Annotated in this window: 442 protein-coding genes, 10 tRNA genes, 2 pseudogenes and 1 riboswitch (2 of these 455 only partly in view); of the genes and pseudogenes, 270 read left to right on the top strand and 184 right to left on the bottom strand. The window is 67.8% G+C overall.

What is annotated here, in order from left to right:
* The 3 genes from ddaH (FVA74_RS13190) to FVA74_RS13180 all read left to right on the top strand — a co-directional run.
* Positions 1–457: the 3' portion of a dimethylargininase gene (ddaH, locus tag FVA74_RS13190; RefSeq protein WP_147722928.1), read on the top strand. 401 nt of this gene lie to the left of the window's left edge; the window shows 457 of its 858 coding nt (coding positions 402–858); its start codon lies off the left edge, out of view; it ends in the stop codon at positions 455–457.
* Positions 430–1,677 carry an ornithine--oxo-acid transaminase gene (gene rocD, locus FVA74_RS13185; protein ID WP_168220141.1) on the top strand — a complete coding sequence of 416 codons (1,248 nt, stop codon included), beginning with the start codon at positions 430–432 and terminating at the stop codon, positions 1,675–1,677. Before ddaH (FVA74_RS13190) ends, rocD begins: the two co-directional genes overlap by 28 nt.
* Before the next feature lie 141 nt (positions 1,678–1,818).
* Complete coding sequence (locus tag FVA74_RS13180; protein WP_147722927.1) at positions 1,819–2,949, top strand: YbdK family carboxylate-amine ligase; 1,131 nt, start codon at positions 1,819–1,821, stop codon at positions 2,947–2,949.
* On the opposite strand, the gene FVA74_RS13175 is transcribed toward FVA74_RS13180, so the two are convergent.
* Together FVA74_RS13175 and FVA74_RS13170 are read right to left on the bottom strand one after the other, a co-directional pair.
* Positions 2,921–4,270: an MFS transporter gene (locus tag FVA74_RS13175; RefSeq protein ID WP_147722926.1), complete on the bottom strand. Its 1,350-nt coding sequence runs from the start codon at positions 4,268–4,270 to the stop codon at positions 2,921–2,923. The genes FVA74_RS13180 and FVA74_RS13175 overlap by 29 nt on opposite strands.
* Positions 4,267–4,671 (bottom strand): MarR family winged helix-turn-helix transcriptional regulator, encoded by a 405-nt coding sequence (locus FVA74_RS13170; protein WP_147722925.1) that lies wholly within the window; start codon positions 4,669–4,671, stop codon positions 4,267–4,269. The genes FVA74_RS13175 and FVA74_RS13170 overlap by 4 nt, the downstream gene beginning before the upstream one ends.
* 76 nt (positions 4,672–4,747) lie before the next feature.
* On the opposite strand from FVA74_RS13170, the gene FVA74_RS13165 reads away from it, so the two are divergent.
* Positions 4,748–5,629: an alpha/beta fold hydrolase gene (locus FVA74_RS13165; RefSeq protein ID WP_240792251.1), complete on the top strand. Its 882-nt coding sequence runs from the start codon at positions 4,748–4,750 to the stop codon at positions 5,627–5,629.
* A gap of 183 nt (positions 5,630–5,812) precedes the next feature.
* Here FVA74_RS13165 and FVA74_RS13160 read toward each other — a convergent pair whose 3' ends face one another.
* Entirely contained in the window at positions 5,813–6,844 is a 1,032-nt protein-coding gene (locus FVA74_RS13160) for a hypothetical protein (protein ID WP_147722924.1), read from the bottom strand.
* A 193-nt stretch (positions 6,845–7,037) separates the two neighbouring features.
* Here FVA74_RS13160 and FVA74_RS13155 point away from each other — a divergent pair, with 193 nt between their 5' ends.
* From FVA74_RS13155 to FVA74_RS13135, 5 genes are all read left to right on the top strand, one after another.
* Positions 7,038–8,087 carry a biotin/lipoate A/B protein ligase family protein gene (locus FVA74_RS13155; protein ID WP_147722923.1) on the top strand — a complete coding sequence of 350 codons (1,050 nt, stop codon included), beginning with the start codon at positions 7,038–7,040 and terminating at the stop codon, positions 8,085–8,087.
* Entirely contained in the window at positions 8,084–9,148 is a 1,065-nt protein-coding gene (locus tag FVA74_RS13150) for a FecCD family ABC transporter permease (RefSeq protein ID WP_370454531.1), read from the top strand. The genes FVA74_RS13155 and FVA74_RS13150 overlap by 4 nt, the downstream gene beginning before the upstream one ends.
* On the top strand, positions 9,145–9,939 hold the full coding sequence (locus tag FVA74_RS13145) for a heme ABC transporter ATP-binding protein (protein WP_147722922.1): 795 nt from the start codon (positions 9,145–9,147) through the stop codon (positions 9,937–9,939). Before FVA74_RS13150 ends, FVA74_RS13145 begins: the two co-directional genes overlap by 4 nt.
* Before the next feature lie 44 nt (positions 9,940–9,983).
* Positions 9,984–10,346, top strand: a complete 363-nt coding sequence (locus tag FVA74_RS13140; RefSeq protein WP_147722921.1) for a cupredoxin domain-containing protein — start codon at positions 9,984–9,986, stop codon at positions 10,344–10,346.
* 97 nt (positions 10,347–10,443) lie between these two features.
* Positions 10,444–11,295, top strand: coding sequence for a site-specific DNA-methyltransferase (locus tag FVA74_RS13135; RefSeq protein WP_147722920.1), 852 nt, complete (start codon positions 10,444–10,446; stop codon positions 11,293–11,295).
* Between the two features lie 147 nt (positions 11,296–11,442).
* Here FVA74_RS13135 and FVA74_RS13130 read toward each other — a convergent pair whose 3' ends face one another.
* The 5 genes from FVA74_RS13130 to FVA74_RS13110 all read right to left on the bottom strand — a co-directional run bounded on the left by FVA74_RS13130 (position 11,443) and on the right by FVA74_RS13110 (position 17,280).
* Positions 11,443–12,459, bottom strand: coding sequence for a LacI family DNA-binding transcriptional regulator (locus FVA74_RS13130; protein WP_147722919.1), 1,017 nt, complete (start codon positions 12,457–12,459; stop codon positions 11,443–11,445).
* A 39-nt stretch (positions 12,460–12,498) separates the two neighbouring features.
* Positions 12,499–13,920, bottom strand: coding sequence for a glycoside hydrolase family 1 protein (locus tag FVA74_RS13125; RefSeq protein ID WP_147722918.1), 1,422 nt, complete (start codon positions 13,918–13,920; stop codon positions 12,499–12,501).
* Positions 13,920–14,861: a carbohydrate ABC transporter permease gene (locus FVA74_RS13120; protein ID WP_147722917.1), complete on the bottom strand. Its 942-nt coding sequence runs from the start codon at positions 14,859–14,861 to the stop codon at positions 13,920–13,922. The genes FVA74_RS13125 and FVA74_RS13120 overlap by 1 nt, the downstream gene beginning before the upstream one ends.
* Positions 14,858–15,880, bottom strand: a complete 1,023-nt coding sequence (locus FVA74_RS13115) for a carbohydrate ABC transporter permease (protein WP_147722916.1) — start codon at positions 15,878–15,880, stop codon at positions 14,858–14,860. The genes FVA74_RS13120 and FVA74_RS13115 overlap by 4 nt, the downstream gene beginning before the upstream one ends.
* 95 nt (positions 15,881–15,975) lie before the next feature.
* On the bottom strand, positions 15,976–17,280 hold the full coding sequence (locus tag FVA74_RS13110) for an ABC transporter substrate-binding protein (RefSeq protein WP_240792250.1): 1,305 nt from the start codon (positions 17,278–17,280) through the stop codon (positions 15,976–15,978).
* 210 nt (positions 17,281–17,490) lie between these two features.
* On the opposite strand from FVA74_RS13110, the gene FVA74_RS13105 reads away from it, so the two are divergent.
* Positions 17,491–18,327, top strand: a complete 837-nt coding sequence (locus FVA74_RS13105; protein ID WP_168220140.1) for a M15 family metallopeptidase — start codon at positions 17,491–17,493, stop codon at positions 18,325–18,327.
* Between the two features lie 79 nt (positions 18,328–18,406).
* Here the strand turns inward: FVA74_RS13105 and pgm are convergent, their stop codons facing one another.
* On the bottom strand, positions 18,407–20,065 hold the full coding sequence (pgm, locus tag FVA74_RS13100) for a phosphoglucomutase (alpha-D-glucose-1,6-bisphosphate-dependent) (RefSeq protein WP_147722913.1): 1,659 nt from the start codon (positions 20,063–20,065) through the stop codon (positions 18,407–18,409).
* Between the two features lie 35 nt (positions 20,066–20,100).
* Between pgm and pheA the strand changes: the two genes are divergently transcribed.
* The 4 genes from pheA to FVA74_RS13080 all read left to right on the top strand — a co-directional run bounded on the left by pheA (position 20,101) and on the right by FVA74_RS13080 (position 24,187).
* Positions 20,101–21,048: a prephenate dehydratase gene (pheA, locus tag FVA74_RS13095; RefSeq protein WP_147722912.1), complete on the top strand. Its 948-nt coding sequence runs from the start codon at positions 20,101–20,103 to the stop codon at positions 21,046–21,048.
* Between the two features lie 45 nt (positions 21,049–21,093).
* The gene (locus tag FVA74_RS13090) at positions 21,094–21,603 is read left to right on the top strand and encodes a hypothetical protein (RefSeq protein ID WP_147722911.1); all 510 of its coding nucleotides are present in this window, start codon (positions 21,094–21,096) and stop codon (positions 21,601–21,603) included.
* A gap of 32 nt (positions 21,604–21,635) precedes the next feature.
* A complete protein-coding gene (rlmC, locus tag FVA74_RS13085; protein ID WP_147723234.1) occupies positions 21,636–22,751 on the top strand; it encodes a 23S rRNA (uracil(747)-C(5))-methyltransferase RlmC in 1,116 nt (371 codons plus the stop codon).
* A gap of 254 nt (positions 22,752–23,005) precedes the next feature.
* Complete coding sequence (locus FVA74_RS13080; protein ID WP_147722910.1) at positions 23,006–24,187, top strand: NADP-dependent malic enzyme; 1,182 nt, start codon at positions 23,006–23,008, stop codon at positions 24,185–24,187.
* 91 nt (positions 24,188–24,278) lie between these two features.
* Here FVA74_RS13080 and FVA74_RS13075 read toward each other — a convergent pair whose 3' ends face one another.
* Entirely contained in the window at positions 24,279–25,253 is a 975-nt protein-coding gene (locus FVA74_RS13075) for a diacylglycerol kinase family protein (RefSeq protein WP_240792249.1), read from the bottom strand.
* A gap of 43 nt (positions 25,254–25,296) precedes the next feature.
* Here FVA74_RS13075 and serS point away from each other — a divergent pair, with 43 nt between their 5' ends.
* The 6 genes from serS (at position 25,297) to FVA74_RS13045 (ending at position 29,665) form a co-directional block, all read left to right on the top strand.
* Positions 25,297–26,565 carry a serine--tRNA ligase gene (gene serS, locus FVA74_RS13070; RefSeq protein ID WP_147722909.1) on the top strand — a complete coding sequence of 423 codons (1,269 nt, stop codon included), beginning with the start codon at positions 25,297–25,299 and terminating at the stop codon, positions 26,563–26,565.
* Positions 26,562–27,458: an HAD family hydrolase gene (locus tag FVA74_RS13065; RefSeq protein WP_240792248.1), complete on the top strand. Its 897-nt coding sequence runs from the start codon at positions 26,562–26,564 to the stop codon at positions 27,456–27,458. The genes serS and FVA74_RS13065 overlap by 4 nt, the downstream gene beginning before the upstream one ends.
* 129 nt (positions 27,459–27,587) lie before the next feature.
* Positions 27,588–27,675, top strand: a tRNA-Ser gene (locus tag FVA74_RS13060).
* 28 nt (positions 27,676–27,703) lie between these two features.
* Positions 27,704–28,981, top strand: a complete 1,278-nt coding sequence (locus FVA74_RS13850) for an LCP family protein (protein WP_304610599.1) — start codon at positions 27,704–27,706, stop codon at positions 28,979–28,981.
* A 59-nt stretch (positions 28,982–29,040) separates the two neighbouring features.
* Positions 29,041–29,129, top strand: a tRNA-Ser gene (locus tag FVA74_RS13050).
* A gap of 191 nt (positions 29,130–29,320) precedes the next feature.
* Positions 29,321–29,665: a DUF6804 family protein gene (locus tag FVA74_RS13045; RefSeq protein ID WP_147722907.1), complete on the top strand. Its 345-nt coding sequence runs from the start codon at positions 29,321–29,323 to the stop codon at positions 29,663–29,665.
* A 1-nt stretch (position 29,666) separates the two neighbouring features.
* Here the strand turns inward: FVA74_RS13045 and FVA74_RS13040 are convergent, their stop codons facing one another.
* The gene (locus FVA74_RS13040) at positions 29,667–30,683 is read right to left on the bottom strand and encodes a hypothetical protein (protein WP_147722906.1); all 1,017 of its coding nucleotides are present in this window, start codon (positions 30,681–30,683) and stop codon (positions 29,667–29,669) included.
* A 124-nt stretch (positions 30,684–30,807) separates the two neighbouring features.
* On the opposite strand from FVA74_RS13040, the gene FVA74_RS13035 reads away from it, so the two are divergent.
* From FVA74_RS13035 to FVA74_RS13020, 4 genes are all read left to right on the top strand, one after another.
* Positions 30,808–31,959: an FAD-binding oxidoreductase gene (locus FVA74_RS13035; protein WP_147722905.1), complete on the top strand. Its 1,152-nt coding sequence runs from the start codon at positions 30,808–30,810 to the stop codon at positions 31,957–31,959.
* A gap of 181 nt (positions 31,960–32,140) precedes the next feature.
* A complete protein-coding gene (locus FVA74_RS13030; RefSeq protein WP_147722904.1) occupies positions 32,141–33,400 on the top strand; it encodes an ABC transporter substrate-binding protein in 1,260 nt (419 codons plus the stop codon).
* A gap of 12 nt (positions 33,401–33,412) precedes the next feature.
* A complete protein-coding gene (locus FVA74_RS13025; RefSeq protein WP_147722903.1) occupies positions 33,413–34,354 on the top strand; it encodes a carbohydrate ABC transporter permease in 942 nt (313 codons plus the stop codon).
* Positions 34,354–35,274: a carbohydrate ABC transporter permease gene (locus FVA74_RS13020; protein ID WP_147722902.1), complete on the top strand. Its 921-nt coding sequence runs from the start codon at positions 34,354–34,356 to the stop codon at positions 35,272–35,274. Before FVA74_RS13025 ends, FVA74_RS13020 begins: the two co-directional genes overlap by 1 nt.
* Positions 35,275–35,386: 112 nt before the next feature.
* On the opposite strand, the gene FVA74_RS13015 is transcribed toward FVA74_RS13020, so the two are convergent.
* Positions 35,387–36,220, bottom strand: a complete 834-nt coding sequence (locus FVA74_RS13015) for a DUF4190 domain-containing protein (RefSeq protein WP_147722901.1) — start codon at positions 36,218–36,220, stop codon at positions 35,387–35,389.
* A 115-nt stretch (positions 36,221–36,335) separates the two neighbouring features.
* Entirely contained in the window at positions 36,336–37,115 is a 780-nt protein-coding gene (locus tag FVA74_RS13010) for a nucleoside phosphorylase (RefSeq protein ID WP_206022637.1), read from the bottom strand.
* Positions 37,116–37,407: 292 nt separating this feature from the next.
* Between FVA74_RS13010 and FVA74_RS13005 the strand changes: the two genes are divergently transcribed.
* The 11 genes from FVA74_RS13005 to FVA74_RS12955 are packed head-to-tail and all read left to right on the top strand — an operon-like array spanning position 37,408 to position 47,028.
* On the top strand, positions 37,408–38,157 hold the full coding sequence (locus FVA74_RS13005) for an ABC transporter ATP-binding protein (RefSeq protein WP_147722899.1): 750 nt from the start codon (positions 37,408–37,410) through the stop codon (positions 38,155–38,157).
* A complete protein-coding gene (locus FVA74_RS13000; protein ID WP_147722898.1) occupies positions 38,154–38,960 on the top strand; it encodes an ABC transporter permease in 807 nt (268 codons plus the stop codon). Before FVA74_RS13005 ends, FVA74_RS13000 begins: the two co-directional genes overlap by 4 nt.
* A gap of 47 nt (positions 38,961–39,007) precedes the next feature.
* Positions 39,008–40,039 carry an ABC transporter substrate-binding protein gene (locus tag FVA74_RS12995; RefSeq protein WP_147722897.1) on the top strand — a complete coding sequence of 344 codons (1,032 nt, stop codon included), beginning with the start codon at positions 39,008–39,010 and terminating at the stop codon, positions 40,037–40,039.
* 19 nt (positions 40,040–40,058) lie between these two features.
* A complete protein-coding gene (locus FVA74_RS12990; protein WP_206022636.1) occupies positions 40,059–40,802 on the top strand; it encodes an ABC transporter permease in 744 nt (247 codons plus the stop codon).
* A gap of 11 nt (positions 40,803–40,813) precedes the next feature.
* Positions 40,814–41,776 carry a dihydroorotate dehydrogenase gene (locus FVA74_RS12985; RefSeq protein ID WP_168220139.1) on the top strand — a complete coding sequence of 321 codons (963 nt, stop codon included), beginning with the start codon at positions 40,814–40,816 and terminating at the stop codon, positions 41,774–41,776.
* Complete coding sequence (locus tag FVA74_RS12980) at positions 41,773–42,678, top strand: IclR family transcriptional regulator (RefSeq protein WP_187266507.1); 906 nt, start codon at positions 41,773–41,775, stop codon at positions 42,676–42,678. Before FVA74_RS12985 ends, FVA74_RS12980 begins: the two co-directional genes overlap by 4 nt.
* A complete protein-coding gene (locus FVA74_RS12975; RefSeq protein WP_147722894.1) occupies positions 42,675–43,175 on the top strand; it encodes a hypothetical protein in 501 nt (166 codons plus the stop codon). The genes FVA74_RS12980 and FVA74_RS12975 overlap by 4 nt, the downstream gene beginning before the upstream one ends.
* Positions 43,168–43,596 carry a hypothetical protein gene (locus tag FVA74_RS12970; protein ID WP_147722893.1) on the top strand — a complete coding sequence of 143 codons (429 nt, stop codon included), beginning with the start codon at positions 43,168–43,170 and terminating at the stop codon, positions 43,594–43,596. Before FVA74_RS12975 ends, FVA74_RS12970 begins: the two co-directional genes overlap by 8 nt.
* Positions 43,597–43,631: 35 nt before the next feature.
* Positions 43,632–44,900 carry a Zn-dependent hydrolase gene (locus FVA74_RS12965; protein ID WP_147722892.1) on the top strand — a complete coding sequence of 423 codons (1,269 nt, stop codon included), beginning with the start codon at positions 43,632–43,634 and terminating at the stop codon, positions 44,898–44,900.
* Complete coding sequence (locus FVA74_RS12960; protein ID WP_147722891.1) at positions 44,897–45,778, top strand: dihydroorotate dehydrogenase electron transfer subunit; 882 nt, start codon at positions 44,897–44,899, stop codon at positions 45,776–45,778. Before FVA74_RS12965 ends, FVA74_RS12960 begins: the two co-directional genes overlap by 4 nt.
* Positions 45,775–47,028 carry a dihydroorotase gene (locus FVA74_RS12955; RefSeq protein WP_147722890.1) on the top strand — a complete coding sequence of 418 codons (1,254 nt, stop codon included), beginning with the start codon at positions 45,775–45,777 and terminating at the stop codon, positions 47,026–47,028. Before FVA74_RS12960 ends, FVA74_RS12955 begins: the two co-directional genes overlap by 4 nt.
* Positions 47,029–47,037: 9 nt before the next feature.
* On the opposite strand, the gene FVA74_RS12950 is transcribed toward FVA74_RS12955, so the two are convergent.
* Complete coding sequence (locus FVA74_RS12950; protein ID WP_147722889.1) at positions 47,038–49,308, bottom strand: cation-translocating P-type ATPase; 2,271 nt, start codon at positions 49,306–49,308, stop codon at positions 47,038–47,040.
* On the bottom strand, positions 49,305–49,523 hold the full coding sequence (locus FVA74_RS12945) for a heavy-metal-associated domain-containing protein (RefSeq protein WP_147722888.1): 219 nt from the start codon (positions 49,521–49,523) through the stop codon (positions 49,305–49,307). The genes FVA74_RS12950 and FVA74_RS12945 overlap by 4 nt, the downstream gene beginning before the upstream one ends.
* Between FVA74_RS12945 and FVA74_RS12940 the strand changes: the two genes are divergently transcribed.
* Both FVA74_RS12940 and FVA74_RS12935 read left to right on the top strand, forming a co-directional pair.
* Positions 49,522–49,842, top strand: coding sequence for a metal-sensitive transcriptional regulator (locus FVA74_RS12940; RefSeq protein WP_147722887.1), 321 nt, complete (start codon positions 49,522–49,524; stop codon positions 49,840–49,842). The genes FVA74_RS12945 and FVA74_RS12940 overlap by 2 nt on opposite strands.
* Positions 49,843–49,977: 135 nt before the next feature.
* Positions 49,978–50,050, top strand: a tRNA-Arg gene (locus tag FVA74_RS12935).
* A 57-nt stretch (positions 50,051–50,107) separates the two neighbouring features.
* Here FVA74_RS12935 and FVA74_RS12930 read toward each other — a convergent pair.
* The 4 genes from FVA74_RS12930 to upp all read right to left on the bottom strand — a co-directional run bounded on the left by FVA74_RS12930 (position 50,108) and on the right by upp (position 53,100).
* Entirely contained in the window at positions 50,108–50,494 is a 387-nt protein-coding gene (locus tag FVA74_RS12930; RefSeq protein ID WP_147722886.1) for a hypothetical protein, read from the bottom strand.
* Between the two features lie 220 nt (positions 50,495–50,714).
* A complete protein-coding gene (locus FVA74_RS12925) occupies positions 50,715–51,155 on the bottom strand; it encodes a MarR family winged helix-turn-helix transcriptional regulator (protein ID WP_147722885.1) in 441 nt (146 codons plus the stop codon).
* 233 nt (positions 51,156–51,388) lie between these two features.
* Entirely contained in the window at positions 51,389–52,129 is a 741-nt protein-coding gene (locus tag FVA74_RS12920) for a winged helix-turn-helix domain-containing protein (protein ID WP_147722884.1), read from the bottom strand.
* A 338-nt stretch (positions 52,130–52,467) separates the two neighbouring features.
* Positions 52,468–53,100, bottom strand: coding sequence for a uracil phosphoribosyltransferase (gene upp, locus FVA74_RS12915; RefSeq protein WP_147722883.1), 633 nt, complete (start codon positions 53,098–53,100; stop codon positions 52,468–52,470).
* Between the two features lie 51 nt (positions 53,101–53,151).
* Here upp and FVA74_RS12910 point away from each other — a divergent pair, with 51 nt between their 5' ends.
* Complete coding sequence (locus tag FVA74_RS12910) at positions 53,152–53,583, top strand: nucleoside deaminase (RefSeq protein WP_187266509.1); 432 nt, start codon at positions 53,152–53,154, stop codon at positions 53,581–53,583.
* Here the strand turns inward: FVA74_RS12910 and FVA74_RS12905 are convergent.
* Together FVA74_RS12905 and FVA74_RS12900 are read right to left on the bottom strand one after the other, a co-directional pair.
* Positions 53,580–54,254: a glutamine amidotransferase gene (locus FVA74_RS12905; protein WP_240792247.1), complete on the bottom strand. Its 675-nt coding sequence runs from the start codon at positions 54,252–54,254 to the stop codon at positions 53,580–53,582. The two genes, FVA74_RS12910 and FVA74_RS12905, sit on opposite strands and share 4 nt — an antisense overlap.
* Positions 54,255–54,268: 14 nt before the next feature.
* Positions 54,269–54,601, bottom strand: coding sequence for a hypothetical protein (locus FVA74_RS12900; RefSeq protein WP_147722880.1), 333 nt, complete (start codon positions 54,599–54,601; stop codon positions 54,269–54,271).
* Between the two features lie 23 nt (positions 54,602–54,624).
* Here FVA74_RS12900 and proC point away from each other — a divergent pair, with 23 nt between their 5' ends.
* The gene (proC, locus tag FVA74_RS12895) at positions 54,625–55,458 is read left to right on the top strand and encodes a pyrroline-5-carboxylate reductase (RefSeq protein ID WP_147722879.1); all 834 of its coding nucleotides are present in this window, start codon (positions 54,625–54,627) and stop codon (positions 55,456–55,458) included.
* Positions 55,459–55,530: 72 nt separating this feature from the next.
* Here proC and FVA74_RS12890 read toward each other — a convergent pair whose 3' ends face one another.
* Positions 55,531–56,199 (bottom strand): TrkA family potassium uptake protein, encoded by a 669-nt coding sequence (locus FVA74_RS12890; protein ID WP_147722878.1) that lies wholly within the window; start codon positions 56,197–56,199, stop codon positions 55,531–55,533.
* Positions 56,192–57,616: a TrkH family potassium uptake protein gene (locus tag FVA74_RS12885; protein WP_147722877.1), complete on the bottom strand. Its 1,425-nt coding sequence runs from the start codon at positions 57,614–57,616 to the stop codon at positions 56,192–56,194. The genes FVA74_RS12890 and FVA74_RS12885 overlap by 8 nt, the downstream gene beginning before the upstream one ends.
* Before the next feature lie 95 nt (positions 57,617–57,711).
* Here FVA74_RS12885 and FVA74_RS13915 point away from each other — a divergent pair, with 95 nt between their 5' ends.
* The 3 genes from FVA74_RS13915 (at position 57,712) to FVA74_RS12870 (ending at position 58,783) form a co-directional block, all read left to right on the top strand.
* A complete protein-coding gene (locus FVA74_RS13915) occupies positions 57,712–58,248 on the top strand; it encodes a helix-turn-helix transcriptional regulator (protein ID WP_147722876.1) in 537 nt (178 codons plus the stop codon).
* A 115-nt stretch (positions 58,249–58,363) separates the two neighbouring features.
* Positions 58,364–58,558 carry a helix-turn-helix domain-containing protein gene (locus FVA74_RS12875; protein ID WP_147722875.1) on the top strand — a complete coding sequence of 65 codons (195 nt, stop codon included), beginning with the start codon at positions 58,364–58,366 and terminating at the stop codon, positions 58,556–58,558.
* Between the two features lie 126 nt (positions 58,559–58,684).
* The gene (locus FVA74_RS12870) at positions 58,685–58,783 is read left to right on the top strand and encodes a 30S ribosomal protein bS22 (protein ID WP_003792170.1); all 99 of its coding nucleotides are present in this window, start codon (positions 58,685–58,687) and stop codon (positions 58,781–58,783) included.
* An 80-nt stretch (positions 58,784–58,863) separates the two neighbouring features.
* On the opposite strand, the gene FVA74_RS12865 is transcribed toward FVA74_RS12870, so the two are convergent.
* Positions 58,864–59,622, bottom strand: a complete 759-nt coding sequence (locus tag FVA74_RS12865) for an HAD family phosphatase (protein ID WP_147722874.1) — start codon at positions 59,620–59,622, stop codon at positions 58,864–58,866.
* 101 nt (positions 59,623–59,723) lie between these two features.
* Here FVA74_RS12865 and FVA74_RS12860 point away from each other — a divergent pair, with 101 nt between their 5' ends.
* The gene (locus FVA74_RS12860; protein WP_147722873.1) at positions 59,724–59,984 is read left to right on the top strand and encodes a glutaredoxin family protein; all 261 of its coding nucleotides are present in this window, start codon (positions 59,724–59,726) and stop codon (positions 59,982–59,984) included.
* A 7-nt stretch (positions 59,985–59,991) separates the two neighbouring features.
* Here the strand turns inward: FVA74_RS12860 and FVA74_RS12855 are convergent, their stop codons facing one another.
* Positions 59,992–60,546: a hypothetical protein gene (locus tag FVA74_RS12855; protein WP_147722872.1), complete on the bottom strand. Its 555-nt coding sequence runs from the start codon at positions 60,544–60,546 to the stop codon at positions 59,992–59,994.
* Between the two features lie 138 nt (positions 60,547–60,684).
* Between FVA74_RS12855 and FVA74_RS12850 the strand changes: the two genes are divergently transcribed.
* Positions 60,685–61,083 carry a cupin domain-containing protein gene (locus tag FVA74_RS12850; RefSeq protein ID WP_147722871.1) on the top strand — a complete coding sequence of 133 codons (399 nt, stop codon included), beginning with the start codon at positions 60,685–60,687 and terminating at the stop codon, positions 61,081–61,083.
* A 142-nt stretch (positions 61,084–61,225) separates the two neighbouring features.
* Entirely contained in the window at positions 61,226–62,026 is an 801-nt protein-coding gene (locus FVA74_RS12845) for a hypothetical protein (protein WP_147722870.1), read from the top strand.
* Positions 62,027–62,203: 177 nt separating this feature from the next.
* On the opposite strand, the gene aspS is transcribed toward FVA74_RS12845, so the two are convergent.
* Positions 62,204–63,532 carry an aspartate--tRNA(Asn) ligase gene (gene aspS / locus FVA74_RS12835; protein WP_147722869.1) on the bottom strand — a complete coding sequence of 443 codons (1,329 nt, stop codon included), beginning with the start codon at positions 63,530–63,532 and terminating at the stop codon, positions 62,204–62,206.
* Positions 63,533–63,704: 172 nt separating this feature from the next.
* Here aspS and FVA74_RS12830 point away from each other — a divergent pair, with 172 nt between their 5' ends.
* Genes FVA74_RS12830 through ccsB form a run of 5 tightly spaced genes read left to right on the top strand, consistent with a single transcriptional unit; the run spans position 63,705 to position 68,283 of the window.
* Positions 63,705–64,343 carry a histidine phosphatase family protein gene (locus FVA74_RS12830; protein ID WP_147722868.1) on the top strand — a complete coding sequence of 213 codons (639 nt, stop codon included), beginning with the start codon at positions 63,705–63,707 and terminating at the stop codon, positions 64,341–64,343.
* 2 nt (positions 64,344–64,345) lie between these two features.
* On the top strand, positions 64,346–64,948 hold the full coding sequence (locus tag FVA74_RS12825; RefSeq protein WP_240792246.1) for a TlpA disulfide reductase family protein: 603 nt from the start codon (positions 64,346–64,348) through the stop codon (positions 64,946–64,948).
* A complete protein-coding gene (locus tag FVA74_RS12820) occupies positions 64,948–65,700 on the top strand; it encodes a cytochrome c biogenesis CcdA family protein (RefSeq protein WP_147722866.1) in 753 nt (250 codons plus the stop codon). The genes FVA74_RS12825 and FVA74_RS12820 overlap by 1 nt, the downstream gene beginning before the upstream one ends.
* Entirely contained in the window at positions 65,684–67,321 is a 1,638-nt protein-coding gene (locus FVA74_RS12815; RefSeq protein ID WP_147722865.1) for a cytochrome c biogenesis protein ResB, read from the top strand. Before FVA74_RS12820 ends, FVA74_RS12815 begins: the two co-directional genes overlap by 17 nt.
* Positions 67,321–68,283, top strand: coding sequence for a c-type cytochrome biogenesis protein CcsB (gene ccsB / locus FVA74_RS12810; protein WP_240792245.1), 963 nt, complete (start codon positions 67,321–67,323; stop codon positions 68,281–68,283). Before FVA74_RS12815 ends, ccsB begins: the two co-directional genes overlap by 1 nt.
* A gap of 32 nt (positions 68,284–68,315) precedes the next feature.
* Here the strand turns inward: ccsB and FVA74_RS12805 are convergent, their stop codons facing one another.
* Positions 68,316–69,302 carry an o-succinylbenzoate synthase gene (locus FVA74_RS12805; protein ID WP_147722864.1) on the bottom strand — a complete coding sequence of 329 codons (987 nt, stop codon included), beginning with the start codon at positions 69,300–69,302 and terminating at the stop codon, positions 68,316–68,318.
* 73 nt (positions 69,303–69,375) lie between these two features.
* On the opposite strand from FVA74_RS12805, the gene FVA74_RS12800 reads away from it, so the two are divergent.
* The 3 genes from FVA74_RS12800 to FVA74_RS12790 all read left to right on the top strand — a co-directional run bounded on the left by FVA74_RS12800 (position 69,376) and on the right by FVA74_RS12790 (position 71,897).
* The gene (locus FVA74_RS12800) at positions 69,376–69,813 is read left to right on the top strand and encodes a hypothetical protein (protein WP_147722863.1); all 438 of its coding nucleotides are present in this window, start codon (positions 69,376–69,378) and stop codon (positions 69,811–69,813) included.
* A gap of 92 nt (positions 69,814–69,905) precedes the next feature.
* Positions 69,906–70,808 carry a 1,4-dihydroxy-2-naphthoyl-CoA synthase gene (locus FVA74_RS12795; RefSeq protein WP_147722862.1) on the top strand — a complete coding sequence of 301 codons (903 nt, stop codon included), beginning with the start codon at positions 69,906–69,908 and terminating at the stop codon, positions 70,806–70,808.
* 132 nt (positions 70,809–70,940) lie between these two features.
* Entirely contained in the window at positions 70,941–71,897 is a 957-nt protein-coding gene (locus FVA74_RS12790) for a 1,4-dihydroxy-2-naphthoate polyprenyltransferase (protein WP_147723229.1), read from the top strand.
* A gap of 12 nt (positions 71,898–71,909) precedes the next feature.
* On the opposite strand, the gene FVA74_RS12785 is transcribed toward FVA74_RS12790, so the two are convergent.
* Positions 71,910–72,215 (bottom strand): DUF4229 domain-containing protein, encoded by a 306-nt coding sequence (locus tag FVA74_RS12785; RefSeq protein ID WP_147722861.1) that lies wholly within the window; start codon positions 72,213–72,215, stop codon positions 71,910–71,912.
* A gap of 92 nt (positions 72,216–72,307) precedes the next feature.
* On the opposite strand from FVA74_RS12785, the gene FVA74_RS12780 reads away from it, so the two are divergent.
* Together FVA74_RS12780 and menD are read left to right on the top strand one after the other, a co-directional pair.
* Complete coding sequence (locus tag FVA74_RS12780) at positions 72,308–72,688, top strand: PLD nuclease N-terminal domain-containing protein (protein ID WP_147722860.1); 381 nt, start codon at positions 72,308–72,310, stop codon at positions 72,686–72,688.
* Positions 72,685–74,373 (top strand): 2-succinyl-5-enolpyruvyl-6-hydroxy-3-cyclohexene-1-carboxylic-acid synthase, encoded by a 1,689-nt coding sequence (menD, locus tag FVA74_RS12775; protein WP_147722859.1) that lies wholly within the window; start codon positions 72,685–72,687, stop codon positions 74,371–74,373. The genes FVA74_RS12780 and menD overlap by 4 nt, the downstream gene beginning before the upstream one ends.
* A 115-nt stretch (positions 74,374–74,488) precedes the next feature.
* Here the strand turns inward: menD and FVA74_RS12770 are convergent, their stop codons facing one another.
* Positions 74,489–75,757: an isochorismate synthase MenF gene (locus tag FVA74_RS12770; protein ID WP_240792243.1), complete on the bottom strand. Its 1,269-nt coding sequence runs from the start codon at positions 75,755–75,757 to the stop codon at positions 74,489–74,491.
* Between the two features lie 37 nt (positions 75,758–75,794).
* Here FVA74_RS12770 and ubiE point away from each other — a divergent pair, with 37 nt between their 5' ends.
* The 3 genes from ubiE (at position 75,795) to FVA74_RS12755 (ending at position 78,971) form a co-directional block, all read left to right on the top strand.
* Entirely contained in the window at positions 75,795–76,496 is a 702-nt protein-coding gene (gene ubiE, locus FVA74_RS12765; protein WP_147722858.1) for a bifunctional demethylmenaquinone methyltransferase/2-methoxy-6-polyprenyl-1,4-benzoquinol methylase UbiE, read from the top strand.
* 80 nt (positions 76,497–76,576) lie between these two features.
* Positions 76,577–77,593, top strand: a complete 1,017-nt coding sequence (locus FVA74_RS12760; RefSeq protein ID WP_147723227.1) for a polyprenyl synthetase family protein — start codon at positions 76,577–76,579, stop codon at positions 77,591–77,593.
* A gap of 19 nt (positions 77,594–77,612) precedes the next feature.
* Positions 77,613–78,971, top strand: a complete 1,359-nt coding sequence (locus tag FVA74_RS12755; RefSeq protein ID WP_147722857.1) for an FAD-dependent oxidoreductase — start codon at positions 77,613–77,615, stop codon at positions 78,969–78,971.
* Positions 78,972–79,257: 286 nt separating this feature from the next.
* Here FVA74_RS12755 and FVA74_RS12750 read toward each other — a convergent pair whose 3' ends face one another.
* Complete coding sequence (locus tag FVA74_RS12750; protein WP_147722856.1) at positions 79,258–79,836, bottom strand: PadR family transcriptional regulator; 579 nt, start codon at positions 79,834–79,836, stop codon at positions 79,258–79,260.
* Positions 79,837–79,965: 129 nt separating this feature from the next.
* Here FVA74_RS12750 and FVA74_RS12745 point away from each other — a divergent pair, with 129 nt between their 5' ends.
* Both FVA74_RS12745 and FVA74_RS12740 read left to right on the top strand, forming a co-directional pair.
* A complete protein-coding gene (locus tag FVA74_RS12745; RefSeq protein ID WP_147722855.1) occupies positions 79,966–81,099 on the top strand; it encodes an aromatic ring-hydroxylating dioxygenase subunit alpha in 1,134 nt (377 codons plus the stop codon).
* A 1-nt stretch (position 81,100) separates the two neighbouring features.
* Positions 81,101–82,081 (top strand): PDR/VanB family oxidoreductase, encoded by a 981-nt coding sequence (locus tag FVA74_RS12740; protein WP_147722854.1) that lies wholly within the window; start codon positions 81,101–81,103, stop codon positions 82,079–82,081.
* Between the two features lie 93 nt (positions 82,082–82,174).
* Here FVA74_RS12740 and FVA74_RS12735 read toward each other — a convergent pair whose 3' ends face one another.
* From FVA74_RS12735 to FVA74_RS12725, 3 genes are read right to left on the bottom strand one after another with little or no spacing between them, the layout of a single operon-like run.
* Entirely contained in the window at positions 82,175–83,416 is a 1,242-nt protein-coding gene (locus tag FVA74_RS12735; RefSeq protein ID WP_147722853.1) for an acyltransferase, read from the bottom strand.
* 13 nt (positions 83,417–83,429) lie between these two features.
* Entirely contained in the window at positions 83,430–84,893 is a 1,464-nt protein-coding gene (cls, locus tag FVA74_RS12730) for a cardiolipin synthase (RefSeq protein WP_147723226.1), read from the bottom strand.
* A 5-nt stretch (positions 84,894–84,898) separates the two neighbouring features.
* On the bottom strand, positions 84,899–85,387 hold the full coding sequence (locus FVA74_RS12725) for a YajQ family cyclic di-GMP-binding protein (RefSeq protein WP_147722852.1): 489 nt from the start codon (positions 85,385–85,387) through the stop codon (positions 84,899–84,901).
* Between the two features lie 39 nt (positions 85,388–85,426).
* On the opposite strand from FVA74_RS12725, the gene FVA74_RS12720 reads away from it, so the two are divergent.
* Positions 85,427–86,242 carry a lytic transglycosylase domain-containing protein gene (locus FVA74_RS12720; RefSeq protein ID WP_147722851.1) on the top strand — a complete coding sequence of 272 codons (816 nt, stop codon included), beginning with the start codon at positions 85,427–85,429 and terminating at the stop codon, positions 86,240–86,242.
* Here FVA74_RS12720 and FVA74_RS12715 read toward each other — a convergent pair.
* The gene (locus FVA74_RS12715) at positions 86,228–87,253 is read right to left on the bottom strand and encodes a LacI family DNA-binding transcriptional regulator (protein ID WP_147722850.1); all 1,026 of its coding nucleotides are present in this window, start codon (positions 87,251–87,253) and stop codon (positions 86,228–86,230) included. The genes FVA74_RS12720 and FVA74_RS12715 overlap by 15 nt on opposite strands.
* A gap of 271 nt (positions 87,254–87,524) precedes the next feature.
* Positions 87,525–87,992: an endonuclease domain-containing protein gene (locus FVA74_RS13645; protein WP_240792369.1), complete on the bottom strand. Its 468-nt coding sequence runs from the start codon at positions 87,990–87,992 to the stop codon at positions 87,525–87,527.
* A 615-nt stretch (positions 87,993–88,607) separates the two neighbouring features.
* On the opposite strand from FVA74_RS13645, the gene FVA74_RS12705 reads away from it, so the two are divergent.
* A tRNA-Tyr gene (locus FVA74_RS12705) sits at positions 88,608–88,689 on the top strand.
* A gap of 52 nt (positions 88,690–88,741) precedes the next feature.
* Here FVA74_RS12705 and FVA74_RS12700 read toward each other — a convergent pair.
* Both FVA74_RS12700 and FVA74_RS13780 read right to left on the bottom strand, forming a co-directional pair.
* On the bottom strand, positions 88,742–89,905 hold the full coding sequence (locus FVA74_RS12700) for an IS481 family transposase (RefSeq protein WP_147722848.1): 1,164 nt from the start codon (positions 89,903–89,905) through the stop codon (positions 88,742–88,744).
* A gap of 288 nt (positions 89,906–90,193) precedes the next feature.
* The gene (locus FVA74_RS13780; protein WP_240792242.1) at positions 90,194–90,412 is read right to left on the bottom strand and encodes an ABC transporter permease; all 219 of its coding nucleotides are present in this window, start codon (positions 90,410–90,412) and stop codon (positions 90,194–90,196) included.
* A 475-nt stretch (positions 90,413–90,887) separates the two neighbouring features.
* Between FVA74_RS13780 and FVA74_RS12690 the strand changes: the two genes are divergently transcribed.
* The 3 genes from FVA74_RS12690 (at position 90,888) to FVA74_RS12680 (ending at position 93,984) form a co-directional block, all read left to right on the top strand.
* Positions 90,888–91,700, top strand: a complete 813-nt coding sequence (locus FVA74_RS12690) for an inositol monophosphatase family protein (protein ID WP_147722847.1) — start codon at positions 90,888–90,890, stop codon at positions 91,698–91,700.
* Between the two features lie 175 nt (positions 91,701–91,875).
* Positions 91,876–92,865 (top strand): M23 family metallopeptidase, encoded by a 990-nt coding sequence (locus tag FVA74_RS12685; RefSeq protein WP_147722846.1) that lies wholly within the window; start codon positions 91,876–91,878, stop codon positions 92,863–92,865.
* A gap of 198 nt (positions 92,866–93,063) precedes the next feature.
* Positions 93,064–93,984 carry a M23 family metallopeptidase gene (locus FVA74_RS12680; protein ID WP_168220137.1) on the top strand — a complete coding sequence of 307 codons (921 nt, stop codon included), beginning with the start codon at positions 93,064–93,066 and terminating at the stop codon, positions 93,982–93,984.
* 112 nt (positions 93,985–94,096) lie between these two features.
* Here the strand turns inward: FVA74_RS12680 and FVA74_RS12675 are convergent, their stop codons facing one another.
* Positions 94,097–95,791, bottom strand: coding sequence for a glycoside hydrolase family 13 protein (locus FVA74_RS12675; RefSeq protein ID WP_147722844.1), 1,695 nt, complete (start codon positions 95,789–95,791; stop codon positions 94,097–94,099).
* A gap of 155 nt (positions 95,792–95,946) precedes the next feature.
* Between FVA74_RS12675 and FVA74_RS12670 the strand changes: the two genes are divergently transcribed.
* The 5 genes from FVA74_RS12670 (at position 95,947) to FVA74_RS12650 (ending at position 98,695) form a co-directional block, all read left to right on the top strand.
* Complete coding sequence (locus tag FVA74_RS12670) at positions 95,947–96,864, top strand: SDR family oxidoreductase (RefSeq protein WP_147722843.1); 918 nt, start codon at positions 95,947–95,949, stop codon at positions 96,862–96,864.
* Positions 96,865–96,909: 45 nt separating this feature from the next.
* The gene (locus FVA74_RS12665) at positions 96,910–98,079 is read left to right on the top strand and encodes an acyl-CoA dehydrogenase family protein (RefSeq protein ID WP_147722842.1); all 1,170 of its coding nucleotides are present in this window, start codon (positions 96,910–96,912) and stop codon (positions 98,077–98,079) included.
* Positions 98,080–98,118: 39 nt separating this feature from the next.
* A complete protein-coding gene (locus FVA74_RS12660) occupies positions 98,119–98,409 on the top strand; it encodes a DUF4287 domain-containing protein (protein WP_147722841.1) in 291 nt (96 codons plus the stop codon).
* Positions 98,410–98,512: 103 nt separating this feature from the next.
* Positions 98,513–98,584: transfer RNA gene (locus tag FVA74_RS12655), tRNA-Thr, on the top strand.
* Positions 98,585–98,618: 34 nt separating this feature from the next.
* Positions 98,619–98,695: transfer RNA gene (locus tag FVA74_RS12650), tRNA-Met, on the top strand.
* On the opposite strand, the gene FVA74_RS12645 is transcribed toward FVA74_RS12650, so the two are convergent.
* Positions 98,690–99,847, bottom strand: a complete 1,158-nt coding sequence (locus FVA74_RS12645) for a site-specific integrase (RefSeq protein ID WP_168220136.1) — start codon at positions 99,845–99,847, stop codon at positions 98,690–98,692. The two genes, FVA74_RS12650 and FVA74_RS12645, sit on opposite strands and share 6 nt — an antisense overlap.
* Here FVA74_RS12645 and FVA74_RS12640 point away from each other — a divergent pair.
* The gene (locus tag FVA74_RS12640; RefSeq protein ID WP_168220135.1) at positions 99,846–100,247 is read left to right on the top strand and encodes a helix-turn-helix domain-containing protein; all 402 of its coding nucleotides are present in this window, start codon (positions 99,846–99,848) and stop codon (positions 100,245–100,247) included. The genes FVA74_RS12645 and FVA74_RS12640 overlap by 2 nt on opposite strands.
* Positions 100,248–100,295: 48 nt before the next feature.
* The gene (locus FVA74_RS12635; protein WP_147722838.1) at positions 100,296–100,868 is read left to right on the top strand and encodes a hypothetical protein; all 573 of its coding nucleotides are present in this window, start codon (positions 100,296–100,298) and stop codon (positions 100,866–100,868) included.
* Positions 100,869–101,228: 360 nt separating this feature from the next.
* Here the strand turns inward: FVA74_RS12635 and FVA74_RS12630 are convergent, their stop codons facing one another.
* Positions 101,229–102,302, bottom strand: a complete 1,074-nt coding sequence (locus tag FVA74_RS12630; RefSeq protein ID WP_147722837.1) for a replication initiator — start codon at positions 102,300–102,302, stop codon at positions 101,229–101,231.
* Between the two features lie 993 nt (positions 102,303–103,295).
* Here FVA74_RS12630 and FVA74_RS12625 point away from each other — a divergent pair.
* Entirely contained in the window at positions 103,296–103,583 is a 288-nt protein-coding gene (locus tag FVA74_RS12625) for a DUF1905 domain-containing protein (protein WP_147722836.1), read from the top strand.
* 29 nt (positions 103,584–103,612) lie between these two features.
* Here FVA74_RS12625 and FVA74_RS12620 read toward each other — a convergent pair whose 3' ends face one another.
* Together FVA74_RS12620 and FVA74_RS12615 are read right to left on the bottom strand one after the other, a co-directional pair.
* Positions 103,613–104,065, bottom strand: coding sequence for a hypothetical protein (locus tag FVA74_RS12620; RefSeq protein ID WP_147722835.1), 453 nt, complete (start codon positions 104,063–104,065; stop codon positions 103,613–103,615).
* A gap of 238 nt (positions 104,066–104,303) precedes the next feature.
* Positions 104,304–105,014 carry a YoaK family protein gene (locus FVA74_RS12615; protein ID WP_147722834.1) on the bottom strand — a complete coding sequence of 237 codons (711 nt, stop codon included), beginning with the start codon at positions 105,012–105,014 and terminating at the stop codon, positions 104,304–104,306.
* A gap of 179 nt (positions 105,015–105,193) precedes the next feature.
* Between FVA74_RS12615 and FVA74_RS12610 the strand changes: the two genes are divergently transcribed.
* Genes FVA74_RS12610 through FVA74_RS12585 form a run of 6 tightly spaced genes read left to right on the top strand, consistent with a single transcriptional unit; the run spans position 105,194 to position 110,244 of the window.
* Positions 105,194–106,165 carry an asparaginase gene (locus FVA74_RS12610; protein WP_147722833.1) on the top strand — a complete coding sequence of 324 codons (972 nt, stop codon included), beginning with the start codon at positions 105,194–105,196 and terminating at the stop codon, positions 106,163–106,165.
* 15 nt (positions 106,166–106,180) lie between these two features.
* Positions 106,181–107,077 carry a polysaccharide deacetylase gene (locus FVA74_RS12605; protein ID WP_147722832.1) on the top strand — a complete coding sequence of 299 codons (897 nt, stop codon included), beginning with the start codon at positions 106,181–106,183 and terminating at the stop codon, positions 107,075–107,077.
* Between the two features lie 9 nt (positions 107,078–107,086).
* On the top strand, positions 107,087–108,409 hold the full coding sequence (locus FVA74_RS12600; protein WP_147722831.1) for an MFS transporter: 1,323 nt from the start codon (positions 107,087–107,089) through the stop codon (positions 108,407–108,409).
* Between the two features lie 12 nt (positions 108,410–108,421).
* Complete coding sequence (locus tag FVA74_RS12595; RefSeq protein ID WP_147722830.1) at positions 108,422–109,204, top strand: SDR family NAD(P)-dependent oxidoreductase; 783 nt, start codon at positions 108,422–108,424, stop codon at positions 109,202–109,204.
* Between the two features lie 8 nt (positions 109,205–109,212).
* Positions 109,213–109,947: an SDR family NAD(P)-dependent oxidoreductase gene (locus FVA74_RS12590; RefSeq protein WP_147722829.1), complete on the top strand. Its 735-nt coding sequence runs from the start codon at positions 109,213–109,215 to the stop codon at positions 109,945–109,947.
* 30 nt (positions 109,948–109,977) lie between these two features.
* Positions 109,978–110,244 (top strand): hypothetical protein, encoded by a 267-nt coding sequence (locus tag FVA74_RS12585; RefSeq protein WP_147722828.1) that lies wholly within the window; start codon positions 109,978–109,980, stop codon positions 110,242–110,244.
* 41 nt (positions 110,245–110,285) lie between these two features.
* On the opposite strand, the gene FVA74_RS12580 is transcribed toward FVA74_RS12585, so the two are convergent.
* From FVA74_RS12580 to FVA74_RS12565, 4 genes are all read right to left on the bottom strand, one after another.
* Positions 110,286–111,068 carry an SDR family NAD(P)-dependent oxidoreductase gene (locus tag FVA74_RS12580; RefSeq protein ID WP_370454515.1) on the bottom strand — a complete coding sequence of 261 codons (783 nt, stop codon included), beginning with the start codon at positions 111,066–111,068 and terminating at the stop codon, positions 110,286–110,288.
* A gap of 48 nt (positions 111,069–111,116) precedes the next feature.
* Positions 111,117–112,403, bottom strand: coding sequence for a TRAP transporter large permease (locus tag FVA74_RS12575; protein WP_147722827.1), 1,287 nt, complete (start codon positions 112,401–112,403; stop codon positions 111,117–111,119).
* A complete protein-coding gene (locus FVA74_RS12570) occupies positions 112,400–112,951 on the bottom strand; it encodes a TRAP transporter small permease (protein WP_147722826.1) in 552 nt (183 codons plus the stop codon). Before FVA74_RS12570 ends, FVA74_RS12575 begins: the two co-directional genes overlap by 4 nt.
* A gap of 65 nt (positions 112,952–113,016) precedes the next feature.
* Positions 113,017–114,057 (bottom strand): DctP family TRAP transporter solute-binding subunit, encoded by a 1,041-nt coding sequence (locus tag FVA74_RS12565; protein WP_147722825.1) that lies wholly within the window; start codon positions 114,055–114,057, stop codon positions 113,017–113,019.
* A 179-nt stretch (positions 114,058–114,236) separates the two neighbouring features.
* Between FVA74_RS12565 and FVA74_RS12560 the strand changes: the two genes are divergently transcribed.
* On the top strand, positions 114,237–114,974 hold the full coding sequence (locus FVA74_RS12560) for an IclR family transcriptional regulator (RefSeq protein ID WP_147722824.1): 738 nt from the start codon (positions 114,237–114,239) through the stop codon (positions 114,972–114,974).
* A 12-nt stretch (positions 114,975–114,986) separates the two neighbouring features.
* Here the strand turns inward: FVA74_RS12560 and FVA74_RS12555 are convergent, their stop codons facing one another.
* Positions 114,987–116,387: an MFS transporter gene (locus tag FVA74_RS12555; protein ID WP_147723224.1), complete on the bottom strand. Its 1,401-nt coding sequence runs from the start codon at positions 116,385–116,387 to the stop codon at positions 114,987–114,989.
* A 108-nt stretch (positions 116,388–116,495) separates the two neighbouring features.
* Here FVA74_RS12555 and FVA74_RS12550 point away from each other — a divergent pair, with 108 nt between their 5' ends.
* Complete coding sequence (locus tag FVA74_RS12550; RefSeq protein WP_147722823.1) at positions 116,496–117,482, top strand: GGDEF domain-containing protein; 987 nt, start codon at positions 116,496–116,498, stop codon at positions 117,480–117,482.
* Here FVA74_RS12550 and FVA74_RS12545 read toward each other — a convergent pair.
* Entirely contained in the window at positions 117,479–119,995 is a 2,517-nt protein-coding gene (locus FVA74_RS12545) for an MMPL family transporter (protein ID WP_147722822.1), read from the bottom strand. The two genes, FVA74_RS12550 and FVA74_RS12545, sit on opposite strands and share 4 nt — an antisense overlap.
* 134 nt (positions 119,996–120,129) lie before the next feature.
* On the opposite strand from FVA74_RS12545, the gene FVA74_RS12540 reads away from it, so the two are divergent.
* On the top strand, positions 120,130–120,684 hold the full coding sequence (locus FVA74_RS12540) for a TetR/AcrR family transcriptional regulator (RefSeq protein ID WP_147722821.1): 555 nt from the start codon (positions 120,130–120,132) through the stop codon (positions 120,682–120,684).
* A 79-nt stretch (positions 120,685–120,763) separates the two neighbouring features.
* Positions 120,764–121,000, top strand: a complete 237-nt coding sequence (locus tag FVA74_RS12535) for a hypothetical protein (RefSeq protein ID WP_147722820.1) — start codon at positions 120,764–120,766, stop codon at positions 120,998–121,000.
* Positions 121,001–121,008: 8 nt separating this feature from the next.
* Here the strand turns inward: FVA74_RS12535 and FVA74_RS12530 are convergent, their stop codons facing one another.
* The 4 genes from FVA74_RS12530 to FVA74_RS12515 all read right to left on the bottom strand — a co-directional run bounded on the left by FVA74_RS12530 (position 121,009) and on the right by FVA74_RS12515 (position 123,747).
* The gene (locus FVA74_RS12530) at positions 121,009–121,935 is read right to left on the bottom strand and encodes an RNA polymerase sigma factor RpoD/SigA (protein WP_187266498.1); all 927 of its coding nucleotides are present in this window, start codon (positions 121,933–121,935) and stop codon (positions 121,009–121,011) included.
* Between the two features lie 259 nt (positions 121,936–122,194).
* A complete protein-coding gene (locus tag FVA74_RS12525) occupies positions 122,195–122,524 on the bottom strand; it encodes an ATP-dependent DNA ligase (protein WP_240792241.1) in 330 nt (109 codons plus the stop codon).
* 90 nt (positions 122,525–122,614) lie between these two features.
* Positions 122,615–123,538: an RNA polymerase sigma factor RpoD/SigA gene (locus tag FVA74_RS12520; RefSeq protein WP_147722818.1), complete on the bottom strand. Its 924-nt coding sequence runs from the start codon at positions 123,536–123,538 to the stop codon at positions 122,615–122,617.
* The gene (locus FVA74_RS12515) at positions 123,538–123,747 is read right to left on the bottom strand and encodes a hypothetical protein (RefSeq protein WP_147722817.1); all 210 of its coding nucleotides are present in this window, start codon (positions 123,745–123,747) and stop codon (positions 123,538–123,540) included. The genes FVA74_RS12520 and FVA74_RS12515 overlap by 1 nt, the downstream gene beginning before the upstream one ends.
* A gap of 265 nt (positions 123,748–124,012) precedes the next feature.
* Here FVA74_RS12515 and FVA74_RS12510 point away from each other — a divergent pair, with 265 nt between their 5' ends.
* Positions 124,013–124,843 (top strand): SDR family NAD(P)-dependent oxidoreductase, encoded by an 831-nt coding sequence (locus FVA74_RS12510; protein WP_147722816.1) that lies wholly within the window; start codon positions 124,013–124,015, stop codon positions 124,841–124,843.
* Between the two features lie 126 nt (positions 124,844–124,969).
* On the opposite strand, the gene FVA74_RS12505 is transcribed toward FVA74_RS12510, so the two are convergent.
* Positions 124,970–125,611 (bottom strand): SDR family oxidoreductase, encoded by a 642-nt coding sequence (locus FVA74_RS12505; RefSeq protein ID WP_147722815.1) that lies wholly within the window; start codon positions 125,609–125,611, stop codon positions 124,970–124,972.
* Between the two features lie 107 nt (positions 125,612–125,718).
* On the opposite strand from FVA74_RS12505, the gene FVA74_RS12500 reads away from it, so the two are divergent.
* From FVA74_RS12500 to FVA74_RS12480, 5 genes are all read left to right on the top strand, one after another.
* On the top strand, positions 125,719–126,306 hold the full coding sequence (locus FVA74_RS12500) for a CGNR zinc finger domain-containing protein (RefSeq protein ID WP_147722814.1): 588 nt from the start codon (positions 125,719–125,721) through the stop codon (positions 126,304–126,306).
* Between the two features lie 344 nt (positions 126,307–126,650).
* Positions 126,651–126,743: a ribonucleotide-diphosphate reductase subunit beta gene (locus FVA74_RS12495; protein ID WP_240792240.1), complete on the top strand. Its 93-nt coding sequence runs from the start codon at positions 126,651–126,653 to the stop codon at positions 126,741–126,743.
* Positions 126,744–126,889: 146 nt separating this feature from the next.
* Positions 126,890–127,336 carry a MaoC family dehydratase N-terminal domain-containing protein gene (locus FVA74_RS12490; RefSeq protein WP_147723222.1) on the top strand — a complete coding sequence of 149 codons (447 nt, stop codon included), beginning with the start codon at positions 126,890–126,892 and terminating at the stop codon, positions 127,334–127,336.
* Entirely contained in the window at positions 127,333–127,740 is a 408-nt protein-coding gene (locus FVA74_RS12485) for a MaoC family dehydratase (protein WP_147722813.1), read from the top strand. Before FVA74_RS12490 ends, FVA74_RS12485 begins: the two co-directional genes overlap by 4 nt.
* Complete coding sequence (locus tag FVA74_RS12480) at positions 127,737–128,852, top strand: UDP-N-acetylmuramate dehydrogenase (RefSeq protein ID WP_147722812.1); 1,116 nt, start codon at positions 127,737–127,739, stop codon at positions 128,850–128,852. Before FVA74_RS12485 ends, FVA74_RS12480 begins: the two co-directional genes overlap by 4 nt.
* Positions 128,853–128,865: 13 nt before the next feature.
* Here FVA74_RS12480 and FVA74_RS12475 read toward each other — a convergent pair whose 3' ends face one another.
* From FVA74_RS12475 to FVA74_RS12460, 4 genes are all read right to left on the bottom strand, one after another.
* A complete protein-coding gene (locus tag FVA74_RS12475; protein WP_147722811.1) occupies positions 128,866–129,675 on the bottom strand; it encodes an ABC transporter permease in 810 nt (269 codons plus the stop codon).
* Positions 129,672–130,535 (bottom strand): ABC transporter ATP-binding protein, encoded by an 864-nt coding sequence (locus tag FVA74_RS12470; RefSeq protein WP_147722810.1) that lies wholly within the window; start codon positions 130,533–130,535, stop codon positions 129,672–129,674. The genes FVA74_RS12475 and FVA74_RS12470 overlap by 4 nt, the downstream gene beginning before the upstream one ends.
* A 122-nt stretch (positions 130,536–130,657) precedes the next feature.
* The gene (locus FVA74_RS12465; RefSeq protein WP_147722809.1) at positions 130,658–131,410 is read right to left on the bottom strand and encodes a hypothetical protein; all 753 of its coding nucleotides are present in this window, start codon (positions 131,408–131,410) and stop codon (positions 130,658–130,660) included.
* Between the two features lie 13 nt (positions 131,411–131,423).
* A complete protein-coding gene (locus FVA74_RS12460; protein ID WP_147722808.1) occupies positions 131,424–132,011 on the bottom strand; it encodes a hypothetical protein in 588 nt (195 codons plus the stop codon).
* A gap of 97 nt (positions 132,012–132,108) precedes the next feature.
* Here FVA74_RS12460 and FVA74_RS12455 point away from each other — a divergent pair, with 97 nt between their 5' ends.
* The 8 genes from FVA74_RS12455 (at position 132,109) to FVA74_RS12420 (ending at position 143,443) form a co-directional block, all read left to right on the top strand.
* A complete protein-coding gene (locus FVA74_RS12455; protein ID WP_147722807.1) occupies positions 132,109–133,188 on the top strand; it encodes a hypothetical protein in 1,080 nt (359 codons plus the stop codon).
* A gap of 19 nt (positions 133,189–133,207) precedes the next feature.
* Positions 133,208–137,566 carry an FtsK/SpoIIIE domain-containing protein gene (locus tag FVA74_RS12450; protein ID WP_147722806.1) on the top strand — a complete coding sequence of 1,453 codons (4,359 nt, stop codon included), beginning with the start codon at positions 133,208–133,210 and terminating at the stop codon, positions 137,564–137,566.
* A gap of 114 nt (positions 137,567–137,680) precedes the next feature.
* Positions 137,681–138,301, top strand: coding sequence for an FHA domain-containing protein (locus FVA74_RS12445; protein WP_147722805.1), 621 nt, complete (start codon positions 137,681–137,683; stop codon positions 138,299–138,301).
* A gap of 116 nt (positions 138,302–138,417) precedes the next feature.
* Positions 138,418–138,711: a WXG100 family type VII secretion target gene (locus tag FVA74_RS12440; RefSeq protein ID WP_168220134.1), complete on the top strand. Its 294-nt coding sequence runs from the start codon at positions 138,418–138,420 to the stop codon at positions 138,709–138,711.
* 74 nt (positions 138,712–138,785) lie between these two features.
* Entirely contained in the window at positions 138,786–139,328 is a 543-nt protein-coding gene (locus tag FVA74_RS12435; protein ID WP_147722803.1) for a WXG100 family type VII secretion target, read from the top strand.
* On the top strand, positions 139,321–139,632 hold the full coding sequence (locus FVA74_RS12430) for a hypothetical protein (protein ID WP_147722802.1): 312 nt from the start codon (positions 139,321–139,323) through the stop codon (positions 139,630–139,632). The genes FVA74_RS12435 and FVA74_RS12430 overlap by 8 nt, the downstream gene beginning before the upstream one ends.
* Positions 139,633–139,640: 8 nt before the next feature.
* Entirely contained in the window at positions 139,641–142,895 is a 3,255-nt protein-coding gene (locus tag FVA74_RS13845; RefSeq protein ID WP_147722801.1) for a glycohydrolase toxin TNT-related protein, read from the top strand.
* A complete protein-coding gene (locus tag FVA74_RS12420) occupies positions 142,895–143,443 on the top strand; it encodes an Imm61 family immunity protein (protein WP_147722800.1) in 549 nt (182 codons plus the stop codon). Before FVA74_RS13845 ends, FVA74_RS12420 begins: the two co-directional genes overlap by 1 nt.
* A gap of 290 nt (positions 143,444–143,733) precedes the next feature.
* On the opposite strand, the gene FVA74_RS12415 is transcribed toward FVA74_RS12420, so the two are convergent.
* Positions 143,734–145,173, bottom strand: a complete 1,440-nt coding sequence (locus tag FVA74_RS12415; protein WP_147722799.1) for a hypothetical protein — start codon at positions 145,171–145,173, stop codon at positions 143,734–143,736.
* A gap of 120 nt (positions 145,174–145,293) precedes the next feature.
* On the opposite strand from FVA74_RS12415, the gene FVA74_RS12410 reads away from it, so the two are divergent.
* Genes FVA74_RS12410 through FVA74_RS12400 form a run of 3 tightly spaced genes read left to right on the top strand, consistent with a single transcriptional unit; the run spans position 145,294 to position 148,555 of the window.
* Positions 145,294–145,623: a hypothetical protein gene (locus FVA74_RS12410; protein WP_147722798.1), complete on the top strand. Its 330-nt coding sequence runs from the start codon at positions 145,294–145,296 to the stop codon at positions 145,621–145,623.
* Between the two features lie 40 nt (positions 145,624–145,663).
* Positions 145,664–146,785: a GuaB3 family IMP dehydrogenase-related protein gene (locus FVA74_RS12405; protein WP_147722797.1), complete on the top strand. Its 1,122-nt coding sequence runs from the start codon at positions 145,664–145,666 to the stop codon at positions 146,783–146,785.
* 60 nt (positions 146,786–146,845) lie between these two features.
* Positions 146,846–148,555, top strand: a complete 1,710-nt coding sequence (locus FVA74_RS12400) for a glycerol-3-phosphate dehydrogenase/oxidase (protein ID WP_147722796.1) — start codon at positions 146,846–146,848, stop codon at positions 148,553–148,555.
* 114 nt (positions 148,556–148,669) lie between these two features.
* On the opposite strand, the gene FVA74_RS12395 is transcribed toward FVA74_RS12400, so the two are convergent.
* Positions 148,670–149,248: a hypothetical protein gene (locus tag FVA74_RS12395; protein ID WP_147722795.1), complete on the bottom strand. Its 579-nt coding sequence runs from the start codon at positions 149,246–149,248 to the stop codon at positions 148,670–148,672.
* Between the two features lie 389 nt (positions 149,249–149,637).
* On the opposite strand from FVA74_RS12395, the gene FVA74_RS12390 reads away from it, so the two are divergent.
* The 3 genes from FVA74_RS12390 (at position 149,638) to guaA (ending at position 152,485) form a co-directional block, all read left to right on the top strand.
* Positions 149,638–150,420 carry an SURF1 family protein gene (locus tag FVA74_RS12390; protein ID WP_240792239.1) on the top strand — a complete coding sequence of 261 codons (783 nt, stop codon included), beginning with the start codon at positions 149,638–149,640 and terminating at the stop codon, positions 150,418–150,420.
* 68 nt (positions 150,421–150,488) lie between these two features.
* Positions 150,489–150,914, top strand: a complete 426-nt coding sequence (locus FVA74_RS12385; RefSeq protein ID WP_147722794.1) for a DUF3817 domain-containing protein — start codon at positions 150,489–150,491, stop codon at positions 150,912–150,914.
* Positions 150,911–152,485 carry a glutamine-hydrolyzing GMP synthase gene (gene guaA / locus FVA74_RS12380; RefSeq protein WP_147722793.1) on the top strand — a complete coding sequence of 525 codons (1,575 nt, stop codon included), beginning with the start codon at positions 150,911–150,913 and terminating at the stop codon, positions 152,483–152,485. Before FVA74_RS12385 ends, guaA begins: the two co-directional genes overlap by 4 nt.
* A gap of 416 nt (positions 152,486–152,901) precedes the next feature.
* On the opposite strand, the gene FVA74_RS12375 is transcribed toward guaA, so the two are convergent.
* Positions 152,902–153,696, bottom strand: coding sequence for a Bax inhibitor-1/YccA family protein (locus FVA74_RS12375; protein WP_147722792.1), 795 nt, complete (start codon positions 153,694–153,696; stop codon positions 152,902–152,904).
* Positions 153,697–153,814: 118 nt separating this feature from the next.
* A complete protein-coding gene (locus FVA74_RS12370; RefSeq protein ID WP_147722791.1) occupies positions 153,815–154,048 on the bottom strand; it encodes a zinc ribbon domain-containing protein in 234 nt (77 codons plus the stop codon).
* 81 nt (positions 154,049–154,129) lie between these two features.
* Here FVA74_RS12370 and FVA74_RS12365 point away from each other — a divergent pair, with 81 nt between their 5' ends.
* The 8 genes from FVA74_RS12365 to sucD all read left to right on the top strand — a co-directional run bounded on the left by FVA74_RS12365 (position 154,130) and on the right by sucD (position 163,455).
* Entirely contained in the window at positions 154,130–155,134 is a 1,005-nt protein-coding gene (locus FVA74_RS12365; protein WP_147723220.1) for a glycerophosphodiester phosphodiesterase family protein, read from the top strand.
* Between the two features lie 141 nt (positions 155,135–155,275).
* On the top strand, positions 155,276–156,493 hold the full coding sequence (locus FVA74_RS12360) for an acetyl-CoA C-acyltransferase (protein ID WP_147722790.1): 1,218 nt from the start codon (positions 155,276–155,278) through the stop codon (positions 156,491–156,493).
* A 48-nt stretch (positions 156,494–156,541) separates the two neighbouring features.
* Entirely contained in the window at positions 156,542–159,001 is a 2,460-nt protein-coding gene (locus FVA74_RS12355; protein ID WP_147722789.1) for an ATP-dependent helicase, read from the top strand.
* 177 nt (positions 159,002–159,178) lie between these two features.
* Complete coding sequence (locus FVA74_RS12350) at positions 159,179–160,063, top strand: ABC transporter ATP-binding protein (RefSeq protein WP_147722788.1); 885 nt, start codon at positions 159,179–159,181, stop codon at positions 160,061–160,063.
* Entirely contained in the window at positions 160,060–160,914 is an 855-nt protein-coding gene (locus tag FVA74_RS12345) for an ABC transporter permease (protein ID WP_147722787.1), read from the top strand. The genes FVA74_RS12350 and FVA74_RS12345 overlap by 4 nt, the downstream gene beginning before the upstream one ends.
* Positions 160,907–161,197, top strand: coding sequence for a helix-turn-helix transcriptional regulator (locus FVA74_RS12340; RefSeq protein ID WP_240792238.1), 291 nt, complete (start codon positions 160,907–160,909; stop codon positions 161,195–161,197). Before FVA74_RS12345 ends, FVA74_RS12340 begins: the two co-directional genes overlap by 8 nt.
* A gap of 190 nt (positions 161,198–161,387) precedes the next feature.
* The gene (sucC, locus tag FVA74_RS12335) at positions 161,388–162,557 is read left to right on the top strand and encodes an ADP-forming succinate--CoA ligase subunit beta (RefSeq protein ID WP_147722786.1); all 1,170 of its coding nucleotides are present in this window, start codon (positions 161,388–161,390) and stop codon (positions 162,555–162,557) included.
* 10 nt (positions 162,558–162,567) lie between these two features.
* A complete protein-coding gene (gene sucD / locus FVA74_RS12330) occupies positions 162,568–163,455 on the top strand; it encodes a succinate--CoA ligase subunit alpha (RefSeq protein WP_147722785.1) in 888 nt (295 codons plus the stop codon).
* A 117-nt stretch (positions 163,456–163,572) separates the two neighbouring features.
* Here sucD and FVA74_RS12325 read toward each other — a convergent pair whose 3' ends face one another.
* Complete coding sequence (locus FVA74_RS12325; RefSeq protein WP_147722784.1) at positions 163,573–164,151, bottom strand: DUF4166 domain-containing protein; 579 nt, start codon at positions 164,149–164,151, stop codon at positions 163,573–163,575.
* A 257-nt stretch (positions 164,152–164,408) separates the two neighbouring features.
* Here FVA74_RS12325 and FVA74_RS12320 point away from each other — a divergent pair, with 257 nt between their 5' ends.
* The 8 genes from FVA74_RS12320 to ddaH (FVA74_RS13840) all read left to right on the top strand — a co-directional run bounded on the left by FVA74_RS12320 (position 164,409) and on the right by ddaH (FVA74_RS13840) (position 175,436).
* The gene (locus tag FVA74_RS12320; RefSeq protein ID WP_147722783.1) at positions 164,409–165,626 is read left to right on the top strand and encodes a DUF6350 family protein; all 1,218 of its coding nucleotides are present in this window, start codon (positions 164,409–164,411) and stop codon (positions 165,624–165,626) included.
* Between the two features lie 9 nt (positions 165,627–165,635).
* Entirely contained in the window at positions 165,636–166,226 is a 591-nt protein-coding gene (gene purN / locus FVA74_RS12315) for a phosphoribosylglycinamide formyltransferase (protein ID WP_147722782.1), read from the top strand.
* Complete coding sequence (gene purH / locus FVA74_RS12310) at positions 166,223–167,836, top strand: bifunctional phosphoribosylaminoimidazolecarboxamide formyltransferase/IMP cyclohydrolase (RefSeq protein WP_147722781.1); 1,614 nt, start codon at positions 166,223–166,225, stop codon at positions 167,834–167,836. The genes purN and purH overlap by 4 nt, the downstream gene beginning before the upstream one ends.
* 108 nt (positions 167,837–167,944) lie before the next feature.
* Positions 167,945–169,126, top strand: a complete 1,182-nt coding sequence (locus FVA74_RS12305; RefSeq protein WP_147722780.1) for a glycerate kinase — start codon at positions 167,945–167,947, stop codon at positions 169,124–169,126.
* A gap of 11 nt (positions 169,127–169,137) precedes the next feature.
* Positions 169,138–170,493 (top strand): GntP family permease, encoded by a 1,356-nt coding sequence (locus FVA74_RS12300; protein WP_147722779.1) that lies wholly within the window; start codon positions 169,138–169,140, stop codon positions 170,491–170,493.
* Between the two features lie 193 nt (positions 170,494–170,686).
* Positions 170,687–172,363, top strand: a complete 1,677-nt coding sequence (locus tag FVA74_RS12295) for an ABC transporter ATP-binding protein (protein WP_147723218.1) — start codon at positions 170,687–170,689, stop codon at positions 172,361–172,363.
* Positions 172,360–174,162 (top strand): ABC transporter ATP-binding protein, encoded by a 1,803-nt coding sequence (locus FVA74_RS12290; RefSeq protein ID WP_147722778.1) that lies wholly within the window; start codon positions 172,360–172,362, stop codon positions 174,160–174,162. Before FVA74_RS12295 ends, FVA74_RS12290 begins: the two co-directional genes overlap by 4 nt.
* A gap of 53 nt (positions 174,163–174,215) precedes the next feature.
* Positions 174,216–175,436: a dimethylargininase gene (gene ddaH, locus FVA74_RS13840; RefSeq protein ID WP_147722777.1), complete on the top strand. Its 1,221-nt coding sequence runs from the start codon at positions 174,216–174,218 to the stop codon at positions 175,434–175,436.
* Between the two features lie 18 nt (positions 175,437–175,454).
* On the opposite strand, the gene FVA74_RS12280 is transcribed toward ddaH (FVA74_RS13840), so the two are convergent.
* The 3 genes from FVA74_RS12280 to FVA74_RS12270 form a co-directional block, all read right to left on the bottom strand.
* Entirely contained in the window at positions 175,455–176,420 is a 966-nt protein-coding gene (locus FVA74_RS12280; protein ID WP_168220133.1) for an ABC transporter substrate-binding protein, read from the bottom strand.
* An 82-nt stretch (positions 176,421–176,502) separates the two neighbouring features.
* Entirely contained in the window at positions 176,503–176,826 is a 324-nt protein-coding gene (locus FVA74_RS12275; RefSeq protein ID WP_147722775.1) for an MGMT family protein, read from the bottom strand.
* Positions 176,826–177,281 (bottom strand): GNAT family N-acetyltransferase, encoded by a 456-nt coding sequence (locus FVA74_RS12270; protein ID WP_147722774.1) that lies wholly within the window; start codon positions 177,279–177,281, stop codon positions 176,826–176,828. The genes FVA74_RS12275 and FVA74_RS12270 overlap by 1 nt, the downstream gene beginning before the upstream one ends.
* A gap of 111 nt (positions 177,282–177,392) precedes the next feature.
* Here FVA74_RS12270 and FVA74_RS12265 point away from each other — a divergent pair, with 111 nt between their 5' ends.
* From FVA74_RS12265 to FVA74_RS12240, 6 genes are all read left to right on the top strand, one after another.
* The gene (locus tag FVA74_RS12265; RefSeq protein WP_147722773.1) at positions 177,393–178,499 is read left to right on the top strand and encodes an alcohol dehydrogenase catalytic domain-containing protein; all 1,107 of its coding nucleotides are present in this window, start codon (positions 177,393–177,395) and stop codon (positions 178,497–178,499) included.
* Between the two features lie 62 nt (positions 178,500–178,561).
* Entirely contained in the window at positions 178,562–179,647 is a 1,086-nt protein-coding gene (locus FVA74_RS12260) for a phosphotransferase family protein (protein ID WP_240792237.1), read from the top strand.
* Positions 179,648–179,649: 2 nt separating this feature from the next.
* Positions 179,650–180,873, top strand: coding sequence for an acyl-CoA dehydrogenase family protein (locus FVA74_RS12255; protein ID WP_147723216.1), 1,224 nt, complete (start codon positions 179,650–179,652; stop codon positions 180,871–180,873).
* 34 nt (positions 180,874–180,907) lie between these two features.
* Positions 180,908–181,663, top strand: a complete 756-nt coding sequence (fabG, locus tag FVA74_RS12250) for a 3-oxoacyl-ACP reductase FabG (RefSeq protein WP_147722772.1) — start codon at positions 180,908–180,910, stop codon at positions 181,661–181,663.
* Between the two features lie 3 nt (positions 181,664–181,666).
* The gene (locus FVA74_RS12245) at positions 181,667–182,131 is read left to right on the top strand and encodes a MaoC family dehydratase (RefSeq protein ID WP_147722771.1); all 465 of its coding nucleotides are present in this window, start codon (positions 181,667–181,669) and stop codon (positions 182,129–182,131) included.
* Between the two features lie 37 nt (positions 182,132–182,168).
* Positions 182,169–183,788: an AMP-binding protein gene (locus tag FVA74_RS12240; protein WP_147722770.1), complete on the top strand. Its 1,620-nt coding sequence runs from the start codon at positions 182,169–182,171 to the stop codon at positions 183,786–183,788.
* A gap of 80 nt (positions 183,789–183,868) precedes the next feature.
* On the opposite strand, the gene FVA74_RS12235 is transcribed toward FVA74_RS12240, so the two are convergent.
* From FVA74_RS12235 to FVA74_RS12210, 6 genes are all read right to left on the bottom strand, one after another.
* The gene (locus FVA74_RS12235) at positions 183,869–184,840 is read right to left on the bottom strand and encodes a DUF368 domain-containing protein (RefSeq protein ID WP_147722769.1); all 972 of its coding nucleotides are present in this window, start codon (positions 184,838–184,840) and stop codon (positions 183,869–183,871) included.
* Positions 184,841–184,888: 48 nt separating this feature from the next.
* On the bottom strand, positions 184,889–185,116 hold the full coding sequence (locus FVA74_RS12230) for a hypothetical protein (protein WP_147722768.1): 228 nt from the start codon (positions 185,114–185,116) through the stop codon (positions 184,889–184,891).
* A 185-nt stretch (positions 185,117–185,301) separates the two neighbouring features.
* Positions 185,302–186,183 (bottom strand): bifunctional methylenetetrahydrofolate dehydrogenase/methenyltetrahydrofolate cyclohydrolase, encoded by an 882-nt coding sequence (locus FVA74_RS12225; RefSeq protein ID WP_147722767.1) that lies wholly within the window; start codon positions 186,181–186,183, stop codon positions 185,302–185,304.
* Positions 186,180–187,478 (bottom strand): serine hydroxymethyltransferase, encoded by a 1,299-nt coding sequence (gene glyA / locus FVA74_RS12220; protein WP_304610597.1) that lies wholly within the window; start codon positions 187,476–187,478, stop codon positions 186,180–186,182. The genes FVA74_RS12225 and glyA overlap by 4 nt, the downstream gene beginning before the upstream one ends.
* Before the next feature lie 54 nt (positions 187,479–187,532).
* A riboswitch (ZMP/ZTP riboswitch) is annotated at positions 187,533–187,615 on the bottom strand.
* Positions 187,616–187,724: 109 nt separating this feature from the next.
* Positions 187,725–188,987: an MFS transporter gene (locus FVA74_RS12215; RefSeq protein ID WP_147722765.1), complete on the bottom strand. Its 1,263-nt coding sequence runs from the start codon at positions 188,985–188,987 to the stop codon at positions 187,725–187,727.
* An 80-nt stretch (positions 188,988–189,067) separates the two neighbouring features.
* Complete coding sequence (locus FVA74_RS12210) at positions 189,068–190,045, bottom strand: DUF5937 family protein (RefSeq protein ID WP_147722764.1); 978 nt, start codon at positions 190,043–190,045, stop codon at positions 189,068–189,070.
* 101 nt (positions 190,046–190,146) lie between these two features.
* Here FVA74_RS12210 and FVA74_RS12205 point away from each other — a divergent pair, with 101 nt between their 5' ends.
* The 3 genes from FVA74_RS12205 to FVA74_RS12195 are packed head-to-tail and all read left to right on the top strand — an operon-like array spanning position 190,147 to position 192,821.
* Positions 190,147–191,454 (top strand): MFS transporter, encoded by a 1,308-nt coding sequence (locus FVA74_RS12205; protein ID WP_147722763.1) that lies wholly within the window; start codon positions 190,147–190,149, stop codon positions 191,452–191,454.
* A complete protein-coding gene (purU, locus tag FVA74_RS12200; protein WP_147722762.1) occupies positions 191,451–192,326 on the top strand; it encodes a formyltetrahydrofolate deformylase in 876 nt (291 codons plus the stop codon). The genes FVA74_RS12205 and purU overlap by 4 nt, the downstream gene beginning before the upstream one ends.
* Before the next feature lie 39 nt (positions 192,327–192,365).
* Positions 192,366–192,821, top strand: a complete 456-nt coding sequence (locus tag FVA74_RS12195) for a hypothetical protein (protein ID WP_147722761.1) — start codon at positions 192,366–192,368, stop codon at positions 192,819–192,821.
* Here FVA74_RS12195 and FVA74_RS12190 read toward each other — a convergent pair.
* The 3 genes from FVA74_RS12190 to FVA74_RS12180 form a co-directional block, all read right to left on the bottom strand.
* Positions 192,818–196,411: a S8 family serine peptidase gene (locus FVA74_RS12190; protein WP_147722760.1), complete on the bottom strand. Its 3,594-nt coding sequence runs from the start codon at positions 196,409–196,411 to the stop codon at positions 192,818–192,820. The genes FVA74_RS12195 and FVA74_RS12190 overlap by 4 nt on opposite strands.
* Positions 196,412–196,665: 254 nt before the next feature.
* Positions 196,666–197,883 (bottom strand): NADP-dependent isocitrate dehydrogenase, encoded by a 1,218-nt coding sequence (locus FVA74_RS12185; RefSeq protein ID WP_147722759.1) that lies wholly within the window; start codon positions 197,881–197,883, stop codon positions 196,666–196,668.
* An 80-nt stretch (positions 197,884–197,963) separates the two neighbouring features.
* Complete coding sequence (locus FVA74_RS12180; protein ID WP_168220132.1) at positions 197,964–199,127, bottom strand: CdaR family transcriptional regulator; 1,164 nt, start codon at positions 199,125–199,127, stop codon at positions 197,964–197,966.
* A gap of 73 nt (positions 199,128–199,200) precedes the next feature.
* On the opposite strand from FVA74_RS12180, the gene FVA74_RS13640 reads away from it, so the two are divergent.
* Positions 199,201–199,659, top strand: coding sequence for a thioesterase family protein (locus FVA74_RS13640; RefSeq protein ID WP_168220131.1), 459 nt, complete (start codon positions 199,201–199,203; stop codon positions 199,657–199,659).
* Here FVA74_RS13640 and FVA74_RS12170 read toward each other — a convergent pair.
* Positions 199,656–200,825 carry a serine hydrolase domain-containing protein gene (locus tag FVA74_RS12170; protein WP_147722756.1) on the bottom strand — a complete coding sequence of 390 codons (1,170 nt, stop codon included), beginning with the start codon at positions 200,823–200,825 and terminating at the stop codon, positions 199,656–199,658. The two genes, FVA74_RS13640 and FVA74_RS12170, sit on opposite strands and share 4 nt — an antisense overlap.
* A 138-nt stretch (positions 200,826–200,963) precedes the next feature.
* On the opposite strand from FVA74_RS12170, the gene FVA74_RS12165 reads away from it, so the two are divergent.
* The 8 genes from FVA74_RS12165 to FVA74_RS12130 all read left to right on the top strand — a co-directional run bounded on the left by FVA74_RS12165 (position 200,964) and on the right by FVA74_RS12130 (position 208,126).
* Positions 200,964–201,704: an SDR family oxidoreductase gene (locus tag FVA74_RS12165; protein ID WP_370454512.1), complete on the top strand. Its 741-nt coding sequence runs from the start codon at positions 200,964–200,966 to the stop codon at positions 201,702–201,704.
* Between the two features lie 22 nt (positions 201,705–201,726).
* On the top strand, positions 201,727–202,320 hold the full coding sequence (locus tag FVA74_RS12160) for a TetR/AcrR family transcriptional regulator (RefSeq protein WP_147722754.1): 594 nt from the start codon (positions 201,727–201,729) through the stop codon (positions 202,318–202,320).
* Positions 202,317–203,294 (top strand): NADPH:quinone oxidoreductase family protein, encoded by a 978-nt coding sequence (locus FVA74_RS12155; protein ID WP_147722753.1) that lies wholly within the window; start codon positions 202,317–202,319, stop codon positions 203,292–203,294. Before FVA74_RS12160 ends, FVA74_RS12155 begins: the two co-directional genes overlap by 4 nt.
* A 77-nt stretch (positions 203,295–203,371) precedes the next feature.
* Positions 203,372–204,163, top strand: coding sequence for an ABC transporter ATP-binding protein (locus tag FVA74_RS12150; protein ID WP_147722752.1), 792 nt, complete (start codon positions 203,372–203,374; stop codon positions 204,161–204,163).
* Positions 204,160–204,876 carry an ABC transporter ATP-binding protein gene (locus tag FVA74_RS12145; RefSeq protein ID WP_147722751.1) on the top strand — a complete coding sequence of 239 codons (717 nt, stop codon included), beginning with the start codon at positions 204,160–204,162 and terminating at the stop codon, positions 204,874–204,876. Before FVA74_RS12150 ends, FVA74_RS12145 begins: the two co-directional genes overlap by 4 nt.
* Positions 204,876–205,760, top strand: a complete 885-nt coding sequence (locus FVA74_RS12140) for a branched-chain amino acid ABC transporter permease (RefSeq protein ID WP_240792236.1) — start codon at positions 204,876–204,878, stop codon at positions 205,758–205,760. Before FVA74_RS12145 ends, FVA74_RS12140 begins: the two co-directional genes overlap by 1 nt.
* Entirely contained in the window at positions 205,757–206,800 is a 1,044-nt protein-coding gene (locus tag FVA74_RS12135; protein ID WP_147722750.1) for a branched-chain amino acid ABC transporter permease, read from the top strand. Before FVA74_RS12140 ends, FVA74_RS12135 begins: the two co-directional genes overlap by 4 nt.
* A gap of 45 nt (positions 206,801–206,845) precedes the next feature.
* The gene (locus FVA74_RS12130; protein WP_147722749.1) at positions 206,846–208,126 is read left to right on the top strand and encodes an ABC transporter substrate-binding protein; all 1,281 of its coding nucleotides are present in this window, start codon (positions 206,846–206,848) and stop codon (positions 208,124–208,126) included.
* 117 nt (positions 208,127–208,243) lie between these two features.
* On the opposite strand, the gene FVA74_RS12125 is transcribed toward FVA74_RS12130, so the two are convergent.
* From FVA74_RS12125 to galT, 3 genes are read right to left on the bottom strand one after another with little or no spacing between them, the layout of a single operon-like run.
* The gene (locus FVA74_RS12125; protein WP_147722748.1) at positions 208,244–208,843 is read right to left on the bottom strand and encodes a phosphoribosylanthranilate isomerase; all 600 of its coding nucleotides are present in this window, start codon (positions 208,841–208,843) and stop codon (positions 208,244–208,246) included.
* 4 nt (positions 208,844–208,847) lie between these two features.
* A complete protein-coding gene (galK, locus tag FVA74_RS12120) occupies positions 208,848–210,005 on the bottom strand; it encodes a galactokinase (protein ID WP_147722747.1) in 1,158 nt (385 codons plus the stop codon).
* A complete protein-coding gene (galT, locus tag FVA74_RS12115) occupies positions 210,002–211,105 on the bottom strand; it encodes a galactose-1-phosphate uridylyltransferase (protein WP_147722746.1) in 1,104 nt (367 codons plus the stop codon). The genes galK and galT overlap by 4 nt, the downstream gene beginning before the upstream one ends.
* Before the next feature lie 28 nt (positions 211,106–211,133).
* On the opposite strand from galT, the gene FVA74_RS12110 reads away from it, so the two are divergent.
* The 4 genes from FVA74_RS12110 to FVA74_RS12095 all read left to right on the top strand — a co-directional run bounded on the left by FVA74_RS12110 (position 211,134) and on the right by FVA74_RS12095 (position 214,773).
* On the top strand, positions 211,134–212,057 hold the full coding sequence (locus tag FVA74_RS12110; protein WP_147722745.1) for an aldose 1-epimerase family protein: 924 nt from the start codon (positions 211,134–211,136) through the stop codon (positions 212,055–212,057).
* Positions 212,047–213,144, top strand: coding sequence for a VIT1/CCC1 family protein (locus FVA74_RS12105; RefSeq protein ID WP_147722744.1), 1,098 nt, complete (start codon positions 212,047–212,049; stop codon positions 213,142–213,144). Before FVA74_RS12110 ends, FVA74_RS12105 begins: the two co-directional genes overlap by 11 nt.
* Before the next feature lie 80 nt (positions 213,145–213,224).
* Positions 213,225–213,575 (top strand): hypothetical protein, encoded by a 351-nt coding sequence (locus tag FVA74_RS12100; RefSeq protein ID WP_147722743.1) that lies wholly within the window; start codon positions 213,225–213,227, stop codon positions 213,573–213,575.
* Between the two features lie 13 nt (positions 213,576–213,588).
* Positions 213,589–214,773: an aminotransferase class I/II-fold pyridoxal phosphate-dependent enzyme gene (locus FVA74_RS12095; protein WP_147722742.1), complete on the top strand. Its 1,185-nt coding sequence runs from the start codon at positions 213,589–213,591 to the stop codon at positions 214,771–214,773.
* 142 nt (positions 214,774–214,915) lie between these two features.
* Here FVA74_RS12095 and FVA74_RS12090 read toward each other — a convergent pair whose 3' ends face one another.
* The 3 genes from FVA74_RS12090 to FVA74_RS12080 all read right to left on the bottom strand — a co-directional run bounded on the left by FVA74_RS12090 (position 214,916) and on the right by FVA74_RS12080 (position 216,965).
* Positions 214,916–215,953 carry a DUF2776 family protein gene (locus tag FVA74_RS12090; RefSeq protein WP_206022635.1) on the bottom strand — a complete coding sequence of 346 codons (1,038 nt, stop codon included), beginning with the start codon at positions 215,951–215,953 and terminating at the stop codon, positions 214,916–214,918.
* Between the two features lie 187 nt (positions 215,954–216,140).
* Positions 216,141–216,216, bottom strand: a tRNA-Lys gene (locus FVA74_RS12085).
* 95 nt (positions 216,217–216,311) lie between these two features.
* Complete coding sequence (locus FVA74_RS12080) at positions 216,312–216,965, bottom strand: fasciclin domain-containing protein (RefSeq protein WP_147722740.1); 654 nt, start codon at positions 216,963–216,965, stop codon at positions 216,312–216,314.
* Positions 216,966–217,281: 316 nt separating this feature from the next.
* Here FVA74_RS12080 and FVA74_RS12075 point away from each other — a divergent pair, with 316 nt between their 5' ends.
* From FVA74_RS12075 to FVA74_RS12065, 3 genes are all read left to right on the top strand, one after another.
* Positions 217,282–217,911 (top strand): DNA-directed RNA polymerase subunit beta, encoded by a 630-nt coding sequence (locus FVA74_RS12075; RefSeq protein ID WP_147722739.1) that lies wholly within the window; start codon positions 217,282–217,284, stop codon positions 217,909–217,911.
* A gap of 302 nt (positions 217,912–218,213) precedes the next feature.
* Positions 218,214–218,804: an ECF RNA polymerase sigma factor SigK gene (sigK, locus tag FVA74_RS12070; RefSeq protein WP_147722738.1), complete on the top strand. Its 591-nt coding sequence runs from the start codon at positions 218,214–218,216 to the stop codon at positions 218,802–218,804.
* On the top strand, positions 218,804–219,622 hold the full coding sequence (locus tag FVA74_RS12065; protein ID WP_168220130.1) for an anti-sigma factor: 819 nt from the start codon (positions 218,804–218,806) through the stop codon (positions 219,620–219,622). Before sigK ends, FVA74_RS12065 begins: the two co-directional genes overlap by 1 nt.
* Here FVA74_RS12065 and FVA74_RS12060 read toward each other — a convergent pair.
* The 11 genes from FVA74_RS12060 to FVA74_RS12010 form a co-directional block, all read right to left on the bottom strand.
* Complete coding sequence (locus FVA74_RS12060; RefSeq protein ID WP_240792235.1) at positions 219,587–220,237, bottom strand: GyrI-like domain-containing protein; 651 nt, start codon at positions 220,235–220,237, stop codon at positions 219,587–219,589. The two genes, FVA74_RS12065 and FVA74_RS12060, sit on opposite strands and share 36 nt — an antisense overlap.
* A 131-nt stretch (positions 220,238–220,368) precedes the next feature.
* The gene (gene pstB / locus FVA74_RS12055; protein WP_147722735.1) at positions 220,369–221,148 is read right to left on the bottom strand and encodes a phosphate ABC transporter ATP-binding protein PstB; all 780 of its coding nucleotides are present in this window, start codon (positions 221,146–221,148) and stop codon (positions 220,369–220,371) included.
* An 8-nt stretch (positions 221,149–221,156) separates the two neighbouring features.
* On the bottom strand, positions 221,157–222,239 hold the full coding sequence (gene pstA / locus FVA74_RS12050) for a phosphate ABC transporter permease PstA (protein ID WP_147722734.1): 1,083 nt from the start codon (positions 222,237–222,239) through the stop codon (positions 221,157–221,159).
* Positions 222,239–223,186 carry a phosphate ABC transporter permease subunit PstC gene (gene pstC / locus FVA74_RS12045; RefSeq protein WP_147722733.1) on the bottom strand — a complete coding sequence of 316 codons (948 nt, stop codon included), beginning with the start codon at positions 223,184–223,186 and terminating at the stop codon, positions 222,239–222,241. The genes pstA and pstC overlap by 1 nt, the downstream gene beginning before the upstream one ends.
* Positions 223,187–223,321: 135 nt before the next feature.
* On the bottom strand, positions 223,322–224,425 hold the full coding sequence (locus FVA74_RS12040) for a phosphate ABC transporter substrate-binding protein PstS (protein ID WP_240792234.1): 1,104 nt from the start codon (positions 224,423–224,425) through the stop codon (positions 223,322–223,324).
* Between the two features lie 204 nt (positions 224,426–224,629).
* Entirely contained in the window at positions 224,630–225,733 is a 1,104-nt protein-coding gene (locus FVA74_RS12035) for a phosphate ABC transporter substrate-binding protein PstS (RefSeq protein WP_147722732.1), read from the bottom strand.
* A gap of 50 nt (positions 225,734–225,783) precedes the next feature.
* Positions 225,784–226,680, bottom strand: a complete 897-nt coding sequence (locus tag FVA74_RS12030) for a VOC family protein (protein ID WP_147722731.1) — start codon at positions 226,678–226,680, stop codon at positions 225,784–225,786.
* Between the two features lie 61 nt (positions 226,681–226,741).
* On the bottom strand, positions 226,742–227,683 hold the full coding sequence (locus FVA74_RS12025) for an NUDIX domain-containing protein (protein WP_147722730.1): 942 nt from the start codon (positions 227,681–227,683) through the stop codon (positions 226,742–226,744).
* Entirely contained in the window at positions 227,680–229,860 is a 2,181-nt protein-coding gene (locus FVA74_RS12020; protein WP_147722729.1) for an RNA degradosome polyphosphate kinase, read from the bottom strand. Before FVA74_RS12020 ends, FVA74_RS12025 begins: the two co-directional genes overlap by 4 nt.
* Before the next feature lie 34 nt (positions 229,861–229,894).
* On the bottom strand, positions 229,895–230,719 hold the full coding sequence (gene mshD / locus FVA74_RS12015; RefSeq protein WP_147722728.1) for a mycothiol synthase: 825 nt from the start codon (positions 230,717–230,719) through the stop codon (positions 229,895–229,897).
* Positions 230,709–231,371, bottom strand: coding sequence for a response regulator transcription factor (locus FVA74_RS12010; protein WP_147722727.1), 663 nt, complete (start codon positions 231,369–231,371; stop codon positions 230,709–230,711). The genes mshD and FVA74_RS12010 overlap by 11 nt, the downstream gene beginning before the upstream one ends.
* Before the next feature lie 101 nt (positions 231,372–231,472).
* Here FVA74_RS12010 and FVA74_RS12005 point away from each other — a divergent pair, with 101 nt between their 5' ends.
* The 4 genes from FVA74_RS12005 (at position 231,473) to FVA74_RS11990 (ending at position 234,784) form a co-directional block, all read left to right on the top strand.
* Positions 231,473–231,772 (top strand): hypothetical protein, encoded by a 300-nt coding sequence (locus FVA74_RS12005; RefSeq protein ID WP_147722726.1) that lies wholly within the window; start codon positions 231,473–231,475, stop codon positions 231,770–231,772.
* A gap of 172 nt (positions 231,773–231,944) precedes the next feature.
* A complete protein-coding gene (locus FVA74_RS12000) occupies positions 231,945–232,547 on the top strand; it encodes an FABP family protein (protein ID WP_147722725.1) in 603 nt (200 codons plus the stop codon).
* Positions 232,537–233,685 (top strand): folate-binding protein YgfZ, encoded by a 1,149-nt coding sequence (locus FVA74_RS11995; RefSeq protein WP_147722724.1) that lies wholly within the window; start codon positions 232,537–232,539, stop codon positions 233,683–233,685. The genes FVA74_RS12000 and FVA74_RS11995 overlap by 11 nt, the downstream gene beginning before the upstream one ends.
* Entirely contained in the window at positions 233,678–234,784 is a 1,107-nt protein-coding gene (locus tag FVA74_RS11990) for an aromatic acid exporter family protein (protein WP_147722723.1), read from the top strand. The genes FVA74_RS11995 and FVA74_RS11990 overlap by 8 nt, the downstream gene beginning before the upstream one ends.
* Before the next feature lie 2 nt (positions 234,785–234,786).
* Here FVA74_RS11990 and FVA74_RS11985 read toward each other — a convergent pair whose 3' ends face one another.
* Positions 234,787–235,323 carry a hypothetical protein gene (locus tag FVA74_RS11985; RefSeq protein WP_147722722.1) on the bottom strand — a complete coding sequence of 179 codons (537 nt, stop codon included), beginning with the start codon at positions 235,321–235,323 and terminating at the stop codon, positions 234,787–234,789.
* Positions 235,324–235,438: 115 nt separating this feature from the next.
* Between FVA74_RS11985 and FVA74_RS11980 the strand changes: the two genes are divergently transcribed.
* Entirely contained in the window at positions 235,439–236,182 is a 744-nt protein-coding gene (locus FVA74_RS11980) for a phosphoglyceromutase (protein WP_147722721.1), read from the top strand.
* 58 nt (positions 236,183–236,240) lie between these two features.
* On the opposite strand, the gene phoU is transcribed toward FVA74_RS11980, so the two are convergent.
* The gene (gene phoU / locus FVA74_RS11975; protein ID WP_147722720.1) at positions 236,241–236,891 is read right to left on the bottom strand and encodes a phosphate signaling complex protein PhoU; all 651 of its coding nucleotides are present in this window, start codon (positions 236,889–236,891) and stop codon (positions 236,241–236,243) included.
* Between the two features lie 176 nt (positions 236,892–237,067).
* Between phoU and FVA74_RS11970 the strand changes: the two genes are divergently transcribed.
* Complete coding sequence (locus FVA74_RS11970) at positions 237,068–238,273, top strand: cell wall metabolism sensor histidine kinase WalK (protein WP_147722719.1); 1,206 nt, start codon at positions 237,068–237,070, stop codon at positions 238,271–238,273.
* Positions 238,270–238,962: a response regulator transcription factor gene (locus tag FVA74_RS11965; protein WP_147722718.1), complete on the top strand. Its 693-nt coding sequence runs from the start codon at positions 238,270–238,272 to the stop codon at positions 238,960–238,962. The genes FVA74_RS11970 and FVA74_RS11965 overlap by 4 nt, the downstream gene beginning before the upstream one ends.
* Before the next feature lie 135 nt (positions 238,963–239,097).
* Here FVA74_RS11965 and FVA74_RS11960 read toward each other — a convergent pair whose 3' ends face one another.
* On the bottom strand, positions 239,098–239,559 hold the full coding sequence (locus tag FVA74_RS11960) for a hypothetical protein (protein ID WP_147722717.1): 462 nt from the start codon (positions 239,557–239,559) through the stop codon (positions 239,098–239,100).
* Positions 239,560–239,724: 165 nt separating this feature from the next.
* Between FVA74_RS11960 and FVA74_RS11955 the strand changes: the two genes are divergently transcribed.
* From FVA74_RS11955 to FVA74_RS11925, 7 genes are all read left to right on the top strand, one after another.
* A complete protein-coding gene (locus FVA74_RS11955) occupies positions 239,725–240,207 on the top strand; it encodes a CarD family transcriptional regulator (RefSeq protein ID WP_147722716.1) in 483 nt (160 codons plus the stop codon).
* Between the two features lie 83 nt (positions 240,208–240,290).
* Complete coding sequence (gene ispD / locus FVA74_RS11950; protein ID WP_147722715.1) at positions 240,291–241,466, top strand: 2-C-methyl-D-erythritol 4-phosphate cytidylyltransferase; 1,176 nt, start codon at positions 240,291–240,293, stop codon at positions 241,464–241,466.
* A gap of 59 nt (positions 241,467–241,525) precedes the next feature.
* On the top strand, positions 241,526–242,944 hold the full coding sequence (cysS, locus tag FVA74_RS11945; protein WP_147722714.1) for a cysteine--tRNA ligase: 1,419 nt from the start codon (positions 241,526–241,528) through the stop codon (positions 242,942–242,944).
* Positions 242,945–242,969: 25 nt separating this feature from the next.
* A complete protein-coding gene (gene rlmB, locus FVA74_RS11940) occupies positions 242,970–243,989 on the top strand; it encodes a 23S rRNA (guanosine(2251)-2'-O)-methyltransferase RlmB (RefSeq protein ID WP_147722713.1) in 1,020 nt (339 codons plus the stop codon).
* A 212-nt stretch (positions 243,990–244,201) separates the two neighbouring features.
* The gene (locus tag FVA74_RS11935; RefSeq protein ID WP_147722712.1) at positions 244,202–245,758 is read left to right on the top strand and encodes a carboxyl transferase domain-containing protein; all 1,557 of its coding nucleotides are present in this window, start codon (positions 244,202–244,204) and stop codon (positions 245,756–245,758) included.
* 5 nt (positions 245,759–245,763) lie between these two features.
* Positions 245,764–247,689: a biotin carboxylase N-terminal domain-containing protein gene (locus tag FVA74_RS11930; RefSeq protein ID WP_147722711.1), complete on the top strand. Its 1,926-nt coding sequence runs from the start codon at positions 245,764–245,766 to the stop codon at positions 247,687–247,689.
* Positions 247,689–248,840 carry an acyl-CoA dehydrogenase family protein gene (locus FVA74_RS11925; RefSeq protein WP_147722710.1) on the top strand — a complete coding sequence of 384 codons (1,152 nt, stop codon included), beginning with the start codon at positions 247,689–247,691 and terminating at the stop codon, positions 248,838–248,840. The genes FVA74_RS11930 and FVA74_RS11925 overlap by 1 nt, the downstream gene beginning before the upstream one ends.
* A gap of 13 nt (positions 248,841–248,853) precedes the next feature.
* Here FVA74_RS11925 and FVA74_RS11920 read toward each other — a convergent pair whose 3' ends face one another.
* A complete protein-coding gene (locus FVA74_RS11920) occupies positions 248,854–250,158 on the bottom strand; it encodes a DUF4032 domain-containing protein (RefSeq protein ID WP_147722709.1) in 1,305 nt (434 codons plus the stop codon).
* Positions 250,159–250,184: 26 nt separating this feature from the next.
* Positions 250,185–251,279 (bottom strand): ABC transporter ATP-binding protein, encoded by a 1,095-nt coding sequence (locus tag FVA74_RS11915; protein WP_147722708.1) that lies wholly within the window; start codon positions 251,277–251,279, stop codon positions 250,185–250,187.
* Between the two features lie 249 nt (positions 251,280–251,528).
* Between FVA74_RS11915 and FVA74_RS11910 the strand changes: the two genes are divergently transcribed.
* Entirely contained in the window at positions 251,529–252,455 is a 927-nt protein-coding gene (locus FVA74_RS11910) for a thioredoxin domain-containing protein (RefSeq protein WP_147722707.1), read from the top strand.
* A 136-nt stretch (positions 252,456–252,591) separates the two neighbouring features.
* Here FVA74_RS11910 and FVA74_RS11905 read toward each other — a convergent pair.
* Both FVA74_RS11905 and msrB read right to left on the bottom strand, forming a co-directional pair.
* Positions 252,592–252,668: transfer RNA gene (locus tag FVA74_RS11905), tRNA-Thr, on the bottom strand.
* A 53-nt stretch (positions 252,669–252,721) separates the two neighbouring features.
* On the bottom strand, positions 252,722–253,144 hold the full coding sequence (gene msrB / locus FVA74_RS11900) for a peptide-methionine (R)-S-oxide reductase MsrB (protein ID WP_147722706.1): 423 nt from the start codon (positions 253,142–253,144) through the stop codon (positions 252,722–252,724).
* A gap of 208 nt (positions 253,145–253,352) precedes the next feature.
* On the opposite strand from msrB, the gene FVA74_RS11895 reads away from it, so the two are divergent.
* Both FVA74_RS11895 and FVA74_RS11890 read left to right on the top strand, forming a co-directional pair.
* Positions 253,353–255,848: an HtaA domain-containing protein gene (locus FVA74_RS11895; RefSeq protein WP_147722705.1), complete on the top strand. Its 2,496-nt coding sequence runs from the start codon at positions 253,353–253,355 to the stop codon at positions 255,846–255,848.
* A 91-nt stretch (positions 255,849–255,939) separates the two neighbouring features.
* On the top strand, positions 255,940–256,923 hold the full coding sequence (locus FVA74_RS11890) for a DUF2332 domain-containing protein (RefSeq protein ID WP_147722704.1): 984 nt from the start codon (positions 255,940–255,942) through the stop codon (positions 256,921–256,923).
* Here the strand turns inward: FVA74_RS11890 and FVA74_RS11885 are convergent.
* Positions 256,878–258,011 carry a hemin ABC transporter substrate-binding protein gene (locus FVA74_RS11885; RefSeq protein ID WP_240792233.1) on the bottom strand — a complete coding sequence of 378 codons (1,134 nt, stop codon included), beginning with the start codon at positions 258,009–258,011 and terminating at the stop codon, positions 256,878–256,880. The genes FVA74_RS11890 and FVA74_RS11885 overlap by 46 nt on opposite strands.
* 114 nt (positions 258,012–258,125) lie before the next feature.
* Here FVA74_RS11885 and FVA74_RS11880 point away from each other — a divergent pair, with 114 nt between their 5' ends.
* The 5 genes from FVA74_RS11880 to groL all read left to right on the top strand — a co-directional run bounded on the left by FVA74_RS11880 (position 258,126) and on the right by groL (position 262,346).
* Entirely contained in the window at positions 258,126–258,383 is a 258-nt protein-coding gene (locus FVA74_RS11880; RefSeq protein ID WP_147722703.1) for a DUF3263 domain-containing protein, read from the top strand.
* A 37-nt stretch (positions 258,384–258,420) separates the two neighbouring features.
* Positions 258,421–258,990: a LytR C-terminal domain-containing protein gene (locus FVA74_RS11875; protein ID WP_147722702.1), complete on the top strand. Its 570-nt coding sequence runs from the start codon at positions 258,421–258,423 to the stop codon at positions 258,988–258,990.
* A gap of 248 nt (positions 258,991–259,238) precedes the next feature.
* On the top strand, positions 259,239–259,442 hold the full coding sequence (locus tag FVA74_RS11870; protein WP_147722701.1) for a cold-shock protein: 204 nt from the start codon (positions 259,239–259,241) through the stop codon (positions 259,440–259,442).
* A gap of 75 nt (positions 259,443–259,517) precedes the next feature.
* A complete protein-coding gene (locus tag FVA74_RS11865) occupies positions 259,518–260,567 on the top strand; it encodes a DUF3048 domain-containing protein (protein ID WP_147722700.1) in 1,050 nt (349 codons plus the stop codon).
* Between the two features lie 141 nt (positions 260,568–260,708).
* Positions 260,709–262,346, top strand: coding sequence for a chaperonin GroEL (gene groL / locus FVA74_RS11860; protein WP_147722699.1), 1,638 nt, complete (start codon positions 260,709–260,711; stop codon positions 262,344–262,346).
* A gap of 91 nt (positions 262,347–262,437) precedes the next feature.
* Here groL and FVA74_RS11855 read toward each other — a convergent pair whose 3' ends face one another.
* The 3 genes from FVA74_RS11855 to FVA74_RS11845 form a co-directional block, all read right to left on the bottom strand.
* Positions 262,438–262,728, bottom strand: coding sequence for a WXG100 family type VII secretion target (locus tag FVA74_RS11855; RefSeq protein ID WP_147722698.1), 291 nt, complete (start codon positions 262,726–262,728; stop codon positions 262,438–262,440).
* 81 nt (positions 262,729–262,809) lie between these two features.
* Complete coding sequence (locus FVA74_RS11850; protein ID WP_147723212.1) at positions 262,810–264,468, bottom strand: cell wall metabolism sensor histidine kinase WalK; 1,659 nt, start codon at positions 264,466–264,468, stop codon at positions 262,810–262,812.
* 66 nt (positions 264,469–264,534) lie between these two features.
* On the bottom strand, positions 264,535–265,227 hold the full coding sequence (locus tag FVA74_RS11845; protein WP_147722697.1) for a response regulator transcription factor: 693 nt from the start codon (positions 265,225–265,227) through the stop codon (positions 264,535–264,537).
* Between the two features lie 76 nt (positions 265,228–265,303).
* Between FVA74_RS11845 and folP the strand changes: the two genes are divergently transcribed.
* Positions 265,304–266,203, top strand: coding sequence for a dihydropteroate synthase (folP, locus tag FVA74_RS11840; protein ID WP_187266496.1), 900 nt, complete (start codon positions 265,304–265,306; stop codon positions 266,201–266,203).
* Positions 266,196–266,939 (top strand): pyrimidine reductase family protein, encoded by a 744-nt coding sequence (locus tag FVA74_RS11835; protein ID WP_147722696.1) that lies wholly within the window; start codon positions 266,196–266,198, stop codon positions 266,937–266,939. Before folP ends, FVA74_RS11835 begins: the two co-directional genes overlap by 8 nt.
* Positions 266,940–267,043: 104 nt before the next feature.
* Here the strand turns inward: FVA74_RS11835 and FVA74_RS11830 are convergent, their stop codons facing one another.
* The 3 genes from FVA74_RS11830 to FVA74_RS11820 all read right to left on the bottom strand — a co-directional run bounded on the left by FVA74_RS11830 (position 267,044) and on the right by FVA74_RS11820 (position 271,012).
* Complete coding sequence (locus FVA74_RS11830) at positions 267,044–268,693, bottom strand: DNA repair helicase XPB (RefSeq protein ID WP_147722695.1); 1,650 nt, start codon at positions 268,691–268,693, stop codon at positions 267,044–267,046.
* A gap of 81 nt (positions 268,694–268,774) precedes the next feature.
* Complete coding sequence (locus FVA74_RS11825; RefSeq protein ID WP_147722694.1) at positions 268,775–270,694, bottom strand: helicase-associated domain-containing protein; 1,920 nt, start codon at positions 270,692–270,694, stop codon at positions 268,775–268,777.
* Between the two features lie 54 nt (positions 270,695–270,748).
* A complete protein-coding gene (locus tag FVA74_RS11820) occupies positions 270,749–271,012 on the bottom strand; it encodes a hypothetical protein (protein WP_147722693.1) in 264 nt (87 codons plus the stop codon).
* A gap of 87 nt (positions 271,013–271,099) precedes the next feature.
* Between FVA74_RS11820 and FVA74_RS11815 the strand changes: the two genes are divergently transcribed.
* Together FVA74_RS11815 and FVA74_RS11810 are read left to right on the top strand one after the other, a co-directional pair.
* The gene (locus FVA74_RS11815) at positions 271,100–271,480 is read left to right on the top strand and encodes a cold-shock protein (RefSeq protein ID WP_147722692.1); all 381 of its coding nucleotides are present in this window, start codon (positions 271,100–271,102) and stop codon (positions 271,478–271,480) included.
* Positions 271,473–272,123 carry a DUF3027 domain-containing protein gene (locus FVA74_RS11810; protein ID WP_147722691.1) on the top strand — a complete coding sequence of 217 codons (651 nt, stop codon included), beginning with the start codon at positions 271,473–271,475 and terminating at the stop codon, positions 272,121–272,123. The genes FVA74_RS11815 and FVA74_RS11810 overlap by 8 nt, the downstream gene beginning before the upstream one ends.
* A 3-nt stretch (positions 272,124–272,126) precedes the next feature.
* Here FVA74_RS11810 and FVA74_RS11805 read toward each other — a convergent pair whose 3' ends face one another.
* Both FVA74_RS11805 and serC read right to left on the bottom strand, forming a co-directional pair.
* Entirely contained in the window at positions 272,127–272,315 is a 189-nt protein-coding gene (locus FVA74_RS11805) for a DUF2530 domain-containing protein (RefSeq protein ID WP_240792232.1), read from the bottom strand.
* 52 nt (positions 272,316–272,367) lie between these two features.
* Positions 272,368–273,480 (bottom strand): phosphoserine transaminase, encoded by a 1,113-nt coding sequence (gene serC / locus FVA74_RS11800; protein WP_147722689.1) that lies wholly within the window; start codon positions 273,478–273,480, stop codon positions 272,368–272,370.
* Positions 273,481–273,565: 85 nt separating this feature from the next.
* On the opposite strand from serC, the gene FVA74_RS11795 reads away from it, so the two are divergent.
* Positions 273,566–274,261 (top strand): metal-dependent transcriptional regulator, encoded by a 696-nt coding sequence (locus tag FVA74_RS11795; protein ID WP_147722688.1) that lies wholly within the window; start codon positions 273,566–273,568, stop codon positions 274,259–274,261.
* Between the two features lie 663 nt (positions 274,262–274,924).
* A complete protein-coding gene (locus FVA74_RS11790; protein ID WP_147722687.1) occupies positions 274,925–275,425 on the top strand; it encodes an HNH endonuclease in 501 nt (166 codons plus the stop codon).
* A gap of 16 nt (positions 275,426–275,441) precedes the next feature.
* Here the strand turns inward: FVA74_RS11790 and FVA74_RS11785 are convergent, their stop codons facing one another.
* The gene (locus tag FVA74_RS11785) at positions 275,442–276,002 is read right to left on the bottom strand and encodes a GrpB family protein (protein WP_147722686.1); all 561 of its coding nucleotides are present in this window, start codon (positions 276,000–276,002) and stop codon (positions 275,442–275,444) included.
* 51 nt (positions 276,003–276,053) lie between these two features.
* Here FVA74_RS11785 and FVA74_RS11780 point away from each other — a divergent pair.
* A tRNA-Arg gene (locus FVA74_RS11780) sits at positions 276,054–276,128 on the top strand.
* A 132-nt stretch (positions 276,129–276,260) separates the two neighbouring features.
* Here the strand turns inward: FVA74_RS11780 and FVA74_RS11775 are convergent.
* Positions 276,261–278,354 (bottom strand): Ig-like domain-containing protein, encoded by a 2,094-nt coding sequence (locus FVA74_RS11775; RefSeq protein WP_147722685.1) that lies wholly within the window; start codon positions 278,352–278,354, stop codon positions 276,261–276,263.
* Between the two features lie 104 nt (positions 278,355–278,458).
* Complete coding sequence (locus FVA74_RS11770; RefSeq protein WP_168220128.1) at positions 278,459–280,738, bottom strand: LuxR family transcriptional regulator; 2,280 nt, start codon at positions 280,736–280,738, stop codon at positions 278,459–278,461.
* Positions 280,739–281,044: 306 nt separating this feature from the next.
* On the opposite strand from FVA74_RS11770, the gene FVA74_RS11765 reads away from it, so the two are divergent.
* The 10 genes from FVA74_RS11765 to FVA74_RS11720 all read left to right on the top strand — a co-directional run bounded on the left by FVA74_RS11765 (position 281,045) and on the right by FVA74_RS11720 (position 291,857).
* Entirely contained in the window at positions 281,045–281,572 is a 528-nt protein-coding gene (locus FVA74_RS11765; RefSeq protein WP_147722683.1) for a hypothetical protein, read from the top strand.
* A 7-nt stretch (positions 281,573–281,579) separates the two neighbouring features.
* On the top strand, positions 281,580–282,170 hold the full coding sequence (locus FVA74_RS11760) for an LPXTG cell wall anchor domain-containing protein (RefSeq protein WP_147722682.1): 591 nt from the start codon (positions 281,580–281,582) through the stop codon (positions 282,168–282,170).
* Positions 282,167–283,759: a hypothetical protein gene (locus tag FVA74_RS11755; RefSeq protein WP_147722681.1), complete on the top strand. Its 1,593-nt coding sequence runs from the start codon at positions 282,167–282,169 to the stop codon at positions 283,757–283,759. The genes FVA74_RS11760 and FVA74_RS11755 overlap by 4 nt, the downstream gene beginning before the upstream one ends.
* A 5-nt stretch (positions 283,760–283,764) precedes the next feature.
* The gene (locus FVA74_RS11750) at positions 283,765–284,289 is read left to right on the top strand and encodes a signal peptidase I (RefSeq protein WP_168220127.1); all 525 of its coding nucleotides are present in this window, start codon (positions 283,765–283,767) and stop codon (positions 284,287–284,289) included.
* Between the two features lie 36 nt (positions 284,290–284,325).
* The gene (locus tag FVA74_RS11745; RefSeq protein ID WP_147722679.1) at positions 284,326–285,156 is read left to right on the top strand and encodes a zinc-ribbon domain-containing protein; all 831 of its coding nucleotides are present in this window, start codon (positions 284,326–284,328) and stop codon (positions 285,154–285,156) included.
* A 17-nt stretch (positions 285,157–285,173) separates the two neighbouring features.
* Positions 285,174–285,896 (top strand): phosphotransferase, encoded by a 723-nt coding sequence (locus tag FVA74_RS11740; RefSeq protein WP_147722678.1) that lies wholly within the window; start codon positions 285,174–285,176, stop codon positions 285,894–285,896.
* Between the two features lie 216 nt (positions 285,897–286,112).
* Complete coding sequence (locus FVA74_RS13910; protein WP_370454511.1) at positions 286,113–288,299, top strand: SDR family NAD(P)-dependent oxidoreductase; 2,187 nt, start codon at positions 286,113–286,115, stop codon at positions 288,297–288,299.
* 22 nt (positions 288,300–288,321) lie between these two features.
* Complete coding sequence (locus tag FVA74_RS11730; protein WP_147722676.1) at positions 288,322–289,272, top strand: Ppx/GppA phosphatase family protein; 951 nt, start codon at positions 288,322–288,324, stop codon at positions 289,270–289,272.
* A 58-nt stretch (positions 289,273–289,330) separates the two neighbouring features.
* Entirely contained in the window at positions 289,331–289,972 is a 642-nt protein-coding gene (locus FVA74_RS11725; protein WP_147722674.1) for a hypothetical protein, read from the top strand.
* A 109-nt stretch (positions 289,973–290,081) separates the two neighbouring features.
* A complete protein-coding gene (locus FVA74_RS11720) occupies positions 290,082–291,857 on the top strand; it encodes an acyl-CoA dehydrogenase (protein ID WP_147722672.1) in 1,776 nt (591 codons plus the stop codon).
* Positions 291,858–291,938: 81 nt separating this feature from the next.
* Here the strand turns inward: FVA74_RS11720 and FVA74_RS11715 are convergent, their stop codons facing one another.
* Positions 291,939–293,798, bottom strand: a complete 1,860-nt coding sequence (locus FVA74_RS11715; RefSeq protein ID WP_147722670.1) for a bifunctional diguanylate cyclase/phosphodiesterase — start codon at positions 293,796–293,798, stop codon at positions 291,939–291,941.
* 89 nt (positions 293,799–293,887) lie between these two features.
* Between FVA74_RS11715 and FVA74_RS11710 the strand changes: the two genes are divergently transcribed.
* Entirely contained in the window at positions 293,888–294,085 is a 198-nt protein-coding gene (locus FVA74_RS11710; RefSeq protein WP_147722668.1) for a multidrug transporter, read from the top strand.
* Positions 294,086–294,206: 121 nt separating this feature from the next.
* Complete coding sequence (locus FVA74_RS11705; protein ID WP_147722666.1) at positions 294,207–294,497, top strand: iron-sulfur cluster assembly accessory protein; 291 nt, start codon at positions 294,207–294,209, stop codon at positions 294,495–294,497.
* A 64-nt stretch (positions 294,498–294,561) separates the two neighbouring features.
* On the opposite strand, the gene FVA74_RS11700 is transcribed toward FVA74_RS11705, so the two are convergent.
* Positions 294,562–296,598, bottom strand: coding sequence for an NADPH-dependent 2,4-dienoyl-CoA reductase (locus FVA74_RS11700; RefSeq protein WP_147722664.1), 2,037 nt, complete (start codon positions 296,596–296,598; stop codon positions 294,562–294,564).
* 188 nt (positions 296,599–296,786) lie between these two features.
* On the opposite strand from FVA74_RS11700, the gene FVA74_RS11695 reads away from it, so the two are divergent.
* On the top strand, positions 296,787–298,451 hold the full coding sequence (locus FVA74_RS11695; protein ID WP_147722662.1) for a helix-turn-helix domain-containing protein: 1,665 nt from the start codon (positions 296,787–296,789) through the stop codon (positions 298,449–298,451).
* Positions 298,452–298,488: 37 nt separating this feature from the next.
* Here FVA74_RS11695 and FVA74_RS11690 read toward each other — a convergent pair whose 3' ends face one another.
* Positions 298,489–299,427 carry a DMT family transporter gene (locus tag FVA74_RS11690; RefSeq protein ID WP_240792231.1) on the bottom strand — a complete coding sequence of 313 codons (939 nt, stop codon included), beginning with the start codon at positions 299,425–299,427 and terminating at the stop codon, positions 298,489–298,491.
* Positions 299,428–299,812: 385 nt separating this feature from the next.
* Here FVA74_RS11690 and FVA74_RS11685 point away from each other — a divergent pair, with 385 nt between their 5' ends.
* The 5 genes from FVA74_RS11685 to FVA74_RS11665 are packed head-to-tail and all read left to right on the top strand — an operon-like array spanning position 299,813 to position 304,611.
* The gene (locus tag FVA74_RS11685) at positions 299,813–300,793 is read left to right on the top strand and encodes a transporter substrate-binding domain-containing protein (protein WP_147722659.1); all 981 of its coding nucleotides are present in this window, start codon (positions 299,813–299,815) and stop codon (positions 300,791–300,793) included.
* Between the two features lie 27 nt (positions 300,794–300,820).
* On the top strand, positions 300,821–301,756 hold the full coding sequence (locus FVA74_RS11680; RefSeq protein WP_147722657.1) for an amino acid ABC transporter permease: 936 nt from the start codon (positions 300,821–300,823) through the stop codon (positions 301,754–301,756).
* Positions 301,757–301,758: 2 nt separating this feature from the next.
* Positions 301,759–302,568, top strand: a complete 810-nt coding sequence (locus tag FVA74_RS11675; RefSeq protein ID WP_147722655.1) for an amino acid ABC transporter ATP-binding protein — start codon at positions 301,759–301,761, stop codon at positions 302,566–302,568.
* A gap of 37 nt (positions 302,569–302,605) precedes the next feature.
* Complete coding sequence (locus FVA74_RS11670) at positions 302,606–303,598, top strand: zinc-binding alcohol dehydrogenase family protein (protein WP_147722653.1); 993 nt, start codon at positions 302,606–302,608, stop codon at positions 303,596–303,598.
* Between the two features lie 26 nt (positions 303,599–303,624).
* On the top strand, positions 303,625–304,611 hold the full coding sequence (locus FVA74_RS11665) for a zinc-binding dehydrogenase (protein ID WP_168220126.1): 987 nt from the start codon (positions 303,625–303,627) through the stop codon (positions 304,609–304,611).
* 445 nt (positions 304,612–305,056) lie between these two features.
* Here the strand turns inward: FVA74_RS11665 and FVA74_RS11660 are convergent, their stop codons facing one another.
* From FVA74_RS11660 to FVA74_RS11645, 4 genes are all read right to left on the bottom strand, one after another.
* Positions 305,057–306,247, bottom strand: coding sequence for a 4-hydroxybenzoate 3-monooxygenase (locus FVA74_RS11660; RefSeq protein ID WP_147722649.1), 1,191 nt, complete (start codon positions 306,245–306,247; stop codon positions 305,057–305,059).
* Positions 306,248–306,357: 110 nt separating this feature from the next.
* The gene (locus FVA74_RS11655) at positions 306,358–307,125 is read right to left on the bottom strand and encodes an IclR family transcriptional regulator (protein ID WP_147722647.1); all 768 of its coding nucleotides are present in this window, start codon (positions 307,123–307,125) and stop codon (positions 306,358–306,360) included.
* 12 nt (positions 307,126–307,137) lie between these two features.
* Entirely contained in the window at positions 307,138–307,797 is a 660-nt protein-coding gene (locus FVA74_RS11650; RefSeq protein ID WP_147722645.1) for a hypothetical protein, read from the bottom strand.
* Positions 307,798–307,909: 112 nt separating this feature from the next.
* Positions 307,910–308,326 (bottom strand): DUF2510 domain-containing protein, encoded by a 417-nt coding sequence (locus FVA74_RS11645; RefSeq protein WP_147722643.1) that lies wholly within the window; start codon positions 308,324–308,326, stop codon positions 307,910–307,912.
* 169 nt (positions 308,327–308,495) lie between these two features.
* Between FVA74_RS11645 and FVA74_RS11640 the strand changes: the two genes are divergently transcribed.
* Positions 308,496–308,717, top strand: coding sequence for a hypothetical protein (locus tag FVA74_RS11640; RefSeq protein ID WP_147722641.1), 222 nt, complete (start codon positions 308,496–308,498; stop codon positions 308,715–308,717).
* Positions 308,718–308,799: 82 nt separating this feature from the next.
* Positions 308,800–310,332, top strand: a complete 1,533-nt coding sequence (locus FVA74_RS11635) for a stealth family protein (RefSeq protein WP_147722639.1) — start codon at positions 308,800–308,802, stop codon at positions 310,330–310,332.
* A 1-nt stretch (position 310,333) separates the two neighbouring features.
* Here FVA74_RS11635 and FVA74_RS11630 read toward each other — a convergent pair whose 3' ends face one another.
* Positions 310,334–311,281 (bottom strand): phosphodiesterase, encoded by a 948-nt coding sequence (locus FVA74_RS11630; RefSeq protein ID WP_147722637.1) that lies wholly within the window; start codon positions 311,279–311,281, stop codon positions 310,334–310,336.
* Between the two features lie 215 nt (positions 311,282–311,496).
* On the opposite strand from FVA74_RS11630, the gene FVA74_RS11625 reads away from it, so the two are divergent.
* The 3 genes from FVA74_RS11625 to FVA74_RS11615 all read left to right on the top strand — a co-directional run bounded on the left by FVA74_RS11625 (position 311,497) and on the right by FVA74_RS11615 (position 314,805).
* Positions 311,497–312,027: a DUF4352 domain-containing protein gene (locus FVA74_RS11625; protein WP_147722635.1), complete on the top strand. Its 531-nt coding sequence runs from the start codon at positions 311,497–311,499 to the stop codon at positions 312,025–312,027.
* A 69-nt stretch (positions 312,028–312,096) separates the two neighbouring features.
* Positions 312,097–313,863 carry a DUF2207 domain-containing protein gene (locus FVA74_RS11620; protein WP_147722633.1) on the top strand — a complete coding sequence of 589 codons (1,767 nt, stop codon included), beginning with the start codon at positions 312,097–312,099 and terminating at the stop codon, positions 313,861–313,863.
* Positions 313,864–313,875: 12 nt separating this feature from the next.
* Positions 313,876–314,805 (top strand): J domain-containing protein, encoded by a 930-nt coding sequence (locus FVA74_RS11615; protein ID WP_147722631.1) that lies wholly within the window; start codon positions 313,876–313,878, stop codon positions 314,803–314,805.
* Here the strand turns inward: FVA74_RS11615 and FVA74_RS11610 are convergent, their stop codons facing one another.
* Positions 314,806–315,237, bottom strand: coding sequence for a MarR family winged helix-turn-helix transcriptional regulator (locus tag FVA74_RS11610; protein WP_147722629.1), 432 nt, complete (start codon positions 315,235–315,237; stop codon positions 314,806–314,808).
* 84 nt (positions 315,238–315,321) lie between these two features.
* The gene (locus FVA74_RS11605; RefSeq protein ID WP_168220125.1) at positions 315,322–315,765 is read right to left on the bottom strand and encodes a MarR family winged helix-turn-helix transcriptional regulator; all 444 of its coding nucleotides are present in this window, start codon (positions 315,763–315,765) and stop codon (positions 315,322–315,324) included.
* 162 nt (positions 315,766–315,927) lie between these two features.
* On the opposite strand from FVA74_RS11605, the gene FVA74_RS11600 reads away from it, so the two are divergent.
* From FVA74_RS11600 to FVA74_RS11585, 4 genes are all read left to right on the top strand, one after another.
* On the top strand, positions 315,928–316,437 hold the full coding sequence (locus tag FVA74_RS11600) for a hypothetical protein (RefSeq protein ID WP_147722626.1): 510 nt from the start codon (positions 315,928–315,930) through the stop codon (positions 316,435–316,437).
* A complete protein-coding gene (locus FVA74_RS11595) occupies positions 316,437–317,246 on the top strand; it encodes a nitroreductase family protein (protein WP_147722624.1) in 810 nt (269 codons plus the stop codon). The genes FVA74_RS11600 and FVA74_RS11595 overlap by 1 nt, the downstream gene beginning before the upstream one ends.
* A gap of 51 nt (positions 317,247–317,297) precedes the next feature.
* Positions 317,298–317,990 carry an endonuclease/exonuclease/phosphatase family protein gene (locus tag FVA74_RS11590; protein WP_147722622.1) on the top strand — a complete coding sequence of 231 codons (693 nt, stop codon included), beginning with the start codon at positions 317,298–317,300 and terminating at the stop codon, positions 317,988–317,990.
* A gap of 87 nt (positions 317,991–318,077) precedes the next feature.
* Positions 318,078–318,968, top strand: coding sequence for a DarT ssDNA thymidine ADP-ribosyltransferase family protein (locus tag FVA74_RS11585; RefSeq protein WP_168220124.1), 891 nt, complete (start codon positions 318,078–318,080; stop codon positions 318,966–318,968).
* A gap of 148 nt (positions 318,969–319,116) precedes the next feature.
* On the opposite strand, the gene FVA74_RS11580 is transcribed toward FVA74_RS11585, so the two are convergent.
* From FVA74_RS11580 to FVA74_RS11565, 4 genes are all read right to left on the bottom strand, one after another.
* Positions 319,117–319,983 carry a 3-methyladenine DNA glycosylase gene (locus FVA74_RS11580; protein WP_370454516.1) on the bottom strand — a complete coding sequence of 289 codons (867 nt, stop codon included), beginning with the start codon at positions 319,981–319,983 and terminating at the stop codon, positions 319,117–319,119.
* A gap of 157 nt (positions 319,984–320,140) precedes the next feature.
* On the bottom strand, positions 320,141–322,465 hold the full coding sequence (locus FVA74_RS11575) for a S9 family peptidase (protein ID WP_168220123.1): 2,325 nt from the start codon (positions 322,463–322,465) through the stop codon (positions 320,141–320,143).
* A 35-nt stretch (positions 322,466–322,500) separates the two neighbouring features.
* Complete coding sequence (locus FVA74_RS11570; RefSeq protein WP_147722618.1) at positions 322,501–323,511, bottom strand: glutathione S-transferase family protein; 1,011 nt, start codon at positions 323,509–323,511, stop codon at positions 322,501–322,503.
* A 149-nt stretch (positions 323,512–323,660) separates the two neighbouring features.
* Complete coding sequence (locus FVA74_RS11565; protein ID WP_147722616.1) at positions 323,661–323,924, bottom strand: mycoredoxin; 264 nt, start codon at positions 323,922–323,924, stop codon at positions 323,661–323,663.
* A gap of 56 nt (positions 323,925–323,980) precedes the next feature.
* Here FVA74_RS11565 and FVA74_RS11560 point away from each other — a divergent pair, with 56 nt between their 5' ends.
* Complete coding sequence (locus FVA74_RS11560) at positions 323,981–324,325, top strand: VOC family protein (RefSeq protein ID WP_147722614.1); 345 nt, start codon at positions 323,981–323,983, stop codon at positions 324,323–324,325.
* A gap of 14 nt (positions 324,326–324,339) precedes the next feature.
* On the opposite strand, the gene FVA74_RS11555 is transcribed toward FVA74_RS11560, so the two are convergent.
* The 5 genes from FVA74_RS11555 to FVA74_RS11535 all read right to left on the bottom strand — a co-directional run bounded on the left by FVA74_RS11555 (position 324,340) and on the right by FVA74_RS11535 (position 326,904).
* Positions 324,340–325,053 carry a histidine phosphatase family protein gene (locus FVA74_RS11555; RefSeq protein ID WP_147722612.1) on the bottom strand — a complete coding sequence of 238 codons (714 nt, stop codon included), beginning with the start codon at positions 325,051–325,053 and terminating at the stop codon, positions 324,340–324,342.
* Positions 325,054–325,093: 40 nt separating this feature from the next.
* On the bottom strand, positions 325,094–325,450 hold the full coding sequence (locus FVA74_RS11550; RefSeq protein ID WP_240792230.1) for a tryptophan synthase subunit alpha: 357 nt from the start codon (positions 325,448–325,450) through the stop codon (positions 325,094–325,096).
* A gap of 39 nt (positions 325,451–325,489) precedes the next feature.
* Positions 325,490–325,966, bottom strand: coding sequence for a MarR family winged helix-turn-helix transcriptional regulator (locus tag FVA74_RS11545; protein ID WP_147722610.1), 477 nt, complete (start codon positions 325,964–325,966; stop codon positions 325,490–325,492).
* Positions 325,967–326,128: 162 nt separating this feature from the next.
* The gene (locus FVA74_RS11540) at positions 326,129–326,413 is read right to left on the bottom strand and encodes a GNAT family N-acetyltransferase (protein ID WP_147722608.1); all 285 of its coding nucleotides are present in this window, start codon (positions 326,411–326,413) and stop codon (positions 326,129–326,131) included.
* Positions 326,414–326,421: 8 nt separating this feature from the next.
* Positions 326,422–326,904, bottom strand: a complete 483-nt coding sequence (locus tag FVA74_RS11535; RefSeq protein ID WP_147722606.1) for a glutathione peroxidase — start codon at positions 326,902–326,904, stop codon at positions 326,422–326,424.
* 125 nt (positions 326,905–327,029) lie between these two features.
* Between FVA74_RS11535 and FVA74_RS11530 the strand changes: the two genes are divergently transcribed.
* The 6 genes from FVA74_RS11530 (at position 327,030) to FVA74_RS11505 (ending at position 333,399) form a co-directional block, all read left to right on the top strand.
* Positions 327,030–328,244 carry an acetyl-CoA C-acyltransferase gene (locus FVA74_RS11530; RefSeq protein ID WP_147722604.1) on the top strand — a complete coding sequence of 405 codons (1,215 nt, stop codon included), beginning with the start codon at positions 327,030–327,032 and terminating at the stop codon, positions 328,242–328,244.
* A gap of 128 nt (positions 328,245–328,372) precedes the next feature.
* Complete coding sequence (locus FVA74_RS11525; RefSeq protein WP_240792229.1) at positions 328,373–329,479, top strand: ABC transporter substrate-binding protein; 1,107 nt, start codon at positions 328,373–328,375, stop codon at positions 329,477–329,479.
* Positions 329,480–329,486: 7 nt separating this feature from the next.
* Positions 329,487–330,284 carry an ABC transporter ATP-binding protein gene (locus tag FVA74_RS11520; RefSeq protein ID WP_147722602.1) on the top strand — a complete coding sequence of 266 codons (798 nt, stop codon included), beginning with the start codon at positions 329,487–329,489 and terminating at the stop codon, positions 330,282–330,284.
* A complete protein-coding gene (locus FVA74_RS11515) occupies positions 330,284–331,117 on the top strand; it encodes an ABC transporter permease (RefSeq protein WP_147722600.1) in 834 nt (277 codons plus the stop codon). Before FVA74_RS11520 ends, FVA74_RS11515 begins: the two co-directional genes overlap by 1 nt.
* A 54-nt stretch (positions 331,118–331,171) precedes the next feature.
* Positions 331,172–332,530: an NtaA/DmoA family FMN-dependent monooxygenase gene (locus tag FVA74_RS11510; protein WP_147722598.1), complete on the top strand. Its 1,359-nt coding sequence runs from the start codon at positions 331,172–331,174 to the stop codon at positions 332,528–332,530.
* 2 nt (positions 332,531–332,532) lie between these two features.
* Positions 332,533–333,399 (top strand): ribokinase, encoded by an 867-nt coding sequence (locus tag FVA74_RS11505; protein WP_147722596.1) that lies wholly within the window; start codon positions 332,533–332,535, stop codon positions 333,397–333,399.
* A gap of 117 nt (positions 333,400–333,516) precedes the next feature.
* On the opposite strand, the gene FVA74_RS11500 is transcribed toward FVA74_RS11505, so the two are convergent.
* Positions 333,517–334,083 (bottom strand): PadR family transcriptional regulator, encoded by a 567-nt coding sequence (locus FVA74_RS11500; protein ID WP_147722593.1) that lies wholly within the window; start codon positions 334,081–334,083, stop codon positions 333,517–333,519.
* A 97-nt stretch (positions 334,084–334,180) separates the two neighbouring features.
* On the opposite strand from FVA74_RS11500, the gene FVA74_RS11495 reads away from it, so the two are divergent.
* Entirely contained in the window at positions 334,181–334,675 is a 495-nt protein-coding gene (locus FVA74_RS11495) for a flavin reductase family protein (protein ID WP_147722591.1), read from the top strand.
* Between the two features lie 6 nt (positions 334,676–334,681).
* Here FVA74_RS11495 and FVA74_RS11490 read toward each other — a convergent pair whose 3' ends face one another.
* The 4 genes from FVA74_RS11490 to FVA74_RS11475 form a co-directional block, all read right to left on the bottom strand.
* The gene (locus FVA74_RS11490; RefSeq protein ID WP_147722589.1) at positions 334,682–336,232 is read right to left on the bottom strand and encodes a carboxylesterase/lipase family protein; all 1,551 of its coding nucleotides are present in this window, start codon (positions 336,230–336,232) and stop codon (positions 334,682–334,684) included.
* A 43-nt stretch (positions 336,233–336,275) separates the two neighbouring features.
* The gene (locus tag FVA74_RS11485; RefSeq protein WP_147722587.1) at positions 336,276–336,869 is read right to left on the bottom strand and encodes a TetR/AcrR family transcriptional regulator; all 594 of its coding nucleotides are present in this window, start codon (positions 336,867–336,869) and stop codon (positions 336,276–336,278) included.
* Positions 336,870–337,052: 183 nt separating this feature from the next.
* Positions 337,053–337,952, bottom strand: a complete 900-nt coding sequence (locus FVA74_RS11480; protein ID WP_147722585.1) for a hypothetical protein — start codon at positions 337,950–337,952, stop codon at positions 337,053–337,055.
* Between the two features lie 154 nt (positions 337,953–338,106).
* Positions 338,107–340,227: an ATP-dependent DNA helicase RecQ gene (locus FVA74_RS11475; protein ID WP_147722583.1), complete on the bottom strand. Its 2,121-nt coding sequence runs from the start codon at positions 340,225–340,227 to the stop codon at positions 338,107–338,109.
* A gap of 158 nt (positions 340,228–340,385) precedes the next feature.
* Here FVA74_RS11475 and FVA74_RS11470 point away from each other — a divergent pair, with 158 nt between their 5' ends.
* From FVA74_RS11470 to FVA74_RS11455, 4 genes are all read left to right on the top strand, one after another.
* On the top strand, positions 340,386–342,392 hold the full coding sequence (locus tag FVA74_RS11470; protein WP_147722582.1) for a diguanylate cyclase domain-containing protein: 2,007 nt from the start codon (positions 340,386–340,388) through the stop codon (positions 342,390–342,392).
* Between the two features lie 131 nt (positions 342,393–342,523).
* Complete coding sequence (locus FVA74_RS11465) at positions 342,524–343,990, top strand: NAD-dependent succinate-semialdehyde dehydrogenase (RefSeq protein WP_147722579.1); 1,467 nt, start codon at positions 342,524–342,526, stop codon at positions 343,988–343,990.
* Between the two features lie 99 nt (positions 343,991–344,089).
* Entirely contained in the window at positions 344,090–344,563 is a 474-nt protein-coding gene (gene rraA / locus FVA74_RS11460; RefSeq protein WP_147722577.1) for a ribonuclease E activity regulator RraA, read from the top strand.
* A 156-nt stretch (positions 344,564–344,719) separates the two neighbouring features.
* Positions 344,720–346,093 (top strand): FAD-binding oxidoreductase, encoded by a 1,374-nt coding sequence (locus tag FVA74_RS11455; protein ID WP_147722575.1) that lies wholly within the window; start codon positions 344,720–344,722, stop codon positions 346,091–346,093.
* A 3-nt stretch (positions 346,094–346,096) separates the two neighbouring features.
* Here the strand turns inward: FVA74_RS11455 and FVA74_RS11450 are convergent, their stop codons facing one another.
* The gene (locus tag FVA74_RS11450; RefSeq protein WP_168220122.1) at positions 346,097–346,492 is read right to left on the bottom strand and encodes a DUF1330 domain-containing protein; all 396 of its coding nucleotides are present in this window, start codon (positions 346,490–346,492) and stop codon (positions 346,097–346,099) included.
* Between the two features lie 154 nt (positions 346,493–346,646).
* Here FVA74_RS11450 and FVA74_RS11445 point away from each other — a divergent pair, with 154 nt between their 5' ends.
* The 9 genes from FVA74_RS11445 to FVA74_RS11405 all read left to right on the top strand — a co-directional run bounded on the left by FVA74_RS11445 (position 346,647) and on the right by FVA74_RS11405 (position 355,621).
* Positions 346,647–347,915: a M18 family aminopeptidase gene (locus tag FVA74_RS11445; RefSeq protein ID WP_147722571.1), complete on the top strand. Its 1,269-nt coding sequence runs from the start codon at positions 346,647–346,649 to the stop codon at positions 347,913–347,915.
* A gap of 12 nt (positions 347,916–347,927) precedes the next feature.
* On the top strand, positions 347,928–348,683 hold the full coding sequence (locus FVA74_RS11440) for a FadR/GntR family transcriptional regulator (RefSeq protein ID WP_147722569.1): 756 nt from the start codon (positions 347,928–347,930) through the stop codon (positions 348,681–348,683).
* Positions 348,680–349,402, top strand: a complete 723-nt coding sequence (locus tag FVA74_RS11435) for a cache domain-containing protein (protein WP_147722567.1) — start codon at positions 348,680–348,682, stop codon at positions 349,400–349,402. Before FVA74_RS11440 ends, FVA74_RS11435 begins: the two co-directional genes overlap by 4 nt.
* Before the next feature lie 525 nt (positions 349,403–349,927).
* On the top strand, positions 349,928–351,466 hold the full coding sequence (locus FVA74_RS11430) for an aldehyde dehydrogenase family protein (protein ID WP_147722565.1): 1,539 nt from the start codon (positions 349,928–349,930) through the stop codon (positions 351,464–351,466).
* Entirely contained in the window at positions 351,463–352,671 is a 1,209-nt protein-coding gene (locus FVA74_RS11425) for an aspartate aminotransferase family protein (RefSeq protein ID WP_147722563.1), read from the top strand. The genes FVA74_RS11430 and FVA74_RS11425 overlap by 4 nt, the downstream gene beginning before the upstream one ends.
* A complete protein-coding gene (locus FVA74_RS11420) occupies positions 352,668–353,441 on the top strand; it encodes an amino acid ABC transporter ATP-binding protein (protein ID WP_147722561.1) in 774 nt (257 codons plus the stop codon). The genes FVA74_RS11425 and FVA74_RS11420 overlap by 4 nt, the downstream gene beginning before the upstream one ends.
* The gene (locus FVA74_RS11415; protein WP_147722560.1) at positions 353,441–354,079 is read left to right on the top strand and encodes an amino acid ABC transporter permease; all 639 of its coding nucleotides are present in this window, start codon (positions 353,441–353,443) and stop codon (positions 354,077–354,079) included. The genes FVA74_RS11420 and FVA74_RS11415 overlap by 1 nt, the downstream gene beginning before the upstream one ends.
* 2 nt (positions 354,080–354,081) lie before the next feature.
* Entirely contained in the window at positions 354,082–354,738 is a 657-nt protein-coding gene (locus FVA74_RS11410) for an amino acid ABC transporter permease (protein ID WP_147722558.1), read from the top strand.
* A 46-nt stretch (positions 354,739–354,784) separates the two neighbouring features.
* Positions 354,785–355,621, top strand: coding sequence for an ABC transporter substrate-binding protein (locus tag FVA74_RS11405; RefSeq protein WP_147722556.1), 837 nt, complete (start codon positions 354,785–354,787; stop codon positions 355,619–355,621).
* Between the two features lie 108 nt (positions 355,622–355,729).
* Here the strand turns inward: FVA74_RS11405 and FVA74_RS11400 are convergent, their stop codons facing one another.
* Positions 355,730–356,656 carry an aldo/keto reductase gene (locus FVA74_RS11400; protein ID WP_147722554.1) on the bottom strand — a complete coding sequence of 309 codons (927 nt, stop codon included), beginning with the start codon at positions 356,654–356,656 and terminating at the stop codon, positions 355,730–355,732.
* A 53-nt stretch (positions 356,657–356,709) separates the two neighbouring features.
* A complete protein-coding gene (locus FVA74_RS11395; RefSeq protein ID WP_147722553.1) occupies positions 356,710–357,510 on the bottom strand; it encodes a hypothetical protein in 801 nt (266 codons plus the stop codon).
* 176 nt (positions 357,511–357,686) lie between these two features.
* Between FVA74_RS11395 and FVA74_RS11390 the strand changes: the two genes are divergently transcribed.
* The 3 genes from FVA74_RS11390 (at position 357,687) to FVA74_RS13635 (ending at position 358,809) form a co-directional block, all read left to right on the top strand.
* Positions 357,687–358,130, top strand: a complete 444-nt coding sequence (locus tag FVA74_RS11390) for an SRPBCC domain-containing protein (protein ID WP_147722551.1) — start codon at positions 357,687–357,689, stop codon at positions 358,128–358,130.
* 80 nt (positions 358,131–358,210) lie between these two features.
* Entirely contained in the window at positions 358,211–358,639 is a 429-nt protein-coding gene (locus FVA74_RS11385; RefSeq protein WP_147722549.1) for a DUF1761 domain-containing protein, read from the top strand.
* Positions 358,636–358,809 (top strand): hypothetical protein, encoded by a 174-nt coding sequence (locus tag FVA74_RS13635; protein ID WP_168220121.1) that lies wholly within the window; start codon positions 358,636–358,638, stop codon positions 358,807–358,809. The genes FVA74_RS11385 and FVA74_RS13635 overlap by 4 nt, the downstream gene beginning before the upstream one ends.
* Positions 358,810–358,877: 68 nt before the next feature.
* Here FVA74_RS13635 and FVA74_RS11380 read toward each other — a convergent pair whose 3' ends face one another.
* The 4 genes from FVA74_RS11380 to FVA74_RS11365 form a co-directional block, all read right to left on the bottom strand.
* Positions 358,878–359,312: a hypothetical protein gene (locus FVA74_RS11380; protein ID WP_147722547.1), complete on the bottom strand. Its 435-nt coding sequence runs from the start codon at positions 359,310–359,312 to the stop codon at positions 358,878–358,880.
* Between the two features lie 112 nt (positions 359,313–359,424).
* The gene (locus FVA74_RS11375; RefSeq protein WP_147722545.1) at positions 359,425–360,048 is read right to left on the bottom strand and encodes a PRC-barrel domain-containing protein; all 624 of its coding nucleotides are present in this window, start codon (positions 360,046–360,048) and stop codon (positions 359,425–359,427) included.
* On the bottom strand, positions 360,045–360,815 hold the full coding sequence (locus FVA74_RS11370) for a hypothetical protein (protein ID WP_147722543.1): 771 nt from the start codon (positions 360,813–360,815) through the stop codon (positions 360,045–360,047). The genes FVA74_RS11375 and FVA74_RS11370 overlap by 4 nt, the downstream gene beginning before the upstream one ends.
* Positions 360,816–360,908: 93 nt before the next feature.
* Positions 360,909–361,745: an SDR family oxidoreductase gene (locus tag FVA74_RS11365; protein ID WP_147722540.1), complete on the bottom strand. Its 837-nt coding sequence runs from the start codon at positions 361,743–361,745 to the stop codon at positions 360,909–360,911.
* Positions 361,746–361,837: 92 nt separating this feature from the next.
* Here FVA74_RS11365 and FVA74_RS11360 point away from each other — a divergent pair, with 92 nt between their 5' ends.
* Positions 361,838–362,236 (top strand): four-helix bundle copper-binding protein, encoded by a 399-nt coding sequence (locus tag FVA74_RS11360; RefSeq protein WP_147722538.1) that lies wholly within the window; start codon positions 361,838–361,840, stop codon positions 362,234–362,236.
* Positions 362,237–362,284: 48 nt separating this feature from the next.
* Entirely contained in the window at positions 362,285–363,082 is a 798-nt protein-coding gene (locus tag FVA74_RS11355) for a type II CAAX prenyl endopeptidase Rce1 family protein (RefSeq protein WP_147722536.1), read from the top strand.
* Positions 363,083–363,116: 34 nt separating this feature from the next.
* Here FVA74_RS11355 and FVA74_RS13630 read toward each other — a convergent pair whose 3' ends face one another.
* The 5 genes from FVA74_RS13630 to FVA74_RS11335 all read right to left on the bottom strand — a co-directional run bounded on the left by FVA74_RS13630 (position 363,117) and on the right by FVA74_RS11335 (position 367,185).
* On the bottom strand, positions 363,117–363,272 hold the full coding sequence (locus FVA74_RS13630) for a hypothetical protein (protein WP_168220120.1): 156 nt from the start codon (positions 363,270–363,272) through the stop codon (positions 363,117–363,119).
* 8 nt (positions 363,273–363,280) lie between these two features.
* Positions 363,281–363,490, bottom strand: coding sequence for a hypothetical protein (locus FVA74_RS11350; protein ID WP_147722534.1), 210 nt, complete (start codon positions 363,488–363,490; stop codon positions 363,281–363,283).
* Positions 363,490–363,837, bottom strand: coding sequence for a hypothetical protein (locus tag FVA74_RS11345; RefSeq protein ID WP_147722532.1), 348 nt, complete (start codon positions 363,835–363,837; stop codon positions 363,490–363,492). The genes FVA74_RS11350 and FVA74_RS11345 overlap by 1 nt, the downstream gene beginning before the upstream one ends.
* Positions 363,838–363,932: 95 nt before the next feature.
* The gene (locus tag FVA74_RS11340) at positions 363,933–365,420 is read right to left on the bottom strand and encodes a DUF2510 domain-containing protein (RefSeq protein WP_147722530.1); all 1,488 of its coding nucleotides are present in this window, start codon (positions 365,418–365,420) and stop codon (positions 363,933–363,935) included.
* Between the two features lie 460 nt (positions 365,421–365,880).
* Positions 365,881–367,185 (bottom strand): hypothetical protein, encoded by a 1,305-nt coding sequence (locus FVA74_RS11335; RefSeq protein ID WP_147722528.1) that lies wholly within the window; start codon positions 367,183–367,185, stop codon positions 365,881–365,883.
* Between the two features lie 107 nt (positions 367,186–367,292).
* Here FVA74_RS11335 and FVA74_RS11330 point away from each other — a divergent pair, with 107 nt between their 5' ends.
* Complete coding sequence (locus FVA74_RS11330; protein ID WP_147722526.1) at positions 367,293–371,057, top strand: ATP-binding protein; 3,765 nt, start codon at positions 367,293–367,295, stop codon at positions 371,055–371,057.
* Positions 371,058–371,059: 2 nt separating this feature from the next.
* Positions 371,060–371,266 (top strand): hypothetical protein, encoded by a 207-nt coding sequence (locus FVA74_RS11325; protein WP_147722524.1) that lies wholly within the window; start codon positions 371,060–371,062, stop codon positions 371,264–371,266.
* Between the two features lie 93 nt (positions 371,267–371,359).
* Here the strand turns inward: FVA74_RS11325 and mscL are convergent, their stop codons facing one another.
* The 3 genes from mscL to FVA74_RS11310 are packed head-to-tail and all read right to left on the bottom strand — an operon-like array spanning position 371,360 to position 372,728.
* The gene (gene mscL, locus FVA74_RS11320; RefSeq protein WP_147722522.1) at positions 371,360–371,785 is read right to left on the bottom strand and encodes a large conductance mechanosensitive channel protein MscL; all 426 of its coding nucleotides are present in this window, start codon (positions 371,783–371,785) and stop codon (positions 371,360–371,362) included.
* A gap of 29 nt (positions 371,786–371,814) precedes the next feature.
* Entirely contained in the window at positions 371,815–372,120 is a 306-nt protein-coding gene (locus FVA74_RS11315) for an FmdB family zinc ribbon protein (protein WP_147722520.1), read from the bottom strand.
* Between the two features lie 17 nt (positions 372,121–372,137).
* The gene (locus tag FVA74_RS11310; RefSeq protein WP_147722518.1) at positions 372,138–372,728 is read right to left on the bottom strand and encodes a 5-formyltetrahydrofolate cyclo-ligase; all 591 of its coding nucleotides are present in this window, start codon (positions 372,726–372,728) and stop codon (positions 372,138–372,140) included.
* 34 nt (positions 372,729–372,762) lie between these two features.
* Between FVA74_RS11310 and galU the strand changes: the two genes are divergently transcribed.
* The 8 genes and pseudogenes from galU (at position 372,763) to FVA74_RS11270 (ending at position 378,736) form a co-directional block, all read left to right on the top strand.
* Entirely contained in the window at positions 372,763–373,656 is an 894-nt protein-coding gene (galU, locus tag FVA74_RS11305; RefSeq protein ID WP_147722516.1) for a UTP--glucose-1-phosphate uridylyltransferase GalU, read from the top strand.
* A gap of 3 nt (positions 373,657–373,659) precedes the next feature.
* Positions 373,660–374,307: a GNAT family N-acetyltransferase gene (locus tag FVA74_RS11300; RefSeq protein ID WP_147722514.1), complete on the top strand. Its 648-nt coding sequence runs from the start codon at positions 373,660–373,662 to the stop codon at positions 374,305–374,307.
* Positions 374,308–374,454: 147 nt separating this feature from the next.
* Positions 374,455–375,468 (top strand): hypothetical protein, encoded by a 1,014-nt coding sequence (locus FVA74_RS11295; protein WP_147722512.1) that lies wholly within the window; start codon positions 374,455–374,457, stop codon positions 375,466–375,468.
* 52 nt (positions 375,469–375,520) lie between these two features.
* Positions 375,521–375,593, top strand: a tRNA-Ala gene (locus FVA74_RS11290).
* Positions 375,594–375,669: 76 nt separating this feature from the next.
* Positions 375,670–376,296, top strand: a complete 627-nt coding sequence (locus FVA74_RS11285; RefSeq protein WP_147722510.1) for a hypothetical protein — start codon at positions 375,670–375,672, stop codon at positions 376,294–376,296.
* 43 nt (positions 376,297–376,339) lie between these two features.
* Positions 376,340–376,951: a copper resistance CopC family protein gene (locus FVA74_RS11280; RefSeq protein WP_147722508.1), complete on the top strand. Its 612-nt coding sequence runs from the start codon at positions 376,340–376,342 to the stop codon at positions 376,949–376,951.
* Positions 376,948–377,508, top strand: coding sequence for a copper chaperone PCu(A)C (locus FVA74_RS11275; protein WP_240792228.1), 561 nt, complete (start codon positions 376,948–376,950; stop codon positions 377,506–377,508). Before FVA74_RS11280 ends, FVA74_RS11275 begins: the two co-directional genes overlap by 4 nt.
* Positions 377,508–378,736, top strand: a pseudogene (locus FVA74_RS11270) (Dyp-type peroxidase). The gene FVA74_RS11275 and the pseudogene FVA74_RS11270 overlap by 1 nt, the downstream one beginning before the upstream one ends.
* On the opposite strand, the gene FVA74_RS11265 reads toward FVA74_RS11270, so the two are convergent.
* The gene (locus FVA74_RS11265) at positions 378,711–380,606 is read right to left on the bottom strand and encodes a heavy metal translocating P-type ATPase (protein ID WP_147722506.1); all 1,896 of its coding nucleotides are present in this window, start codon (positions 380,604–380,606) and stop codon (positions 378,711–378,713) included. The pseudogene FVA74_RS11270 and the gene FVA74_RS11265 sit on opposite strands and share 26 nt — an antisense overlap.
* Positions 380,607–380,764: 158 nt before the next feature.
* Positions 380,765–381,601 carry a formate/nitrite transporter family protein gene (locus tag FVA74_RS11260; protein WP_147722504.1) on the bottom strand — a complete coding sequence of 279 codons (837 nt, stop codon included), beginning with the start codon at positions 381,599–381,601 and terminating at the stop codon, positions 380,765–380,767.
* A gap of 270 nt (positions 381,602–381,871) precedes the next feature.
* Between FVA74_RS11260 and FVA74_RS11255 the strand changes: the two genes are divergently transcribed.
* Positions 381,872–382,987: an acyl-CoA dehydrogenase family protein gene (locus tag FVA74_RS11255; RefSeq protein WP_147722501.1), complete on the top strand. Its 1,116-nt coding sequence runs from the start codon at positions 381,872–381,874 to the stop codon at positions 382,985–382,987.
* A 2-nt stretch (positions 382,988–382,989) separates the two neighbouring features.
* Positions 382,990–384,084, top strand: coding sequence for an acyl-CoA dehydrogenase family protein (locus tag FVA74_RS11250; RefSeq protein WP_147722499.1), 1,095 nt, complete (start codon positions 382,990–382,992; stop codon positions 384,082–384,084).
* Positions 384,085–384,138: 54 nt separating this feature from the next.
* Here FVA74_RS11250 and FVA74_RS11245 read toward each other — a convergent pair whose 3' ends face one another.
* Complete coding sequence (locus tag FVA74_RS11245) at positions 384,139–386,100, bottom strand: sensor domain-containing diguanylate cyclase (RefSeq protein WP_168220119.1); 1,962 nt, start codon at positions 386,098–386,100, stop codon at positions 384,139–384,141.
* A gap of 139 nt (positions 386,101–386,239) precedes the next feature.
* Here FVA74_RS11245 and FVA74_RS11240 point away from each other — a divergent pair, with 139 nt between their 5' ends.
* The 5 genes from FVA74_RS11240 to FVA74_RS11220 all read left to right on the top strand — a co-directional run bounded on the left by FVA74_RS11240 (position 386,240) and on the right by FVA74_RS11220 (position 390,350).
* Positions 386,240–386,857, top strand: coding sequence for a TetR family transcriptional regulator (locus FVA74_RS11240; RefSeq protein ID WP_147722495.1), 618 nt, complete (start codon positions 386,240–386,242; stop codon positions 386,855–386,857).
* Positions 386,858–386,880: 23 nt separating this feature from the next.
* The gene (locus tag FVA74_RS11235; protein WP_147722493.1) at positions 386,881–388,515 is read left to right on the top strand and encodes an MDR family MFS transporter; all 1,635 of its coding nucleotides are present in this window, start codon (positions 386,881–386,883) and stop codon (positions 388,513–388,515) included.
* A gap of 104 nt (positions 388,516–388,619) precedes the next feature.
* Positions 388,620–389,087 (top strand): DUF4383 domain-containing protein, encoded by a 468-nt coding sequence (locus FVA74_RS11230; protein WP_147722491.1) that lies wholly within the window; start codon positions 388,620–388,622, stop codon positions 389,085–389,087.
* A gap of 4 nt (positions 389,088–389,091) precedes the next feature.
* Entirely contained in the window at positions 389,092–389,895 is an 804-nt protein-coding gene (locus FVA74_RS11225; RefSeq protein ID WP_147722489.1) for an MBL fold metallo-hydrolase, read from the top strand.
* 62 nt (positions 389,896–389,957) lie between these two features.
* Positions 389,958–390,350 (top strand): YchJ family protein, encoded by a 393-nt coding sequence (locus tag FVA74_RS11220; RefSeq protein ID WP_147722487.1) that lies wholly within the window; start codon positions 389,958–389,960, stop codon positions 390,348–390,350.
* 21 nt (positions 390,351–390,371) lie between these two features.
* Here FVA74_RS11220 and FVA74_RS11215 read toward each other — a convergent pair whose 3' ends face one another.
* The gene (locus FVA74_RS11215; protein WP_168220118.1) at positions 390,372–391,187 is read right to left on the bottom strand and encodes a DUF1206 domain-containing protein; all 816 of its coding nucleotides are present in this window, start codon (positions 391,185–391,187) and stop codon (positions 390,372–390,374) included.
* 85 nt (positions 391,188–391,272) lie between these two features.
* Here FVA74_RS11215 and FVA74_RS11210 point away from each other — a divergent pair, with 85 nt between their 5' ends.
* Positions 391,273–391,503 carry a DUF2188 domain-containing protein gene (locus FVA74_RS11210; RefSeq protein ID WP_147722483.1) on the top strand — a complete coding sequence of 77 codons (231 nt, stop codon included), beginning with the start codon at positions 391,273–391,275 and terminating at the stop codon, positions 391,501–391,503.
* Between the two features lie 83 nt (positions 391,504–391,586).
* Positions 391,587–391,751: a CsbD family protein gene (locus FVA74_RS11205; protein WP_147722482.1), complete on the top strand. Its 165-nt coding sequence runs from the start codon at positions 391,587–391,589 to the stop codon at positions 391,749–391,751.
* 83 nt (positions 391,752–391,834) lie between these two features.
* Here FVA74_RS11205 and FVA74_RS11200 read toward each other — a convergent pair whose 3' ends face one another.
* Together FVA74_RS11200 and FVA74_RS11195 are read right to left on the bottom strand one after the other, a co-directional pair.
* Positions 391,835–392,671 (bottom strand): cytochrome c oxidase assembly protein, encoded by an 837-nt coding sequence (locus FVA74_RS11200; protein WP_147722480.1) that lies wholly within the window; start codon positions 392,669–392,671, stop codon positions 391,835–391,837.
* Between the two features lie 3 nt (positions 392,672–392,674).
* The gene (locus tag FVA74_RS11195; protein ID WP_147722478.1) at positions 392,675–393,142 is read right to left on the bottom strand and encodes a DUF2243 domain-containing protein; all 468 of its coding nucleotides are present in this window, start codon (positions 393,140–393,142) and stop codon (positions 392,675–392,677) included.
* A gap of 97 nt (positions 393,143–393,239) precedes the next feature.
* Here FVA74_RS11195 and FVA74_RS11190 point away from each other — a divergent pair, with 97 nt between their 5' ends.
* Positions 393,240–393,980 (top strand): Pr6Pr family membrane protein, encoded by a 741-nt coding sequence (locus FVA74_RS11190; RefSeq protein WP_147722476.1) that lies wholly within the window; start codon positions 393,240–393,242, stop codon positions 393,978–393,980.
* 7 nt (positions 393,981–393,987) lie between these two features.
* Here FVA74_RS11190 and FVA74_RS11185 read toward each other — a convergent pair whose 3' ends face one another.
* On the bottom strand, positions 393,988–394,284 hold the full coding sequence (locus FVA74_RS11185) for an acylphosphatase (RefSeq protein ID WP_147722474.1): 297 nt from the start codon (positions 394,282–394,284) through the stop codon (positions 393,988–393,990).
* Between the two features lie 183 nt (positions 394,285–394,467).
* Between FVA74_RS11185 and FVA74_RS11180 the strand changes: the two genes are divergently transcribed.
* Together FVA74_RS11180 and FVA74_RS11175 are read left to right on the top strand one after the other, a co-directional pair.
* Positions 394,468–395,019 (top strand): ASCH domain-containing protein, encoded by a 552-nt coding sequence (locus FVA74_RS11180; RefSeq protein ID WP_147722472.1) that lies wholly within the window; start codon positions 394,468–394,470, stop codon positions 395,017–395,019.
* Between the two features lie 117 nt (positions 395,020–395,136).
* Entirely contained in the window at positions 395,137–395,889 is a 753-nt protein-coding gene (locus FVA74_RS11175; protein WP_147722470.1) for an SDR family NAD(P)-dependent oxidoreductase, read from the top strand.
* A 55-nt stretch (positions 395,890–395,944) separates the two neighbouring features.
* On the opposite strand, the gene FVA74_RS11170 is transcribed toward FVA74_RS11175, so the two are convergent.
* From FVA74_RS11170 to FVA74_RS13760, 10 genes are all read right to left on the bottom strand, one after another.
* Complete coding sequence (locus FVA74_RS11170; protein ID WP_147722468.1) at positions 395,945–396,148, bottom strand: hypothetical protein; 204 nt, start codon at positions 396,146–396,148, stop codon at positions 395,945–395,947.
* A gap of 116 nt (positions 396,149–396,264) precedes the next feature.
* Positions 396,265–396,822, bottom strand: coding sequence for a flavin reductase family protein (locus FVA74_RS11165; RefSeq protein WP_240792227.1), 558 nt, complete (start codon positions 396,820–396,822; stop codon positions 396,265–396,267).
* Positions 396,819–397,367: an NADPH-dependent FMN reductase gene (locus FVA74_RS11160; RefSeq protein ID WP_147722466.1), complete on the bottom strand. Its 549-nt coding sequence runs from the start codon at positions 397,365–397,367 to the stop codon at positions 396,819–396,821. Before FVA74_RS11160 ends, FVA74_RS11165 begins: the two co-directional genes overlap by 4 nt.
* Before the next feature lie 230 nt (positions 397,368–397,597).
* Positions 397,598–398,338, bottom strand: coding sequence for an urease accessory protein UreD (locus FVA74_RS11155; RefSeq protein ID WP_147722463.1), 741 nt, complete (start codon positions 398,336–398,338; stop codon positions 397,598–397,600).
* Positions 398,338–399,093 carry an urease accessory protein UreG gene (gene ureG / locus FVA74_RS11150; RefSeq protein ID WP_147722461.1) on the bottom strand — a complete coding sequence of 252 codons (756 nt, stop codon included), beginning with the start codon at positions 399,091–399,093 and terminating at the stop codon, positions 398,338–398,340. Before ureG ends, FVA74_RS11155 begins: the two co-directional genes overlap by 1 nt.
* Positions 399,086–399,775 carry an urease accessory protein UreF gene (locus FVA74_RS11145; protein WP_147722460.1) on the bottom strand — a complete coding sequence of 230 codons (690 nt, stop codon included), beginning with the start codon at positions 399,773–399,775 and terminating at the stop codon, positions 399,086–399,088. Before FVA74_RS11145 ends, ureG begins: the two co-directional genes overlap by 8 nt.
* A gap of 4 nt (positions 399,776–399,779) precedes the next feature.
* Positions 399,780–401,483 (bottom strand): urease subunit alpha, encoded by a 1,704-nt coding sequence (locus FVA74_RS11140; protein WP_187266495.1) that lies wholly within the window; start codon positions 401,481–401,483, stop codon positions 399,780–399,782.
* Positions 401,483–401,815 (bottom strand): urease subunit beta, encoded by a 333-nt coding sequence (gene ureB / locus FVA74_RS11135; RefSeq protein ID WP_147722458.1) that lies wholly within the window; start codon positions 401,813–401,815, stop codon positions 401,483–401,485. Before ureB ends, FVA74_RS11140 begins: the two co-directional genes overlap by 1 nt.
* Positions 401,816–401,822: 7 nt before the next feature.
* Positions 401,823–402,125 (bottom strand): urease subunit gamma, encoded by a 303-nt coding sequence (locus FVA74_RS11130; RefSeq protein WP_147722456.1) that lies wholly within the window; start codon positions 402,123–402,125, stop codon positions 401,823–401,825.
* Positions 402,122–403,093: an energy-coupling factor ABC transporter permease gene (locus FVA74_RS13760; protein ID WP_147722454.1), complete on the bottom strand. Its 972-nt coding sequence runs from the start codon at positions 403,091–403,093 to the stop codon at positions 402,122–402,124. Before FVA74_RS13760 ends, FVA74_RS11130 begins: the two co-directional genes overlap by 4 nt.
* A gap of 174 nt (positions 403,094–403,267) precedes the next feature.
* Here FVA74_RS13760 and FVA74_RS11120 point away from each other — a divergent pair, with 174 nt between their 5' ends.
* Entirely contained in the window at positions 403,268–404,095 is an 828-nt protein-coding gene (locus FVA74_RS11120) for a GntR family transcriptional regulator (RefSeq protein ID WP_147722452.1), read from the top strand.
* A gap of 50 nt (positions 404,096–404,145) precedes the next feature.
* On the opposite strand, the gene FVA74_RS11115 is transcribed toward FVA74_RS11120, so the two are convergent.
* From FVA74_RS11115 to FVA74_RS11105, 3 genes are all read right to left on the bottom strand, one after another.
* Positions 404,146–405,441, bottom strand: coding sequence for an MFS transporter (locus FVA74_RS11115; RefSeq protein ID WP_147722450.1), 1,296 nt, complete (start codon positions 405,439–405,441; stop codon positions 404,146–404,148).
* 4 nt (positions 405,442–405,445) lie between these two features.
* Positions 405,446–406,774, bottom strand: a complete 1,329-nt coding sequence (locus tag FVA74_RS11110; protein ID WP_168220117.1) for an NtaA/DmoA family FMN-dependent monooxygenase — start codon at positions 406,772–406,774, stop codon at positions 405,446–405,448.
* Positions 406,775–406,881: 107 nt separating this feature from the next.
* Entirely contained in the window at positions 406,882–408,510 is a 1,629-nt protein-coding gene (locus FVA74_RS11105) for an ABC transporter substrate-binding protein (RefSeq protein ID WP_147722446.1), read from the bottom strand.
* 227 nt (positions 408,511–408,737) lie between these two features.
* On the opposite strand from FVA74_RS11105, the gene FVA74_RS11100 reads away from it, so the two are divergent.
* The 4 genes from FVA74_RS11100 to FVA74_RS11085 are packed head-to-tail and all read left to right on the top strand — an operon-like array spanning position 408,738 to position 412,306.
* Positions 408,738–409,685 carry an ABC transporter permease gene (locus FVA74_RS11100; protein ID WP_168220116.1) on the top strand — a complete coding sequence of 316 codons (948 nt, stop codon included), beginning with the start codon at positions 408,738–408,740 and terminating at the stop codon, positions 409,683–409,685.
* Positions 409,682–410,557 carry an ABC transporter permease gene (locus FVA74_RS11095; RefSeq protein ID WP_147722442.1) on the top strand — a complete coding sequence of 292 codons (876 nt, stop codon included), beginning with the start codon at positions 409,682–409,684 and terminating at the stop codon, positions 410,555–410,557. Before FVA74_RS11100 ends, FVA74_RS11095 begins: the two co-directional genes overlap by 4 nt.
* A complete protein-coding gene (locus tag FVA74_RS11090) occupies positions 410,550–411,425 on the top strand; it encodes an ABC transporter ATP-binding protein (protein WP_147722440.1) in 876 nt (291 codons plus the stop codon). Before FVA74_RS11095 ends, FVA74_RS11090 begins: the two co-directional genes overlap by 8 nt.
* The gene (locus FVA74_RS11085) at positions 411,422–412,306 is read left to right on the top strand and encodes an ABC transporter ATP-binding protein (protein WP_147722438.1); all 885 of its coding nucleotides are present in this window, start codon (positions 411,422–411,424) and stop codon (positions 412,304–412,306) included. The genes FVA74_RS11090 and FVA74_RS11085 overlap by 4 nt, the downstream gene beginning before the upstream one ends.
* 12 nt (positions 412,307–412,318) lie before the next feature.
* On the opposite strand, the gene FVA74_RS11080 is transcribed toward FVA74_RS11085, so the two are convergent.
* From FVA74_RS11080 to FVA74_RS11070, 3 genes are all read right to left on the bottom strand, one after another.
* The gene (locus FVA74_RS11080; RefSeq protein ID WP_147722436.1) at positions 412,319–412,672 is read right to left on the bottom strand and encodes a hypothetical protein; all 354 of its coding nucleotides are present in this window, start codon (positions 412,670–412,672) and stop codon (positions 412,319–412,321) included.
* 292 nt (positions 412,673–412,964) lie between these two features.
* Positions 412,965–414,217 (bottom strand): IS3 family transposase gene (locus tag FVA74_RS11075; protein ID WP_147721161.1). Its coding sequence is split into 2 segments (ribosomal slippage): positions 412,965–413,935 and positions 413,935–414,217, totalling 1,254 coding nucleotides; the frame shifts between segments, so codons are not numbered across the junction.
* 233 nt (positions 414,218–414,450) lie between these two features.
* Entirely contained in the window at positions 414,451–415,011 is a 561-nt protein-coding gene (locus tag FVA74_RS11070; RefSeq protein ID WP_147722434.1) for a hypothetical protein, read from the bottom strand.
* A 79-nt stretch (positions 415,012–415,090) separates the two neighbouring features.
* Between FVA74_RS11070 and FVA74_RS11065 the strand changes: the two genes are divergently transcribed.
* The 8 genes from FVA74_RS11065 (at position 415,091) to urtE (ending at position 421,979) form a co-directional block, all read left to right on the top strand.
* A complete protein-coding gene (locus tag FVA74_RS11065) occupies positions 415,091–415,741 on the top strand; it encodes a maleylpyruvate isomerase family mycothiol-dependent enzyme (RefSeq protein ID WP_147722432.1) in 651 nt (216 codons plus the stop codon).
* Positions 415,742–415,830: 89 nt separating this feature from the next.
* The gene (locus FVA74_RS11060; protein WP_147722430.1) at positions 415,831–416,646 is read left to right on the top strand and encodes a nuclease-related domain-containing protein; all 816 of its coding nucleotides are present in this window, start codon (positions 415,831–415,833) and stop codon (positions 416,644–416,646) included.
* Positions 416,646–416,861 carry a hypothetical protein gene (locus FVA74_RS11055; protein WP_147722428.1) on the top strand — a complete coding sequence of 72 codons (216 nt, stop codon included), beginning with the start codon at positions 416,646–416,648 and terminating at the stop codon, positions 416,859–416,861. Before FVA74_RS11060 ends, FVA74_RS11055 begins: the two co-directional genes overlap by 1 nt.
* A gap of 327 nt (positions 416,862–417,188) precedes the next feature.
* On the top strand, positions 417,189–418,484 hold the full coding sequence (urtA, locus tag FVA74_RS11050; RefSeq protein WP_147722426.1) for an urea ABC transporter substrate-binding protein: 1,296 nt from the start codon (positions 417,189–417,191) through the stop codon (positions 418,482–418,484).
* A gap of 91 nt (positions 418,485–418,575) precedes the next feature.
* On the top strand, positions 418,576–419,460 hold the full coding sequence (gene urtB / locus FVA74_RS11045) for an urea ABC transporter permease subunit UrtB (protein ID WP_147722424.1): 885 nt from the start codon (positions 418,576–418,578) through the stop codon (positions 419,458–419,460).
* The gene (gene urtC, locus FVA74_RS11040) at positions 419,457–420,524 is read left to right on the top strand and encodes an urea ABC transporter permease subunit UrtC (RefSeq protein WP_147722422.1); all 1,068 of its coding nucleotides are present in this window, start codon (positions 419,457–419,459) and stop codon (positions 420,522–420,524) included. Before urtB ends, urtC begins: the two co-directional genes overlap by 4 nt.
* Positions 420,521–421,306: an urea ABC transporter ATP-binding protein UrtD gene (urtD, locus tag FVA74_RS11035; RefSeq protein ID WP_147722420.1), complete on the top strand. Its 786-nt coding sequence runs from the start codon at positions 420,521–420,523 to the stop codon at positions 421,304–421,306. The genes urtC and urtD overlap by 4 nt, the downstream gene beginning before the upstream one ends.
* Positions 421,299–421,979 carry an urea ABC transporter ATP-binding subunit UrtE gene (gene urtE / locus FVA74_RS11030; RefSeq protein ID WP_147722418.1) on the top strand — a complete coding sequence of 227 codons (681 nt, stop codon included), beginning with the start codon at positions 421,299–421,301 and terminating at the stop codon, positions 421,977–421,979. The genes urtD and urtE overlap by 8 nt, the downstream gene beginning before the upstream one ends.
* 61 nt (positions 421,980–422,040) lie before the next feature.
* On the opposite strand, the gene FVA74_RS11025 is transcribed toward urtE, so the two are convergent.
* The 3 genes from FVA74_RS11025 to FVA74_RS11015 all read right to left on the bottom strand — a co-directional run bounded on the left by FVA74_RS11025 (position 422,041) and on the right by FVA74_RS11015 (position 424,261).
* Positions 422,041–423,114: an alkene reductase gene (locus FVA74_RS11025; RefSeq protein ID WP_147722416.1), complete on the bottom strand. Its 1,074-nt coding sequence runs from the start codon at positions 423,112–423,114 to the stop codon at positions 422,041–422,043.
* Positions 423,115–423,265: 151 nt separating this feature from the next.
* On the bottom strand, positions 423,266–423,973 hold the full coding sequence (locus FVA74_RS11020) for a M50 family metallopeptidase (RefSeq protein WP_240792226.1): 708 nt from the start codon (positions 423,971–423,973) through the stop codon (positions 423,266–423,268).
* 54 nt (positions 423,974–424,027) lie between these two features.
* Positions 424,028–424,261, bottom strand: coding sequence for a hypothetical protein (locus tag FVA74_RS11015; RefSeq protein WP_240792225.1), 234 nt, complete (start codon positions 424,259–424,261; stop codon positions 424,028–424,030).
* 132 nt (positions 424,262–424,393) lie between these two features.
* Here FVA74_RS11015 and FVA74_RS11010 point away from each other — a divergent pair, with 132 nt between their 5' ends.
* Positions 424,394–425,797: a DUF2130 domain-containing protein gene (locus FVA74_RS11010; protein ID WP_147722414.1), complete on the top strand. Its 1,404-nt coding sequence runs from the start codon at positions 424,394–424,396 to the stop codon at positions 425,795–425,797.
* A 5-nt stretch (positions 425,798–425,802) separates the two neighbouring features.
* On the opposite strand, the gene FVA74_RS11005 is transcribed toward FVA74_RS11010, so the two are convergent.
* The 4 genes from FVA74_RS11005 to FVA74_RS10995 form a co-directional block, all read right to left on the bottom strand.
* Entirely contained in the window at positions 425,803–426,186 is a 384-nt protein-coding gene (locus FVA74_RS11005) for a type II toxin-antitoxin system VapC family toxin (RefSeq protein ID WP_168220115.1), read from the bottom strand.
* Entirely contained in the window at positions 426,183–426,440 is a 258-nt protein-coding gene (locus tag FVA74_RS13625; RefSeq protein WP_168220114.1) for a hypothetical protein, read from the bottom strand. The genes FVA74_RS11005 and FVA74_RS13625 overlap by 4 nt, the downstream gene beginning before the upstream one ends.
* Positions 426,441–426,487: 47 nt before the next feature.
* Positions 426,488–426,898, bottom strand: coding sequence for a hypothetical protein (locus FVA74_RS11000; RefSeq protein WP_147722410.1), 411 nt, complete (start codon positions 426,896–426,898; stop codon positions 426,488–426,490).
* A gap of 797 nt (positions 426,899–427,695) precedes the next feature.
* Positions 427,696–429,846, bottom strand: coding sequence for a nuclease-related domain-containing DEAD/DEAH box helicase (locus tag FVA74_RS10995; protein WP_206022631.1), 2,151 nt, complete (start codon positions 429,844–429,846; stop codon positions 427,696–427,698).
* 132 nt (positions 429,847–429,978) lie between these two features.
* Between FVA74_RS10995 and FVA74_RS10990 the strand changes: the two genes are divergently transcribed.
* The 5 genes and pseudogenes from FVA74_RS10990 to FVA74_RS10970 all read left to right on the top strand — a co-directional run bounded on the left by FVA74_RS10990 (position 429,979) and on the right by FVA74_RS10970 (position 439,922).
* Positions 429,979–432,636 (top strand): SNF2-related protein, encoded by a 2,658-nt coding sequence (locus FVA74_RS10990; RefSeq protein WP_240792224.1) that lies wholly within the window; start codon positions 429,979–429,981, stop codon positions 432,634–432,636.
* A 49-nt stretch (positions 432,637–432,685) separates the two neighbouring features.
* Positions 432,686–433,857 (top strand): annotated as a pseudogene (locus FVA74_RS10985) (IS3 family transposase).
* A gap of 32 nt (positions 433,858–433,889) precedes the next feature.
* The gene (locus tag FVA74_RS10980) at positions 433,890–435,182 is read left to right on the top strand and encodes a DNA methyltransferase (protein ID WP_240792223.1); all 1,293 of its coding nucleotides are present in this window, start codon (positions 433,890–433,892) and stop codon (positions 435,180–435,182) included.
* On the top strand, positions 435,182–438,154 hold the full coding sequence (locus tag FVA74_RS10975) for a DEAD/DEAH box helicase family protein (RefSeq protein WP_147723197.1): 2,973 nt from the start codon (positions 435,182–435,184) through the stop codon (positions 438,152–438,154). Before FVA74_RS10980 ends, FVA74_RS10975 begins: the two co-directional genes overlap by 1 nt.
* A 31-nt stretch (positions 438,155–438,185) precedes the next feature.
* The gene (locus FVA74_RS10970; RefSeq protein ID WP_147722406.1) at positions 438,186–439,922 is read left to right on the top strand and encodes an ATP-dependent endonuclease; all 1,737 of its coding nucleotides are present in this window, start codon (positions 438,186–438,188) and stop codon (positions 439,920–439,922) included.
* A gap of 19 nt (positions 439,923–439,941) precedes the next feature.
* Here FVA74_RS10970 and FVA74_RS10965 read toward each other — a convergent pair whose 3' ends face one another.
* Positions 439,942–440,370, bottom strand: coding sequence for a VOC family protein (locus tag FVA74_RS10965; protein WP_240792221.1), 429 nt, complete (start codon positions 440,368–440,370; stop codon positions 439,942–439,944).
* On the opposite strand from FVA74_RS10965, the gene FVA74_RS10960 reads away from it, so the two are divergent.
* Positions 440,370–440,741: a YccF domain-containing protein gene (locus FVA74_RS10960; RefSeq protein WP_147722404.1), complete on the top strand. Its 372-nt coding sequence runs from the start codon at positions 440,370–440,372 to the stop codon at positions 440,739–440,741. The genes FVA74_RS10965 and FVA74_RS10960 overlap by 1 nt on opposite strands.
* 62 nt (positions 440,742–440,803) lie before the next feature.
* Positions 440,804–441,106: a putative quinol monooxygenase gene (locus FVA74_RS10955; protein WP_147722402.1), complete on the top strand. Its 303-nt coding sequence runs from the start codon at positions 440,804–440,806 to the stop codon at positions 441,104–441,106.
* 29 nt (positions 441,107–441,135) lie between these two features.
* On the opposite strand, the gene FVA74_RS10950 is transcribed toward FVA74_RS10955, so the two are convergent.
* From FVA74_RS10950 to FVA74_RS10940, 3 genes are all read right to left on the bottom strand, one after another.
* Positions 441,136–441,900, bottom strand: coding sequence for a hypothetical protein (locus tag FVA74_RS10950; protein WP_147722400.1), 765 nt, complete (start codon positions 441,898–441,900; stop codon positions 441,136–441,138).
* A 149-nt stretch (positions 441,901–442,049) separates the two neighbouring features.
* Complete coding sequence (locus tag FVA74_RS10945) at positions 442,050–442,793, bottom strand: hypothetical protein (protein WP_147722399.1); 744 nt, start codon at positions 442,791–442,793, stop codon at positions 442,050–442,052.
* Positions 442,794–442,795: 2 nt separating this feature from the next.
* Positions 442,796–443,143 (bottom strand): PadR family transcriptional regulator, encoded by a 348-nt coding sequence (locus FVA74_RS10940; RefSeq protein WP_147722397.1) that lies wholly within the window; start codon positions 443,141–443,143, stop codon positions 442,796–442,798.
* Positions 443,144–443,407: 264 nt separating this feature from the next.
* Between FVA74_RS10940 and FVA74_RS10935 the strand changes: the two genes are divergently transcribed.
* Positions 443,408–446,845, top strand: the 5' portion of a protein-coding gene (locus FVA74_RS10935; RefSeq protein ID WP_240792220.1) for a bifunctional RecB family nuclease/DEAD/DEAH box helicase. The gene runs 33 nt beyond the window's last position; only the first 3,438 of its 3,471 coding nucleotides appear in the window; it begins with the start codon at positions 443,408–443,410; its stop codon lies beyond the right edge, outside the window.

Here is a 446,845-nt window from a genome sequence, read left to right as displayed (position 1 = left end):
CCTGCTCGCGGGCGAGGTCATCCTTGCCGGCTCGGGATTCCGCAGCAGCACCGCCAGCCAGGCCGAACTGGCGCGGGTATTCGGCCGGGAGGTCGTGGGGCTCGAACTCGTGAACCCCAGCTACTACCACCTCGACACGGCGCTCGCCGTGCTCGACCCCGAGCCAGCACCCGGCACCGAAGCGACCATCGCCTACCTGCCCTCCGCGTTCAGCGAGGCGAGCCAAGGGGAGCTGCGCGAACGGTTCCCCAACGCCATCGTCGTCACCGAGGCGGATGCCGCGGTGCTGGGGCTCAACTGCTTCAGCGACGGGCGTACGGTGGTCGTGGCATCCCGAGCCCTCGGCTATGCCCGGCAGCTGCGGGAGCGAGGCTACGAGACCATCGGCGTGGACCTGTCGGAGTTGCTGCTCGGGGGAGGAGGAGTCAAATGCTGCACACTGGAGCTTCGCCGATGAGCGTGGCGCAGGGCATCCGATCACGTGAGGCCATCGAGGCCGAGAGCACCCACTCACCGCACAACTACCATCCCCTGCCGGTGGTCGTCGCCTCGGGCGAGGGTGCCTGGGTGACGGATGTCGACGGCCGCCGCTACCTCGACTGCCTCGCCGCATACTCGGCCGTGAACTTCGGCCACTCCAATGAGCGGCTGCTCGCGGTGGCCCGCGAGCAGCTCGACCGCATCACGCTCACGAGTCGCGCCTTCCACAACGACCGGCTCGGCACCTTCGTGACGGAGCTCGCCGCGCTCGCCGGCAAGGACATGGTGCTGCCCATGAACACGGGCGCGGAGGCGGTCGAGTCGGGCATCAAGGTCGCTCGGGCGTGGGGCTACCGGGTCAAGGGGGTCACCCCTGATCGAGCCAACATCGTGGTCATGTCGGGCAACTTCCACGGGCGCACGACGACGATCGTGAGCTTCAGCGACGATGCGGATGCCCGCCAGGACTTCGGCCCCTTCACGCCGGGATTCCGCACTGCGCCCTACGGTGACGCGGCCGCCGCGGCGCGGCTGATGGACGCCGACACGGTCGCCGTTCTGGTCGAGCCCATCCAGGGGGAGGCTGGCGTGTTGGTGCCGCCGGCCGACTTCCTCCCGGCGCTGCGAGAGCTGTGCACGGCCGAGCGCGTGCTGCTGATCGCCGATGAGATCCAGTCCGGCCTCGGCCGCACCGGCGCGACCTTCGCGTGTGACCTCGTGGGGGTCGTGCCCGACCTCTACCTGCTCGGCAAGGCGCTCGGCGGTGGCATTGTCCCCGTCTCGGCCGTCGTCGGCGATGCCGACATCCTCGGCGTGCTGTCGCCCGGCCAGCACGGTTCGACTTTCGGGGGCAACCCCCTCGCCGCCGCGGTCGGCACCGAGGTGGTGCGGATGCTCGCAGAAGGCGAACCACAGGAACGAGCCCGCACACTCGGGGCTCGCCTCCACGAGCGACTTGGGGCCCTCAAGGGCCGCGGGGTGCTCGAGGTGCGCGGCGCGGGACTGTGGGCCGGCATCGACATCGACCCCCGACTCGGCACTGGGCGCCGGGTGTGCGAGTTGCTCATGGAGCGCGGTGTGCTCGCCAAGGACACGCACGGCTCGACCGTTCGACTCGCGCCACCGATCGTGATCGAGGCCGCCGACCTCGACTGGGCTGTTGACAAACTGGAGGGAGTGCTCGCGCAACTGGCATAGTCTCCTGTCTTCTGCCCCGATCTGCACACCCGCAAACACCCGTACCACCGCTCCGCCACGAATCTTCTGAAAGCGGCGACCGGATGCGTTGCCTACTATTCGAAGCAGGCGCCGGTCGGCAACAGCGCAGGAGGAGGCACGGTGGTCACATTCGGTGTGGAAGAGGAGTACTGCTTCATCGACTCCGACACCCTGCAGCCGCGCGACGTGAGTCCCGCCGTCTACAGAGCCCTCCGCGTGGAGCGGGTGGAGAGCAAGAACGTGCAGCGCGAGTTTCTGCTGAGCCAACTCGAGCGGCCCAGCCCGGTCTTCGAGACACTGCAGCAGGCACTCGGTGACCTGCAGGCGTTCCGCGGGCGGCTGCGCGAGGCCGCGGCATCCGTCGGCGTGGTGCCGTGCGCGAGCGGCACGTTTCCCTCGCTCGATGGCGGCAGCGTCGTCACCGACAAGCCCCGCTACCACCGTGTCTACGAAGAATACGGCCAGGTCGGCCGCGACTACTACTTCAACGGCCTGCACGTGCACGTGCACATCGATGACCGCGAGAGCGGGGTGCGGGCGCTGAACGGCCTTCGCCGCTGGATGCCACTGCTCACCGCCCTCGGAGCCAACTCGCCGTTCTGGAACGGTGCCGATACGGGCTTCGCCAGCTGGCGCACGATCCAGCTGCAGCGCTGGACCACGCGCGGCACGCCACCGCGGTTCGCGGATTCCGCCGACTATGACCGCAGGATCGAACGGTTGGTCGGCGTGGGTGGCACCTTCGACGACGCACTCGTCATGTGGAACATCCGCCTCTCCAACCACCTGCCGACGATCGAGATCCGCACGCCAGACGTGCAGCTTGAGGCGTGGCACACCGTGCTGCTCGCGGCGCTCACCCGGGCCCTCGTCGCGACCGCCCTCGCAGGTGAGGGCGAGGCCGAGGAGCTCGACGCCGAACTGATCGATGCGGCGCTGTGGCTCTCTGCCCGTGACGGCATCGCCGACCAGCTTGTGCACCCGCTCACAGGCGGGGTCGTGCCCGCTCGCGAGGCAGTCGACGCGCTCGTCGACCACGTGCGGGGCGCGCTGGAGGAGGCCGGCGACCTCGCGCTGGTGGAGGAGTGGGTCGACCGGATCTTTGAGGAAGGCACGGGAGCTGCGCGGCAGCTGGACGCCTACGAGCGTGGGGGGCGACCTTCACTCGCCGCGCTCTACCGCAACTCCATCGCGCCGGAGCCAGCGCATCCGACCTCCACCGTCAGCGACGCTGGTTCGTCGTCTCGATAACCGCGATCTCGGTCGTCGCCGCCTCGACGGCGCTCTCGCCGGGCTCCTCGTCGACGCGACCGTCGCCCGTGAAGTGCAGGCCAAGCCGGCGGCGACCCGAAGCGCGGTAGGTGACGCGCATCCCGCGCACCCGGATCAGCCACGCGAGCCCGATGATGGCCGCCGACAGGCCGGCGATCGCCGCGACAGCGAGACCCCAACGCGGGCCGAGGTGATTGGTGACCCAGCCGACGATGGGTGCACCGATCGGCGTGCCGCCCATCATGACCGCCATGTAGAGGGCCATGACGCGGCCGCGCATGACCGGCTCGGTCGTGGTCTGCACGTAGGCGTTCGCGCTCGTCATGAACGTCAGCGAGCAGGCGCCGACGAGCACGAGCGAGATCGCGAACGTCAGATAGCTGGGCATGAGGGATGCCGTGAGGCACGCGAAGCCGAACGCGGCGGCCGCCGCGACCGCGAGTCCGACGCGTGCCCGCTCCCGGCGGGCGGCGAGGAGAGCGCCCGCGACCGAACCGATCGCCATGATCGAGGAGAGCGCGCCGTACTCGCTCGCGCCTAGCCCGAACTCGATCGTCGTCATGGTCGAGGTGTAGATCGCGAAGTTCATGCCGAAGGTGCCGATCAAGAAGACCAAGACCAGCACAAGCATGATGTCGGGCCGCGACCGTACGTAGCGGAAGCCCTCGCGCAACTGTCCCTTGCCCCGCTTCGCCTTCTCGGTCGGCTGGAGTTCCCCGCGGCGCATGAAGAAGAGGGAGGCCAGTACGGCGGCGAACGTCGCCGCGTTGAGCACGAAGACCCACCCGGTGCCGACGATCGCGATCAGGATGCCTGCAACCGCGGGGCCCGCGAGCCGAGCGCTGTGGAACGACAGCGAGTTCAGCGCCACCGCGTTCGGCAGGTACTCGACCGAGACGAGTTCGGAGACGAAGGCCTGGCGTGCCGGGGCGTCGATCGCGGATGCCAGGCCGAGCGCAAAGGCGAAGGCGTAGAGGTGCCACAGCTCGGCGACCCCCGCGAGGACGATGATCGAGAGCCCGACCGCCAGCAGCCCCATGGTCGCCTGGGTCACCATCAGCACCCGGCGCCGGTCGAAACGGTCTGCGATGAGCCCGGACCAGGGCAACAGGAGCAGCTGCGGACCGAGCTGGAGTGCCAGGGTGACGCCGAGCGCGGCGGCGTCGTTGTCGGTGAGCTCGGTGAGCACGATCCAGTCCTGGGCGGTGCGCTGCATCCATGTGCCGACGTTCGACACCAGGGCACCGACGAACCAGAGGCGGTAGTTGAAGATGCTGAAAGAGCGGAACATCGACCTCACAGTTCGGCCAGCTTCCGCAACACGGGCGTCGCCGCTTCGAGGGCGGTCTTCTCCTCGTCGCTGAGGGTTGCGACGCGCTCGCCGAACCAGGCGTCCCGTCGCCGGCGGGTGTCGTCGAGCACGGCGCGGCCGGCATCCGTCAGTTCGATGATGACCTTGCGCCCGTCATCCGGCGACGCGCTTCGGCTGAGGAGCCCGGATGCCTCGAGAAGGTTGACCGTGCGGTTCATGGAAGGGGCGGTGACGCGTTCTTGGGCGCTGAGCTCACCGAGCGTCTGCGGGCCAACGATCTCGAGCGACGCGAGCACGCCGAGCTGGCTCGGGCCGAGGTCGCTCGCGCCGCGCTCCTGCCGCATGCGGCGTGCGAGCTTGGCGATGGCGATGCGAATCTCGGAGTCCATGATTCGTTAGCCTAACAAATTAGTTCGGCTAAGCAGCGCAGGGAATACACTGGGAGCCCCCGAGGAAGCAGGCAGAGTGGTCAAGTTCACGGCGATCCGAAACGAGCGCACCTTCGTCGACGCCCACGGCGTCACCATCCATTTCTACGAGTGGAAGGTCGGCATGCCACGCGGCATCATCCAGATCTCGCACGGACTGGGCGAGCACGCCGCGCGCTACGAGGATGTCGCCCAGGCCTTCGTCGCCGCCGGCTACACCGTCTACGCCGACGACCACCGCGGCCACGGGCAGACCGGCCTGCTGCAGTGGGGCGGCGACCTCAGCAAGATGGGCATGCTCGGGCCGGGCGGCCTCCGCGCCACCATCGAGGGGGTCCGCAGCCTCACCCGACTCATCCGTGGGGAGAACGCCGACGTGCCGCTCGCGATCGTTGGCCACAGTTGGGGATCCCTCCTCGCGCAGATCGTTGTCAACGACCACCCCGACGAATACGACGCCGTCATCCTCACCGGCACCGCCTACCGCACCTTCGCCCACATGAACAGCGGCGACCTCAACAAGCGGCACCGGCACCTCGGCGCGACCGGCAACGAATGGCTCAGCCGTGACCCGGCCATCGCGCAGGCCTTCGCGGACGACCCACTGTGCTTCACCGCATCCGCCATCAAGCAGTTCGGGCTGTGGGACGCGCTCAAACTCCTCGGTCGGCCCCGGCGCAATCTGACGCACGACGTGCCACTCCTTATCCAGGTGGGCGGCGACGACCCCTTCGGCGGCGAACGCAGTGCCGAGCTCCTCGCGGAGTCGTACATCGGCCGCTCCGGGCTCACCGACGTCGAACTCATCGTCTACACGGGTGCCCGCCACGAGGTCTTCAACGAGACCAACCGCGAGGAGGTGCTCGCCGACACGCTCGCGTGGCTCGGCGACCGCCTGCCGGAGCGCGCGGGGGAGTAGCGGCGGCGTTGCGGTCCACGCGCCCGGCGGCTCCCCGACGGGATCCACTCCGGACCTCCCATTTCACAGCGATGCGTCCGTTTGTGTGCGATGCGCCCCGGCAGACTCGCGCATCGCACACAAACGGACGCATCGCTGGTGCGTGTGGCACCTGCTCGTTCCCGGGGACCGGTGCCAGCCGTGTCAGTTCGGTGGGGTCAGTCCCGCGCGGAGCAGCAGTGCACGTAGCGCACGCGGGTCTCGGGCGGTTGCCCAGTTCCAACGGCACATCCTGTAGCCCGCGAGGCGCAGGTCGTCTTCGCGTTCCTTCTCGTCGAGCAGCGCCCGGTGCGGTGTTCGACCCTCGAGGAACCCGGGGTCGGAGTACTTCGCTTCGCCATCGAACTCGCCGATGAGGCGCGCCCACGTCCACGAGAAATCTGCGAAATACCGCTTACCGCTCGCTCCGCGCAGTTCGGCTTGCAACGACGGTGCTGGGATGCCCGCCCGCAACATATTCACCCGGCTGAGGGATTCGCCCGGTAGTTGGGCGCGAGCATCCGCGAAGTTGACAACGAGGCGGGCGCGGACGGTTCCCTGCGCGCGTGGGAGGAGCAACAATTCTCGACGAAGATCGTCCCGCGTCAGGGGTGTTCGCGGAACGCCTGACAGCGGGAACGCCGCGCGGCGAAGCGCAGCATCCGCAGCAACGACCGCCGTGTCGAAGGGTGCTCGCGCGGCGAGGTCGATGACCGTGCGCGCCAGGGAGGTCGCTTGAAGGCCGTCGATTGCTGCGATTTCCAGAGGGCGCGACGAGGTATGACGGATCAGCGATTGAGTCGACCGACCGCCGCCCTGCGGCGGAGCGCTGACGTGGGCGCGGTCCGGCAATCGCCCCACGAGCGGAAGTCGCCAGGCCACTGCCGCAGACTGCTGCGCGAACACGAGCGGCTCGTTTGCCGTCAGTGCGGCCGCGCGCATCACCACGAGGTGCCGCTGTTCTGGGTTGAGCGGCTCCAGCGCCTCGGCCGGGAAGTACGCGCCGGTGAGGACGCGCTCGAGTTCACCGGACTCGCGGCGGCGACGCAGGTGTGCGCGATCTGCGGGGGACCTGAGCTCGCGCGTAAGGACGAAATCGTCGGCCCATTCGGGAAACCGAAACCGTTGCATCCGCTCAGGTTCGTAGTCGAAGCCACCGCGACAGTCGCGTTGCGACGCGAGGTGTGCACTCGTCACGTCGCAGGACGGTGTGAGGGAGACACCCGCCCGTCCCGTCCCCGCGATGCGTCCGTCTGTGCGCGATGCACCCCGCCAGACTCACGCATCACGCACGATCGGACGCATCGCGGGGAAATGCGGGCGACCGGATGCTCGGGCGAGGGCGTGGCGGCGCCGCGCGTTAGGCTTGCCTAAGTCGGAAGGAGTGCGGATGCACGGCGAGTACAAGGTTCCCGGCGGCAAGCTTGTGGTGGTCGACCTCGACGTCGAGCGGGGGCGCATTGCGAACTTCCGCCTGGCGGGCGACTTCTTCCTTGAGCCCGACGACGCGCTGCTCGACATCAACCGCGCGGTCGAGGGCCTGCCGGAGGACAGCGACTCCGCCACGATCGCTGCCGCCGTGCGCGGCGCGCTTCCCGAGGGTGCCCAGCTGCTCGGCTTCAGCCCAGAGGCGGTCGCGATCGCGGTGCGGCGCTCGCTCTCGCGCGCGAGTTCCTGGACCGACTACGACTGGCAGCTCGTGCATGCCGGGCCCATGTCGCCGCGCCTCCACCTTGCCCTCGACCAGGTGCTCACGGAGGAGGTCGGCGCTGGGCGCCGCGGCCCCACCCTGCGCATCTGGGAGTGGAACGAACCGGCCGTCGTGATCGGCAGCTTCCAGTCGCTCAAGAACGAGGTCGACCTCGAGAATGCGAAGAAGTACGGCATCGATGTCGTGCGGCGCATCTCGGGGGGTGGCGCCATGTTCATGGAGGCGGGTGGCATCATCACGTGGTCGCTCTACGTGCCGGGTGAGCTCGTGCAGGGGCTGACCTTCGCCGACTCCTACGCGTTTCTCGACGAGTGGGCCATCACGGCGCTCAAGTCGCTCGGCATCGACGCGAGCTACCAGCCGCTCAACGACATCACGAGTCCCCAGGGCAAGATCGGCGGGGCGGCGCAGAAGCGACTCGGCAACGGCGCGGTGCTGCACCACGTCACCATGAGCTACGACATGGACCGCGACAGGATGGTCGAGGTGCTGCGCATCGGCCGCGAGAAGATGAGCGACAAGGGCACGACGAGCGCCAACAAGCGCGTGGACCCGCTCAAGTCGCAGACGGGCCTGCCCCGCGACGAGATCATCGAACGGATGATCGGTACCTTCCGTTCCCTCTATGGCCTCACGCCGGGCGAACTCACGGCCGACGAGCTGGCCCGCGCGCAGCAACTCGTCGATGAGAAGTTCGCGACGGATGAGTGGCTGCAGCGGGTTCCGTGACCGAGGTCGATCGGCCCGTGACGCACCGCCGTGCCCGCTCGGCGGTGCTCGCGACCGTGCTGGGCGTGACCCTGGTGGGCGGCGTCGTGCTTTCTGCGATGGTCGGTCAGCTTCCCGTTGCTCCCGGCGAGGTGCTGGGCGCAATCCTCCGCGCGATCGGCATCGAGACGGCGTGGGCCTCGGATGACCCGATCATCGATTCGACGCTGTGGGCGGTGCGCTTTCCCCGCCTTGTGATGGGCCTCGTTGTCGGGGCGGCGCTCGCCGTGGCGGGTGCCGTCATGCAGGCGATCTTCGGCAATCCGCTGGCGGAGCCGGGCGTCGTCGGCGTGTCGTCCGGTGCCGCCCTTGGCGCGGCCGCCGCCATCGTCTTCGGCATCACGGCGTTCGGCGGCTGGGCGGTCGCGGCCTTCGCCTTCGCGGGCGGGCTGCTCGCGGTGCTGCTCGTCTACTTCGTGTCGCGTGCGAGCGGCCGCACCGAGGTCGTCACGCTGCTGCTCACGGGCATCGCGATCAACGCCTTCGCGGGTGCCGGGCTTGCCCTCTTGATGTTCGCGGGCGACACGTCGAGCCGAGAGCAGATCGTCTTCTGGCAGCTCGGTTCGATGAACGGTGCGCGCTGGCCCGAGGTGGGCATCGTTGCCGCGATCACGCTCATCGGCACCCTGGCCGCCGTCGTGCTCGCGCGGCGCTACGACCTCCTCTCCCTGGGGGAGCGCGCGGCCCGGCACCTCGGTGTCGACGTCGAGCGACTGCGGGTCATCTCGATCGTGCTGGTCGCCCTGCTGACGGGGGTCGCCGTCGCGTTCTGCGGCATCATCTCCTTCGTTGGCCTCGTCGTGCCCCACATCATCCGTATGGCGATCGGGCCGAAGCACCGTCCGCTCATCATCGCGAGTGCGATCGGCGGCGGCGTGCTGCTCGTCTTCGCCGACGTGCTCGCCCGCACCCTCGTCTCGGGCGCCGACCTGCCCATCGGGATGCTCACCTCGCTTGTCGGCGGGCCCTTCTTCTTCTACCTGCTCTACCGGGCGCGACGCCAGAGCGGGGGTTGGGCATGATCCACTGCCACGAAGCGGGAGACGTTTGCGTCGAGGCCGACGGTGTGACGGTGCACGCGGGCGACGTGCGGATCCTCTCCGATGTCTCGCTCTCGATCGTCGCGGGCGAGGTGCTCGCACTCGTCGGTCCGAACGGTGCCGGCAAGTCGACCCTGCTCGGAGTGCTTGCGGGCGACCGCAAGCCCGACCACGGGGTCGTGCTCTACGACGGACGCCCGGTGCGCGACTGGTCGCACCTTGAGCTCTCCCGCCGCCGGGCCGTGCTCACGCAGGAGAACACGGTCAGCTTTCCCTTCCGCGCGATCGAGGTCGTCGAGATGGGGCGCAGCCCCTGGGGTCGCGGCGGCGACTTCGACCGTGACCGCACCGCGATCGCGGCGGCCGTGGCGGCGACGGATGTCACGCACCTCCTCGATCGCCGGTACACGGCACTCTCGGGCGGAGAGAAGGCCCGCGTTTCCCTCGCCCGCGTGCTGGCGCAGCAGACCGACGTCGTGCTGCTCGATGAACCGACGGCCGCGCTCGACCTGCGGCACCAGGAAGAGGTCATGCGCACGGCGCGAGTGCTGGCATCCGAGGGTCGTGCCGTTGTCGTCGTGCTGCACGACCTCTCGCTCGCGGGGGCCTATGCCGACCGCGTCGCGCTCCTCGCGGAGGGCCGCATGGTGACGGTCGGCTCGCCCGATGAGGTGCTCACGGCCGAGACGGTCGGCGATGCGTACGGGCTTGAGGTGCAGGTGATCCGGCAGCCGGGATCGGGTCGGCCGCTCGTGCTGCCAGTGCGCACCTAGCCGCCGCTGCACCGGCATCAGCATCACTCGACAGGAAAGATCCCATGCGCACTTCCCGTTTCATTGCCGTCCTCGCTGTCACGCTGGCGCTCGCCGGATGCTCGGCCGCTGAGCCCGCGGGCACCGGCGAGACCACGACCGTGCAGGTGACGATGGTCGACATGGCCTACGTGCCCGACGTGATCGAGGTGCCCCGCGGCAACCGACTCGTGATCGAGCTGAGCAATGAGGACGCCGACCTGCACGACCTGGTGTTGGATACCGGTCCGGCAACGGAGCGCTTCGGTCAGGGCAAGACGGAGACCTTCGACGCGGGGGTCATCACGGATGACGTGGAGGGCTGGTGCTCTGTGCCGCCCCACCGCGAACACGGGATGGTGCTCAACATCGTCGCCGTCGAGGGGTGAGTGCCGCGAGGGGTTTCGATACGCTCGTGCCTCGCTACTCAACCCGCGGGGCGGGACGTCGCTCAATCCGCGGGCCGCGGTCTGGGAGGATTGAGCCGTGACCGCCGCGTGGACCCCAGACTCCCCCAACCGGGTCATCCTCGGCGACAACCTCGAGGTCATCGCGGGCCTGCCCGACGAGTCGTTCACGCTCGTCTACCTGGATCCTCCCTTCAACACGGGCCGCAGCCAGCAGCGTCATTCGACCAAGAGTGTGCGCAGCGCCACGGCGGGCAACGCGGGTTTCAAGGGGGTGCAGTACGAGCGCATCCTCGGCGACCTCATGCAGTATGACGACACCTTCGACGACTACTGGTCGTTCCTGGAGCCCCGGCTGCTGGAGGCGTGGCGCCTGCTCGCCGACGACGGCACCCTGTACCTGCACCTCGACTACCGGGAGGCGCACTACGCGAAGGTGCTGCTCGATGCGCTCTTCGGCCGCGAGTGCTTCCTCAACGAGATCATCTGGGCCTACGACTACGGCGCCAAGTCGAAGAGTCGCTGGCCGACCAAGCACGACACGATCCTCGTCTACGTGAAGAACCCGGCCACGTACCACTTCAACTCGGAGGCGGTTGACCGGGAACCCTACATGGCGCCCGGGCTGGTGACGCCGGAGAAGGCGGCGAAGGGCAAGCTGCCGACAGATGTGTGGTGGCACACGATTGTGTCGCCCACGGGCAACGAGAAGACCGGGTACCCGACACAGAAGCCCGTGGGCATCCTCCGCCGAATCATCCAGGCCTCGTCGCGGGAGGGTGACTGGGTGCTCGACTTCTTCGCGGGCTCGGGCACGACGGGGGCGGTTGCCGGTGCCCTCGGCCGCCGCTTCGTGCTCGTCGACAGCAGTCCTGACGCCGTGGAGATCATCCGCGCCCGCCTGGCGAAGGCCGACGTGGAGTTCGAGTAGGCCGCAGCACCGTAACGTAGGACCGATAGTGACCCGTCGACGTGCCTTCGATGGCGTTGCCGCCGCGGCATCCGTGGCCCTCAACACTCGGGGAGGTACACGGGCGATCCACGAAATCGTCCGTGTACCTTCCTGAATCTTGAACGCTCAGACGGAGGTGCGCTCTACGAGGCTCGTCGGGATGATCGTCGCGTAGGGCACGTCCTCGCCCTCGATCAGCCGCAGCAGCACGTCGGCCATCTTCGAGCCCTGCTGTACGGACGGCTGGTCGATCGTGGTGAGCGGCGGCAGGGCATTCTGGGCGAAGTAGTCGTTGTCGATGCTGACGACGCCGACATCCTCGGGCACGCGCAGCCCCGCCTTGCGGAGGGCGATGAGGGCACCGGATGCCATCTGGGCGCTGGCAGCGAAGAGGCCGTCGAACTCCTCGCCGCGTTCGAGCAGGCGACGCATCGCATCCTCACCGCTCGGCGGGGTGAAGTCGCCCTCCTCGTGCAGGTCTGCCGCGAGGCCGGCCGCGTCGAGCGCCTCCCGCCAGCCCTGCAGCCGGTCGAGCCCGGAGGCCATGTCGTGCGGGCCGCTGATGGTCGCGATGCGGGTCTTGCCGCGGCCGATGAGGTACTCCGTGGCCGATCGCGCGGCCGCGACATTGTCGACGTCGACGTAGTGCGTGCCGTCGCTGCCGCTCATGGGGCGCCCGCCGAAGACGATGGGCATGCGGCGGGAGAGCTGCACGTAGGCCTGGTCATCGCTGTGGTGAGAGAGGATCAGGGCGCCGTCGACGTTGCCGCCCTGCAGGTAGCGCCGCGTCTTCTCCGTCTCGGTCTCGGAGGCGATGAGGAGGCTGAGCGTGTACTCGGTCGTCGCGAGGTGGAGCGCGACGCCCTGGATGACGGATGCGAAGTAGGGGTCGGCGAAGAACTTGGCCGTGTTCTCGGGGATCACGAGGGCGATCGCGTGCGTGCGTCGACTCGCGAGCGAGCGGGCGGCGCGGTTAGGCACGTAGCCGAGTTCGTCGATCGCGCGGTTGACGGTCGCGATGACATCCGCAGTGACATTCGGGCTGCCGTTGACGACACGCGACACGGTGGACCGCGATACACCCGCGACGCGGGCAACCTCTTCGAGCGTGGGCGCCGCAGCGCGCTCAGCTTCGAGGGTCATCGTGGCCCCCTCTCGCGCTGTCGTCGTGTGCGCCCCAGTCTAGGCGGCACGCACACGCGAGTGCTCGGCGATCACGGAGGCGTAGAGGTGCCCGCTGTCTTTGATCGTGCGCTCGAAGCTGTCGTAGTCGACGTGCACGATCCCGAAGCGCTTCTCGTAGCCCCAGGCCCACTCGAAGTTGTCGAGGAGTGACCACACGAAGTAGCCACGGACATCCGCCCCGTCCTCGACCGCCTGGATGACGGCGGTGACGTGCTGGCGGATGTACTCAGCGCGTTCAGGGTCTGCGACTCGCCCGTCGATGACCTCGTCGCCCTCGTAGGCGGCGCCGTTCTCGGTCACGTAGAGCGGCGGGAGGTTCGGGTACTCCTGGCCGAGCCGCACGAGCAGCGTGCGGAGGCCGTCGGGCTTGACCTCCCAGCCCATCGCCGTGCGCGGCAGGTTGCGGCTCGGGAAGGTGAGGTGCTCAGAGCCGGGGAACGGCGACGACTTTGGCCGCGGGGTCGGCTGCAGGCCGGGCGGGGTGCCTGGCGGCAGCGGATGCCCGCTGACGTTGTCGTCGTGGTAGTGGTTCACGCCGAGGAAGTCGATGGGCGCGGAGACGATCTCGAGGTCGCCGGGCTGGATGCGCTCGGCGAGGCCCAGGTGGGCGACATCCTGCAGCAGATCCTCCGGATACTGGCCGAGCAGCATGGGCTCGAGGAACATGCGGTTCCACAGGGCGTCGAGGCGGCGGGCCGCGTCGCGGTCAACGGGGTCGCTCGGGTCGTTCGGCACCGCGTTGGTGAGGTTCAGGGTGATGCCGAGCTGATCGGCGCCCATCTCACGCAGGGCCCGCGTCGCGAGGCCGTGGCCGAGGTGCTGGTGGTGCACGGCGGCCAGTGCCGCGACGGGGTCTTGCAGGCCGGGGGCGTGCTCGCCGCCCGCGTAGCCGATGAGGGACGAGCAGAGGGGCTCGTTGAAGGTCGTCCAGTGGTTCACCCTGTCGCCGAGCACGTCGTGCACCGCTGAGGCGTAGTCCCGGAAGCGGTAGGCGGTGTCACGGTTGGCCCAGCCGCCCTTGTCCTGCACGGCCTGCGGCAGGTCCCAGTGGTAGAGCGTCAGCCACGGCAGGATGCCCGCCTCGAGGAGTTCGTCGACGAGACGGCTGTAGAAGGCGAGGCCCTGCTTGTTGAGGTCGCCGTCGCCCGGCTTGATGCGAGCCCAGCTGGTTGAGAAACGGTAGGACTGCAGGCCGAGGCGCTTCATGAGCGCGACGTCCTGCGGCATGCGGTGGTAGTGATCGACCGCCACCTCGGGAGTGTCGCCGCCCGCGACGGCGCCCGGGACGCGAGCGAAGGCATCCCAGATCGAGTCCTGCTTGCCGTCTTCGTGCCCGGCGCCTTCGATCTGGGCGGCAGCGGTCGCCGAACCCCAGAGGAAGTCCTGGGGAAGGTTCGAGAGTTCGAGTTGCTGAGGCACTAGCCCTTCACTGCTCCTTGCATGATTCCTGAGATGAGCTGCTTGCCTGCGACGATAAACAGGATGAGCAGCGGGAGGGTCGCGAGGATCGCGCCCGTGAGCACGATCGAGAAGTCCACGTAATAACCAGACTGCAGTTGTCCGAGAGCCACCTGAAGGGTGGGGTTGTCGGGCAGTACCAGCATGGGCCAGAGGTAGTCGGTCCAGGCGGTCATGAAGGTGAAGAGACCCAGGATGGCCATCGCCGGGCGCGCCGCGGGCAGACCGACGTGGAAGAACGTCCGGATCATGTTGGCGCCGTCGACGCGGGCGGCCTCGATGAGCTCGTCCGGGATGACGTCGACGAGGTACTGGCGCATGAAGAACACCCCGAAGGCGGTCACAAGGGTCGGCACGATGACGGCGCCGATCTCACCCGTCCAGCCCCACTCGCGCATGAGGATGAACAGCGGGATGATGCCGAGCTGGGTGGGGATGGCCATGGTCGCGATGACGGCGACCATGAGTCCATTGCGCCCCTTAAAGCGAAGCTTCGCGAAAGCGTAGCCCGCGAGGGTTGCGAAGCTCACGACCGAGATCGTGATGACCGAGGAGACGATGAGGCTGTTGGCGAGTGCCTGCCAGAACGGGATTGCGTCGAAGACCTTGGCGGCGTTGCTCCAGAAGTTGCCACCCGGGATGAGCGGGGGCCACGTTGAACCGAGCGCCTGGTTGTTGCGGGAGCCGATGACGAATGACCACCAGAACGGGTAGACGGAGCCCAGCAGCACGACGAGCAGGATCGCGTAGACGAACCAGCCGGGGCGGCGATTGATGCCGACGCCACCGCCGTGCCTGCGCCGGGGAACCTGTGGTGCCCCAGTGTCGCGCGGCCCAGTGCCCGCCTCGGCGGTTGTGGCCGCTGCATCCGGCGTTCGTTCTGGTGCGGTGCGGATGCTCATAGCTTCACGTCCTCTGCGATGGTTCCCGGTGTCGTGACCGTCTGCTCGACCTGTTCGTGCCGGCGGCGCGACCACGGCATTGAGCGGCGGGCCTTGGTGCCGTCTCCCGTAGCGATGCGCCGCGTGAGCATGAAGTTGATGAGGCCGATGCCGATGATGATGAGGAAGAGCAGCCACGCGATCGCCGCGGCCTCACCGAAGTTCTGGCGGAAGAAGGCCATCTCCCACAGGTAGAGCACGGTCGTCTGGAACTGCTTGTGCGAACCGCCTGTGCCGCCCGCAGTCGCGGGATCGAAGAGCTTGGGCTCCGCGAAGATCTGCAGGCCGCCGATCGTGGCCGTGATGATGACGAAGATCATGGTGGGTCGGATGCTCGGGATCGTGATCGACACGAAGCGGCGCACTGCGCCAGCTCCGTCGATGGCGGCCGACTCGTGCAGCTCACGCGGCACCGCCTGCATGGCGGCCAAGAGGATGAGGGCGTTGTAGCCGGTCCAGCGCCAGTTGACCATCGTGGCGATCGCGAAGTGGCTCGCGAAGGTGTCCTGGTGCCATGCGACGGCCGGGAGGCCCAAGCCCTGCAGCAGGTTGTTGAACAGGCCGTAGTCGTCGCCGAAGAGGTTGCTGAAGATGATCGACACCGCAACAGGCGTGACCACGTAGGGGAGGAGCACGGCCATGCGCCAGAACGTCTTGCCGCGGATGTTGGCGTCGAGCACCGCTGCAATGAGCAGCGCCGCAAGGAGCTGCGGGATCGCGGAGAGCAGGAAGATGCTGAAGGTGTTGAAGAGCGAGTTCCAGAAGAAGCGGTCCTCGAGTACCTCGACGAAGTTCCCGAGCCCGACGAAGTCGCCCTGGCCCTTGAGGAGGTGCCAGTCGAAGAGGGAGACGACGAAGGTGTAGATGAGGGGGAAGAGGCCGACCAGCGCGAACAGGATGAAGAACGGTGCGATGTAAAGGTACGGCGAAGCCTTGACGTCGAGGCGGCTCAGCCGCTGGCGGGGGGTCAGGGTGCTCATGGCCTGCGCTCTCGTTGTCGTCGTTGGAGGGTGGTGGGTCCCGCGGGAGGCGCGGGACCCACACCGGCTAGGTGTTACTGCGGGTGTGCGCCGAGCTACTGGTCGACGACGTCGTGGAGCAAGGCGATGGCCTCGGCCCAGGCGGCCTCGCCATCGGACGCTCCAGAGTCAACCGACTTCAACGCGGGGCCGAAGACGTTCTCCTGGATGAGCGAGTCGTGCGGACCCTTGAACTGGGCAATAACACCCTGTGCGCGCGAGGCGAGGATCGACGCCGTGGGGGCGTCGTTGAGGAACTCGTCGGTGTCGGTCGAGGTGCTGAGCGTCTCGGCGCCCTCAACGCTCGCGGGGAACGGTCCGGCAACCTCGAATGCGGCGATCTGCTGCTCAGGCGCGGTCAGCCACGCGGCGAGCTTGGCAGCCTCTTCCTGGTGGTCAGACGACTTGGGAACTCCGAGGAAGGAGCCGCCCCAGTTGCCAGCGCCGCCGGGGAAGACGTCAGCGAAGTCCCAGCCGGTGCTGGCGTCGCCGCCGCCGGCCTCAACCTGGTTCTTGACGTTGCCGAGCATCCAGCTCGGGCAGACGAAGGTCGCGAACGAGCCGTCGACGAACGCCTTGCCGCCGCCCCAGTTCCATGCCGTCTGGTTCGCAGTGAGACCGGAGCCAGCCGCCTCGGCGAGCTGGAGGAACTTGGCCTTGAGCTCTTCGTTGCCCTCGACGTTGAGCTTGCCGTCGGCCGTGTAGTAGCCCTCGTCGAGCTGGTTCACGATGGAGTTCCAGACGAAGCCGGAGTGGTCGAACCAGGCCTTGCCGGTCTTGTCGTGGTACTCCATGCCGAGCTCGAAGTAGCGGTCCCAGGTGGCGTCTTCGCCACCGAACAGCTCGGCGACCGACTCGCGATCGCTCGGGAAGCCAGCGGCCTCGAAGAGCGGGCCGTTGAAGCACATGCCGGTCGGGGCGACGTCGGTGCCGTAGCCGATGATGCGGCCGTCGGGATCGGTGCCCTGCGTGAGCTTCCAGTCGATCCAGCGGTCCTTGATGTCGTCAGCGCCGAAGTCGCGCAGGTCGACGAACTGGTCGGAGACCTCCATGATGGCGCCGAGCCAGCCCTCCTCGAGGGCGACGACGTCGGAGAGGCCAGAGCCGGCTGCGAGCTTCGTGAAGGTGTCGGTGCGGGCGTTTCCACCCGTGTCGATGTTGGTCGCCTTGATCTTGACGCCCGGGTTCTCTTCCTCGTACTTCGCGTAGAGGTCGTCGTAGCCCATGGTGCCGAATGTGGTGACGGTGAGTTCGACGTCGCCGTCTCCTGCACTGGCGTTGGACGAGCATCCGGTCGCCAGCAGTGCGAATGCTGCTGCGCCGGCGATGACGCCGGCGGTGGTGCCACGTGAGATCTTCACGGTCACTCCTTTGTGTGCGTGGTGGGTTGAGGGCTCCGTGAGAGCGCTCCCAAGATCGGGCATGAGAGCGCTCCCAAGGAATCGAGTTCACGATAGGCATGCCGTCACCGGCTGTCAACCGTGGATTCACCTCAGCTGGAAAAACTGCAGGTCAGAGGGGTGAAAATTCTTGGGAGCGCTCCCATGGGGGCCGCCCAATACACTGGCCGCATGACCTCAGAGCGACCGTCGACCGGGCCGAGCGCGCGCGTGCGACGCAACCGCGCCATCGTCGGCGCTCTCGCGGTCGCCGTCGTCACAGCAGCCCTCGCCGGCACCGTGTGGTGGGCGGCGAAACCTGCGCCCGATCACACCGTCGCACCCGCGGCATCCGCGTCGCCGAGCAGTTCTCCCTCGCTCGCCCCCACCCCGCAGCCAGACAAGCCCAAGACCTTCTTCAACCGCGGCGCCCGCTCGATCGACGACCCCGCGAGCATCTGGGTGGTCAACAACAAGCTCAGGCCGCTCGCGCCGATCGACTACGCGCCCGCCGACCTCGTGCAGGCGAACGTGCCCGGCAGCGCCCCGCTGCGTGCCGAGGCGGCGGCCGCCATGGAGCAGATGTTCGCAGCGGCATCCGCTGAAGCCGGACTGACGCTCGTGGTGCAGAACGCCTATCGCTCCTACGCGACCCAGGTGTCACTCCACGACCGGCTGGTCGGCCAGCTCGGCAAGGAGCGCGCGCGAGCCCAGAGCGCCATGCCCGGCTACAGCGAGCACCAGACGGGCCTCACCGCCGACATCATGGCCGCCAACGGCGCCTGCACGATCCAGGAGTGCTTCGCCACGACCCCAGAGGGCATCTGGCTCGCCGAGAACGCGTGGCGCTTCGGCTACCACCTGCGCTACCCCCAGGGGGCGACGGATGTCACGGGCTACATCTTCGAGCCCTGGCACTACCGCTATGTCGGGCTCGACCTCGCGGCCGAGTTGCACGCGATCGGCACCCCCACGCTCGAGGAGTTCTTCGGGCTCCCGCCCGCACCCGACTACCCGCCAGGCGTCTAGCCCTTCCAACTCAGGAGTTTCCTTCCACAATTCAGGACCTCCTGAATTGTGAAAGGAAACTCCTGAGTTGGGAAAGGGGTTAGTCGGCGAGCACCGCGTCCACGATCGCCTTGGCCTCCTCCTGCACCTGCTTAAGGTGCTCCGGGCCCGCGAAGGACTCGGCGTAGATCTTGTAGACGTTCTCGGTGCCGCTCGGCCGGGCCGCGAACCAGGCCCGCTCGGTGACGACCTTGACCCCGCCGATCGCAGCACCGTTGCCCGGCGCTTCGCTCAGCTTGGCCGTGATTGGGTCGCCCGCGAGTTCCGTGGCCGTGATGGCGTCGCCGTTGAGCTTGGAGAGCTTGGCCTTCTGCTCGGGAGTGGCCGCGGCATCCGTGCGCTCGTAGGCGGGCTCGCCGAAGCGCTCGACCAGTTCGGCGTAGAGCTGCGAGGGCGACTTGCCGGTGACCGCGCGAATCTCGGCCGCCAGCAGGCAGAGCAGGATGCCGTCCTTGTCGGTCGTCCAGGCGGTGCCGTCACGACGCACGAAGGAGGCACCCGCGCTCTCCTCGCCGCCGAAGGCGATGCTGCCGTCGACGAGACCCTCGACGAACCACTTGAAGCCGACCGGTACCTCGACGAGCCTGCGGCCCAGCGACTCGGCGACGCGGTCGATCATGCTGCTCGAGACGAGCGTCTTGCCGATCGCGGCATCCGCCGACCAGTCGGGCCGGTGCGTGTAGAGGTATTCGATCGCAACGGCGAGGAAGTGGTTGGGGTTCATGAGGCCCGCATCCGGAGTGACGATGCCGTGCCGGTCGGCGTCGGCGTCGTTCGCGACGAGGACGTCGAACTCGTCCTTGTGCTTCAGCACGGATGCCATGGCCGACGGCGACGACGGATCCATGCGGATCTTGCCGTCCCAGTCGAGGGTCATGAACGACCACGTCGGGTCGACGACCGGGTTCACGACCGTCAGGTTGAGGCCGTAGCGCTCCTGGATGGCGCTCCAATAGTTGACGCTCGCGCCGCCGAGCGGGTCGACGCCGATGCTCACGCCCGCGTCGCGGATCGCATCCATGTCGATGACGCTCGCGAGGTCGTCGACATAGAAGCCCCTGAAGTCGTAGGTCTTGACACCACTCGGCTCCGCCATCTTGACGTCGATGTTGTTGTTTTCGAGCAGTTCGTTGGCCCGGGCGGCGATCCAGTTGGTCGCCTGGCTGTCGGCCGGGCCACCGTGGGGTGGGTTGTATTTGAAGCCGCCGTCGCGGGGCGGGTTGTGGCTCGGGGTGATGACGATGCCGTCGGCGAAGCCAGGCCCGCTGCCCTTGCCGCGGTTGACGCCGCCGCGCACGATGGGGCCGGAGCCGTTGTAGCGGCGGATCACGTGCGACAGCGCGGGGGTCGGCACGTAGTCGGCGTAGGCGTCGACCCGGACGTCGATGCGGTTGGCGACGAGCACCTCGAGCGCGGTGGTCTCGGCCGGCCGAGAGAGGGCGTGCGTGTCACGGCCGATGTAGAGCGGACCCGTGATGTCCTGCGAGCGGCGGTAGTCGACGATCGCCTGTGTGATGGCGGCGATGTGCTGCTGGTTGAAGGAGCCGTCGAGCGAGGAGCCGCGATGGCCGGAGGTGCCGAAGGCGACCCTCTGGGCCGGGTCGGTGAGGTCGGGGGTGATGCTGTAGTACGCGCTGATGAGCTCGGAGACGTTCACGAGGTCGTCAGCGTCGGCGGGGGTTCCGGCGCGGTTGTTCATAATCACAACACTGTCCCACAAATAGACTCTTGGGCATGCCCGAAACCAGCTCACATGAGACCTTCAGCTACCTGGGTCCGGCCGGCACCTTCACGGAGGCAGCCCTCGCCCAGGTGCCTGAGGCGGCGGGCAAGAACTGGCGACCGGTCAACAACGCCGGCGAGGCGCTCGCCGACGTGCTCGAGGGGCGCAGCACGGCCGCCATGATCGCGATCGAGAACTCGATCGACGGTGGCGTCAGCGCCACCCAGGATGCGCTCGCCACCATGCCGGGGCTCCGCATTGTGGGCGAATACCTCGTGCCCGTGAACTTCGTGCTGGTGACCCGGCCGGGCACGCCCCTCTCCGACGTGAAGGTCATCAACGCGCATCCGGTCGCCTTCGCGCAGTGCAGCCGCTGGCTGGGCGCCAACCTCCCCGGGCACGCGCACATCCCGGCGAGCTCGAACGTGGCGGCGGCGGCATCCCTCTTCGACAACGAACTTGCGGATGCCGCGATCGCCCCGCCCGGCATCAGCAAGCACTACGACGTGTCGGTGCTGGCCGAGAACATCGGCGACAACCCCAACGCGGTGACCCGTTTCGTGCTCGTGAGCCGCACGGCGCCGGTGCCGCCGCGCACGGGTGCCGACAAGACGAGCATCATCGCTGAACTCCCCGACGACAAGGCGGGGCGCCTGCTCGAGATGCTCGAGCAGTTCGCGACCCGCGGCGTCAACATGAGCCTGATCGAGTCGCGGCCCATCGGCGACGCCCTCGGCCGCTACCGCTTCGTGATCGACCTGGAGGGGCACATCCTCGACGAGCGGGTCGCCGACGCCCTGCTCGGCCTCAAGCGTTTCAGCCCCAGGGTCATCTTCCTGGGCTCGTACCCGGCGGCCGACGGCAAGCGCCCCGCCGTTATCACGCGCTACGAAGACACCGCCTTCATCGAGGCCCGTGACTGGCTGCGCGGGCTCATCGCGGGCGAGCCGGACGACTAGGGCCGAGCGGATGCCGCGGCGCACGACAACGAGGGGGAGGCACTCATGAGTGAGCAACCAGGCGTGGACCCGAGGTTTCCCGCGGTGTTCCAGCGCGGCTATGCGGGTGGTGGCGAGACGCGGGCCGAGGCACGTCGTGACGGGGCCGGGTCGGTGGGCGCCGCTTCCCACGAGGTCGCAGCACGCCAGCCTGTCGCCGCGGCGAATCCCTCGGAGGTGACTGCGGCCCCGGATGCGGCCGCCCCGACGGCGCGAACCGAGGGCGCCATCGAGGAGCGCGAGCCGCGCGTCAACCCCTTCATCGTCGTGCTGTGGGTGCTGTCGCTGGCCTTGACAGTAGGCGGTGTGCGGGCAATCACGTGGACCTACTCCGACATGTCGCCGATCTGGAATGGCAACGGGCGGCCGATCGAGATGATGCTCATCGCGGTCATCAACCAGCTCGCCGGGCCGGTCATCGGCATCGGGCTGCTCGGCATCCTCGGCCTCCTGTTCTGGCACGCCGCCGCGTGGCGTCGGCGCGCGATCGCAGCGCAGCGGCATCCCGACTCCTGATGACGGCGACGACGGTGACCCGCTCGGTCGCGATCGACTGCCACCACTTCGACGCGAACCGCTGCCGCTCCTGCTCCCTGCTCGACCAGCCCTACGCCGTGCAGCTCGCGGCCAAGCAGCAGCGGGTGCGTGCACTGCTCGACCCGGCGATCCAGTGGCTGCCGCCCGTGCAGAGCGCCCAAGCGGGGTTCCGCAATAAGGCGAAACTCGTCGTCGGCGGCTCCGTCGCCGAGCCGACCCTCGGCATCCTGGACCGCCGCGGTGCCGGTGTCGACCTGCGGGACTGCCCGCTCTACCCCGAGGAGCTCGCGTCGAGCTTTCCCGCGCTCGCCGAGTTCGTGACTCGCTCCGGGCTGGACCCCTACGACGTGCCGGGTCGCCGCGGCATGCTCAAGTACTTCATCGTGACGGTGTCGCCGGATGCCGAGCTCATGCTCCGCATCGTCGTCGCCCACGAGAGCGCGGTGGAGGTCGTGCGTAACCACCTAGACTGGTTACAGGAGGCGATCCCGCGGCTCGCCGTGGCATCCGTCAACATCCACCCGGAGCACAAGGCCGTGCTGGAGGGCGAGGAGGAGATCGTGCTCACGGAGCGCGATTTCCTCCCCATGCGGCTCGGGGTCGTCGAGCTGCAGTTGCGCACACGGAGCTTCTTCCAGACGAACACCGAGGTCGCGCGCGCCCTGTACGCGCAGGCGGCCGAGTGGGTGGATGCCGCAGCTCCCGCGAGCGTGTGGGACCTGTACTGCGGGGTGGGCGGCTTCGCCCTCCACTGCGCGGCGCCGGGCCGCACCGTCGTGGGGGTCGAGGTGAGCGAGGAGGCGGTCGTCGCGGCGCAGGCGAGCGCGGAGGCATCCGGAATCGACGCCCGGTTCAGGGCGATGGATGCCGCGGCCTTCGCGCTCGACGACAGTGCCGACGCCCCCGAGCTCGTGATCGTCAACCCGCCCCGTCGCGGCATCGGCCCTGACCTGGCGCAGATGCTGGAGTCGTCGCGGGTGCGGACGGTCATCTACTCCAGCTGCAACGCAGAATCGCTCGCGCGCGACCTCACGCAGATGCCGTCGTTCACGGCGCGCCAGGCGCGGGTGCTCGACATGTTCCCGCACACGGGCCACTACGAGGTCATCGTGCGCCTCGAGCGCTGACGCCGCTTTCCCAACTCAGGAGTGGCCTCTCCCAATTCAGGAGTTGCACACCCGACTTCCTGAATTGTGAAAGCGGGGGATCGGGTAGAGTGCAATACCTGGAACGCCCCACGGCACTTCACTGAGGACCGCGGGCACGGAGCTCCGGCGAGGCCCACAGGCCCGACCGGAGGGCTTCGATTCTCTGGCACATCGCGCTCACTGTCGCCGCCATCACACGCCCCTCTCGCTCCATGTCTTCTGAGGAGACTTCCATGACCATTGACGCCGTCATCAACACCAGCACGACCGACATCACCGACGCCGAGATCTTCGCCGCCCACGAGGGAGGCAAGCTCTCCGTCGTCTCGAGGATGCCCCTCACGAGCAAGCGCGAGCTGTCGATCGCGTACACGCCCGGCGTCGCGAAGGTCTCCCGCGCGATCGCGAACGACCCCGGCATGCACGCGACCCACACCTGGGCGTCGCGGCTGGTCGTCGTGGTCTCGGATGGCACGGCCGTGCTCGGCCTGGGTGACATCGGCGCCGCGGCATCCCTCCCCGTCATGGAGGGCAAGAGCGCGCTGTTTCGCGAGTTCGGCGGCCTCGACTCGATCCCGCTCGTGCTCAACACGACTGACGTCGACGAGATCGTCGAGACGCTCGTGCGGCTGCGCCCCAGCTTCGGCGCCGTCAACCTGGAGGATGTGTCGGCACCCCGCTGCTTCGAGCTCGAGGAGAAGCTGATCGAGGCGCTCGACTGCCCCGTCATGCACGACGACCAGCACGGCACGGCGGTCGTCGTGCTCGCGGCCCTCACGAACGCGGCGCGTGTCGTCGGCAAGGATTTCTCCGCCATGCGGGTCGTTGTCAGCGGCGCGGGTGCCGCTGGTATCGCGATCGGGGAGGCACTCCTGACGGCGGGCGTGGGCGACGTCGTGCTGCTCGACTCGAAGGGCATCATCTCGAAGTCGCGCGCCGACCTCGGCGGCATCAAGTCCCACTACGCATCCATCACCAACCGGAACCAACTCGAGGGCGGCACACGCGAAGCGCTCGAGGGGGCCGACGCCTTCGTGGGTGTCTCCTCCGCGAAGGTCGACGAGACTCACCTCGAGGGCATGAACGAGGGTGCCATCGTCTTCGCCCTCTCGAACCCCGACCCCGAGGTGCTTCCGGATGTCGCGTCCCGCTACGCCTCGGTCGTGGCGACGGGTCGCAGCGACTTCCCCAACCAGATCAACAACGTGCTCGCGTTCCCCGGCATCTTCCGCGGTGCCCTCGACGCGCGCGCTCGCCGCATCACGCCCGCCATGAAGCTCGCCGCGGCGAACGCGATCGCCGATCTCGTGGGCGAGGATCTCGCGGCCGCCTACATCGTGCCGTCGCCGCTCGACCCGCGGGTGGCGGATGCTGTGGCATCCGCTGTGCAGAAGGCGGCAGTGCCGGAGGCCTGAACGTCGACCTCCTTGCGGGAGCACGCTTTCACAACTCAGGAGCCGGCTTCCCTAATTCAGCAAGGAAGAGCGCCTTCCTGAATTAGTAAGGTCACGCGTCGGCGGGCACCCGCACCGTGAGGCCTCCGGGGTCGACCTTGGCACGGAGGGCGACGGCCTTGCCGAACTCGTCACCGTCGAGCTCGAACTCCTCGGGGCGGCTGAGGCGCGCGACGAAGGTCGAGCCCTTCATGTACCGCATGGTGCGCACCTCCCTGGTGTAGCTGAGGAGCTTGCGGCCGACCTGCGTTCGGCGAAGCACGCCGTTCTCCCACACGATCGTGATCCACACCTGGACCCAGCCGAAGAGCCCCTTGGGCCGGAGCGCGACGACGTCGAAGATGCCGTCGTCGATCGCGGCCTCCGGCAGCAGCAGGATGTTGCCGGGCAACGATCCGCAGTTGCCGATGAGTACCGTGTGCGCCGACATCGCACGGGCGGGGGAGTCGTCGACGCTGAAGCGCATGCGCAGTCGGGTGTTGCCGCGAAGTGAGCGGATGATGGCGTCGACGTAGGCGAGCCAGCCCACCTTCTTCTTCAGCTCGGGGTTGGTGTTGGCGATCATCTGCGCGTCGAGACCGACGCCCGCCATGACGACGAAGACGAACTTGTCGCGCGTGCCGTCCTCACGTTCTGCCTCGACGAGGCCAAGGTCGATGGGACGGTCCTTGCCGAAGAATGCCGCGCCGACCGAGTGCTCGAGGTTGTCGAGGGTGAGGTCGAGGTTGCGGGCGAGAAGGTTGCCCGTGCCGGAGGGGAGGAGGGCGAGCCGGGCATCCGTGCCGTGGAGTCCCTCGGCTACGCAGCGCACGGTGCCGTCACCGCCGGCCGCCATGACGACGCTCGCGCCCTGGGCGACGGCCTCCCTGGTCTGCCCGATGCCCGGGTCATCGACCGTCGTCTCGAACCAGAGGGTCTCCTCCCAATTCGCCTGCTGCTCGACCATCGCCACTACCTCGCGGAGTGCCTCGATGTCGACCTTGATGGGGTTGTAGACGACGGCCGCGCGTCGAGTTGAGGTTGCCACGACTCCCAAGCTACGTCATGACACGCCCGAATAGACTGGGAGGGTGATTGACCCGCAGCTGCTTCGTGAGAACCCCGACGCCATCCGAGTTTCCCAGCGAGCGCGCGGCGCATCCGTCGAGCTGGTCGATGAGGCGCTCGCCGCCGACCAGCGTCGCCGCAGCGCCATCTCCGAGTCGGAGTCGCTGCGTGCCGAGCAGAAGGCCTTCGGCAAGCAGGTCGCGCAGGCGAAGGGCGACGAAAAGCAGCAGTTGCTTGCCAAGGCGCAGCAGATGGCGGCCCGAGTCAAGGAGCTCGCGGCGGTAACGGCGGATGCCGAGGCCGAGTTCACAAGGTTGGCGGGCGCCATCCAGAACCCCATCATCGATGGTGTGCCCTCGGGCGGCGAGGAGGATTTCGTCACCCTGCGGGAGGTGGGGGAGAAGGCGAGATTCGACTTCGAGCCCCGCGACCACGCGGAGCTGGGCGAACTGCTCGGCGCGATCGACATCCCGCGCGGCGTCAAGGTCTCGGGCAGCCGCTTCTACTTCCTGCGCGGCATCGGTGCCCGGCTCGAGCTCGCGCTCATGAACATGGCCCTCGACAAGGCCATCGCGGAGAGCTTCGTGCCGCTCATCACGCCGACGCTCGTGCGGCCCGAGGTCATGGCAGGCACGGGCTTCCTCGGTGAGCACTCCGACGAGATCTACTACCTCCCCGCCGACGACCTCTACCTGACGGGCACGAGCGAGGTGGCGCTCGCCGGCTACCACGCCGACGAGATCATCGACCTCTCGGGCGGGCCCATGCGCTACGCGGGCTGGTCTACCTGCTACCGCCGCGAGGCCGGGTCTGCGGGCAAGGACAACCGCGGCATCCTGCGCGTGCACCAGTTCAACAAGCTGGAGATGTTCAGCTACGCGCTGCCCGAAGATGCGGAAGCTGAGCACGAGAGGCTCGTTGGCTTCCAGGAGCAGATGCTGCAGGCGTGCGAGCTCAGCTACCGCGTGATCGACGTCGCGGCCGGCGACCTCGGCTCAAGCGCGGCACGCAAGTTCGACATCGAGGCGTGGGTGCCGACGCAGGGCACCTATCGTGAGCTCACGAGCACCTCGAACTGCACGACGTATCAGGCGCGTCGCCTCGACATCCGCTCCCGCGGCGAGTCGGGCAAGACGGCGCCGGTCGCCACCCTCAACGGAACCCTCGCCACAACCCGCTGGCTTGTCGCGATCCTTGAGACCCACCAGCAGGCCGACGGGTCGGTGCGCGTGCCTGAGGCGCTGCGCCCCTACCTGGGTGGCCTCGAAACGATGGAGCCGATCAAGCAGTGACCGACCCCGTGAAGCAGCAGGACGTTCCCGACTCGATTCCCGCGCCCGACGCGCCCGCGACCGCCACCGCGCGGACGCTGACCCCGACGACGGATGCCCCGTGGCTCGTCGCCCTCGATGTCGATGGCACGATCATGCTCGCCGATGGCACGATCACTCCCGCCGTCGCATCCGAGGTGGCACGCCTGCGCGATGCCGGGCACGAGGTCATGATCGCGACCGGTCGGGCGGTGTCGATGACGCTCCCCGTCGTGGAGCAGCTGCAGATCGCGCCCGAGTACCTCGTGTGCTCGAACGGTGCCGTCACGATGCGCCGAGACCCGAATGCCCCGCTCGGTTACACGCGCGCCCACGTCGAGACCTTCAACCCCACCGGCGTGCTCACTGCGATCCACGACCGACTCGAGGGCGCGAGCTTCGCCGTCGAGGATGAACACGGCCACTACCGCTATGTCGGCGACTTTCCCAACGCGTCCCTCGGCATCTCAAGCGAGCAGGTCGAGTTCGAGCAACTGCTCGACGTGGAGGCCACCCGCGTCGTCGTGCTCTCCTTCGAGCACGGGCAGGAGGAGTTCCTGGGCATTGTCGAGGAGATCGGCCTGCACAAGGTGAGCTACAACATCGGATGGACCGCCTGGCTTGACATCGCCCCCGACGGCGTCAACAAGGCGACCGGCATGGAGCGTGTCCGCGAGTGGCTCGACATGCCACGGTCCCGCATCATCGCGGTCGGTGATGGGCGTAATGACCTCGAGCTGCTCGAGTGGGCCGCAGTGCAGGGACGCGGCGTCGCGATGGGCCAGGCGCCAGAGGAGGTCAAGGCGGCGGCGAACGAACTGACCGGCCGTGACGACGAAGACGGCCTGGCGTCGGCCCTCGCGCGGGTTGAGTAACGAGCGCACCTAGCGCATCGAAACCTAGCGGTCGCACCCCGGTTTCGATACAGCCGTGGCGGGCTTACTCAACCCGCCGGTAGCGTTCCGCCGGGCATCCGTTAGAATCGGCCGTCGGGGGAGACTCCGGGAGGGCTGTCCGAGCGGCCGATGGAGCTGGTCTTGAAAACCAGTGGGCAGCAATGCCTCGTGGGTTCGAATCCCACGCCCTCCGCCATTGCCAGAACTGCAGGAGGCGAGACAGCGTGACCCGAACGACGCCACGTGCAGCGCCGAGCGTGATTGCACGTCACGGACGCCTGCGCGCATCCGGAACGCTTGTCGGCCTGCTCAAGCTCGTGGGCGCATCCCTCGTCGTCGTGCTCGTCAGCGGTCTCGCGGTCGCGGGCCTGACGGTGCAGCAGCTGCAGTCGAGCATCACCTCGGTCGCGCTGGAGGGCGAGGATGAGGCCCCGCCGCCCGCGATCGGTGCGGCCGAGGGTGGGTTCAACGTGCTCATCGTCGGCAGTGACGAGTGCGAGGCAGAGGGCGGATGTCGCGACCGCCAGGGTCGCCTCAATGACGTCAACATCCTCGTGCACGTGTCGGAGGACCACAGCAACGCGACCGCGGTCAGCTTCCCGCGCGACCTCGTCGTGCCGATTCCCGCGTGCCAGCGTGAGGACGGCGAAGGCCGCCTCCCTTCGATGTCGGCTCAGCCGATCAACGTCGCGCTCTCGCACGGCGGCCTCAACTGCGTCGTGCGTACGGTCGAGGAGCTCACGGGCCTCGAGATCCCGTACGCAGCCATGACGACCTTCACCGGTGTCGTCTACATGTCGAGCGCGGTCGGGGGCGTCACCGTCTGCACGACCGGCCCCATGGTCGACCGGCTCTCGGGCATCAACCTGCCGACGGCGGGCGAGTGGACCCTCGTCGGCCACGACGCGCTCGCCTTCCTCCGAAGCCGCCACGGGGTCGGCGATGGCAGCGACCTCGGCCGCATCAGCTCGCAGCAGGTCTTCCTCTCGGCCCTCGCCCGAAAGGTGACGTCTGAGGGCGTGCTCGACGACCCCACCACCATCTACCGACTCGCGAACGCGGCCACGCAGAACATGACGCTCTCCAACAGCATGACGAACGTCACGACGCTCGTGTCGATGGCGAGCGTGTTCAGGAACATGAGCCTCGACCGCATCACCTTCGTGCAGTACCCGAGCACGACCGGCGTCGGCGGCGTCTATGAGGGGAAGGTCGCGCCGATCAAGTCCGTCGCGGAGGAGCTCATGGAGAAACTCCAGAACGACGAGCCGATCATCCCGTCTGAGACGGGCCGCGGTTCGGTCGAGACGGAGCCCGAGGCTCCCACCGATCCCGGGACGCCCGAGGTGCCGGCTGACCCTGCGACGCCGACGGATCCGGTAACCCCCGCTGACCCTGCGACCCCCACGGATCCGGCGACCCCCGCCGCGCCCGAAGCGATCAAGGGCCTCCTCGGCCAGTCGGCAGCACAGAACACCTGCGCCAAGGTCAACCGGCACTAACCCGCTCCGGGCGTGAATCGGAGTCTCGCCCGCATGCCGCTATGATGGGTCGAGCAACTGGAGACGTCGCATAGTCCGGCCTAGTGCACCACCCTGCTAAGGTGGAGTCCCCGTAAGGGGACCAGGGGTTCAAATCCCCTCGTCTCCGCGCAAATCGAAACCCCCGGAACCTCCTGGTTACCGGGGGTTTTCGCGTCCGCCGCCCGCTCCGGCGTATCAGCGCTGCCTTTTTCGTCACTGCGCCTGGACATTCGGCCGCGGTGATGAGAGAAGGCAGCGCGGATGCATCGTGGGCTTCGCGGAGCACGTGCACCACCGCTGGTAGGCGAGACTTGTCCCATGCCCGCTTCATCGCAGACCCAGCCAAACTTCCAGCGCAATGCGCTCGCCCCCGGGCTCCTCGCGGCCGTCACGCTGCTCGTGTCGCCGCTGTTCCTTGAGGGCACGGGTGCCTTCATCATCCGCTTCATCGTGGCGATCCTCGCGCTCGTCGTGGCGTGGTTCGCGTGGCAGGCGGGGCAGTGGTGGTGGACGGCCGTCTTCGCGGTCGTCGCCGTGCTGTGGAACCCCGTGTGGCCCTTCGACTTCTCCGGCACCTGGTGGACGGCGGCGCAACCGCTCGCGGGCGCACTCTTCATCGCGGCGGGCATCCTCATTAAGAGCGTGCGCACAGCCGAACGCTGACTTAGTCGGCGGGGGCCTCCGGAACCCGCACGCGCAGCAGCACCGCTTCATCACCGCTGCCGGGGATGACGGCAACGAGCCGTTCGTCATCGAGCCATACGGCGGCGACCGCGTTGGCCGCGAACGAGAGCACCGCGTTCTCGCCACCGTTCCGCACGACGGCGAGCGGGCGCCCCTGCGAATGCTCCACGATCGATCGCGCGTCGCGGCTGCCTCCCGAGAGCCGCCACGGGATCTCGGTGTCGGATGCATCGGCCGCCACGATCGCGGAGCCCCCAGCGTTCACAGCCAGCACGGGCACACTCGTCGAGTGTGTCGAAACCGGGGTGACCGTGCCGTCCGCGGCGACCGTGAAGACGTTCGTCTCGGTTGCGACCCACAGGAGGCCCGAGGCATCCGTCGCGAGGCGCGTGTCGGAGGCGAGCCTCGCCGGGTCTGCTGCCAGGAGGACCGATTGCTCGCCTGAGGCGTCGACCTGCCGGATTGTGTAGGTTCCGCCCCTGCCGTCGGGCAGCGGATATTCGTCGGCGTAATCGACGTATGTGATGCGCTCGCCGTCTGTCGCGATAGCCCCGACGCGGGTGGCCGTCACCGGCAGGCGCTCCCATCTCTTGGTGGTGGTGTCGATGCGGTAGAGGCCGGGCGGGTGGGGTGTGCTGAGGAGAGGCGCGCCGACGGCGGCGAGCAGCAGGGTGGGCGACGCGGCGGCCAGGTGGTTCGGCGTGGGTGACTCGAAGTCGTTGAATCGGCGGACCGTCTCGCCGTTGGCGTCGATGTGCAGCCAGGATCCGCTCGATGCAGACCAGAAGCCGCCGTCGGTGTCATTCGTGACGACGTGCATGACGTAGGTGACATCCGTTGGCCTGGACTCTTGGCTGCCTTCCGTGGCGGACTCATAGGTGAGGGGTTCGGCGAGCCACACGTCGGATTGCGCGCCCGGCGCGCACGAGCTCATTCCCGCGACCAGCGCGAGCGCGAGCATGCCAGCCCAGGTTCGTCGCCTGCGTGTCGCCCCCATTCCGACAGCTTGGCATGGGATGTGCCCATCAGATTGACCGCGGCCCGACTCAGGCGCATAATCTAAAACGACAGTACTGTCGTTTTAGATCGCGCGTGATGCGCAGCAGGCACGAGGAGAAACAATGTCGAAGCAGCGGGTCGTCGTGATCGGTGCAGGTGTGCTCGGGCTGTTCACGGCTCGCGAGCTCCTCCAGCACTCGGACATCGAGGTCACGGTGCTTGACAAGGCGCACCCCGGTGACGGTTCCTCCGGTCGCTCGGTCGGCATGGTCGAGACGCAGTACTTCACGCGCCCCACGGTCGAGGTGCGCGCCTACGGGCGTGAACACTACGCCCAGCTCGAGCAGGAGGGCCTCACCTTCACGCACGGCGGCTACCTCCGGCTTGCGCGCACCGAGGCCGACATGGAGAGCTTCCGCGAGAGCATCGCGATCCAGCGCGAGTTCGGCATCGAAGACGTCGAGATCCTCAGCGCCGTGGACATCGCCACCCGCTGGCCCCAGATCATCACCGAGGGTCTCATCGGGGGCCTCCTCGGCACCTGGGACGGTTTCGTCGACGGCTTCGAGGTCTGCCAGAACCTCGCCGCGTGGGTGCGCTCGCAGGGCGGCACGGTCAAGACCGGCCAGGAGGTCACGGGGGCAACCCGCGACGGCGACGACGTATGGCGCATCACGACCGCAGCGGGCGAGTACGAGGCCGACGTCGTCGTCAACGCGGCAGGCCCCCACGCGGGCGTGATCGGTGAGATGCTCGGCGCCCCCGTCCCGCTGCTCCCCATGCTCCACGGCGCCGTCACGGTGCGCGTGCCCGAGTTCGAGACCCCCACGCCCTTCGTCATGGACTACATCCCCGGCTCGGGTGTCGACGGTGTCTATTTCCGCTCTGAGGGCACGCAGCACCTCATCGCCGGCCTCCACACGGAAGAGGTCATCGGCGACGCGGTCAGCCCAGACGTGCTCCTGCGCTCGGTCGGTGACGACGTGCTCGAGCGCATCGTCGAACTCCTCGCGGAGCGCCTCAGCAACGCCGACGACCTCGAGCTCGACCGCAGCTGGCAGGGCATCTACCCCATGACGCCCGACCACCAGCCCATCGTGGGCGCGCACCCCGCGGCATCCGGAGTCGTGTGCGCGCTCGGCGCCGGTGGCTCGGGCATCCAGCTCTCCCCGGCGATCGGCCGCCTCGCAGCCGACGCCGTGCGCGGCATCCAGGAGCCGGCGTTCGAGATCGCGCCGGAGTGGGACGCGGCGCGCTTCAGCGAGAGCGCGTAGCCGCCCTCGTTCAGCCACGCGCGTGTTTGGTAGCAGTGCACACGCTAGAACATGCGCGCGGCCCCCAATGCTGCGCACGGCGCGCTGGCCGAAGCAGAAAACTCCCAGCCCCGACGGGTGGCTTCGGACGTAGCATCCGGGCAAGCGACGCCACCGTGGGTGGCGCAGAGCGGAGGATGCCGTGGCCACTCATCCTCGCCGCCTGCTTCGTGCAGGCGCTGCAGTCGTGGCCCTCGTGCTTGCGGGCGGGGTTCTGTCGGGGTGCTCGAGTGGCGGCCCCGCCGAGGTGCGCTTCCACCTGAGCAAGCCCGAGGCGATCCCGTACTTCCGCGACTTGATCAGGGAATACAACGACTCGCAGGATGACGTCGAAGTGGTCTTCGACACCTCATCCAACCTGCAGGCGGGGTTCCTCCGGGGCAATCCGCCCGACCTGGGTTTGCTGAACTACAACATGGAGATGGCGCGCTTCATGGAGCGCGGTGCCCTCAGCGACCTGGGCGACATGCCCGAGGCGGAGCGCATCCGACCCGACGTGCAGGAACTCGTCGACCAGTACGCGACCTACCCCGGCCGCACGAGCGTGCTGCCGTACTCCGTGATGGCGGCATCCGTCATCTACAACGTCGACATCTTCGAACAGAACGGCCTCGAGGTGCCGACGACCTGGGAAGAGCTGCTCGCCGTCTGTGACACGCTCCAGGCGGCGGGCGTCACCCCCTTCTACGGAACGTTCAAGGAACCGTGGTCGATCGGCCAGGGCTGGTTCGACTACTCGGTCGGCGGCATGGTCGACGTCGCGCCGTTCGTAGAAGAGATTAACGAGCTCGGCACGGAGATCGGCCCCGACTCCGAGGTGTCGTTCCAGGAGACCCTCAAGGAGCCGGCCGAGCGCATGATGCAGCTGGCCGAGCACGCGAACCCGGATGCCGCCAGCCGCGGTTACGGCGACGGCAACCTCGCCTTCGCCAAGGGAGAGGCGGCCATGTACCTGCAGGGGCCGTGGGCCCTCGGCGAGATCGCGAAGACCGACGACCAGCTCAAGCTGGGTACTTTCCCCCTGCCGATGACCGACAACCCGGACGACCTCAAGGTGCGCGTCAACATCGACCTGGCCGCGTGGATCCCGGAGTCGTCGCAGCAGAAGGAGGGCGCGCGGGAATTCCTGAGCTACATCATGCAGCAGGAGGTCATGGACGAGTACAACGCCGAGTTCCTGGGCTTCGGCACGACGACGGATGCCGCCCCTGCGACCGATGAGCGCATCCTCGCCATGCAGCCCTACTACGACGACGGCCGCTTCTACCAGGGCGTCACCAAGGCGGTGCCGTTGACCATCCCGATCGACAACCTCCTACAGGGCCTCATCACGGGCGGCAGCGTCGACAGCACACTCCGCCGTCTCGACCAGGAATGGGCGCGGCTCGCGCTGCGCCAGTAGGGGAGTGGCACGATGACGAGCAGCACCACCGCGATCACGACTCCGGATGCCTCGACTGGCGATGTCCGCACCCTCAGGTCGCGCAAGGCGGGCCGGCGCCGTGCGGTCGACCCGGTGTACTACGCGTTCCTCCTGCCCGCGCTGATCCTCTTCACGCTCTGCATCACGATGCCCGCCGTCATCGGCATCTTCTTCAGCTTCACCAACTCGATCGGGTTCGGGGACTGGGATTTCATCGGCTTCACCAACTACATCGCCGTGTTCTCCGACCCGGCGATCTGGGCCAGCTATGGCTTCACCTTCGGCTTCGCGGCCGTCACGGTCGTGCTCGTCAACGTGATCGCGCTGTTCCTGGCAGTGCTGCTGGTGTCGCGCATCCGCTTCAAGACGGCGCTGCGCACGGTCTTCGTGATCCCCATGGTCATCTCGGGCATCGTCATCGCCTACGTCTTCAACTTCCTCTTCTCCAACTCGGTGCCGGAGCTGGGTGCGGCGATGGGGGTTGGCTGGCTGTCGGACAGCATCCTCGCCAATCCCGACCTGGCGTGGCTCGCGATCGTGATCGTGACGGCGTGGCAGGCGATCCCGGGGACCCTGCTCATCTACATCGCTGGCCTGCTGTCCATTCCGGGGGATGTTTACGAGGCGGCGGAGATCGATGGGGCGGGCAAACGCCAGCAGTTCTTCAGGATCACCCTGCCCCTTGTCGCGGGCTACGTCGTCATCAATGTGATCCTCGGCTTCAAGAATTACCTCAACGCCTACGACATCATCGTGGGTCTCACCGATGGCGGGCCCGGCACGGCGACGCGCTCGATCGCGATGACGATCGTGACGGGCTTCACGAGCGGCGACTACGCCTACCAGATGGCGAATGCCGCCATCTTCTTCGTCATCGCGGTCGTGATCGCACTCGCGCAACTGCGGGTTACGCGGGGAAGGAGTGTGCTCTGATGACCCAGACGCAACCCGCTGTGGCGGCGCGGGAAGCCAACGCGATCGACCCGGAGCGACCAGGGGGCGTGCCCTCGAGGGGCCGAGGACGTGTCGGTGCGGAGCGCGTGAACTGGCCTGGCGCGATCATCCTGTTCCTCTGCGCACTCACGGTGCTGGTGCCGCTCTATGTGACGATCGCGATGTCGTTCAAGACGACGGGACAGGCAGTCGACGGCAACGCCTTCGCGCTGCCTGCGCCGTTCAGCGTCGACGGCTTCGTGCAGGCATGGGAGTTGACCGACTTCCCCGTCGCGTTCACGGTGTCGGCGCTCATCACGGTGGTGACGGTCGCTGGCACCGTGATCCTTGCGGCGGCAGCATCCTTCGCGATCACCCGCAATTGGGATCGGCGCCTGTTCCGGTGGTCGTTCTTCTACCTCCTGGCGGCGATGTTCCTGCCGTTCCCGGTCGTGGCGCTGCCGCAGATCCAGCTCACCGGGCTCGCGGGGCTCGACAACCCTGCCGGGGTGGCGCTGCTGCACATCATGTTCCAGTTGTCGTTCAGCATCCTGCTCTTCACGGCGTTCCTGCGCTCGATCCCCGACGAGCTTGAGGAGAGCGCGCGCATCGATGGGGCGACCACGTGGCAGACGTTCTGGCGGCTCATCTTCCCGCTGCTCGCGCCCATGAGCGCGACGGTCGGCATCTTTGCGTTCCTCGCCTCCTGGAACGACTTCATGATGCCCTCGCTCATCATCTCCGACCCGGCGTTGCAGACCCTGCCGGTCGTGCAGGACATGTTCCAGACGCAGTTCAGCAACAACTACAACGTGTCCTTCGCGTCGTACCTCATGGCCATGGCCCCCGCGATCATCGTCTACCTCTTCACGCAGCGCTGGGTGATGGAGGGTGTCACGCAGGGCGCCGTCAAGGGCTGAGCGCGGCAGTGGGCGAGCGGATGTCGCGGCTCGCGTTCCTAGGTTGCAGAGCGCAACCAAACGAAGAGGGCCCCGGGTGCTTCCGGGGCCCTCGCTCTTGGTAGGAGATTGTTCAGTTGATAGCGAAGAATGCGTCGTCCGCGATGACCCCCGGTGTCACGCGGATGAGCCCATCAAGACTGCTCGGGACGGCGAAGACCAGGTTGCCTGCATCGGTTGCGCCCGCATACATGGATGCACGGCCGAAGACCGGCTCTGGGGGCACGACTGTGGTGTCCCATGTGTTGATGACAGCGCCGTCGGCGGTCACATAGTCAACACTCACGAAAGCCGACATGCCCTCCTCTGCTCCCTTGTACGCAGCAGATACCTCCACCATCACGTACTGGAATCCCTCTGGTGCGGGTTCGTTGAACATGTTGGCAGCCGCGACCTGGTCTGCGACCTCCGTATGGACAGCAAGGACCGTCACATCCCAGTCGCTTGAGCTGACCGTCGAGCCGAGGGGAAGCGGGTTCTCGCGCGTACCCTCAGCGCCGGCGGCCCCGTCGTTGGAAGCAGGCTCTTCTTCGCTGCTCTCGGTGGTAATTTCCGCCTGCTTTACGATCTCGTCGACCGCGCTGATCGTGGCAGCCGTGAATGCGCCCGCCACGAGGGTGGCGATAAGGGATGCGATCACCGCAACGGCTCCAAGCGCCAGGCCTGTGATCGCAAAACCCTTGGACTGCTTCTTGACGAGTGCCAGCACTGCCAGGACTACCGCGGCGATGCCAAGCACGATTCCGAGCAGCGGTACGAGACCGGTGAGGAATGCGACGATGCCGACCACCAGGGCGGCGATTGCCAGCCCTGCCGGGGTCTTGGCGGCGGGAGCCGTGGTGGCGGAGGACGATGCCGGGATGGGGACGCCGGTCTGTTCCGCGCCCCCGCTGTGCAAATTAGTCATCCTCATATACTGGCGGATGCCACCGACGCTGATTGACCGATCGCCTCGCCTACTCCAGTTCCACGAAAGCGCGGTCGACGCGCGACCCCGGCTGGACGCGCAGGAGAAGCGCTCGCTACGTGGCCACCGCGGAGAGCTCCACGGCGGCGTCGCAGGCGATGTCGAGCATGCGCCGCTGCACGGGCTCGTAGTCCTCGAGCCATTCGTCGGTCGCGCGGTTGCCGTGTGTTGCCAGCACGGCACCGTAGCGCCGGCCGAGGGCGCGGGCGACGGCGAAGACCGTCTCACACTCCATGTCCATCGCGTCTGCGCCGAGTCGGCTCACGTGCTCGAGTCGTTGGGCTGCCACGTCCTCCAGGCCGGGGAGCGCTCGGCCTTCGCCCACATAGTACGAGTCGCATGACAGCACTGTGATGGGTGTGAGGCGTTCGTTCGCCCGCTGTGCTGCGAGGTCGAGCGCTGCACTGACCTCGGGGTGCGCCGTGATGGGCTCGGAATCCCGCGTGTAAAAGCGGGCTGCCCCGCCGTCGCGAAGGGCCTTCCGCACGTTCGTGATCGTGCCAGGAGTGATGGATGGGGGGGTTGCCCCCATGCCGCCGACCCGGATGAAGGTGCTGACCCCGAGTCTGCTGAGTTCGACGATGGCGATCTCGGTCGACGGTCCCCCGATCCCGGTGGAGCAGACGGCGATGTCGGTGCCATGGCGCGTGCCGACGGCGAGTCGGTACTCGCGGCGGCTGCCCACGAGTTCGAAGTCATCGAGGGCGTGTGCCGCCATGTCGACGCGTGCGGGGTCCCCGGGCAAGAGGCAGACGGGCGGCAGGTGTCGGCCATCCGTGGGGATGTGCGGGGGGAGTCCGCCAAGCCACGGGTCTGCTGCAGTTCGTACCGCCACGGTGCCTCCGATCCAACTTCCGCGTCGCGGAAACATATCTTTTGCAAATCACTCTAAAGGGCCGCAGTACGCCCCTGTGACTCGCGGGCATCCAAGCGACCGTTTCCGCAGAACTATTTACAACCCCGTAACTTGAGGGTGAAACGCGGCGTAGTGCGTTTGACAAGGATGAAGAAGCTCCCCGATACTTCCAACACGTTGTCGGAAAGCTTCTTTCCGTAAAACGGAAAGAAATTATCAAGAGTGCGACGCCGGAAGGTCGGCTCCGCGCACGCAGCGCCCAAGGACGGCAATGAGCAAATTTCTCGCGATCACCGATGTCACGAAGGTCTACCGCGCTGCGAAGGGTCAAGACGTCACGGCACTCGATAACGTCTCACTGGACATCGAGGACGGCCAGATCGTCGCCCTCATCGGGCCGAGTGGATGCGGCAAATCCACGCTGCTGCGCATGATCGCCGGCCTCGACACCGACTACCAGGGCGACATCTCCTGGCAGACGCCGCCCAAGGCAGGCCGTGACATCGGCTACGTCTTCCAGGAGCACGCCCTGCTGCCATGGCGCACCATCCAGCGCAATGTCGCACTCGGACTCGAGACGAGCGGGATGGACAAGACCGCGATCAACGCTCGTGTCAGCGAACTGTTGCAGATGGTCGGACTCGGGGATTTCGCCAACTCGTACCCCTCCGAGCTGTCCGGCGGCATGCGCCAGCGCGTCTCGATTGTGCGGGCCCTCGCCTATGACCCGCGCATCCTGCTCATGGACGAGCCGTTTGGTGCGCTCGACGCGATCACGCGCGACCGCCTCCAAGACGACCTGCTGCGTATCTGGGAGCAGACGAAGAAGACCATCGTGCTCGTCACCCACAGCGTCGAAGAAGCGGCATACCTGGCAGACCGGGTCGTCGTCATGAGCCCGCGTCCCGGTCGCATCCGGGCCATCCACGACGTGCCGCTCTCGCGCGACCGTGACCAGTCCACGCGGGAACTCCCCGAATTCGCACAGTTCGCCAACATGCTCCGCGGACAGCTGGCATGACCCAGGCAGTCGCCACTACGCAGGCCGCCGCCGCGCGCGCCGCCTCACCCGCGCTCCGTCACCTCCTGGTGACACTTGCGTACCTTCTCGTCATCGTCGGGGTGTGGCACCTCTACGTCACGCTGGCTGACGTGCCCGTGTACCTGCTCCCGGCACCGGATGCCGTCTGGCAATCCCTCGTCACCATGAGTGAGCAGGGCCTCCTCTGGGGCAATGTGCTCTACACGGTGCGGAACATCCTTATCGGTTTCGTGGGCGGCATCGTCATCGGCATGGTGCTCGGCTACGTGCTCTGGGCGTCCCGGTGGGCTCGCGAGATCGCCGCGCCGTACATCGTCGTCTTGCAGGCCGCTCCGAAGATCGCGATCGCACCACTCCTGGTGCTGTGGTTCGGCCTCGGATTCGAATCGCAGCTCGTGCTCATCCTCATGCTGTCGTTCTTCCCCATGATGGTGTCGATGCGCCTCGGGCTGGAGTCGATTTCGTCCGACGTCGAGACGCTCGGTCGGCTGCTGGGGATGAGCCGCTGGCGCTACTTCCGCACCGTGCAGCTCCCTGGCTCGATGCCGGAACTCATGTCGGGCGCGAAGATCGCGATCATCGATGCCATGACGGGGGCCTTTCTCGCCGAGTACATCTCCGCGCAGGTCGGCCTCGGCTACCTGATGGTGCTCGGCAACAGCTCCTACAACACCCCGATGCTCATCGCCGCGGTGCTGCTCACCGTCCTGGCGGGCCTCGCCGGCTTCGGAGCAATTGGACTCCTCGAGAAGCGGCTCCTGCGTTGGCGCAGGAGCCACTGACCAGACTCAACCTCCTTACGCACCACGAGAAACGAAAGGCACCATCAATGAAGTTCACTTCGCTCCGTCGGCCACTCGCCGTGGTTGCGGGTGTGGCCACCGTGGCCACGCTTGCAGCCTGCAGCCCCGCCGACAACGCTGCTAACGCTGACAAGGATGGCGAGCTCACGAGCGTCACCATCCAGATCGACGGGTCGGCGGTTCCCTACTACGCGCCTCTCTATGAGGCCGTCGAGCAGGGCTACTTTGAGGCGGAGGGTCTGGACGTCGAGTTCACCTACGCCGAGGCATCGAGCGTGCTGCAGAATGTCGCCGCGGGCAACGTCGAATTCGGGTTCCCCAACGGCGACTCGGTCATCACGGCGAAGGCCAACGGCGTCGACGTCGAGGTCGTGCACACGACCTACCAGCAGGGCATTGGGGCGGTGCTCTTCAACGAGGAGACGAACCCGATCAACGCTCCTGAGGACCTGGCGGGCAAGAAGATCGCCGTCACCGACCTCGGCAGCCCCAACTACATCCAGCTGCAGGCGATGCTGACGGATGCTGGCCTCACGCTCGCCGACGTTGAGGTCGTCACGGTCGGCACCGGCGCGATCGTCGCCGCACTCCAGAACGGTGAGGTCGACGCGATCGCGTTCTCGCGCCTGCGCTACTTCGCGCTCGAGAGCGCCGGCTTCCCCGTTGGCCAGCTGCTCGCTGACGAGTTCCTTCCGTCCTTCGGCAACGTGCTCGTCTCGAGCCCTTCGTTCCGCGAGGAGAACCCGGAGGCGGTTGCAGGGTTCGTGGCAGCGCTCGACAAGGGCATCCAGTACGTGATCGACAACACCGAGGAGTCGACGGCGAGCGTCATCAAGAAGTACGCCGACAGCTTCGCTGGCCAAGAGGAGCAGATCGCCAAGGTGCTCGCCGATGTCTACATCGCCGACCTCTGGCAGTCGGAGGGGACCAAGGAGCACGGCTTCGGCTACGCCAACCTCGAGCGCTGGCAGGCGGCCATCGACGCCCAGGTGTCGTTCGGTCTGATCGGCGAGGCATTCGACGCCGAGTCCCTGGTAGTTGAGCCCGGTGACCTCTAACATCTCGAACGCTGAGCGGGTGAGGCCTCTCCTTGTGGGAGGGGCCTCGCTCGCCCTCGGGATCGCTGGGTGGTGGGCGCTCGCCGAGCTCTCCGACATCCCGGCGTACTTGCTGCCGTCTCCCGGCGAGGTCGTCGACCGCGCCGTCGGGCTCTGGAACTCGGGTTCCTTGCAGCTGCACACCGCCCAGACCCTTGCTGAGGTCGGCCAGGGTGCTGCCATCGGCGCCGTGATCGGCGTCGTGCTGGCGATGGTGTTCTACCACGTGCCCTGGATCAACCGCCTGCTGATGCCGATCATCGTCGTCGCCCAGGTCACCCCCAAGATCTCGATCGCGCCGCTCATCGTGCTGTGGATCGGTCTCGGCATCGAGTCGAAGATCACGCTCGTGGCGCTCGTGGTCTTCTATCCGATCCTCATCAACATGCTCGCGCGCCTGCAGGCGATCCCGCCGACCATGCGCGACCTCGCGAAGATCACCGGCATGAGTCCGCTCCGCCGCGCATTCCGCATCGAGTTCCCCTTCACGTTCCCCGCGATCGCGGCGGGACTCAAGATCGGACTCCTCGCGGGTGTGACGGCGGCCGTCATCGGCGAGTTCATCGGTGCGACCGCAGGTCTCGGGTACCTCGAGAAGCAGGGGCAGGACAACGACGACATCCGGCTCGTCATGGTCGCCCTCATCCTCCTGTCGCTCATCGGCTACGTGCTCTGGGCCCTGGTCGGGCTCGTCGAGAAGAAGGTCACCCGGCGGTACGAATGACACTCCACAGCATGACGACGGCTCCCGCATCGCGTCGGGACTTCATCGCCGCCCGGCCGCAGACCGCGGTAGACCTCGGGGTGTCGATCGGGTCGCTTCGCCTACGTAACCCAGTCATGCCGGCATCCGGATGCTTCGGTCCGGAACTCGGACGGCTCATCCCGAGCTCTGAGATCGGTGCCGCGGTCACCAAGACTGTGTTCCATGACTCGCGCGGCGGAAACCCCGTGCACCGGCTCACCGAGATCGAGGCGGGCATGGTCAACAGTGTCGGGATACCGAGCCGTGGCCCACAGGGGTACCTCGAGGAACTGCACCCCCAATACGCGGCCCTCGACACCCCGACGATCATCAGCGTCGGCGGACACCGTGTGCACGAGTACGCGCCCCTTGTCGAAGCGCTCGGCGACGCCGGGGACGCATTTGAACTCAACGTCTCATGCCCGAACCTCGACCGAGAGGGCACCGACATCGGCGCCGACCCGGAGGCGGTGCGCCAGGTCGTGAGTGCCGTGCGGCAGGTCACCGCTCGGCCCCTCATCGTCAAACTGCCGGCCATGGTGGCGTCTATTGCCGAGAGCGCGCTCGCCGCGCAAGCCGGGGGAGCCGACGCGGTCGCGGTCTCGAACTCCGTTCCGTCGCTCCCGCTGCTGCGCCGGGGTGGCCGACGCGTGCCCGCGCTCGGCAACGTCGTGGGAGGGCTCTCTGGTCCTGCCATCCGCCCCATCGTCACCCGGCTCGTGTGGCAGTCTGCTCGCGCCGTCGAGATCCCGGTCATCGCCTGCGGCGGTATCGAAACGGCGGATGATGCGCTTGACTACATCTCGGTTGGGGCGACGGCGGTCCAGATCGGCACGGCGAACTTCGGTACGCCGTTCGCGATGGTGGCAATAGCGCGCGAGCTGCAGGAACGCTGCGCACGCGCCGGGGCCTCCGACCTCCACATGTTGCTTGAGCTGGAGGAGGGGCCATGATCGCGGCCGCTGCAGAACCCGTCGAGAAGAACCTGAGGTCCGACGAGAAGCCCATGCACGTCGTTGTGCGGGCGCTCTCGGTGCTCACTGCCCTGAGCGACCGCCGCGAGGGCTTGACGCTGCAGCAACTGCACCGGGAGCTCGACATCCCGCTCGGCAGCATCCATCGCCTGCTGCGCACCCTCGAGAGCGAGCGCTTCGTCCAGCGCTCGCCGCAGACGAAGCGTTACTCATTGGGGCCGTCGGCGCTCGCGCTCGGCTACCACCAACAGTTTGACTCGTACCTCATCGCGCCGCCTGAGCCTCTCCTTGTGGCGGGGCGCGACAGCGGAGAGACCGTCTTCTTGACCCGCATGGTCGACAGCCGGGTCGTGTGCATTGCGCTGGTCGAGTCGCGCCATCCGCTTCGTCTCTTTGTGCGAGTCGGCCAGGAGATGCCGCTGCACGCGGCGGCATCCGCCCGCATCGTGCTCGCGCACAAGGACCCAACGCTCGTCGAGGCGCTGCTCACCGGCCACCAGCTCGAGGCCTTCACCCGCGGAACCGTGCGCGAGGTCAACCAGCTCATCGACCATCTCGCCACGGCCCGCCGACGTGGCTTCGACGTATGCCGCAGCGAACTCGACGATGACGTCTGGGCCGTTGCCGCCCCTGTGTACGACGCCGCCGGGCACGTGGAGTGCGGCATAGCGCTCGCGGCCGCCGCGGGCAGGGTTGAGACGATCGAGCGCCGCGCCGACTACACCGAGATCGTGATGCGTGCGGCGGAGGCGCTCTCGAGAGCGCAGGGGTACGCCGGCCCCATTGCGACCCCCACGCGCGAGGAGCTGCTCGCCCTCTACTCGGGCGGGGACTCAGACAACCCCTTCGACAACGGCACCACGATGAAAAAGGCACCATGAGCAACGCGCACCCCTATCCCGACCTGGTTGATCGGCCCGAAGCCCTCCGGCTCCGCGAGCTCGCGAATGACCTCGCGGCAGTGTGGCCGACCCCGGATGTGCCCGTCGACGGATGGATGATGCGTCCCTCGATCCTCCGCCGGGTGGCATCCGAGATGGCCGCTCGCGTTGCGGGCGATGTCGACCGGGTCATCGCGCTCGGGCCGGGTGCGAGCGTGCTCGGAAGCGCTGTCTCACTCGCAACGGGCCTGCCCTTTTGCGCGGTGCAGCCCGACGGAACGAGCCTCGGCGCCAGGCACCGGGGCGAGACGGTTGTCGTCATCTCGGTCGACGGGGAGCGTCGAGACCCCGATTGGCTGTCCGCGTTCGAGGTTGCCCAGCGGCTCAGCGTCGTCCCCGGTGCATCCGACGCACATGACTGTGAGCCACTCATCACCCGGTGGCCGCTGCGAAATGGCCCAGTGACACCACTCACGAAGGAGAATCCCAATGACTGACATCACGGCGCAGATCGCCGCCATCGCGGTGGACGGCGAAGAGACGCGCAGGCTCGAGCTGGCTCTCGACCCCGCCGCTGTCCAGCTGCTCGGCGCGGCCATCGCTGACAGGGCGCGTGAGCACAGCCCGTCCCTCGTGCTCAGCTGGGCGGGCGATGACATTGTGCTCGCACATGCGGTTGCGAGTGCGCTCGGAGTCCCCAGAGCGGTCGTATCGCTCGACCTCGGACTCATCAGTGTCGACCCGCAGCTCGAGGCTGGCACCCGCGGCATGCTCGTCGCGTCGACATTCACCTCCGAGACGCCAATCGCATCCATCGCCACCATGCTGGGCGAGCGCGGGCATGAACTCGTGCTCGCCGCCGCGATCGAGGGTCGCGCCGCCGACGTAGGCGAGACCCCCTTCGTCGCCCTCAATTGACTGCGCGGCGCAGAGCCGCATCCCATTGGAGAACCATGCCCCACCCCACCGAGACTGCCGGCGCAGTCGAAGCCGCACGACTCTCCCGCTGGATCGAGCGGTTCGCCGCGCTGACTGAAGCAGGTCACGGAGTCACCCGCCTCGCCTACTCACAGCTCGAACGAGACGCCCACGGCATCTTCGCCGACGACATGAAGTCACTCGGCCTCACTGTGACGACGGATGCCGCCGGCAACACGATCGCGGAACTCGCCCCAACCGAGCCCGAGTCCGCGCGAGGGGCGGTCGGCACGGGGTCGCACCTCGACAGCGTGCCGGAGGGAGGACGTTTCGATGGGATTGCCGGCGTGGTCGCCGGCATGGAGGTGGCACGCATTGCGGTCGAGACAGGACTGCCCCGGCGGCGCCCCTGGCGTTTCGTCGCCTTCGCGAGCGAGGAGGGTGCCCGGTTCGGCCAGGCCTGCAACGGCAGTCGGATGATCGCTGGGTTGACCGGCCCCGCCGACCTGCACGACTTCAGGGACGCCGACGGGGTCACGATCGCTCAGGCGATGGAGAGCGTCGGCCTCGCGCCGCACGCGGTGGAGACCGCGCGATGGGACGCGAGCGATTGGTTCGCCTTCGTCGAGATGCACATCGAGCAGGGCGGCCTCCTCGAGTCCAAGGGGGTGCCCGTCGGTGTCGTCGACACCATCTCGGGCAGCACGCGCCTCCAAGTCACCATGGTCGGGCAGGCCTCCCACACGGGAGGCACCCCCATGCACCTGCGTCGGGACGCCCTCGTCGCAGCATCCGAATGTGTGCTCGCCTGCCAGGCGATCGCGACTGATCCCGAGCACCACGGCACCCGCGTGACCGTGGGGCGCCTCGACGTGCACCCCGGGTCCATTACGACGATCCCAGGCAGGGTCGTCTTCACGGTCGACGTGCGCGACATCGACAGTGATCGCCAGCGACGCACAGGAGAGGCCCTCGCAGCTGCATTCGAACGCATCGCCAACCACCAGGGCACCGAGGTGAGTGTCGAAGTCATTGGTGACACCTCGCCAGTCGTGTTGCCCTCGTGGATCGTCGACCACATCGCGGCCGGCGCCGCCGATGCCGGGCTCAGTTACCGCATCCTTCCCAGCGGTGCCAGCCACGACAGTCAGCAGATCAACCGTGTCGTGCCAGCCGGCATGATCTTCGTGCCGAGCCGCGACGGACTCAGCCACGTGCCCGAAGAGTTCACCACCGCGGACGAACTCGCCCATGGCACGACCGTGCTGCTGCGCGCCATGACACGACTGGATGCCGCGGCATGAGCTCGACCGGCACTGCGGGCCTCGACGGGCTCATCACCCCTCGGCCCGACGAGACAACGCATCGACCTGATCCGACCTGGGAGTCGGCGGTCGTCGCGGAGCATGAACTCATCGGTGGCCGGTACCACCGGCTCGTTCTCCACGCTCCCGAGATCGCAGCGACGGCACTGGCTGGGCAGTTCGTCATGGTGACGGTGCCGGAGTCGACCGGGTCACGCATCCTGCTGCCGCGACCGATGGCGATCCACCGGCGCCGGGTCGCCACGGGCATCATCGAACTCATCTACAACGTCGTCGGCCGCGGCACCGCTGCCCTGACGGGGCTCACTTCGGGCGACCGCGTCGTCGTCACTGGTCCGCTCGGCCGCGGGTTCGAGATTCCGACGGGGGCGCGACGTGCCCTGCTCATTGGCCGCGGCATCGGTGTGTGCGCGGTCATGGGTGTTGCGGAGGATGCCGCCCCCTCGGGTGTCCACGTCACCGCCGTGCTCAGCGCGAATGCCCGTCAGTCGGTGATCGGCGAAAACGACTGTGCTGAGCTCGGCGTCGACGCGGTCGCGGTGAGTGACGATGAGGGCACCAGTTCGGTCGGCGCCCTTGCGGGGTTGCTCCGTGAGCGCTTTGAGACTGATCGGCCCGACGTCATCATGGTGTGCGGATCGAACCGACTCACCCGGCTTGCCGCGGAACTCGCGGCCGAATGGGGTTCAGCGGTCCAGGTATCCCTTGAAGCGCACATGGCGTGCGGTCTCGGGTACTGCCATGGATGTGCGGCGCCAGTCGCTGGCGCAGCCAACGAGGAGGGGCCGCTGGTGTGTGTCGACGGTCCGGTCTTCGATGTCATCGTCGATAGGGGAGAGGGCGAGGTTGCGGCATGACCGGCATTCGTGGGGTCCGCATCGCGGGCGGCAGTGAGATTGTCGATATTCGGATCGAGCGCGGGGTGATCGCGTCGATCACGCCATCGCAGGAGAATCCCGAGCATCCCTTTGTCGTGCTTCCCGGGTTTGTCGACCTGCACACGCACCTGCGTGAGCCAGGCGGCGAAACCTCCGAGACCATCGCGACGGGGACGCGTGCCGCCGCCGCCGGCGGCTACACCGACGTCTTTGCGATGGCCAATCTCACCCCCGTCACTGACACGGTCGAGCGCGTGCGCGACATCCGCGCCCGGGCTGAGGGCGCATCCGCTCGCGTGCACCCCATCGCGGCCGCGAGCGTCGGCCTCGTCGGCGAGGAGCTCACCGATCATGAGGCGCTCGCCGCCGAGGGTGTGACGGTGTTCTCCGACGACGGCAAATGCCTCAGCGCCGACGCCCTGGTGCGCGAGACCCTCGCGCGCATGGCTCGCCTCGGCACCGTCTTCGCGCAGCATGCGCAGCATCCCGAGATCGTGGGTGCCGGCGTCATCAATGAGCGAGTGGCGGATGCCGCGGGCGCCCCCGGCTGGCCCGTCGCGGGGGAGGAGGCGATCGTCGCGCGCGATATCGCCCTCGCGGAGGAGACCGGCGGCCACCTGCATGTCTGCCACGTGTCGACGGCGGGCACGGTCGAGCTCGTGCGTGACGCGAAACGCCGCGGCCTGCCCGTCACCGCCGAGGTCACGCCCCACCACCTCATGGTGAGTGACGATGACGCACTCGAGCGCGGCCCCGAGCTCAAGGTCAATCCGCCGCTGCGGTCAGGGGGCGACATCGAGGCGTTGCGTGCCGCACTCCGCGACGGCACGATCGACGTGATCGGCACTGACCACGCGCCGCATCCCATGGAGACGAAGCGTAAGCCCTGGACGGAGGCGGCCTTCGGGCTCACGGCGCTCGAGACGGCCCTGCCGATCGTCGCGGAGGTGCTCACGGAGGGTGGCGTGACCGACTGGGATGCGGTCGCCCGGGTGATGTCGCACACGCCCGCCCTCGTCGGTCGGATCGCCGAGGTCGCGGGTCGTCCCGTGGGGGTCGGGGAACCGGCAACACTCTGCGTCGTGCAACCCGCCGGCGACTGGATCGTCGACGCAGAACAGCACTACAGCCTCTCGCGCAACACGCCCTTCGACGGGCGCGCCATGCGTGCCCGCGTCGTCGCGACCATGATCGACGGGCGCCTCACGCACGGCTCACTCGCGGAGTAGTGGCTGCCTCTACTGGAAGCGTCGATCGGGGGTGAACCCCCGCAGCCGCAGGCTGTTGGTCACCACGAACACGCTCGAGAACGCCATCGCCGCCCCCGCGATCATGGGATTGAGGAGCCCGAGCGCCGCCAGCGGGATCGCGGCCACGTTGTACGCGAACGCCCAGAACAGGTTGCCCTTGATCGTCCCGAGCGTCCTGCGTGACAGCGTGATCGCATCCGCCACCGAGCGCAGGTCGCCCTGCACGAGGGTGAGGTCGCTCGCCTCGATCGCGATGTCGGTGCCGGTGCCCATCGAGAGGCCCAGGTCGGCTTGCGCTAGCGCGGGGGCGTCGTTGATGCCGTCGCCGACCATCGCGACGACGTGCCCCTCACTCTGAAGACGGGTGATGACATCCACCTTGTCGCCCGGCAGCACATCGGCGAACACCTGCTCGATGCCCGCCTCGGCGCCGACCTCGCGCGCGACCGCCTCGTTGTCGCCCGTCAGCAGCACCGGTGTCAGCCCGAGCGCCTTGAGTGATGCGATCGCCTCTGCGCTTGTCGGCTTGATCGTGTCAGCGATGACGAGGACTGCCCTGGCGGCACCGTCCCAGCCGACTGCGATTGAGGTGCGACCGGATGCCGCGGCCTCACGCTGCGCCTGCGCGAGGGTCTCATCGAGCGCGAGTCCCCAGTCGGCCAGCAGGCTCGGCCTGCCGACGACGACCGCGTGGCCGTCGACGACACCCTGCACGCCGAGGCCCTCGACGTTCTCGAACGACTCGGGTGCAGGCAGCTCACCCTGGGCAGACGCGGCGTCCGCGATGGCCCGGGCGATCGGATGCTCAGACGCCGCCTCGAGCGCACCGGCAAGCCTCAACGCCTCTTCGGGGGTGGTCGAATCGCCTGCGATCACGTCGAGCAGCGACATCCGCCCTTCGGTGACCGTGCCGGTCTTGTCGAGTACGACGGTGTCGATGCGGCGGGTGGATTCGAGCACCTCTGGGCCGCGGATGATGATGCCCAGTTGCGCCCCGCGTCCCGTGCCGACGAGGAGGGCGGTGGGGGTCGCGAGTCCGAGCGCGCACGGGCACGCGATGATGAGCACCGCGACGGCCGCCGTGAAGGCGAACTCGGGGGTCGCGCCCGACAGGAGCCACACAGTGAGCGTGACGGCCGCGATGACGAAGACAGTGGGCACGAAGATGCCCGAGATGCGATCGGCGAGGCGCTGCACCTCGGCCTTGCCCGACTGTGCCTGCTCCACGAGCCGCGCCATCTGGGCGAGTTGCGTGTCACTGCCCACGCGGGTGGCGCGCACGACGAGTCGTCCGCTCACGTTGGTGGTGGCGCCGACGACCGCGTCGCCGATGCCGACCTCGACGGGAACCGACTCGCCCGTCAACATGCTGCGATCAACGGCGGATGCCCCGGAGGTGACCACACCGTCGGTGGCGATCTTCTCACCCGGCCGCACGACGAACGCGTCGCCGACGGTCAGCTGGGCCACGGGCATCCGCTGTTCCTGGCCGTTGCGCAGGACCGCGACGTCCTTGGCTCCGAGGTCGAGGAGCGAGCGGAGTGCGTCGCCGGCGCGGCGCTTCGCCCGGTGCTCGAAGTAGCGACCGGCGAGCACGAAGACGGTGACGGCGGCGGCGACCTCGAGGTAGATGTTGCCGGCACCCGAGGTGGGCTCGAGGGTGAACTCGAAGCCGTGCGTCATGCCCGGCATTCCCGCGTGTCCGAAGAAGAGGGCATACACCGACCAGGCGAGGGCGGAGAAGGTGCCCACCGTGATGAGGGTGTCCATCGTGGCGGCGCCGTGGCGCAGGTTGATCCAGGTCGCGCGGTGGAATGGTGCCCCGCCCCACACGACGACGGGCGCCGCGAGGGTCAGCGACAGCCACTGCCAGTAGGTGAACTGCAACGCGGGCACCATCGCGAGCACGACGACGGGCACGGCGAGGATCGTGCTCACGATGAGCCGGTGCTTGAGCGATGACAGCTCGCGCTCGCCGAGGTCGGCCATGTGCTCGGCGTGCGGGTCGTGCTGCTCGCTCGGGGGCGGTGGCAGTTGCGCCGTGTAGCCCGCCTTCTCGACCTCGGCGATCAGCAGCGCAGGGTCGAGCATCTCGGGGAACCGCACGCTCGCCTTCTCCGTCGCGTAGTTGACCGATGCCTCAACGCCGTCGAGCTTGTTGAGTCGCTTCTCGATGCGGGCCGCGCAGGAGGCGCACGTCATCCCCTGCACGGCGAGGTCCAGGTCGATGAGCCCGGATGTCGCGGGCGTCGGGGTCATGGTGCTGCTGGCGAGTCGCTCAGCTCGTAGCCGGCCTCGTCGATCGCTGCCGCGACGGCCTCGGCATCGATCGCGGACTCGCTCTCGACGGTCACGAGTCCCGACGAGAGATCGACGTCAACCGTGTTGACGCCGTCGATCTTCGAGACCTCCTGCTTGACGGATGCGACGCAGTGCTCGCAGGTCATTCCACTCACGCTGTATTCGGTCTTCATGTGGACAACGATACCCCTAGGGGGTATAAAAGACAATGTGCATGGATACGAAGAACACAAAGAGCAGTTGCTCAAGCGCCTGCGTCGCGCGGAGGGCCAGGTTCGCGGTATCCACCGCATGATCGACGAGGATGCCTACTGCATCGACGTGCTCACGCAGGTCTCCGCCGCGACCAAGGCCCTTGAGACGGTCGCCCTCGCCCTGCTCGACGACCACCTCAAGCACTGCGTGGCCGAAGCCACGCGCGAGGGCGGGGAGGTTGCAGACCAGAAGATCGCGGAGGCCTCGGCCGCGATAGCGCGGCTCGTGCGCTCGTAACCCGGCCGATTTCCCCGAGTGGCCAAAGTTTTCGCCAAAGCCACTCGGATGCCCGAAACTTTGGCCACTCGGCCACCGGTTCGAACCTGCCCGCATGGCCTGATATAGTCATTCAGTTGGGTTTTGACCCGACATGCGCCCGTAGCTCAATGGATAGAGCATCTGACTACGGATCAGAAGGTTAGGGGTTCGAGTCCCTTCGGGCGCACAGGCAGAGGGCCCCAGCGAGTTTCGCTGGGGCCCTTCTTCATGCTCAGGTGGAGCGTCAGCCCTTTTCTCCCGGTACGCAGCACCTCGAGACGGCCCCGAGCGTCGAGAACGCGACCCGGCTCGGAGCAAGCTCGAGCGCGAGGGATGCGAGCAGCACCGTCACCCACATGACTCCTGCCGAGACCCAGGCCCACACGCGCGCGTTTCGGGCGATCGCCCCCACGATTGCGAAGGCGAGGGCGACGAAGGGCGGCCCGGATGTCTCGGGACGCAACAGCAGGTCGGCGACCGCGGCCGCGGTGACGAAGACGAGGACCGGTCCCGGCCAGCGCCGCGCAGCGAGGAGCACCAGGCATGCGGCAACCGTGATCGAGAGGCAAGCGGCCAGTCCGCGCTCAGGGCGAATGACGGGCCACCGGCGCGGGGCCCAGGGCCCCGCCATCCGAAGAGCGCGCCCGGTACCTGGATCAGTAGCGAGATTGCGACAGGCGCAGCCGTGCGCCCGGCGACGATCGCGGGCGCGCCCCAGCCAGCTCCCACGCGTCGTCGGAGCCGCCGGCGCCGAGCGGGGGTGCTGTCGTGCTCGAATGCTACTCGCGGGGGTGCGCGCCGCATCCGCCCACGGGAGTAAGGCCGCTACTACCCCGAGAGACAGGCATGCCCTAGCGGCCAACCCCCGCGCGAAGCTTCTCGCACAGGGCTTCCAGCTGCTGCAGCTCGTCATCGTCGAGCGCGGCACCGACGTGCGTGCTGATCGACTCCATGTGGACGACGGCGACGCGGCGGAACAGCTCGAACCCGGCATCGGTGAGGGAGACGATGACCCCGCGGGCATCCTTCGGGTCTGGGCGCTTCTCGATGAGCCCTCGGGCTGCGAGGCGGTCGACGAGCCGGCTGACGCTCGGCTGTGTGATGAGTAGGTCTGCGACGAGGTCACGGATGCGCAGGGCGCGCGTCGGCTGTCGCGACAGGTTGAAGAGCACGTCGTACTCGGTGAGCGAGATCTCCCCTGTCGGAAACTCGCGTCCGAGCTGTCGCATGACCGTGACCTGGGCACGGAACAGCGCCTCCCATGCCGACACCGCGGTTGTCTTCGACGCCATGATCGCCCCCTCTCGTGCCTACAGGTTAAGTGATTGAGGGCCCGTCGTAGAGGCTAACGACGGGCCCTCTCCCTTGCACCAAGAGTGTCCTGCAATCACATTCCGCGGGAGCTGCCACAGCAAACAACTTCCGCTGATCAAGACTGTATAACAGAAGGGTAACGACCGCTAGTTACCAATCTGTGATTTTTGCTGGCAGTTGCCTGACGCCCAAGATGTCGGCCAGACGACGGCTAGAAGCGGTCGGGCGAGGGTGTGCTCGTGTGCTGCACCGAGACATCCGCGTGGCGGTCGAAGCGGTAGCCGGCGCCGCGTACCGTGCGCACGATCTCCTCGTAGCCGCCCAGCTTGGAGCGCAGTCGCCGCACGTGCACGTCGATCGTGCGCACGTTGGGCGCCTCCTCGTCGTCGACGCCCCAGAGCCCGGCAATGAGCTCGGCGCGGTCGATCGTGCGTCCCTCGCGCAGCACGAGGTACTGGAGCAGCTCAAACTCCTTGTAAGTGAGCGGCGCGACCTCGCCCTCGAGCACGACCCGCTTGCGGGAGAGGTCGATGATGACGCCGCCGCGCGACTCGGGCTCGATGGGGGCCTCGTCCTGCTGGCGGTGCTTGGCGAGCGCGGCCGGGTCCTGGAGGGCGAGCCGCACGACGTCGACGTCGCGGCCGCCGACGCCCTGCGGTGCGAGGGCGACGGCCGCGTGGGTCTCGGCGGTCGGCACGAGCTGTTGGGTCAGGTTCTTGAGCGCCTCGACGATTGCGCCGAGGTCGGTGCCTGCCGCGGCCGCCTTGAGCTCGTCAACGCCCACGTAGAGCACGAAACCGCGCGCCTCGGTGCCCTCCGGCACGGCGCGGAGACGGCGGCGCTGGGCCGACTCGCCAGCGGAGGGTGCGGCGGGGCTGACAGTGGCGGATGCAGCGGGGCTCGCCGTCGCGGGCCCGGCAACGGCGTCGGAGATCTTGAGTGCAAGTGACATCGGTCGAATTCCTTCGTAAGGGGTGAAGGGCCTCTAATGATGAGGGTGCGATCCTTCGGTGTTACTTCAGGTGTGCGCTGGGAGTGGACACCCCGTCATGAAGGGGAGCCACCCGGAGTCCGTCGTGCACTTCCGCGATATGGCGCGGAGGGTGCGGGACCCGGCGTTCGGTTCTGTTGAGGAGCCGTGGCCGTCTAGGCGCACATTCGACAACACATGGCGCGTGCCGGCATCATCATGCCGGCGTTCCTCGAAGCCTCACAGGAGGTCGAAGTGCGCGCGAATGTAGTCATGCGGTCAAGTATCCGCCCGGTGGGGCAGTTTTTGCAAACGGGGAATCAGACCGTGCCGTAAAGGCGGTCGCCCGCGTCACCCAGGCCCGGCACGATGTATCCGTTCTCGTCGAGTCGCTCGTCGAGTGCACCCAGCACGATCGTGAGGTCACGACCGTCGGTGCCCTTGTCGATCGCTTCGAGGCCCTCGGGGGTTCCGAGGAGGCAGATCGCCGTGACATCCTGCGCCCCACGCCCGAAGAGGTAGTTGACCGCTGCGAGCAGCGACCCGCCCGTCGCGAGCATGGGGTCGAGCACGAAGCACTGGCGGTTCGACAGGTCTTCGGGCAGCCGCTCGGCGTAGGTCGTGGGCTCGAGCGTCTCCTCGTTGCGCACCATGCCGAGGAAGCCGACCTCCGCCGTCGGCACCAGCTTGGTCATGCCCTCGAGCATGCCGAGGCCCGCCCGCAGGATGGGAACGACGAGCGGTCGCGGGTCGGCGATCGCCACGCCGGTCGTCTCGGCGACAGGCGTCTGGATCGTGATGGGCACGGTGCGCACGTTGCGGGTCGCCTCGTAGGCGAGCAGCGTGACGAGCTCCTCGGTGAGGGCCCGGAAGGTGGGGGATGCGGTGTTCTCGTCGCGCAACACGGTCAGCTTGTGCGTGATGAGCGGGTGGTCGGCAACGTGAACTCGCATACGCTCAAACCTAGTCGAGAGGGGTTGTCGTTGACGACGTATACCGAGTGGATGCGCGCGCTCATTCGTGACGCTGCGCTCGCGACAGAGCATGGCGATGTGCCCGTCTCCGCCGTCGTGCTCGCCGCCGACGGCACCGTGCTCGGCCGGGGGCGCAATGAGCGCGAACTGCGCCACGACCCCACAGCCCACGCCGAGATGCTCGCGCTGCGACAGGCGGCGGATGCCACGGGCGACTGGCACCTCGACGGCACGACGCTCATCGTGACGCTCGAACCCTGCCCCATGTGTGCGGGAGCGATCCTCGCGGCGCGGGTGCCCGTGGTCGTCTTCGGGGCGTGGGACGACAAGGCCGGTGCATCCGGAAGCATCTACGACCTGCTGCGCGACCGGCGGCTGCCGCACCGCGCCGAGGTGCACGCGGGGGTCGAGGCGGATGCCTGCGCGGCCCAGCTCCGGGAGTTCTTCGAGCGTCTGCGCTAGGACAGCCCGGCCAGCCACTCCCCGAACATCGCGCGCGAGGCATCCTGCATGGCCGCGCTGTGGCGCGCGGCCTGCTCGCGCAGCTCGTCGGCCCCGCGCAGCCCGGCCTCGTTGTGCCGGATCCATGCCTCGTTCATCTCGGCCGTCACCTCGGGGTGGAACTGCACTGCGAGCACGCGATCGCCGAGGCGCCAGGCCTCATTGGGGTAGGCGTCGGAGGTCGCGAGCCGCTCTGCCCCCGCCGGGAGCTCGAAGTGATCCCCGTGCCACTCCAGCATCGGAACGCCGGCGACGTGGCGCACGGGAGAATCCTGCCCCGCCTCCGTGACGCGGATGTCCCGGTAGCCGATGTCGCGCTTCGGCCCCTTGAAGGCGGGCGAGCCGAGGGCCTCGGCCATGAGCTGGGCACCCAGGCACACGCCGAAGACGGGGGCCGCGGCATCCATTCGCTGCTGCAGCACCGAGAGTTCCTGCGAGATGAAGGGGTAGGCCTCCTTCTCATAGACGCCCATCTCGCCGCCGAGCACGACGAGCACGTCGGCTTCGAGGATCGCGGATGTCTCGGTCGCGAGGTCAGCCTCGGGCACCTCGATGTTGCGCACGGTGTAGCCGTGCTCTACGAGCACGGCTTCGAGGTTGCCGAGGTGGATGCGGGGCTCGTGCCGCAGCACGAGTGCGGTGCGGCTCAGTCGACACCCCGGATGAAGTAGACGTCGGTCGGCGGGTTGGCCTCGTCGGGCCGGCGGTAGACGTCGGGCTCGAGATAGATGCCGCTCGCGGTGGGGGCGACCTCGCGAATCGCTGCCTTCAGCTCCTCGATCGTTTCGGCGATCTCCGCCAGGCGGTCCTGCGCGGGGAACGCGATCGACGCACCGACAAGAAGCTCGTCGGAGGCAAGGCGCACCACCCGGAGGTCAACGAGCGACTGGACCCTGGGATGCGCATTGATCGCATCGCGGATCGCGTCGCTTTCAGCCTTGCTCACACTGCTTGCCGTGTCGCCGCCGTTCGTACTCATGCGCCTAATCCTAGGATGCTGCAATGACGACTTTGCGGCCCACCATCAGTTTCCTCGGCGCCGGTTCGATGGGGTCTTCGATCCTGCAGGGCCTGCTCTCGGGCGGCTTCGAGAGCGCGAGCATCCGCGTGACGAACCGCACGGATGCGAGCGCCGCGGCGCGCGAGTGGCCTGAGCCCGTGACATCCCTCTCCCTGGAGTCGAACCCGCGCGCCAACCTCGACGCCGTCGAGGGCGCCGACATCGTCGTCATCGGGGTGAAGCCGCACATGGTCGCTGACCTCCTGCGCGAGGTTGCGCCAGCGCTCGCCGAGGGCGCGATCGTCGTGAGCCTCGCGGCGGCCGTCTCGACCTCTGTCATGGAGGCGGCGCTGCCCGGGCACGTCGCGGTCGTGCGCACGATGCCGAATACGCCCACGGCGGTAGGGCTCGGCGTGACCGCCCTGAGTCGGGGAACTCGAACCTCCGACGAGCAGCTTGCCCTGGTCGAGCGGATGTTCGCGGCCGTCGGCGCCGTGCTGGTCGTCGACGAGAGCCGGATGGAAGCCGTGACGGGGGTCTCCGGCAGTGGCCCCGCCTACGTGTATTACATGGTCGAGTCGTTCATCCGGGGCGCTGAAGCGCAGGGCTTCACGCCCGAGGAGGCCGAGACGCTCGTGCTGCAGACCTTCCGCGGTGCCCTTGAGATGCTGCGCGTCTCGGGCAAGTCACCCCAGCAGCTGCGGCGCGACGTGACGAGCCCCAACGGCACGACCGAGCGCGCCATCGCTGTGCTGCAGGAGGCCGACCTGCCGGCCGTCCTCACGGCTGCGGTCGAGGCATCCGCTGCCCGCTCCCGCGAGCTCTCCCAGGGCTAGCGCCCTTTCACAATTCAGGAGCCGGCGTTCAGTATTCAGGAGCGAGAAAGCGCCGCTCCTGAATACTGAACGCTAGGACTGGGCGGCGAAGCGCTCAATGTCAGCCGCGTTGCCGCTGACAATCACGAGGTCATGGTTCGAGATGTGGGTCTCCGCGGTCGCGTAGGTGAAGTCCTGGCCGGGCGACTTGACGCCGACGACCGTCAGGCCGAACTTCTTGCGCACCTGCGACTCGGCGAGCGTCATGCCGCGGATCGACTTCGGCGGATACATCTTGACGATCGCGAAGTCATCGTCGAACTCGATGAAGTCGAGCATGCGGCCCGAGACCAGGTGGGCCGTGCGCTCGCCGGCCTCCGCCTCGGGGTAGATGACATGGTTGGCGCCGATTCGGGCGAGGATCTTGCCATGCGACTGGCTGATGGCCTTCGCCCAGATCTGCGGGATCTTGAGGTCGACGAGGTTGGCCGTGATGAGCACACTCGATTCAACGGATGATCCGGTCGCGACGACCGCGACAGCGAAATCTTGCGCGCCGATCTGTCGGAGCGCGTCGATGCTGCGCGCATCCGCCTGCACCGTGTGCGTCACGCGGTCGGCCCACTTCTGCACGAGCGCCGGGTCGGTGTCGACCGCCAGCACCTCGCGGTCGAGACGGTCGAGCTGGCCGGCCGTCGCGGCGCCGAAGCGGCCGAGGCCGATGACGAGCACGGGGGCGTCGTGGGGAATCCGGTCAACCAACGATGGGCCTCTCTTCCGCTCGCCGGAACAGTTGCCGGCGCTGGGAGGCCGCCAGTGCGGCGGCCAACGTCACTGTACCAACGCGCCCCGCCCACATGGTGGCCGCGAGCGCGTACTTTCCTGGGTCGGGGAGGGTCTCGGTGAGGCCCGTCGTGAGCCCGGATGTCGCGAACGCCGAGATCACGTCGAAGAGCACGAAGTCGAGCGGCGCCTTGGTGAGGTGCAGGATGAATATGGTCGCCGCCGCCACGATCGTGGCGCCCCACAGGGTCACGCTGACGGCGAGGCGCAGCACGTCGACGGGGATGCGCCGTTCGAATGCCTGCATGTCCTCGTCGCCGCGGGCCTCAGCGAAGGCGGCGAGGAACAGCACGGCGAGGGTCGTCACCTTGATGCCGCCCGCGGTCGAGGCCGAGCCGCCGCCGACGAACATGAGCATGTCGAGCACGAGCAGCGTCGAGCCGTTGGCTTCGCCGATGTCGATCGTCGAGAAGCCGCCGGAGCGCGACATGATCGAGATGAAGGTGCCCGTGAGTGGCCGCTGCACCGGGTCCTGCGCACCGAGGGTTGCGAGGTTGTTCCACTCGAGGAGTGTGAGCGCGAGCGCTCCCAGGATGATGAGCCCGATCGTCGTCGTCAGGGTGAGCTTGACGTGCACCGACCAGCGCTTGGGGTTTCGCCATCCGCGCGCGAGGGCGAAGATCACGGGAAAGCCGAGGCTGCCGAGGAACACCGCAAGCGCGAGCATCGACAGCATCCACGGGTCGCCTGTGAAGGGTTCGAGGCCGTCGGGGTTGGGCGTGAAGCCCGTGTTGGTGAAGGCGGATGCCGCGTAGTAGAACGACTGCCACACCGAGGTCCAGCCGTCGAACCCCGCAGCGAGCAGGCGCGGGTAGATGGAGATCGCGACGACGAGTTCGATCGCGATCGCACTGATCGCGACGGTCGCGAGCAGGCCGCCCATCTCGCCGAGCCGCACTGCCTGCGATTCCGACACGGGGCCGTGGTGGATGCGGGAGGGGTTGCTGTCGCTCGCCGCCATGAGCCGGGTGCGCAGTCCGAGGCGACGCGACACGATGAGTCCCATCATGCTCGCGACGGTGAGCACCCCGATGCCGCCCACCTGCAGGCCGATGAGGATTGCGATGTGGCCGAAAAGGCTCCAGTGGGTGCCCATGTCGACAACCGAGAGCCCCGTCACGCAGATCGTGGAGACCGCCGTGAAGAGGGCATCCACAAAGTTCGTCGTGTCGTCACCCGCGCGCGCAGACGGCAGCATGAGCACGGCGGTGAGGATGCCGATGAGGGCCGTGAAGACAAGGATCGCGAACCGTGCTGGCGACCCTGTCGCGAAGTCATCGAGCGCGTCGCGGAAGCGCTCGGAGCGCGTGCTGCGGGATACGGGCTTGCTACGCATGCGTTCCCTCGCCACTCCACTCCGCTCTACGGCGCCGCTGGCCTCGCGGACAGCATGTCATGGTACTCCCCGCCTGTGCCCGTTAGCCTGTTGCCATGGCGGACATTTTTGGCGTGATTGCGGACGCGACGCGCCGTGAGCTCCTGCAGGTTCTACTTGAACGCTACTCGGCGACGGACTCGCCGACGGGCGACATCAGCGTCGGTGAGCTGGTTGAGAAGCTTGGGCTGAGCCAGCCGACCGTCTCGAAGCACCTCAAGGTGCTCCGCGAATCCGGCCTCGTGGCCGTGCGCGAGGTTGGCCAGCACCGCTACTACCGCCTCGAGACCCAGCCACTCGAGACCGTCGAGGACTGGCTGATGCCGTTCATGGCCGTCGGCTACGGCACGGATGACGCGGACTTGTCGCGCTCGCTGGCCGGGGGCGCCTTCGCCGCATGGACGGGCGCACCGCTGACCGAGCCGCTCCGCCGCGCGGGTGAGACCCTGCAGCATCCGGGTGATGCGGGCGCCGCGGTCGGTCGTGCCATGGCGGATGCGACCCACGGTGTGCGCCACCGCTTCGAGGAGGCGTCGGAAAACGTGGAACGCCGTGTGATCGAGCCGATCAAGAAGAAGCTGAAGAAGGACTGACGAACTGTCCACAGCCCCAGATCGGGGCATGGACATTCTGTCACTTCCGGCTCTAGAGTAGCGATCAAGCACTCCAGTCACATCTGCACCGGGTGCTCCGCATGAGGGGTTTTCGATGGCACGCGATCTTTCCGACGTGAAGTTCCTGACGGTGGCTGAGGTCGCCGACATGATGCGCGTGTCCAAGATGACCGTCTACCGGCTGGTGCACTCGGGTGAACTGCCCGCCATTCGCTTCGGCCGTTCCTTCCGCGTGCCCGAGTCGGCGGTTCAGGCCGCGATCCAGTCCCACATCTCTGACGTCGGCTGAGCATCCGCTGCCGTTCGGGGGCTGGCCGTCAACGAGGCGCGCCGATGTCGGCTACACTGTCGAGAGGCAATTTTTCCGCGGTTCTGAACGGACCCGGTCGTCTGTTCAAGAATCAGTGAGGTACGTATGGGTTCCGTAATCAAGAAGCGTCGCAAGCGTATGGCGAAGAAGAAGCACCGCAAGCTGCTTCGCAAGACTCGCCACCAGCGCCGCAACAAGAAGTAGCGCAAGCGTTCACGAAGCGCCGAGCCGAAAGGCTCGGCGCTTCTGCGCTTAACGCGAGCCCGCGCATCCGGCCCTCGTCCTCAGGCGTTCGTGCCCGGCTTCGCCTCTCGCCGCACGCGCCTGCGGGCCGCGCGGATGCTCGACTTGTTGAGCCGCATCACCGACCAGCCGTTCCCGGTCGCATGCCGCATCAGTTCGGTGTCGGGATTGACGACGACGCGATTGCCGGCCAGCTCGAGGAGCGGGATGTCGTTGCGCGAATCGGAGTAGGCCCAGCAGTCCTCAAGTGGCGAGCCCGTGCGCTCTGCCAGCTCGCGTGCCGCCCTCGCCTTCTGCTCGCCATGCAGGAATCCGCCGACCAGGCGGCCGGTGAAGCATCCCTCTCTCACCTCGAGGCGTGTGCCGATCGCGCCGGTGAGCCCGAGACGGCGGGCGATGACGTCGGCCACGATCGAGGGGCTCGCGGTCACGAGCCACACCTGGTGGCCCTTCGCGAGGTGCTCGCGCGCAAGACCGACACTCTCGGGCCAGAGCCTGCGTTCGATCTGGCGGTCGAAGATCTCCTCCGCAAGCTCGAGCACCTCGGCTTCCCGCACGCCCGCCGCGAGGCCGAGTGCCCGCTCGCGAAGCCGCTCCAGGTGGTGCAGGTTCTCCCCGACCCGGATGAATCGTGCCTGCTGCCAGGCGAAACGCACGAGGTCGCGCACACCGACGTAGCCCCGCCGGTAGGCGCCGCCCCCGACGTGGTAGATGCTCGCACCCCGCATGAGGGTGTTGTCCACATCGAAGAAGGCGATGACCGGCCGGGTCCCGTCGTCGTTGGCGGTGGGCGCATTCATCCGCGCCATCGTAACCTCTGGGGTTCCCGTGGGGCGCGCCCACGAACTGGGGGCGGTCGGCGCCGAGCCGAGCGTGCAGGCCTGCGACTTAGCATTGGGGTATGCCCCACCTGACGCTGTTGACCCGGCCCGGCTGCCACCTCTGCGACGACGCCCGGGACGTCGTGACGGGGGTCATTGGGGAGCTGGATGCCGCGGCATCCGCTGTGCAGGTCACGCTCGAGGAGAAGTCGATCCTCGACGATGAGGCGCTGCTCGCGAGGTACTCGGAGGAGATCCCCGTACTCATGATCGATGGGCGTGTGCACAACATCTGGCGCATCGACCCGGAGCGGCTCCGCGCCGCCCTGACCGCCGAGTAGTCGCGGCTCAGCGGCGCTTCGCGGCGGACTCTGCCTCGGCGCGGGACTCGTAGACGGGCTCGTCGAGCACGAAGGCGAGGCGCTCCTCGGGGGCGACGAGCAGCAGGTCCGTCGGCTCCTCTGCCGTGTCGAAATCAGAGGCGGCCAGCGGCTCCCCGCCGAGGTGCACCGTCACGAGACCGCTGCCGGTCTCGAGCGAGTCGACCTCGAGGGCCGGGATGGGCTTGCCGTGCCGCTCGATGAGGCGCCCGATTGCGGCGCCGATGCCCTCGCTGCTCTGCATGAGGGCCTTCTCGTCGACGACCGTGTAGTCGTAGCGTGTGCGCACTGTGACGGTGAGCTCGTCGGCAACGCCCTCCTCGGGCTCCTCTGGCTCGTCGAAGAGCTCGTCGAGCGCATCCCCGTACTCGCCGACGGCCTCCCACAGGCGGCGGTCGACATCCTCGGCCTCGTCCTCAGAGCCGTTACCGGATGCGACGACATCGATGTGTCGACGCAGTATCTGGAGAAGCGCCTCCCCGGCCTCGATAGCGGACGTGCGGGCGGGGTCGGTGCTGCTCATTCCGCCACGCTAGCACCACCCCCATACCGCTGAGACGACACTCAAGCACCTTCACGGGACGCCGGAAGGTGCTTGAGTGTCGTCTCAGCGAGGAGGGCTTTGCAGGGTTCTCACAGTTGGGGGCGTAACGTCCGCCTCATGACGAAACTCATCAACTTCTCGATCGAGACCGAAGCGGAGAAGAGCGCAGATTTCCGCCGCGTGCTCTGGACGGGCGAGCACACCCAGCTCGTCATCATGACAATCCCGGTCGGTGGCGAGATCGGCGCGGAGACCCACCCCGACAACGACCAGATCCTGACGATTGTGAGCGGCACGGGCGAGGCGACGGTCTCCGGCAACAAGAAGCAGATTGCATCGGGCGACCTCGTGGTCGTGCCCGCCGGTCAGCATCACAACTTCGTCAACACGGGCCCCAACCCGCTCGTGCTCTACACGGTCTACGGCCCGCCAGACCACGCGGACGGCGCCGTGCACAAGACCAAGGAAGAGGCCGACCGCCTTGAGGAAGAGGGCAAGGACGAGCCGCCGCAGTAGCCTCTCCGGTCTTGTCGGCACCGTGAGCCTGCAGAAAGCGGCCGTTTCCCGTACGAAACGGCCGCTTTTTGCAGGCTCAGCGCTCTCGAGCCCCACAGATCCTGAGCTGATCTTCAGGGTCGGCTTCTAGAGTCAGCCGGTCATGACTGTGCCCCCAGTGCGTCCCCGCGGCCGTCGCCGCGCCGAGACACCGTCCACCTGGACGGGGATGCTCGCGACCCTTCCCGCGGGTACCCTTCGGCCCCGTGCGCCCGGGTCGGAAGCGGACACCCGAGCCGCGTCGGGCGACGGCCGGCCGCGCGGACGGCGCCGTTTCGGGGACAAGCGCCGCGGCATCCGACCCGGCGTCCTCGCTTCACTCGTGGCGGCTGCCGTCGCGCTCGCGGTGCTGACGGCCGCCGCCGTGCTGCCGGGGCTCGCAAGCACCAGACAGACGGATGCTCCGCCCGCCGCCCAGTCACTGCAGGTCGTCGGCACTCAACTCGCGGCGACCCCGCGCGACAGCTTCACGGCGACGCCCGGTGAGCAGACCTATGTTGCGGGCGGCACCAATCGCGACTGGGCGAGCCTCGTGCTGCACTATGGCGAGTGGCCGGTCACGGAGCAGAACGTCACCGTCATCATGCGGTGGATGCGGCAGGAGAACTACGAGAAGTCGTGGTGGAACCGCAACAACCCGCTCAACAACGGTTGGGGCTCCGGTGGCGGGGGAGGGCTCGGCTCCTACCCGAACCTGCGCGTTGCTGCGCAGAATGCCGCGGAGGCCCTTCACACACATCCGGGCTATGCGGGCATCCGCGAGGGCTTCTCGGCATCCGCCCCGACGGAGGTGACCGAGGCAGCCATCTGGGCGTCGCCGTGGGCGAGCAGCCACTACGCCAATGGCTCGCACTGGCACTACACGCCGACGCAGGTCATCGAGGCGCCCGCCGAGGCGTGGTGACGCTTTCCTAATTCAGGAAACGATGGGTGTTTCCTGAGTTGGGAGCACCAACTCCTGAGTTGGGAACGCCGACTCCTGAGTTGTGAGAGCCAACTCCTGAGTTGTGAGAGCCAGCTCCTGAAACAGGAGAGCCAGCTCCTGAAACAGGAGAGCCAGCTCCTGAATTGGGAGAGTGCCCTACGGCAGCAGGCGGTTCGGCCCGCGGAAGAGGTACGTCGTCTCGCGCAGGTTCGGCAGGCCGAGCATGAGCATCAGCACGCGCGAGAGGCCCATGCCGAAGCCACCGTGCGGCGGCACCCCGTAGCGGAAGAAGTCGAGGTAGAACTCGAGCTCCTCAGGGTCGAGGCCCTTCTCCTTCGCCTGCTCGACGAGCACGTCGACGCGGTGCTCGCGCTGCGCCCCCGTTGAAATCTCGACGCCGTTGTAGACGAGGTCGTAGCTGTTGGTGAGCGCCGCATCCTCGGCATTGCGCATGTGGTAGAACGGCCGGATGCTCGAGGCATAGTCGGTCAGGAACACGAAGTCGTGCCCGAACTGCTCCTTGACGTAGGCCGCGATCTGGCGCTCGCCCTCCGGGTCCATGTCGTCGTCGTGACGGGGGACCTCGTAGCCGCGCTCGGCGACGATGCGCTTCGCCTCCGCGAGGGGGATACGGGGGAAGGGCGTCGTCGGCACCTGCAGGTCGATGCCGAAGTGCTCGAGGATCGCTTCGCCGTGCTTCTCCTTGACGGCCGTGAGGCCGGCGACGAGCAGTTCCTCGTGCATCCGCATGACGTCTTCGTGTGAGGAGATCCAGCTGATCTCGGCGTCGACCGAGGTGAATTCGGTCGCGTGGCGCGAGGTGAAGGAGGGGTCGGCGCGGAAGGCCGGGCCGATCTCGAACACGCGGCCGAAGCCGGCCGGCTGCGCCATCTGCTTGAAGAATTGGGGGCTCTGCGCGAGGTAGGCCTTGCCCTCGAAGTACTCGACCTCGAAGAGTTCGGCGCGTGACTCGGAGGCGCTCGCCATGAGCTTGGGCGTGTGGATCTCGATGAAGTCGTTGTCGACCCAGTAGCTGCGCCAGGCGTGCTCGAGCGTCGTCTGGATCTTGAAGACGAGGGCGTGCTTGGGCACGCGCAGGTCGAGGAAGCGCCAGTCCATGCGCTTGTCGATGCCGCTGTCGTCGGCGATGGGCGTCTCGGGGATCGCGGCCGCCGCGACCTCGATCGAGTCGAGCTTGATCTCGACGCCGCCGAGCTTGACCCGCTCGTCGTGCTTGAGTTCGCCCACGGCCGTCAGGAACGTGCCCTGGGCGAGTCCGGAGATCGTCTCTGCGAGGGCATCCTCCGCCGGTGTGCCGTCTTCGTTGAAAACGCGCGGGTGCACGAGCTGCACGGCGCCGCTCTCGTCGCGCAGCACGACGAACTGCACCTTCTTCTGATCGCGAACCGTCTCGACCCAGCCGGAGACAGAGGTGGGGCCGTCGGGTGCCGCGGCGAGGTCCTTGATGAGGGTGCGTTCAGTCACGGCTCCAGTGTAGTTGCGCGCGATTGCGCGGACCTCGCGGGGCGAGCTTGCGAGCGACGAAGGAGCCTATCGAAACCCCTCGCATCACGTTCCGGTGTCGATACGGCCCCGGCGGGCCTGCTCAACCCGCGGGCAGGCATTTCTCAGGCATCCGTCTGCCTAGACTTGATGCGTGCCTGCCTCCCTCATTCATCTTGTTCGCCATGGCGAGGTGCATAACCCCGAGGGCGTGCTCTATGGCCGCATCCCTGGCTACCGGCTCTCGGAGCTCGGCCACCGGATGGCGGATGCCGCCGCCCAGCATCTCGAGGGCCACCCCGTCAAGGCGCTGTTCGCTTCGCCGCTCGAGCGTGCACAGGAGTCGGCGAAGCCGTGGTCGGAGCGCTTCGGCCTTGAGGTCACGACGGATGAGCGCCTGATCGAGCCCACCAACAGGTTCGAGGGCCAGACCTTCGAGTTCGGCCCCAAGATCATCACCAAGCCACAGTCGTGGCCGTGGGTCATGAACCCCTTCAAGCCGAGCTGGGGTGAGCCCTTCGCGAGTGTGGCCGACCGGATGCTCGCGGTCATCGAAGACGCCTGGAACTCCGTCGACGACGGCGAGGTCGTCATGGTCAGCCACCAGATGCCGATCGTGATGGTGCAGCGCTACGTGACGGGCCGCAAGCTCTACCATGACCCCCGCAAGCGCCGCTGCAGCCTCTCGAGCATCACGACGCTTCGCCGGGAGGACGACCGTTTCGTCGAGCACTCCTACGCTGAGCCCGCGGCCGAGCTGCTCGCGCAGGCCGCAGACCATGGGGCGGTGTGAGCGTGCGCGCATCCGTTCTTCGCCGCGGTGCGGCGATCCTCGCGCTCGGCGCGCTCTTCCTCACGGGCTGTACCGCCAGCGACCCGCTCGCCCAGAAGTACGGCAACGGCGGGGCGAGCAACACGGAGTCGAACGACGGCGCGATCCTGGAGATCACACCCGAGAACCGCGGTGCCGCCCCCGAGTACTCGGGCATGACCGACTCGGGCGTCGAGGTGTCGAGCACCGACTATGAGGGCCGCGTCGTGGTCGTGAACTTCTGGTACGCCGCCTGCGGCCCCTGCCGTGCCGAGGCCCCCGACCTTGAAGCCCTGCACCAGAAGCACAAGGACGACGGGGTCTCGTTCATCGGCGTCAACACCCTCGACCAGCCCGAGAACGCGCTCGCCTTCGCCCGCAAGTACGGCATCACCTACCCGTCGATCATGGACGGGGAGACGGGCGAGGTGCGTCTCGCCTTCGCCGGCCAGGCATCCCCGAGCGCCGTGCCGACGACGCTCGTGCTCGACAAGGAGGGGCGCGTCGCGGCCCGGTTCCTGGGGCAGATCACCGCGCCGGGCAACCTCGACACGATCATCCGTGAGCTCGTCGCGGAGGAGCTCTAGTGGATGTCGGCGAGATTGTCCTCGGGGGCAATCTCCTCCTCGCGATTCCCCTCGCCCTCCTCGCGGGCCTCGTCTCCTTCGCTTCGCCCTGCGTGCTCCCGCTCGTGCCCGGCTACCTCGGCTACATCGGCGGGGTCACCGAGGTCAGCGAAACGGATGCCTCGCGCCGCCGCTCCCGCAATCGCCTGCTGCTCGGGGTGCTGCTCTTCGTGCTCGGGTTCAGCGTGGTCTTCGTCACCTTCGGGTTGCTCTTCGGTGTCGCGGGGCTGCTCCTCATTCGCTGGATGGACATCATCACGCGCATCGCGGGCGTCATCATCATCGTCATGGGGCTCGTCTTCATCGGCGGCTTCGGCGCGATGCAGCGCACGATCAAGCCGCGCTGGAAGGTGGCGACGGGCCTCGCGGGGGCGCCGTTCCTCGGCATCGTGTTCGGCCTTGGCTGGGCGCCCTGCATCGGGCCGACGCTGGCCGCGGTGCTTGCCCTGAGCCTCGAGGGGGGTTCACCGGGTCGCGGCGCGCTGCTGGGCGCCGTGTACTGCCTCGGCCTCGGCATCCCCTTCCTGATCGTCGCGCTCGGCTTCGGCTGGGTGGCGGGTTCCGTTGCGTGGCTTAAGCGCAACATTCGTGTCGTCAACCTCGTTGGCGGCGCACTCCTCGTCCTCGTCGGCCTCGCCATGGTGACGGGGCTGTGGGGCATGTTCATCTCGAGTTTGGGATCGGTGATCGGCAGCTTTGTCCCGGCCATCTGACCATCACGACAGCCCGGCGCCCGCGCCGCGCGAGGGCGGAGTCAACCAGCCCTCCCTCGGCGTCGTCGGCTACCTGCGTTTCTTCTGGCGGCAACTGACGAGCATGCGCACCGCGCTCGTGCTGCTGCTCCTGCTCGCGCTGGCCGCGATCCCGGGCTCGCTCGTGCCGCAGCGCTCTTCTGACCCCAACGGCGTCACGCAGTACTACAGCGATCACCCAGACCTCGCCCCGGTGCTCGACGACTTGCAGCTCTTCGACGTCTTCGGCTCGGTGTGGTTCTCGGCCATCTACCTGCTGCTCTTCATCTCGCTCATCGGCTGCGTCATCCCGCGCACGCTCCACCACTTGAAGGCGCTCCGCACGCCGCCGCCCAAGACGCCGGCGCGCCTGTCGCGGCTGGAGGCCTATCGCTCGACTGAGGCGAAAGGCGTGACCGCGGCATCCGCCATCGAGTCGGCACGGACGCTGCTGCGCAAGTCCGGATACCGCGTGCGTGTCTTCGAGAAGGCGGGGGAGCTGTCGGTCTCGGCCGAGCGCGGCTACCTGCGCGAGACGGGCAACCTCATCTTTCACACCGCGCTCATCGGCGTGCTTGTCTCGGTGGGTATCGGCGGCGGCTTCGCCTACAACGGCCAGAAGGTCGTCGTGGAGGGCAAGCCCTTCGTCAACGTGCTGAACGACTACGACTCGTTCAGCCCCGGCCGCTTCTTCGACGAGGGCTCGCTGCCGCCCTACCGGCTCATCCTCGACGACTTCGACGCGAGCTACGAGACCGAGAACGTCAACGCCTTCGGGTTCGCGAGCAACTTCAGCGCCGATGTCACGGTGCACGAAGGCGGGCGCAGCCCCTATGAGGCACAGGTGCGTGTCAACGAACCGCTGCCGATAATGGGCCTCGATACCTATCTCGTCGGCAACGGCTACGCACCCCACGTGACGGTCACGGATGCCGATGGCAACATCGCCTTCACTGGGCCCGTGCCCTTCATCCCGCAGGATGACAACCTCACCTCCCTCGGCATCATCAAGGTCACGGATGCCGTGCCGGAGCAGATCGGCATGCGCGGCTTCTTCTACCCCTCGGCGGCTGTGCTTGAGTCGGGCGCGCTCACCTCGAACTTCGCCGACCTGCTCGACCCGGTGCTCACGCTCAACGTCTACACAGGTGACCTTGGCCTTGATGACGGCACGCCCCGCTCGGTGTACTCGCTCAATGTCGAGGGCATGCGAGAGATCGTCGGCGGCGACTCCGGTGTCGACTCGATCCAGCTGCGACCGGGGGAGTCCTACGAGCTGCCAGGTGGACGCGGCACCGTCACCTTCGATGACATGAGCGAGGCCTCGCCCGACGGGGAGAGCGTGCTGCGCTTCGCATCCTTCGACGTGCACCATGACCCGAGCGCCGGCTGGGTGCTCGTCTTCACGATCCTCGTCATCGGCGGGCTCATCGCGGGGCTCTTCGTACCGCGCCGCCGGGTGTGGGTCAAGGCGATCGATGGCGATGAGGGCATCCGCCTCGAATACGCTGGTCTCGCCCGCGGTGAGGACCCGGGCCTCGACGGCGCCGTGCGTGATCTGGCCGAGCGGCACGCCCAGGCGCTCGGGGTTAGGCTTAGCTAGTGTCCGACGTGCTTGATTCCTACTCGCTGGTCGCCGTCTACTCGGCGATGGCGGTCTACGTGTTCGCCTTTGTGCTGTTCACGATCGACCTCGCCAAGCGTTCCACCTATGCGACGGCCGCTGCCGACCAGCTCGCCATGTCGGAGCGGCAGGTGGCCTCAGCATCCGGCACCACCACCGCCACCCTCGAGAAGACGACGACGGATGTCGCGGCACCCCGTTACCGCTTGGAACGGATCGCCTTCGCCCTGACCATCCTCGCGACGCTGCTGCACGTCGCCGCGGTCGTGCTTCGTGGCGTCGCCCAGGGCTTCGTGCCGTGGGCCAACATGTTCGAGTTCTCGCTGACCTCCTCGGCAATCGTGGCGCTCGTGTTCGTGCTGCTGCAGTTCTGGCAGGACCTGAAGTTCCTCGGCGCCTACATCGTCGGCGGCCTGCTCATCACGCTCGGTGTCGCGACGGTCAACTTCTACGTGCCGGTCAAGCCGCTGCCTGACGCGCTCGACTCGTACTGGCTCGTCATCCACGTATTCGTGGCCGCCCTCGGCACGGCGCTCTTCGCGATCGGTGCCGCGCTCTCGCTCCTGCAGTTGCTGCAGTCGCGCCGCGAGACGAGCGGCAAGGGCATCGGCTTCCTCCGCACGCTGCCCAGGGCCGACCGCCTCGAGAACCTCGCCTACCTGGTGACGGTCGTCGGCTTCGTCTTCTGGACCTTCACGCTCGTCGCCGGGGCCATCTGGGCCGAGCGCGCCTGGGGTCGCTACTGGGGTTGGGACACCAAGGAGGTGTGGACGTTCATCATCTGGACCGTCTACGCCGGCTACATCCACGCCCGCGCAACCCGCGGCTGGCGCGGCGCCCGCTCGGCCTGGCTCGCGCTCATCGGCTTCGGTTCGGTGCTCTTCAACTACGTGATCGTCAACCAGTTCTTCAAGGGGCTGCACAGCTACAGCGGGCTGTAGGCCGGCAACGGCCGTATCGACACCCGCGCTCGTTACTCGACCCTCGTCAGGCGCGCGTGGCAGCGGCGCAGCCGGTCGAGCCACCAGTCGCGACGGTCTTCGGATGCCTCGTGGCGGTCGAGCAGGGCTGGGCTCACGTCGATGCGGCGCACCGGGATGCAGCCGTCGACGGGGGAGAGCGGCTCCTCCGTGACATCCGCTTCGAGCAGGGCCGCCGTGCCGAGTCCGCAGTCGTAGTCGAGCACGGGGACCACACCTGCGAGGTGGGCGCCCATCGAGAGACCGATGCTTGTGTCGAGTGCGCTCGAGATGACGACCGGCAGGCCGGCCTCGGCGATGATGCGTTCCGCGGCGGCTATGCCGCCCAGGGGCTGCGCCTTGATGACGAGCAGGTCGGCGGCGCCGGCCCGGGCAACCGCGAGCGGATCCTCGGCTTTCCGAACGCTCTCGTCCGCGGCGATGCCGATGCCCATGTAGCGGATGCGCTCGCGCAGTTGGGCGAGCTCGTCAACGCTCGCGCACGGCTGCTCGAGGTACTCGAGGTCGAACTCGGCCAGGGCGTGCACGGCCCGCTCGGCCTCGTCGATCGTCCAGGCACCGTTGGCGTCGAGGCGGATGCGGCCCTCCGGGCCGAGGTACTCGCGCACCGCCCGCACCCGTTCGACATCGTCGGCGATGCGCTGGGACGGGCCGGCGACCTTGACCTTGACGGTGCGGCATCCGCTGAATCGGTCGAGCACCCCGGCGACGCGACTGGGCTCGACCACCGGCAGGGTCGCGTTCACCCGCACGCTGCTGCGGAACACGGCCGGTTCCTCGCCCCAGCCGAAGTCGATCGCGGCGGCAAGCCAGGTGGCTGCCTCGGTGTCGTCGTATTCGACGAAGGGGGAGAACTCGGTCGCACCGCGCGGCCCCTCGAGGAGGAGGGCTTCGCGGGTGTCGATGCCGCGGAACCGCGTGCGCAGGGGGAGACAGACCACTCGCGCCGTTGCGAGCAGGTCGTCGATCGTGGGGAGCATCGCCCCAGTCTGGCAAAACGGATGTCGCGTTCCCCGTGAGTGTGCCCGCGACACGTGGAATAGGCTCGCGTGCATGAATTCGAGTGGTGAGTCCGCGCCCGCGGGGGCGGGCACAGCGCCATCTGCCGATCCCTGGTCGGCGGCGAACTGGACCGCTGAGCCAGTGCTGACGGTGCCCACCGGGCCCGCGCAGTCCCCGCAGCCCGTGCCAAGCGCTCGTCGACGCGGGAAGGCGCTCCCCGGCATGGTCGCGCTGGGGCTCGCGCTCGTGGGACTGGTGGTCGAGATCGTCGCGATCACCATCGCCGCACCGGCGTCTGCCACCGAGACTTCCTGGGCCGTGGCATCCGTGCTCGCGTGGATCGCCAACGGGCTGACCCTGGCCGGCGTCGTGACCGGCCTCGTCGCGGTCGTGGCCCGTCTCGGACGCTGGTGGGGCGCCCCGGCGATCGTCCTCGGGCTGCTCGCGAACCCGTGGCTGCAGGTCACGGTGCTCGGCGCCCTCAGCTAACCCGCCGCGCGCACTTCTGTGCGTCACGCGCACGTTTGATCGTACGCGCGACGCACAAAACTCCGCGCGCCGCGCCCCCGTAGGCTGGGAGCATGACCGTCTCCGAGCTTTTCGACGACTCCCGCTGGGTGGTGGCGCCCGGCGCCGACGCGCTGACCGACATCACGTACCACCACGACACGGAGGGCCGCGTCGCCCGCATCGCGTTCAACCGGCCGGAGGTGCGCAACGCGTTCCGACCGCACACGGTCGACGAGCTCTACCGCGCGCTCGATGACGCCCGCCAGAACCCGCGCATCGGCGTCGTGCTGCTGACCGGCAACGGGCCGAGCCCCAAGGATGGCGGCTGGGCCTTCTGCTCGGGTGGCGACCAGCGCATCCGGGGCCGCGACGGCTACAAATATTCGGATGACGCGATGACCGTGCAGGACCCCGCGCGTTCGGGACGCCTCCATATCCTCGAGGTGCAGCGCCTCATTCGCTTCATGCCCAAGGTCGTCATCGCGGTCGTGCCCGGATGGGCGGCCGGCGGCGGGCACTCCCTCCACGTCGTCTGCGACCTGACGATCGCCTCGGCGGAGCACGGCAAGTTCAAGCAGACGGATGCCGACGTCGGCTCCTTCGACGCCGGCTACGGCAGCGCCTACTTCGCGCGTCAGATCGGGCAGAAGAACGCGCGGGAGGTCTTCTTCCTCGCCCGTGAGTACAGCGCCCAGCGGGCGTACGAGATGGGGTCGGTCAACGCGGTCGTGCCGCATGGGGAACTCGAGATCACAGCCTACGAGTGGGCGCAGGAGATCCTGACCAAGTCGCCGACCGCCATCCGGATGCTCAAGTTCGCCTTCAACGCCGTCGACGACGGACTCGTGGGCCAGCAGGTCTTCGCGGGCGAGGCGACGCGCCTCGCCTATGGCACGGACGAGGCGGTCGAAGGCCGCGACTCGTTCCTCGAGAAGCGCGCGCCCGACTGGTCGCCCTTCCCCTGGCAATTCTGACGAGCGCGGTGTCTTCTCATTAGGGCGCCCGTATATTCGGCAGCGCTGGTGAGAAGTCGCAGCGCTCATGGCGGATGCCTCGTGTGCACTCCCGAATAGGATTCGATCGTGGCTAGAGCGAAGCAGCAGAGGATGGACCCCCGTAAGGCAGCGGCAGCGGCAGCGGCGCGCAGCAGCAAGCGACCCGTGCCCCCGCAGGCGAAGGTGCAGCCGGCGACAGCCCGCGACTGGATCGCGGGCGCCCGCATCCGCACCCTCACGCTCGGAATCGCGCCCGTCGCGCTCGGCACGGCGGCGGCCCACTTCTCCGCGCCGGAAGAGGGCTGGCACTGGGTGCGTGCCCTCCTGTGCCTCGCGACGGCCCTGCTGCTCCAGGTCGGCGTGAACTTCGCCAATGACTACTCCGACGGCATCCGCGGCACCGATGCCCACCGCGTGGGCCCATCGCGGCTGACCGGCTCGGGGGCGGCCAAGCCGCGGACCGTGCTGACCGTCGCGCTCGTGTTCCTCGGGCTGGGCGCGTTGGCGGGCCTCGCCGTCATCGTGCTCAGTGGGCAGTGGTGGCTGCTCGCCGTCGGGGCGGCCGCGATCGCCGCAGCCTGGTTCTACACGGGCGGCAAGCATCCCTATGGCTACTACGGCCTCGGCGAGCTCTTCGTCTTCGTGTTCTTCGGCCTCGTCGCGACCGCTGGCACCATGTACGTGCAGGTTGGCACCGTCTCGCTCGAGGCGTGGCTGCTCGCCGTCATCGCGGGGCTCTTCGCGTGCTCTGTGCTCGTCGCCAACAACATGCGCGACATCGAGCAGGACCGCCTCTCCGGCAAGCGCACCCTCTCGGTGCTCATCGGGCTCACGGCATCCCGCGTGCTGTTCACGGTGCTGATCCTCGCGCCGTTCGGCATTCTCGTGTTCTTCGCGCTGCTCTTCATCCTCGCGAAGTACGTCTTCTTCGTGCTGCTCCTCGCGGTGCCCGCGGTGATCATCGCCTGCACGGGCAAGACGGCGCAGGAGTTCCTGCTCGTGCTCAAGCTCGCGAGCTTCACGTCGCTCGCCTTCGCGTTGGGGTTGGCCGCCGCGATCGTGTTCTAGCGGGAGTCGCGCCTAACGCGCCTCGGGGCCGGACTTGTCGCGCCGTTCAGCTGGGACTGTATCCGGCGAATCCGTCACCGCATCCTCAGCCTCGGCGTCGGGGTGCACCTCGGGCTTCTCGCGCCGCTGCTGGAGGTCGAGCGCCAGCTGGTCGCGGGTGTCGCGGAAGAACAGGTATGCGACCGAGAACGAGATCACCATCGCGAAGATCGCCGACAGCCACCACCAGATGCCGAGCAGCATCAGTGCGGCGAAGACACCGGCGAAGAGGCCGAGGCGCAAGAGCGTGTAGAGCAACCAACGGTGGGAGGTTTTCACGCAACGAGTCTACGCAGCGCGGCCTGGGCATCCGTCCCCGCGGTCGAACGATCGCCCAGCGGCCGCCAAGTCCGCTGGCGTAGACTCGGGGCATGCGCGCCTTCCTACCTGTCTTCGGGGCAGCACTGTTGCTGGCCTTCTGGGTCTACGCGCTCATCGACTGCATCCGCACCGACGACTTCCGTGCCCGCGGGCTCCCGAAGGGCGCCTGGGTCTTCGTCATCATCATCCTTCCGCTCATCGGCGGCCTGCTCTGGTTCACGATCGGCAAGGAGCGGATGCCGCGTGCCGGCGGCCGCCCCGCGGCCTCGCGTCCCGTCTACCCCGACGACGACCCCGCCTTCCTGCGCAGCGTCGACACCGAGGCGGAGCGCGAGCAGCGCATCCGTGACCTCGAGGCGAAGCTCGCGGAGCTCGATGACGAAGACAACACGGGCCTGAAGGGCGCGAGCGACGAGCCCAAGGGCGAATGAACGCCGGGAGCCCGGCGACCGAGTTCTCGGTCGGCCTGCTGGCAGAACTCGTTCGCCTCGGTGTGCGCCACCTCGTCGTGGCTCCAGGCTCGCGCTCGCAGGCGCTGGCGCTCGCCGCGGCTGAGTTTGAACGGGCCGGCCGTGCCCGCCTGCACGTGCGCATCGATGAGCGTTCGGCGGGCTTTCTGGCGCTCGGCCTCGCGGCCGAGTCGGGGCATCCGGCCGCCGTCATCACGACCTCGGGAACCGCCGTCGCAAACCTGCACCCCGCGGTGCTCGAGGCACACCACGCGGGCGTGCCGCTCATCGTCATCACGGGCGACCGTCCCGCCGAGCTCCGCGGCATCGGCGCCAACCAGACGACCGTGCAGCACGGTATCTTCGGCCCGGCCGTGCGCTTCACGCGCGACATCGACGCGCCCTCGCAGGAGAGTGCTGACCCCGCGGGTGCGCGTGCGATCGCCCGGGAGGCGTGGTCGGCCGCATGCGGGCACTCGGATGCCCCGGGCCCGGTGCACCTCAACGTGGCCTTCCGCGAGCCCCTCTCGGCGGCGATCGCGGAGTTGCCTGCCGCGGGCGACGCTGCGGGTTTCGATACGCTCGTGCCTCGCTCCTCAACCCACCGCCCCCACCGCCTCTCCGCCGCGCCGCGCACGGTCGTCATCGCCGGGGACCGCGCCGGCGAGCAGGCCGAGGCCGTCGCCCGCGCCCTCGGCGCCCCGCTCCTCGCCGAGGTCTCGAGCGGTGCCCGCTTCGGCCCCAACCTCGTCGCTGCCTACCGGGAACTCCTGCGCGACCCCGACTTCGGCGGGCTCATCGAGCGTGCCATCGTCTTCGGGCACCCCACCCTGAGCCGCGAGGTGCCGCAGCTCATCCAGCGCGCTGACGTACACACGATTGTCGTGCGCGGCAGCTCGCCCGAGGACTACAACCCCGGTCACCGCGTCGCCGAGTTCATCGACGCGATCGAGGTCGAGGGCGGCCCCGACCCCGACCGCTCCTGGCTGGGGCGCTGGGTGCACACGAGCCGCGGCCTGATCGAGGCATCCGATGATGCCCCCGTGGTCGACGCGCCGGATGCCTACGACGGCACCGTCACGGCGGCGTTCCAGCGGCAGACCCTCGCGGCATTGCGCGCACCCGTCACGCGCCGCGCCCTCGCCGACGCCGTGTGGCGGGCGACGTGGCCGCACGACCGGCTCGTGCTCGGCTCCTCGCGGCTCATCCGCGAGCTCGACTCCGCGGTGCCGGGCAAGAAGATCCGCGTGCACGCCAACCGCGGCCTCGCCGGCATCGACGGCACGCTCTCGACCGCGATCGGCGTCGCAATCGCAAGCCAGGACGCGACGGATGCCACGGGCGTCACCCGCGCGCTCGTCGGCGACCTGACCTTCCTGCACGAGCCAGGCGGCCTGCTGCTCGGGCGCGGGGAGGAGCGACCCCGCATCCAGGTGATCGTCGGCAACGACGGTGGGGGAACGATCTTCGGCGGCCTTGAGGTCGCCGCGACATCCGACCCCTCCGCGTTCGAGCGCGTCATGACAACCCCCCACGAGGTCGACCTGGGCGCGCTCGTGGGCGCCTACGGCTGGGAGTACGTGCGCGCGGCGACTCGCAGCGAACTGGATGCCGCGCTCACGGGTTCACCCGGGCCGGTCGTGATCGAGGTGCCGCTGGCGCGCTGACGCGTGCCTCGCCGTCGCGGCGTGCTCTGCCCTGTGAGTGGCCAAAGTTTCGGCCAAACCCGGCTGGGAGGCCGAATGTTTGGCCACTCACGTCGGAGCTTGGGTTCGATGCGCCTCAGCCGACCGGGTCGAACGCGTCCACGATGGGCTTGAACTTCATGCGGGTCTCGAGCAGTTCGCGTTCCGGGTCGGAGTCGGCCACGATGCCAGCGCCCGCCCACGCCGTCACTGTGCCGTCGGAATCCACCCGTGCGCTGCGCAGGGCGATCGCCCACTCGCCGTCGCCATCCGCGCCGACCCAGCCGACCGGACCGGCATAGGGTCCGCGGTCGAAGGGCTCGAGCTCCTCGATCAACGCCATGGCGTCGGGCGTCGGCGTGCCCGCGACGGCCGCGGTCGGGTGCAGCGCCCGGATGAGGTCGAGCGAGGTCGAGCCGTCGTCGAGCACGCCCTCGACATCGCTGGCCAGGTGCCACACGTTTGGCAGCCGCAGGGTGAAGGGCACCTCACTCGCGACGACCCCTCGACTGTGCGGGCGCAGCGACGCCAGCACACTCTGCACCGCGAACTCGTGCTCGTCCTGGTCTTTGGGGGAGGTCGCGAGGGTCGTTGCGGCCTCGTCGTCGCTCGTGGCATCCGTGCCCCTCGCTGCACTGCCGGCGAGCACCCGCGCCGTGGCGACGCCGTCGTGCACGCTCACGAGGGTCTCGGGGCTCGAGCCGATGAAGCCGTCGATTGCGAAGGTCCAGCAGTCGGGGTAGCTCTCGGCCAGAGCGGCGATCGTGGGGCGGAGGTCAGCGCCCGCCTCGAGGCGCGCCGCCAGATCGCGAGCGAGCACGACCTTGCTGAGTCGCCCGTCGCGGATCGCCCCGATGCCGTCCCGCACGATGCCGAGGTAGCCCTCGGACGACAGTGCGCCATCCGCAAAGGAGGCGTGAGCGGCGGATGTCGCAGCCTCCACCCGCGGCAGCATGGCGGCCGTGAGCGGCTCGACGGGCGCAGGGCCGACCGTGATGCGGGTCAGCCAGAAGTGTTCCTCGGCGCGACCCACCACGAAGGCCGGAACCACGAGACGGCTCGCGTGCGCGGAACCCGGCGAGAACGAGAAGCTGCCGAACGCGACAAGACCCGTGCCGGGTAACGCCAGCGGGTCGGTGATCGTGGCGGCGTCCGCGACCGCGCGCCAGGTGGCCGCGGCATCCGTCATCCGCTGCTCACCCGAGAACTCGAAACGGGCCGCGACACCGTGCCCAGTGATGCCGAAACCCCGGCGACGCCACAGGAGCGGCTGCTGCCGGTCGAGCAGCGAGACGAGGGGGCCGGGGTTGTCGATGGCGACCGTCTCGACGGTGAGCGCGGGCACCTGCCGCACAGGATCGATCACCACGCAAGCCTATCCCCGCCACGGGTAGACTTGACGGGTGGCAACCGCTGACCTCAACAAGCAACCCGACCAGGTGTCGGCGATGTTCGACGAGGTCGCAGCCGGATACGACCGCACCAACGGCGTGCTCTCGATGGGCAACTCGGCGCTCTGGCGCCACGCCGTCGTCAAGGCCATTGCCCCGCAGCCGGGGGAGCGCATCCTCGACATTGCCGCGGGAACCGGCACGAGCTCCGAAATCATCTCGCGCAGCGGAGCCCACGTCGTTGCCGCCGACTTCTCACACGGCATGCTTGAGGTGGGCCGTCGCCGCCACCCACAGATCGACTTCGTGCACGCCGACGCCATGCAGCTGCCCTTCAGCGACGCCGAGTTCGACGCCGTCACGATCTCCTTCGGGCTGCGCAACATCGAAGACCCCAAGAAGGCGCTGGCCGAGATGCGCCGCGTGCTCAAGCCGGGCGGGCGCCTGGTCGTGTGCGAGTTCTCGACCCCACCGCTCGCGCTCGTGCGCACGGGCTACAACGCCTACATGAAATACCTCATGCCCCTCGTGGTGGGTGCCTCGAGCACCAACCCGGAGGCATACACCTACCTGGCGGCATCCATCGCGGACTGGCCAGACCAGGCCACGCTCGCATCGTGGATCCGCGACGCCGGCTTCACCGGAGTCGAGCACCGCAACCTCACGGCCGGAGTGGTGGCACTTCACCGCGCCCGCGTGCCCGCGGCGAACTGAACCATGCCCGCGCGGCGGGCCACAACGATGAGGGTGATGCAGTGGACGGCAAGCTGACACGCGTGCGCCGCCGTGCAAGCATGGTGGCGTCGCTCGGGCTCACCGAGGCGATCTTCTCGACCGCCGAGGAGCGCCGCGTCGTCGACCAGGTTGAGAAGGGCCTCGAGGCTGTCGAGGCGCGCCTGCTCACCGAGATCGCCTTCGCCGACGAACTGGCGGATGTCACGAGCCGATACCTGCTCGAAGCGGGCGGCAAGCGCGTGCGCCCGACCCTCACGCTGCTCACCTCACAGCTGGGGGGCGGCGTCGACGATCGCGTCCTCACGGCCGCGACGGCACTCGAGATCACGCACCTCGCGTCGCTCTACCACGACGACGTCATGGACGAGGCGCACATGCGTCGCGGCGTCCCCAGCGCGCAGACCGTGTGGGGCAACTCGGTCGCGATCCTCTCCGGCGACCTGCTGTTCGCCCGGGCCAGCAAGCTCATCGCGAGTCTCGGCGAAGACGCCATCCGCCTGCAGGCCGACACCTTCGAGCGGCTCTGCCTCGGCCAGCTGCACGAGACGATCGGTCCCCGGAACGGTGAGGACCCCATCGAGCACTACATCCAGGTGCTCGCCGACAAGACCGGCTCGTTGATCGCCGCAGCGGCGCGCATCGGCATCAGCTTCTCCGAGGCATCCGCCGCTTTCGAAGCCCAGGTCGAGGAGTTCGGCGAGAAGATCGGCGTCGCCTTCCAACTCGTCGACGACGTCATCGACCTCTCCGCGGAGTTCGAGGAGACCGGCAAGGTCGCCGGCACCGACCTGCGTGCTGGCGTCGTGACGCTGCCGCTGCTCTACCTGCAGCGCGACGCCGAGATCGACCCGGAGGCCGCGGACCTCCTCGCCCGCATCGAGGCCGGCCGCCAGGCAGAGGCCCCGCTCGATGCCGAGATCGCGCAACTCCGCGAGCACTCAGCCACGGCCCGCACGATAGAAGAGGCTCACCGTTGGGCTCGTGAGGCGAAGGACGCCATCGCACCCCTCCCCGAGGGCCCCGTCAAGAAGGCCCTCACCCGCTTCGCGGACTCCATCGTCGAGCGCAGCAGCTGACCTTCCCCGAAAGGACCCCATGACAAAGCTGAGGCTTGCCATCGTCGGCGCCGGACCCGCCGGCATCTACGCCGCCGACATCATCCTCAAGGCTGAGAAGCAGTTCGATGTCTCCATCGACCTCTTCGACCACCTCCCCGCCCCCTACGGGCTCGTGCGCTACGGCGTCGCCCCCGACCACCCGCGCATCAAGGGCATCATCAACGCCCTCCGCGAGGTGCTCGATCGTGGTGACATACGCCTCTTCGGCAATGTGCACTACGGCACCGACCTGACGCTCGCCGACCTCAAGCAGCACTACAACGCCGTCATCTTCGCGACGGGCGCGGTGCGGGATGCCTCGCTCGACATCCCGGGCATCGACCTGCCCCGCAGCTACGGCGCCGCCGAGTTCGTCAACTGGTACGACGGGCACCCCGACTTCCCGCGCGAGTGGCCGCTCGACACGTCATCCGTCGCGGTGATCGGCAACGGCAACGTCGCGCTTGACGTGGCCCGCATGCTCGCGAAGCACGCCGACGACCTGCTCACGACCGAGATCCCCGCCAACGTCTACGAGGGCCTCAAGAAGTCGGCCGTGACCGACGTGCACGTCTTCGGCCGCCGCGGGCCAGCCCAGGTGAAGTTCACCCCGCTCGAGCTGCGTGAACTCGGCGAGCTCAACGACGTCGACATGGTGCTCTACGACGAGGACTTCGAGGTGACGGATGCCGCATCCGAGGCGGCCATCGCGACCAACAAGCAGGTCATGGTCATCAACCGCGTGCTGAACTCGTGGCGCACGCGGGAAGTGGGGCAGGCATCCCGCCGCCTGCACCTGCACTTCTGGTCGAAGCCGCTCGAGATCGTTGGTTCGGCGAAGTCCGGCGTGCAGGCGTTGCGCTACGAGCGCACCGAGCCGGATGGCGAAGGCGGCGTGCTCGGCACGGGCGAGATCCGCGAGGTGCCCGTGCAGGCCGTCTACCGCGCGGTTGGCTACTTCGGCTCGCCGCTCGACGGCATCCCCTTTGACGAGCGTCGCGGGGTCATCCCCAACCGTGAGGGCCAGGTCATCGACGACAACGACCAGGTCGTCCCCGGCGTGTTCGCGACCGGCTGGATCAAGCGTGGCCCCGTTGGGCTCATCGGGCACACCAAGAGCGACGCCATGGAGACCATCAGCCACGTGATCAACGGCCAGGCGGACTGGTGGAGCCCGTCGCATCCGGAGCCCTCGGCGGTCACCGAACTGCTGGAGTCGCGCGGGGTCGAGTACACCGACCTGTCGGGCTGGCACAACCTCGATGAGGCCGAGAAGGCCCTGGGCGCGCCCGAGGGCCGCGAGCGCATCAAGCTCGTTGACCGCGACGACATGCTCCGGGCGGCCCGCGGGGCGTAGCCGCCCCGGCCCGTGCATCCGCTGGCGGTGCAGGTCAGGTCCTGACAGTCGACGTCGCCCAATGCCTGCGTCGCGAGCCTCAGCATAGGTGAAGGGGCGCCCGTCGAACTCTGGGGGAAGTGGGATGCGGCATCCGCCCACGCTGTCAGCCCCCGCGGCCCCGCCCGGCCCCAGTTCGCCGACCTGTGCACAACCCGCCGCTCACAGGCGCTGAGACGACATGAAAGCATCCTGCCGGGGCGAGGGAAGGTGTTTAAGTGTCGTCTCAGCGGAAGGTGCGGGCCGACTAGGAGAGCTCGTCGAGCAGCTTGAGGCCGCGGCGGGCCCATGAGATCTCGGCATCGGCGCGTGCGATCATGCCCTCGTAGGTGTACCGCTTGAACGCGATCGTGCGCTCGTGCTGCGACGAGGGCACGGTCGCCAGCCGCCGGTTGAGCATGTCGCTGCCGCCCGTCTCGATCTCGCGGATCTTCTCGCGCCACTGCTCGAGCCGCTCCGTGTAGTGCGCGATGTGCGCGCGCAGTTGCAACCGCGCGGCATCCGGTGTCGCCCACTCGAAGTACGCGGCCTTGAGGTGCACGGGGTCGCGGTCGCGCGGGTAGTCGAGCGGGGTGTCCATCCACTCGCGGAAGGCGGTGCGCCCGGCCTCGGTGATCGCGTAGCGGCGTTTGGTGCCGCGCTGGCCCCACGTGACATCCGTGCCCTCGAGCAGTCCGTCGTTCTCCATGGCGCGCAGGGCCGGGTAGATCTGCGAGTCGGGCGCGTGCCAGACGTGACCGACGGATGCCTCGAACTGCTTGAGCAGGTCGTAGCCGGTCATCGGTTCCACCGTGAGCAGCGCGAGGATCGCATTGCGCAGGCTCATGGTTTCCCCCGGATGGTTGCGGACAGCGGATGCCGCGGGCTAGCCTATCCGCACGGCAACTATCTATCTACATAGATAGTGTCCGCTATGCAAGCGCAGCCGATCAACGCCGATCGCGAAGGAAGAGACATGACCGACACCATGCCCGCCCGTCAGACCTCGACGACACACAAGGTCATGCCGCATCCGCTCAACGCCTGGTACGTCGCCGCCTGGGACCACGAGGTCACGCGCAAGCCGATGGCCCGCCGCATCGCCGACCGCCCGCTCGCGCTCTACCGCACCGAGGACGGTCGCGCCGTCGCGCTCGCCGACGCCTGCTGGCACCGCCTCGCACCGCTCTCGATGGGCAAGGTCGTGGGTCGCGACGGCATCCAGTGCCCGTACCACGGCATCATCTACGACTCCCTCGGCCGCTGCGTGAGCATGCCCGCGCAGGAGACGATCAACCCGAGCGCGACCGTACCGTCGTTCCCAGTCGTGGAGCGCTACCGCTACGTGTGGGTGTGGCTCGGTGACCCGGCGCTCGCCGACCCCGCGCTCGTGCCCGACATGCACCAGATGGACAGCCCCGAATGGGCGGGCGACGGCCTCACGATCCACGCCAAGTGCAACTTCCAGCTCGTGCTCGACAACCTCATGGACCTCACCCACGAGGAGTTCGTGCACTCCTCGACCATCGGGCAGGAGGAGCTGAGTGAGTCCGACTTCGTGACGACGCACGACGACCGCACGGTCAAGGTCGAGCGCTGGATGCTGAACATCGACCCGCCGCCCTTCTGGCTCAAGAACATGCGGGACAAGTTCCCCGGGTTCTCGGGCAAGGTCGACCGCTGGCAGATCATCCACTTCGAGGCGCCGTCGACGATCTGCATCGACGTTGGCGTCGCGATGGTCGGCACGGGGGCGCCCGAGGGTGACCGCAGCCAGGGCGTCAACGGTTACGTCATGAACACGATCACGCCCGAGACGGATCGCACGAGCCACTACTTCTGGGCGTTCATGCGCAACTACCGTCTCGACAGCCAGCTCATCACGACCCAGCTGCGCCAGGGCGTGTACGGCGTCTTCGGCGAGGACGAGGTCATGCTCGAAGCCCAGCAGGCCGCGATCGACGCCAACCCCGACTACGAGTTCTACAACCTCAACATCGACGCGGGCGGCATGTGGGCGCGCCGAATCATCGAACGGATGCTTGAGGCTGAGGGTCGCTCGGCGCGCATGGCTCCTGCCGCACCGACCTTCCGTCGCACGGGCGCCTGACGTGGTCGCGAGCAACATCGAGGTCTGGCAGCGGGCAAGTGTTGTCTCGGTGGAAGACGTTGCCACGGGCATCCGTCGCATCGTCCTTGCGCCCGAGATGCCGGCGAAGGCCGACCCTGGCACGCACCTCGACCTGATGGTCACGATCGACGGCAAGCCGGAGAAGCGTTCGTACTCGATCGTGGATGCCTCGGCCACGGGTGATCGCGTCGCGCTGAGTGTGTTCCGCACGCCGACCTCGCGTGGCGGCTCGATCTGGATGCACCAGCTCGCGCCCGGCGACGTGCTGGAGGTGACGCAGCCGCTGCAGAACTTCCCGCTGCGCTACGGGGCACCACGGTACCTGCTGCTCGCGGGCGGCGTCGGCATCACGGCGATCGCGGCGATGGCGCGCGCCCTCGCCCGGGTCAACGCGGACTTCACGCTCGTCTATGCGGGCCGCTCGCGCTCAGCCATGGCCTACCTGCGCGAGCTCGACGCGGAACTGGGGGAGCGCATCCGCATTCATGTCGATGACGAGGGCACGACGATGTCGGTCGCGGCGCTCGTCGACTCGGTCAGCGATGACACAGAGGTGTACATGTGCGGGCCGATCCGGCTGATGGATGCCGTGCGTCGCTCCTGGGCTGCCCGCGGCCTGCCGCCGCAGCAGTTGCGCTATGAGACCTTCGGCGCGAGCGGCTGGTTTGATCCCGAGGAGTTCACGGTGCGCATCCCTCATCTGGGCGTCGAGGCGGTCGTGCCGAAGGGGCGCTCGATGCTGGAGGCGCTCGAGGATGCCGGCGTCGACATGATGTTCGACTGCCGCCGCGGCGAGTGCGGGCTGTGCGAGGTGCGGGTGCAGTCACTCACGGGCAACATCGACCACCGCGACGTCTTCTACAGCGACCGCCAGAAGGACGATCGCGCCAAGATGTGCTGCTGCGTCTCCCGCGTGGTCGCGGCGGGCGCGCCGGCCATCGTCACGATCGAAACCACCTGACCCCCGCTGAGACGACACTCAAACACCTTCCTGAGCACCGGGAGCATGCTTGAGTGTCGTCTCAGCGGCGGGAGAGGGGGGGCAGGAGGGCGGCTACGCGCGGTACCGGTCCGGGAGCATGCGCCGCGCCGCCTTGCGCGCGGGCTCCTCGATGAAGCGCCACAGCACCCACGCGAAGACCCACGACGCCACGATCACGAAGACCGTGATGCCGATGAGGCCGGGCCCGGTGGCGCCGGTCCCCTGCGTGATGAACAGGCCCGCACCGATGACGAGCGGATGCGAGAGGTACAGCGCAAACGACACGCGCCCGCCCAGCACAAAGGGTCGGGTGGCGAGCAGCCGCGCGAGGGGGTCCCGACCGTAGATGGCGAGCGAGCCGATGAGGACGACGAAGAGCGGCAGCACCACGATGGTTTCGGTCGAGGCGATCTGGTCGACGCCGTTGTGGAACTGTTCCTGCGTTGTGCGCGCCCAGCGCCGGGGGTCGAAGGTCGTCACGAGATACACGACCGCGATGATGGCGGCGACCGTGAGGGTGGGGAGGGGCAGGCGTGAGGCGGTGCCCCGTCGCATCCGGTCGCGCAGGAAGACCGCGAGGATCGCGCCGATCCAGAACTCGGTGAGCACGCGGATGGCGACGACGCCGCCCATGATCTCCCAGCTCTCGGGGGAGAAGAGGAGGATCGTGTCGTCCTGCATGCTGCAGCCGACGATGATCATCGGCAGTGTCAGGAGCGCCATCGTGATGAGCATGCCGCGCGGGGAGACGACGCGGGCGAAACGGCCGAGCAGCAGCACGCCGCCGAGGCCGAAGGTGAGGTAGGCGAGCCACTCGGCGCTGATGGACCAGTCGAGCCCGTTCCAGTCGAGCTCGTGCGGATACCAGGCGTGCACGAGCAGGAGGTGCTCGATGAGGCGAGGCACGTCGATCTCTGCGGCGTAGGCAGGGTTGCCGGTCACCCAGAACATGACGATGAAGTAGGAGCCGAACAGCATGAGCACGAAGGCGGTGAGTGGCCACACTCGGCCGAGCCGCAGCCAGAGGAAGCCGAGCGTCGCCCGCCATCCGCGTCGCTCGGTCATGGTGTCGAGGTGCGTGACGGTGAGGATGAAGCCGCTGAGGATGAAGAACAGGTCGACGCCGAGGTAGCCCACGTTCATAAGGGGCGCGAGCACGTGCATGAAGGGGAACGCGTCAAGCAACTCGGTGCGGTAGTGCCGCAGGAACACCCAGAAGGCGGCGAGCGCACGGATGCCCGTGAGCGGGGCGATGAAGCTGCGTTCGGGTGTCGTCGCCGAGGTTGTGGCGGGGCTGTCTGCGGCGGCGGTCACGGAGGGAGTCTAGTTACTGCACGGTCGCCGTGAGGCGGGCGAGGTTGTCGAGCACGACGGAGCGGGTGGGGCGCGCCAGCCACTCCTTGAGCGTGAGTTCGCGGCTGTTGGCCCGGTACTGCTCCTCGATCGTGCGTAGCTGTCGAACGAAGCTCTGGCCATGCACCATGACCGAGATCTCGAGGTTGAGGCTGAAGGAGCGCATGTCCATGTTGCTTGAGCCGATGACGGCGACGCTGTCGTCGATCGTGAAGTGCTTCGCATGCAGCACGGTCGGCTCGGCGTAGAGCCAGATGCGCACGCCCGAACGCAGGAGGGCCTCGTAGTAGCTGCGCTGCGCGTGGTAGACAACCTTCTGGTCTGCAACCTCCGAGACGAAGAGCTCGACCTCGATGCCACTTTGGGCGGCCGTCGTCACGGCGTAGAGCATGGACTCGTCTGGCACGAAGTAGGGGCTCGTGATGACGATGCGGTGCTCAGCCGCATAGATCAGGTCGTTGAAGAGGCGCAGGTTGTTCTCGCCGCGGAACGCCGGGCCGCTCGGCACCACCTGGCATTCGATCTCCTGCCGGCGCTCGTCGCTGGTAACCTCGCCGATCTCATGCAGCAGCAGTTCGTCGGTCTCGGCATACCAGTCACTGAGGAACAGGGCGTTGATGCCAGCGACGATGGGGCCATCGAACTCGACCATGAGGTCTTTCCACCGCAGGCCCTTCCGCAGGTTTCCCTTCTTGTTGTAGGAGGAGTCGATCATGTTCTGCGACCCTGTGAGGGCGAAGTCACCGTCGATGACCAGGAGTTTGCGGTGGTTGCGGAGGTCAAGGCGCTGGTAGCGGCCCCTGAGTGGTTGCACCGGCAGCATGAGGTGCCACTCGATGCCCGCAGCATCCAGTCGTTTCGTCGTCTTGCGGTAGCCGGGGTACCGCAGCGATGCGATGTGGTCGAGCAGGAGGCGCACGGTCACGCCCCGCTTGGCCGCAGCTTCGAGCGCGTCGAAGAACGGCGCGGTCGTCTCGTCGAGGTTGACGATGTAGAACTCGGCGTGCACGAAGCGCTTCGCCCGACCCACGGCATCCGTCATCGCCCGGATGCTCTCCTCATAGTCGGAGTGCAGCTTCGCCGTGTTGCCGTGCACGAGCGGCATGGCACCCAGCGCGCGATTGAGGGCAACCGAGTTCGCGAACCAGGACGGCCACTCGCGGTTGACCTCCGCCTCGTCGAGCCCCTCGGTGGCGTCCAGGATGATCTTGTTCACCGTGTCCTGCTTCTTGCGTCGCTTGCGTGGCAGCTTGTTGCTGCCGAGAAGCAGGAACAGGAGGAACCCGACGTAGGGGATGAGGAAGATCGCGAGCAGCCAAGCGGTCGCCGTCTGCGGCCTGCGGTTGATGGGTACGACGATGAGAGCGCCGATGCGGATAGCGATGTCGATGATCGCCAGCACCACGATGATGAGGGTGCTGAGCCACCCGGCGCTCAACACGGTCAGCGCAGGTTCACGAACTGCAGGTCGACGTCGAGGTCGGCACCCTTCAGCAGTGACATGGTGGCCTGGAGGTCATCGCGGCTCTTCGAGCTGACGCGCAGTTCGTCGCCCTGGATCTGGCTCTTGACTCCCTTGGGCGCTTCGTCGCGGATGAGCTTGTTGATCTTCTTGGCGTCATCCTGCGCGATGCCCTGCTTGAGGTTCGCCTCGATGCGGTACTCCTTGCCGGATGCGTAGGGCTCTCCGGCGTCGAGGGACTTGAGGCTGATGCCACGCTTGATGAGCTTGGCCTCGAGCACCTCCAGCACGGCCTTGACCCGCTCCTCGGAGCTCGCCTTCATCAGGAACTTCTCGCCGCTCCAGTCAACGGATGCGCCGACGTTCTTGAAGTCGTAGCGCTGCGAGATCTCCTTCTGCGCCTGGTGGAGGGCGTTGTCGGCCTCCATCTTGTCGACCTTGCTGACGATGTCAAACGATGAATCTGCCATGCAGGCAATGCTAGCCGTGGCCACCGTACAGTCGGGGCTATGGCACACGACTCCTCGCAGCCCCGGCGCTGGCCCGACTGGGCGCTCGTCGGCGGGATCGCGGCGGGGGTCGCGGCGCTCGTGGTCGTGCTGATCCTCGCGGTCGTGCGGCCCGGAACCTCGGAGTTCGACAGTGAACCTGCCGAGGAGGGGCCGCCCTACGCCGCGCCAGCGTCGCTGCCCCCTCGCTCGCCGACCCCTGGGCCGGGTGCTGCGCAGGGAGCGGATGCCCCATGGCTGGCCGAGGCGGCGGAAGCGACGGGCATCCCCGAGCGTGCCCTCGCCGCCTACGCGGGTGCTGCCCTCTTCAAGGCCGTCGACCGGCCCGAGTGTGGCCTCAGCTGGAACACGCTCGCGGCGATCGGCCTCGTCGAGAGCGACCACGGGCGGCACGGCGGCTCCGAGGTCACGACTGACGGAACGGTGGAGCCTCCCATCTTGGGCATCGCGCTCGACGGATCCTCCTCAGCGCACATCCCCGACAGCGATGGCGGCGAGATCGACGGGGATCCCGAGTTCGACCGGGCCGTCGGTCCCATGCAGCTCGTGCCGCAGACATGGGCGCACTGGCACGTCGACGGCAACGGCGACGGCGTGGAAGACCCGCACAACATCGACGACGCAGTGCTCGCGGCATCCAACTATCTCTGCCGCGCAAGCCCCGACATGGTCGAGGGGGAGGGCTGGCGCGCCGGCGTGCTCGCCTACAACAACTCGCTCGGCTACGTGCGGTCGGTCGCGGCGGCCGCCAATCGTTACGCGACCCTTGTCGACAGCGTCATGGTTCCGAGGGCGTCGCCCTCAACCACGCCCTGAACCCGGCCGGGCGGTGCTCGAACGCACCATGAGCTCGAAGGGTAGGGCCGTGTTGAATGCGCCCTGCGTGCCGGTCTCCGGATGCAACTGGTCCAGCAGCAGCTCGGCCGCCATCCGTCCCTGCAGCTGAGGGAACTGCGCCACCGTCGTGAGGCCGAAGAACTCGCTCAGGTGGTGGTCGTCGATGCCCACGACCGAGACATCATCGGGCACGCGCAGGCCCATGTCGCGGGCGGCGAGGATGGCCCCGATCCCCATCTCGTCGGATGCCGCGAAGATCGCCGTCGGCCGGTCGCGCGGGGAGCCGAGCAGTTGCTTCGCCGCCGCGTGGCCGCCCTCGATCGTGAAGTCCGCTGCCCGAAACAGCGAGGGGTTCACGGGGATGCCCCGCGCCTCGAGCGCCCCCTCGTAGCCGATGCGACGGTTCGTGGGCAGGTGGAAGTCGCGTTCGAAGTCATCCGTCCCGCCGATGTGGGCGATCGCGGTGTGGCCGAGCTGCAGCAGGTGTTCCGTCGCCAACTGGGCGACCTCGACGTCGTCGATGCTGAGCGTCCGCACGCCGGGGAGCGGCCCGCCGACCCCCACCACGGGTTTGTGCATGCTCAGCAGGCCCTGCAGCTCCCCGCCGGTCAGCTCGAGGGAAATCGCAATCACCGCATCCACCCGCTTGTTCAGCAGGAAGTGCTCGAAGACGCTGCGCCGCTCGTCGCCGCCGCCCGCCAGGTTGTAGAGGGTGAGGTCGTAGCCGTGATTGCGGAGGGTGTTCTCCGCCCCCTCCAAGACGGATGCATAGAACCAGCGGGTGAGGAATGGCACCACCACGCCGATGTTGCGGGTGCGCCCCGTCGCGAGGCTCGACGCATTCGAGCTGACGACATAGCCGAGCTCCGCCGCCGCGGCGAGCACGGCATCCTTGGTCTTCTGCGAGACGTTGGGCTTGCCGCTCAAGGCACGCGAGACCGTCGCGGTGCTCACCCCCGCGAGCTCTGCAACGGCTTGAATCCCCGGCACTGAGACCTCCCTGCCTCGTCGCGATCATACTTCGGGTCTCGTGCGCTCGTCCCGCGGGTTGCTGTCGCTCGCGCGCTGTCGTGCTGTTGCCGTTTCTCTCGCTTCGCAGCATCCGTCCTCGCCGCTCCCGCTGCGGCGAGTGGCAACGTTGTCGCGCAACACGCCGCACGCGTACGGCCACACGCCGCCACGCGCGCCGGAAACGTTGCCGTTAGCCGCACGCCGAGCGGCGGCGGTCATGCTTGGAGACCCTCAATCCGGCCAGGTTCCTTCACCAGGGGCGGCGCCGGCCCAGGTGGGCGCCTTCGTCCATGACGCTGAGGGTGGTTGCCAGCACCGTTTTCCAGTCGAACATCACCTGGCGGTACGTGAAGTCGAGCACGACGAACCCTAGCCGCGTGAGGGTAGCGACCCGCTCGCGGTCATCCTCGTAAGCCTCGGCGCTTCCGTGGTGCAAGAAGCTGCCCACCTCAACCACGAGTCGGTCGCCGATGAGGAGGTCGACACGGATGCCGCGGGCCACGCGCACCTGCGGAACCGCGACGATCCCCGCCCGCCCGTACCGCACTCGCGCCACGGATTCACTGCCGGCTTCCGCGCGCGCCTCGACAAGGTCGAAGATGCCCCAGAGACGCTTCGGCACGAGGTCACGTATGTCTCCGAGAATCGTCCCGGGATATGCCTCGCGCAATACGCGGTCGTTCTCATCCTTAGCGGGGCGGAGGGCGCTATCGATCATGGCCACGGCATACTCCTCGGGCTCGAGCCGCACGCACTGTGCGAGACAACGTGCCGGCGACACCGCCCAGCGCTCTCCTCTCTCATGACGGTGGCGATCCCTGATGAGTCGCACGGGACCGGGTGTCGTGAGCGGCTGCCCCGTTACGGGGTGGAGAAGTCCGCGGGCTTCCGGTCGAACGCTGACATCGAGTGTGTGCCGAGACGGCGGCTGCCAGAGGTGATGGAGCGGCGCGGCAGAGGCGGCTGCGAGAGCCCCGCCGACCCGTGCCGCCCGCACAAGCAAAGGTGGAGCATCCGGCGTCGCATAGATTCCGCGCCGAACTCTGAGCACCTCCGGACCGACCGACCGCTGCACCGCATCGTCGCTGAGGCCCAGTGAGCGCAGCTCGCCGAGCGTCGCGACCCCGCCAAGACGAGTGATTGCGTGGGTGACGGATGGCACGGATGCAGCGTGCCCGATCGTGCGCGCATGGCTCCGCGCATCCGTGCCCGCTGTGGGCATCGCGGAGTGTGTTCGGTGCTGGGGAGGAGCGTGGTTCGCACCAACCCCCGGCGCACTGTATTCTCTTCTGAGCGCCTTCGATCAGGTGAATACACGTGGTCGGAGGAGCGGGGCAAGTTACCCAAGCGGCCAAAGGGATCTGACTGTAAATCAGACGGCTCAGCCTTCGGGGGTTCGAATCCCTCACTTGCCACGCTGTGATGTCCCAGGACATCGTGAACGGCTGAACCCCCGGTTTCGGGGGTTCAGCCGTTTTTTGCTTGGTATCCCTTGTTGGGGTTGAGGGTGAATTCGGCGAGGACTGTGCCGTCGTGGGTGATGACGGTGGCGTCGTTGTTGTGGATGAGGGCGATGATGTCGGTGCGGGCGTGGGGGCGTCCGATTCCGAGGTGGAGCATGCGGCCTGAGTGGCGGAGGCTGATCTTTCCGTCGTTGTCGATCGTGTCGTAGCGGACGCGCCAGATGCCCGGGTCCTCGGGTCGAGTCGGGGTGGCTTTGGGGATGAGCTGGTATGCGAACGCGGGGGTTTTGCGGTTCAGTGCCCGGTGCGGGCGGTAGTGGTTGTAGTAGTCGCGGAAGCTGTCGAGGCGGTGTTGGAGCTCGTCGATGCTGCCGCTGGGGTGGGCGGCGAGGTGTTTCTTCAGGGTCTGCCAGAAGCGTTCGATCTTGCCCTGGGTGGTGGGTTTGAAGGGCTTGCCGTTCTTCTGGGCGATCCCGTGGAGGGCGAGGAGGGTTTCGAAGGCGTTGCCGCCGCCGGTGCCGCGACCGCGGCCGCCCCGGGCAAGGCGTGTGGTGTAGACCATGCCGTTGTCAGTCAGGGTCGCCGCCGGGTAGCCGTGTTTGATCGCGGTAGTGGTGAAGGTGTCGGTGACGGTGCGGCCGGTAACGCGGGTGTGGGCGGTCAGGTGGAGCAGGGAGCGGGAGTGGTCATCGAGCCAGCCGATCACCTCGATGTCCTGCCCTGTGGTGAGGGTGACGTGGGTGAAGTCGGATTGCCAGAGCTCGTTGGGACGGTCAGCGGTGAAGCGTTGCCAGGAGGATCGAGGACGCTTCTGTGGTTGTCTGGCGACGGTGCCGGCGGCGGTGAGGATGCGCCAGATCGTGGTGCGACCGACGCGGATGCCCTCTCGGGCGAGGTGGGCTTGGATGGTGTCCGCGCCGGAATCGAGTCCGGCTTGGGTGAGGTCCTTGCGCAGCGTCAGTATGCGGGCGCGAACAGGTTCGGCGGTCTGGTTCGGGCTTGAGACGGGTCGGCGTGATCTCGACTCGAAGGCTGCATCTCCCTCCGTTAGCCAGCGATGATGCAGCTTGTGGACGAGGGACTTGGAGACTCCGTGGCGTCGGGCGACCTCGGCGTAGGAGAGGTTCTGGATGGTCACGGCCTTGATCAGCACCTCGGCTTTGCTCATCCCCTGACCGTGGCGAGAAAGCGTTCACGATGTCTTGGGACATGCCGCAGTCGACCGGCGGATCGTTCACGATGTCCCGAGACATGCGTTCACGATGTCCTGAAACCAGACACCTCACTTGCCACGCAATGAGACGAAGGGCCCCGGCGTTTGCCGGGGCCCTTCGTCGTTGCTGGGACGTCGTCTGCGGTTTCTGATGCACTTCTTGCCGCGACACGCGTCCCAGGCCGCAGGCACCCCGGCGGCGATGCAGAAAGTGCAGCAGAAACCGCGCAATGCCGCAGCGACTCAACTCCCTCGGAGCGCCGCCACGGGCTCGATGCGTCCCGCCCGCCAGGCCGGGTACCAGCCTGAGGCCCAGCCGACGGCGGCGCCGATGAGCCCGCCGATGAGGCCGATGACGACCGACTCGACCATGAGCTGCCGGCCGACCTGTCGCTGCGTCGCCCAGACGGCACGGCGCAGCCCCATCTCGCTGACGCGCTCCATGTCGGAGAGCAGGGCCACGTTCGCGATACCGAGCCCGCCCGCGAGCAGCGCGATGACCCCAGGAACACGACGTTGACATCGGCCTGCGCGCTGAGGCTGAGCTCGGATGCCGCGGCGGGCGCGCTCGCCCGGAGGGTGTCGGGTTCATCCGGCTGCAGGGCGCGCACGGCCTGCTCAGCGACCTGGGGTCCCGCGCCGACTGCGATGCGGATCGCGAGTTCCGTCGGCGCTCCGAAGTCCGCGCGGGCCGCTCCCATGGGGGGATCACGCATCCTGCATGTCGCTCCGCCCGTCGAACAGTCCGTCAGGACACAGGCCAGCGTGACGTCCGCGGCGGCGGTGATGGTCGGGGGCTCCTCGGGGGGTACGTGCCGGACTGGCCTGCCCAAGCTTTCCAACGTCATCCGCCGTGCGAGTCGGCCCGGAGGATCACATGGGCGGTGCCTGCGATGTATCTCAGGTACGACGGGAGGGGGCGTGAAAGGGTTGCCTCATGACTGATGCCGCACAGCTCTTATCGTTCGCTTCCGGCCTCGCGCGCGAGGCGGGCGAGCTGGCCCGCACCCGGCGTGTGGAGGGTGTGAGTGTCGCCGCGAGCAAGTCGAGCGCGGTCGACATCGTCACGCATGCCGACCGGGAGGTGGAGGCGCTCATCCGTGACCGTCTCAATGCGGAGCGCCCCGAGGATGGCTTCTTCGGCGAGGAGAGCGGCGCGGAGGTCAGCTCGAGCGGGCTCACCTGGGTCGTCGACCCAATCGACGGCACGGTCAACTATCTCTATGGCATCCCGCAGTACGCCGTGAGCATTGCCGTCGTGGAGGGCGAACCTGACCCGCTGACGTGGAAGGCGCTTGCCGGTGTCGTGTTCAACCCCGAGTCGGGCGAGCTGTTCGCGGCCGCGGCGGGCGGCGGTGCGACCCTCGACGGCCGTCCGATCCGGGCGACGACGGATGTCCCACCCGAGCGTGCCCTCGTCGGCACGGGTTTCGGCTACCGCCCCGAGGTGCGCGTCGCGCAGGCGAAGTCACTCGTCGGCCTGCTGTCGCAGGTGCGTGACATCCGGCGCATCGGGGCGGCGTCGCTCGACCTCTGCGCCGTCGCGTGCGGCCGCCTCGACGCCTACTACGAGGCCGGCCTGCAGCCATGGGACCACGCTGCGGGAGCGCTGATCGCGCGCGAGGCAGGGGCTCGTGTGACGGGCTGGGAGGGAACGCCCCCTTCCGTCACCTTCGCCCTGGCGGCGGATGCCCCACTCGCCGAGTTCCTTGAGAGGACCCTGTTAATCTCGGCCTCCGGCTGGGAATAGGAGGACCACCGGGGTAGCCTCGTTGGGTTGCCTTCCGGGGTAACCACCCGTATGTCTTTATGAGAAACGTCATCGGACCAGCCGGACCCGAACCCGAGCTGGTCAATTGTGTAGGAGTTGTGTGCGCCATGTCCCGAACGTCGAACCGCGCTGTAGAAACGCCGGAATCCGCGTAGTGGGGGCCAGCAACGAAGGCGCCCTCGAGGGCGCGTCCATGTCGGGCGCCCAGGGGGAATTCGCGTCGCGCCGCGAGCGCCGTGCCGCCGAGCAGGCGCAGCAGGGCCGCGCGACCCGTCACGGCTCCCGTCGGGTTGAACGTGCAGCATCCGATGCTTCCGACGTCGTGAAACCCGCCAGCACGAGCCGCAAGCTCAGCATCCGTTCCGTCGCCAAGCGCCCCGCCTCCCAGCCCCGCGCGAAGCGCAGCAAGCGCGCCATCCTCGGGCAGCTCGCGAGCCTCGGCGCTATGACCGGTGTCTTCGCCCTCCTCGTTTCGACCTCGGTGCCCGCCAGCGCGTTCTACACGGCTGACGACCTCGCCACCGCCGCGAGTGCCGCCGAGAAGTCGCAGTCCCCTGCCGCGCTGGCCGCCGTGCCGGCGCAGGACGTCATGGTGAACGTCGAGGCGGCGGTCGCCGCGGCGGCGGCCGAAACGGTGACACGCGACAGCTACGAGGCCAAGTCGTTCCAGCAACAGATCGCGCCCCTGCGCGGCAACGCGAACTTCTCGTACAGCAACAACCCGAGCGGTTCGATCCAGTGGCCGTTCGTCGGCTCGGTGCCGATCAGCTCCGGATTCGGGCCCCGCAACGTCTGCTCCTACTGCTCCAGCTACCACCTCGGCATTGACTTCACGCCCGGCTCGGGTGTTCCCATTCAGGCGATGGCCGATGGCGTCGTCAGCGCGGTCAACCTTCACAGTGGCGGTCTCGGCAACCACGTGATGATCGACCATGTGATCAACGGCCAGCGCGTGACCACCGTGTATGCGCACATGCAGTGGGGTTCGATCCAGGTCGCCGTCGGCCAGCAGGTCACGGTCGGCACGGTGGTCGGCGCGGTCGGCAACACGGGCGCGTCGACGGGTGCGCACCTGCACTTCGAGGTGCACCTCGACGGCACCCCGGTCGACCCGTACGTCTGGCTCAAGGCCAACGCCAACTGACCCGGGACACGCCGGCTGGCGCGGAGTGCATGAACACGCACTGAACCGCCGGTAACGAAACACCCCCAGAAGGGGGTTCCGCTTGATATCCCGCGTGCGTTAGGGTTTATGAATCCGTTACAAAGCGCCCGCGTTCCCCGGGGCGTTCAGTACAGCAGTGAGAAATCCCGATGCACTGCGCGTAGGAGAACACCTTTCATGACCCGAACCGAAGACGGCCACGTGCCGTCGAGCCGTCGCGAGGCGCGCGAGCAGGAGCGTCGTTCGCAGCGCAGGTCGGTGGCCCCCGCGATTCGGGCGGCACGCGAGCCGGTCGCGACCGTCGCACCCGTTGCCGCCACGAAGGCCCGTGCGGGCCTGCGGCCGAAGGGTCGGGATGCTTCGGCTGGTCCGTCTCGCGGTCGCAATGTCATGCACACCCTCATGAGCATGGGTGCGATGTTTGGTGTCGCCGCCATGCTCGTCTCCACCTCGATCTCCGGCACGAGTCTTGCGCCCCAGGCAGAGGCCTCGTCGCTCAGCTCCACCGAGGTCGCCGAGAACGACGTGCAGTCGCTCGGCCTCGTCGCAGCGGCGGCGGATGCTGCGGCAACCGACCTCGTCCGCGACAGCTACACGGCCAAGGCCTACGTGCCGCCCGTTCGTTTCGTTGCACAGCGGCCCGCGACCTCCGCGAACTTCAGCTACACGAACAACCCTGCTGGAAGCATCCAGTGGCCGTTCGTGCACGCGGCGCCCATCTCTTACGGCTTCGGACCCCGGGCGGCCTGCTCCTACTGCTCGACCTACCACCTCGGCGTTGACTTCACGCCTGGCGCTGGTGTTCCTGTCCAGGCCATCACCGAGGGCGTGGTCAGCGCCGTCAAGCTCGACGGCGGCGGACTCGGCAACCACGTGATCATCGACCACGTCGTCAACGGGCAGCGCATCCAGAGCATCTACGCTCACCTCGCGTGGGGTTCGATCCAGGTGGCGGCGGGCCAGCCGGTCGCGGTCGGCACGGTAGTCGGCGCGGTCGGCAGCACTGGGGCCTCGACGGGCGCGCACCTCCACCTCGAGATCCACGCCGACGGCACGCCGATCGACCCCTTCGCCTGGCTCAAGGCCAACGCGAACTAGCCCCGGTTTCGGTACGCTCGTTTTCCTCCCTCGCAGGCTCGGTCGGCGCGGTTCGCGCAATCGCTGGCGCGATTGCCAACGAGCGAACCGCGTTACTCAACCCGCGAGGAACTCAGCTTGCGAGCCAGACCGTCGTGTCTCCCGGCAGGGTGTCGTCATCGAGGTCTCCGGATGCGAGCAGCACCTTCGCGCCTTCCGGCAGCGGCACGGGCGTTGAGCCCGTATTCGCCACGATCGTGAGGTCCTCGGTGCGGAATGCCAGCACGTCCGGCTCGTCATGCTGCAGCCATGAGAATGAGCCGAGCCCCACGTTGTGCTCCTTGCGCAGTGCGAGTGCGCGGCGGTAGAACTCGAGCGTGGATCCCTCGACGCCGCGCTGCTGGTCACGCGCGAAGGCGCCCCACCCGGGCGGCTGCGGGAGCCAACTCTCGCCCGTCGTGTTGAAGCCCGCGGCGGGGGCGTCTGCTTCCCAGGGGATAGGCACGCGGCATCCGTCTCGTCCGTAGCGCTCGCCGTTGGTGCGGTGCCAGGTCGGGTCTTGACGGGCCTCGTCGGGCAGGTCGATGACTTCGGGCAGGCCGAGTTCCTCGCCCTGGTAGATGTAGGCACTGCCGGGCAGCGCGAGCATGAGCGCGGTGGCGGCGCGGGCCCGACGCAGGCCGACGACGGGGTCGGGCAGGCCCTTGGACTTCGGACCGAGGCCGTCGCCCTGCGGGTTGTCAGCCGTGACGGCGAGGCGGCTCGCGTGGCGCACGACGTCGTGGTTGCTGAGCACCCAGGTGCTGGGCGCCCCGACGCCGTGGAACGCCTCGAAGGAGTCGTCGATGACGGTGCGGAGGGCGGATGCGTCCCACTTTGTCTCGAGGTAGCCGAAGTTGAAGGCCTGGTGCATCTCGTCGGAGCGTACCCACTTGGCCAGCTTCTGGAGCGGGTCGACCCACGCCTCGGCGCACAGCACGCGCTCGCCCTCATAGGTGTCGAGCAGCTCACGCCACTCGCGGTAGATCTCGTGCACGCCCTCTTGCGCCCAATAGGGCGAGAGCGCCACCTCCGCCGCGCGGTCCTCGAGGCCGCCGCCCATGCTGTTGCTCTCGGCGGGCGGGGTCCAGTCGGGCAGGCCGTCTTCCTTCACGAGCCCGTGGGCGACATCCACGCGGAACCCGTCGACGCCACGGTCGAGCCAGAAGCGCAGGATGTCGAGGAACTGCTCGTGCACCCAGCGGTTGTTCCAGTCGAAGTCGGGCTGGCTGGAGTCGAAGAGGTGGAGGTACCACTGGCCGGGCGTGCCGTCTGCCTCAGTGATGCGGGTCCAGGCGGGTCCGCCGAAGACCGACTCCCAGTTATTGGGCGGCAGCTCACCGTTCTCGCCCCGGCCCTCGCGGAAGATGTAGCGCGCCCGCTCCTCCGATCCGGGCCCGGCGGCGAGTGCCTCCTGGAACCAGCGGTGCTGGTCGGAGGAGTGGTTGGGCACGAGGTCGACGATGACGCGGATGCCTCGCGAGTGCGCTTCTTCGAGCATCCGGTCGAAGTCGTCCAGGGTGCCAAAGATGGGGTCGACGTTGCAGTAGTCGGCGACGTCGTAGCCCGCGTCATTCTGGGGCGAGGTGAAGAAGGGGGAGAGCCAGATGGCGTCGATGCCGAGCTCGGCGAGTGACTCGATGCGGTTGGTGATGCCGGGCAGGTCGCCGAGGCCGTCGCCCGTGGCATCCGCGAAGGAACGCGGGTAGATCTGGTAGATGACGGCACTGCGCCACCATTCGGTCCCGGTTGTGTGCGTGCCTGTAGTGGCGGTGATCTCGGTGGCCATGGGCACACCATAACCGAGACACCTCCAAGATGTAAGCGCTTGCATCTCGCCGCGTTCTCGTCGCGGTTTCACGGCTGCCGCGGAGGATCGGGGCCTACCGTCGCGCGCACGGCGGGGCATCCGCTCGGCCGAAGGCTCAGGAGGAGGGTGCCCGAATGTCGCGCAAAGAGGATCTCGCAGGCAAGACCGTGGTGATGGTGGGGGCGTCGAGCGGTTTCGGGCGCGGCGCCGCGATCGCGCTCGTGGAGCTCGGGGCGAATGTCGTGCTGGCGGCCCGCCGCGGTGAGGTCGTCGAGGCGCTCGCCGCCGAACTGGGCGAGCGTGCCCTGCCGGTGACGGCAGACGTCACCTCGTACGACGACATGCGGCACTTGGCGGATGCCGCGGTGCAACGCTTCGGTTCCGTCGACGTGTGGGTCAACAACGCCGGCATCGGGGCGATGGGCTTCTTCTGGGACATCCCCATCGAAGACCACTCGCGCGTCGTCGACATCACGCTCAAGGGCGTGATCAATGGTTCGCACGTGGCCCTGAACCTGTTCCGGGGGCAGGGGCACGGCACGCTGGTGAACATCGCGTCGATCGACAGTGAGGTGCCGCTCGCCCTGCAGAACACCTACGCTGCATCCAAGGCCGGCGTGCTGAGCCTCACCCGCGCGCTGCGGGAGGAACTGCGGATCGCGGAACTCGACGACATCCGCGTCGGCGCGGTGCTGCCGTGGGCGATCGACACCCCCTGGTGGAGCCACTCCGCCAACTACACGGGCCACGCGCCGCGCATGGTCGCGGTCGACGGCCCCGAGATCGTCGTCGAGGCGATCATCGACACCTGCATCGACGCCAAGGAACGCGCGGTCGGGCCGAAGGGCAAGGGCGGCAGGATCTCGCACATGCTGTTCCCGCACCTGACGGAGAAGGTCTCGGCCGACCTCATCAGCCGCGAGACATTCGAGAAGGGCACGCCGGTGCCCGCGACGTCCGGCGCCCTGCACCAGCCGATGACCGGCACGACCGGCATTGACGGCGGGGTGCGCGCGCGCATGGAACGTGAGGATGAGCAGCGGCGTGACTAGGGTCGTCCGGGCCGTATTGAACCCGGGCCCGCTACCCTCGGCCGTATGACATTGCCGTCCGCCGCCCACGACCTGCTCGCGATCGACTCGCTGCTGAGCGATGAGGAGCGCGCCTTCCGCGAGGAGGTGCGCGACTACGTCGCCGCGCGCATCCGCCCCAACATCGGCCGCTGGTTCGCCGAGGGGGTGTTCCCGGCCGAGATCGTGCCCGAGCTCGGCGAGCTGGGGGTGCTGGGCGCCTGGCTCAAGGGCTACGGATGCCCGGGCCGCAGCGCGGTCGAGTACGGGCTCGCGGCCTTCGAGCTGGAGGCGGGCGATTCGGGCATCCGCACCTTCGTGAGCGTGCAGGGTTCGCTCGCCATGAGCGCGATCCACAAGTGGGGCAGCGAGGAGCAGAAGCAGGAGCTGCTGCCGCGCATGGCGGCCGGTGAGGTCATCGGATGCTTCGGCCTCACCGAACCCACGGCGGGCAGCGACCCCAGCAGCATGTCCACCTTCGCCCGACGCGATGGCGACGACTGGGTCATCTCGGGCGCCAAACGGTGGATCGGCCTCGCGTCGATCGCACAGGTGGCGATCATCTGGGCGAACACGGATGAGGGCATCCGTGGCTTCATCATTCCGACGGGCACGCCGGGGTTCACCGCCACGCCGATCGGGCCGAAGCTGTCGATGCGCGCGTCGATCCAGTGCGACATCGAACTCGACGAGGTGCGCGTGCCGGAGTCGGCGCGGCTGCCCGAGGCGCGGGGCCTGCGGGCACCGTTCTCGTGCCTCAACGAGGCGCGGTACGGGATCGTCTGGGGCGCGATGGGGGCGGCGCGCGACAGCTTCATTGCTGCGCTCGAGTACTCGCTCGAGCGGCAGCAGTTCGGCAAGCCGCTCGCGGGCTACCAGCTGACCCAGGAGAAGCTCGCCAACATGGCGGTCGAGATCGAGAAGGGCACCCTGCTGGCGCTGCACCTTGGGCGGCTGAAGGACGCTGGGCTCCTCACCCCCGAGCAGATCTCGCTCGGAAAGCTCAGCAACGTGCGTGAGGCGATCGCGATCTGCCGCGAGGCGCGCACCATCTTCGGCGGCAACGGCGTCACGCTCGACCACTCCCCGCTGCGGCATGCCAACAACCTCGAGTCGGTGCGCACCTATGAGGGCACCGACGAGGTGCACACGCTCATCCTCGGTCAGGCCGTGACAGGGGTGCCTGCGTTCCGGTAGCCTGCGGCTCACCCGAACCTCACCCGAACGGAGACGATGATGTCATTCCAGGCGTACCTCGACGCGATCGAAGACAAGACGGGGCTCACCCCGCGGCAACTCGTCGAGGTAGCGAAGGCCAAAGGGTATGACGACCCTTCCGTGAAGGCGGGCGTCATCCTGCAGTGGCTCAAGACTGAGTATGACCTCGGTCGCGGCCACGGCATGGCGCTCGTGCACGTCATCAAGAAGGGGCCGCAGATCGACGCCAAGCACGTCGGCTCGACGGGCGCCCACCGCGACGACTCAGACACGCTGTGGCTCGACGGCAAGGCGAACCGTCCCGCCTAAGATCGCAGCCCGGCGCCGAGGCCCTGTGTTCTCGCTCCCGGCGCAGGGATGATAATCTAGACCGGTTGCCTGAACGGGCTGCCTTGTGCGCGCACAGGGATTTGCCCCCTTAGCTCATTGGTAGAGCACTTCCTTGGTAAGGAAGAGGTAGTGGGTCCGATTCCCACAGGGGGCTCGATCGACAGGGTTTCGCGACACTGTCGGCATGTGGCTGAGTAGCTCAGTTGGTGAGAGCGCACGACTCATAATCGTGAGGTCGCGGGTTCGAATCCCGCCTCAGCTACCACGAAGAATCCCTGGTAAACCCGTTGTTTGCCGCTGACTCACCTCCTCCCAAAGTGACCTCACGACTCAGACGGTCAACGGTTTGCTTGACCGCGAGCGCCGCCTCGATCGAGGACGAACGCGTGTACAGCTCGGTTGTCGTAATCGAGGCGTGCCCTGCAATCCGCTGTAGTTGAGCAGGTGGAATCCCAAGGCGCGCCAAGCGCGTGAGGTACGTATGGCGCAGGTCGTGAAAGCGCAATGGTCTGCCGTCGCTGAATGTGACGATCCTGTCGCGCAACGCGAACCACTTCACAGCCCGCGCGAGGTTGCCGCTGTCGAGAGGGCCGCCGCGCACGCCGGTGAACACGAAGGGGAAGCCAGCCTCCCTCGCCGCGTCGAGCCAGGGGCGGAGGTCTTCGATGATCGGAACTGAGCGAATGCGCCCGCTCTTAGTGGCTCGCGCTTCGAGTTTGCCGTGGCCATTGGGGGAGAACGTGCGGCGGACGGTGATGATGCCGCGTTCCTCATCCAAGTCTTCCCAGCGCAGCCCGGTCAGTTCGCCGAGTCGCAATCCGGTGAAGGTCAGACCTGCGAGCGCACGCTGTCCGAACGGATGAAAGGAGGTCAATTCGAGCATGCGAGCGACCTGTCTGTCGCTAAGGGCGCGCGCCACCGGATCCGCATCTTCGGCTTTGTGTCGCGACCGGGGGAGCGAGCGTGCGGCGTTTGTGGGAATGAGGTTGGCGAGGACGGCGAGGTCTAAAACCTTCGACAGCAGGGCAAGGGCATCCTGCTTCGTTGAGGGCTTGCCATCCCAGAGTGCGCGCGCTCGCGCGATTGTGAGTGGGTCTAGGTCGATAAGCGGAACCGAACCCAGCGAGGGGTCGAGTCGCAGTCGCCATGCTCGCCGATACGCTGCGACAGCATTGGATACCAAGCCGTCTTCCGTCAGGGCGCGATTCAGCTCGTAGAACTCCGCGAGGGTTGTGGCAGTGACGGCACGGTGAGGGGAAGCTAAGGTGGCCCAATCGGGTTCCATCTGCTCTCCCTTGCGTGCGTCAGCGTTCGCGTTCGCTAACACCGTACTGCCATGCGGTAGGGTATGCAAGCGCTTTTGGTAGCGTTCGCGAACGCTACCAATGACGGTGCGGCGAGGTACGCTGTCGGGCATGACGGAACGCCACGAGGAAGCGCCGATGCTCGCGCGCGAGGAAGTGTCCTTCAACCAGCTCGGCATGGTCATTGAGGATCTCGCCGAGGTGCTCGCGACTGTCGGTCAGCGAGCGGAGGCCGCGGATCTAAAGCGAGAGATCCGACAGGCTGAGGAGCACGGCTGGCCGGAGGACTTTGCGGAGGAGCTGGAGCGCCGGCAAGAGGCGGTCCTAATCCGGACACTCTCGGGATTGAAGCGATTCCGTCGAAGCTACGAGTACACCGAGCGTGCGATCGCTGAATATGCCCTACATGCTGGGCTTTCGCAGCGCGACGTCGCTCGGTATCTGGGAGTTGCTGCGAGCACGATCAACAGGTGGGCGCAAAATCCGCTGGAAGCGCAAGATCTGAGGGACTAGAGGGGTTCCCGAAATCTTCTACACAAGATCAAGAAACGCGGTAGGCGAGTGACCAACGAGAGTGCCCAGGAGTGGTGGAACTACTTGAGCGCGGTGCTGCCCGCCCTCACCGGCGGACTGATAGCACTTTCCGGGACGATAGCTCTCTTTTGGCTTCAGCAGCGAGCGCAGCGAAAGGCAGAAGCGGCTCGCCGAGTAGAAGAAGCCTTCGACCGGTACATGTCATTCTGCGGGTATGTCGCCCGACAGCTTTCTGGACAAAGCGACACGAAGTTCTCCCGGTGGGACGTCTACGACAAAGGGTGGCGCTTCACCTGGACGTTGCCGCAGAAGGACAGAGCCGTGGGGGAGTGGGCAATGCGGATTGTTATCGGCTCGGTCGAAGGCTTCAATGGCGACGCGGGCGAGGCTGCCGGGAACACGGACGGCGACGGCGCTGCCAAGACAAGGGAATGGCGTCGGGAACGACTCGCATGGGCTGAGGAGAATCTGAATCTTGCGGTGACGTTCTTGGACAAATGGAAACAGGGGAAGATCAAGACCAAGTGGTTCCAGGATCAATTGACCAAGGCGGGCTTCGACTCTCCTAAACCGCCCACGCTCCCGTCAGAGTCCACCTAGGCACGAGCTTGGGGCTGCCGCCCTTCGCGCTTCGCGCTGCGGTTGCCCTTGACGGAGGATGCGGGCCTACCTTGTGCACTCGCGGTGCGATCGCACGGCCGAGGGCCGCGCAGTGCCGCGCGTCGCCCCTTCGGGGCTATCCGCACGGCAGCCGCGTGGCCTTCGAGCTATGCAAGCCATCAACGCCGATGGATCACACGCAGTACACGCACAACTCGAGCCCGAACGAATCCGGTGATGGGAGAACGCCCGTTGCCGAATCCGGCATGATCGGGTTGCCGCACCTGTCGCACGATCGGTAGCCCATCATTTCGCACAGGGCACAGTCTGCCTTTGCCATTGTCATCACCCCCTCTCGGCTCATGGGACTGCCGCCGAGCACGGCGCCAGCTCGCGGCGTAGGCGCGATGCGTGGCTTTCGACGACTTCCACGGGGGAACCTTTGGGAGCGTCGGGATCGACGGGCTGCGACTGCGCGAGCACCCACTCCAGGCGAAGCCTGCGCTGGACCGTTCGCGTCAGACCAGTGAAGGACCAGCCGGTGCGATGTTTCGTGCGGCGCGACGCGCTCACAACCTGCGACCGAGCGCCGTAGCGGTCGTGCACGCGGCCCAGGCAGTTAGCCGGGTCGCAATCCAGCGCGCAACGAATCGCGCGCGCAGCCCGTTCGAGCGCGAGCAGGTGCTCCCACACCCGGGGGTGCACCGCACCGCCTTCGTGCACCACGTCTTTCATCACGTAGTTCAACGCCTTCGACAGGTACCAGATGGTCTTCGCCCCGTCGCCGTCCGCACGGAACGCGTCGCACCGAGCCTGCGCGCCCCACTCGACCAACCCCCCGTCAACCTTCGATGTCGCCACCGCCGAGCGCGCTGCATCACGCAGCACGTCAGCGGCAGGAGCTTCCGCACGGTCGATCCGCACCAGGGCATGCACGTGAAGGACTCCGCGATCCTGCCATTCGCGCACGATGAAGTACTCCGACGAGTCCCAGCGGTCGCGCATCCGACGCCGCGTGCGATCCCAAAGCAACCCCGCGTCACGGTTCCAGGCCACTTGGCCCGCGTAGTCATAGGTCGAGGCATTCAGCGGCACCCCGCGCAGTCCAGCTTCCGTCGCCTCATGCTGTGCCCCGCAGCCGCACTGAGGCGCGCGCTGACCGCCCTTGCGCGGAACACGGTGCACAGCACCGAACGATGGTGCCGTGAGCGTCAGCAGATAGAACCGGTAGCTCTCAACCGGGCCGTCAAAGACGCCCGATCGAGCAATCGCGGACCAGTCGCCCCGGTAAAGCTCAGCGCAGGACTCGCAGCGGCTCTTGATGCGCGACCCGCAGCGCACCCAGACGCCTGTGGAGGTCTTGATCGGGCGGAGACAGCCGCGCGCGATGACTTCTGCCGCACCCGGCTCGAGGTTGGTTGTGTCGGCTCGCATAGCGAGCGGCTACAACGGGTACACGTCTCATAATCGTGAGGTCGCGGGTTCGAATCCCGCCTCAGCTACCACAGGGCCCTTTCATTGAATTGGGCAACTTTCTTCAGTAAATAGACGCAGCGAACGCGGCGCGAGCGTTCTCGGCGTCATGCTGGACCCTGCGTGCGTTCAGATGATCGTGAGTTCCCGCAGTGCGGACGCTTAAACACGAAACGGCCTGCTTTTGGGCAGGCCGGATTGCCCTTTCGAGCGGTAACGGTGTTCGCGAGGGTGAGTTCCGTCTACCCGGGCGGGGCCAGGTCTGCTACGTCGACTGGTCGGGCCAGTGGCCACTCGTCAGGTCCCTTGCGGCGACGGGCGCGGACGGGCTTCTCGACCGCGCGATTGCGTAGCTTCAGCATGACGCTGGCGATGGCGCGCAGGTTGAACGACACAATCGACAGCTTGCCGCGACGTCAGCCCTGTGTTCAATCGCTGCAATCCTGACCGTGGTGGGCAACGGAATCACGACCGCTTAGCGACGGACCCAGCGCAGCGCCGACCTCTCGCTGATAAGTGGCGATGGCGAACCGCCGAGCTTAAGCCCGAGGAGGCGAATACCTACAGCGATAAGCAGGCCCGGGCGCCCTAGCCGAGCATTGCGGCTCCAAGTTCTATCGCGCCTAGGCGGGAGATCTCCTGACGGGCACCGTGCTACTCACTTCTTCGTGCAGACCCCACGGCGGCTCTGATCGTGCTCCGCCTGGAGGTCATGCACATTGGACTCACGTGTTGCCGAGCTGAGCGAGATCGTCTGGAATGAAATCGCTCTTAGCCTGGAACCGCCCTAGCCGCGTCCGGAAAGAGGCCAGTCGGGAGTGGGCATCCGAGATTTAATGACAGGCCCACCACACCACGGGGTCATCCGGGAATCAATGAAAGGCCGACCACAGGACCTTTATTCCTGGCTGGCGGCACGTTCCATTTAGGACTCGGCAGCGTCAGAATGAGGCCATGAGCACTCGCCTCGGCCCCGTCAGTTTCACGTTCACCGCACCCATTGGAGTGATGGTGAAGGGCGATCTTTGGTCGTGCGTCGAGGTTCCCGGCTCGGTGGAGTTGTTCGGCACGGGCAAGGCAGTGAAAGTTGTCGCGGCTGTCGACGGTGAGGCCGTCACCGTCGGCCTGCTGCCGACCGGCTCGGGTGGGCACATGCTCTCCATGAGCGTGAAGCTGCGCAAGAAGCTCGGCAAGGATTTGGGTGACCCGGTGGCCGTCCATCTCTCGGAACGTCTGACCTAGCGCTAATCGGATGCGGCGGTGCGGGCGGCTCAGGTGAGTGCCGCGGCCAGGGCCACAGCGATGCTGAGCGAAAGGGCCACGAATCCGATTCGTGTCACCACGCCCCTGCGATTTAGCCATCTCTCGTCCGCTTCGAGGATTTCGAGCTTCGTGTCAGCCAGTTTGAACTCGGCGACCTCCACGGGCATCTCGAGCACATCGTCGCGCATTGCCCGGATGTTGAGCGTGTCGCCTCGGCGCGGGAACACCACCACCACACCCGCTACGGCCGCCACAAAGCCCAGCGCGAGGTTGGCCACTGTGGCCCAGGATGCATCGCTGCCCAGTTGGAGCGCCCCGACCACGCTCGCCGCGCCCACCAGGATCGTCGCCCGCTGCTCCATGGCATTCGCTCGCTGAACGTGGGAATCGATCTCCCGGTTGAGCTCTCGCGAGATGAGCGCGAGTTGCTCACTCTTCCCAGCGAGTGCGCGATCGGCCACGGACGCCTACTTCTCTCCGCGGGGTGCCGGGGCCTCGGGGGCGGGCGGCTCTTCGCCGTCGTCGGGGAGCGTTCGTTCCGCGAGTTCTTCTGAGTCTGCGCCTTTGAAAACGGGCTTCTTCCACCCGTCATTTTCACCTGGAGCATTCGGCGTAGCGGCCATGTCGACTCCTTCGTTGGCGCCGAGGATACATCACGAGCACCACCTGGGAACAGAAGTTCCGCAAACCTGTCGACTCTCAGGGTGGCGCCTCGCCGGACCGCCGCCCGGCAGATGTGGGGCTCTGGGCATGTCCGACGGCAGCTACCGCCGAGGTGATGACGGCGGCCAGCACTAGACCGAGCCCGATCGTGCCTGTTTTCAGGGTCAGCGCACCGAGAACGGCGCCCGCCAACAGCAGGAGTATGGCCCCCGCTCGGCGGCCCCATAGCTGGCCGGTACGGGCACCCAACCATGACTCGGAGGCAAGGCCCGTGAGAGTTGCCGTGACAACGACGGTCGTCACCTCCTTCACGGCAATATGTCTCGCCGTCGCCGCTTGGATTCCCATCGCGACGCCCAGGGTGCCCGTCGCGCTCAGGGCCAGCCCGCGGGGGAGCGAGGGAAAGGCCACGGTCACGCTTGCGATTCCCACCAGCAGGGCGGCGACAACCGTCAGCATCGCTGTGGTCTGCCAGGTCCAGCCCGGAGGGAGAGACCGAAATGCCCGCCCCGCGATGACGGCGCCAAGGGCGAACGCGAACAGAGCGATCACGGGGCCCACAATGGGCAGCCCGCCCGCGCCGAGCAGGCCCATGCCCAGGATCAGGATGTTGCCGGTCATGTTTCCGGTGAACACGCGGTCCAGCCCCAGATAACACACGGAGTCGATGACACCGGTGGAGAAGGTGAGCGTGAGCATGAGGGCGAGATGGAGACGCTCGGGGTCGTGTCTGACGGAGGCTGTCATGTAGGGATGTTCCTCCCTTGGACCGCGAAAGTCACGCGCAGCTCGGGTGTCCGGCGCGAGCGCGCGGTTCCTCCGGGTCCGCCCCATTGCGGGGCCAGCACCCCGGGCTTAGCATCGCACTCACTTAGGCGTACCCATCCCTCGTTCGGGGGACAAATGGATGCAACGGGCGAGGTGTCATGACGCGAGTGCACGTGATCGGCACGGGCGGTACGATCGTGTCGCGACGTGCGGATGGGGCATCCGGTTCCGTCGCTGTCGACTCGATCGCGGACCTCGTGCCATCGTCGCTCGACGTTGAGGTGAGCACGTCAGAGGTGTTCCGCACGGGAAGCTACCGGCTGGGGCTGCGCGAGCTTCGCCTCGCGGTCGAAGAGATCGAGCGCCGCGCCGCAGACCCGGAGATCGACGGCATCGTTGTCACGCACGGGACCGACACGATGGAAGAGACCGCCTACCTGGCGGACCTTGTACACGCGGGCGACAAACCGGTCGTCTTCACGGGTGCGCAGCGCGGCGCTGATGAGCCCGACACGGATGGCCCCCGCAACCTCTCCGAGGCGATCGAGGCGGCCGCCGATCCCGCGCTCAAGGGCATCGGGGTGGCCATCGCCTTCGGGGGGCAGCTCTTCGCCGCGAGGGGCGCCCGCAAGGTCGAGACGCTCGCGCCCTCGGCGATGGAGGGCCCGCTCCTCCTCGCGGTGCGGGGGCTGGATGGCTGGATCAGCACCGCTCGGCCCACGGCACGCGACATCCTGAGCCTGCCGACGGAGACGTTCGATGGCCTTCGCGTGGATGCCCTGTTCACCTACCCCGGCTCGGATCCGGGCTTGCTGCGGCACGCACTCGACGGCGGGGCTGACGGGCTGGTGCTGGCGGGCACGGGGGCAGGAAACGCCGGGGAAGGCTACCTCGCGATCGTCGAGGAGTGCGTGCGCCGGGAGGTGCCGATCGTGCTCGCAACCCGCGTCGCTCGCGGCCCCGTCGCAGGCATCTACGGCAATGGCGGTGGCGCGGACATGCTGGGCGCCGGCGCAATCCCCGCCGGGACGCTCAACCCGTTCCAGGCCCGCATCCTGCTCGCGCTCCTGCTTGACCAGCGCGAGACGGCGGAACCACTCGCCGAACGATTCGGCAGGCACGCCACTTAGAAGAAGGGAAACACCATGGCAAAGAAGATCTATGTGAGCGTCGGGGTCGACGTCGATGCGGTGGGCGGCTGGCTCGGTTCCTACGGCGGCGAGGATTCGCCCGGCGACATCTCGCGCGGCCTGTTCGCGGGCGAGGTCGGCGTGCCGCGCCTGCTCGAACTGGCCCGCCGCCGCGACATGCAGATGTCGTGGTTCTGGCCCGGCCACTCGGTCGAGACCTTCCCCGAGCAGTTCGATGCCGTCGTCGAGAGCGGTCACGAGATCGGCGTGCACGGCTACTCACACGAGAACCCCATCGCGATGACGCGCGAGCAGGAGACCGAGGTGCTCGACTACTGCACCGAACTCATCACGACGAGGAGCGGCAAGAAGCCCGTCGGGTACGTCGCGCCGTGGTGGGAATTCTCCAAGGTCACCAACGAGATCCTCCTCGAGCGCGGCTTCCTCTACGACCACTCGCTCATGCACAACGACCACACCCCGTACTACGTGCGGGTCGGCGACACCTGGACCAAGATCAACTATGACGCCGCATCCGCAAGCGAGTGGATGAAGCCGCTCGAGCGCGGCGAAGAGACCGACCTCATCGAGATCCCGGCGTCCTGGTACCTCGATGACCTGCCCCCGATGATGTTCATCAAGTCGAGCCCCAACAGCCACGGCTTCGTGTCGCCGCGCGACATCGAGCAGCTGTGGAAGGACCAGTTCGACTGGGTCTACCGCGAAATGGAATACGGCATCTTCCCCATCACGATCCACCCGGATGTCTCGGGCCGCCCCCAGAACCTGCTGATGCTTGAGCGGCTCTTCGACCACATCGGTTCGCACGACGGGGTCGAGTTCGTCTCCATGGAACACATTGCGCGCGACTTTGCCGAGCGCTACCCCCGCAACACCACCTCCGAGGGATAAGGAACCACCATGACCAACGTGACGGGGTCGGCAACGAAGCCGGCCCCCTGGGACCTCGAGGTCACCCCCGCCGTCGTGCGGAAGATCTCGATCGTCTGCTTCATCGCCTGGGTGGTCTCGGTCTACGACTTCACCCTCTTCGGCACCCTCCTGCCGGTCATCGCCGAAGACTTCGGCTGGACGACGGCAGAGTCCACCACGATCAACACCGTCTTGCAGGTCGGTGTGTTCATCGTCTCCCTCGTCGTCGGCACGATCATCGACCGGCTCGGGCGGCGCAATGCCCTGATCATCCTGATGCTCGGCGGCGCACTCGCATCCGGGTTCACGGGCCTCGCAATGGGCGCGGTCAGCATGGTGCTCATCCGCTCCATCACGGGCCTCTCGCTCTCGGAGGAGGTCGTCAACGCGGTCTACCTCAACGAGATCTACCGCAAGGTGCGCAACAAGGGGTTCCTGTACTCCCTCGTGCAGGCCGGGTACCCCATCGGCGCGCTCGTCGCGGCCGGGATGTCGGCACTCCTGCTGCCCGTCATTGGCTGGCGGTGGAGCTTCGTGATCGCGGGCGTGTTCGCTCTCCTTGTCGCGCTGCTCGCCACCCGTCTCCCCGAGTCGCCCACCTTCGCAGCAATGAAGGAGGTGCGACGGCGAACGGATGCCGGTGATCTCCAGGGGGCCGAGCGGCTGCGGCGCGAGCACGAGCTCGAGGACGACGACCACGAGAAGGTCGGCCTCAAGGGTGTCTTCACGCGCGAGCTCTGGTTGCACACCACACTGCTCTCGGCCGCGTGGTTGTTCAGTTGGGTGGCGATCCAGGTGTTCTCCGTGCTGGGCACCACCGTGCTGGTCGAGGCGAAGGGCGTCACCTTCGAGAACGCGCTGCTGATTCTGGTCGGTGCCAACGCGGTCGGCTTCGTCGGCTACCTCGTGCACGGCTGGGTGGGCGACCGCATCGGGCGGCGTGCCACGGTCGTCATCGGCTGGGGTCTCGGCACGATCGCGAGCGTCATCATGCTGCTCGGCCCGAGCGTGCAGGCCTTCATCCTCGTGATGTATGCCCTCACCCTGTTCTTCCTCACGGGGCCGTTCGCCGCGCTGCTCTACTACATGGGCGAATCGTTTCCGGCGAACGTGCGCGGCATGGGCACCAACGTCGCCCACGTCATGGCACCGCTCGGCAGCATCCTCGGCTCCGGCCTTCTGAGCGTGTACCTCGTCGCCGGACTCGACATGTCCTGGGCGGCACTCCTCAGCGGCACCGCCGGACTCGCGCTCGCGGCGATCTGCATGTTCGGCACTCGCCGCGTGCACCACAGCGCCGCCAAGCAGTAGGAAGGGAACATCATGGTCACTCGAGACGACGGTCTCCAGGGCAAGGTCGCGGTGGTGTCGGGCGGTGCGAGCGGCATCGGCCTGGCGCTCGCCGTCGCGTACGCCCGCGCCGGCGTGCACACCGTCATCAACTACCTGCCCGCAGACCCCCACGACTATTCGGATGCTGTCGCCGCGGTCGAGCAGGCCGGCGGCAGGTGCGTCGCGGTCGCGGCGGACGTTCGCGACAGCGCGCAGGTCGACGCCCTCGCGCAGACCGCCATTGACGAGTTCGGCCGCCTTGACATCGCGGTGGCGGGTGCCGGCATCCTGCGGCGCAACGCGCTCGAGCAACTGACGGATGCCGCGTGGGAAGCCATGCTCGACGTCGACCTCACGGGCGTGCTCCGGGTGTTCCGCAGCTGCGCCCCGCACATGGCCGAGGGCGGCAGCATGGTCGCGATCTCCTCGATCGCGGGCGGGGTCTATGGCTGGGAGGAGCACGCACACTACGCGGCGGCGAAGGCGGGGGTGCTGGGGCTGACACGCTCGCTCGCGGTCGAACTGGCACCACGTGGCATCCGGGTCAATTCGGTGATTCCGGGGCTCATCGAGAGCCCGCAGTCGCTCGATGCCAAGAACTCGCTGGGCAAGGAGGGGCTGGAGGCGGCCGGGAGCATCATTCCGTGGGGGCGCGTCGGCACCGCGGACGAGTGCGCCCGCGCCATCCGCTTCTTGACGAGCGATGACGCCGCCTATGTCACCGGGCAGGAGTTGATCGTTGACGGCGGGCTGACCGTGCGTTGGCCGAGCTAGGAGTCCCGATGTTGTCGAACAAGAAGGCCATCATCACGGGCGGCTCCAGCGGCATCGGAGCGGCGATCGCGCGCCTCTTCGTCGAGAACGGTGCCGCGGTCGCCCTGCTCGATCGCAACGTCTCCGCTGGCGAGGCGCTCGCCGCGGAGCTGGGGACCGCGTCGTTCGCGCTTGAGGTGGACGTGGCGGATGCCGCGGGCGTCGAGCGTGCGGTCGACGGCGCCGTCGCGCGGCTCGGCGGGCTCGACATCCTCGTCAATGCGGCGGGGGTGCTCGGCGAGAAGCCCATCGCGGAGATGAGCGTCGAGGAGTTCGACCGCGTCGTCGACATCAACCTCAGGGGCACCTTCATCACCATCCGGTACGCCGTGCGCCACTTCGACGCCGAGCGCGGCGGGCGCATCATCAATCTCGCGTCGCAACTCGGCATCAAGGGCGGCACCCCGATGGCGCACTATGTCGCGTCGAAGGCGGGGGTCATTGGCATGACGAAGGCCTTGGCGCTCGAACTCGCGCCGCAGGGGATCCTGGTCAATGCGATCGCGCCAGGTCCCATCGACACCCCGCTGCTCGACAACGTGAGCGCCGAGTGGCGGGCTGGCAAACAGGCGGAGCTTCCGCTCGGTCGCTTCGGCACACCCGAGGAAGTGGCGCCGACCGCGCTACTGCTCGCGTCGAGCCCCGGCGGCAACATTTACGTTGGACAGACGCTCGGGCCCAACAGTGGCGACGTGATGCCGTAGATGTGTGGTGCGTGCGGGAGCAATGCCCGGGTGTCGGCGTCGACCGCCGAGCTGAATCGTGAGCGCGCGAAGCCTGCGTTTGCCGCGCAGCTGAACGCGGCGCTCGGGCGTGCGGGCGGCTCGGTGCGCAGCATCGGCGACCGCTGGCTGTGGCAGCGCCCGACCGGCGCGAGCGAGGTCTTCGGCGATGTCGAGGAGCTGGTGCGGCATTTGCTGCACAAGCGCGTCGTCTCACTCGATGACTTCGACGGGGCAGAAACGCTGGTTCGTCGCATCGTGCGCCGCGCATCCGGGTGACTGAGCCCTTCGCGAGATGTCGCCAATGGAGTGACCGAACGTCAGGTGCTGCTGGGGAACGTATGGGGGCGACGAGCGCTCAGCCCACCGTCAACGACGAGCTGCTGTCCGGTGATGTAGCTGGCTGCGTCGCTGGCGAGGAAATCGATAGCTCCTGCCACCTCTTCTGCCGCGCCGATTCTCGACAACGGGATGACGTCGTGCGCCTTTGCGAGGTTCTCGGCGCCCATCGAGTTGACGCCGTCCATGGTCTGCGGCGTCTCAATGAGTCCGGGAAGCACCACATTCACGCGAATGCGGCGCGGGCTGAGTTCCACAGCGAGCGATCGAGAGAGGCCGATCACCCCGGCTTTCGCCGATGCGTAGTGCGAGTGGTCGTCCCAACCGTAGATTCCACCCGTCACAGAAGACACGGCGACGAGCGCTCCGGGACCCTCCATGCGCTCGACCGTTGCGCGGAAGACGCGCATGACCCCGCCCAGGTCGACCGACAGCACGTTGTCCCAGTCACCATCGGACATTTCCTCGATCGGGCTGATGCGCACGATGCCGGCGGCGGCCACCGCGATATCGATCCTTCCGAAGTGCTCGACCGCCGTTGCTGCCAGTGCGTCGCATTCTTCGCGGGAGCGGACGTCGACCGGCACCGCGACGATGCTGCCTCCCACCTCGCGAACCTGCTTGCAGGTCTCCTCGACGTCGTGCGGGTCTCCCGGGTAGTACCCGGCGACGATGGCTACTCCTCGGCGTGCGAGCCGCACGGCGGTCGCTTGCCCGATACCCGATGCAGCCCCGGAGATGATCGCCGTCTGTGCTTGTACCAAGATGTTTCCTTTTTCTTTCGTATCGACGGATGCGGGATGCCGAGAGCGCTAGTCGCCGAGCAACATGAGACTGAGCTGGGGCACGAAGGTGACGAGGGCGAGAGTGACCAGCAGCACAGCGACGCTCGGCAGTGCCGCCTTGGCAACGCGCAGGATGTTCATCCCGGTCAGGCCGCTTGCGACGAAGAGATTGAGCCCAAGGGGCGGGGTCATCATGCCGATCTCGAGATTGAGCACCACGATCACGCCGAAGTGGATCGGATCGATACCCAGCTGCATTGCGATCGGGAACAGGATGGGGACGAGGATCAGCATGGCGCTGGTCGTTTCCATGAACAGGCCCACGGCCAGGAGCAGTACGTTCACAATGAGGAGGAACACGAACGGACTGATGTCGCTACTCAGCACACTCTTCGCGAGGTCCGAGGGAATGCGTTCCAACGTGAGCACGAACGAGAACACAGTGCCCGCCGCAATGATGAACATGATCATTGCGGACGTCTTGGCCGACGAAAGCAGGATCCCCGGAAGGTCCTTGAGTGTGATGTCTCGGTAGATGAGTAGCGAGACGATCGCTGCGTACATGACGGCGACGATGGCGGACTCCGTCGGGGAGAACACCCCTGTGTAGATGCCTCCGAGGATCACCACGGGCAACCCGGCGGCCAATGCAGCCGAACGAATGGCGCGCATCCGGTCACTGAAGGTCATGGTGCGTAGCTCTTCGGCTGCGCCGAACTTGCGCACTCGCGAGACGACGAGGGCAAGGATGATGAGACCTGCGGCTGCGATGAGCCCCGGCACGATTCCCGCCAGGAAAAGGGAGCCGATTGACTGTCCAGTGATGATGCCGTACACGACGAACGTGATGGAGGGGGGCAGCAGGATTCCAAGGGAGCCTGATGTGGCCGCCAGGCCTACGGTGAAATCCTTTCCGTACCCGTTGCGGAGCATCGCAGGGATCATGAGCGCTCCGACCGCGACAACCGTGGCTGGGCTCGACCCCGAGATCGACGCGAAGAACACACAGGTCACGATCATGGAGATGGCAAGGCCGCCCCGCATGCCGCCCACGACCGCGTTTGCCGCATTGACGAGCCGGACGCCCAGCCCGCCCTTCGTCATCAGGTTGGCGGCGAGCACGAAGAACGGGATCGCCATGAGAGGGAACATGTTCAACGAGTTGATGAACTTGTCGGGAAGCTGCTCAAGGGGGATCGGAGTGAAGAGGAAAAGGTAGATCAGGCTCGCGAAGCCGAGGGCGACCGCAATCGGGGTGGAGCTGACAAGGAGGCCGATAAAGACGACCAGGAGAATGATGCTGGCTTCGATCATGGTGCGACCGCCCCTCCCTTTCCTTGGCCCTCGATGCCCATAAGCGCTTCTGCAGTCTCAGAAATCGTCTCGAGGGGAGCCCTTGTTCGGAGGAGGGTGACGAGGTTGCGAACGGTGTGGTAGCCCATGAGCAGGAAGCCCAGGAGGACCCCGGAATCGATCATCCACAACGGCATCTTCAAGACACGCGTGACGGTGTTCAATGCGGATGGATCCGTCACGAGAAGCACGCTCAAGTAGGTCATGAGTGCGAAGAAGACCAGTGCGATCGTGGTGCCGATGATGTCCATGACCCACTTGCCGCGCCGTTTGAGAAACGGGGAAATGACCTGCATGGCGATGTGCCCGTTATCGCGGACAAGCAGCGACGCTCCCACGTAGGTCGAGAGGACAATGAGGTAGATGATCGCCTCCTCCCCCCACAGCAGGTGCGACCCAAAGACGAACCGTATGAGGATCTGGGCGGCGCCGATGATGGCTGCCAAGGCAAGAGGCACCCATGTCAGGGCCTCCTCTATGCGCCGAAGCGTCTTGTCGAACCCGCTCATGGGTCTCCTTCGCGAGGGAATCGGGCGGGACCCCCGCCACCGAACGGGCGGGGGTCCCTGGGTGATTACTGTCGAGCTTCGAGAAGCTCGGCAAGCACGTCGGCGCCGATGACGCTTTCGAACTCGTGCCAGACCTCGGGGACAACCATGTCGACCCACTGCTGGCGCTCAGCGTCGGTGAGTTCGATGATTTCGGTCGTTCCCGCATCGACGATGACCTGACGGGCGTCGTCGTTTGTCTTCGCAACCTCGGAGTAGTTGAACTCGGCTACGTCGTCGAGCGTGCTGTCGAGGATCGTGCGCAGGTCCTCGGGCAGGGACTCGTAGAAGTCGAGGTTCACGGCAACGATCATGTCCAGGAGGCCGTGCGACGACTCGGTGATGTACTTCTGCACCGTGTGCATGCTCTGGCCCTGCATGTTGGCGTACGTGTTCTCTTGCCCGTCGATGAGGCCCTGTTCGAGGCCCGTATACACCTCGGAGAAGGCCATGACCGTGGGCTGCGCGCCCCACGCTTCAAACTGGCTCACCAGGATGTCCGAGCTTTGGATGCGGTAGCTGTGACCGCTCATGTCAGCCGGCGTGCGGATCGGCTCATTGTCGCCGAGGTGCTTCATTCCGGCGCTCCAGATCGACAGCACCTTCACGTTCTTGTCGGCGAGGTCTGGGTTCTCGTAGATCGAGGCCCCTACGGCGGAATCCCTCGTGATGACCTCGGGGACGTCCGCAGGGGAGTCGAAGAGGAAGGGAAGGCTCAGCACCTGAAGTGACGGAGCCACGGTGGTGAAGTTTGCGCCGCTGGCGGCGATCATCTGGACGGCGTTCGACTGAAGAGCCTGCATCTGGTCGTTCTGCGAGTAGAGCGAGCCGTTGTGGTACACCTCGACCTCAATGCGTCCTTCGGTGCGCTCCTCGAGGAGTTCCTTGAGCTTCTCTGCGGCGATTCCCTCTGGGGACGTTTCGGCGGCGACCTGGGAGAAGGTCAGGGTGAAGGTCTCCCCCTCGTCTGAGCCAGCGGATGATGTCGATTGGCAGCCTGCTGTGAGCAGCGCGGCCGAGAGGACGGTCGCGACGGCAGCTATTCGGGTGACTCGGCGTTGTTGCATGAATGACTCCAAAATCTTTTCATGGGGCGAAAACGGTTTTCGTGCAGCGATCTGCACGGTAACATCCCAAATGCATCGCCAGAATCAAGAGTTTGTTTCAGACAGGTAAATTCGCGGCCGAAGCCGGGTGTCGGCTCGCTACTATTGAAAGACATTTCCGTCACGCGAAAAGAGCAACGATGCAGCTGGTGATTCGTACGCTTTCGCTGCTGAAAGCCATTGCCACGGCAGATCAGCCGCTGTCGGCCACGACGCTGAGCAAGAGCCTCGAGATTCCCATTCCTACCGTGCATCGGCTCATGACCGTCATGGTGGACGAAGGCTTCGCTGTTAAGGACACCGCCAGTCGCCGCTATGGCCGGGGGCCGGAGCTGGGTGCGCTGTTGCGGAGAGAGAAGACCTCCCAGTTGGCAGAGCTGTCGCTTCCCGTCCTGGAATCGCTGCATCGACGCTTCAATGAGAGTGTCTTCGTGAGTCAACTGAGCGGTGACGCGGTGCGTTGTCTCCATGGCATCGAGAGCTCACATCCGCTTCGGCTCAATGTCACACCGGACTCCACGCTCCCATGGCACGCGTCGGCATCAAGTCGGGTCATCCTCGCCCAGTTGGACGACGCTGCACGCGATGAGATCATCGCGACGCACCAGCTCACGCGGTACACCGACAACACTCCGACGACACTCAAAGAACTCCGCGCGAAGCTCGACAATGCGCGCGTGGACGGTTTCGACATCTGCGACGACGAGTTCGAAAGCCAGGCCTGGGCGGTTGCGGCACCAATCTTCACTATGGACGGAGTGGTTGGGTCAATCACTCTGAGCGCGCCAGGGGGCCGGCTGAGCGCGAGCAGCGACCGAAAGCGTGCGATCGAAGCAATCCGCGAGGCAGCGCAGCAGATCTCCGAGAGCTTTCGCTAGCGCGACGCGCCGCTACTCCGGCAGCGAGGGGTGCTGCTCCTGCCGGTCCCGCTTGGATGGGATGACGAGCCCGAGGAGGAGCGCCACGAGCGCGGCCCCGCCCCCGAGGAGGAACGCGTACTGGAACGCCAGCGGGGTCGGCGTCGGCACCCCTCCGATGACCTCGGTGTGGGTGGCCAGCACGGCGCCGACGACGGCCGCCGCCCCGCTCGTGCCGAGCGAGCGGAAGAGAGCGTTGAGGCCATTGGATGCCCCGGTCTCGCTCTGCGGCACCGAGCGCATGATGAGCATGGGCATCGCCGAGTAGCCGAAGCCGATTCCGATGCCGATGAGCACGTTGGCGATCAGGATCTGCCACACCTCGGATGCGAACAGCAGCGTGAAGCCGTAGGCGCAGACGAGGGCGATCGCCCCGAGCACGAGCAGCAACTTGGGGCCGAAGATCCCGGCGAGCTTGCCCGAGTAGGGGGAGAGCAGCATCATGACCAGGCCAGACGGCATGACGATGAGGCTCGCGGCGAGCAGCGAGAGGCCGAAGCCGCCCGTGCTGACCGGCAATTCGAGGATCTGCGGGTAGGCGACGCTCGAGGAGAACAGGGCGAAGCCCATAGCGATCGAGGCAAGATTGGTGAGCAGCACGGGCAGTCTCGCGGCGACGCGCAGGTTCAGCAGCGGTGCGCTCGCCCGCATCTGGTACCAACCCCACAGCACCAGCACGCCGACACCGCCGACACCGAGCAGGAGTGTGCTGGGGGATGTCCAGCCCCACTCGTTGCCGCGGGAGAGGGCGATGAGAATGCCGACGAGGCCGACGGCCATCCCGACGGCGCCCAGGTAGTCGAAGCGTCCGCCCGTGCGCAGCACGCTCACGGGCACGATCCACAGCACGAGCGCGAAGACGATCACACCGAATGCCGCGGTCATCCAGAACAGCACATGCCAGTCGGTGTACTCGGTGACGAGGGCGCTGATGGGCAGGCCGAGCGCCCCGCCCACGCCGAGCGTGGCGCTGATGAGGGCGATTGCGGAATCGACCCGGTCCTTGTGCAGCACGTCGCGCAGGATCGAGATGCCGAGGGGGATGACGCCGGTCATGGCACCCTGCAGGGTGCGGCCGATGATGACCCCGACGAGGCCGGGCGAGAGGGCCGTGATGATCGACCCCACGACCATGACGGCCAGCAGCCACAGCACCATCCGTCGCTTGCCATACATATCGCCGAGTCGACCGGCAATGGGCGTCATGACGGCGGCGGCGACAAGGGTGGATGTCACGACCCAGGCGGTGTCCTCCCTGCTGGCGTTGAGCAGCTCGGGCAGCTTCGTCTGGATCGGCACGACGAGCGTGAACATGAAGGAGGAGCAGAGGCCGGCGATCGCCAGCACAGCGACGATGGCACCCTGCGGCGGCATGCGGGTGAGCCGTTTGCGCGCCGCCTCATCCGATCTCCCCATCACTCGAGGCTATCGCTGTCGCGCGGGGCCGGAGACCGCTCTCATGCGCGCGCATACAATGGCCCCGTGAGTGAGTTGTCGCGCCCGGGGGAGAGCCGTCCACTCCTCAACGCCCGACTGCTCGGCCTCTCCGGCCCCGTCTGGTCGATGATGCTCGTGCTGGGCGCTGGTGTGCTCCTCCTGGTGTTCGGCCTCGTCTTCCCCGCGCACTCCGCACACAATGTGCCGCTCAAGGTCTGCGCCGCGCTTGTCGGCCTCGCTCTGCTTGCTGTGCTTCTCACCCTCCGCAACCGCACGCCCATGTGGGTGCTGTGGGGCGAGCTGCTCTTCATCGTGGCGATGACCGGGCTGCTCATCAACGGCTCGCCGACGGATGCTGGGGGCGTCTCGCTCATGCTCGGCCTGATCGCCGCTGCCGTCTATGCGGGCTTCTGGGGCGATCGTGTCATGTCCGCGGCCATGGTCGCGGTGATGCTCACCACCGGCACGAGCGCGATCTTCGCAAACGACCGTTTCACGACCTCGCTCGGTTCCGCCTGGGTCATGGCGGCCGGACTCATCGTGGGCCTGGTGTTCGTGCTCCAGGTGCTCGTGGCTGGTCTCCAACAGCAGGCGCTCATCGACCCTCTCACCGGTGTCATGAACCGTCGCGGCCTGCAGGCGCTCACGCAGGTGCGCCAGGCATCCGGACGCGGCGTGCTGCACCGCAGCATCGCCCTCATCGACATCGACGACTTCAAGCGCATCAACGACGACCTCGGCCATGCCGAGGGCGACCGCGTGCTGCGTGCCCTCGCGGAGCACTGGGTGACCGGCCTGCGCAGCGACGACATCGTGGTGCGCCTCGGCGGCGACGAGTTCGTCATCGTGTTCAGCCGGGTCGATGCGGATGCTGCGGAGGCGCTCATGGCACGACTGGCCGAGCGGAGTCCCGCCCCGTGGACCTACGGGCTTGCGCCGTGGCCCGACGGGGCAGACTTCGATGGGTGCCTGCTCGCGGCCGATGTCTCCCTGCTTGAGAAGAAGCGCGCGAGGGGCGCAGCCCGCTCCTAGCGGCTGGCGGGTGCCTCTTGGCGCGCGCCCGGTACCGGGTGCTCGCGCTCGAGCGAGGCGCCCTCGACGTCGGCATTCGGCAGGATGCGGTCGAGCCACTTGGGCAGCCACCACGCCTTGTCGCCCACGAGGTGCATGAGCGCCGGCACGAGCAGCAGGCGCACGACGAAGGCGTCGAAGAGCACGCCGACGGCCAGGCCGAAGCCGAGCGGCCGCACCATCGTCATGTGGGCGAAGATGAAGCCGCCGAAGACGGCGATCATGATGATGGCCGCGGCAGTGATCACGGCGCGGGCGTTGCGGCGCCCGGCGATGACCGCCTGGCGCGCCGGCATGCCGTGCACGTAAGCCTCACGCATTCCGGATGCGAGGAACAGCTGGTAGTCCATCGCGAGCCCGAAGAGCACGCCCATGATGATGAGCGGCGCGAAGCTCAGCACGGGACCGGGGTTTGCGACCTGGAAGATGTCGGCGAGCCAGCCCCACTGGTACACGGCGGTGATGGCGCCGAGCGCCGCGAAGAACGACAGCACGAATCCCGCGGTGGCGATGATCGGCACGAGCAGCGAGCGGAACACCAGGATCATGATGAGCAGCGAGAGCCCGACGACGACGCCGAGGTAAAGGGGCAGCACATCCTGCAGCTTCTGTGAGACGTCGATGTTGCCGCTCGCCTGGCCAGCGACCCCCACCTCGATGTCGCTGTCGAGCGGCGAGTCGGCGCGGAGCTCGTTCACGAGGTCCTCGGTCGTCTCGCTCGACGGCCCGTCGATGGGGATGACCTGGAACGCGAAGTAGTCGCCCTCTTCCGAGACGCCCACGGGGATGACGGCGGCGATGTCGTCGCGCTCCATGAGCTTCCCGGCGATGTCGGCCTGGGTTGCGAGCTCCTCTCCCGAGTCGACCGCCTCCGGCAGTTCGGCGGTGACGATGATGGGTCCACTCTGCCCCGCGCCGAACTCCTCGGCGATGGCCGTGTAGGAGCGGTACTGGGTCGAGTCGACCGGCTCGCTTGCGCCGTCGGGCAGGCCGAGCCGCAGCGACAGGGCCGGGATGGCGATGACGAGGAGGCCGATGATGGAGGCCGCGGTCACAGCGAGGGCGACGGGCGTGCTCATCGTGCGCGCGGGCTTCTCGCTGTGGCCCTTGCCGACCTGGGCTCGTTCCTTGCGGTTGAGCACCTTCTCCCCGGCGAGGCCGAGCAGCGCGGGTGTGAGGCTCACGGCGACCAGCACGGCGATGAGCACGCAGACGGCTGCGACCGTTCCCATGACGCCGAGGAACGGGATGCCTGTCACATTGAGGGCGAGCAGCGCGATGATGACGGTCGCACCGGCGAAGACGACCGCGTTGCCCGAGGTGCCGTTGGCGAGGCCGATCGACTCGCGCACGTTCATGCCCGAGCGCACCTGGGTGCGATGACGGTTGATGATGAAGAGGGAATAGTCGATGCCGACCGCGAGGCCGAGCATGACTCCCAGTACCGGCGTGACCGAGGTCATGTCTGTGACGCTCGAGAAGGCGAGGGAGCCCGCGACTCCCACGCCCACGCCGATGATCGACGAGATGAGGGGGAGCATCGCGGGGATGATCGACCGCAGCATGATGAGCAGCACGATCGCGGCGATCATGACGCCGATGATCTCGCCCGGCCCCAGCAGGCCCTCGATCGAGGTCGCGATGGTGGACGAGTAGTCGACCTGCACGCCCTCGATGGTGGCGTCGTCAAGCACGCTGGCGACCTCGGCCTTGAGTTCGTCGCTGAGGCCGAAGAGGTCGGACTCGAACTGGATGACGCCGATCGCGGTCGCCTCATCGTCTGAGATCGTGCCGAAGCCGGAGGCGTATTCCATGAGCCGCTGGCCGACCTCGGCCTCTTCGCGACCGGATTCGATCTCGGCGCGACCGGCATCGATCTCCGCCTGGCCCTCGTCGATGACCTGCTGCTGCGCGTCGATGGCGGCCTGCTGCGCGTCGAGCTGCGGCTTCGCCACCTCGTAGAGCCCACCGGCCTGCGCCTGTGCGACGGCGGCGTCGAGTTCTGCCTGGCCCGCGTCGAGCTGCTGCTGCCCCGCATCGAGCTGCGCCTGCGCCGCGTCGAGCTGCTGTTCCGCGGCCTCGATCTGCGCGAGGCCGGCCTCAAGCTCCTCCTCCTGCGCGGTGCGCTGCTCCTCGGTCTGGAAGGGGTCAACCGTGGCATCCACGCCGTCGATGTCTGCGACATCCGCAAGCAGCGCACTGATCTCCTCGCGCTGCGTCTCCGTGAGGGCCTCGCCGTCCTCGGACTGGAAGACGACAGTGGCGCTTGCCCCGCCGACGCCCTCGAGCCGCTCATCGAGCTGCTCCGTCACCCGCTCCGTCTCCGTGCCGGGGATGCTGAGGCTCGAGGTGAGTGTGCCGCCAAAGGCGAGGAACGAGCCGCCCGCGATCGCGAGCACGGCGAGCCACGACACGATGAAGGTCCACGAGCGGCGGCTTGCAAGGTGCCCGAGCCGGTAGAGCAGGTTGGCCATGAGTCTGCCTTTCGATGGTCAGTGGATGACGGCACGACGTCGGGCCGTCGACCAGCCTAAACGACAGGTGTCGGATATCCGACACCTGGCGGGAAACTTGGGGCGAACGCTCGGCAAGGTGCGAGAATCCCAGCATGGATGTCCGATCTGAGCGCACGCTGCGTAGCCTGCAGGATGCCCTGCTCGCGCTCGCTCGCGAGCGTCCGCTCGACTCCATCACCGTGAGTGACATCGTTACGCGGGCAAACGTCAACCGCAGCACCTTCTATCAGCACTACTCCGACAAGGAAACGCTGCTCGCCGATGCGATCGACACCGCGACAGGGGAGGCCGGCGCGCGCCTCCCCAAGATCGAGGAACCGCTCCACGAACCCCCCACGGCGCTGCTCGACTACCTCCGGCACCTCGAGGAGAACGCGGACCTCTACCGCCGCGTGCTGAGCGGATCGACCACCGTCGCCGCCCGGCTGAGAGAGCGCATCCGCGCCATCGTGCTGGATGCCATCACCGACGTGGGCCCGCCGGGCTACGCCGGCATGCCACTCGATGTCGTCGCGGCGGGCATCACGGGCTCCGCGCTCGGGGTCATCGAGGCATGGCTCGCACGAGACCCGCTGCCGCCCGCAGAGATCGCGAGCGACTGGGTGTGGCGGGTGCTGACGGGCCCGGTCACGCTGCACATCGAGTAGCGCGAGCCGCGGGCATCCGCTCGCTCCTGCCTGACGCCGCCGATCTGACTTCGCGCAGCAGAAGTGGGACACTGGAGGCATGCACACGCGGACCAGCCTCGAGAACCCCTTCAAGGGCAAGAAGGGTTTTTGGAACCGTGTCAATCGTGTCGTCTACACCTTCACGGGGCCGGCGCAGGTCGGGATTGGTCGCCCTGAGGAGCCCTATGTTGCCGCGGCCGACCCCGTGTGTCCCGTCTGCGGCAAGCTCATGGCGGCGCACGATATCCGCCGCGGCGATGCCACGACGCCGACGCAGCTCAACTGCCCCGCCTGAGCCGGGGGTCAGTCGTCGAGCAGGTTCTTGAACTTGCGCGCGCGCAGGGCGCGAAGCGCGCGCTGCTCGATCTGACGCACCCGCTCGCGTGAGACACCGAACGCCTCGCTCAGTTCCTCGAGCGTGCGCGGTTCCGTGCCGTCGAGACCGAAGCGGCGGCGCAGGACATCGGCGTCGCGCTGGGGGAGTTCCGAGAGGCATGAGTGAAGCGCTGCATGCCGAAGCCTGCCGCTGACGATGTCGATGACGTCGGCAACCTGGTCGTCTTCCAGCAGGTCGCCGAGGAGGGCGCCGTCACCCTCGCCGAGCGGCAGCTCGAGCGAAATGGGCTGCTGGTCGAGCTCCAGGTACTGGCGCACCTTCTCGACCGGGTGGCCACTCGCGAGCGCCACCTCCTGAGGGGTGGGGCGCCGTCCGAGTGAACCCTCGAGCTCGCGGTGGTGCCGACGAATGGTGCCGACACTCTCGGCGACGCGAGCGGGCACCCGGATCATCCGCCCAGACTCCCCGAGGGCGCGCGTGATCGACTGGCGGATCCACCAGGTGGCGTAGGTCGAGAACTTGAAGCCTTTCGTGTAGTCGTACTTCTTGACTGCACGGTCGAGCCCGAGGTTTCCGTCCTGGATGAGGTCGATGAGCGGCAGGCCTAGGCCCGAGTAGCGCTTCGCGACGCTCACCACGAGGCGCAGGTTGGCCCTGATGAAGCGGTCGTGCGCGCGCTTGCCCTCGTGCATGAGCTGGCGCAGGTAGCGCTCGTCGGCGGGATCGAATCCCGTCTGGAGTCGTTCGCGCGCGATCAGTCCGACCTCGATGCTGCGCGCCAACTCGACCTCCTCCTCCGCCGTGAGGAGGGGAATCTCGCCGATATGGCGTAGGTATTCCCCGACGATGTCGTGGGGGGCTCCGGTGGCGCCGAGCGCCTCAACGCTCGACACGGCAGGCCCTGTCCAGAGAGGCGATCGAAATGACGATGCTCATGTCTCTCCCTTCCGGCTGGGGCCAAATCCCCGTCCAGAATGATTCGTCTACCCCTATTTGGGGCTATTGTCCGCATGCGTGTCAAGCACTTCTGAAGAGGTGCTCGGATATACCGCGCGGAGGCTCTCGGCCGGGGCGGGATGGAAGCGCCTCTGGCGCCCCGGGAACGAACAGTGGGGCGGATGCCGCGGCATCCGCCCCACTCACCTGGCCGCGCTAAATCGTCCCTGGAAACTGGTCCGGGGAGCCGCTGACCGCGAGGGTTCCATCCTCGTCGGTCACGACGAGCCCCTGCGAGCTGTCGGCCGAGTGGCCGAGCTGCAAGAGCCATTCCTGGTTGATCTCCGGCGTTCTCGAGCCAAGGAACTTGAAATAGATCGGGGTGTTCGGTGACATCCAGAAGGAACCGCGACCGTCGCCAAGGCTCGGGCCGTCCTTCCATGAGACCAAGAAGGATTCCTGCTTCATCAACTTCTGCACCATCACGATCTGCAGATGGGCGAGCAGTCGATCATCGAACTGGACTGATGTTCCGTCATACAACATGAATCCCATGGCAGCACCTCATCTCGATTGCCGCCGAGGGTAGTGCTCCGGGGGTCACATTTCAGCCGTCACCGCCCATACTCACAGGGTTCAGTCCTCGAGGCGGTTGCGGTACTGCCGAGCCCGTAGGGAACGCAACGCCCGCTGCTCGATCTGTCGCACATGCTCGCGAGAGAGGCCGATCTCGGCGCTCAGCTGCTCGAGGGTCAGGGGGTCGTTGCCGTCGAGCCCGAACCGCCGGCGCAGCACGCTGGCATCCCGCATCGGAAGCTCGCCGATGCACTCGTGGATCACTGTCAGGCGGATGCGCCCGCTGACGATGTCGACGACCTCGGCATCCCGCTCGTCCTCCAGCAGGTCGCCGAGTATTGCCCCATCGTCCTCGCCGATGGGCAGGTCGAGCGAGACCGGCTGGCGGTCGAGCTCGAGGTACTCCCGCACCTTCTCGACCGTGCCTCCGGTCGCGGCAGCCACTTCCTCGATGGTCGGGCGTCGGCCGAGCCGGCCCTCCATGTCGCGCATCTGGCGGCGGACCGCCCCCACCCCTTCCGCAACGCGCGCGGGGACACGGATCATGCGCGATGAGTCGGCAAGGGCGCGGGTGATCGACTGCCTGATCCACCACGTCGCATAGGTGGAGAACTTGAAGCCGCGCGTGTAGTCGAACTTCTTCACGGCACGGTCGAGCCCGATGTTCCCCTCCTGGATGACATCCATGAGGGGAAGGCCTGAACCGGGGTACCGCTTGGCGACGCTGACGACGAGTCTCAGGTTCGCCCGAATGAAGAGGTCGTGCGCGCGCTCGCCCTCCCGCACCAGTTGGCGCAACAGTGATGCGTCGGGCGAATCAGGCTCCTGTTCGAGCTGGTGTCGCGCAACCAGGCCCACTTCGATCCTCTTGGCGAGCTCGACCTCGTCGTCGGCGCTGAGCAGGGGCACCTGGCCGATGCTGCGGAGGTATGTCCCCAATATGTCGGGAGACGCCCCTGAGGGGCCCAGTCGCTCGATGGACATCAGCCGCGCCCAGCGACGTCGCGTGCCACGAACGCGTTCAGGGCCGCATCGAGGCTCCCGCACGTCTTGCGATCGGCGGCGTCGCCAATGACCAGCGTCACAAAGCCTTCGTCCTTCTCCTCGATGATCCCCAGCACACAGAGGGCGTCATGCTCCGGGACGTTGCGATCCCGCACCCTCCAGATCGCCTCACCGATGGGGTGTGCCACGACATGCGCAAGTGTCACGGTGCGCGATGGCCGCTGAAGCGTCGCGTGCTGGTGCCGCGTGTGTCGTGAGGTTGCGCCCATGAGCCCGTCCTATCTATGGGGTGAAGCAGGCATCGAGACCAAAGGGTCTACCCCCTAATTAGGGCTCACGAGACGCCGGCGAGGGAAGGGCTTGACGGAGCGTTCGCGCGGAGTTAATATTCCGTGCACTTCGAGTCCGTGCCTGTCGCTCACCTGGGGCGGCGCCGCACGGTAGTTTCGGCTCATGAAGAGCGTCAACGGCAAGATCGTGCTCGTCACCGGGGCAGCGATGGGCATGGGCAGGCTGTACGCGTTGCGGGCGGCAAGCGAAGGGGCCGCAGCGTTGGCGCTGTGGGATATCAGTGCCGACGGCCTAGCCGCCGTGAAGGCCGAGGTGGAGGCATCCGGGGTCGTCGCGCACAGCTACGTGGTCGACGTGGCGTCGCTCGACGAGATTCGGGATGCCGCCGCCCGCGTCATCGCGGAGCTTGGCGTGCCGAAGGTGCTGATCAACAACGCCGGCGTCGTGCGCAGCGCGTGGTTCTGGGAGCAGGACTCCGAGCGCGACACCGAGTTCACGATGCGCATCAACGCGCTCGCGCCGATGCACATCACTCGCGAGTTCCTGCCGGGCATGATCGCCTCGGGCGAGGAGTGCCGCATCCTCAATGTGGCCTCGGCTGCGGGGACGCTCTCGAACCCGCGCATGGCCGTCTATGCGGCGTCGAAGTGGGCCGCCATCGGGTGGAGCGATTCGTTGCGACTCGAGCTCGAGAAGGCGGGGCATCGCCACGTCAGGGTCACGACCTTCGCGCCCAGCTACATCCGCACGGGCATGTTCGAGGGTGCGCGAGGGCCCGTGCTGACGCCGCTCATGGACCCCGACTATGCCGTGCGTCGCGCCTGGAAGGCGATGCTCGCGGGGCGGCCCATGCTGCTGCTGCCCTGGTCGGTCAACCTGTCCAAGGTCATGCGCGGCGTGCTGCCGACCCGGGCGTGGGATGTCGTCGGCGGGCGCTGGTTCGGCGTCTACCGCTCCATGGACGAGTTCAAGGGTCGCCCGCCCCTCGCCTGAGCCAGGGGCCCCTCTCCCAACTCAGGAGTTCCCTCTCCCAATTCAGGAGTTCCCTTTCCCAATTCAGGAGTGTTCTTTCAGGAGGTCGGCCCGACAGTCGGCCGACCTCCTGAGTCCTGACGGTCGTCAGCCGCGGATGGCCTCAGCGATCGGCGTCTCGCCCGCGTTGAAGCGGATGCTTCGCCCGATCGTCGACGCGTCCTCCACTGCGGCGGCGAGCACTCCGGCGACGTCTCCCCGGCTCACCTGCGCGGCCTCCTCGGCATTGGCGTCGATGTGGCCCGTCGCGGGGTCGTCGGTGAGGCCGCTCGGCTGCACGATCGTCCAGTCGAGGCCGCTCGCCCGGAGCGCCTCATCGGCTTGCGCCTTCGACTCGGCGTAGGCGAAGAAGTCGTTATCCTCTGGCACGCCGTGGCCGGGGCCTGCGCCGAAGTACGACACCATCAGATACCGGCGCACGCCGGCGCGTTCCGCCGCCTCGATCGACCGGATCGCGGCATCCCGATCGACCGCGTAGGTGCGCTTGGGGTCGCCACCGCCGGCGCCCGCTGACCAGATGATCGCGTCGTGGCCGGCGAATGCGTTCGCGAGTCCTGTCACGTCGAGCTGCTCGATGTCTGTGATGACGGGGCTCGCGCCCCACGAGCGGATCTCGTCGGCATGGTCGGGATTGCGGGCGATCGAACTGACCTCGTGGCCCGCGGCCGTGAGCATGGGCGTCAGGTGGCGGGCGACCTTGCCGTGGCCGCCGATGATGGCGATTCGCATGTGGTTCCTTTCGTCGAAGGTGTGTCACGGTAGGTCGCATGTCTGAGCGCGGGCCGTGCGTTGCGTGGCCCTCGGAAGCATCCGTAACTCGCTAGGCTGGTTACGACATGACGCAATATATGACGGGACAGTGGGTCGCGAACCCGGATGGCAGTCGCTGGCATTTCGACTCTGGGGCACTGAGCCTCGACTTCGGCCTCGTCGGTGTCGACGTGCGCCAGCACTTCGCGGCCCCCGCCGACCTGCTCGAGTGGGTCTCCGAACGCTTCGAGCACCTCCAGAAGACCGCGGTCGAGCGAGACCTGCGCGACGCCGTGCTCCTCCGGGCCGCGATTGCGCGGGCCGCCGAGGCCATCAGCTCGGGTGGCGCCCCCGCGCGCGACGACATCGACACGATCAACCTCTTCGCCGCGACCCCGGATGTTCCTCCCGCGCTCGCAGGAGGGCGTCGGCGCGCAGGCGCGACCCGGGTCTCGGTTGCCCAGGCTCTTTCGAGCATCGCGCGCGATGCCGTGCGCCAGTTCAGCCTGCACGGCGCCGAGCGCATCCGCTCGTGTGAGGCGGATGACTGCCCGCACGTCTTCGTTGACGAGTCACGCGCCAATAACCGGCGCTGGTGCTCGATGCAGCGCTGCGGCAACCGCGCCAAGGTGCGCGCGCATCGCATGCGCGCCTCCGCGGCATCCGGAACCTGACGGCTCACGCGCGCAAATCACAGCGGTCACGACGCCGCTGTGTTTTCTGTTCAGCGCACCCGCATTTTCGGCCGCGCTGAACAGAAAGCACCGCACTGTCGTGAACGCACGCTGGGTCACGCTGACTGGTGCCACGGCCACGGCCACGGCCACCGCCCGCAAGCACAACTTGTACAGACTTCCACAGTGGATGTCGGTGGTGCTTTGTAGCATTGAGAGAAACCTCGCGACACGCCGAAAACACAACATCTAGGGGAATGACACGGCTGTGATTCCGGTTATATAGTGGGAACCCACCGCAGGGCAGACAACGAGATCAGCACCTGTGAACACAAATCAAAGGCTTGAAGGAGGTCCTCATGGACAACGACAACGTGAGTGGTTACGACGTTCCCGTCGACCCGATGGACCTGCTGCAGTGCGACTCCTGCCAGTAGGCAGCAGCGACTGACACAGTCCCTCTCGAAACCCCGGCCATTGCGCGCCGGGGTTTCGTGCGTTCGGGCGACGGCGCATCCCGATGACAACGGGACCGACGGATGCCACACCCACGCGCCCGACGACCGTGCATAGACTTGCGGGCGTGACAGTGAACCCCGATCTGCAGGGCAGGGAGTTTTCCCCGACCGAGCCCTACCTGGTGGGCCGTGAGAAGGTGCGCGAGTTCGCTCGTGCCGTCTCGGCCACCCACCCCACGCATCTCGACCCCGAGGCGGCGCGCGCGGCCGGCTACCCCGACGTGGTTGCCCCGCCGACGTTCCCCGTCGTGATCCAGGAGGCGACGCTCGCGCAGCTGCTCGCCGAGCCGGACGCGGGCATCGACTTTTCGCGGGTGGTGCACGGCGACCAGCGTTTCAGCTACTCCCGCCCGATCGTCGCGGGCGACGAGCTGACGGCGACGCTGCAGGTGACGGGCATCAAGTCGCTCGGCGGCAACGCGATGGTGACGGCGGAGTCGACGATCGTCGACGCGAGGGGCGAGCACGTCGTGACGGCGATCTCGACGCTCGTCGTGAGGGGGGACTCATGATGGACCTCGAGGTCGGCCAGGTCGTTGCGGAGGCGAGCTACCCGCTGACGCGCGATTCCCTCGTGCGCTACGCCGGCGCATCCGGTGATTTCAATCCCATCCACTACCGCGACGATGTCGCCCGCAACGTGGGGCTGCCCGGCGTGCTCGCGCACGGCATGCTCACGATGGGCACGGCCGTGCAGCCGGTCGTGGAGTGGCTCGGCGACCCCGGCCTCGTGCGTGACTACCAGGTGCGTTTCACGCGCCCCGTCGTGGTCGACCCCGAGCTTGGCGCGGTCATCAACGTGAGCGCCAAGGTGGGCGCGTTGACGGATGACGGTGCCCGAATCGACCTGACCGTCACCTTTGGCGAGCAGACGGTGCTGGGCAAGGCGCAGGTCTTGGTGGCGCTGCCGAAGTGACCGCGTTCTCCCAACTCACGTCGACGCGGGTCGGTGGCGAGGCCCGTGAATTCATCGAGGTTCGCGACCCCGCCGAGCTGGCGAGCGTCATGCTCGACGTCTGGTCGACGGGCGACTCCTGGCTGGTCTTCGGTGGCGGCTCCAACATGCTCGTCGCCGACGAGGGTTTCGACGGCTGGGCGGTGCACGTGCTGACGCGCGGCGTCGAGGGGCTCGAGGGGGCGGATGCCGCGGCCGAGGGCGGCCCGGTCACGATCCGAGTGCAGGCGGGCGAGTCGTGGGACGAACTCGTTGCTCGCACCGTCGACGCGGGCCTTTCGGGGCTCGAGGCCCTCTCCGGCATCCCCGGATCGGTCGGGGCCGCTCCCATCCAGAACATCGGCGCCTACGGTGCGGAGCTCTCCGACACCCTGGTCTCGATCGACTTCCTCGACTACCTGACGGGGGAGGTGTCGACCATCGCGGCGGCTGACCTCGGGCTCGACTACCGCATGTCGGCGATCAAGGCGGGCCGCCAGGGCGTCGTGCTCGCGGTTGAACTGCGCTTGCAGCGCGGGGAGTTGAGCGCGCCGATCGCCTACGCCCAGCTGGCATCCGCGCTTGGGGCGGAGCTGGGGGAGCGCCGGCCGATCCGCGAGGTGCGGGAGGCCGTGCTGCGCTTGCGTTCGTCGAAGGGCATGGTGCTGTCAGATGACGACCCCGACTCGGTGAGCACGGGTTCGTTCTTCACGAACCCGATCGTCACGGGTTCCTTCGCGGCGGCGCTCCCGTGGGATGCCCCGCGCTGGAGCCTCGACCCCGAGCCTGACCCTGTCGTGGTGCCACTCGACCAGGCGCACCTGCTCGACGGCCTGCCCCCGGCACGTCCGGCGGAGGCCAGGGTCAAGCTGAGTGCTGCGTGGCTGATCGAGCATTCGGGCATCCGTCGCGGCTTCTCGCTGCCGGGTTCTGGCGCTGCGATCTCGAGCAAGCACACGCTCGCGATCGTCAACCGCGGCGGCGCGACGGCGGAGCAGATCGCGGAACTGGCGCGCTTCGTGCAGACCCGTGTCATGGGCGAGTTCGGGGTGCGACTGCAGCCCGAACCCGTGCTCGTCGGGCTCGACCTCTAGCGAGCGAAGCCGCTCAGCCGTCCTTGCGGATCCACCGGAAGCTGAGCCGCGCCAGCACGAGCCCCACGACCAACCAGATCGCCAGGACGATGGCGATGCCGGGCAGGTCCCACGTCTCACCCTGCTCAAGCACCTTCAGCTCATCGGGCAGGAAGGCTGCTCGCATGCCCTGCGCCATCCACTTGAGCGGGAACACGGATGCCACGTTCTGCAGCCAGTCGGGCAGCATCGAGAACTGCAGGTACACGCCGGAGATGAACTGAAGCACAAGCACGATGGGAATGATGACGGCGCTCGCGCTCTTGCCGCTGCGGGGGATGCCGCTGAGCCCGATGCCGAGGATCGCGCTCGTGGCGATGCCGAGCAGGAACACCCAGACGAAGGTGAGCCAGCGCTCGGGTGAGGTTGGAAGGTCGACCCCGAAGGCGACGGCGGCGATCACGAGCAGGAGGATGGCCTGCAGGATGCCCGAGACGAGCACCTGCCCGATCTTGCCGATGAAGTAGCTGATGACGGGCAGGGGGGAGCCAGCGAGGCGCTTGAGGGTGCCGTCGCTCTTCTCGGTCGCGATGTCGAGCGCCATGTTCTGCAGTCCGCTCAGCAGCACGCCTGCGGCGAGCATGGCGGGCAGGTAGAAGTCGGCCGCGCTGACCACGTTGCCGTCGGCATCCCTCCCGAACTCGGCCTCGCTGAAGGCGACCGCGAAGATCGTCAGCATGACGATGGGGAAGAGGAAGCCGAAGAACACCGCATCGCCCTGCCTGAAGTAGGCACGGATCTCGTAGCCGATGCGCCGCGCGCCGAGCGCGAGGGTGCGGTTCATGCGAGCACCTCGCGGGAGCTGAGGAGCTGCAGGTACACGTCTTCCAGGCTGGGCCTGATGACCTCGAGCCCCTCCGGTTCTCCCAACCGTGCCACGAGTTCGTGCGTGAGCCGTCCGGGTTCGGTCGTGCGCTCCTCGTGGAGCACGCCGTGCTCGAGCCAGCGCACGAGGGGCACACGGGCATCCGCCCCGCCGATCTGGTCGACCGGGCCGATGTCGAGGAGGGTGCCGCCCGCGATGATGCCGACGCGGTCGCTCAGCTGGGCGGCCTCGTCGAGGTAGTGGGTCGTGAGCAGGATGGTCGTGCCGTCGTCCTTGAGGCCGCGGATGACGCTCCAGAACCGGCGGCGCGCCTGCGGGTCGAAGCCCGTGGTCGGCTCATCGAGAAACAGCAGTTCTGGCCGGCCGATCATGCCGAGCGCGACATCCACTCGGCGTCGCTGGCCGCCGGAGAGCTTGCGGATGAGCGTGCCCGCCTTCGCTTCGAGTCCAACCGCGGCGATCGTCTCCTCGACGCCGCGGGGGTTGGGGTAGAGCGCGGCGAAGTGGCTGAGCTGCTCGCGCACCGTCACGTTGCCGCTCTCGCCCGAGTCCTGCAGCACGATGCCGAGGCGAGCCTTCCACGCGAGCCCGCCCTTCTGCGGGTCGACGCCCAACACGCTCACCTCGCCCGCCGTACGGTCGCGGTAGCCCTCGAGAATCTCGATCGTCGTCGACTTGCCCGAGCCATTCGGTCCGAGCAGGGCGAAGGTCTCCCCGCGCACGATGTCGAAGTCGAGGCCGTCCACGGCGGCGACGCTGCCGTACTGCTTGCGCAGGCCGCGCACGCGGACGGCGTGCTCGTTGTTGTGCTGTGTCATGAGTCAATCGTGGTGCACGGGCTCCGCTGTGGATAGCCAACTCAGGAGCGGGCTTTCCCAATTCAGGAGTCGGCCTTCCTATTTCAGGAGCAGAGCATCCACCACTCCTGAGTTGGGAGGGTTCAGCAGCCGCGCGCCACGGGCGACGGCTCCGGAATCTCGGATGCCTCGCCCCAGCCCGTGAAGGTGAGCCCCGCCTCGCCGGAGGCGTCGGCGCCGTCGAATCGCAGCGGCAGGGGCTTGCCGACGGCCGAGACGGTCAGCACGCCGAGGGGCGAGCCGCCGGAGTCGAGCACGATGTCGACCGTCTCGGCCCCCTCGCGGGGCGGGGTCGCGCTCGCCGTGACGGCACCGGAGTCGACGATGTTCGTGAGGAAGTCGGCGGGGGAGAGCAGCGCGCGCCACTGCGTCAGCAGGGGGTCGCCCGGCGTGACGCATACGAAGCCCTCCGCGATCTCGGGCACGCCCGTCACCGCCGCGAGCGCTCGGTTGCCTGTCACGTGCGCGGCACCCTCCGCGGCGATGATCTCGACGCCGATCGCGCCGGCGGTCACGCTCGCGATGTAGTCGCTCGGCGTGCCCTGCACCGAAAGACGGATGCTTCGGCCAGGGGTCGGGGGAGCATCCTCACCCAGCACCAGCCGCTCGGTCACGGTGCCCTCCATCGTCACGCTGCCGGCCTTGCGTGCCGCATCGATGACCTGGCGCAGGGCGTCTTCCCCGCTCAGGTACCAGACGCCGTTGCGTTCCGTGTCGTCGGGGTCGATCGCCGAGAGGTCGACGCCCTCCGGCGGTGGCGGCGGTTCGGGGTCGGGCTGGGCGGTGCATCCGCTCAGGAGGAGGCCCATGGCGACTGCCGCAGTGAGCGCGCGCACGCGCATCCTTCGCCTACTCACGAGCGTTGGCGACGCAGGCGGACTGGGCACCCTGGCTCGCGAGCGTGTCTGCGCTGAGGCTCACGTCGTCGGCGATGCTCGCGGGGCGCACGACGAAGCAGGTCTCCTCGTCGTACTGCCCGAGGCCGACCGGGAGCCACGCCTCGCGCCCCTTGACGAAGGGCTGCGAGAGGTCGGTCACGTCACCGGAGCCGGCCACGGCGTAGAGGGAGTAGGGCACGTCGGGCCCATCCCAGGAGAGTTGGGCGTTGCCCGTGCCGAGGTCGAGGTCGAGGCCGGAGACGCGGGCCGTGTCATCCGTCACGATGCCGACGATGAGCAGCACGATCGCAGTGACGAGCGCGAGGAAGGTCGTGATGATCGAGACGATAAAGGCCGGATGCTTCCACCACTTGCGCTCTGCGACGGGTGCCTCCGCCAGCTCGGGCAGCACGGCGGCACCTGACATGAGCTCGCGCTTGCGCGGCGGGGCGTCGGCGGGGGCCGCGAGTGAGGGGCTGCGAAGCGAGGGCTGCCCGGGTGCGGTGCCGAGCTGCATCCGCACGGGCGGCGCGCTGCGCTGGGCCTGCTCGATGCTCATGCGCCTCCTCGGATGATGTGCGAGACCCCCGGTCGGGGTGTCACTAGCATAAGGTCGTCGGGGGCGGCGGGCCTGTCCCGCGAGAGGGAGGTAGTCGGTGAAGGCTGCAGCACGCGTGCGCATCGTCGTGCTGCTGCTCGCATTCGCCGTCGTCGCCGCGGTCCAGATGCCCGCGACGGATGCCACGGCCGCGACCTACACGGGCGCCAATTCGGTCGCGATCCCCTACGAGGGCGAGTCGCAGGTAAAGCCGGCCGAGCACTGGGCGTTCACCGACTGCGCTGCCGCGCTTGCGGCATCCGAGCTCGTGACGGCATGCGAAGCGCAATCCGTGACCCTCGCGGCTCCCGTCTACGACCCGGATTTCGGCACCGTCGTTGTGCCGCTCGCGCTCGGCAACGGCGCTGTGCAACTCACGGTCGACTACATCGTCACGCTTGCGCCCCCGCCCGTGCCCGTGCTGCCCGACCAGCCCTACGGCTATCCCTTCGCTGCAGGGACTCGCGTCATGCTGCCCTTCTCGGACCTCGACATCGAGTGCCAGGTTTGCACGGGCATGACCGTCACGGTCGACTCGGTGGCACCGCGGGAAGCGGGCATCGCGTGGGCGACCGCGACCCACCTGGTGTTCGCGGCGGCGCCAGACCACGTGGGCCCGGTCGAGCTCGGGGTGGTCGTGCTCGATGATTTCGGGCAGGAATCGGCCGCGGCATCCCTCACACTGTCGTTCTACCGGGCGGGCGAGCCCGGCCTCGGCGCGATGCACGTCTTCGCCGAGCGGGGCACCGAGGTCGTGACCCTCGACCTGCGCGAGTACGCCGTCGCGGGCGATGAGGGGGTTCGCCTGATCGGGTGCGGTGCTGCCGTGCACGGCACGATCGTCTGTTCGCCGGACGGCACGGCGCTTTACCACCCGACCGCAGCGGCGGCGGCCGATCAGTTCTCGTTCCACCTCTATTCGGAGGCGGGCGAGCAGGCGACCGGCAGCGTGACGCTCGTCGGGTCGTCTGCCGAGCTTCCCACGACCGGTCTCGTGCCGTCGAGGGCCAACGATGACGATGACGATGACGTGATCTCGGCGCTCGTGCCGAGGCTGCCGCCGCCCGACGGTGCGGCAGAGGAGACACCGGGCATGTTCGACGCCTTCGTGAGGCTGCTCGATCGGGTGGGAGCATGATGGGCTTGCGAGGAGGAGCATGAGCGTGCGATTGACGGTGCGGGATCCACAGGCGGCAGAAACGGCCAAGTCGTGGATGCTCAAGGTCGACGATGCGACGACAGTCGTCGAGGTCGCGGAGTCGCTCGGGGTGCACCCCCACGCGATCGCAACGGCGACGGAGGATGCCCGGCTCTCTGACGCGGGCGTGCTCAACGGCGCCATCGTGCCGTCGGCGCCGAGTCGCGAGCCCCTCCCGGGGCAGCCGCGCCTCGAGGTGACGGGCGGCCCCTTCGCGGGCGAGTCCTTCGCCCTGCAGGCAGGCGTGTCGATCGGGATCGGCAGCGCCCCCACGGCCGACCTCAGCATCGCCGACCCCTTCCTCGCCGCCCAGCACGCCGTCTTCGCCTTCGGCGGCGCCGCCGAGCCTGCCGCTGAGGGTCGCCGGGCCCCACTTGTCGCGACGCTTGCCCCCGCCGACTCGTCCACACCCGTCTACGTGAACGGCGAGCGGGTCGAGGAGTCCATCGATGTCGTGCCCGCCGACGTCGTGCAGATCGGCAGCAGCGTCTTCCGACTCGGCATCGCCCCCGCATCCGATGCCGACCTGTCGCGCGATGTGACGGGCACCCGGGGCTTCAACCGGCCCTCGCGCATGCAGCCGACGCAGCGGCAGCCGCAGGTGGCGCTGCCCGGCGACAAGCCTGAGGACCCCGACAAGTCGCCGCTGCCGTGGCTTTCGGCCACGATTCCCGTCATCCTCGGCGTCACGATGGCCGTGCTCTTCGGCCGCGTCGTCATGCTGCTCATGGCGGCGGCCTCGCCCATCATGGTGATCGGTTCGTTCCTCACGAACCGCAAGCTCGCCAAGAAGAAGGGCCAGCGCACCGAGGCCCAGTGGATCCAGGACATCAAGGATGCCTCGGCCCGCATCGCCTCGCTCGCGAGGGAGCAGCGCCTCGACTCCTGGTACCGGCTGCCCGACCCCGTCGTGATCTACGACATCGCCACGAAGCCGCTGTCGCGCCTCTGGGAGCGCCGCGTCGCCGACCGCGATGCACTGCACGTGCGCGTCGGTGTCACCGAGGTGCCGCTCGACGTGCGTTTCGAGGGCGGCTCGCAGAAAGACAAGCACGAGGATCGCAAGGTCGGGGTGGGCCCCGCGCCCATCGCTGCGGACCTCGGTGCGGGCGTCGTGGGCCTCGCCGGTCCGCTCGATGTCGTGCGCAACACGGCCCGCGCCATGCTCTGCCATCTCACCGTGCTGCGCTCGCCGCGGGATGCGCAGGTGCTCGTGCTGTGCGACCACGACAACCAGGCCGACTGGTCGTGGGTGCAGTGGCTGCCGCACGCCCAGGTGGGCGAAGCGGTCGTCGCCGCGATCGGCAACACCGACGACACGCGTCGCGAGCGCCTGCGCGAGGCCAACGCGGTGCTGGAAGCACGGATGCGTGCGACGGGCGGCAAGGGCGGCATCTTCGACGAGCAGCTCATCGTCGTGATCGACGGCGCCCGCCGCTACCGCATGCTGCCGGGCATGGTGAACCTGCTCGACAAGGGGCCGCGGTTCGGCATCCATGTCATCGCGCTCGACACCGACCGTTCCCGCCTCCCCGAGGAGTGCCGCACCGTCATCGCGGTCGATGAGGCCGACCGCTCTGTCGCCCGTTTCGAGACGGACGACGCCTACTACCCGACCGTGCTGCTCGACGGCCTCTCGACCGCGCGCGCGGAGTCGATCGCCCGCAGCCTCTGCTCGATCCAGCACGTCAGCGGGGTCGGCGACGAGGGGATGCTGCCGACGAGCGTGCGCTACACGGAGCTCCTCGGCGTCGACCTCGACGACCCCGACGCGCTCATCTCGCGGTGGAGCACCAACCCGCGCAACAGCTTTGTCGTCGTCGGCGCGAGTGCGGATGGTGAGTTCGCACTCGACATCGCGCAGGACGGCCCGCACGCCCTCGTCGCCGGAACGACGGGCTCGGGCAAGTCGGAGTTCCTGCAGGCGCTCGTCATCTCGCTCGCAATGGCGAACCGGCCGGATGCGCTCAACTTTGTGCTCGTCGACTACAAGGGCGGCTCGGCCTTCGCCGATTGCGAGCGCCTTCCGCACACGGTCGGCATGGTCACGAACCTCGACGCCCGCGAGACGGAGCGCGCCCTCGCCTCCCTCGACGCGGAGCTCAAGCGCCGCGAGCGCGTGCTGCGCGAGTTGGCGGCGAAGGATGTCGACGCGGCCTGGTCCAAGGATGCGGATGCCGCGGCCCGCCACGGCCTCGCCCGCCTCATGATCGTGATCGACGAGTTCGCCGAGCTGAAGACCGAGCTCCCCGACTTCATCAACGGCCTCGTGCGCATCGCCCGCGTTGGCCGCTCGCTCGGCGTCAACCTTGTGCTCGCGACGCAGCGCCCTTCGGGCGTCATCACGCCCGAGATGCAGTCCAACATCAACCTGCGCGTGGCCCTTCGCGTGACCGATCGTGGGGACTCGAACGACGTGCTGGGTTCGGCCGAGGCCGCGCTCATCGGCGCGAACACTCCTGGCCGCGGCTACGTGCGCACGGGGCCCAGCTCGGCACCTGTCGCATTCCAGACGGCCCGCGTTGCCGGCGTGCGCCTGGGCGTGCAGCGCACGGCATCCGTGCTCCCGCCAAAGGCTCCCATCGACTGGACGACCCTTGGCATGCCGCCCAAGTTCCCGAGCAACTCGGCGGGCCAGAGCGTGCGTGCCGACCAGGACGACACCGACCTGCGCGCCCTCGTCAACCTGGTCAGCGCCGCGACGCAGAAGATGGGCATCCCGCGCAACCCTTCGCCGTGGCTGCTCCCGTTGCCCTCGCTCCTCACGCTCGACCGCTTCACGCAGGCTGAGATTCCCGACAACACCCTCGTGCTGGGCCTTGAAGACGTGCCGGGCGAGCAGAAGCAGCGGATGCTCGGCTGGAACCTCGTCGAAGACTCCCACCTCCTCTTCCTTGGCGGTGCCCTCTCGGGTCGCACGACGGCGCTCCGCACCCTCCTGGCGCAGGCCGTGCAGCGCTTCACTCCTGCCGAGCTGCACCTCTACGCGGCCGACTACGGCAACGGCGCGCTCCTGCCGCTCGCCGACGCCCCGCACTGCGGTGCCGTCGTGACGCCGCTCGACGGGGAGCGCCTGCCCCGCCTCATGCAGCGGATGCTCGACGAGCTCGCACGCAGGCAGGGTCTCCTCTCCCGCGCGGGCGTTGCGAACATCACGGAGCAGCGGCGGGTCGCCGATCCGGCGGATGCCCTGCCCTACGCGATCCTTGCGGTCGACGGGTGGGAGCGGCTCGCCTCGACGCTGGATGCAGACCAGCTCGTCGCGTTTCGTGACCAGATGATGCGGGTGTTGCGCGAGGGCCCGGCCGTGGGCATCCGTGTGCTCATCACGGCCGACCGCAGCGTCACGGGCGACAAGATTGCGAGCTTTATCGATACCCGCTACATCACGCCCATGCGCGACTTCAATGACTACCGCGCGGCGGGCGTCATGATCCGCGACGTACCCGCCGACCTGCCGCCCGGCCGCGTCATGTTCGGCGCGACGGGCACCGAGGCGCAGCTCGCCGTCATCAGCCGCGACACGAGCGGTGAGGCACAGACGGCGGCGTTCCGTTCGATCGTCGAGCACGTGCGCGACCACTTCGACGCCTTCCCGCAGCTCGCGGACCTGCCGCGGCCGTTCCGGGTCGACCCGCTGCCGACCTACATCGCGCTCTCGGCGTCATACGCGCTGCCGCTGGCATCCGGATGCTCGCAGCCGACGCCCGTCGTCGCGGTGGGTGGTGACGAGCTCTCGCGCATCACGCTCGACTGGCCAGATGTCGGCGGCTTCATCGTCGCTGGCGGTCGTGGCTCCGGTCGCTCGCGCGCCCTCGCCGCGATCGCGCACCAGCTTGCGTGGTCGAAGCGGCCGGTCGTCGTGGTCGCGCCGCGCGACTCCGTGCTGACGGAGGTCGCGACGGGTCACTCGCTCGAGATCGTGCGGGCGCCCGACACGGATGCGCAGCAGTTGATGGACCTCGTCTCCTCGGTCGCGCAGGCGGCCGGCGGCGGCACGGTGAGCGTGCTCGTCGACGATGCCGAAATGCTCAAGCAGTCGCCGCTCGAGCAGGCGATCACGGGCGTCGCGTCGCTCTCGACCTTCTGCGTCGGTGTCGACGCGGATGCCGCCTCGACGCTCTTCGGGGGCGCGATCGTCGCGGCCAAGAAGGCGCGACACGGCATCGTGCTCTCGCCCACCAACGCCATGGTGGGGGCTCAGCTCTTCGGCACGCAGATCCCGCGCTACATGCTCGGCTCGCAGACGCCAGGTGGCGGCGTGCTGCTGCGAGACGGCGGCTGGATGCCCGTGCAGGTTCCCGATGTGCGACAGTAGAGGCTCGGTCGCCCCGAGTGTCGTCTGGGCCGACGGTAACTAGACTTTGCTTGTTCCACGCGCACCACGGCCCCGCGCCGGGCACGCGCGAAATCGATCGAGGGGTTTCTGCTGATGTCGGCTCGCTGCGCTTACTGTGACAGCGAACTGCGCCCGAACAGCATGTTCTGCCTGTCGTGCGGGCAGCTCGTCGCGGGCGCATACCCGCCCGTGCCCTCCGGCATCCAGCAGCCGACTGCGACGGGTGCCCCGACGCCCGCAGCCCCGAGCCGTCCCGCTGCGCCGAACACGCCCGTGACGCTGCCTCCGCCCATCGGTGGTGCCCCCGAGCCGGTGGCACCAACCCCGGCCGCCCCAGCGGAGTCCGCGCCCGTGGCCGCGCCAGCGACATCCGCCCCGCAGCCGCTGACGGCCGTGAAGCTGCACTTCAGCACGGGCGACCACGCCGTTGTGTCGGGCACGGCCGTCATCGGGCGCGTGCCGCAGTCGGCGGCACAGAACTCGGGCGCCCAGGCGGTCGAGGTCAAGGACACGACCCGTTCGGTCTCGCGGGTGCACCTCACCCTCGCGGTGCGCGACGGCGCCGCGACCGTGACCGACATGGGTTCGGCCAACGGGAGCGCGGTCGAGCGCGCGGGCGCCCGCACCCCGCTCGTTGAGGGACGCGCCGTCGCCGTCGCCGCGGGCGATCGCATCTGGCTGGGGGATGTCTCGGCCGAAATCTCCGCCGGCTGAACCCCCGTCCAACAGGCATGGGGAGTACTCCCCATGGCCCCCGGGTACGGCACAAGGTATTCTCACAAACACGGCGGCGATTCCGCCCGCTTTTCTCTCGCTAACTGGAGGTACCCGTGGCCGAAATCCGTGTGACATCCGAATCGCTTGCCGGCGTCGCCAGCCAGCTCTCGTCGGGCTCGCAGTCGATCGAGTCCCAGCTGCAGAACCTGAAGGCCCTCGTCGACGGACTCGTCGGCGGCGACTGGTCCGGGTCGGCGTCGCAGAGCTTCAACGAGCTCTACGGCCAGTGGGACCAGGCCGCCCTGCAGCTCAAGGAGAGCCTCGCCGGCATTAGCGACCTGCTCAACCAGGCTTCACTCTCCTACGAGGAGTCGGAGAACTCGATCGCGGGCACCTTCCGCGGCTGATTCTCCCGGCGCAGCCCCGCTGAGGGGCTGCGCACCGTCCTGCCCAGTTTCATCCATCGGCCCCAGGGGATTCCATGGTTCAGTTCCGCGTTCGCGCGCAATCGCTCGGTGAGGTTGCGGCCCAGCTGCAGGGCGTCATCGCCGTCTTCGACAGCCACGTCCAGCAGACGGCCAGCGTCGTCTCCGGCGTCGTCGACGCCTCCTGGGTTGGCGAGGACGCCGACAAGTTCGCTGAGCAGTGGGAAGTGTGGAACGCATCCGCGCTCACGCTTCGGGCATCCCTGACAACACTGGCCGTGCAACTGGGCACGGCAGAGGCCAGCTACACCTCCAACGAGTCGGGCCTGCAGTCTGGCTTCACGGGGCGCCGCCAGGTCAACCAGGGCATCGTGGGCGGCGCGGCGAGCGTCTCGACGAACGTTGCGGGGGGCCGGCGCTACGCCGCCGAGGTCAAGGAAGCGCGCGGCGAGGCACAACTCGCCTCGAGCGGCAGCGGCGGCTCCTTTATCGCTGGCGGCAGCATCGCGGCCCGCGCGGCGCAGTCGCAGGGCGACAACAAGAGCAACAACACGGCCTCGGCCGCGTCGCAGAAGGCGGAGGGCGAGACGGATGGCTGAGCAGAAGGTTGACATCGAGGCGCTGCGGTCGCTCAACGAGACCCTCACCTCGCTCATCACCTACACGGGGGCACTGCGTGAGGGGGCCGGCGGTTTCGCCTACATGCTCCCCGCCGAATGGCAGGGGCCGGCGATGACCCAGTTCCTCTCGACCTTCGAGATGTGGGCGGTCAACGCCGAGACCCTTCGCCTGCAGACCGAGCAGCTGCAGAAGCTCGCCCAGGCGGCGCTGACGGCGTATGAGAGCACGATCGACGACGTCGACGAGAGCTGGTCCAAGATCCGTTCCGGACTCGGGGCCTAGGAGACCAAATGACACACGTGAGGGTCAGTCCCACTGTTCTCGCCGGCGACGGCGATGACCTGCACTCCATCGCATCCGACCTGCGTTCCTACATCACCTCGGTGACTTCGTCGCTCGCGGGCTCGTCCGGCATGGCCGGCGATGACAACGCTGCGGAGGACTTTGCTGAGTTCTACGACACCGAGGCTCCCAAGGTGATCGAGGGTGCGGCCAGCATGGTCACCGTCCTTCGCGCGCTCGACGCCGCCATCACCGGCACGGCCCGCGCCTACAAGCAGGCCGAGATGGTCGGCGCCCTCAAGGACCCCTCGTCGTGCAGCATCACGGTGACCGCACCGGGCGAGTACTCGGCGCGGTCGATCCCTAACTGCCTCGGCGGCGACTTCCTGCCCGGCCCATTCGGTGGCGAGTTCCAGGAACTCATCGAAGACGCACTCGCCGCTGCTGGCGTCGTCATCCCCACGGGAAACGTGGGCAAGCTGCGCAGCGCGGCCACGGCATGGGACACCTTCAGCTCCGACCTCAACAAGGTGAAGAGCTCAGTCTCCTCTTCCTTCACCGCGGTCCAGTCGATGGACATCCCACAGAAGGCGGCCATCCTGGCCTGCCGCACTCGCGTGGTCACCCTCCTCGGCGACATCTCCGGCAATGCCGATGCGATGCACCAGGGGCTCGACTCCTTCGCTGAGAACGTCGAGAAGACGCGCGAAGAGCTCATGTGGATGGTCGGCCAGATGGTGGCCGAGATCATGCTCGATATCGGCATCGGGCTCGTGCTCGGCCCCCTCACGGCCGGCCTCGGCACGGCTGCGATGATGGCGAAGGCGGGCACCACGATCGCTCGCTGGGTCGTCAAGATCGCGATGCTGATCAACAAACTGAAGACCTGGGTCGCCGCGCAGAAGTTGTTCCTCCGTGGACTGCTCCGCGCTGTCGCCGAGGGCGCGCAGAGCGCTGTCGCCACGATCGCCGTGCAGGCGAGCGTCAACTCCGTCCGTGGCGCACTTGACTCCGACTACGAGAGCCAGAGCGTCTGGGTGGCCGGCGCGGCCAGCTTCCTGGGCGGCACTGCCGCCAGCCCTGTCGGCAACGCCGTCGCGGGCAGTTCCAACCGCGTCGGGCGCAACGTGATTGCGGGCACAGCCGAAGGTGCCACGGATGGCCTCGTCTCCTACACGACGGAGTTCGGCCTGACGATGCCGGAGGGCGGCTTCAATCCGCTCTCGGCCATGGTCGGCGGCACCATCCTCGGCGGCGTGATGCGGCCCGCCCTCGGCGGTCGCGGCCGCACTCCGACCAACACCGGCTCGGGCGGAGGAGGCGGCGCCTCCACGGTCACTACGCCCGAGGTCAACGCTCCCACCCCATCTGGAGGCAACGGTGGTGGCTCCTCGAGCCCCAGCTCGCCGTCCCCCGTGAACGTCGACGGCTCCAACGCACCCCAGCCCGGCGGCGGTGGTGGCGGCAGCGCCCCTGCCGGCGGCCCCTCGGTCGACGTGCCGAGTGGCGGCGAAGCCCCCACTCCCGGTGGCGGCGGTGGTGGCGGTAATGGTGGCGGCAACGGCGGAACGCCGGACATGCCGTCCACCCCCGAGGCCCCTTCGACTCCCGAGGCGCCGTCGTCCCCGGAAGCCCCGAACACCCCCGAGGTGCCGTCGACGCCGGAGGCGCCGAGCACGCCGGAAGCACCCTCCACGCCCGAGGTGCCGTCCACTCCGGAGGCGCCGTCGACCCCGAGCACGCCGGAAGCTCCCTCCACGCCGGCGACGCCGGAGGCTCCGTCTACTCCGGCGGCGCCCTCGACGCCCAGCACGCCGGACGCACCTTCTGCGCCGAGCACGCCGGAAGCGCCGTCGACTCCGAGCACCCCCTCCACGCCGGAGGCACCGAGTACGCCGTCGACGCCCGAGGCGCCTTCCGCGCCGGCCTCGCCAGAGGTGCCCTCGACGCCGAGCACGCCGGAGGCTCCGAGCGCTCCCGCCCCGGAGAGCCCGACGGCTCCCGAGGCGCCCGCCGCTCCTGCCGCACCCACCGCATCCGACGCCCCGGCGGGCGCAGTACCGGTTGGTCGCGCCCCCGTGTTCTCGAATGCGACGGGCACGGACGCGCCGGTCGACCTCGACGGCCCAGTGCCGCCAGCGGAGTTTTCGAACGCACCCGAGTCCGACACTCCCGTCGACTCGGACGCCCCGGTGTCCCCGGTCGAGTTCTCGAATCTCCCCGACACAGACGCGCCGCTCGACACTGACGCCCCCGTTCCGCCAGCGGAGTTCTCGAACGCGCCCGAATCGGATGCGCCGGAGTCGCCCGATGGCTTCGACCCGGAGGATGCGGCAGCGATGGCGGCCGGTGCCGCCGGAGCAGCCGGTGTCGCCGCCGTGAGCCCGAAGATCGTGAACTTCACGAACCCGGTCTCGGGCAGCAGCCGCACTCCGACGGTCCCCTCGACGGGCACGCCTGGCACGCCCGAGGCGCCGTCGGCGGGAACTCCGGAGGCTCCGAGCGCCCCCGAGCCGCCGAAGGCCGACCCGGCTGATGCACAGGGCGCAGGCACGCCTGACTCTCCAGATTCGAACAACTTCGCCGCGACCCCCGCGCAGGGCCAGCCATCCTTGGCTGATCGAATCGCGGCGGGCACGGACCCCGTGCACTCCGGTGAACGCAGCGGCCCTGGGTGGGAGCGGGTGGCCGACAACCCGATCACCCCGAAGGACTTGCACTATGGTGAACCGATGAGTTCGTCTGGAACCGCGAACATGCCGGCCAAAAGTGACTGGCATCCTGATACCTCGAAACTCATCTCCGACCCGGGTGCTCCGTGGGGTCGGCACCCAGATGGCACTCCTATGACGAGGGGCGACTACGAGTCACGATACGTCTTCCCCGGCAACAATTGGGACAACTATCCGCCGAATAATGGTGTCGAACGCGGCACCCGCATCAAGTACTCCGACGCGGATGCATTCATCCGCGACTACGGTAGGTCGCTCGACCGCATCGGGGCACCGGACGGCGACTATTTGGGTCTCCAAGTCGACGGCGTGCCGGCGCCGTTCGAACAGCGGGCGCTGCCCGGGAGCTCCCTCGCGAAGCCTTTCCATGAATACTCGTTGACCGGCAAACTCCCTCCGGGGTGGAAGATCGAAATCTCGGAGATTGCCCCTGGTTTCGGCAGGCCGGGCGGCGGCCTTCAGGTGAGAGTCATCGGCCGAAATGGTAAGCCGGTGCCGGTAGAGAGACTCCTTGGAAAGGTGCTCAACTGATGGAAGCAGGGCTACTCGAAGCGGTTTCCGCGAATTTGGGTGAGTGGGCAGCCGAAGCCGGTTACGACATCATCAGTGATTCCGGTGCTGTCGTGATCGCAAACGGCGGCGGAGAGATCCGTTTCTATGTGCGTCGGCGAGACGGCCAGTTCGAAGTGTCTCGCGCGGAGCGGTCCGAAGATGAAGAGCTTCGGATGATCACCCATGATCTCGTTCACGTGGTCAGGTTTCTTACCGTGCGGCTCGCGACGAGCATTCGCTCGTCTCGGGGCTTGGACCTGACTGCAGTGTTCCTGCCGTCGGAAGAGCTTGCCCCCGGAGCGGAACTTCGGTCTGCGCATGACGATCCCCGCGGTCCCATGGAGGGGGTGGTTCTGCACGGAGAAGTTGAAGCGCTCTTTCCTGAGGATCCTGAGCCTTGGGATGCTGTTGAGTTCAGCCACTACGCAGACAAACCGATCGAGCTGATTCGGGCATCATTCCTCGACCCGCACGGTGCGCCGTTGTTCGAGCATCCCGCAGCGAGCGCACCCGAACACAGGCGCTGAGCAGGTCCCGCCAGGCGTGGCGGGACCTGACGGTGCGGGCTCCAGGTGCGCGTGCTCGCACTCTTCCCCGTCTCGCCGACCCCATTCCGGGCGGTCGAGATCTCTAGTTCAGGCACGCGTGACGCACGACCCCGAAGTTGAAGACGCGGCGCGGTGAACAGCAACGTTTTGCGGCGACCCGCCGCAGGGCGGCGGCGACCCGCCGCGGCGGCACGGCAATTGTTTGCCGTTAACCGCAGGCCGAGCCCGTCAGCGGCGACCCCCGCAGCAGAGAAGCGCCCGGGATGCCCCTACCGCAGCTCGGCGGGCCACTTGGGGTCGAGCATCCGCCCGACCCTCTTGGCGTAGTCGATCGTGCCGTTCGCGACATGGAACGGCACCCCCGCAGCGATTGCGCCCCCGCGGGCTGCGGCAACGAAGCGTTCGCGGGCGTCGGGGCTGAGCCGCACGTCGAGGGGCACCGTGAGGTCGCCAGCGCGGGTGCCGTCGGGCGTGGCGTTCCAGAGGCGGATGCGCGCGCCGCTGCGTTCCCGCAGCGCGGCCCCGTCGCGCACACCGATCGTCAGGCCGATCGATCCTTCGCCCGCGCGGAAGGCCAGGCGCGCGCCCCAGCCGGTGATCGGCACGCGGAGTGCAGTGTTCGTGCGAGCCGTGTCGTCAAGATAGACGAGTCCCACGAGCTCGTCCCACGCGATGAGGCCCACCCCGGGGAGCGTGATGCCTTGCGCGGAGACGCTCATCGTGGCATCCGGGTGCTGCAGGTTTCGGCGAAGGCGGAGCATCCGTGGCACGAAGATGAGTCCGAGCAGCAGCAGGAAGATCGCCAGCACGATCGGCAGGCTCACCCGCACGCCCGATGAGGTGAACAACACCACCAGGCCGATGGCGCCACCCAGCAGCAGCGCAGCGCTCACGGCGAGGATGATCGAGTTCCAGCGTCGCGCGCGGGCGATCCCGGCCGTGTCAACCTGCTCCTCCTGCACCCCGCCGCCCTGCAGGTAGGCGGCCCACTTCTGCAACTTGGTGTCGGATGCCTCGGCCGCGAGCACGGCCTCCTGCGAGGTCGCTTCGACCGCCGAGGTGACCACCGGCGCAGCGTCGGTGACGCCGCGCATGGGGTTCTGGTCCTCGGGCAGGGGACGGTGCAGCTGGTTCTTGAGCGCCGCCCGGAGCGCCTCGTATGGCCGGCCGGTGAAGACGATCAGTTCAGAGGGAACGACGCTCTTGCGTGAGCGGCCGACCGACATGCCGACGTAGGCGATCGAGTCCTCGGGCACGTCCCACACCTCGACGATGCCGTCCGCTCGGGTCTCGGGAACCGGCGTGTACACACCCGGGTCTCCCGTCGCGAAGCGGGCGTGCAGCGACTTCATGGTTGGCACCCCACCAGCGAAGCCCACGCCGGCGCGACGACGCAGCCGCGCTCCGGTCTCCCGTCGCACCCACACGTGGCATCCGGTCGCGGCCCACCACAACAGCCACGGTGTCGCGACGGCGGCGATGACGATGCCCCCCACGGGCGCGATGCGGGTGAAGACCTCGTTGCGCAGCACGACCGAGCGCTCGGCCTGTTCGGTGGCACCGCGCTGGACGTCGGCGAAGTTCAGGAGGAGCCACACGAGCGCGCCCGCGGCGATGGCAGCGAGCGCGAGTGCGAGTACCGTGCGGGGCCAGGAGCGCCGCCGCTCGAAGTCGGGGTTCGCAGCGAACACGCTCTCGTACAGGCTCACGGGCACCCTTCCGCTAGAAACGACCGACGGATGCCCGTGGTCGTCTGGATTCTACTGGCCCTGTGGCCCCAAGACTGGGGCCGCTCGATAGACTCGCGACGCACGCGACGAAAGGACCCCATGAACGACGTACTCGCCGAACGCTGTGACCGGCTCCGCGACATCATCCTCGAGCTGACGCCGCTCATGATCGAGGTGCAGGGCAATGCGAGCAGGCTCAACGCCGTGCTCCCCGTCGTGCAGCGCCTCCGTGCCGTTGCCAACGACGGCGCAGACGGGATCGACAACCCGAGCTACCGCCAGTGGGCCGGGGGAGCGCCTTCGAACATCGACGCGCTAGAGGACGCGGCCAGGGCGGGCGACGCCGAGGCCGCGTGGAGGGCGTTCGCCGACCAGGAGTCGGGCGTCAACCTGCTCTCGACTGCCTGCGCAGGCTACCCCGGCTGGTAGTTCCGGGCCGCGTGACAGGGGCTCGCGCTAGGCTGGGCCGGTGCAGGAGATAGAGATCGGCCGCGCAAAGCGGTCACGCCGGGTGTACGCGTTCGATGACATCGCGATCGTGCCGAACCGGCGCACCCGCGACCCCAAGGATGTCTCGGTCAACTGGACCATCGACGCCTTCACCTTCGACGTGCCCATCCTCGCCGCCCCCATGGACTCGGTCGTCTCGCCCGAGACCGCCATCCGCATCGGCCAGCTCGGCGGACTCGGCGTACTCGACCTCGAGGGTGTCTGGACGCGCTACGAGAACCCCGAGCCGCTGCTCGAGGAGATCCGCACGCTTCCGGAGGCCGAGGCGACGCGCCGCATGCAGCAGATTTATGCTGAGCCCATCAAGCCCGAGCTCGTCACGGCGCGCATCGCCGAGATCCGGGCATCCGGTGTCACGGTCGCCGGCTCGCTCTCCCCCCAGCGCACGCAGCAGCTCTACAAGACCGTCGTCGAGGCGGGAGTCGACCTGTTCGTCATCCGCGGCACGACCGTGAGTGCCGAGCACGTCTCCCAGAACCAGGAGCCGCTCAACCTCAAGAAGTTCATCTACGAGCTCGACGTGCCCGTCATCGTCGGCGGCGCGGCCGGCTACACGCCCGCGCTGCACCTCATGCGCACGGGCGCGGCCGGCGTGCTCGTCGGCTTCGGCGGCGGCGCAGCCTCGACCACGCGCGCCAGCCTCGGCATCCACGCCCCCATGGCGACCGCCGTGGCGGATGTCGCGGGCGCCCGTCGCGACTACATGGACGAGTCCGGCGGCCGCTACGTGCACGTCATCGCCGACGGCGGGCTCGGCACGAGCGGCGACATCGCCAAGGCGATCGCGATGGGCGCCGACGCCGTCATGCTTGGCACGACGCTGGCCCGGGCGACGGATGTCCCGGGTGGCGGGTACCACTGGGGTGCTGAGTCCCACCACCCCGAGCTGCCGCGCGGCCACCGCGTCGAGGTTGGCCAGGTCGGCCCCCTGGAGCAGGTGCTCTTCGGCCCGTCCGACACCGCGGACGGCAAGTCGAACCTCGTCGGTGCCCTCAAGCGGTCGATGGCGACGACGGGCTACTCCGACTTGAAGGAGTTCCAGCGCGTCGACGTGGTCGTCGCGCCCTACGTTCCCCACTAAGCCACCCAGCCGCCGTCGACCCTCCCGGACTAGCATCGGCCACGGAGAGAGGGGAGCCCCATGACGGTCAGTCACTCGTCCAGGCTGGGACCCGAGGAGCGCGAGGCAGCGATCGAGGGCCTTCGCACCCGGGAACTCGACGTGCTCGTCATCGGGGGAGGAATCGTCGGCACGGGCTGTGCGCTCGATGCCGTGACCCGCGGCCTGAGCGTCGGCATGGTCGAGGCGCGCGACTGGGGTTCAGGCACGTCGAGCCGGTCGTCGAAGCTCGTGCACGGTGGCATCCGCTACTTGGAGCAGCTGGACTTCAGGCTGGTCAGGGAGGCGCTCATCGAGCGCGGCCTGCTGTTGCAGCGCATCGCCCCGCACCTGGTCAAGCCCGTGCGCTTCCTCTATCCCGTGCGCAACATCGTCGAGCGTGTCTACATCGGCGCCGGCATGGTGCTCTACGACCTCTTCGCCCGCACGGGCAACCGACCTCCCGGTGTGCCCCACCACCGGCACCACACGAGGCGTCAGATCCAGCGCGGCATCCCGAGCCTCAAAAAGGATGCCTTCGCTGGCGGCATCACCTACTACGACGCCCAGGTCGACGACGCCCGCTATGTGTCGAGCCTCGCCCGCACGGCCTCGTCCTACGGGGCGAAAGTCGCGAGTCGGGTGCGGGTCGAGGGATTCCTCAAGGTGGGCCAGCGCGTCGTCGGCGTCACGGCCCGAGACCTCCTGACCGACGAGGTGTTCGAGATCAAGGCGCGACAGGTCATTAACGCGACTGGCGTGTGGACGGATGACACGCAGCGCATGGTCGGCGAGCGTGGCACGTTCAAGGTCCGGGCGTCGAAGGGCATCCACCTCGTCGTGCCGCGCGACCGCTTCCAGTCGAAGGTCGGCCTGCTGCTGCGCACGGAGAAGAGCGTACTTTTCGTCATCCCGTGGGGACGGCACTGGCTGATCGGCACGACCGACACCAAGTGGGACCTCGACAAGGCACACCCCGCTGCGACGGCGGCAGACATCGATTACCTGCTCGAGCACGTCAACAGGGTGCTCGCGGTGCCGCTCACCCGCGACGACGTCGAGGGTGTCTTCGCGGGGCTCCGGCCGCTCCTCGCGGGGGAGTCTGACGAGACCTCCAAGCTCTCGCGCGAACACATCGTGACCCACACCGTCCCCGGCCTCGTGGTTGTCGCGGGCGGTAAGTGGACCACCTACCGGGTCATGGCGAAGGACGCGGTGGATGCCGCATCCGCAGCCCTCGACGGACGCGTGCCGCGTAGCTCGACGGAAGACATCGCCCTGCTCGGTGCCGAGGGCTACCAGGCGGCATGGAACAAGCGCGCCAAGATCGCGCGCGCATTCGGCGTGCACAAGGTGCGCATCGAGCACCTGCTTAACCGATACGGGACGCTGACGGATGAGCTACTCGACCTCATGCGCGAAGATCCGTCGCTCAACACCCCGCTGCCCGGTGCCGACGACTACCTCGAGGCGGAGGTCGTCTATGCGGCCTCGCACGAGGGTGCCCTCCACTTGGATGACGTGCTCGCCCGCCGCACCCGCATCTCGATCGAGGCGTGGGACCGCGGCGTCTCGGCCGCCCCCGTCGCCGCGCGGCTCATGGCCCGCGTGCACGGCTGGAGCGAGGAACGCGTCGAGCGCGAGGTGCAGCACTACCTGCGCCGGGTCGAGGCGGAACGCGCCAGCCAGCAGCAACCGGATGACGCATCCGCTGACCGCGTGCGGCTGGAGGCCCCCGACATCTCGCTGTGACCTGCGGGCGGAGCACGTCGGCCGCCCTCGCAGCGCCGCGCTCACTTTTCGGTGCCGCGCTCATGCACGGTCTCGCGCATCCCGCCGAAAAGTGAGCGCGGCGGCAGCGGCGGCCTACGCGCGGCGCATCACCCCGAGTCGGTGCAGCCTCCCCGCGAGACGGCGGCGGTCCAGGATGTCCTCCCTCGTGAGGCGATCAAAGCGACGCACCACCCTGCTGAGTCGGTCTCCTCGCAGCTTCTCGCGCCAGAGGATCTCCTCCGGTGCAAGGTCTTGCTGAAACTGGCGGTCCGCACCGTACTTGGCTCGCCCATCGATCTCGACGGCCGCATCGTGCTCGCGCCAGTACGCGTCGGCGAACCCGATAAAGCCGTCTTCGTCGCGGAAGGCAACCTGCAGCTCAGGAATAGGTGCACCCAGCGCGAGGCACTGCACGCGAAACTGCGACTCCAGCGGCGACCCGGCACATCCGTTGCTGAACTCCAGCACTCTGCCAGCGCGCGCCGAGCCCGGGAAGGGCAGCAGCGATTCGAGTACGGCGCGCACGGCGGGAAGCTGCAGTCCGTCGGGATAGTGCTTGCGCCGCAGCGGGTGGCGGACGGGCGTCTGGAATGCGGCATCCGCCATCACTACGGCGCGGGCGAAGTGTGGTGCCGATGCCACATCAACGACGGTGCGCTCGAGCGATGTCACGCGCACACCATCGACCTCGACGGCGTGCGGGTCGAAGGGCGCGGCGTGCCGCTGCGCCCCACACGGGGACGCCCGCCGCTCGCTTTGGCCCTAGCGGCACGCAGGACGCGGTCGGTGCCGAGTCGAGCCGCTTCACGGGCGGAAAACAGCGGTATGGGCATGGTGTCACCCTCCCCGTCGAGAGGTGCAACCGTGCGGGTTCTCGTCCCGGCGTGGCATCCGCGTTCCGGATCGGGCGTGTGGAGGAGGCTTCGGCTGGCCGCGCTCACCTGTCGGTTGCGCGCTCATGCCAGCACATGAGCATCCCGACGAAACGTGAGCGGAGCACGTCGACCGCCCGAGACCGGCCCGGCGGAACGCGCCCAGCCTCACGCCGTTAGGCTGGTGCGGTGAGCAGCAGCATGTGGTCGGTGGCGCGTCGGCCGCGGTGGATCGCCGCACTGTTCCTGGCACTCGGCGTCGCCGCCGCATTCGCCGGCCTTGGCCAGTGGCAGCTCGAACGCAGCTTCGCCTCGGGCGAGATCGTCACGCGCGAGACCGAGACGACCGTGCCCCTCGTGGAGCTCGCCGAGCCGCAGGGCCCCGTCGCCGCCGCACACGATGGCCAGCTCGTCTCGGTCGAGGGCACCTGGGTGCCGGATGACACGCTCATCCTGAGCGGGCGCTACCACGACGACGATCCCGGCTACTGGCTTGTGGGGCACCTCACCACGGTCGACGGGGCGGGGCTTGCCGTGGCACTCGGGTGGTCCGCCGACGAGGCCGAGGTGACGGATGCCGCAGCCGAACTCGCTGCCGAAGCATCCGCTGGCGACGTGGTCGCCCTGGAGGGACGCTACGTCATGGGCGAGGCGCCGCAGAACTCGAACTTCGAGGCGGGCGAACTGAGCGCCATGGCGCCAGCAGCGTTTGCGAACCTCTGGTCGACCGTCGACGAGGCAGGCATCTATGGCGGCTACGTGATCGCGGATGGTCCGCCGGCGGGCCTGACGCAGATCGATGCGCCTCCGCCGCCGCTTGAACACGAGATCAACTGGCTCAACATCTTCTATGCGATCGAGTGGGCGGTCTTCGCTGGCTTCGCGATCTTCCTCTGGTGGCGTCTCGTGAAGGATGCGTGGGAGCTCGAGGAGCACGAGCGGCAGGAAGCCGCCGCAGCCGCGTCAGCCTGACGCCGCCCGCGTGGCCGCGGCCCGAGCCGCGGGGCTGAAGCCCAGTTCTCGCCCGGTAAACTGGGGCTATGCCCCTCGGCCCGCGCCCCTCTGACGTCCCCCGCATCCGCAAGACCCTCACCGTCTACAAGGTGTCGTCGTATGTCACTGGGTTCTTCCTCATCGCGCTCGTCGTGATGATGGTCACTCGCTATGGCCTGGGTGGGGACATCGAGCTCGGCGGGCAGGACGGGTTCCTGGCCCTGACCCCGCAGGCCGACATCACCGGCGTGAACGTGTCGACGATCATCCTGATCATGCACGGCTGGTTCTATGTGCTCTACCTCGCCTGCGACTTCGTGCTGTGGCGCCTGCTGCGCTTCTCCTTCAGTCGCTTCCTGCTGATCGCCCTCGGCGGCGTCATCCCGTTCCTGTCGTTCTACTTCGAGCGCACCGTTCCCAGCTTCGTCGAGGCTCGCCTCGCCCAGATCGAGCCCAAGGAGGTTCCCGCGTGAGCGAGACCGAGCAGAAGCCAGTCCTCGTCGTCGACTTCGGGGCGCAGTACGCGCAGTTGATCGCGCGGCGCGTGCGCGAGGCCGGTGTCTACTCAGAAATCGTGCCGCACACGATCAGCGCCGAGGAGATCGCCGCGAAGGCCCCCGTCGGCATCGTGTTGTCGGGCGGCCCGTCGAGCGTCTACGAGCCCGGCGCCCCGCAGCTCGACGAGGGCATCCTCGAGCTCGGCGTGCCCGTCTTCGGAATCTGCTACGGCTTCCAGGTCATGGCGAAGCAACTGGGCGGCGAGGTCGCGCACACGGGCCAGCGCGAATACGGTTCGACCGAGATCAACGTCGTCGACAGTGGCGTGCTGCTCGAAGGCCAGCCCGAGACGCAGACGGCATGGATGTCGCATGGCGACAGTGTCGCGAAGGCGCCCGAGGGCTTCCGCGTGCTCGCCTCGACCGTCGCGACCCCTGTCGCCGCGTTCGCGGACGACGAGCGCAAGCTGTACGGCGTGCAGTGGCATCCGGAGGTCAAGCACTCGGCCCACGGCCAGGGCGTGCTCGAGAACTTCCTGCACCGCGCCGCCGGCATTCCCAATGACTGGAACGCGGGCAACGTCATCCAGGAGCAGGTGGCACGCATCCGCCAGCAGATCGGCACCGGCAAGGTCATCTGCGGCCTCTCGGGCGGCGTCGACTCCGCCGTTGCGGCCGCGCTCGTGCATGAGGCCGTCGGCGACCAGCTCACCTGCGTCTTCGTCGACCACGGCCTGCTGCGCCAGGACGAGCGTCGCCAGGTCGAGGAGGACTACGTCAAGGCCACGGGCGTGCGCCTCATCACGATCGACGCTGAGGAGCAGTTCCTCACGGCGCTCGCCGGCGTGAGCGACCCCGAGCAGAAGCGCAAGATCATCGGGCGCGAGTTCATCCGCACCTTCGAGGCGGCGCAGGCGCAGCTCGTCGCCGAGTCCATGGAGGAGGAGGGCGACCCCATCCGCTTCCTCGTGCAGGGCACGCTCTACCCCGATGTCGTCGAGTCGGGCGGCGGCTCGGGCACGGCGAACATCAAGAGCCACCACAACGTCGGTGGGCTCCCTGAGGACATGACGTTTGAACTCGTCGAGCCGCTGCGGGCCCTCTTCAAGGACGAGGTGCGCCAGATCGGTCGCGAGCTCGGCCTGCCCGAGGTCATCGTGGGCCGCCAGCCGTTCCCCGGGCCGGGCCTCGGCATCCGCATCGTCGGTGAGGTCACCAAGGAGCGTCTCGAGATCCTGCGCAAGGCGGATGCGATTGCCCGAGCAGAGCTGACGCTGGCCGGCCTCGATGAGGAGATCTGGCAGTGCCCCGTCGTGCTCCTGGCCGATGTGCGTTCGGTCGGCGTGCAGGGCGACGGCCGCACCTACGGACACCCGATCGTGCTGCGGCCGGTCTCGAGTGAAGACGCCATGACGGCCGACTGGACTCGGCTGCCCTACGACGTGCTCGCCCGCATCTCGAACCGCATCACGAACGAGGTGAAGGACGTCAACCGCGTCGTGCTCGACGTCACGTCGAAGCCGCCGGGAACGATCGAGTGGGAGTGACCGCACTCTGAACCCATATCGGGGTACAAGTATTTAGCGCTTCGGGGGACAAGTGAGTAGACCTGTCGGTTTACCATAGTTGGTATGTACCGGAGCCGAGCGGATGTGCGGAGAGTCTCATGTCCATTGTGCCGCTCCCGAATACGTACGGTGCCCAACCCGTTCTTCGGTACCGGCCTATCGGTGCATCGCTATGTTGTGCAGTGCGTGCGCTGCGACTGGGCTCGCCTGGTGAAGGACTCTGAGCGGGGTCTCACGAGCCTGCGCCCGTCGCCCATCGTTGTCGAGACTGAGGCCGCGCGCTCGCCGGAGACCCCGAAGCGGCGCTTGTTCGGTCGCCGCCGCAAGGCGTAGCCCGCCCAATGCAGAAAGGGCCGCCCCTTTCGGAACGGCCCTCCTTGCTTGACTCTCAGTGACTACTCGCGGAAGATCGCGATGAGGCGCAGGATCTCGACGTAGAGCCACACGACGGTGACCATGATGCCGAAGGCGGCCTGCCATCCGAAGATGCGGGGAGCGCCGCGCTCGACGCCGGTCTTCACGTTCTCGAAGTCCATGACGAGCGAGTAGGCCGCGAGGAGCACGATCAACACACCGAGGATCGCGCCGAGCGGCACGCCAGGGATGATCTCGATGCTGCGCGCGCCGAACATACCATCGGTGACGCCGAACAGCATCAGGCCGAGGTTGACGAGCGAGAACACCGCGTAACCGACCATCGCGACAAGGAAGATCTTGGTCATGCGCGGTGATGTGCGCACCTTGCCGTTGAGGAAGAGGAAGAGCGTCACGCCAATCACGGCGAGGGTGCCGAAGACGGCCTGGGTGACGATGCCGTCCCACATGCTGTTGAACATGGCCGAGATGCCACCGACGAACAGCCCCTGGGCCGCCGCGTACGCGAGGATCAGGCCGCGCGAGGGCTGCTTCTTGAAGATGTTGACGAGCGCGAGCACGAAACCGGCGATCGCTCCAGGGATCATGAGTAGCGGCACGAACCAGCCGACGGCAGCGGTGGCGACGAGCAGGCCGAAGGCGATGAGCGTCTTGACGATCGTGTCTTCGTACGACATCCGGTCGGTGTCGACGGGGGTCGCCGAGGGGCGACCGTACATGGCGTCGAGTTCCTCGGCCGAGATCGGCTTCGAGTAGTCGACTGCCTTTGCACCCGCCGCGAATGCAGGCGAGTTGCTGAATGCGGGGTTGGCCATCTGTGGTCTTCTCCTTGGTGGTACCGGGTCTGGCGAGGCGTGACACCTCTGCGGGGTACAACACCAAACTTATAGGAGGTGTTCCCGCTTATGCTGCGAATTCGTGGCGGGATGCTCGTCAGCCGGGCGCGAAGAACAGGATGCCCAGGTAGACGAGCAGCGCGGCGCCGGCGACGCCGAGCACGATGCCGATGAGTAGCGGCACGTCGAGGCGCGTGCGCGGTGCCGCCGCGACCTCCTCTCCGCGTATCGCGCCGGGCACGGCGGCGGTCGTGACGATCGCCGAGCCACAGTAGATGCAGAACTTCCAGTCCTGGGTGAGTTCGGCGCTGCAGCTCGGGCAGGGTGGCATGCACGCATGCTAGCAACGGCGGCGCGCCCGGCGGGGTGTCATCCACAGCGCGGTCTCGCGTAGCGTGGAGCCGTGACATCCGTGCCCGGCCATTCCCGGCCCCTGGTGATCGGCCACCGCGGGGCGAGCGGGTACCGCCCCGAGCACACGCGTGCCGCCTACGAGCTGGCGATCGCCCTCGGCGCGGATGCCATCGAGCCCGATGTCGTGCCGACCCGCGATGGTGTGCTGGTGCTGCGGCATGAGAACGAGATCTCGGCAACGACGGATGTCGCGGAGCGTCCCGAGTTCGCAGAGCGGCGCACGAGCAAGACGATCGACGGCAAGAAGCTGACGGGCTGGTTCACGGAGGACTTCACGTGGGCCGAGATCGCGACGCTCCGCGCGAGGGAGCGCGTGCCGAAGGTGCGGCCAGACAACGCGACCTTCAACGGCCTCTACGGAGTGCTGCGCCTGCGCGACCTGCTGGAGATCATCGATGCCGCGCCCCGCCGTGTCGGGCTGGTGCTGGAGATCAAGCACGCCACCTACTTCGCGTCCATCGGGTTGCCGCTCGACCGCCTCGTCGCGGAGGAGCTGCGCGCGGCGGGGTGGGCCGGAGATGACCGCCTCACGGTCGAGGCTTTCGAGCTCGACGTGCTGCACGGCATCCGCCGCGAAGGTGTCCCTGCGCCTCTCGTCTACCTGCTGGAGGCGAGCGGTGCGCCGGCCGACCGGTCGGCGCGCGACGGGCGGCACGCGCGCCCCTACGCCGACGACCTCACGCCCGAGGGGCTGCTCGCCCTGCGCGACGCCGGCATCGCGGGCATCAGTGTCGACAAGCGCCTGCTGCTGCAGACGGATGCCGCGGGCAACACGCTCGGCGTGACATCCGTGGTCGACAGGGCACACGCCGCCGGGCTCACCGCCTTCTGCTGGACCCTCCGCGCCGAGAACAAGTTCCTCGGACGCAACCTGCGAAGAGGGGCGGACGCCTCTCGCTTCGGTGACTGGCTGGGGGAGTTCCAGCTCCTCATGGCGTCAGGGATCGACGGCGTCTTCGCCGACCAGCCTGACCTGGCGCTTGCCGCCCGCGCCCGCCTTTGACGCCGCTCTTGTGCGCTCGTCACAATTCCGGCGTGGTCGACGGGGCGCGAAGCGTGCGACTCCGGCAGGGGAGAGGCGCCCGCCCGCGCCCCGTGTTGGAATGGCAGCCGTCCCCTTGAACCACGATGGAGTGAACACACCATGAGAGAAGCAGTCATCGTCTCGACCGCCCGCACGCCCATCGGGCGCGCCTACCGCGGCGCTTTCAACAACACGGAGGCTCAGGATCTCGGCGGCCACGCAATCGCCGCCGCCGTCGAGCGTGCCGGTGTCGAGGGAGCCGAGATCGAAGACGTCATCGTCGGCGTCGCCATGCAGGAGGGCACGGCGGGCATCAACGTCGCCCGTCAGGCGGCCCTGCGCGCGGGCCTCCCCGCCACCGTCTCGGGCATGACGATGGACCGCCAGTGCGGTTCCGGCCTCATGGCAATCGCCACGGCGGCCAAGCAGATCATGGTCGACGGCCAGCAGATCGCGATCGGGGCCGGCCTCGAGTCCATCTCGCTCGTGCAGAACAACCATCGCAACACCTACCGGATGTTCAACCCCTGGCTCCAGGAGCACGTGCCCTCGATCTATATGCCGATGCTGGAGACGGCCGAGATCGTCTCGGAGCGTTACGGCGTGAGCCGCGACTATCAGGACGAGTACGCCCTCCAGTCGCAGCAGCGGGTCGCCGCTGCCCAGCGCGCGGGCCTCTACGCCGACGAGATCGTTCCCTTCACGGCCTCGATGGGTGTCGCCGACAAGGAGACCGGCGAGGTGAGCTTCAGGGAGGTCACGCTCGAGCTCGACGAGGGCAACCGGCCCGAGACCACGATCGAGGGTCTCTCGAGCCTCCGCACCGTGCTCTCCGACGGGGTGAAGGCCGTCGACGGCACCAGCATCCCGCACGCCACCGTCACGGCTGGCAACGCCTCGCAGCTCTCCGACGGCGCATCCGCTTCTGTGCTCATGGAGGCGGGCGAGGCCAGCCGCCGCGGGCTCCAGCCCCTCGGCATCTACCGCGGCATGGCCGTCGCCGGAGTCTCCCCCGAGGAGATGGGCATTGGGCCGGTCTACGCCGTGCCGAAGCTGCTCAAGCAGCACGGCCTCACAGTCGATGACATCGACCTGTGGGAGCTCAACGAGGCCTTCGCGTCGCAGACGCTCTACTGCCGCGACAAGCTCGGCATCGACCCCGACAAGTTCAACGTCAACGGTGGCGCCATCTCGATCGGCCACCCCTACGGGATGTCGGGCGCGCGCATGACGGGTCACGCCCTCCTCGAGGGCAAGCGCCGCGGCGCCAAGTACGTCGTCGTCACGATGTGCATCGGCGGCGGCATGGGCGGCGCCGGCCTCTTCGAGGTCGTCTAGTCGATCGCGGGGGCCCTGTCAGGGGTCGAGCCTAGACTTGAGGGCGACATGACCTTCATCCTCGACGCCGACGGCGCCCCCGCGAATCCTCTCCTCGATGGCCTCAACCCGCAGCAGCGGGAGGCCGTCGAATATCGGGGTCAGTCACTGCTGATCGTCGCGGGCGCAGGCTCGGGCAAGACGAGTGTGTTGACCCGCCGCGTCGCCGGCCTGCTGCAATCCCAGGAGGCGTGGCCGAGCCAGATCCTCGCGATCACCTTCACCAACAAGGCTGCCTCGGAGATGCGCGAGCGCGTCGAGGCACTCATCGGCCAAGCGGCCGAGGGCATGTGGATCTCGACCTTCCACTCCGCGTGCGTGCGCATCCTCCGGCGCGAGGCCGAGAACTTCGGCTTCACGAAGAACTTCACGATCTACGACTCGGCTGACTCGCGGGCCCTCATCAAGCGCATCATCAAGGAGCAGGAGGCGGATGCCTTCGGCTTCACGGTCAGCTCGGTCGCGAGCAAGATCTCCCGGCTCAAGAACGAACTCAACGATGTCGAGTCCTACGCCCGCAATGCAAACTTCAACGACCCGGCCGAGCGGGTCTTCGCGGAACTCTTCCGCACCTACACGCGCGAACTCCAGCGGGCGAACGCCTTCGACTTTGATGACCTCATCGGCCAGACGGTGTACCTCTTCCGCGCCTTTCCGCAGGTGGCGGCGGTGTACCAGCGGCGGTTCCGCCACATCCTCGTCGACGAGTACCAGGACACCAACCACGCCCAGTACTCGCTCATTCGCGAGCTGACCCGGCCGGTCGATGCGCACGTCGCCGACTCGCTCGAATCCGAGCTCGGGTATGGGCGCAGCGAGCGCGACGGCGTCGGTCGAATCCCGGGCGCCTCGCTCACGGTCGTCGGTGACTCCGACCAGTCGATCTACGCGTTCCGCGGGGCAGACATCCGCAACATCGTCGAGTTCGAGCGCGACTTCCCCAACTCGAAGGTCATCCTGCTCGAGCAGAACTACCGCTCGACCCAGAACATCCTCGACGCCGCCAACGCCGTCATCTCCAACAACTTCGACCGCAAAGACAAGAAGCTGTTCACGACGATCGGTTCCGGCGAGAAGATCGTGGGCTTCACGGGCTACAGCCAGCACGACGAGGCGCAGTTCATTGCCGACGAGATCACGACCCTGCATGAGGGCGGCCTCGACTACAAGGACATTGCCGTCTTCTACCGCACCAACGCCCAGACGCGTGCGCTGGAGGAGATCTTCATCCGCTCCGCCATTCCCTATCGGGTGCTCGGCGGCACCAAGTTCTACGAGCGGGCCGAGATCAAGGATGCGATGGCCTACCTCATCGCGATCGCCAACCCGGCCGACCCCATCGCCCTGCGTCGCATCATGAACGTGCCTAAGCGCGGCATTGGCCCCGCAACCGAGGCGGCCATGCAGTTGTGGGCCGACAAGCACGAGATGACGCTGCGGGATGCCATGCGCAACGTCGACGAGCTCGGCCTCGGCCCCAAGGTGCGCGGGGCGATCACCGACTTGGCGAAGCTACTCGACGAGCTCACGGCGCAGGCCGACCCGCCTGAGGGCGCAGGCAAGCCGGCCCGCGTCGCCGACCTGCTGGAGGCCGTGCTCAAGCGCACGGGCTATGTCGACCTGCTGCGCGCATCCCGCGACCCGCAAGACGAGGCGCGCGCCGAGAACGTCGAGGAACTCCTCGCCCAGACCCGCGAATACAACACGCGAAACCCGGATGGCACGCTCATCGACTTCCTCACCGAGGTCACGCTCGTCGCCGCCGCTGACGAACTCGACGACACGAGCGGCACCGTCTCGCTCATGACCCTCCACACGGCGAAGGGCCTCGAATACGACTCGGTGTTCCTCACGGGAGTCGAGGAGGGGCTGCTGCCCCACCAGATGTCGGCAGGGGAACCCGGGGGTCCCGCCGAGGAGCGGCGCCTCTTCTATGTCGGCATCACGCGTGCGCGTCGCCGTCTCTACCTCTCACTCGCGATGACGCGCGCGCAGTTCGGCGACGTCAACGTGGCGATGCCGAGCCGCTACCTGCAGGAGATTCCCGCCGACCTCATCGAGTGGCGGCAGTCGCCCGGCATGGCCAACAGTCGGGGAGGCACGCAGCCGCGCGCACTCAACGCGCGACGGGATGCGATCGGCTCCGGCTCGACGTCACGCGGCTTCGACCGCGGGGGCGGTTCGGGCTACGGATTCTCGGGCGGCCCCAGCGCGACGGCGCTCGCTCGCGCCGCCCGCAAGGCCGAGGCGGGGGAGAAGACCCAGTGGGCCAACAAGGTCACGGGCACGGTGCGCGACAACGGCGACCTCAAGCTTGCGGTGGGCGACCGTGTGCGCCACGACGATTTCGGCGAGGGCCGGGTCAGTTCGGTGACCGACAACGGGGCCAAGAGCATCGCCGAGATCCAGTTCGACACGGCGGGGCGCAAGCGCCTCCTCGTCAAGATAGCTCCGATCGAGAAGCTGTAGCTTCGCCCACCTGTCCGTTCGCCGCCTCCGCCGAACCTCATCGGAGCCGTAGCTTCATCCGCCCGCCATGGGGCGTGGCTCTTGCGCTACAGAATGTAGTACACCTACTATCGATCGTAAGAGACACGGTATGGAGGTGTGGCGGTGGCGAACGCGATCGAAGCACGCGGCTTGAGGATGAGCTACGGCAATCGGGTGGTGCTCGATGGCGTGGACCTTGCCGTGGGGAGGGGCGAGCTCGTCGCCCTTCTCGGGCCCAACGGTGCGGGCAAGACGACCACGATCGAACTGCTGGAGGGCTTTCGTTCGCGCGATGCGGGGGAATTGAGCGTGCTTGGCGTCGACCCGGCTCGGGGTGACGAGCAGTGGCGGGCGCGCATCGGCGTGGTGCTCCAGTCGTGGCGTGATCACCCGCGGTGGACCGTGCGGCAACTGCTCGGGCACATGGGGGAGTTCTTCGCGCCCTTCGGCGCGGCAGCGATGCCGCGGCCGATTCCCACTGATGAGGTCATCGAGATGGTGGGGCTTTCCGAGAAGGCAGGGAGCCAGATCCGTTCGCTCTCGGGCGGGCAGCGTCGGCGACTGGATGTCGCGATCGGCATCGTCGGCCGACCGGAGGTGCTCTTCCTCGATGAGCCCACCGCCGGCTTCGACCCGCAGGCGCGGCGGGAGTTCCATGAACTCATTCATCGCCTGGTCGACTTCGAGGAGACGACGATCCTCCTCACCACCCACGATCTCGCGGAGGCTGAGGTATTGGCGGATCGGATCGCGATCCTCGACGGTGGCCGGATCGTGGCATCCGGAAGCTCGGACGAACTCGCCCGGCAGGTGGCGGGGGCGAGCGAGGTGAGCTGGATGCAGGACGGCGTGCGCCACGTGCACAGCACGGGCGACGCGACCGCCTTCGTGCGCGAGCTCCTCGGCAGCGACGGTGACAGTGTCACCGAGCTGCGGGTGCGCGAACAGACACTCGAAGACACCTATCTGGCCATGGTCGCCCGCCGGAACGAGGCGGCGGCACAGGATGTCGGTGCTGAAGAGAGGGAGGCGGCGCGATGAGCGCACAGTGGAATGCCATGCGACTCGGCGCGCGGCGGGGGTGGCTCGAGTGGATCATGTCCCTGCGCAACCTAGGGGATGTCAGCTACACGATCGTGGGGGTCATCATCGCGGGCGTCGTGGTCTATCTCTACCGCGACGCCACCCTCATCGATGGCTCAACGACGCCCATGGCGGTGTACGTCGTCGCGAGCGTCCTGGCGGTGCAGCTGACGTTTGCGACGACCTACAACGTTGCGGTACTGCTCAGCACCGAACGTGAGGACGGAACCCTGCTGCGCATGAAGTCACTCCCCTCCGGGGTCAGGGCCTACACGACCGGGATCACGACGCGGGCCATCCTGGACTTCGTCGCCGTCGTGGCGGTGACCCTGGTCGTGGTCGTCGTCATCCTCTGGCCGCGGATGACGCTCTCCGCGCTTGACGTGCTCATTCTGGCGGGCGTGTTGGTGCTGGGCATCATCGCCCTGACATCCTTCGGCTTCGTGCTTGGCTCGATCTTCCGAAGTCCGCGCGCGGTCGGTGGCTGGGGGATTCTCCTCATCGGCGCCCTCGCCTGGGTATCGGGTCTTGTCCAGCCCATGGTGAGCATGCCGACATGGGCGCAGGTTATCGGCCAGGGTTCGCCGCTCTACTGGGTTGGCCTCGGCATCCGTGCTGCTCTGCTGCCGGGGGAATTCTCCGTGCTCGAGGTGGGAGGAGAATGGCGGCTATGGCTGGTTTTCCCTGTGCTTGCTGCGTGGACCGCGGCAGGGCTTCTGCTGGCGCCCATGCTCCTGTCTCGGATGGCGCGGCGTGAGTCGGCAACCAGCGTCGCCCAGGGCAGGGAGCGTGCCCTCAGCCGTGTCTGAATCGCAAAGCGCGAGTGGTTCCGAGGCATCCGGTCGGGCGGCCAAGGCCGAGCACTCGGATGCCGTGCACAACCGCCTCGCGATGCTGCGCGCCGAGCGGCGCGTGTCGCGGCGTGAGCTCGCGGATGCCGTCGGGGTGCACTACCAGACGGTCGGCTACCTGGAACGGGGCGAATACAACCCGAGCCTTCACCTCGCGCTGCGCATCGCGCGCTTCTTCGACGTGCCCGTCGAGGTCGTGTTCTCCCTGGAGCCGTTCCCTCGGCTCGGGCCGGAGGCGTAGGCCTCACCCGCACCCATGTGACGAATAGCCAATCATTGTGTGCCTTTCGCGGCACTTGTTGGGGAAACCCCTGAATCTGAGCGGGTAGAGTTCTCGGTGGCACATTCTCCGGGCCGTTGCGGCTCGTTTCAGAACATCGCCCCCATTCACCATCTCAAGCACGAATACGCGCGGATTGGAATAGAACAGCGTGGATCTATACGAGTACCAGGCCAGGGACCTCTTTGAGTCCTACGGCGTCCCCGTACTTGCCGGCCTGATCGCCGACACCCCCGAAGAGGCCAAGGCCGCGGCCGAGAAGATCGGCGGCACGGTCGTCGTCAAGGCGCAGGTCAAGACCGGTGGACGCGGAAAGGCCGGCGGCGTCAAGGTCGTCCATAACGCGGATGACGCCTACGCGGCCGCCGAGCAGATCCTCGGCCTCGACATCAAGGGGCACGTTGTCAAGCGCGTCATGATCGCGCAGGGTGCCCGCATCGACAAGGAGTTCTACTTCTCGGTGCTGCTCGACCGGGCCAACCGCTCCTACCTGTCGCTCTGCAGCGTCGAGGGCGGCATGGAGATCGAGGAGCTCGCGGTGGAGCGTCCCGAGGCGCTTGCGCGCGTCGAGGTGAACCCCAACACGGGCATCGACCTGGCCAAGGCCGAGGAGATCGCTCGTGCCGGCGGCTTCCCCGAGGAGCTCGTCTCCAAGGTCGCCCCCGTTTTCGTCAAGCTCTATGACGTCTATAAGGGTGAGGACGCGACGCTCGTCGAGGTCAACCCGCTCGTGCTCACGGAGGACGGCGAGGTCATCGCCCTCGACGGCAAGGTCACGCTCGACGAGAACGCCGGTTTCCGTCACCCCAACCACGAGGCACTCGAGGACAAGGATGCCGCTGACCCCCTTGAGGCCAAGGCCAAGGCCAACGACCTCAACTACGTCAAGCTCGACGGCCAGGTGGGAATCATCGGCAACGGCGCGGGTCTCGTCATGAGCACGCTCGACGTCGTCGCCTACGCGGGCGAGAAGCACGGTGGCGTGAAGCCGGCCAACTTCCTCGACATCGGCGGCGGCGCATCCGCCACCGTCATGGCCAACGGCCTGGATGTCATCCTGGGCGACCCGCAGGTCAAGAGCGTCTTCGTCAATGTCTTCGGTGGCATCACGAGTTGTGACGCTGTCGCGAACGGCATCGTCAAGGCGCTTGAGATCCTCGGTGACTCGGCGGACAAGCCGCTCGTCGTGCGCCTCGACGGCAACAACGTCGACGAGGGCCGCCGCATCCTCAACGAGGCCAACCACCCGCTGGTGACGCTGGCCGCATCCATGGACGAGGGCGCCGACAAGGCCGCCGAGCTCGCCGCAGCAGCGAAGTAAGGATCAGGGAATGTCTATCTTCCTCAACAAGGACTCCAAGGTCATCGTTCAGGGCATCACGGGCGGTGAGGGCACCAAGCACACCGCCCTCATGCTCAAGGCCGGCACGCAGGTCGTCGGCGGCGTGAACGCCCGCAAGGCCGGCACGACCGTCACGCACGGCGACGTCGAGCTTCCCGTCTTCGGCGCCGTCAAGGAGGCCATGGAGAAGACCGGTGCAGACGTGTCGATCGCGTTCGTGCCCCCGGCCTTCGCCAAGGACGCCATGATCGAGGCCATCGACGCCGAGATCCCCCTCCTCGTCGTGATCACCGAGGGCATCCCCGTCGGCGACTCGGCCGAGGCGTGGGCCTACGCCAAGGAGAAGGGCAACAAGACCCGCATCATCGGGCCGAACTGCCCCGGCATCATCACCCCCGACGAGGCGCTCGTCGGCATCACGCCGGCGAACATCACGGGCAAGGGACCGATCGGCCTCGTCTCCAAGTCGGGCACCCTCACCTACCAGATGATGTACGAGCTCCGTGACCTGGGCTTCTCGACCGCGATCGGCATCGGCGGCGACCCCGTCATCGGCACGACGCACATCGACGCGCTCGAGGCCTTCGAGGCTGACCCCGAGACCAAGGCGATCGTCATGATCGGCGAGATCGGTGGCGACGCTGAGGAGCGCGCAGCCGACTTCATCAAGGCCAACGTCACCAAGCCGGTCGTCGGCTACGTCGCTGGCTTCACGGCTCCCGAGGGCAAGACGATGGGCCATGCCGGCGCGATCGTCTCCGGCTCCGCGGGCACCGCGCAGGCCAAGAAGGAGGCCCTCGAGGCCGCAGGCGTCAAGGTCGGCAAGACCCCGTCCGAGGCCGCGCAGCTCATGCGCGAGATCCTCGAGTCCCTCTAAGGATTCACCGTGCGAAGGGCCCGCTTCGGCGGGCCCTTCGTCGTTTAAGTGCGCCCGATGCGCATGAGACTGCGCAACTTGCACCGCGCGCCCCCGAATACAGCAACTTGCGTAGTCTCAGGCGTTCCTCGCGGTGAAGTGCCCGCGGTAGCCGAAGACCTCGCCGAGCACGGGCACAGTGACGGCGACGTCGATCGTGTGCTGTGCCGCATCCGCGTCCCACGCGTGACGCAGACGCACCCGCGGGGTCGGCACGGGCAGCGGGTACCGCCCCAGCATGAGGCGAGCCCGTGCGGAGTGGACGATGAGCGCGCCCTCCGCGACATCCGGAACCATCTCGACCTGCAGGCGACCGCCCGCGAAGGAGTCGATCAGTCGGCCGCGGGCTACTCGAGTGGTGTCGCTCAGGATGCGGTCCGTGCGGGCGAAGTGCAGCACGCGGCGGGTTGCGATCGTGCTCGCGCCGACCGGCGCCATCTCGACCTCGAAGGGCACGTGGCGGCCGTGCTCCGACATGAGGATGCCGAACTTCGCCGTCACACCCAGGACGGGCCGCAGCCAGCGGTGGCGGGAACCGGCCTCATCGAAGATGCCCGAGGCACGCACGGCGGCGGTGCTGCCGAACCAGCGCTGGAGCTCCGGATGCAGCATCCCGAAGCGTTCGCCAAGGGCGCGGGCATACACGGAGGCGGTCATCCCCTCACCCTGTCGGAAATTCAGGAAGAACTGCTGAGAGCGTGAGCTCTGGTGGTTCCGCAGGCCCCAGCCCGGCCGAGATTCCTGAGTTTCCGAATGGGATGGCGAAGCGCGCGTTCCTGAGTTTCCGCAGGTGGACGACGGATGCTCCGTGCGGCCCCTACTCGCGGCGCGCGTTCCTGAGTTTCTGACAGGTGGGGGAGCGCGGGCGGGGCGCGGCGGCAGCGGAGGATGCCGCGGGTAGTGTCGGTGGCGGTATGAATCGCTCGCTCACCGCCGTCTTCTCCGGGCTGGAGGCGCTGCTTGTCGTGGGCATCGGCATTGCGATTCCGCTGCTGCCGCTGACCTTCATGTGGGGGTTCCAGTACGAGCTGCAGGTGGAGTGGCCGGTCTTCTGGCGTGCAGCCGTGGACACGTGGCTGCTGGGCCATGGCGCCGCCATGCGGGCGACGGTCGACCCGGACTTCGCGGCGACGCTCGGCCTGCCCGCCCTCAGCGAGCCGTTCATCCTGTCGCTCGCGCCGCTCGGCTTCGCCCTGCTGACCCTGCTGCTCGGGCAGCGCGCTGGCCGACGTATCGCCGAGACGCCGCACCACCTCCTCGGCCTGGGCGTCGCGGCGGCGACCTTCGCGGTGCTCGCCTTCGCGGCCGTCATGACGTCGCTCCATGAGCTGGCTCGCCCCTCGATCGTGCAGGGCACGATCTTCACGACCCTCGTCTTCGTCGGGGGGCTCGCGATCGGCGCGGGCCTGGCGCGCTACCGCCTCTCGGACTCCCGGCCCAAGGATCTCGTCGATCGCGCCGTGACGTGGCTCACGGACTGGCCGGCAGGGGTGCAGACGGTCGTGTGGGGCGGGCTGCGTGCGGGTGTGGCATCCGTCGCGGCAGTGATGCTGGTCGCTTCCGTGGTCGTGGCGGTGCTCGTGGCGGTGAACTACGGCGAGATCATCGCCCTCTATGAGGCCTCGCAGGGCGGCCCGCTGGGTGTGACGGTGTTGACGGTGGCCCAGCTCGCGTTCGTGCCGAACCTGGTGGTCTGGGCGGCGTCGTGGCTACTCGGCCCGGGGTTCGCGATCGGCACCGGTTCTGCCGTGTCACCGCTCGGCACGACGCTCGGCCCCATCCCGCCCATCCCGGTGCTCGGCGCGGTGCCGACGGGCGACCTCGCCGGGGGCTTCCTGGGCATCCTCGTTCCGGTCATCGTCGGCTTCCTGGTGGGGGTCTTCGTGCGCATGAGGAGCGAGCGGATGCTCGAACTCCCGTCAAGCGTCGCGCTGGGTTCGCTCGCGGGTGTCGTGGCGGGTGCCGTGTTCGCCCTCCTGGCGTGGTGGTCGGGCGGCAGCGGGGGACCTGGCCGCCTCGAACTCATCGGCCCGAACCCGCTTCTCGTCGGGCTGTGTGCCGCCCTCGAGGTCGGCGTCGCGTGCATCCTCGGCCTGCTGGTGGCGGGCAGGCGGGTTGCCCGTTCGGAGTAGGCTTGGCGGGTGCTGAAACTCGTCGTGCTCATCTCCGGCGGCGGTTCGAATCTCCGCTCCCTTCTGGAGGCGTCGGAGGATGCCGAGTTCCCGGCCCGCGTGGTCGCGATCGGTGCCGATCGTGATGCGGATGGGCTCGCGCACGCGGAGGAGTTCGGCATCCCGTCGTTCGCGGTTTCCTTCGCGAACTACCAGGACCGTGACTCCTGGGGTGCCGCCCTGTTGGAGCAGATCCAGCGTTGGGAGCCCGACCTCGTCATCCTGAGCGGGCTCATGCGCCTGCTCCCCGCGGGCGTCGTTGAGGCGCTGTCGCCCAACCTGATCAACACGCATCCGGCGTATCTGCCTGAGTTCCCGGGCGCGCACGGCGTGCGTGACGCGATCGCGGCGGGGGTGACCCAGACGGGGGCGAGTGTCATCGTCGTCGACAACGGGGTCGACAGTGGCCCGATCATCTCGCAGCGCCGCGTGCCCGTGCTGCCCCACGACACCGAATCGACCCTCCACGACCGCATCAAGCTGGTCGAGCGTGAGCTGCTCGTGCAGGCCGTGCTCGACATCGCCAATGGAACCATCGACCTGAAGGAACTCGCCTCATGAGCGGCCCCAGCCACGACGCATCCCTCTACCGCCACCGCGACGCGATCCCCCTGAAGCGAGCGCTCATCTCGGTGAGCGACAAGACGGGCCTGCTCGAGCTCGCGGAGGCGCTCGTCGGCGCTGGCGTGGAGATCGTGTCGACGGGTTCGACTGCGAAGATGATCGCGGATGCCGGTCACCCCGTCACCGAGGTCGCGACCGTCACGGGCTTCCCCGAGGCGCTTGACGGCCGGGTCAAGACGCTGCACCCTTTCGTGCACGCGGCGATCCTCGCGGACCTGCGCCTTGAGTCGCACGAGCGGCAGTTGGCCGAGATGGGCGTCGAGCCGTTCCAGCTCGTCGTCGTGAACCTGTACCCCTTCGTCGAGACCGTCGCATCGGGCGCCGAGGGTGACGCGGTCGTCGAGCAGATCGACATCGGCGGACCGGCCATGGTGCGCGCCGCCGCAAAGAACCACGCGAACGTCGCGATCGCGGTCTCGCCCGAGAGCTACGCCCAGATCATCAAGGCGGCGACCCTCGGCGGCACGACCCTCGCGCAGCGCCAGCGGCTCGCGGGCGAGGCCTTCGCCCACACCGCGGCCTACGACACGGCCGTCGCCGAGTGGATGGCCGGCAACGTGGGCGTGCGCGCCGAGCATGAAGCGAAGAAGCAGGATGCCGCGGCATCCGTCAGCCTCAGCGCGACCCTAAAGCAGCAGCTCCGTTACGGCGAGAACTCGCACCAGCAGGCCGCCCTCTACGTCGAGGAGCAGGGCCACGGCATCGCGCAGGCCACGCAGCTGCACGGCAAGGAGATGTCGTACAACAACTACGTCGACGCGGATGCCGCGCTGCGGGCCGCATTCGACTTCGATGAGCCGGCCGTGGCGATCATCAAGCACGCGAACCCGTGCGGCATCGCGGTGGCGCGGGGCGAGGGTGACCCCATCGCGTCGGCGCACGCTCGGGCGCACGACTGCGACCCCGTCTCAGCGTTCGGCGGCGTCATCGCCGCCAACCGCGTCATCACCAGGGCCGCCGCGATCTCGATCAAGGACATCTTCACCGAGGTTGTCGTCGCTCCCGGCTTCGAGCCCGACGCCCTCACGGTGCTCAAGACGAAGAAGAACCTCCGCCTCCTGGAACTTCCCGCCGACTTCGCACGTGCCGAGCGCGAGATTCGGCAGATCTCCGGCGGACTGCTCGTGCAGTCCCCCGACACCTACGACGACTTCAGCACCGACAACTGGCAGCTCGTCACCGGCGAAGCAGCGGATGACGCGACCCTCGCCGACCTCGCCTTCGCCTGGCGCGCCGTGCGGGCCGTGAAGTCGAATGCGATCCTGCTGGCGAAGGACGGGGCATCCGTCGGCGTCGGCATGGGGCAGGTCAACCGCGTCGACTCCTGCCACCTCGCGGTGAACAGGGCGGGCGATCGCGCAGCGGGCAGTGTCGCGGCATCCGATGCCTTCTTCCCCTTCGCCGACGGCCTCGAGGTGCTGACCAAGGGCGGCGTGCGAGCGATCGTGCAGCCAGGCGGCTCGGTGCGCGACGAGGAGGTCATCGCGGCGGCGCAGCGTGCCAGTGTGACGATGTACTTCACGGGCGAGCGCCACTTCTTCCACTGACGCACCCGCCAACCACAACGCCGCGGTGTTTCCTGTTCGGCGCTGCCGTTTTTCCGGCCGCGCCGCACAAAAAACGCCGCGCCGTCGTGACGGGGGTACCGTCGGGGCATGAGCTCGTCCCGCACCCCGGTGGTCGTCGTCGCCCCGGACTCGTTCAAGGGGAGCGTCTCTGCCGCTGAGGCGGCAGCGGCGATGGCGCGGGGGGTGCGCGCGGTGTTGCCCGACGCCGAGGTGGTCGAGCTCCCGCTTGCCGACGGCGGCGAGGGCACGCTCGATGCCATCCTCGCCGTGTGGGACGAGCATCCGCTCACGGCCGACGTCGTGGATGCGATCGGGCGGCCGCGCGCGGGCCGCTATGGCATGTCGTCAGATCGCAAGACGGCCGTCATCGAGGCGGCGGAGGGCAATGGCCTGCCGCACGTGAACGATGTGGAACTGCAACCCCTTCGTGCGGACAGCTACGGCGTCGGCCTGCTCGCGGCTGAGGCTTTGGATGCCGGAGCCGCCGACATCCTGCTGTGCATCGGTGGGTCCGCGAGCAACGATGGGGGCACCGGTCTCATGCGGGCCCTCGGTGTGCGATTCCTCGACGCGAAGGGTGACGAGGTCGCGCCGGGCGGGGCCGGGCTGGGCGAGATCCGCTCGGTCGATGCCTCTGGCCTGCATCCGCTCGCCGCCCGCACCTACTGGCGCGTGGCCGTCGACGTGGACAACCCGCTCGTCGGCCCGCGCGGGGCGGCGGCGACCTTCGGGCCGCAGAAGGGCGCGACGCCGGATGACGTTGCCGTGATCGATGCGGGGCTCGAGAATCTCGCCAGCGTGCTCGCACAGGCGACGGATGCTGACGCCGAGCGCTATCTCGCCGGGCGCGGGTTCGGTGCGGCGGGAGGGCTGCCACTCGCGCTCGTCGCGCTCGTCGGCGCCGAGCTCGTCTCCGGCGCGGAGCTCGTGGGCGACGCCGTCGGCCTGCGGGAGGCCCTGGCCCGAGCTGATGTCGTGCTGACGGGGGAGGGCAGGCTCGACGAGCAGTCGCTCGGGGGCAAGGTCGTCGATGCCGTGCGCCGCGGCGCCCCCGCGCGGGTGCCCGTCGTGGTAATCGCCGGCGCTGTGCAGCTCTCGGCGGCCCGGTGCCGCGAGGAGGGGATCACGGCCGCCCTCTCGATCGCGCCCGGCGCGAGCACGCTCGACGAGCTCGTCGCCGGCGCGGCCGGTCTTCTTGAGGATGCGGCAGCCCATGTGTGCGCCGCCCTCAACTTCAGCACCGACACCCCCCGATCCCTCGGAAAGTAAAGGAGCTTTTCATGATCGATCTCCTCATCCTCCTCGTCCTCGTGGTGGGGATCGTGCTGGTGACGGCGCGCTGGAAGATCTCCCCGTTCCTCGCCCTCCTGGGGGCCGCGCTGATCGGGGCCTTCGCGTTCCGGCTTCCGCTGGAGGAGATCATCCCGACGATCACGACGTCGTTCGGCAACACGATGGGCAACATCGGCCTCGTGATCCTCTTCGGCACGATGATCGGCGTGATCCTCGAGCGTTCGGGCGGTGCCATCGCGATGGCGGATGCCCTCATCAGAGTCCTGGGCACACGCTTCCCGACCCTCACGATGAGCATCATCGGCTACATCGTTTCGATCCCGGTCTTCTGCGACTCTGGCTTCGTCATCCTGAACTCCCTCAAGAAGGCGATGGCGGAGCGCGCGAAGGTCTCGCTCGTCGCCATGTCGATCGCCCTCATGACGGGCCTTTACGCGACCCACACCATGGTGCCGCCGACTCCCGGGCCGCTCGCGGCCGCGGCCAACCTCGAGGTCACCGACAGCCTGGGCCTGCTCATCGGGCTCGGGCTCGCGGTCGCCGCCTTCTCGGCGGGGGCTGCCCTGCTCTTCGCCAACACCTTCCTCAAGAAGGATGTCGAGCTCCTGCCGGTGCCCGACGAGGAGGTCGAGGTCAGCTACGAGGAGCTCAAGGCCAACTACGGCAAGCTCCCGAGCGGCTTCATGGCCTTCTTGCCCATCCTCCTGCCCATCGTGCTGATCTGTCTCGCCTCGATCGCGAAGCTGCCGGGCGAGCCGTTCGGTGACGGCTGGTTCGCGATGACCGTCAACTTCCTCGGCACCCCGGTCATCGCCCTCGCGCTGGGACTCATCGCGGCCGTCTTCCTGCTCCGTGGCAAGGGAAAGCTCGAATCGTTCAACAAGAACATCTCGGACTCGATCCTCATCGCGGCGCCCATCCTCCTCATCACGTCGGCGGGCGCCGCCTTCGGCGGAGTGCTCGGCAAGAGCAGCATCACCGACTTCCTCTCGGAGAACCTGGCGTCACTCGGCCTCGGCATCGCCGTGCCCTTCATCATCTCCGCGGCGCTCAAGACGGCGCAGGGCTCCTCGACGGTCGCGATGGTCACCACCTCGGCCATGCTGCTGCCGCTGCTGGAACCGCTCGGCCTGGCGTCGGGCGCTGGCCCCGTGCTCGCCGTCCTCGCGATCGGCGCTGGCGCGATGGTCGTCTCCCACGCCAACGACTCGTACTTCTGGGTCGTCTCGCAGTTCAGCCGCATCCCCACGGCGACGGCATATCGCACCCTCACTCCGGCGACCGCGATCCAGGGTGTCGCGGGCTTCGTCGCGGTGTGGTTGCTGAGCCTGTTCCTCGTGTAGCCCGACCCGCTTGCGGCGGGTACCGACCGCTCTGTACGCTGGATCCCCGTTTGTGCGCCGATCCGCACGGCGATCCTAGAAACGAGTCCCCGTGTTCTCCCCGGACATCGCGGCGCCCACAAAGCGCCCGTCTACTGCCCGCGCCATCCTGCGCATCCTGCCCTGGGTTCGCCCTGCCCTCCCGCGCATCGCGATGGGCGCGGTCGCGGCGCTCGTGGGCGCGGTCGTCTCGCTGCTGATCCCGCAGGTGCTGCGCTCGCTCGTCGACGGGCCGCTCGCTGAGGGCGAGGTCTCCGGGCTGTGGTGGGCGGTCGGGGCCGTGCTCGCGCTGGGAGCGCTTGAGGCGGGGATGATCTGGCTTCGCCGCTGGTTCGTGCTCGTGCCGGGCACCCATGTCGAGGCACGGATGCGCGACGACTTCTATGCGCGCTTGCAAGACCTGCCCGTGGCCTTCCACGACCGCTGGCCGAGCGGGCAGCTGCTCTCGCGCATGTCGACCGACCTGGGGCTCATCCGTCGCTGGCTCTCCTTCGGCATCGTGCTGCTGGTCGTCAACATCGTGACGGTCGTGATCGGCTTCGTGCTGCTGCTGAACCTCAGCTGGCAGCTCGGGCTGCTTTTCGTTATCTGCTCGATCCCGCTCTGGATCTACACCTTCGCCTTCGAGAACAGGTACTCGCGGGTGGCGCGCCTCAGCCAGGATCAGGCCGGCGACCTGGCGACGACTGTCGAGGAATCGGTGCACGGCATCCGCGTCCTGAAGGCTTTCGGGCGCGGTCGGCACGCGCTGGAGAACTTCACGAAGCAGGCGGAGGAGCTGCGAGGCACCGAGATCGAGAAGGCCCGCGCGATCGCCGGCATCTGGCTGTGGCTCCTGCTGGTTCCGGATGTCACGTTCGCGCTGTCGCTCCTCGCCGGCGTGTTCCTCGCGGTGAACGGCGACCTCTCGGTCGGCGGGCTCGTCGCGTTCTTCGCGACCGCGGCGGTGCTGCGCTGGCCGGTCGAGTCGATCGGGTTCCTGCTCTCGATGACCTTCGACACCCGCACCGCGGTTGATCGCTACTTCGAGGTGATGGACGAGGTGAACCCCATCGTCGACCCCGAGCATCCCTCGTCGGCAGCTCGTGGTGAGGGCAGACTCGTGTTCGAGGATGCGCACTTCCGCTACCAGGATGCCCACCCAGATTCGCGCGACATCGTTGACGGGGTGAGCCTCGAGCTGCAGCCGGGCGAGACCATGGCGCTCGTCGGGTTGACGGGCTGCGGCAAGTCGACGCTGACGGCGCTGACGACCCGGCTCTACGACCTCACCGGGGGGCGCATCGTGCTCGACGGCGTCGACATCCGCGACCTGAGTCGCGAGCAGTTGCGCGAGCGCGTCGCGATGGGCTTCGAGGAGGCGATTCTCTTCTCGGCGAGCGTTCGCGAGAACGTGCTGCTGGGAAACCCGGATGCCTCAGAGGAGGAGCTGCGCGAGGCCCTCGACATCGCGCAGGCAGACTTCGTCTCCGCGCTGCCCGACGGGCTCGACACCACGGTCGGCGAGGAGGGCATGAGCCTCTCTGGTGGACAGCGTCAGCGCCTGGCCCTCGCCCGTGCCGTCGGGGCGAGGCCCGACGTGCTCGTGCTCGACGACCCGCTCTCGGCCCTCGATGTCGACACGGAGGCGGCCGTCGAGGCTGGCCTCCGCCGCGTCCTCGCGGCGACGACCGCGCTCATCGTGGCGCACCGCCCCTCGACCGTGCAGCTTGCCGACCGGGTCGCGCTCATGCGTGACGGCCGCATCGACGATGTCGGCACCCACTCCGAGCTGTTGGCCCGTAACGAGCACTATCGCTTCGTGATCTCGTCCCTGGAGGTGGAGCAGTGAGCACGCTCGGTGTCGAGGAGGAGCGCGACGATTTCTCACGCGAGGAGAACAAGCTGCTGCAGGGTCGCTCCGTGCGCCTGCTGGGCTCGCTCGTGCGCCCGCTCTCGAAGACGCTCACGCTGACCGCTGCCGTCATCCTCGTGAGCACGATCGCGCAGGTCGCGGGCCCCGGCCTCATCGCGATCGGCATCGACCGCGGGCTTCCCGCAGCACTCGAGGGTGACTGGCTGCCACTCGGCGTCACGGTCGGCATCTACGTCGTCACGGGCATCCTGGGCGCCGTGTTGGTCGCCTGGTACACGATCCTCACGGCGAGGCTCGCGCAGTCGATGCTGCTCGACCTCCGCAAGCGCGTGTTCCTGCACACGCAGCGCTTGAGCCTCGAGTTCCACGAGAGCTACACCTCTGGCCGCATCATCTCCCGCCAGACGAGCGATCTCGAGTCGATTAAGGAACTGCTCGGCAATGGGCTGAACCAGCTCGTGCAGGGCGGCCTCTACATGGTCTTCATCGCGATCGCGCTGCTCATCGTCGACTGGGTGAGCGGACTCATCCTGTTGCTGTCGCTCGTGCCGCTCGCGGTGCTGACCCGCTGGTTCCAGGTGAATTCGCGACGGATGTTCCGGCGCACGCGCGTCTCCTCGGCCCGCATGATCGTGAAGTTCGTCGAGACCATGACCGGTATCCGCGCGGTGCAGGCCTTCCGCCGGGAGCGTCGCAATGAGCGCGAATTCGGCGACCTCGTCGAGGACAACCGGGATGCCAATGCCCGCGTCATCCAGCTGTTCGGCACCTACGAGCCCGTGCTCATCCTGATCGGCAACGTGACGCTCGGCGTCGTGCTGCTCGTGGGCGGCTTGCGGGTGGCCGACGGCTCGCTGCCGATCGGCGTGCTCCTTGCGGCGCTGCTCTACACCCGCAACTTCTTCGCGCCTGCGGAGGAGATGGCGATGTTCTACAACTCCTACCAGTCGGCGGTAGCCGCGCTCGAGAAGATCTCGGGCGTGCTCGAGGAACTCCCGAGCGTGCCTGATCCGGCGTCGCCCAAGGACCTACGCGAGGCGAAGGGGGCCGTGCGCTTCGACGGGGTGGCCTTCGCGTACGCGCCCGAGCGCGTCATCCTGCCGGAGTTCACGCTCGACATCCCCGCGGGGCAGACGATCGCCCTCGTCGGCACGACGGGTGCGGGCAAGTCGACGCTCGCGAAGCTCATCTCGCGGTTCTATGACCCGAGCGAGGGCGCCGTGACCCTCGACGGCGTCGACCTGCGCGAGCTCCACCCGAAGGACCTGCGCCGCGCGATCGTCATGGTCACGCAGGAGGCCTACCTCTTCAGCGGCACGGTCGCCGACAACATCGCGCTGGGGCGCCCGGGGGCGACGCTCGCCGAGATCCAGGATGCCGCGAGGGCGGTGGGTGCCCACGACTTCATCTGTGCGCTTCCCGACGGTTACGGCACCGACGTCAACAAGCGGGGTGGCAGGGTCTCGGCAGGGCAGCGGCAGTTGCTGTCGTTCGCCCGGGCGTTCCTCGCCGACCCGGCCGTGCTCATCCTTGACGAGGCGACGGCGTCGCTCGACATCCCGAGCGAACGGCTTGTGCAGCGAGGCCTGCAGACGCTCCTCGCCGACCGTACGGCCGTCATCATCGCCCACCGGCTCTCGACCGTCGAGATCGCCGACCGGGTGCTCGTCATGGAACACGGGCGCATCGTCGAGGACGGTGCGCCGGCCGAGCTCATCGCAGGCGATGGCCGCTTCTCGCGAATGCATGCGGCGTGGCGGGAGTCGCTCGTCTGACCCCGGCGGTTGCGGGCTCCTGCTGCGTCCCGCCTGGGAATAGGCTCTCGAGTATGGCGTACCCCTCACCGCACCTGTCCATCTCTCGGCGCGTCCTCGGCGCGTTGGCGACGGGGGCGTCGATCGCGCTGCTCGCCCACGTCACGACCGTCTTCGCGTTCTTCGTTTCGGCGGGTGCCAACCCGGAGACCTTTGCGAGCCTCGCCCGCTACTTCCAGAACGGCACGCTGCTCACCTTCGTGCTCCTGAGCCTCGCGGCCGCGCTCGAGGCATTCCGCCGCTGGTACGTCGCACTTCCCGTCGGGCTCGCTGTCGCGATCGTCTCCTCCTACCTCGGCACGTTGCTTGCGGTCCTGGGTGAGGGCGCGGCGCTCGACAGCGATACGACTGACTACCTCGCGGCCTCGCTGATCGGGCCGAACCTCGTCTTCATCGTGGCCTGCGGCATCTTCGCGGCGACCGTCGGGGTGGCAGTCTGGCGGGTGATCGCCGGCGCACCCGGCCAGGACTCCGAGCGCCGCATCGCACTCGTGCGCCTCCCCGCGAGCACGCTCGCCGACGGCGAGGTGACACACATCGAGCGCAGCGCGGTCGACCCGGAGCGGGCCGACCGCCAATGGGAGTCCTATGTCGGGGTCCTCGCCGAGCACGGCTGGGACGTCATGGAGGTGCCTGTCGCGGAGGGCCTCGCCGATTCGGTGTTCGTCGAAGACACCGTCATGACCTTCGATGACACGGCGGTCATCGGCATCGCTGGCACGGAGTCGCGCAGGGGCGAGGCAGAGGCGGTTGAAGTGATCGTTCGGGGCCTGCGCCTCCACGTGGAGCACATCGAGGCGCCGGGCACCCTCGAGGGCGGCGACGTGCTGACGGTGGGACGCACGGTCTACGTGGGCAGTAGCGGGCGTACGAATGCCGAGGGCATCCGCCAACTCCGTCGCATCGTGCAGCCGCTCGGCTTCGAGGTCGTCGCGGTGCCAGTGACGAAGGTGCTCCACCTCAAGACGGCGGTCTCGGCGCTGCCGGATGGCACGGTCATCGGATACGCACCGAACGTCGACGAGCCCTCGCTGTTCCACCGCTTCCTGTCCGTGCCGGAGGCGGAGGGCTCCGCGGTCGTTCCCCTCGACGACGCGACCGTCCTGGTCTCGAGTGCCGCCCCCGGCACTGCGGCGCTCATCGAGAGCCTCGGCTACACGGTCGTGACAGCCGAGATCTCGGAGTTCGAGAAGCTCGAGGGCGGCGTGACGTGCCTGTCCGCGCGCATCCGCTGAGGGTCGGATGCCTCGGGGCTAGTCGAGGATCAGGGCGTCGAAGTCCGGCACCTGCTTGAGCACGAGGTACTTCACGGCGTCGTTGGCGAGCCGGGTGGCCGCGGGCACATCGAACTCTGTCGTGTATCGCGGCAGCACGGCGCCCGAGCGTTCGTTCCATTGCGTCTCGGCGTAGCTCGTCATGATCGCACGCACCTCGGCGGGGTTCTCTGCCGCGTAGTCGATCGACTTGGCGAGCGCGGCCCTGAAGCGTTCGAGCAGCTCCGAGCGGTCGCTGGCGAAGGATGTCGAGGTGAAGTAGGCGTTGACGTCGAGCGCCGGGTCGAACTCTGAGTAGACGTAGCTGAGCACGCGCTTGTCGCCGTTGAGCGCCCGCGTCAGGTATGGCTCGACGAGGAAAGCCGCTTCGATCGTGCCGTCGTCGAGCGCCGATGAGGCGTCCTGGAACGGCACCTCCTTCCACTGCACCGTGTAGGAGAAGCCTGCCGTGGCGTCCATGATCGAGCGCAGGACGGTGTTGTTGGTGTCGCCCGTGCTGTTGCTTCCCACGAAGGCACCCTCGAGGTCGCTCAACTGTTGGGCTGGCGAGTCCTCCTTGACGACGAGCGCCCCGAAGTCGGAGGCGGTGTCGCCGGATGCCGAACCCGCCGGGGCGAGCAGGCGCAGTTCCGAGCCGTCCTCGTTCGCCGCCATGAGCGTCAGCATGTCGCTGACGGCGATGTCGTAGGTGCCGTCGACGACGGGGTCGATCATCTTGGCGGTGCCGGATGCGAGCGAGGCGATGCGCAGGTGGATGCCCTCGTCGGCGAAGAATCCCTTCTCCTGCCCGAGGAAGAGCGGCGCGCTCTCGATACTGGGGAGCGCGCCGACCGTGAGCTCGACCGAGCCATTGTTCGCGGTCGCTCCCGGCGCGCAGCCCGCGAGGGCGACGACCGCCGAGGCGGCGAGGAGGGCGAGCGAGTGGCGCAGGACAGGCTTCGTCATTGAGAGCTCCCATTGTGCGTTGGCTGCAACTCGGCAAGCCTGACATACGCTCATTCTTGTGAGAATGACCTAAAAGGGGGGGTCAGGGAGCGTGGCGGGCCGCTCCCAGGTCCACGCGGAACGTGCCGTCGGCGAGCCAGCGGAGGGGCGTTCCCTCCTCGCGATAGTGCTCGAGCGCGCGGTCCTCCTTGCCCATCGGTGCCAGGCCGCCCGCGCGGATGACCCGCCACCAGGGCAGGTCGCTGCCGCTCGTCGCCAGGATGTTGCCCACGACACGCGCTCCTCGTGAGGCGAGAACGGATGCGACATCGCCGTAGGTCATGACGCGTCCCGGCGGGATCGCCGCGACGATGCCGAGCACGTGCGTCGCGAACTCGTCGTCCGGGTGAGGAGCCGACTCGGGCATCAGGTCTCGATGGCGCCGATCTTCTCGCCGTACTGGGTCTCGCCGATGACCTTGAAGCCGACGTGCAGGAAGAAGTCCTCCGGACCTTCGTCGCCCGACTCCCAGATCACGGTGATGCGGTCAAAGCCGCGGCGCCGCGCCTCATCCGTGGCCTGTTCGACGAGGAAGCGACCCACGCCGCCACCCTGGGCATCCGCGGCGACGTTCATGCGCCAGATGCAACTCCGGAACTCCTCCTCCAGCGCATCCTCGTCGAAGTTCGCGAGCACGAAGCCGACGACCTCGTCGTCAGCGTCGAGCACCACGCGCGACCAGGTCGTGCTGGGGTTGAGGAAGGGGTCGGCCATCGCATAGGTGACCGGCGCAATGAACTGCTCCTGGCCCGGCTTCAGGCTCAGCCCGTTCGCCGCGGCGGCGTTGGCAGCGGATAGCTCTTCAAGTCTGAGTTCGCCCATGCACTTCAGGCTAACCCGCCCCGTGCGGAACGGACAGCGGTATGTTCACCCTCGCCGGCATTCGTGAGATTGTGTCCTGCACGTTCCCTCATCCCGAAACCTGGAGGTTCAATGAAGATCACCGGAGCAGTCCTGGAGGAGATCGGCAGGGCCCGTCCCTATGCGGACTCGCGGCCCATCGCCGTGCAGGAGCTGGAACTCGATGCACCTGGCGCGGGCGAGATCCTCGTGCGCATCGAGGCTGCCGGGCTGTGCCACTCCGACCTCTCGGTGGTCGACGGCAACCGCGTGCGGCCTGTTCCCATGCTGCTCGGGCATGAGGCGGCTGGCCGCGTCGAACAGCTCGGCGAGGGTGTGAGCGATGTGCAGGTCGGGCAGCGGGTCGTCATGACCTTCCTGCCCCGCTGCGGCGAGTGCGCGGGATGCCGCACCGATGGTCGCCTGCCCTGCGAGGTCGGCACGAAGGCCAACAATGCGGGCGAACTCGTGGGGGGCGAGCGCCGCCTGCATCGCGACGGGCACGACGTGCACCACCACCTGGGAGTCTCGGGCTTCGCGACGCATGCGGTCGTCAACCGCAACTCCGTCGTGCCCGTCGATGATGATGTGCCGGCGGATGTCGCGGCTGTGCTCGGATGCGCCGTGCTGACCGGCGGGGGCGCCGTGATCAACGCGGGCCATCCGGCCGAGGGTGACACGATCATCGTGGTCGGCCTCGGGGGCGTCGGAATGGCGGCCGTGCTCACGGCGGTATCGCTCGGCCACGAGGTCATCGGCGTCGACGCCGTGCAGGAGAAGCTCGATCGGGCGCTCGAGCTCGGCGCTGCGGCAGTGTATTCGCCGTCCGAGCTCGCGGAGTCTGGCGTCCGCGCGCCCGTCGTGATCGAGGCCGCAGGCAATGCGCGCGCCTTCGAGACCGCGATCGCCGCGACCGCTCCGGGCGGCACGACCGTGACAGTGGGGCTTCCGGCGCCGAGTGCCACCGCATCCGTCTCCCCGCTCGGCCTCGTGGCCGAGGCGCGCACGATCGTTGGGAGCTACCTCGGTTCCGCGGTACCCGAGCGCGACATCCCGCGCTATGCCCAGCTGTGGCGCGAGGGCAAGTTGCCGGTCGAGAAGCTCATCTCCTCCCGCATCAGCCTTGAGGAGGTGAACGCGGGAATGGATGCGCTGGCCGACGGGAGCGCGATCCGCCAGGTCATCGTCTTCGGCGAGTAGATAGCCAGAAAGACTGTGCCCCGTGGTTGCAATACATACCGGCCGGTCGGTATTGTCATCACGTGAGCGAAGACGCGACGGGGACGATGACGACCGACAGCAGGGCACTTCCTGGGCTCGACCTTGTTGCCCTTGAGCGCTGGCTCACGACGAACGCGCCCGAGATCCTCGCAGGGGGCACGCTCAGCGCAAGCATCATCGCCGGCGGCCGCAGCAACCTGACCTACGCGATCGACGGGGCCCTCGAGCCTCTCGTGCTGCGCCGCCCACCGCTTGGCCACGTGCAGAAGACGGCGCACGACATGGCGCGCGAGTTTCGCGTCATCTCCGCGCTCGCGGGGTCGGCCGTGCCCGTGCCGCGCACGCTCCTCTTCATCGACGACCCAGCCGCGGGCGTCGAGATGCCCTGCTACCTCATGGAGCGGGTCGAGGGCCGGGCGCTCAAATCGCGTGCCGACAACGCCGACTTCTCGAGCGAGCAGTTGGTGCGCCTCAGTCACGAGCTGGCGACGGTGCTCGCGAACCTGCACACGATCGACCCGGCGGAGGTGGGCCTCGCAGATTTCGGCAAGGCAGAGGGCTTCCTTGTGCGTCAGGTCGACCGGTGGGGCCGCCAGTACGAGGGATCGCGCAATCGTGACCTGCCCGAGCTCGACGCGCTCCAGCGCGAGCTTGCCGAGCGAGTTCCCGAGGCTCGCTACTCGTCGATCGTGCACGGTGACTTCCGTCTCGACAACGCGCTGGTCGCTGTCGACGAGTCGGGCGAGCCGCACATCCAGGCGGTGCTCGACTGGGAGATGGCCACACTGGGCGACTCGCTCACCGACCTCGGACTCTTCGGCCTCTACTGGAACATCAACTCCTTCGAGGGCATGCCCCCGGATTCCGTGGCCACCTCGGTCGCACCGGGTGAGGGGTACCCCTCGTTCGAGGAGCTCGTGGAGGTCTACTCAAAGGCCGCCGGCATCGAGGTGCCCGACATGTCGTGGTACCTGGCGTTCGCCGCGTTCAAGCTCGCGGTCATTGTCGAAGGAATCCACTACCGATACCAGGCAGGCCAGACCGTGGGGGAGGGCTTCGAGCGTATGGGCTCGATCGTGACGCCTCTCGCGCGTGCTGGCCGCCGCTACCTCACAGGAGAGGCGTGACGATGCATTTCGAATACGACGAGACGACGAAGGACTACATCGCCAGGGTCGAGAAGTTCATGGCCGAGGCGATCTACCCGGCGGAGTCCGTGCTCGAGGAGCAGCTCGCCGCGAACCCCGAGCGGTGGTCGGCCGCGCCCATCGTCGCCGAGCTTCGCGCTGAGGCGCGCAGCCGCGACCTGTGGAACATGTTCCTCCCCGCATCCGCCGGCAGCAGCGATGGCGGCGCCGGACTGACGAACCTCCAGTACGCGCCGATCTGCGAGATCCTCGGCCGCAGCCCCAAGCTCGGCCCCGCGGCCACCAACTGTGCCGCCCCCGACACGGGCAACATGGAGATCCTGCGCGAGTTCGGCACACCCGAGCAGAAGGAGCAGTGGCTGAAGCCCCTCCTGGGCGCGGAGATCCGGTCGGCGTTCTGCATGACGGAGCCGGATGTCGCGTCCTCCGACGCCACCAACATCGCCACGAGCATCCGCCGCGAGGGTGACGAGTACGTCATCAACGGCCGCAAGTGGTGGTCGACGGGCGCCATGAACCCGGATGCCGCGATCTTCATTGTCATGGGCAAGACCGACCCCGAGGCCGAGCGCCACCGCCAGCAGAGCATGGTGCTCGTGCCCCGCGACACCCCCGGCGTCACGGTCGTGCGTGCGCTGACCTACTTCGGCTTCGACGACCGCGACCACGGAGGTCACGCCGAGGTGCTCTTCGAGGATGTGCGCGTGCCCGTCACAAACATCCTCAAGGGCGAGGGCGAGGGCTTCGCGATCGCCCAGGCCCGCCTCGGCCCCGGCCGCATCCACCACTGCATGCGGGCGATCGGCCTCGCCGAGCGCGCCCTCGACCTCGCACGGGAGCGTGCCAACAGCCGCACCGCCTTCCACCGCACGCTGGCGGAGCAGGGCGTCATCCGCGAGTGGATGGCCGAGGCCCGCATCGCGATCGAGGCCAACCGCCTCCTCGTGCTCAAGACCGCCTGGCTCATGGACACGGTCGGCAACCGCGCGGCCCACGCCGAGATTCAGGCCATCAAGGTCTCGGTGCCTCGGATGCTCGAGACCATCGTCGACCGCACCATCCAGATCTTCGGCGCCGCCGGTGGTTCGCAGGACTTCCCGCTCGCCGAGATGTACGCCACCGCCCGCGCGCTCCGCATCGCCGACGGCCCCGACGAGGTGCACCTGAGTGCGCTCGGCAAGGCCGAACTGCGACGCACCCACTGACACCCAAAGCACCCGAACGAAGGAGATCATCCGAATGACTGAAACGCGTACCGCGATCGTGACCGGCTCCGGCCGGGGCATCGGGGCAGCCGTCGCGCTGCGCCTTGCCAAGGACGGCCACAAGGTGGCGGTCATCGACCTGCGTGAAGAAGACACCACCGCGACCGTCGAGGCCATCAACGCGGCCGGCGGCCGGGCCGCCGGCATCGGCGCCGACGTCTCCAACTCCGAGCACGTCGCGGCGGCCGTCGCGCGCGTCACGGAGGAGCTGGGCGCTCCGACGATCCTCGTCAACAACGCCGGCATCCTTCGCGACAACCTCCTCTTCAAGATGAGCGACGGCGACTGGGACGCCGTCATGAACGTGCACCTTCGCGGTTCCTTCCTCATGTCCCGCGCCGTGCAGGCGCACCAGGTCGAGCAGAAGTGGGGCCGCATCATCAACCTGTCGAGCACCTCGGCGCTCGGCAACCGCGGCCAGGCCAACTACGCCGCGGCGAAGGCGGGACTCCAGGGCTTCACCAAGACGCTCGCGATCGAGCTGGGTCGCTACAACGTGACCGCCAACGCGATTGCCCCCGGATTCATCGAGACCGACATGACCCGTGCCACAGCTGAGCGTGTCGGCGTGCCCTTCGAGGACTTCATCGCGCACGCCGTCTCGGAGATCCCGGTTGGCCGCAGCGGAAAGCCCGAGGACATCGCGGCCGCAGCATCGTTCTTCGCGAGCGAGGAGGCGTCGTTCGTCTCCGGCCAGGTGCTGTACGTCGCCGGTGGACCGAAGGGCTGAACCATGACTGAATACGCAGACATCGCCGCGGTCGAGGCCGCGGTCGGCAAGGACGAGTTCGTGAGCGACTGGTTCGAGATCACGCAGGAGAGGGTCAACACCTTCGCCGACGCGACCGAGGACCACCAGTGGATCCACGTGGACCCGGAGCGTGCCAAGGCTGGCCCCTTCGGGGCCCCCATCGCACACGGCTTCCTGACCCTCTCATTGCTGCCCTACCTCGCCGACGGCGCGGTGAGCATCAAGAACACCCTCATGGGCGTCAACTACGGCATGAACAAGGTGCGCTTCATCAACCCCGTGGCGGTGGGCAGTCGTATCCGCACGCGCTCGGTCATCGCCGGTGTCGAGCGGGTACCGCAGGGCGCACGTATCACTTCGTCAGTGACCGTCGAGATCGAGGGGGTCGAGAAGCCGGCCGCCATCGCTGAGACCATCGCCCTCCACGTTCTGGCGCAGCCCGCCTGATCCACAGCTCCACCAACCCGACCACAGGAGGTCAAAGATGACCAGTAACAACCCCACAGGGTCTGACACGTCGGCCCTCACTGCGCCCGGCTTCGGCACCCTGTCGGTCGCCGCGATCCTCTCCGACACGGCGCAGCGGTTCCCCGAGCGCACGGCGCTCATCATCGGTGATCACAAGATCAAGTACGGCGACCTCTGGCAGCAGACGCTCGCCTACGCTGGAGCCCTGCGCGCCCGTGGCGTGAAGCGCGGCGACCGCGTCGCCATGCTCGTGCCAAATGTGCCCGACTTCGCCCGCGTGTACTACGCGGTGCTGTCGCTCGGCGCCGTTGTCGTGCCGATCCACCTGCTGCTCAAGGCGGAGGAGATCGAGTACGTGCTGCGCGACAGCGGTTCGACCCTCCTCGTCGCGGCGGCACCCATGCTCGCCGAGGGTGGGAAGGGCGCGGCGATGGCCGGCGTTCCGACCATCAGCGTGCTCCTGCCCGACGAGATGGTCGAGCAGGTGCCCGTGCCCCGACTCGAAGACGAGGCGAAGGTGGCAACGCCGCTCCAGCGCTACGAGTCAACCAACCCGCTCGACCCGGCCACGATCCTCTACACGAGCGGAACGACGGGCCGACCGAAGGGTGCTGTCGGTTGCCACATGTCGCTCGTCGAGCAGGTCCACGTGACCCTCATCGACGTGTTCGACGTGCGACAGGACAACGTGCTCTTCGGTGGTCTACCGCTGTTCCACACCTACGGGCAGACCGCGGTGCTCAACACGGCGTTCCGTCGCGGGGCATCCATCATCCTGCTGCCGAAGTTCGACGCGGATGAGGCGCTCGCCCTCATGGTCAAGCACGGCGCCACCTCCTTCGTGGCCGTGCCGACCATGTTCATCGGGCTGCTTGAGGCCGCATCCCGCAACCCCGAGCGCCCGCCGCTGGAGTATGGCATCTCTGGTGGCGCTTCGTTGCCCGTCGCGATCCTCGAGAAGTTCACCGAGGTCTTCGGGGCCCGAGTGCACGAGGGCTACGGACTGACGGAGACCTCGCCGGTCGTGTCGACCAACCACCAGCGTGACGAGCCCATCGCGGGCACCGTTGGACGCGCGATCTGGGGCGTCGACGTCGAGATCGCTGATGCGGACATCGACGATCGCATCGAGTTCCTGGCGCCCGGCGAGCTCGGCGAGATCGTCGTGCGCGGCCACGCCCTCTTCAAGGGATACCTCGGCCGGCCCGAAGCAGACGCCGAGGCCGTGATCGACGGATGGTTCCGCACGGGAGACCTCGGCACCAAGGGTGAAGATGACCGCATCACGATCGTGGACCGCAAGAAAGACATGATCGTGCGCAACGGCTACAACGTCTACCCCACCGAGGTCGAGCAGGTGCTCTCCCGGCTCGAGGGGGTTGCCCAGGTCGCGGTCTTCGGCGTCAAGGACGACCGGCACGGCCAGGAGGTCGCGGCAGCGATCATCCGCACTCCCGGCTCCTCGCTGACGGCGGAGGACGTGACCACCTTCGCGACCGAGCACATGGCGGCCTACAAGTTCCCGCGCAAGATCTACTTCGTCGACGAGCTCCCGCTGGGGCCGAGCGGCAAGGTGCTCAAGCGTGAACTGGCGGCGCACTACGCGCAGCAGGCTGGTGCCCCGGCAGCCGTCTAGGCAACAGACAAGAGAGGGCCCCGACGGTGATGCCGTCGGGGCCCTCTGCTGTCTGCCTCACATCGGCTGTCTGTGTCACATCAGCGCAGGTCCTGTGTCTTGATCTCGCCCGTCTCGGGGTGCAGCGCATCCGTGCCCTCCATCGTGCGGCGACGCACGAGCCTGGACTCGACAAGGAGGAGCACGGCGACGATCGCGACACCGACCACGAACGCCACGAGGGCCGCGGGCACATCGCCGGGCGGCAGCACCTCGCCCTCCTCCGTCTGCCACGGCCAGAGCGCGCGGAGCGAGCCGACCATGAGCCCCGTCATGACGGCGAGGGTGATGCGCCGCCTGTGGTCGAGCAGCCACTGCAAGCCGCTCACGAAGAGGGAGAGGCCGACGATGGCGCCCAGCACGAAGGTGCCCAGGTAGGCGAAGTCGCGGTCATTGACGGCGTCGAGAGTCGGCGCGTACATGCCGACCACGAGCAGCAGGAAGGAACCGGAGACGCCAGGCAGCACGAGGGCGCACACCGCGACCGCGGCGGCGAGGGCCACAAGGATGAGGGGCGGGTCCGTGGGGGCAGCGGCCGGGATGGAGGCGAAGGCGAATGCGATGCCCGCCGCGATCGCAGCTCCGAGCCATTCGACAGCGCGCCATCGGCCCCCGACCATGCGGATGGGCACGATGAGCGAGGTGGCGATGAGTCCCGCGAAGAGTGCACGGGCGAGTTCGGGGTGCTCCTCGATGAGCGGTGCGAGCAGTTTGGCGCCCAGGAAGACGGCGGTGAACATCCCGACCGCGACCGGCAGCACGACGCCCCACTGCACCTGGGAGAGGTGCTCACGGCTTCGTGACTGCCCGCGGCGGCGTACGCCGTCGGCGACCGCGGCGACGACACCGCGCACGAGGTGGCCGGCGGAATCGATGAGCGCGCGGTAGACGCCGATGATGAGCGCGATCGTGCCACCGCTGACACCAGGGATGATCTCTGCGATGCCGATGAGGGCACCCCGCACCACATTGAACAGGGCGGCGAGGGCGCGCGCGAGAGGAGTCGAGGGCATCCCCACAGTCTAGAAGGGCGCCTATGGGAAGATCCGGCGCTTGCCCGGCTAGTCCTCGTTCAACTCAGGGTCGTTGTCGGTGCCGTGCTCGCCGTCGGTCGGGCCCGAGTCCGCGAGTGGCGGGTTCTGCTCGCTGCCGGCCTGCGGCTGGTCGGCCATCTGGTCGATCGGTGCCTCACTGTGTGCCACGTCCCGCGGTGCGGAGTTCGGCGAGTCCGCGTGGCTTCCGCCGCGCTTGCCACTCGTGATGTCGTCTTCGTTGTCCCTGTCAGCCATGACGCCACGGTAAGCCTGTGCGGCGCCAAGCTCACGGTCTCAGAGCGGGTTCCCAGCCGCGACGCTCAGCTTTCGGCAGGATGCTCATGCAGCGACGCGAGCGCCTCGCCGAAAAGCGAGCGCGCCGGCCCGGATGCCGCGGTCGAGCCGGGCGGGACGCAGTACGCGTCGGGACGCCGCGGTCGTCAGCGGAGGTTGCGCTCCGCCGCGTCGACCACGTTCTTCAGGAGCATGGCGCGCGTCATGGGCCCGACCCCGCGCGGGTTGGGCGAGAGGAACCCCGCGACCTCAGCCACGCCGGGGTCGACATCGCCAAGGAGCTGGGCCTTGCCCGTCGCCACATTCTCGACGCGGGTGATGCCCACGTCGAGCACCGCCGCGCCCGGCGTGATCCACTCCGGGCGGATGAGGTGCGCCACGCCAACGGCGGCCACGACGATGTCGGCGCGCTTGACCTCGGCGACGAGGTCTCTCGTCCGAGAGTGCGTGAGTGACACCGTCGCATCCAGCCCCTTGCGGGTCAGGAGGAGGCCAAGCGGGCGGCCCACCGTGAGGCCGCGGCCCACGATCGTGACGTGCTTGCCGCTGATGGGCACCTCGTAGCGCTGCAGCAGTTCGACGATGCCCGCGGGCGTGCAGGGGAGCGGGGAGTCGAGTTCGCCGTCGACCCCGAGCACGAGCCGGCCCAGGTTGGTGGGGTGTAGGCCGTCGGCGTCCTTGGCGGGGTCGATGAGCTCGAGGGCGGCATGCTCGTCCAGGCCCTTCGGGAGGGGCAGTTGCACGATGTACCCCGTGACGGCGGGGTCGTCGTTGAGGTCACGGATGGCCGCCGCGACATCCGCATCGCTCGCGGTGCTCGGCAGGTCGAGGCGGATGGACTCGATGCCGACCTCGGCGCAGTCGCGGTGCTTGCCGGCCACGTAGGAGCGTGAGCCGGGGTCGTCACCGACGAGGAGCGTGCCGAGGCCAGGCGTCACGCCGCGCGCCTTGAGGGCGGCGATGCGGTCTGCCAGCTCTGCCTTGACGAGGGATGCGGTGGCGACGCCGTCGAGGATCGTTGCGGTCATGCCCAGGTGCCGGGGCTCTCGAGGCCCGGGTAGAGCGGGAACTGGCCGGCGAGCGTCTTGACGCGCGCCTGCAGCGACTCAATGTCGGGGTTCGGCATGAGGGCGGCCGCGATGATGTCGGCCACCTCGGTGAACTCCTCATCGCCGAAACCGCGGGTCGCCAGCGCGGGCGTGCCGATGCGCACACCGGAGGGCGTGAGCGGCGGGCGCGGGTCGTTGGGCACCGAGTTGCGGTTCACGGTGATGCCGACGGAGTGCAGGATGTCTTCGGCATCCTTGCCGTGGATGGCCGAGTTGCGCAGGTCGACGAGCACGAGGTGCACATCGGTACCTCCGGTGAGCAGGTCGATACCGGCCGCCTTGGCGTCATCGGCCATGAGGCGCTCGGCGAGGATCTTCGCGCCGCTGACGGTGCGCTGCTGGCGGTCCTTGAACTCGTCCTCGGCCGCGAGCTTGAAGGCGGTCGCCTTCGCCGCGATGACGTGCATGAGGGGGCCGCCCTGCTGGCCGGGGAAGACCGCCGAGTTGATCTTCTTGTGCATCTCGAGGTCGTTCGTGAGGATGAAGCCCGAGCGGGGACCGGCGAGGGTCTTGTGCGCGGTCGAACTGACGACATCCGCGTAGGGCACCGGCGAGGGGTGCAGGCCCGTCGCGACGAGGCCGGCGAAGTGGGCCATGTCGACCCAGAGCTTGGCGCCGACCTCGTCGGCGATCTGGCGGAAGGCGGCGAAGTCGAGCTGGCGCGGGTAGGCCGACCAGCCGGCGATGATGACGGAGGGACGCACCGCGAGGGCCTGCTCGCGCACGATGTCCATGTCGACGCGGGCCGTCTGCGGGTCCACTCCGTAGGAGTTGGCCTTGTAGAGCTTGCCCGAGAAGTTGAGCTTCATGCCGTGGGTGAGATGACCACCGTGGGCGAGCTCGAGGCCCAGGATGTTGTCGCCCGGGTTCGCGAGGGCCATCAGCACAGCCGCGTTGGCCTGCGCACCCGAGTGGGGCTGCACGTTGGCGTAGCCGGCACTGAAGAGGGCCTTGGCGCGGTCGCGGGCGAGGTCCTCAGCGATGTCGACGTACTCGCATCCGCCGTAGTAGCGACGGCCGGGGTAGCCCTCCGCGTACTTGTTGGTGAGCACGGACCCCTGCGCCTCAAGCACGGCGCGCGAGACGAAGTTCTCGCTCGCGATCATCTCAAGGGTGTCACGCTGGCGGCCGAGTTCCTGGCCGAGCACGGCGGCGATCTCGGGGTCGACACTCGACAGCGGATCGGTGAAGGTCGAGGGAAGTTTGTCGTTCACACTGGCTCCTTTGGGGCTGACATGACCAAGGTACCCGCAACGCTGCTGCGGTTCTCGGGCGGCCCAGGCGTACGGCCGCTGCGATGTCTTTCGCTCCCCGGTGGTTGCCCACCTCAACGCCAGTCGCGACCTCACGATTGTAGCGCGTCGCATCCGTGTACCGGCAGTCCGTGCGCGGCTTCGGCGGCCATGCGCGCGGTCGAGCGCGCACGCGGCCATCGAAGCTGCACGTGGCCGCCCCGATGGCTAGTGCTCGACTACGCGGCGCGGCTGGCGCCGCGCGAGCACCGCATCCGAGGCCACGACGAGCAGCAGCGCGAGCGCCATGAGCCCGGCCGTGATGGCGGGGAGCATGGCGATGCCAACGTGCTGCAGCGCGACGGCCCCGAGCAGGGCCCCGCCGCCGATGCCGCTGTTGAAGGCGGTCGTGTAGAAGGCGCTCGCCGTGTCACGGATGCGCGCTGGCGCGACATGCAGGATGCGCGTCTGCAGCAGGGGAGGGATGAGGCCGAACGCGAGGCCCCACATGACGAAGAGGGTGAGCGAGACCGGCAGCAGGGCCGGAGTTGTCGCGAGCCCGACGGTGAGGAGCAGCACGGACGCGAGCGCGATGATGAGTCCCGTGCGTGGCCGCCTGCTGAAGACGGTCGCGACGAGCACGAGCGAGACGACGCCCGCGAGGCCGTAGCCGAAGAGCGTGGGGCTTACGCCGACGTGGGGGAGGCCCATGGGGCCGGTGATGAACGGCTCGACGTAGGTGTAGAAGGCGTAGTGCCCGATCATGACGACGGCCGTGACGAGGCAGACGACGACGACGCCGAGCACCGACTGCTCGGGTCGCGGCGCGCGGCTCGGATTCTCGACGACCGTCACAGAACCGGTGGCGGATGTCACGGTCGTGACACTGTCGGTCGGCGTATCCGCCCCCGCGGCCACCCTCGGCAGCAGCTTGTAGACGAGGAAGGCCCCGAGGAGCGTGAGCCCAGCGAGCACGGCGAATGCCCCGCGCCATCCGACCGCCTGTCCAAGCGCAGTGCCGAGGGGCACGCCGAGCACGAAGGCGAGTGAGCCGCCGCCGAGGGAGATCGAGACGGCGCGGCCGATCTGCTCCTTGGGCACGAGGTAGGCGGAGTAGGCCCCGACGACGGCCCAGAAGACGCCGTGGGCGAGGCCGCCGACGATGCGCGACACGACGAGCATGGCGTAGTTGGGGGCGATCGCGGTCAGCACGGTCGAGATCGCGAGCACGACGAGCACCGTGACGACCAGCGTGTGCCGGTTGAACCGCCGGGTGAGGTGGGTGAGGCCCGTGCTCGTGAGCACGACCGTGAAGGCGAAGACGCTCACGGTGAGGCCGATGAGGGATGTCGTGACGCCGAGTTCTTCGCTCATGGGCGTCAGGAGGCCCGTCGGCAGCATCTCGATCGTGACGCTGAGGAATACGGCGACGGCGACGGCGAAGAGGGCGACGTAGGGAAATGGGCGGGTGGAGGTTTCTGGCCTGGTCATGCTGCGGCGAGATCCGTTCAGAATTGGTGGGCGTGACGCCGCCAACGGGCCGCCGCGGACCACGCGACGACTGGGCAATTCTACGCGGTGCAGGTTTCGGGTGCTGGGTTGCCGAGCAGCTGCGTCCCGAGCTCGCTGCGCACATAGAGGGCGCTGCGCCCATTCCTGGTGGCCGTGACGAGGCCGCCGGCCGCAAGCGCGCGCAGATGCTGGTTCACGGCCGAGGTCGTGACGCCGAAGCGGATGCCGAGCTCGGTCGACGAGGCAGGCTCGCCCACCGCGAGCAGCAGGCGGGCCCGGGTTTCACCGAGGAGTGCGGCCACGGCGCCGGGCGCCCGCTCATCGACGCGCTCCCACATGGCGCCCTGGCCGCGTGCCGGGTAGAGCACGAGCGGCGGTTCGTCGCCCAGGATCGGCGCCGAGACCCGGCGCGTGAACATGGTGGGCACAAGCGTCACGCCGAGCCCGCCCACCGTGATGGTGTCGTCGTGCTCGCACTGCAGCCGGAGGTTGAGCGAGCTGTCCTCGAATGTGATGCGGGGTGAGAGGCTGTTCAGCATCGCCGAGAGTCCCGACTGCGCGACCAGCCGTCCCCGATATGCAATGTCCGCCTCGAGGATCGTGCGCATGCGGGTCCAGTGCGGGCCGATGCAGGCGTGCCAGTAGCGTTCGAGTTCCCTGGCGACGCGCGCCTGGACCTCGGATGCTTCGCCAAGGAGCGGCCGCGGCATCCGATCGTGCACTGCCTCGATGTGTTGCCAGAAACGCGCCGTCGGCATGCTTCGGAGGGCGGCCAGCTCCTGTTCGATGCGGGTGAGCGGGGAGGCTGGACGTGGGTTGAGGAAGTCGGGGGTCCAGAGCCGGTCGTTGACGAGGCTCATGAGGAGCGGAAGGTCGAGCGTCGCTCGGGCGGCCTCCGTGCGGCGCAGCCATGGCAGCTGCAGCGGGTAGGCCGACGGTTCCTTGAGCGCTCGCAGCGACAGACCGAGTTCTGTGAGGGGCGAGATGCCGAAGCGGATGTCGCCGAGGTCGGAGTCGGCGAGTTCGTAGCGCAGCATGAAGCATCACGCTACAACGTCGCGGCACGATGTGGCGACGATAGATGAAGCAGTGTGCTTCATCTATTCGGAACCGGCGGCCGCTATGGGAGAACTGACGCATGAGCACGACAGACGGCCCCAGCGTCGTTCCCGACAGGACCGAGCCCGAGCCCGCACCGCGGCTCAGCCTGCGCCAGCGCTTCACCGCGCTCTTCGCCGACCCTGTGCTGCGCGTGCTCGCGCTCGCAACCGCCGTCATGACGCTCGGCCGGGGGGTCTTCCTCGCGCTCACGGTGCTGTACTTCACGCTCATCGTCGGACTCAGCCCGGTCGAGGTGGCCGTTGCCTTGACGGTCGCGAGTGCGGCGGGAGCCGTCTGCTCGCTCCTCGGCGGCACCCTCGCCGACCGCGTGAGCGCCCGGCGCCTCATCGTGCTCTTCGAGTTGCTCGCCGGGGTCTGCCTCCTGCTCTACGTCACCGCGACCTCCTTCATCGCGGTGCTGCTCATCGCGGCCGCCTTCACGGGCGCGAATTCAGCCGCCCACTCGGTGCGCTCGGCAATGATCGCCCGCGCCTTCACTTCCGCCGAGCGCGTCAACGCTCGAGCCGTTCTCCGCACCGTCACCAATGCGGGCATCGCGATCGGCAGCGCGGTCGCCGGTGTCGCCCTCATCATCGGCACGGCGGAGGCCTACCGGTCGATCATGATCGTGGCCGGACTCGCGACGGTCGCGAGCATCATCCCGCTACTGCGACTCCCAGCCCGCGTCGACGCGCCCGTGCGGGACACGGATGCCGCGGCCTCCGCCCCTCGCGGCCGCTCGCCCTTTCGCGACCTCCGTTACCTCAGCCTCACGGTGCTCAGCGCGATCTTCGCCCTCCACTTCGCGCTCATCGAGATCGGGCTGCCGCTGTGGGTGCTGCACAATACGGATGCGCCGCTCGCGATCGTCTCGCTGCTGCTCGTGCTCAACACCGTGATCGTGATCGCGTTTCAGATTCCGCTCAGCAGGGGCACGCATGACATTCGCAAGGCCGGTCGGGTGACGGCGATCGCGGGGGTGCTCATGGCGCTCGCGTGCCTCGTGTACGCGGCATCCGGTGCCGTCTCTGTCTGGGTTGCGGTGGCGTTCCTCGTGAGCGCGGCGATCGCCCACACCTTCGCCGAAGTGCTCTCGCAGGCCGGCTCGTGGGGCCTCAGCTTCGAACTCGCCGACACCCGGCGCGCGGGCGCCTACCAGGGCGTCTTCGGTCTCGGCTGGTCGATCAGTGGCATGGCGGCCCCGCTTGTGATTACGGCCGCCGTCACCAACGGGCTCATCGGCTGGGTGGCGCTCGCCGCGATGTTCCTCCTGAGTGCCGGGGGCGTGTGGTGGATCGCGGCGAGGGCATCCCTCGCTCTGAAGCCCAATAGTCTTATGGGGTGAACTCGCTCCCTCCCTCCGCTGTCGACCCGACCCACTGGGTGCTCACGATCGTCTGCAATGACCGGCCGGGAATCGTGCACGCCATCAGCGGTGCGATCGTCGAGGCGCGGGGCAACATCACGGAGTCGCAGCAGTTCTCGAGCCTCGACACCGACAACTTCTTCATGCGCCTCCAGGTGGAGTCGGCGGCGGCGCGCGAGCAGTTCGAGGCGGCGCTCGCTCCCGTCGTCGCGCACTACGAGATGCGCTGGCACCTCGACGTCGTGGGTCGCCCCCTGCGCACCCTCGTGCTCGCCTCCAAGGCGGCGCACTGCCTCAACGACCTCATGTTCCGCAAGCACGCGGGCCAGTTGCCCGTGCATGTGCCCCTGGTGCTCAGCAATCACGACGAGCTGCGCGGCATCGCGAAGTTCTACGACGTGCCATTCGAGCGGATGCCGGTCACGAGCCCCGAAGAGAAGGCCGCCTTCGAGGCGCGCATCGTCGAGGAGGTCGAGCAACACGACATCGAGCTGGTCGTGCTCGCCCGTTACATGCAGATCCTGTCGCCGGAACTCTGCGACTTCCTTGCCGGCAGGGCCATCAACATCCACCACTCCTTCCTGCCTGGGTTCAAGGGTGCGAACCCCTACCGGCAGGCGCACGCCCGCGGCGTGAAGATCATCGGAGCGACAGCCCACTTCGTCACGAGCGACCTCGACGAAGGCCCCATCATCGAGCAGAACATCGTGCGCGTCGATCACACGAGCACGCCGGAGGAGCTCATGGCGATCGGCCAGGACGAGGAGAGCCGCACCCTCACGCAGGCCGTCAAGTGGTTCGCGGAGAACCGTATCCTGCTCGACGGGCACCGCACGATCATCTTCCGCTAGCCTCCGCTCTTCGGCAGCACCCAGTCGTAGGCTGGCCCCATGTCGCAGTCGACGGTATTTCGCGGAGCGCGCAAGGTCGACGTCGAAGGCGTCGTCGACGATTTCTGGATGCTTGTGAGGGGCGACACGATCGCCCAGGTCGGTGCTGGCGCACCTCCGCCCGCCGATGCCATGGTCGACCTGACGGGCCGCACGATCACGCCGGGGTTCATCGACCTCCACTGCCACGGTGGCGGCGGACATGCCTTCGACGACGGTGATGACGAGATCATGGCGGCGCTCGTCACCCACCGCGCTCACGGCACCACACGTTCCGTCATCAGCGTCGTGTCAAACCCGATCGCGATCCCCGTCAGCGAGCGCACGAAGCCTCGCAAGGTGGCGGTCATGTCGGGCCAGCGCACCGAGAACGTGCGGCCCGAGGTCACCGCGGAGTCGCCCCGACGAGGAAGGCCCCCGGCGCTTGCCGAGGGCCTTCCTGCGTCTCGCCTCTAGAACAGCACGAGCACGTACTTGGCGCTGCTGCGGCTGCCGCTGACGAGCGATGCGTCGGCCGGCACAAACTCTGCCGTCACCTTGTGCAGCCCGAAGCGCAGCTTGGGCAGCGTGACCTTCGCCGAGCCGTCCACCGACACCGGCTGTTCGCCGACCTGACGGCCGTCGACGCTCACGCGCACCGTGCCGGGCACCGAGTCTGCCGCCGAGCTGACCTTCACGGTTGCCGTGACCTTCTGCCACGAGAACGCGAGCGACTGCGAGAGCGAGAGGCGGGTCGCGGTCGTGTACGCGATCGTGACCGCCTCGGATGCCGCGGTCGCGCTGGGCAGGCCCTCTCCCGTCGCCGTGACCACGACGCTGATGGCGCGCCCCTGGTCGGCGGGCGTCACGCGGTAGCTCGAGCTGGTCGCGCCGCCGATGTTCTCGCCGTCCGCCTGCCACTGGTAGGTGAACGCGAGACCCTCCACGTTCCACTCGCCGGGGTTCGCCTGGAGCACTGCGCCGACGCGTGGTTCGCCCGTGATGGCGGGCGGCACCGTATTGACGGGAGCGTCAGGGGCCGGCGGCTCGCCTGTCGTCACCTGCAGCACCGTGAACTTGCCCGTCTCGCCGTACTCGATCAGGCCGAGGTAGCGGCTGTGCGGAGCGAGGTTGGCCCACGATGCCGTGTAGGTGACCGGCTCACCCTGCACGCCCGCGAGCACTGGCGGCTCGAGCGCGAGCGGCGCACCACCCGGCGCCACCACGTAGGTGCTGAGGTCGAACGCCGTCGTGGGGTTCGCGGAGTAGACCGACACGATCACCTGGTATGTGGCCGCCTCCGGCGCGACCAGGTTGACGCGCTCATCGGCCGCGCCGCTTGCTGACTGCCATCCTGCAATCGGCGTGCCCGCCGCATCCAGCTGGTAGACGACCAGGTCGAGGTCGGCCGTGTCGTCGATCGAGTCGAGGTCGAAGCGGGCGTACCGCGCGCCCTCGCCGACCGCCACCTGGTAGGTGAAGGTGTCGCCGTTGGTGCCGGAGCCCGAGTGTTCCGTCTCGACGCCCGTGGGGTCCGGATGCAGCGTGCCCAGCGCAAGCCCAGTCGTGCCGAGTGGGATCTCACCCGTGCCTCCCGGGGTGACCGTCACACCGACGGCCCCCGTGACGCCCTCGCCCGCCACGTCGTCGGGTGCGACGATCGTTACGGGACGAATCGAGACGGGGCTGCGCACCTCGGTCTCGCCGTTGCTCCAGGTGAGGAAGCCGCTCGTGAAGGCGTCGAGGGGAGCATCCGTTCGCGTGACCGTGATCGTGAACGTCTGCGTCTCGCCCGCGGCACCGAAGGTGAGCGTCGAGGGCTCGACGGTCGCCTCGATTCCCGGCACGTCGATCGACGCCGTGAAGGTGCCGGCCTGCGTGGAGGTGACGCTGCGCGTGATCGTCTCGGTGCCGGTCAGCGAGCCGATGCCGATCGAGGCCAGGTTGAGATTGCTCGGATCGACGGGCTCGACCGCGGGGTCGATCACGTCGTAGCCGGCGCCCTCGAGGTACGACAGCCAGTCGGGTGTGTCGTTGAGGTAGAGCAGGCCCGGCGAGAAGAAGCGCGTCGGGTCGACGTGCCCCGCACCCTGTGCGTAGGGGTCGGTCACCCGGCCCGCCTCCCGATCGACCGTGTCGTAGGCCGTCGTCATGAATGCCGACTTGATCTCGGCCGGGGTCGCGGTGGGCCGCTCGCCCAGGTAGAGCGCGGCGAGTCCCGCGATGTGCGGCGACGACATCGACGTGCCGGAGAGGAACGCGTATGTCGGCTCACCGTCGACCGGGTTCGCGGTCGCCGCGAGGATCCCGACGCCGGGCGCCGAGATGTCGGGCTTGATGATGTCGCTGCCGTCGACCTCGATCGGGCCGCGCGACGAGAAGCCCGCGACCTGGGGTGTCGGGGTCTCGACGCCCGTGAGGTTCCCGGGCAGCAGCGTCGCTGTCGCATCCGGCGTTGCCGCGTAGGCCAGCACGGCCGCGTGCGTGTCCGCGTCGAGGTGCACCGTCGGGATGACGTGCGTGTCGAGGTCGAGCGAGCTGAAGCTCGGGTTGATCAACACGACCCCGATGCCGCCCGCGCGGGCGACCTCGGCCGACTTGTCGACGCGGGCGCTGACACCGCGCTCACACACGACGATCGTGCCCGCCACCCGGGCGGGGTCGAGGGTGCCCGCGAGGCACAGGTTCGCATCCGTCGCGCCCGGCAGTGCGACAGCGGATGCCGCAACCAGGGGTCCGCTCACAGGCTCAGCACCCTCGGTGCGATCGACCGTGGCCGATGCTCCCGCGAAGCGCTGCCCGTCGCCCAGCTCCACCGTCGCCTCGTAGTTCGGGATCGTGCTTGCCGCGACGGTCGTGATCCAGGGGGCTGCGTTGTCGAGCGTGGTCGCGCCGGGGCCGGCGTTGCCGGCGGATGCCGCGACGAAGATTCCGGCCGCCGCCGCGCCCAGGAAGGCGAGGTCGGTCGGCTCGGCGGTGCCCTGGGCGGAGCCGCCGCCGATTGAGAAGTTGATGACGTCGACCGAGTCGGCCACGGCCTGGTCGATGGCCGCGAGCAGGTCGGTGGTGGTGCATCCGTCGTCGTTCGTGGCGGCGGGGTCGGGGCCCGTCCAGCACACCTTGTAGGCGGCGATCTTGGCGGCCGGCGCGACACCGCTGAAGGTGCCGAAGTCCTGGCCTGCCACATTTGCGGGGGTGTCGAGGTTGCCCGCCGCCGTGCTCGCGGTGTGCGAACCGTGCCCGTCACCGTCGCGCGGCGACACGTACTCGCCAAGGTCGGCGCCACCGAGATTGCCGACGCCGAAGCCTTCGACGAAGTAGCGCGCCGTGATGACCTTGCTGTTGCAGTCGTCGGCGGTGAACTGCTCGCCCTCGACGCAGGCGCCCGTGAAGGTGCCGCCGTCGCTCTTCTCGAAGACGATCGCGTCGCCGTCGCGGTAGGGTCCGGCGCCCGGGGCCGTGCCGAGCGGCTCACCCGAGAATGCGGGGTTCTCGGGTGCGATGCCCGTGTCGAGCACGCCGACGACGACCCCCTCGCCTGCGGTCTCTGCGCCGCCGACAGCCTCCCATACGCCGCCGGGACCCTCAAGCCCGAGGAACTCGGTCGAGCGCTCCGCCTCCGTGATGTGCTTGAGCTCGTCCGGCACGAGCGAGGCGACCTTCTTGTTGGCCGACAGTGCGGCGAGCTGCTCCACGGTGAGCTCGGCAGAGAACCCGTTCGTCGCGAGCGTGTACGAGGCATCGATCGTGGCCCCGACCGATTCCGCAACCTCCTGCTGCGTCTCGGCGAGGTAGTCGCCGTACTCCTGCACGGCTTGCCTGCGCGTGTTGAGCTGCTCGCCCTTCTCAGGCGTAGTGGCGTCGAAGCCACGCACCCCGCCGTCGTAGGTCGCGACCGGCTGGTCCGCGAGTGTCACGATGTAGCGCCCGGGCGTGAAGGCGGTCTGCGTGTTCTTGCCGATGACGCCGCCCGCGAAGCTCGGCGGGGGAGCAGCGGATGCGATCGACCCCCCTCCCACGAGTGAGGCCGCGATGAGTGCGGCGGCGGCGACGGTGGAGGTGAGCATGCGCTTCTTCACAGCTTGTCCAGTTCTCGAGAAGGAACACCGGGTGCACGCGTCGGCATCGACGCGGCAGACGCACCATAACACTACGTCTACCCCCTCACGGGGGGTGTGCTTATCCTCTCGTCTAGAACTCGCGCGCTGCTGTCCTCACTCTGGAGGACTTTCCGGGGGTCAATTGCTGTAATCGTCTGCGCGGGGGATGCACGACGGCCCCCGCTCGAGTGAGCGGGGGCCGTCGTGAGGGGCTGGACTGGCTAGGCGGCCATCCGTGCCTGGAGGTTCTCGTCGAGGGTCGCGAGGAACTCCTCCGTCGTCTGGTACGGCTGCTCGGGGCCGACGAGGAGCGCGAGGTCCTTCGTCATCTTGCCCGACTCGACCGTCTTGATGACGACGTCCTCAAGCGTGAGGCTGAAGTCGATGAGTTCCTGGTTGCCGTCGAGCTTGCCGCGGTGCGCGAGGCCGCGCGTCCAGGCGAAGATCGAGGCGATCGGGTTCGTCGAGGTGGGCTTGCCGGCCTGGTGCTGGCGGTAGTGGCGCGTGACCGTGCCGTGGGCGGCCTCGGCCTCGACGATCTTGCCGTCGGGGGTCGAGAGCACCGAGGTCATGAGGCCGAGCGAGCCGAAGCCCTGCGCGACCGTGTCGGACTGCACGTCACCGTCGTAGTTCTTGCACGCCCAGACGTAGCCGCCCTCCCACTTCATGGCCGAGGCGACCATGTCGTCGATGAGGCGGTGCTCGTAGGTGAGGCCCTCGGCCTCGAACGCGCTCTTGAACTCGGTCTGGTAGATCTCCTCGAAGATGTCCTTGAAGCGGCCGTCGTAGGCCTTGAGGATCGTGTTCTTTGTCGAGAGGTAGACGGGGTACTTGCGGCTGAGGCCGTAGTTGAGCGACGCACGCGCGAAGTCACGGATGCTCGCGTCGAGGTTGTACTGCACCTGCGCGATGCCGTCGCCGGGCGCCTGGTAGACCTCGAACTTCTGCGGCTCGCCGCCATCCTTCGGGGTGAACTCGACGGTCAGCGTGCCCTCGCCCTGGAACTTGAAGTCCGTGGCGCGGTACTGGTCGCCGAAGGCGTGACGGCCGATGATGATCGGCTTGTTCCAGCCCGGCACGAGGCGCGGGATGTTGGAGATGATGATGGGCTCGCGGAAGATGACGCCGCCGAGGATGTTGCGGATCGTGCCGTTGGGCGACTTCCACATCTTCTTGAGGCCGAACTCCTCGACGCGTGCCTCGTCGGGGGTGATGGTCGCGCACTTGACGCCGACGCCGTGCTTCTGGATGGCGTGGGCAGCGTCGATCGTGATCTGGTCGTCGGTTTCGTCGCGCTTCTCGATGCCGAGGTCGTAGTACTCGAGCGTCACGTCGAGGTAGGGGTGGATCAGGGTGTCCTTGATCTTCTGCCAGATGATGCGAGTCATCTCATCGCCGTCGAGCTCAACGACGGTTCCTTCAACCTTGATCTTTGCCACGTTTGTGTGCTTCCTCTCGTAGGGCCGCACCAATCTTACCTTCTGTTGTCAAAGTCTCTCGATGTCGAGATATCTTCGCGTCAGGAGGTGGTGGCGTCCTGCATGAGTCCGAGGCGGAGGGCGCACTGCAGCACGAAGGAATCGCGCGCTCCCGTCGGGTCGAGCCCCGTGGCATCCGCGATGCGCTTCAGGCGATAGCGCACCGTGTTGGGGTGAACGTCGAGCCGCTTGGCCGCCGTCTCGACCGCCCCTCCCGCCTCGACGAAGCGGCGCGCCGTCTCGAGGAGCGGCTGCCTCGCCCGACGCAGCGGGGTGTAGGCCCTCTCGATGAGCGCGGCGCGAGCACGCTGGTCACCCGCGAGTGCGCGCTCCGGCAGGAGGTCGTCGGCCGCGACGACGCGGGTGTCGGCGTCGCTCGCAACGACGACGGCGGCGGCGACGGATGCCGCGTGGAGGCTGCTCCAGGCATCCGTCACGTCGGCGACGACGGGGCCGACGAGTACCTGGCCTGCGCCGAAGCCGTCCGCGATCGCGGCGACGACCGCTGGCAGGTCGTCGGCCGAGTGTCCCTCCACGACCGAGGCGATCGCGACGAGCCGCTCGCCCGAGGCGCCGAGCAGCACGTCGGCACCCGCATCCCACGCGAGGCGGCGCAGCCGGTCGGTGTCGCCGTCGTCTGGTGGCGTGCCGACGGCGGCGATCGCGGCACCCTGGCCGCGCCATCCGACCGCCCGGATGCGCTGGTGCAGGGCATCGGGCAGGGGGCCGCGGAGGGCGGCATCCACGACATACTGCTCGAGCCGACGCTCCCAGAGGCCGTTGCCGTCGCCGACTGTCGCGTAGAGCTCGGCGGCAGCGAAGGCGAGCTGTCGGGAGAAGGTCACGCTCGCCTCACGCTCTTCGGTCGTCGCGAGGGTCTCCTCGATGAGTGAGGAGGTCACGCGCATGAGCTGGAGGGTCTGCTGCAGTGTCACGGAACGCACGAGTTCGCGCGGGGCGACGGCGAACATGTCGGTGGGATCCGCCGAGTCCGGGTCGCGAAAGTACGCTTGGAACGAGCGGATGCCGGCCTGTGTCACGCGATCCATGAGCGTGAGCCGGCGCGGTGGCATCTCGCGCAGCCACGGCAGGCTGAGCTTTCCGAGTTCGATTGCTCGCGCTGAGAGACCGGCGGCATCGAGGGTCACGCCGCTCGGCGCTCGTCGGGATGCTCCGGAACTCGTGGGGTGTAGAAGCTGCGACATTGAAGACCTCCCGTCGGACAAACCGACTAGCCGGTATGTTATAGCGAAGCGAGCAGAAAAGAAAGAGGAGCACATGCCTGAAGCGAAGGTTGCCATCCGCTGGGGTGACATGGACTCATACGGGCATGTCAACAACGTCTTCTTCGTGCGTTATCTCGAAGACACCCGCTTCGCAATCTTCACGCCGCCGCTCGGGGAACAGGCGGCCGAGGGCGTCGACCCGTCACTCGGGGTCTTCGACCTCTTCCCTGAGGGCAGCAATGGCCTCGTCGCCGGCCACCGCATCGAGTACCGGGCGCCCCTCAACTACCGCGCCGAGCCCCTCACGGTGAGGCTCTGGGTCACCCGCGTCGGCAGCTCGAGCGTCGACCTCGGCTATGAGTTGGGCGAGGCGGACGGCTCTGTCGTCTATGCGATCGCCAGCACGACGCTCGTCATCGTCGACACGGCATCGGGCCGCCCCGTTCCACTTCCAGAAGACCTTCGGGTGACCTTCTCGCAGTGGCTGGGCGACCCGGTACCGTTCCGCTAGGCCTCTCCGAGCGCTCCGTCGAAGGCGGCGAAGTAGGCGTCGCTGCGCGGTGAACCGATGATGCCCGCCGACATCTTGTTCATGACATAGGCGAAGGTCGCCCCGCGTCCCACGTCATTGACGATGAGTGACCCTCCCCAGCCGCCCCAGAAGGCGAGCCGATCGCGCTGCGGGATGCCAGGCTGGCCCGCGCTCGGCAGGGCGAAGCCGACGCCGAAGCGCAGGTGCTGGAAGAGCACGAGGTCGAGGCCGTCCGACTTCTGCTCGAAGATGCGATCGATCGTGGCGGGGGAGAGCAGCCTGACGCCGTCGACCTCGCCGCCGTTGGTGATGACGGACTCGATGCGTGCCACGGAACGCGCGTTGCCGTGCCCGCCCGCGCCGCCGATCTCGGCCTTGCGCCAGTCATCGCTCCAGGTCGCGGTCGCATCCAGCACGGGTGTCATGAAGGTGCGGATCGCCGGATGCTCGGGCGGCAGCGCCGAGAGGTCCATCTGCGCGGGCGGCGGGGGGACGACGGGGCTGACCCGTCCGAACTCGCTTGGGGCGAGGCCGATGTGGAAGTCCGCGCCGAGCGGGCCGGCGATCTCCTCGCGCACGAAGGTGCCGATCGTCTTGCCGGTCACGCGGCGCACGACCTCTCCGAGCAGGTGGCCGTAGTTCAGAAGGTGGTATCCGGATGCCGTGCCCGGCTCCCACCACGGGGCCTGATCCGCCAGCTTCGCGGCCGCCTTCTCGTGGTCGAACATGTCCTCCGTCACGAAGGGTGCGTCCCATCCGCTGACACCCGAGGTGTGCGACATGAGGTGGGCGACCGTGACGCCGTCCTTACCGTTCTGCGCGAACTCGGGCCAGTACTTGGCGACGGGCGCATCGAGGTCGATCTCGCCGCGGTCGACGAGCACAAGCACGGCGAGCGCGACGACCGTCTTGGTCGTGGACCACACGTTCGTGATGGTGTCGCGCTCCCACTCCCGGGTGCGCTCCTCGTCCGCGTAACCGCCCCACAGGTCGATCACGGTCTCGCCGTCAATCGTGGCGGCGATCGAGGCGCCGAGTTCCTCGCCGCTGTCGAGGCGGCGCTGGAATTCCTCCCTCACTGCGTCGAACCTGGGGTCGTTGTCGCCGTACACCACGGCTGTTCGGGTCGGGGTGGTGTCGCTCATTCGAAGCTCCTTTGCATCGTGAGGAATTCGGTACAGAAATGTCTTGCAACATCCTGCGGTCATGCCTGTATGGTGAACATACCAACTGGTCGGTTCTGAATCTAGAGCCGGCATCCCGACAGTCACGAAGGAGTGGACGTGGGCCGATTCGACGGCACGACGACGCTGGTCACCGGCGCAAGTCGAGGCATCGGCCTCGCCATCGCGCAGCGCATTGTCGCCGACGGTGGACGGGTCGTCATCACGGCACGAGGCCAGGAGGCGCTCGACGCGGCCGTAGAAAGCCTCGGGGGTTCGGATGTCGCGGTCGGCATCGCTGGCAAGGCAGATGACCCGGCGCACCGCGAAGAGGTGCTCGCCCGCATCGCCGACATGGGCGGCCTCGACCACCTCGTCAACAACGCGGGCATCAACCCCGCCTACGGCCCGGCCCTCGAGATCGAGGACTCCGTCGTGCACAAGATCCTCGACGTGAATGTCGTCGGCGCGCTCGCCTGGACCCGCGACTGCGTCGCCGCCGGCCTCCGGGGCGCGATCGTCAATATCTCCTCCGTCTCGGCACTCGGGGCGGCACCCGGCATCGCGTTCTACGGTGTCTCCAAGGCCGCCCTCATGTCACTCACGCAGCAGCTCGCCTTCGAGCTCGCGCCGCGCATCCGTGTCAATGCGGTCGCACCCGCCGTCATCAAGACGAAGTTCGCGAAGGCGCTCTACGAGGGCCGCGAAGAAGAGGTCGCCGCCAAGTACCCCCTCGCGCGCCTTGGAAACCCGGAAGATGTCGCGGGCCCTGTGACCTTCCTGCTCTCCGACGACGCCGCCTGGATCACGGGTCAGACCATCGTCATCGACGGTGGCGGCACGTTGGTAACGGTCGGCTGAGGCTGGATGCGATAGTCGGCTCATGAAGAAATCAGTCAACATCCAAGAGGAACTCCAGCGGGTCTCCGTGGAGCTCTTCTCCACCCAGGGCTACGCGAAGACGAGCGTGCAGCAGATCGTCGACGCGGCGGGAGTCACCAAGGGTGCGCTGTACCACTACTTCTCGTCGAAGGACGACCTGCTCTTCGATATCTACGATCGCCTCCTCTCGCTCCAGCGGGCGCACCTCGAGGAGATCGTTGCCAGGGGGCTCGGCCCGCTCGAGACGATGCGGCTCATCTGCGAAGACCTCATGACCACGTCGATCGCCGGCATCCTCGAAGGCGCCGTGTTCTTCCGTTCGCAGCACATGCTCTCGGAGGTCAGGCAGCGCGAGGTCAAACGCCGTCGCCGCGAGTTCAACGACATCTTCATGGGCGTGCTCGCGAAGGGCCAGGAGGAGGGCGTGTTCCGCAGCGACATCCCCGCGATCGTGCTCTCCGCCAACTTCTTCTCGAACCCCCACTACCTCTCGCACTGGTACTCGCCCGAAGGCGGCATCAGCGCATCCGAGCTCGCCAAGCACTTCACCGAGCTCTACATCACCTCACTGCGAATTCCGGAGGCAACCCAATGAGGGCATGGCACGTAACAGCACACGGCGAGCCGAAAGACGTCATGCAGATCGTCGAACTCGAGGAGCCGACTCCCGGCCCCGGTGAGCTGGCGCTGCGCGCGCGCGCGGTCGCGATCAACTTTCCCGACGTCCTGCTGGCGAGGGGCGAGTACCAGGTCAAGCCCGAGCTGCCCTTCAGCCCCGGCATCGAGGTCTGCGGCGAGGTCACCGCGGTCGGCGAGGGGGTCGAAGGCTTCTCAGTCGGCGACCGCGTCGTCTCGTCGCACATCGGGGTCATGGCCGAGACCGTCATCGTGCCTGCGGCCGCGACCTTCCCGGCGCCTGAGGGACTGAGCGACGCTGAGGCATCCGCCCTCATCATCGGTCACCAGACGGGCTGGTTCGGCCTGCACCGCCGCGGCCAGCTCCAGGCAGGCGAGACCCTGCTCGTGCAGGCGGCGGCGGGCGGCGTCGGCACCGCGGCCGTGCAGCTCGGCAAGGCGGCAGGCGCGACCGTCATCGGTGTCGTCGGCAGCGAGGCCAAGCGGCAGGTCGCCCTCGACGCGGGTGCCGACATCGTCGTCAACCGGCGCGAAGAGGACTTCGTCGCGATCGTCAACGAGCACACCGGCGGACGCGGAGCGGATGTCATCTACGACCCGGTCGGCGGCGAGACGTTCCAGCGCTCCACCAAGTGCGTCGCCTTCGAAGGCCGCATCGTCGTCGTGGGCTTCGCCGGGGGCGAGATCCAGACCGCCAAGGCCAACCACGCGCTGGTGAAGAACTACAGCATCGTCGGCCTCCACTGGGGCCTCTACAACAGCAAGAACCCGCAGCTCGTCGTCGACGCACACCGCGAACTGACAGAGCTCGCCGACGCCGGCGCGATACGCCCGCTCGTCAGTGAGGTCGTGGGCTTCGAAGACGCAGCCGACGCAGTGCAGCGCCTCGGTGACGGCAGCACGGTCGGTCGCCTCGTCGTGCAGGTGTCCTGAGAGCGACGACAGAAACCCTTACGGAGAACACAGACACCCGAATGTCTACCTACACAGCCTCACAAAGGAGTGGTCACATGAAAGCCCATGACACCGGCCCGGCGAGCTCGCCGCGGCTGGCCCTGAGAGACATCACGGTCAAGTTCGGTGGTCTCACCGCGCTCGACTCGGTCTCGGTCGAGGTTCCCGTCGGCTCGGTCGTCGGAATCATGGGCCCCAACGGCGCAGGCAAGACCACCCTCTTCAACGTCGTGTGCGGCGTATACAAGCCGACCTCCGGCACGATGTCGGTCGACGGCACCGCGGTGCGGCCCCGCGCCCACCGCCTGACGAAACACGGCATCGCGCGGACGCTCCAAGGGCTCGGCCTCTTCAGCGGACAGCCCGTGCTGGAGAACGTGGTCGCAGGCCTCCAGTCGTCGACCCGTCACACCTTCGTCGAAGAACTCTTCTCCCTGCCCCGCGCCGCGCGCGAAGAGCGCGAGAAGAAGGAACGAGCGATGGCGACCCTCGCCTCCCTCGGCATCGAGAAGTACGCGGCGGCGCTTCCTGACACGCTTCCCTACGCGATCCGCAAGAAGGTATCGATCGCGCGGGCCCTTGTCAGCGAGCCCTCGCTGTTGCTGCTCGACGAGCCAGCCGGCGGCCTTGGCCATGACGAGATCGAGGAGCTGGGTGAACTCATCCGCTCGATTCCCGCCAGGGATTGCTCGGTCGTGCTCGTTGAGCACCACGTTGACCTGGTCATGTCGGTGTGCGACAGCATCGCCGTGCTCGACTTCGGCAAGCTGATCGCCACCGGTACTCCGGCAGAGGTCAGCGCGAACCCGGCCGTCACCGAGGCGTACCTGGGGGTGGATGCCGCGTGAGCGACCTTCTTACCCTCAACGGCGTCAGCGCGGGCTACGGCCCCGTCTCCGTGCTGCACGGCATCGAACTCGCCGTGCCGGAACGCAGCATCACCGCGGTCGTCGGCGCCAATGGCGCGGGCAAGACCACCCTTCTCCGCACTGTCATGGGGCAGATCCGGCCCAGCGCCGGAAGCATCCGGATCGGCGGTACAGACCTCAGCAAGGTCAAGGTCGAGGACATGGTGCGCAACGGACTCGCACTCGTGCCGGAGGGCCGCGGTGTCATCACCGAGCTCACGGTCGACGAGAACCTTCGCCTCGGAGGGCTCTGGCGCGGCAACTCGGCCGAGTCGTCCCGCACCCTCGCCGAGGTGTACGAGCTCTTCGAGCCGCTGCAGAACCGCCGCAAGTCGGCGGGGCACCAGCTTTCCGGGGGTGAGCGCCAGATGCTTGCCATCGGCCGCGCACTCATGGCCAAGCCGAAGCTCCTGTTGCTCGACGAGCCTTCGCTCGGGCTCGCGCCCCGCATTACCGCCCAGATCCTGCAGCTCCTCGGTCGCCTCCGTGATGAGACCGGCCTCACCGTGCTGCTGATCGAACAGAACGTGCGCAGTGCGCTCTCCGTGGCTGACCACGGCGTCGTTCTCAACCTGGGCCGCGTCGTCGCCGCCCGGCCCGCTGCGGAACTCGCAGCCGACACCGACCTCCGACACACCTACTTGGGATTCTGATGGAACTGGAACGCTTCTTATTCCTCACGGTCGACGGGCTCGCCCGTGGTGCCGTCCTGGCGGTATTCGCCCTCTCGCTCGTGCTCATCTGGCGTGCGGCGCGCATCGTCAACTTCTCGCAGGGCGCCATCGCGATGGCGGCGACGTATCTCGCCTTCGTCGTGACCTCAGCGACAGGCAACTACTGGCTCGGCCTGGTGGCCGCCCTTCTGGGGGGAGCGGCAATCGGGTTCGTCGTGGAGCGTGGTGTCATGCGCTACGTCAGCTCGGTCAATCCGCTCAACTCGGTGATCGCTGCGCTCGGAGTGCTGCTCGTCATCCAGGCAATCATCGGCATGCTGTTCGGCAACGGCTACCACCCGATGAAGCTTCCCTTCAGCCAGAGCCCGCTGCCGTGGCTCTCGGGGCTGTCGATCTCGGCCTATGACCTCTTCGTGTTCGCCTGTGTCGGCTTCGTCGTCATCGGCCTGGCCGTGCTCTTCGGCAAGACCAATGTGGGGCTCCGGATGCGCGCTGCCGCGTTCTCGCCCGAGCTGGCGCGCCTCCTCGGGGTTCGCTCGAACCGCATGATCACCCTCGGGTGGATGCTCGCCTCGGCGCTCAGCGCCCTGGCGGCGCTCCTCGTGATCCCGACGGAGCTGGGGCTCAACCCACACTCCACTGATGCCGTGTTCGTCTACGCGTTCACGATCGCGGTGGTCGGCGGCCTCGACTCCGCCCCCGGAGCGGTCATCGGCGGCCTCGTGGTGGGCGTGCTGCTCAGCTGGGTGAGCGGATACCTGGGCGCGACGCTCTCTCCCGTCGCTGTGCTCGTGCTCCTCCTGGCCGTGCTCCTCATCAAGCCCGGCGGAATCTTCTCAGTCACCAAGGAGCGCACAGCATGAGCAGTCGCACCACACTCATCGTCGGCCTTGTGGGCCTCGTCGCGGTCATCGGTCTCACTTTCGTGCTCGACCCGTACCGCAACTACCAACTCGCGACTATCGCCGCGTACCTCTGCGTCGTCGCCGGCCTCACGATGCTCACGGGCGTCAACGGGCAGCTCTCGCTCGGCCACGCGGCGCTCGCGGCCTGCGGCGCGTACTGCTACGCCTTCACCGCCAACGGGCTCGCGGAGCAGGAGGTCACCGGCCCCGTGCTGCTCATCCTGCCGATCCTCGCGGCCGTCGTCGGCGCCGCAGTGCTCGGCCTCGTCGTGGGACTCGCGGCGGCGCGACTGCACGGTCCCTACCTCGCCGGTGTGACCCTGGCGCTCGTGATCGCCCTTCCCGCAATCACGAGCCGCTTCTCCGACGTCTTCAACGGCGACCAGGGCCTCTACATCTCGGTCGAGCGCAGACCCGAGTTCCTCGCGGGTCGAGGAGGCACCGAGATGTTCCAGGCCTGGGTCGCGATCGCGTGTGCTGCGCTCGTCGTGATCCTGCTGCGCAACCTCATGAAGGGCAACTTCGGTCGCCAGATGCGTGCGGTCAGAGACAACGAGGTCGCCGCCGCGATCGCCGGTGTCAACGTCGCGCGCACCAAGGTGATCGCGTTCACGGTCAGCTCGGCGGCAGCCGGCGTCGGCGGCGCAGTCCTCGCCTTCATGACCCAGAGCGCCAACCCCGGGGCCTTCAGCCTCGTCTTCTCCCTCTTCCTGCTGATGGCCGCAGTCATCGGTGGGATCGGCACCCTCTACGGCGCGCTCTGGGGGTCCATCCTCCTTGTCGTGCTGCCGGATGCCATCGGCTCCCTTACCAAGAGCCTGTCCCTGTCGCCCGAGGTCGCACAGCGCCTCGACGGCAACCTCGCGGTCGGACTGTTCGGCGCCATCATGGTGCTCGTCGTGATCGTCGCTCCCCTCGGCATCCAGGGCCTCCTCCGCAAGGGCAGGCTCAAGATGCAGTCCCGAGGAACTCCGCAATCAGTTCCTGTCCCGAAATAACCCGAAATACCCAAGCACCAACCAATCACCACAGAAAGGTCAAAGATGACTCTCAAAAGGAATCGCGCATTCGCGGTCGTGGGTGCCGCATCTGTGCTCGCACTCGCGGCGTGCTCCTCGCCCGGAGGCGGCGGAGGCGACGCCCAGGACGTGCCCGGTGTAACTGAAGACAAGATCGTCATCGGCACGCACCAGCCGCTCACGGGCCCGGCCGCAGCCGGCTTCTCGTCGATCTCAGCCGCGACGAGCGCGTACTTCGACTACATCAACGACAACGGCGGCATCAACGGTCGTGAGATCGAGTTCATCGTCAAGGACGATGGCTACAACCCCGCCAACACGCAGACCGTCGTGCGTGACCTCGTGCTGCAGGAGGAGGTCTTCGCGATCCTCGGTGGCCTCGGCACCCCGACGCACAGCGCCGTCATCGACTTCCTCAACGAGAACGAGGTCCCCGACCTCTTCGTCTCGGGCGGGTCGCCGATGTGGGACCAGCCGGAGAAGTACCCGTGGACCTTCGGCTACAACTCGGAGTACATCGCTGAGGCCGCCATCCTCGCGCAATACGCACAGCAGGAGATGCCCGACGGCACCTACTGCATGTTCGGCCAGGACGACGACTTCGGTGACGACTTCGAGAAGGGCGCACTCGAGATCCTTGGCGCCGACGGCCTCGCCGCGAGCGAACGCTACTCGGTCGCCAATCAGGACGTGACGGCACAGATCAGCGCCCTCAAGGCCGCGAACTGCGACGTCGTGTTCCTCGCCAGCATCAACGGCTTCACGGCACTCGCCGTGGGAACGGCCGCGCAGCTCGGCTTCTTCCCGCAGTGGATGGCGACCTCGGCCGGTGGTGACTACGGCACGCTCGAGAAGGACTACCTGCAGGAGAACGCACCCCTGCTGCTGGAGAACTTCATCAGCACGTTCTACCTCTCGCTCGAGACCAACCAGGACGACCCGTGGGTCGAGCACTTCCAGATGGTGCAGGACGAGTACAACGGCGGCGGCGAGATCGGCGGCAACGACATCTTCGGCATGAACATGGCCTACATGTTCGCTGAGGCTCTCGCGGCTGCTGGCGAGAACCCCACGCGTGAGTCGATCGTCGAGGCGATCGAGTCGGGCGCGGTCAAGGGCTCGGGCCTCGTGCCCCTCGGCTACTCGCCCGAGGACCACACCGGTAACACCGGCGTGCAGCTCAGCCAGGTGAAGAGCGGCGTGCAGGCGTACTTCGGCGCGCCCTACGTCTACGAGAACGGCGAGGTCACGGAATACACCGGCGGCCAGGTTCCGTTTGAGAACGGCATCCCCGGCTCCAACTAAGCAAGGCACTCGGTGAGGGGTCGTCGCGTTCGCGCGGCGGCCCCTTCGCCGTTCACAATTCAGGAACTGTGCCGTTCCCTTCCTGAATTGTGAAAGGCGGCTCCTGGGCTGTGAAGGCTAGGCCTTGGCCGCGGAGACGAAGCTCCTGATGAGCTCGCTCGACTTGACGCCCGGCGCGGTCTCAACGCCGCTCGACACATCGACGCCCCAGGGGGTTGCGGCCGCAATCGCGGAGGCCACGTTGTCGGGTGTCAGGCCACCGGCGAGAATCCATCGACCGCCGACATCCGACAGCGTCAGGCCCGACATGGCCGCATAGTCCCAGACCTCGCCCGAGCCCGGCTTCGGCGCGTCGACGAGCAGCATGTGTTCCCCGAAGTTCTCCTCGAGGCTCGGGTCGTCGAACGGCACGGCGCGGATGAGTGTGCGACCGATCATCCCGAGCTTCGAGATCTCGGCGCGGCTGCGCTTGCCGTGCACCTGGATCGCCGAGACACCGGATGCCTCCGCGAGCCGTTCGATCTCGTCGACCGTCTCGTCGCGGAACACGCCGACCGTGAGCACGCGCTCCTCGGCGGCCGCGACAAGGTCCTTGGCGGCATCCGCCGTGACGAAGCGTGGACTCGGGGTGAGCACGAGGCCGACGGCGTCCGCGCCCGCTTCGATCGCGTCGTAGACGTGGACGCGTTCACTGAGGCCGCAGATCTTGACGAACATGCCCCTACTCTCTCATCGCTCCATGTGAGGCAGCCACGACGAACATCTCCGGCTGGCCGAAGCCGTGCTCAGCGAAGGCACCGTCGATACCCACCTGGATGCGCGAGACGGCGTCGAGGGGAGCGAGCGCGATCGCCGCCCCGCCGAAGCCGCCACCCGTCATCCGGGCGCCGAGGGCGCCGTTGGCGTTCGCGACCTCGACCGCGAGGTCGAGTTCCGGCACGGAGATCTCGAAGTCGTCGCGCATGGAGGCGTGCGAGGCATCCAGCAGCTCGCCGATCGCGGTGGGGCCCTGCTCCCGCAGCAGCCGCACGGTGTCGAGCACGCGCTGGTTCTCGGTCACGACGTGGCGCACTCGGCGGAAGGTCTCGTCGTCGAGGGTCGTGCGCGCCCGCTCCAGGTCGTTGACGCTGAGGTCGCGCAGGTGCTCGACCCCGAGCATCCGTGCCCCGCGCTCGCAGGACTCGCGACGATCGCGGTAGCCACCTGTCGCGTGAGAGTGCGACACGCCCGTGTCAATGATGACGAGGGCGAGGCCCGCCCGGTCGAAGCCGAGGTCGACGATCTCGGCGTGCAGGCTGCGGCAGTCGAGGAAGACGGCGGAGTCGGTCTCGCCGAGGAGCGCTGCCGACTGGTCCATGATGCCCGTGGGGGCGCCGACCGCCTCATTCTCGGCGAGCTGGCCGACACGTGCGAGGGTGCGGCGGTCGAAGCCGAGCTGCCACACGTCGTTGAGGGCGAGGGCGACCGAGCTCTCGATCGCGGCGGAGGAGGAAAGGCCGGCACCGACGGGAACGTCGGAGTCGATGAAGAGGTCGACCCCGGGCACGGCGGCGAGGTCGGCACCGTGCTGGCCGAGAGCCCACGCGACGCCGAGCGGGTAGGCGGCCCAGCCCTCGAGCCGTTCGGGAGCGAGCTCGGCGAGGGCGATCTCGGCGACCTCGTCCGCAAAGGCGCTCGCGACGCGCAGGATGCCGTCCTCCCGCAGCCCGAGTGCGACGACCGTGCGGCGGTTGATCGCGAGGGGCAGCACGAAACCCTCGTTGTAGTCGGTGTGCTCGCCGATGAGGTTCACGCGCCCGGGCGCGGACCAGACCCCGGACGCCTCGTGGCCGAAGGTCTCGGCAAAGCCCTCGCGTGCATCATCTCTGATGTCGCTCATGCGGTTCCTTTCGTGGCACGTGCCCGTTCGATGCCCTCGCGCACGAGTTCGGCGCTGCGCTCGGGCGGCACGTCGCCGACCCAGGCTCCCATGGCGGCCTCGGAGCCGGCGAGGAACTTGAGCTTGTCGGCGGCGCGCCTCGGCGAGGTGAGCTGGAGCGACAGGCGCACACTGTCGCGCGCGAGGCCGACCGGTGCCTGGTGCCATGCGGCGATGTAGGGGGTCGGGGTGTCGTAGACGGCGTCGATGCCGCGCAGCAGTTCGAGGTAGAGGTGCGAGAGTTCGTCGCGTTCCTCGTCGTTCGTCCCGGCGAAGTCGGGCACATGTCGGTGGGGCAGCATGTGCACCTCGATGGGCCAGCGGGCGGCGAAGGGCACGAAGGCCGTCCAGTGTTCGCCGCTCAGCAGCACGCGCGTCGAGGAACGTTCGCGGTCGAGCAGCCGCTCGAAGAGGTCGGGCCCGAGCTCGTCGATGGATGCGAGCAGTCGCTGCGTGCGCGGTGTCACGTAGGGGTAGGCGTAGATCTGCCCGTGCGGGTGGGGCAGCGTGACGCCGATCTCCCGTCCGCGGTTCTCGAAGGGAAACACCTGGCGGATGCCCGGCATGGCCGACAGGGCGGCGGTGCGGTCGGCCCACGCCTCGATCACGGTGCGGGCGCGCGACGGGGTCTGCGTGCCGAAGGAGCCCTCGTGCTCGGGGCTGAAGCAGACGACCTCGCAGCGGCCGTAGGACGGCGCCGTGCGCTCGAAGCCGAGCCCTGCGACATCCGCATCGCCGACCTCGGGGCCGAAGGAGGGGGAGCGGTTCTCGAAGACGGCGACGTCGTAGTTCGAGGGGATCTCGCTGGGGTTCTCGGGGGTGGCCGGTGCGAGTGGGTCCTGGTGCGCTGGCGGGAGGAAGACGCGGTTCTGCCGTGCGGCGGCGACTGAGATCCAGTCGCCCGTCAGCACGTCTTGCCGCATTGTCGCCGTGGCGGGTCGCGGGTCGAGCGTGCGCGCGTCGACCGCCCGCTCGCCGCTGAGGGTCGTGTCGGCGTCGTCGTAGTAGACGAGTTCGCGGCCGTCGGCGAGGGTCGTGACGGTCTTCGTGATCTGGGTCATGGCACCCTTTTCGCTCTAGGCTGGCGGCATGCGTGCGCACACGGGAGAACAGTTCGAACTGTCGTTCTCAAACGGCGGCCACACCGGCCGGGCCATCATAACGGAGCTAGCTGCAGCGCTTCGGGTGTTGGAGGTCGACGGGGTCGCCCTCACGGAACCCTTCGCAGAAGACACCTTGCCGCCCTTCGGCTGCGGCATCGTGCTGGCGCCGTGGCCGAACCGCGTGCGCGACGGCCGCTGGCAGCTCGACGGCGAGACCCAGCAGCTCGACATCACCGAGCCGGCACGCGGCAACGCCATCCACGGCCTCCTCCGCAACGCGCCATACACGGTCGTGGAGCGCACGGATGCCGCGATCACCCTCGCTGCCACCGTGTTCCCGCAACACGGCTACCCGTTCATGGTCGACACGAGCGTGCGCTACGAGCTCGTCGATGGCGGGCTGCGGGTCACCCACAGTGCCGCCAACCGCTCGGCCGCCGCCGCGCCGGTCGCCTTCGGCGTGCATCCCTTCTTCCGCCTCGGTGACGTGCCCGTAGAGGAGCTCACGCTCACGATCGACGCGGGTTCCCGGGTCGGGGTGGACGACCGACTGAACCCGAGCGGTGATGTCGCGGTGCCTGGCACGGACTTCGACCTGAGCAGCGGCCGCGCCATCGGCCAGCTCTCACTCGACGACGCCTTCGGTGACCTCACGGAACGCGACGGACGCATCAGCCACAGCCTCGCCGCCCCCGACGGTCGCGCCCTGCACATCTGGCAGGAGCAGGACTGGCGCTGGGTGCAGGTGTTCACGACGCGCGAGTTCCCGAAGGCCGACGGCATGGGGCTCGCGGTTGCGATCGAGCCGATGACGGCACCGCCCGACGCCTTCAACAGCGGGCTCGGAGTGCGCTGGCTCGCCCCCGACGAGGTCTGGTCGACCTCGTGGGGCATCGACTATGTCGGCTAAAGTGCCCGGGGAGCCGCAGCATCCGCAGCCGAGTCGCTCCCAGATTCGTCGATGGCGCCGCTATCTCGCGGATGAGCGGGCCGAGGCGGCCGTCTACCGTGACCTCGCGGGGCGGCGTGAGGGCGAGGAGCGGGAGATCCTGCTCGCGCTCGCCGAGGCGGAGGCGCGGCACGAGAAGCACTGGATCACCCTGCTCGGCGACGAGGTGGGGCCGCCGCGGCGGGGTGCCCTGCGCACGCGCACCCTCGGCTGGCTCGCGCGGCGCTTCGGCTCGGTCTTCGTGCTCGCGCTGGCACAGCGTGCCGAGGCGCGTTCGCCGTATGAATCGGATGCCGACGCGACCGCCGCGATGGCCGCCGACGAACGCATCCACGGCGAGGTGGTGCGCGGTCTCGCGGCGCGGGGACGTGCCCGCATCTCGGGGTCGTTCCGGGCCGCCGTCTTCGGTGCCAACGATGGGCTCGTGAGCAACCTGGCGCTCGTCATGGGGATCGGGGCGACGGGTGTGGCCCCGTCGATCATCCTCGCGACGGGCATTGCGGGCCTCTTCGCGGGCGCCCTCTCGATGGCGGCGGGAGAGTATGTGTCGGTGCGGTCGCAGCGTGAGCTGCTCGCGGCATCCGACCCCGACCCGCGCGCGCAGCGGGTGCTGCCCGACCTCGATGTCGACGCCAACGAACTCGCGCTCGTCTACCGCGCGCGTGGCATGGATCCGGTCGAGGCGGATGCCCGGGCCCGCAAGACCATCGCGACCCTCCGCAGCAGTGACGCCTCCGGCGAGGTGACGGTGCCCGCCGCGCATGAGGAGGTCGGCTCGGCAACCGGGGCCGCCCTCTCGAGCTTCTGCTTCTTCGCGACGGGTGCGCTGCTGCCCGTGCTGCCCTACCTCGTCGGCCTCGAAGGCATGCTGGCGGTCGTCGTCGCCGCCGCCATCGTGGGCGTGGCGCTGCTCGTGACGGGCGGCGTGGTCGGCGTGCTGTCTGGCGGGCCGCCGCACTGGCGGGCGCTGCGGCAACTTGCGATCGGCTTCGGTGCCGCCGCCGTCACCTACGCGCTCGGCCTCGCATTCGGCACCACCGTCGTCTGACCCCTCGTCCGTGTCGGCGGTCGGCCGTACCATCGAGTCCTGCAGTGGCCGGACTGCTCCAGCACCACAGGGAGCACCACATGGCATTACGACACAGCGTTCAAGATGGCGTCGACGCATCCGCTCGCGCGCAGCGCAGCTATCGCCCACACTGGCATCCGATCCTCTCGGCCGTTGAGCAGCGACCGGGGGAGTGGTGGATGCTCGACCAGTACGAGCGCCGCTATGCGATCGTGCGGATGCTCGAAGTCAATGGGGAGCGCGGCTACCGCGCCGTGACGGGCGAGCCGGAGGGGCGCCAGTTGATCGGCTACTACCGCACGCTGCGGGGCGCCTGTTATGCCGCGCACCTGCACTTCGTGCGGGCGCACGGCCAGCCGGGTTCGGTCAACGGGGTCGGTGCTTCATCGCGTGGGGGGCGGCGGGCATGATTCGATGGGCGACATGAACATCGCCACGCGCGCCATGGAGATCCCTCCGTTCCATGCCATCGCCTTCTTCCAGCAGGCGACGGCGATCGAGGCCGAGGGGCACCATGTCGTGAAGCTCTCACTCGGCGAGCCCGACTTCGGGGCGCCACCGGCCGTGAGGGACGCCATGCGGGACGCCATGGATGGCCGCCCGCTCTCCTATACGCCGGCCCTCGGCCTGCCCGCGCTACGCCAGGCGATCGCGGGTTTCTACCGCGACAAGCATGGTGTCGAGGTCGACCCGGCGCGCATCGCGATCACGACCGGTGCCTCCTCCGCGCTGCTGCTCGTCGCGGCCGCGACCACCAACCCCGGCGACGAGGTCATCACCGCCGACCCCTCGTATCCCGCCAACCAGGAACTCGTGCGCACCTTCGGCGGCACGATCGTGTCCGTGCCGACCACCGCGCGGTCCCGCTATCAGCTCGATGCGGCATCCGTGGAGGCGGCGTGGACCGACCGCACGACCGCCGTCATGCTTGCGAGCCCCTCGAACCCCACCGGCACCTCGGTGCCTCCTACCGAGCTTGCCGCGATCTGCTCCTATGCCCGCGAGCGGGCTGCCTGGCGGATCGTCGACGAGATCTACCTCGACCTCGCCGACCCCGCGCCCGATGGCACCCCGGCCCGCACCGTGCTGGCAAGCGATCCCGACGCGATCGCGGTCGGGAGCTTCTCCAAGTACTTCGGCATGACCGGATGGCGTCTCGGCTGGGTCGTGCTGCCCGAGGTGCTCGTCGAGCCGGTCGAGCGGCTCGCGATGCATTACTTCCTCAGCGCCTCCGCTCCCGCGCAGCAGGCCGCCCTCGCGGCGTTCACACCCGAGTCCCTCGCGATCAGCGAAGAACGTCGTGTCGAGCTGGCGGCGCGGCGCAGCATCGTGCTCGATGGCCTCGCGCAGATCGGGCTCCCCGTGCCCGTCGCTCCCGACGGCGCCTTCTACGCCTACTTCGACGTCACCTCGACCGGGTTGGATGCCTGGACGTTCTGCGAGCGCGTGCTGCGCGAAGCCCACGTGGCACTCACGCCCGGGCGGGACTTCGCCACGGCGACCGCCAACAGCCACGTGCGGCTCTCGTACGCGGCATCCCGGGCAGAACTGGCTGAGGGCATCGCACGCATCGGGGCGTTCCTGGAGACGCTGCGCGCGGAGCAGTAGGAGCCTGCGGTCAGGCGCGCTTGGAGCGCATGGCCTACCGCCGCACTGCCAGCGCTCTCGCGGCCGAGGCGGCGGGCAAGCGCTAGGAGCCGGTCCGGCGGCCGCGAGCCTGTTGATGCTGGCGTCGCAATTGCGTCGCTCACTACGCCTGCTTCGATGTTCCTGCCTCGAGAATCGACACGATCGAGAAGAGGGTGAAGCACACCGCTCCGAGGCCGACCAAGACGTGGGCCGGGACGAAGAAGTTGGGGTTGGTGGCGGCAGCTTCCGAGAGGAACGCCGCGAGGAACAGGCAGGCCAGAGCCGTGCCGATCGGCAGCAGAGGGATGCGGTTCGCCAGGGCGAAGGTGCGGCGCCAGACAAGCGCAAGCAGCAGCACCTTCGACAGGATACTGAAGCAGATGAGTCCCAGGCCGATGAGGACGAATCCGGGAGCCAACCGGTACGGCTCGCTGGAGCTGAACAGTACAAACAGCCCAAGCATCACGTTGATCGTGCCCGCGACAACGACCAGCCAGACCCAGGCGAAGCGCCCACGATCGCTGAACTCGTTGCGTACCTGGCGCACAATAGTCACGACGAGTCCAATGAGTGAGGTGCAGATCATGGACAGCCCGAGAACGACGTGCCCGGCGACGAACCCGGGGGTGTCGCTCCTGACCAGCAGACTGGTCGCCAGACCAAACCCAACCACGGCCATCATGATCGGAACGGATGCCAGCACTCGGGCGACCGTGTGTGAGTAGGCGTCGGCGGGCGCACCGTCCGAGGGGGTGAGCGAGGCCGACTTCTGGATGAGTGTGAATTTGGTGGACGCGGTGGCAACGGTGCTGACGCATGCAGCGATCAGGCTGATGCCGATGACGACGCAGCCCGCCGTGAGGTTCTCTGGTGTGTTCGCCTGATTGGCCACGACAATGCCCCAGATGGCGGTGGCGGTCGCGACGAGGTAGCCGGAGAGGGGCAGGATGACCTGCCAGACGCGCCCATATCGATTGATGAGTTGCCGGATGATGGTCGCCGCCGTGGTGAACAGCGCGTAGCAGATCGCTGTCAAGGCCACGTTGACGTGCCCAGCGACGAAATGGCCGGCATTGTCAGGCCCGGCCAGGATGTAGAGGCCGAATGACAGACACACGGCCCCCATCAGAAGGGGAATCGCACGGAAGATGATGCTCACTGCATAATTCATGATTCTTCCCGACTGTCGTCGCTGACCACGGTGAGTTGCCGAACTTCATTGGGCGGCCTCACCACTGCAGTTTTCTTCAGTCTGGCCCCTCGCCAATGAGCCCGCAATCGCTAAACAGTGCCTTCTCAGGTACTCCCTCACGACCCCGTCTCGGCCGTGATTACTGCGTTCGTATTGGTGGGCCCGGAGGGGCTCGAACCCTCGACCCGCGGATTAAAAGTCCGATGCTCTACCAACTGAGCTACAGGCCCGTACCCACACAAATCTACAGGCCCGCGGCATCCGCTCGCTCACATGCCTCAGGCCCGCCACCCCGGTGGGTCGCGGGCCTGAGGCCGGATGTGGATCAGGCGGGCAGGAGCACGCCGTCGATGAGGTACACGGTCGCGTTGGCGGTCTTCACGCCGCCGCAGATGACGGTGGCGCCGTTGACCATCCACTCGTCACCGCTGCCGGTCACCTCGACGGTGCCGCCCTGCACGGTCGTCTGGGTGCCCTCGATGTCGTCGGGCGCGATCTGGCCGGGCACGACGTGGTACGTCAGGATGCTCGTGAGCAACTCGGCGTTCTCGGGCAGCTTGAGTGACTCGACGGTGGCCGGGTCGAGGGCTGCGAAAGCGTCATCGACCGGGGCGAAGACCGTGAACTCGTCACCGTTGAGGGTGTCCACGAGGTTCACCTCCGGGTTCAGCTGGCCGGAGACAGCGGCCGTGAGCGTCGTGAGGAGCGGATTGTTGGAGGCGGCGACCGCGACGGGGTCCATCGACATGCCCATGATCGAGCCGTCACCCTCCGGTACGGCGGTCGCGTAGTCCTCGCAGCCTGCGCCGACCAGGCCGGCGGTGAGCTCGTCATCCGACGGCGTCTCGGTCTCCGTCTCTTCCATCTCCACCGTGGTGTCTTCCTCCGGCTCCGCGTCCATCGTGCAGGCGGTGAGGCCGAGCAGCGCGACGGCGGCGATCGCGACGGCGGTCATGGGGGTGCGGTTCATGGTGCGCATGTTCTTCTCCTTCGTTGGGGTGCCCGAGCCACATGCTGTGGGCTATACAGCGGCGTTCGGGGCGCTCGCCGAGACGGATTGGTGCATCTGCATATTTTTTTCTGAGCAATCCCAAATGAGCTTCCCCCGCCACGGATGTCGCGGACGAGACGTCAGCGGCACCCCCGACTCCTACCGCCTCGCCAAGACGGAGCGAGGCGTGCAGGCCTACTCGTTCACCTTCGGCTAGCGGGGCGTAGTGGGTTGAGGAGGCCAGCCAGGACCGTATCGAAACCCCAACCCGACCCGCCCAGTCCGGCAGGCGTACCCTTGAACGATGGCCGAAGACTTCCACAAGCCGACCCTCTTTGCCGGGTCCCGCTTCGACGACTTCATTGGAGGTGACGATCCCGCCAAGGTGAGCCGCATCGCCCACGACACGGCGGCCGCCCTCCTCAGCCGCGTGCGGGACGCGCCGGAGACCGAGATCATCGACCGGCTCGTCGCCTACACGGATGACCACGGCATCGACGCGATCGCCGAGCTCTGGTCACGCGCGAGCCCGCGGAGCCTTCCCGGCGCGCTGTGGGCGATCTACCTGCTCCGTGCCCTCACGCGACAGGATGCCGAGGAGTCGTCGTTCCTGTACCGTCGCGGCAGCGAAGTGGCCGTCACGATCGACCCCGTCGTCGCGGGCGCGACCGTGCCGACCGGACCAGAGGAGATCACGGCGCTCGCCGACCAGATCCTGCGCGGCCTCTTCGATGGCGACTTCGCCGTTGCCCTCGACCGTGCCGCAGCGTTCTGCCGCCTCACCTCGCTCGGGGCGACCAACGTCGCGGATGACCTCGAGGTCCCCTCTCCCGATCGTGCGAGCGCGCTCACGGCGAAGGCATCCCGACTCAGCCACATGGCCGCCGAGCTCGTGACGTGTGCCAAGCTGTGGCGCGCCGGATCGCTCGACTGAGCAACGTTCGCCGAGAGCGTGCCGACCCGGGTTGGGCCTCGTCGCAGGGCCAACTAAACTGGAATCCGCCGGGCCGCAGTAACCCCGGGCTCCAATATTCGCCGCTTCGAGCGGCCTCGCGCCGAGAGGCGTTTCTGCGGTCTGGCACTCACTCTTCTTCCGTGACCAATCCGGTGTCGCGCCCGCTCCGAACCTCCCGTGTGACCACAGGACGGATCGGACGCACACGCCCGGCCCGCCTCGCTGCGGCGAGCCGGCGACTCCGCCGCCCGATGCGGTCGCCGAGTTGCGGGATGTGATGCATGCTGTATCTCGTGACCGCAGACCCGCAACCCGACGCGCCCGTCGAGGCCGACGCCGTCTCGGCGCTCCTCGCGCGTGTGGCGACCGGCGACCAGGCCGCGTTTGCACAGCTCTACGACGCGGTCGCGTCCCGGGTGCTCGGGTTGATCCGGCGCGTACTGGTCGACCCGGCGCAGTCGGAGGAGGTCGCCCAGGAGGTATTCCTGGAGATCTGGCAGAACGCACCACGATACGACTCGGCGAAGGGAGCAGCGATGACGTGGATCATGACAATGGCGCACCGGCGCGCGATCGATCGCATCCGTTCCTCCCAGTCGTCGCGTGACCGCGACGAAGCGATCGGCATCCGCGACCTCGCAACCCACGTCGATGATGTCGCCGAGACCGTCGCAACGACCCTCGAAGCGGAACGGGTGAAGGTCGCGATGACGCGGCTCAGCGAGCTGCAGCGCGAGGCCGTCTCCCTCGCCTACTACGGTGGCCTCACACAGACAGAGGTCGCTGAAAGGCTTCAGGTGCCGCTCGGCACCGTCAAGACGCGCATCCGAGACGGCATGCTTCGACTACGCACAGAACTGGGGGTGGCATGATGAGCGAGCACAAGACTCCCGAGGAGCTCGCGGCTGCCTACGCCCTCGGCGCCCTGAGCGCCGAGGAGCACGCAGAGTACGAGGCGTGGCTATTGGAGACGCCGGATGCCACGGCCGACGCCTTCGCCTACGCCGACGTCGCCTCGACCCTGGCGCTCGCGGCCGAGCCGGTGGAGCCGAGCGCCGACCTTCGCGCGAGCATCCTCGCGCAGGTGGCGATGACTCCCCAACTGCCGGCTGCCCCTGCTGCGTCCGCCTCGCCCGTTGCGTCCGAGTCGCCCGAGCCCGCCGAAAGCAGTGACCCTGTCGCGGCGGTCCCCACGGGAGCCGAGCAGCGCGCCGCGTCGCGGTGGTCGCGCGGTGCCGTGTTCCTGGTGGCGGCCGCGGCAGCCGTGCTGCTGTTCGTCGGCGGAGGCGTCGTGGGCTCGCTCATCGCGCAGGGCCAACGCAATGACTTCGCGATCGAGCAGGCCACCGCGCTCGCCGAGCTGCAGGCGGCGGCGGACGCGCAGCAGGCGGTGACCGAGATGGAGGGCGGCGGCCAGGTGACGCTCATCTGGTCGGCCGAGCAGGCCCGTTCGGCAATCATGGTCGACGAGATGCCGCCGGCGCCGGAGGGCAAGACCTACCAGCTCTGGTACATCCGGGAGGGGGACCCGATTCCGGATGCCACATTCGAGGCTGCTGACGAGGGCAAGACCTGGCGCGTGCTCGATGGTGCGATGACCGGCGGCGACGCGGTCGGCGTGACGCTCGAGCCGGAGGGTGGCTCGCAGGAGCCGTCATCGGATCCGCTCGTCGTGATCGGCGGCGCGTAGTCCGGCGCTCTCGACCGGCTGCCGCAGGATCGTGCGCTGCTTCTCCGGCGCGACGCGCCTGAAGTCGCTGAGGTAGATCTCGTGGTGCCGGCCCGAGGGGCGCAGGCCGTGCTGGGGCAGGTACTCCTCGTGCATCTGGCGCAGGATGCCGCCCTCGTCGTCGAAGGCCCCCACGTGCAGCACCTGCGCGCACCGGCCCTCATCGAGGCTGCCCAGACGCACGTCGTCCAAGCGTGCTGCGGCGCGCTTCGCTCGAACCCGCTCGACCTGCCGCGGCACCTCCGCCTCGTCGATCCACTCGGGCAGCATGAGCATGACGGTCCAGTGCCATTTGCTCTTGTCCCGCGCCGTGGTGAAGGCGCTCATGTCATCCGCCCACCAGAGGGCCTCGAGTGGCGGCACGACGTAGTCGCGCTCGAGTGTTGCCCTGCTGTAGAACTTCAGGGCATAGGCGACGGGATAGAGCGCCTCGATCGCGGTGATGAAGCCCGCCGAGTTCGGGTCGCCGTGGCCGTCGACCATCAGGTAGCGCATCTTGGGCACGTCGACGACGGTCACGGCGTCCCGTGCAGCTCGATAACTGGCGAGGGTTTTCGTGAACTCGATCTTCTCCACGCCCTCATCCTTGACGAGGCGACGCGCGAAAGCGAGCATCCCTTCTTGGCTCTGGAATCACCGGAGGTGCCGACCGGCCCGGCCTGACACTCCTGAGTTGTGAAAGGCGACTCCTGAGTTGTGAAAGGCGGCTACCCGAACTTGCCTGAGACGTAGTCCTCGGTCGCCTGCTCGGCGGGCCTCGAGAAGATCGTGTTGGTGTCGTCGTACTCGATGAGCTTGCCGGGGGCGCCCGTGCCGGCGATGTTGAAGAACGCCGTCTTGTCAGAGACACGGGATGCCTGCTGCATGTTGTGGGTCACGATCACGATCGTGTAGTCGGTCTTGAGCTCCTCAATGAGGTCCTCGATCGCGAGCGTCGAGATCGGGTCGAGGGCGGAGCAGGGCTCGTCCATGAGGAGCACGTCGGGCGAGACGGCGATCGCGCGGGCGATGCAGAGACGCTGCTGCTGTCCGCCCGAGAGGCCGGAGCCGGGGCGCTCAAGGCGGTCCTTGACCTCGTTCCAGAGATTCGCCCCCCGGAGTGACTTCTCGACCAGATCATCGGCATCCGACTTGGAAATGCTGCGGTTGTTGAGCTTGACGCCCGCGAGCACGTTCTCCCTGATCGACATGGTCGGGAACGGGTTGGGCCGCTGGAACACCATGCCAACCTGGCGGCGCACGAGCACGGGGTCGACGCCCGCGCCGTAGAGGTTGCTGCCGTCGATCAGCACCTCGCCATCGACGTAGGCGCCGGGGATGACCTCGTGCATCCGGTTGAGCGTGCGCAGGAAGGTCGACTTGCCGCAGCCGGAGGGGCCGATGAAGGCGGTGACACTGCGCGGCTCGATGTTGAGGGTGATGCCCTCGACGGCCTTGAACTTGCCGTAGTAGACGTCGAGGTCGCGAACTTCAATTCTCTTTGACACTGGGATCCTTACCTGCCCGTCTTGGGCGCGAAGTACTTGGCGATGAGTCGGGCGGCGAGGTTGAGCACCATGACGATGAGGATCAGGGTGAGCGCTCCGGCCCAGGCGCGATCGAGGTAGGCCTGCGGCACAGAGCCCTGGCTCACGTACTGGTTGTAGACCAGCACGGGCAGGCTCTGCATGCGCCCCTCGGTGAGGTTGTAGTTGAGGTTGTTCGTGAAGCCGGCGGCGACGAGCAGCGGCGCCGTCTCGCCGATGACGCGGGCGATCGCGAGCGTCACACCGGTCATGATTCCGGCGATGGATGTCGGCAGCACGACCTTCATGACGGTCAGCCACTTGGGCACGCCGAGCGCATATGCGGCCTCGCGCAGCTCATTGGGAACAAGCTTGAGCATGTCTTCGCAGGAGCGCACGACGATGGGGATCATGAGCACCGAGAGGGCGATCGCGCCGGCGATGCCGAGCTTGATGCCGGGCCCGAAGAAGATCGCGAAGACCGAGTAGGCGAAGAGTCCCGCCACGATCGAGGGGATGCCGGTCATGACGTCGACGAAGAAGGTGATGGCCCGTGCGAGGGTGCCGCGGCCGTATTCGACGAGGTAGATCGCGGCGAGGAGGCCGATCGGCACCGAGATGAGCGCCGCCGTCAGGGTCATGAGCAGGGTGCCGACGATCGCGTGGACGATGCCGCCGCCCTCGCCGACGATGTTGCGCATCGAATAGGTGAAGAACTCGAGGTCGAAGCGTGCCGTGCCGTTGATGATGACGGTGTAGATGAGCGAGATGAGCGGCAGCAGTGCCACCGCGAAGGCGGTGCCGACGAGGGCGGTGACGAGCCGGTCGGTGGCCTTGCGGCGGCCCTCGATGAGGAGGGACGTCACGTAGATGCCGGCCATGTAGAGGAAGGCGGTGACGAACACGACGCCGACGATGTTGAAGGAGCCGCCCTCAGCCAGGCCAATGAGGAAGAAGCTCACGGCCGAAACGAGGAAGGCTGCGCCAAGCACGTACATGGGCACGCGCTTGCCGAGGAGTCCTGCGGCGTAGGTGTTGGGAAGTGCGCGGTCGGTTGCGCTTGCCTGGCTCATCAGTTGGCCCCCGAGAATTCCTTGCGACGGCCGATGATCCAGCGCGCGATCATGTTCACGACAAGCGTGATCGCAAAGAGGATGAGCCCGGTCGCGATGAGCAGGTTGATGTTGGTGCCGAACGCCTCTGGGAATCGCAGGGCGATGTTCGCGGCGATCGTGCCCGGGTTCGTCGAGGTGAGCAGGGCGAAGGTCACGCCGCCGGATGCGGAGAGCACCATCGCGACCGCCATGGTCTCGCCGAGTGCGCGGCCGAGGCCCAGCATGGAGGCGCTGATGATGCCGGGCTTGCCGAAGGGCAGTACTGCGGTGCGGATCATCTCCCAGCGGGTGGCGCCGAGCGCGAGGGCGGCCTCCTCGTGCAGCACCGGGGTCTGCAGGAAGACCTCGCGCGTGAGCGCTGTGATGATCGGGAGGATCATGACCGCGAGCACGATTGCAGCGGTGAGGATCGTGCGACCGGTGCCGGATGCCGGCGGCGCGAAGAAGGGGATCCAGCCGAGGTTCTCGGTGAGCCAGGTGTAGAGCGGGAGCACGGCGGGCGCGAGCACATTGGCGCCCCAGAGGCCGAAGACGACGGATGGCACGGCGGCCAGCAGGTCGATGATGTAGCCGAGGCCCGCGGCGAGCCTGCGCGGTGCGTAGTGGGAGATGAAGAGCGCGATGCCGATCGAGACGGGCACGGCCATGAGGAGCGCGAGGGCCGCAGACCAGACGGTGCCGAAGACGAGGGGCGCGACGTAGGACCAGAACGGCTGGCCGTTGAGGATTGCAACGTCCTTCGGGTCCTCTGTGAGGGCGGGCACGCTCTCGACCATGAGGAAGGCCGCGACGGCAGCAAGGATGGCGAGGATGAGGGAGCCGGCAGTCAGCGCCGTCGACGAGAAGATCCTGTCGCCGAGGCGCTGTTTCGACTTGAGACGTGGTGCCGTGGCCGGCGTGGTCATCGGGTCCTGGCCCCCTGCTGGGTGTTGGTGGTGTTGGTGTGGAGCGGGGACGTGGACTCAGTCACATCCCCAGTCTGCCCGGTGCCCCCTGCTCGCACAACACGAGGGGCACCGGGCAGTCTGCGGTGGTGGTCGTTACTTGATGCTGTCGACCGCGGCCTTGGCCTTCTCGAAGAGCGAGGAGGAGATGGGCGCGGTGCCGGCAGCGTCAGCCGCGGCCTGCTGGCCCTCGTCGCTGATCACGTAGTCGAGGTAGGCCTGCACCAGCTCGGCACGCTCGCCCTCCTCGTACTCGGAGCACGCGATGAGGTAGCTGACGAGCACGATCGGGTAGACACCCTCGGCCTCGGAGGTGCGGTCGAGCTCGATCGCGAGGTCGACCTCGTCGCGGCCCTCGACGATCGGCGAGGCGTCGACGATCGCGGCAGCGGCCTCGGCCGAGTACTCGACGTACTCGTCGCCGACCTGCACGGCGACGGTTCCGAGGTCACCGGCGCGCGAAGCATCCGCGTACCCGATCGTGCCGGTGCCACCGGAGACGGCGTCGACGACACCGGAGGTGCCCTGCGCGGCTTCGCCGCCATCCCATGCCCAGTCGCCGCTGACCTCAGCGGTCCACACGTCGGGAGCCGCGGCCGCGAGGTACTCGGCGAGGTTCTCCGTCGTGCCCGACTCGTCGGAGCGGTGCACGGCCGTGATGGCGAGGTCGGGAAGCTCGACGCCCTCGTTCTGTGAGGCGATCGCCGGGTCGTTCCAGTTGGTGATGTCGCCCTTCAGCACGCCCGCGATGGTCGCGGCGTCCATGTTGAGGCTGTCGATGCCGTCAAGGTTGAAGATGACGGCGATGGGGGAGATGTAGGCCGGGATCTCCACGATGGGCGTGCCCGGCACGCAGCCCGCGAAGTTGTCCTCCGCCAGCTCGTCATCCTTGAATGCGCGGTCGGAACCGGTGAACCAGTTGGCGCCCGCGATGAAGTTGTCGCGCCCCGTGCCGGAACCGGTCGGGTCGTACTCGACCGTCACGTCGGGGTTGGCAGTCTGGAAGGCTGCGACCCAGGCCTCCTGGGCCACGCCCTGCGAGGAGGCACCGCCGCCGACGATCGTGCCGGAGAGACCGCTGTCGGACTCGGCACCAGCGGTAGTGCCCTCGTTTGCAGCGCACGAGGTGAGAACAACGGAGCCTGCGATGGCGATGGCGGCGAGGCTGCCCCACCGCTTGACGTTGCGCGTGATGTTCACGGACTTCCTTTCGGGAATGTGATCGTGGGCCCGGTGCAGGCCCTCGTGCGACGCTACGAATGCCTGTTGACCAGAGTGACCACAGCCGGTGAACGGGAGGTGAACGGGCCGCGAACAGCGTGGGTTGAGCAGGCGCTCCCACCGCGTATCGAAACCTCGCGATGGGTTTCGATACCGCCTGGCGGCCCACTCAAGCCGCAGGGCTCAGTGGATGAGCGCGGCAGCCTCGGAGGCGCGCTCGGACATCGTCGCCGAGATGGGAGCCGAGCCCGCAACCTCCGCTGCGTCCTGCTGCCCCTCGGGGCTGATGGCGTGCTCGAAGTAGGCGCGCACGAGTTCGGCGTGATCGTCGTTGACGTAGTCCTCGCAGCCGATCAGGTAGCTGATGAGCACGATCGGGTAGACGCCGCGCTCGGTCGAGGTGCGGTCGATCTCGACCGCGAGGTCGCCTGGCGCACGGCCCTCGCCGATGGGCGAGGCATCGATGATGGCGGCGGCCGCCTCGGAGGAGTAGGGCACGAACTCGCTGCCGACGCCGACCGCAACGACCCCGAGGTCACCGACACGGGAAGCATCGATGTAGCCGATCGTGCCGGAACTGTTGTTGAGCGCGCTCACGACGCCAGAGGTGCCCTGGGCGGCTTCGCCCTCGAGCGGCCACACGCCACTGGGCTCGTAGGGCCAGGCTTCGGATGCCACGGCCGCGAGGTATTCCGTGAAGTTCTCGGTCACGCCCGAGTCGTCGGAGCGGTGGATCGCCGTGATGGTCTGATCGGGCAGGTCGACGTCCGGGTTGTGCTCGGCGATCGCGGGGTCGTTCCAGCGGGTGATCTCCCCCGTGAAGATGCGGGCGATCGTGTCGGGGTCGAGGTTGAGTGACGAGACGCCGTCGAGCTTGAAGGCGAGGGCGATGGGGGAGATGTAGGCGGGCAGCTCGATGATGCCGGAGCCCGGCTCGCAGGCGACGAACTCCTCCTCCTTGAGTTCCTCGAGTTCGAAGGCACGGTCGGAACCGGCGAATGCTGCCCCACCGGCGATGAACATCTCGCGGCCGGCACCCGAGCCGGCCGGGTCGTACTCGACCGTCGCGGCGGGGTTGTCGGTCTGGAATCCGACGACCCAGGCCTCCTGCGCCGCCTGCTGCGCGCTGGAACCTCCCCCCACGATGATGCCGCGGTAGCCACCGACGTCAGCGCCGGGCGGCTGCTCGTTGACGGCGCATGACGCAAGCAGGAGGGTCACGGTGATCGCGCCGGCGGTGGCGAGTACTCGTCTGCGGAGGGCGGTGGGGCGGCCGTCGAAAGTCACCTGCACAGGCTAACCAATTCACCCGCGCGCTGCGTGCGGTCACCCTGCGTTCATTCGCCCCGGTAGGCCGCCTCAAGCGAGGGCAGGTCGAGCTTGCGCATCTGCATCATCGCGCGGAAGGCCCGAGCCCGCCCGGCGCCATCGTCGCTCGCGAGCCACCCCGCCATGACGGCGGGCGAGACCTGCCACGAAACGCCGAAGCGGTCGACGAGCCAGCCGCACTGCGACTCGCGCCCGCCCTTGGCCGTGAGCGCATCCCAGTACCGGTCGATCTGCTCTTGTGTGTCACAGAGCACCTGCAGCGAGATGGCCTCGCTGAAGGGATGCCCGTGGCCGGTGTCGCCGTCGGTCACCGCGAGACGGGCACCGAGGAGCGCGAGCGACGCGTGCCCGATCCACCCCTCGCGCTCGCCCTCCTCTGGCCCGTAACGGCTCACGTTCTCGGCCGTCGTGTCGAAGATCTGCGAGTAGTGTTCGAGTGCCTCGCTGGCCCGTCCCGCGGAGTCACCCGAGAAGAGCAGCGTTGGCATGATCGTGGTGCGGGGTTGCCCCGTCGCCATGAGCTGCCACGAGATGCCGAAGCGGTCCTGCACCCAGCCGTAGCGCGTGCTCCACGGGTAGGTGTCGACCGGCATGAGTGCTTCGCCGCCATCGAGCAGTCTCGCCGCGATGCGGTCGACCGCATCGGCGTCCTCGACTTCGACCATGAAGGAGACGCTCGGGTTCGGCCTGAACTCCGGGCCGCCGTTGAGCGCCGTGAACTCGAGGCCGCCGATCGAGAAGTCCACCGTGAGCAGGTCGCCGGGGGCGTAGCCGCCCACATTCTCGGCGTCGGGATAGTAGCTGCGGCGCAGGATGCTGCCGCCGAGCGTTGACGTGTAGAACTGGGCCGCAGCATCCGCTTCGGTGCGGAACCACAGGCACGGGGAGAGTCGGGGCTCGTTCATGGCGACGAGGCTAGGGATCGCGAAGCGGCTCTGGGCACGATCTCGGGGAACTCCCAGCGACTCAGCGACCGGGCGAGTGCACCTCGATCGCGATGATGCCCGCTTGCGGCCGCTCCTTCGCGAAGTGCAGCACCGCGAACGCACCCGTGTCGAGCATCGCGGATGCCCGCACTGAGCGGTCGACGGGCGAGTTCGTGAGCCGTGCCGCCTGCTCGATGATCTCCGGCAGCACGGGCCCGTGGCTGCAGAGCACCGCCGTCACACCCTTGCGGAGCCGCTTGGCCACGACCTTCTCGACTTCGGCCTCGCCGCTCTCCCAGGCGTCCTGGCTGATCTTGGACGTCTTCTTGGCCTTGAGTCCCGTGAGTTCGGCGAGTGGGGCGATGGTCTGGCGGCAGCGCACGGCGTTGCTCGTGATCAGCTTCTCGGGGGCGTATGCGGCGATGCCCCTGGCCGCGACATCCGAGTCCTGCCTGCCCTGCGGGAGGAGCGGCCGCTTGGCATCCGGGCCATCGAACTGGTGTTGGGGCATCGCCTTGCCGTGGCGGAGGGCGATGATCGCGAAGGTGCGGAGTGTGTCGTTGTCGACCCGCGCCGCGAAGCGGTCGAGCACATCGCGGTCGTGTGCGTAGCTGAGTGCCTTGCGTGCCTTCTTGACCGAGAGCCATTCGAGGTGTTCGATCTCGTCGTTGGGCACGAAGGCGGATGCCGCGTGGGTGGCCTCATCGACCTCGGCCGTCCAGTAGTGCACGACCTTGTCGCGCCCGCCGGGCAGCTTGTACTCGGTCGTGCCGAGCGGCGCGCCGAGCGAGATCTCGGGGCCGGTCTCTTCGGCGATCTCCCGCACGGCGGTCTCGGGCAGGCTCTCACCAGGGTCAACCTTGCCCTTGGGGAATGACACGTCACCGTGCCGCTCGCGGTGCACGAGGGCGACGCGGATCTTGCCATTGACGATGCGCCAGCACACGGCACCGGCCGCGAGCACGGGCCCTGCCGGGCTCATCGTGGTCTCACAGCGCGTCGGCGGGAAGTGATGAGGTCCATGATCACATTCTGCATGTCGTCGAGTGGCTCGCCATCGGGGCCCTCGTATTGGCGCGCCCACGAGCCGTCATTCTCGAGGCGCCAGGACGAGGTCGAATCCGACATCGCGAGGTCGAACATCGTCGCGATCCGCTCGAAGTGCTCGGGTTCAGTGAGCCGCACGAGCGCCTCGACGCGACGGTCGAGGTTGCGGTGCATCATGTCGGCGCTGCCGATGTAGACCTGCGGGTCGCCGCCGTTCTCGAACCAGAAGACGCGGGAGTGCTCGAGGTAGCGGCCCAGGATCGAACGCACCCTGATCGTCTCGCTGAGTCCCGGCACCCCAGGGCGGATGGCGCAGATGCCGCGGATGACGAGGTCGACCGGCACCCCGGCCTGGCTCGCGCGGTAGAGCGCGTCGATGACCTGCTCGTCGACTATCGAGTTCAGTTTGATGCGGATGCCGCTGGGCTTGCCCGCGATCGCGTTGTCCCGCTCGGTGTTGATGCGCTTGATGAGTCCCTTGCGCAGGTGCAGCGGTGCGACGAGGAGGCGCTTGAACTTCTTCTCGATCGCGTAGCCCGAGAGCTCGTTGAAGAGTCGCGTGAGGTCGCGGCCCACGACGGGGTCGGCCGTGAAGAGGCCGAGGTCTTCATAGACGCGGCTCGTCTTGGGGTTGTAGTTGCCCGTGCCGACGTGGCTGTAGTTGCGGAGGCTGCCGTCCTTCTCCTGTCGCACGACGAGCGCGAGCTTGCAGTGCGTCTTGAGGCCCACGAGCCCGTAGACGACGTGCACTCCCGCCTTCTCGAGCTTGCGTGCCCACTCGATGTTGGCCTGCTCGTCGAATCGGGCCTTGATTTCGACGAGCGCGAGCACGGCCTTGCCGGCCTCGGCCGCGTCGATCAGCGCCTCCACGATGGGGCTGTCGCCGCTCGTGCGGTAGAGGGTCTGCTTGATCGCGAGCACGGCGGGATCGGATGCCGCCTGCTCGAGGAAGGCCTGCACGCTCGTGCCGAAGGACTCGTAGGGGTGGTGCACGAGGATGTCGCCGCGGCTGATGGAGGCGAAGATGTTGGGCTTGGCGCCCGGCTCCGCTGGCATGAGGGCGGGGCTTGTCGCCGGCACGTGCTTGCGGTACTTGAGCGAGGGCCGGTTGATCTTGAAGACCTCGAAGAGCCCCCCGAGGTCGAGCGGCGCGGGCAGCCGGTAGACCTCCTGCTGGGTGACACCCAGCTCGCGCACGAGCAGGTCGAGCGTGCGGTCGTCCATGTCGTCGGTGATCTCGAGCCGGATGGGCGGCCCGAAGCGGCGGCGCAGGAGCTCCCGCTCGAGGCTCTGGATGAGGTTCTCCGACTCGTCCTCGTCGATCTCGACATCCTCGTTGCGGGTGACCCGGAACTCGTGGTGGTCGAGGATCTCCATGCCGGGGAAGAGCTCCCCGAGGTGGTTCGAGATGAGGTCTTCGAGGGGGATGAAACGCAGCAGCCCGCGCTCATCGTCCGGCAGCTGCACGAAGCGCGGCAGGATCGTCGGCACCTTGATGCGTGCGAACTGTTCCTTGCGCGTCTTGGGGTTGCGCACCCTCACCGAGAGGTTGAGCGAGAGCCCCGAAATGTAGGGGAACGGATGCGCGGGGTCGACCGCGAGCGGCATGAGCACGGGAAAGATCTGGCTGGAGAAGATCTCGTCGACGCGTTCGCGGTCGTCCTCGTCGAGGTCGGCCCAGCCCTCGATGTGGATGCCGGCCTCGTCGAGCGCCGGCTTCACGATCTCGCGGAACACGTGGGCGTGCCGCTCCTGCAGTTCGTGCGCCTTGGCGCTGATGTCGGCGAGCACATCGTTGGGCGAGCGGCCCACGTTGGTCGGCACGGCGATGCCAGTGGCGATGCGGCGCTTCAGCCCCGCGACGCGCACCATGAAGAACTCGTCGAGGTTGCTCGCGAAGATCGCGAGGAAGTTGACGCGCTCGAGCAGGGGCAGCGTCGGGTCCTCCGCGAGTTCGAGCACCCGCTTGTTGAACGCAAGCCAACTCAGCTCGCGGTCGAGGTAGCGGTCGGCGGGCAGCGTGCCGTCGTCGACCCAGCCGACCGCGTCGTAGTCGTCGTCAAGACTGTCGGTCGCGAGCCCCGTGTCATCAATGATGCGTTCGGCGTCCATCGGCCAATCTTGGCACCGCGACCTTGACTGTGGGTTAACGACCCTTGCGCCGGTACTGCACGTCGATCGTGTGGTCGCCGAATCCGTAGGAGCGGTACAGGCGCACGGCCGCCGTGTTGTCGGCATCGACGTAGAGCGAGGCGGTGCGGATGCCGCGGCTCACGAGTCGCGCGAGCCCCGCCTCGACGAGTCTCCGTCCGAGGCCGCCGCCCTGGCGGGACGGGTCCACTCCGACGACGTAGAACTCCCCGATGCCGCCTTCGATCTTCATCCAGACGAAGGCCGCGAGCCCGTCGGCGTCACGGAGGAGCAGGAAGTCGCCCGCGTCGAACCACGGTTCCGACATCCGCTCGTCCAGGTCGACCTGGGTGAGGGAGCCCTGCTCGGGGTGGCCTGCGAAGGCCGCAGCGTTGAGCGCGAGCCAGTCGGCGTCGTCGCTGCCCGGCCGGAAGGCGGTGAATCCGTCGAGCGCGTTCGCGGCGGGCTCGTGGTCGGCGATGTCGCGGCGCAGCTGCAGGAGCTCGCGAATGGGCTCGAAGCCCGTGCGCGCAGCGAGGGCCCTCGATGCGGGGTGGTCGCCGTGTGCCCACGCGAGCACGTCGGGGTGCTCGCCGAGCACCCGCTCGAGGAGGCCGCCGCCGAGGCCGCGGCCCCTGGCATCGGGGTGCACGACCAGTTCGAGCTCGCCGGGGGTTCCGGGCCGCACGGCCGCTGCGGCGTCCTCACCCGTCGCGAGCAGTTCGCGGCGCCCGTCGCGCAGTTCCACCCAGGTCTGGTCGGAGAAAGGCGGTTGGCCGTCGACCTCGGCCGCGCGGGTCGCGAGCGCGCGCAACCACTGGGGAAGCTGCTCAGGCGTCATCGTGTCCCGTGAACCGGTAGCCGACATTGCGCACCGTGCCGATGAGCGATTCGAGGTCGCCGAGCTTCGCGCGAAGGCGACGCACGTGCACGTCGACCGTGCGCGTGCCGCCGAAGTAGTCGTAGCCCCACACCTCGCTCAGCAACTGTTCGCGGGTGAACACGCGGGATGGGTGGCTCGCGAGGAAGCGCAGCAGCTCGAACTCCTTGAACGTGAGGTCGAGGGGCTTGCCCTGCACCTTGGCCGAGTAGCTCACCTCGTCGATCACGACACCGGATGCCTGGATCTTGCGGTTCGAGGAATCCGCCGAGGAGCGACCGATGGCCAGGCGGATGCGTGCGTCCACCTCAGCAGGGCCGGCATCAACGAGCACGACGTCGGCCACGTTCCACTCGGGCGTCACGGCGGTGAGCCCGCCCTCCGTGACGATGGCGATCACGGGAACGGAGACTCCCGTGTTGCCAAGGATCTTGCAGAGTGCCTTGGCGGCGGCGAGGTCCTTGCGCGCATCGACCATCATGAGGTCACAGCTCGGCGTGTTGACCAACTGCGATGAGGTGGCGGGCACCTGCCGCACCCGGTGACTGAGGAGGGCCAGGGATGGCAGCACCTCGCTGTCGACTGCCGGAGTCAGTATCAACAGCTGCGCCAACGGGGCCTCCAAAATTTTGGAGCAAGTCTATCCAGACCACGGAGCCGTCGATGTCTAGGCCGCGTCGGGGCGTTTTCGGGGACATCAGGCAGGATTGGGGCATGACGGTCGACGAGAACACGGCACCGAACCGCTCCACGGCGCGGCTGAGCGTTGCGGCGGTGTGGCTTTTCGTCGTGGTGGGCGCCGTCATCACGGTCGTGTTCGTTGCTCCGGATGCTCGGCTCCAGTGGTTCCCGATCGTGCTCGCAGCCGCGACCATCCTCTCGTTCTGCCTGCAGCTCGCGCTCGACAGCAAGGTGGGCTTCGTCAATCGCCTCATGACGAGCCTGGGGGGCTCCGTCGTGATCCTCGCAGTGGCGACCGGGGTGCTCGCCCTCGTCGCCTCGGCGGAGGGGTAGAATCGCCGCATGCTCCTTGCACTCGAACTCTTCTACGTCGGACTGCTGATCCTCGCCCTGCTGGCCATCGGCGGAGTCTCCGCGGTGGTGCTGTACAACCTCTTCCGCGGCCAGCGCTAAGCCGGGGTCGCAGCACGCTGCATCCGATCGCATCGCCACGGGAGGTGCCCGAATGATCGAACTCGACGCCTCGCTCCCCTCCGAGCTGGTGCCTCTCTCCTGGCTGCTCGGCGTCTGGGAAGGCACCGGGGTCATCTCCTACCCCGTCGACGGTGACGTCAGGGAGTTCGAGTTCGGCCAGCGCATGAGCTTCAGCCACGACGGCACGTCCTACCTCAACTACAGCTCTTCCGTGTGGCTCCTCGATGAGGGGGAGCAGCCCTCCGTCCTCACCGCCGAGACGGGGTACTGGCGCCTCTCGCGTCCCCTCGGCCAAGGAGACGTCGGCCCCGGGATGCTTCCCGGCGTGGGCGACAAGCCGTATTCGACCGCGAGCGAGGTCGAGACCCTCCGCAACGGTGCGGGCGCCTTCGAGATCGAGGTGTCGATCATCCACCCGGGCGGAGTGAGCGAACTCTATCTCGGGCAGGTCAACGGCCCGCGCATCGACCTTGCGACGGATGCCGTCATGCGCTCGGCAGACGCCAAGGAGCACTCGGCGTCGACCCGCATCTATGGGCTCGTCGAAGATCACCTGCTGTGGGCCTGGGACATCGCGGCTCTCGGCCAGCAGCTCACCTCCCACGCATCCGCGAGGCTCGCGCGTGTCGACTGAGCCTGCCGACACCGAGCCCGCCGCCGAGCCGTGGCGTTCCCCGTGGCTTGACCGTCCTGGCGCGGTCGAGGCCGAAGAGCCCGATGCCGGCGTCGCCGCCCACTACGGCAACCCCGTGCGCGAGCAGCGCGATCTCGAGGCGGGCCGCGCCGTCGTCGACCTGTCACACAGGGGAGTGCTCTCCCTCACGGGCCCAGACCGCCTGACCTGGCTCGACTCGATCAGCAGCCAGTCCATCGCCCGCCTCGCGCCCGGCGACTCCGCCGAGACGCTCATCCTCGACCCTCAGGGCCGCATCGAGCACGCCGTACGCATTCTCGACGACGGCGAGACCGCGTGGCTCCTCATCGAACGCAGCCAAGCGGATGCCCTCGCCGCCTGGCTCCTGCGCATGCGCTTCATGATGCGGGTCGAGATCGCCGACCGCAGCGCCGACTTCGCGACGCTTGGCCACATCGGGCCCGTCGACCTGCCCGCTGTGGAGCGCGCTGGCGTGGCGCTCGTGTGGCGCGACCCGTGGACCGAGGTTGTCGCGGGCGGATGGCAGTACGCGGAGGGCGAGCATCCCTCGCCTGCGTTCCCGTACCAGGAGACGCTCATCGAGCGCGCCGCCCTCCAGACCCTCGACACACCCCCCGCGGGAGTGCTCGCGCTGGAGGCGCTGCGGGTGGCCGCCTGGCGCCCACGGCTCGTGACGGAGGCCGACGAGCGATCCATTCCCCACGAACTCGACTGGCTGCGCAGCGCCGTGCACCTCAACAAGGGCTGCTACCGCGGCCAGGAGACGGTCGCGAAGGTGCACAACCTTGGTCGTCCGCCTCGCCGCCTGGTCATGCTGCACCTCGACGGTTCCGATGACCTGCTGCCGCAGCGCGGTGACGCCGTCGTGCTGGGCGAGAAGGAGGTCGGCACCGTGACATCCGTCGCCCGTCATCACGAGCTCGGGCCCATCGCCCTCGCCGTCATCAAGCGGTCGACCGACCCGGTCGAGACCCTGATGGTGATGACGGATGGCGGCCCGGTCGCTGCCGGCCAGGAGGTCATCGTGCCCGTCGGCGCAGGCGCGACGGCCGACGTCCCGCGCCTGCCGCGGCTGGGGGCGGCAACGCGCCCCACGCGCCCCGGCGTGAATGACTGAGAGCGGCAGCGCCCGGCGGCTCGAGCGCCGCCTCAATCGCAGCCTGGACGCGCGGGCGGCGCTGGGGCGTGCTGCCGAATCGGCGCCAAACATCGCGCAGATCGTGCTGGCGGCCATGCTCGCGTGGCTTATCGCGCACGAGGTGCTCGGCCATCCGACCCCCGCAATCGCGCTCGTCTCGACCCTGACGATCCTCGGATTCAACCGCGATGCCCGCCCGCGCCGCGTGCTCGAGTCTGCAGTCGGCATCCTCGTCGGCATCGTGCTCAGCGAGGTCGCCCTGCTGGTCGTCGGGTCGGGCTGGTGGCAGATCGCCATGGTGCTCACCGTCACCCTCTTCGTGGCCCGGCTCCTGTCGCCAAGCGCACCATTCGCGATCGCGGCGGGAGTGCAGTCGATCCTCGTGATGGTGCTGCCCGCGCCCGACGGCGGAGTGTTCACGCGCAGCATCGACGGGCTCGTGGGAGGGCTCGTGGCCCTCGTCGTCACCGCACTGCTTCCGCGAGACCCGCGACGGATCGCGCGGCGCGACGCGCAGCGGCTGCTCGCGACGCTCTCGGAGTCGATCGCCTCGGTCGTCGAGGCGCTCCGTGACGGGCAGGAACCTGCGGCGTCCCTCGCGCTCTCCCGCCTGCGGCGCACGCAGGCGCTCATTGACGCGTGGGCGCAGTCGCAGGAATCAGCGATCGCAATCGCGCGCATCTCACCGTTCCTGCGGCGTCACCTCCCGGCGCTGCGGCGCCAGTCACAGGTGCTGGCGGGACTCGACCTTGCCGCGCGTCACCTTCGCGTCATCTCCCGCCGGATCGCCTTCCTCGTGCGCGATGGAGAGCAGAGACCGGCGCTCGCGAACCTCGTGCAACAGGTGGCGGATGCCGTCAACCTGCTTGGTGAAAGCCTCGACGACCCCGCCGCTGCCGAGCGTGCCCGCGCCGTGCTCGTGGGCGTCATGCCCATGCTCGACCCGAGCAGTTCCCTGCCCGGTGCCCGCATGCCGACGACGATCGTCGTGCACCTGCTGCGGCCGCTCGTCGTCGACCTGCTCATGGCCACCGGCATGCGGGCCGAAGAGGCGCGGGCGCTTCTCCCCAGCTCCTAGGACTACTCGGTGCCGGGCGTGCCGTCGGTCGTCTTGGGGGCCTGCTCCGACTCGGCCTCGGGCGTGGCATCCGGCGTCATGTCTGCCGGCTCGAGGTCGGAGGTCCAGGCGAAGACAGTGTCGCCGGCGATGCTCACGTAAACGGGGCGAACCATGCGCTTCTCGGCGCACTCAGACACCTCCGTGAACTCCTCGTCCGGCCACCAGGTCGAGGTGATCGCGGCGGGCGGAGCCTCCGCGATCGGCTCGCAGCGAGCATCCTTGAATCCCTTGTCCGACGTGTAGCGAAGCAGGTAGCCGGGCTCGGCGCTCGGCATGAGCCGCACGTCGATGTCGGTGGCGTCCTTCGGCACGAAGCTCGGCATCGCGAAGGCGAGGTGGCCCGTCGTGGGCGCATCGGCATACACCTCGAAGTGGCGCTCCTCGGCATCCTTGGGCGGGCCGTCCTCGAAGATCGTGTCGATGATGGCGCAGCCGGCGAGAGTCGAGGTGGCGAGGACGGTGACCGCGGTGGCGGCGAGTAGGCGTGAAACGTTCATGGTTCCATCCCACTCTGCGGGCGCCCCCTGCCGCGTCGGCCGCAGGTCGCCCCCCGGTAGTCCTGAGGGATGATGTCGCATCCGCCAGGCCCCGAGCCCTCAGTACACTGTCCGCATGACCTACACGCTCATCCTCCTCCGCCATGGCCGCAGCGACTGGAACGAGAAGAACCTCTTCACAGGTTGGGTGGACGTGCCCCTCACCGAGGAGGGCCGCGCCGAGGGGCGTCGCGCCGGCGAACTCATGGCCCAGGAGGGCCTGCTGCCCGACATCCTCCACACCTCGCGGCTCAAGCGCGCCATCCACACGGCGAACATCGCGCTCGAGGCCTGCGACCGCGACTGGATCGACGTGACCCGTTCGTGGCGGCTCAACGAGCGTCACTACGGCGCGCTGCAGGGCCTCGACAAGGCCGACACCCTCGCGAAGTACGGCGAGGAGCAGTTCATGACATGGCGTCGCAGCTTCGACACCCCGCCGCCGCCCCTCGACGACGACAACGAGTTCTCGCAGGCTAGCGACCCCCGTTACGCCGATCTCGGCGACGAGCTGCCCCGCACGGAGTGCCTGAAAGACGTGATCGAGCGGATGCTTCCCTACTGGGAGTCCGACATCACGCCCGACCTCGCGGCGGGCAAGACCGTGCTGGTCACGGCGCACGGCAACTCACTGCGCGCCCTCGTTAAGCACCTCGACGGCATCTCGGACGATGACATCGCGGCCCTGAACATCCCAACGGGCATCCCGCTCGTCTACGAACTCGGCGAAGACTTCATGCCGGTTGCGCCCTCGCGGTACCTCGACCCCGAGGCCGCAGCCGCCGGCGCCGCCGCCGTCGCAGCACAGGGCAAGCACTAAGCGCTGAGCGCGGGTTGAGTAGGCCCGCCAGGGCCGCTACTCAGCCCGCCAAGCAGCGCTAGTCGACCGGAATCCAGTCACCCGTCGCGAGGTACTGCACCTTCTTGGCGATCGAGACTGCGTGGTCTGCGAAGCGCTCGTGGTACCGCGAGGCAAGCGTCGCGTCGACCGTGTCTTCAGCGCCGCCCTTCCACTTCTCGCCAAGCACGGTGTCGAAGACGCTGAGGTGCAGCGCGTCGACCTTGTCGTCGTCGTTGCGGATCTCCTCCGCCAGGCGCACATCCTCCGTGCGCAGCAGTTCCGCGAGCTTGCGCGCCATGGCGACGTCGAGCTGCCCCATCTCGGCGAAGGTGGGCCGCAGCGTCTTGGGCACGACCTTCTCGGGAAAGCGGTAGCGCGCGAGCTGGGCGATGTGCTCGCTCATGTCACCCATGCGCTCGAGCGAGGCCGAGATGCGCAGGGCACTCACGACGATGCGCAGGTCGCGCGCGACGGGCTGCTGGCGCGCGAGGATGTTGATGGCCAACTCGTCGAGGCTGACGGCGAGATCGTCGATCTTGTCGTCGTCGGCGATGACCCGCTCGGCGAGCGAGACGTTGGATTCGTTGAAGGCGCGGGTGGCGTTCTCGATCGAGATAGCGACGAGGCTCGCGATCTCGACGAGTCGCTCCTGCACCTCCTGGAGTTCCTGTTGGAAGACTTCGCGCATCGACCGTTCCTCATTCCTGGCGTTAATGGTGCGGGGCAGTGAGCCCGCACAATCCCGGGCCATCCTGACCGGGGAAGGTTAACGCTCGGTGAGCATCCGTTGAACACCTCGGCTTCTCATAGCGAACCTGCTGCCACCCGGGCGGACGGGGTCGAGATGTAACTAATCTAGTCGCTATGGAACCCAGCGTGCTGGTTGCCCTGTCGTTGCTCTTCGGCCTTGCCGTGGGCGCTGCGCTGGCCAGCTTGATTCACTATGCCGCCCGCCGGGGCGAGCGAGCCGTGGCGGTGGTGCGCGGTGGCGTTCCTGACGGCGTGGAACAGGTGCTCGACGCGCTCGAGACCGCCGGCGTCGTGGTCGACCCCTCCAACAACGTCATGAAGGCCTCGCCGGGCGCGCTCGCCTTCGGCCTCGTCTCGCAGCAGTCGCTCGTGCATCCGGAGCTCGTGGAGATCGTCGACCGGGTGCGTCGCGAGGGCGACCCCGTCTCGCAGGAGGTCGTGCTCGCGCGTGGCCCCTTCAGCGACGCCAACGTGCACCTTTTCGTGCGCGTCGCCCGCATCGGTTCCCGCTTCGTGCTGCTGCTCGCGGAGGACCGCACGGAGGCATACCGGCTCGACGAGGTGCGTCGTGACTTCGTCGCCAACATCAGCCACGAGCTGAAGACCCCGATCGGCGCGGTCGGGCTGCTCGCCGAGGCGCTGCAGTCGGCATCCGATGACCCTGAGCAGGTGCGACGCTTCGCCAAGCGCCTCACGAAGGAGTCCGACCGGCTGGCGCGCATCACGAAGGAGATCATCGAACTCTCGCGGCTGCAGGCGGCGGATGCCCTGGCCAAGCCTGAGCTCATCGATGTCGACGACATCGTGGCCTCCGCGATCGACGCGAGCCGTGTGCAGGCCGAGAAGCACCGCATCACCCTCGTCAGCGGCGGCGCGACGGGCGCGCAGGTCTACGGGGACGAGCCGATACTCGTCGCCGCCGTCCATAACCTCGTCTCGAATGCCGTGCAGTATTCGCCGGACGGCTCGCGGGTTGGCGTCGGCGTGACGCACAGCGACGGCGTCGTCGAGATCGCCGTGACCGACCAGGGCATCGGCATCCCGGAGGAGGACGTCGAGCGGGTCTTCGAGCGCTTCTACCGAATCGATCCGGCCCGTGCCCGCAACACGGGCGGCACGGGTCTTGGCCTCAGCATCGTCAAGCACGCGGTGCAGAACCACGGTGGCGACGTGCGCGTGTGGTCACAGGTCGGCCGCGGGTCGACCTTTACCATCCGTCTTCCCGAGGCGTCGCAGTCGTCGCTCAAGTCGATGACGGATGCCGCGACCGGCCCGACCCCGCTCCTGCCGAGCCCAGCAACCCTAGAGGGAGTCTCGTGACCCGCATCCTGATCGTCGAAGACGAACGTTCGCTGAGCGAGCCGCTCGAGTACCTTCTCGCGAAGGAGGGCTATGACGTCGTCATCGCCGACGATGGCACTGCCGCGATGCAGGAGTTCGAGCGCGGGGGCGTCGACCTCGTGCTGCTCGACCTCATGCTGCCCGGCATCTCAGGTACCGAGGTGTGCCGGCGCATCCGTGCTGTCTCGCAGCTGCCGATCATCATGCTGACGGCGAAGGACTCCGAGGTCGACATCGTCGTGGGGCTCGAGCTCGGCGCCGACGACTACGTCACGAAGCCGTACTCGAGCCGGGAGCTGCTCGCCCGCGTGCGCGCCGTGCTGCGCCGGCGGGTGGAGCCGGCCGACGAACTCGACCCCGCCATCGTCGAGGTCGGCCCCGTGCGCATGGACACCGACCGGCATACGGTCGAGGTGGGCGGCGCCGAGGTGGCCATGCCGCTCAAGGAGTTCGAGCTGCTCGAGGTGCTCCTGCGCAATGCCGGGCGGGTGCTGACGCGCGGCCAGCTGATCGATCGCGTGTGGGGCGCCGACTACTTCGGCGACACCAAGACCCTCGACGTGCACATCAAGCGGCTGCGTTCGAAGATCGAGCAGGTGCCGTCTCAGCCGAAGCTGCTCGTGACGGTGCGTGGACTCGGCTACCGCTTCGAAGACGAGGCGGCGTAGGCGTCGGGCCGAGCGGCGCGGAAGCGCCGCGTCAGGGGCCCCGGCCAGCGCCTCGACTGACGGATGCCAGAGTTGGCGAGCTCGGACTGGCGAGCTCGGACTGGCGAGCTCGGACTGGCGGATGCGGCGGGCGGACTACGGCGCGAGGTCGGCGTACTCGGGCAGCGCATCGGTGAGCACCGGCACGAGCAACTGCTTGCCCGTCTCGGCGCCGTGCTGCACGAAGATGGGGAAGAGCGAGCCGGGCTCCGCGTCGATGCCCTCGAGTTCGAAGAGTTCTTCACTGCCGACCGACTTGACCTCGCCGGGCGCGACCGTGACGGTGCGGTCCTGCTTGCCGTCGGCGCCCTCGAACTGGATCACGATCCGGGTGCGCTTGGTGCCATTGTTGGCGAAGCCCGCGATGAGGTTGCCGTTCTCCCCGTTGTCGGAGATGACGACTGCGTTGAGCACCTTGACGTCACCGATCGTGGCGCCGACTCCGTCGCTCGGGTCGTAGTTCTGGGTCGTCGCCTGCGGCGTGATGAACGTGCACCCCGTGGCGACGAGCGCGATGCTCGCCGAGAGGGCGACGGTGGCGACGGTGCGAGCTCTCACGGGGAACCCTCCAGGTGAGTGGGAACAGGTGCAGGGGCCGGCCGGGAGAGACCCCGCCGCGGTGCTTGTGAGTTTATCCTACGGCTCTTCGGGCCGCTGCCCGGCGGCAGGCTGGAGGAGGGCGCCCCTGTGGTAAACTGGGAGCCACGGAATGGAGCTTAACCCATGCTTTTCGAGGTCGGCGAAACCGTCGTATACCCGCACCACGGTGCTGCAACCATCATTGAGGTCAAGAAGCGCGTCATCAAGGGCGAAGAGAAGCTCTACCTCAAGCTCAATGTGACCCAGGGTGACCTGACGATCGAGGTCCCGGCTGACAACGTCGACCTCGTCGGTGTGCGTGACGTCATCGGCCAGGAGGGCCTCGACAAGGTGTTCGAGGTGCTGCGCGCTCCCTTCACCGAGGAGCCCACCAACTGGTCGCGCCGGTACAAGGCCAACCTCGAGAAGCTCGCCTCCGGCGACGTCATCAAGGTCTCCGAGGTCGTGCGCGACCTCTGGCGCCGCGACCAGGACCGCGGCCTCTCCGCCGGCGAGAAGCGCATGCTCGCCAAGGCGCGCCAGATCCTCGTTTCGGAGCTCGCCCTCGCAGAGAAGACCGATGAGGAGAAGGCGTCGGGCATGCTCGACGATGTGCTCGCCTCCTAGTCGGCACCAACGCTTCACAGCCCCGCCCTCGCGTCTGCGACGGCGGGGCTTCTGCGTTGTCGGCCGGCGCTACCCTCGTAACCATGCATGAGCCTCGCACCGCTGTCGTGATCGTCGCCGCAGGCAGCGGCACCCGCCTCGGACTCGGCGAGCCAAAGGCTTTCGTCAGGGTCGCCGGGCGCACCCTGCTCGGCCACGCCGTCGCATCCGTGCTGGGCATGACCTCGCCGGCCCAGGTCGTCGTCGTCGCGCCGACGGATCGCGTCGAGGCTGCGAAGTCGATTGCGGGGGAGCTCGCGGGGCCGGTCGCCGACCTCGTCACGGCCGTCGCGGGTGGTGCCACTCGCCAGGAGTCGGTCGCGGCGGGGCTTGCCGCGGTGCGCCGCTCGGTCGACGTCGTGCTCGTGCACGATGCTGCCCGGGCCTTCACGCCCTCGTCGCTCTTCGACACGGTGGCGGATGCCGCGCGCTCGACTCGTGGGGGCGTGCTGCCTGTGCTGCCGGTCGCCGACACGATCAAGCAGGTGACGCGCGACGGTGCGGTCGTGGGCACGCCGGATCGTGCGGAGCTCGCTGCAGCGCAGACGCCGCAGGGGTTCCCCCGCGAAGAACTCGTGGCCGCCTATGCCGCTGCCACGGTCGAGCACACCGACGACGCAGCGCTCTTCGCGGCGGCCGGGCATACCGTCACGACGGTCTCGGGCGACCCGCTCGCCTTCAAGGTGACGACGCCGTGGGACCTCTCGCGCGCCGCGACGCTTGCGGCCGGGCGCTCGCGTGACGTGCAGGCCTTCCGCAGCGGTATCGGCCTCGACGTGCACGCCTTCGACCCCGAGAGCCCCCTTTGGCTCGGCGGTGTCTACTGGCCGGACGAGCCGGGCCTCAAGGGCCACAGCGACGGGGATGCCGTCTGCCACGCCATCTGCGACGCACTGCTCTCGGCGGCGGGGCTCGGCGACATCGGCGGTCGCTTCGGCACCGCCGACGACCGCTTCGCTGGCGCCCACGGTGACGTCTTCATCCGGGAGACCGTGCGACTCGTCGCGGGGGCAGGCTATGAGGTCGTCAACGTCGCCGTGCAGGTGATCGCGAACCAGCCCAAGCTCGCGGGGCGCCGCGTCGAACTCGAGCAGAACCTCAGCGGTCTCGTCGGCGCGCCCGTGAGCGTTTCTGCGACGACCTCGGATGGTCTCGGGTTCCCGGGGCGCGGCGAGGGGCTGACGGCGCTCGCGACGGCGCTCATCCGCTCGGTGAACTAGCAGGCCGGGGCATCCGTCGGCCGAGTCGCGCCGCGCGTGGCTCGAATAAGCTTGGGCGCATGACCGTGCGCCTCTACGACTCCCGTGCCCAGGAGTTGCTCGACTTCGAACCGCTCGAGCCAGGTCGCGTGGGTATCTACGTCTGCGGGCCCACCGTGCAGTCGTCGCCGCACATCGGGCACCTGCGTTCGGCCCTCGTCTACGACCTGTGGCGCCGCTGGTTCACGTGGCGCGGCTACGACGTCACCTTCGTGCGCAACGTCACCGACATCGATGACAAGATCCTCGCGAACGCCTCCGAGACGGAGGAGTGGTGGGCACTGGCCTACCGCGTGGAGCTCGAGTTCACGGCGAGCTACCGCGCCCTGGGCATCCTCGCCCCAACCTATGAGCCGCGCGCGACCGCGAGCATCGGGCAGATGCAGGAGATCATCCAGCGACTCATCGAGCGCGGCCACGCCTACCCGGCGGAGGATGGCTCGGGGGACGTCTACTTCGACACGGCGTCGTGGCCGAGCTACGGGGAGCTGACGCGTCAGGGGCGCGACGACATGGCGCCCGCGACGGACGCCGACCCGCGCGGCAAGCGCGACCCCCGCGACTTCGCCCTCTGGAAGGGGCACAAGGCAGACGAGCCCGAGTCGGCGAGCTGGCCATCGCCGTGGGGTGCCGGCCGACCCGGATGGCACATCGAGTGCTCGGCGATGTCGTCGCGCTACCTGGGGCCACAGTTCGACATCCACGGCGGTGGGCTCGACCTGCGCTTTCCCCACCACGAGAACGAGCTCGCCCAGTCGGCTGCCGCGGGGGATGGCTTCGCCAGCTACTGGGTGCACAACGGCCTCGTGAACGTCAACGGGCAGAAGATGTCGAAGTCGCTCGGCAACTCCGTCTTCGCCAGCGACCTACTCTCGGCCGCGCGCCCTCTCGCGGTGCGCTACTACCTCGGCTCGGCGCACTACCGCTCCACGATCGATTACCACGACGGGGTGCTCGAGGAGGCCGACTCGGCGATCGAACGCATCGAGGGCTTCCTCCGGAGAGCTGAGCGACGCATCTCGTCCACGCGTTTCGCGGCCGAGGCGGTGCAGGATGTGCCCGAGGAGTTCGCCTCCGCGATGGACGACGATCTCTCGGTGCCCCAGGCGATCGCCGTCATCCACGACACCGTGCGGGCTGGCAATGCGGCGCTCGACAACGAGGATCTCGCGGCGGTCGCGCGCGCTTTGGGAGGCGTTCTGGCGATGACCGACATCCTGGGCATCAATCCGCTCAGCGTAGAGTGGCAGACTGCAGCGGATGAGCCGGCCGTCACGGCCCTCTCCTCCCTCGTGACGCGACTGCTCGACAGTCGGCGGGTTGCGCGCGAGGCGCGGGACTTCGCCGAGGCCGACCGCATCCGCGACGAGCTTGCAGCCGCGGGTATCCAGATCGAGGACACCCCGGAAGGCCCGCATTGGAGCCTCACAGACAGATAGCAGTGCCGAGCAGTAGGGACACCCCATGAAGAACAGCGGAAACAAGCCCAGGGCCGGAGCCGTGCGCAAGAGCCGCAAGGGGCCCCAGGTCGGCTCTGGCGGCCAGGGACGCCAGGCCCTCGAGGGTCGCAAGCCGACCCCCAAGGCGGAGGACCGGCCATACCACCCCGCGGGCAAGCGCAAGGCGTCGCAGGAACGCCTCGCCGAGAAGCGCGGCGGCCGGGGCGGCAAGCCGCAGCAGGCCGATGGCGGCCGCCCGCCGCAGTCTCGCCAGCGCAAGTCGGAGCAGGGCGCCAACCAGGCCGAGGTCGTGACCGGGCGCAACTCCGTCGTTGAGGCACTGCGGGCCAAAATTCCGGCGACGGCGCTCTACATCGCGACGCGCATCGAATACGACGACCGCGTCAAGGAGATCATGTCGATCGCCACGAAGCGCGGCCTCCCCGTGCTCGAGGTCATGCGTCCGGAGCTCGACCGCATGGGCGGCTTCGACTCTGTGCACCAGGGCGTCGCGCTCAAGGTGCCGCCGTACGAGTACGCGCACCCCATCGACCTCTTCGACCTCACGGTCGACCGTGGCCAGGTGCCCCTGTTCGTGGCACTCGACGGCATCACCGACCCGCGCAACCTGGGGGCGATCATCCGCTCGACCGCCGCCTTCGGTGGGCACGGCGTCATCGTGCCGCAGCGTCGCTCGGTGGGCATGACCGCCTCGGCGTGGAAGACCTCGGCCGGTGCCGCCGCCCGCACCCCCGTCGCGATGGCAGCGAACCTCACACAGACGCTCAAGTCGCTCAAGGACCGCGGTGCCTTCGTGCTCGGTCTCGACGGTGACGGCGACATCGACCTGCCGTCGCTCCAGCTCGCGAAGGAACCGCTCGTGATCGTCGTCGGCAGCGAGGGCAAGGGGCTCTCGCGCCTCGTGACCGAGACGTGCGACGCGATCGTGTCGATTCCGATCAGCGCGGCGACGGAGTCGCTCAACGCGGGCATCGCCGCGAGCGTGACCCTCTATGAGGTGTCGAGGCAACGCGCCGCCCGCTAGGGTCGATGCCGTCGACGCGGGGAGCGGCAATGGAGTATCGCGTGGCCCTGCTGTCGAGTGCGCTTCCGAGCGCTCGGACCTTTTCGGGCCCTCGCTGACTGACACCGCCCAGATCGCGTGATTAGGATTCGCGGTATGGAGACACGATGGGGTGTCGCTGGCACCGGTCTCGGTGCCGCCGCGACCTATGGCAGGCCACAGGGCCCGGCCGCATGACGGAATCACTGCGCACACTGGTTGACGAACTCAGGGAGCGGATGCATGCGGCGCGGCAGGGCGGCTCGGCCAGCGCCCGCGAGAAGCACACGGCACGCGGCAAGCTGTTGCCGCGCGAACGCGTGGACCGCCTGCTCGACCCAGGCAGCCCGTTCCTCGAGATCGCTCCCCTCGCCGCCGAGGGCATGTACGGGGGAGAGGTGCCGAGCGCGGGCGTCATCGCCGGCATCGGCTTGGTGAGCGGCCGCCAGTGCGTCATCGTTGCCAACGACGCGACCGTGAAGGCGGGCACGTACTATCCGCTCACGGTCAAGAAGCACCTGCGTGCGCAGGAGATCGCGTTGCAGAACAGGCTTCCCGCGATCTACCTGGTCGACTCCGGTGGGGGCTTCCTGCCGATGCAGGATGAGGTGTTCCCCGACAAGGAACACTTCGGGCGGATCTTCTACAACCAGGCACAGATGAGCGCTCGCGGCATCCCACAGGTCTCGGCCGTCATGGGCTCCTGCACGGCGGGCGGGGCGTACATTCCCGCGATGTCGGATGAGACCGTCATCGTGCGGAACCAGGGCACGATCTTTCTCGGCGGGCCGCCACTCGTGAAGGCGGCGACGGGCGAGGTCGTCAGCGCGGAGGACCTCGGCGGCGGCGACGTGCACGCGCGCACCTCAGGTGTCGCCGACCACCTCGCGGAGGACGACGACCACGCACTGCAGATCGTGCGCACCATCGTCGCCACCTTCGAGCGGCACGAGGCGCCCAGCCTGCAGCAGCGTGAGGTCGTCGAGCCGCTGCACGAGCAGGAGGGGCTGTATGACGTCGTGCCCGTCTCCTCGCGCACCCCCTATGACGTGCGCGAGGTCATCCGGCACATCGTCGACGGCTCCGAGTTGCAGGAGTTCAAGGAGCTCTACGGCACGACGCTGGTCACGGGCTTCGCCCGCATTTGGGGCTATCCCGTCGGCATCGTCGCCAACAACGGCATCCTCTTCTCGGAGTCCGCGCTGAAGGGCGCCCACTTCGTCGAGCTGTGCAACCAGCGCGGCATCCCGCTCGTGTTCCTGCAGAACATCACGGGCTTCATGGTGGGGCGCGAATACGAGAACGGCGGCATCGCGAAGGACGGCGCGAAGCTGGTGACGGCCGTGGTCGGGTCGGTCGTCCCCAAGTTCACGGTCGTGATCGGCGGCTCCTACGGTGCCGGCAACTACGGCATGTGCGGCCGCGCCTACGACCCGCGCTTCCTCTGGATGTGGCCCAACGCCCGTATCTCGATCATGGGCGGCGAGCAGGCAGCATCCGTGCTCGCGACCGTGCGTCGCGACGCGATCGAGGCGAAGGGTGGCGAATGGTCGCCCGCGGAGGAGGCCGCCTTCCGCGACCCAATCCTCACGCAGTACGAGGAACAGGGTTCGCCCTACTACTCGACCGCCCGCCTCTGGGATGACGGCGTCATCGACCCCGCCGATACTCGCCGTGTGTTGGGCATGGGCCTGTCGGTCGCCGCCAACTCCCCGATTCCGTCGCCGTCCTACGGCGTCTTCAGGATGTGACGCGCATGTCATTCAGCACACTCCTGGTGGCCAACCGTGGCGAGATCGCCCTGCGCGTGATCCGCGCAGCCCGGGCCAGGGGGCTGCGCACGGTTGCGGTGTATTCGGATGCCGACCGCGGCGCACCCCACACCCGCGCGGCGGATGCCGCGGTGCGGCTCGGCCCCACGCCGGCATCCGAGTCCTACATGAACATCCCGGCAATCCTCGCGGCGGCGAGGGCGACGGGTGCCGAGGCGATCCATCCTGGCTACGGCTTCCTCTCAGAGCACGCGCCTTTCGCCCGCGCCGTCACCGAGGCCGGACTCGTCTTCGTGGGCCCCAGCGCCGACGTGATCGAGGCGATGGGGCGCAAGGACGCGGCCCGCGAGCTCGCGATCCAGGCCGGTGTGCCGGTCGTGCCGTCCGTTGCGGTGACGCGCGGCGGCGCCCAGGCCGATGGCCTCGAGTTTCCCGTGCTCATCAAGGCGGCCGCTGGCGGCGGCGGCAAGGGGATGCGCATCGTTCGCACCCCGGCTGAATTCGATGCGTCCTTCGACGCTGCCGAGCGTGAGGCGCAGAAGTCCTTCGGCGACGCGACCCTCCTCGTCGAGCGATACCTCCCGGACGGGCGTCATGTCGAGGTACAGGTGCTCGCGGATGCGCACGGCAACGTCGTGCACCTCTTCGAGCGCGACTGCTCGACGCAGCGGCGCCATCAGAAGGTGCTTGAGGAGGCTCCCGCCCCCACGATCTCCGAAACGGTGCGCGAGCAGCTCACGAGTGCCTCCGTCGCGCTCGCGAAGACGGTCGGCTACACGAACGCGGGCACGGTCGAGTTCCTCGTGGCGGGGGAGGACGTGTTCTTCCTCGAGATGAACACCCGCATCCAGGTCGAACACCCCGTGACCGAGCTCATCACGGGCCTCGACCTCGTGCAGTTGCAGCTCGCGGTTGCGGCGGGCGAGCCACTTGCGTTCGCGCAGCAGGATGTGCGCATGCGGGGCCATGCGATCGAGGCGCGCGTCTACGCGGAGGACCCCTTCAACGGCTACCTGCCGCAGACCGGCACCGTCAGCCGCCTCGTCTGGCCGGCGGATGCCCGCGTCGACACCGCGCTCGAGGAGGGCCAGCGGGTCGGCACCGCCTATGACCCCATGCTCGCGAAGGTCATCGTGCACGGGCCGAGCCGCGAAGTCGCGCGACGTGTCCTCATCGAGGCGCTCGGCGCATCCGCCATCGTCGGGGTCACGACCAATCTCGGATTCCTGCGGGCGCTCGCCGACTCCGCCGGCTTCCGTGACGCGAGCATCACGACCTCGTTCCTCGATGTGAATCCCGGGGCAGTCGACGTTCCGGATGCCACGATCCCTGCCGTCTTCGCGACGTGGGCGCTCGCACGGGCGACGCCCGCCACGCGGCATCCCTTCGGCGTCGCCGACGGGTGGCGCATGGGGCAGCCCGCGGCACCGTGGAGCACGACCATCGCGGTGGACGCTGCTGCCACCCGTGTCTCGCTCGACCGCGCTGGCGGCCGCATGGTGGTGGGGGATTCGCAGCATTCGGTATCGCTCGTCGATGAGAGTCCCGAACGGCTGCGACTGGAGATCGACGGTGGCGTACACGCCGCGACCGTCGTCGTTTCGGCCCACGGGGCAGACGTCTCGTACCTGGGACAGAGCTATCGCCTGCCTCTCGTGCGCCGGCGCCGTGTCGAAGCGGCTGCGCAGGCGAGCAACGGCGTCGTGCTCTCGCCCATGCCCGGGGTCGTGCTCAGCACGAACGTCGCCGTCGGCGAGACCGTGGAAGCGGGCTCACCGCTGGGCATCATCGAGGCGATGAAGATGGAGCTCTCGCTCACGGCACCCATCAGCGGTGTCGTGACCGAGGTCGGCGCGAGCAAGGGCCAGCAGGTCAAACAGGGTGACCGACTGTTCGTAGTGGAGGAGTAATGGACCATCACAACCTGAACGAGGACGAGCGGGATCTCGCGCGCATGGTCCGCGAGTTCGCGGAGGAGGTCGTCGCGCCGCGGGCCTACGAGGCCGATCGCACCAAGACCCTTCCGCTCGATGTCGTCGCGCAAATGGGCGAGCTCGGGCTCTTCGGCCTGCCGTTCCCCGAGGACCACGGAGGGCAGGGCGGCGACTACTTCGCACTCTGCCTGGCGATCGAGGCACTCGCCAGGGTCGACCAGTCCATCGCGATCACGCTTGAAGCGGGCGTGAGCCTCGGGGCGATGCCGATCCACCGTTTCGGCACGGAAGAGCAGAAGGCGGAGCTGCTCCCCGAGCTGCTCGCGGGCCGGGCGCTCGCGGGCTTCGGCCTCACGGAGCCCGAGGCGGGATCGGATGCCGGTGCCACCCGCACGACCGCGAGGCTCGACGGCGGCGAATGGGTCATCAACGGCACAAAGCAGTTCATCACCAACTCGGGCACCGACATCACGCGCTTCGTCACGGTCACGGCGGTGACCGGCGAGAGCGAGGGGCGCCGCGAGATCTCGACCATCATCGTGCCGAGCGGCACCCCGGGCTTCACGGTGGAGCCTGCCTATGACAAGGTCGGCTGGCACGCCTCAGACACGCATCCGCTCACCTTCAGCGACGCGCGGGTTCCCGAGGCCAACCTCCTCGGTGAACGCGGCCGCGGTTTCGCGAACTTCCTCCACATCCTCGACGAGGGCCGCATCGCGATCGCGGCGCTCGCGACGGGCGCGGCGGAAGGCTGCCTCGAGGCGGCGGTGGACTACTCGCGCAGTCGCGTCGTGTTCGGGGAGACGCTGGCATCTCGCCAGGGCATCCAGTTCACGATCGCCCGCATGCAGCAGCGCGTGCACGTCGCCAGGCTCGCATGGCACCACGCCGCACGACTGCGCGACGCGGGACTGCCCTTCAAGCAGGAGGCGGCGATCGCGAAAATCACCGCGAGTGACGCCGCCATGGACAACGCGCGGGATGCGACGCAGGTCTTCGGCGGCAACGGCTTCATGAACGAGTACCCGGTCGCCCGCCACTACCGCGACTCCAAGATCCTCGAGATCGGTGAGGGCACGAACGAGGTGCAGTTGCTCGTGATCGCCCGCTCGCTCGGGATCGCCTGACACCGGCGGGGCCTCAGACGAGCGTGCGCCAGTCGACCTCGTCGTCGGGGCCTGGTGCCTTGCCGTTGCCGACGGTCTGGATGGGCTGCGTGAAGGTACCGGTCAACGGATCGATCACGGTCGCCTCATCGCGGCGGTGCCGCAGCACGTTGTCGATGTACGACGAGACCGCTTCGGCGAGCGGGATGTCGCGGCCCGCGTTCTGCGACAGGAACCAGCGATGGTCCAACAGCTGGTGGAACACCTCTGCCGGCTCGAGCTTGCCCTTGAGGTCGCGCGGGATTGCCCGAACGACGGGCTCGAACACCGAGGTGAGCCACTGGTGGGCGACCATCTCCTCATCCGCATCCTTGGCGGTGAAGCTCGCGGCATAGGAGTCAAGGTCGTTGAGCAGGCGGCGTGCCTGGTTCTCCTGAGCGTCGAGGCCGGTGAGGCGCAGGAGGCGCCGCTGGTGGTGCCCAGCGTCGACGACCTTCGGCTGGATGCGCACCTCTGCCCCCGATTCATCGGTGCGGATGGCCAACTCCTCAATGTCGAAGCCGAGCTGGTTGAGGCGCTCGACCCGCTCGGCGATGCGCCAACGTTCGGATGCCTTGAACGACTCCGCGCCCGTGAGCTCCTCCCACAGGCTGCGGTACGAGGCCATGATGCCGTTGCTCACCTCGACTGGGTCGAGGTTCTCGTCGAGGCGGTTGCCCGCCGCGAGGTCGAGCAGTTCGCCGGCGATGTTGATGCGGGCGATCTCAAGGTCGTTCTCGCGCTGCCCATCCGAGATGCCGTCGTAGAGCCCGCCCGTCTCTGCGTCGACGAGGTAGGCGGCGAAGGCTCCCGCGTCCCGTCGGAACAGAGTGTTCGACAGCGACACGTCGCCCCAGAAGAACCCGATGATGTGCAGGCGCACGAGCAGCACCGCGAGCGCGTCGACGAGGCGTGTCGCGGTGTCGGGGCGCAGTGTCTGGGAATAGAGCGCCCGGTAGGGCAGCGAGAACTTGAGGTGGCGCGTGACGAGCACGGCCTGCAGCGGGTTGCCGTCGTCGTCGCTGCGGTCGGTGATGACGGCGAGCGGTTCGACGCAGGGGATGTCGAGACGCTGGAGGGCGCGCAGGAGGTCGTATTCGCGCCGCGCCAGTTCAGCGGATGTCTCCTTGATGGCGATCACGGCGCCGCCCATGTGCGCGAAGCGCACCAGGTGACGCGAGATGCCCTTGGGGAGTGCGGCGATCACCGACTCGGGCCACTCCTCCAGCGGTATGGACCACGGGAGATCGAGCAGCGCCGAGTCGGCGATCGACGAGGTGATGCGGAGGGAGCCTGACACGGGCCGGTGCTCCTTCGGAGTCAGTCTCAGTCCGTGATGGGCTTGCTGATGCGGCGGCCCGAGTCGGTGTCGAAGATGTGCAGGTGCTCCTCCGTCGGAAGCACGTACACGCGGTCACCGGCGTGGGGGTGCGAGCGGCCATCGACACGAGCCACGAGGTCGACACGGTTGCCATCGACCTCGGTGTGACCGTAGAGGTAGCCGTCGGCGCCGAGCTCCTCGACGAGGTCGACCTCGACGGGCAGGCCCTCGCCGGTCGTCGAGACCTTGACGTCTTCGGGGCGCACGCCGATCGTGACCTTGGGTGCCGAAGCGGCGCTCAGTGTGTCGCGGGCCACGGGCGTCGTGGCCGTGCCGAACTTCACGCCGCCGTCGACGACGTCGGCCGAAAAGAGGTTCATGGCGGGGGAACCGATGAAGCCTGCGACGAAGACGTTGTTCGGCTCCGCATAGAGTTCGCGCGGGGTGCCGACCTGCTGCAGCACGCCGTCTTTCAGCACGGCGATGCGGTCACCCATCGTGAGCGCCTCGGTCTGGTCGTGCGTGACGTAGACGGTCGTGACGCCGAGACGGCGGGTGAGCGACGCGATCTGCGTGCGGGTCTGCACACGGAGCTTGGCGTCGAGGTTCGACAGCGGCTCGTCCATGAGGAAGACCTGGGGGCTCCGCACGATCGCGCGGCCCATCGCGACACGCTGACGCTGGCCGCCCGAGAGCGCCTTCGGCTTGCGGCCGAGGTAGGGCTCGAGGTCGAGGAGCTTGGCGGCCTCGAGCACTCGCTTGGCGCGTTCTTCCTTGGGCACACCCGCGATCTTCAGCGCGAAGCCCATGTTCTCGGCGACCGTCATGTGCGGGTAGAGCGCGTAGTTCTGGAAGACCATGGCGATGTCACGGTCCTTCGGCGGCACGTCGGTGACGTCCCTGTCGCCGATGAGGATGCGGCCCTCGTTGACCTCTTCGAGGCCGGCGAGCATCCGGAGCGTGGTGGACTTGCCGCAACCGGAGGGGCCCACGAGCACGAGGAACTCGCCATCGGCTACCTCGAGGTCGATCTTGTCGACTGCGGGCCGGGTCGAGCCCGGGTAGAGCCTGGTTGCCTTGTCAAAGGTGACAGATGCCATGACAGTATTTCTCCTTCACCGGCAGGTACGTGCCGGACGATCCGTAGTGAATGGATGTTGTGCACCGGACCGCGAGCGGCCCGATCGTGTCATTATGTCACCGGACCCCCTCTGAGTAACCGTCTGGCCAACTCCCAGACACGGTGTTTAGCATCGAGGCGTGCCGCGGATGCGGAAGTTGCCCGGTCGGGCCAGGGGGCGAGAGCGGCTGTCGCTGGGCGAGCTCTCGAGAGAACTGAGTGAGGTTTCATGACGAACGGCACGCCGGGATCCAAGCCGACGAAGAACGAAAAGCGGCTCGCCGCCCGCGAAAAGGCGCAGCAGGCGCGCCTGGAGCAGAAGAAGAAGGAGCGCCGCAACCGCCTCCTCCTGCAGGTGGGCATCGTGGTTGGAATCCTCGCTGTCGCTGGCGCCACGGTCTTTGGCATCATGGCCGCCATCCCCAAGACGAGCTCTGGCCCGCGCAACATGCTGAGCGACGGTATCCGTATCGGCGCCGACTTCGTTGCGGAGGCGACACCCGGGCTCAGGCCGGGTGCGGCGCCGGTCGCTTTCGAACCCTCTGAGGACCCGGATGTCGTCGACATCGTCATGTATGTCGACTACTTCTGCCCGGCCTGCCGCGTCTTCGAAGAGGCCAACGAAGAGCAGATCGCCACCTGGGTCGCGTCGGGTGCGGCGACGCTTGAGGTGCACCCCGTCGCGTTCCTCGACCGCTTCTCGCTCGGCACCCAGTACTCAACCCGCGCGGCGAACGCGGCGGCCTGTGTCGCGAACTATTCGCCCGACCGCTACTTCGACTTCCACAGTATCCTCTTCGCCGAGCAGCCCGCCGAGAACACGCCGGGCCTGAAGAATGACGAGCTGGTCGACCTCGCGAAGCAGGTCGGCGTGGACGCCCCAAGCAAGGTCGAGCAGTGCATCAACGATGTGCAGTTCAAGAAGTGGGTCAATGCGGCAACGGCGCGCGCCTTCGAGGGGCCCCTGCCGAACGCCGACCTCGACGCGATCTCCCGCACGCCCACCGTGATCGTCGACGGCACCGCCTACCCCGGCGAGGACCTCTCGAGCGCCACCGACTTCGCGCGCTTCGTCAGCACCGCGAGCGGCAACGCCTTCTCGAACGAACTCAAGGCGAGCCCCTCGCCGAGCCCCAGCCCGGCCCCGGCCGGCTGAGCCGGGCCCTCGGGGCGCGAGATCGCGGCGCCCGGTGCTCCCATGACCGCCCACGGGTGTTGCGCGGGTCAAGCGACCCCAAGCCAGCTCGGCGATGAGGCAGTCGATAGACGATCCGGACACGGATGCCCGGTGGTGGAGCCCCCTGTCGGATTCGAACCGACGACCCTCGCTTTACAAGAGCGATGCTCTGGCCAACTGAGCTAAGGAGGCGGATGCGCGTAGCGCCCGAGCCATCCTAGCCCGAGCGCGCGGCGCTGCGAAGGTTACGCTCCCGCGCCCTCCGCGGTGTCCTTTTCCGCGAAGTTGAGGGAGAGCGAGTTCATGCAGTAGCGGTCGCCCGTGGGGGTGCCGAAGCCATCGGGGAACACGTGGCCGAGGTGCGAGCCGCAGGCGGCACAGAGCACCTCGGTGCGAACCATGCCGAGGCTCGTGTCCTCACGAAGCTCAACCGCTTCGGGGCGTACCGACTCGTAGAAGCTGGGCCAGCCGCATCCGGAATCGAACTTCGTGCCGCTCTTGAAGAGTTCGGCGTTGCAGGCGGCGCAGGTGTAGATTCCCGCGCGCTCCTCGTCGAGCAGCTCGCCCGACCATGCGCGCTCCGTGCCGGCCTTGCGCAGCACCGCGTAGCGTTCGGGGCCGAGCTCCTCGAGCCATTCCTGTTCGCTCTTGTTGACCTGGTAGTTCATGGGGTGCCTTCCGACGTGGGTTCAACAAGACTAAACGCGTGGGCTTTGCGATTGTTCCGCGTTACGGCACATCACGTGGGGCGCTTTGACTTAGGCAAGCCTTACCTACTAGTCTTCGAGTGAACTTAGGGTTGCCTAAGTTTCCAGATCTATGTCGCACAGGGTTGCCTGATGACCTGCGGCATCTCGCTTCCCCAGGAGCCCACACGTGAACACAGTCCTCGCGCGCCCGTGGACATGGCGGTCCATCCCCGCCTTGCTCGTCGCCATCGCTCTCGCCTTCGCAGGCCTCGTCGCGGGAGCGTCGCCAGCGCATGCTGCGCCGGGCCCGAGCATCTCGGTGTCGAAGACTGCGGGGCTCGCGTCGGGGGACGTCGTGACGGTCCAGGGCACAGGATTCGGCGACCAGTCCGTGCTGGCGTCGCGTCCACCACTCGCGGGCAAGTTCGCGGGGTTCTACGTCGTCTTCGGCGTCTATGCCGATGTGTGGAAGCCCTCCGACGGGGCCAGCTCCTCGGCGCGTAAGAACGGCGACCAGCGCTGGGTCGTCAATCCTGAAGACGTTGCGACGATCGGTGGCGCAACCTACGGCGCCGTCGCGATCAACCCTGACGGCTCCTTCGAGGTGCAGCTGAAGGTGGACGACGTCATCGAGGGCGCTCCCTCGGACGGCAACTACGGCATCTACACCTACGCCGGCGGGGGCGCGACCCACGCACCCTTCGAGACGTACACACCCATCACCTTCGCCGAGGCGCCGGCGGTACCAGGTCCGGCGATCATGGTGACGAAGGCGCCCGCTGCGGGTGGTGAGGTCACTGTCACGGGGTCCGGCTTCGAAACCGATGAGAGCACGTCGCCCGGTGTGTACCTCGGTGTTGCTGCCTCCGGTGCTCCCGGCTTCTATCAGGCAGGCATCGACTCGGGCGCGACATCGTTCGTGCCTACCGCCGTGATTTCGCGGGGTGGCGGTTCCTTCACCGTGAACGTCACAGCCCCGGCGTCGGCGCCAAGCGGTTTCAGTGTCTACGTCTCGAAGGCGCATGGCCAGGGGATGCGCGACACGTCGCAGGACGTCATCGTGCCCCTCCAATACGACGCCCCGACGACTCCGACGCCCCCGACCACGCCGACGACGCCGGCGCCCCCCACCACGCCGGCGCCCCCGACGCCCGTCGCACCTGTCGCGGCCGGGTCGCTCACCTGGGGCGTGAAGTCCGCGTTCCGCAACTACGTGACCGGGCCGATCGCGAGCGGCAGCATCTCGGTTGCGGGCGCGAGGAGCGCCGGCGGGGCATTCGTCTTCGGCCAGGCCGGCGGCACCTTCACGGCGGCCACCGGTGCCGGCACAGCCGATTACTCCGGTTCCGTCCGGTTCAGGGGCCACGGCGCATCGCTCGACCTCACGTTCGCAAACCCGACCGTCGAGGTCGTCTCGCCGCAGCGCGCGAACCTCTACGTCAGCGTGAACGGCGCGCGCGTGCTCATGGGGACCCTCAATCTGGCGGCGTCCAGCCGCACCGAGGTCGGCGGCGCCGTCACCTACACCGGAGTACCCGCGACCCTCACGGGGGCAGGGGCGAACGCGTTCAACGGCTTCTATGCCACGGGCGACCCTCTCGACCCCGTCAGCTTCACCGTCGGGGCGCCCGCAGCGGCCGCCTCCGGAGGCACCGTGGTCGTGGCATCAGCCCCCGCCCGTGCCGCCACGCGCACCCCCGCGCCCGCGCCGCCCGCTTCGACCGGCGTCGAGATCGTCGAAGGCGAGCCCGTGCCCGGGGGAGAGGTCACCATCACCGCGTCGGGCTTCCAGCCGAACGAGACCGGCATTCTCGTCGTCATCTACTCCGAGCCGATAGTGCTTGACCGCAATGCGACAGCGGATGCCAACGGTGACGTCACCTGGACGGGCTTGCTTCCCGCAGAGCTCACGGGCGAGCACACGCTCACCCTGCAGGGTTCGGTGAGTCGCGGCATCCCGATCACGATCGCGGAGATCATGGCCACCACGACCTCGCTCGATGGCTGCGTCGTGACAGGCGCCAGCCTCACGTGGGGTTTCAAGGAGGCATTCCGTTCCTATGTGAGCGGCACGATCGCGAAGGGGGAGTGGACCGTCGGCGAGGGCGCGACCTACGAGACCCCAAACTTCGGCTTCACGAGCGACACGGGCAGCTACGACCCCGCGACGGGCGAAGGCACCATCAGCTTCCCCGGAACGATCACCTTCACCGGTCACGGTGGCGTGCTGAACACGACGATTGGCAATCCCCACATCGAGATGCTCGACGACGGCACCGGGCGGCTCCTGCTCGATGTCACGGGTGAGACGCGCGACGGCGAATCCGTCAACCAGATCGGCGTGCACTTCGCCGACCTCGACCTCGCGGCCGCAACGACTGAAGAACGCGGCGGCGGTGTGAGGCTCGCCGACATACCCGCCGTGCTCACCGCGCAGGGTTCCGCAGCCTTCGGCACCTACGAAACCGGCACCGATCTCGACCCGATCACGCTCGAACTCGCGGTCGAGGACGGCTGCGATGCTGCGGCCACACCGCGCGCCGAACAGCCTGCGGCCGAAGAGGCAGAAGAAACGGATGAGGCGACAAGCGACTGGCTGCCGTGGATCATCAGCGGCGTACTCCTGCTCGTCGTGATCGCCCTTCTGGTCGCACTGCTGGCGCGCCGCCGCAGCAAGGAGTAACCACACCCCGAGTTGCCCACTTCGCGCGCATCGAGCACCACCGCGAGCGTCGAAGTGGGCAACTCGGTGCCCGAGAGGGCAGGATCGGTGCATGGCCCGCGACACTGCCCAGTGGTTCCGCGATTTCGGGCGGCAGGCGGCATCCGTCTCTCCCCAGTACGAAGCGTGGGCGGGCGCCATCGCGGATGACCCCGCCACGGTCGCCCTGCTCGAAACGTTCCCGGAGCAGCACCGGCAGCCGCCCCTCGTCTTCGCCGTGGCGAGCCTGCTCGGTGCACGAGACCACGACGCCGGCATCACCGACTTTCTTCGCAGGAACGCCAGCGCGCTCGCCGCCGAACTCGCCGCCCGGCCCGTGCAGACGAACGAACCCGGCCGGTGTGCGGCGCTCACGGCAGCCCTCGCCACGATCGACGGGCCGGTCGCGCTCCTCGAGATCGGGGCATCCGCCGGCCTCTGCCTCTACCCCGACCGCTACAGCTACGACTACTCCGGCCGCCGTCTCCACCCCGCCGACGGGCCAAGCGCCGTCACCCTCACGTGCACCCTCGGAGCCGGCGTCGAGCCGCCGCGGAGGCTCCCAATCGTCGTGACGCGCGCTGGCGTCGACCTCCGCCCGCTCGACGTGACAAGCCCAGCGGATGCCGCGTGGCTGGGCGCCCTCACCTGGCCGGGCCAGCACGACCGCGAGTCGAGGGTGCGGGGTGCAATCGCGATCGCACGGCACGACCCACCGCATCTGCTCGCGGGTGACGCCGAGGCGGCCCTCGACCAGCTTCTCGCGCTCGCGCCTGAAGCAGCGACGCCCGTCGTCGTGACGATGGGCGTGCTCATCTACATTCCGGCGCCGCGACGCGCACGGCTCGCGGAACGCATCCGCGCGAGCGGTGCCCGTTGGGTGTCGCTCGAGGGCGCGAGGGTGCTGCCCCGGGTCGAAGGGCGGCTGCGCGACGCGGGTTGGGCGGAGGACGAGCTCCGCGGGCGCTTCGTGCTGGCCGTTGACGAGCATCCGCTCGCCTTCAGCGGCCCCTACGGGGAGACGCTCGAGGCCTGCTCGCCCAGCGCGGGCGCATAGGTAGCGCGGGCGAGCGCATCGAGCACGTCTGGCGTGCGGGGGCCGAAGCCGAGCACCTGGCCAGATGCCATGTCGACGAATCGGCGGTTCTGGCCCGCCGGTGTCTGGGCGAGGGCCGGCTTCTCGTCGAGGAGTCCGTCGATGCCGCCGGTGCTGTCGAGCCCCGAGGTCATGACGAGGATGAGCTCGGGCCTCGCCGCGATGACGGCCTCATCGGTCATGGGCTGGAGGCCCGTCCAGCCGATCTCGGTCGCGACGTCGATGCCGCCGATGCCCGTGATCAGGTCGTCGACGCCCGACTCGCTGCCGAAGAGGTAGTAGATGCCGGAGCCACCGCGCAGGTAGAGGAAGAGCATCCGCAGGCGCTCGCCGCCGCTCGGGGCGATCTCGGCGATCTCGGCGACCTTCGCTTCGATCTGCGCCTCGAGGAGGGTCGCAAGTTCCTCGCCCGCCTCGGCGGCACCGAATGCTGCGCCCACCTGGCGGGCGAGCGTGCCGACGCCCTCGAAGCCGGCGACGTCATCGACGAAGACGACGGGGATGCCGGCGTCGCGCAGTTGCAGCACGACGTCGATCGGGCCGATGCTGCCGTCGGTGACGACCAGTGTCGGCCGAAGGCTGATGATCGACTCGGAATTGATGCTGTGGCCGCTCGAGGTCACGACGGGAAGGTCGACGACCTGCTCGAAGGTCGACGAGACGTCGCGGCCCACGAGGGTGTCGCCGAAGCCGAGCCCGACGATGGTCGCCGCGATCGAACCGGACATGTCGAGGCCGAGCACCCGGGTCGTCTCCGTGACGGCCACGGTCGTGTCACCTGCGAGGTCGTGTGAGGTGACGGTCGCCGGAAGCTGTTGTTCGGGTCGCTCGATCAGGACATCGACGGATGCTGACGCCAGCTTCGCGGTGGACTCGCCCACCCAGTCGCGCGGGTCGTCGAGCAGGTCGAGTTGCGCGAGGGGCACGCGCTGCGCGTCGGCGTCGGTGACCTCACCGGAGGAATAGGCCTGGCCGCCCATGCAGCCCGTCAGGAGGGCGAGTGCCGCCGCGACCGCGGCGAGGGCGGCGGGGATTCGGCGGCGCGGCACGGGGCTCCTTGCGATGGTCGGGCTTTTGGTAAGGCTATCCTAACTTAGCCCCGATGTCGCGACCCTCCGGCCGCCTCCCTGGCTGCTGCTGACTGTCGCCGTAGCCTTGTATGGATGCCCACCACCGCGAGCGACAAACGCTCGGATCTCCCCGAGATCTCCGAGCGCGATGCGCGCATCCTCGAGTTCGAGCGCCGACCGTGGAGCCACCCCGGCGCGAAGGAGGAGGCCATCCGCGTTGAGCTTGGCCTCGGCCCGGCCCGCTACTATCAGTTGCTGAACGCCGTCATCGAATCCCCGGCGGCCTTCGCCCACGACCCGATGCTCGTGCGACGCCTGCGGCGCCTGCGAGACGCCCGGCGTCGCGCCTGACGTCCCAGTCGCGGCGACGATCCACCTGAGGAACACGATGGCCACCCGCATCCGAGATCGCTTCGACGAAATCCCCGACGACCTTCCCCGTGTCGGTGCTCACCGCGCACCGGCCGAGCCCGCTCGTCGCTGGATCGCTTTCGCCTGGGCGGCGCTCGCGACCGTGCTGCTCGTCGCCGGCGGACTGTTTGGCCTCTCGCTCCTCAACCCCGACCTCGACCTGCGGGTGCCGGGCCGCGACGCGGCGGCACCCGCCGACCCCGTGGATCCCGGGCCTGAGCAGCCGACGGTCGAGCCCATGCTCGACCCGACTGTGCCGATCACGGTGCTCAACGGCACCGGCGCTCCGGGTCTTGCGACCCAGGTGGGCGATGCTCTCGTCGCCCAGGGCTGGGAAGGTGCGTCAACGGATGTCGGCAGCCGGGCAAATGCGGCGGTTGACGACGTCGAACGCACCCTGGTGTTCTATAACGACCCCGTCAACGAGGCCGCGGCGCGCATGATCATCGAGCATCTCGGCGTCGGGGAGCTGCGTCTCTCCAATGACTATCCTGCGTCGCCCATCGTCGTGTTGATCGGTGCCGACTACGACGCGACGACCCCCTGATCGTCCTTCGGCAGCGCCCCGCACGTTACGCGCCCGTTTAATCTCGCGTCTTCCGCCGACAGATTCTCATCTGACTCTCCCCTTTTGGGGCTCGGATCATTACTATCTGGAACTGGTCGCCCATCCGGCTCTGTGAGGCTCTCGACTACGCGCTTCGTGAACCTGGTGACGCGGGATACCCGTCCGCGCTCGGTGACTCGGCGCCGCACCGCGAGCGCCGTTGAACGGTACACAGCAGGGAGTAACAGATGGCGAACGGATCCGTGAAGTGGTTCAACGCTGAAAAGGGCTACGGATTCATTACCGTCGAGGGTGGAGGGCAAGACGTCTTCGTCCACTACTCCGCCATCGACATGAGCGGCTACAAGGTGCTCGAAGAGGGTCAGCAGGTGACCTTCGAGGTCGGCACCGGGTCGAAGGGCCCGCAGGCGGAGTCTGTGCGGCCCGCGTGACGACGTAGTGATTGATTGCGGGGCTCGCCCCGCGCTGACGCCGCCCCTGACTGGGGCGGCGTTAGTGTTTCAGGCGTGATTCCCACCCCGCGCAGCTCTCGACGTCGTCTCGGTACCCTCGGAGCCCTCATGGCGGCGCTGCTGCTGGCCGGATGCTCGGGCGAGGCGGCCTCGTCAACCATCGCATCCCCGTCGCCCGACTACGTCTCGGACTACGTGGCACCAGAGCCCACCGATGTCGCCCCCCTGCGCGGCTCGACCGTGCCCGAGGGCTCGCTGCAGCACGCAGCGCTGTCAGCGAAGATCGACAACCACTGGGATGCTCGCCCGCAGCTCGGGCTCGAGCGCACCGACATCGTCTTCGAGGAGCTCGTCGAGGGCGGCATCACGCGTTACGTGGCCGTGTGGCACAGCGACATCCCCGAGCAGCTGGGCCCCATCCGCTCGATCCGGCCCATGGACCCCGAGATCGCGGGTTCCCTCGGCGGCATCATCTTCTATGCGGGTGGCCAGCCTCAGTTCGTCTCGATGATGCAGCAGACCTCCCTCTATAACGCGATCCATGGGCAGCCCGACACGGCCGCATACATGTTCCGCTCGAGCGATCGCAGGGCGCCCCACAATGTGATCGTGCGGGCGAGTGAGTTCCTTTCCGCCAATCCGGATGTCGCGGCGCCCCGCCAGCAGTTCGCCTACGCCCTCGACGCCGCCTCGGCGACTGCCGCGAAGGAGGGCACGCCGACCGCCGTCCTTCGGCTGGCGTTCTCGAACCAGTTCGTGCCCTCATGGGCGTGGGATGCGGCATCCGGCACCTTCCTTCGCTCGCAGGACGGTGCGCCCGACCTCGACTCCAACGGCGCACAGCTCTCGGCGGTCAATGTCGTGACGCTGCGAGTGCCCATCTCGCACGGCCATGGCGTGCCCAAGACGGAACTGCTCGGCAGCGGCGAGGCCTGGGTCTCGACCGGCGGCGGCACTGTGAGTGCGACCTGGCGCAAGGGATCGATCGATGCCCCGATCAGCCTGGTCGATGACAACGGCATCACCATCAGGCTCGGGGCCGGCAACACGTGGGTCGAGCTCGTGCCGCTCGAGGGCTCGGTCGCGATCGACCCGCCCGCCTGAGTGCGCGCCCAGCGTTTCGCGCCCGTCTCTCTCCCGGCTTGCACTCCCTTGGGCAGAGTGCCAGAATCATCTAGCACTCTCTTCGCGAGAGTGCCAAAAAGCTGATGCATTTCCGACGTCCGGGAGGGACGAAGAACACATATGGCAAAGATGATTGCTTTCAACGAAGAGGCCCGTCGTGGCCTTGAGCGTGGTCTCAACACGCTGGCCGACGCCGTCAAGGTGACGCTTGGCCCGCGTGGCCGCAACGTCGTCCTCGAGAAGAAGTGGGGCGCCCCCACCATCACGAACGACGGTGTCTCGATCGCCAAGGAGATCGAGCTCGACGACCCGTACGAGAAGATCGGTGCCGAGCTCGTCAAGGAGGTCGCCAAGAAGACCGATGACGTCGCGGGTGACGGAACCACCACCGCGACGGTGCTCGCCCAGGCGCTCGTGCGCGAGGGCCTGCGCAACGTTGCCGCGGGTGCAGACCCCATCAGCCTCAAGCGCGGTATCGAGAAGGCTGTTGCCTCTGTGACCGAAGCGCTCGTCAAGCAGGCGAAGCCGATCGAGACGAAGGAAGAGATCGCCGCAACCGCGTCCATCTCGGCCGGCGACCCGGAGATCGGTGCGCTCATCGCCGAGGCGATCGACAAGGTCGGCAAGGAGGGCGTCGTCACCGTCGAGGAGTCGAACACCTTCGGCACCGAGCTCGAGCTCACGGAGGGCATGCGCTTCGACAAGGGCTACCTGTCGGCGTACTTCGTCACCGACCCCGAGCGCCAGGAGACGGTCTTCGAGGACCCCTACATCCTCATCGTCAACTCCAAGATCTCGAACATCAAGGACCTGCTGCCCGTCGTTGACAAGGTCATCCAGGCTGGCAAGCAGCTCCTCATCATCGCCGAGGACGTCGACGGCGAGGCCCTGGCCACGCTCGTCGTGAACAAGATCCGCGGCATCTTCAAGTCGGTTGCCGTCAAGGCTCCCGGCTTCGGTGACCGCCGCAAGGCGCAGCTGCAGGACATCGCCATCCTCACGGGTGGTCAGGTCATCAGCGAGGAGGTCGGCCTCAAGCTCGAGAACACCACGCTCGACATGCTCGGTCGTGCCCGCAAGGTCGTCATCACCAAGGACGAGACGACCATCGTCGAGGGCGCGGGCGACGCGTCGCAGATCGAGGGCCGCGTCAAGCAGATCCGCTCCGAGATCGAGAACACCGACAGCGACTACGACCGCGAGAAGCTCCAGGAGCGCCTCGCGAAGCTCGCCGGTGGCGTCGCCGTCATCAAGGCGGGTGCCGCAACCGAGGTCGAGCTCAAGGAGCGCAAGCACCGCATCGAAGACGCCGTTCGCAACGCGAAGGCTGCTGTCGAGGAGGGCATCGTCGCCGGTGGTGGCGTCGCCCTCATCCAGGCCGGCGAGGTCGCCTTCGCGGGTGAAACGCTGACCGGACTCGTCGGTGACGAGGCGACCGGCGCGAACATCGTGCGGGTCGCGATTGACGCCCCGCTCAAGCAGATCGCCTTGAACTCGGGCCTCGAGCCCGGCGTCGTCGCCGAGAAGGTGCGCAACCTCCAGGCGGGTCACGGCCTCAACGCCGCGACCGGCGAGTACGTTGACATGCTGCAGGCCGGCATCAACGACCCCGTGAAGGTGACCCGCTCGGCGCTGCAGAACGCAGCGTCGATCGCCGGGCTCTTCCTCACCACGGAGGCCGTCGTCGCCGAAAAGCCCGAGAAGAACGCTGCGCCGATGGGTGACCCGTCGGGCGGCATGGGCGGCATGGACTTCTAGTCCGACCACTCTCAACACTGAAGGGCGGCTCCCCATTGGGGGCCGCCCTTTGGCGTTGCCAGGGTTTCGACAGGATCAAACCCGCAGCGGTTCAGCGCATGAACATGCTCGCGTTGGCGCGCTCCGCCTCCGCGTACTGCTGCCCCGCGCGACCGAGCGCCTGCGTGATGCCCGCGAGGCTCTGCTCCACGTGCTGCTGGGTGGTGCGCCAGTCGGCGACGACGCCCTGGAATGCCGTCGAGGCCTGACCGGTCCATGAGGACTGCAGGCTCAGGAGCTGGCCAAGCATGCCGGCGACCTCGCCCTGGATTCGGGAGGCGGATGCGCGCACGGCGCTCTCGGCGCTGAGGACGGCGTCGCTGTCAACCTGGTACTGCGTCATGGTGTTCCCTTCGTCGTAGGTGCCGGGGGTGGCATCCGGATGCCGGCAACGATAGGGAGGCCTGGCTGCGGCTGAAGGGACTCAGCTGCTGCTTGTGGGCGACGTCGACACGAAGGTGTCGGGGAGGAGCGGAAGCGTCAGTCGGAAGGTTGCGCCGCCGCCCGGCGTCTCGAGCACCTCGACGTGGCCCTTGTGGGCATCGACGATCGCGGCGACGATCGCGAGGCCCAGACCACTGCCGCCCGTCTCGCGCGTGCGCGAGGAGTCGGCGCGCCAGAACCGCTGGAAGATCTTGTCGCGGATCTGGGGCGGCACGCCCTCACCGTGGTCGACGATGTCGAGCTGCGCAACCCGTCGTGCGGCATCGACGCAGACGACGAGCTCGATCGGACTGCCAGCTGGCGTGAAGCGCAGCGCATTGCCGATCAGGTTCGTGATGACCTGCCGGAGCTTGTTCTCCTCGCCCAGCACAACGGCGGGCACGACGAGCTTGATGTGCTCACGCTCGGCGAGCGGCAACATCTCGGGCGTCCCAGTGGCACCGTTCCGCATCCCACGCTGGCGGAGCGAGCGTAGGCGGGCCAGCTGCGCCCCCGCGAACGCGATGGGCCCCGTTGCCGTCGTCGCGGGCTTCGGCGTGGACTCGGGCGGTGCCTCGATGTCCTCGCTCGCGGGCAGTTCAGGCTCCTCGACCTTGACGGTCACCTTGCGGTCGGGTGCCTGCGCCATCGCGTCGAGCGAGGCGTCGTAGGCGAGCGGCAGCAGGTCGACGGGGGCGAGCCGGAGCGGTTTCTTCTCATCGGCCCGGGCCAGTTCGAGCAGGTCTTCGACCAGCTCGCCCATCCGAATCGCCTCCTTCTCGATGCGCTCCATGGCCTGGGCGACATCGTCGGGCTTCTGGAGGGCGCCCATGCGGTAGAGCTCGGCGTAGCCGCGCACCGAGACGAGCGGGGTGCGCAGTTCGTGGCTTGCGTCGCCGACGAAGCGGCGCATCTGGTCGATCGTGCGGGCGCGGTCAGCGAAGGCCCGGTCGATGCGCCCGAGCATGACGTTGAGGGAGCGATTGAGCCTGCCCACCTCGGTGTTGGGCGTCGCGCCCGGCAGACGCTGACTGAAGTCCCCGCCGGCGATCGCGGCGGCCGTCGCCTCCACCTCGCGCAGGGGACGGAACGTGGATGTCACGAGCACCCGGGTGAGCGCGGCACTCAGCACCACGACCGAGAGTGCGAAGCCGAGGAAGATGGCCGTGTAGCGGGCAATGGTCGCGTTGACGTCATCGAGACGCTGGCCGATCACGAGCGTCGCGAGGTCGCCGTTGCGCGCATTCTCCGCAGGGAAGGCCACGACGCGGGTCTGGCTCGTATGGGTCGGGTTCTGGAGGGTCACGGCGCCCTCAAGCTGCACGACCCTGCTGAGGGTGAGTTCCTCGAGGTTCGGACGCAGGTGCGCCTCGTCCTCGGCAAGGTTGTCGCCGATGAGCTTGCCATTTCGATCGACAAGCGCCATGTAGAAAGAGGTCGGCACGAGATTGCCGCTCGAGATCGCATCCTCGTCGAGGTCGATCCTCCACGCCTCGACGTCGGCGGCCGCCGCGACAATGTTCGCGTCGACCCGGTCGAGCAGGTAGGTGCGCAACACGGTCATGGTGCCGACGCCGGCCACGAGCAATCCCGCCGTCACGATGAAGACCGTCACCCCGGTGATCTTGGTGCGGAGGGAGACGGAATCCCACCACTCCATCGGCTGCTCTCGGCTCACGGGTTCAGGCTACGCGCTCGTGCTGGGCGAAACATCCGCCCCTCCCGTTCAGGACTTGTCGACCTTGAGCATGTAGCCGAAGCCGCGCTTCGTCTGGATCATGGGCTCCTCGGTGTACTGGTCGAGCTTGCGACGCAGGTAGGAGACGTAGGACTCGACGATGCCCGCGTCGCCGTTGAAGTCGTACTCCCAGACGTGGTCGAGGATCTGGGCCTTCGACAGCACACGGTTGGGGTTGAGCATGAGGTAGCGCAGGAGCTTGAACTCGGTGGGGGAGAGCTCGACCTGGTCTTGGCCGACCGTGACCTCGTGGGTGTCCTGGTCCATCGTGAGCTCGCCCGCACGGATGATGGCATCCTCCTCGTCCTGCATCGTGCGACGCAGGATGGCCTTGATGCGGGCGACGATCTCGTCGAGGCTGAACGGCTTGGTGACGTAATCGTCGCCGCCGACCGTGAGCCCAGTGATCTTGTCCTCGGTGTCATCCTTTGCCGTGAGGAAGAGGATGGGCGAGGTGTAACCGCTCGAGCGCAGGCGCTTGGTGACCCCGAAGCCGTTCATGTCGGGGAGCATGACGTCGAGGATGATGAGGTCGGGCTCCTCCTCGAGCACGGCCGAGATGGCCTGTGCGCCGTTCCCGACGGCGCGCACGGCGAAACCGGCGAAGCGCAAGCTCGTGGTGAGAAGGTCGCGGATGTTCGGCTCGTCGTCAACGATGAGAATCTTGGGTCCGTCGCTCATGAGTCCAGTCTCTGCGAGTTTCCTGAGCGCGGGCTGGATGCATGCGGAGCGCGCGCTCGAATGCGAGCATGGGGGAATGCTCTCCCTCCCGCCCCTCGACTCGCCCGTGCGCCGCATCGGAGCGCGGAGCTTCGATTTCTCCCGCGAAGTCGCCGTCATGGGCATCGTCAACCGCACCCCGGACTCCTTCTATGACCAAGGCCGCACCTTCGGGCTCGACGCGGCCGTGAGCGCTGCACTCGCGGCCGTCGCCGCGGGCGCCGCCATCGTCGACATCGGGGGAGTGCCCTTCGCACCGGGCGACCCGTTGCCGCCCCAGGAGGAAGCCGAGCGGGTCGTGCCGGTCATCGAGGCCGTGCGCGCGGCATCCGATGTCGTGATCTCGGTCGACACCTTCCACGCCGAGGTCGCTCGCCGAAGCATCGCGGCGGGTGCCGACATCATCAACGACACGACCGGTCTCAGCGACCCCAACATGGTCGGCGTCGTCGCTGACAGCGAAGCGAGCCTCATCGTCACCCACAGTCTCGCGACGCCCCGCACGCAGTACCCCCGCCCGCACTATGACGACGTGGTCGTTGAGGTCGTCGAGTTCCTGCGCGATCGCGTCGAGCGTGCCGTCGACGGTGGGCTGGCGGCAGAGCGCATCATCATCGACCCTGGCCCCGACCTCAACAAGAACACGCTCCACACGCTCGAGATCGTGCGCCGTTTCGACGAGATCGCGGCGCTCGGCCTGCCCGTGCTCGCCGCCCTCTCCAACAAGGACTTCATCGGCGAGACACTCGACGCGCCCAAGTCTGAGCGCCTGGAGGGTTCCCTCGCCGCGGCCGTCACGAGCGTGCTGCAGGGCGCCCGCATCGTGCGCGTGCACGAGGCCGGGCCGACGGTCGCCGCCGTGCGCATGGCCGAGGCGATCCTCGGCATCCGCGAACCGGCCTATCTCAAGCACAACAGGGGTGAGTTCAATGAGTGACGCCATCCGGATGCTGCAGCCCTACACCTCGCTCGATGACGACGGGCTCGCCGCCGTCTATGCCGTGCGCGATCGCGCGCAGCCCTGGCTGCGGGTCAACATGGTCGCCAGCGCCGATGGGGCGGGCACACGGGACGGACGCTCCGGTGGGCTCGGCACCGCGGCCGACCGCCGCGTGTTCGACGTGCTGCGCTGGCTCTCCGACGTCATCGTCGTCGCGGCGGGCACCGTGCGCGCCGAGGGATACGCGGGGCTGCTCGTCAGCTCGGAGGGGCAGGCGTGGCGTGTCGAAGAAGGGCTCGCCGAGCATCCGCAGGTCGCCATCGTGTCGGCCAGTCTCGACCTCGACCCGGCCAGCGCGCTCTTCGCCGAAGCCGCGCACCGGCCCATCATCGTCACGTGCGAGAACGCGCCCGCAGAACGCAGAGCTGCCCTCTCGGCGGTCGCCGACGTGGTCGACTGTGGCGTGGCATCCGTCGACACCCGACAGCTCAAGCAGCACCTCGCCGATCGCGGCCTCGCGCAGCAGCACTGTGAGGGTGGGCCGCAGCTGCTGGGGGCGCTGGCGGCCGACGGCGCGATCGACGAACTGTGCCTGACGATCAGCCCGCTCCTTGAGGGGGGACCCGCCGAGCGGATCGCCCGGGGGCCGGATGCCGCGGGGCTCTCACTGCGGCTCGCTCATGCCCTCGCGGCCGACGATGGCACGGTCCTGCTGCGCTACACCCGTGCGTGACCGCGGCTTTCCCAACTCAGGAGTTTGCTTTCACAATTCAGGAGCTCCTGAATTGTGAAAGCAAACTCCTGAGTTGGGAAAGGCCAGCTCCTGAGTTGGGAGTGTCAGGCGGCGGCGACCTCGAGGCTGTGCGCGTCGAGGATCTCGTAGCTGTAGCCCTGCTCCGCAAGGAAGCGCTGGCGGTTCTGCGCGTAGTCCTGGTCGACGGTGTCGCGGGCGACGAGCGTGTAGAAGTTCGCGGGCAGGCCGGACTCCTTGGGGCGCAGCAGGCGGCCGAGGCGCTGCGCTTCCTCCTGGCGCGAGCCGAACGATCCGGAGACCTGGATGGCGACTGTCGCCTCCGGCAGGTCGACCGAGAAGTTTGCGACCTTCGACACGACGAGCACCTTGAGTGTTCCGTCGCGGAAGTCCTGGAACAACCGCTCCCGCTCCGCCACGGGTGTTGACCCGGTGAGCTGGGGCGCGTCAAGGGCATTCGCGAGTTCCTCGATCTGGTCGAGGTACTGCCCGATCACGAGGATGCGTTCCCCGTCATGCCGTGCGACGAGCTGCTTCACCACGTCGAGCTTCGCTGGCGCGGTCGAGGCCAGGCGGTAACGCTCATCGTCGGCGGATGCCGCGTACTGCAGCCGCGCATCCTGTGGCAGGTCGATGCGCACCTCGTAGCAGGACGCCGGCGAGATGTAGCCCTGCGACTCGATCTCCTTCCAGGGTGCGTCGAAGCGCTTGGGGCCGATCAGGCTGAAGACGTCGCCCTCGCGGCCGTCCTCGCGCACGAGCGTCGCGGTGAGGCCGAGGCGACGGCGCGCCTGCAGCTCGGCCGTGAGCTTGAAGACGGGGGCGGGCAGCAGGTGCACCTCGTCGTAGATGACGAGGCCCCAGTCGAGTGCGTCGAGCAGCTCGAGGTGGGCGTACTGGCCCTTCCGCTTGGCAGTGAGGATCTGGTAAGTCGCGATCGTGACCGGCTTGACCTCCTTCACCTGGCCCGAATACTCACCGATCTCCTCCTCCGTGAGCGAGGTGCGCTTGAGGAGCTCGGCGCGCCACTGGCGGGCCGAGACGGTGTTGGTCACGAGGATGAGCGTGTTGGCCTTGACGGATGCCATGGCGCCCGCACCCACGAGCGTCTTGCCGGCACCACAGGGCAGCACGACGACGCCGGAGCCGTAGTCGGAGAAGTTTCGCACGGCATCCTGCTGGTAGGGGCGGAGGCTCCATCCCGCCTCGTCGAGGTCGATCTCGTGCGGGGTGCCCGGCGTGTAGCCGGCGAGGTCTTCCGCGGGCCAGCCGAGCTTGAGTAGCTCCTGCTTGATCTGCCCGCGCGCCCACTGCTGGATGACGACCGTCGTGGCGTCCCGCCGCTCGAAGAGCAACTCGGCGACCTTCTTGGCCCGCCCGATCTCGGCCAGCACGGCCGCGTCGGTCGCGGTGAGCAGGAGCGTGCCCTCCTCGTCGCGTTCGATGCGCAGCCGCCCGTAGCGCTCGACCGTCTCGCGGATGTCGACGGCAACGCTCTGCGGCGTCGGGAACTTGCTGTAGCGCTCGAGCGTCTCGAGCATGTTGTCGGCCGTGTGCCCCGCGGCCCGCGCGTTCCAGAGGCCGAGGCGCGTGATGCGGTAGGTGTGCACGTGCTCGGGTGCGCGCTCGAGTTCCGCGAAGATCGAGAGGTCGTGGCGCGCATCGGCAGCGAGCGGATGCGCCACCTCCAGCAGCACGGTGCGGTCGCTCTGCACGATGAGGGGCCCGTCAGTCATAACGTTCCAGTCTACGCGCGCGACTCTGAGGATTGAGTGGCGAGCGCCAGCGAGCGTATCGAAACCTGGTGTCCGCAGGCCCTACTCAACCAGCGGGAGCGTGCGCACGGCCGTCACGCTCGACAGGGGCAGGGTGCGTTCGATGTCGCTCTTCTTGTCGCGGGCGCGCATCCGCCCTCCCGACACGCTCGTTGGTTCGAGTTCGTAGTCAACGACGTCGCCGCCCGGCATCCGCACGCTGACGACGAGGGTCTCCTTGGCGCGCGCCGCCGACTCCACCTGCCGCGCGAGCCACGCCTGGCTCGTGTCGTCTCCGTCGGCCGCCAGCTCTTCTGCGGCGTCGGATGCCAGGCGCGTCACCATCTCGACGAGCGGGTCGGAGAGGTGGTGGCGGTGTTCGCGGGCGATGCGATGGCGGCGCAGGGCCAGGACCGCGCCGTGCTCGTCCTCGGCGGCGACGGGGTAGCGCGCGTCGCTGAGCGACCAGAACACGATGTCGTGGTCGAAGCGGCTGACCAGGCGGTGCTCGCCGACGCGCGTGAGCGCGATCGACGCGAGCGACTGGTCGACCGCCACGGTCTGCAGCAGGTGCGCATCATCGGAGCGCACATAACTGCGCGCACCATAGCTGGGATCGTCGGGGTCGAGTGCCGCGCCGTCGAGCGTGCCGACGCGCAGCAGGCCGTAGCGTGCGGCGCCCTCCGTGATCAGGTAGTCGAGCGGCTGCGGGATGCCGGTGCTCGAGATCTCGCCCAGGAATTCGCGCAGGCTTTCCGCCGTCTCGCCCGCCGTGAGCGCCCGATTCACGGTGGCCGCGGAGATGCGGTAGGTCGTAGCGAGCCCCCGGTTCTCGACGTCGGCGACCACGCGCATCCGCTCGTCGATCGCCGGCTCGAGCGGGCCGGGGGCCACGACGGAGAGGTCGTGCTGCAGGTACACGGTCGACACCTCGCGGGGCAGGAGCGGCCGGAGGAACTCCTCTGCCTCGTCGGGCCGGCCCGCGAGGAGCAGGGCACCGGGGCTGCTCGGCGCCTGCGCCGCCGTGATGCCGAGCAGCTCGGCGCCGCGCGTGTAGGAGGTGACGCGCTCGTCCATCCATTCGCCGCCGGCCGGGTACAGCCAGTCGATGTAGGAGCGCAGCCCGTCGCCCCAGGGGGAGTGTGCGCGCTCTGCGAGGAGGGTGCGGATGTCGCCGGGCAGGCGGGCAAACCAGACGTCGGTCAGCAGGCGCCACCGCGTGCTCGTCGGGTGGCCCAGCCAGCCGTTGCCCGTCTCGGTCGTCATCCAGCCGGTGGAGTCGCGCCGCACGAATGCGCCGCGTTCAGCAAGCGCCAGGTAGTCGGTGACCGTCTCGAGGTCGACCCTCATGGCGGCGGCGAGGCGCTTGGCGTCCGGGAGCGCGATTCCGCCCTTCGCGAGTTCACGCGCGGGCTGCCGCTCGAGTTCGAGCAGCAGCTCGGTGACGGCTCCCGTCGCGGCGAAGGCGCGCTCGGCGGCCAGCTTGTCGATGAAGCGGCGGTCGACGTCGGGCACCCGCTCGAGCGCACCGCCCGCATCGGTGCCGGCCAGCTCCTCCAAGCTGGGCAGGCCGAAGGTGGGCCATCCGCGCAACTGGTCGCAGACAGCGTCGTAGCAGGTGAAGGCTTCGCCCTGCGGATGCACCAGCAGGAGGGATGCCGCCGCATCCAGGCTTTCGCCGATCGCGCCCGCGTGCGTGGGACGCGACGAGAGCGGCGCGAGTTCCTGGACCACCTCCTGCGGGGTCATGGGTCGCTTGTCGCGCGCGAGCACCGCGAGTGCCGTCAGTGTGTGGCGATCGAGCCGCGTGAGGGCCTTCTGTACGGCACCATGCTCGAGCAGCACGTCGGCAAGGTCGAAGTAGTCACGGATGCCCGCGATCGCGGTCAACGACAGTCCGAGCTCGCGCGCAACAAGGGCGTTGACGAGGTCCTGTTCGGGCATGCCGCGCAGGTGTCTGGCCAGCGTCAGTGTGTTGCCCATGTTGCCTGCGTTCCGTCCTCGCCTCGCTGCGGGAACCTTCGGTGGTGGAGTGGCTCAGCCCGCGCGATTCGAGCGTGAGCGGCGCACCGCCGTCAGCACGAGGAGCGTGATCGTGAGCACGAACGCCGCCGGGAGGGCGAAGTACGGCAGCATCACGACCGTCTGCCAGAAGCCGTCGACCTCGCCCGACACGGCGCCCGTGGCGTAGCCGATCATCGCGATGGCGAAGCAGACGAGGGAGATGATCACGAGCCCCGCGACCATGAAGGCGAGGATGCGCTGGACGCGGCTTGCGGGTTCCGCTGCTGGTTTGCTCACAGCACAAGGATAAGGGCAGGGGAAGCCGGATAGTCTTATGTCGCAGGCGTCTCTTCGCGCCCGGCAACACGATCGAGAGGTAGGGCCATGCCAACCGGCAAGGTGAAGTTTTACGATGACGACAAGGGCTTCGGCTTCATCAGCTCAGACGACGGCCAGGAGGTCTTCCTGCACGCGTCGGCACTCCCTGCAGGCACCACCGTGCGTGCCGGCACCCGGCTCGAGTTCGGCATCGCCGACGGCAAGCGCGGCGCGCAGGCGCTGTCGGCGCGTGTGCTCGAGGCGCCCGTGAGCCTGACCCGCATGACGCGCAAGCCTGCCGATGACATGGCGATCATCGTCGAAGACCTGGTGAAGCTGCTCGACGGCATCGGCGCGAACCTCAAGCGCGGTCGCTACCCCGACAAGTCGCACGGTGCCAAGATCGCGGCAATGCTGCGCAAGGTCGCGGACGAGCTGGATGCCTGAGTCGACCGGCAATCCTGCGGGTCCGGCCGACTTCGACCTCGCCCGGTCGGCGCTCCTCGAGATCACGCCAGAGTCCACGATCGGCGAACCCGCTGGCTCGATCGACGAGGGCCAGGGCACCGTGACGGTGTACTTCGACTCGAAGAAGGCCGGCTACCCCGGGTGGCGTTGGACCGTGAGCATCGCGCATGTGGATGGTGCCGAGCCGACCGTGCTTGAGACCGAGCTCACTCCGGGCGACGAGGCGCTCCTGTCGCCTGACTGGGTGCCGTGGGCTGACCGGCTCGCCGAATACCAGGCCGCCCAGGAGGCGGAGAAGGCTGCTGCCGCCGCGGATGCGGAATCGGCCGACTCGGATTCGGACGACGACGACGCTGACGACTACTACGACGACGACCCGGATGATGACGACGAGGCGCTGCTCCACGGTGGCGACCTCGACGGCGTCGACATCGACGAGATCGCTGACGATCCGTCGGATGACGATGACGATGACGATGACGATGACGATGACGATGACGATGACGATGAGTCAGACGACGACGACGACGACGACGAAGACGACGATGACGATGAGTCAGACGACGAAGACGAAGACGAAGACGAAGACTCCGACGACGACGCGGACGACGACGACGAGTAGGCCTTAGCGGGGCCCGCGCCGCTGAGCGTTGGCGAGCCCCAGGCTGCCGAGCACGATGCCGGCGATGCACGACCACAGCCACATGCTTGGCAGCTCCACGCCGAACAGCGGCGGCGCCGCGACGACCGCGATGAGGCCGAGCATCCAGGCGATGAGGCCGACGACCAGCGGTTTGCGGTCGTCGGTCTCCACCGGCTCAGGGTTGGGCCGGCGCTCGGATGGCTTCAGCCAGAGGCGCATAAGTCTAGAGCGCGCCGACGACGTATTCGATGCTCTTGATGAGCTGGCGGATGTCGTCGGGCTCGATCGCCGTGAACGTTGCGACGCGCAGCTGGTTGCGTCCGAGCTTGCGGTAGGGCTCCGTGTCGACGATGCCGTTGGCGCGCAGCGCCTTCGCGACCACGGCGGCGTCGATGTCATCGTTGAAGTCGATCGTGGCAACGACCTGCGAGCGGTGTTCCGGGTTGCTGACGAAGGGGGTCGCGTAGTCGACGCTGGCCGCCCAGTCGTAGAGCGCTGACGAGGACTCCTTGGTGCGGGCATCCGCCCAGGCAAGGCCGCCGTTGTCGTTGATCCACTGCACCTGGCTGTCGAGCATGAGGAGCGTCGAGAGGGCCGGGGTGTTGAGGGTCTGGTTGAGGCGCGAGTTGTCGACCGCCTGCTTGAGGCTGAGGAAGTCGGGGATGTAGCGATCGCTCGCGGCGATGCGCTCGACCCGCTCAAGGGCGGCGGGGGAGAACAGTGCGAACCAGAGGCCACCGTCGGAGGCGAAGTTCTTCTGGGGGGCGAAGTAGTAGACGTCGGCCTGCGAAGCGTCGAAGTCGACGCCGCCCGCTGCGCTCGTCGCGTCGATCACGGTCAGGGCACCCTCGTCGCCGTGAACGCGCGTGACGGGGGCCATGACACCCGTCGAGGTCTCGTTGTGGGTCCACCCGTAGAGGTCGATGCCCTCGCGGGCGACCGCCTCAGCGCGCGAGCCTGGTTCAGCCTTGATGACGTCGGGTGTCTCAAGCCAGGGGGCTCCGGCGGCCTTGGCGAACTTGCCGCCGAACTCACCGAAGGTGAGGTTCTGGCTGCGCTTCTCGATGAGACCGAATGCCGCGGCATCCCAGAATGCGGTCGATCCGCCGTTGCCCAGCACGACCTCGTAGCCCTCCGGGATGCGGAAGAGCTGCGCGAGCCCTTCCTGCACGCGGCCGACAAGGTTCTTGACGGGTGCCTGCCGGTGGGAGGTGCCGAGGATCGATGCACCCTCCGTCGCCAGGTACTCAATCTGCTGGGGGCGCACCTTCGAGGGGCCGCATCCGAAGCGTCCGTCGGTGGGCAGGAGGTTAGAGGGGATCGTCACGTCGGCCATGCCACGATTCTAGGGCTCGGCACGGGGATGTCGTGGGCCACACGTTAGGCTGGCCTGACACGCTTGCGGCATCTGGAGGGCGACATTGGCTGATCTCATTGACACCACTGAGATGTACCTGCGCACCATCTACGAGCTCGAAGAAGAGGCCATCATTCCGCTGCGCGCCCGCATCAGCGAGCGGCTCGGGCACTCCGGCCCGACGGTCTCCCAGACTGTCGCCCGCATGGAGCGCGATGGCCTCCTCACAGTCGAGGGCGACCGTCACCTCAAGCTCACGCAGGCGGGCCGAGCGAAGGCGGTCGCCGTCATGCGCAAGCACCGCCTCGCGGAGCGGCTCCTCTCCGACATCATCGGCCTTGATTGGGCCCTCGTGCACGAGGAAGCCTGCCGGTGGGAGCACGTCATGAGCGAGCAGGTGGAGCGTCGCATCGTCGAGTTGCTCGGCCACCCAACACACTCGCCCTACGGCAACCCGATCCCGGGCCTCGACGAGCTGGGCGAGAACCCCACGACGCCCTTCGGCACCGGCGTCGTCAACATCGTGAACTACACGCTGGGGGCGGTCGGTTCGGTCAGCGGCGAGATCAAGCGGCTCGGCGAGCCCGTGCAGTACGAAGCGGAACTCCTCGAGCAGTTGCGGGTCGCCGGTGTCGTGCCGGGCGTCCGTGCGAAGTTCTCCTCCGCGGGCGCCTACGTGCTTGTCGAGGTCGAGGGCAGCGACGAGGGCATCGAGCTTCCCAACGAGGTCGCCCAGCACGTCTACGTCGGCATCAAGTAGCCCGGCCACCCGGCAGCCTGCCGACAAGGGTTCCGAGCAGGGTCACCGCGCCTGCGGCAAGGAAGGCACTCGCTGCGCTGAGCGACTCGATGAGCGCGCCGGCGACCGTGGCGCCTAGGGCTTGACCGAGCACGAGCAGGATGAAGAGCAGCGACGTGCCTGCGGGTGCGCGTGTCTCGTCGAGCTGTGTCGTCCAGGCGATGAGCGAGCCGCTCGCTTGCGGCGATCAGGAGCGTGGCCGAGGTGAGGAGCCAGAGCGTGCGCCATCCACCGCTCTGTCTCACGTGGGGGAGCGTACGTCCGTTTGCTTCGCCGCGGGGCGGCTCGGTTGGGCGATGTTGTTCACCGGCGTGTAACCGGTTCCTACCGGTTTCTGGGCAAGCGGGAGTTAGTCTGGAGGCCTTGCAATTTCGAACCAGAATTCGGGAGAGCGTATGACCAGGGGCGACAGCATCCGAACCGCGGATGTGTGCTGCCCTGCGCAGTACGGACTCATACGCTCGAGCGGTCGGCGAGGTGCGCTCTTCTGTGCGCCGCGCCCGCATGGCACTGCCCTTATGGGCGGTGCCTTTTCTTGTTAACGAGGATGCTCGTTCCCGAGGTTCGCAGGTTGCACGGTTAGGTCCCTGCAAGCCGTGCAGGGCGCAATCGCAAAGGACAGCAATGCGCACGCTCGTATTGAACGCCGGATATGAACCCCTTGCCATCGTCAGCTTCAAACGGGCTGTCGTGCTCGTCATCAACCAGAAGGCGACAGTGCTCGCCCACGACCCGGAGCGCCCCGTCTACTCCCAGTCGGACATCTTTGAGAGACCGTCGGTCATTCTGCTCAATCGCTATGTGCGCATCCCGAGCAGCCGAGCGATTCCCGTCAGCCGTCGGGGTGTCCTCCGGCGAGACAATCACGAGTGCGGGTACTGCGGACATCACGCGACCACGATCGACCATGTGCTGCCCCGCTCGCGCGGAGGGCGCGACACGTGGGAGAACCTTGTCGCCTGCTGCCTGAAGTGCAACAACAAGAAGGGCGACCGCACGCCGCGCGAGATGGGGTGGATGCTTCGCTCCCGCCCCCAGGCGCCGCACGGGACCTCGTGGATGGTGCGCGGGGTCGAGAGTGCGCAGCCGCAGTGGGAGGAGTTCCTGGCCCCGGTCGCCGCGTAGGCAGCGCTGGTGGTGGCTAGCCTCGCGCCTTGCGCGCTCGAGCCTTGATGGCCTGGATGACTTCGGTCTTAGCATCCGCGTAGTCGTTCATGTCGTCCCACTGGCGACTCATGAGTGCCCGCTTGGTGCTCTCGTAGAGCGCGCGATCGTCGGCGTCGGCTCGCAGGTGGTCACGCAGCAGCAGGTATTCGTCGATGGCTGTGGCGCCCCACTCGTAGAGGTGCACATGCACGTCGCGGGCAGGCGTGCGCACCAGGCGATGCCCGGGCTCGCGAACCCGAAGCTCATATCCGGCCGCGAGCAGGGGAGCGAGGTAGTCCTCCTCCGCCGTGATGTCGCTCACGGCGACCACGATGTCGACGATGGGTTTCGCGGCCAGGCCGGCAACGGCTGTCGACCCGATGTGCTCGATCTCGACTGCAGGCCCAAGAGCATTCCGGATGCGCTGCCGATGCTCGGCGAAGACGCGCGCCCATCCGTCATCGTGAGGGCGGAGTGGCACTGTCAGCGCCTCGGGCCCGCCCACAATCTCGACAGCGGTGACGTCGGGGCGGCGGGGGCTGTCGTTGCGGGTCACTGCGCCATCCTCGCACCGTATCCGGCGACGTTCGCTAGACTCGACGGGCCAGCCTCTGTAGCTCAATGGAAGAGCAACTCCGTCCTAAGGAGCAGGTTGGGGGTTCGAGTCCCTCCAGGGGCACCACACCGCATTCCACGCTTCGACGCGCTCGTCAAGCGCACCGAGGTGGCGAAGGAGTTCTGGCGCGCCCAGCCCAGGGCGCGCTGCGGGCGGTCTTCCAGCGCTGGGGGATCCCGGAGGGCTGCGAAGCGAACCCTATGCGCGGGCGCGGCGGCGCAGCGCGAGGAGGGCGATTCCTGCGGCGGCCAGCATGCTGCCGGCCAGCAGTGCCCCGGCCGGTGTGCTTCCGGTGACGGGAAGCGCTTCGGCGGCCGCGGGCGTGGGCGTGGGAGCCGGAGTAGGCGTGGGAGTTGGCGTGGGTGTCGAGACGACGGTGTCGATCGCGAAGGCAGCCGATACAGCCGTGCCAACGCCGGCGTTGCCTACCGCGTCGGCGACACCGGCGAGGTCTACCGTGACCGTGCTGGCGGGAGCGGCCACGTTGGCGCTCGGCGTGAACGTGGCGGTCCACGTGCGTCCGCCGTCGGCAGACGCGAGGGCGCTGATTGTGCCGCCGGGAGCCGTGAAGTCGCTGGCCGAGAACCCTGTGACCTGCTCCGAGAAGGTGATCGTGACAACGGATGTCTCGCCCACGCCGATCTCAGAATCCGCGACCGTCACCGTAGCGGTGGGCCGGACGGTGTCGACGCTATAGAGCGCGGACATTGGGGTTCCGGTGCTCGTGTTGCCTGCGGCATCCGTGATTCCTGCGAGGGCAACCGTGACGGTTCCCGAATCGGTGGTTCCGGGATTCGGCGTGAGCTGCGCGGTGTAGGAAGAGCCGCTGCCAGAGAGGTTGCCCACCGTTGCGTGCTCGGCCGTGACGTCGCCAAGGACGAAGCCCGAGACGGCCTCCGAGAACGTGAACGTGACCAGCGCGACATCCCCAATCCCGAGCTCCGTGTCGGAGACGCTGACCGAGGTCAACTCAGGCCGGATCGTATCGACGGCATATGCGCCTGATGTCGCCGTGCCGACGCCGGCGTTGCCCGCGGAGCTGGCGACGCCAGTCAACTCGAGGGTGATCGCCGCGTTCGCAAGCTCCGTGTCGGGGGCCGGGGTGAACGTGGCTGTCCAGGTGATGTTATCCGCGGTGCGGAGTGCGCTGAGGGTGCCGCTGGGTGCGGTGAGGTCTTCGACAGTGAATCCAACGACCGCTTCGCTGAACGTAATAGTGACGATCGCGCTGTCGCCGATGCCATAGGTCGTGGGAAGAATCGAGATCGTGGCGGTTGGCGTGCCGGTGTTCACGATGTAATTGCCGGAGCTCACCGAGCCGGTGCCGGCGTTGCCCGCGAGGTCCATGAGGCCGGTGTAGTCGAGGATGAGCACGTTCGTGGCGTCGCTCACGCTGCGTGCGGGGGTCAGTGTTGCGGTCCAGGTGCTGCCGCCGTCGGAGGAGCTGAGGTCCGAGAGGCTTGCGTTGGGGGCGGTGACGTCTCCCACGTCGAAGCCGGTGACACTCTCTGTGAATATGAACGTGACGGTCGCTGTCGCGCCCGGGGTGAGGGTGGTGTCGGAGATGGTGATCGCTGTGGCCAGGCTGGGTCGGACCGTGTCTATCGCGTAGTTGCCGGAGTCTGCGGTTCCGATGCCAGCGTTCCTCGCGAGGTCCGTGATTCCGACGTAGTTGAGCGTGAGCACGCTCGTGGCGTAGGTCACGGCGCCTGCGGGGGTCAGTGTTGCGGTCCAGGTGACGCCGCCGTCGGAGGAGCTGAGGTTCGAGAGGCTTGCGTTGGGGGTCGTGACGTCGGCAGAGGTGAATCCCAGCACCGGCTCGGCGAACTGGAACGTGACCGTCGCGGTATCCCCGATCTTGAGCGCCGTGTCTGAGATGCCAATGGGCGAGGCGAGGGACGGCCGCACCGTGTCGACCCAGTAGTTGGGGGAGTCGACCGTGCCGGTGCCAGGGACGCCAGCCGAGTCGGTGATTCCGGCGTAGTCGAGCGTGAGCACGTTTGTCAACGAGGTCACGTTCACGTCGGGCGTGAGAGTCGCCGTCCATGTGATGCCGCCATTCGGCGAGTCGACGTCAGTAAGCTCCGCGTTGTCGACCGTGAAGTCGTCCGCAGCCAACCCGAGCACTGCACTGGAGAAGCTGATGGTGACCGTCGCGGTATCCCCGATCTTGAGCGCCGTGTCGGAGATCGTGATGGTTGCCGGAGACGGCGCCGCGATAGCAGCCGTGGGCCAGCCCAGTGCCAGTACGAGAGTGAGCGTGACGGTGGCGGCTCCGAAGCTGCGGCGCATGTGAGTTCCCCTGTGTTCCCCCGATCGCTCGAAACGGCGATTCGCCCATATACTACTCCGGCTTGGCGCTGGGCCCGAGCGCTCCGGGCCCCCGCCAAGGCGACCTAAGCCGATGCACCCGCGGTTTTCGCGTAGATGCGGTTGATGTGCCCCTCGACGGTGCGCTTCGACAGATGGAGGCGCTCGGCGATCTCGGCGTTACTGAGCCCCTCGCTCATGAGCTGGGAAACCTGCGACTCTCGTCGGGTGAGGCTGCCCCGGCCGGGGGTGGCAGCCTTACCGGTGATGTGGGCGGATGCTGCGGCGACGAGCCTGCCGGCCGTCGAGTGCAGGGCAGAGCCGGGTTCGCACAGTTCCTGCGCGAGACGGGCGGCGGCGTGCGCAATGGCGAACTGGCCAAGCGCACTCGCCTGCCTGCTGACCCGCATGGCGTCTCGAACGCCCGGAGCGAGCGTGACGCTCGCGAGCGACCGGACGAGCGCTGCCACGTCGCCGCTCGCTTCGAGTTCGAGCAGCAGACGGCATGTTTCCTCGTGGCGTTCAAGAACTCCGAATACTCCCGCGCGAACGGCGACACCGTGGAGCCCGTCATCGACGAGTGCGCGGCACTCCGAAATCGCCGACTCGTGGTCGCCCGACAGGGAGAAGGTGCCGGCAATCGCCGCGCGGGTCTCAGGGCCGACAGGGGAATTGGCGAAGCCGGGGAGCGCCCTCGCCCGCACCAGTTCGCGGAGCGCCGCAACCGACTCGCCCGTGCCCGCGAGCGCGAGCGCCCGAAGCGACAGCGCTCGCGGCAGGTAGTCCTCGGGGCCATCACGTTCGATCGTGTTCACCGCGTCGCTCGCGGCGGCAAGAGCGGCCACGAGATCGCCAGTATTGACCGCGATCTCAGCGTCGGCCAGGCGACGGATCCCGTGATCGATGCGCATCCGGCCGTCGGTGTCCGCAGCTGCGAAGCGATTCGTCTCGGCGGCGAGCGCCGCCACGCCGCGTCCGTGGAGCATCACCGAGAACCGCGCACCCAAATGCTCCTCCGAGGCCCACTCTCCGGCGTCGGTGCTTGTCGCCTGTCGGTCGAGTCGGCCGAGGAGTACGGCAGCTTCGTCGGAGCTCCCGGTCGCGTCGAGGGCCAGGATGCGCATGGCTTCGATGCGGCGCGCGAGCGCTCCAGGCGCGGCATCCCCGAGGCGGGCGTGTTCCATGAGGGCGTCGCGGAAGCGTCCCGCATACGCGAGATGGAGCACCGAGAGTGCCCCGAGGGTGGGTTCCGCCGCTTCGCCGAGGAGCGAGCTGGCTTCATCAATGACGCGTAGCGCCGCGTCGGGGGAGCGGTCGCGGTAGTGGAGCAGGTCGGCCCGCGTCGCAACGAGGTCAAGCGCGAGTGCAAAGGACTCGGTGCTCACTATTGGGGTTGCGTAGGCAAGCGCGGCCGCCTCCTTCAGGCTCGTGTTGGCCTCGCTTAGCCGTTCGAGCATTCGGAGGCACTGCGCGCGCAACAGCAGAAGCGCTATGCGGGTTGCCTGATCGCAATGGTGCGAGAGGGCGGTGTCGCTGAGTGCGAGGCCGGTGGTGTAATCGTGTGCGGCGAAGGCGACCTTTGCGGCACTCGCGGCGGCGGCCACATCCCCTTTCCGGCCCAACGCCCACAGCGCCACCGCGGGAAGGCGGGTGATCGCGCCGGGGGCATCGGCAAGCGTCCCGAAGGTGTCAGCGCGCACAGTGGACGCGGCACGGCGACGTAGCGGGGCGGCGAGGAGGGGCGGATGCAATGACAGCGCGTCGCCGTGCCGCGCCAGCACCCCCCGCGCCAAGGCGCCCTGTACGGCGGCGGGTTCGTGCGCGCGTTCGAGGTCATCGAGCCGCGCCCGCGGTTCCAGGGCGAGCGTCACCAGCACGTGCTCGCTGTCGGAAGGCACCCATCTGGAGGTGTCGACGGCGATGGCGTCGACTGCATCTCGCACGGGAACGCTCAAGTGCATGTGCCCGTGCGAGCTGGTGATCCAGCCTTGGCGATCGAACTCCTCGTAGGCCGTATGCGCAGCAGCCAGGTTGCCGTGGGACGCGCGCCAGAGGGCTTCGAGCAGCCGCGACGACGGCGGGCTCGACAAGGCCAGCGAAACGACGCGCTCAAGCTCGGCGCGGGTGAGGGCCGAAACCGGCACTGTCTCGGTGTGCTGTTGGAGGAAGCGCTGCACGTCAGGGTCGAGCGGCGCACCGGCGCGGCCCGATGCGAGAACAACGGCGTCCGATGGAACCGGCGGTATCCGCCGCGCGCGATCAGCATCGTCGAATCGGGCGACCGGGATGTTGGAGAGACGCAATTGCGTCGCGATGTTCCCCGCGAGTTGTGAAGCGCCCGCCCCAGGGGCGCCGACGAAGAACATCGAGCGACGCTCGCGACGCGCAAGTTCGGTGTAGCGATTCACGCTGGCTGGGCGGAGCGGGACCCTGACCCTACGCCACGTTGCCATCTCGCTGCCTCCACCCCGCGCACAAAACCAGGTGCGATATACGCGATTCTCGCAGATCCGTCGAAGCCAAACTGAACGCTGCGTCGCGGGAGGGCGATGCATCCGACTCACAGAACAGGACTCGACACGATGGACGCTACCCCTGTACGCGATGGCGCACCCGAAGCGACAGCGCACACAAACAGGACGGTACGGCGCGGAGGCATCCGAACTGTTGTCGTGATCTCAGCCGGTGCCCTCGCCCTCGGCGGTGGCTTTGGGATGGCGGGCGCCTACTTCACATCCCAGGCCACCGTCACCAACCAGAGCGTGGCCACCGCGACCGTCGAGATCGGCGCAGCGACGAAGGCGACATCGCAGCGGATCACCGCGACGAACTTCCTGCCGGGTGACAGCACCGCGACCACCCTTACGCTCTCGAACACGGGCTCAGAGTCGGTGTACTACGGCGTCTCGCTGCCGCGCGAGGCGGGCGGCGACGACGTCCTCGCGGACGCGCTCCAGGTCACGGTCGCCGTCGCGGGTGGTCCTTCCGCGACCCAGACGCTCGCCGCATGGCAGGACGGCTACCTGCAGTCGGCTGTCGCGCTCGCTGCAGGCGACGCCGTCGACGTCACCATTACGGTGACGTTGCCCGGCACGGTTGACGATGTACTCCAGGGCAAGAATGCGGCCTTCACCGCCCAGTTCGATGCCATCCAGGTTCGCAACACGCCAGTGCCGACTGCTGGCTGGGCGACGCGCTGAGGCTCAGATGCCCATTCCTCTCCCTGCGGCACCACCGGTGTGCCAGGCCACGGTCGCTGCGCTTCCCGCAACCGGGGGCGGCGTAGCGCCGCTCGTGTTCCTCGCGGTCGCGTTGCTGCTGACTGGTGGTGTAGTCCTGCTGCTTCGGCGCCGGACCGGCCGCATTACTGTGGCAGCCCTCGCGCTCACGGTCGTCTTGGTGGCGCTCCCGGGCAACGAAGGGCCAGTGCAAGCGGCCACGGGTGGGGTGAGCTATACCGACGGATGCACCGTCATCGAAGTGGGCGACATCGTGCTCGACGCAAGCACCGCGAACATCCTCCCCGGTGACCGTGTCGCCGCTATCAGCGCGGTCGTGACCAACACCTTCAGCCGGAGCATCGAGGTGAGTGCCGAAGCACGCCTGGATGCCGCATCCACGCTCGCCCAGGCATTCACCGCCGAGGTGGAGCTCGGCGGGCAGGCTGACGAGGTCGTGCTGGGTGCGGGGGAGACGGTGACGGCGGAGTTGTTCCTCACCCTCCCCGAGACCGTGGGCAACGGGGTGCAGGCAAGCGGAACGCCCGTGTCGCTCGTAGTGACGGCGGTGCAGCGATGAGGCGCAAGGGCCCAGGGCTCGCGATCGTTGCCGTGCTCGCTGCCGCTGTGCTGCTGCCGTCCGGCGTCAGTCTCGCGGGTGCATCATTCACCGACACCGCAGCGGTCACGACACCGCAGTCGATCGCCACGGCGTCCCTCGGTGCGCCGACGAGCGTGACGGCGTACCGGAACGCTTCAGGCACGGCGACCGTCAGCTGGGCGACCCCGACGCTCCGACCGGATGTCGCGCCCAACTACACCGCGACGCGCACGGTCGCCGGAGTCACGACGACGATCACCCCGACGATCGGCCCAGCGGGGGCGGCCGGGCACCAAGGGTTCACTGACGATCTGACGGTGGAGGCGACGCTGACGCAGCAGCCCGTCACCAAGGTCGGGGCAGGGTCGAGCCTGAGTTGCGCAATCGCTGCTGGCGCCGCGTATTGCTGGGGAAGCCTCCGTCCGGGTAACGGGGAGCTCTACCCCATGGGCATCGATCGGCCCGTGCGGGTGGCCGGCATCTCGGCGTCGCCCGTGACCGACATCGCCGCAGGGCAGAACCACGCCTGTGCCGTGGCCGGCGGGGAACTCTTCTGCTGGGGCGACAACCAGTATGGCCAGCTCGGCAATGGCGAGACGGGGAACGCCGCCAACAGTGCCGTCAAGGTGACCGGCCTCGCTGGCACCGTGACGTCGGTCAGCGCGGGGTACAGCGCGACATGCGCCGTCGCGAGCGGTAAGGCGTACTGCTGGGGTAACACTCAGGGGCCAAAGCTTGGACTCGGTGTCGCCCCCGTCTACCCGTGGACGCAAGCGACCCCCGCCGCCGTCGCAGGGCTGGGGAATCTCACGATCACCGCCGTGTCAGTCGCTACCGAGCATGGCTGTGCGCTCGCGTCGACGGGTGCCCTCTACTGCTGGGGCAGGCACGGTACCTCGGGCAAGCTCGGGGTGGAGGTGCCGGGGAACGAGTCGCTCGCCGCTGTGCAAGTGCCGAGCATCAGCGGCGTCACCCAGATGGATGTCGGCACGCAGCACACCTGTGCCGTCGCCGGTGGCAACGCGTACTGCTGGGGAGAGGCCTACAACGGCCAGCTCGGCAACGGTGACACCACCAACAAACGAGTGCCGACCCGAGTGCCGAGCCTCACGAACGTCACGCGGATCACGGCGGGCAACTACCACACCTGCGCCATCGCATCCGCCTCGGCCTACTGCTGGGGCAGCGCCGATTACGGCCAGACCGGGAAGGGCACCACGACCCAGACGAACTCCCCGGGCAGCGCAGTGCTCGCCTCGGTCGCGACGATGGAGTCGGGCTGGTATCACACGTGCGCCGTGCAGGTGTCTGGCACCGCCCGATGCTGGGGACAGGGTAACGCCGGACAGATCGGTGACGGCCTCGCGACGTGGCAGCAGTCCACACCTGCCACGAGCGTCGTTGCCGACCTCTTCAAGGGAGCGAATTGCCAGACGGCGTGGGTCGTCGCATCCGGCGGCACCCGCTGCGCGCCTGGCGCAGGTGTATCGGTGACCTACTCAGTCGGTTACACGAAGCGCGGGTGGGTGGCGCCCGCGGCGACGGGTGTCACCGCGCCGCTACAGTGATGCGCATGCTGCGCTGGACCGTCGCCGGTGTTGCGGCCACGCTGCTCGCGGCGCCCGCATTGCTCCACCTAGGCGCCGGTGTTTCGCTCATGATGATCGATGGCGGCTCGATGGAACCCACCTACCGGTATGGCGACGTCGTCGTCATCGGGGCACCCACGGGTGATGACCTCGAGGTCGGCAACATCGTGTTCGTGGGGGAGCCCCCCACCGTGTACGCGCACCGGGTTGTCGAGGCCGGTCAAGGGGAGGCGCGTCTCAAGGGTGACGCCAACGCCGCGCCCGACCCGGGGTGGATCATGGAGGACGACGTCTACGGCATCCCGCTCGCGCATGTCGGCGGCGCCGCGGCGCAGTGGCTCACCGCGGCCACGTCGGTGCCCGCCCGGCTCGTGCTCGGCGCGGTCATCGTCGCCGCCCTGTTTGCTCCGCGGCGGCAACCTGCGACGACCTCCAGCTCTCCGGTGGCTGAGGGTGCCCGCCGCACGCCGGCTGCAACTCCATCCCCGCGAGCGATGCAGCGCCGCTGACTGGCGATGTCGGTGGTAGCGACTACCGTTGCCGCCATGCCGGAGAGGATCGAGGACTGGTGGGCGCGCCGCCAGTTCTCACGGGGAAGCGAGGTGCCCTACCCGGTCGGAACCTACCGCGAGGCCTGGGCCCACTATCCCGTGCTCGTGCGGCAGTACCACCCCGAGTTCAACGCCGGCATCACGCTGACGCAGGTTCCGCCCGCCGCCGATGTCTATCTCACGTGGCAGTGCGAGATCGGTCACTACTTTGTCGCGACCCCGACCGAGCAACGCGAACGTCCAGGCCGTGAGCGGCGCCGCTCGGTGTGGTGCCCCGAATGCCTCGCGATGGCGAAACCTCGCCCCGTGCAGGCCGGTGTGCCGGTCGCGAGCCGCGCGAAGCCGCGAAAGCCCGCGCCGTCGATCTGCCTGAAGACGCCGCAGCTGCCAACGGGGGAGGCTTTCCTCAGCCAGTGCGCGCCCAAACCGGCCTCCTCGGTCGAGGCGCAGCTACGCGCCGATCTCTTCGAACGTCTCGACCTGACGGATGAATTCAACGCGGTCAAGGTCGCCCGTCCCTTCTTCCAGCACACGGAGGTGTGGCCCGACATCCTGCTGCCGGAACTCCGCATCGCGATCGAGTACGACAGCACCGGTCGGCACGGCCTGGAGCATGTCGGCAAGAAGGAGCAGGCCGACCGCCGCAAGGACCGGGCCCTCCGCTCGGCGGGCTGGGAAGTGGTGCGCATCCGCACCGGCAAGCTGCAGCCGATCGGTCCCTTCGACCTGCAGATGTCGTCGGTGACGGGCAAGGGCATCGACCGCCTGATCGAGCGGCTCCGCGACATCCGTGGGCCGCTGATGGTGGATGCCTACCTGCGCTGAGCCGCTAGCCTGACCGCATGGACGGCATGCTGGTTGGCGGCAACATGAACAACGTCACGCGCGAGGGCGATACCGTGCTGCGCCAGGCCGGACCGTGGACGCCCACGGTGCACCGGTACCTCGACCACCTCGCCATCGCAGGGGTCGACTGGGCGCCGCGCCCGCTCGGCATCGAGGGAGACCGCGAGCGTCTCAGCTTCATCGACGGCACTGTGCCGGTCTATCCGCTGCCCGAGTGGGTGTGGGATGAGTCGGTGCTCTCGCAGGGCGGCCGGCTGCTGCGCCAGCTGCACGACGCGAGCATCGGGTTCGCACTCGATGAGGCCGTGTGGCAGTCCCCGGCCAAGGTTCCCGCGGAGGTCATCTGCCACAACGACTTCTCGCCCCACAACCTGGCGTTCCGTGACGGCGCGATCGTCGGCGCCATCGACTTTGACATGTGTTCCCCGGGGCCGAGGCTCTGGGATATCGCGTACTTCGCCACTCGGGCGGTGCCCCTCACTGCCGAGACTCCCGAGGGTGCGCCGGGCATGGATGAGGCGCCCCGACGGGTGCAAACGATTCTCGATGCCTACGGCACGGATGCCACATGGGCTGATGTGTTGCGGGTTGCGGTCATCCGACTCCACGACCTTGCTGAGTTCTCGCGGGAGAAGGCGGCGGAGCTTGGCAAGCCGCACCTGCTGGATGAGTCGGAGGAGTATGAGCGCGATGCTGTGTACCTTCGTTCCCTCCTCTGAGTCGCGGTGCCATAATGACTTGCCATCACGGAAAGTGACGCAGAGACGATCCCGACCATCCCGAACTACGGAGGCCGCGCCTTCGTATTCGTCGGTGCGTCTGCGCGATATCCGGGGCTGAGCGGCACGGCTCCTCGCAAGTGGGCGTTCGCTGGCAAACACCTGCTGCAGCGTCCGGTGCCGGAGTAGCCTGACCACCGAGCGAGGGGACAAGCGGTGAGCGGCAAGACGATCATCATCACAGGGGCAAGCGACGGCATCGGGGCAGCAGCGGCGCGGGAACTGTCCCGCCGCGGGCACAGGGTCGTGATCGTGGGCCGTTCCCGTGAGAAGACGGAGCGTATCGCGGCCGAGCTGGATGCGCCGTTCTACCTCGCCGATTTCGCCCGCCTCAGCGAGGTCCGCGAGCTGGCGGTTGCCCTTGCCCGAGACTTCCCCCACATCGACGTGCTCGCCAACAACGCGGGCGGGATCTTCGGCACACGCGAGCGCACGGAGGACGGCTTCGAGAAGACCTTCCAGGTCAACCACCTGGCGCCGTTCCTGTTGACGAACCTGCTCATGCCGACGCTGATTGCGAGCCGGGCATCCGTCATCAACACGTCGAGCGCCGCCGCCAAGCTGTTCGCCCGGCTCGACCTCGACGACCTCAACAATGACCGCGGCGCATCCGCAAACCGTGCCTACGGCAATGCGAAGCTGGCGAACATCCTCTTCACGAGGGAGCTCAACCTGCGCTTCAACGGCGAGGGCATCTCGACGGCCGCGTTCCACCCCGGGGTGGTGGCGACGAGTTTCGCGAGCGACACGACCAGCCCCATGCGCCTGGTCTATGGCACGCCGCTGCGTCACCTGCTGCGCCTCATCACACCGGAGGAGGGCGCGAGCGGGCTCGTCGCGCTCGCCGAGGGGCAGCCTGGGGTCGACTGGATCTCGGGCGAATTCTACGAACATCAGCGCATCGCGAAGACCAACCCGCAGGCCTACGATGCTGAGGCGGCGCGGCGGCTGTGGGAGGAGAGCGAGCGGATGCTCGGGCTCACCGCGTCGCCGGAGCCCGCATCCCACAAGCACGACGGCCGTTTTGATCCGCCGTGCGGGCCGGTCATTGGGCGGCTCGACGGCGCGGTGATCCGAGCGACGGGCATCCCGTACGCCCGCGCCGCACGGTTCGCCCCGCCCGCGCCCGTGGCCGACTGGGCAGAGCCCTTGCAGGCGACGGCTCCCGCGCCTGCCTGCCCGCAGTTGCCGTCGCTCGCGCTCGCCGACGCCATGGGCACGGGGCAGTCCTTCATCGACGACAGCGAGGACTGCCAGAACGTGAGCGTCACGGTGCCGGCCGACCTCCGGCCCGGCGAATCGCTGCCCGTCATGGTCTTCATCCACGGCGGCTCCTATGTCATCGGCGCCGCCGACATCCCCATGCACGATCCCGCCGCGCTGGTCGCCGAGCAGCGCGTCATCGTCGTCGGCGTGACCTACCGCCTCGGCCTCTTCGGCTTCCTCGCGACGCCCGACGGGCATCCTGCGAATCTTGGCCTGCTCGACCAGATCGAGGCGTTCCGCTGGGTGCAACGCAACATCGCCGCGTTCGGTGGCGACCCGCAGCGGGTGACGGCATTCGGCCAGTCGGCGGGCGCCGACGCGATCGCCCACATCATGGCGACACCGGATGCCCCGCGCCTCTTCTCCCGGGCGATCCTCCAGAGCGCGCCCCTCGGCATCGGCCGTGGACGGCAGGCAATGAACGAGGCGATGGGTGCCGCCGCGGCGGGGCTGACGGCCGAATCGACCGTGGGTGCGGTGCTCGCGCGACAGGCGCGGGTCTCCGCGATCGGGGGCAGCTTCGGCCTCGTCGGTGGGATGCCGTTCGGGCCGCAGCCCGGCCACGTGCCGCTGCCGGCCGAGCACGAGCTCGATGCGGCACTGGATGCTGCGGCTCCCCACATCGAGGTGCTCATTGGTCACACCTCCCAGGAGTCGCGCCTTTTCGCCCCCCAGGTCGAGAAGGTGCAGCGGCTGGCGAAAGTGCCCGTGCTGGGCCGCCCTGCCGTCGGGGCGATCGACTCGGTGCTGACCCGCATCATCTACGGCGCGGCATCCCGTCGTTTCGCCCGCCGTCATGCGGCGGCAGGGGGCCGAGCGCGGCACTACGTCTTCTCCTGGTCAGCTCCCGACAATGACTTCGGTGCCGCCCACACAATCGACCTGCCGTTCCTGTTCGGCAACGAGGAGACGTGGAAGCGTTCCAAGATCCTCGCGGGCGCGCCGTGGGCCGAGGTCGAGCGGCACGCGCGGCAGGTGCGCCAGCTGTGGGCAGACTTTGCGCGCGGCGTCGACCTTCCCGAGCGGGGCGAGATCCCCGGGGTCCTCACGCACGCACGCGTAGGATCGCGTCTATGAGCACCACCGTCAGGAGCGCCCTGTGACCCGCGTCGCCGCGTTCGACTGCGGCACCAACTCGCTGCGTCTCCTCATCGCCGACATCAAGCACGGCCGCCTGCACGACATCGTGCGCTCGCTCGAGATCGTGCGTCTCGGCCAGGGTGTCGACCGCACGGGGCGCTTCGACGAGACCGCCCTCGCGCGCACCCTCGCGGTGACCCAGCAGTACGCCGAGCTGTGCCGCAAGCACCGGGTCGAGCGGATGCGGTTCGTCGCGACATCTGCCACCCGCGACGCCGCGAACCGCGACTTGTTTCTCGACAGTGTGCGCGAGATACTCGGCATCGAGCCTGAGGTCATCGACGGCGACGAGGAAGCGCGGCTGTCGTTCCGCGGGGCGCTGAGTGCGATTCCGGATGCCGCGGCCAAGCGCTCCCGCCGACTCGTCGTCGACATCGGCGGTGGGTCGACCGAACTGGTGCTTGGCGAGACCGTGCCGGAGGCGGCGCACTCGATGGATGTCGGGAGCGTGCGGCTCACGGAACGAGACATCCGCTCCGATCCGCCCACGGCCGAGGAGCTGGCTGCGGTGCGCCGCGATGTCGAGCTGGCCCTCGACGATGCGGCGAGCATCGTGGACCTCGGTGCCGCGCGGGAGGTCATCGGCGTCGCAGGGACCGTCACGACCGTGACGGCGCACGCGATGGAGCTGAGCGACTACGACTCCGCCGCGGTCAACGGGAGCCGGCTGCGCCTCGACGACGTGCTGGAGGCCTGCCGGTCGCTCGCGAGCATGCCGCGGGAGGAGCGACTCATCCTGCCCTACGTGCACCCCGGCCGCGTCGACGTGATCGCGGCGGGCGCCACCATCTGGTCGACCGTGCTGGAGAGGGTCGCTGCGGAGACGAAGGCCGCCGGATCACCGCTCCACTGGGTCGTGACGAGCGAGCACGACATCCTCGATGGAACCGCGTTGTCTCTCGCCGACTGAGCGCCCGCCCATTAGTCTGGCTGCCAACCCGCGTCACCGATCGGATCGGTAGGTCTTCATGAGCACCCCAGCCCCCTACGGCTATGGCCCCGCCGGCCCCGTGCAGGCTCCGCCGCGCAGGCCGCCACTCTCCGTCGGGCAGAAGCGCGGCGCGATGATCGCCGGTGGTGTCGGCTACACGCTCATGTCCCTCGGCTTCGGCACGGTCTTCGCGGTCGTGATCGTCACCGTCGTCTTCGGGGTCATGGGTTTCATCGGCGCGTCGCTTGCCCGCTCGGGCGGCGCGGCCGACGACTTCGTGCAGACCGTCACCGACATCGTGCAGTCGTACTGGTGGATCGCCCTCGTCGTGGCAATACTGGGCGTCGCGCTCTGGTTGGCCGGGTACTTCGCGAGCGTGCGCATCCTGAAGTCCTCAGGCAACTCGCGCGCTACGGCGATCACGTGGGCGGCGCTGGGTATCGGCATCGTAGCGGGATGGGTCGCGAGCACCGTGCTCTCGATCCCGGGCAACATGCTCACGGTCATGCCGAGCCGCGGGGAGGGGGAGCTGCCAGCCCTCTTCGTCGGCGGCGGGCTCCTCGTGCTGGCGAGTCTCGCGGTGACGGTCGCCATCGGCGTCTTCGCCTGGTGGTGGATGGCCCACGCCCTGCGGCCCGCCGCCCCCATCGATACGGACCCTTCGTCACCCACCGCCTGACCGCGCGGGTGGTGGTTTCCACGAGTCCGGGCCGCCGTTCTGCGGGCCCAACAGTGCCCATGCCACGAACTTTTCGGCATTCTGTTGTGCCCAGCGTTAGCATCACGCCATGAGTGACTACCGACCGCCGACATCCGACGCTGCCTTCATCCTTGAGCACGTCGTGGGCTACAACGACATCGCCGCCTACCCGAACTACGAGCACGCCGACCTCGAGACGGTCGTCGACCTGCTGGAGCAGAGCGGCCAGTTCATGGCCGAGGTCATCGCGCCCACGAACCGCGCGGGCGACCTGGAGGGCTCAAAGCTCCAGGCGGATGGCACGGTCAAGACGCCGACCGGCTTCAAGGAGGCCTACAACAAGCTCGTCGAGTCCGGCTGGATCTCGCTGCAGTTCCCCGAGGAGTTCGGCGGCGGCGGCTTCCCCTGGCTCGTCGGCCTCGCCATCCAGGAGCAGCTGCTCGCGGCCAACATGGGCTTCGGCCTCGGCCCGCTGCTGACGCAGGGCGCGATCGACGCCCTCCTGCACTACGGCTCGCCCGAGCAGAAGCAGCTCTTCCTGCCCAAGATGGTCAGCGGCGAGTGGACCGGCACGATGAACCTCACGGAGCCGCACGCCGGCTCCGACGTCGGCGCCCTCACGACGAAGGCAGTGCCCAACGACGACGGCACCTACTCGATCTCGGGCCAGAAGATCTTCATCAGCTGGGGCGACCACGACCTCACCGAGAACACGATCCACCTGGTTCTCGCGCGCACCCCCGGTGCTCCCGCCGGCACGAAGGGCATCTCGCTCTTCATCGTGCCCAAGTTCAACGTCGACGCGGATGGCACGATCGGCGAGCGCAACTCGGTGCACACGGTCTCCCTCGAGGAGAAGATGGGCATCCACGCCTCGCCCACTTGCGTGCTCTCCTACGAGAACGCGAAGGGCTACCTGGTCGGCGAGGAGAACCAGGGCATGCGCGCCATGTTCGTCATGATGAACAGCGCGCGCATCTCGGTCGGCATGCAGGGCCTCGCGGTGGGGGAGCGCGCCTACCAGGCGGGCCTCGCCTACGCGAAGGAGCGCATCCAGGGCAAGGCGATCGGGGCCACGCAGGACTCGCCGATCATCGACTTCCCCGACGTGCGCCGCATGCTGATGACACAGAAGGCCTACCTTTCGGCCCTCCGCCGCATCATCTACCTCAACGGCATCTACATGGACAAGGCGCTGTACTCGCCGGATGCCACGGAGCGGGCGCGTGCGGAAGAGCTCGCCGCCCTCCTCACCCCCATCAGCAAGGCCTTCGGCACCGACCTCGGCAACGAGGTCACCTCGCTGACGGTGCAAATCCACGGCGGCATGGGCTTCATCGAGGAGACGGGAGTCGCCCAGTACATGCGCGACGTCCGCATCGCCGCCATCTACGAGGGAACCAACGGCATCCAGGCCGCTGACTTCGTGGGTCGCAAGATGGGCGTGCGCAGCGGCCAGTCGTTCATGGAGTTCATCGCGCAGATGCGGGAGGTCGAGGCGAAGCTTGAGGCCGCCGGTGACGAGTTCGCGTCGATCCGCACGCAGCTCGGCCGCCAGTTCGACGTGCTGCTGAAGACGACCGGCTACATGCTCCAGACGGGCGCAGGCGGGGACTTCTCGTCGGTGCTGTCGGGCTCAGTGCCGTTCCTCCGCCAGTGGTCGCTCGTCGTGGGCGGCTGGCTCATGGCGGAGTCCGCGCTTGCGGCGGCAGCCCTCGACGACGCGAAGCAGGCTGAGTCGCAGCTCGTGCTCGCCCGCTTCTACGCCGAGCAGCTGCTTCCCGCGGCAAGCGGGCTTGCCGGTGCCGTCACGGCCGGCGACCGCGACCTCTTCGCGCTCGACGCGGAGGCGCTCGCGAGCTGACCCCCCCCCAAGAAGAAGCGGATGCCCGGTCGCGTGCGCGGCCGGGCATCCGTCATTTCTGCGGCCGGCCGCTTCGGCTGCTCAGTCCGACTGGCGCTGGAGCAGGGTCATGAGGGCATCGGCGTCGACCGGCTTGGAATGCAGGTAGCCCTGCGAGCGGTCGCAGCGCAGCTCGCTGAGGACGCTGAGCTGCTCCTCGGTCTCGACGCCCTCCGCAACGACGCGCAGGCCGAGGCCGTGGCCGAGGCCGACGACGGCCGCGATGATCTTGGCGCCCGCACGGTCCTTGCGCCCGACGAAGGAGCGGTCGATCTTGAGTTCGCTCACGGGCAGGTTGCTGAGCTGCGTGAGCGAGGAGAAGCCTGTGCCGAAGTCATCGACCGAGATGCTCACGCCGAGCTCGTGGATCGCCCGGAGCTCCGACTGCGCCACGCTCATGTCGGTGACGACCTTCGACTCGGTCACCTCGATCGTGAGCCGCTCCGGGGGAAAGCCGAGCAGCTTGAGGTCGCGGGCGACGGATGCCGCGTAGCCGTCGGTCTCCAACTGTGCGACCGAGGCGTTGACCGACACCTCGACCGGGTAGCCCGCGGCGCCCCACGCGAGTGCGTCCCGGCAGGCGGAGCGGAGCACCTGGGTGCCGATCTCGGAGATCGTGCCGTTCTCCTCAGCGAGGGCGATGAACTGGTCGGGGCGCACGAGGCCGCGCGTGGGGTGATTCCACCGGGCGAGCGCCTCGACGGCCACGACGCGACCGGAGAGCACGTCGATCTGCGGCTGGTAGACCGCGAAGATCTCGCCGCGCACGACGGCGCCGTGCAGGTCGGTGTCGAGCTGCAGCTCATCGTCGGAGGCGGTGGCGCCCCGTGCCAGCCGGCGGCCAGCCTTCTTGGCCATGAGGTCGGACTCGGCGCTCGCGGCCAGGCGCTGCGCGCGCTCGGCGACGGAGCCCTCCGTGCCGATCTCGACGAGTGAGGAGATGCCGAGCGAGAGCGAGACGACGACATCCTGGCCCTCGACCGCGATCGGATGCTTGAAGGAGCGCTGGATGCGCGCGATCGCGGGTGCGACCTCGTCGGGGTGCGTCGCCCGGGCGAAGGTGATCGCGAACTCGTCGCCGCCGTAGCGCGCGACCGTGTCACCCTGGCGCACGACCCGCTTGAGCCGTTCGCCCACCTCCTGCAGCACCGTGTCGCCGGCCTGCTGTCCGAGGCGGTCATTGATGCGCTTGAAGCGGTCGATGTCGCAGACGATCACGACCGTGCCCCTGCCCGCGGCATCCGCCTGTTCCACCATGCCTGCGAGGGTGCGCTCGAGCGCCTGGCGGTTGGGGAGGCGCGTGACGCGGTCGTGCTCGACGTTCCACTCGATCTCATTGGCGAGACGGTTGTTGTCGAGCGCAACCCCGGCGAGACCTGCCAGGCCGGTGAGGCGACTGCGCGTGATCTCGTCGAGTTGCGCGGGGGGCTCGGTGTCGGCCCAGTGCGCCGCCACGAAGCCCATTGAGCGGCCCGACACCGTGATGGGCACGAGGGCGAGGGCGCGGATGTCGAAATCCCTGACGATCTCGTGCGTCCAGTCCTCATGCGCACCGTCGAGAAGCACGGGCCCGCCGGAACGCATGAGGTCATACAGCGCGGGTGCCGAGAACGGGGTGCCGGCCCAGAGGCCGAGGCGGCGACTCAGTGCGCCGGACCAGCCCGCGACGGCGGAGACAACGAAGGTGTCGGTCATCTCGTCCCACAGGATGACGGCGCCTCGGTCGACCTGGCAGACGGTCGGCACGGCGTCGGCGATGATCTGTGACACGGCCGGCAGGTCTGTCGGTTCGCACAGCGCCCGGGCGACCGACAGGAGCATCTCGCTCGTGTCTCGTTGGCGTGCAAGTTCAGCGGCGGTCTCGTCGCCGTTGTCGAGGCGCCCCGTCTCGATAGTGGTCACTGTGCCTTCCGTCGCTTCACTGTGCAGTGAGCTCACAGGGCTCGGGTCGCCCCCTGTAAGTCTGGCATGACCAGGGGCACGATGGTGTCATGGAACCCCGCGACAGCGACGATGACGACATGACCTTCGAGGAGAAGCGGCACGACCAGCTCACGGCCGCGCCAGACGCGGTCGAAGAGGATGCCGCACCCCGCATCGACGTGACGACGACGCCCGAGGGCAACACCCGTATCGACTGGCGCGACGACGCGCCGGTGAGGCCGGGCGAAGGCGACGCGGGGGAGTAACGGGCCGCTGAGCATCCCGTGCAAGGCAGGTGGGAATGCCCGCACAAAGCACCGCCGTGGCTTGAGCTGCGCCTCACTCTGCGGGAGCGTGGGGGGCCAACCCCGAACTGGAAGGAGCGCCATGCTCACCCTCACCGAGACCGCCAGCAACGTCGTCAAGGCCATCATCGACCAGAACCCGGATGTCGAGAGCGCCGGTCTTCGCATCAACTCCGAGGGCACCGCGGCCAATGCTGAACTCGGAGTCTCGGTCGTCGAAGCTCCCGAGGCCAGCGACCAGGTGCTCGAGCAGGATGGCGCCCGCGTCTTCCTCGACGAGGGTGCACGGATCGCCCTCGCCGACAAGGTGCTCGACGCGCAGGTTGCGAGCGACGGCAGCGTCAGCTTCGCGATCGGCCAGCAGACCGCGTAGGTCAACAGCGCCTCACTCGTCTCGAACTCAGGAAGGCTCGGCCTTCCTGAGTTCTGAGATCGGCCTACAGGGCAGCCGCGACCCGGGTGCCCTGCTCGATCGCACGCTTGGCGTCGAGTTCGGATGCGAGGTCCGCTCCGCCGATGACGTGCGCCTTCGCATTCGTTTCCAGCTGCTCGACGAGGTCGCGCACGCTCTCCTGTCCCGCGCAGACGATCACGTTGTCGACCGAAATCACCTGAGCGTCGCTGCGCTCCGGGCCGAAGGTGATGTGGAGGCCCTCATCGTCGATGCGCTCATAGTTGACGCCGCTCAACTGGCGCACGCGCTTGTGCTTCAGCGCCGCGCGGTGCACCCACCCCGTCGTCTTGCCGAGGCCCATGCCGATCTTGCCCGGCTTGCGCTGCAGGAGGGTCACCTCACGCGCGGGCAGTGACGGTTGGGGCTTCACGAGGAAACCCGGCACCGTGCCGTCGTCGGTGACGCCCCACTCGCGCTTCCACTCGGCAAGCTCCTCCGCCGTCGGGTTCACGTCGCGCAGCGTGTGCTCCGTGAGGAACTCGCTCACGTCGACGCCAATGCCGCCCGCGCCGATCACGGCCACCCGCCCGCCGATCTCGCGACGACCGAGCACGGCATCCGCGTAGGTCATGACGCTCGGGTGGTCGATGCCGGGGATCGCCGGGATGCGCGGCGTCACGCCCGTCGCGATGACGACGTCGTCGAAGCCCACCAGGTCGGATGCCGCGGCTCTCCTGCCGAGCCGCACGTCAACCTTGAGCAGCTCGAGCTGCCTGGTGAAGTAGCGGATCGTCTCGGAGAACTCCTCTTTGCCGGGGATGCGGCGGGCGATGTCGAACTGGCCGCCGATGTGCTCGTTCGCCTCGAAGAGCGTGACGTGGTGGCCGCGGCGGGCGGCCGCGACGGTCGCCGAGAGCCCAGCCGGGCCGGCGCCGACGACCGCGACCCGCTTGGCGCGCTTGGTCGGCATCAACACGAGTTCGGTCTCGCGTCCCGCGCGCGGGTTCACGAGGCAGCTCGCCTGCTTGCGCTCGAAGGTGTGGTCGAGGCAGGCCTGGTTGCAGGCGATGCAGGTGTTGATCTCATCGCTCGCATCCGCCGCCGCCTTGCGCACCCAGTCGGGGTCGGCGAGCATCGGGCGGGCGAGCGACACGAGGGCCGTCGCACCCCGGTTCAGGATGCCCTCCGCGACCTCCGGCATGTTGATGCGGTTCGCGGCCGCGACGGGGATCGTGACCTCGCGAGCCAAGCGCTCCGTGATGTCGACGAATGCTGCGCGCGGCACACTCGTGACGATCGTCGGCACGCGGGCCTCATGCCAGCCGATGTCGGTGTTGATGATGGTGGCGCCGGCCGTCTCGATCTCGCGCGCGAGCGTCACGATCTCGTCCCAGGTCTGGCCCTGCTCCACGTAGTCCGCCATCGAGAGGCGGAACAGGATGATGAAGTCATCGCCGACCGCGGCACGCATGCGGCGCGTGACCTCGACGGCGAAACGGCGACGCTTCTCGGGGGAGCCGCCCCAGGCATCCGTCCTGTGGTTGGTGCGCTCCGCAAGGAACTGGTTGATGAGGTACCCCTCGCCTCCCATGATCTCGACACCGTCGTAGCCGGCTTCGCGCGCCAGCCGTGCCGTGCGGGCGTAGGAGTCAATCGTGCGCTCGACGCCCCTCGCACTCAAGGCCCGCGGGGTGAAGGGTGTGATGGGCGACTTGATCGCCGAGGCTGAGACGCTGAGCGGGTGGTAGCCGTAGCGGCCCGCGTGCAGGATCTGCAGCGCGATCTTGCCGCCCTCCGCGTGCACGGCCTCCGTGACCGTGCGGTGCCGCGGCAGCTCCCGCCTGCTGCTGAGCTTCGACCCGAACGGCGACAACCAGCCGCGGATGCTCGGGGCGTAGCCGCCCGTCACGATCAGCCCCACGCCGCCCCGCGCGCGCTCGGCGAAGAAAGCAGCGAGCTTCGTCGCATCCGAGGCCTTGTCTTCGAGACCGGTGTGCATCGAGCCCATGATGACGCGGTTCTCGAGCGTCGTGAATCCGAGGTCGAGGGGCGCGAGGAGCTTCGGGAACGGCGTCGTCATGGCGTCAGGCTAGCGGGGGGCCTGCTTGGCCCGTAGTCGGCTATCGGGAGTGACAACGTCGTGCCCCATCCGGCGCGAGGTTTTGGTGGCATCCACATCGCAGTCGCCGGCATGTGGTCCCAGGCCGTGGTCAAACCACCGTGGACCTTGCCTGTATTCTGCTCGAGTGGTAGTAGCGAGGCGGTCTAGTGGTTCTTGAGGCCGCGCCTGCGGTAGAGCGGTCCAAGTTCCAGCGCAAGCTCCTTGCCGCACGGACCGTGACCGAAGCTGCCTATTTCGCAGCAGAGCACGCGCGTCGCCTGCTCGACAGCGACCTCGCCTGGGTCGGCGTACGCGAGGATGCGATCATGTACATGGCTGGATCATCCGGTCTGCGCACCGCAGAAATGATGTCCGCCTGGAAGCTCGAGCTAGGCCTGGGGATCGGCGGCCAGGCGATAGCCGAGGGCAGAGCGCTCGCCGACCCCGACTACGACTACCAGGACGACCCCCTGCTCGAGTACCCCAAACGGGCGCGCCTCATCAACCAGGAGGGAATCGTCGGGGTTGCCGCCGCGCCGCTTCTCGCGAGTGAAGAGACCTTCGGCGTGCTCTATGTGGGGCAGCGGGAGGTGAGGCACTTCGAACGCTCCGAACTCTCCGAGCTCGAATTCATCGCCGACTGCCTGACGACAACCGTCGCGAAGCTGAAGTCGTCCGAGTTGGATCAGGAGACGATACGCAGGCTCTCCGAGGAGCTCAAGGAGAACGAGGACGTCGTCTACCAGACGCGCGTGCTCCTCGAGACCGCGACCCAAACGGAGGAACCGGAACGCGTCATGGAGGTCGTCGCCCATCGCCTGCAGGTGCGGCTCGACCTGCAGGATGACGCCGGGCGAGTGCTCACGAGTGTGAGCGGCATCGCGGTTGACATCAGCCCGTGGGAACTGTGGGCGGTGGAGACCAGCCCCCTGCAGACGGGACGACTGGTCTTCTACGGCCGCAGGGCATTCACCCGCGCGGAGATGACCCTCGCCAAGACGGTCGTGAACGTCATCGACCTGCAGCTCATGCGCAAGTCGGCGTCGCTCGCGGCAGAGATGCGGCTCAGCAACCGCTTCTTTGAGCGTCTCCTGGAGGCCGAGGTGGACGAGCGAGCACTCACTATGGACGCCGCCCTGCTCGGAGCGCGCATCGAAGGTCCTCTGCGCGCCCTCGTGGTGCGAGCCGTGGGACAGACGGGCACCGCGCCCAGTTCCTCGGTCGGCACCGTGCGCGACGCCATCCGGAGGTACTTTCCGGACTCCCTTGCGCTCTCCTATCGGGGAGACATCATCGGTCTCCTGCCTGTGGCGCAGCACAGCTCCAAGCAGATCCTCGGCTATGTCGGGGGAGAGCTGCTGCCGGGCATCCGGGGGACGCAGTACCGCGCTGTGCTCGGCCCCAAGGTCCACAGTCTGGGAGAGCTATCCGGGTCGTACTACCGAGCACTTCTGACCCTCGACCTCTCCACCGGATACGAGCCCGAGCAGCTGGCCACTCTCTACGACAGGACGCTCGACGCCTTTCCTGCCGATGCCACGCGCGAGACGATCCAGCGCCACGTCAACTCGGTGCTCGGCAGCCTCGCCGATCGGGACGGCAGTGGCGGGGGCGACTATGTCAAGACACTCATCGCGTACTTCGCTGAGGACCGCCACCTCAAGCGAACGGCAGAGCGGCTGCACGTGCACCTCAACACGGTGCGGTACCGCGTCGAACGCATCGAGGAAATCCTCGAGATCAGCTTCCGCGACCCGGACCAGAGGTTCCGGGTCGAATGGGCCGTCCGGCTCCAGGATCGGCTGACTCGCACCCAGTGGGCAAGCCATTGACGGGATCCTGAGCTCCCCGCGTGGGGGTGCTCGTCCGTCAGCGACGCGCGGGGATGGCCGCAAGCGCGACCGCGACGAGGGCGAGGCTCGCCCCCACGATCATGCTTGTCGAGACCCCATCGGTGAGGGGCGCCATCCATTCGATGGCTAGCGATGAGAGCAGCTGGCCGGCCACGCTCGCCATGCCGAGGAGCAGCACCCCGACCATCCGCACGAGCGAAGTCGAGACAGCGACGAAGACGATGCCGAACACCCCGCCGAGATACAGCCAGGGGGATGTCGGCCATGCCGGGGGCCATCCGTGGAATGCGATGGATACGAGAGCGCAGGCGACCAGGGCGGCGGCACCCACGAGGAAGGTGACGAAGGCCACAGCGATGGCGCTGCCCGCGGTCTCGCGGAGCACTCCATTGATCGCGACCTGCCATGAGACCCCGACCCCCACGACCACGGGGGCGACAACGAGCCACGAGGCCAGATCATGCCCCAGCGTGTCCCATCCGGCGATGAGCACTGCGAGCACGACGAGCACGGCACCCAGCACACGCTGGGGGGTGAGGGATACCCGCCCCGCTGGACCGATCAGGGTGCGGTCCATCAGGAGGCCGCCGGTGGCCTGCCCGGCGACGATCCCCAGGGTGAAGAGCACGATGCCGACGGCGGGGGTGAGGAGGGACTGGGAGAGCACGAAGAGCGACCCCATGAGGCCGCCACCAAGGGTCCAGGTCTGGAGCTGCCCGGAGCGCAGGCCCGAGAAGACGCGGCGCAGTCCGGTCCGCAACTGGGGTGATAGGCACGCGATGATGCACAGGACGCTGAGCCCGACGAGCAGTGAGATCGCCGCCGCGACGATGCCGTCGCCGAGCTGCTGGGCGAGTCCGCCATTCACGCGTGACTGGATGGCGATGAAGGAACCGGCGATGCCCGCCCCGAGCAAGGCGAATGGCAGGTGGTACCGCGCCCGACGCCCTGTCACCCTCGGTCCTCGCGGTTGGGCATGGTCTTGTGGCAAAGCTGTGCTCCTGCTTTCGTTCGCGGCGCTGCGTTAGATCACCTCGTCAAGACTGAGGCGTGGCACGGCCCTTGTGTACGGCGTGCGATGCCCTGCTGGGCGCCGTGTCTTGGCAGATTGCGCCAATTGATGCGACGTATCGGACGATTCACTTCCCGCCATGGCGAAGCGCGTCGCGGCGCTTGGCGACGCGGGCCAAACGCGGCCCTAAACCTTGGCATCGGAATCCATACTCGCTCGCTGTCGTGATCGACAAACTGATGCGACTACCAACAGATTCCTGCAGGTCCAGAGAGTGGAATGCGCCCCCCTGGTGCCGGATGGCAGGACCAAGCAGCAAGGAGGCAACATGTTCCGATCTTCACCGGAGCCCGGCAAGGGCCGGCTTTCCATCGCTACGCGTATGGGCTCGCTCGTCGTCGGTGCAGTGTTCCTCGCCGGCTGCTCGTCGGCACCGACCACGGCCCCTGTCGATGACGGCAACCTACCCTTCACCGAGATTCCCCGCCCTGAGGTCGTCCAGGAACTGGCTGACCGCGTGCCTGCGGAGATCCGCGACAAAGGCCACCTCAGCATCGCTCTCGACATCTACCCCACCGCTGTCATCGCGCCGCCGGAGGGCGGAGACCTTCGCGGCTGGGAGGTCTCGACAGCGCAGGCCCTTGGCGCCGTGCTCGACCTCGACCTCAAGTTCGAGAAGACCTCGTTCGACTCCATGCTCCCGGGTCTCGTCTCTGGTCGCTACGACGCCGTCATGTCGTCGTGGGCGGCCACGCCTGCCCGCACCGAAGAGGTCACCTTCGTGATCGCGCACTCCACCGACATCAGCATGCTGGTGCGCGAGGACTCGGACTTCACAGCAGACAGCCTGCTCGACCTCTGCGGCCAGCGCCTCGGACTCATCGCCGGCTCGATCCAGGTTCCGGAGTACGAGACGATCTACCAGCCCGGTTGCGTTGAGGCAGGTCTCCCTGGCATCGAGCTGCAGACGTTCAAGACCATCAACGAGGCGGTCCTCGCACTTGACGCGGACCGCATCGATGTGCAGATCTCGGCCACCGACATGCACGTCTACCTCATGAGCCAGCAGCCCGACAGCTTCAAGTCGGTCTACCGCTTCGACTCGCCGACTCTCGTATCGGTGCACGAGGACGTACGTCCCGGTTCGTCGGGGATCGCGCTCGCGCGCGAGTCCGACTACTGGGAGGAGCTCGCCGAAGTGATCAAGGACGCTCTCAACGTCATCATCGAAGACGGCACCCACCAGGCGATTCTCGACAAGTGGAACAGCGGCTTCGGCGGAGTCGACGAGGCAATCATCGTTCCGTAAGGGACGTCACGGTAAAGGGAACGTCACATGAGTAGTTCACCTGTCAACCTTCGAGCAACACGCAGTGGCTCCGTCTTCGTGTCGGAAGGAGTGGAGGTCCGGCGCGACGCGGCAGTCAAGCGGCAGCGGCATCCGTGGCAGACAGCAGCCTCGATCGTGGTGCTGATCGTCTTCCTCGCGGTCGTCTACAGCTTCATGACAAACGAACGGGTCGAATGGCCCGTCATCGCGAAGTACATCTTCGCCCCGGCGGTCTTCGAAGGCCTGCGGAACACCGTGGTGCTCACTGTCGCGGCGATGTCGCTCGGCTTGGCGATCGGCGTGATGATCGCGCTGATGAAGATGTCGAGCAACCTAACCCTCAAGGCTATCGCCGGGTTCTACCAGTGGTTCTTCCGCGGCACCCCGTTGCTCGTGCAGCTGATCTTCTGGTTCAACCTCTCGGTGCTGTACCCGAAGATCGCTCTCGGCATCCCGTGGGGGCCGACGTTCTTCGAGGCGAGCACGAACCAGTTCATCACCGTGTGGGTTGCGGCGCTCATCGGGCTCGGGCTCAACGAGGGTGCCTACGTCAGCGAGATCATCCGAAGCGGACTGATCTCCGTGAACAAGGGGCAGAAGGAGGCCGCGTTCGCCCTCGGGATGACGCCGTTCCTCAACTTCCGCAGGGTCATAGCGCCGCAGGCGCTGCGCGTGATCGTGCCTCCGCTGGGCAACCAGGTCATCAGCATGCTCAAGGCGACAGCGCTCGTCAGCGTGATCGCGCTGCCCGAACTTCTCTACTCGGTGCAGCTCATCTACTCGCAGACCTTCGAGATCATCCCGCTGCTGATCGTCGCGTGCCTCTGGTACCTGGTGCTGACGACGATCCTCTCGATCGGACAGCACTTCTTGGAGCGCAACTACAACCGTGGCTACTCCGACCGCGGCCCTCGCCGCGTCGAGCTCGAGGAAGGGAACTAGAGATGGAAACGTCACTCGCAACCAAGGAGCGATCGGTGGGCGACAAAAACTTGTCACCCGTCGTCCAGGTGGTCAATCTCCACAAGTCCTTCGGATCGATCGAGGTGCTGAAGGGTATCGACTTGGAGCTAGTCGAAGGCCAAGTCATGTGCGTGCTCGGACCGTCCGGATCCGGCAAGAGCACCATGCTGCGCTGCATCAATCACCTCGAGACGCCGACGGAAGGCTTCGTCGTGGTCGATGGGGAGGTTATCGGCTATCGGCCTGACGGTGACGGACTGCACGCGCTGAACACGTCGAAGATTGCGAAGCAGCGCCAGTCCATGGGAATGGTGTTTCAGCAGTTCAACCTGTTCCCGCACATGACGGCACTCGAGAACATCATCGAGGCGCCGATCCGTGTGCTCGGTCGGAGCAAGGCGCAGGCCACCAAGGAGGCCCTCGAGCTCCTGGCCGACGTGGGGCTCAGGGCACACGCAAATCACTACCCCGCGCAGCTCTCGGGAGGGCAGCAGCAGCGCGTCGCGATTGCCAGGGCACTCGCGATGCATCCCCGCGTCATGCTCTTCGACGAGCCGACGTCTGCCCTCGACCCCGAGCTTGTGGGCGAGGTGCTCGACGTGATGCGTTCGCTCGGAGAGAAGGGGATGACGATGCTCGTCGTAACCCATGAGATCGGCTTCGCAAACAGCGTTGCAGACCAGGTCGTCTTCATGGACGGCGGCGTCATCGTCGAGCAGGGCCCTCCCGCCGAAGTGCTGGGAAATCCCAAGGAAGCGCGCACGCAGCGCTTCATGAAGAGCGTTCTCTGACCGGCGCGGCCCCAGGCCGATGTGAAAGGACAAGATATTGAAGGCCGTAGTAACAAACGCTTTCGGCGGCACCGAGCAGTTCGAGCTCGTAGAGCGACCGATTCCTGAGCCCGCAGAGGGACAGGTCGTGATCAAGAACGCCTATGCGGGCCTGATCTACGCTGACACGCTCATTCGCTCGGGTGCGTATGCCCGCTGGCGCGCAGAGCTGCCCACTGTGCTCGGGTCCGAAGTGGTCGGCACCATCAGCGCCGTGGGCAACGGTGTCACCGAGTTCAAGGTGGGTGACCGAGTCAGTGCCGAGATGGTAAGGGGAGGCGCCTACCAGGAGTACTCCGTCGCCCCCGTGACCCGCACGACGGTGATCCCCGACGAGGCATCCTTCGAGGCGGCCGTCGTGCACAGCTTCAACCTGCCCGCCGCATACCTCATCTACTACAACTTCGTAGAGCTGTCGCCTGAGAGCGATCGCGACATCCTGATCCACTCCGCGGCCGGAGGTCTCGGTTCCATGCTGACCCTCGTCGCCAAGAAGAACGGGCACCGGGTCATCGGCCTCGTCTCTGACCCGGCGAAGCGCGAGGCATGCCTCAGTTTCGGCGCGGATGACGTGATCGTCACGTCCGAGCACCCCGACTACGAGAACGAGGTGCTCCGACTGACGGACGGTCGCGGCGTCGACGTCACCATGAACCACATGGCGGGCGAGTGGATGCGCAACGACCTGAAGGCGCTCAAGTTCCGCGGCAAGCTCATGCTCACCAACATCATCCAGGGCTTCCCCGAGGCGGACTGGGAACTCAAGAATCTCATCGTCAACGGCTCGCCGAACATCGTGATGGCAGCGAGCGCGACGCTCTACGGCACGCCTGAGCACCGCCCTGCCCTCGACTACCTCAGCGAATGCCTGAAGGAAGACAACCTGCAGGGGCTCGCAGAGGTCTACCCCTTCACCGCGGAGGGCATCAGCGAGGCCCACCAGCGGCTGGAGACGGGCAAGACCGTCGGCAAGCTCGCAATCAAGTTCTGACACACGACCTCACAAAGGATCCACAAATGAAAGCTCTTCTCACCCGCGAGTTCGGCGACGCCGACTCCTTCGAACTCATCGACGCCCCGGAGCCCACGGCGGGCGCCGGCGAGGTGCTCATCAAGAACGCCTACGCAGGTGTCATCTACGCCGACACCCTGATCCGTCGCGGAGGCTACCTGCGGTGGAAGGCCGCGATGCCGTCGGTGCTCGGTTCCGAGGTCGTCGGCACGATCGTCGCCGTTGGCGACGGGGTTGAGGGTCTTGCCGTAGGCGACCGCGTCAGCGCGGAACTCGTGCGTGGCGGCGCCTACCAGGAACTGTCGGTGGCGCCGGCATCCCGCACGACACTCATCCCGGACGAGGCGTCGTTCGAGGAGGCCGTGGTCTACAGCTTCAACCTGCCAGCCGCGTACCTCATGTACCACCACTTCACCCCCATCGCGTCGGATGCCACTGTGCTCATCCACTCGGCGGCGGGTGGCCTCGGCACCATGCTCACGCTCGTCGCGAAGGAGAACGGCAACCGCGTGATCGCGGTGGTCTCTGACGAGTCGAAGCGTGAGGCCTGCATTGCCAACGGCGCGGACGAAGTGATCTCCCGAGCGGAGCACCCGGATTACGAGAACGAGGTCCTTCGCCTCACCGACGGTGAGGGCGTGGATGTCTCTATCAACCACGTGGCGGGAAGCACCCTCGTCAATGACCTCAAGGCCCTGAAGTTCCGCGGGATGATCATGCTCTCCAATGCGCTTGAGGGGCTGAGCATCCTTGATGCTGAGGGTTCGAACCTCTACTACAACAAGTGCGCGAAGTTCGTCGTCGCCGCGAGTGCAACCCTCTATGGCACGGAGGAGCACCGGCCCGCCCTCGACTTCCTGTCGAACTGGCTGAAGCGCGACGGACTGCAGGCGCCGACGGCTGTCTTCCCCTTCAGCAAGGAGGGTGTCGGCGACGCGCACCGACTCATTGAGTCGGGAACGTCGGTCGGTAAGATCGCGATCCGTTTCTAGGAATGCACCGGTCCCGGGGTTGCTCAGAGCGACCCCGGGCCTTTTCTTGCGCGCGAGGCGCCTTCCCTTGGGAAGGCTGCGTGCCACGTCCATGCCTCGAGTGACAACGCCGGGAGGCCACTGTGCCGTGACGCCGCCTGCTTCCCGGCTGTGCTCCTGCCCGCATGGAGCAGAGTGCAGGCACGCCGGCCTCCGTTGCCCGCCCCAGGCCGGCGACGAGGCGGTGACGACCTAGCTATAGCTGACGTCGAAGGGCCACCCCGCGCGGGGAGCTCGAGGCGAGCGCGGAGCGGTCGCGCGACCCCAGCGCCGACCGAGCCTGCGAGGGCGGTGACGACCTAGCTATAGCTGACGTCGAAGGGCCACCCGCGCGGTGGAGCTCGAGGCGAGCGCGGAGCGGTCGCGCGACCCCAGCGCCGACCGAGCCTGCGAGGGCGGTGACGACCTAGCTATAGCTGACGTCGAAGGGCCACCCCGTGTACGCCTCTGCGAGGTAGGTCTGGCCGGCGGGCGAGCTCGTGACCGTCTCGAGTTCGCCGTAGCGGCGCTGCTTGTCGAAGGGGTGCTCGTCGGGTGTCGCGTGCAGCATTGACGTCATCCAGTAGGAGAACTGCTGGCCGCGCCAGATGCGCTTGAGCGCGGTCGGAGCGTAGTTGTCGAGCTTCTCGGTGCTGCCGTTGTCGAAGTAGGCCGTCATGGCGTCGGCGAGCACGAGCACGTCGGCGACCGCGAGGTTCATGCCCTTGGCGCCGGTCGGCGGCACCGTGTGGGCCGCGTCCCCCGCGAGGAACATGCGGCCGTACTGCATGGTCTCGCAGACGTAGGAACGGAACTGGAGCACGTCCTTCTGGAAGATGTGCCCGCGCTTGAGCTCGTGGCCGGGCACGCGCGCCTGCAGCTCATCCCAGATCTGCTCCTCGCCCCAGGTGTTCGTGTCGGTCTCGGGGTCGCACTGGAAGTACATGCGCTGCACGGTCTCGCTTCGCTGGCTGATGAGGGCGAAGCCGTTGTCGCCCGCGCTGTAGATGAGCTCCTCGCTGCTGGGCGACGCCTCGGCGAGGATGCCGAACCAGGCGAAGGGGTAGGGGCGGAAGAAGTCGCGGCGATCGGTCTCGGGGATCGACCATTTGGCGATGCCCTGCGAGCCGTCGGTGCCCGCGATGAAGTCGCATTCGACCACGAGATCCTGCCCCGAATCATCCGTGAAGCTGATGCTTGGGCTGTCGCTGAGCTGGCCGTGCAGCGCCGCATTGCTGGCGCCGAAGCGGATGTCTGCTCCCGCGGCAAGGCGCGAGGCGATGAGGTCGATCAGCACCTCGTGCTGCGGATAGAGGTAGACGGAACGGCCGACGAGTGACGGGAAGTCGATGCGGTGGCCCTCGCCCTGGAAGCGCAGCTCGATGCCGTCGTGCTTGTGGCCGTCGCGCAGCACGCGGTCGCTGACGCCCGTGTTGACGAGCACGTCGACCGTGCCCTGCTCGAGGATGCCGGCGCGGATCGTCTTCTCGATGTCCTCCCGGCTGCGCTTGTCGATCACGACCGAGGAGATGCCCGCGCGGTCGAGGAGGTGGGAGAGCAGGAGGCCGGCAGGGCCGGCCCCGATGATGCCGACCTGGGTGCGGATCGTCTCGGTCATGGGGACTCCTTTGTCGGCGCGGCCCGGTGCCGCGAGTGTCAGTGGAGGCCTGTCGTGGGCCCTGCTGCCATTGTGGAGAGCCCTGGGCCGAGCATGAACTCAGTTCCTGTTCAATGGGAAAGATTCTGTGAATCGCGCATTGCGCGGGTGATCCCCGTCGAGGCCGACTTGAGATACATCACGACGGTTCCGACGTCGCCGTGGTCGCGAGGGAGCACGACAGAGAGCGCCGCGATCGTGCCGCCACCCGGGCCCTTGACCGGTACCGCGACACCCACCGATTCCGGTGCGATGTAGCCGGGGGCGATGACGTGCCCGATGCGTCGGATCTCGCCGATCATCGAGCGCAGACGAGCGGGGTCGGTCACGGTCTCGGCCGAGCGCTGCTGCAACTCGCCCGCGAGCACGCGGTCCTGCAGCGCGGCATCCGCATTGGCCAGCAGCACGAGGCCGGACGACGAGGCGTGCAGCGGCAGGCGCCCCGCGATCCGTGTGATGTTCGCGCCGGAGTCGCGGCTCGAAAGCCGCTCGATGAAGAGGGCCTCGTCGTCTTCCAGCACCGCCAACTGCGTGTGCTGGCGCACCTTCGCCTGCACGCTCTCCATGAACGGGATCGCGATCTGGCGAAGTCGCAGCGCCTGCGAGCCGCGCATGGCCAGCTCCCAGAGGCGCATCCCGACGTGCACGTTGCCGCGCTCGTCGCGTTCGAGCAGGCCGTGCTCGCTCAATTCTGCGACGAGCCGGTGGGTCGTCGACGACGGGATGCCCGTGCGCCGTGCGATATCCGAGACGCTACGGCTCGTGCGATCCGTGTCGAACGTCTCGAGGATGCGAACGACACGAGAGATGAGGGAGTCACCACTCGGCGAGTTGGCCATGTGTTCAGCGTCTCACGGGGCGCTCGAGCCGGAGGCTACTGACGCAGCCTGGAGGGCAGCCGCCGCGACGCCGAGCGCCGGCGGGCCGAGTTGCAGGACCAGGTACACCACGAGCGGCGCAGCGCCGCTCCCTGCCTGCCTGCGAGCGAACGTGGTCCGGACGACGAGGTACAAAAGCGGCCAGAGCGGTGCGAGCCACGGCGCCGCCGTCTCCTCGTGCCCCAGCCGCCGCAAAGCAGAGCGGTCCTTGACGGCGAAGAGGAGTACCAGCGCGGCGATCGTCAGGGTTGTCGCGACGACGAACACCGTCAGGCTGGCCGCCATCGAGCCGTCGTCTTGTGCCCGAGCAACCGCGATGAAGTGTTCGAGGCCGAAGATCATGATTGCAACGGGCGCTGCCGCGGCACTACCGACAAAGGGCGTCGCGATTAGGCACCACACCCACGCGGTGTTGCTGCGGACGGGCCCCGTGTCCCATGATGCCGACGGGATTCGGGAGTTGGCGCGGGCAATGGTTTCCGACTGCCTGAGGGGGTCCGTGGGCCTGAGACCAGTGCCGAGCTGCTGCCCGAACGATGGCAGCGAGGCTCGCCACTCCTCCTCGCTGAGCGCGCGAGGGTCGCGGAACCCCGGTGCGGACTGGTTCGGGTATTCCTGTCCGGTAAAGCTCACGCCCGGTCCCCCTCCGGTCTGTGACGATTCGGTTCACGGTAACCAGTCGGTGAGGTGTAGCGGCATCCCCGCTTCGGGGGTGAGTGCTCGGCTTCGGGGGCGAGTGCCCAGCTCAGTGGCGGGCGCGCGGCCGCCGGGGCGCGGACTTCTTGGCGGAAGCGCCCTTGGCGCGGGCCGGTGGAGCTGGCGGCGTGGGCGGAGGCCCATCGACCCTGTCTTCCTGTGGATCGTCCGCTGGAGCGGGAAGCCCGAACGGCAGCTTGTGTGCGAGGGCCGCAAGGCCACGGCCGATGCGGGCGGCGGTGCGGATGCGACGGGGCGCTGCGGCTGCGGATGTCTCGGCTTCCTCGCCGTCGCGCAGTGTCGCCTTCTGCTCCACGAGGTCCACGACGTCGTAGACGGGGGCGGGCCGCTGGAATGGCGCGGTGTGCTGCGTCCACGTCTTGCCGTCCCACCAGCGACGGTGATCGGCCCCACTGGGGTCGGGGTACCACCCGGCGGGCAGTCGTATGTTGTGGAGCTCAGGCATGGTGCGCGTGTTGTCCCTTCGCGGATCCAGACATAGTCTCTCGCGACAACAGCCGTACCCGGAGGGCGAATCGCACAGTTTCCACGCGATTTCTTGGCTGAAACCTCCCGCACAGCCGCGGCGGCCGCGCATTCAGGCAACCGTAGGGTGCCCGGCGCACGATGGCGTCATGCGTGAGACACAGGACGGCCCCATCCAGGACGGCAGCGACGACGCCAGCAATGAGCAGCGTCTCGACGGCATCATCGAGCAGGTGCGCTCAGATCTTCGTCAGGGCCACACGCACGAATCAGCAGAGCAGATGTTGCGGCAGCGGGTACGCGAGACAGGCGTTGAGCTGAGCGATGAGCGCATCGCGGAGATTGCGCGGGGGCTCTCATCGGCGCAGTGACCGACCACGCGCCTCGTTATGCTGGGGAAGGCTGACGGGCTCCTTCACTCATGTGGGCCCAGGCTCGAACGATTGGGCCTACATGACTCTCTCTTCCCTTGGCTGCGACGGCCTCACTCCGTGGCAGGCGTTCCGCGCTGACCTCGACTTCGTGCGGGATGTGCTGACCGCCAACGGCATCGACTACTTCCTCGTGCGCAGGCAGGACCCGCGTCCGGTCGTCGTCATCGATCTCGCCGAGCGTGAGCGGTTCGAAGCCGCTCTTGCCTCGGCGTGCCAGGCGGAACCCTTCCGCTCGCGAACCATGAGGATGGCGAAGGCCGCGAGGGCAGACCTCGCTGCACGCGACATCCGCGTCGACCAATCCGTCGTTGGGAGTTCGGTGCCGCTCGCGGAGGGCAGGCTGTCACCCGACCCGGAGGCGCGGGCCTTCACTCTGTACCGTCCCCGCATCTCTGAGCACGGCACCCTGCGCTACGACCACGAGAACGGTGTTCCGGTCGAGCTGTGGGAGTGGGACGACATCCGTGGCCAGGTCATCGCTCCGCGCCCCAACATCCTGCAGCGGCACCACACCCCCACCTCGGAGATCGTGCGTGACACGGTCGAGCTCTATGGGCGGCAGTGGCCGACCCTGCAGGGAATGTTCGAACCCTCGAGCCTCGATGTGACCTTCGACATCGACATCATCTTCTCGTGGGTCGACGGGTCATCCGAGGAGTACCAGCGGCAGCGTGCGGCGCGCATGGCGAGCTACGTCGTGGGCGAAGGTGACGACCACGAGGCGCGTTTCCGGCAGATCGACGAACTCAAGTACGCGCTTCGCTCGGTGCACCTCTTCGCGCCGTGGATCCGCAACATCTACATCGTGACCGACTCGCCGCGGCCCGCCTGGCTGGCCGAGCATCCGAAGGTCACGCTACTGCGGAGCGAGCAGTTCTTCGCCGACACGAGCGTGCTGCCGACCCACAACTCGCACGCGGTTGAGAGCCAACTGCACCACATCGAGGGGCTGAGCGAGCACTTCCTCTACTCGAACGACGACATGTTCTTCGGCCGCGCGGTCGGGCCCGAGATGTTCTTCTCTCCCGGCGGCGTGAGCAAGTTCATCCTGTCTGAGACGCGCATTGGCATGGGGCAGAACCATCCCAGCCGCAGCGGCTTCGAGAATGCGGCACGCACCAACCGCAGGCTCCTCAAAGACCGCTTCGGCGTGACGATCACGAACCACCTCGAGCATGCCGCCGCGCCCCTGCGCCGTTCAGTGCTGCAGGAGCTGGAGGCCGAGTTCCCCGAGGAGTTCGCCCGCACTGCCGCCGCACAGTTCCGGCAGGCCACCGACATCTCGGTGACCAACTCCTTCTACCACTACTACGCACTCATGACGGGGCGCGCGGTCATCCAGCCGACGGCCAGGGTGCGCTACGTCGACACGACCGCGCGGCAGGGTGTGAAGGACATGAAGCGACTGCTGAAGCGGCGCGACTACGACTTCTTCTGCCTCAACGACGGCTCCTTCCCCGAGCTCGACGCGATGGAGCGGGCCGAAGCGGTGCTGGGGTTCCTCGAGCACTACTTCCCGATCGCGGCGCCATGGGAGAGCCCGAGCGACTGAGCTACCCGACGGGCATGAGGTCGAGCACTCCCGTCGTCAGCGGCGGCTCCGCCGGCACGGGCGCATTGGCCGGAGGCAGGATGCTCACCCCGTGACGGGCGAGGATCTGCGCCGTCTCGTCGGTCGAGGTGTACGACAGCGTCGAGGAGGCTGCGACGGGCACGACCGTGTGCATGACGGTGTCGTCGTAGACGTGGATGAGGTTGTACGACTGCGCACCGTCGCGCGGCATGGTCGAACCGAACTCGCCCGCGAGGTCCTGCGTGTAGCAGGTGGCGGATGCGACCGAGACGGGGATGCCGGCGAAGGTCGCGGTCGTCGAATAGTGCAGGTGGCCCGCGATGATGCTCCGGATGTCCGAGCCTCGCACGACCTCGGCGAGGGGCCCGCGGTCGCGAAGCTCCACGAGCACCGCGAGGTCTTGCACGCTCGGCACGGGCGGGTGGTGCATCGCGAGGATCGTGCCATGAGGTGCGGGTGACGCGAGTTCCTCGGCGAGCCAGTCGAGCTGCTCGTCGCTCACCTCGCCGTGATGGTGGCCCGGCACGGTCGAGTCGAGCGTGATGATGCGGAGGCCGTTGATGTCGTGCACGCGGTCGACGGGCCTGGTCGAGGGGTGCTGGTCGAGCAGTTGCTCGCGGAACGCGCCCCGGTCGTCGTGGTTGCCCATGACCCACACGACCTGTGCGCCCAGGCGTTCCGCCGCGGGTTCGACGATCGCGCGAAGCTTCGCGTAGGCCTCCGGCTCGCCGTGATCGGCGAGGTCGCCCGTGAGCACGATCGCCTCCGGGCGAGCACCGGATGCTTCCAAGCGCGCAAAGAGTTCAGCCAGGCGCGCTTCGCTGTCGACACGGTCGTAGAGGCGCTTGCCTCCAGCGAGAAGGTGGGTGTCGCTGAGGTGCAGGACGAAATGGTCGGGCCGTCGGTGAGCGGCCGTATAACCGGACATGACTCCAGTCCATCATTCGAATCCGAACGGCGCACTAACGCGAGGCGGCGATTCGCACCCCAGTTCGGGGTGTGTCGCGCGGGAGAAGGGGCTGTCGGCACCCATTGTGGGGACTGCCACTTGCGGTGATGCGCGCGCTTTACTTGGGTCTTACCCGACGCGGCCGTGGCCGCATTGTTTCCTTTCGATGTTGAAAGACGCCCTGGAGGTGCTCCATGCCCAAGCACGTCACCGCTCGGATGAGCCGCGCTTGGGTCCGCTCCGGCCGTTCAGTCGCTGTCGCCCTCGCTGTCGCCGGGCTGGGCGTCTCGCTCGTCGGTTGCGCTGGAGACGCGGCACCGCCTTCGGCGCCGGCCGCGAACTCCGACGTGGGCAAGGCATTCGCGAGCGAAGATGGCGTCGCGGTCTCGGTGACACGTCGCATCTGCGGCATCAGCGGCGTGGGCGAGGACAAGCCCGAGTTCACGGCCGTGGGCCAGTACTGCACCGTCGGGGTCAATGTCGAAAACGGCACGGACGAGACGATTGACCTCGCACAGCTCAAGGTCAAGGGCCTCGCCTCCGACGTGGAGTACTTCCCCGACTATTGGGCCGGGACGGCCGCCGACGGCGGCATGCAGGCGCTCGACGCGGGAGAGTCCGTCGAGTCCACCCTCTTCTTCGACATGCCGAAGGACCAGCTGCTGGAGCGCGTCGAGCTGACGAGCCCGTGGTCGGGGATCGAATCGTTCGAGGTGAGCTTCTAGGGCATCCGTCTGTCGGCGTCGGCCGATCGGTTGACGCGGAGCGGGTGCTGCGCGCCTATCGTGGCGTGTATGAGACGTTTCCTCTCCGTGCTCGCCGTCACCGCCCTCGCCCTGCTCGGGGTGTGGTCGGCACCCGTCCAAGCGGCGCAGGCCGGCGTTGAAGACTTCGAGTTCGAAAGCTTCCACGCCGACTACTACCTCGGCACGAATGAGGAGGGTCGCGCGACGCTGCGTGTGGTCGAGACGATCGTGGCGGAGTTCCCCGACTTCGACCAGAACCGCGGCATCCTGCGCACCATCCCCGACCGCTACAACGGCCTGCCGACGCATCCGACCGTCGTGTCAGTCACTGACGAGACGGGTGCACCGGTCGAATACGAGGAAGAGGATGTCGACGGCGGCATCGAGCTCGCCCTCGGCGGCGACGACTACGTGCAGGGCGAGCAGACTTACGTCATCGAGTACACGATGGTCAATGCGAACCGCTACTACCCCGACACGGACTCGGACGAGTTCTACTGGGACGTGAACGGTCTCGAGTGGCCGCAGCCGTTCGGCGTCGTGAGCGCGACCCTCCACCTTGAGCCGGGCCTCGAAGAGAAGCTCACGGGCAACGTCGCTGCCGTCTGGGGTGCGGAGGGCCAGGCGAAGCCGGCCGAGATCGACGGTCTCAACTTCGAGGCGCGCAACGTGGGGCCGTATGAGGGCCTCACCATCGCGGTCGGCTTCGAGCCTGACACCTTCACCGAGCGCCCGAGCGGCTTCTTCGACGCGCCCTGGCCGACGCTCTCCTTCGTCGGCGCTGCCGGCACGGTCGTCGCGCTGCTGTGGGCCTTCCACGTGCGTCGGACGCGGCTGGCGGATGCTCCGGGGCGCGGCATCATCGTGCCCGAATACGGCCCACCACCAGGCGAGCCCCTCGTGAAGTCAGCCTTCGTGGTGGGTGCGGGCGCCAAAGCCACGCCGGCGCAGATCATCGCGCTCGCGGTCGCCCGTCGCATCCGTGTCATCGAGGCGGGGATGTCGCCCCTCATCAAGAAGCCCAGGTACCGCCTCCAGTTCGTGACGGCGGATGGCGTCGACGAGTACGAACGCGAGTTCCTGCACGCGCTCTTCGGCGCGACCCTCACGCCGGGAGAGCACCGCGACCTCGACAAACAGGACGAGAAGGCGACCAAGAAGCTCGGCAAGCTCTATGAGCGGGTCGGCAAGCAGCTCGTGGAGGAGGGCTACCGGCGCAAGTACCCGGGCAAGGCCGTCGTGCCCGTGTTGATCTTCAACGCTGTTGCCATGGTGGCGGGCATCATCTTCGCGGCGGTCTCGCTCGACCTCGCCTACGGCGGCGGATGGCCCGGTGTCGCGCTTGCCCTCTCGCTCATCGTGGGAGCCTCGTCCTTCATGCCGCTCATCAAGACTCCCCTCGACGAGCGCGGGGTGGCAGTGCGCGACCACATGAAGGGCCTCAAGGACTACATCGAACTCGCGGAGGCAGACCGCTTGCGCTACCTGCAGTCGCCCCAGGGCGCCCTCCGCGAACCCATCGCCACCGACGACACGGCCCAGATCGTGAAGCTCAACGAGAAGCTGCTGCCCTACGCAATGCTCTTCGGCCATGAGAAGGAGTGGGCGGAGGAGCTCGGGCGCTACTACCAGGAGCAGGGCAGCACACCCGACTGGTACGTCGGCTCGGGCCCCTTCAATGCGGCCGTCTTCGCCTCGAGCATCGGGAGCGTCAGCACGAGCGCGACGTCCAGCTTCAGCTCCTCCTCGGGCGGTTCGACTGGCGGCGCCGTCTCGGGCGGTGGCGGTGGCGGCGGCGGTGGAGGTGGCCGCTAGTACTCTGGACCGGTGCCACCCAGCCCGCTGAACCCGTCGCCCTATGAGGTGCTCGGCGTCGCGCCGAGCGCGAGCGACGAGGAGCTGCGCAAGGCATACCGGCGGATGCTGCGCGAGACGCACCCCGACACGGGCGGCGACGCGAAGCGCTTCCACGACGTGCAGCGCGCGTGGGAACAGCTCGGCACGCCGGTCGACCGGGCGGCCTACGATCGCGGTCGCCCCAGCCGCAACGCACAGAGCCATGCGACATGGGCTCCAGCCGCGCCGCGGCGAACCTCCGAGAGCCGCCCCCAGGCGCGCACCTACGGGCACCCCGGCGGGCTCAGCCGTGAGCACTACCTCGACCTGATGCGTGAGTGGGCCGGCCGAGGCGCCGCCCTGCCAGACCCGTATGACCCCGCACTCGTGCGGTCGGCGCCCCGCGACATCCGCCACCTGCTCGCGAACGCCCTCGCGGAGGAGGCGACGGCGGCGCAGGCGGCCGAGCTCGGCATCGCCTACACGGTCTGGCATGACGTGGCGACGGATGCCGCGGGCGACCCGTGGGCGTCGAAGCTCGACCATGTCGTGCTCGGGCCGAGCGGGCTCTTCGCGGTGCAGTCTGAGGATTGGGGCTCGCCCGTGCGGGTCAAGCGCAACGAGATCGTGGGCGAGGCGCTTGCGCCGGGGGAGCGGCCGCTCCATTCCCTGTCGCTGCGGGCCAAGTCGGTCGCGAGGGCCGCCAAGGTCAAGTTCACGAACCTCGTCGTCGTCGTGCCGGACGACGCGATCGACGAGGCTCTGACCGTCGGCCGGATGCGCGGCGTCACGAGTGCGGTCGTGCAGCGTTCGCGCCTGCCAGGCGTGCTGCGGGGTGACCTTGCCGACGCGCCACTGATCGGCGGCACGGAACTGTTCGAGGTGCGCACGCGGCTGCAGTCCAGCATCCGCTTCACCTGATCAGCTGGCGGCGCGTTCCCCGTCGTCGACGATCTTCGCCAGCAGGCGATCGAGTGACTGCCTCTCGGTGTCGCTCAGGTTGCCGGTGAGCATCTCATTCACCCGGAGCGCGGCAGGGCGCAGCTGCTCGAAGAGTTCTCGGCCCTCCTTCGTCATGGTGACGGTCTTGCGGCGCTTGTCGTCGCCGTCGCGACGGGTCTCGACGCTGCCCTGGCCTTCCATGCGGCGCAGGAGTTCCGCGAGCGAGGACTTGTCGAGCTGCGTGAGGTCCATGAGCTGTCGTTGGCCGAGCTCACCGTGCTCGTTGAGGAAGTAGAGCACCCCGTACTGCACAGAGGTGGTCTCGCTCGAGACGTGTTCGTGCCAGAGGGCCGTGTGGGTCTGGAGCGCGCGCCTGATGGCGAGGCTTCGGTACGGGACGGGCGCCGTCATGTTCCCCCACACTTCATCGTGATCTGGCCAATCGTCGCGTGTACGGACGATCTCCGATCACTGTAGTGCCAGGCGCCCAAGCGGCTAGTTGACGCTCCGGATGACCTCGGAGGTGAGCAGCTTCTCGAGGGTGGCGTCGAACTGCTTCAGTTCAGCCGCCGTCAGGCCGCTCGCCATCATGTCGTTGATGAGGTCCGCGCCGGTCGAGAGCTCGTCGTGGATGCGCCGCCCCTTCTCGGTGATCGAGACGGTCTTGCATCGCTTGTCGTCGGGATCCCGTGCGGTCGTGATGTTGCCCTGCTGCTCCATGCGGCGCAGCAGCTCAGCGAGCGAGGACTTGTCGATCTGCGCGAGCCGGAGCAGCTCGCGCTGGGGCTGATCCCCGTGGTGATGGAGGCACCACAGCACGACGTACTGCACCGAGGTGATCTCGGTGGACACGTGCTCGTACCAGAGCGTGCTGTGGACGTGGAGCAGCCTGCGCAGCCGGGGTGTGCGGTAGGGCGGCGGCAGCTTGCTGTTGTCCATCTTCAGGCTCCTTCGAGCACGGCGTGAGCGCGGTGGGGCGTGCGTGCACTGTATTGCAGGTTGTTCGGCACGGCGATGGGTAACGCCAAGGGATCCCGCTTGTCTGAACGCCAGCCGGGAAAATGATCCAGGGTGGGCATTCGAGTCGATCATGAGGAGGACATGGACACCGCAAAGCTCACCTCAGCCGCTTGTATCAGCTATGCCGCGAACGCGAGTCTCGGCCTCGGCGTCGCGACCAAGGTCGTCGACACGAGCAGCGCCCGCTGGATTCACCACGCCCTCTACATCTCGACGCTGGGCCTCACAGGGCTCGTGGTCTGGAACGGGCTCGGTCCGCTCGTGCTCTCCGCCCGCAGCGCCATCGCGCGCAAGCCGCGCGGTGTCATCGCGGGGCGGGAAGCCGGCGCGAGCCTTCCCCCGGTGCGCCCCCAGGGAGCCGGCAACAAGCGAAAGAACAAGGGCAAGCTCGCCTCGTGGGTGCTGCTTCCCGCGCTCGTGCCGCTCGGTGTCCTCTCCGCCGTGGATGCCCGCAGCCCGCTGCATCCGATCGTCGCCCTCACCGCCGCGCCCTTCTATGTGGTCGCTGGCGTCATCGCCGGTGTTGCCGGAGCCAAGAAGCGCAAGGAGAAGCGCACGACGCCGGCAGCGGGACGGAAGCGGCGCGGGTAGTGGAACTGTTCGACGCCATCCGCCGCCGCAAGACCACCAACGGCCCCTTCTTGCCCGACCCCATCTCCGAGGAGCACCAGCGGCTCCTCGTCGAGCTCGCCGGCCGCGCGCCCTCGCAACTCAACTCCCAGCCCTGGCGGTTCGTGCTCATCGAGAACCGCGACACGATCGAGACCATTGCGCGCATCAGCGGCGAGAGCATGACCGAGGCCATGTCGAACGGCACCTTCTTCGAGCGCTACAAGCCCTACTTCCGCTTCTCGAAGAAGGAGATGGCCGAGAAGCGCAGCGGCATGCTCTTCGACAGGATGCCGGCGGCCCTTCGGCCCTTCACCTCGCAGGCGTTCACGCCGCGCGGGCAGAAGCTCATGAACTCGCTGCACGTGCCGCAGACGCTCGGTGCCGAGAACCGCAAGCTCGTCGCAGGGTCACCGCTGCTCATGGCCGTGCTGCTCGATCGCAGCGAATACCGGCCAGGCGAACTCTCCTCCTTCTACTCGGTCTTCAGCATGGGCGCGGCCATGGAGAACGTCTGGCTCGCCACCGTCGAACTCGGGATGGGCATCCAGTTCGTCTCCTTCCCCATGGAGGTGCCGGGGCGCTGGGCCGAGATTGAACGCCTGCTCGAAGTGCCGGGCGACCTCGAACTCATGGCGGTCTACCGGCTCGGGTACGTGCCGGAGGACAAGCGCAGGCCCGCGATCGACTGGACCAGCCACGAGCGCAAGCTGCCCTCCCAATACGTCTTCGCTGAGAGCTGCAGCACGCCCCGAACTGGGTGGGACGAAGCACCCACCTCACCGGAATAGAGTGGATGCCACTCCAGCTCCGTCCCGCAACACCGGCAATTGAGGAATGCAGTGAAAGTCGTCAGTTATAACCTGCGCAAGCACCGCGCGGTGGGGGAGATTGAGGCGCTCGCCGAGGAACACGACCTCGACCTGATGTGCCTGCAGGAGGCAGACACGGCCGAACTTCCCGCCGAGGTGGGCGGCATGCACCTCGCCGATGCGACGAGGCGCAACCGGCTCGGCCTCGCCGTCTACTACCGTCGCGATCGCTTCACGGCGACCGAGACGAAGGCATTCGAACTCAAGAAGTCGCTCCACGACCACCTCCTGAAGCCCGCCCACGAGCGCCTGCTCGGCAGTCGCCTCGTCGACCTCAAGCACGACTGCGAGGTCGTGGTCGCCTCCTTCCACGCCGCACCGCTCACCGCCCTCAACTCGCTGCGACGCGAGCAGATCCGGGTCGCGCACGAGCAACTGCACGCCATGGGCCCTGGTCTGCCCACTCTTATGGTCGGCGACTACAACTACCCGGTCTTCAAGAACCAGCTCACGCGGCGGGTCGGCGAGAACGGCTACGACCTCACGCTCAGTGACACGCGCACCTACACGCGCTACAAGTTCTTCCGAGGACACTTCGACCTCGCCACCTCGATGGGGCTCGAGATCGGCAGCGTCGAGACGCTGCCGCGCGGCACATCCGACCACATGCCGATCCTCGTCACCGCCACCTATCGAGAGGCCGCGCAGGCCAAGAGCGCCTGAGCCCGGTCGCCGGGGAGTCTGTGGGCCGCGTACTCTGGAAGTGGCAGCCCTAGCCCCAGCGGATGCCGAGACGAAAGGCCCCCCGGCGTGAGCGAATGCATCCACGGACTCGATAAAGAACTCTGCGACATCTGTTCGCCCAAGCCCGCGCCCGCTGCACCGCCGAAGGTCACCAAGGCCCGCACGCCCCGCGCCTCCGCAGGGGCACCGCGCCCCGCGCGCCCCGCGATCGCGAAGCGCGCCCCGGGTGCCCCCGTCGACAAGCCCATCAACGTCGAGGCGCACCGCGTGTTCCACCTGACGCACGTGCGCAACCTCGCCGGCATCGCCGAGAGGGGTGCGCTGCTCCCCGCGAACTCGGTCGAGCCCAACATCGACATCAGTTCGCCCTCGCACCGCGAGCAGCGGCGCGCGGCGACACTCCCTGAGGCGGTTACCGCGCCCGCGCAGGCCGCCGCCGGACTCGCGGCCTCGGCCGAAACCGGCACGGATGCCGTCGAGGCCGAGGAATCAGCACCCAGCGTCGTCGCCGACTGCGTGCCCTTCTTCGCAACGCCCGAATCGGGGCTGTGGGGCGACATCCGCTCGGGCACTCCCGACCCCCGCCTCAGCGCAGCCGCGCGCACGAGCTCGGTCGGCGACTACGTGATGCTCGCCACGACCGTCGCCGAGATCGAGAAGGCGGCACCACTCGTGCTCGCGCTCGACGAGGCATCCGCCCCCACCGCCCCCATGACGGCCGACCCTGTCGCCCTCCGGCGCGAACTGCGTCGACTCATCGCGATCGAGGCGCTCGACGGTGACGAGCGACCCCTCGCCGGCGTTGAACTGCTCGTGGCCGGACCCGTGCCGATCGAGGCGATCTCCCTCATCGGCGTCGCCAACTCCAAGGCGCGCGATGAGGTCAAGGCGGTGCTGGCTGACGCGGGCGTCAACATCCGCGTTGCCGTGTACCCGCCCTGGTTCGTTCGCTCCTAGCCCTTTCCCAACTCAGGAGCCAGCTTTCCCAACTCAGGAGTTCGCTTTCCCAACTCAGGAGTTCGCTTTCCCAACTCAGGAGTTCCTGAGTACTGGAAAAGCCAACTCCCGCGTGGCGAGCGGGGGCGGTGGGCGGCCGGCAGGACGTTCAGCCCAACAGGGGAACGACCGCCGCGATGACGCGCTCCCGGAGCGCATTGCCGCGCTCGGCGAAGCCGCGCTGCTCGCGCACATACTCCGCCTTGCCCTCGGGCGTCTCAATAGTGACCGGCTGGTAACCCCACTCGCGCAGGTCATACGGCGATGCGCGCATGTCGAGCTGGCGGATGTCGCGCGCCAACTCGAAGGCGTCGAGCAACACCTCGCCGGGCACGAGCGGGCCGAGCTTCGTGACCCACTTGTAGACGTCCATGCCCGCGTGCAGGCAGCCGGGCTGCTCAAGTTCGGGCTGGTTGTCGCGGCTCGGTACAAGCCGGTTTCGGCTCACCGCCTCGGGCGTGAAAAAGCGGAACGCATCGAAGTGGCTGCACGCGATGCGGTGTCCCTCGACGACCTCGTTCGTGCCCGCGCCACCGAGCCGCAGCGGCACCTCGTGACGGGTCTCGTCTGAGCGGTACACCATGGCCCATTCGTGCAGCCCGAAGCATCCGAAGTTCGCCTGTCGGGTCGCCGTCTTCTGCAGCAGCGACACGATGAAGCGGATGCTGGACTCGCGCTGGGCGAGCAGCGCCGCCGTGTCGACGCGCACGTCGTCACCCTCGACCAGGTACCACTTCCAGGCGGCGCGCTCCTTGGTCGCGGCGCCCTCGAGCGTGACGCCCGCTCCCGGGTGCCAGCGGCGCAGGGTCGCGGGGCGCACCGGGTAGTACGTGAAGAGGAAGTCGTCGACGGGATGCTTCGAGCCCGACTGCTGCCGCGCGCGCCACCGGGCGGTCAGCGCGTCGGCCCGCGCCTGGTGCTCCCGCTCGCGACCCCGCCAACTTTCCCACTGCAGGAGCTGGCTTTCCGAATTCAGGAGATCGGTTCCAGAACTCAGGAGGGCCGTTCCTGAACTAGGAACGCTGGCTTCTGAGTTGGGAAAGCTGGCTACTGAGTTGGGACCGCTGGCTCCTGAGTTGGGAAAGCCGGCTCCTGAGAAGGGAGGGCCAACTCCTGAGTTCGGAAAGGGGGCATCAGTCACGGATGCCCCACACGTCGAGCATCCATGCGAGTTCCCACGCGCGCTCCTGCCACGCCTTGTAGCGTCCACTCACACCGCCGTGACCCGCCTCCATCTCGCATTTGAGCAGCACAGGGGCCCCCACCTCGCGGAGGCGCGCCACCCATTTGGCCGGCTCGACGTAGAGCACACGGGTGTCGTTGAAGCTTGTGACGGCGAGAATCCGCGGGTACGCGACATCCGCCACGTTCTCGTAGGGCGAGTACGACTTCATGTAGGCGTAGACCTCGGGGTCGGCGAGGGGGTTGCCCCACTCGTCCCACTCGACGACCGTCAGCGGCAGTTCGGGATCCAGGATGCTTGTCAGCGGGTCGACGAAGGGAACCGCCGCGACGATACCCGCGAAGAGCGAGGGTGCGAGGTTCGCGACGGCGCCCATGAGCAGGCCGCCGGCGCTGCCGCCCTCCGCGATGAGCCGCTCGGGCGTCGTCACGCCCGTGTCGACGAGGTGCTGCCCGCACGCGACGAAGTCGGTGAAAGTGTTGCGCTTCGTGAGCGTCTTGCCATGCTCGTACCAGTCGCGGCCCATCTCGCCGCCGCCGCGCACGTGCGCGACCGCAAAGACGACGCCGCGGTCGAGCAGGCTGACCCGCGCGATCGAAAAGGCCGGGTCGATGCTGTGCTCGTAGGAGCCGTAGCCGTAGAGCAGCGTCGGCGCATTCTCCAGGGTCACGTCGCGACGGTGCACGAGCGAGATCGGGATGCGCGTGCCATCCTCGGCGGTCGCCCACTCGCGGCGCTGCACATAGTCGGCGGGGTCGTAGCCGCCCAGCACCGGCTGCTGCTTGAGTACGCGGATCTCGCCGGTCGCGACCGTGTACTCGCTCACCGTGCTGGGCGTCACGAAGCTTGTGTAGCCGAAGCGCACGGTCGGCTGGGTCCACTCGGGATTGCCGCGGGCGCCGGCGGAGAAGAGTTCTTCGTCGAAGTCGAGTTCTTCGAACGCGGGCTGAGTAAATCGCTCAGCGACGGTATCGAAACCCTCGGGTGCGGGTTTCGATGTGGCGCTGTCCTCCCTCGCAGGCTCGATCGGCGCGGTTCGCGCGGCCGGCTCTGAGCGAACCGCGCTACTCACCCCGCCGAGGCGCGCGATACCGACCCTCGGCAGCGCCTCGCGCCGGTACTCGAGCACGAGGTGTGTCGCGAAGGCGTCCACATCCTCGAGACGGATGCCCGGCCGGTGCGGAACGAGCACGCGGCGCTCGCCGAGCGGGTCGGATGCCGCGACATCCACCAGCTCGAAGTCCAGGGCCCCATCGTTGTGGATGATGAGCAGCCGGTCTTCGCCGTCGATGATCGCGTGCTCGATCGAGTACTCGACGCCCTCGCGCCGCGGCCACACCACCCGGAACTCGCCGGTCGGGTCACTCGCGTCGAGCACGTGCGCCTCGCTCGTGATCTTGGAGCCCAGCTGGATGACGAGGTAGCGGCGACTGCGGGTGAGGCCAGCGCCGACCCAATAGCGGTCGTCGGGCTCGTGGAACACCTTGACGTCCGCGCTCGCCGGCGTGCCCACCTCGTGCCGCCAGACGGTGTCGGGGCGCCAGGCATCATCAACAGTCGTGTAGAAGACGTAGCGTCCCGTCGCGTCGAAGAAGGCGCCGGGCGCGATGCCCTCGATGACCTCCTCGGGCGGCGGCGCGGGGGTGTCGACCGGCCCGGGCACCTCGGATGGTTCGGGGCGACTGTCGCCCGAATCATCCGTCGCCAGGGGCCGCAGCCGCAGCGTGTAGCGCTCGTCACCGACGACGTCGACCGCCCACAGCATGAGGGAACCGTCGCCCGACACGTCGAAGCTGCCGAGCGAGTAGAAGTCGTGGCCATCCGCCTCGGCGTTGTCGTCGAGCAACACCCGCTCGCCCGGCAGGCCGGAGCCGTCGTCGGGGAGGGCGGGCGTCGTCCAGTCGTCGGGGCTCGCGATCGGGGCGCGGCAGTGCAGCGCGTACTGCTGGCCTTCGACCGTGCGGCTGTAGTACCACCAGACGCCCTCCCGCACGGGCACGCCGAGGTCGGTCTCCTTGACGCGGCCCTTGATCTCCTGGAAGAGCTTCTCGCGCAGGCTTGCCAGGTGCGCGGTCGCGGCATCCGTGTGGGCGTTCTCGGCCTCAAGGTGCGCGACGACCTCTGCGCTCTCCTTCTCGCGCAGCCACTCGTAGTCGTCGACGAAGGTGTCGCCGTGGTGTGCTCGCTCGCTCGGGCGCTTGAGCGCTACGGGCGGCTCGGTCGCGATCGTCGCGAGCGGGGCGGATGCTGCGGGGCTGGCGTCTGCGGAAGTCACCCCTCCACTATCGCAGGACACGTCTCAGCGAGAGATCAGAAGCCCGGGACTCGCTCGGTGGCGGGCGGCGGTCCCGGCGGGGTGCCGTCGCCGAAGGGGCGGCCCCCGAGCTGCTCGCGGCCGTGCTCGGTGCGCCAGCCCGAGACATCCGGGCCCTTGGGAATGATCTGCGTGGGATTGATGTCGACGTGCGTCACGTAGTAGTGCGCCTTGATCTGCTCGAAGTCGACCGTGTCGCCGAAGCCGGGCGTCTGGAACAGGTCGCGCGCATACGCCCACAGCACCGGCATCTCGCTGAGCTTGTTGCGGTTGCACTTGAAGTGCCCGTGGTAGACGGCGTCGAAGCGCACGAGCGTCGTGAAGAGACGGATGTCTGCCTCGGTGATCGTGTCACCCACGAGGTAGCGCTGCCGCGACAGGCGGTCCTCGAGCCAGTCGAGCCGGGCGAAGAGGGTGTCGTAGGCCCGCTCGTAGGACTTCTGGCTGCCCGCGAAGCCGCACTTGTAGACGCCGTTGTTGACGTCGTGGAAGATCAGTTCGGCGACCTCGTCGATCTCGTCCCGAAGTGCCAAGGGGTAGAGGTCGGGCGCGCCCTCCCGGTGGTGCTCGACCCATTCGGTGGAGAAGTCGAGGGTGATCTGCGGGTAGTTGTTGGTGACGACCATCCCGCTGGGTACATCCACAATGGCGGGCACCGTGATGCCGCGCGGGTAGTCGGCGAAGCGCTGGAAGTATGCCTCCTGCAGGCGCTCGATGCCGAGCACCGGGTCTCGGCCGTCGGGGTCGAGGTCGAAGGTCCACGAGCGCTTGTCGTGCGTCGGTCCCGGCAGTCCGAGCGAGATGGCATCCTCAAGCCCCAGGAGGCGGCGCACGATCGTGGTGCGGTTCGCCCAGGGGCAGGCCCGGGCGGCGACGAGGCGGTAGCGTCCCGCTTCGACGGGCCAGTCGTCGCGACCGTCCCGCGTGATGCGGTCCTCGATGTAGTTGGTGTCGCGGTCGAACTCCTGGCCGGGCGTCACGTAACTCGGGGTGTGGTCTTGGCTCATGCTCCCGACGCTACCCCGGCCGCGACATCCCGTCTCGGTCGCCCGCACCTTCCGCGACGCGCATGACTGCTTTTCGGGCAAATGACTGCGCCGCGGCACAGTCATTTGCCCGAAAAGCAGTCATGCGTGCCAGGGAGAGACGCCGGGCGTCAGGCGAGCCGCGCCTTCACGTCCGCGAGCGAGGGGTTCGTCGCGGTCGAGCCGTCGGGAAAGATCACGGTCGGCACCGTCTGGTTGCCACCGTTGACGGATGCCACGAGTTCGGCAGTGCCCTCGACCTGCTCGATGTTCACCTCCGTGTACGGGATGCCCTCACGGTCGAGCTGCCCCTTCAGGTTGCGGCAGTAGCCGCACCAGGTGGTGCTGAACATGGTGATGCCCTCGGCGGGGCTGTAGTCGGTCTTGGTGGTCATGGGTCCAGCGTATGCGAGCACTGTCAGCGGCGGCTGGACGGGCGTATCCTCGCCCCATGTCACTCAGATGGGAACAGGTCGTCGTCGACTGCCACGACTTCAAGAAGCTTGGCCACTGGTGGGCGGATGCCCTCGGCTGGGAGATCGTCGATGAGGAGGAGGGCGTCGAGATCAGGAACCCCGCTGGCGGCCCGACGCTCCTCTTCTTGGACACCCCCGACGAGAAGGTCGTCAAGAACCGCCTGCACCTCGATTTCGTGCCCGACGATCAGGCGGCCGAGGTTGCGCGCCTCGAGGAGCTCGGGGCGACCCGCGCCGACGTGGGCCAGGGCGACTCGACCTGGGTCGTCATGGCCGACCCCGAGGGCAACGAGTTCTGCGTGCTCAGCGCGCGCGGGTAGCCGCGAGGCGCCGGCTACTCACCGGCCACCTGACGCGCGTTCTCGTGCACGAGACGGTCGGCCTGCTCTGAACCGACGACCGTCTCGAGGGTTTCTGCCGTGGGGTCGGGACCTGTGGCATCCGTCAGTTCGTCGACGAGGGTCTCCTGCCAGCGGCGGAGGGTCCACCCTTCCGCGAAGGAGCCCTCCATGACGACGATGCCCGTGTTCTCGAGCTTGTGTTCGGCGGCGAAGGAGGTGGCGACGTTGCGTGCGTGGCGGGCCACCCAGACGCGGATGGCGGCGCCGTGGCTGACGAGGGCCGCGGAATCTGCCCCACTGCCGAGGATTGTCTCGATGTCGGCGTCGTAGCGCTCGAAGAAGTCGCGCCCGCTCGGTCCGCCGGGCATGCGTGCGTCGAGTTCGCCGATGCCCCACGCGAAGGTCGTCTTGAGGTATGTGATGACGGCGTCGCGGTCGCTGCGGCCCTCGAGGTCGCCCGCCTCGATCTCGTGGAGGCCTGGCAGGGTGGTGCGGTTGAGGCCGCGCGTCGCGGCGAGGGGCTCAGCCGTCAGGTGTGTGCGCACGAGTTCCGAGGTGTAGAGCGCGTCGATGGCATCCAGCTGAGCGGGGATGCGGCGCGCCTGCTCGTGTCCGAGCTCGGTCAGCCCGGGGCCGGGGTGTGCAGTGTCCAGTAGCCCGAGCACGTTGGCCGGTGTCTGCCCGTGGCGGATGAGGTGGAGTCGCATGGTGTGGCCAGCCTAGCCAGCGGTCATGAACGGCGGGTGACTATGCCGCTCCGCGGGATTTGAGGGTGCCGTCTGCCTCGAGCATGCGCCACACCGTCGGGGTGAGGGCCGGATGCTCGAGCGCGATCTGCCGCATCACCCGGTACTCGCGGGTTGGCGAGGGGAGCACGCCGTCGTTGGCGTTGATCGCGTCGGCGCGAAGGAGGTAGACGACCATCTCGTCGACGCTGGGCAGTTCTTCCATGAAGTTCCACGGGTCTTCGCCACCGAGCAGTCGCTCCTCGATGACGGTGTCGAGTTCCTGGTGAGCCTCGGCGCGCAGCACTTCAAGGCTGGCGCCACCGCGCGGCATCCGCTCAGGCCTGGCCTGTTCGGGGTGCGGGCCGCGCTCTGTCATCGTTCCACACTACGACGGCAGGCTGGCAGCGACGTGCGATCAGGCTTCGGGCAGTGGCCTGCCGGGGGCGATGCGGCCGAGGATTGCGGTAGCGATGCCGTCGAGCTGCGCGACCTGCTCGGGGGAGAGGGGCGCAATGACGCTGCTGTGCACGGTGCGCACGTGGCCGGGTGCCGTCTCGAGTACCTTCTGCCAGCCGGCCTCTGTGAGCACCGCGTTGGTGGCGCGCTTGTCCTCCTCGCAGCGGCGACGCTCGACGAGACCCCGCGCTTCGAGTCGCGCGACCACGTGTGAAAGCCGCGGGAGCGTTGCGTTGGTGCGTTCGGCGAGTGCGCTCATGCGGAGGGTGCGCTCGGTGGCCTCGGAGAGCATGGCGAGCACGTAGTACTCGAAGTGGGTGAGGCCGGAGTCGCGCTGCAGTTGGGTGTCGAGGATGCCGGGCAGTTGTTCCACGACCGCGATGAGGCGCTTCCAGGCGCGCAGCTGCTCGTCGTCGAGCCAGGGCGTCTCCTCCATGCCCGCCATTCTATCGATAGTTGACACGACAACCAATTAGCCTTGCCGCGCCGAGAAGGGCGCGGCTGTGGCCCAGCCGATCAGCGCGACGACATCCGCCCTCGGCGACGCCCTCACGGGCGACTTCTCGCTCGTCAAGTAGTCGCGACTCGCGGCGGTTCGCTATCGCGCGAGCAGTTCGGCGCGCTCGGGGTGCTCGTCGAACCACTGCCCCACGAACCAGCACATGGGCACGATGCGCCTGCCGCCCTGCGCCTCGACATCGTTGACGGCGTACTCCGTGACCTTGGCCGCGTAGCCCTTGCCGCGATGGGCGGGGCTTGTATAGGTGCGCGTAAACGAGACGCGGTCGCCGCCTGGCGCGTAGTCGAGCACGCTGATGAGCTCGCCGTCGATGCGCAGCGTGTAGCGGTGGGCATCCGCTTCGTGACTGAACTTCTCGGACATGGTGCCTCCTAGTTCGGCAGGTTGGCTTCGATGAGTTCGATGATGGCGGGGTCGTCTGGCTTGGTTGTGGGACGGAAGCGGTGCACCTCGCCGTTCGGCAGCACGAGGAACTTCTCGAAGTTCCAGAGGATGGGTCCGGCGAGTCCGGCCGAGTCCTTCGCCTTGTGCAGCTCGGCATAGAGCGGATGCTTCTTGCCCCCGTTGACCTTCGTCTTTTCCATCATCGGGAAGGTGACGCCCCACGTCGTGGAGCAGTACTCCGCGATATCGTCGCTGCTCTTGAGCTCCTGCGCGAACTGGTTGCTGGGGAAGCCGAGCACCGTGAAGCCGCGTTCACCGTACTTGCGCTGGAGCTCCTCGAGTTGCTCGTACTGGGGTGCGAGCCCACAGCGGGATGCGACATTGACGACGAGCACGACCTTGTCGGCGTAGTCGGCGAAGCGCTCGACCGTGCCGTCGAGTCGCGTGAGGGGGATCTCCGTGAGGGTCATGGGGTGAGCATACGACCGGGCGCTGCGTGTCTGCATTCAGCCGGGGTGGGGAATTGGTGGCCGCCGCATCCGGTTGAGACAATGGAACGCTGCATCTCTCGCACCTCACGTAAGGACCCAGACCCATGACTGAAGCCTTCCTCATCGGCGGCGCCCGCACCCCCGTCGGTCGCTATGGGGGCGCGCTCTCCTCCGTGCGCCCCGACGACCTGGCGGCGCTGGTGATCAAGGAGGCGGTCACGCGCGCGGGCATCGACCCCGCCGACGTTGACGAGGTCATCATGGGCAACGCCAATGGTGCCGGCGAGGAGAACCGCAACGTCGCCCGCATGGCATGGCTGCTCGCAGGCTTCCCCGACCACGTGCCCGGCCTGACGGTCAACCGCCTGTGCGCATCCGGCCTCAGTGCGATCGTGCTCGCCTCGCAGATGATCCGCTCGGGCGACGCCGACATCGTCGTCGCAGGCGGTGTTGAGTCGATGAGCCGCGCGCCCTGGGTGATGGAGAAGCCTGACAAGGCCTTCGCGAAGCCTGGCCAGACCTTCGACACCTCGATCGGATGGCGCTTCGTCAACCCCCGCTTCGCGAAGGGTGGCGACCTGTCGCGCGATGACAAGTTCACGCTGTCGATGCCCGAGACGGGTGAGGAGGTGGCTGAGGTCTACGGAATCTCCCGCGAGGACGCCGACGCCTTCGCCGTTCGCTCGCACGCCAACGCGCTCGCCGCGATCGAGGGGGGTTACTTTAAGGACGAGATTGTTCCCGTGACGGTCAAGGGTCGCAAGGGCGACACTGTGGTCGACACGGATGAGGGGCCGCGCGCGGGCACGACCGCTGAGGTGCTCGCGGGGCTGCGTCCCGTCGTCAAGCCCGGCGGTGTCGTCACGGCCGGCAACTCGAGCTCGCTCAACGACGGTGCCTCGGCAATCGTCGTCGCATCGGAGCGCGCTGTCGAGAAGTTCGGCCTCGCGGCACGGGCCCGCATCGTCGCCGGCACCTCGGCGGGTGTCGCGCCGCCCGTCATGGGCATCGGCCCGATCCCCGCGACGCAGAAGCTGCTCGACCGCACGGGCATGACGGTCGACCAGTTCGGTGCCGTCGAGCTCAACGAGGCCTTCGCGACCCAGTCGCTCGCGACGGTGCGCGGGCTCGGCATCGACCCTGAGATCGTGAACCGCAATGGCGGCGCGATCGCTTTGGGGCATCCGCTCGGCTCCAGCGGGTCGCGCCTCGTCGTGACGCTCCTCGGGCGCATGGAGCGTGAGGATGCCAAGCGCGGCCTCGCGACCATGTGCGTCGGTGTGGGGCAGGGCACCTCGATGATCATCGAACGCGTCTAACTGCAGCCCAAAACGGGGGGCCTTCCTCGGTCCATTTCGCGAACCGACAAGGTTGAGTATTCAATCTTGACCGTGTTAGCTTTGCCCTGCCATCCAATGACGGACCCGGCCCGAGGAAGGAACCTCCCGTGAAAGCTCTTCTTGCCAGCGGTGCAAAGCGCCGCGCAGTATCGATCGCCAGCGTATTCGCTGCCGCCGCTCTTGTGCTCACCGGTTGCGCCGGAGGTGACGCGGAACCGGCCGAGCCGAGCGACTCGCTCCTCAGTCAGGAGGAGTGCGAGCGCAACCGCGACGCCGGCACCATCACCTACATCTCCGGCTACGGCTACTCGGCCAGCGCGGGCCAGATGGATGTCTTCCTCGCCGAGGAGATGGGCTTCTTCGACGACCTGTGCCTCGACGTCGAGATCAACGCATCCGGCGCGAACGGCCAGCAGCTCGTCTCCTCGGGCCAGGCACAGTTCACCGCGCTCGGTTCGGCATCCGATGTGATGCTCGCCGCAGCCAACAGTGACAACCTCACGGCCATCGCGACCTACGGCAGCACCTCGCCGTTCTCGATCTTCGCCCACAAGGACGTCAAGAGCCTGGGGGACCTCGAGGGCAAGAAGCTCGGCTACTTCATCAACCTGACGCCCATCGCATCCGCCATGCTCGACAACGCCGGCGTCGACGTGTCCAAGGTCGAACTGGTCAAGATGACCAACTACGACCCGACCGTCGTCACGCGCGGGCAGGTCGACGCGATCGTCGGCTACGCGTCGAACCAGCCCGAAACGCTGCGCGCGATGGGCGAGGAGTTCAGCGAATTCTTCCCCGCTGACGAGGGAGTCAACGGCACCTACAACGTCATGGAGGTCAACACCAAGTTCCTCGAGGAGAACCGCGAGGTCGCCGCCGACTTCATGCGCGCGAGCCTCAAGGCGCTCGAGCACTGCCTGGCGAACTCCGACGAGTGCATCGACATGATCAGCAAGCTCGCCGAGGAGAACGGCCAGGGTTCCGCCTTCCCACGCGAGCAGCTCGAGCGCACCTGGAACGTCGAATCGACCTGGGTCACGAGCAACCCCGACCTCGCACCCGGCGTGCAGACGGTCGAGCAGTGGGAGCAGGAGTACAAGCTCGTCGAGCAGTACGGCGGCGTCAAGAACCTCCCCGCGATCGAGGACATGATGGATGCCGACCTGGTCGCCGACCTCTACGACAACGGCACCCTCATCTGGCCGGGGGAGTGACCCGACGATGACGGAGACGAACGTGCATGACGGAGGCGTCAGCATCCGTGGCGTCGGCAAGAGCTTCGGGCCAACGGATGCCCGCAGCACGGTGCTGCAGGACGTCGACCTGAACATCCGCATGGGCGAGTTCGTCTCCGTCATCGGGCCGAGCGGCTGCGGCAAGTCGACCCTGCTGAAGGTCGTCGCCGGCCTGCTCGACGCCGACGAGGGCAACGTCACGATCGACGGCGAGTCGGTCACCGCGGCAACGCGCAACAAGATGATCGGGCTGGTTCCGCAAGCTCCCGCCCTGCTGCCGTGGCGCACAGTGCTCGACAACGTGACCCTGCCGATGCGGGTCAATAAGGGCACGAACGCGGGGCGTGCGACGCGGGATGCCCGCGAGCTGCTCGAATCGTTCGGCCTCGGCCACGCGGTCGACAAGTACCCCTCGCAGCTCTCGGGTGGCATGCAGCAGCGTGCCGCGATCGCTCGCGCCTTCGTCTTCGACCCGAGCGTGCTCCTCATGGACGAACCCTTCTCGGCGCTCGACGAGATGAACCGCGACCAGCAGCGGATGGGACTCCTCGAGTTCTGGCAGTCCAACCGCAAGGCCGTCATGTTCGTCACGCACTCCGTGCCCGAGGCGATCATCCTGTCCGACCGCATCGTCGTCATGGCGGCGCACCCGGGCCGCATCGCCGAGATCATCCCCGTCGACCTTCCGCGCCCGCGTGGCGAGGAGCTCTACGCGACCGACGAATTCAGGGACCTTGAGGCAAGGGTTCGCACGAGCCTGCGCCGCGTCATGGGAGGACTGTGATGTCAGACAACATGACCGAGACCGAGGCCGTGGCATCCGTCGCCGCGGTGGCCACCAAGCGTCGCAAGCCGGGCCTCGGCTGGCGCATCTGGTTGCCGCCCGCCATCACCTTCATCGTGTTCGGCGCCCTGTGGCAGGTCACGGCGATCGCGAACCCCTACGTGATCCCCACGATCGACGGCATCGTCATGAGCCTGATCGACGACCCACAGATGTATGGCGTCAACTTCCTGGTGACGCTGCAGGAGGTCGCGATCGGCGCGGCCGCTGGCATCCTGGCCGGGTTCCTCATCGCGGTCGTCATGGCTGAGTTCGAGATTCTCGAGCGGGCCGTCATGCCGCTCTTCGTCGTCATCATGGTGACCCCGATCGTCGCCATCGCCCCGGCGCTCGTCGTTGCCTTCGGCTTCGGGATGATGCCCAAGTACATCGTGACGGCGCTCGTCGTCTTCTTCCCCATGCTCGTGAACTCCCTCGCAGGCCTCCGCGAGGTCGACCCCAAGGCCCTCGACGTGCTGCGGACGCTGCACGCGAGCCGCTGGGAGATCTTCAGGGAACTGCGGTTCCCCGGCAGCATGCCGTTCGTCTTCGCGGGGCTTCGCGTGTCGCTGCCCCTCGCGGTCGTCGGTGCGGCTGTCGCCGAATTCGTCGCCGCCGGCCAGCAGGCCGGCCTCGGGTCACTCGTGACCATCTCGGCCGCTCAGGCGAACCTTCCCGTGACGTGGGCGAGCATCGTGCTCCTGTGCGTGCTCGGTGTGCTCCTCGTCTCGCTCCTCTCCCTCGTGCGCAAGCGCGCCCTGTGGTGGAGCGACGGCGAGGTCGTCTCCCGCTGACGTCACCGTCCCCTGGTCCAAGGGGACACCTCTCTCCACATTCAAGGAAACACCGTGAAGAAACTGCGATTCGGCCTGTTCGAAAACGCCCAGGCCAACGACTCCGGAACCGCTACGTGGCGCCACCCCGAGAACAAGCGCGACCACTTCGACCGCCTCGACTACTGGCTTGAGATCGCCCGCATGTGTGAGGACGCCAAGCTCGACTTCGTCTTCCTCGCCGACGCGTGGGGCTGGTCCGAGGTCAATGGGCAGCGGCCGGATGTCACGGTCACCGAGAGCCTCGACCTGCCTCGCCTCGACCCGGCCATCGTCGCCGCGGCACTCGCGGCATCCACCTCGCAGCTGGGCCTCGTCATCACGGGCTCGACCCTGCTGGAGCAGCCCTACGCATTCGCCCGCCGCATGGCGACCCTCGACCACATCTCGAAGGGCCGCGTCGGCTGGAACGTCGTGACGACCGGAACCGCGGAGACCGCGGCGGGTGCCTTCGGCATTCCCATGGTCGCGCACGACGACCGCTATGACATGGCCGACGACTTCATGGACCTCGTCTACAAGCTGTGGGAGGGCTCGTGGGAGCCCGACGCGCTCGAGCGCGACAAGCAGGGCCGCTTCGCCGACCCTGCCAAGGTGCACCGCATCACGCACGAGGGCCCGTACTTCAAGTCGGATGGCTACGGCCAGACCTCCTACTCGCCGCAGGGCACGCCCGTGCTCTTCCAGGCCGGATCCTCCGACCGCGGGGTGCGCTTCGGTGGCACGCACGGCGAGGCGATCTTCCTCGGCGGATCGTCGATCGAGAAGATGGCGGAGCAGGTGCGCGGCATCCGTGCTGAGGCCGTGAACCAGGGTCGCCTTCCCGAGTCGATCAAGATCATGTCGGCCTTCTCGTGCGTCATCGGCGCGACCGAGGAGGAGGCCAAGGCGAAGCATCAGGCGGTGCTCGACGCGCAGGACCCCGCCGTCGCGGTTGCCTCCTACGCGATGTTCACGGGCCTCGACCTCTCCTCATACGACCCCGCGACGCCCATGACCGACCTTCACACGGAGCTCTCGCAGACGCAGATCTCGCGCTTCGCGGGACTCACGGTGGGCGACGTGCTCAAGGACTGGCATGAGAAGGGCGTGCGCGGCACCCCCTTCGTTGGCACGGCCGAGCAGGTCGCCGACGAGATGTGCATGCGCGCCGAGACGGCCGACCTCGACGGCTTCCTCCTGACGCCGCTCGTGCAGCCCGGCTCGACCCGCGACTTCATCGACCACGTGCTGCCGATCCTGCGGGAGCGGGGCGTCGCGGCATCCGAGTACGAAGGCGAGACGCTGCGCGAGCGCCTCATCGGCACCGCGCCGACCCTGGGCGATGACCACCCGGCTGCGCGCTTCCGTGCGGCACGCGTCACCGCTTCGTAGCCATGGACGTCGTTGTCGTCGGCAGCATCAACCTCGACCTCATGGTGGGTGTCGACCGCCTGCCCGCGGTCGGGGAGACGGTGCTGGGGGAGGCGATCGCTCGCCTCCCCGGCGGCAAGGGATTCAATCAGGCCGTCGCGGCGGCGCGCTCGGGCGCACAGGTGCGCTTCTGTGGAGGCGTCGGTGACGACGGTGACGGTGCCTTCCTGCGCTCGCACCTGCGCGCGGCGGGCCTCGACGACCGGATGCTCGGCGTCGATTCGTCCCTTCCGACCGGGCTTGCGCACATCACCGTGCTCCCCGACTCGGGCAACGCGATCATCGTGTCGCAGGGTGCCAACGGCTCGCTGACGGCGAGGGATGCTGCGGCCGCCGTCAAGGGCGCTGGTGTCGTGCTCGCCCAGCTTGAGGTGCCAGCGGATGCCGTCGAGGCGGCCCTCTCAGCGGGGCGTGCGGCGGGTGCCGTGACAGTGCTGAATGCTGCCCCGACGACAGCGTTCCGTCCATCGCTGCTGGCGCACGTCGACATCCTCGTCGTCAACGAATCCGAGGCGCGAGACCTTGGCGGGCTCGACCACCTGGTGGCGGCGGGGCCCCGCACGGTCGTCATGACGCTCGGCGAGAAGGGGGCCGTCTGGCGCTCCGAGGGTGACTCGGGGCAGGTTGCGGCGTTTCCCATCGAGGCGGTCGACACGACGGGTGCGGGCGACGCGTTCTGCGGGGCCCTCGTCGCGTCGCTTGCCCAGGGTCACGACATCGCGCAGGCGCTGCGACGGGCATCCGCCGCCGGGGCCATCACGGCGCAGCATCTCGGCGCGCAGGTCGAGCAGCTGTCGCTCGAGGCGATCGAGCGGATGCTCGGGGCGTAGGTCGGCGCGCTATCGAGGGGTGCGCGGCGGAGAGCGCGCGCGTGTGGTGGCGGTGCGCAGGCTCTATCTCGCGCGGCGCCCCCAAAGCCGCACACCGCCGGGCGCCGGCGCCGTGATCTACTCGCCCGCGAAGGTGTACTCGCCGTCCTGCAGTCGCCCGAGCAGGTCGCGCGACCACGTCTGCTCGGACCGCAGTCGCGCCGACGAGAGTTCGAAGATCTCGCGCACGTACGCGGGCGTCGAGGGTGAGTTGCGCACGTCCTCGACGTTGTAGTTGTTGCTCGAGATGCGGGCGTCGATCTCCTTGATGCGGTGCTCAAGCGCCTCCATGACCTCCTGGCGGCGGAGGGCATACATGAACGACGTCAGCGCCATGGCGGGCTTGACGTCGAAGGTCTCGACGTTCCAGAGTGCGTGGCGCAGCATCCGCAGGAACTCCGTCTCGCCCTCCGGCGTGACGCGGTAGGTCGTGCGCTCGGGGCGGCGGCCCTCGGAGGTCGTGCCGTCCTCCTGCACGTAGCCGTCCTTCTCGAGCGAGCGGAGCGCGTTGTAGATCGAGCCGGGTTGGATGTTGGCCCATTCGTCGACATGCCAGCTGAGCAGTTCGCGGCGCAGGAAGTAGCCGTGCACCGGCTGGAACTGTCGCACGGCGCCCAGGATGACGAGACGGGTGGTGGTCGACATGGTCCTCATCTCTGTGCAAAGCGGTCTTGTCGAAGGCCGTGCAACAGGTTAGCCTAAGTGTACTAATCAAACTTGACTAGCAGCCTGAGGGGCGCGAATGATGACCATGACGACGGATGACCCGACCCTGGCCCTGCGGCAGGCGTTCTCACTCTTCCCAACCGGGGTCGTCGCGGTGGCGGCATCTGTCGACGGTCGTCCCGTCGGGCTCGCCGTGAACTCCTTCACATCCGTCTCGCTCGACCCGGCGCTCGTCGGTGTCTGCATCGCCAACACCTCCACCACCTGGCCGACGCTCTCCAGCGTCAAGCGGCTCGGCCTCAGCATCCTCGGCGCGGGGCAGGGCGCGGTGTGCCGCACCCTGTCTGCCCGCGGCGTGGATCGCTTCGCCGACGTGCCCTGGCAGGCGGGGGAACATGGCGCCGTGCTGATCGACGATGCCGCCCTCTGGCTCGAATGCGAGATTCACTCGAGCTTTCCCGGAGGCGACCACGAGGTGGTGCTGCTCAAGGTCGTGCGCTCGGAGCTGTTCCCTGACGTCGCACCCCTCGTCTTCCACCAGAGCCGCTTTCGCGAACTCCAGTCCGCATAGGCGGGCTCAGCGGTGGCCCCGGTAGTCGCCCCACGCGAGCCGGCGACCAGCGCGCGGGTCGGACTCGATGCGGTCCTCCGAGTCGAAGATGCGGGTCTGCCGTGCCGTCTCGTCGTACTGCGGCCAGTCGGCACCCGGGCTGCCGGTGCGCGCGAGGGAGAGTAGCGCGCCCTGGAAGCGCTGCGCGAGCGCATTCGCCGTGCCGCGGCCGCCCAGCGCCGTGACGATCTTGCCCAGTCCCGCGTCGTAGCCGTCGAAGACTGCCGCGACATCCGTGCCGTGGGTCGCCCCGATCTTGGTGAGCTTCAGCAGCGGAGGCGCGTAGTCGAAGCGGTACGACCACGTGGGGGCGTGGCGCGAGTGACCCTCCGTGACCTGGATGGTGGGGTGCCAGAAGATCGCATCGCCGCCGAGGTCGATTGCGGCCCTCTTGCTCGGGTAACCCGGGTAGGCGGCAACGACCCGGTCGCGGGCATCCGGATCCGTCTGCTTGAACATCGTGTCGATGCGGCTCGGCTTGGTCGGCATCAGATCGAGCACGATCGTGAAGAACGCACCCTCGCGATCGGTCGTACCAGCGACGAACGGCACGGGGTGGGCGTCGCCGTCGCGGAAGGCGTCGATCGTGTGCTTCGGCAGGAAGTCGCCGTCGACCACCGGGGCCGTCGGCAGAGCGCTGGGCTGGTTGTCGGGGATGTAGTCGTGGCCCAGCTTGCGGCTTGCGGCGATGAGATCCTGCCAGGGGCGCTCGCTGAGGGCGGCCGCGGCATCCGCCTCATCGACGCCCAAGTTCTCGAGAAAGCGGCGGCTCCAGTCAGCGTGGAGCTCGGGGCCGTACATGGATGCCGGGGCTGGGCTCATCGCGAAGGCCTTGTGGAAGAGCCCCTTCGCTGACGGGATGCACATGAGCGAGGTGACCGACATGCCGCCAGCGGACTCGCCGAAGATCGTGACGTTGTCGGGGTCACCCCCGAACGCGGCAATGTTGTCGCGCACCCATTCCAGCCCCGCGACGGTGTCGCGCAGGCCGAGGTTGCTCTCGAAGGGGCGCTCCGGCGTGCTGTACGGGCTGAAATCGACGAAGCCGAGCGCGCCCAGCCGGTAATTGAGGCAGACGTAGATGACGTCGCCGTTCTTCACGAGGCGGGAGCCGAGGTAGCCGGTCGAACGGTTCGATCCGGTCGTGTAGGCGCCGCCGTACAGGTAGACGAGCACGGGTCGAGGCTCAGCCGAGGGAGCCAGTGGCGCGCTCACGTTGAGGGTGAGGCAGTCCTCGCCGACCGGGGTCTCCTTGCCGATTCCGGACGCCTCGAACGTCACCACCTGTGGCGGCGCCATTCCGAACTCGCTCGCGTCGCGCACTCCCTCCCACGGCTCAGCCGGGTGCGGTTTGCGCAGGCGCAGCTCGCCGACCGGCGGGGCCGCGAAGGGGATGCCGCGCCAGGTGCGCACCTCCTTGTCGACGATGCCGCGGACGGCACCGTGGGTCGTGGCGACGGTCAGGTCGTCGGCGTTCGCCTGCGACTGGGCGGCGTGGGCGGTGGTGTTGTCGGTCATCGGGCGCTCCTCGTTGAGTCCGGGTCGGGTGGGGTGTGGGTCGTCAGTTCGCGGGCGGAACCTGGGGCATGGTCGTGATGGCGCGCCTGGCCGCCGTGATGCGGTCGGCGATCTGCCGTGGTGTCGATGCGTCGACGCGGTCGATCACCCAGCGGGAGATGATCGCCCCGGCACCTCCCGCGAGGAACTCGGCCGCATCGAGCTGCGTTTGGCCCTCGACGTGTGGCACGAGGAGGAGGGTGAAGGGGCGCAGGAGTGCGAGCATCCGCTCGTTGAACGCGTAGCAGCACGCACCCATGAACACGGCGCGGTAGAAGTCGCGGTGGGCGGCGAAGTGCATGGTGACGCGTTCGATTGCCTCGCGGGCGCTCGCGGTCGGCTCGGCGCTCGTCAGCCTCGTGCGCATGAGGTGCAGGGCCGCCTCGACAATGAGGTCGTCGCGGTCGGCGTAGTGCAGGTAGGCCACCTGGCGGCTGACCCCGGCCGTGCGCGCGAGCTCGGTGAGGGGGAGGTCGGTGGTGCCGCGGTCGGAGACGAGGGTGATCGTCGCGTCGAGCAGTTGGGCCCGGGAACGCTCGGCCCTCGGGTCGGAGGAGCGCTGCACGGCGTGCTGCTCTGTGCTGGCGACGATGCCCATAGGGGCACCCTAGGGAAGCCGAGCGTCGTTTACAAGTGTCAAAGAACCGAGCTTTCCGCGGTGGTCCGCGCGAATGACTAGGTTTCGGTCAGATGACCGCGCCGCGGCACGATCATCTGACCGAAACCCGGTCATTCGTCCTGAGACGTGTGCCGCACGCTCGTCGCACCTCAGGCAACTGGCTCAGTTGATGTGGTCGCCCTCGGTCGTGAGGTCGGCGTCGATCGAGATCTCGACTACCTCCGCGGCATCCGTGTCGTTGAGTCGCAGCAGCTCGTCGACCAGCGCGCGACTGCCGCCCACGATGGTCGAGTCGAAGTCGATCTCGCTCGCGAGGTACCACGCGCGGTCGCTCGGCCAGAGGGCCATGGGGGTCAGCGAGTTGCCGGTCGAGTCGAGTCCGCTTCGCACGGGCCAACTCGTGTCGGCGAATGCCCGCACGTCGCATGCAAAGAGGAGCGATTCGCGGTGCGGCAACTCGAAGCGGTCGTTGTACCAGGCCACTTCGATCAACGGATGCTGGCGCGGGTGGGCCTCGGGTCCTCGCATCGATGGCGGCATCGCAGACAAAGGCGACCACCCGTACGTCTCCAGTTCTGGGGCCGGCGCCCATGCCGCCGCGCTGTAGCGGATGCGGGTGGTGTAGAGCTCGCCCCATCCCTCCCAGACCGCGGCGAAGCAGTCGGCGGGTGTCGAGGTGTGCCGCGAGAGCACCTTTGTGACGGCAGCGAGCTCGTCCAGGTCCATGCGCCCCTGCTCCGGGTCGCCGTACTGCCAGCCGTCTTCCCCAAAGCCGGGCCGCGTCGAGCCTGCGATCAGCAGGCCCCACTGGGCGAGCGGATGCAGCGTGGTGCCCTCCCGCGCGGCGACCTCGTGCCAGCGCATCCGCCGTTCCTCTCCGCTGACCCTGTCACCGCTCCACCTCAGCTGTTGGCCGGACGCCGGGTGAAGGATGCGCGCGTACGCCTCGTAGACCGGCGGCACGAGCCAGCGCAGGCCGGCCGCCCAGTCCCACTCACCGACGGCATCGAGCACCCATTGCCCGACGGAAACGTCGGAGTGGGGCCTGAGCGCTGCGTCCATGGGCCGAGCGTAGCGGTCGCGTGCGCGAACCGGCGCTGCCGGATGGCGGGGCAGCGCTGATGACCGAATTTCGGACGGATGATTACGCCGCGGCACAGTCATCTGTCCGAAACCCAGTCATTCGTCGGGGGTTCCAGTGGTGCAGCGATGCAACTCAGCCGCGCAGTGCCAGCACGAACGGCAGGACCCCGGATGCCCCGGCCCGACGCAGCGAGCGGGCGGCGACCGTCAGGGTCCAGCGGCTGTCGGCGAGGTCGTCGACCAGCAGTACGGGGGCGCCCGGCTTGACGGCCGCGAGACCCGCGAGGTCGTCGGCGAGGGCGGGCGGCACCACGAACCTGTCCCACACCCCGGCGAGCCGGTAGGCGCTGTTGCCGCCGGGTTCGCCCTCCGGCCCGCCGCCCTCAAGCGAGAGCGAGCCGAGGTGTGGAAGGCGCCCGGCCGCGGAGATTCCGGCCGCGATGGAGCTCACGAGTTGCGGCCGCGACCGCGAGGGCACCGTGACGATGGCGGCGGGCCGCTCCTCCCAGCCCCAGTCGGCGAGCACGCGCACACACGCGTCGATCAGCGCGGGGGAGGCGGGCGCATCCGGTGCTCCGGCCGCGAAGATCTCCCGCAGTGTGTTGCCCCAGCCGAGATCGGTGAGCCGAGCAAGGGCGCGGCCCTCGAGCATCCGTTCGTCCGCAGCGATGCGACCCTTGACGGGCAGGCCGAGCCGGTCGGCACCCGTCGGCCACTGGGCGCGGGGTTCGAGCGGCACGCCGACCCGGTCGAGGGATGTCGCGGCGCTCGCTGCGGCGGTGTCGGCGACATCCGTGGGGTACCAGGGCCCGGCGCAGTTGTCGCAGCGCCCGCACGGCTGCGCCGTCTCGTCGTCGAGCGAGCGCTGCAGGAATTCCATGCGGCAGCCGTCCGTGCGCTCGTACTCGATCATGTGCTGCTGCTCGGCGACGCGCTCGGCGGCGATGCGCTCGTAGCGCTCGGCGTCGTAGGTCCACGGCTGGCCCGTCGCGACCCAGCCGCCCTGCACGCGACGCACCGCCCCATCGACATCGAGCACCTTGAGCAGGAGCTCGAGCGGCGTGCGGCGGATGTTGACGCGCGCCTCGAGCGCGGGCGTTGAGGTCGGCGTGTCCACATCGAGGGCGGCGATGACGGTCTCGGCCCGCTCCTGCGAGGGCATGGATGCGGTCGCGAAGTACTGCCAGATGTCGGGGTCCTCCCGCCCGGGCAGGAGGAGCACGTCGGCGTTCTCGGTCGCGCGGCCAGCGCGGCCCACCTGCTGGTAGTAGGCGACGGGGGAGGAGGGGGCGCCCAGGTGCAGCACGAAGCCGAGGTCGGGTTTGTCGAAGCCCATGCCGAGTGCGCTCGTCGCGACGAGGGCCTTCACTTCGTTGCGTTTGAGGCGGCCCTCGAGTTCCTCTCGCTCGGCCGGGTCGGTCTGGCCGGTATAGGCGCGCACGTCGTGCCCGGCATCCCGCAGGAGACGCGCGGTGTCTTCCGCGGCAGAGACCGTGAGCGCATAGATGATGCCGGAAGCGGGCAGCGAGTCGAGGTGCGTGAGCAGCCATGCGAGTCGTGACGTTGAATCGGGCAGCCGCAGCACGCCGAGGCGAAGGGATGCCCGGGCGAGTGGGCCGCGGATCGTGACGACATCGGCGTTTGCGGACAGCTGTTCGGCGACATCGGCCACGACCCGGCTGTTCGCCGTCGCGGTTGTCGCGAGCACGGGCACTCCGGGCGGCATGTCGGCGATGAGGTCGCGCAGGCGGCGGTAGTCGGGCCGGAAGTCGTGCCCCCAGTCGCTGATGCAGTGGGCCTCGTCGACCACGAGCATCCCGATCCGTCGCACGAGGGCGGGCAACTGTTGCTCCCTGAACGACGGGTTGTTGAGCCGCTCGGGCGAGACGAGCAGCACGTCGACCTCGTCGCGTTCGAGCGCGCCCAGCACATCGCCCCACTCGTGTGCGTTCGTCGAGTTGATCGCGACGGCCCTCACGCCGGCACGGGATGCTGCGGCGATCTGGTCTCGCATGAGGGCGAGCAGCGGCGACACGAGCACGGTGGGCCCGGCGCCGCGCTGGCGCAGCAGGAGGGTCGCGACGAAGTAGACGGCTGACTTGCCCCATCCTGTGCGCTGCACGACGAGTGCCCGCCGTCGACCGTCGACGAGCGTGGCGATCGCCTCGTACTGGCCCTCGTGGAAGTCGGCGTCCGGCCGGCCGACGAGCGTGCGGAGTACGGAGAGGGCGGATGCGCGCAAGTCGTCGGTCATGGGTCCACCCTGTCATCACCCGCCGACGTGGTGTGCCCCGTATTGGGTCCACTCGGCATGGGTAGACAGTTCTGTCTGTCGGTAATTTGGGGGACTAGAATTTGGACGTGCCACACGTGAAACCCGCCCAATTCCCCCCTAGTAGGGCGAGGCGATCCGTGTGGCGCACCCTTTTCTCTGGCGGTGGGCACCGGGCGAGCGCGCGCTCCGTCCTCCCGCCATTCCTCGCAGCCTTCATCGTGTTGGCGCTCGCGTACACGGCCATCTTCGTCGGGCGGCTCCACACGCAGCAGGCGCTCGACTCGGTTGAAGTCAATGCGGCCGAGAGCGCCCGCGTTGACCTTGCGGCGAGCTCCCTTGAATCCTCGATCGACACCGCTGCCTCGGATGCGCGCGTCGCCGTGGCATCCCGCGCCGTGCGGAGCCTCGCCGAGGAAATCTCCGCTGGCACCCTCAGCTCGGCCGCGAGTGTCTTCCAGGCGCAGGTCTCCAACAAGCCGGCGATCAGGCAGATCCGCTACATCGATGAGACCGGCAGGGAGCGGCTCGCGGTGCGCCGCACGGACGACGGCGTGCAGCGCGTGCCCACCGCTCGCCTGCAGGACCGGTCGAAGCACTACTTCTTCGCCGAGACCCGCGACCTCAGGCCGGGGGACACCTACGTCACGCGCCTCGACCTCGAGGTCGACGCGAGCGGCGCCATCGTCGAGCCCAGGCAGCCCCTCATGCGGGTGATCGCGGCGCTCGGCGATAGCACGGGCGCGCGGGCGGGGAGCGTCATCGTCGACATCGACGGATTCCACCTTGTGGAGCAGGCCCGCCAGGTCATCGGCGCCGAGGGGTACCTGCTGCTCAACGCAACGGGCGGCTACATCGGCGGACCGGACGAGGCTGACTCCTTCGGTTTCATGACCGACGGGCCCGCATTCGCCGAGCGCCACCCCGAGGCCTGGCAGACCATCTCAGCGAGCGACTCCGGGCACGCTATGGCCCACGAGGGCCTGTATGCCTTCAGCACGGCACACCCGGAGCACGCCCAGACCCGACTGAGTGGAGAGACCCACGACGCCGACACGCACGGGCATCCGAATGCCCTCAAGGTGGTGTCATTCGTGACGGCGGCAGCGCTGCCCTCGGCGTCGATCACCCGCGATACCGCGACCACCGCGATCTTCGTCTTCGGACTCATCGCCCTCGCGACCGTCACCGGCCTCGCGACGCACACCCTCATCTCGAAGCGGCAGTACCGCCGGTCGATCCGCGAGGCCAAGACGCGCCTCGAGGCAATCAGGGACACCCTCGGCGAGGGGCTCGTCGTGATCGACCCCGACGGCCGCATCACGGACGTGAACCCCGAGAGTGAACGGATGCTCGGCTGGACTCGCGAGCAGATGCTGGGCCGCGTCGCCCACGAGCTCTTCCACAGCCACCCCGACCACAGTGTCGAGCAGGTCGAGTGCGCGATGCTCGCGGTGGCCCGCACGGGAGTCACCTTCCGAAGTGAGGACGAGGTCTTCCAGCGCGCCGACGGCAACGCCATCCACGTGGGCGTGAGTGCCGCGCCGCTCGTCGTCGACGAGCAGATCGAGGGTGCCGTCATCGTGTTCCGTGACACCACCGAGATCCGTGAATATCAGGAGGAGATTCGTCGTCTCGCCTTCCACGACGCACTCACGGGCCTACCGAACCGGCGAGTGCTCGCAGACCGCCTCGACCTTGCGATCAGCACGGCCGACCGGCGCCTCACGCCGCTCGCGGTCATGTTCCTTGACCTCGACGGCTTCAAAGAGGTCAACGACGACTACGGGCATGCGGTGGGCGATGAGTTCCTGCGGCAGATCTCCGACAGGCTGTGCGGATGCCTGCGGAGCAGCGACACCCTCGCACGGCAGGGCGGCGACGAGTTCATCGTCTTGCTCCCGGAACTGCATGACGAGGGAGAGGCCGAGGTCGTGGCCCGCCGGATCATCGACGGGCTGGAGCAGCCCTTCGTGGTCGATGGCTACCAGTTGCGCGCCGCCGTCAGCGTCGGCATCGCCGTGCGATTGGATGGGGAGTCGGCCGAGACCCTCATCGCGAACGCCGACGACGCCATGTATGCCGCGAAGCAGATGGGGGAGAACCTCTACTGCGTGAGCGGGCGGGCCCCGGTGGCACAGGCCTAGGGGGCGGTACCAGAGCGGTACGGGCCGGTACCGGGCCGTTGCGCTACGCTTTCGAGCGGTGCCGAGGCTCGGCCGGGCGCCGAGCTCACGGCTGAGCACCCCTCGTCCCGACAGAATCTCTGGAGGTTGCAATGACGCACGAATCAACCCTTCTCGAGTCGGTGCCCGACGGCCTCTTCATCGCCGGAGAGTGGCGCGCAGCATCCGGCGGCGCCACGCTCGATGTGCGCGACCCCGCGACGGGCGAGGTCATCAAGCGAATCGCGGATGCCACGGCCGACGATGCCCGGGCCGCCATGGATGCCGCGGCAGGCGCCCAGGCGGAGTGGGCGGCGACGGCCCCGCGTGTGCGCGGCGAGATCCTGCGCAAGGCCTTCGACCTCATGATGGAACGCCGCGACGATGTCGCCCTACTCATGACGCTTGAGATGGGCAAGCCGCTCGCGGAGGCGCACGGCGAGGTCACCTATGGCGGAGAGTTCCTGCGCTGGTTCAGCGAAGAGGCCGTGCGCATCTCGGGCCGCTACGCGACCAACCCCGAGGGCACCGGTCGGATGATCGTGTCGCAGCGCCCCGTCGGCCCCTGCTACCTCATCACCCCGTGGAATTTCCCGCTCGCCATGGCGACCCGCAAGGTCGGCCCTGCGCTCGCGGCGGGCTGCACCGTCATTATCAAGCCGGCGCAGCTGACGCCGCTCACGACCCTCTTCTTCGTCAAGCTTCTGGAGGAGGCGGGCCTGCCGAAGGGTGTCGTCAACGTGCTGACCTCGTCGAGCTCGAGCGCCGTCTCGGAGCCCATCCTGGGCGATGACCGCCTGCGCAAGCTCTCCTTCACGGGCTCCACCCCGGTCGGCGTCTCGCTCATGAAGCAGGCGGCCGACAAGGTGCTGCGCACGTCCATGGAGCTCGGCGGGAACGCCCCCTTCATCGTCTTCGACGACGCGGACCTCGACAAGGCGGTCGAGGGTGCGATGCTCGCGAAGTTCCGCAACATCGGCCAGGCCTGCACGGCGGGCAACCGCTTCATCGTGCACGAGTCCGTCGCCGAGGAGTTCGCCCGCCGCGTCACGGAGAAGGTCAACGGCTTCCGTGTCGGTCGCGGCACCGAGGAGGGTGTCACGATCGGTCCCCTCATCGACGAGAAGGCGGTGGGCAAGGCATCCGCTCTTGTCAACGATGCCGTCGAACGCGGCGCGACCCTGCACACGGGCGGCAAGCCCATCGAGGGCAAGGGCACCTTCTTCGAGCCGACCGTCATCAGCGGCGTGAAGGCGGGCAGCGACATCCTCCGTGAGGAGATCTTCGGTCCGGTCATGTCGATCGTGACCTTCCGCGATGAGGACGAAGCGGTACGCATGGCCAACGACACCGAGTACGGGCTCGTTGGTTACGTCTTCACGAAGGACCTCGCGCGCGGGCAGCGGTTGATCGACTCGCTCGACACCGGAATGATGGGGCTCAACGTGGGCGTTCTCTCGAACGCGGCGGCGCCCTTCGGCGGCGTCAAGCAGTCGGGTCTCGGCCGTGAGGGTGGCTTCGAGGGCATCCACGAGTACCTCTCGCCCAAGTACACGCTCACGCCCGACCCCTTCGGCTAGGCCGCGAAGAACGCGCTTTCTTGGGGTGAGCCGAAGAAGCAGGCATACGGATGTCGCGGCAGCGCCCTGTGGCATCCGCCCTCTCGTTAGCCTTGCCCCATGACCACTGACTTCACGACGGCGGACCTGTACGACGAGCATGAGGAGGCGCTGCAGTCACTCAGCCTGCAGATGCAGAACTTGGGCGGCCACGCCCGTTTCTCGGGGCAGATCCGCACGATCCGCTGCCACCGCGACAACGGTCTTGTGAAGCGGGTGCTCAATTCGCCGGGCGATGGCGCCGTGCTTGTGGTTGACGGTGGTGGCTCACTCGAGTCCGCCCTGATGGGCGACATGATCGCGGCGGCCGCGGTCGAGAACGGCTGGGCGGGTGTCGTCATCAACGGGGCTATCCGCGACCGGATCGAGATCTCCGGCCTCTCGCTGGGCGTGAAGGCGCTCGGCAGCAACCCCCGCAAGAGCGCCAAGGCGGGTGAGGGAGACCTCGACGTGCCAATCGAGTTCGGCGGGGTCACCTTCGCGCCGGGCCGCACACTGTGGAGCGACGAGGATGGCATCCTCGTCGAGCGCTAGTCGCGCCGATCCGTCCCGCCCTGCGCCCCTCGTCTCCCCCGAGTGGCCAATCTTTCGCCTTCCCGCGACGTTTTGGCGCAATCTTTGGCCACTCGAGAGCACAGTGCAGGGTCCGGGCGAACAGGCCACCATCGACCCGTGCGAAAAGATGGAGGCATGGCTCCATCCCTCATCGACGACCTCTCGGCACTCCTCGCACCAGAACAACTCCTCGCAGGCGACGCCGCCCTGGCCTTCGACCGCGACCTGTCCGACGGCACGGGGGTCGGCGTGCCGCTCGCGGCGGTCTTTCCCAGCTCGACCGAGCAGGTCGCATCCGTCGTGCGGCTTGCCGCCCGGCACGGCGTACCGATCGTGCCGCAGGGCGCGCGCTCCGGGCTCGCGGGCGGGGCCAACGCGGTCGACGGATGCCTCGTGCTGAGCCTCGAACGCATGACCGGCATCCTCTCGATCGACGTCGCCGACCAGGTCGCGACCGTGGAGGCGGGCGTGCTCACCTATGACCTCGCGACGGCGGTCGAGCAGGTCGGGCTCTTCTACCCGCCCGACCCCGGCTCGTGGCAGATCTCGACCATCGGGGGCAACGTCGCGACCAACGCGGGCGGGATGCGCTGCGTCAAGTACGGCGTCACGCGTGACTTCGTGCGCGGCCTGACGGTCGTGCTCGCGAACGGCGACGTCGTGCGCACGGGACGCCGCACCGTCAAGGGGGTGTCTGGCCTCGACCTCACCGCGCTCGTGGTGGGGTCCGAGGGCACGCTCGGAATCGTCACCGAGGTCACGGTGGCGCTGCTGCCGCGACCCGCTGAGCCCGTCGGCGTGCTCGCCGCCTTCCCGACCCGACAGGCGGCGCTCGCGGCGGCCGACGTCATCATGGCCTCGGAGCGGCGACCGAGCATCCTGGAGTTCCTCGACCGGGGTAGCATCGCCGCCATCAGCGCCTTCGAGCCGACCGCGACCCTGCCGGCGGATGCCGAAGCGGTGCTCATCGTGCAGTCCGACGAGCCGGGCCGCACGACGGGCGACGCGAACGAGTACGCCGCGATCGCGACCTTCTGCGGTGCCAGCACGGTCGAGATCGGGCGTGACAAGGCGGGAGTGGAGGCGATCATGGCGTCGCGCCGCGCCCTCCACGGGGCCATGCGCGCGGTCGCGGGAGCGAGCCTCAATGAAGACGTCTCCGTGCCCCGCTCACGCCTCACCGAGCTGCTCGACGGCATCGACGAGATTGCGGACCGCATGGGCATTCCCATCGCGACCGCTGGTCACATCGGCGACGGCAACCTGCACCCCATCGTCGCGTTCAACCCGGCGAATGTCGCATCCGTCGCCCTCGCCACCGAGACGTACCAGCAGGTCATTGGCCTGGCGGTCTCGCTCGGCGGCACGAGTTCTGGGGAACACGGCATCGGAACCCTCAAGCAGGCCCACCTCGACGCCGAACTCGGCCCGACGCTGCGTGCGCTCCAGCGCGAGGTCAAGCGAGCCTTCGATCCGCAGGGCCTGCTCAACCCCGGAAAGAAGCTGTAGAGGCTAGGCGAGCACCGGGATGAGGCGTGAATCTGCGAGTGCCGCCTCGCGGTGCTTCGCGATCTCCGCATACTCGGGGTCGTTCGCGAGCCCGACGAAGGCCGCGATCGAGGGGTAACGCACGAACATGATGACGTCCCACTGCTCATCCTCGGGGCCGATGACGGTGCCCTGGGCGGGTCCCATGATGACGACCTCCGCGTTGATCTTGGCGAGGTACGCGCGGGCCTGTCTGCCGTAGACGCCGTAGGCCTCGCGTCCGCTTAGCTCGCTCTCCTGACCCTCGTACTGCGCCTTCTCGCGGAACTTCAGCATGTTCAGCATGAGAAACGGGGTGTCGGCGGGGATGGTCTGGAGGGCCGCCTTCAGCACCTCCGGTCGGATCGCGGTGTATGCCATGGGTGTCTCCTGCTCGTCGTCGAGTGTGATCGGGGCCACGCTAGGGGAGCGGCGGCGCGGGCGTCCGCTTTTCTGTTGCTCGGGCTGTGCGCAGCGCGTGCGCCTGCCGCGGTGTTTGGAGGCTTGGCCAGAGGGCGCGTGCTTGGATAGACGCATGACGGATGCCGAACGCTACATCGCCGATCTCGCCCGTTACATCGCCGCATCGCCGTCGAGCTACCACGCTGCCGTGGAGGCGGGGCGGATGCTCGAGGCCGCCGGTTTCACGCGCCTCGATGAGTCCGCGGCGTGGCCGTCGAAGCCGGGCAAGCGCTTCGTCATCCGCGACGGTGCGATCGTGGCGTGGGTGCAGCCGGCGGGGGCGACTGCGACGACGCCGTTCCGCATCCTGGGTGCGCACACCGATTCGCCCGGCTTCAAGCTCAAGCCCAACGGCGGCACGACGAGCAACGGGTGGAGCCAGGCATCCGTCGAGGTCTATGGTGGGCCGCTGCTGAACTCGTGGCTCGACCGCGAGCTCGAGTTCGCGGGCCGGCTGGTCACGCGCGACGGCCGCGAGCACCTGGCCCGCACGGGGCCGTTCGCGCGCATCCCGCAGCTTGCGATCCACCTCGACCGCGGCGTCAATGACGGGCTCAAGCTCGACAAGCAGCAGCACGTGCAGCCCGTCTTCGGCGTCGAGGCCGATGGGGGAGACATGCTGCGGGCTCTGGCGGATGCGGCAGGCGTGCGCGCCGCGGAGGTCGCGGGCTTCGACGTGCTCACCGCCGACACGAACCCGCCCGCGCGCTTCGGCGTGGGGGAAAAGCTCTTCGCGGCCGGTCGGCTCGACAACCTGAGCTCCGTCTTCGCGGGGCTTCACGCCCTGCTCAACGCCAAGCCGGTCAAGGGGCACATCAGCATGCTCGCGGCCTTCGACCATGAAGAGCTGGGATCGAACTCACGCTCGGGCGCCTCGGGGCCGCTCCTGAATGACATCCTCGCCCGGATCGGCGGGGGACTGAAGGGCAACGCCGAGGACCGCCGTCGTGCCTACGCCGAGTCGTGGTGCGTCTCGGCTGATGCGGGCCACGCCGTGCACCCCAACTACGCCGAGCGTCACGACCCGAACAACCGGCCCATCGCCGGCGGCGGCACGCTCCTCAAGCTCAACGCCAACCAGAAGTACGCATCGGATGCGCACGGTTCTGCCCTGTGGTCGCGCCTGGCAGAGGCGGCGGGCGCGAATGTGCAGGCGTTCGTGTCGAACAATACGGTGCCGTGCGGCTCGACCATCGGCCCGCTCACGGCGACCCGTCTCGGCATCCGGGTTGTCGACGTGGGGGTGCCCCTGCTGTCGATGCACTCGGCCCGCGAGCTCGCCCACGTGGACGACCTCTGGGCGCTCGAGCGCACGACTGGGGCGTTCTTCGCGGGTCGCTAGGGTGTAACCGCCATGTCTGACTCACTCACGACCCTGACGCGCCGCGTGCTCTTCGCGCCGCTCACGGAACCGGGGCGCACCGAGACGGTCGTGAGTCGCATCCGTTCCGCCATCACCCTCGGCATCTATGCCAACGGCGAGCAGCTGCCCAACGAGGTCGACCTGGCGGCCCAGCTGTCGATCTCACCCGTGACGCTGCGCGATGCGCTCAAGGTGGTGCGCGAGGAGGGGCTCGTGCATACGACGCGCGGCCGCTCGGGCGGCACCTTCGTGATCGCGCCAGACGAGTCGAACATGGGTTACTTCGAGCGTTCGCTTGCGGCCCTCAGCGTGATCGAGGTGCGCGACCTGCTCGACTGGCAGGTGGCGATCCTCTCGCAGGCAGCCGTGCTGGCCGCGGAGCGCGCATCCGCCCAGGACACGCAGTCGTTGTCGACGACCCTCGAGAGCTTCGGCGAGGCCTCGAACGCGATGGCGGCGAGGCGAGTGCACTCGCGCTTCTTGATCGAGTTGGCGGCGAGTTCGCGCTCGGCGCGCTTGAGCCGTGCGGCGATCGCGTCGCAGGTGGAGTATGCGCCCCACGCGATGCTCGTCTTTCGCTCGGGGGAGCACCGCTCCGCCGTGGCTGAGCGCTCGCTCGCGCTGCTCGAGGCGGTCTCGGCGCGGGACGCCGAGCGGACGCACGCGCTGATGGAGGAGCTGCTCGGTCACGTCGGCGACCGCATCCTGGAATTGCATCACGAGGTCTCACGGAGGGCGAGCGCATGAGCGGCGATGGCGAACGCAGGGGAGGCAGCGGCGAGGGCCTTGTGGCGGATATCGACGCTGTCGTCGCGATCATGCGTGACGACCTGCATGAACTCGCCGAACGTGCACTGGCACTGCGGGCCGAGGGCCACTACGGGGCCGAGCACGTCGCGGCGATGGTGGCGAGCTTGGAGCCCCTCTGCGTCGACGTGCTTGGCCGCTCCCGCATGGTGGAGGGCACGGGTCTCGTGTGGTCGTGCGAACAGGCGGATGACTCGGGCATGCTGTGGTGGCGCGCCGAGGAGGGTCGCGTGGCCCGCAAGCAGCACGTCTTCAATCCCGAATCCGATTCTTATTACAACTACCTCGGCTCGCGATGGTTCCGGGCTGCACGCGACTCGGAGGGCCTCGCCATCGTCGGCCCCTTCATCGATGCCTGGGGCACGGACGACCACGCCATCACGGCATCGCTCGGGCTCGTGCACGAGGGCGAGTTCCTGGGCGTCGTCGCCGCCGACCTCAACGTCGTGGCGGTGACGGATGCCCTTGCTGCGGCCCTGCGCCCGCACGGCGATGTCGTGCTGGTCGATGACGAGGACCGGGTGGTGGCGTCGAATCGGCCGTTGCTGAGCCCTGGCCTGCTGTTGGAGCCGTTCTTGCGCCGCACGGGCGCGAGTGTGAGCGAGCGGGTCGCGACGGGCGTGCACGGCTGGTTCGTCGCGCGGCTCGAACAGGGCTGATCGAGGCGAGTTTCTGCTTCGCGGCGTTGCCCCTTTTCGGGGTGCATTCGTGGCGTCTTCACGGCGTTGCGCTTGCGCCGCGGCATCCGTCTTCACCGTTTTCAGGCGTGCCAGAACATCGCTCTCGCGCGTGTTTCGGTCGTGTGAATTCCTGCCGTGTTCGCGCAGGCTTGCCTAAAACCGATAGTACTGTAGTCTTTCACAACCCGGAGGCCCCGAGAACGCTGCCGAGTTGCAACGCGGCAATTCACAAGGAGAACCCTTTGACCACAGAGTGCAGAGTTGTCACCCTCGGAACCAGCACTGCGCCCGCGACACCCCCTGCGGCGCAAGGGTCCACCGGTCGCACGGTCACCCCCATCCGAACGCGACCGCTCGCGCACCTGCACGGGCACGCCCCCGAAGGGTCCCCCGACAGCCCCCCACCCAGCGGACCCTCGGCCGCCTGACCGGCAGCACGAACGCCGGCCGACCACTCGCTGCACCGCAGCCCGGCCGGCAGCACCGAAACAAAGGAGACACCCCATGGCCAAAGTGAACTACGCCTCCACCAGCCTCGGCGATGAGAAGCTCGACCTCGCCTATGAAGAGGCACTCGCTGCCGTCCGCGCCGAGCCCTCGCCCATCGAGAAGAACCTGATCGGCGGGGAGCGTCTCGAGTCCGACTCGCTCGTCGAGCGCATCGACCCCGTCGCGCTGAAAACCCGCGTCGGTGCCGCCTACGTCGCGAGCCCCGAGATGGTCGAGGCCGCCATCGCCGCAGCGCGCGGTGCTGCCAAGGCCTGGCGCAAGGCCCCCTACGCCGAGCGCAACGCGAAGCTCCGAGCCGCCCGCGACGAGGTCGAGCGCCAGCTCACGCAGATCGCCGCGATCGTCTCGGCAGAGACCGGCAAGACCCGCCTTGAGGCCTATGGCGAAGCGCAGGAGGTGCTCGACATGATCGAGCACTACTGCACGCGGTTCGAGGTCAACAATGGCTACCAGGCGCAGCAGAAGTCGACCGAGCGCGAGAAGAACCTCGACGTGCTCGTGCCCTACGGCACCTTCGCGGTCATCGCGCCCTTCAACTTCCCCGTCGCACTGACGGTCGGCATGATGTCGGCCGCACTCGTCACCGGCAACACGGTCGTGCTCAAGCCGAGTGACAAGACGCCGCGCTCGAGCGCGATCATCGCCGACATCATCGCGGCCGAGCTGCCCGCCGGGGTCGTCAACACGGTGCATGGTGGTGCCGAGGTTGGCAAGGCACTCGCCGCAGGCGACGTCGACGGCATCGCCTTCACCGGTTCCGCGCAGGTCGGATGGCAGCTCTTCAACACCCCGGGCCCCCGCGGCTACCAGCGCCCCGTACTCGCCGAGATGGGCGGCCAGAACCCGGCCATCGTCGCAGCATCCGCTGACCTCGATGCCGCCGCTGAGGGCATCGTGCGCTCGGCCTTCGGCCTCTCCGGGCAGAAGTGCAGCGCGTGCCGCCGTGTCGTCGTCGACGCGTCTGTCGCAGACGAGCTCGTCGCCAAGCTCAAGGAGCGCGCGGAGCAGCTCGTGGTGGGTGACCCCATCGACGGCGGCACGAACCTCGGCCCCGTCATCGACGACGCCATCGCGGCGCGCGTCGACGAGGCGATCGCGCTCGGCAAGAAGGACGGCACCATCGTCACGGGCGGTCGCCTGGACCGCGAGGGCAACTTCTTCGCCCCCGTGATCATCGAGAACCTGCCGCAGGGCCACAAGCTCACCCGCGACGAGCTCTTCGCGCCCGTGCTGACGGTCATCCGCGTGGACGGCTTCGACGCAGCCATGGCCGAGGCCAACGCGGTCGACTACGGACTCTCCGCCGGCGTCTTCTCCAAGGTTGACGACGAGGTTGAGCAGTTCTACGACGAGATCGAGGCCGGCGTGCTCTACTCCAACCGCGCCGATGGTGCGACAACCGGTGCATGGCCCGGCGTGCAGTCCTTCTGCGGTTGGAAGCTCTCGGGTTCCTCAGGCAAGGGCGGCCTCGGCCTCCACTACCTGCCCGGCTTCATGCGCGAGCAGAACCGCACGATCGTGAGCAACGCATGACGACCGTCGTGCCGGAGCGCGACGACTATCTCGTGCACCCCCTGCCCGCACGGGCGAAGCAGGTCATGACGCGCGGCAACACCCGCTCCACGCTGTACGTGCCCCCAGCACCGCCCTACGCGGTGAAGGGCGAGGGTGCCATCGTGACCGACCAGCTCGGGCACGAGGTGATCGACTGCAACAACAACTACACCTCGCTCATCCACGGCCACGCGCAGCCCGACGTCACCGCGGCGGTCACCCCGCTCATGGCGCAGGGAACCGCCTTCGGCCTGCCGACGGAGTCGGAGATCACGCTCGCCGAGATGCTCGCGGCCCGCACGGGTCACGAGCGCTGGCGCTTCTCGAACTCGGGCACGGAGGCGGTCATGACCGCCATCCGTGCGGCGAGGGCCTTCACAGGTCGCGACAAGCTCATCCGCTTCGAGGGCAGCTACCACGGCACCTCCGACGCGGTGGTCTCGGTCACGGCCCCCGGTGTCACGGCCGGCGTGCGCAGCGATGTCATTGAGGTGCCCCAGGGTGACCGTGCCGCCTTCGACGCGGCCGTCGCCGAGGCAGGCTCCGACCTCGCCGCCGTGCTGATCGACCTCATGCCCAACCGGGCGGGCCTCGTGCCAGCGGAGCAGGCATTCGTCGACCACGTTCGCGAGACCACCCGCCGCGTCGACGCCCTCATGATCGTCGACGAGGTCATTACACTGCGCATGGCCTTCGGCGGGCTCGCCCAGGCCTACGGCGTGAAGCCTGACCTCATCAGCGCGGGCAAGATCATCGGCGGCGGCTTCCCCGTCGGCGCGGTCGGCGGACGAGAGGACGTGCTCGGCGTATTCGACCCGCTCGGGCAGCGTAACGTTGGATGGGGCGGCACCTTCAGTGCCAACCCAATCACGATGACGGCGGGCCGAGTCGCCATGGCACTCTTCGACGAAGAGGCCATCGCATCCCTCAACGCCCGTGGCAATGCACTTCGCACTGCGCTGGAGGAGGCGGGCATTGCCGTGAGCGGCAACGGTTCGCTCATGCGCATCCGTGAACAACTCGACCTCGGTGAGCTCTGGTGGGCCGCGTATGAGCGCGGCGTCATGCTCGGCACCAACGGCCTGCTCGCCCTGTCGACCCCAATGACCGACACGCACATCTCGACGATCGAGCGGGGCACCGTGGATGCCGTCCGTGCGCTTCGTGGAAGGACCACCACATGACCGATCCGCAGCCGAAGTCGGGGGAGACCATCCTCCGTCTCAACGACATCCGCAAGGTGTATGGCGACCATGTCGCCCTCGGCGGCGTCTCGCTCGACGTCAAGCGCGGCGAGGTCGTCGCAATCATCGGGCCGAGCGGTTCGGGCAAGAGCACACTGCTGCGCTGCGTCAACCAGCTCGAGGTGCCCGACTCCGGCACCCTCGAGGTGCTCGGCAGCAACATCGACTTCGCGGGCCGGGTGTCGGCGGCCGACCTTCTCGCGCTGCGCCGCAAGGTCGGCATGGTGTTCCAGTCGTTCAACCTCTTCCCGCACATGAACGTGCTGCGCAACGTCTCCTTCCCCCAGGAGCGCGTGCTCGGCCGTAGCCGCGAGGAGGCCGACAAGGTCTCGCGCGAGCTGCTGGAGCGCGTCGGCCTTGCCAGCAAGATGGAGAACTTCCCGCAGAAGTGCTCCGGTGGGCAGCAGCAGCGTGTCGCGATCGCCCGGGCCCTCGCGCTCGAGCCGCAGATCATGCTCTTCGACGAGCCCACGAGTGCGCTCGACCCCGAGCTGGGCCTCGAGGTGCTCGCCGTCATGCGTCGTCTCGCCGACCAGGGCATGACGATGGTCGTCGTCACGCACGAGATCCACTTCGCGGCAGAGGTCGCCGACCGACTCATCGTGATGGCGGATGGCGCGATCATCGAGGAGGGGGTGCCGAGCGAGCTGCTCGCCGCGCCCAAGACCGCCCGCGCGAAGCAGTTCCTCTCGGCCATCACGGATCGCTGATGGACCACTTCCTCAAGATCCTCAGCGCGGTGCCCGTCACCCTGCTGGTGACATTCGCGGCGTTCGCGCTCGGGGCGGTGATCGCCCTGCCACTCGCAGGAGGGCGCCGCTCCCGCTTTGCGATCGTGCGCCTGGTCACGAAGGGCGTGATCGACATCCTCCGCGGCGTGCCGCCCGTGGTGTTCGTCTTCATCCTGTTCTTCGGTGTCGGTTCCGACCTGATCCGTTGGGAGCCGCTGCCGGCAGCGATCGTGGGCCTCGGACTCATCTCTGCCGGGCACCTCGCCGAGATCTACCGAGGCGGGCTCATGGCCGTGCACCAGGGGCAGTTCGAGGCATCCGCCGCCCTCGGGCTCACGAGCACGACAACGTTCTCGCGGGTCATCGGCCCCCAGGCATTCCGGGTCGCGATCCCCGGCATGGTCACGTGGCTCATCAGCCTCCTGAAGGACTCGTCGATCGTCTCCACGATCGGCGTCGCCGAGATCATGTTCGTCACCAGCCAGGGCGCCCGCAGCTCGGGTGAGGGCCTCCTGCCGTTCGTCATCGCCGGTGCCGTGTACATCGCCCTCGGCACTCCGCTCGCCGCACTCTCGCGCTGGCTGGAGAAGAAACTCAGCTTCGGAAGGAGGGCATGACCATGGAACTGCTGACTGACTGGGTCGAATGGTTGCCCCGCCTGCTCTCCGGGCTCTGGGTGAGCGTGCAGGTCACGGTGCTTGCCCTCGTGATCGGCATCCCGATCGGTTTCGTGCTCGCCTTCATGTCTTCGGCCAAGAACGCGATCGTTCGCTGGCTCACGATCATCGTCGTCGAGGTCGGGCGCGGGATGCCCGCACTCGTCATGCTCCAGATGGTCTACTTCGGGCTGCCGGAGGCCGGCGTCGTGTTGGATTCCTTCGCCGCCACCGTCATCGCGCTTGGCCTCACGACCTCCGCATACACGAGTGAGATCATCCGTGCCGGCCTGCGCGCAGTGCCGGAGGGTGAGCTTGAGGCTGCCGACGCGCTGGGGCTGAAGCGGGCGGACATCGTGCGCTTCATCCTCATCCCGCAGGGATTCCGCATCGCGCTGCCCACCCTCATGGGCTTCGCGATCCTCATCCTGCAGGTCAGCTCCCTTGCCTTCACCCTGGGCCTGCCAGAACTCCTGAGCCAGGCCTACTCGATCGGTGCATCCACCTTCGAGTACCTCGAAGTGCTCACCCTCGCCGGAATCCTCTACCTCGTCATCACCGTGCCCGGTGGCTGGCTGGTCGAGAACTTCGAGAAGCGACTGAGCAAGCACCTCGCTTGACCCCACATCACACAGCTACACCCTGACACCAATAAGAGGAGAAACAATGAAGAAGAGCGTTCTCAGCCTCGGCGTGCTCACTGCCGCCGCGGCGCTCGTGCTCACCGGATGCTCCAGCGCCGGCGAGTCGACGGTTGCTGACGACTGCGAACCCACCGTCGGCGTCGAGACGGTGAAGGATGGCGTGCTCTCGGTCGCCCTCACCAATACGCCGCCGTACTCCCTCGAGGAGGACGGCGACATTGCCGGCATCGACTCCCTCATGATCAAGGAGTTCGCCGCAGCGGAGTGCCTCGAGATCGATTTCGCGCCCTACACCTACGCGACCGCCATCCCGGCGATCGAGCAGGCCCGCGTCGACGTCGCGCTCGGTGGCTTCTACCGCACGCAGGCTCGCGCCGATGTCGTCACCCTGAGCACCCCGCTCTACCTCGATGAGCTCAGCGTCTACTCGGAGGAGGGTTACTCCACCGTCGACGAACTGCTCGGCAAGACCATCGGCACCGTCGAGGGCTACCTCTGGGTCGACGACCTGAAGAGCCTCCCGGGCACCGAGACCCGCGTCTACCCCGACTCGCTGAGCCTCGCGCAGGACCTGAAGGCCGGTCGTCTCGACGCCGCGCTCGACGGTTACGGCGCTGCCGTCGTCGCCACGCAGGGCGAGGACTACACGATTGAGGTCCTGCAGGAGGACGAGCGCGTGCAGTCGACGAGCGTTCCCTCGCAGACCGCCGTGCTGTTCGACCCGGCCAACACCGAGCTGGCGGATGCCTTCAACGTCCTCGCCGAGGAGATGCGTGAAGACGGTCGCCTGGTCGAGTACCTCGCCGAGTACGGCCTGCCCGCATCGGCAGCCGAGGTCGGCGAAGAGCGCCTGATCTAAGGACGCCAACTCGCAACCATGTGCGGGTTCGGTGGCGATGTGCGTGCTCTACGCCGCACATCGCCACCGGGCCCGCACTTTGCGTTGCCGAGGGCAACGCCCACGCGGCTACGCGGAGGCCGCGTCGAGGCGCGCCACGTCCTCCGGCGTGAGCTCGAGCCGGGCACCCGCGATGAGGGCCTCCAGCTGGGCGACGTTGCGCGCGCTCGCGATGGGGGCGACCACGCTCGGCTTGCTCCGCAGCCAGGCGAGCGCGACCGACGCGGGCGCAACGCCGTGGGTGGCCGCGACATCCGTCAGCGCATCGATCGCGCGGAACGCGGCGTCGTTCGTGTAACGCGAGAGGTGCCGCTCGCGGTCGGTGCCCTGAATGTCGGATGCTGAGCGGTACTTGCCCGTCAGCATGCCGGCGGCGAGCGAGAAGTAGGTGAAGACGCCGAGCCCGTGCTGTGCCGCAAGAGGCGCGAGGCTGCTCTCGTAGGGTTCGCGCGTGAGCAGGTTGTAGTGCGGCTGGAGCGCGATGGGTGCGGCGAGATTGTTCTTCTGTGCGGTGTCGATCCAGGCGGCGATGCGCTCCGGTTCGACGTTAGAGACGCCGACCGCGAGCACCTTGCCGGCTGTCACGAGGGCGTCGAACGCGGCGGCGATCTCCTCGATGGGGCGTTCCGGCTCGTCGTAGTGGGCGTAGTAGAGGTCGATGTGGTCGGTGCCGAGGCGCTCGAGCGAAGCGTCGGCGGCCGCCGCGATGTTGTCGGGGGCAAGTCCCTTGAACTGCGGATGCCGTGAGACCTTCGTCGCGATCGTCACGCTGTCGCGGTTGCCGCGCTGGGCGAGCCACGTGCCGATGACGTGCTCCGATTCGCCGCCCACGTGGCCGTCCACCCACGCGGAGTATGCGTCCGCCGTGTCGATGTGGTTGCCGCCGGATGCCACGAACGCGTCAAGCACGGCGTGCGAGGTCTCCTCGTCGCTGGTCCAGCCGAAGGTGTTGCCGCCGAGGGCGAGGGGAAAGGTGTCAGAGAAGGGATTGCTCATGCACCCATTGTGGCGGGCGAGGCTGGTCGTGCCATCGGTCTGCCACCCTCCGTTCAGGGCGTCGCGGTTGTCGCTCCATCGGCGAGGGTGAGGCTGAGTCCGCCGAGCGGGGCACGGCGCGCGCGTTCGGCAGTGGTAGCGCAGATGATGCCGCGCTCCTCAAGGTCGGCGATGGCGGCATCCAGGTCGGCCCGGATCGCGGCCCGCTCAGTGTCGGAGAGTTCCTTCGCCTTCTCCGTGCGCGACTCAAGCAGGTCAGCGTTCTCGAAAGAGAGTGTGCTGGCGGCCTGGTGCCTGAGCCGAATGACGGAGAGCACGAATGCGAACAGGCCGCCAACGATGATGCACGCGACGGCGGGGAGGACCCACAGGTCCCAGCCCTCGACGCCCCCCATCTCACCTCGGCGCGAGATCGAGAACGCGGCCATGATGCTGAGGATGAGGGTGATGACGGAGTAGCCGAACTCGAACCCGGCTGCTCTTGGCCGCCCGCGCACCAGCCACGCGATCATCAGGGAGAGCAGCACAAGGAGCGCGCAGGCGAAGAAGGCGCCCGCAACCGGAATCGTGGTGGCCGGGTCTGAATCGCGGGCCGCCGTTGCGAAGCGGCTGCCATCGGCGGCGATCGCGACGAAGCCCCAGATGGGTGACCCCACCGCGGCGGCCACGATGATGAACAGGGGCACGGTGAGGAACCAGTCCCGCCGCCTCATCTTCTTCTTCTCCTTCGACGTGGTCGGCCCAGGCGCGTCATAAACCACTCCGGGGTGGCCCGCGAAGGCGTCGCGTTCGATGCGGTCCCACCGTACGGTCGATCCGGGTTGCAACTGCCGAGCTCGGGCACGCGCTTTCACGAGGCTCCTTCAGGTTTGTGTGGTCGTTCGATCCTACGGTGCTGCGGCAAGGCCTTCGTCTGCGCCTCGCCTGCGAGTCCCGTGGGCATCCTTGACTTTGCGGCGACGCCCGGCGCACGCTGGCGTGAGGGCCAAGGCCGCTGTGCGCGCTCCGGCCGTGTGAAGCAGGAGGCACCATGGCCGCGAAAGAGACCTACGACATCGTTGTCGACTGGGAATACCCCGTGCCGCGCGAGCGGGTCTACCACGCATGGGTCGACCCGGAGACAGTCACCGAGTGGTTCGCCCCGCCCGGCTTCACCATCACGCAGTGTGAGCTCGAATCATCCGTTGGCGGGCCGTGGCACATCGAGTACGAGGATCCGAACGGACGCGCCTACGCGGAGCGCGGCGAGCGGAGGAAGGCGGATGCGCCGGGCGAGGTCTCCTTCACCCTCACGCAGGTGGACGGCACCTTCGTCGGCCCCGAGACCCTCGTCGAGGTCGTGCTGCAGGAGACCGGGGAAACGACTCAGATGCGCTTCGAGCAGTCGGGTTTCCCCTCGCCGGCGCTTCGCGACATCACGGAAGAGGGATGGCGCGAGTGCTTCGCGAAGCTGGGCGAGGTGCTTTCGCGCTAGAACGCCGCACCCTGCTGGACTTTTCGCGCGCCCCGGCGACGGAGTAGCATCCGTTTCAACTCAACGGAGAGGCATCCGCCATGGTCCCCGAAATCAACTGGCTTGCCGTCATCGTCGCGGCCGTCGCCACGATCGCGATCGGCTCGGTCTGGTACACGCCCAAGGTGTTCGGCACGATGCGGGCGAAGGATGCCCGTGTCCGACCGCACGAGAACGGCTGGGTCCCGATCGTCGTGGGCGTCATCACGGCCTTCGTGACCTCGTGGGTGCTCGCGGGCGCGGCCGCGATCGCGCACCACTTCTATGGCGGCAGCTTCCTGGCGAACTCGGTCATCACGTCGATCATCCTGTGGGCCGGCCTCGCAGCGGCGCGCTTCATCACGCATGACGCCTTCGAGAATCGCCCCCGCCGGCTCACCCTCCTCACGATCGCGCACGAGCTGGTGACGTTCCTTGCCATCGCGTTCATCATTGGCCTGTTCGGCAACAGCGGGGACGGTGCAGCGTGAGCGACAAGCACGATCACACGGATGCCGCGGCGCAGGCCAGCGGCGACCTCTACAAACGGCTGCCGCAGGGTGACTCGCTTGGGGGCACCCCGACCCAGCACGCCGCGGAGACGCTCGCTCCCGGTGAGGTCCCGGACTGGGGCGTGGACGGCGGAGCGGACGGCGACTGAGAGGGCCGGAGCCACGGCGGACACGGAAAACCGGCGCCGACCCAGTCGACGCCGGTTGACCATGGACCTCAGCGGTTCGCGATATCGCCCGCGGGGTCGGTCTGGATCTGGTCTGGCGCATCCTCGGCCAGGCCATCGGTCGCGTCGAACTCGGCGCGGTTCTCCTCGTCGTCGCCGACGCCCTCGATCGGCTCGATGAGCCCGGGGTCGTCGTCTTCTGGCGTGCCCTCGACAGGTTCGCCGGCGACGGCATCGTTCACGACGGTCTGCTTCGATTCCGCCGCAGCGTCGACGGGGTCGCGGGGTGCAGGGTCATCGGATGTCGCGTCCTCGTCAGGCGCGCCCTCCGGTCGGCCGCCATCGACGTTCGGCGTCTCGACCGTTCCAGCGCCCACGGGGTCGCCCGTGCCCTGCTCGAAGGGGTTCGCGTCGGCGCCCAGGTCCGACGGCTCCCCGCCGAGACCGTCAGTGCCGCCGAGGTTCGTGTCGTCAATGTTGCTCATGCCGCAGACGTTAGGCCGAGGCATCCGTCACTGCACAGATGTTGAGCAAAGGCACAGGTGCGCACACGCGTCGACGCCGCCACCCGAAGGTGACGGCGTCGACGATGGAGCGTCAGGCGCGGTGGCGCGGGCCGTCCTTACGAGGGGGCGTGCTGGCGTCGTCGACGAGGCGAGCGTCGGTGTCGGATGCCTCGCCCTGCTGCCGGCGCGACTCCTCCGCATACTCGGCTCCCGCTGCGGCCGCCTCCGGGTCGGGGTGGCGGTCGTGGGCGTTGGCCGGGGTGTGGGCGATGGGCACGCCGAGCGGCGGAGCGCTTTCGTCCCTTGCGACGTCGTCGCCCACCACGGTGTCGTGCGAGTCGCGCGAGTCGTGGTCGGCCGCGGCATCCGACTCTGGCTCGACCGGCGAAGCATCCGGAACATCGGGCGTGATGCCGTAGTGGCGGTAGAGCTCCGACTCCGCCTCCGGGCTGAGCGGGCCGTCGGTGTCGACGTGGGGCGCGTCCTTGATCGTGTCCTTGTTGTAGGGCAGGTGCAGCGATTCCCGATCAAACGTTGCAGCGTCGAGCGGCACGAAGGTCTCGTGCCGCCCAAAGAGGCCCGTGTGCACGGTCGCCCAGTTCGGCATGCTCGTGTGCGGTTCGACGAAGACCTGGCCGACCGTGCCGATCTTCTCCCCATCAGGCCCCACCGCGGGGGCGCCGATGATGCTTCCGACTGCGCTGTTCTCGATCATCGGCCCAGCCCTGCTCGGTCGACGCGACGGTGGAAGCGCATGCCGGCCATGCCGCCGAGCACCGCGCCAGCGAGCATTGCGAGGGCCAGCAGGATTGCCGTGATGATGCTCGCGGCGGTGACATCCGTGTCGCCGAGCGGGATGCTCGGCAGGGCCTGCACGTTGCTGAGCAGGTTGAAGGCGTCACCCGTGATGGCGGCGATGATCGCGACGACGACCGCGATGATGAGGCCCCACAGGAACACCATGAGCCCCTGCTTTGCGCCGTCAAAGCGGGCCATACGCCCGGCGACGTATCCGCCGCAGAAGTAGGAGACGAACATCACGACGATGAGCGTGATGGCCGTGACGAGGGCGACCGTGTCGGCATTCTCCGCCGCCGCCTCTGCCGCGTCGCCGAATCCGACCTCGAGCCCGAGGAGCGTCAGGATGCCCGCGGCCAGGGCCGTCAGCAGTACTCCGAGGCCGACCGCCGCCAGCCATCCGAAGAAGGCGGAGCCCACCTTGATGCCGCCGAAGCGTTCCTCCTGGCGCTCGAGTACCTCCTCGCGGAGTGTGCCGCGGTGTTCGACCGGCACGGCAGCAGCGTTGCTGCCCGTGTTGGCGGATGCGGCGCTCGCCGACACCGGCGCAGCGGGCGGCGCGTCCTCGCGGCGGTCGTCGCCGACTGTCGCGTCACGTCGCAGCGTGTCGTCGTGGCGTGCCGCCGCATCTCTTGCCGCCGCATCGCGTGCGGCGGGGTCGTTGTGATCTCCTGGCGTGCTCATTGTTCGCCCTCCTCGGGTTCCCGTGCTTGTGCCTTGCGTCAGGTGATACGTCAACACCGCTGGGGATTCAAGGTGGGGAGCGAGGGATTATCGCTACTGCTTGTCGGGTGACCGCCATTCGTTGCTCTCGATGTGGGACCCTGCCTGGGCCCCCATCTGCGCCATGCCGCCGTCGACGAGCAGGGACGCTCCCGTGACGTAGGAGGAGTCTTCCGACGCGAGGAACGCGATGACGGATGCCACCTCCCGCGCGTCTCCCGGACGCCCCAGCGGCACGCCCGGCCGCTCCACGTCGCGGGGATTCTCGTCTTCTTGCCCCGTCATGGGCGTCGCGATCTCTCCCGGCGCGACCGAGTTGACGGTGATGCCGAGGTGGCCGAGTTCGATCGCCGCCGTCTTGACGAGCCCGCCGAGCCCGTGCTTGGCCGCGTCGTAGGCAGACGAGCCGACGCGCGGCATGTGCTCGTGCACGCTCGTCACCGCGATGATGCGGCCGCCCTTGCCGGCGGCCACCATGCGGCGGGCGGCGCGCTGCATACACACGAATGCCGCGTCGAGGTCCGTGGTGACGACCTCGCGCCACTGCTCGTAGCTCATGTCGACGAAGCCGACGCTCGCGCCCGTGCCGGCGTTGTTCACAAAGACATCGACCCCTCCAAGTTCGTCCGCGAGTTGGTCGATGACGTCGCCGCATCCGGGCACGTCGGTGAGGTCAAGGTGGGCGACGACGGCCTTGCCGCCGAGTTCCCGCACCTGCCTCGCCGTCTCCTCGGAGCCCTCCTCGTCGGAGCGCCACGTGATGCCCACATCGAGCCCCGCCGTGGCGAGGGCGACGGCGGTCGCCTTGCCGATGCCCGAGTCCGATCCGGTGACGATCGCGGTCTTGGGGTGGAATGGCACCCCGCCCTGGGTGCTGGCCGTTTCACTCATGCGCACACGGTAGGCGCGCCCCGCCGCAGCCATGCTGGCAAGTCCCTGCGCGTTCGCCGAATGAGTCGGGTGCCCGTCGTACCGTGGCCCGCATGACGACAGAGACGATTCTCAAGAGCCACCCGGCGGCCGGCGCGGACGTGTCTGACCTGGCTGCCGTGATCGACGACATCGCCGCCTGCATGCAGGCCTGCACGGCCTGTGCGGATGCCTGCCTGCATGAGGAGTCGGTCGACCACCTTCGCAAGTGCATCCGCACTGACCTCGACTGTGCCGACGTCTGCAACGCCGCCCTCAGGGTGCTGAGCAGGCAGGGCAGCGGGGACCCTGAGATCTTCGCAACGCTGCTCTCCGCATGCGTCGCCGCCTGCGAGGCCTGCGGTGCCGAGTGCGAGTCGCACGCCGACATGCACGAGCATTGCCGCGCGTGCGCGGAGGCGTGCCGTCGCTGTGCCGCAAGCTGCAGGCGCCTGCTCGAGACGCTCGGCTGACGGGCGGCCGAAGCGCGGGAGGGTGGCGCGGCACCCGTACGATGGAGTGTGCCTACCCCCGACACGTCGCGTCTTGAGCGCGCCTTTGTTCCCCTCGTCATCTTCGCCGTCACGGCGGGCATCGTCTCGGTCGTGCTCGACGTCTGGCAGGACCTCAGCGGGGTCGCGGTAGGGGTGTTCCCGCTCGCCGCACTCGGCCCCGCGGCCGGTGCCCTCGCGGCGTGGGCGAGCCACCGTCGCGCGCTCGAGGGGCTGTGGCCCGCGCCCGTCGCGCGCCGCCAGGTCATCGCACATCTCGTGCTCGGGGTCGCGGCATCCGCTGTGCTCCTCGGCCTGACGCTCGCGGTTCTGGCGCTCACGGGGGTCTCGCTGCCCCTCGCCGAGTTCGGCGTCGAGGGCGTGCCGGCCGTCGTCACGGTCATCGGCATCATCGTCGCCGCGGCGCTTCAGGAGCTGGCGATCCGTGGCTTTGCCCAGCCCATCCTCGAACTCGCGGGCAGCCGCCTGCTCGCGACCATCATCGTGGGGCTCGTGTGGGCCTTCTGGGTCGTGCAGATGTTCCCCATGCAGGACACTGCGCTCACCATCGGCGCCGTCGTGCTCGCCGTGACCGCCTTCGCGGTGTTGCTCGGCTACCTCGGCAACGGCTCGGTGCTGCAGCGCGTGGCGCTCACGACGGTCGTGCACGCCATCGTCGCCGTTGGGGTGTCCCTCATGACCGGTGGGCGGGAGATCACCCAGCCGGTCGCCCTGGCGCTTCTCGCGGCGAGCGTCATCACGACCGTCAGTTTCATGGCAATGTTCGCGGCGGCTCAGAAGAAGCGGGCCCGGCTGGCAACGACGTAGCCGCACCCACCGAGCCCGCTGGCGTGCTCAGTCCTCAGGCGGGACGTTCGTCGTCCAAGGGCACGTCCTCGTCTTCCTCAACCTCGATGCGCTCCTCGGGATCGATGGTCGGCGGAGCCTTGACCTCCGGCTCGTCGACCAGTTCCTCTTCGCGTTCGTCGTCAAGGTTGGGTTCGTATTCCCTGTCCATATCGTTTCCTATGGGAGCGGCCCGTGGGCCTCGGGTCCTACGCCCTGCTCCGGGTCGGCCGCGTCACCGACGTCGCGGGAGTCGCCCCCCGGAAGCTTCGAGAGCACGTTCTCGCCGACGGGGTCGTCGGTGACCTCCTCGTCGGTGCTCTCCTCCTCGGTGTAGGCCGGCTGGTCGGTGCCCTCGGCGGGCTGCTCGGGGTGCGGTGTGCGATCCATCATTGCTCCTCCTGCGTGTCGGTGGTGGATGGGGTCTTGGCGGACTTCAGGTCTGCGTCGGCGTGCGCCGGTCCGGCGGGCTGCACCCCGGCGACGGACGTCTCGGTCGGCGCGTACGCGGAGTGGTGCTCGGATCCGGGCTCCATGTCATGAGCCGTCGTGACCCGCTGGCCCCGGATGAGGGCGTCGGGGTCGGCGGGGGAGGGCGGCACTGTCGGTGGTTCGAGGCCGTACTCGGCCCGCCACTGCTCCCTGGTCGATCCGCCGCCCGTCGCCGTAGAGCCGGGCGAGAGGGCGCCGCCGGGGGCAGCCGCGCGGTTGTGCCGGTCGTGTTCGTGGGTGCTCATGGCCCCCACGATAGGCTCGCCCGTCGCGTCGGTGGGGTGATACTCAGTGAAGGTTCAGGCCTCGGTGGCCGATCGGGCCGCTCCTGGTGGCCGCGTCAGCGACCCAGCCAGTCGCCCGCTGTCTCGCGCAGTGGCTCGAGGGCGGTGACGAGGTAGGCGGGCAGGGCGTCGGGTGCGAGGCCGACGGATGCCACGATCGCGATGACTGCGGCCGCGTTCAGCGCCCACACCCAGAGGGGTGCCGTGCCGGTGCCGACCTCCTGCCGCACGCGGATGGTGCGCATCACGAGGTAGACGGGCGCGGTCAGCATCGCCCAAGCGGCGCGTGCCGGACGTTCGTGTCCGAAGTCGCCGAGGCGCGTCGCATCCTGCTGCGCCCACAGCACGCCGATGAGCCAGGGCAGCGCGAGCACGCCGAGGGCCGGCAGTGACCAGGCGTCGAAGAGAGCGAGGGCGACGAAGGCGGCGAGGGCGCCGAGCCACGGGGTGATCGTGAGGAGCCAGACCGACACGGTGCCCCAGAACCTGGGCGCGGCGTACTGCCGCTCGGCGGCCCGCGCGCTGCCGACCGTGGACCACTGCGGCTTGACCTCGGCCCTGCGGTCCTCCGGCCCGGCCCACACATCGTCGTGGCGGTCGTCATGGTCGCGGGGCTCGGCTGCCGGGGCGGGCGGCACCGGCTCGGGCTTCTCGCGGCGCTGGCGACGCGACATGAGCGTCGACTCGAGTTCGGTGTCGGGTTCGGATGCCTGCTGCGGCGCCTGCTGCGCCTGTGCCTGCTGCTGCGCCTGGTTCAGTTGCGCCTGCACCTGCGCGAGTTGTGCGAGCCGCAGTTCCTCGGCCTGCGCCTGCTGTGCCTGGAACTGGCGGTCCCATTCGAGACGGGCCTCCTCCTGGCGCGCGAGTTCGGCCAGGTGGGCCTTTTCCGCCGCGCGGGCGGCTTCCTCCTGCTGCTGGCGCGTCGCGAAGGCCAGGTCGGGGCGCACCTCGCCGTGGGGAGGGTCAAGACGCTGCGGCTGGGCGAAGGCGTCGGCCGGGGCATCCGTGCCCGTGTCAAGCGGCGCTGTCGAGCTACGGCGGTAGGCGGGAGCGGCATCGGGGCCGCCCGATCCGCTCACGAGGGAGGTGCCCTTCAGGAGATCGAGGGCGTCGCCGTACTGGGGGGTGTAGTGGCCGGCGGCCTGCGTTGTCGCGTTGCCCATTGCTGGCCACGGGATGGCGGGCTGGGCGTTCGCCTGTGCCTCGGTCCGCGGCTGTTCGATGCGGGCGGCATAGGCGGGCACCTGGGTCTTGAAACCCTGCTCCTCGCTGTGCTGTTCCTGCGCGGGAACCGAGGAGGGGGCGAAGCGCTCGGCCGCCGTCTGGGTCTGGGCCGCGGCAGCTTGCGTGCTCTCGTCAGCGGCGCCGATGGCGAAGCGTTGCTGCACGCGTGGTGCGGGCGCGACGGGCTGTGCGGCGGGCGCGCCGGGCAGGGGGGCGACGCTCTCGGTCCACGCCTGCCCGTTCCACCACCGCAGGTGTTGGTGCGTCATCGGGTCGACATACCAGCCTGCGGGTGTGGCGTTGTTGAGCGAATCGGTCATGTCAGCACTCCCGCGTTGCGATTCTTCCTGCCGGGGACTGTCGGGTGTTCAGCCCCTTTCGGGGAGGTCTCGGGTTGCAGAAGCGTATCGCACCGTGTCCTCAGTTTGGGGGACATTGCCCCAATTCGCTGAAGCACCGCCCCCCGGTGTTCCCCGCCGCCATCCAATACCATCCGTGGCGGTTTGGCCACCCCCTCAAGCGGGGCAGGCGGCGGGGGCCGGGGTACGTCGGCCTACTGCAACACTGTGCTGTCTGATCGCGCTGCAGTCCGCAGACTGTTGGCGCGCAGGGTGACGTGGTGCCTCTCGAAGCAAGGGGCCTGGGAGGTGGGACTCGTGGTGCCGCACACACTATGCAGCGCAGATGAGATGAGCGTGAGGCACAGCAACGACCCAGCACTTTTGCGGATGCCACCCATGCGGCCGAAACATGGCCGTATCAGCCTGACCCGGTCGCGTCTCAGCGCAGCAGGTCGTAGCGCGCGAGGGCATCCGCATCCCGCGCGTAGGTCGCCGCACTGCGGACAGTGTCGAGGGCGAGCACCGGGTCGACCTCTGCCTCGGCGACGGCCAGGAGGCGTTCGGCCTCCGCGAGCCGGGTGCGGGCCTCGCTGCCGATGCGGCCACGCCGGCCCTCGATATAGTCGCGGGTCGTCGCCACCTGGCTTCGTGCGCCGACGAGTGCCCCCGCGAGCGCCTCGCGGGCCTGCGCGAGGCGCTGCTCCGCGTTGCGCGCGCCCGACATTGCGGCATCGAGGCGAGCGTTCGCGTCACGCAGGCGGTCGAGGGATGCCAGCGGTTCGCGCTCGTCGACCTTTCCGAGCGCCCCCTCGGCCACCGTGATCGCCGCGATCACCTCCGCGCCGGCCGAGGCATCCGTCGTGCCGTCGCGCAGGGCCCGGGCCTCGTCGAGGTTCTCGCGAGTGTGACGGATGCGCTCGGTGAGTGCGGCATCGGCCGCAGCGAGCTGCTCGCGAAGGGCCCTCACCGCGTCGAGCAGGTGGGTGGCTCGCCGCGCGTGGTCTTCGCCCGAGCGCAGGGCGTCGATCGCATCCGAGGTGGCGCGCGACGATGATGCCTGTCCGTCACCGTCGGCCGCGAGCGCCGCAGTGTCGATCGCCTCGCGCGCCTGGTCGAGTTCCTCGTCGGCACGGTCGAGGCTGTCGCTCACACTTGCGACGGCGGCGGCGGCGTAGGTGCGTTGGAGTTCGGCCCACACGACTCCCGTCTCGGTGCGCTGGGTCTGGAGCGCCTCGACCCTGCGGCGGAGCTCGGCCAGGGTTTCGGGGGCGTTGCGCTCGGCCTCGCGCAGCCGGTCGAGCGCCTGCAGTTCTGCGGCGAGCGCCTCCTGCGCCGACTCACACAGGTGCACGACTCGGGCGGTCCAGTCCCGTCGCTGGGCCTCGCTGTCGGGGATCGCGTCATCCAGGCGCTGCTGTAGTTCGAAGGCCTCCATGACCTGCCGTTTCGAGGAGGCGACGACCGCCGCGAGGGCCCGCGTGCGCTCCTGGCCAAATTGGGCGAGCGCGAAGTCGAGCTCGTCGCTGGCGTCGCGCACCGCGTCATCCGCCTGCACGAGGAGGATGTTCGCGCGCCTCGCGGCGGCGCCCGTGGGATCCGCAGCCGCGAGCGGCGCGCCCGAGCGCGATGCGTGCCGCGCCGGCCCCTCGCGCCGTCCCCGGCGGAACAACACGGTGAACCCCGCGACGATCCCGAGCGCGAAGATGCCCGTGAGGGTGAGGATGATGGTCCACGCGACATCCATGCCCCCACTGTATTGCGCCGGGTCGCGCCGGGGCTGAGCGTCGGCAAGCGGCGAAAAGCGGCCCCGCCTACCGGGAAATCGGGGTTTCGCCGCTTAAGGTGGGCGCTGTGTGGCCTGCCAACAGACAACCGGAAGACGACGAACTCGGTGACGAGCTCGCCAACGACGCTGCCCGCGCGGAGAAGCAGGTGACGGCACCCCACGCGCTGAGCCTCGGCGACCCGCGATACACGGCCGCCAACATCGCCGAGCCCACGTGGCAGGGATGGCGAGAGCAGCTCGCCACGGTCGGCGGGCCCTCGCCGCTCATCCACTTCGTTGACAACCCGCGCAGCCGCATCGAGCTCAGCACGACCCATCCCGGCGGGCTCGCGCAGTTCATCACGGGACAGAAGACGCTCCTGTCGAGCCTCATCCGCGATGACCTCGCGCTCCGTTCCGCCCGCGTCGCGGCCGGGGAGATCGCCTCGAAGTCGCTCGAACTCTCCGCCGCCCGCGGCATCGACGCCGTGCACCTCGGCATCGGCATCTGCGAGTGGAGCCACGACGAGGTCGATTACCGCGCTCCCGTGCTGCTTCGCCCGCTCGCGATCCGTCGCTACGGTCGCGACTTCGAGATGAAGCTGCTCGGCACGCCCTTCCTCAACCCCGACCTTGCCCGCGCGCTTGAGGCGCAGCACGGGGTGACCCTCGACGCCGACGCCTTCGTCGCCCTCGCCGAGCACGACGGGGCATTCAAGCCCAACACGGTGATCGACCGCCTGCGCGGGCTCACCTCGCACGTGCAGTGGTTCAACGTGCAGCCGCGGCTCGTCGTGTCGACCTTCGCCTCGGTCGGTGACCGCATGGTCGACGATGCCGCCCAGCTCGAGCATCCCATCCTCGACGCGCTCGCCGGCAACCCCGGAGCCAAGTGGACGGTCGGCGAGAGCATCGTCGCCGTTGACCCGCAGCATCCGGATGATCGTGCCCCCGAGACCGACAACCTGCTGCTCGACGCGGATGGCGAGCAGGAAGCGGTCATCGCGCAGATCGCCGCGGGCAACTCGATTGTCGTCAAGACCCTGCCCGGCACCGGGAGCACCCAGACGATCGTGAACGCGCTCGGCGCCCTCGTGCACCAGAACAAGCGTGTGCTTGTCGTGAGCCCGCGCCGCTCGAGCCTCACCGGCATCACCCAGCGCCTCGCCGAGATCGGCCTGCACGGCGCCGCCGTCTCGCCCTCGACCCTGCGCCGTGACGTCATCCGGGCGGTCTCCCGCAACGAGAAGGCGCGCCCGGCGCAGCTCGCCGAGGTCGACGACGCGCTCGTGCGCCTGCGCAAGGTACTGCTCGACTACCGCATCGCGATCGCCCGCCGCGACCCCGTCATCGGCATCTCGGTGCTCGACTGCCTCACCGAGCTCTCGCGTCTCGCGCTCCTCCCTACGCCCCCGTCGACGACGGCACGCCTCTCCCGCGCCTCGATCGAGCGCCTGATCGACAACCGCAAGGCCGCCGCCGAGGCGATGGTGCAGGCCGCCAAGCTGGGCGAGTTCCGTTACGGGCCCGGCGATTCTCCCTGGTACGGCGCGAACTTCGCCACGAGTGAGCAGGCGACCGCCGCCCACATGCTGGCGAAGCGACTGTCGGAAGACGAGGTGCCGCGCCTGCTCGAGCGCGCGGGCGAGCTCATCAGCTCGACCCACATGCGTCCCTTCGAGTCGATCGCGGAGCTCGGCAACTACCTTCGACTCCTCACCGACATCCGCGACACGCTCGACAAGTTCCAGCCCGTCGTCTTCGACCGTTCGCTCAGCGAGCTGATTGCCGCGACCGCTCCGCGCAAGGAATCTCCCGAGATGTCGGGCGCCAACCGCCGCAGGCTCAAGAAGCTCGCGCGCGAATACGTGCGTCCCGGCGTTTCCGTCGGCGACATGCACGAGAGCCTCGTGCGCATCCAGCAGCAGCGGCTCATGTGGCAGCGCTACGTGCCCTCCGGCATCCCGCCAAAGGTGCCTGCCGGCATCGCCTCAGCCCAGGTGCTGCACCAGCAGATCGAGCAGGACCTCGCATCACTCGACCGCCCCCTTGGCACGAGCGACCCGCGGCAGGAGCTCGTCAACCTTCCGATCGCCGAGTTGCTCGCGAAGCTCGCGGGCCTCGCCGCCGAATCGGATGCCCTCGCCAACCTCCAGGAGCGCGCCGCCCTGCGCACGACCCTGCAGGACCTGCAGCTCGACCCCCTCCTCGTCGACCTCTCCGAGCGGCACGTGCCCGACTCGCAGGTCGCCGCAGAACTCGAACTCGCGTGGTGGAAGTCGGCGCTCGAATCGATGCTCGAAGGCGACCGTGCACTCCTCGGCGCCAACACCGGCGTGCTCGACCGCCTCGAAGCCGACTTCCGTCTCGTCGACGAAGCCCACGCTGCCGGCAGTGCCCAACTGCTTGCGTGGCAGCTCGCCGAGAACTGGAGCATCGGCCTCGTCGACTGGCCAGACGAGGCGACGCAGCTCAAGGGCATCCTTCGCCGTGAGCACGTGACCTCTGAGCAACTGCAGCGGGCCGCGCCACACCTGTCGCGCACGATAGCGCCCGTCTGGATCGCCTCGCCCTACGAGGTCGACCAGATCACCGACACGATGCCCTTCGACACCGTCATCCTGGTCGACGCGGGGGCGACGACCCTCGCCGAGACGGTCGGCGCCATCCGTCGCGCCAAGCAGACCGTCGCGTTCGGTGACCCGGTCACGCAGACGCCCTCGCCCTTCCGCATCGGGCTCACGGGCGAGACCCCGCTCGACACGGTGCACGCGGAGACCGACACCGACCTCGATGAGGTGCACGCCGACTCGACGCTCGCGCGGCTCGGCACGCTCCTGCCCACGTTGGCCCTCACCCGCAGCTACCGGGCCGGCGGCGAGGACCTCGCCGAGCTCGTCAACCGCCGCTTCTACGCGGGCAAGATCGAGTCGCTTCCCTGGGCGGGCAGCTTCCTCGGGCACGGAAGCCTGAAGCTCGAGCACGTCAAGCACGGCAGCGCCCTCCCGGATGAGGATTCCGGCGCGGTCGAGAGCCCGGATGCCGAGGTCGACCGGGTGGTCGAGCTCGTCATCGAGCACGCCAAGACGCGCCCGCACGAGTCGCTCATGGTCATCACGGCGAGCGAGAAGCACGCCGTGCGCGTCGAGCAGGCCGTGCTGGGCGCGCTGCCCGGCCGCCCGGAGCTGAGCGAGTTCGTGCTGAGCGAGCGCTCGGAGCCCTTCACGGTCGCGACAATCGAGCAGGCCGTCGCCCAGAGCCGCGACCGCGTCATCTTCTCGATCGGCTACGGCCGCACCCCGCACGGGCGCGTGCTGAGCGACTTCGGTTCCCTCGGTCGTCCCGGCGGTGAGCGGCTCCTCGCGGTCGCCATGACCCGCGCCCGCCGCGGCATGGTCATCGTCACCTGCTTCGAGCCCGAAGACATCGATGAGTCGCGCATGGAGCGTGGGGCCGTCGCCCTCGCCGAGATCCTGGCCGACGCATCCGCTCGCACGGCCGCCGAGTTCGTGCCGGACGACAGCGACCCCATGCTCGTCGACCTCGCCAAGCGGCTCGAGAAGCGTGGACTCCGCGTCGCGCTCGGCCACCGCGGCAAGCTCGGCCTCGTCACCTCGCACGGGGGCAAGTGCCTCACGATCGAGTCCGATTCCGTGCTGCAGGGTGCGAGCCTGCGCGAGTCGCTGCGCCTGCGCCCGGAACTGCTGCGTCGCCTCGGCTGGCACTACATGCGCGTGCACGCCTTCGAGCTCTTCAACAACCCCGACGCGATCGCCGACCGGGTCGTCGCGCTGCTCGGTGCAGGCCAGGGCCCCGTCACGGAGCCGATCCCCGTCATCAAGTCGGCGTAGCCGTGGCTGAGCACGACGAGCGGCGGGCGGATGCCGCGGCTCCCGCGACCCCGGATGCCGAGCCGCAGCGCCGCCCCCGGGTGCGCCGCCGCGTCACGACGGAACCGGTGCCCGGCTACGACCCGTCCGGGGTGCCCGAGCCGCCGCGCCACGCGGAGGGCGAGAATGACGAGCGCCTCAAGCGCGACAAGCCGCCCCACTGGGGTTGACCGTCTCATACGCGGGTTGAGCGGCGCGGTTCGCGCAATCGCTGGCGCGATTGGGCCAACGGAGCGAACCGCGCTACTCAACCCGCCGGGGCGCTACTCCTTGGAGGGCGAGGCCGCGTCCTTCGCGAGGAGGTCGCGGATCTGCTGCAGCAGCTCGAGCTCGGTCGGCGGCTCGACGGTCTCCGAAGCACCGGCGGCCTTCCGTGCCTCGGCACGCTCGCGGAACTTGTTCATCGGGAAGACGAACACGAAGTACACCACTGCCGCGATCAGCAGGAACTGGATAAGTGCCGCCGCGACCGCGCCGAACTTGATGACGGCTTCGCCCGCGAACAACGTGATGGGCACATCCCACGCGTCTGCCAGGCTCTCAGCGTTGAATAGCGCACCAATCAGCGGGTTGAAGAGGTTCTCGACGATCGAGTTGACGATCGCCGTGAATGCGGTGCCGATGACGACGGCGACAGCAAGGTCGATGACGTTGCCGCGCATGATGAAGTCTTTGAAACCCTTGAGCATGGCGCTCTCCTTCGCGTGCCGGGGGTGGCTCAGGCGGGGGTGCTCGCGGCAGCCGGGGCGGGCGTCGACGGGGGCTTGCCTGATGACGATGAGCCTGCCGCATCCGAGGACTTCGTGCCAGAGGCTTCCGGGGACTTCTTGGATGCGTCAGCCGTGCCGCGAGAGTCGGTGCGGTAGAAGCCCGAGCCGTTGAAGGTCACTCCGATGGAGTTGAAGACCTTGCGCAGGCTCGACTCGCCGCAGGCGGGGCAGTCGGTGAGGGAGTCGTCGGTGAAGGCCTGGTACTGCTCGAATGCGTGCTCGCACGAGGCGCAACGGTAGGCGTAGGTGGGCATACGGATGCTCCGGTCGGTCAGGTGGACTGCTGAAGTTCGGCGATTCCGCTGGGGGTGACGACGCCGTCAACCGGCTTGTCGTGCACGTCGGTGGGCACTTCGTCGACCAGCTCATTGTCGAATACCACAGCATAAACCGGCGGGCGCTGCTGCATTGACCCGAGCATCCGGTCGTAGTAGCCGCGGCCCCAGCCCATGCGCATTCCGCTGCGGTCGACGGATGCCGCCGGCACGATGATGAGGTCGACCTCGTTGATCGCGATGGGGCCGAGCACCTCGCCGACGGCCTCGGGCACGCCGAAGCGGCCCTGCAGTTCGTGTTCGCCATCGCCGAGCACCCAGTCGAGCAGGCCGTCATCGCGCGAGATGGGGAGGAGCACGCGGATGCCCTGCTCGTGCGTCCAGTTGAGCCAGGGGCGGATGTTGGGCTCGTCGGGGTTCGGTAGGTATGCGGCGACGTATTTCGCACCTAGGCGTTCTGTCAGGCGCGTGAGGTGAAGTGTGAGCTGCTCGGTGGCGTTCTCGACTTCGCTGCTGGTCATGATGCGACGCCGTTCCCGAAGCTCGGCGCGCATGGCGCGTTTCAGATTCGGTAACTCGTCTGACATAGAAGCCATCCTAGGGAAAGGTACTGTAAGCCTCATGGCGTTCACGATCACGAAAGCGGTCATTCCGGCGGCCGGGCTCGGCACCCGGTTCCTCCCGGCCACGAAGGCGATGCCGAAGGAGATGCTTCCCGTCGTCGACAAGCCGGCCATCCAGTACGTGGTGGAGGAGGCGGTGAACGCCGGCCTCACCGACGTGTTGATGGTGACGGGCCGCAACAAGAACGCGCTTGAGAACCACTTCGATCACAACAGCGAGCTTGAGGCGACGCTGAAGGCGAAGGGCGATACGGAGCGCTTGAACAAGGTCAACTACTCCACTGAGCTCGCCGATATGCACTACGTGCGGCAGGGCAACCCGCTTGGTCTCGGCCACGCCGTGCTGCGGGCCAAGATGCATGTGGGCAATGAGCCCTTCGCGGTGCTGCTCGGCGACGACATCATCGACTCGCGCGATGTGCTGCTGAGCCGGATGCTTGAGGTGCAGGCCGCTCGTGACGCGAGCGTGGTCGCCCTCCTCGAGGTCGACCCCTCGCAAACCCATATGTATGGCATCGCGACGGTCGAGCCGACCGACGATGACGACGTCGTCTGCATCACGGGAATGGTTGAGAAGCCGCCGCCCGGCGAGGCCCCCTCCAATCTGGCCATCATCGGGCGCTACGTGCTCATGCCCGAGGTGTTCCGCATCCTGGAGCGCACGGAGCCGGGCCGTGGCGGCGAGATCCAGCTGACGGATGCCCTCCAGACGATGGCGCAGGTGCCGGAGGCGACGGGCGGGGTCTACGGTGTCGTGTTCCGCGGTCGCCGCTACGACACGGGCGACCGGGCCGACTACATCAAGGCGATCGTGCAACTCGCGGTCGAGCGGGAAGACCTGGGCGAGGAGCTCCGGCCCTGGCTCAAGGACTTCGTGGGCACACTGGACTGAGCCGTGGCTGCCCCCCTGCCGACCCTCTCCGAGGGAGCGGTGACGATCCGAGCGATTCGCGTGCGCGATGCGCGCGCCTTGGAGCGTGAGCTGCTCGACAACCGTTCGTGGTTGAGTCGCTGGGAGGCGACGAGCCCCTACGGGCCCACCGAGTTCGACGTCAAGTACAGCATTCGCAACCTCCTGGCCCACGCGCGTTCGGGCCAGGGCATCCCCTATGCCATCGAGGTCGACGGGGAGTTCGCGGGGCAGCTGAATGTCTCGGGCATCACCTTCGGTTCACTCGCCTCAGCGACGCTCGGCTACTGGGTGTCGGAACGCTTCGCGGGCCGTGGCGTGACGCCGACCGCGGTGGCGCTCGCGACTGACCACTGCTTCTTCACCCTCGGCCTGCACCGCATGGAGATCTGCATCCGCCCGGAGAACTCGGCGTCGCTGCGGGTCGTGGAGAAGCTGGGGTTCCGCTACGAGGGGCTGCGGCGCCGCTACATCCACATCGATGGCGACTGGCGCGACCACTTCTGCTTCGCGCTCGTCGTGGAGGAGGTGCGGCAGGGAGTGCTGCGCCGATGGCTCGACGACCGGGTGCCCGCCCTGAACGCCGAGATTCCCGAGGCGGACTGGCGGGCAGCCGGGGTGAAGCGCGCCTAGAGCCCCACGAACGGGATCGCGCCTCGTCGCCCTTGGCGATACATGTGGGGGTCGGCGTCAGAGCGCCAGGCCCGCAGAGCGTTTTCACAGCAGACACACCCCCGCCGCCTGCCCTCCGTTTCGCCGCCCCGCTCATACCGTTGGGTCATGGGATTCGAGGGGCTCAGTTCGAGCGTGGTCATCGCGCTCGCCGCGGTGCTCTGGCTCGCGTATCTCGTGCCGACGTGGTTCCGTCGCCGCGAGTACCTCTCGACCGAACGCAACACCGTGCGACTGCAGCAGACGCTCCGCATCCTCGCCGAGACGGCCGAGATGCCTGAGCAGGTGCGGGTCGAGAACTCGGCGCGCAGTGTCGCCGAACAGGAGAAGGTCATGCACCGCGAGATGCAGCGCACCCGTGCCATCGAGAGGGCCCAACGGGCCGCCGAGGCGCGTGCCGCCGCCCACCGACTTGCCGAGACCCAGCCCGCAATTGCGGCGGATGTCGCCCGCACTTCGCTTGCGTCCCGCAGGCTGCGACGTTCACGGCTGATCTCGACGCTCGTGCTCGCCGCGTCGATCGTCGGCATCATTGCTGGGGCCGTGCAGGCGGTGTCGGGAATCGGTGTCGTGCTCCTCGTGGCATCCCTCGTCGTCGCCGCGGGCGCCACCGTGCTGTTGGGCCAGCTCGCTGCCGTCTCGAAGGCGCGCAGGCAGCTCGCTGACGTCGTGCAGCAGGCGCCCAAGGTCTCGACCCCCGTGCAGGACCTCTGGGAGAAGCCGTCCGCGAATGCCGCGGCCAAGCCGGGCTGGACGCCGAATCCCATCCCCAAGCCCCTCTACCTCTCACGGCCAGAGGCCCCCGCCGTGCCGCATGTCAGCTTCGCGGATGCCGCGGCACGCCTCGCCCGGCCGGCCGCCGCCGAGCAGGCCGACGCCACCGCGCCGTCCCGCGATCACGCCGCGGAGCTGAAAGAAGCGTCCGCTCGCGCCGAGCAGGCCTTGCGCGCGAGCCAGGCGGAGCAGGCGCCGGCGGCGGCTCAAGGCGCGCCCGCGGCATCCGCTGCTCCCGCTCCCATCGAGAAGGCACCGAGTCGCTTCGCGAGCATGGGTGTGATCGACGACGTCGACCTCGCGCCAGCGGACATCAACGAGGCGCTGCGCCGCCGCCGCGCGGTCTGACGATTCCCGTGCGGTCCGCCTCCGCGATGGTGTTATCGTAGATACCGCCCACGGGCCCTTGGCGCAGTTGGTAGCGCGCCTCGTTCGCATCGAGGAGGTCAGGAGTTCGAATCTCCTAGGGTCCACAGGGTGAAAGCCCCCGCTTCGGCGGGGGCTTTCCTTGTGTGTGGGCACTCGTCGACGCGGTGGGAGAATGGACCCATGGAGTCGTCTCGCCAGCGGCATGCGGTGCGCGGGTTCGTCGCCGCCACGGTGGCGACCTTCGTTGCGCTGCTCTCGCACGTGCTTGGCGGCGGCGACGTTCCGGGTTGGCTTGGCATCCTCGCCCCGTGGGTGCTGTCGCTGCCCATGTGCATGGGCCTCGCGCGCTGGACGCTCTCCCTCGGTCGACTCTCCGTCTCGGTGGGCGTGAGCCAGTTCTTCTTCCACACCCTCTTCGTGCTCGGTGCCTCTGGTGGCTCGGCATCCTTCGTGACCTCGGGCGTCGGGCACGGCTCCCACGGGCTCGTGCTGGTGGCCGCAGAGTCGAGCGCCGCGGCATCCGCCTATGACCCGGCAGTGATGTGGTTGTGGCACGGTGTTGCCGCCGTCATCACGATCGCCGCCGTGCAGCGCGGGGAGTCGGCCCTCGCGAGCATCCGTCGAGTCGCCGCGTGGGTGGCATCCTGGGTCGCGGCGCGCGTCACTCCAGCTCAGCTCGCCCCTGTCGCGATGGCGCCTGGGCGGATGCCGACGCCGCAGTTCTCGACCGCCTCGCTCTCTGCATGCTTCGCCTTCTCTCCGCTCCTGCGTCGCGGGCCACCTCTCGCACTCACTCCCGCGTTCTGAAGTGAGTAGATGACGCCGAGCGGCGTCGAGAGAAAGGTTTCACATGTCCCGTTTCACAAAGTTGTCGCGCCTCGGTGCACTCGCGGCGGGCGCCGCCCTCGCCCTGGCCACCGTCGCTGCGCCGGCGGTTCCAGCCGCCGCGCATGACTCGCTCATCGGCAGCGACCCCGCCGCGGGTGCTGTGCTCCAGGAAGCTCCCGAACAGATCGTGCTCGATTTCTCCGGCAACCTCATGACCCTCGGAGGGTCCTCGACCCTGGTCGTCGTGGCGGATGCGGAGGGCCACGACTGGGTCGAGTCCGCCCCGGTCGTCGAGGGCAGCCGCGTGACGGTGCCGCTGGCGGACGGGATGCCCGGCGGCACCTACGAGGTGAGCTGGCAGGTCGTCTCAGAAGACGGTCACCCGAGATCCGAGGTCTTCAGCTTCACCGTGGATGCTCCGGCCGCGCCCAGCGAGGAGCCGGCCGATGAGGAGCCGACGAGTGCGCCGAGCGCAGAACCTGAGGTCGAGGACGAGGCCCCGGCTGATGACAGTGCGGGCCTCAGCGCCGGCGTCATCGCAGTGATCGTCGTGATTGCGGCGGCCGTCATCGCTGTGGTGGTCATTGTGATGCGTCGGCGCGGCGGCCGCGACTCGGAGACGAGCGCGCGGTGACCGCCGCAGCGATGGCGCCCCACAGCATGTCGCTGCGGGGGCGCCGGATGAGTGCTGCCCTCGTATCCTTCGCGCTCGCCGCCCTGGCGGGCTGCGCCGCTCAGGACTCGACGGATGCCGCGACATCCGCCGTGCCGGCAGCCGAGGTCGTCAGGGTCTCCGACGCCTGGGTCAAAGCGGGCGACGCGGGCATGACGGGTCTCTTCGCGGTGCTCGACAACGACGGGGACGCCGAGGTCACGGTCGAGGCGGCGGCGACGGATGCGGCGTCGGCGACCGAACTGCATGAAACGGTGGCGGATTCCTCTGGCACCATGACGATGCGGGAGGTCTCCGGTGGCTTCACGATCCCGGGCGAGAGCCAGCGTGTGCTCGAACCGGGCGGCGACCACCTCATGCTCATGGGTCTGACTGGCCCTCTCGCGCCAGGGGAGGAGGTCAGTGTCGAGCTGAGCTTCTCCGATGGGTCCACACTCGAGTTCTCGGCACCCGTGAAGGACTTCGCGGGTGCGAACGAGAGCTATGAGGGTGAGGCCGAGCACTCCGGGAATCACTGATGCCCGCGGGTGATGCGACCGCCCGCGCCCAACGTATCGTCGCCACCCGGCGGCAGTTCCTCCTTGGGGGTGCTGCTGCCGGGGTGGGGGCGGTCGCCGCGGTGGCTATCGACCGTGCGACGCACACGGCGCCGTCCGACCCCGTGACGAGGCCGCTGAATGGCGAAGAGACGATCCCCTTCCATGGGGCGCACCAGGCTGGCTCGACACGGCGCCGCAGGCGCACGCGGTGTTCCTTGCGCTCGACCTGCTGCCCGAGGTGGACCGCGACGGGGTGCGGCGTCTCCTGCACATCCTGAGTGACGACGCTGCCAGGCTCACGCGTGGCCAGCCGCCGCTCGCGGACACGGAACCGGAGCTGGCGGCGACGCCCGCTCGGCTCACCGTGACGTTCGGGTTCGGGCCGGGCCTGGTGTCGAGGGTGGGTGGAACGGCGCCCGAATGGTTGGCCCCGCTGCCCGCCTTCGGCATCGACCGGCTGCGCCCGGAGTTCAGTGACGGTGACCTGCTGCTGCAGGTGGCCGCAGACGACCAGGTGACGGTGGCCCACGCGCTGCGGATGCTGCTGAAGGATGCTCGTTCCTTCGCTCGCGTGCGGTGGTCGCAGCGGGGGTTCCGGCGGGCGCACGGTTCCGAGCCGTCTGGCACCACGATGCGCAACCTTTTCGCTCAGGTGGACGGCACGAGCAATCCCGTGCCGGGCACTCCTGGGTTCGATCGGGCGGTGTGGTGCACGGATGGCTGGATGGCCGGCGGCACGAGCCTTGTGCTGCGGCGCATCCATATGGACCTGGATGGCTGGGACCGGCTCGACCGCGGCGGCCGCGATCAGGCCCTCGGGCGGTTCCAGTCCAATGGCGCTCCGCTCACGAGCAGCCCGACGGGTGCGAAGGCGGAGTTCGATGAACCGGACCTGCTGGCGAAGACCGCTGCGGGTTTCCCAGTGATCCCCGCGTTCTCGCACGTGCGGCGGTCGCGTGGCGAGGAGGTGATCTTCCGTCGCGCCTACAACTATGACGAGTCGCCGGTGGGTGCGGATGTCTCCGACTCGGGCCTGCTGTTCGTGTCGCTTCAGGCGGATGTCACGGCACAGTTCGTGCCCATCCAGCGCCGGCTCGACGAACTCGACCTGCTCAACGAGTGGACGACGCCGGTCGGTTCGGCCGTCTTCGCGATGCCTCCCGGCTGCGAGGAGGGCGGGTTCATCGGGGAGACGCTGTTCGCGTGAGGTCTTCGGCTGGCGCGGGCGTGCCGAGCGCCAGCCGGGGGCCCGTGAGGGCGCGCAGGGCGTAGAGGATTGTGGCGAGGTCGACGAGCTCCTGCGTGAGGGCGCCGACGACCGCCGGAATGATTCCCGTCGTGGCGATGAGCATGAGCCCGACGCTGAGGGTGATGCCGATCCAGATGGCGGCGTGGGCGACGCGCAGCGTGTGCCGCCCGATGGAGACGGCTTCGGCCACGCCCGCGAGGGAGTCGGTGAGGATGACGGCGTCGGCGGCTTCTCCTGCGGCCGTGGCGCCCCGGGCGCCCATGGCGATGCCGACGTCGGCGGCGGCGAGCACGGGCGCATCATTGACCCCGTCGCCGACCATGAGCAGGGGGCGCGGGTGGGTCTTCGCTGCGAGGGCGACTTTCTCGCCGGGCAGCAGTTCCGCGTGCACGTCGGTGATGCCCGCCTGTGCCGCGACGCTGTCTGCGGTCGCACGGGCGTCGCCCGTGAACATGGCGACATGCTCGACCCCGGTGTCGCGGAGCCAGGCGACGACGGCAGCGGATTCGGGTCGGATGTCGTCCGCGAGCACGAGGGCTCCCGCGTAGCGTCCGTCGATCGCGACGTAGGCGGCCGCCTGCCCCGGTTCGAGGTCGATCGCGCGCGCGTCGGGGGCGATCTCCGCGATGTGCGCGGGCTTGCCGACGACGACCTGTCGCTCCCCGATGACGGCATGGACTCCCGCCGTGGCGACCTCGCTGGCGTCGCTCGCGGGCAGTAGGTCGAGGCCCCGGGCGGTGGCGGCGCGACGGATGCTTTCCGCCAGCACGTGGCTTGAATACTGTTCAGCGGATGCCGCGAGTCGGAGGAGTTCGTCGGCAGTCACCCCGACCGGCACGACCCGCAGGAGGTCCGGCCGCCCCATCGTGAGTGTTCCGGTCTTGTCGAACGCGGCAGAGCGCACGCGCGCGAGCTGCTCGATGACGGCGCCGCCCTTGGCGATCACTCCGGCCTTGGCCGCGCGCGAGAGCCCACCGAGGAACGCAACGGGTGCGGCGATGAGGAGGGGGCAGGGCGTCGCCAGCACGAGCACTTCAGCGAAGCGGGTGGGGTCGCCCGAGACGGCCCAGGCGGTGCCCGCGATGGCGAGGGAGACGGCGGTGAAGGGGATCGCGAAGCGGTCGGCGAGGCGCACGACGGGTGCCTGCGACGCTTGCGCCTCCTGCACGAGGGTGACGATCTGCTGGTACTGGCTGTCTGCGCTGGTGCGCACGGCGCGCATCCGCACGACCCGGTCGCCGTTGACCGACCCGGACAGCACCTGCTCACCCGGCTCGTGTGTGATGGGCATGCTCTCACCGGTGAGGGACGACTCGTCGAAGGTTCCCTCGGTAAGGAGTTCGCCATCGACGGGCACGATCTCCGACGGTCGCACGAGGAGGGTGTCGCCGACGCGCACGGCGTCGGCCGCAACATCCCGTACCTGTTCGGATGCCCCATCGCGCGGATTGCTGAGCACGTGTGCCAACTGTGGCGAACGATCGAGGAGTGCGGTGAGTTCTCGGGCGGCACGGCGCTGCGCGTAGTCCTCGAGGGCCTCGCCGCCGGAGAGCATGAGCACGATGATGAGTGAGGCGACATACTCACCCACCGCGAGCGTCGCCCCCATCGCGATGACCGCCAGGATGTCGAGGCCGAAGTGGCCGCGCAGGATGTCCCTGGCCATGCCGACCACCGTCCACACGATGATGAGGCCGACGAAGATGGTTGCCACCCAGCGTGCGACGAGCGACTGCTCGGCAAGCTCCAGCCCGAGCACGGCCACCCCGGCCGCGACGGTGGCCGTGATGATGGGGTAGCGCGACAGCGCCGGGAGTGCGCGAGACATGAGGCAAGTCTCTCGCACGCGCGGGCGGATGTCAGCGGGGATCTAGGGCTCGCAGCATCCGCTCGATCGTCTCCCGGAGTTCTGAGCGAGCCGGTTTCTCGAGTTCGACCGAGTACTCGACCCCCCGACCTGCTCCTGGGCGAGCGCCCTCAGGCAGGTCAGGCCGGGATGCGCGGGGTGCTGAGCGGCACCTCCCGCTTCGCCTTCATGCGGGCGTGGGTCACGTAGAGGGGGATCGCCGTGAAGGTGAGGCCGCCGACGAGGTTGCCGAGCACGGTGGGGATCTCGTTCCAGATCAGATAATCCATGACCGTGAAGTCGCCGCCAAGCAGCAGGCCGGAGGGGAACAGGAACATGTTGACGATCGAGTGCTCGAAGCCCATGAAGAAGAAGAGCATGATCGGCATCCACATCGCGAGCGCCTTGCCGGGGACATCCTTCGCGATCATCGCACCGGCGACGCCGAGCGAGACCATCCAGTTGCAGAGCACCCCGCGCACGAAGAGCGTCAGCATGCCGGCGGCCCCATGCTCGGCATACCCGACAGTGCGGCCCTCGCCAATGTGGCCGATGGCCTGGCCCACCTCGTTGGGGGCGGTCGCGAAGCCGAAGGTCACGACGATCGCCATGAGCACCGCGACCATGAAGGCGCCGATGAAGTTGCCGACGAAGACGAGCCCCCAGTTGCGAAGCACCCCAGCGATCGTGATGCCCGGCCGCTTGGCGAGCCATGCGAGGGGCGCGAGCACGAAGACGCCCGTGAGTAGGTCGAAGCCCAGCAGGTAGAGCATGATGAAGCCGACCGGGAAGAGGATGGCGCCGAGCAGTGGCATCCCGGTCGTCACGGTCACCGTGACGGCGAAGGCGGCGGCGAGCGCGAGGAGCGCACCGCCCATGGACGCGCGCACGAGTGTGTCGCGAGTGGACATGAGGACCTTGGACTCACCGGCCTCGATCATGGTGGTGACGAGGTCGGCGGGTTTCACATACGACATGGGGCACGCTCCGAAGGGTCTGGGTGAGGGCCGCGGCTGCCGGCCACTCTCGACGCTAGGCAGGGGAGGTTTCCCTCCCGTGTCGGTCTGCGCCGGGTTTCATTACGTTCCCCGCACAGCCACCGGGGGAGTGTGTGAGGCCGCGTCTTGTAGCGCACGCCAATCGGTGGAGCAGCAGCCCGGACTCGCGCTGGCGGAATCGCGCACCGGTTCGTAGGCTCTCGCGCGAGGGCCTACTCTCGAACAACACGTCCAGAGCGAGGGAGCCCTATGAGACTGCAGTTGTCCCCGGAGGATCAGAAGTTCCGGGAGGAGATGCGTGAGTTCTTCACCACGCAGGTGCCGGAGCGCATTCGTAACAAGGTGCTGGCGCGACAGGAACTCAGCAAGGAAGAGTTCGTCGAAAGCCAGCAGATCCTCAATGCCGCTGGCCTCGCCGTGCCCGGGTGGCCGGTCGAGTGGGGTGGCCAGGACTGGTCGCAGCTGCAGCGCCACATCTGGCACGAAGAGATGCAACTCGCGGGTGTGCCGCAGCCGCTTCCCTTCAACGCGGGCATGGTCGGCCCCGTCATCGCCGCCTTCGGCTCGCAGGAACTGAAGGAGCGCTTCCTCGCCAAGACCGCCAACATCGACATCTGGTGGTCGCAGGGCTTCAGCGAGCCGGATGCCGGTTCCGACCTTGCCGGACTGCGCACGACCGCCATCCGCGAGGGTGACGAGTACATCGTCAACGGCCAGAAGACGTGGACGACGCTCGGCCAGTACGGTGACTGGATCTTCATGCTCGTGCGCACCGACCCGAAGGCGGCGAAGAAGCAGGAGGGCATCAGCTTCCTCCTCATCGACATGACGACCCCCGGCGTCACCGTGCGGCCGATCGAGCTCATCGACGGCGGCTTCGAGGTCAACGAGGTCTTCTTCGAGAACGTGCGCGTTCCCGCCGAGAACCTCGTGGGTGAGGAGAACAAGGGCTGGACCTACGCGAAGTTCCTCCTCGGCAACGAGCGCGTCGGCATCGCGCAGGTCGGTGCATCCCAGCGCCACCTCGCGACGGCGAAGTCCATCGCCAAGGAGCGCGGCGTGCTCGACCGCTACGCCGCCCGCATCGTCACGCTCGAGAACGAGCTGCTCGCCCTCGAGACGACCGCCCTCCGGGTCGCGGCCCACTCCGATGGCGGCAGGCCGCATCCGGCATCCAGCGTGCTCAAGATCAAGGGCTCGCAGCTCACCCAGGCCGTCTCGGAGCTCCTCATGGACCTCGAGGGCCCGACCGCACTCACGAGTCACGACTCGCGGGTCTTCCTCAACAACCGCAAGGTGTCGATCTACGGCGGATCCAACGAGGTCCAGCGCACGATCATCGCCGGCACGATCCTGGGACTGTAGACGTGGACTTCACTATCGATTCAGAACAGCTCGACCTCGTCAAGGCCGTGCGCGGCCTCATCACGAAGGTTTACGACTCTTCCGAGACGCGGCGTGCCGCGACCAACACCGAGCACGGCTTCACGGCGTGGGAGCAGCTCGCCGAGATGGGCGTGCTGAGCCTGCCCTTCGAGGCGACGCCCGCTGAGGTGTCGCTCGTGGCCGAGGAACTCGGCAAGGTCATCGCACCCGACCCCTTCGTCGAGGCGGTCGTGCTCGCCGGCGGACTCATCGCATCCGTCGGCACCGAGGAGCAGAAGGAGCAGTACCTCGACGCCATCGCAGAGGGTGCCCTGTTGCCCGTCTTCGCGTGGGCCGAGCCGGGCAAGGCTTGGTCGACTGAGCCGAGCGTCACCTTCGCGAACGGTCGTCTCAACGGCGTCAAGGCGCCCGTCATCCAGGCCGGCCGTGCTGACCTCCTGCTCGTGTCGGCCAAGACGGATGCCGGCACCGGTCTCTTCCTCGTCACGGAGGGATACACGGCCACGACGGAACGCACGCACGACGGCTCCCGCGCCGCGACCGTGACCTTCGCCGACACTCCGGCCGTGCCGCTCGGCGCGGGCGGCGACGAGTCGGCGGCGATCGAGCGGGCGCTCAACCTCGCCCGCATCGCCTACGGCCACGAGGCCCTCGGTGCGATGCAGGTCGCCCTCGACATCACGGTCAACTACCTGAAGACCCGCAAGCAGTTCGGTGTGACGCTCAACAAGTTCCAGGCGCTCAACTTCCGCGCTGCCGACATGTACGTCGCACTCGAGCTCGCGCGCAGCGCCATCACCTGGGCGACGATCGTCGCAGCAGATGAGGGCTCGACCGACGCGGATGTCGCGGCCGCAGCATCCCACTCCGCCATCCAGGTCGCACGCGCGGGTCGCCACATCGCCCTCGACGCGATCCAGCTGCACGGTGGCATCGGAATGACGGCCGAGTACTCTGTGGGGCACTACGCGAGCCGCATCCTGGCGATCGAGCAGATCATCGGCGATGAGGCGTTCCACAACGAGCGCCTCGCGGCGACCGTGGGCGACCACGACGTGTTCGACCCGATCGGTTAAGCCCCTTCGCGGGTTGAGTAGCGAGCGCTAGCGAGCTACTCAACCCGCGTTCAATTAGTGGCTCTTCATCTCCGACTTGGCCTCGTACATGGCGCGGTCGGCGCGGTCGAGCAGGCTTGGGGCGTCGACCCCGAGTTCGAGGTGGCCGACGCCGATCGCGACTCCCACCATGGCTTCTCCACCCTTGACCGTGAAGGGCCGGGCGAAGCTCTCGCGGATGCGCTCGGCCACGAGTGCCTCTTCACCCTGGCGCGTGTCCTCGCACAGCACGACGAACTCGTCTCCGGCGAGACGCGCGACCGTGTCACCGTCGCGCACGGCCTCCTCGAGGCGCCGGGCGGTCTCGACGAGCACCTCGTCACCGGCCTGGTGGCCGAAGGTGTCATTGACGGCCTTGAAGTCGTTGAGATCGAGGAAGAGGAGGGCGAAGTGGCGGCCGCGGTGAGCCCGCCCGATCGCCTTCTCGAGGCGGTCGAGCAGTAGGCGACGGTTTGGCAGCCCAGTGAGGGCGTCTACGAGGGCGAGCTGTGCGAGTTCTGCCTGCGCTCGGCGCAGGAGCGAATCCTGCACGTCTCGCGCGAGTTCTTCCGCGGCGAAACGGTCGCGGTCGCTCCACGGTTGCGCACTGTCGGCGACATTGTTGGTCTGCCGCCGGATGGTGCTGGGCGAGGCATCCTGCGCCGAATCCGTGAGGTCGAGCCAGTGCACCGTCTGGGTGAACGGGCGGCGCACCCAGCAGACGAAATCGCCCTGGGCGCCGATCGAGATCGCGAGGAGTCCCGCGACGCGGGGTGCGGCATCCGCTAGGCGTGGGTGGATGTCGCGCACGCGGTCGGTGAGTAAGGCGCCGTGGCGGCTGAGGGTGTCGACCCAGTTGCGCACCGTGTCGCTCACGACGACGGCCTCGTGCTCGTCGAGGTCGCCGAGGACCCGGCGTTCGGTGCCGACCGAGATGATCGCGGCATCTGCGCTGATGAGATCGAGCACGCCCTCGTCCCGCGAGTGCGCGGCGAGGGAGTCGGCGATGCTGCCGTCCCCGAAGCGCTCGACGATGTGGTGCTGCACCTCGACGAGCTCGGAGCGCCGGGCCGCGTTGGCCGAGCGGCGCAACGTGGAGACGCGATGGTGCAGCATTCGCCCGTAGAGCTCGATCGCCGCACGCTCGAGCGGGTCGATGTAGGTCGGTGTGACGGATTGGCTGCCGAGGATGTACTCGAGGCCGGCGTCGCCGTGCAGGTTGACGCTGAAATCCGCCGCGACGCCACCCATCTTGCGAAGCACTGTGAGGTGGTGGGGCGCGCCGAGGGCGAGGGGGGAAAGGGAGACGTTCCACCCCATGCCGCGCTGGTCGGTTCGCGGCACGACGAGCGAAGGGAGCGCGTCGATGTCCACGAGGTTGGTCGACCGGGACTGCGAGTAGTACGCCAACTCGAAGGATGGCCTGCTTGGGCTGGGGACGTGGAGGCCCAGGAGTGAACCGATGCCCTCATCGACCGATTCCGCGATGACATCGGTGTGGGCGTCCTTGTGCAGCCGCATGACAATGACGCGGTCGGAGCCGAGGCGCGCGCGGACGGTCTTGCAGCCGTGGTCCCACAGCTCGGCAGCATCCGTGAAGTGTTCGAGCTGTTCCGTCGTCTCGGCGAGCCAGAGCGTCGCATCCGATCGTGCCTCCGGCTTGGAAGGCTCGAGGTGCACCATCGCCTGTCCCGCCGTGCGGGTCAGCGTGAAGTACCAGACATCGTCGCGAAAGTCGCGCACTTGCATGGGACCGGCCCGCTCGCTCGTGCCGTTGATGGGCAGGCGTTCGGGCGCATGCAGGAACTCCACACTCGGCCTGTCGAGGATCTCCTCGGGGCGCAGGCCCCAGAGCTGCTCGCAGGAGTCGGAGATCGCCACGATCGACGCATCCAGGCCGCGGTGGCTGATGCCGAAGGAGATCCCGTGTGGCTGGATAAAGGCACTCGCGGCCTCGGTCCGCTGGGTCGGGGTCGGGCCCGTGAAGAAACCGCCCACGTGTTGCACCCCCGTTGTCACGCACATCGCATCCCTGCGATGCATCTGGCGTCAGAGTAACAGGGGCGCTGGGGCGGCGGTAGGGGCCCCATCAGGGGGTGTTTTGCACTCTCGCAACTAGAGTGCAATACTGCACTTCATGATTCGGAGTGCAAGCGATCGGCGGGCCGACCTTCGGCGCGAGATCACCGCATACGCGCGGCGACTCACCGCCACCTCAGGGCTGCAAGGCTTCACGGTCGAGGACCTGTGCGAGCACGCCGGCATCTCGCGCCGCACCTTCTTCAACTACTTCCCAGGCAAGGAACAGGCCGTCATCGGCGAGTACGGCGACGGCGTCGATCCCGCCGCCGTCGATGCCTTCCTCGACGGGCGCGCCGACGGCATCAAGGGCGTCTCCCCCAACCTCCTCGAAGACCTGCTGGCGCTGGCGGCCGCGCACTTCGCGGTCATCGGCCTCACGCCCGCAGAAGCCGGCGCGTTCTTCGCCGCCGCACACCGGGAGCCCAAGCTCGTCGAGCAGCTCATGCGTCGAGGCGAGGAACACCACCGCTACATGACGATGCTCGTCGGCACCCGCGAGGGCCTCGTCTCCGAGCATCCGGTCGCCCGCATGGCGGTCACGCTCTGCGACGCGATCGTGCAGTCGGCGGTGCGGCAGTTCCTCAGCCCCGACAACACGAACACCCTCCCCGAGATCTTTCGATCACGGCTCGACGCGGCCAAGCAGATCTTCACCGCTGCGCTCCAGAACTGACCATCTCCCCAGCAAGGAACCCCATGACATCCGCTCCTTCCGCGCCCGCGCCGATCCTGCTCACGCAGCGGCGCATCTGGGTCATCTTCGGCGCACTCATCGCCGGCATGATGCTCGCGAGCCTCGACCAGACGATCGTCTCGACCGCCATGCCCACGATCGTCGGCCAACTCGGCGGTGTCGAGCACCAGGCATGGATCACGACCGCCTACCTGCTCGCGACCACGATCGTCATGCCCATCTACGGCAAGTTCGGCGACGTGCTGGGGCGGCGAAACCTGTTCCTCATCGCGATCGCACTCTTCACGCTCGCCTCGATCGGCTGCGCCTTCGCTGGTGACTTCTGGACCTTCGTGGCCTTCCGCGCGGCGCAGGGCCTCGGCGGCGGTGGGCTCATGATCCTCTCGCAGGCGATCATCGCCGACATCGTGCCCGCGAGCGAACGCGGCAAGTATCTCGGCCCCCTCGGGGCGATCTTCGGCATCTCTGCCATCGCCGGGCCCCTGCTCGGCGGCTTCTTCGTCGACCACATGACCTGGCAGTGGGCCTTCTACATCAACATCCCGATCGGCATCGCGGCCTTCCTCATCTGCTGGTTCGCGCTTCGCCTGCCCAGCAAGAAGGCGACCCGCAAGATAGACATCCTCGGCGTCGTGACGCTCTCGATCGCGACGACCTGCCTCGTCTTCTTCAGCGAGTTCGGCGGCAACGCCGACCACGGCTGGGATGCCCCCGAGACCTGGGCGTGGGGCGGGGGAATGCTCATCGCGGCGGGCCTGTTCGTGTGGATCGAGGCGAAGGCAGACGACCCGATCATCCCGCTGTCGTTCTTCCGCAACCCAATCTTCGTCAACGCGACCGCCATCGGCTTCACGCTCGGGCTCGGGATGTTTGCGGCGATCGCCTTCGTGCCGACGTTCCTGCAGATGTCTTCCGGAACATCCGCTGCCGTCTCGGGCCTGCTGATGATCCCCATGATGGTGGGCGTCATGGGCACGTCGATCTTCTCTGGCCTCGCGATCACGAAGACGGGCAAGTACAAGATCTACCCGATCCTCGGCACGCTCGTGACGGCCGCCGCGATGCTGCTCTTCACGGGGCTGACAGCGGAGACGCCGGTCTGGCTCATCTGCGTCTACCTGTTCCTCTTCGGCGCGGGCCTCGGCCTCATCATGCAGGTCGTCGTGCTCGTGACCCAGAACGCCGTGGCGCCGAAGGACATCGGCTCGGCGACGAGCACCAACAACTACTTCCGCGAGGTGGGGGCGTCCCTCGGCGTCGCGATCTTCGGCGCCCTCTTCACGAACCGTCTCTCGGAGAACCTCACGAAGGTGTTCACGGATGCCGGCGCTGGCGCCGCCGAAGCGGGCGAGGCGACCGCGACGCTCGACCCGCAGACGCTGGGCCAGCTCCCCGACGAGGTGCGCGACGGCATCGTCACGGCGTACGCGGACTCGCTCGCGCCCGTGTTCTGGTACCTCATCCCCTTCCTCCTGCTCGCCTTCGTGCTCGCCCTCTTCCTCAAGCAGATCCCCCTCTCCGACACGGCCGGAATGGTCGCGCGCGGCGAGGCGATCGGCGGCGAGGAGGCCGAGCTGCTCGAGGCGCAGCAGCGGCGAGCAGCGCAGTCCGAGGGTGCGGGGGTGCTGCGCGAGTAGCCACCTGTGAGTTCCCTTAGTAGTGGAGCATGCGTCACGTGGCGGCCTTATCGTCACGCGTGAGAGCGCCCCTGCGCCACCACTGAGCGAAAGGACTCAACACAATGAGCGCGACAACAACGCGAGCATTCGCGCAGACTCCCGTGCAGAAGGGGTCCCTGATCGTGGGGATCGTGTTCCTCCTGGTCGGCATCATGGGATTCATCCCCGGCGTCACGACCAACTACGAGACCATGCAGTTCGCGGGCCACGAGTCCGAGGCGATGTTGCTCGGAATCTTCCAGGTATCGATCCTGCACAACCTCGTGCACCTGCTCTTCGGTGTGCTGGGCGTCGCCCTCGCCCGGAGCGCATCCGCATCGAGGAGCTACCTCATCATCGGCGGAATCGTCTACCTCGTGCTGTGGATCTACGGTCTCTTCTTCGGCCACAGCGACCACGCCGCTAACTTCGTGCCGCTCAACAACGCCGACAACTGGCTCCACCTGGTGCTCGGCATCGGCATGATCGCCCTCGGCTTCCTACTCTCTCGCGGAAATCGAACCGGTACCACCAGCGGCTCCCGTCGCTGACACCGTGAGCGGTTCGACCACCCGCCCGCCCGCCGAGGCATCGCCCCGGCGGGCAGGCGGCCACCCCGTCTTCATCCGCAATGTCGCGCGCGGCGTGCACCGGCTCGGCCACGCCTACACGAACCTCTACGTGCTGGAGGAGGGTGCATCCGTCACCCTCGTGGATGCCGCGTTTCCCAGCACCTGGAAGTACGTGCCGCGGGCGCTCGACAGCATCGGGCGAAGCCTCTCGGATGTCGCGGCGATCGTGCTCACGCACGCCCACTTTGACCACGTGGGCTTCGCGGCCCGTGCCCAGCGTGAGATCAACGTCCCCGTCTTCGCGCACGAGGGCGACCATCGGCTCGCGCACCACCCCTATCGCTACGCGAGGGAGCGCACGCCCTTCGTCTACCCCTTCAGGTACCCCCGCGCGCTGCCGGTGCTCGCCGCCATGACCGGCGCGGGCGCGCTTATGGTGCCGGGGGTCGAGGAGGTCACGGCGATGCCGGGCGGCGTGCTCGACGTGCCAGGGCATCCGATCGTCATCGAGACGCCGGGGCACACGAACGGGCACTGCGCGCTGCACCTGCCGGAGTCCGACGCCGTCATCGCGGGCGACGCGCTCGTCACGCTCGACCCCTACAAGGGATCCCGTGGGCCGCAGATCATCGCGGGTGCCGCGACGGCAGACTCCCCGCTGGCGCTCGCGTCCCTTGGCAGGCTCGCAGCGACGGAGGCACGCATCGTGCTGCCGGGACACGGCGAGCCGTGGCGCACGGGCGTGCGGTCTGCCGTGGATGAGGCACTCGCGGCGGGGGCGTCGTAGCTGCTCGCGTGCTGATCGTTCCCAGTGTCACGCACTGCGCGCACGGCTGCGATGATGGGCGCGTGACTTCCCCCACGCGCTGCCCCTGCCTGAGCGGCGAGCCGTATGACGGATGCTGCGGCTGCTACCACCGGGGCGAGGCATCCGCCCCCACGGCGGAGCGGCTCATGCGGTCCCGTTTCAGCGCCTTCGCGGTCGGCAACGCTGACTACCTGCTGGCGACGTGGCATCCGTCGACCCGGCCTGACTCGCTCGAGCTCGACGAGCGCCTGCGTTGGTACCGCCTCGACATCCACCGCACCGAGGCGGGCGGCCTAGGCGACGACGTCGGCATCGTCGAGTTCACCGCGTACTTCAAGCCGAGACCGGGGGCGGATGCCGCGGCGGGCAGCCAGCACGAAGTGAGCCGTTTTGCGCGCGTCGGCGGGCGGTGGCGGTACCTCGACGCGGCCTGAGCGCGTCTGCAGCGCCGGGATCTAGCGGCGGATGTAGACCCCGCGCGCCGCGAGGTACAGGCCGTGCACCATGAAGCCGCCCGCGATGGCGAAGAGTGGCACAGGCCCCGTGGGGAGCCCTGCGAGCCAGCGGATGGCGCCGTCGAGTCCTGAGGTCCAGCTGGAGTCAGTGAAGAGGGCGCCCGCGGCGAAGAGGCCGCCGACGACGATGAGGGCGAGCCCCTTCATGATGTGGCCGATCATGCCGATGACGACGATCGCGCCGCCGAGGAGATTGTGGGGCGGCTGGATGTCTTCAAGGAAGTTGCGGCTGACCCCGCGGAAGACGAACGCGATGCCCACGCCGCCGACGATCGCGCCGATGGCCGCGAGCACGAACACGCCACCGGGGAAGTCGATCAGCATGGTGCTCGCGGTGCGGGTGGACTCGGCCGCGTTCGGCCGACCGCCAATCGCGAAGGCGAGGCACGCCAGGCCGACGCCGCCGAAGCCGACCGCCTTCGCGTAGTTCCGCAGCCAGCGCGGGAAGATCTTCGAGTCGTCGGCACCAGCGGTGAGTGATCCAGTCCACTGCCAGAGACCGAGTCCGACGAGGGCGACCCCGGCAACCCACAGCACGAAGAAACCGCCAGGCGTCTCGGCGACCGCCTCGAGGGCTCCCGTCTGGTCGGCGTTGCCCTGGAACCCCTGCACGACCGCCACCGCGAGCACCCCGATGAGCACGTGCACGATGCCGCTCGCGAAGAGGCCAGCGCGCGCCAGCCAGCGCACGGGTCTGCTGTGACTGGCCGCGCGCATCCGTTCGCGCTTTCCGCGGTCGTGATCATGTTTCGTCATCCCCTTCTTGTTAGCACCGAAACGACTCCTGCCAGTTCTCTGGGATGTCGCTCTCCGGCACGCGAGCGGCACTACCTTCTGGGGCATGAACGAGCAATTGAGGGATGGAGACATCGAGACGGTCGACAACCGGGGCCAGTGGATCAACAGGGTGATCGGCAAGCCGGAACTGTCGGAGAGCTTCACGTCGAAGGAGGAGGCGGTCGAGGCGGGCCGCGCGCTCGCCCAGCAACTCGGCGCCAAGCACGTCGTGTCTGATGCGGAGCCCACCGGCGTGATCACCGATGAGGACCCGGCGGCGACCTCGACGCTGTGAGTCACTTGGGAGGATGCTCCACCGTGCGATTCCGGGGCTAACGTCTGACGCACCCATTGCCGATACGAAAGGACGGTGTTCACATGAGTGACAAGTTCGAGAACAAGGCAGAGGAACTCGGCGGCAAGGCCAAGGAGGCCACCGGCAAGGTGACCGACAATGAGCGCCTTGAGGCCGAAGGCAAGATGGACCAGTCGAAGGCCAACCTCAAGCAGGCTGGCGAGAACGTGAAGGATGCGTTCAAGTAGGTTTCACGACGACTGTCGATGCAGGCGGCGGCGCTTCGGCGTCGCCGCTTTCGTCTGCCCGAGGGAGTAAGCGCGCGAGTCTTTCACAACTCAGGAGCGCTCGCCGTGCGCCAGAGTGGGCGCTCAGTTGAGCGCCCTCCTGAGTTGTGCAAGTCTCGCCCCGGTTTCGCCGCGCGGTACCAGGCGAGGCAGAAGAGCAGGATGAGGGCGAGTTCGGCGGCGTCGCCCGCGTAGTACATGAGTTCAGCCCCGGCCCGGGCCTCGTCGAGAGGGATGCCGGCGGGCGGATACGCGTAGAGCACCTTCGCGAGGGTCGCGTGGGCGGCGGTCGAGAGCAGGAGCACGACAGCCCGGACGGGCCGGCTCGCCTTGTGCGGATTCGGGTCAATCGCGAGGATCGACGCCGCGAAGAGCGTGCCCGCGAGCAAGAAGTGCACCAAAACGGCATAGTGCAGCAGGGCGTTGCCCATCATCGCCTCGTGGAGCGGCGTCAAGTACAGCACCCACAGTGACCCCACGTTGAGCAGCGCCGCTGAGACGGGATGGCTGATGATGCGGGCGGGCCAGCTCCGCAGGAGCCGTGTGAGCCGACGCGCGACGACCGGGTCGAGCGTGCGCAGCGCGAGCGTGACGGGCGCGCCGAGCACGAGCAGGGTCGGCGCAACCATGCCGATCAGCGTATGCGCGGCCATGTGGGCGACGAAGTCTTGGTGGGCGCGGTCGGCAAGCGGCCCGAGGAACGCGGATGCCGCAACCACGAGCCCGAGAGTCCAACACACTGTGCGGTGCACCGGCCAGACCCGGGTTCCTCGGCGGCGTTCGGCGCTCGCCGCCGCGAGGTAGACGATTCCCGCGAGGACGAGGGGCGCCGTGGCGAGCCATGGGAACGCGGATGCTGCGGGGGCGGCGTGCTCGTGCATCCGTCACCGCGCCGTGCTGCGGGCCGAGGCGCGTCGCTGCGCGCGAATGCCGACGATGACGCCTGCGAGCAGGATGAGGGCGCCGGAGGCGTTCCAGGCGATGTCGTAGGGAAGGAGGTCGACGTCGTAACGCACCTGGTGGAGGCGCAGCACCTTGTGGTCGATGATGCCGTCCCAGAGCTGGAACAGGCCCGCGCCGGTGAGGAAGCCCGCCCACGCGAAGCCGCGGTTGAAGGTGCCGCCGCGCCACTCGTGCGCGAGGAGGAAGAAGCCGGCGACGATCGCGAAGAGTTCGAAGGCGTGCAGCAGGCCGTCGGTGAGCAGGCCGATCTCGAGGGTCGCGCCGTCATAGAAGTGGTGCCAGCCGAGGATCTGGTGGAAGACGATCTCGTCGACGGCGGCCATCACGGCGACGCCGATGAGGAAGGCGCCCCAGGTGGAGCGGTGCTTGTGGATGCGAGGGGCGCTCATGCGGGAATGATGCTGTGATTTGCTGGATGAGCGCTGGCAGTTGTGCGATCCCGCGAAATACGGGGGATCCTGTCGCATGCGAACGTATGCTCTCCCCATGGCCGAAGATGACCTGCCCGGCGCGACCGCGGGCACGCCTGGGGGAGCTGCGCGCGAAGGCGTGGGGCGAAGCATCCGTATTGCCGCACTCGTCTGGCGCCTCGTGCTGCTCGTGGTGTGCGCCTATGGGCTGTACCTGAACACGGGACTCGACCAGGGCGCGCTCGACCTGCAGTCGTTCAGCTACTTTACGATCCAGAGCAACCTGCTCGTGCTGCTGGCCTACCTGTGGGTGACGGGCCGCACCGTCCGCGACCTCGGTGGGGGCAGGCGCCCCCTCCCGGTGCTCGTGCCATGGCTCGCGGGCATCGTGCTCGTCGCGATCACGATCACGGGCCTCGTCTACAACTTCGTGCTCGTGCCTCGGGATGTCGCGCTCGGCACCTTCGACGGCGGTGACCTCGCGGACCTCCTCGTGCACACGTGGGTGCCGCTACTGACCGTCGGCGATTGGCTGCTGTTCTCGCCGAAGGGCCGGTTCCGCTGGTGGTATGCCGTGCTGTGGCTCGTGACGCCGGCCGCCTACGCGATCTTCGCGTTCATCCGCGCCGAACTCGGCCCGGTGCTCACCGGCGTCGGCAGCCGCTACCCCTACTTCTTCCTCGACGCCGACGAGTTCGGCTGGGGCGCCGTCGTTCTCAATGTGCTCTGGCTGCTTGCGGGCTTCCTGGCACTCGGGCTCGTCGTCGTGCTTATTGACCGGATGCTCGCGGTCGGGCTCCGGCGCCTCCGCCGCTGAGCGTCGCCTAGTGGATCGTGAACCCGGCGCTGCCGTCGGGTGTCAGCTCCTCGATGTCGATGTTGTCGACTCGTGCGAACTGCGAACCCCGGTGCAGGAAGTCGATCATGTCGTCGACCTGTTCAAGGCTGCCCTCGATCTCGGCGAGCACGGTGCCGTCGGTCTGGTTCCTGACCCAGCCTGAGGCGCCGATCTCGGTGGCGTGTTCGGCGGTGGCCCAGCGGAACCCGACACCCTGCACCGCCCCGTGCACGGTGGCGCGGATGCGGCGGTGGGTGGTGTCGTCGGAGGGTGTGGCATGCATTCGCCCATTGTGCCCCGGCCGCCCGGTGTTTGCTCGGGCAGCGCGCGCACCATGCGTGAGCATGCGTAGGCTGGTGGACTTTCCCAGCGACCCAGCCGCGCCTCCCCGTGTAGTGCGGCGTCATAGGGGGTGGACCTCTCGGCCTCGGCGGCGCAGGATGGATGCGACGTGATTGGAAGACCTATGACCACCCCCTTTCCTGAGCCCGACATGACGGCGGCCGCCGAGCTCTGGCACGCCTATCGTGACGCGGTGCCGGGGCCGGATGGCGAGCATCCATCGGTGGAGTTCTTCGGCGACTCCGTCGAGCTGGCGGATGATCTCCTGGCGCTCGTGCTGGAGGGGGGCAAGCGGGCGACGGCGACGCTCGTGGCGGAGTTCGAGGCCGATGGGCAGCCGCTGCCCCAGATCGGCGGACACTGGATCGCCTGCGACGGGCGCGGCACACCTGTCGTCGTGCTCAGGTCGACCGAGCTTCGCCTCGGGCCCGTGCGCAGTGTCGACGACGCCTTCGCGTGGGATGAGGGCGAGGGCGACCGCAGTCGCGACGGCTGGTTGGAGAGTCACACGCGCTATTGGCGGCGGGTGGCGGGGGCCCGTGGCATCCGCTGGTCTGACGACATCGAGGTCGTGTTCGAGCGCTTCATGGTCGTGTGGCCGCTCGAGCACGCGGACGAAGCGGATGTCTCGGCGGACCTCGGTGCGAGGGACATGCCGTCCGACTCGGAGCTGTGACGATCATGTATACGTATGAATGGAATTTCCTGGAGGGAACTCTTGTTGTAGCAAGGGACTGACCACCAGGCCAGCAGTTCACCAAGCAGCACCCCACGAGGGCGCACGGAGGATGAAATGACCAAGGAATTCGAAGGAAAGATCGCACTCGTCACGGGCGGAGGTTCGGGCATCGGCAAGGCCGTGGCCATTGGGCTTGCCGCGGGTGGCGCGAGCGTCGTCGTCAATGATCTGAAGCAGGACGTGGCGCAGAAGGTCGTCGATGAGATCGTCGCCGTGGGTGGCAAAGCCACCGCAATTGCGGGTGACGTCGGCAACCCCGATGACGTGAAGGCGGCCGTCGACCGCGCCGTCTCGGAGTACGGCGCGCTCCACCTCGCGTTCAACAATGCCGGAATCGGCGGGCCGCAGGGGCTCGCAGAAGACATCGACATCGAGGGCTACCAGAAGCTCATGGATGTGAACCTGCACTCGGTGTTCTACGGCATCCACTTCCAGGCACCCGAGATCGTGAAGGCCGGCGGCGGGGCGATCGTGAACACGTCGTCGATTCTTGGCGTTGTAGGGGATGCGGCCGCGCTACCGTATGTTGCCGCGAAGCACGGCGTCGCTGGCATGACGAAGGCCGCGGCCATCAGCTATGCGCCCAAGGGGCTGCGCATCAACTCGGTGCACCCCGGCTACATCGACACCCCGCTGCTTGCGGGCCTGCCGAAGGATGTCTACGAGGGGCTTGTCTCGAAGCATCCGATCGGTCGTCTCGGTTCGGCCGATGAGGTTGCCGCGCTCGTGCTGTTCCTGCTGAGCGACAAGGCGAGCTACGTCACCGGGTCGCAGCATCTGGTCGATGGTGGCTACACGGCGCAGTAAGCGCCGCGTGAGTCTTGGGCCGTCCCGCAAGGGGCGGCCCTTTCTCGTGGAAGTGCTACTCGGCAGGGATGACGGGCCGCGGGCTCGAGACGGGCGGCGTCTCGGCGGGCGCCGTGGGATGGATGTCGATTCCGGGACCTTCCGGGCCCGTGTCGTCGAGTGCGCGGGTGACGAGGAGGCCGATCACGATGACGGCCGCAATCGCGAGGAGGCCGATGCCCGCGAGCATCCAGTCGCGTTTGGCCGGGATGCCTGGCATGGATCCTCCTTTGGATCTCGACGGTGCATCGAGTCTCGGGCACATCGAGGCGGGATGCCAGCCCCCGTGTGAGGGCGTGGCATCCCGCCGTCGCGTGGCGCGTCTCGCGCGGGACTCTACCCGGCGGCGCGCAATCCGTGGAACCGCTGCGCGTGGTAGATCAGCGGTTCCACGCCGTCGACGACGTGGAGCGCTGTCACTTCCAGGAGCACGACGTGGTGGTCTCCCGCGGGGGTTTGGGAGAGAACGCGGGTCTGCAACCACATTGCTGAGTCGTGCACCAGGAGGGCGCCACCCTCCGTCTCGTGGAGGTTGAGCCCGTCGAACCGGTCCCGTGAACGCGAGGCCAACTGCAGGCAGGCTGCCGCTTGTGCGCCTCCCAGCACAGAGACGCCGATCTCCTGCGCACGTTGCAGTTTTGGCCAGGTGGTCGAGGAATTCTGGGCCGAGAACATCACGAGCGGCGGGTCGAAGGAAGCGCCGACGGAGAACGAGGACGCCACCATTCCCACCTTCTCCCCGTCGACACGAGCACAGAGTGCCGCGACCCCTGACGGGAAGCGCCCGAAGGCTGCGCGGATGAGGCGCGGGTCATCGGCGGGCGCGCGGAGCAGGCTGTCGCCCTGCATGGCGCGGCTCGGGTTGGCGGCATGCGTCTCGAGTGTGAGGCTCATCGTGCGGTCACCTCCGCCGCGGCGAGTTCCCTCGTGTTGGCGGCGACGTTCGACACGGAGCGGAGGAGCGCAGCATTGGCCGCGACCCAGTTCTGGACCCTCGCCTCGAGTTGGTCCATCTCGCTCATCACGAAGTAGAAGCCCTTCGTGGGCACGGAAGCGCCGAGTTCAACGAGGAGCGGGCGAAGGTTCACCTCGGGGCCCATGGCGTGACCGAGGTCGGCACCCGTCATCACGGGGATGGCGACCACACCGGCAAGGCCTTCTGCCGGGTATCGGTCGAGGAATCCCTTGAGCAGTCCCGTGTAGCTGGCCTTGTAGGTGGGGGACGCGACCACGAGCAGGTCGCTGTCGGCGGCTGCCTGGTTGATCTGCGCCATGACGTCGGATGGCCACTCGAAGATGTGCTGCGAGTATTCGGCGAGGTCGACGGTTGTGACATCCGCCTCTCCGGGTGCGACCAGATGCGAGACGAGCGCTTCAGCGATACGAAGCGTGCGCGAACCCTTCTTGGGGTTTCCACAGAGGATAGTGACGCGTAACATGCGACTCCCTTTCAGACTGTCCGGATGAAGGACTCATCGAACGCGGGACCGGCACGCCATTGCGACAGAGGTCTCGGATGCCGGGGTGCGGCTCGATGAGACGTCCACCGAGGTTTTTTGTCTCGTGTGGTCTGGCAACGGCTTACGCTGCATGACCATCTTCACTCCGCCGCATCGCCCGGCGGTGTCGCCCGTGTAAACGTTCAGTTTCGCCACCCTGACGCGCTCTCTCAGGGATGGAGCGAGGGGGTTGCGGGAGCGCCTTGCTGCTCAGCTGTATTGCCGCCGAGCGAGGGCGTGGACACCCACTGCGCCCACTCCGATTCCACCGTCGCCAGATGTGCGGCGTTTCCCATCGCCCGGACGATGGTCCCCTCCCCGGCCAACTGCAGCGCGCCCGGTGGGGAGGCGCGGCGCCGGCCCAGGCTCATTGCCGAGTCGATCACGCGGTGTGTGCCCAGCACGCCGATGCGGGGGAGGGCGCCATCCAGCGTGAGGCTCTCGCGGTAGAGGGCGCGACCGTCGAGCTCGACGTCGGTGCGGGCGAGCAGTCGTCCTCCGGACTCGCCTGTGCGGCCAAGCACGAAGGTCTCGCGAAGCATGGCGACGGCGCCGCGACCAAGGACGATGGAGGTGGTGCGGCAGACATCCGCCCCGTCGGCGACGACGAACGGCATGGTGTGCCAGATCAGCCGTGCCCCGCGCTCCACCGTGATCGACACGCGCCAGCGGGATGCCGCGCCGTCGCCGCCATAGGCGACCGTGCCGCCGATGTCCTCGAGTTCGAGCGTGCAGCCCTCGCCGACCCGTACTTCGGTCTCGACCGTGTCGCCCGCGAGGAGGAGCGCTTCGCCCGCGATGATGCCCACCCTGGCGGAGTCACGCCCCGCCCCGAGCAGCCTGGGCGCGAGCATGTCACCGCGCAGCTGTACCTGCGCGGTCTCCCCGGCACGCTCGAGGCCGATGTACATCAGGCGTGGCTGTGGTCGTGCGCGTGTGGGTGGTCGTGGTCGTGGTCGTGGTCGTGGTCGTGGCTGTGGCCGTGCTCGTCTTCCGCATGGAAGTGCGGTGCCATGGGCCCCGGGTCCTGCGGCACGTGCACGCCTGAGCGGTGTCGCTCGAGCAGGCCGAGCAGCCACAGCCGCAACTCGGCAACCGAGGCGGCGTCACTGCGCGAGAGGGCCAGCACGGGCGCACCTTCACGCGCTTCCAGGGCGTCGGACACCATGAGTTGAACGTCGACGCCGACGTGCGGCGCGAGGTCGGTCTTGTTGACGACGAGGAGGTCGGCGCGAGCGATACCGGGGCCGCCTTTGCGGGCAACGTCCCCACCGCCCGCGACATCGAGCACGAAGATCTGTGCGTCGATGAGCGCGGGTGAGAAGGTGGCGGTGAGGTTGTCGCCGCCGGACTCGATGAGGGTGAGGTCGAGGGTGGCGAAGTCGCGCTCGAGTTCCTCCACCGCGAGGAGGTTGGCCGTGATGTCGTCACGGATGGCCGTGTGCGGACACGCGCCCGTCTCGACCGCGCGGATGCGTTCCGCGTCGAGCACCCCGGCCGAGCGCAGGAAGCGCGCGTCCTCGTCCGTATAGATGTCGTTGGTGATGACGCCGATGCGGAGCTCCTCGTTGAGGGCGCGGCAGATGGTCGCGATGAGCGAGCTCTTGCCGGTGCCGACGGGGCCTGCGATGCCGAGGCGGAGTGAACGGGTGGATGTCTCAGGCACGGAAGAGCCTCCTTGTGAGCTGGGAGTGGGCTTCCGCCCACTCCTCTATCTGTGGTGCACCGGCGGCGGGGATCGCCTCCGGTTGGGTGATCTGGGCAAGTAAGGGAACGGATGCCTCGAACTCGGCACACGCGTCGAGCACCCACCTGGCGGGAGTCGCCGGGTCGAGGGGCTCGAGCTTGAGGGTCGCGGCGGCGACCGTCTGTGCATCGTCGTACGCGACGAGGCGAGCCAACTGCCCAGGACTGATGCCTGCCTCGGCGGCGATCGTTCCGAGGAGCGTAGCTCGCGACATCCGGGCTCCCGAGGCGTAGGCGATGACGGGCGACTCGGGCCACAGCAGGCAGGCGAGACGACCGAGGCCGGCGCCGAGCGCGGCGGCGATCGTGCGGAGGGCGGCACTCGGCGTGCGCGCCGCCCACTCCGCCTCGACCCGTTCAAGTGTGTCGGGAACATCGACCCCTGCGACCACCGCGGCGCGCGCAGCGATGGCCGTGCCCGCCTCGACCCGCACCACGGTTGCCATGCGTGATGACAGGTAATCGGGGATGTGCGCCGGGTGCACCCCCGCGTTCAGCGCGGCCTCGAGTCCGTTCGACGACACGTGGGCGCCCGAGGGCAGGCGCGAGTCTGCGAGCAGCATCGCGACGGTCATCGCGTCGACGGGAGGGGCGGCGGTCATGGGCTCAAAAGAGGTTGTAGAGCTGCGCGAGCGGGAGGGTGGATGCGGGGGCCGGCACGACCGGTTCCCCGTCGATTGAGATCGCGAAGGTGTCGGGCACGACGTCGATGCGAGGCAGGGCGTCGTTGTTCTTCATGTCGGCCTTGCTCGTCGCTCGGGTCGGAGCGACCGGGAGGAGCCGACGCCGCAGTCCCAGCCGACCTTCGATCCCGGAGTCGATCGCGGCGGGCGAGACGAAGGAGTACGAGAGGTCCGCCGCGATGGCATCGCCGAAGGCGGGGCGCATGAGCACGGGCTGGGGCGTGGGGATCGAGGCGTTGGGGTCGCCGAGGGCAGCCCAGGCGATGGCGCCGCCCTTGATGACGAGGGCGGGCCTCACCCCGAACATCTTCGGTTCCCACAGCACGAGGTCGGCCAGCTTGCCGGGCTCGATGGAGCCGATGAGCGTGTCGACGCCGTGTGCGACTGCCGGGTTGATCGTGTACTTCGCCACGTAGCGGCGGGCGCGCTCATTGTCGGCGGGAAACGATTCACCGAGGCGCCCGCGCTGCTGTTTCATGACGTGGGCCACCTGCCACGTGCGGGTGATGACCTCCCCGATGCGGCCCATGGCCTGCGCATCCGAGGAGGTGATCGAGAGGGCGCCCATGTCGTGGAGGATGTCCTCGGCGGCGATCGTGGTGGCTCGGATGCGCGACTCGGCGAAGGCCAGGTCTTCGGGCACCGCGGGGTTCAGGTGGTGGCAGACCATGAGCATGTCGATGTGCTCCGCCACGGTGTTGACCGTGTGGGGGAGCGTCGGGTTGGTCGAACCGGGCAGGATGTGCGGAAGCGACGCGATGCTCAGGATGTCGGGTGCGTGCCCGCCCCCTGCGCCCTCGACATGGAAGGCGTGGATGCTTCGACCCCCGATGGCGCGGATGGTCGACTCCACGAAGCCCGCCTCGTTGAGCGAGTCGGAGTGGAGGGCCACCTGCAGCCCGAAGTCATCCGCCGCTCGCAGTGCCGCGTCGATCGCGGCCGGGGTCGAGCCCCAGTCCTCGTGCACCTTGTAGCCGGCCGCGCCGCCGAGCGCCTGCTCGCGGAGCCCCTCGGCTGACACGGTGTTGCCCTTGCCGAGCAGCAGCACGTTGACCGGGAGCGCGTCAAGGGCGCGGTGCATGGCCTCGAGGTGCCAGGCGCCCGGCGTCACGGTCGTCGCCTTGCTTCCCTCTGAGGGGCCCGTGCCGCCGCCCGCGATCGTGGTGATGCCGGTCGCGAGCGCCTCATGGATCTGCGAGGGCGAGAGCAGGTGCACGTGGGAGTCGAAGCCGCCCGCCGTGAGGATCCTGCCCTCCCCGGAGATCACGTCGGTCGAGGGGCCGATCTGCAGGTCCGGATGCACGCCGTCGGCGATGTCGGGATTGCCTGCCCTGCCGAGTGCGACGATTCTGCCGTCGCGGATGCCGACATCCGCCCGCACGATGCCCCACCAGTCGAGCACGATCGCATTGGTGATGATCGTGTCGGGCGCGCCCTCCGCTCGCGTGGTTGAGCCCTGGGCCATCGACTCACGGATCGACTTTCCACCGCCGAACACCGCTTCCTCGCCACCCATCGTGAGGTCTTGCTCGACCTCGATCCACAGGTCCGTGTCGCCCAGGCGGATCTGGTCGCCGACGCTCGGCCCGTAGAGTGCCGCGTATCGTTCGCGGCTGATCCTCACCATCAGGCGACTCCCTCTTCACGCAGGCGGATGCCGGGCACGAGGCGTCGTCCGCGCAGGGCGACCGCATCGACCTCTCGGGAGGCGCCGGGCTCGAAGCGCTGCGACGTGCCAGAGGGGATGTCCAGCCGGAAGCCTGCGGCCCGCTCGCGGTCGAAATCGAGCGCTGGGTTCACATCGGGCAGGTGGATGTGCGAGCCGATCTGCACCGGACGGTCGCCCGTGTTGACCATGATGAGCGTGATCCGCTCGGCCTCCGTTCGGTCGGCATTGAGTTCTATGGTTCCCGGCCGCACGCGGATCGCGCCGGGGCCTGACGTCGAGGTGGTGGCCATGGTGTTCCTAAGCGATGGGGTGGTGGATGGTGACGAGCTTGCGCCCGTCGGGGAAGGTCGCCTCGACCTGCACGTCGCTGAGCATCGCGGCGACGCCGTCCATGACCTGGTCGCGGCGAAGCACCGCTCGTCCGTCGACCATGAGGTCTGCGACGCTGGCCCCTTCCCGCGCCCTCTCGAGCACCCAAGTGCTCAGGAGGGCGACGGCTTCCGGGTAGTTCAGCGTGATGCCCCGGGCGAGGCGGTCTCGCGCGACCATCCCAGCCACTGAGAGCAGCAGCTTCTCCGACTCGGCGGGCGTGAAGTTCATGCAGGCACCGCGTCGGATTCGGCGACGACGGCCGGGCGGCGGCCCGCCGTGAGGAACGCCATGGCGAAGCTCACCGCCACGCCCACGACCCCGGCGACCGCGAGCGACGCCCACGAGTTGGTGATCCCTGCGGTCGCATAGTCGGCGAAGGGGCTGAGTGCCGCGAGGCTATCGCGGGCAGTGTCGAGGAATCCGGTCGTTGTCGCGACGAACTCGAGCCCATCGGGGTGGCCGGATGCCCATTGCGAGGCGACCGTTGCGACCGCCACGCTTGCCACGGCGGAGGAGACGACGAGCGTGCGCGTGCTCGCGTGCGGTCGACTCGCCAAGACGGTCGCGAGCACGGCTGCCGTGATGGCGGCCTCGACGACTCCGATGAGCAGGTGCCAGCCGAGCATCCCCGATACGAGCGCGCCAAATGCGACAGGAGCTTCTCCGCCGATCGCGTAGAGGCCGACGAAGGTGCCGGCGGAGAGCGGCACCGACAGGAGACCCGCAAGCGCACCGGCTGCCACGCGCGAAGCCCGGCCGATCGGCAGGAGGCGCTCGGCTGCGCGGAGCACGAGCCAGGTGGTGAGCACGGGCACGATGCCCATGAGCAGGATGTTCGTGCCGAGGGCGCTGAGTCCCCCGTCAGCGAAGAGCACCGCCTGCACTGCCAGCACGACCCCCATCGCCATGAGGGCCCGCGCGGGGCCGAGCAACACGGTCGCTATTGCGCCACCCATGAGGTGACCGCTCGTGCCGTCGCTGACAGGAAGGTTGATCATCTGCCCAGCGAAGATGAATGAGGTGACGAGCGCCGTGGTCGTGCGTGAGGGCGCGGCGGATGCGGCCGGTGCGCCCGGCGAGGTTCGCGAGGGACGCTGCATCCGGGAGCTTCGAATCGCCAGGGCGAGCGCCGCAGCCGCCGCGACTCCGGTGGCCACCGATGTTGGCGTGTCAAGGAATCCGTCAGGTACGTGCATGGCTTCTCCGATGGTTCGTGCCGCGAACAGCTCGCTCGCGACTGGTGGTGCAGCCCAGCATCGCAGCCTGTGAAGCGGGGCAGTTACGTTCGCGTTACGCCACGATTACGCCGCCCGAAAGGGCGAAATCCGACTGCTACGCTCCCCATCCATCGAGGCAAATCGGAGTGACACATGACTGACGTGGCCTGGGATCAACCCCACAACGTGCAAGAAGCCAGGACGCGCCGCTCGCAGTTCGACGAGCACCGTCGCCGCACCTTCACGACCACCAAGATGCTCAACATGGGCAGCGACTTGGTGCGGGATGAAGCCCGCCGCCTGCGCGACCTGCTGGCCTACTACGTCGTTCCCCTCGCGAGGATGGAACAGCGGATGCCCGCCGAGGAGGACATCGCTCGGCAGTTCAGGGCCTCACGCAACAGCGCCCGCGCGGCCATGAAGCTCCTCGCCGATGACCAGGCGGTGCGGCGGATCCCCGGCGTCGGCACCTATGCGGGTGACGCTCCCACGCTCTGGCGCTCCGACAGGCTGCGCGACGTGCACACCGCCGAGGTCGAGACCACCTCGACCCTGCTCGGTTGGAACGTCGAATACGACATTCCACAGGTCATGAGCGAGACCTTTCCCGCGGGCTCGACCCGCGTCGCGGTGTTCGAGAAGCGCCGCACCTATCGCGGTGTGCCCGGCCTGCTCCGCACCTTCTTCGTGCCGCTCCGCGAGCAGGACTCGCTAGGCCCCGAGGACGCGGAGTTCGACCTTCTCGGCATCCTCGAGGACCGCTTCGGGCACAAGCCGCTGCGGGCCGAGCGAGTCATCAACGCAATCGTTGCCGACGAGTCCTCCGCGACCCAGCTCGAGGTGCAGGTGGGGCATCCGCTGCTCTACATCCAGACGGCCGTATACGGGCCGGATGGCTCCCTCGTGCTGCTCTATTTCGTGCGCCAGCGCGGTGAGGTCGTGCAGCTTTCGGTCGAACCCGAGCGCTTCGTCGGACCCTGACATCGTCCCGGTCCCACCCGACGGATGTCGGCGGGGCCGGGACTCACGTGTCATCGTGCCGGCGCGAACTCGGCCTCGGCGACGTGCGGCCCCGTGTCGCCCCGGCCGAGCACTGCGGCAAGCACTGCACCCACGAGGGCGACCCCCACGCCGATCAGCACTGCACCGGAGAGACTCCACACGGCGGCGAGCGCGCCGATAGCGATGGGGCCCAGGGCGGCGCCGATCGACTGTGAGACGCTCACCGAGGCGGATGCGCTCCCTCGCAGGTCGGGGTACCACCCGATCATGATGGTCGGCTGCAGCGGGCCGAGCATGCCGCAGACGATCCCCACGCAGAGCAGGCCCGCAGCCCACGCGGCCGGCTGTTGCGTGAGGAGGGCTACCGCCAGCACGCCCCCGGCCAGGGGCAGCAGCAGGTAGGCGCGCCCGTAGACCCCCCTGGGGCCGCGGCGGCCGAGCGACCACTGGTTGATGAGGGCGCCGAGGAGCACACCGACGGGGATCACAACCGTGAGCACCGTGCGCAACACGATGTCGGGCTGCACCTCGTTGAGCAGCATGCTCAAGCCATAGTGGCCCGACTGCAATACCCAGCTTGCGCACGCGGTCGCGACCAGCAGCAGGATCGTCTGTGGCTCCCGCATGAAGCCGACGATGCCGCGCAGCACGGCCGCGGGACTGGATGCCGCAGCCTTCGTCTCGAGGGCGTGCACGGCATCCGCGTCGACGCTCGCGCCCGCCTCGGCGACCGTCTGGGCGGCGGTCACCGTGCGCATCCGCCGCAGGATCAGGGGAGTGATGCAGAGGATGATGGCGGCGTACGCCGCGACGATCGCGAAGTAGAGCCAGGGCTGGCCGAGGCCCGCACAGAGGCCGCCGAGCGCGAGGCCCGTGATCGCCCCCGTCGACACGAAGGTCTGCAGCCCCGAGTAGGCGCGATCCCGATCACCGGGTCGGTCGCGGAAGGCGTCGGCGACGATGACCGAGGCACTGAGGGCGAGCGCGCTGTTGGCGAGGCCGGCCAGTATCCGGCCGACGATGAGCATCTCGAGGTTGGGCACCCAGATGAAGGCGAGTGACACCGCGAGGTTGATGCACACCGCCCAGGGGAGGATGCGCCGCACCGGGTAGAGGTCGAAGAGCGGGCCGAAGAGCACGGTGGCCACGGCTGCCGAGATCGCGTAGAGCCCGATCGCGAGGCCGATGGCCGCGGCGCCGATGCCCAGCCTCTCTCCCAGCAGCGCGGAGACGGGGATGAATCCGAGCTGGGAGAGAGGCATGAGCACGACGAGGGCACCCGTCAGGAACCCCACCCGCGAGCGGATGCTGGAGAGGGAGCCCACCGGTTCAGAAGGCGCGCAGGTTGTCGCGGAGCTGCGTGTGCTCGTACTCCTCGCGCACAAGGCCGCGGGCCTGGAGTGCCGGCACGAGGCCGTCGACGATCTCGTCCACGAAGCGGCGAGTGTGCCCGCCCTTGGTTGCCGAGATGATGAAGCCGTCGATGCCAACCTCCTCGGCCACCGCCTGCATCTCGCTCGCGACCTTGTCGGCCGTGCCCGTCCACTGGGCCGAGCGGGAACCCATCTGCTCGCCGAGCTGCCGGACGGTGCGACCGCGCAGCTGCTTCTTGAAGGTGTCGAGCGAGGAGCGCTGCCCGTGCGTGTAGAGGCTGTCGATGACCTCATCGCTCAGGATCTCGTCGAGCGGCATGCGCGAGAGGTCGACGTTCATACGGTCCGCGGCATCCGCCAGCGTCGAGATGGCGCGGGCGCGCGCCTGCTCCTCGCGTACGCGGCCGTGCACCTCCGCCTCCTCCTGCGTGGCACCGAGGATTGGCGAGATGCTGAAGAAGACCTTGGTGTCGTCGGGGTTGCGCCCCTGACGCACGATCTCGGCACGCACGAAGTCCCGGTACTCCTTCATGCCCTCGGGGCTGGATGCGACCCCCACGACGATGTCGGCGTGGGTCGCGGCGAGGATCTTGCCGTCCTTCGAGGCGCCCGCCTGCGCGATGACGGGGTGGCCCTGGGGTGCCGGGCCGGAGACGAGGGCCGAGCCGGAGTGCTGCAGGAGCTTGCCGTTGTAGTCGACCGTGTGCACCTTGGAGGAATCGGCGAAGGTGGTCGCGCCGGGGGCGGTGTTGATCGCATCCGGCTCCCAGGACTCCCAGATCTTCTTCACCAGCTCGACGTACTCGGTCGCGTGGGCATAGCGGTCCTCGGCGGGGTCCATCTCCATGCCGAAGTTCTGGAAGGCGAGGGGCTGTGCGCCGGTGACGACGTTCCAGGCGCCGCGGCCCTCTGAGACGGCGTCGAGGGAGCCGATGAGCCGGGCCATCAGGTAGGGGTGGAAGGCGAAGGTCGGCAGGGTCGCGACAAGACCGAGGCGGCTCGTTGCCTGCGCGACCATCGACGCCAGCACGATCGTGTCGAGGCGTGGCACCGCGATCGCGTTCTCGACGTGCGTGTTGTGCGTTCCCTCCCAGGCGTTGGGCACGTGGTAGGCGTCTTCGAAGAGGAGGAAGTCGAACTTGCCGCGCTCCAGGGCCCGGGCGGTGTCGGTGTAGAAGGAGCCGTTGCTCCAGTCGCGGCCGATCCTTCCCGAGAAGGGCATCCCGAAGGACTGCGCTGCTGAGCCGTTCATGAAGTAGCCGAGGTGGAAGGGCTTGCTGGACATAGGTGTGGTTCCTTCGTTCTGTGTCATGCGTTTCGTTGCGTGAGATGCCGCCGCCGGGGATGCGGGCGACGGGGCCGCCCGCATCCCTTGGCAGCGCGAGGTGTGTCTTACTCGGCGGCGCCGATGGCGGCGGCCCAAGCCCAGACGCGGTAGGTGTCGGATGCCGGTGCTCCCGTGACGCCCTGAGCGGTCCAGACGCGCGTGTAGGGGGCGGCGACGGCCATCATCAACATCTCGTCGTTGTAGTACTGCTGTGCCTTCACCATGAGCTCGGCGCGGGCGTCGTCGTCGAGGGTGTGGCTCGCCTCGGAGACCCACTCGTCGCTGGCCGGGTTCTCGACGTTGAAGATGTGCCCGAAGCGGCCCGTGATGTAGTTCAGGTACCACGCGGTGGGCTCGGGGATCGCGTCCATGTAGCCGTTCATGATGTACATGTCGATGCCCTCGGCTTCGCGCGCCTCTGGGCTGCGGTAGAACTGCGAGTACTGCGTCTGCGGGAAGGCGCGCAGTTCGGCCTTCATCCCGAGGGAATCGGCGGCGGAGGCGATCGCGTTGGCGATCTGGTTCATCTCGGGTGACTCAGCGCGGTAGGGGATGACGATGGCCTCGTCAGGGAGCCCAACCTCAGCGATGATCGCCTCGGCCTCCTCCATGTCCTGGCGGCCACCATCGAGCTCGTCCCACGCTGCCTTGTAGATCTCCTCGCTGTAGCCCCAGCTGGTGCGCGGGGTGAGGGCGCGGTCCTCTTCAGCGGCGCCCTTCAGCACGCCCTTGATGATTCCCTCGTAGTCGAGCGCGAGCATGAGCGCCCGGCGCTGCTCAGTGCTGAGCGGGTGGTTGGGCACATCGACGAACAGCACGTTCCAGAAGCCGAGGCTGGGGCCGAAGGTGACGGTTCCAGTCGAGTTCTTGAGCTGTTCGAGCGCCGCGAGCGAGAAGTCGAAGCCGCCGTCGAGGTCGCCACCGACCATGGACGCCACGACCGAGGTCGGGTCGTCGTTGAAGACGAACTCGACCTTCTCGGTGAGGGCTGCGCGGCTCTCATCCCAGTAGTTCGGGTTCTTCGTCATGGTGATGCCGGCGCCGGGGGTCCACTTCTCGAAGATGTAGGGACCCGTGCACATGAGTCCGCCGTCTGCCGTGCCGATCTTGCCCGGGTTGGCTTCGCCCCACGCCTTGGAGTGGACGGCGCCGAAGCCCGTCGCGAGCAGCGGCTCGAGCATGACGTCTGGCGCCTTCATCGAGATGGTGAAGGTGTATTCGCCCGTCTGCTCGACGCCCGCGATGTTGTAGATGTACGCCTGGAAGTTGGAGCCGAGGTTGGGGTCGAGCTGGCGTGAGAAGGTCCACACCGCGTCGGCCGCCGTCATGGGGGAGCCATCCCAGAAGGTCACGTCGTCGCGGAGCGTGATCTCGTAGGTCAGCTCATCCGGGCGCTCGATCGTGCCGAGGTTGGGTTCGATCGAGTAGTCGGGCAGCTGCATCGAGATGTTCTCGCACATGTTGGAGTAGATCATCTGGCCGAGCCCGGTGAACGACGGGTCGATGTTCGGCGGCTCGGATGCCATCCATCGGAGGGTGTGGTCGAGGCCCTTGGTTGCGGCGGGCATCTGGTTCACCAGCTCGAAGCCGTCATCAGTGGCCTTCGCATTGTCGCCGCCTGCGGAGCTGCATCCTGCGAGAAAGAGGGTGGACGCGATGACGACTGTCGCGGTTCTCAACGCTGTGTTTTTCATGGGGCCTCCTGGTCGTGTGGGGCTGTGCGGTGCACGGGTGCGGGCCCGTCTCGCGGATGGATCTGGTGCCCGGTGGAGCCAGTATGTGGGGCCGAAATGCGGCGTCAGGCCGGCGAAACAGGGGATTAACTATTGCGAAATCGATGCTTCACGGGCGCCTCCCAGACTGATCACGTCAGCCGATGGACCGCATGTCGCTGACTCGTTCCAGACCAGAGGAGCTCGGCATGGCCCTGTATCTCAGCCGTCGAATCGGCGCGATGCTCGCGACACTCGTTGTCGCGAGCTTCGTCGTCTACGGCGCGCTCTACCTGTCGCCGGGTGATCCCATCGACCTGCTCGTCAACAGCACAACGGCGACGCCTGAACTGATCGCCTCGGTGAGGGCGCAGTTCGGCCTCGACAAGCCGTTCTTCGTCAGCTACATCGACTGGCTGTTTGGGGTGTTCCAGGGTGACTTCGGCACCTCGCTCCGATTCCGCCAGGATGTCGGTTCGCTCATCGCCAGCCGGATGCCCACCACCATCCTCCTCGTCGTCATGGCGGGAGTGCTCACGGTGCTCATCGGCGTCTCGCTCGGCGTGCTGTCGGGGTTGAAGCCGGGGCGGGTCGACCGCACGGTGCTCAACGCGACATCCGTCGTCTCCTCGCTGCCGGTGTTCGTCACCGCCTTCGCGTTCCTCTTCATTTTCGGTGTCGGACTGCGCTGGTTCCCCGTATCAGGCGGCGGGGAGGGCTTCCTCGACCGCATCTACCACGTCACCCTGCCGTCGATCACGCTCGCGCTCGCCCTCTGCACGATCATCGTGCGCATCACTCGGGCCTCCATCAAGGCGCAGCATGGCGGCGAGCATGTCAGCGTCGCCATGGGCCGCGGCGTCTCGGGCTTCACCCTCTATGGCCGCCACGTCTTCCGCAACGCCCTCACCCCGATCCTGACCCAGTGCGGCATCGTGGTCGCCGGGCTCATGGTCTCCAGCCAGATCGTGGAGGTCACCTTCGGTCTCGACGGGGTCGGATCGCTCATGATCCAGTCGGTGCAGAGCATGGACTTCCCGGTCGTGCAGGCGATCACCCTCCTGATCGTCTTCGCCTACGTCATGACCAACCTGATCATCGACCTGCTGCTGCCTGTCGTCGACCCGCGCATCTCCCTGAAAGGGTCCGCCCGATGAGTGCCACCACCGCCGTAAGAAAGTCGCGCCTGCCGTTTCCCTTCGGCCCGGCCCGCAAACGCCCCGACTGGCTCATGTGGGTGTGCGGGGGCATCCTCACCCTCGTCGCCTTCGTCGCGATCGCGGGCCCCTGGATCACCCCCTTCAGCCCCACCGCCATCGACTTCGCCCTCATGAATGCCGCGCCCGGCACGGGCGGACACCTGCTGGGCACAGACCAGAACGGCCGCGACATCCTCTCCCGCCTCATGGTGGGCACGCAGGTGAGCATGCTCGGCGCCGTGCTCATCACGCTCGGCTCGACCGTGCTGGCCCTCATCCTTGGGGCGGTCGCCGGGTGGTACGGCGGATGGATCGACAACGTCATCTCCCGGGTGATCGACTTCCTCTTCGCCTTCCCCGCGCTCCTGCTGGCCGTCTTCGCCGTCGCGGTGCTCGGCCCGGGCCTCGTCGCCCCCGTGATCGCGCTATCGATCGGCTTCGTGCCGGCGGCGGCCCGAATCATCCGCAACGCGGTCGTCGAGGAGCGTTCCAAGGAGTACGTGCAGTCGATGAAGGTGCTCGGCTTCGGTGGGGTCATCGTGTTCCTGCGGCATGTGTTCCCGAACGTCGCCGGCCCCTTCCTCTCCAGCCAGTTCATGTGCTTCGGGGCGTCGATCGCCGAGCTTGCGGCGATCTCGTTCCTCGGGCTCGGCGTGCAGCCGCCCACGACCGACTGGGGCCTCATGGTCTCCGAGGGGCAGACCTCGTTCCTCAGCGGCCACGTCTGGCCCGTGCTCTGGCCGTCGCTGGCGATGGTGCTCACGGTCGTTTCAGTCAACTTCGTCGGCGAACACTTCGCCGAGAAATGGGGAGGACGCTCTGATGTCTGAGCTCTTGGCAATCGACAACCTGCACATGCGCATCGGTGAGGCGCACATCCTGAAGGACGTCTCCGTCACGGTGGCGCAGGGTGAATGCGTCGCCCTCGTCGGCGAGTCCGGCTCCGGAAAGTCGATGACGGCCCGAACCGTGCTCGGCGTGCAGCCGCCGCGCGCCGTCATGGAGGGCAGCGTGCGCATGAGCGGCACCGAGCTCGTGGGGGCGTCGCGCCGCGTCATCCAGGATGTGCGACAGCACAGGGCCTCGATGATCTACCAGAACCCGCGGCCGGGCATCAACCCGCTGCGCCGCGTGGGGGCGTACATCATCGAGGGCGTCGTCAACTCGGGGATGATGAACAAGACGGATGCCCGCACCAAGGCGATCGACCTCATGCGCGCCGTGCGGCTGAAGGACCCGGACTCCCTCTTCGACCGCTATCCCTTCCAGCTCTCGGGCGGCATGCTCCAGCGCATCATGATCGTCGGCGCACTCATGAACGACCCCGACCTGATGCTGTGCGACGAGCCAACCACGGCGCTTGATGTCACTACGCAGGCGGAGGTGATCGCGATCCTCTCTGACCTGCAGCGGAGCCGCGGCCTCGGCATGCTGTTCATCACGCACGACCTCGACCTTGCGGCCGCGATCTCGAGTCGCGCCTACGTCATGTACCAGGGCGAGATCGTCGAGACGGGGTCGTCGACGGCGATCCTGAACCACCCCGAGCATCCATACACGTCAGCCCTCATCAATGCGCGGCCGACCCTGGCTGGGCCACGGGATGTGCGTCTCGTGTCGGTCGCGGAGCGCATGGCCGAGGCCGCCCTCCTTGAGGTGGCTCCCAAGGGCATCGCAGCCGAGGAGGTCGCGGCATGAGCGGGCTGGAGACCACGACCCCGAGCTACGCCCAGGCAGATGCCGACGCCCCGCTCCTTGCGGTCGAGGGCATTGTCAAGGACTTCGGGCGCGGCAAGAACGTGCACCGGGCCGTGAACGATGTGAGCTTCACCCTCCAGCAGGGGGAGTCGCTCGGCATCATCGGTGAGTCGGGCTCCGGCAAGACGACGCTCGCCCGTATCGCGATCGGCCTCGAGAAGGCCGACGCGGGTTCGGTGCTGTTCCAGGGGGTGCGCCGGGCGACCTATGGTCCGCTGCCGGTGCGGCTGGAGACGGCCCGGCAGATGCAGATCGTGTTCCAGGACCCGACGGTCGCCCTCGACCCGCGCGAGTCGCTCGTGCAGGCGCTTGAGCGCATCCTGTCGCTGCACTTTCGCCTCGACAAGGCGGGGCGGGATGCCCGCGTGCGGCGGTTGGTCGACAGTGTCGGGCTCACCGAGCGGCAGGCGCAGGCGCAGCCGCGTGACCTGTCGGGCGGCCAGCGCCAGCGCATCGCGATCGCTCGAGCCATCTCGGTCGAGCCGAAGGTCTTGGTGCTCGACGAGGCCGTCTCTGCCCTGGACGTGTCTGTGCAGGCACAGATCCTCAACCTGCTCAACGACCTGCGCGAGCAGACAGGGATGAGCTACCTCTTCATCAGCCACGACCTGTCGGTCGTGCGCTACGTGACCGATCGGTCCATCGTGATGCGGAACGGCAACATGGTGGAGGAGGGGAACACGGAGCGGCTGCTCACGAACCCCGCCCACCCGTACACGCGCCTGCTGATCGCGTCGGTGCCGGATGCGCACTGGCAGCCCGAGAAGACGCGGGCATTGCGGGCGGAACTGGACGCGGCGGAGGCGATCTCGGCGGCGTAGCTCGGTCGTTGCTCAGCAGCCAGGGCCGCTCGGGTCCTCCGTGCAGTCCTTGTCGACGAGCACCGTGTTGACGCTCACGACCTGGACCGTGTGGGGTGCGGATGCGATGGCGAGCGTGCCCGGCACGGGCCACCATTCGCCGTCGCTCGCATACGCGGCCCGCACTGAGTAGTGGGTGATGAGGGTGACCGTGTAGCTGCCCTTGTTGGCGTAGGCGTGGCTCGTCTGGGTGCGGTCGAACTCCTCCAGGCCGAGACGTGTCCAGGTGGCGCCCGGCGTGGTGGTCATCCGGCTGGTGCCGTCGCCGTAGTGCCATTCGTAGGCGACGGGCGTGAACTCGGCGGATGCCGGCTGGCCGAGCAGCATCCCCGTGCGGGTGTGGGCGGTCGCGTCGGCAATGAAGTTCGCGTGGAGGTTGCGGACCGCGAACGCGCCCGGTTCGGTTGTCGGGGTGGCGTGTGCCGGGGCGAAGGAGACGAAGTCCTGGATGGTGACGGGGGCGGCGGGGTCGCGGTCCTCGGTGGGGGTGACCCAACAGCGGCCCTCGACGAAGACGTTGCCGGGGCAGGGGTCGTGGGGGAGCCACTGGGTTGGTTCCGGGCGGGCAAAGATAAGCGACTGAATCGCCCCGGCATGTCCGGAGAGCGTATTACTGGTGTCAGCCCGCTCGTTCGAGAGGTTCCGTCAGAGCGTAGTCGAGGTGCTCGAGTTCGACGGGTGTGAGGTCGTGGATCGAGCCGTGGATGCGCTCCGTGTTGAACCAGTGGACCCACCCAGCGGTTGCGGCCTCGACCTGGTCAACGTCTCGCCATGGGCCTTCGTGATGAATGAGCTCGGTCTTGTAGAGCCCGATCTGCGACTCGGCCAGGGCGTTGTCGTAGGCATCGCCAACGGAGCCGACCGAGGGGTCGATGCCCTCCTCGACGAGCCGGTCGGTGAACGCAATCGAGGTGTAGACGCTGCCGGCATCGGTGTGATGGGTCAGTGCAGTGAAGTCGTCGGCGCCCTCACGGCGGCGGGTGAACAGCGCCATCTCTAGGCAGTCGAGCACGAGCGGCGTCGTCATGCTGGTCGCCGCCCGCCAGCCGAGGATCCGGCGGGAGTGCGCGTCGAACACGAACGCGACGTAAACCCAGCCGGACCACGTCCACACGTAGGTGAAATCGGCCACCCAGAGCTGGTTCACTCGAAGCCTTGCGAAGTGCCTGTCGACGAGGTCAGCCGGTCGGGTCTCCCGCGGATCGATATCGACCAGGCGACGGCGCTTGCCGCGCACCACGCCCGCGATCCCAAGTTCGCGCATGAGTCGCTCCACCGTGCAGCGGGCGATGTCGTGCCCGTCGCGGCGGAGTCGTAGCCAGAGCTTGCGGGCGCCCAGGAGCCGGCGCTGCGCCTGCCAGGTGGTCAAGATGATCTGCTTCCACCGTTCATCTGCCAGCACGCGCGCCGAGGGACCGCGTCCTCGGGCGTCGTAATAGGTCGATGGGGCGATCCGTGCCCCGTGCTCAGTGAGCACGGAACAGATCGACTCGACACCCCACCGCAAACCGCCATCGGTGCGGTCCTTGTGCGCCTCGATGAAGGCGACTATCGCTGATGTGGCCGGTCGAGTTCGGCCGCGAAGAAAGCTGACGCCGCCTTCAAAATCTCGTTCGCCCGACGCAACTCAGCGTTTTCGCGCTTGAGCTTCTTGATCTCCGCCTGCGCCTCGGTCGTCAGCCCGGGACGCTGCCCGGTGTCAACCTCGGCGCGGCGGCACCAGAGACGGATTGTCTCCGATGAGCCGACGCCGAGCATCTTCGCGACCGCGCTCAGCGCGGCGTACTCGCTCGGATAGTCAGGGCGCACCTCGGCGACCATACGGACAGCGCGCTCACGAAGCTCGCGCGGATACTTGCTGGGTCGTGCCATGAGACAGATCCTTCCAAAGAACTCTGTCTCCGGACATGCCGGGGCGATTCACGACATCGGGTGGGAGACAGTTGGAGGCGTTCGCGCAGCAGTCTTGGTGGCACGTATGGTCACGCCGTCCGGGGTGAGTTGTGTCTTGACGCCAAACGTGTCCAATGTCGTCTCCTGCGGTGGTTCCGTCGCCAACCTTCCTGCAGTGAGCAGGGCCATGGAGAGCAAAACAGCGACGAGTTTCAGCATGGTGAACCAGGCCAAGGGTCCGACTTGTCTAGCTTGAGCGAAAGAGGATCTTGGTCCGAGACGGAGTGGAGCTCGACCTGATGGGTGATTCGCGGCGAAGTATTACTTCGCTCCGCTTCAAGGCCATCGCTGTTGACCATTCGAACGTCGCTGTAGTCGACACAGACTGTGACGATCAGGCGCTTTCCAGCTGGGCTCCCGAGCATCTGTTGAAACGTGGCGGGCTCAACCTCGAAATTACCGACTTGGTAGAAGCCCTCTCGCTCCAAAACCTCCGCAGTTCCCCGTTCGGCTTCCATCCTGCGTGGCGTCACAATCTGTTCGAAACGTTCAACTCCTTCGCCGCCGGCTTGGAGCACAGCGTTAGCGATTCGCCAGTAATCGGTGATTGTGGCATCCGCTGCAGCGAGTGCCTCATCCTCGGACTCAAAGATCGGGGCATCCGCAGACGCGCTGGGCGGGGCGGTCGGCGCATCGTCGCCGGACGACGGCGTGCACGAGGTCAGCAGGAGCAGGGCGACGGCAACCGTCGGGAGGGCTAGGGCACGCTGCATCCGCTCAGCGTAGGAAAGTGGGGCGATTGGCGCGTGTTTTTTCCACAGCGGGGAGCGGGCTAGCCCCTAGGTTGGGTCCATGGCGAAGCGGAGCGATGGTCACCTCTGGCAACTCATGCGGGTCGAGCGGGCGGCGCTCGCCGGCGACCTTGCTGGGCTCAGTGACGAGCTGTGGCGGGCGGGCACGCTCTGCGGCGAGTGGTCCGTCGAGGACGTCGTCGCCCACCTCACCGCCGCCGGCAGCATGAACCAGTGGGCGTGGCTGCGCAGCATGCTGGGCGCGCGCTTCAACATGCACGTGCACAACCAGCGCCGCATCGAGGAACACCGGGGCGCCACCCCTGCCGAGACGCTGGAGCGTTTCCGAACGATCGTCGGCAGCAGAACGGCTCCGTCGAGCGACACGGTCGCCTACCTGGGCGAGGTCGTCGTGCACGCAGAGGACATCCGCCGTCCGTTGGGGCTGACGAGGGTTCCGGATGTCGCGGCCCTCACCCCTGTCGCGGAGTTCTTCGCCGCCCGCGACTTCGCCGTCAACAGCAGGAGTCTCGTCGCGGGTCTGCGGCTGGAGGCATCCGATGGTCCGTTCGGGGCAGGGGAGGGCCCGTCTGTGACGGGAACCACGCTCGCGCTCGTGATGGCGATGGCCGGTCGGGCGGCGTTCTTCGATGAGCTGGACGGCCCGGGCGTCGACGAGCTTCGCGCCAGGGTCGCGAAGAGCAACTCCTAGAGGCGTCTCCCAATCTGGGGGCGGCAGCCGAGCGCGCCAACGAATAGCCTTGCCGCAACGCCTCGGGGGAGGCCATCGAGGGGGATCGCATGAACGACTTCGCGCCTGCACAGGCGGCCGAACTACTCACCTACCCAGCCGGCTACGGCGTCGTCCGCGAATGCCTGGAGCAGCAACAACAGGCTGCGACCCGATCGGGCGTTGCCCGATTCTTCGGCGTGAACCCGCTGCATCCGGATGCCCGCAGTTGGTACGGCGGCGCCCTCGGTGAAATGCGCGTCGGCGAGGTGCTTGAACGGCTGGGCCAAGAGTGGTCGGTGTTCCACGCGGTGCCGGTGGGCACGCGCGGCTCTGACATCGACCACGTCGTCGTGGGCCCCGGCGGCGTCTTCACGATCAACACCAAGCGGCACCCGGGCGCGAAGGTGTGGCTCGGGGAGCGGATGCTCCTGGTCGCCGGTCAGAAGACCGACCACCTGCGCAACTCCCGGCATGAAGCGTCGCGCGCCGCGAAACTGCTCACCGCCGCGGCGGGCATGCCCGTGGACGTGCGCCCCCTGCTCGTGCTTGTCGCGATCAATTCGATGACGGTGAAGCGACGTCCTTCCGATGTCGTCGTCATCACCGATTCGCAGTTGCTGCGCTGGCTTGGCAAGCGGCAGCGGGTGCTGAGTGATGAGCAGGTGCGACAAATGGCGGATGCCGCGGGTCAGGTGCGCACCTGGCACAAGACGGAGCGCGTCGTCGTCGACCTGGAGCAAATTGCGGCCTTCGAGGCGCTCAGCCACGAAGTCGAGCGGGCCCGCACCCGTCGGCTGCTGTGGGCGGCGGCTTCCCTGGTGGGCCTCATCGGCGGCGGGCTCGCGGCTGCGAATGCAGCGCTCGGAGCCCTCGTCGGGCTGTGATGAGGCACGAGCCAGCGCGGGCATGGCGGCTGTGGTTCGCGGTCATTGCCGTCGCGGGCGTCGTGGTTGTGGCATCCGCTCTGGTTTCTGGCGGCGGCAACCTTTTCGGTGACGTGACGGTGCGCGGCGGCACGGTGCCCAGCGTCCTGGTCGTGACGCTTGGCGTGGCCCTGACGGCGGGTGGGACCGCGGGGTGGTTCTGGCGGCGCGACTGAAGTCACACTCGCCAACATGACAGGGCGCGTCGGCACGACCTAACTGAATGCTGCCCGGCGCGTGTCTCTGTGATGTGTCCGGTGTGAGCGCCGCTCGGGCGGGCGCCGTGACTGTTTACACGCCGGACTCTTTTGAGAATTCCCCGCGTAATGCCGCACGAGCATGGTGAGACAGCACCAAATCTGTGCCATTCACCACGGTCACATCCTCACTGGCGAGTACGGGAATCTCACGAATCTCCCGCCTGGACAGCCGTCCACGTGCGTCGTTCTGGCGCGCAGTCGATCTTGTCTGGAATCGCCCATCACATCGAAACGGAGTACTGCATGACCAACACCAGCAGGAGGCGCCACAAAGGGCTCCTCGCCATGGGGGCGCTCACCGCGACCGCAGCCCTGATCCTTACCGGGTGCGGCGCGCAGGTCGGAGACGAACCCGCCGAGGGTGCAACCGCCGAAAGCTGCGTCGACACCAGCGGCGACACCATCAAGCTCGGCTTCCTCAACTCCCTCACCGGCGGCATGGCGATCTCAGAACAGACCGTTTCGAACGCGCTCCACATGGCGGCGGACGAGATCAACGCTGACGGTGGCATCCTCGGCAAGCAGATCGAGTATGTGCAGGAAGACGGTGCGACTGACTGGCCGACCTTCGCGGAGAAGAGCGAGAAGCTGCTCACGCAGGACTGCGTCGCCGCCATCTTCGGCGGGTGGACATCGTCCTCGCGCAAGGCTGTCAAGCCGGTCGTCGAGGAGCACAACGGACTCTTCTTCTACCCGGTGCAGTACGAGGGTCTTGAGTCGTCGCCGAACATCTACTACACCGGTGCGACCACCAACCAGCAGATCATCCCGGCGTTGGACTTCCTCGCCGCGGAGGGTGTGAAGACGCTGTTCCTCGCCGGTTCTGACTACGTCTTCCCTCGCACGGCGAACGCGATCATCAAGCTCTACGCAGCCGAACTCGGCATCGAGATCGTCGGTGAGGAGTATGTGCCGCTCGACAGGGATGACTGGACGACGCAGGTCGCGAAGATCGTCGCTGCTGACCCGGACTACGTGTTCAACACGATCAACGGTTCGTCGAATGTCGGCTTCATCAAGGCCTACTACGACGCGGGGCTCACCCCCGAGACGACTCCGATCATCTCGGTGTCGATCGCAGAGGAGGAGGCGCCGGCCATGGGGCACGAGGTGACCGGCCACTACGCGTCGTGGAACTACTTCCAGTCACTCGAAACGCCCAACAACCCGGGCTTCATCGAGCGCTGGAAGGCGTATCCCGGCAGCAGCGGGGTGACCTCCGACCCCATGGAGGCGGCGTACATCTCGATGTACCTCTACAAGGCACTGGTCGAGGCAGCCGATTCGTTCGACGTCGATGAGATCAACGCAGCCGCGGCGGCTGGCGGCATCACGGTCGACGCCCCGGAGGGAGTCGTCACGCTGGACGGCAAGAACCACCACATCTCCAAGCCGGGTCATATCGGCCGCATCAACGCCAACAACCAGTTCGACATCGTCTGGGCGTCTGACGGGTTCATCGACCCCGACCCGTACCTGGACGGCTACGACTGGTTCCCGGCCGACGTGCGCGACGCGCTCGTCGCCGCAGCAGGCTAGACGATCCACTGAAGGTGGGGCCCCGCTTCGCATCCGGAGCGGGACCCCACCCCGCCCCCTCCGCCACCGTCACACCACAGAGAGCGATCCCGTGGACGCACTACTCCCGCCCCTGCTGAACGGCACCGCACAAGGTGCGCTGCTGTTGCTCGCAGCACTCGGCCTCTCCCTCACCTTCGGGCAGATGGGGGTGATCAACATGGCGCACGGCGAGTTCCTCATGGCCGGTGCCTTCGTCGCCTACCTGACCCAGACCGTCATCAGTTCCAGCGACATCTCGATCCCGGTCGCGATCCCGCTCGCATTCTTGGGGGCAGGTCTCCTTGGTCTCCTCCTTGAGATCGGCATCATCCAATGGATGTATCGCCGCCCACTCGATACGCTCCTCGTCACGGTTGGCGTGAGCATCATCCTGCAGCAGGCCGCCCTGCAGATCTTCCCCGCTCAGGGTGTCCCCGTGCAGGCACCGGGATGGCTCGCCGGCCAACTGAATGTCTTCGGCTATGCGTGGCCCCTCCGCCAGGTGTTCACAATCCTGCTCGCCGCCGTCTGTGTCGCGGCACTCGCAGCGTGGCTCAAATACACGTCATTCGGGCGTCGCATCCGCGCCACCGTGCAGAACCGTGACCTCGCCGAGACCGTTGGCATCTCAACCCGCTCCGTCGACCGGATCACCTTCTTCGTCGGGTCAGGGCTCGCCGGTGTCGCCGGTGTGGCCGCCTCGCTGATCGGCGGTACGAACTCCCAGATGGGCACGCAATACATCATCCCGGCCTTCCTCGTCGTGGTCGCCGGAGGCATCGGGCAGATCAAGGGAGCGGTGATCGCCGCCTGGGTGGTGGGAGTCGCTATGGCATTCTTCGCCGACCTGACGACGGGCAGCATGGCGCAGGTGCTCGCCTTCGCGCTCGTAGTGGTCTTTCTGCAACTCCGACCGCAGGGCCTGTTCACAGTACGCACCAGGGGGCTGGCATGACACGACTCAGACCATGGCTACCGCTCATCGGGATCGGCGTCTTCGCCGTGCTCCTGCTCGTGGTCGCGCCATCCGTGCTCTCGATGCACTGGATCAACAACCTCGGCAAATACTGCTGCTACGCGATCGTCGCGGTCGGCATCGGCCTCGCCTGGGGGCGCGGCGGCATGCTCGTCTTGGGCCAGGGAGTCTTCTTCGGGCTCGGCGCCTACGCCATGGCGATGCACCTCACGCTGGCCTCAGCCGGCCCCGACAGCATCCCGGTCTTCATGATCCTGTACGACCCGCTCGCACCGATCCCGCTGTTCTGGGAGCCGTTCCGCAGTGAGGTGTTCACGCTGATCGCGATCGTGGCGCTGCCGGTGATCGTGGCGTCGATCCTCGGGTTCGCGCTGTTCAGACGCAAGGTCAAGGGTGCATATTTCGCGATTCTCACCCAGGCCCTCGCGGTCGCCCTCGCCACCCTCGTCAGTTCCACCATTCGGGAGACCGGCGGTGACACTGGGCTCAGCGACTTCAAGCACTTCTTCGGCTTCGTACTCAAAGACAATGCCAACAAGGTCATGCTCTACCTGATCGCGGCCGCCATCCTCATTGTCTGCATGCTGGTGGTGTGGCAGCTCAACCGCAGCCGCTTCGGCGAGCTCCTGCTCGCCACGCGTGACGCGGAGGATCGCGTGCGGTTCCTCGGCTACGACCCCGCCAACATCAAGCTCGTCGCATTCGTGATCTCCGCCGTGATGGCCAGTATCGGCGGGGCGATGTTCGTGCCCATCGTCGGCATCATCACGCCGCAGGAGATCGGGGCCGCAGCATCCATCTTGATGATCGCCGGTGTCGCGCTGGGGGGCCGGGCGTCGCTCTTCGGCCCGGTGCTGGGGGCGCTGGCCATCGGCTGGGGCCAGTCGAGCATCTCCTCCAGCTGGCCGAGCGGATGGACCTACATCCTCGGCCTCGTCTTCATCGTCGTCATCCTCTTCCTCCCCAAGGGGCTGTCTTCGGTGTTCAGCAGGGTGAAGGGCCTCGTGCCGCGCATGACCGATGTGAAGGGAACCGCAGCATGAGCGAGACATCCCAGCCTGGCGCCTCTGTCGCCATCGCGAACCTTTCGGTGAGCTTCGACGGATTCAGGGCGGTGGACGATGTCAGCCTGCACATGATCGAAGGTCAGGTGCACTTTCTGATCGGCCCCAATGGTGCCGGCAAGACCACGCTCGTCGATGCCCTCACCGGTCTCGTGCCCGCCACGGGGAGCGCAATGTACAACGGCAACGATCTGCTCACCATGAAGACGAACAAGATCATTCGGGCGGGGGTCGGCCGCACGTTCCAGACCGCCACCGTCTTCGACGAGCTCACGGTGCTGCAGAATCTTGACATCGCCGGCGGGCTGCACCGCAAGGCCTGGCGCCTGCCATTCGCCCGCCGCACGACGCCAGAGTCGGTCGACGTGGCGCTGGAGACGATCGGCCTGACGGGGGCGCGCGACAAGCCGGCGGGCATCCTCGCGCACGGGCAGAAGCAGTGGCTCGAGATTGGCATGATGCTGGTGCAGGACGCCAAGGTGATGTTCCTCGATGAACCGGTGGCGGGCATGAACGCCGACGAGCGGGACGAGACCGGGATGTTGCTGCGCAGGATCGGTGATGAACGCACGATCATCGTGATCGAACACGACATGGAGTTCGTGCGCAGCTACGCCGAGTGGGTGACCGTGATGCACGGCGGAAAGCTGCTCACGGCAGGCACGGTCGAGCACGTGCAAGCAGACAAGCGGGTGCAGGAGGTCTACCTCGGGTCAACGGAAGATGCTGCCGTCGAGGGCAAGGTGGTCGCTGATGCTTGAGATCAAGGGCGTGACCGCCGGCTACGGCCGCACCAAGGTGCTGCACGACGTCACCGTTGAGATTCCCACCGGCCAGGCCATCTCGGTCATGGGCCACAACGGCGCGGGCAAGACTACCCTGCTGCGCGTTGCCACCGGCCTGCTGCCCGTCATGAGCGGGCAGGTGCTCATCAACGGTGAGGATGTCACCAAGATGGCCCCATCGAAGCGGGTCAAGCGGGGCCTGGGGTACGTGCCCCAAGGCCAGCAATCGTTCACCCAGATGACGACGCTGGAGAACCTGCAACTTGTCGCCAAACGCCAGTCAGACATCGACGAGGTCTTCGACCTCTTCCCTGTGCTCAAAGACCTGTTGGGGCGACGTGCGGGACTCCTGTCAGGAGGTCAACGGCAGCAGCTCGCGATCGCACGCACACTCCTCACCAAGCCGAAGCTCCTCGTGCTCGACGAGCCCACGGAAGGCATCCAGCCCAATATCGTCGCCGACATCGAGCGGGTCATCATCGACCTGACGCGGCGCGGGGACCTCTCCGTGCTGCTCGTCGAACAACACGTCGGCTTCGCCCTGCGATCCACGAGCAGCTACTACGTGCTCCAGTCGGGCCGCATCACCATGACAGGGAACGGCGGCGCAGAAGCGGTCGGAGCCGTGCGCGGAGCGATGGCGATCTGACTCTGCCCGCTGGTCCGGGGCGCACAGTGCCTCAGCCCAGCCGCGGGGAGGGAGGCGCGCTCTAACTCGCGAGCCGCGGGTAGTCGGTGTAGCCCTCGGCGCCGTCGGCGTAGAACGTGGCCGGGTTGGGCTCGTTCTCGGGGTGGCCGCCCTGCCACCGCGCGACGAGGTCGGGGTTGGCGATCGCGAGCCGGCCGACGGCGACGGCATCCGCGTGACCGTCGGCGACGAAGTCGATCGCCGCCGCCTTCGTGGTGAGGATGCCGAATCCGCTGTTAGCGATGAAGACACCGCCAAAGCGCTGCCGCAGGTCTTGCACGAGGTCTCCCGCCGGGTCGGCGTGGAGCACGCTGAGGTAGGCGAGGCCAAGAGGGGCGAGCCCGTCGACGAGGGCGCCGTAGGTGGCGCGGAGGTCCGCAGCATCCGTCTCCAGAGCATCCTGAATGTTGTGCTCAGGCGAGATGCGGATGCCCACGCGCCCGGCCCCCACAGCCTCGGCGATCGCCGTCGTGACCTCGATGACGAACCCGGCGCGGGCATCCGGCGAGCCGCCGTAGGCGTCCGTGCGCTGGTTCGATGCGGGGGAGAGGAACTCATGGAGCAGGTAGCCGTTGGCTCCGTGCACCTCGACGCCGTCGAGCCCGGCGTCGATCGCGCGCTGGGCGGCCGCGACGAACTCGTCGCGCACGTCGGCCAGCTCCTCGGTCGTGAGGGCGTGCGGCACGGGGAAGGCCTGCTTGCCGTTCGGCGTGCGCACGACGCCGTTGATGGCGATCGCGCTGGGCGCCACGATGCGCTCGGTGCCGGTGATGTCCGGATGCGACACCCTGCCACCATTCATGACCTGCATGACGATGCGGCCGCCCTCGGCGTGCACCGCGTCGGCGACCTTGCGCCAGCCGGCGGCCTGCTCATCGGTGACGATTCCGGGCTGACCCCAGAACGCGCGACCTTCCTGGCTCGGGTACACGCCCTCCGTGATGATGAGGCCGTGGCCGGCGCGCTGCGCGTAGTGCTCGGCGATCAGGTCACCCGGCACGCCGTCCGCGCCGGAACGCAGGCGCGTGAGGGGAGCCATCACCACCCGGTTCGCAAGCTCGAGGTTGCCGGCGGTGAGGGGGGAAAACAGATCCACGGAGGAGGGTGTCCTTTCAAAAAGCGAAGCGGCCCCGAGCGGCGGCCGCCCCCAGCCACAACGAGCGGCGGGGTGAGGTATTCCTGCCGCGCGGATGTCACGGCGGATGCACGGGCGGGTGCGGGGCGCGGGCCGGCTCAGCGCTGCCGCCTCAGCCGAGGGAGCCGACGTAGGCCCAGATCGCGAGCGCCCAGCATACGGCGATCATGATCGCAAAGAGCAGCAGCCACACGGGCGACGGCACCCCGGTGTGCATGTAGAGGATGTAGGCATCGGATGTCGCGAGCTGCCTGCGGTTGCGCGTGTGCACCGCGATGACGGCCCCGAGCCCGCGCACTGAGCCCACGAGGAGGGCGATGCCGATGACCAGCAGCGCGTACTCCTGCACCTGCGGTGGGGCGAAGAACCAGAGGGCGGCGCTGACGGCGGCCGAGCCGAGCACGACGAGCACGCCGAACAGGTTGCGGATGACGATCAGCGTGAGCAGCAGCACGACGCCGCCCGCGAACAGGGCGATCGAGGGGTAGCCGCTGAACACGGCCCACAGCTGGCCCGCGCCGACGATCGCCGGGGCCGGGTAGCCCATAAGCCCGCTGACGACCGCGCGACCCGAGCCGTAGCTGAGCGCCTCGCCGGCGTGATTGCGGCGGATGCGGATGCCCTTGATGATGCGACCCGTGAGCATCGCCGCGACCGCATGCCCGAGCTCGTGCACGAGGGTGGTGAAGAGGCCGAAGATCTTCCAGCTTGCGCGCGGGATGCTGACGAGGGCCGCCACGGCGACGATGGCCAGCATGACCCAGGGGGAGAGGTCGAGGGGTTCGGCGCGGGTGAAGAGGGCTTGCCAGTCGGGGATCACTGCCTAAGTGTTGCAGTCGCGCAGTCTTGCGGCCGCCGGTGTTGCAGCCGCGGGCTAGCGCGGGTCGCTGCCGAAGACGTGGCGCGAGAGGGCCTGGATGTCGCGGTCCATGTTCTCGAGCTTGAGGTTCATCACGTCTAGCTTGCCGTCGATGCGCGCCGACAGGGCCTCGAAGCGCGCTTCCATCGTCCTGTGGAAGTTCGTCGTGACGATTCCGATCAGGGCAAAAAACGCTGCAGCGAACACGCCGATCAGCACCCACACCTGTGGTTCGGTCACCTCGATCACTCCCTCATTGTCATCCCGCCGCGTCGAAAACACTAGAAGCGGCAGGGAGTTGCCGGAGCAGCGGCGCCGCGTTCGGTGGATGACGGCGCTGGCGCTTAGCCTGTGGGGGAGTGACCCGAGGGGGATCTAGAGATGAGCACGCAAGAGATCAAGTGCCCGGGCTGCGGCACGGTGTTCACGATCGACGAGTCGAGCTACGCCGACATCGTGAAGCAGGTGCGCGACAAGGAGTTCGACCAGCAGCTGCACGAGCGGCTGGCGCTCGCCGAGCAGGAGAAGAAGGCGGCGCTCGAACTCGCTGAGGCGAAGGCCTCGGGTGCGCTGAGGGATGCGGCGGCGGCGAGTGCGGCGGAGGTGCAGGAGCTGAAGGCGAAGCTCGAGGCATCCGAGGTCTCCCAGAAGATGGCGGTGACGGAGGCGCTGGCGCTCGTCGAGAAGCAGCGCGACGCCCTCGCGAATGAGTTGGAGCAGGCACGCAGGGACAAGAGGGCCGCTGAGGACCTCGCTGCGGAGCGGCTCGCGGCCGAGCTGCAGAAGACAGCGTCGGAGAAGGATGCCCAGATTCAGGAGCTGAGGTCGCGGCTGTCGTCTGTCGAGGTCGCGAAAAAGCTGGAACTCACCGAGGCGCTCAATGGTGTTGAGAAGGAGCGCGATGAGCTTCGCAACGGGCTCGAGAAGGTGCAGCTGGAGAAGCAGCTTGAGGTGACGTCGCTCAAGGAGCGCTTTGAGGTGCAGCTGAAGGATCGCGATGAGGCGATCGAGCGGCTGCGCGACATGAAGGCGAAGCTCTCGACCAAGATGGTTGGCGAGACGCTGGAGCAGCACTGCGAGTACGAGTTCAACAGGCTGCGGGCGACGGCGTTCCCGCGCGCGTACTTCGAGAAGGACAACGACGCGCGCAGCGGCAGCAAGGGTGACTTCATCTTCCGCGACACGGATGCTGCGGGCACCGAGATCGTGTCAATCATGTTCGAGATGAAGAATGAGGCGGATGCGACGGCCTCGAAGAAGAAGAACGAGGACTTCTTCAAGGAACTCGACAAGGACCGCAGCGAGAAGGGCTGCGAGTACGCGATCCTGGTCTCGCTGCTGGAGCCGGAGAGCGAGCTCTACAACACGGGGATCGTGGATGTCTCGCACCGCTACCCGAAGATGTTCGTCATCCGCCCGCAGTTCTTCATCCAGATGATCACGCTGCTGCGCAACGCCGCGATGAGTGCGCTTGAGTACAAGACCGAGCTGGAGCTGGTGCGGGCACAGAACGTGGACATCACCAACTTCGAGGCGCGGATCTCTGAGTTCAAGCAGCACTTCGGGCGCAATTGGCGGCTCGCGTCGGACGGTTTCGACGAGGCCGTGCACCGTATCGATGAGGCCATCAAAGACCTGCAGAAGGTGAAGGATGCGCTGCACAAGTCGGCGAACAACCTGCGGCTGGCGAACGACAAGGCCGAGGATTTGAGTATCAAGAAGCTGACGCGGGGGAACCCGACGATGGCGGCGAAGTTTGCTGAGTTGGAGGGTGTGGCCGAGTAAGGAGGCTAGCGCACGACGGTGTGCCCGAGGTCGGCGGCGACGCGTGTCAGTTGTTCGTCGAAGCTGGCGAGTGGGGCGGATGCGTGCGCTGCTGTGGCGATGACGCAACAGTCCGGCATTTTGAGGCCTGTCGTGGCGCGGAGTTCGGCGAGCAGAAGGGGTTCGCCTGCGGGGCTCTCGTGGTTGATGATGCCCATTGCTCGCAGGTCGCTGAGCAGGCGGTGCGCTCGGCCGGCGCGTACGGGGCCGACGAGGATTTCGGCGAGCGTCAGGGGGTGAAGGATGAATCCCGTCGCCGCGTGCTCGCGAAACAGGTCGGCTGCGCGGTCGTGGTGCGGGTCGCCGGCGTCGAGGAGGGCGATCACGACACTCGCGTCAAGGGCGATCACGCTGGCCAGTCGGACTTGAGGTCGCGCAGGTAGTCGCGGCCGTACGCGTCCGTGTATGCACCCTGGACGCGTGCGATCGCCTCCTTGCGGGCTGCCTCGTTGGCATCGGCGGCGAGCGCGTCGCCCCCGGCGAGGATGGTGCGGACAATGAGTCGGGACCGCGGCTCGCCTGGCCATAGCTGGGCGGCAGCGTCGAGTGCGCGCGCGACGGCGTCGGTCTCGGTGACTTGGTAGCGGGGGCGGGCGGTCGGCATGGCGCAAGTGTACCACTGCGGTCTCAGGTGGGTCACTATCTGTGATCTCAGCATTCCGCGCCCTTGAGGATGCCCCAGCGGGCGACGCGCAGCTCCCCGAAGGCCATGTCACCGGCTTCGATTGTGACTTCGTTCACCTGGATAGGTGCGTCCAAGAACCGTTCGTTGCCGGAGTCGTCGACGATGCGCACGTTGCTCGAGTCGATGCATGTTGTGACGACGAGGTAGAGCTTGCCGTCGTGGGCGAAGAGTTGCTCGAACTGGGTGGCGTGGGCGCTGTACCTCGGGACCACAGTGATTCCCTTTTCGGCATGTGACCGCGCTACCGCTCGCTCTTCGAGGACCGTCTCCGGTACTGCGACCCGTGACAGGGCATCGGAATCGGCACCCTCCGATTCGTATACCTCCTCGACGGCTGCCCAGTAGTCGAGGAGAAGTTCATCAGCGAGCTCGACCATCGCCTTGAAATCGACGGGAGGAGTGTCCTCCTGGGCAGACTCCACCGCCCGCGGCGTCGCCGGAAGCACTGGGACACAAGCGCTGAGAGACAACACAGCGGCGACGGTGATGGAAGCGAGGAGGCCTATTCGAGTCATGGCGCTCAGCTAAAGGGAAGCTGCGGCTAGCCGCACCCGTCGAGCAGTCTTGCCGGGGAAAGCTCCGCAGTGCGCATACTGTGGAGGATTCGCCTTTTGGCTCGGCCCCTCCGAGATGATCAGTCTCAAGCCGGTGCGCTGTGCGGTCCTCCCCCGAGGGGCCGCGCCTCTTGCCGAGCATGTCTTGCGTACACGGCTGATTGCTGTCGCGATGTCGGCGTATGGGTACAGATGCTTGTTCGAGCCTCGTCCGTCTCGGCCGAGTTCTCGAGCGTCGTCAAATATCCAATGACCGCGCCGCGCCTTCTTCGCGTGGACCAGCGTCATACGGCCGTCAATTGCGTTCGCAAGGCAACTTCTAGGTGACCCAGCGATTCCAACAGCGCCGCCGACATGTCGGCGTTCCAGTCGTAGAGGGCAGCGGCTCGCTCTACGTCGCCGCTGCATTCTGAGGCGTAGTGCCGAAGTCTTTCCGGCGAGAAGTGCTTCTCATAGAAGGCCCAGCGTTCGTTGACCCTCAAGCTCCGCTCTCGTAAGCTGATCTATGAACACCCCGGATCCGTCCCTGTAGTCCTCCTCGGAGGGCCGATCACACGGCCGGGGTTTTGCTTTTGTTGGGGGTCTAGGAACCGGCCCGATGCTAACCGCTACCACCTAGCTCAACAGCTCCCCATCCACAGCCGGTCGCGAGCCCGCGTGGCGGCGACGTAGCGTTCGCGGTAGGCGCGCAGCATCCGCTCGTCGTTCGGGTCGGGTTCGGTGGGCAGCGGGGGAGTCCACGGCAGCAGCACCGCCTTGAACTCGAGGCCCTTCGCCCGCTTGATGGTGCCGACCTTGAAGCGGTCGACTGGCGTGCCTTCGTAGTCTTCGAGGTTGATGGCGGCGACGCTGGCCGTCTTCAGTAGCGCAAGCGCCTTCTTCACCTGGTAGTTGGTGTCGCACAGCACCGCGATATCGCCCAGCGACGTGTCGTCGTTGGATGCCGCCTGCCGCACCCGCCGCACGATGGCCGCGTCGTGCTCGGCCGCGCTGGCGAAGTGGTCAAAGACCGGCGGATGCCCGTGGCGGCGCAGCGACTCGAGCGCCTCGAAACCCGCGTCGGCCGCAGCATCCGGTGTCTGCGCACTGTCGTCGATGTCGACGTAGCCGGTCGCGGCGATGGTCTTGTTGGCGAAGTCGAGGATCTCGACCGTGTTGCGGTAGTTCACGCTGAGGACGACGCCGCGTCCGGCGAGCGAGATGCCCGCCTCGCTGAGCACGTAGCCGCCCGGGTAAATGGACTGTTGGCCGTCGCCGATGAGCGTGAAGGCGTCTTGCTGGTCGCCGACTAGATGATGGAGCATCCGGATCATGGCGAGGGAAAGGTCTTGCGCTTCGTCTACGATGACGGCGCTGTAGCCCTCGAGGGGGTGCCGTTGCAGGGACTGTTCGGCGAGGAGGATGACGTCGTTGAAGTCGTGGATTCCGGCGGCGCGGAGCCGCGCTTGGTAGTCGAGGTGGAGGGCCCAGACGGCGCGGCGGTCGTCCATGTTGAGGCGGATGCTGCGGCCGGGGCGTGCACATTCGGCGTAGGCCTCAAACGTCGTGAGTCCCCGGCCCTTGATGACCGATTCGACCTCTTCCCGCCAGTAGTCGTCGTCGCGGGTGCCGGCACGCGCGGCGAGGCGGTCCTTATGGGGCGAGGCGAGCGAGGCCCAGGCGCTCTTCCATTGGGCAGTCGCGCCGCGTCCGTCGAGCTTGTGGCGGATGCCGCGCTCCTTGAGCAGGTCAATGGCCCAGCGGTGCACGTTGACGAATTCGACTCGGTCGGCGACCGCTGGGTCGAGGCGGGCGAGTAGGTTCGACATGACGGCGGGGAGGGTGCTGACGAAGGTCGTGAACAGCACTTTGCCCTCGGGACGCATGCGGGCGAGGTAGGCCGCGCGGTGGAGGCCGACGACGGTCTTGCTGGTTCCGGCGGAGCCGCGGATTCGCGCGGGGCCGTTGAACGTGCGGCGAACGAGTTTCGCCTGGCTGGGGTGGAGGAACGTCATCCACCCTTCGATGTCTTCCGCGAGCTTGGCGATCGTGAGCGTCTCGGCGACCTCTTCTTCGCTGAGCAGCTGCTGTTCGGCGAAGAGCTCGTCGGGGATCTCGTCGATGAGTTCCTGCACGGCGGGTTCGGCGATGAGGGTCGGGATGCTGGTGATTTGGGGTCCGATGTAGGCGGGGAAATGCTGCATGGCCACCGTGAGCACGCGTTCGACCTCGCCGATGCTGAGCCGGTTGCCCCGGCTGGCGAAGTAGCGGTGGATGTCGTCGGCCCCGACCACCTCCACGGGCCCGACTTCGCCGATGCGTTTGCTGTGGCCGTGCATGGCGAGCACGGCTCGGACTTCGCCGGGCGCGAGACCGACCTCTGCGAAGGCGGACTCGGCGTCGTTGGCGACGTCGGCGAGGCGGAGGGCGTCATCCGTGACATCCGCATCTCCACGGAACATGCTGCCGCCGGCGATGGTGAAGTCGTTCCAGTGCTTGGAGTCGACGATCCACACGCCGGACGGCCCGACGACGATGAGGTCGAGCTGGGCCGACTTGGAGCCAGGCCACTTGCGGTCGGCGAGCAGGTGGTAGCCGTGAGCGAGGAGCGGAGCTAGCCGGTGGGCGAGCTTGCGTTCGGCGATCGCGGCGGCGGCGTAGCGGCCCGCTTCAGCTTTCGCGCTCGCCGCCTCGCGCGCGAAACTCGCGCTGAGCGCGCTCAGGCGCTGCGCCTGCTGTGCTGCAGAACCCCCGGCCGCCATGTGATCCCCCGATCGACGTGTGAGGGACATTGTTGCAGGTTCGCTGGTGCACCGGTCCGCGCAACTGCACCCCTTATCGGGGGCAGCGGATGTCTCCCGTGGTCGATAGCCTGAAGCAAGATGAGCAGGAATCGCAGTCCAAGCGGCTGTGGAGGGAGTCCGGTGGGGGAGAAGGACGCGTCATCCGTCAGCTCGGCGGCGCCTGATCTTACGGACTACCAGGCGAAGTACTACGCTCACGAGCTGCAGCGCAGCTACGCGAACGACCACGTAGGCAAGTTGGCCGGCCTGCTGTTTGATGCGCAGGTGGAGCCGAAGCCCCATCAGATTGACGCAGCGTTGTTTGCGCTGCAGACCCCGTTCCTGCCGGGTGTGATCCTCGCGGACGAGGTCGGTCTCGGGAAGACCATCGAGGCGGGCATTGTCATCTCCCAGTACTGGGCAGAACGCAAGCGTGACATTCTGATCATCGCGCCTTCTAGCCTGCGGCAACAGTGGCAGCAGGAGTTGCACGAGAAGTTTCTGATTCCTTCCGATCTACTGGACGCCAGGTCCAAGGATTCACTTCTTTCGCCAGCTAGACAGCGCTCGCCCAAGGTGCTCATCTGCTCATACGAGTTCGTGCTGCGTCATGAACAGTCGCTGCTGAAGGTTTGGGACTTGGTTGTTGCGGACGAAGCTCACCGGCTGCGTAACTACTGGAACGGCAAGGCCAAAGTCTCGGACGCAGTCGCACATCTGGTGGCGGGTGCCTCGAAGACGATCCTGCTGACGGCGACACCGCTGCAGAACCGACTGGAAGAGTTGTATGGCCTCGTCTCGGTGTTCAGCCCGGACTACTTCTATTCGCTCGATGCTTTCCGCGAGCGGTATATAAAGAACCGCGATCACTCGGGCGATGATCTGGCGGACCGCGTGGCGACTATCTCGAAACGTACCTTGCGTCGGGATGCGGACAAGTACATTCACTTCACAAAGCGTCTGCCGTTGACGGTCGAGTTTGAGCCGTCCGCGGACGAAGTGCGGCTGTACGACCGGGTCAACGACTACTTGCAGCGTGATGAGTTGCTGGCCTTCGCCGGCTCGCAGCGTCATCTCTCTGCCTTGATCATCCGTAAGCGACTCGGCTCGTCGACCTACGCGGTGGCGAGCACCCTGGAGAACATCGCCAACCGGCTCGCCGGTGAACTTGAGACCGGCCAGCGACGCGACGCCCGTGGCGGGCTGTTCCTCGATGACGATCTGACGAGCGACGAGGTCGAAGAAGCCGAGGAGATCCAACAAGAAGAGTTCGGGCCGGGTGCTGATGTGGTGGCCGATCCCACCCTGCGACAACGAATCGAAGCCGAGGTCGCTGAGCTGCGTGGCTTCGCAAGCCTCGCACGTTCAATCACGGTCAACCGGAAGGCCGCCAAACTCGGTGAGGCGCTTGACCAGGGCTTCGCCCGGCTCCAAGAGATTGGCGCGCCACAGAAAGCGATCATCTTCACCGATAGCACTAAGACCCAGGAGTACATCGCCCGTCACTTGCGTGACATCGGGAGTGGTGACGGGCTGGTGCTGTTCAACGGTTCGAATAACTCGCCTGAAACAGCTGCCATCTATCAGGACTGGCTGAAGGCCAACAAAGACGGCGACCTGATCACCGGCATCCCTGCTGCCGACCGGCGTAAGGCGTTGGTGGACTACTTCCGCACCGAGGGCACGATCATGATCGCCACTGAGGCGGCAGCGGAAGGTATCAACCTGCAGTTCTGTTCCATGGTGGTCAACTACGACCTTCCGTGGAACCCACAGCGAGTCGAGCAACGCATCGGCCGGGCACACCGGTTCGGGCAGAAGCACAATGTGGTGGTTGTGAACTTTTCGAACAAGGGCAACATCGCCGAGCAGCGGATTCTTGAGCTTCTCGCGAACAAGTTCCACCTGTTCGAGAGCGTCTTCGGTGCCAGTGACGAGGTGCTCGGCGCGATCGAAGACGGGCTCGACTTCGAGAAGTCCATCAGCAACATTCTCACTAGCTGCCGGACAGCTGATGAACTCAATGAAGCGTTCAAGCGACTAGAGACCGAGTACTCCGGTGAGATCTCCAGCGAGATGGCGCGTGCCAAGGCGAAGGTCTTCGACAACCTCGACCCGCATGTACAAGACCGGCTGAAGGCCTATGACACCGAATCTGGTGAGGTGCTCAACAAGTTCGAGCGACTACTCCTTGCCGTCACCAGGCACGAGCTGGGCGGTCTTGCCACGTTTGAGGGCGATGGACGTCACTTCGTGCTGCATGACTCACCTGTCGATGATGCCCCGACTGGTCGCTACTACTTCAAGTCGCAGCCGCTCGATAACGCACACCAATACCGCTATGCCAGCCCGCTTGCCCGGTACCTGCTTCAGGAAGCAAAGGGACGGGAAACGTCGAGCCGCGAGCTGGTGTTCAGCCTCGGTGCCTCAGCTCGGGCTAGCGCCGCGGTTAAGGCACTCGTGGGGCGAAGTGGCGAGCTGACGGTGGGAATGACGACCTTCAGCATGAAGGCCAAGCACGACGACGTGTCCGAGTCGTACATGCTGGCCGGGGCCATTACCGATGAGGGGGACTGGCTTGATCACGAGTACGTGGCCGACATCCTTGATCTCGCTTGCGTCAGCGTGAGCGACACACCCGTCGCCGTAGACGAGGCGAGGTTCGTGCCGCATCTGGATGCTCGCCGAACCGAGATGGAGAAGGAAGTCCAGGGTCGTAACTCCCGCTACTACGACCAGCAAGAAGAACTGATCTACCGCAACCAGCAGGATCGGAAGGCGGGACTGCTGAAGGTTTAGGTGACTCCTGATCTGGGGCGAGATGCTCGCCTCTGGAAGGATGTTTGCCATGCCGAGAGCGTTTCCGAAGGAGTTCCGCGATGATGTCGTCGCGATCGCAAGACGCCGTGAGGCGTCGTTTGCGCAGATCGCGAAGGACTTCGGGATCTCCGAGTCCTGTGTCCAGCGGTGGGTCAAGATCGCCGAGGTCGACGACGGCGTCAAGCCCGGGGTGAGCTCGACCGAACATGCCGAGCTGCGAGAGGCGAAGAAGCGCATCCGTTTGCTGGAGCAGGAGAACGAGGTGCTGCGTCGGGCGGCGGCGTATTTGTCGCAAGGGGTTCTGCGCAGCCCAAAATGATCTACCCGCTCGTCCGCGAGCTGGCCGCGACCGGCGCCCCGATCAGGGTGCCGGTCGCGGTGACGTGCCGGGTGTTGAAGATCGCCAAGCAACCGTTCTATCGATGGTTGCGCAGGCCTGTGGCGGATCGGGATTGGGATGAGGCCCAGCTGATCAACGCGGCGATCGATGTGCATCGGGAGGATCCGGTGTTTGGGTATCGGTTCATCGCCGACGAGCTGGCCGACCTCGGCTTTGAAGTCTCGGAGCGGCGGGTGTGGCGGGTGTGCTCTCAGCAGCGAATCTGGAGCGTGTTCGCCAAGAAGAAGGGCGGCAAGAACCGCAAGGCCGGCCCGCCGGTCCATGACGACTTGGTTCGTCGCCGCTTCGCCGCGGCCGGACCGAACCAGCTGTGGTTGACCGACATCACCGAGCACTGGACCGCCGAGGGAAAGGTGTATTTGTGCGCGATCAAGGACGTGTTCTCGAACCGGATCGTGGGTTACTCGATCGATGACACCATGACCTCGCAACTGGCGGTGAACGCGCTGCGGATGGCGATCCAACGCCGCCGCCCGGTCGGCACGATCGTTCACTCGGACCGCGGCAGTCAGTTTCGTTCCCGGCGCTTCGTTCACGAACTCAGCGCCGCCGGGCTCGCCGGATCGATGGGACGGGTCGGTGCCGCCGGAGACAACGCCGCGATGGAGTCCTTCTTCGCACTACTCCAGAAGAACCTCCTGAACCAGCACCGATGGGCAACTCGCCAGCAGCTCCGCCTGGCGATCGTGTCCTGGATCGAGGCGACCTATCACCGCCGCAGGAAACAGCGAGCGTTGGGCCGTTTGACGCCGATCGAATTCGAGACCATCATGACCACACCGGCCGCACTCGCGGCCTAACCCGAAGAGTCACCAAGACCTTCAGCAGTCCCGTGTTCGGTGAATCCAACTTCATTGAAAACTATGTCTGGGAGTCGAACTTCCGCCCGGACAACAGTTCACGCCTTCAACGGGAGAACGCACAGCACGTCCTCTGCTACGCGCGCAACAAGACAATGATTTCCGGACTCATCGGTGCACAGAAAGCGACTGAGGGGCTTCCGTCGCTTACGAAGAGCTCGATGAAGGAGTCCACGCTTCGTCTTGAGCCTGAATGGGTAGAGTTCCAGATTGCTGACGGGGTTTACGAGCACGGAGATCGCGGTTCGGGGTATCACCTGGAAGACGATGTGACGATTGAGGATGGTATCGCTCAGGCCGCGTTTTCGCTGACAGGACGAGTCATTTGGTCGCAGCCATACCTCGAAGACCAGGTGGCCAACGGCACCAAGATCGTCATCAAAGGAGCTGGGTTCGTTCCCTACTCGAGGAAGCTGGCGACATCTGATCTGGCTCCAACGACTCTGGTGCCGAAGGACACAGTCGGCGATGTCCTCGCTGGGAACGCTGAGATCAAAGGGTTGTTTGGGAAGCCGGTCTTTAACCACCCCAAACCGACGACCCTCCTAAAATACCTCATTCGATCAGCGACTAGTGCCGACAAGGACGCACTCGTATTGGACTTCTTCGCCGGGTCATCAAGCACGGCCCATGCGGTACTGGGATTGAACGCAGAGGATGGCGGGCGGAGGAAGTTCATGATGGTGCAGCTTCCTGAGCCAACACCCGAGGACTCGGTCGCACGCCAGGAAGGCTATCTGACCATCTCCGACGTGTCGCGGGAGCGAATTCGCTTGGCGGCACAGCAGATCGCGGGGCAGAACACTCCGCTCGATTTAGGTGGCCAGTGGGATATTGGATTCCGATCCTTCTCCCTCGTCGATACCAATTTCTCAAAGTGGAAGCAGTCGAGCGATGTGGATCTAAGCGACCTCGAACAGCACATGCTTGATCTCCGCGAAAGCAGCAGCACTGACGATGCCTCGCCGGATGATCTGCTCGCCGAGATCTTGCTCAAGCAGGGCTACTCACTGACCGAGAACATCTCTCCGACCGAGATCGCTGGCCTCGACCTACGTTCCGTGCTCCAGCCAGGCGGTGATGTCGCCGTTCTCGCCTACATGGATGAGCACGTCAAGCCAACGCTCGAGCAGCTGCGTGCGATCGTGGATGCCGACCCTTCGCGGATGATCCTTCTTGAGGATGCGTTCCAGGGCGACGATGAGCTGAAGACCAACCTGGTTCAGTTGGCGAAGTCAAAAAACATTGAACTGTGGACGGCGTGATGAACAGCTCAGGATTTCAGTTCGACCCGAGTCAGCCGTTCCAGATTGCGGCCATGGACTCAGTTGTCGACCTCTTCGATGGGCAGCCGAAAGACGCCGACAAGTTGGTAATGACCCTTCGCGGACAGGCTGCCTTGGCCGACACCGATCAGGCTGTGCTCGATATCGATCTCACCCAAGAAGTGGGAGCCATCGGCAACAACATGGTGCTCGATGAGTACACGGTACTGGCGAATTTGCAGCGTGTGCAGGATCGAAACGGCTTGGAGGTTTCGGGCGAGCTATACGGCAACGCCCTCGACTTCGACGTCGAGATGGAGACTGGGACCGGTAAGACCTACGTCTACCTCCGCACCGTTTTCGAGTTGGCACAGAAGTACAACTTCACCAAGTTTGTGATCCTCGTGCCGAGCGTCGCCATTCGCGAGGGCGTCAGTACCAGCATTCGACTGATGCGGCAGCACTTCAACAACCTCTACCCGAGCTATCCGTTTGATACGTCTGTGTATAGCGGCAAGAACCCTGACGAAGTGCGACCATTTGCGACGTCAACAAGCGTGCAGATCATGATTATGACGATTGACTCAATTCGTGGAGACAAGAGCACTCGCGTGCTTCATCGGGATCGGAACCAGCTGAACGGCTTACGCCCTATCGACTATCTGAGGGCCACCCGCCCAGTGGTCATTATGGATGAGCCGCAGAACATGGAGTCGCAGCTCTCGCAGTCGGCCATCGGCGAACTGGATCCTGCCTTCACCCTTCGTTACAGTGCGACGCACAAGAAGCAGCGGAACGTCGTCTACCGGCTCGACCCGGTGGATGCACACGACCTTGGCCTGGTAAAGCAGATCGTGGTGGCCGAAGTTCAGCAGCAAGGTGCGGATGCCACTCCGTACATCAAGCTGGTGAAGGTCAAGCGAGAGCCGACGTGGACTGCCCGTTTGGAGTTGTCGTGCCGGAAAGCCGACGGGTCACTGGAGCGTCGCGAAGTCAGCGTGAAGCCCCATCAGGAACTGTCCGACGAGCGTCTGACCAACAACCCGATCTACCAGGGTTGGCGTGTCAACGAGATGAGCATCGAACCTGCGTACGTCGACCTAACGACGCACGGCTTCCTTCACGAGGGCGAGAGCATCGGTGGATCCAGCGGTGCGATCTACAAGGAGATGATTCGCGAGACCGTTCGCGAGCATCTGCGTAAGGAATCGATGCTGCGGGACAAGGGCATCAAGGTGCTCAGCCTGTTCTTCGTCGACAAGGTGGCTAGCTTCCTCGGCGACGGTGCAAGCAACGACGATGCCAACGGCGACTTCGTGAAGTGGTTCGATGAGGTGTTCATCGAGGAGCGTGCCAAGTCTGCCCGTTACCAGGAACTGCTGCCGCAGGCACCGAGCGAACTCCGACGGGCCTACTTCTCGCAGATCAAGCGTGGCAAGACCACCAGCTTCCACGACAGCACCGGCGTCACCAAGGCCGACGACGATGCATATGAACTGATTATGCAAGCCAAGGAACGACTGCTCGACGAGGCCGAGCCAGTGCGTTTCATCTTCAGCCACTCCGCACTTCGTGAAGGCTGGGATAACCCGAACGTCTTCCAGATCTGCACCCTCCGCGAAATGGGTGCCGAGGTTGAGCGGCGACAGACCATTGGTCGTGGACTCCGACTGCCTGTCACCAAGACCGTCGACGGCTTCACCCGTGTAGCCGACCGCAGCATCGCGACCCTGACAGTGATCGCCAACGAGTCCTACCTCGCGTTCGCCAAGAGCCTGCAGAACGAGTACAAGGCGGCAGGTGTGGAGATTGGCCGAGTGCGTGTGAGCGAGTTCGCCAAGATTCCTCGCCATGCTCAAGATGGCTCCGTCACCGATGAGCTGTTTGGCTTCACCAGGTCGAAGGAAGTCTTCGACCTCCTCACACTGAACGGGTTCCTGGCCGATGGTCAGGTGACGTCGAAGTTCCTGCCGAACACTTTCGAGTTCTCGCTCGACCTGCCGGTGTATCTCAATGAGTACGAAGAGCAGATCATCGACCTCGTCGGCCGGACGAGCATCGAACGGTACGTCAAGCCCAAGAGCAATCGCCACCCGCGTGCCCTCAACAAGCAGCTCTACGCAAGTCCGGAGTTCGAAGAGTTCTGGCACGCGATTAGCCGCAAGACGACCTATCGGGTGAGCGTCAAACGAGACGCGATCATCGACAACTCGCTGAAGGCAATCCACGAGTCGCCGAAGATCGACGCACTTCGCATCCAGGTCACCCGAGCCGGGATGAAGGTGCTGCGAGGCGGTGCGAAAGGCGAAGAGCTTGGCACCAGGTCAGCTGAGCTTAAGGGCAGCTATGACCTGCCGGACATCATCACCGAGCTACAAGATGCGACTTCCCTCACCCGTAAGACGATCGTCGACATCCTGATTGGTTCGGGACGTCTTGATGAGTTCATCAACAACCCGAACGACTTCATCGCGATGGTCAAGCGTGCCCTGAAAACAGAGCTCGCCAGGATCGTCGTCGAGGGAATCCAGTACGAGAAGATCGCTGGCTCGGTGTACGAGCTGCGTGATCTGCAGGCTGACGGTCTGGAGGAGAAGGAACGCTTCCTGGACCAGATGTACCAAGTGCAAAACAAGCAGAAGACTGACTTCGATTACGTGGTCTACGACTCAGACGTTGAGCGTCAGTTCGCCGAGAAGCTCGATACGCGCGAGGACATCAAGATGTTCATGAAGCTGCCGGCAAAGTTCAAGATTCACACCCCGGTGGGCCCCTACAACCCCGACTGGGCGATAGTCAAACATGAGGACGGCGAAGACCGCGTCTACATGATTCGCGAGACGAAGAGCACCCTCGACGACTCGAAGCTCCGACCGTCCGAGGTTGCCAAGATTAGGTCAGCGAAGGCGCACTTCAAGGCGATTGGCATCGAAGACTACGACAAGGCAGTACCTGGGAAATGGAACCTATGATGCGGAGGCGGCTTGAAAGTGTGTTGACGTCATGACCGTTTCCCATGGGATTCTGCTCACAAAGCTCAAGATCGAGAAATTCCGCGCGATCGGGCACGCGGAAGTTGATCTTCAAGAGGCGACAGCGCTCGTGGGCCAGAACGGCTCAGGCAAGTCCTCGGTGCTCCGCGCGCTCAACGCCTTCTTCAACTTCGAGGACGAGCGCGCCGATTTTGAGGCAGGTCGACACGCGTACCAGAGGAATACAGGTTCCAGAATAGAGATCCTGATTGATGGACTTTCGCCTGATGCTGCCCTGCCGTTCATGCAAGTAGGGGCGAACACGCTCCGTGCGCGATTCAAGTTCACACGGCAGAAGCCGTCCTGGGACGTCTTTGCGGGCGGTCAGTGGCACAAGGCACCGGACGGCTTCCGGGAGGCGCTTCGAAAACAGATCTCGTTCGCGTTGGTGCCGACTCGGCGAGACCATGAAGTTGCGCATGGTGCGGAACATGGTCTCCTCGGGAGAGCAGCCGGGGAGTGGATCGCCGCGAATCGTCAACGCGACCGAGTGAGCCCGAGACTGGTCGAGATCGGGGCGTCGTTGAAGAAAAATGCGCTGACCGGATTCCAAAAGCAGCTTCGTAAAGTTGCTCCTGTCGACGGCCCGTTCAGCTTCGAACTCGACTTCGCATCCGACCCGGATTACCGCCTCCTGCTCCCGAGCCTAGCGATTACGGTCAAGGAAGGTGGGCAGTCCATTCGGCTCGAAGACTCGGGGTCGGGGACGCAGAGCATGGCCATCTTCGCGCTTTACGCGTACTTGGCTGAGATAGAGGGCAAAGTTTTCATCCTTGGAATGGAAGAGCCGGAGCAGAACCTGCACCCGCAAGCCCAGCGTCAACTCATGAAGAACATCATTGGTATGGGGCTCCAAGTGGTGTTTACTACTCACTCGCCGACCATCGTTGACACGCTGGAGCATGAACAAGTAGTCCTGTGCCGTCGCGCTGAGGGGAAGGCTCGTGGCCTGGAATCACGACTCTCCCAGGTGCGGCAAGATTTCTTCACCCGGTGTGGCATCGACCGAGATTCCTATTACCGCTTTCATCGGAGGCAGAACTCGGAGTTCCTTTTCGCGGACTTTGTGGTGGTGGTGGAAGGTCCAGCAGACGCAGCGGTTGTTTCGACGCTCTTGGACGACGCGGGAGTCGATGCGACCGCCCTCGGCATCAACATTGTCACCCTCGATGGCGTTACCTCTATCGGGCACATGTACCACCTCATGAAAGAACTTGACGTCGCTTCGGCCTACATCGTCGACAAGGACTATTTCCTCCCCTACATCAAAACTGATCGGGCTCCGAGTCTCGACGCGGCCGGATATCCTCAGTACCGGCCGGAGCTGAAGGCGGGGACGCTGCTGCCGACATTGTTCCCCAAGCCGGCAGATCAGACGAAGGCAGTTAAGTACCTGCACGGCAACCACACCGAGGCGATGAAGATGCTGCGCTCGGTAGGCGTCTTTTGTTTCCGGTATGCACTCGAGATTGACCTTGTGGCAGCTCAGATACCCCGAAGTCGCCTCTATGCGCATCTAAGGGTCTCGCCGCATGAGCAGACAGAGAACCATCTGCTCAAGCAGCGCTACTCGGGCAAAGGTATCAAGAGTGTAGAGGCGATTGTTCAGGCGATCTCCGGGCTTTCGCCGACGGCGCTCCCCAACTCCTTCAAGGCAATCCGACGCGAAATCCCAATAATGGCGGCCGCCGCTCGCAAGCATCCCTAGGCAGGCCTGGGCGATTCGCTCAGCGCTCCGCCCACACCGCCAGCTCATTCCCGCTCGGGTCGGCGAAGTGCAGCCGCCGCCCACCCGGGAACTCGTACGGACCCTCCACGACGCGACCTCCGGCGGCGGTGATCGCCTGCTCCGTGGCATCCAGATCCTCGGAATACAGGATCACGAGCGGTCCGCCAGCCGGGCGCGGCTCAGGCGCGAGTGCAAGCCCGCCCGCCTCGCCCTCGCCGTCGACCGCCACGATCCCGGCATACTCGGGGCCGTAGTCATTGAACGTCCACCCGAACGCCGCCGAGTAGAAGGCCTTCGCGGCCTCCAGATCGGTGACGGTCAGCTCGACATAGTTGATCCCGTGGTGCAGCGGCTTCGGCGACCTGCGCACACGGTAGCAGCGGCATCCGACACCGACCGGGCGAAGCCTGTCAGAATCAGCCCACAATGAAGACCATCCTCAACGTGATCTGGCTCGTGCTCTCGGGCTTCTGGCTGTTCCTCGGCTACGCGCTCGCCGCCGTCATCATGTGCGTGCTGATCGTCACCATCCCCTGGGGGATCGCCTCCTGGCGCATTGGCGTCTACTCGCTGTGGCCGTTCGGCAAGACCGTTATCGACAAACCCGGCACCGGGCTGGGCGCGATGCTCGGCAACATCATCTGGGTGGTGCTCGCCGGCGTCTGGATCGCCATCGGCCACATCCTCAGCGGCGTCTCCCTCTGCATCACCCTCATCGGCATCCCCTTCGGCATCGCCAACTTCAAGATGGTGCCCGTCGCCCTCATGCCCCTCGGCAAGCAGATCGTCGACCAGTAGAGCAGCGGATGCCGCGGCATCCGCCCCTCGCCAGCGTCAGTGGCAGCCGCTACCGTGACGGCATGACATTCGCGAACGTGGGAACACTCGGCACCAAGCCCGGCAAGCGCGACGAGGTCGTCGCCATCCTCACCCGCCGCAGCCCCGAGCTCAGCGAGGCCGGATGTCTGCTCTACGAAGTCGGCATCAACGACGATGAACCCGACACCGTCTTCGTCGCTGAGCTCTGGACGTCCGCCGAAGCTCATCGTGCGTCACTGCAGCTCGACAGCGTCCGCGCCGCCATCGCCGAAGCGATGCCGCTCTTGTCGGGGGAGATGGGCGGCAGCCAGTTCACGGTCGTCGGCTCGCCGTTGCGCGATTAGATGGTCGCGCCCAGGGGCGGTCCACGAGCTCAGGCAGGCCCCAGCACCGTGTTCACGATGTCGGCGGTATAGCCAGCGGCAGGCCAGTCCACCCACTGCGTGGCAACGAGCAGACCGTCGCGCGCGATGATCGAGTAGCCGTGCGGGCCGAAGCCCTCCTCGCCCGGAACCTCCTTGATGTAACGCACACTGCCCAGCTCATTCACGCCCGTGAAGCCGGCACCCACGAGCGCCTCCGTCACCTGCATCGCCTGCTCATCGGTCACCTCCGCGACGACCGTCTGAATGCCCACATTGAAGTTGTCCGCGAAACTCCACGTGCACTCCAAGTGCGGCGCCGCCGCGATCGTCGACTCGACCACCGCCGGCACCTCCGCGCCGAAGGGCTGCTCCCGCGGCCCCGTGTTCCCCTCCGACAGCACCGCGCCTGTCGCGGCCAGCTCCTCGTAGTAGGCGGGGCTGAAGATATCCCGGCACGCGGCAGGCAGGGCGGATGGCGCGGGCTCGGGTGTCTCGGACGGTTCCTCTGCTGGGGACTCCGCAGGGCTCGGCTCCTGCGAGGTCGCCGGCGCCGTGGCATCCGCGTCGCCCAGGTTCATGACCGCGAAGGTGACGCCGGCGCCGATCGCCAACAGCGCGACGACGCCCACGACGATCCAGGGCAGCACCGTGGTGCGCTTCGGCGAAGCAGCAGGTTCGGATGCGAGGGGCTGGGCCTTCTTCTCCGCGGCAGGAGCGCGTTCGGGCTCCGGCTCGTTGAGGCCGCCCAGGAGCTTGTCGAAGTCGTCGGTCACAGGAGTGTCTCCTTGTCGTCGGCGGTTCCCCGAACCGCGGGCAGCGCGCCCCAGCGTCGCAGGGGCACCCGCCCATTCTCCCGGACGCGGCGGCCAAGCGGCGCAGACGCGCGAGGGTGACGGATGCCGCGACATCCGCACCCTCGAACTCAAGCGATGGCGTTGGTGAGCAGCAGGCCGAAGGCGAGCATCACGACCGTGAGAATCGGGAACTGCAAGACCATCACCCGGGCGAACCAGGTGGTGCTCGGCTTGGGCTGTTCCCCCGGGCCGACGATCGGGTCGTCGAGTTGCTGGGCGCTCTTGCTGCGCCACTCGAGCACGCTGCCGAGGGTGAGTGCTGCGACGCCAAGCGCGGCGACGATCGCGGCCGGGATCTCAGCGACAATCGCCGGGAACAGCAGGAGCGCGCCGAGTATCGCCCCTGACCACAGCGCGAAGATGGCGACCGCGAACCACGTGTGCCGCACGGCGAAGCGCAGCACCTGCGTCGACCGGAAGTGCAGGAGGGCGACCGCCGCGAGCACCATCGCGACCAGCACGAGCGTGCCGACGCTCAGCTCGAACACGCCGCCGTCAAAGACCCACGCCTGCACCCCGAAGATCGTGAGCAGCATGCCGACCAGGCCGAAGACGCTGCCGAGGATCCACGAGAAGTCGAGGGCATCCGGAACCTGGCCCCGCGCCGACGCTTTCGCGTACTCCCGGGCGTCGCCGAAGGCATCCTGAGCGGTCTCGCCCGACTCCGCGACGTGGCTCTCGACGAGCGCGAGGGCGTCTCCGATGCGGGTGCCCGGCACGTCGAGGAGGCGCAGCTCCAACACGAAGTCCTCGACCCAGGCGGGGTTGACGCTCGGTGCGAGCCGCAGGTAGTCGTTGCTCGTGGTGTTCATGGTCAACCCTTCTTCTCGAGCGCCGCATCGGTGAGCGCGCGTGTGACGGTGGTGAAGGCAGCCCACTCGGATGCCTGCTGAAGCGCGTGATCGCGCCCGGTTTCGGTGAGCGCGAAGTACTTGCGGCCGGGGCCACCATCGCCGGGGCGCCACTCGACCTCGACGTGGCCCGCATCCTCGAGACGGCCGAGGAGGGGGTAGAGGGTGCCGCCCTTGACCTCGCCGAGCCCGGCATCCGCCAGTCGCTGGATGATCGCGTAGCCGTAGCTCGGGCCGTCGAGCAGCACGCGCAGCACGCACACCCCCAAGACGCCGCGAAGCCACTCGCTAGGCCACTGTCCCTGAAACATGACTAGATCGTATCTCTGACTAGTCAGGCACGTCAATTAGTGGCGTTCTGGAGTCGGGCAAATGCACGTTCCCCGGGCTCGGGAGAGTGCGTATGTCGGATGTCACGGGCGAGAACTCGCTTGAGATCGCTCATGTGCATCCTCCCGGGCCAGGGGAAGGTGCGTATGGCCGATCTCACGCGCGCGAATAGGGCGAGAGAACGCGCCCGCCCGTGTCGGCGGCTCGCGATAGCGTTTCGATATGACCGAGACCCAGGCGCAGGCGTGTTCCTGAGCGCGGCCGGCGACGGGCATGCCGTCGTCTATACGAGCGCGAGCGACCTGACGGCAGCGTCCAAGTGCGAGTTCGCCTTCGTGCGCGCGCTCGATGTGAAGCTCGGCCGCATCGAGGGCGTCGCGCTCGAACCCGACGCCATGCTTGAGCGCACCAGCACCCTCGGCGACCAGCACGAGGCCCGCGTGCTCGAGCAATACAAGCAGCAGGGCCGCGTCGTCGAGATCGCCCGGGTCAATCCCACTGAGCCGGGGGCACTGGATGCCGCGGCGCACGACACCCTCGAGGCCTTCCGTGCGGGCGCCGATGTGGTGTTCCAGGCCACATTCCACGAGCGCGACGAGCCGGTCGATGGGGTCGAGATCGCGTTCCTCGGCTTCGCCGACTTCATCGTGCGCGGCCACGACGGCCGCTACATCGTGCAAGACACCAAGCTCGCGCGCAGCGCCCGCGTGACCGCACTGCTCCAGCTCGCCGCCTACGCCGAACAACTCGATCGGCTCGGCGTCCCGCGCAGTGACACCCTCGAGCTGATCCTCGGCGACGGACGCCACGACCCGCACCAGGTCGCCGACATCGCGCCCGTGTACCGGCGGCGACGCCAGCGGCTGCACCAGATCGTGCGGGAGCGGATGGCCGCGACATCCGCCGTCGCATGGGGCGACCCCGACTACGCCATCTGCGGGCGCTGCGAGGTGTGCGACGCCGAGGTGCAGGCGGCGCGCGACGTGCTGCTCGTCGCCGGGCTCCGGGTCACGCAACACCAGCGGCTCGCAGCCGCAGGTATCCGTACGATCGACGAGCTCGCGGCATCCACGGGTCCCATCGAGGGCATCGCCGACCGCACGCTCGCCGGGCTGCGGGCGCAGGCCGCGCTGCAGATCGAGGGAAGCGGGAAGGCCGGCCCCCCGCCATTCCGCCTCGTCGACGGCGAGGCGCTCGCCGCCATTCCAGCCCCCGACCCCGGCGACATCTTCTTCGACTTCGAAGGTGACCCGCTCTACACGGAGGGTGACAGCACCCGCTGGGGCCTCGACTACCTCTTCGGCTACGTCGACAGCGCGGGCGAGTTCACGGCCTACTGGGCGCACGACTTCGCCGAGGAGAAGGATGCCCTGCGCCGGTTCCTCGCCGATGTCGCCGAACGCCGTCGCCGCAACCCCGGCATGCACATCTACCACTACGCGTCCTACGAACGCACCCACCTCGCACAGCTCGCCGCCCGCCACGGCGTTGGCGAGGCGGAGGTCGACCAGCTGCTGCGAGAACACGTGCTCGTCGACCTCTACCCGATCGTGTCGCGCGCACTCCGGGTGGGCAGCCGCTCCTACTCAATCAAGAAGCTCGAACCGCTCTACATGGGCGACGAACTCCGCGACGCCGACGGGGTCACCAATGCGGCCGACTCGATCGTCGAATACGCGGCCGCCGTCGAACTCCGAGAAGCGGGCGACCACGCCGGCTTCGATCGCAAGCTCGCCGATATCGCCGACTACAACCGCTACGACTGCGTCTCGACCCTCCGCCTGCGCGACTGGCTCCTCGAGCTCGCGACGGGGGCGGATGTCACACCCCTCGCCTCCACCGACGCCGAGCCACTCGAGCTCGAGCCCTCGCCCCTCCACGATGCACTCCTGCGGCTCGCGGGTGACGGCCACCACGAACGCACCCCCGACGAGACCGCCGCCGCCTTCGCCGCCGCCGCGATCGACTACCACCGGCGCGAACAGAAGACCTTCTGGTGGGGCCACTTCAGCCGACTCGTCGCCCCCATCCAGGAGTGGGGCGACACCCGCCACGTCTTCGTCGTCACCCGAGGCAGCGTGGAAACCGACTGGTACAAGGAGGGCCGCCAGCGCAACGAACGTCGCATCGTCAGGCTCCACGGCACCTGGGCGCCCGGCTCCAGCGTCAAGCCGGGGGGCATGAGCGGGCCCTTCGCCCTCTACGAGCAACCCGCGCCCTTCACGAACCCCGGCGCTGAGCCGGGCGCGCGCAGCTGCAAACAGATCACCCTGCTCGACGTGGACGACGACAGCGTGCTCATCCAGGAGACCCTCCGCGCCGACGGCCAGCCCTACTCGGCGCTTCCCGTCGCCCTCACCCCGGGCACCCCGCCGCCCGCCGGCCAGCAGAAGCCCGCGATCGAGGAGTGGGCGCAGGCCATCGTCGACTCGCGAGGGCCAGATGGCAGCGGTCCCTGGCCGAAGGATGCGGCAGTCGACATCCTGCGCCGCACCCCGCCGCGCAAGCGCTCCAGCATGCTGCCCGACGCGAGCGACGAGGATTACATTCGCGCCGTCACCGCCGCCTGCCTCGACCTCGACGACTCCTACCTTGCGGTGCAGGGTCCGCCCGGCACGGGCAAGACCTACCTCGCCTCCCACGTCATCGCGGAGCTTGTGCAGCGCCACGGCTGGAAGATCGGCGTCGTCGCCCAATCCCACGCCGTCGTCGAGAACGTGCTCAGCGCGGTGGTCGAGAAGGCGGGGCTCGACGCGAGCCGGGTCGGCAAGGTCACCGACAACGCCGACTGCCCCTTCACCGCCCTTCCCAAAGACGGGCAGCTGCTCTTCGCGGCGAGCAACCCCCGCGGCTACGTCATCGGCGGCACCGCGTGGGACCTCTCGAACCCGGCCCGCATCCCGCGCGAGTCGCTCGACCTCCTCGTCATCGACGAAGCCGGCCAGTTCTCGCTCGCCGCCACGATCGCGTCCAGCGTCGCCGCCCGCAACCTGCTCCTCCTCGGCGACCCGCAGCAGCTGCCGCAGGTGAGCCAGGGCACGCATCCCGAACCCATCGACGGCTCCGCGCTCGGCTGGATCAGCGACGGCCACGACGTGCTGCCTGGCGAACTCGGCTACTTCCTCGCCGCCAGCCGCCGCATGCACCCCGCCGTCACCGCGCCCGTCTCGCGGCTCTCCTATGCCGGGGCTTTGCACTCGCATCCGGATGCCGCGGCTCGCCACCTCGACGGAATCGAACCCGGTCTCCACCCCGTCGCCGTCGACCACTGGGGCAACGCGGTGGACTCCGCGGAAGAGGCATCCGCCGTCGTCGACCTTGTGCGCGACATGCTGGGTCGCGAATGGACCGACGGCACGCAGCGCCCCCTCACGCAGGACGACGTGATCGTGGTCTCGCCCTACAACGCGCAGGTCGCCCTCGTGCACGCGGCACTGGTTCGCGCGGGCCTGGGGGATGTGCGAGTCGGCACGGTCGACAAGTTCCAGGGGCAGGAGGCGGTCATCGCGATCGTCACCCTTGCGGCCTCATCGCCGGTGGAAGTGCCGCGCGGCATGTCGTTCCTCCTAATGCGCAACAGGCTCAACGTCGCCATCTCGCGCGCGCAGTGGGCCGCCTACCTCGTGCACTCGCCTCACCTCACCGAATACCTGCCCGCGACCCCCGACGGGGTCGCCGAGCTG

The sequence above is a fragment of the Salinibacterium sp. dk2585 genome, from assembly GCF_008001035.1.
Classification (GTDB): Bacteria; Actinomycetota; Actinomycetes; order Actinomycetales; family Microbacteriaceae; genus Homoserinimonas.
Note: the sequence above shows the minus strand (reverse complement) of the source record. Positions and strands in the feature narration are given on the sequence as shown.

What these genes read in the sequence shown, in the direction of transcription:
- rocD (WP_168220141.1), top strand. Translation starts at nt 430, where the DNA reads ATGCTGCACACTGGAGCTTCGCCGATGAGCGTGGCGCAGGGCATCCGA.
- FVA74_RS13170 (WP_147722925.1), bottom strand. Translation starts at nt 4,671, where the DNA reads ATGGACTCCGAGATTCGCATCGCCATCGCCAAGCTCGCACGCCGCATG.
- FVA74_RS13155 (WP_147722923.1), top strand. Translation starts at nt 7,038, where the DNA reads ATGCACGGCGAGTACAAGGTTCCCGGCGGCAAGCTTGTGGTGGTCGAC.
- FVA74_RS13145 (WP_147722922.1), top strand. Translation starts at nt 9,145, where the DNA reads ATGATCCACTGCCACGAAGCGGGAGACGTTTGCGTCGAGGCCGACGGT.
- FVA74_RS13140 (WP_147722921.1), top strand. Translation starts at nt 9,984, where the DNA reads ATGCGCACTTCCCGTTTCATTGCCGTCCTCGCTGTCACGCTGGCGCTC.
- FVA74_RS13130 (WP_147722919.1), bottom strand. Translation starts at nt 12,459, where the DNA reads ATGACCCTCGAAGCTGAGCGCGCTGCGGCGCCCACGCTCGAAGAGGTT.
- FVA74_RS13120 (WP_147722917.1), bottom strand. Translation starts at nt 14,861, where the DNA reads ATGAGCATCCGCACCGCACCAGAACGAACGCCGGATGCAGCGGCCACA.
- FVA74_RS13115 (WP_147722916.1), bottom strand. Translation starts at nt 15,880, where the DNA reads ATGAGCACCCTGACCCCCCGCCAGCGGCTGAGCCGCCTCGACGTCAAG.
- FVA74_RS13105 (WP_168220140.1), top strand. Translation starts at nt 17,491, where the DNA reads ATGACCTCAGAGCGACCGTCGACCGGGCCGAGCGCGCGCGTGCGACGC.
- pgm (WP_147722913.1), bottom strand. Translation starts at nt 20,065, where the DNA reads ATGAACAACCGCGCCGGAACCCCCGCCGACGCTGACGACCTCGTGAAC.
- pheA (WP_147722912.1), top strand. Translation starts at nt 20,101, where the DNA reads ATGCCCGAAACCAGCTCACATGAGACCTTCAGCTACCTGGGTCCGGCC.
- FVA74_RS13090 (WP_147722911.1), top strand. Translation starts at nt 21,094, where the DNA reads ATGAGTGAGCAACCAGGCGTGGACCCGAGGTTTCCCGCGGTGTTCCAG.
- FVA74_RS13080 (WP_147722910.1), top strand. Translation starts at nt 23,006, where the DNA reads ATGACCATTGACGCCGTCATCAACACCAGCACGACCGACATCACCGAC.
- FVA74_RS13045 (WP_147722907.1), top strand. Translation starts at nt 29,321, where the DNA reads ATGCCCGCTTCATCGCAGACCCAGCCAAACTTCCAGCGCAATGCGCTC.
- FVA74_RS13040 (WP_147722906.1), bottom strand. Translation starts at nt 30,683, where the DNA reads ATGGGGGCGACACGCAGGCGACGAACCTGGGCTGGCATGCTCGCGCTC.
- FVA74_RS13035 (WP_147722905.1), top strand. Translation starts at nt 30,808, where the DNA reads ATGTCGAAGCAGCGGGTCGTCGTGATCGGTGCAGGTGTGCTCGGGCTG.
- FVA74_RS13025 (WP_147722903.1), top strand. Translation starts at nt 33,413, where the DNA reads ATGACGAGCAGCACCACCGCGATCACGACTCCGGATGCCTCGACTGGC.
- FVA74_RS13020 (WP_147722902.1), top strand. Translation starts at nt 34,354, where the DNA reads ATGACCCAGACGCAACCCGCTGTGGCGGCGCGGGAAGCCAACGCGATC.
- FVA74_RS13015 (WP_147722901.1), bottom strand. Translation starts at nt 36,220, where the DNA reads ATGACTAATTTGCACAGCGGGGGCGCGGAACAGACCGGCGTCCCCATC.
- FVA74_RS13005 (WP_147722899.1), top strand. Translation starts at nt 37,408, where the DNA reads ATGAGCAAATTTCTCGCGATCACCGATGTCACGAAGGTCTACCGCGCT.
- FVA74_RS13000 (WP_147722898.1), top strand. Translation starts at nt 38,154, where the DNA reads ATGACCCAGGCAGTCGCCACTACGCAGGCCGCCGCCGCGCGCGCCGCC.
- FVA74_RS12995 (WP_147722897.1), top strand. Translation starts at nt 39,008, where the DNA reads ATGAAGTTCACTTCGCTCCGTCGGCCACTCGCCGTGGTTGCGGGTGTG.
- FVA74_RS12985 (WP_168220139.1), top strand. Translation starts at nt 40,814, where the DNA reads ATGACGACGGCTCCCGCATCGCGTCGGGACTTCATCGCCGCCCGGCCG.
- FVA74_RS12980 (WP_187266507.1), top strand. Translation starts at nt 41,773, where the DNA reads ATGATCGCGGCCGCTGCAGAACCCGTCGAGAAGAACCTGAGGTCCGAC.
- FVA74_RS12975 (WP_147722894.1), top strand. Translation starts at nt 42,675, where the DNA reads ATGAGCAACGCGCACCCCTATCCCGACCTGGTTGATCGGCCCGAAGCC.
- FVA74_RS12970 (WP_147722893.1), top strand. Translation starts at nt 43,168, where the DNA reads ATGACTGACATCACGGCGCAGATCGCCGCCATCGCGGTGGACGGCGAA.
- FVA74_RS12965 (WP_147722892.1), top strand. Translation starts at nt 43,632, where the DNA reads ATGCCCCACCCCACCGAGACTGCCGGCGCAGTCGAAGCCGCACGACTC.
- FVA74_RS12960 (WP_147722891.1), top strand. Translation starts at nt 44,897, where the DNA reads ATGAGCTCGACCGGCACTGCGGGCCTCGACGGGCTCATCACCCCTCGG.
- FVA74_RS12955 (WP_147722890.1), top strand. Translation starts at nt 45,775, where the DNA reads ATGACCGGCATTCGTGGGGTCCGCATCGCGGGCGGCAGTGAGATTGTC.
- FVA74_RS12950 (WP_147722889.1), bottom strand. Translation starts at nt 49,308, where the DNA reads ATGACCCCGACGCCCGCGACATCCGGGCTCATCGACCTGGACCTCGCC.
- FVA74_RS12940 (WP_147722887.1), top strand. Translation starts at nt 49,522, where the DNA reads ATGTGGACAACGATACCCCTAGGGGGTATAAAAGACAATGTGCATGGA.
- FVA74_RS12945 (WP_147722888.1), bottom strand. Translation starts at nt 49,523, where the DNA reads ATGAAGACCGAATACAGCGTGAGTGGAATGACCTGCGAGCACTGCGTC.
- FVA74_RS12930 (WP_147722886.1), bottom strand. Translation starts at nt 50,494, where the DNA reads ATGGCGGGGCCCTGGGCCCCGCGCCGGTGGCCCGTCATTCGCCCTGAG.
- FVA74_RS12925 (WP_147722885.1), bottom strand. Translation starts at nt 51,155, where the DNA reads ATGGCGTCGAAGACAACCGCGGTGTCGGCATGGGAGGCGCTGTTCCGT.
- FVA74_RS12920 (WP_147722884.1), bottom strand. Translation starts at nt 52,129, where the DNA reads ATGTCACTTGCACTCAAGATCTCCGACGCCGTTGCCGGGCCCGCGACG.
- upp (WP_147722883.1), bottom strand. Translation starts at nt 53,100, where the DNA reads ATGCGAGTTCACGTTGCCGACCACCCGCTCATCACGCACAAGCTGACC.
- FVA74_RS12910 (WP_187266509.1), top strand. Translation starts at nt 53,152, where the DNA reads ATGCGCGCGCTCATTCGTGACGCTGCGCTCGCGACAGAGCATGGCGAT.
- FVA74_RS12900 (WP_147722880.1), bottom strand. Translation starts at nt 54,601, where the DNA reads ATGAGTACGAACGGCGGCGACACGGCAAGCAGTGTGAGCAAGGCTGAA.
- proC (WP_147722879.1), top strand. Translation starts at nt 54,625, where the DNA reads ATGACGACTTTGCGGCCCACCATCAGTTTCCTCGGCGCCGGTTCGATG.
- FVA74_RS12885 (WP_147722877.1), bottom strand. Translation starts at nt 57,616, where the DNA reads ATGCGTAGCAAGCCCGTATCCCGCAGCACGCGCTCCGAGCGCTTCCGC.
- FVA74_RS13915 (WP_147722876.1), top strand. Translation starts at nt 57,712, where the DNA reads ATGGCGGACATTTTTGGCGTGATTGCGGACGCGACGCGCCGTGAGCTC.
- FVA74_RS12875 (WP_147722875.1), top strand. Translation starts at nt 58,364, where the DNA reads ATGGCACGCGATCTTTCCGACGTGAAGTTCCTGACGGTGGCTGAGGTC.
- FVA74_RS12870 (WP_003792170.1), top strand. Translation starts at nt 58,685, where the DNA reads ATGGGTTCCGTAATCAAGAAGCGTCGCAAGCGTATGGCGAAGAAGAAG.
- FVA74_RS12865 (WP_147722874.1), bottom strand. Translation starts at nt 59,622, where the DNA reads ATGAATGCGCCCACCGCCAACGACGACGGGACCCGGCCGGTCATCGCC.
- FVA74_RS12860 (WP_147722873.1), top strand. Translation starts at nt 59,724, where the DNA reads ATGCCCCACCTGACGCTGTTGACCCGGCCCGGCTGCCACCTCTGCGAC.
- FVA74_RS12855 (WP_147722872.1), bottom strand. Translation starts at nt 60,546, where the DNA reads ATGAGCAGCACCGACCCCGCCCGCACGTCCGCTATCGAGGCCGGGGAG.
- FVA74_RS12850 (WP_147722871.1), top strand. Translation starts at nt 60,685, where the DNA reads ATGACGAAACTCATCAACTTCTCGATCGAGACCGAAGCGGAGAAGAGC.
- FVA74_RS12845 (WP_147722870.1), top strand. Translation starts at nt 61,226, where the DNA reads ATGACTGTGCCCCCAGTGCGTCCCCGCGGCCGTCGCCGCGCCGAGACA.
- FVA74_RS12805 (WP_147722864.1), bottom strand. Translation starts at nt 69,302, where the DNA reads ATGCTCCCCACGATCGACGACCTGCTCGCAACGGCGCGAGTGGTCTGT.
- FVA74_RS12800 (WP_147722863.1), top strand. Translation starts at nt 69,376, where the DNA reads ATGAATTCGAGTGGTGAGTCCGCGCCCGCGGGGGCGGGCACAGCGCCA.
- FVA74_RS12795 (WP_147722862.1), top strand. Translation starts at nt 69,906, where the DNA reads ATGACCGTCTCCGAGCTTTTCGACGACTCCCGCTGGGTGGTGGCGCCC.
- FVA74_RS12790 (WP_147723229.1), top strand. Translation starts at nt 70,941, where the DNA reads ATGGACCCCCGTAAGGCAGCGGCAGCGGCAGCGGCGCGCAGCAGCAAG.
- FVA74_RS12780 (WP_147722860.1), top strand. Translation starts at nt 72,308, where the DNA reads ATGCGCGCCTTCCTACCTGTCTTCGGGGCAGCACTGTTGCTGGCCTTC.
- menD (WP_147722859.1), top strand. Translation starts at nt 72,685, where the DNA reads ATGAACGCCGGGAGCCCGGCGACCGAGTTCTCGGTCGGCCTGCTGGCA.
- FVA74_RS12760 (WP_147723227.1), top strand. Translation starts at nt 76,577, where the DNA reads ATGGTGGCGTCGCTCGGGCTCACCGAGGCGATCTTCTCGACCGCCGAG.
- FVA74_RS12755 (WP_147722857.1), top strand. Translation starts at nt 77,613, where the DNA reads ATGACAAAGCTGAGGCTTGCCATCGTCGGCGCCGGACCCGCCGGCATC.
- FVA74_RS12750 (WP_147722856.1), bottom strand. Translation starts at nt 79,836, where the DNA reads ATGAGCCTGCGCAATGCGATCCTCGCGCTGCTCACGGTGGAACCGATG.
- FVA74_RS12745 (WP_147722855.1), top strand. Translation starts at nt 79,966, where the DNA reads ATGACCGACACCATGCCCGCCCGTCAGACCTCGACGACACACAAGGTC.
- FVA74_RS12725 (WP_147722852.1), bottom strand. Translation starts at nt 85,387, where the DNA reads ATGGCAGATTCATCGTTTGACATCGTCAGCAAGGTCGACAAGATGGAG.
- FVA74_RS12720 (WP_147722851.1), top strand. Translation starts at nt 85,427, where the DNA reads ATGGCACACGACTCCTCGCAGCCCCGGCGCTGGCCCGACTGGGCGCTC.
- FVA74_RS13645 (WP_240792369.1), bottom strand. Translation starts at nt 87,992, where the DNA reads ATGATCGATAGCGCCCTCCGCCCCGCTAAGGATGAGAACGACCGCGTA.
- FVA74_RS12700 (WP_147722848.1), bottom strand. Translation starts at nt 89,905, where the DNA reads ATGAGCAAAGCCGAGGTGCTGATCAAGGCCGTGACCATCCAGAACCTC.
- FVA74_RS12690 (WP_147722847.1), top strand. Translation starts at nt 90,888, where the DNA reads ATGACTGATGCCGCACAGCTCTTATCGTTCGCTTCCGGCCTCGCGCGC.
- FVA74_RS12680 (WP_168220137.1), top strand. Translation starts at nt 93,064, where the DNA reads ATGACCCGAACCGAAGACGGCCACGTGCCGTCGAGCCGTCGCGAGGCG.
- FVA74_RS12675 (WP_147722844.1), bottom strand. Translation starts at nt 95,791, where the DNA reads ATGGCCACCGAGATCACCGCCACTACAGGCACGCACACAACCGGGACC.
- FVA74_RS12670 (WP_147722843.1), top strand. Translation starts at nt 95,947, where the DNA reads ATGTCGCGCAAAGAGGATCTCGCAGGCAAGACCGTGGTGATGGTGGGG.
- FVA74_RS12665 (WP_147722842.1), top strand. Translation starts at nt 96,910, where the DNA reads ATGACATTGCCGTCCGCCGCCCACGACCTGCTCGCGATCGACTCGCTG.
- FVA74_RS12660 (WP_147722841.1), top strand. Translation starts at nt 98,119, where the DNA reads ATGTCATTCCAGGCGTACCTCGACGCGATCGAAGACAAGACGGGGCTC.
- FVA74_RS12640 (WP_168220135.1), top strand. Translation starts at nt 99,846, where the DNA reads ATGACGGAACGCCACGAGGAAGCGCCGATGCTCGCGCGCGAGGAAGTG.
- FVA74_RS12645 (WP_168220136.1), bottom strand. Translation starts at nt 99,847, where the DNA reads ATGCCCGACAGCGTACCTCGCCGCACCGTCATTGGTAGCGTTCGCGAA.
- FVA74_RS12630 (WP_147722837.1), bottom strand. Translation starts at nt 102,302, where the DNA reads ATGCGAGCCGACACAACCAACCTCGAGCCGGGTGCGGCAGAAGTCATC.
- FVA74_RS12625 (WP_147722836.1), top strand. Translation starts at nt 103,296, where the DNA reads ATGAGCACTCGCCTCGGCCCCGTCAGTTTCACGTTCACCGCACCCATT.
- FVA74_RS12615 (WP_147722834.1), bottom strand. Translation starts at nt 105,014, where the DNA reads ATGACAGCCTCCGTCAGACACGACCCCGAGCGTCTCCATCTCGCCCTC.
- FVA74_RS12610 (WP_147722833.1), top strand. Translation starts at nt 105,194, where the DNA reads ATGACGCGAGTGCACGTGATCGGCACGGGCGGTACGATCGTGTCGCGA.
- FVA74_RS12605 (WP_147722832.1), top strand. Translation starts at nt 106,181, where the DNA reads ATGGCAAAGAAGATCTATGTGAGCGTCGGGGTCGACGTCGATGCGGTG.
- FVA74_RS12600 (WP_147722831.1), top strand. Translation starts at nt 107,087, where the DNA reads ATGACCAACGTGACGGGGTCGGCAACGAAGCCGGCCCCCTGGGACCTC.
- FVA74_RS12595 (WP_147722830.1), top strand. Translation starts at nt 108,422, where the DNA reads ATGGTCACTCGAGACGACGGTCTCCAGGGCAAGGTCGCGGTGGTGTCG.
- FVA74_RS12590 (WP_147722829.1), top strand. Translation starts at nt 109,213, where the DNA reads ATGTTGTCGAACAAGAAGGCCATCATCACGGGCGGCTCCAGCGGCATC.
- FVA74_RS12575 (WP_147722827.1), bottom strand. Translation starts at nt 112,403, where the DNA reads ATGATCGAAGCCAGCATCATTCTCCTGGTCGTCTTTATCGGCCTCCTT.
- FVA74_RS12570 (WP_147722826.1), bottom strand. Translation starts at nt 112,951, where the DNA reads ATGAGCGGGTTCGACAAGACGCTTCGGCGCATAGAGGAGGCCCTGACA.
- FVA74_RS12565 (WP_147722825.1), bottom strand. Translation starts at nt 114,057, where the DNA reads ATGCAACAACGCCGAGTCACCCGAATAGCTGCCGTCGCGACCGTCCTC.
- FVA74_RS12560 (WP_147722824.1), top strand. Translation starts at nt 114,237, where the DNA reads ATGCAGCTGGTGATTCGTACGCTTTCGCTGCTGAAAGCCATTGCCACG.
- FVA74_RS12555 (WP_147723224.1), bottom strand. Translation starts at nt 116,387, where the DNA reads ATGCCGCCGCAGGGTGCCATCGTCGCTGTGCTGGCGATCGCCGGCCTC.
- FVA74_RS12545 (WP_147722822.1), bottom strand. Translation starts at nt 119,995, where the DNA reads ATGGCCAACCTGCTCTACCGGCTCGGGCACCTTGCAAGCCGCCGCTCG.
- FVA74_RS12540 (WP_147722821.1), top strand. Translation starts at nt 120,130, where the DNA reads ATGGATGTCCGATCTGAGCGCACGCTGCGTAGCCTGCAGGATGCCCTG.
- FVA74_RS12535 (WP_147722820.1), top strand. Translation starts at nt 120,764, where the DNA reads ATGCACACGCGGACCAGCCTCGAGAACCCCTTCAAGGGCAAGAAGGGT.
- FVA74_RS12525 (WP_240792241.1), bottom strand. Translation starts at nt 122,524, where the DNA reads ATGTTGTATGACGGAACATCAGTCCAGTTCGATGATCGACTGCTCGCC.
- FVA74_RS12520 (WP_147722818.1), bottom strand. Translation starts at nt 123,538, where the DNA reads ATGTCCATCGAGCGACTGGGCCCCTCAGGGGCGTCTCCCGACATATTG.
- FVA74_RS12510 (WP_147722816.1), top strand. Translation starts at nt 124,013, where the DNA reads ATGAAGAGCGTCAACGGCAAGATCGTGCTCGTCACCGGGGCAGCGATG.
- FVA74_RS12505 (WP_147722815.1), bottom strand. Translation starts at nt 125,611, where the DNA reads ATGCGAATCGCCATCATCGGCGGCCACGGCAAGGTCGCCCGCCACCTG.
- FVA74_RS12500 (WP_147722814.1), top strand. Translation starts at nt 125,719, where the DNA reads ATGACGCAATATATGACGGGACAGTGGGTCGCGAACCCGGATGGCAGT.
- FVA74_RS12485 (WP_147722813.1), top strand. Translation starts at nt 127,333, where the DNA reads ATGATGGACCTCGAGGTCGGCCAGGTCGTTGCGGAGGCGAGCTACCCG.
- FVA74_RS12475 (WP_147722811.1), bottom strand. Translation starts at nt 129,675, where the DNA reads ATGAACCGCACCCTCGCGCTCGGCGCGCGGCGCATCGGCTACGAGATC.
- FVA74_RS12470 (WP_147722810.1), bottom strand. Translation starts at nt 130,535, where the DNA reads ATGACACAGCACAACAACGAGCACGCCGTCCGCGTGCGCGGCCTGCGC.
- FVA74_RS12460 (WP_147722808.1), bottom strand. Translation starts at nt 132,011, where the DNA reads ATGAGCATCGAGCAGGCCCAGCGCAGCGCGCCGCCCGTGCGGATGCAG.
- FVA74_RS12450 (WP_147722806.1), top strand. Translation starts at nt 133,208, where the DNA reads ATGAGCGTGCGATTGACGGTGCGGGATCCACAGGCGGCAGAAACGGCC.
- FVA74_RS12445 (WP_147722805.1), top strand. Translation starts at nt 137,681, where the DNA reads ATGTCGGCTCGCTGCGCTTACTGTGACAGCGAACTGCGCCCGAACAGC.
- FVA74_RS12435 (WP_147722803.1), top strand. Translation starts at nt 138,786, where the DNA reads ATGGTTCAGTTCCGCGTTCGCGCGCAATCGCTCGGTGAGGTTGCGGCC.
- FVA74_RS12430 (WP_147722802.1), top strand. Translation starts at nt 139,321, where the DNA reads ATGGCTGAGCAGAAGGTTGACATCGAGGCGCTGCGGTCGCTCAACGAG.
- FVA74_RS13845 (WP_147722801.1), top strand. Translation starts at nt 139,641, where the DNA reads ATGACACACGTGAGGGTCAGTCCCACTGTTCTCGCCGGCGACGGCGAT.
- FVA74_RS12420 (WP_147722800.1), top strand. Translation starts at nt 142,895, where the DNA reads ATGGAAGCAGGGCTACTCGAAGCGGTTTCCGCGAATTTGGGTGAGTGG.
- FVA74_RS12410 (WP_147722798.1), top strand. Translation starts at nt 145,294, where the DNA reads ATGAACGACGTACTCGCCGAACGCTGTGACCGGCTCCGCGACATCATC.
- FVA74_RS12400 (WP_147722796.1), top strand. Translation starts at nt 146,846, where the DNA reads ATGACGGTCAGTCACTCGTCCAGGCTGGGACCCGAGGAGCGCGAGGCA.
- FVA74_RS12385 (WP_147722794.1), top strand. Translation starts at nt 150,489, where the DNA reads ATGCCCCTCGGCCCGCGCCCCTCTGACGTCCCCCGCATCCGCAAGACC.
- FVA74_RS12375 (WP_147722792.1), bottom strand. Translation starts at nt 153,696, where the DNA reads ATGGCCAACCCCGCATTCAGCAACTCGCCTGCATTCGCGGCGGGTGCA.
- FVA74_RS12370 (WP_147722791.1), bottom strand. Translation starts at nt 154,048, where the DNA reads ATGCCACCCTGCCCGAGCTGCAGCGCCGAACTCACCCAGGACTGGAAG.
- FVA74_RS12360 (WP_147722790.1), top strand. Translation starts at nt 155,276, where the DNA reads ATGAGAGAAGCAGTCATCGTCTCGACCGCCCGCACGCCCATCGGGCGC.
- FVA74_RS12355 (WP_147722789.1), top strand. Translation starts at nt 156,542, where the DNA reads ATGACCTTCATCCTCGACGCCGACGGCGCCCCCGCGAATCCTCTCCTC.
- FVA74_RS12350 (WP_147722788.1), top strand. Translation starts at nt 159,179, where the DNA reads ATGAGCTACGGCAATCGGGTGGTGCTCGATGGCGTGGACCTTGCCGTG.
- FVA74_RS12345 (WP_147722787.1), top strand. Translation starts at nt 160,060, where the DNA reads ATGAGCGCACAGTGGAATGCCATGCGACTCGGCGCGCGGCGGGGGTGG.
- sucD (WP_147722785.1), top strand. Translation starts at nt 162,568, where the DNA reads ATGTCTATCTTCCTCAACAAGGACTCCAAGGTCATCGTTCAGGGCATC.
- FVA74_RS12325 (WP_147722784.1), bottom strand. Translation starts at nt 164,151, where the DNA reads ATGACCGCCTCCGTGTATGCCCGCGCCCTTGGCGAACGCTTCGGGATG.
- FVA74_RS12320 (WP_147722783.1), top strand. Translation starts at nt 164,409, where the DNA reads ATGAATCGCTCGCTCACCGCCGTCTTCTCCGGGCTGGAGGCGCTGCTT.
- purH (WP_147722781.1), top strand. Translation starts at nt 166,223, where the DNA reads ATGAGCGGCCCCAGCCACGACGCATCCCTCTACCGCCACCGCGACGCG.
- FVA74_RS12305 (WP_147722780.1), top strand. Translation starts at nt 167,945, where the DNA reads ATGAGCTCGTCCCGCACCCCGGTGGTCGTCGTCGCCCCGGACTCGTTC.
- FVA74_RS12300 (WP_147722779.1), top strand. Translation starts at nt 169,138, where the DNA reads ATGATCGATCTCCTCATCCTCCTCGTCCTCGTGGTGGGGATCGTGCTG.
- FVA74_RS12295 (WP_147723218.1), top strand. Translation starts at nt 170,687, where the DNA reads ATGGGCGCGGTCGCGGCGCTCGTGGGCGCGGTCGTCTCGCTGCTGATC.
- ddaH (WP_147722777.1), top strand. Translation starts at nt 174,216, where the DNA reads ATGGCGTACCCCTCACCGCACCTGTCCATCTCTCGGCGCGTCCTCGGC.
- FVA74_RS12280 (WP_168220133.1), bottom strand. Translation starts at nt 176,420, where the DNA reads ATGACGAAGCCTGTCCTGCGCCACTCGCTCGCCCTCCTCGCCGCCTCG.
- FVA74_RS12275 (WP_147722775.1), bottom strand. Translation starts at nt 176,826, where the DNA reads ATGCCCGAGTCGGCTCCTCACCCGGACGACGAGTTCGCGACGCACGTG.
- FVA74_RS12270 (WP_147722774.1), bottom strand. Translation starts at nt 177,281, where the DNA reads ATGGGCGAACTCAGACTTGAAGAGCTATCCGCTGCCAACGCCGCCGCG.
- FVA74_RS12265 (WP_147722773.1), top strand. Translation starts at nt 177,393, where the DNA reads ATGAAGATCACCGGAGCAGTCCTGGAGGAGATCGGCAGGGCCCGTCCC.
- FVA74_RS12255 (WP_147723216.1), top strand. Translation starts at nt 179,650, where the DNA reads ATGCATTTCGAATACGACGAGACGACGAAGGACTACATCGCCAGGGTC.
- fabG (WP_147722772.1), top strand. Translation starts at nt 180,908, where the DNA reads ATGACTGAAACGCGTACCGCGATCGTGACCGGCTCCGGCCGGGGCATC.
- FVA74_RS12245 (WP_147722771.1), top strand. Translation starts at nt 181,667, where the DNA reads ATGACTGAATACGCAGACATCGCCGCGGTCGAGGCCGCGGTCGGCAAG.
- FVA74_RS12240 (WP_147722770.1), top strand. Translation starts at nt 182,169, where the DNA reads ATGACCAGTAACAACCCCACAGGGTCTGACACGTCGGCCCTCACTGCG.
- FVA74_RS12235 (WP_147722769.1), bottom strand. Translation starts at nt 184,840, where the DNA reads ATGCCCTCGACTCCTCTCGCGCGCGCCCTCGCCGCCCTGTTCAATGTG.
- FVA74_RS12230 (WP_147722768.1), bottom strand. Translation starts at nt 185,116, where the DNA reads ATGGCTGACAGGGACAACGAAGACGACATCACGAGTGGCAAGCGCGGC.
- FVA74_RS12225 (WP_147722767.1), bottom strand. Translation starts at nt 186,183, where the DNA reads ATGACCGCAACGATCCTCGACGGCGTCGCCACCGCATCCCTCGTCAAG.
- FVA74_RS12215 (WP_147722765.1), bottom strand. Translation starts at nt 188,987, where the DNA reads ATGACCAGGCCAGAAACCTCCACCCGCCCATTTCCCTACGTCGCCCTC.
- FVA74_RS12210 (WP_147722764.1), bottom strand. Translation starts at nt 190,045, where the DNA reads ATGCTGCGCTACGAACTCGCCGACTCCGACCTCGGCGACATCCGCTTC.
- FVA74_RS12205 (WP_147722763.1), top strand. Translation starts at nt 190,147, where the DNA reads ATGAGCACGACAGACGGCCCCAGCGTCGTTCCCGACAGGACCGAGCCC.
- FVA74_RS12195 (WP_147722761.1), top strand. Translation starts at nt 192,366, where the DNA reads ATGTCGCAGTCGACGGTATTTCGCGGAGCGCGCAAGGTCGACGTCGAA.
- FVA74_RS12190 (WP_147722760.1), bottom strand. Translation starts at nt 196,411, where the DNA reads ATGCTCACCTCCACCGTCGCCGCCGCCGCACTCATCGCGGCCTCACTC.
- FVA74_RS12180 (WP_168220132.1), bottom strand. Translation starts at nt 199,127, where the DNA reads ATGTCGCAGCTTCTACACCCCACGAGTTCCGGAGCATCCCGACGAGCG.
- FVA74_RS13640 (WP_168220131.1), top strand. Translation starts at nt 199,201, where the DNA reads ATGCCTGAAGCGAAGGTTGCCATCCGCTGGGGTGACATGGACTCATAC.
- FVA74_RS12170 (WP_147722756.1), bottom strand. Translation starts at nt 200,825, where the DNA reads ATGAGCGACACCACCCCGACCCGAACAGCCGTGGTGTACGGCGACAAC.
- FVA74_RS12160 (WP_147722754.1), top strand. Translation starts at nt 201,727, where the DNA reads ATGAAGAAATCAGTCAACATCCAAGAGGAACTCCAGCGGGTCTCCGTG.
- FVA74_RS12155 (WP_147722753.1), top strand. Translation starts at nt 202,317, where the DNA reads ATGAGGGCATGGCACGTAACAGCACACGGCGAGCCGAAAGACGTCATG.
- FVA74_RS12150 (WP_147722752.1), top strand. Translation starts at nt 203,372, where the DNA reads ATGAAAGCCCATGACACCGGCCCGGCGAGCTCGCCGCGGCTGGCCCTG.
- FVA74_RS12140 (WP_240792236.1), top strand. Translation starts at nt 204,876, where the DNA reads ATGGAACTGGAACGCTTCTTATTCCTCACGGTCGACGGGCTCGCCCGT.
- FVA74_RS12135 (WP_147722750.1), top strand. Translation starts at nt 205,757, where the DNA reads ATGAGCAGTCGCACCACACTCATCGTCGGCCTTGTGGGCCTCGTCGCG.
- FVA74_RS12130 (WP_147722749.1), top strand. Translation starts at nt 206,846, where the DNA reads ATGACTCTCAAAAGGAATCGCGCATTCGCGGTCGTGGGTGCCGCATCT.
- FVA74_RS12125 (WP_147722748.1), bottom strand. Translation starts at nt 208,843, where the DNA reads ATGTTCGTCAAGATCTGCGGCCTCAGTGAACGCGTCCACGTCTACGAC.
- galK (WP_147722747.1), bottom strand. Translation starts at nt 210,005, where the DNA reads ATGAGCGACATCAGAGATGATGCACGCGAGGGCTTTGCCGAGACCTTC.
- galT (WP_147722746.1), bottom strand. Translation starts at nt 211,105, where the DNA reads ATGACCCAGATCACGAAGACCGTCACGACCCTCGCCGACGGCCGCGAA.
- FVA74_RS12110 (WP_147722745.1), top strand. Translation starts at nt 211,134, where the DNA reads ATGCGTGCGCACACGGGAGAACAGTTCGAACTGTCGTTCTCAAACGGC.
- FVA74_RS12105 (WP_147722744.1), top strand. Translation starts at nt 212,047, where the DNA reads ATGTCGGCTAAAGTGCCCGGGGAGCCGCAGCATCCGCAGCCGAGTCGC.
- FVA74_RS12100 (WP_147722743.1), top strand. Translation starts at nt 213,225, where the DNA reads ATGGCATTACGACACAGCGTTCAAGATGGCGTCGACGCATCCGCTCGC.
- FVA74_RS12095 (WP_147722742.1), top strand. Translation starts at nt 213,589, where the DNA reads ATGAACATCGCCACGCGCGCCATGGAGATCCCTCCGTTCCATGCCATC.
- FVA74_RS12080 (WP_147722740.1), bottom strand. Translation starts at nt 216,965, where the DNA reads ATGCGCACCATGAACCGCACCCCCATGACCGCCGTCGCGATCGCCGCC.
- FVA74_RS12075 (WP_147722739.1), top strand. Translation starts at nt 217,282, where the DNA reads ATGGCCGAAGACTTCCACAAGCCGACCCTCTTTGCCGGGTCCCGCTTC.
- sigK (WP_147722738.1), top strand. Translation starts at nt 218,214, where the DNA reads ATGCTGTATCTCGTGACCGCAGACCCGCAACCCGACGCGCCCGTCGAG.
- FVA74_RS12065 (WP_168220130.1), top strand. Translation starts at nt 218,804, where the DNA reads ATGAGCGAGCACAAGACTCCCGAGGAGCTCGCGGCTGCCTACGCCCTC.
- pstA (WP_147722734.1), bottom strand. Translation starts at nt 222,239, where the DNA reads ATGAGCCAGGCAAGCGCAACCGACCGCGCACTTCCCAACACCTACGCC.
- pstC (WP_147722733.1), bottom strand. Translation starts at nt 223,186, where the DNA reads ATGACCACGCCGGCCACGGCACCACGTCTCAAGTCGAAACAGCGCCTC.
- FVA74_RS12030 (WP_147722731.1), bottom strand. Translation starts at nt 226,680, where the DNA reads ATGAACGAGCCCCGACTCTCCCCGTGCCTGTGGTTCCGCACCGAAGCG.
- FVA74_RS12025 (WP_147722730.1), bottom strand. Translation starts at nt 227,683, where the DNA reads ATGAGCCCGGCAGGGCCCGTGCTCGCGGCCGGTGCCGTGTGCTGGCGC.
- FVA74_RS12020 (WP_147722729.1), bottom strand. Translation starts at nt 229,860, where the DNA reads ATGGACGCCGAACGCATCATTGATGACACGGGGCTCGCGACCGACAGT.
- mshD (WP_147722728.1), bottom strand. Translation starts at nt 230,719, where the DNA reads ATGACGCCTGAGCAGCTTCCCCAGTGGTTGCGCGCGCTCGCGACCCGC.
- FVA74_RS12005 (WP_147722726.1), top strand. Translation starts at nt 231,473, where the DNA reads ATGACGGTCGACGAGAACACGGCACCGAACCGCTCCACGGCGCGGCTG.
- FVA74_RS12000 (WP_147722725.1), top strand. Translation starts at nt 231,945, where the DNA reads ATGATCGAACTCGACGCCTCGCTCCCCTCCGAGCTGGTGCCTCTCTCC.
- FVA74_RS11990 (WP_147722723.1), top strand. Translation starts at nt 233,678, where the DNA reads ATGACTGAGAGCGGCAGCGCCCGGCGGCTCGAGCGCCGCCTCAATCGC.
- FVA74_RS11985 (WP_147722722.1), bottom strand. Translation starts at nt 235,323, where the DNA reads ATGAACGTTTCACGCCTACTCGCCGCCACCGCGGTCACCGTCCTCGCC.
- FVA74_RS11980 (WP_147722721.1), top strand. Translation starts at nt 235,439, where the DNA reads ATGACCTACACGCTCATCCTCCTCCGCCATGGCCGCAGCGACTGGAAC.
- phoU (WP_147722720.1), bottom strand. Translation starts at nt 236,891, where the DNA reads ATGCGCGAAGTCTTCCAACAGGAACTCCAGGAGGTGCAGGAGCGACTC.
- FVA74_RS11970 (WP_147722719.1), top strand. Translation starts at nt 237,068, where the DNA reads ATGGAACCCAGCGTGCTGGTTGCCCTGTCGTTGCTCTTCGGCCTTGCC.
- FVA74_RS11955 (WP_147722716.1), top strand. Translation starts at nt 239,725, where the DNA reads ATGCTTTTCGAGGTCGGCGAAACCGTCGTATACCCGCACCACGGTGCT.
- ispD (WP_147722715.1), top strand. Translation starts at nt 240,291, where the DNA reads ATGCATGAGCCTCGCACCGCTGTCGTGATCGTCGCCGCAGGCAGCGGC.
- cysS (WP_147722714.1), top strand. Translation starts at nt 241,526, where the DNA reads ATGACCGTGCGCCTCTACGACTCCCGTGCCCAGGAGTTGCTCGACTTC.
- rlmB (WP_147722713.1), top strand. Translation starts at nt 242,970, where the DNA reads ATGAAGAACAGCGGAAACAAGCCCAGGGCCGGAGCCGTGCGCAAGAGC.
- FVA74_RS11935 (WP_147722712.1), top strand. Translation starts at nt 244,202, where the DNA reads ATGACGGAATCACTGCGCACACTGGTTGACGAACTCAGGGAGCGGATG.
- FVA74_RS11930 (WP_147722711.1), top strand. Translation starts at nt 245,764, where the DNA reads ATGTCATTCAGCACACTCCTGGTGGCCAACCGTGGCGAGATCGCCCTG.
- FVA74_RS11925 (WP_147722710.1), top strand. Translation starts at nt 247,689, where the DNA reads ATGGACCATCACAACCTGAACGAGGACGAGCGGGATCTCGCGCGCATG.
- FVA74_RS11915 (WP_147722708.1), bottom strand. Translation starts at nt 251,279, where the DNA reads ATGGCATCTGTCACCTTTGACAAGGCAACCAGGCTCTACCCGGGCTCG.
- FVA74_RS11910 (WP_147722707.1), top strand. Translation starts at nt 251,529, where the DNA reads ATGACGAACGGCACGCCGGGATCCAAGCCGACGAAGAACGAAAAGCGG.
- msrB (WP_147722706.1), bottom strand. Translation starts at nt 253,144, where the DNA reads ATGAACTACCAGGTCAACAAGAGCGAACAGGAATGGCTCGAGGAGCTC.
- FVA74_RS11890 (WP_147722704.1), top strand. Translation starts at nt 255,940, where the DNA reads ATGGCCCGCGACACTGCCCAGTGGTTCCGCGATTTCGGGCGGCAGGCG.
- FVA74_RS11880 (WP_147722703.1), top strand. Translation starts at nt 258,126, where the DNA reads ATGCCCACCACCGCGAGCGACAAACGCTCGGATCTCCCCGAGATCTCC.
- FVA74_RS11875 (WP_147722702.1), top strand. Translation starts at nt 258,421, where the DNA reads ATGGCCACCCGCATCCGAGATCGCTTCGACGAAATCCCCGACGACCTT.
- FVA74_RS11870 (WP_147722701.1), top strand. Translation starts at nt 259,239, where the DNA reads ATGGCGAACGGATCCGTGAAGTGGTTCAACGCTGAAAAGGGCTACGGA.
- groL (WP_147722699.1), top strand. Translation starts at nt 260,709, where the DNA reads ATGGCAAAGATGATTGCTTTCAACGAAGAGGCCCGTCGTGGCCTTGAG.
- FVA74_RS11855 (WP_147722698.1), bottom strand. Translation starts at nt 262,728, where the DNA reads ATGACGCAGTACCAGGTTGACAGCGACGCCGTCCTCAGCGCCGAGAGC.
- FVA74_RS11850 (WP_147723212.1), bottom strand. Translation starts at nt 264,468, where the DNA reads ATGGAGTGGTGGGATTCCGTCTCCCTCCGCACCAAGATCACCGGGGTG.
- FVA74_RS11845 (WP_147722697.1), bottom strand. Translation starts at nt 265,227, where the DNA reads ATGAGCGACGGACCCAAGATTCTCATCGTTGACGACGAGCCGAACATC.
- folP (WP_187266496.1), top strand. Translation starts at nt 265,304, where the DNA reads ATGCTCTCCCTCCCGCCCCTCGACTCGCCCGTGCGCCGCATCGGAGCG.
- FVA74_RS11835 (WP_147722696.1), top strand. Translation starts at nt 266,196, where the DNA reads ATGAGTGACGCCATCCGGATGCTGCAGCCCTACACCTCGCTCGATGAC.
- FVA74_RS11830 (WP_147722695.1), bottom strand. Translation starts at nt 268,693, where the DNA reads ATGACTGACGGGCCCCTCATCGTGCAGAGCGACCGCACCGTGCTGCTG.
- FVA74_RS11825 (WP_147722694.1), bottom strand. Translation starts at nt 270,694, where the DNA reads ATGGGCAACACACTGACGCTGGCCAGACACCTGCGCGGCATGCCCGAA.
- FVA74_RS11815 (WP_147722692.1), top strand. Translation starts at nt 271,100, where the DNA reads ATGCCAACCGGCAAGGTGAAGTTTTACGATGACGACAAGGGCTTCGGC.
- FVA74_RS11810 (WP_147722691.1), top strand. Translation starts at nt 271,473, where the DNA reads ATGCCTGAGTCGACCGGCAATCCTGCGGGTCCGGCCGACTTCGACCTC.
- serC (WP_147722689.1), bottom strand. Translation starts at nt 273,480, where the DNA reads ATGGCCGACGTGACGATCCCCTCTAACCTCCTGCCCACCGACGGACGC.
- FVA74_RS11790 (WP_147722687.1), top strand. Translation starts at nt 274,925, where the DNA reads ATGCGCACGCTCGTATTGAACGCCGGATATGAACCCCTTGCCATCGTC.
- FVA74_RS11775 (WP_147722685.1), bottom strand. Translation starts at nt 278,354, where the DNA reads ATGCGCCGCAGCTTCGGAGCCGCCACCGTCACGCTCACTCTCGTACTG.
- FVA74_RS11770 (WP_168220128.1), bottom strand. Translation starts at nt 280,738, where the DNA reads ATGTTCTTCGTCGGCGCCCCTGGGGCGGGCGCTTCACAACTCGCGGGG.
- FVA74_RS11760 (WP_147722682.1), top strand. Translation starts at nt 281,580, where the DNA reads ATGCCCATTCCTCTCCCTGCGGCACCACCGGTGTGCCAGGCCACGGTC.
- FVA74_RS11755 (WP_147722681.1), top strand. Translation starts at nt 282,167, where the DNA reads ATGAGGCGCAAGGGCCCAGGGCTCGCGATCGTTGCCGTGCTCGCTGCC.
- FVA74_RS11750 (WP_168220127.1), top strand. Translation starts at nt 283,765, where the DNA reads ATGCTGCGCTGGACCGTCGCCGGTGTTGCGGCCACGCTGCTCGCGGCG.
- FVA74_RS11745 (WP_147722679.1), top strand. Translation starts at nt 284,326, where the DNA reads ATGCCGGAGAGGATCGAGGACTGGTGGGCGCGCCGCCAGTTCTCACGG.
- FVA74_RS11740 (WP_147722678.1), top strand. Translation starts at nt 285,174, where the DNA reads ATGGACGGCATGCTGGTTGGCGGCAACATGAACAACGTCACGCGCGAG.
- FVA74_RS11725 (WP_147722674.1), top strand. Translation starts at nt 289,331, where the DNA reads ATGAGCACCCCAGCCCCCTACGGCTATGGCCCCGCCGGCCCCGTGCAG.
- FVA74_RS11720 (WP_147722672.1), top strand. Translation starts at nt 290,082, where the DNA reads ATGAGTGACTACCGACCGCCGACATCCGACGCTGCCTTCATCCTTGAG.
- FVA74_RS11710 (WP_147722668.1), top strand. Translation starts at nt 293,888, where the DNA reads ATGGAACCCCGCGACAGCGACGATGACGACATGACCTTCGAGGAGAAG.
- FVA74_RS11705 (WP_147722666.1), top strand. Translation starts at nt 294,207, where the DNA reads ATGCTCACCCTCACCGAGACCGCCAGCAACGTCGTCAAGGCCATCATC.
- FVA74_RS11700 (WP_147722664.1), bottom strand. Translation starts at nt 296,598, where the DNA reads ATGACGACGCCGTTCCCGAAGCTCCTCGCGCCCCTCGACCTCGGATTC.
- FVA74_RS11685 (WP_147722659.1), top strand. Translation starts at nt 299,813, where the DNA reads ATGTTCCGATCTTCACCGGAGCCCGGCAAGGGCCGGCTTTCCATCGCT.
- FVA74_RS11680 (WP_147722657.1), top strand. Translation starts at nt 300,821, where the DNA reads ATGAGTAGTTCACCTGTCAACCTTCGAGCAACACGCAGTGGCTCCGTC.
- FVA74_RS11675 (WP_147722655.1), top strand. Translation starts at nt 301,759, where the DNA reads ATGGAAACGTCACTCGCAACCAAGGAGCGATCGGTGGGCGACAAAAAC.
- FVA74_RS11665 (WP_168220126.1), top strand. Translation starts at nt 303,625, where the DNA reads ATGAAAGCTCTTCTCACCCGCGAGTTCGGCGACGCCGACTCCTTCGAA.
- FVA74_RS11660 (WP_147722649.1), bottom strand. Translation starts at nt 306,247, where the DNA reads ATGACCGAGACGATCCGCACCCAGGTCGGCATCATCGGGGCCGGCCCT.
- FVA74_RS11655 (WP_147722647.1), bottom strand. Translation starts at nt 307,125, where the DNA reads ATGGCCAACTCGCCGAGTGGTGACTCCCTCATCTCTCGTGTCGTTCGC.
- FVA74_RS11645 (WP_147722643.1), bottom strand. Translation starts at nt 308,326, where the DNA reads ATGCCTGAGCTCCACAACATACGACTGCCCGCCGGGTGGTACCCCGAC.
- FVA74_RS11640 (WP_147722641.1), top strand. Translation starts at nt 308,496, where the DNA reads ATGCGTGAGACACAGGACGGCCCCATCCAGGACGGCAGCGACGACGCC.
- FVA74_RS11635 (WP_147722639.1), top strand. Translation starts at nt 308,800, where the DNA reads ATGACTCTCTCTTCCCTTGGCTGCGACGGCCTCACTCCGTGGCAGGCG.
- FVA74_RS11630 (WP_147722637.1), bottom strand. Translation starts at nt 311,281, where the DNA reads ATGTCCGGTTATACGGCCGCTCACCGACGGCCCGACCATTTCGTCCTG.
- FVA74_RS11625 (WP_147722635.1), top strand. Translation starts at nt 311,497, where the DNA reads ATGCCCAAGCACGTCACCGCTCGGATGAGCCGCGCTTGGGTCCGCTCC.
- FVA74_RS11620 (WP_147722633.1), top strand. Translation starts at nt 312,097, where the DNA reads ATGAGACGTTTCCTCTCCGTGCTCGCCGTCACCGCCCTCGCCCTGCTC.
- FVA74_RS11610 (WP_147722629.1), bottom strand. Translation starts at nt 315,237, where the DNA reads ATGACGGCGCCCGTCCCGTACCGAAGCCTCGCCATCAGGCGCGCGCTC.
- FVA74_RS11605 (WP_168220125.1), bottom strand. Translation starts at nt 315,765, where the DNA reads ATGGACAACAGCAAGCTGCCGCCGCCCTACCGCACACCCCGGCTGCGC.
- FVA74_RS11600 (WP_147722626.1), top strand. Translation starts at nt 315,928, where the DNA reads ATGGACACCGCAAAGCTCACCTCAGCCGCTTGTATCAGCTATGCCGCG.
- FVA74_RS11570 (WP_147722618.1), bottom strand. Translation starts at nt 323,511, where the DNA reads ATGAGCCAAGACCACACCCCGAGTTACGTGACGCCCGGCCAGGAGTTC.
- FVA74_RS11565 (WP_147722616.1), bottom strand. Translation starts at nt 323,924, where the DNA reads ATGACCACCAAGACCGACTACAGCCCCGCCGAGGGCATCACCATGTTC.
- FVA74_RS11560 (WP_147722614.1), top strand. Translation starts at nt 323,981, where the DNA reads ATGTCACTCAGATGGGAACAGGTCGTCGTCGACTGCCACGACTTCAAG.
- FVA74_RS11555 (WP_147722612.1), bottom strand. Translation starts at nt 325,053, where the DNA reads ATGCGACTCCACCTCATCCGCCACGGGCAGACACCGGCCAACGTGCTC.
- FVA74_RS11550 (WP_240792230.1), bottom strand. Translation starts at nt 325,450, where the DNA reads ATGACAGAGCGCGGCCCGCACCCCGAACAGGCCAGGCCTGAGCGGATG.
- FVA74_RS11545 (WP_147722610.1), bottom strand. Translation starts at nt 325,966, where the DNA reads ATGGAGGAGACGCCCTGGCTCGACGACGAGCAGCTGCGCGCCTGGAAG.
- FVA74_RS11540 (WP_147722608.1), bottom strand. Translation starts at nt 326,413, where the DNA reads ATGTCCGAGAAGTTCAGTCACGAAGCGGATGCCCACCGCTACACGCTG.
- FVA74_RS11535 (WP_147722606.1), bottom strand. Translation starts at nt 326,904, where the DNA reads ATGACCCTCACGGAGATCCCCCTCACGCGACTCGACGGCACGGTCGAG.
- FVA74_RS11530 (WP_147722604.1), top strand. Translation starts at nt 327,030, where the DNA reads ATGACTGAAGCCTTCCTCATCGGCGGCGCCCGCACCCCCGTCGGTCGC.
- FVA74_RS11520 (WP_147722602.1), top strand. Translation starts at nt 329,487, where the DNA reads ATGACGGAGACGAACGTGCATGACGGAGGCGTCAGCATCCGTGGCGTC.
- FVA74_RS11515 (WP_147722600.1), top strand. Translation starts at nt 330,284, where the DNA reads ATGTCAGACAACATGACCGAGACCGAGGCCGTGGCATCCGTCGCCGCG.
- FVA74_RS11505 (WP_147722596.1), top strand. Translation starts at nt 332,533, where the DNA reads ATGGACGTCGTTGTCGTCGGCAGCATCAACCTCGACCTCATGGTGGGT.
- FVA74_RS11500 (WP_147722593.1), bottom strand. Translation starts at nt 334,083, where the DNA reads ATGTCGACCACCACCCGTCTCGTCATCCTGGGCGCCGTGCGACAGTTC.
- FVA74_RS11495 (WP_147722591.1), top strand. Translation starts at nt 334,181, where the DNA reads ATGATGACCATGACGACGGATGACCCGACCCTGGCCCTGCGGCAGGCG.
- FVA74_RS11490 (WP_147722589.1), bottom strand. Translation starts at nt 336,232, where the DNA reads ATGACCGACAACACCACCGCCCACGCCGCCCAGTCGCAGGCGAACGCC.
- FVA74_RS11485 (WP_147722587.1), bottom strand. Translation starts at nt 336,869, where the DNA reads ATGGGCATCGTCGCCAGCACAGAGCAGCACGCCGTGCAGCGCTCCTCC.
- FVA74_RS11480 (WP_147722585.1), bottom strand. Translation starts at nt 337,952, where the DNA reads ATGGACGCAGCGCTCAGGCCCCACTCCGACGTTTCCGTCGGGCAATGG.
- FVA74_RS11475 (WP_147722583.1), bottom strand. Translation starts at nt 340,227, where the DNA reads ATGACCGACGACTTGCGCGCATCCGCCCTCTCCGTACTCCGCACGCTC.
- FVA74_RS11465 (WP_147722579.1), top strand. Translation starts at nt 342,524, where the DNA reads ATGACGCACGAATCAACCCTTCTCGAGTCGGTGCCCGACGGCCTCTTC.
- rraA (WP_147722577.1), top strand. Translation starts at nt 344,090, where the DNA reads ATGACCACTGACTTCACGACGGCGGACCTGTACGACGAGCATGAGGAG.
- FVA74_RS11455 (WP_147722575.1), top strand. Translation starts at nt 344,720, where the DNA reads ATGGCTCCATCCCTCATCGACGACCTCTCGGCACTCCTCGCACCAGAA.
- FVA74_RS11450 (WP_168220122.1), bottom strand. Translation starts at nt 346,492, where the DNA reads ATGGCATACACCGCGATCCGACCGGAGGTGCTGAAGGCGGCCCTCCAG.
- FVA74_RS11445 (WP_147722571.1), top strand. Translation starts at nt 346,647, where the DNA reads ATGACGGATGCCGAACGCTACATCGCCGATCTCGCCCGTTACATCGCC.
- FVA74_RS11440 (WP_147722569.1), top strand. Translation starts at nt 347,928, where the DNA reads ATGTCTGACTCACTCACGACCCTGACGCGCCGCGTGCTCTTCGCGCCG.
- FVA74_RS11435 (WP_147722567.1), top strand. Translation starts at nt 348,680, where the DNA reads ATGAGCGGCGATGGCGAACGCAGGGGAGGCAGCGGCGAGGGCCTTGTG.
- FVA74_RS11430 (WP_147722565.1), top strand. Translation starts at nt 349,928, where the DNA reads ATGGCCAAAGTGAACTACGCCTCCACCAGCCTCGGCGATGAGAAGCTC.
- FVA74_RS11425 (WP_147722563.1), top strand. Translation starts at nt 351,463, where the DNA reads ATGACGACCGTCGTGCCGGAGCGCGACGACTATCTCGTGCACCCCCTG.
- FVA74_RS11420 (WP_147722561.1), top strand. Translation starts at nt 352,668, where the DNA reads ATGACCGATCCGCAGCCGAAGTCGGGGGAGACCATCCTCCGTCTCAAC.
- FVA74_RS11415 (WP_147722560.1), top strand. Translation starts at nt 353,441, where the DNA reads ATGGACCACTTCCTCAAGATCCTCAGCGCGGTGCCCGTCACCCTGCTG.
- FVA74_RS11410 (WP_147722558.1), top strand. Translation starts at nt 354,082, where the DNA reads ATGGAACTGCTGACTGACTGGGTCGAATGGTTGCCCCGCCTGCTCTCC.
- FVA74_RS11405 (WP_147722556.1), top strand. Translation starts at nt 354,785, where the DNA reads ATGAAGAAGAGCGTTCTCAGCCTCGGCGTGCTCACTGCCGCCGCGGCG.
- FVA74_RS11400 (WP_147722554.1), bottom strand. Translation starts at nt 356,656, where the DNA reads ATGAGCAATCCCTTCTCTGACACCTTTCCCCTCGCCCTCGGCGGCAAC.
- FVA74_RS11390 (WP_147722551.1), top strand. Translation starts at nt 357,687, where the DNA reads ATGGCCGCGAAAGAGACCTACGACATCGTTGTCGACTGGGAATACCCC.
- FVA74_RS11385 (WP_147722549.1), top strand. Translation starts at nt 358,211, where the DNA reads ATGGTCCCCGAAATCAACTGGCTTGCCGTCATCGTCGCGGCCGTCGCC.
- FVA74_RS11380 (WP_147722547.1), bottom strand. Translation starts at nt 359,312, where the DNA reads ATGAGCAACATTGACGACACGAACCTCGGCGGCACTGACGGTCTCGGC.
- FVA74_RS11375 (WP_147722545.1), bottom strand. Translation starts at nt 360,048, where the DNA reads ATGATCGAGAACAGCGCAGTCGGAAGCATCATCGGCGCCCCCGCGGTG.
- FVA74_RS11370 (WP_147722543.1), bottom strand. Translation starts at nt 360,815, where the DNA reads ATGAGCACGCCAGGAGATCACAACGACCCCGCCGCACGCGATGCGGCG.
- FVA74_RS11365 (WP_147722540.1), bottom strand. Translation starts at nt 361,745, where the DNA reads ATGAGTGAAACGGCCAGCACCCAGGGCGGGGTGCCATTCCACCCCAAG.
- FVA74_RS11360 (WP_147722538.1), top strand. Translation starts at nt 361,838, where the DNA reads ATGACGACAGAGACGATTCTCAAGAGCCACCCGGCGGCCGGCGCGGAC.
- FVA74_RS13630 (WP_168220120.1), bottom strand. Translation starts at nt 363,272, where the DNA reads ATGGACAGGGAATACGAACCCAACCTTGACGACGAACGCGAAGAGGAA.
- FVA74_RS11350 (WP_147722534.1), bottom strand. Translation starts at nt 363,490, where the DNA reads ATGGATCGCACACCGCACCCCGAGCAGCCCGCCGAGGGCACCGACCAG.
- FVA74_RS11345 (WP_147722532.1), bottom strand. Translation starts at nt 363,837, where the DNA reads ATGAGCACCCACGAACACGACCGGCACAACCGCGCGGCTGCCCCCGGC.
- FVA74_RS11340 (WP_147722530.1), bottom strand. Translation starts at nt 365,420, where the DNA reads ATGACCGATTCGCTCAACAACGCCACACCCGCAGGCTGGTATGTCGAC.
- FVA74_RS11335 (WP_147722528.1), bottom strand. Translation starts at nt 367,185, where the DNA reads ATGGATGTCGCGTGGACCATCATCCTCACCCTCACGGGCATCTTCGCG.
- mscL (WP_147722522.1), bottom strand. Translation starts at nt 371,785, where the DNA reads ATGCTCAAGGGTTTCAAAGACTTCATCATGCGCGGCAACGTCATCGAC.
- FVA74_RS11315 (WP_147722520.1), bottom strand. Translation starts at nt 372,120, where the DNA reads ATGCCCACCTACGCCTACCGTTGCGCCTCGTGCGAGCACGCATTCGAG.
- FVA74_RS11310 (WP_147722518.1), bottom strand. Translation starts at nt 372,728, where the DNA reads ATGTCAGACGAGTTACCGAATCTGAAACGCGCCATGCGCGCCGAGCTT.
- galU (WP_147722516.1), top strand. Translation starts at nt 372,763, where the DNA reads ATGGCGTTCACGATCACGAAAGCGGTCATTCCGGCGGCCGGGCTCGGC.
- FVA74_RS11295 (WP_147722512.1), top strand. Translation starts at nt 374,455, where the DNA reads ATGGGATTCGAGGGGCTCAGTTCGAGCGTGGTCATCGCGCTCGCCGCG.
- FVA74_RS11285 (WP_147722510.1), top strand. Translation starts at nt 375,670, where the DNA reads ATGGAGTCGTCTCGCCAGCGGCATGCGGTGCGCGGGTTCGTCGCCGCC.
- FVA74_RS11280 (WP_147722508.1), top strand. Translation starts at nt 376,340, where the DNA reads ATGTCCCGTTTCACAAAGTTGTCGCGCCTCGGTGCACTCGCGGCGGGC.
- FVA74_RS11265 (WP_147722506.1), bottom strand. Translation starts at nt 380,606, where the DNA reads ATGTCTCGCGCACTCCCGGCGCTGTCGCGCTACCCCATCATCACGGCC.
- FVA74_RS11260 (WP_147722504.1), bottom strand. Translation starts at nt 381,601, where the DNA reads ATGTCGTATGTGAAACCCGCCGACCTCGTCACCACCATGATCGAGGCC.
- FVA74_RS11255 (WP_147722501.1), top strand. Translation starts at nt 381,872, where the DNA reads ATGAGACTGCAGTTGTCCCCGGAGGATCAGAAGTTCCGGGAGGAGATG.
- FVA74_RS11240 (WP_147722495.1), top strand. Translation starts at nt 386,240, where the DNA reads ATGATTCGGAGTGCAAGCGATCGGCGGGCCGACCTTCGGCGCGAGATC.
- FVA74_RS11235 (WP_147722493.1), top strand. Translation starts at nt 386,881, where the DNA reads ATGACATCCGCTCCTTCCGCGCCCGCGCCGATCCTGCTCACGCAGCGG.
- FVA74_RS11230 (WP_147722491.1), top strand. Translation starts at nt 388,620, where the DNA reads ATGAGCGCGACAACAACGCGAGCATTCGCGCAGACTCCCGTGCAGAAG.
- FVA74_RS11215 (WP_168220118.1), bottom strand. Translation starts at nt 391,187, where the DNA reads ATGACGAAACATGATCACGACCGCGGAAAGCGCGAACGGATGCGCGCG.
- FVA74_RS11210 (WP_147722483.1), top strand. Translation starts at nt 391,273, where the DNA reads ATGAACGAGCAATTGAGGGATGGAGACATCGAGACGGTCGACAACCGG.
- FVA74_RS11205 (WP_147722482.1), top strand. Translation starts at nt 391,587, where the DNA reads ATGAGTGACAAGTTCGAGAACAAGGCAGAGGAACTCGGCGGCAAGGCC.
- FVA74_RS11200 (WP_147722480.1), bottom strand. Translation starts at nt 392,671, where the DNA reads ATGCACGAGCACGCCGCCCCCGCAGCATCCGCGTTCCCATGGCTCGCC.
- FVA74_RS11195 (WP_147722478.1), bottom strand. Translation starts at nt 393,142, where the DNA reads ATGAGCGCCCCTCGCATCCACAAGCACCGCTCCACCTGGGGCGCCTTC.
- FVA74_RS11190 (WP_147722476.1), top strand. Translation starts at nt 393,240, where the DNA reads ATGGCCGAAGATGACCTGCCCGGCGCGACCGCGGGCACGCCTGGGGGA.
- FVA74_RS11185 (WP_147722474.1), bottom strand. Translation starts at nt 394,284, where the DNA reads ATGCATGCCACACCCTCCGACGACACCACCCACCGCCGCATCCGCGCC.
- FVA74_RS11180 (WP_147722472.1), top strand. Translation starts at nt 394,468, where the DNA reads ATGACCACCCCCTTTCCTGAGCCCGACATGACGGCGGCCGCCGAGCTC.
- FVA74_RS11175 (WP_147722470.1), top strand. Translation starts at nt 395,137, where the DNA reads ATGACCAAGGAATTCGAAGGAAAGATCGCACTCGTCACGGGCGGAGGT.
- FVA74_RS11170 (WP_147722468.1), bottom strand. Translation starts at nt 396,148, where the DNA reads ATGCCAGGCATCCCGGCCAAACGCGACTGGATGCTCGCGGGCATCGGC.
- FVA74_RS11165 (WP_240792227.1), bottom strand. Translation starts at nt 396,822, where the DNA reads ATGAGCCTCACACTCGAGACGCATGCCGCCAACCCGAGCCGCGCCATG.
- FVA74_RS11160 (WP_147722466.1), bottom strand. Translation starts at nt 397,367, where the DNA reads ATGTTACGCGTCACTATCCTCTGTGGAAACCCCAAGAAGGGTTCGCGC.
- FVA74_RS11155 (WP_147722463.1), bottom strand. Translation starts at nt 398,338, where the DNA reads ATGTACATCGGCCTCGAGCGTGCCGGGGAGACCGCGCAGGTACAGCTG.
- FVA74_RS11145 (WP_147722460.1), bottom strand. Translation starts at nt 399,775, where the DNA reads ATGACCGCCGCCCCTCCCGTCGACGCGATGACCGTCGCGATGCTGCTC.
- FVA74_RS11140 (WP_187266495.1), bottom strand. Translation starts at nt 401,483, where the DNA reads ATGGTGAGGATCAGCCGCGAACGATACGCGGCACTCTACGGGCCGAGC.
- ureB (WP_147722458.1), bottom strand. Translation starts at nt 401,815, where the DNA reads ATGGCCACCACCTCGACGTCAGGCCCCGGCGCGATCCGCGTGCGGCCG.
- FVA74_RS11130 (WP_147722456.1), bottom strand. Translation starts at nt 402,125, where the DNA reads ATGAACTTCACGCCCGCCGAGTCGGAGAAGCTGCTGCTCTCAGTGGCT.
- FVA74_RS13760 (WP_147722454.1), bottom strand. Translation starts at nt 403,093, where the DNA reads ATGCACGTACCTGACGGATTCCTTGACACGCCAACATCGGTGGCCACC.
- FVA74_RS11120 (WP_147722452.1), top strand. Translation starts at nt 403,268, where the DNA reads ATGACTGACGTGGCCTGGGATCAACCCCACAACGTGCAAGAAGCCAGG.
- FVA74_RS11110 (WP_168220117.1), bottom strand. Translation starts at nt 406,774, where the DNA reads ATGTCCAGCAAGCCCTTCCACCTCGGCTACTTCATGAACGGCTCAGCA.
- FVA74_RS11105 (WP_147722446.1), bottom strand. Translation starts at nt 408,510, where the DNA reads ATGAAAAACACAGCGTTGAGAACCGCGACAGTCGTCATCGCGTCCACC.
- FVA74_RS11100 (WP_168220116.1), top strand. Translation starts at nt 408,738, where the DNA reads ATGGCCCTGTATCTCAGCCGTCGAATCGGCGCGATGCTCGCGACACTC.
- FVA74_RS11095 (WP_147722442.1), top strand. Translation starts at nt 409,682, where the DNA reads ATGAGTGCCACCACCGCCGTAAGAAAGTCGCGCCTGCCGTTTCCCTTC.
- FVA74_RS11090 (WP_147722440.1), top strand. Translation starts at nt 410,550, where the DNA reads ATGTCTGAGCTCTTGGCAATCGACAACCTGCACATGCGCATCGGTGAG.
- FVA74_RS11085 (WP_147722438.1), top strand. Translation starts at nt 411,422, where the DNA reads ATGAGCGGGCTGGAGACCACGACCCCGAGCTACGCCCAGGCAGATGCC.
- FVA74_RS11080 (WP_147722436.1), bottom strand. Translation starts at nt 412,672, where the DNA reads ATGCTGCTCGGCCAGCCGGCATCCGCCGAGTTCACGCCCGTCGCCTAC.
- FVA74_RS11070 (WP_147722434.1), bottom strand. Translation starts at nt 415,011, where the DNA reads ATGCAGCGTGCCCTAGCCCTCCCGACGGTTGCCGTCGCCCTGCTCCTG.
- FVA74_RS11065 (WP_147722432.1), top strand. Translation starts at nt 415,091, where the DNA reads ATGGCGAAGCGGAGCGATGGTCACCTCTGGCAACTCATGCGGGTCGAG.
- FVA74_RS11060 (WP_147722430.1), top strand. Translation starts at nt 415,831, where the DNA reads ATGAACGACTTCGCGCCTGCACAGGCGGCCGAACTACTCACCTACCCA.
- FVA74_RS11055 (WP_147722428.1), top strand. Translation starts at nt 416,646, where the DNA reads ATGAGGCACGAGCCAGCGCGGGCATGGCGGCTGTGGTTCGCGGTCATT.
- urtA (WP_147722426.1), top strand. Translation starts at nt 417,189, where the DNA reads ATGACCAACACCAGCAGGAGGCGCCACAAAGGGCTCCTCGCCATGGGG.
- urtC (WP_147722422.1), top strand. Translation starts at nt 419,457, where the DNA reads ATGACACGACTCAGACCATGGCTACCGCTCATCGGGATCGGCGTCTTC.
- urtD (WP_147722420.1), top strand. Translation starts at nt 420,521, where the DNA reads ATGAGCGAGACATCCCAGCCTGGCGCCTCTGTCGCCATCGCGAACCTT.
- urtE (WP_147722418.1), top strand. Translation starts at nt 421,299, where the DNA reads ATGCTTGAGATCAAGGGCGTGACCGCCGGCTACGGCCGCACCAAGGTG.
- FVA74_RS11010 (WP_147722414.1), top strand. Translation starts at nt 424,394, where the DNA reads ATGAGCACGCAAGAGATCAAGTGCCCGGGCTGCGGCACGGTGTTCACG.
- FVA74_RS13625 (WP_168220114.1), bottom strand. Translation starts at nt 426,440, where the DNA reads ATGCCGACCGCCCGCCCCCGCTACCAAGTCACCGAGACCGACGCCGTC.
- FVA74_RS11000 (WP_147722410.1), bottom strand. Translation starts at nt 426,898, where the DNA reads ATGGTCGAGCTCGCTGATGAACTTCTCCTCGACTACTGGGCAGCCGTC.
- FVA74_RS10995 (WP_206022631.1), bottom strand. Translation starts at nt 429,846, where the DNA reads ATGTCCCTCACACGTCGATCGGGGGATCACATGGCGGCCGGGGGTTCT.
- FVA74_RS10975 (WP_147723197.1), top strand. Translation starts at nt 435,182, where the DNA reads ATGAACAGCTCAGGATTTCAGTTCGACCCGAGTCAGCCGTTCCAGATT.
- FVA74_RS10970 (WP_147722406.1), top strand. Translation starts at nt 438,186, where the DNA reads ATGACCGTTTCCCATGGGATTCTGCTCACAAAGCTCAAGATCGAGAAA.
- FVA74_RS10960 (WP_147722404.1), top strand. Translation starts at nt 440,370, where the DNA reads ATGAAGACCATCCTCAACGTGATCTGGCTCGTGCTCTCGGGCTTCTGG.
- FVA74_RS10955 (WP_147722402.1), top strand. Translation starts at nt 440,804, where the DNA reads ATGACATTCGCGAACGTGGGAACACTCGGCACCAAGCCCGGCAAGCGC.
- FVA74_RS10945 (WP_147722399.1), bottom strand. Translation starts at nt 442,793, where the DNA reads ATGAACACCACGAGCAACGACTACCTGCGGCTCGCACCGAGCGTCAAC.
- FVA74_RS10940 (WP_147722397.1), bottom strand. Translation starts at nt 443,143, where the DNA reads ATGTTTCAGGGACAGTGGCCTAGCGAGTGGCTTCGCGGCGTCTTGGGG.